Annotated in this window: 388 protein-coding genes, 3 tRNA genes, 1 CRISPR repeat array and 1 riboswitch (1 of these 393 only partly in view); of the genes, 175 read left to right on the forward strand and 216 right to left on the reverse strand. The window is 70.6% G+C overall.

Annotated features, from left to right (window positions below):
• Positions 1-46: 46 nt before the first annotated feature.
• The gene (locus KF837_06340) at positions 47-2,224 is read right to left on the reverse strand and encodes a hypothetical protein (protein MBX3226910.1); all 2,178 of its coding nucleotides are present in this window, start codon (positions 2,222-2,224) and stop codon (positions 47-49) included.
• 215 nt (positions 2,225-2,439) lie between these two features.
• On the opposite strand from KF837_06340, the gene KF837_06345 reads away from it, so the two are divergent.
• Positions 2,440-2,718, forward strand: a complete 279-nt coding sequence (locus KF837_06345) for a helix-turn-helix transcriptional regulator (protein MBX3226911.1) — start codon at positions 2,440-2,442, stop codon at positions 2,716-2,718.
• Positions 2,719-3,012: 294 nt separating this feature from the next.
• Here the strand turns inward: KF837_06345 and KF837_06350 are convergent, their stop codons facing one another.
• Both KF837_06350 and KF837_06355 read right to left on the reverse strand, forming a co-directional pair.
• Positions 3,013-3,354: a hypothetical protein gene (locus KF837_06350; GenBank protein MBX3226912.1), complete on the reverse strand. Its 342-nt coding sequence runs from the start codon at positions 3,352-3,354 to the stop codon at positions 3,013-3,015.
• A gap of 10 nt (positions 3,355-3,364) precedes the next feature.
• Complete coding sequence (locus tag KF837_06355; GenBank protein MBX3226913.1) at positions 3,365-3,577, reverse strand: biotin/lipoyl-binding carrier protein; 213 nt, start codon at positions 3,575-3,577, stop codon at positions 3,365-3,367.
• Between the two features lie 174 nt (positions 3,578-3,751).
• Between KF837_06355 and KF837_06360 the strand changes: the two genes are divergently transcribed.
• From KF837_06360 to KF837_06390, 7 genes are all read left to right on the forward strand, one after another.
• Positions 3,752-4,483, forward strand: a complete 732-nt coding sequence (locus tag KF837_06360; GenBank protein MBX3226914.1) for a hypothetical protein — start codon at positions 3,752-3,754, stop codon at positions 4,481-4,483.
• Between the two features lie 59 nt (positions 4,484-4,542).
• Complete coding sequence (gene pyrF / locus KF837_06365) at positions 4,543-5,319, forward strand: orotidine-5'-phosphate decarboxylase (GenBank protein ID MBX3226915.1); 777 nt, start codon at positions 4,543-4,545, stop codon at positions 5,317-5,319.
• 111 nt (positions 5,320-5,430) lie between these two features.
• Entirely contained in the window at positions 5,431-6,159 is a 729-nt protein-coding gene (rlmB, locus tag KF837_06370; protein ID MBX3226916.1) for a 23S rRNA (guanosine(2251)-2'-O)-methyltransferase RlmB, read from the forward strand.
• Between the two features lie 36 nt (positions 6,160-6,195).
• Positions 6,196-6,819: a hypothetical protein gene (locus KF837_06375; protein ID MBX3226917.1), complete on the forward strand. Its 624-nt coding sequence runs from the start codon at positions 6,196-6,198 to the stop codon at positions 6,817-6,819.
• Positions 6,816-7,598 (forward strand): crotonase/enoyl-CoA hydratase family protein, encoded by a 783-nt coding sequence (locus KF837_06380; protein ID MBX3226918.1) that lies wholly within the window; start codon positions 6,816-6,818, stop codon positions 7,596-7,598. Before KF837_06375 ends, KF837_06380 begins: the two co-directional genes overlap by 4 nt.
• Positions 7,599-7,870: 272 nt before the next feature.
• Positions 7,871-8,998: a serine protease gene (locus KF837_06385; protein MBX3226919.1), complete on the forward strand. Its 1,128-nt coding sequence runs from the start codon at positions 7,871-7,873 to the stop codon at positions 8,996-8,998.
• 89 nt (positions 8,999-9,087) lie between these two features.
• Complete coding sequence (locus KF837_06390) at positions 9,088-9,699, forward strand: hypothetical protein (GenBank protein MBX3226920.1); 612 nt, start codon at positions 9,088-9,090, stop codon at positions 9,697-9,699.
• A 45-nt stretch (positions 9,700-9,744) separates the two neighbouring features.
• Here KF837_06390 and KF837_06395 read toward each other — a convergent pair whose 3' ends face one another.
• The 5 genes from KF837_06395 to dnaE all read right to left on the reverse strand — a co-directional run bounded on the left by KF837_06395 (position 9,745) and on the right by dnaE (position 18,485).
• A complete protein-coding gene (locus KF837_06395; GenBank protein ID MBX3226921.1) occupies positions 9,745-11,010 on the reverse strand; it encodes a DUF4388 domain-containing protein in 1,266 nt (421 codons plus the stop codon).
• Positions 11,011-11,200: 190 nt separating this feature from the next.
• On the reverse strand, positions 11,201-11,647 hold the full coding sequence (locus KF837_06400) for a polymer-forming cytoskeletal protein (GenBank protein MBX3226922.1): 447 nt from the start codon (positions 11,645-11,647) through the stop codon (positions 11,201-11,203).
• A 9-nt stretch (positions 11,648-11,656) separates the two neighbouring features.
• Positions 11,657-12,988, reverse strand: a complete 1,332-nt coding sequence (locus KF837_06405) for a pentapeptide repeat-containing protein (GenBank protein MBX3226923.1) — start codon at positions 12,986-12,988, stop codon at positions 11,657-11,659.
• A gap of 75 nt (positions 12,989-13,063) precedes the next feature.
• On the reverse strand, positions 13,064-14,734 hold the full coding sequence (locus KF837_06410; GenBank protein MBX3226924.1) for a hypothetical protein: 1,671 nt from the start codon (positions 14,732-14,734) through the stop codon (positions 13,064-13,066).
• Positions 14,735-14,870: 136 nt separating this feature from the next.
• The gene (gene dnaE, locus KF837_06415) at positions 14,871-18,485 is read right to left on the reverse strand and encodes a DNA polymerase III subunit alpha (protein MBX3226925.1); all 3,615 of its coding nucleotides are present in this window, start codon (positions 18,483-18,485) and stop codon (positions 14,871-14,873) included.
• A gap of 70 nt (positions 18,486-18,555) precedes the next feature.
• On the opposite strand from dnaE, the gene KF837_06420 reads away from it, so the two are divergent.
• Positions 18,556-19,623: a hypothetical protein gene (locus KF837_06420; protein MBX3226926.1), complete on the forward strand. Its 1,068-nt coding sequence runs from the start codon at positions 18,556-18,558 to the stop codon at positions 19,621-19,623.
• Here the strand turns inward: KF837_06420 and KF837_06425 are convergent, their stop codons facing one another.
• On the reverse strand, positions 19,624-21,258 hold the full coding sequence (locus tag KF837_06425) for a hypothetical protein (GenBank protein MBX3226927.1): 1,635 nt from the start codon (positions 21,256-21,258) through the stop codon (positions 19,624-19,626).
• 130 nt (positions 21,259-21,388) lie between these two features.
• Here KF837_06425 and coaE point away from each other — a divergent pair, with 130 nt between their 5' ends.
• Both coaE and KF837_06435 read left to right on the forward strand, forming a co-directional pair.
• Complete coding sequence (coaE, locus tag KF837_06430) at positions 21,389-22,012, forward strand: dephospho-CoA kinase (GenBank protein MBX3226928.1); 624 nt, start codon at positions 21,389-21,391, stop codon at positions 22,010-22,012.
• 15 nt (positions 22,013-22,027) lie between these two features.
• Positions 22,028-23,521 (forward strand): sigma 54-interacting transcriptional regulator, encoded by a 1,494-nt coding sequence (locus tag KF837_06435; protein MBX3226929.1) that lies wholly within the window; start codon positions 22,028-22,030, stop codon positions 23,519-23,521.
• On the opposite strand, the gene KF837_06440 is transcribed toward KF837_06435, so the two are convergent.
• Entirely contained in the window at positions 23,512-24,921 is a 1,410-nt protein-coding gene (locus KF837_06440; protein ID MBX3226930.1) for a PLP-dependent aminotransferase family protein, read from the reverse strand. The genes KF837_06435 and KF837_06440 overlap by 10 nt on opposite strands.
• A gap of 143 nt (positions 24,922-25,064) precedes the next feature.
• Here KF837_06440 and KF837_06445 point away from each other — a divergent pair, with 143 nt between their 5' ends.
• Together KF837_06445 and KF837_06450 are read left to right on the forward strand one after the other, a co-directional pair.
• Positions 25,065-25,964, forward strand: coding sequence for an EamA family transporter (locus tag KF837_06445; GenBank protein MBX3226931.1), 900 nt, complete (start codon positions 25,065-25,067; stop codon positions 25,962-25,964).
• Between the two features lie 31 nt (positions 25,965-25,995).
• On the forward strand, positions 25,996-26,466 hold the full coding sequence (locus KF837_06450) for a hypothetical protein (GenBank protein MBX3226932.1): 471 nt from the start codon (positions 25,996-25,998) through the stop codon (positions 26,464-26,466).
• Positions 26,467-26,470: 4 nt separating this feature from the next.
• On the opposite strand, the gene KF837_06455 is transcribed toward KF837_06450, so the two are convergent.
• The 4 genes from KF837_06455 to KF837_06470 form a co-directional block, all read right to left on the reverse strand.
• Positions 26,471-27,004 (reverse strand): hypothetical protein, encoded by a 534-nt coding sequence (locus tag KF837_06455; protein MBX3226933.1) that lies wholly within the window; start codon positions 27,002-27,004, stop codon positions 26,471-26,473.
• Positions 27,005-27,071: 67 nt separating this feature from the next.
• On the reverse strand, positions 27,072-27,929 hold the full coding sequence (locus KF837_06460; protein MBX3226934.1) for a class II glutamine amidotransferase: 858 nt from the start codon (positions 27,927-27,929) through the stop codon (positions 27,072-27,074).
• Positions 27,930-28,273: 344 nt separating this feature from the next.
• Positions 28,274-29,089 carry an SPOR domain-containing protein gene (locus KF837_06465; GenBank protein MBX3226935.1) on the reverse strand — a complete coding sequence of 272 codons (816 nt, stop codon included), beginning with the start codon at positions 29,087-29,089 and terminating at the stop codon, positions 28,274-28,276.
• 101 nt (positions 29,090-29,190) lie between these two features.
• On the reverse strand, positions 29,191-31,092 hold the full coding sequence (locus KF837_06470; protein MBX3226936.1) for an arginine--tRNA ligase: 1,902 nt from the start codon (positions 31,090-31,092) through the stop codon (positions 29,191-29,193).
• A gap of 76 nt (positions 31,093-31,168) precedes the next feature.
• On the opposite strand from KF837_06470, the gene KF837_06475 reads away from it, so the two are divergent.
• Together KF837_06475 and KF837_06480 are read left to right on the forward strand one after the other, a co-directional pair.
• On the forward strand, positions 31,169-32,449 hold the full coding sequence (locus KF837_06475; GenBank protein MBX3226937.1) for a hypothetical protein: 1,281 nt from the start codon (positions 31,169-31,171) through the stop codon (positions 32,447-32,449).
• Between the two features lie 40 nt (positions 32,450-32,489).
• The gene (locus KF837_06480) at positions 32,490-33,326 is read left to right on the forward strand and encodes an NTP transferase domain-containing protein (GenBank protein MBX3226938.1); all 837 of its coding nucleotides are present in this window, start codon (positions 32,490-32,492) and stop codon (positions 33,324-33,326) included.
• Here KF837_06480 and KF837_06485 read toward each other — a convergent pair.
• Positions 33,295-34,713 carry a TIGR02996 domain-containing protein gene (locus tag KF837_06485; GenBank protein ID MBX3226939.1) on the reverse strand — a complete coding sequence of 473 codons (1,419 nt, stop codon included), beginning with the start codon at positions 34,711-34,713 and terminating at the stop codon, positions 33,295-33,297. The genes KF837_06480 and KF837_06485 overlap by 32 nt on opposite strands.
• 78 nt (positions 34,714-34,791) lie before the next feature.
• Positions 34,792-37,176, reverse strand: coding sequence for a VWA domain-containing protein (locus KF837_06490; protein ID MBX3226940.1), 2,385 nt, complete (start codon positions 37,174-37,176; stop codon positions 34,792-34,794).
• A gap of 100 nt (positions 37,177-37,276) precedes the next feature.
• On the opposite strand from KF837_06490, the gene KF837_06495 reads away from it, so the two are divergent.
• The gene (locus KF837_06495) at positions 37,277-37,726 is read left to right on the forward strand and encodes a hypothetical protein (protein MBX3226941.1); all 450 of its coding nucleotides are present in this window, start codon (positions 37,277-37,279) and stop codon (positions 37,724-37,726) included.
• 18 nt (positions 37,727-37,744) lie between these two features.
• On the opposite strand, the gene KF837_06500 is transcribed toward KF837_06495, so the two are convergent.
• From KF837_06500 to KF837_06510, 3 genes are all read right to left on the reverse strand, one after another.
• Positions 37,745-38,998: a metallophosphoesterase gene (locus KF837_06500; protein ID MBX3226942.1), complete on the reverse strand. Its 1,254-nt coding sequence runs from the start codon at positions 38,996-38,998 to the stop codon at positions 37,745-37,747.
• 9 nt (positions 38,999-39,007) lie between these two features.
• Positions 39,008-39,481 carry a hypothetical protein gene (locus KF837_06505; GenBank protein ID MBX3226943.1) on the reverse strand — a complete coding sequence of 158 codons (474 nt, stop codon included), beginning with the start codon at positions 39,479-39,481 and terminating at the stop codon, positions 39,008-39,010.
• 132 nt (positions 39,482-39,613) lie between these two features.
• Complete coding sequence (locus KF837_06510) at positions 39,614-40,006, reverse strand: universal stress protein (GenBank protein ID MBX3226944.1); 393 nt, start codon at positions 40,004-40,006, stop codon at positions 39,614-39,616.
• Between the two features lie 93 nt (positions 40,007-40,099).
• Between KF837_06510 and KF837_06515 the strand changes: the two genes are divergently transcribed.
• Positions 40,100-41,461, forward strand: coding sequence for a BamA/TamA family outer membrane protein (locus tag KF837_06515; protein ID MBX3226945.1), 1,362 nt, complete (start codon positions 40,100-40,102; stop codon positions 41,459-41,461).
• Here KF837_06515 and KF837_06520 read toward each other — a convergent pair.
• Both KF837_06520 and KF837_06525 read right to left on the reverse strand, forming a co-directional pair.
• Positions 41,445-42,722: a HAMP domain-containing histidine kinase gene (locus KF837_06520; GenBank protein ID MBX3226946.1), complete on the reverse strand. Its 1,278-nt coding sequence runs from the start codon at positions 42,720-42,722 to the stop codon at positions 41,445-41,447. The two genes, KF837_06515 and KF837_06520, sit on opposite strands and share 17 nt — an antisense overlap.
• A gap of 2 nt (positions 42,723-42,724) precedes the next feature.
• Positions 42,725-43,402, reverse strand: a complete 678-nt coding sequence (locus KF837_06525) for a response regulator transcription factor (GenBank protein MBX3226947.1) — start codon at positions 43,400-43,402, stop codon at positions 42,725-42,727.
• A gap of 119 nt (positions 43,403-43,521) precedes the next feature.
• Between KF837_06525 and KF837_06530 the strand changes: the two genes are divergently transcribed.
• From KF837_06530 to KF837_06540, 3 genes are all read left to right on the forward strand, one after another.
• Positions 43,522-44,553, forward strand: coding sequence for a deoxyhypusine synthase family protein (locus tag KF837_06530; GenBank protein ID MBX3226948.1), 1,032 nt, complete (start codon positions 43,522-43,524; stop codon positions 44,551-44,553).
• 227 nt (positions 44,554-44,780) lie between these two features.
• On the forward strand, positions 44,781-45,161 hold the full coding sequence (locus KF837_06535; protein ID MBX3226949.1) for a transcriptional repressor: 381 nt from the start codon (positions 44,781-44,783) through the stop codon (positions 45,159-45,161).
• Positions 45,162-45,453: 292 nt separating this feature from the next.
• Entirely contained in the window at positions 45,454-46,065 is a 612-nt protein-coding gene (locus KF837_06540; GenBank protein MBX3226950.1) for a VWA domain-containing protein, read from the forward strand.
• Positions 46,066-46,242: 177 nt separating this feature from the next.
• Here KF837_06540 and KF837_06545 read toward each other — a convergent pair whose 3' ends face one another.
• Positions 46,243-46,560 (reverse strand): hypothetical protein, encoded by a 318-nt coding sequence (locus KF837_06545; protein MBX3226951.1) that lies wholly within the window; start codon positions 46,558-46,560, stop codon positions 46,243-46,245.
• Between KF837_06545 and KF837_06550 the strand changes: the two genes are divergently transcribed.
• Complete coding sequence (locus KF837_06550) at positions 46,550-47,548, forward strand: hypothetical protein (GenBank protein MBX3226952.1); 999 nt, start codon at positions 46,550-46,552, stop codon at positions 47,546-47,548. The genes KF837_06545 and KF837_06550 overlap by 11 nt on opposite strands.
• 37 nt (positions 47,549-47,585) lie before the next feature.
• Here KF837_06550 and KF837_06555 read toward each other — a convergent pair whose 3' ends face one another.
• Complete coding sequence (locus tag KF837_06555; GenBank protein MBX3226953.1) at positions 47,586-48,785, reverse strand: hypothetical protein; 1,200 nt, start codon at positions 48,783-48,785, stop codon at positions 47,586-47,588.
• Between the two features lie 64 nt (positions 48,786-48,849).
• Between KF837_06555 and KF837_06560 the strand changes: the two genes are divergently transcribed.
• From KF837_06560 to KF837_06590, 7 genes are all read left to right on the forward strand, one after another.
• Positions 48,850-50,997, forward strand: a complete 2,148-nt coding sequence (locus KF837_06560) for a TonB-dependent receptor (GenBank protein ID MBX3226954.1) — start codon at positions 48,850-48,852, stop codon at positions 50,995-50,997.
• Positions 50,994-51,746, forward strand: coding sequence for a hypothetical protein (locus KF837_06565; protein MBX3226955.1), 753 nt, complete (start codon positions 50,994-50,996; stop codon positions 51,744-51,746). The genes KF837_06560 and KF837_06565 overlap by 4 nt, the downstream gene beginning before the upstream one ends.
• 47 nt (positions 51,747-51,793) lie before the next feature.
• The gene (locus tag KF837_06570) at positions 51,794-52,684 is read left to right on the forward strand and encodes a hypothetical protein (protein ID MBX3226956.1); all 891 of its coding nucleotides are present in this window, start codon (positions 51,794-51,796) and stop codon (positions 52,682-52,684) included.
• A 27-nt stretch (positions 52,685-52,711) separates the two neighbouring features.
• Positions 52,712-53,239 (forward strand): hypothetical protein, encoded by a 528-nt coding sequence (locus KF837_06575; protein MBX3226957.1) that lies wholly within the window; start codon positions 52,712-52,714, stop codon positions 53,237-53,239.
• 630 nt (positions 53,240-53,869) lie between these two features.
• The gene (locus KF837_06580; protein ID MBX3226958.1) at positions 53,870-54,505 is read left to right on the forward strand and encodes a class I SAM-dependent methyltransferase; all 636 of its coding nucleotides are present in this window, start codon (positions 53,870-53,872) and stop codon (positions 54,503-54,505) included.
• Between the two features lie 17 nt (positions 54,506-54,522).
• Entirely contained in the window at positions 54,523-55,122 is a 600-nt protein-coding gene (locus KF837_06585) for a metallophosphoesterase family protein (GenBank protein MBX3226959.1), read from the forward strand.
• Between the two features lie 453 nt (positions 55,123-55,575).
• On the forward strand, positions 55,576-56,565 hold the full coding sequence (locus KF837_06590; protein MBX3226960.1) for a hypothetical protein: 990 nt from the start codon (positions 55,576-55,578) through the stop codon (positions 56,563-56,565).
• 114 nt (positions 56,566-56,679) lie between these two features.
• Here KF837_06590 and KF837_06595 read toward each other — a convergent pair whose 3' ends face one another.
• A complete protein-coding gene (locus KF837_06595; protein MBX3226961.1) occupies positions 56,680-58,065 on the reverse strand; it encodes a hypothetical protein in 1,386 nt (461 codons plus the stop codon).
• A 621-nt stretch (positions 58,066-58,686) separates the two neighbouring features.
• On the opposite strand from KF837_06595, the gene KF837_06600 reads away from it, so the two are divergent.
• Positions 58,687-59,097 (forward strand): TraR/DksA C4-type zinc finger protein, encoded by a 411-nt coding sequence (locus KF837_06600; protein ID MBX3226962.1) that lies wholly within the window; start codon positions 58,687-58,689, stop codon positions 59,095-59,097.
• 79 nt (positions 59,098-59,176) lie between these two features.
• On the opposite strand, the gene zigA (KF837_06605) is transcribed toward KF837_06600, so the two are convergent.
• Complete coding sequence (gene zigA / locus KF837_06605) at positions 59,177-60,427, reverse strand: zinc metallochaperone GTPase ZigA (protein ID MBX3226963.1); 1,251 nt, start codon at positions 60,425-60,427, stop codon at positions 59,177-59,179.
• A gap of 297 nt (positions 60,428-60,724) precedes the next feature.
• On the opposite strand from zigA (KF837_06605), the gene KF837_06610 reads away from it, so the two are divergent.
• From KF837_06610 to KF837_06620, 3 genes are all read left to right on the forward strand, one after another.
• Entirely contained in the window at positions 60,725-61,270 is a 546-nt protein-coding gene (locus KF837_06610) for a hypothetical protein (protein MBX3226964.1), read from the forward strand.
• Positions 61,254-62,207 (forward strand): hypothetical protein, encoded by a 954-nt coding sequence (locus KF837_06615; GenBank protein MBX3226965.1) that lies wholly within the window; start codon positions 61,254-61,256, stop codon positions 62,205-62,207. The genes KF837_06610 and KF837_06615 overlap by 17 nt, the downstream gene beginning before the upstream one ends.
• A 731-nt stretch (positions 62,208-62,938) precedes the next feature.
• A complete protein-coding gene (locus KF837_06620; GenBank protein MBX3226966.1) occupies positions 62,939-63,976 on the forward strand; it encodes a hypothetical protein in 1,038 nt (345 codons plus the stop codon).
• A gap of 41 nt (positions 63,977-64,017) precedes the next feature.
• Here the strand turns inward: KF837_06620 and KF837_06625 are convergent, their stop codons facing one another.
• Genes KF837_06625 through KF837_06635 form a run of 3 tightly spaced genes read right to left on the reverse strand, consistent with a single transcriptional unit; the run spans position 64,018 to position 66,271 of the window.
• Complete coding sequence (locus tag KF837_06625) at positions 64,018-64,866, reverse strand: MBL fold metallo-hydrolase (protein MBX3226967.1); 849 nt, start codon at positions 64,864-64,866, stop codon at positions 64,018-64,020.
• Positions 64,863-65,879, reverse strand: coding sequence for a GTP-binding protein (locus KF837_06630; protein MBX3226968.1), 1,017 nt, complete (start codon positions 65,877-65,879; stop codon positions 64,863-64,865). The genes KF837_06625 and KF837_06630 overlap by 4 nt, the downstream gene beginning before the upstream one ends.
• The gene (locus KF837_06635) at positions 65,876-66,271 is read right to left on the reverse strand and encodes a hypothetical protein (GenBank protein ID MBX3226969.1); all 396 of its coding nucleotides are present in this window, start codon (positions 66,269-66,271) and stop codon (positions 65,876-65,878) included. Before KF837_06635 ends, KF837_06630 begins: the two co-directional genes overlap by 4 nt.
• Positions 66,272-66,478: 207 nt before the next feature.
• On the opposite strand from KF837_06635, the gene KF837_06640 reads away from it, so the two are divergent.
• The 8 genes from KF837_06640 (at position 66,479) to KF837_06675 (ending at position 75,361) form a co-directional block, all read left to right on the forward strand.
• Positions 66,479-66,946, forward strand: coding sequence for a transcriptional repressor (locus tag KF837_06640; protein ID MBX3226970.1), 468 nt, complete (start codon positions 66,479-66,481; stop codon positions 66,944-66,946).
• Positions 66,947-67,206: 260 nt separating this feature from the next.
• On the forward strand, positions 67,207-68,928 hold the full coding sequence (locus tag KF837_06645) for an ABC transporter ATP-binding protein (GenBank protein MBX3226971.1): 1,722 nt from the start codon (positions 67,207-67,209) through the stop codon (positions 68,926-68,928).
• Positions 68,925-70,733, forward strand: coding sequence for an ABC transporter ATP-binding protein (locus KF837_06650; protein MBX3226972.1), 1,809 nt, complete (start codon positions 68,925-68,927; stop codon positions 70,731-70,733). Before KF837_06645 ends, KF837_06650 begins: the two co-directional genes overlap by 4 nt.
• Positions 70,730-71,548 carry a class I SAM-dependent methyltransferase gene (locus tag KF837_06655; protein ID MBX3226973.1) on the forward strand — a complete coding sequence of 273 codons (819 nt, stop codon included), beginning with the start codon at positions 70,730-70,732 and terminating at the stop codon, positions 71,546-71,548. Before KF837_06650 ends, KF837_06655 begins: the two co-directional genes overlap by 4 nt.
• Positions 71,549-71,585: 37 nt before the next feature.
• The gene (locus KF837_06660) at positions 71,586-72,293 is read left to right on the forward strand and encodes an ABC transporter ATP-binding protein (GenBank protein ID MBX3226974.1); all 708 of its coding nucleotides are present in this window, start codon (positions 71,586-71,588) and stop codon (positions 72,291-72,293) included.
• A 10-nt stretch (positions 72,294-72,303) separates the two neighbouring features.
• Positions 72,304-73,701 carry a DUF3526 domain-containing protein gene (locus tag KF837_06665; protein MBX3226975.1) on the forward strand — a complete coding sequence of 466 codons (1,398 nt, stop codon included), beginning with the start codon at positions 72,304-72,306 and terminating at the stop codon, positions 73,699-73,701.
• On the forward strand, positions 73,698-75,101 hold the full coding sequence (locus KF837_06670) for an ABC transporter permease subunit (GenBank protein ID MBX3226976.1): 1,404 nt from the start codon (positions 73,698-73,700) through the stop codon (positions 75,099-75,101). The genes KF837_06665 and KF837_06670 overlap by 4 nt, the downstream gene beginning before the upstream one ends.
• Entirely contained in the window at positions 75,095-75,361 is a 267-nt protein-coding gene (locus KF837_06675) for a hypothetical protein (protein MBX3226977.1), read from the forward strand. Before KF837_06670 ends, KF837_06675 begins: the two co-directional genes overlap by 7 nt.
• A gap of 28 nt (positions 75,362-75,389) precedes the next feature.
• On the opposite strand, the gene KF837_06680 is transcribed toward KF837_06675, so the two are convergent.
• Positions 75,390-76,496, reverse strand: a complete 1,107-nt coding sequence (locus KF837_06680) for a hypothetical protein (protein MBX3226978.1) — start codon at positions 76,494-76,496, stop codon at positions 75,390-75,392.
• Positions 76,497-76,827: 331 nt separating this feature from the next.
• Here KF837_06680 and KF837_06685 point away from each other — a divergent pair, with 331 nt between their 5' ends.
• The 7 genes from KF837_06685 to KF837_06715 all read left to right on the forward strand — a co-directional run bounded on the left by KF837_06685 (position 76,828) and on the right by KF837_06715 (position 84,828).
• The gene (locus KF837_06685; protein ID MBX3226979.1) at positions 76,828-79,326 is read left to right on the forward strand and encodes a TonB family protein; all 2,499 of its coding nucleotides are present in this window, start codon (positions 76,828-76,830) and stop codon (positions 79,324-79,326) included.
• Positions 79,323-80,201, forward strand: a complete 879-nt coding sequence (locus tag KF837_06690; GenBank protein ID MBX3226980.1) for a hypothetical protein — start codon at positions 79,323-79,325, stop codon at positions 80,199-80,201. Before KF837_06685 ends, KF837_06690 begins: the two co-directional genes overlap by 4 nt.
• A gap of 8 nt (positions 80,202-80,209) precedes the next feature.
• The gene (locus tag KF837_06695; protein ID MBX3226981.1) at positions 80,210-81,388 is read left to right on the forward strand and encodes a hypothetical protein; all 1,179 of its coding nucleotides are present in this window, start codon (positions 80,210-80,212) and stop codon (positions 81,386-81,388) included.
• 136 nt (positions 81,389-81,524) lie between these two features.
• On the forward strand, positions 81,525-81,755 hold the full coding sequence (locus tag KF837_06700) for a hypothetical protein (GenBank protein ID MBX3226982.1): 231 nt from the start codon (positions 81,525-81,527) through the stop codon (positions 81,753-81,755).
• Positions 81,752-82,381: a high-affinity nickel-transport family protein gene (locus KF837_06705; protein ID MBX3226983.1), complete on the forward strand. Its 630-nt coding sequence runs from the start codon at positions 81,752-81,754 to the stop codon at positions 82,379-82,381. Before KF837_06700 ends, KF837_06705 begins: the two co-directional genes overlap by 4 nt.
• Positions 82,382-82,462: 81 nt before the next feature.
• Positions 82,463-83,809, forward strand: a complete 1,347-nt coding sequence (locus KF837_06710) for a GTP-binding protein (protein MBX3226984.1) — start codon at positions 82,463-82,465, stop codon at positions 83,807-83,809.
• Positions 83,797-84,828: a PQQ-binding-like beta-propeller repeat protein gene (locus KF837_06715; GenBank protein ID MBX3226985.1), complete on the forward strand. Its 1,032-nt coding sequence runs from the start codon at positions 83,797-83,799 to the stop codon at positions 84,826-84,828. The genes KF837_06710 and KF837_06715 overlap by 13 nt, the downstream gene beginning before the upstream one ends.
• 9 nt (positions 84,829-84,837) lie before the next feature.
• Here the strand turns inward: KF837_06715 and zigA (KF837_06720) are convergent, their stop codons facing one another.
• On the reverse strand, positions 84,838-86,046 hold the full coding sequence (gene zigA / locus KF837_06720; GenBank protein MBX3226986.1) for a zinc metallochaperone GTPase ZigA: 1,209 nt from the start codon (positions 86,044-86,046) through the stop codon (positions 84,838-84,840).
• Positions 86,047-86,151: 105 nt separating this feature from the next.
• Between zigA (KF837_06720) and KF837_06725 the strand changes: the two genes are divergently transcribed.
• Complete coding sequence (locus KF837_06725) at positions 86,152-86,667, forward strand: zf-TFIIB domain-containing protein (GenBank protein MBX3226987.1); 516 nt, start codon at positions 86,152-86,154, stop codon at positions 86,665-86,667.
• Here the strand turns inward: KF837_06725 and KF837_06730 are convergent.
• Positions 86,577-87,812 (reverse strand): hypothetical protein, encoded by a 1,236-nt coding sequence (locus tag KF837_06730; protein ID MBX3226988.1) that lies wholly within the window; start codon positions 87,810-87,812, stop codon positions 86,577-86,579. The genes KF837_06725 and KF837_06730 overlap by 91 nt on opposite strands.
• Positions 87,813-87,938: 126 nt before the next feature.
• Positions 87,939-88,162: riboswitch (cobalamin riboswitch) on the reverse strand.
• Between the two features lie 64 nt (positions 88,163-88,226).
• Here KF837_06730 and KF837_06735 point away from each other — a divergent pair.
• A complete protein-coding gene (locus KF837_06735) occupies positions 88,227-88,484 on the forward strand; it encodes a NifU family protein (GenBank protein MBX3226989.1) in 258 nt (85 codons plus the stop codon).
• A gap of 7 nt (positions 88,485-88,491) precedes the next feature.
• Here KF837_06735 and KF837_06740 read toward each other — a convergent pair whose 3' ends face one another.
• Genes KF837_06740 through KF837_06780 form a run of 9 tightly spaced genes read right to left on the reverse strand, consistent with a single transcriptional unit; the run spans position 88,492 to position 98,530 of the window.
• Positions 88,492-88,788 carry a copper-binding protein gene (locus tag KF837_06740; protein MBX3226990.1) on the reverse strand — a complete coding sequence of 99 codons (297 nt, stop codon included), beginning with the start codon at positions 88,786-88,788 and terminating at the stop codon, positions 88,492-88,494.
• Positions 88,789-88,808: 20 nt separating this feature from the next.
• Positions 88,809-90,011: a hybrid sensor histidine kinase/response regulator gene (locus tag KF837_06745; GenBank protein ID MBX3226991.1), complete on the reverse strand. Its 1,203-nt coding sequence runs from the start codon at positions 90,009-90,011 to the stop codon at positions 88,809-88,811.
• A gap of 12 nt (positions 90,012-90,023) precedes the next feature.
• Complete coding sequence (locus tag KF837_06750; GenBank protein ID MBX3226992.1) at positions 90,024-91,037, reverse strand: chemotaxis protein CheB; 1,014 nt, start codon at positions 91,035-91,037, stop codon at positions 90,024-90,026.
• Between the two features lie 9 nt (positions 91,038-91,046).
• Entirely contained in the window at positions 91,047-93,113 is a 2,067-nt protein-coding gene (locus tag KF837_06755; protein MBX3226993.1) for a response regulator, read from the reverse strand.
• Positions 93,114-93,119: 6 nt separating this feature from the next.
• Positions 93,120-94,937: a methyl-accepting chemotaxis protein gene (locus KF837_06760; GenBank protein ID MBX3226994.1), complete on the reverse strand. Its 1,818-nt coding sequence runs from the start codon at positions 94,935-94,937 to the stop codon at positions 93,120-93,122.
• Entirely contained in the window at positions 94,934-95,467 is a 534-nt protein-coding gene (locus KF837_06765) for a chemotaxis protein CheW (protein ID MBX3226995.1), read from the reverse strand. Before KF837_06765 ends, KF837_06760 begins: the two co-directional genes overlap by 4 nt.
• Complete coding sequence (locus KF837_06770) at positions 95,464-96,687, reverse strand: protein-glutamate O-methyltransferase CheR (GenBank protein ID MBX3226996.1); 1,224 nt, start codon at positions 96,685-96,687, stop codon at positions 95,464-95,466. Before KF837_06770 ends, KF837_06765 begins: the two co-directional genes overlap by 4 nt.
• Positions 96,688-96,691: 4 nt before the next feature.
• The gene (locus KF837_06775) at positions 96,692-97,126 is read right to left on the reverse strand and encodes a chemotaxis protein CheW (protein MBX3226997.1); all 435 of its coding nucleotides are present in this window, start codon (positions 97,124-97,126) and stop codon (positions 96,692-96,694) included.
• Between the two features lie 48 nt (positions 97,127-97,174).
• Complete coding sequence (locus KF837_06780; protein ID MBX3226998.1) at positions 97,175-98,530, reverse strand: hypothetical protein; 1,356 nt, start codon at positions 98,528-98,530, stop codon at positions 97,175-97,177.
• 89 nt (positions 98,531-98,619) lie between these two features.
• Here KF837_06780 and KF837_06785 point away from each other — a divergent pair, with 89 nt between their 5' ends.
• Positions 98,620-99,135: a cupin domain-containing protein gene (locus tag KF837_06785; GenBank protein ID MBX3226999.1), complete on the forward strand. Its 516-nt coding sequence runs from the start codon at positions 98,620-98,622 to the stop codon at positions 99,133-99,135.
• 64 nt (positions 99,136-99,199) lie between these two features.
• Here KF837_06785 and KF837_06790 read toward each other — a convergent pair whose 3' ends face one another.
• From KF837_06790 to KF837_06835, 10 genes are all read right to left on the reverse strand, one after another.
• Positions 99,200-99,448 carry a hypothetical protein gene (locus KF837_06790; protein MBX3227000.1) on the reverse strand — a complete coding sequence of 83 codons (249 nt, stop codon included), beginning with the start codon at positions 99,446-99,448 and terminating at the stop codon, positions 99,200-99,202.
• Between the two features lie 10 nt (positions 99,449-99,458).
• On the reverse strand, positions 99,459-100,226 hold the full coding sequence (locus KF837_06795) for a putative DNA-binding domain-containing protein (GenBank protein MBX3227001.1): 768 nt from the start codon (positions 100,224-100,226) through the stop codon (positions 99,459-99,461).
• The gene (locus tag KF837_06800; GenBank protein MBX3227002.1) at positions 100,223-101,206 is read right to left on the reverse strand and encodes a DUF692 domain-containing protein; all 984 of its coding nucleotides are present in this window, start codon (positions 101,204-101,206) and stop codon (positions 100,223-100,225) included. Before KF837_06800 ends, KF837_06795 begins: the two co-directional genes overlap by 4 nt.
• A 95-nt stretch (positions 101,207-101,301) precedes the next feature.
• Positions 101,302-101,775, reverse strand: a complete 474-nt coding sequence (locus tag KF837_06805) for a hypothetical protein (GenBank protein ID MBX3227003.1) — start codon at positions 101,773-101,775, stop codon at positions 101,302-101,304.
• Positions 101,776-101,820: 45 nt separating this feature from the next.
• Positions 101,821-102,612, reverse strand: coding sequence for a hypothetical protein (locus tag KF837_06810; protein MBX3227004.1), 792 nt, complete (start codon positions 102,610-102,612; stop codon positions 101,821-101,823).
• 64 nt (positions 102,613-102,676) lie between these two features.
• Positions 102,677-103,675, reverse strand: coding sequence for a hypothetical protein (locus KF837_06815; protein ID MBX3227005.1), 999 nt, complete (start codon positions 103,673-103,675; stop codon positions 102,677-102,679).
• 81 nt (positions 103,676-103,756) lie between these two features.
• Positions 103,757-105,337, reverse strand: a complete 1,581-nt coding sequence (locus KF837_06820) for a serine/threonine protein kinase (protein ID MBX3227006.1) — start codon at positions 105,335-105,337, stop codon at positions 103,757-103,759.
• 67 nt (positions 105,338-105,404) lie between these two features.
• Positions 105,405-106,190: a hypothetical protein gene (locus tag KF837_06825; GenBank protein MBX3227007.1), complete on the reverse strand. Its 786-nt coding sequence runs from the start codon at positions 106,188-106,190 to the stop codon at positions 105,405-105,407.
• A 141-nt stretch (positions 106,191-106,331) separates the two neighbouring features.
• Positions 106,332-106,403, reverse strand: a tRNA-Thr gene (locus KF837_06830).
• Between the two features lie 52 nt (positions 106,404-106,455).
• On the reverse strand, positions 106,456-107,325 hold the full coding sequence (locus tag KF837_06835) for a FadR family transcriptional regulator (GenBank protein ID MBX3227008.1): 870 nt from the start codon (positions 107,323-107,325) through the stop codon (positions 106,456-106,458).
• Positions 107,326-107,407: 82 nt separating this feature from the next.
• On the opposite strand from KF837_06835, the gene KF837_06840 reads away from it, so the two are divergent.
• A complete protein-coding gene (locus tag KF837_06840) occupies positions 107,408-108,409 on the forward strand; it encodes an aminotransferase class I/II-fold pyridoxal phosphate-dependent enzyme (GenBank protein ID MBX3227009.1) in 1,002 nt (333 codons plus the stop codon).
• Positions 108,406-109,506 carry a tetratricopeptide repeat protein gene (locus KF837_06845; GenBank protein MBX3227010.1) on the forward strand — a complete coding sequence of 367 codons (1,101 nt, stop codon included), beginning with the start codon at positions 108,406-108,408 and terminating at the stop codon, positions 109,504-109,506. The genes KF837_06840 and KF837_06845 overlap by 4 nt, the downstream gene beginning before the upstream one ends.
• Positions 109,507-109,674: 168 nt before the next feature.
• Here KF837_06845 and KF837_06850 read toward each other — a convergent pair whose 3' ends face one another.
• Entirely contained in the window at positions 109,675-110,076 is a 402-nt protein-coding gene (locus KF837_06850) for a hypothetical protein (GenBank protein MBX3227011.1), read from the reverse strand.
• Positions 110,077-110,163: 87 nt separating this feature from the next.
• Here KF837_06850 and KF837_06855 point away from each other — a divergent pair, with 87 nt between their 5' ends.
• The 3 genes from KF837_06855 (at position 110,164) to KF837_06865 (ending at position 113,784) form a co-directional block, all read left to right on the forward strand.
• On the forward strand, positions 110,164-110,910 hold the full coding sequence (locus tag KF837_06855; protein MBX3227012.1) for a hypothetical protein: 747 nt from the start codon (positions 110,164-110,166) through the stop codon (positions 110,908-110,910).
• 82 nt (positions 110,911-110,992) lie between these two features.
• Positions 110,993-112,567: an FHA domain-containing protein gene (locus KF837_06860; GenBank protein MBX3227013.1), complete on the forward strand. Its 1,575-nt coding sequence runs from the start codon at positions 110,993-110,995 to the stop codon at positions 112,565-112,567.
• Positions 112,564-113,784 carry a Stp1/IreP family PP2C-type Ser/Thr phosphatase gene (locus KF837_06865; GenBank protein MBX3227014.1) on the forward strand — a complete coding sequence of 407 codons (1,221 nt, stop codon included), beginning with the start codon at positions 112,564-112,566 and terminating at the stop codon, positions 113,782-113,784. The genes KF837_06860 and KF837_06865 overlap by 4 nt, the downstream gene beginning before the upstream one ends.
• Here the strand turns inward: KF837_06865 and KF837_06870 are convergent.
• Complete coding sequence (locus KF837_06870; protein MBX3227015.1) at positions 113,770-114,594, reverse strand: tetratricopeptide repeat protein; 825 nt, start codon at positions 114,592-114,594, stop codon at positions 113,770-113,772. The two genes, KF837_06865 and KF837_06870, sit on opposite strands and share 15 nt — an antisense overlap.
• 86 nt (positions 114,595-114,680) lie before the next feature.
• Here KF837_06870 and KF837_06875 point away from each other — a divergent pair, with 86 nt between their 5' ends.
• Both KF837_06875 and KF837_06880 read left to right on the forward strand, forming a co-directional pair.
• A complete protein-coding gene (locus KF837_06875) occupies positions 114,681-114,935 on the forward strand; it encodes a hypothetical protein (GenBank protein MBX3227016.1) in 255 nt (84 codons plus the stop codon).
• A gap of 189 nt (positions 114,936-115,124) precedes the next feature.
• Entirely contained in the window at positions 115,125-116,024 is a 900-nt protein-coding gene (locus tag KF837_06880) for a hypothetical protein (protein MBX3227017.1), read from the forward strand.
• Between the two features lie 205 nt (positions 116,025-116,229).
• On the opposite strand, the gene KF837_06885 is transcribed toward KF837_06880, so the two are convergent.
• Positions 116,230-117,030 (reverse strand): hypothetical protein, encoded by an 801-nt coding sequence (locus KF837_06885; protein ID MBX3227018.1) that lies wholly within the window; start codon positions 117,028-117,030, stop codon positions 116,230-116,232.
• Positions 117,012-118,313, reverse strand: a complete 1,302-nt coding sequence (locus KF837_06890) for a protein kinase (GenBank protein ID MBX3227019.1) — start codon at positions 118,311-118,313, stop codon at positions 117,012-117,014. Before KF837_06890 ends, KF837_06885 begins: the two co-directional genes overlap by 19 nt.
• Before the next feature lie 111 nt (positions 118,314-118,424).
• Between KF837_06890 and KF837_06895 the strand changes: the two genes are divergently transcribed.
• The 3 genes from KF837_06895 to KF837_06905 are packed head-to-tail and all read left to right on the forward strand — an operon-like array spanning position 118,425 to position 121,926.
• On the forward strand, positions 118,425-118,874 hold the full coding sequence (locus KF837_06895; GenBank protein MBX3227020.1) for an ATP-dependent Clp protease adaptor ClpS: 450 nt from the start codon (positions 118,425-118,427) through the stop codon (positions 118,872-118,874).
• The gene (clpA, locus tag KF837_06900; protein ID MBX3227021.1) at positions 118,874-121,318 is read left to right on the forward strand and encodes an ATP-dependent Clp protease ATP-binding subunit ClpA; all 2,445 of its coding nucleotides are present in this window, start codon (positions 118,874-118,876) and stop codon (positions 121,316-121,318) included. Before KF837_06895 ends, clpA begins: the two co-directional genes overlap by 1 nt.
• On the forward strand, positions 121,315-121,926 hold the full coding sequence (locus tag KF837_06905) for a hypothetical protein (protein ID MBX3227022.1): 612 nt from the start codon (positions 121,315-121,317) through the stop codon (positions 121,924-121,926). The genes clpA and KF837_06905 overlap by 4 nt, the downstream gene beginning before the upstream one ends.
• A 1-nt stretch (position 121,927) precedes the next feature.
• Here KF837_06905 and KF837_06910 read toward each other — a convergent pair whose 3' ends face one another.
• Positions 121,928-123,055 (reverse strand): PA0069 family radical SAM protein, encoded by a 1,128-nt coding sequence (locus KF837_06910; protein ID MBX3227023.1) that lies wholly within the window; start codon positions 123,053-123,055, stop codon positions 121,928-121,930.
• A gap of 178 nt (positions 123,056-123,233) precedes the next feature.
• Between KF837_06910 and KF837_06915 the strand changes: the two genes are divergently transcribed.
• The 3 genes from KF837_06915 (at position 123,234) to KF837_06925 (ending at position 126,240) form a co-directional block, all read left to right on the forward strand.
• Entirely contained in the window at positions 123,234-123,815 is a 582-nt protein-coding gene (locus KF837_06915) for a hypothetical protein (protein MBX3227024.1), read from the forward strand.
• A gap of 28 nt (positions 123,816-123,843) precedes the next feature.
• Positions 123,844-124,650: a hypothetical protein gene (locus KF837_06920; GenBank protein MBX3227025.1), complete on the forward strand. Its 807-nt coding sequence runs from the start codon at positions 123,844-123,846 to the stop codon at positions 124,648-124,650.
• Positions 124,651-124,806: 156 nt separating this feature from the next.
• Positions 124,807-126,240, forward strand: a complete 1,434-nt coding sequence (locus tag KF837_06925; GenBank protein ID MBX3227026.1) for a glycosyl hydrolase — start codon at positions 124,807-124,809, stop codon at positions 126,238-126,240.
• On the opposite strand, the gene KF837_06930 is transcribed toward KF837_06925, so the two are convergent.
• Positions 126,224-127,948, reverse strand: coding sequence for an alkaline phosphatase family protein (locus KF837_06930; GenBank protein ID MBX3227027.1), 1,725 nt, complete (start codon positions 127,946-127,948; stop codon positions 126,224-126,226). The genes KF837_06925 and KF837_06930 overlap by 17 nt on opposite strands.
• A 39-nt stretch (positions 127,949-127,987) precedes the next feature.
• On the opposite strand from KF837_06930, the gene KF837_06935 reads away from it, so the two are divergent.
• Entirely contained in the window at positions 127,988-128,680 is a 693-nt protein-coding gene (locus KF837_06935; GenBank protein ID MBX3227028.1) for a hypothetical protein, read from the forward strand.
• A gap of 6 nt (positions 128,681-128,686) precedes the next feature.
• On the opposite strand, the gene KF837_06940 is transcribed toward KF837_06935, so the two are convergent.
• On the reverse strand, positions 128,687-131,203 hold the full coding sequence (locus KF837_06940) for a hypothetical protein (protein MBX3227029.1): 2,517 nt from the start codon (positions 131,201-131,203) through the stop codon (positions 128,687-128,689).
• 158 nt (positions 131,204-131,361) lie between these two features.
• Here KF837_06940 and KF837_06945 point away from each other — a divergent pair, with 158 nt between their 5' ends.
• Genes KF837_06945 through KF837_06955 form a run of 3 tightly spaced genes read left to right on the forward strand, consistent with a single transcriptional unit; the run spans position 131,362 to position 135,851 of the window.
• Positions 131,362-132,927 (forward strand): glycoside hydrolase family 1 protein, encoded by a 1,566-nt coding sequence (locus tag KF837_06945; GenBank protein MBX3227030.1) that lies wholly within the window; start codon positions 131,362-131,364, stop codon positions 132,925-132,927.
• Positions 132,928-132,948: 21 nt separating this feature from the next.
• Positions 132,949-134,928: a M1 family metallopeptidase gene (locus KF837_06950; protein MBX3227031.1), complete on the forward strand. Its 1,980-nt coding sequence runs from the start codon at positions 132,949-132,951 to the stop codon at positions 134,926-134,928.
• Positions 134,925-135,851, forward strand: a complete 927-nt coding sequence (locus KF837_06955; GenBank protein MBX3227032.1) for a hypothetical protein — start codon at positions 134,925-134,927, stop codon at positions 135,849-135,851. The genes KF837_06950 and KF837_06955 overlap by 4 nt, the downstream gene beginning before the upstream one ends.
• A 127-nt stretch (positions 135,852-135,978) precedes the next feature.
• On the opposite strand, the gene KF837_06960 is transcribed toward KF837_06955, so the two are convergent.
• Together KF837_06960 and glgA are read right to left on the reverse strand one after the other, a co-directional pair.
• Positions 135,979-137,019: a hypothetical protein gene (locus KF837_06960; GenBank protein MBX3227033.1), complete on the reverse strand. Its 1,041-nt coding sequence runs from the start codon at positions 137,017-137,019 to the stop codon at positions 135,979-135,981.
• A 522-nt stretch (positions 137,020-137,541) separates the two neighbouring features.
• Positions 137,542-138,981, reverse strand: coding sequence for a glycogen synthase GlgA (gene glgA / locus KF837_06965; GenBank protein ID MBX3227034.1), 1,440 nt, complete (start codon positions 138,979-138,981; stop codon positions 137,542-137,544).
• A 45-nt stretch (positions 138,982-139,026) separates the two neighbouring features.
• Between glgA and KF837_06970 the strand changes: the two genes are divergently transcribed.
• Both KF837_06970 and KF837_06975 read left to right on the forward strand, forming a co-directional pair.
• Entirely contained in the window at positions 139,027-140,097 is a 1,071-nt protein-coding gene (locus KF837_06970) for an RluA family pseudouridine synthase (protein MBX3227035.1), read from the forward strand.
• 52 nt (positions 140,098-140,149) lie between these two features.
• The gene (locus KF837_06975) at positions 140,150-140,998 is read left to right on the forward strand and encodes a protocatechuate 3,4-dioxygenase (protein MBX3227036.1); all 849 of its coding nucleotides are present in this window, start codon (positions 140,150-140,152) and stop codon (positions 140,996-140,998) included.
• On the opposite strand, the gene KF837_06980 is transcribed toward KF837_06975, so the two are convergent.
• Genes KF837_06980 through KF837_06990 form a run of 3 tightly spaced genes read right to left on the reverse strand, consistent with a single transcriptional unit; the run spans position 140,968 to position 142,944 of the window.
• A complete protein-coding gene (locus tag KF837_06980) occupies positions 140,968-141,720 on the reverse strand; it encodes a lamin tail domain-containing protein (protein MBX3227037.1) in 753 nt (250 codons plus the stop codon). The genes KF837_06975 and KF837_06980 overlap by 31 nt on opposite strands.
• A gap of 54 nt (positions 141,721-141,774) precedes the next feature.
• Positions 141,775-142,083, reverse strand: a complete 309-nt coding sequence (locus KF837_06985; protein ID MBX3227038.1) for a hypothetical protein — start codon at positions 142,081-142,083, stop codon at positions 141,775-141,777.
• Between the two features lie 42 nt (positions 142,084-142,125).
• Complete coding sequence (locus tag KF837_06990) at positions 142,126-142,944, reverse strand: ParA family protein (GenBank protein ID MBX3227039.1); 819 nt, start codon at positions 142,942-142,944, stop codon at positions 142,126-142,128.
• Positions 142,945-143,602: 658 nt separating this feature from the next.
• On the opposite strand from KF837_06990, the gene KF837_06995 reads away from it, so the two are divergent.
• Positions 143,603-144,319 (forward strand): hypothetical protein, encoded by a 717-nt coding sequence (locus KF837_06995; GenBank protein ID MBX3227040.1) that lies wholly within the window; start codon positions 143,603-143,605, stop codon positions 144,317-144,319.
• Between the two features lie 107 nt (positions 144,320-144,426).
• Here the strand turns inward: KF837_06995 and KF837_07000 are convergent, their stop codons facing one another.
• The 4 genes from KF837_07000 to KF837_07015 all read right to left on the reverse strand — a co-directional run bounded on the left by KF837_07000 (position 144,427) and on the right by KF837_07015 (position 148,902).
• Positions 144,427-144,834 (reverse strand): VOC family protein, encoded by a 408-nt coding sequence (locus tag KF837_07000; protein ID MBX3227041.1) that lies wholly within the window; start codon positions 144,832-144,834, stop codon positions 144,427-144,429.
• A gap of 435 nt (positions 144,835-145,269) precedes the next feature.
• Complete coding sequence (gene purH / locus KF837_07005) at positions 145,270-146,835, reverse strand: bifunctional phosphoribosylaminoimidazolecarboxamide formyltransferase/IMP cyclohydrolase (GenBank protein MBX3227042.1); 1,566 nt, start codon at positions 146,833-146,835, stop codon at positions 145,270-145,272.
• A 45-nt stretch (positions 146,836-146,880) separates the two neighbouring features.
• Positions 146,881-148,044, reverse strand: coding sequence for a diguanylate cyclase (locus KF837_07010; GenBank protein ID MBX3227043.1), 1,164 nt, complete (start codon positions 148,042-148,044; stop codon positions 146,881-146,883).
• Positions 148,045-148,173: 129 nt separating this feature from the next.
• Positions 148,174-148,902 carry a hypothetical protein gene (locus tag KF837_07015; GenBank protein ID MBX3227044.1) on the reverse strand — a complete coding sequence of 243 codons (729 nt, stop codon included), beginning with the start codon at positions 148,900-148,902 and terminating at the stop codon, positions 148,174-148,176.
• A gap of 479 nt (positions 148,903-149,381) precedes the next feature.
• On the opposite strand from KF837_07015, the gene KF837_07020 reads away from it, so the two are divergent.
• Genes KF837_07020 through KF837_07040 form a run of 5 tightly spaced genes read left to right on the forward strand, consistent with a single transcriptional unit; the run spans position 149,382 to position 154,265 of the window.
• The gene (locus KF837_07020) at positions 149,382-150,287 is read left to right on the forward strand and encodes an alpha/beta hydrolase (protein MBX3227045.1); all 906 of its coding nucleotides are present in this window, start codon (positions 149,382-149,384) and stop codon (positions 150,285-150,287) included.
• Between the two features lie 3 nt (positions 150,288-150,290).
• On the forward strand, positions 150,291-151,130 hold the full coding sequence (locus KF837_07025; protein ID MBX3227046.1) for an ABC transporter permease: 840 nt from the start codon (positions 150,291-150,293) through the stop codon (positions 151,128-151,130).
• Positions 151,105-152,793: an ABC transporter substrate-binding protein gene (locus KF837_07030; protein MBX3227047.1), complete on the forward strand. Its 1,689-nt coding sequence runs from the start codon at positions 151,105-151,107 to the stop codon at positions 152,791-152,793. Before KF837_07025 ends, KF837_07030 begins: the two co-directional genes overlap by 26 nt.
• Positions 152,790-153,791, forward strand: a complete 1,002-nt coding sequence (locus KF837_07035) for an ABC transporter permease (GenBank protein ID MBX3227048.1) — start codon at positions 152,790-152,792, stop codon at positions 153,789-153,791. Before KF837_07030 ends, KF837_07035 begins: the two co-directional genes overlap by 4 nt.
• A gap of 51 nt (positions 153,792-153,842) precedes the next feature.
• Entirely contained in the window at positions 153,843-154,265 is a 423-nt protein-coding gene (locus tag KF837_07040) for a hypothetical protein (protein ID MBX3227049.1), read from the forward strand.
• Positions 154,266-154,268: 3 nt separating this feature from the next.
• On the opposite strand, the gene KF837_07045 is transcribed toward KF837_07040, so the two are convergent.
• Both KF837_07045 and KF837_07050 read right to left on the reverse strand, forming a co-directional pair.
• Complete coding sequence (locus KF837_07045) at positions 154,269-156,428, reverse strand: hypothetical protein (protein MBX3227050.1); 2,160 nt, start codon at positions 156,426-156,428, stop codon at positions 154,269-154,271.
• A 145-nt stretch (positions 156,429-156,573) separates the two neighbouring features.
• Entirely contained in the window at positions 156,574-156,882 is a 309-nt protein-coding gene (locus KF837_07050) for a hypothetical protein (protein ID MBX3227051.1), read from the reverse strand.
• On the opposite strand from KF837_07050, the gene KF837_07055 reads away from it, so the two are divergent.
• Positions 156,871-157,122, forward strand: coding sequence for a hypothetical protein (locus tag KF837_07055; GenBank protein MBX3227052.1), 252 nt, complete (start codon positions 156,871-156,873; stop codon positions 157,120-157,122). The genes KF837_07050 and KF837_07055 overlap by 12 nt on opposite strands.
• 6 nt (positions 157,123-157,128) lie before the next feature.
• On the opposite strand, the gene KF837_07060 is transcribed toward KF837_07055, so the two are convergent.
• On the reverse strand, positions 157,129-157,671 hold the full coding sequence (locus KF837_07060; GenBank protein MBX3227053.1) for a hypothetical protein: 543 nt from the start codon (positions 157,669-157,671) through the stop codon (positions 157,129-157,131).
• 440 nt (positions 157,672-158,111) lie between these two features.
• Here KF837_07060 and KF837_07065 point away from each other — a divergent pair, with 440 nt between their 5' ends.
• From KF837_07065 to KF837_07080, 4 genes are read left to right on the forward strand one after another with little or no spacing between them, the layout of a single operon-like run.
• Positions 158,112-158,480, forward strand: coding sequence for a pentapeptide repeat-containing protein (locus KF837_07065; GenBank protein MBX3227054.1), 369 nt, complete (start codon positions 158,112-158,114; stop codon positions 158,478-158,480).
• Positions 158,481-158,486: 6 nt separating this feature from the next.
• Positions 158,487-158,723, forward strand: coding sequence for a hypothetical protein (locus tag KF837_07070; protein ID MBX3227055.1), 237 nt, complete (start codon positions 158,487-158,489; stop codon positions 158,721-158,723).
• A gap of 51 nt (positions 158,724-158,774) precedes the next feature.
• A complete protein-coding gene (locus tag KF837_07075) occupies positions 158,775-160,274 on the forward strand; it encodes a serine/threonine protein kinase (GenBank protein ID MBX3227056.1) in 1,500 nt (499 codons plus the stop codon).
• Complete coding sequence (locus tag KF837_07080) at positions 160,262-161,116, forward strand: PEGA domain-containing protein (GenBank protein MBX3227057.1); 855 nt, start codon at positions 160,262-160,264, stop codon at positions 161,114-161,116. Before KF837_07075 ends, KF837_07080 begins: the two co-directional genes overlap by 13 nt.
• Before the next feature lie 6 nt (positions 161,117-161,122).
• Here KF837_07080 and KF837_07085 read toward each other — a convergent pair whose 3' ends face one another.
• Together KF837_07085 and KF837_07090 are read right to left on the reverse strand one after the other, a co-directional pair.
• The gene (locus KF837_07085) at positions 161,123-161,488 is read right to left on the reverse strand and encodes a hypothetical protein (protein MBX3227058.1); all 366 of its coding nucleotides are present in this window, start codon (positions 161,486-161,488) and stop codon (positions 161,123-161,125) included.
• Positions 161,489-161,597: 109 nt separating this feature from the next.
• On the reverse strand, positions 161,598-162,458 hold the full coding sequence (locus KF837_07090) for a hypothetical protein (GenBank protein ID MBX3227059.1): 861 nt from the start codon (positions 162,456-162,458) through the stop codon (positions 161,598-161,600).
• A 274-nt stretch (positions 162,459-162,732) separates the two neighbouring features.
• On the opposite strand from KF837_07090, the gene KF837_07095 reads away from it, so the two are divergent.
• Both KF837_07095 and KF837_07100 read left to right on the forward strand, forming a co-directional pair.
• Positions 162,733-164,985: a hypothetical protein gene (locus tag KF837_07095; GenBank protein MBX3227060.1), complete on the forward strand. Its 2,253-nt coding sequence runs from the start codon at positions 162,733-162,735 to the stop codon at positions 164,983-164,985.
• 168 nt (positions 164,986-165,153) lie between these two features.
• Complete coding sequence (locus KF837_07100) at positions 165,154-166,401, forward strand: hypothetical protein (protein ID MBX3227061.1); 1,248 nt, start codon at positions 165,154-165,156, stop codon at positions 166,399-166,401.
• 117 nt (positions 166,402-166,518) lie between these two features.
• Here KF837_07100 and KF837_07105 read toward each other — a convergent pair whose 3' ends face one another.
• From KF837_07105 to KF837_07115, 3 genes are read right to left on the reverse strand one after another with little or no spacing between them, the layout of a single operon-like run.
• On the reverse strand, positions 166,519-169,536 hold the full coding sequence (locus tag KF837_07105) for a DUF4388 domain-containing protein (protein ID MBX3227062.1): 3,018 nt from the start codon (positions 169,534-169,536) through the stop codon (positions 166,519-166,521).
• A gap of 30 nt (positions 169,537-169,566) precedes the next feature.
• Entirely contained in the window at positions 169,567-169,785 is a 219-nt protein-coding gene (locus KF837_07110; GenBank protein MBX3227063.1) for a hypothetical protein, read from the reverse strand.
• 14 nt (positions 169,786-169,799) lie between these two features.
• Positions 169,800-171,026 (reverse strand): SPFH domain-containing protein, encoded by a 1,227-nt coding sequence (locus KF837_07115; GenBank protein ID MBX3227064.1) that lies wholly within the window; start codon positions 171,024-171,026, stop codon positions 169,800-169,802.
• Positions 171,027-171,096: 70 nt separating this feature from the next.
• Between KF837_07115 and KF837_07120 the strand changes: the two genes are divergently transcribed.
• Positions 171,097-172,275 (forward strand): hypothetical protein, encoded by a 1,179-nt coding sequence (locus tag KF837_07120; GenBank protein ID MBX3227065.1) that lies wholly within the window; start codon positions 171,097-171,099, stop codon positions 172,273-172,275.
• Here KF837_07120 and KF837_07125 read toward each other — a convergent pair.
• Positions 172,272-173,009 (reverse strand): SDR family oxidoreductase, encoded by a 738-nt coding sequence (locus tag KF837_07125; GenBank protein MBX3227066.1) that lies wholly within the window; start codon positions 173,007-173,009, stop codon positions 172,272-172,274. The two genes, KF837_07120 and KF837_07125, sit on opposite strands and share 4 nt — an antisense overlap.
• 58 nt (positions 173,010-173,067) lie before the next feature.
• Here KF837_07125 and KF837_07130 point away from each other — a divergent pair, with 58 nt between their 5' ends.
• From KF837_07130 to KF837_07155, 6 genes are all read left to right on the forward strand, one after another.
• Positions 173,068-173,337 carry a hypothetical protein gene (locus KF837_07130; GenBank protein ID MBX3227067.1) on the forward strand — a complete coding sequence of 90 codons (270 nt, stop codon included), beginning with the start codon at positions 173,068-173,070 and terminating at the stop codon, positions 173,335-173,337.
• Positions 173,338-173,554: 217 nt separating this feature from the next.
• Complete coding sequence (locus KF837_07135; protein ID MBX3227068.1) at positions 173,555-175,387, forward strand: hypothetical protein; 1,833 nt, start codon at positions 173,555-173,557, stop codon at positions 175,385-175,387.
• A gap of 14 nt (positions 175,388-175,401) precedes the next feature.
• Entirely contained in the window at positions 175,402-176,370 is a 969-nt protein-coding gene (locus KF837_07140; GenBank protein ID MBX3227069.1) for a nicotinamidase, read from the forward strand.
• 57 nt (positions 176,371-176,427) lie between these two features.
• Positions 176,428-177,231: a VWA domain-containing protein gene (locus KF837_07145; protein ID MBX3227070.1), complete on the forward strand. Its 804-nt coding sequence runs from the start codon at positions 176,428-176,430 to the stop codon at positions 177,229-177,231.
• Between the two features lie 142 nt (positions 177,232-177,373).
• Positions 177,374-178,102, forward strand: a complete 729-nt coding sequence (locus tag KF837_07150) for an NUDIX hydrolase (protein ID MBX3227071.1) — start codon at positions 177,374-177,376, stop codon at positions 178,100-178,102.
• A 431-nt stretch (positions 178,103-178,533) separates the two neighbouring features.
• The gene (locus KF837_07155; GenBank protein ID MBX3227072.1) at positions 178,534-179,886 is read left to right on the forward strand and encodes an MATE family efflux transporter; all 1,353 of its coding nucleotides are present in this window, start codon (positions 178,534-178,536) and stop codon (positions 179,884-179,886) included.
• 269 nt (positions 179,887-180,155) lie between these two features.
• Here the strand turns inward: KF837_07155 and KF837_07160 are convergent, their stop codons facing one another.
• Together KF837_07160 and KF837_07165 are read right to left on the reverse strand one after the other, a co-directional pair.
• Positions 180,156-181,598, reverse strand: a complete 1,443-nt coding sequence (locus KF837_07160) for a choice-of-anchor D domain-containing protein (protein MBX3227073.1) — start codon at positions 181,596-181,598, stop codon at positions 180,156-180,158.
• Positions 181,599-182,073: 475 nt separating this feature from the next.
• Entirely contained in the window at positions 182,074-184,221 is a 2,148-nt protein-coding gene (locus KF837_07165; protein ID MBX3227074.1) for an SUMF1/EgtB/PvdO family nonheme iron enzyme, read from the reverse strand.
• 186 nt (positions 184,222-184,407) lie between these two features.
• Between KF837_07165 and KF837_07170 the strand changes: the two genes are divergently transcribed.
• Positions 184,408-184,611, forward strand: coding sequence for a hypothetical protein (locus tag KF837_07170; GenBank protein MBX3227075.1), 204 nt, complete (start codon positions 184,408-184,410; stop codon positions 184,609-184,611).
• A gap of 55 nt (positions 184,612-184,666) precedes the next feature.
• On the opposite strand, the gene KF837_07175 is transcribed toward KF837_07170, so the two are convergent.
• Positions 184,667-184,739 (reverse strand) — tRNA-Phe (locus KF837_07175).
• Entirely contained in the window at positions 184,705-185,226 is a 522-nt protein-coding gene (locus tag KF837_07180) for an endonuclease VII domain-containing protein (GenBank protein ID MBX3227076.1), read from the reverse strand. The genes KF837_07175 and KF837_07180 overlap by 35 nt, the downstream gene beginning before the upstream one ends.
• A 64-nt stretch (positions 185,227-185,290) precedes the next feature.
• Here KF837_07180 and KF837_07185 point away from each other — a divergent pair, with 64 nt between their 5' ends.
• On the forward strand, positions 185,291-185,806 hold the full coding sequence (locus KF837_07185) for a GNAT family N-acetyltransferase (protein ID MBX3227077.1): 516 nt from the start codon (positions 185,291-185,293) through the stop codon (positions 185,804-185,806).
• Between the two features lie 26 nt (positions 185,807-185,832).
• Here the strand turns inward: KF837_07185 and KF837_07190 are convergent, their stop codons facing one another.
• The 4 genes from KF837_07190 to KF837_07205 all read right to left on the reverse strand — a co-directional run bounded on the left by KF837_07190 (position 185,833) and on the right by KF837_07205 (position 190,885).
• Positions 185,833-186,513, reverse strand: a complete 681-nt coding sequence (locus KF837_07190) for a TrkA family potassium uptake protein (GenBank protein MBX3227078.1) — start codon at positions 186,511-186,513, stop codon at positions 185,833-185,835.
• On the reverse strand, positions 186,510-188,054 hold the full coding sequence (locus KF837_07195) for a sodium:proton antiporter (protein ID MBX3227079.1): 1,545 nt from the start codon (positions 188,052-188,054) through the stop codon (positions 186,510-186,512). The genes KF837_07190 and KF837_07195 overlap by 4 nt, the downstream gene beginning before the upstream one ends.
• Before the next feature lie 68 nt (positions 188,055-188,122).
• On the reverse strand, positions 188,123-189,547 hold the full coding sequence (locus KF837_07200) for a cyclic nucleotide-binding domain-containing protein (protein MBX3227080.1): 1,425 nt from the start codon (positions 189,545-189,547) through the stop codon (positions 188,123-188,125).
• Positions 189,548-189,580: 33 nt separating this feature from the next.
• On the reverse strand, positions 189,581-190,885 hold the full coding sequence (locus KF837_07205; protein MBX3227081.1) for a hypothetical protein: 1,305 nt from the start codon (positions 190,883-190,885) through the stop codon (positions 189,581-189,583).
• A 342-nt stretch (positions 190,886-191,227) separates the two neighbouring features.
• On the opposite strand from KF837_07205, the gene KF837_07210 reads away from it, so the two are divergent.
• On the forward strand, positions 191,228-191,671 hold the full coding sequence (locus tag KF837_07210) for a hypothetical protein (protein MBX3227082.1): 444 nt from the start codon (positions 191,228-191,230) through the stop codon (positions 191,669-191,671).
• 346 nt (positions 191,672-192,017) lie between these two features.
• Here KF837_07210 and KF837_07215 read toward each other — a convergent pair whose 3' ends face one another.
• The 3 genes from KF837_07215 to KF837_07225 are packed head-to-tail and all read right to left on the reverse strand — an operon-like array spanning position 192,018 to position 195,522.
• Positions 192,018-193,019, reverse strand: a complete 1,002-nt coding sequence (locus KF837_07215; protein MBX3227083.1) for a hypothetical protein — start codon at positions 193,017-193,019, stop codon at positions 192,018-192,020.
• Positions 193,020-193,063: 44 nt separating this feature from the next.
• Positions 193,064-193,954 (reverse strand): hypothetical protein, encoded by an 891-nt coding sequence (locus KF837_07220; GenBank protein MBX3227084.1) that lies wholly within the window; start codon positions 193,952-193,954, stop codon positions 193,064-193,066.
• On the reverse strand, positions 193,951-195,522 hold the full coding sequence (locus tag KF837_07225; GenBank protein ID MBX3227085.1) for a serine/threonine protein kinase: 1,572 nt from the start codon (positions 195,520-195,522) through the stop codon (positions 193,951-193,953). The genes KF837_07220 and KF837_07225 overlap by 4 nt, the downstream gene beginning before the upstream one ends.
• A gap of 98 nt (positions 195,523-195,620) precedes the next feature.
• On the opposite strand from KF837_07225, the gene KF837_07230 reads away from it, so the two are divergent.
• A complete protein-coding gene (locus KF837_07230) occupies positions 195,621-195,911 on the forward strand; it encodes a helix-turn-helix transcriptional regulator (protein ID MBX3227086.1) in 291 nt (96 codons plus the stop codon).
• On the opposite strand, the gene KF837_07235 is transcribed toward KF837_07230, so the two are convergent.
• Together KF837_07235 and KF837_07240 are read right to left on the reverse strand one after the other, a co-directional pair.
• Positions 195,814-196,164: a hypothetical protein gene (locus KF837_07235; protein ID MBX3227087.1), complete on the reverse strand. Its 351-nt coding sequence runs from the start codon at positions 196,162-196,164 to the stop codon at positions 195,814-195,816. The two genes, KF837_07230 and KF837_07235, sit on opposite strands and share 98 nt — an antisense overlap.
• Complete coding sequence (locus KF837_07240) at positions 196,103-196,495, reverse strand: HDIG domain-containing protein (GenBank protein ID MBX3227088.1); 393 nt, start codon at positions 196,493-196,495, stop codon at positions 196,103-196,105. Before KF837_07240 ends, KF837_07235 begins: the two co-directional genes overlap by 62 nt.
• A 671-nt stretch (positions 196,496-197,166) precedes the next feature.
• Here KF837_07240 and KF837_07245 point away from each other — a divergent pair.
• On the forward strand, positions 197,167-197,883 hold the full coding sequence (locus tag KF837_07245) for an ATP-binding protein (GenBank protein MBX3227089.1): 717 nt from the start codon (positions 197,167-197,169) through the stop codon (positions 197,881-197,883).
• Between the two features lie 90 nt (positions 197,884-197,973).
• On the opposite strand, the gene KF837_07250 is transcribed toward KF837_07245, so the two are convergent.
• The 3 genes from KF837_07250 to KF837_07260 form a co-directional block, all read right to left on the reverse strand.
• Entirely contained in the window at positions 197,974-199,158 is a 1,185-nt protein-coding gene (locus tag KF837_07250) for a DUF2806 domain-containing protein (GenBank protein MBX3227090.1), read from the reverse strand.
• Between the two features lie 39 nt (positions 199,159-199,197).
• Positions 199,198-200,076, reverse strand: a complete 879-nt coding sequence (locus KF837_07255) for a hypothetical protein (GenBank protein MBX3227091.1) — start codon at positions 200,074-200,076, stop codon at positions 199,198-199,200.
• Between the two features lie 119 nt (positions 200,077-200,195).
• Positions 200,196-200,978, reverse strand: a complete 783-nt coding sequence (locus tag KF837_07260; GenBank protein MBX3227092.1) for a hypothetical protein — start codon at positions 200,976-200,978, stop codon at positions 200,196-200,198.
• Between the two features lie 833 nt (positions 200,979-201,811).
• On the opposite strand from KF837_07260, the gene KF837_07265 reads away from it, so the two are divergent.
• Both KF837_07265 and KF837_07270 read left to right on the forward strand, forming a co-directional pair.
• Positions 201,812-202,012: a helix-turn-helix domain-containing protein gene (locus tag KF837_07265; GenBank protein MBX3227093.1), complete on the forward strand. Its 201-nt coding sequence runs from the start codon at positions 201,812-201,814 to the stop codon at positions 202,010-202,012.
• 661 nt (positions 202,013-202,673) lie between these two features.
• Positions 202,674-203,003, forward strand: coding sequence for a hypothetical protein (locus KF837_07270; GenBank protein ID MBX3227094.1), 330 nt, complete (start codon positions 202,674-202,676; stop codon positions 203,001-203,003).
• A gap of 461 nt (positions 203,004-203,464) precedes the next feature.
• On the opposite strand, the gene KF837_07275 is transcribed toward KF837_07270, so the two are convergent.
• From KF837_07275 to KF837_07310, 8 genes are all read right to left on the reverse strand, one after another.
• Complete coding sequence (locus tag KF837_07275; GenBank protein MBX3227095.1) at positions 203,465-203,602, reverse strand: hypothetical protein; 138 nt, start codon at positions 203,600-203,602, stop codon at positions 203,465-203,467.
• A gap of 2 nt (positions 203,603-203,604) precedes the next feature.
• Entirely contained in the window at positions 203,605-203,973 is a 369-nt protein-coding gene (locus tag KF837_07280; GenBank protein MBX3227096.1) for a hypothetical protein, read from the reverse strand.
• A gap of 209 nt (positions 203,974-204,182) precedes the next feature.
• The gene (locus KF837_07285) at positions 204,183-204,863 is read right to left on the reverse strand and encodes a hypothetical protein (GenBank protein MBX3227097.1); all 681 of its coding nucleotides are present in this window, start codon (positions 204,861-204,863) and stop codon (positions 204,183-204,185) included.
• Between the two features lie 114 nt (positions 204,864-204,977).
• Entirely contained in the window at positions 204,978-207,254 is a 2,277-nt protein-coding gene (locus KF837_07290; GenBank protein ID MBX3227098.1) for a S9 family peptidase, read from the reverse strand.
• A 27-nt stretch (positions 207,255-207,281) separates the two neighbouring features.
• On the reverse strand, positions 207,282-207,758 hold the full coding sequence (locus KF837_07295; protein ID MBX3227099.1) for a hypothetical protein: 477 nt from the start codon (positions 207,756-207,758) through the stop codon (positions 207,282-207,284).
• Positions 207,733-209,004 (reverse strand): hypothetical protein, encoded by a 1,272-nt coding sequence (locus tag KF837_07300; GenBank protein ID MBX3227100.1) that lies wholly within the window; start codon positions 209,002-209,004, stop codon positions 207,733-207,735. Before KF837_07300 ends, KF837_07295 begins: the two co-directional genes overlap by 26 nt.
• 207 nt (positions 209,005-209,211) lie before the next feature.
• Entirely contained in the window at positions 209,212-209,817 is a 606-nt protein-coding gene (locus tag KF837_07305) for an Hsp70 family protein (protein ID MBX3227101.1), read from the reverse strand.
• Positions 209,818-209,915: 98 nt separating this feature from the next.
• Complete coding sequence (locus KF837_07310) at positions 209,916-211,928, reverse strand: SDR family NAD(P)-dependent oxidoreductase (protein MBX3227102.1); 2,013 nt, start codon at positions 211,926-211,928, stop codon at positions 209,916-209,918.
• Between the two features lie 291 nt (positions 211,929-212,219).
• On the opposite strand from KF837_07310, the gene KF837_07315 reads away from it, so the two are divergent.
• Positions 212,220-212,630, forward strand: coding sequence for a hypothetical protein (locus KF837_07315; GenBank protein MBX3227103.1), 411 nt, complete (start codon positions 212,220-212,222; stop codon positions 212,628-212,630).
• Positions 212,631-212,771: 141 nt separating this feature from the next.
• Positions 212,772-213,722 (forward strand): fatty acid desaturase, encoded by a 951-nt coding sequence (locus tag KF837_07320; protein ID MBX3227104.1) that lies wholly within the window; start codon positions 212,772-212,774, stop codon positions 213,720-213,722.
• A 53-nt stretch (positions 213,723-213,775) separates the two neighbouring features.
• Here the strand turns inward: KF837_07320 and KF837_07325 are convergent, their stop codons facing one another.
• The 5 genes from KF837_07325 to KF837_07345 all read right to left on the reverse strand — a co-directional run bounded on the left by KF837_07325 (position 213,776) and on the right by KF837_07345 (position 223,401).
• On the reverse strand, positions 213,776-216,004 hold the full coding sequence (locus KF837_07325; protein ID MBX3227105.1) for a PQQ-binding-like beta-propeller repeat protein: 2,229 nt from the start codon (positions 216,002-216,004) through the stop codon (positions 213,776-213,778).
• Complete coding sequence (locus KF837_07330) at positions 216,001-218,265, reverse strand: hypothetical protein (protein MBX3227106.1); 2,265 nt, start codon at positions 218,263-218,265, stop codon at positions 216,001-216,003. Before KF837_07330 ends, KF837_07325 begins: the two co-directional genes overlap by 4 nt.
• A gap of 12 nt (positions 218,266-218,277) precedes the next feature.
• Complete coding sequence (locus KF837_07335; GenBank protein MBX3227107.1) at positions 218,278-221,508, reverse strand: SNF2 helicase associated domain-containing protein; 3,231 nt, start codon at positions 221,506-221,508, stop codon at positions 218,278-218,280.
• A 64-nt stretch (positions 221,509-221,572) separates the two neighbouring features.
• Positions 221,573-222,928: a sulfatase gene (locus tag KF837_07340; GenBank protein MBX3227108.1), complete on the reverse strand. Its 1,356-nt coding sequence runs from the start codon at positions 222,926-222,928 to the stop codon at positions 221,573-221,575.
• The gene (locus KF837_07345; protein ID MBX3227109.1) at positions 222,892-223,401 is read right to left on the reverse strand and encodes a hypothetical protein; all 510 of its coding nucleotides are present in this window, start codon (positions 223,399-223,401) and stop codon (positions 222,892-222,894) included. The genes KF837_07340 and KF837_07345 overlap by 37 nt, the downstream gene beginning before the upstream one ends.
• 74 nt (positions 223,402-223,475) lie before the next feature.
• On the opposite strand from KF837_07345, the gene KF837_07350 reads away from it, so the two are divergent.
• A complete protein-coding gene (locus KF837_07350; protein MBX3227110.1) occupies positions 223,476-224,039 on the forward strand; it encodes a hypothetical protein in 564 nt (187 codons plus the stop codon).
• Here KF837_07350 and KF837_07355 read toward each other — a convergent pair.
• Entirely contained in the window at positions 224,023-226,284 is a 2,262-nt protein-coding gene (locus tag KF837_07355) for a hypothetical protein (GenBank protein ID MBX3227111.1), read from the reverse strand. The two genes, KF837_07350 and KF837_07355, sit on opposite strands and share 17 nt — an antisense overlap.
• Before the next feature lie 36 nt (positions 226,285-226,320).
• On the opposite strand from KF837_07355, the gene KF837_07360 reads away from it, so the two are divergent.
• Entirely contained in the window at positions 226,321-226,638 is a 318-nt protein-coding gene (locus KF837_07360) for a hypothetical protein (GenBank protein ID MBX3227112.1), read from the forward strand.
• A 17-nt stretch (positions 226,639-226,655) separates the two neighbouring features.
• Here the strand turns inward: KF837_07360 and lon are convergent, their stop codons facing one another.
• Positions 226,656-229,028, reverse strand: a complete 2,373-nt coding sequence (lon, locus tag KF837_07365; GenBank protein ID MBX3227113.1) for an endopeptidase La — start codon at positions 229,026-229,028, stop codon at positions 226,656-226,658.
• A gap of 49 nt (positions 229,029-229,077) precedes the next feature.
• On the opposite strand from lon, the gene KF837_07370 reads away from it, so the two are divergent.
• The 3 genes from KF837_07370 to KF837_07380 all read left to right on the forward strand — a co-directional run bounded on the left by KF837_07370 (position 229,078) and on the right by KF837_07380 (position 231,620).
• Entirely contained in the window at positions 229,078-230,100 is a 1,023-nt protein-coding gene (locus KF837_07370) for an esterase-like activity of phytase family protein (GenBank protein MBX3227114.1), read from the forward strand.
• 20 nt (positions 230,101-230,120) lie between these two features.
• Positions 230,121-230,783 carry a hypothetical protein gene (locus KF837_07375; protein ID MBX3227115.1) on the forward strand — a complete coding sequence of 221 codons (663 nt, stop codon included), beginning with the start codon at positions 230,121-230,123 and terminating at the stop codon, positions 230,781-230,783.
• Positions 230,784-230,849: 66 nt separating this feature from the next.
• Positions 230,850-231,620: a hypothetical protein gene (locus KF837_07380; protein MBX3227116.1), complete on the forward strand. Its 771-nt coding sequence runs from the start codon at positions 230,850-230,852 to the stop codon at positions 231,618-231,620.
• A 96-nt stretch (positions 231,621-231,716) separates the two neighbouring features.
• On the opposite strand, the gene KF837_07385 is transcribed toward KF837_07380, so the two are convergent.
• The 6 genes from KF837_07385 to KF837_07410 all read right to left on the reverse strand — a co-directional run bounded on the left by KF837_07385 (position 231,717) and on the right by KF837_07410 (position 237,968).
• Entirely contained in the window at positions 231,717-232,403 is a 687-nt protein-coding gene (locus KF837_07385) for a hypothetical protein (protein ID MBX3227117.1), read from the reverse strand.
• Between the two features lie 97 nt (positions 232,404-232,500).
• Complete coding sequence (locus tag KF837_07390) at positions 232,501-233,250, reverse strand: nucleotidyltransferase domain-containing protein (protein MBX3227118.1); 750 nt, start codon at positions 233,248-233,250, stop codon at positions 232,501-232,503.
• Positions 233,247-233,879, reverse strand: a complete 633-nt coding sequence (gene tsaB, locus KF837_07395) for a tRNA (adenosine(37)-N6)-threonylcarbamoyltransferase complex dimerization subunit type 1 TsaB (protein ID MBX3227119.1) — start codon at positions 233,877-233,879, stop codon at positions 233,247-233,249. The genes KF837_07390 and tsaB overlap by 4 nt, the downstream gene beginning before the upstream one ends.
• Complete coding sequence (locus tag KF837_07400) at positions 233,876-235,054, reverse strand: AAA family ATPase (GenBank protein ID MBX3227120.1); 1,179 nt, start codon at positions 235,052-235,054, stop codon at positions 233,876-233,878. The genes tsaB and KF837_07400 overlap by 4 nt, the downstream gene beginning before the upstream one ends.
• A 17-nt stretch (positions 235,055-235,071) precedes the next feature.
• A complete protein-coding gene (locus tag KF837_07405) occupies positions 235,072-236,424 on the reverse strand; it encodes a cation:proton antiporter (protein ID MBX3227121.1) in 1,353 nt (450 codons plus the stop codon).
• Entirely contained in the window at positions 236,421-237,968 is a 1,548-nt protein-coding gene (locus KF837_07410) for a mechanosensitive ion channel (GenBank protein MBX3227122.1), read from the reverse strand. The genes KF837_07405 and KF837_07410 overlap by 4 nt, the downstream gene beginning before the upstream one ends.
• Between KF837_07410 and KF837_07415 the strand changes: the two genes are divergently transcribed.
• A complete protein-coding gene (locus tag KF837_07415; GenBank protein MBX3227123.1) occupies positions 237,967-239,490 on the forward strand; it encodes an alkaline phosphatase D family protein in 1,524 nt (507 codons plus the stop codon). The two genes, KF837_07410 and KF837_07415, sit on opposite strands and share 2 nt — an antisense overlap.
• Positions 239,487-240,932 carry an alkaline phosphatase D family protein gene (locus KF837_07420; GenBank protein ID MBX3227124.1) on the forward strand — a complete coding sequence of 482 codons (1,446 nt, stop codon included), beginning with the start codon at positions 239,487-239,489 and terminating at the stop codon, positions 240,930-240,932. The genes KF837_07415 and KF837_07420 overlap by 4 nt, the downstream gene beginning before the upstream one ends.
• 173 nt (positions 240,933-241,105) lie before the next feature.
• Here the strand turns inward: KF837_07420 and KF837_07425 are convergent, their stop codons facing one another.
• Positions 241,106-242,053 (reverse strand): M23 family metallopeptidase, encoded by a 948-nt coding sequence (locus KF837_07425; GenBank protein ID MBX3227125.1) that lies wholly within the window; start codon positions 242,051-242,053, stop codon positions 241,106-241,108.
• 185 nt (positions 242,054-242,238) lie between these two features.
• Here KF837_07425 and KF837_07430 point away from each other — a divergent pair, with 185 nt between their 5' ends.
• The 3 genes from KF837_07430 (at position 242,239) to KF837_07440 (ending at position 249,851) form a co-directional block, all read left to right on the forward strand.
• A complete protein-coding gene (locus KF837_07430) occupies positions 242,239-243,582 on the forward strand; it encodes a sigma 54-dependent Fis family transcriptional regulator (GenBank protein ID MBX3227126.1) in 1,344 nt (447 codons plus the stop codon).
• Positions 243,583-246,042: 2,460 nt separating this feature from the next.
• On the forward strand, positions 246,043-247,026 hold the full coding sequence (locus tag KF837_07435; protein ID MBX3227127.1) for a hypothetical protein: 984 nt from the start codon (positions 246,043-246,045) through the stop codon (positions 247,024-247,026).
• A 104-nt stretch (positions 247,027-247,130) separates the two neighbouring features.
• Positions 247,131-249,851 (forward strand): M1 family metallopeptidase, encoded by a 2,721-nt coding sequence (locus KF837_07440; protein MBX3227128.1) that lies wholly within the window; start codon positions 247,131-247,133, stop codon positions 249,849-249,851.
• Position 249,852: 1 nt separating this feature from the next.
• On the opposite strand, the gene KF837_07445 is transcribed toward KF837_07440, so the two are convergent.
• Genes KF837_07445 through KF837_07470 form a run of 6 tightly spaced genes read right to left on the reverse strand, consistent with a single transcriptional unit; the run spans position 249,853 to position 255,905 of the window.
• Entirely contained in the window at positions 249,853-250,857 is a 1,005-nt protein-coding gene (locus KF837_07445) for an FHA domain-containing protein (GenBank protein ID MBX3227129.1), read from the reverse strand.
• 20 nt (positions 250,858-250,877) lie between these two features.
• Positions 250,878-252,164, reverse strand: coding sequence for an ABC transporter permease (locus KF837_07450; GenBank protein ID MBX3227130.1), 1,287 nt, complete (start codon positions 252,162-252,164; stop codon positions 250,878-250,880).
• A complete protein-coding gene (locus KF837_07455; GenBank protein MBX3227131.1) occupies positions 252,107-253,339 on the reverse strand; it encodes an ABC transporter permease in 1,233 nt (410 codons plus the stop codon). Before KF837_07455 ends, KF837_07450 begins: the two co-directional genes overlap by 58 nt.
• A gap of 11 nt (positions 253,340-253,350) precedes the next feature.
• The gene (locus KF837_07460; protein MBX3227132.1) at positions 253,351-254,544 is read right to left on the reverse strand and encodes an efflux RND transporter periplasmic adaptor subunit; all 1,194 of its coding nucleotides are present in this window, start codon (positions 254,542-254,544) and stop codon (positions 253,351-253,353) included.
• Positions 254,541-255,227 (reverse strand): ABC transporter ATP-binding protein, encoded by a 687-nt coding sequence (locus KF837_07465; protein MBX3227133.1) that lies wholly within the window; start codon positions 255,225-255,227, stop codon positions 254,541-254,543. Before KF837_07465 ends, KF837_07460 begins: the two co-directional genes overlap by 4 nt.
• Before the next feature lie 60 nt (positions 255,228-255,287).
• Positions 255,288-255,905, reverse strand: coding sequence for a hypothetical protein (locus KF837_07470; protein ID MBX3227134.1), 618 nt, complete (start codon positions 255,903-255,905; stop codon positions 255,288-255,290).
• Between the two features lie 86 nt (positions 255,906-255,991).
• On the opposite strand from KF837_07470, the gene KF837_07475 reads away from it, so the two are divergent.
• A complete protein-coding gene (locus KF837_07475) occupies positions 255,992-257,905 on the forward strand; it encodes a tetratricopeptide repeat protein (protein ID MBX3227135.1) in 1,914 nt (637 codons plus the stop codon).
• A gap of 33 nt (positions 257,906-257,938) precedes the next feature.
• Here the strand turns inward: KF837_07475 and KF837_07480 are convergent, their stop codons facing one another.
• Both KF837_07480 and hutH read right to left on the reverse strand, forming a co-directional pair.
• The gene (locus KF837_07480; protein ID MBX3227136.1) at positions 257,939-258,868 is read right to left on the reverse strand and encodes a hypothetical protein; all 930 of its coding nucleotides are present in this window, start codon (positions 258,866-258,868) and stop codon (positions 257,939-257,941) included.
• Entirely contained in the window at positions 258,861-260,420 is a 1,560-nt protein-coding gene (gene hutH / locus KF837_07485; GenBank protein MBX3227137.1) for a histidine ammonia-lyase, read from the reverse strand. The genes KF837_07480 and hutH overlap by 8 nt, the downstream gene beginning before the upstream one ends.
• Before the next feature lie 658 nt (positions 260,421-261,078).
• On the opposite strand from hutH, the gene KF837_07490 reads away from it, so the two are divergent.
• From KF837_07490 to genX, 12 genes are all read left to right on the forward strand, one after another.
• Positions 261,079-262,749 (forward strand): hypothetical protein, encoded by a 1,671-nt coding sequence (locus tag KF837_07490; protein MBX3227138.1) that lies wholly within the window; start codon positions 261,079-261,081, stop codon positions 262,747-262,749.
• Positions 262,750-262,880: 131 nt separating this feature from the next.
• The gene (locus KF837_07495) at positions 262,881-265,835 is read left to right on the forward strand and encodes a hypothetical protein (protein ID MBX3227139.1); all 2,955 of its coding nucleotides are present in this window, start codon (positions 262,881-262,883) and stop codon (positions 265,833-265,835) included.
• Positions 265,832-266,191: a hypothetical protein gene (locus KF837_07500; protein ID MBX3227140.1), complete on the forward strand. Its 360-nt coding sequence runs from the start codon at positions 265,832-265,834 to the stop codon at positions 266,189-266,191. The genes KF837_07495 and KF837_07500 overlap by 4 nt, the downstream gene beginning before the upstream one ends.
• A gap of 9 nt (positions 266,192-266,200) precedes the next feature.
• Positions 266,201-266,710: a biotin/lipoyl-binding protein gene (locus KF837_07505; protein ID MBX3227141.1), complete on the forward strand. Its 510-nt coding sequence runs from the start codon at positions 266,201-266,203 to the stop codon at positions 266,708-266,710.
• Positions 266,711-266,719: 9 nt separating this feature from the next.
• Positions 266,720-267,718 carry a pyridoxal-phosphate dependent enzyme gene (locus KF837_07510; GenBank protein ID MBX3227142.1) on the forward strand — a complete coding sequence of 333 codons (999 nt, stop codon included), beginning with the start codon at positions 266,720-266,722 and terminating at the stop codon, positions 267,716-267,718.
• Positions 267,715-268,533, forward strand: a complete 819-nt coding sequence (locus KF837_07515) for a CPBP family intramembrane metalloprotease (protein ID MBX3227143.1) — start codon at positions 267,715-267,717, stop codon at positions 268,531-268,533. Before KF837_07510 ends, KF837_07515 begins: the two co-directional genes overlap by 4 nt.
• A 13-nt stretch (positions 268,534-268,546) precedes the next feature.
• The gene (locus KF837_07520) at positions 268,547-270,604 is read left to right on the forward strand and encodes a tetratricopeptide repeat protein (GenBank protein MBX3227144.1); all 2,058 of its coding nucleotides are present in this window, start codon (positions 268,547-268,549) and stop codon (positions 270,602-270,604) included.
• Positions 270,604-271,269 (forward strand): CDP-diacylglycerol--glycerol-3-phosphate 3-phosphatidyltransferase, encoded by a 666-nt coding sequence (gene pgsA / locus KF837_07525; GenBank protein MBX3227145.1) that lies wholly within the window; start codon positions 270,604-270,606, stop codon positions 271,267-271,269. The genes KF837_07520 and pgsA overlap by 1 nt, the downstream gene beginning before the upstream one ends.
• 29 nt (positions 271,270-271,298) lie before the next feature.
• Positions 271,299-271,622, forward strand: coding sequence for a hypothetical protein (locus tag KF837_07530; GenBank protein MBX3227146.1), 324 nt, complete (start codon positions 271,299-271,301; stop codon positions 271,620-271,622).
• On the forward strand, positions 271,619-271,879 hold the full coding sequence (locus KF837_07535) for a flagellar biosynthetic protein FliQ (GenBank protein MBX3227147.1): 261 nt from the start codon (positions 271,619-271,621) through the stop codon (positions 271,877-271,879). The genes KF837_07530 and KF837_07535 overlap by 4 nt, the downstream gene beginning before the upstream one ends.
• 47 nt (positions 271,880-271,926) lie before the next feature.
• Positions 271,927-272,592, forward strand: coding sequence for a TetR/AcrR family transcriptional regulator (locus KF837_07540; protein MBX3227148.1), 666 nt, complete (start codon positions 271,927-271,929; stop codon positions 272,590-272,592).
• The gene (genX, locus tag KF837_07545) at positions 272,505-273,626 is read left to right on the forward strand and encodes an EF-P lysine aminoacylase GenX (protein MBX3227149.1); all 1,122 of its coding nucleotides are present in this window, start codon (positions 272,505-272,507) and stop codon (positions 273,624-273,626) included. The genes KF837_07540 and genX overlap by 88 nt, the downstream gene beginning before the upstream one ends.
• Here genX and KF837_07550 read toward each other — a convergent pair.
• Entirely contained in the window at positions 273,600-273,878 is a 279-nt protein-coding gene (locus KF837_07550) for a hypothetical protein (protein ID MBX3227150.1), read from the reverse strand. The two genes, genX and KF837_07550, sit on opposite strands and share 27 nt — an antisense overlap.
• Positions 273,879-273,964: 86 nt before the next feature.
• Positions 273,965-280,632: direct repeats of the CRISPR family, unit length 36 nt; unit sequence GCTTCAACGGAGCCGCGCCGGCGCGGAGATGGAGAG.
• A gap of 268 nt (positions 280,633-280,900) precedes the next feature.
• On the opposite strand from KF837_07550, the gene KF837_07555 reads away from it, so the two are divergent.
• Positions 280,901-282,127, forward strand: coding sequence for a molybdopterin molybdotransferase MoeA (locus KF837_07555; GenBank protein ID MBX3227151.1), 1,227 nt, complete (start codon positions 280,901-280,903; stop codon positions 282,125-282,127).
• 35 nt (positions 282,128-282,162) lie between these two features.
• Here KF837_07555 and KF837_07560 read toward each other — a convergent pair whose 3' ends face one another.
• The 3 genes from KF837_07560 to KF837_07570 are packed head-to-tail and all read right to left on the reverse strand — an operon-like array spanning position 282,163 to position 285,146.
• The gene (locus KF837_07560; protein MBX3227152.1) at positions 282,163-282,840 is read right to left on the reverse strand and encodes a response regulator transcription factor; all 678 of its coding nucleotides are present in this window, start codon (positions 282,838-282,840) and stop codon (positions 282,163-282,165) included.
• Between the two features lie 32 nt (positions 282,841-282,872).
• Positions 282,873-284,444: a HAMP domain-containing histidine kinase gene (locus tag KF837_07565; GenBank protein ID MBX3227153.1), complete on the reverse strand. Its 1,572-nt coding sequence runs from the start codon at positions 284,442-284,444 to the stop codon at positions 282,873-282,875.
• A 39-nt stretch (positions 284,445-284,483) separates the two neighbouring features.
• Positions 284,484-285,146, reverse strand: coding sequence for an FABP family protein (locus KF837_07570; GenBank protein ID MBX3227154.1), 663 nt, complete (start codon positions 285,144-285,146; stop codon positions 284,484-284,486).
• 216 nt (positions 285,147-285,362) lie between these two features.
• On the opposite strand from KF837_07570, the gene KF837_07575 reads away from it, so the two are divergent.
• Positions 285,363-285,842 (forward strand): acyl-CoA thioesterase, encoded by a 480-nt coding sequence (locus tag KF837_07575; GenBank protein MBX3227155.1) that lies wholly within the window; start codon positions 285,363-285,365, stop codon positions 285,840-285,842.
• Here KF837_07575 and KF837_07580 read toward each other — a convergent pair.
• On the reverse strand, positions 285,839-286,597 hold the full coding sequence (locus tag KF837_07580; GenBank protein MBX3227156.1) for an MBL fold metallo-hydrolase: 759 nt from the start codon (positions 286,595-286,597) through the stop codon (positions 285,839-285,841). The two genes, KF837_07575 and KF837_07580, sit on opposite strands and share 4 nt — an antisense overlap.
• A 70-nt stretch (positions 286,598-286,667) precedes the next feature.
• Here KF837_07580 and KF837_07585 point away from each other — a divergent pair, with 70 nt between their 5' ends.
• Genes KF837_07585 through KF837_07595 form a run of 3 tightly spaced genes read left to right on the forward strand, consistent with a single transcriptional unit; the run spans position 286,668 to position 288,566 of the window.
• Complete coding sequence (locus tag KF837_07585) at positions 286,668-287,537, forward strand: LysR family transcriptional regulator (GenBank protein ID MBX3227157.1); 870 nt, start codon at positions 286,668-286,670, stop codon at positions 287,535-287,537.
• A gap of 46 nt (positions 287,538-287,583) precedes the next feature.
• A complete protein-coding gene (moaC, locus tag KF837_07590) occupies positions 287,584-288,108 on the forward strand; it encodes a cyclic pyranopterin monophosphate synthase MoaC (GenBank protein MBX3227158.1) in 525 nt (174 codons plus the stop codon).
• Complete coding sequence (locus KF837_07595) at positions 288,105-288,566, forward strand: molybdenum cofactor biosynthesis protein MoaE (GenBank protein ID MBX3227159.1); 462 nt, start codon at positions 288,105-288,107, stop codon at positions 288,564-288,566. Before moaC ends, KF837_07595 begins: the two co-directional genes overlap by 4 nt.
• 58 nt (positions 288,567-288,624) lie before the next feature.
• Here the strand turns inward: KF837_07595 and KF837_07600 are convergent, their stop codons facing one another.
• The 3 genes from KF837_07600 to KF837_07610 form a co-directional block, all read right to left on the reverse strand.
• Positions 288,625-290,586 (reverse strand): hypothetical protein, encoded by a 1,962-nt coding sequence (locus KF837_07600; GenBank protein ID MBX3227160.1) that lies wholly within the window; start codon positions 290,584-290,586, stop codon positions 288,625-288,627.
• A gap of 288 nt (positions 290,587-290,874) precedes the next feature.
• Positions 290,875-291,273: a hypothetical protein gene (locus KF837_07605; GenBank protein ID MBX3227161.1), complete on the reverse strand. Its 399-nt coding sequence runs from the start codon at positions 291,271-291,273 to the stop codon at positions 290,875-290,877.
• Positions 291,274-291,343: 70 nt separating this feature from the next.
• Positions 291,344-293,488, reverse strand: coding sequence for a hypothetical protein (locus KF837_07610; GenBank protein MBX3227162.1), 2,145 nt, complete (start codon positions 293,486-293,488; stop codon positions 291,344-291,346).
• 73 nt (positions 293,489-293,561) lie between these two features.
• Here KF837_07610 and KF837_07615 point away from each other — a divergent pair, with 73 nt between their 5' ends.
• Positions 293,562-294,164 (forward strand): Uma2 family endonuclease, encoded by a 603-nt coding sequence (locus KF837_07615; GenBank protein ID MBX3227163.1) that lies wholly within the window; start codon positions 293,562-293,564, stop codon positions 294,162-294,164.
• A gap of 31 nt (positions 294,165-294,195) precedes the next feature.
• Here the strand turns inward: KF837_07615 and cas5u6u are convergent, their stop codons facing one another.
• The 6 genes from cas5u6u to KF837_07645 form a co-directional block, all read right to left on the reverse strand.
• Positions 294,196-295,791 (reverse strand): type I-U CRISPR-associated protein Cas5/Cas6, encoded by a 1,596-nt coding sequence (gene cas5u6u, locus KF837_07620; protein MBX3227164.1) that lies wholly within the window; start codon positions 295,789-295,791, stop codon positions 294,196-294,198.
• Positions 295,792-295,794: 3 nt separating this feature from the next.
• Positions 295,795-296,826 (reverse strand): type I-U CRISPR-associated protein Cas7, encoded by a 1,032-nt coding sequence (cas7u, locus tag KF837_07625; protein MBX3227165.1) that lies wholly within the window; start codon positions 296,824-296,826, stop codon positions 295,795-295,797.
• Positions 296,827-296,836: 10 nt separating this feature from the next.
• On the reverse strand, positions 296,837-299,086 hold the full coding sequence (csx17, locus tag KF837_07630) for a type I-U CRISPR-associated protein Csx17 (protein MBX3227166.1): 2,250 nt from the start codon (positions 299,084-299,086) through the stop codon (positions 296,837-296,839).
• Positions 299,083-301,788 (reverse strand): CRISPR-associated helicase Cas3', encoded by a 2,706-nt coding sequence (cas3, locus tag KF837_07635; protein MBX3227167.1) that lies wholly within the window; start codon positions 301,786-301,788, stop codon positions 299,083-299,085. The genes csx17 and cas3 overlap by 4 nt, the downstream gene beginning before the upstream one ends.
• A 158-nt stretch (positions 301,789-301,946) precedes the next feature.
• A complete protein-coding gene (locus KF837_07640; GenBank protein MBX3227168.1) occupies positions 301,947-302,183 on the reverse strand; it encodes a MoaD/ThiS family protein in 237 nt (78 codons plus the stop codon).
• Positions 302,180-302,656: a molybdenum cofactor biosynthesis protein MoaB gene (locus KF837_07645; GenBank protein ID MBX3227169.1), complete on the reverse strand. Its 477-nt coding sequence runs from the start codon at positions 302,654-302,656 to the stop codon at positions 302,180-302,182. The genes KF837_07640 and KF837_07645 overlap by 4 nt, the downstream gene beginning before the upstream one ends.
• Positions 302,657-302,801: 145 nt before the next feature.
• Here KF837_07645 and KF837_07650 point away from each other — a divergent pair, with 145 nt between their 5' ends.
• Entirely contained in the window at positions 302,802-303,746 is a 945-nt protein-coding gene (locus tag KF837_07650; protein ID MBX3227170.1) for a radical SAM protein, read from the forward strand.
• Between the two features lie 14 nt (positions 303,747-303,760).
• Here the strand turns inward: KF837_07650 and KF837_07655 are convergent, their stop codons facing one another.
• The 4 genes from KF837_07655 to KF837_07670 all read right to left on the reverse strand — a co-directional run bounded on the left by KF837_07655 (position 303,761) and on the right by KF837_07670 (position 309,243).
• A complete protein-coding gene (locus KF837_07655; GenBank protein MBX3227171.1) occupies positions 303,761-305,638 on the reverse strand; it encodes a DNA mismatch repair protein MutS in 1,878 nt (625 codons plus the stop codon).
• Between the two features lie 115 nt (positions 305,639-305,753).
• Entirely contained in the window at positions 305,754-306,125 is a 372-nt protein-coding gene (locus KF837_07660) for a hypothetical protein (protein MBX3227172.1), read from the reverse strand.
• Between the two features lie 78 nt (positions 306,126-306,203).
• A complete protein-coding gene (locus KF837_07665; protein MBX3227173.1) occupies positions 306,204-306,980 on the reverse strand; it encodes a hypothetical protein in 777 nt (258 codons plus the stop codon).
• Between the two features lie 76 nt (positions 306,981-307,056).
• Complete coding sequence (locus tag KF837_07670) at positions 307,057-309,243, reverse strand: S9 family peptidase (protein ID MBX3227174.1); 2,187 nt, start codon at positions 309,241-309,243, stop codon at positions 307,057-307,059.
• Positions 309,244-309,286: 43 nt separating this feature from the next.
• Here KF837_07670 and surE point away from each other — a divergent pair, with 43 nt between their 5' ends.
• Together surE and KF837_07680 are read left to right on the forward strand one after the other, a co-directional pair.
• Positions 309,287-310,105 carry a 5'/3'-nucleotidase SurE gene (gene surE / locus KF837_07675; protein MBX3227175.1) on the forward strand — a complete coding sequence of 273 codons (819 nt, stop codon included), beginning with the start codon at positions 309,287-309,289 and terminating at the stop codon, positions 310,103-310,105.
• A 56-nt stretch (positions 310,106-310,161) separates the two neighbouring features.
• Positions 310,162-310,695: an adenine phosphoribosyltransferase gene (locus KF837_07680; GenBank protein MBX3227176.1), complete on the forward strand. Its 534-nt coding sequence runs from the start codon at positions 310,162-310,164 to the stop codon at positions 310,693-310,695.
• Positions 310,696-310,698: 3 nt separating this feature from the next.
• Here the strand turns inward: KF837_07680 and KF837_07685 are convergent, their stop codons facing one another.
• Genes KF837_07685 through KF837_07695 form a run of 3 tightly spaced genes read right to left on the reverse strand, consistent with a single transcriptional unit; the run spans position 310,699 to position 316,584 of the window.
• Positions 310,699-312,690 carry a protein kinase gene (locus KF837_07685; GenBank protein MBX3227177.1) on the reverse strand — a complete coding sequence of 664 codons (1,992 nt, stop codon included), beginning with the start codon at positions 312,688-312,690 and terminating at the stop codon, positions 310,699-310,701.
• The gene (locus KF837_07690; protein MBX3227178.1) at positions 312,683-313,762 is read right to left on the reverse strand and encodes a type IV pilus twitching motility protein PilT; all 1,080 of its coding nucleotides are present in this window, start codon (positions 313,760-313,762) and stop codon (positions 312,683-312,685) included. Before KF837_07690 ends, KF837_07685 begins: the two co-directional genes overlap by 8 nt.
• Positions 313,763-313,764: 2 nt before the next feature.
• Positions 313,765-316,584: a PilT/PilU family type 4a pilus ATPase gene (locus tag KF837_07695; protein MBX3227179.1), complete on the reverse strand. Its 2,820-nt coding sequence runs from the start codon at positions 316,582-316,584 to the stop codon at positions 313,765-313,767.
• A gap of 34 nt (positions 316,585-316,618) precedes the next feature.
• On the opposite strand from KF837_07695, the gene KF837_07700 reads away from it, so the two are divergent.
• Positions 316,619-319,126, forward strand: a complete 2,508-nt coding sequence (locus KF837_07700; protein ID MBX3227180.1) for an Hsp70 family protein — start codon at positions 316,619-316,621, stop codon at positions 319,124-319,126.
• A gap of 339 nt (positions 319,127-319,465) precedes the next feature.
• Here the strand turns inward: KF837_07700 and KF837_07705 are convergent, their stop codons facing one another.
• From KF837_07705 to KF837_07735, 7 genes are all read right to left on the reverse strand, one after another.
• Positions 319,466-319,615: a hypothetical protein gene (locus tag KF837_07705; GenBank protein MBX3227181.1), complete on the reverse strand. Its 150-nt coding sequence runs from the start codon at positions 319,613-319,615 to the stop codon at positions 319,466-319,468.
• Between the two features lie 267 nt (positions 319,616-319,882).
• Positions 319,883-320,542, reverse strand: coding sequence for a TetR/AcrR family transcriptional regulator (locus KF837_07710; GenBank protein MBX3227182.1), 660 nt, complete (start codon positions 320,540-320,542; stop codon positions 319,883-319,885).
• Positions 320,520-322,088, reverse strand: coding sequence for an aldehyde dehydrogenase family protein (locus tag KF837_07715; protein ID MBX3227183.1), 1,569 nt, complete (start codon positions 322,086-322,088; stop codon positions 320,520-320,522). Before KF837_07715 ends, KF837_07710 begins: the two co-directional genes overlap by 23 nt.
• 157 nt (positions 322,089-322,245) lie before the next feature.
• The gene (locus KF837_07720) at positions 322,246-324,267 is read right to left on the reverse strand and encodes a 3-oxoacyl-ACP synthase (GenBank protein ID MBX3227184.1); all 2,022 of its coding nucleotides are present in this window, start codon (positions 324,265-324,267) and stop codon (positions 322,246-322,248) included.
• A complete protein-coding gene (locus tag KF837_07725; GenBank protein ID MBX3227185.1) occupies positions 324,264-325,046 on the reverse strand; it encodes a hypothetical protein in 783 nt (260 codons plus the stop codon). Before KF837_07725 ends, KF837_07720 begins: the two co-directional genes overlap by 4 nt.
• 78 nt (positions 325,047-325,124) lie before the next feature.
• Positions 325,125-327,371, reverse strand: coding sequence for a beta-ketoacyl-[acyl-carrier-protein] synthase family protein (locus KF837_07730; protein ID MBX3227186.1), 2,247 nt, complete (start codon positions 327,369-327,371; stop codon positions 325,125-325,127).
• Positions 327,368-327,634, reverse strand: a complete 267-nt coding sequence (locus KF837_07735) for a hypothetical protein (protein MBX3227187.1) — start codon at positions 327,632-327,634, stop codon at positions 327,368-327,370. Before KF837_07735 ends, KF837_07730 begins: the two co-directional genes overlap by 4 nt.
• Positions 327,635-327,699: 65 nt before the next feature.
• Between KF837_07735 and KF837_07740 the strand changes: the two genes are divergently transcribed.
• Positions 327,700-328,494, forward strand: a complete 795-nt coding sequence (locus tag KF837_07740; protein MBX3227188.1) for an enoyl-CoA hydratase/isomerase family protein — start codon at positions 327,700-327,702, stop codon at positions 328,492-328,494.
• Positions 328,495-328,500: 6 nt separating this feature from the next.
• On the opposite strand, the gene KF837_07745 is transcribed toward KF837_07740, so the two are convergent.
• Positions 328,501-329,802 carry a hypothetical protein gene (locus tag KF837_07745; GenBank protein ID MBX3227189.1) on the reverse strand — a complete coding sequence of 434 codons (1,302 nt, stop codon included), beginning with the start codon at positions 329,800-329,802 and terminating at the stop codon, positions 328,501-328,503.
• Between the two features lie 16 nt (positions 329,803-329,818).
• Positions 329,819-331,288: a flavohemoglobin expression-modulating QEGLA motif protein gene (locus tag KF837_07750; GenBank protein MBX3227190.1), complete on the reverse strand. Its 1,470-nt coding sequence runs from the start codon at positions 331,286-331,288 to the stop codon at positions 329,819-329,821.
• A gap of 57 nt (positions 331,289-331,345) precedes the next feature.
• Between KF837_07750 and KF837_07755 the strand changes: the two genes are divergently transcribed.
• Positions 331,346-332,155, forward strand: coding sequence for an MOSC domain-containing protein (locus tag KF837_07755; protein ID MBX3227191.1), 810 nt, complete (start codon positions 331,346-331,348; stop codon positions 332,153-332,155).
• Here the strand turns inward: KF837_07755 and KF837_07760 are convergent.
• Positions 332,152-333,051: an AAA family ATPase gene (locus tag KF837_07760; protein ID MBX3227192.1), complete on the reverse strand. Its 900-nt coding sequence runs from the start codon at positions 333,049-333,051 to the stop codon at positions 332,152-332,154. The genes KF837_07755 and KF837_07760 overlap by 4 nt on opposite strands.
• Before the next feature lie 197 nt (positions 333,052-333,248).
• Here KF837_07760 and KF837_07765 point away from each other — a divergent pair, with 197 nt between their 5' ends.
• From KF837_07765 to KF837_07775, 3 genes are all read left to right on the forward strand, one after another.
• On the forward strand, positions 333,249-333,518 hold the full coding sequence (locus KF837_07765) for a hypothetical protein (protein ID MBX3227193.1): 270 nt from the start codon (positions 333,249-333,251) through the stop codon (positions 333,516-333,518).
• Positions 333,519-333,522: 4 nt separating this feature from the next.
• Positions 333,523-334,548, forward strand: coding sequence for a flippase-like domain-containing protein (locus KF837_07770; GenBank protein ID MBX3227194.1), 1,026 nt, complete (start codon positions 333,523-333,525; stop codon positions 334,546-334,548).
• Between the two features lie 109 nt (positions 334,549-334,657).
• Positions 334,658-335,581, forward strand: coding sequence for an SH3 domain-containing protein (locus KF837_07775; protein MBX3227195.1), 924 nt, complete (start codon positions 334,658-334,660; stop codon positions 335,579-335,581).
• A gap of 18 nt (positions 335,582-335,599) precedes the next feature.
• Here KF837_07775 and KF837_07780 read toward each other — a convergent pair whose 3' ends face one another.
• Positions 335,600-335,914, reverse strand: coding sequence for a hypothetical protein (locus KF837_07780; GenBank protein ID MBX3227196.1), 315 nt, complete (start codon positions 335,912-335,914; stop codon positions 335,600-335,602).
• Between the two features lie 1,771 nt (positions 335,915-337,685).
• Here KF837_07780 and KF837_07785 point away from each other — a divergent pair.
• Entirely contained in the window at positions 337,686-338,000 is a 315-nt protein-coding gene (locus tag KF837_07785; GenBank protein ID MBX3227197.1) for a hypothetical protein, read from the forward strand.
• A complete protein-coding gene (locus tag KF837_07790; protein ID MBX3227198.1) occupies positions 337,997-338,794 on the forward strand; it encodes a TatD family hydrolase in 798 nt (265 codons plus the stop codon). The genes KF837_07785 and KF837_07790 overlap by 4 nt, the downstream gene beginning before the upstream one ends.
• Positions 338,795-338,833: 39 nt before the next feature.
• Here KF837_07790 and KF837_07795 read toward each other — a convergent pair whose 3' ends face one another.
• Positions 338,834-339,904: an RluA family pseudouridine synthase gene (locus KF837_07795; GenBank protein MBX3227199.1), complete on the reverse strand. Its 1,071-nt coding sequence runs from the start codon at positions 339,902-339,904 to the stop codon at positions 338,834-338,836.
• A 1-nt stretch (position 339,905) separates the two neighbouring features.
• Positions 339,906-340,169, reverse strand: coding sequence for a hypothetical protein (locus KF837_07800; GenBank protein MBX3227200.1), 264 nt, complete (start codon positions 340,167-340,169; stop codon positions 339,906-339,908).
• Positions 340,170-340,235: 66 nt separating this feature from the next.
• On the opposite strand from KF837_07800, the gene KF837_07805 reads away from it, so the two are divergent.
• Positions 340,236-342,092, forward strand: a complete 1,857-nt coding sequence (locus tag KF837_07805; protein MBX3227201.1) for a fatty acyl-AMP ligase — start codon at positions 340,236-340,238, stop codon at positions 342,090-342,092.
• Here the strand turns inward: KF837_07805 and KF837_07810 are convergent, their stop codons facing one another.
• On the reverse strand, positions 342,093-342,773 hold the full coding sequence (locus KF837_07810) for a hypothetical protein (protein ID MBX3227202.1): 681 nt from the start codon (positions 342,771-342,773) through the stop codon (positions 342,093-342,095).
• Positions 342,774-342,871: 98 nt separating this feature from the next.
• On the opposite strand from KF837_07810, the gene KF837_07815 reads away from it, so the two are divergent.
• The 6 genes from KF837_07815 to KF837_07840 all read left to right on the forward strand — a co-directional run bounded on the left by KF837_07815 (position 342,872) and on the right by KF837_07840 (position 348,686).
• Positions 342,872-343,252, forward strand: a complete 381-nt coding sequence (locus KF837_07815) for a transcriptional repressor (GenBank protein ID MBX3227203.1) — start codon at positions 342,872-342,874, stop codon at positions 343,250-343,252.
• Between the two features lie 24 nt (positions 343,253-343,276).
• Complete coding sequence (locus KF837_07820; protein ID MBX3227204.1) at positions 343,277-343,696, forward strand: rubrerythrin family protein; 420 nt, start codon at positions 343,277-343,279, stop codon at positions 343,694-343,696.
• A 127-nt stretch (positions 343,697-343,823) separates the two neighbouring features.
• Positions 343,824-345,173, forward strand: a complete 1,350-nt coding sequence (locus KF837_07825) for a 4Fe-4S dicluster domain-containing protein (protein ID MBX3227205.1) — start codon at positions 343,824-343,826, stop codon at positions 345,171-345,173.
• Positions 345,170-345,772 (forward strand): DUF3501 family protein, encoded by a 603-nt coding sequence (locus tag KF837_07830; GenBank protein MBX3227206.1) that lies wholly within the window; start codon positions 345,170-345,172, stop codon positions 345,770-345,772. The genes KF837_07825 and KF837_07830 overlap by 4 nt, the downstream gene beginning before the upstream one ends.
• Before the next feature lie 5 nt (positions 345,773-345,777).
• Positions 345,778-346,191, forward strand: a complete 414-nt coding sequence (locus tag KF837_07835) for an acyl-CoA thioesterase (GenBank protein ID MBX3227207.1) — start codon at positions 345,778-345,780, stop codon at positions 346,189-346,191.
• Entirely contained in the window at positions 346,188-348,686 is a 2,499-nt protein-coding gene (locus tag KF837_07840; GenBank protein ID MBX3227208.1) for a protein kinase, read from the forward strand. Before KF837_07835 ends, KF837_07840 begins: the two co-directional genes overlap by 4 nt.
• An 11-nt stretch (positions 348,687-348,697) precedes the next feature.
• On the opposite strand, the gene KF837_07845 is transcribed toward KF837_07840, so the two are convergent.
• The 7 genes from KF837_07845 to mazG are packed head-to-tail and all read right to left on the reverse strand — an operon-like array spanning position 348,698 to position 355,728.
• Complete coding sequence (locus KF837_07845) at positions 348,698-350,698, reverse strand: response regulator (GenBank protein MBX3227209.1); 2,001 nt, start codon at positions 350,696-350,698, stop codon at positions 348,698-348,700.
• 54 nt (positions 350,699-350,752) lie between these two features.
• Positions 350,753-351,709: a prolipoprotein diacylglyceryl transferase gene (locus KF837_07850; GenBank protein MBX3227210.1), complete on the reverse strand. Its 957-nt coding sequence runs from the start codon at positions 351,707-351,709 to the stop codon at positions 350,753-350,755.
• Positions 351,706-352,689, reverse strand: coding sequence for a hypothetical protein (locus KF837_07855; protein ID MBX3227211.1), 984 nt, complete (start codon positions 352,687-352,689; stop codon positions 351,706-351,708). The genes KF837_07850 and KF837_07855 overlap by 4 nt, the downstream gene beginning before the upstream one ends.
• Positions 352,686-353,096, reverse strand: a complete 411-nt coding sequence (locus KF837_07860) for a hypothetical protein (protein ID MBX3227212.1) — start codon at positions 353,094-353,096, stop codon at positions 352,686-352,688. The genes KF837_07855 and KF837_07860 overlap by 4 nt, the downstream gene beginning before the upstream one ends.
• The gene (locus KF837_07865) at positions 353,093-353,701 is read right to left on the reverse strand and encodes a hypothetical protein (GenBank protein MBX3227213.1); all 609 of its coding nucleotides are present in this window, start codon (positions 353,699-353,701) and stop codon (positions 353,093-353,095) included. Before KF837_07865 ends, KF837_07860 begins: the two co-directional genes overlap by 4 nt.
• Entirely contained in the window at positions 353,701-354,864 is a 1,164-nt protein-coding gene (gene rlmN / locus KF837_07870; protein MBX3227214.1) for a 23S rRNA (adenine(2503)-C(2))-methyltransferase RlmN, read from the reverse strand. The genes KF837_07865 and rlmN overlap by 1 nt, the downstream gene beginning before the upstream one ends.
• 15 nt (positions 354,865-354,879) lie before the next feature.
• Positions 354,880-355,728: a nucleoside triphosphate pyrophosphohydrolase gene (gene mazG / locus KF837_07875; GenBank protein ID MBX3227215.1), complete on the reverse strand. Its 849-nt coding sequence runs from the start codon at positions 355,726-355,728 to the stop codon at positions 354,880-354,882.
• Between the two features lie 86 nt (positions 355,729-355,814).
• On the opposite strand from mazG, the gene KF837_07880 reads away from it, so the two are divergent.
• Positions 355,815-357,005, forward strand: a complete 1,191-nt coding sequence (locus KF837_07880) for an AI-2E family transporter (protein ID MBX3227216.1) — start codon at positions 355,815-355,817, stop codon at positions 357,003-357,005.
• A gap of 26 nt (positions 357,006-357,031) precedes the next feature.
• Here KF837_07880 and KF837_07885 read toward each other — a convergent pair whose 3' ends face one another.
• The 11 genes from KF837_07885 to KF837_07935 all read right to left on the reverse strand — a co-directional run bounded on the left by KF837_07885 (position 357,032) and on the right by KF837_07935 (position 372,517).
• On the reverse strand, positions 357,032-358,012 hold the full coding sequence (locus KF837_07885) for an asparaginase (GenBank protein MBX3227217.1): 981 nt from the start codon (positions 358,010-358,012) through the stop codon (positions 357,032-357,034).
• A 2-nt stretch (positions 358,013-358,014) separates the two neighbouring features.
• Positions 358,015-358,626 carry a polysaccharide export protein gene (locus KF837_07890; protein MBX3227218.1) on the reverse strand — a complete coding sequence of 204 codons (612 nt, stop codon included), beginning with the start codon at positions 358,624-358,626 and terminating at the stop codon, positions 358,015-358,017.
• Positions 358,627-358,676: 50 nt separating this feature from the next.
• Positions 358,677-360,128, reverse strand: a complete 1,452-nt coding sequence (locus tag KF837_07895; GenBank protein ID MBX3227219.1) for a hypothetical protein — start codon at positions 360,126-360,128, stop codon at positions 358,677-358,679.
• Between the two features lie 131 nt (positions 360,129-360,259).
• Complete coding sequence (locus tag KF837_07900) at positions 360,260-360,691, reverse strand: hypothetical protein (GenBank protein ID MBX3227220.1); 432 nt, start codon at positions 360,689-360,691, stop codon at positions 360,260-360,262.
• Positions 360,692-361,036: 345 nt separating this feature from the next.
• On the reverse strand, positions 361,037-362,473 hold the full coding sequence (locus KF837_07905; protein ID MBX3227221.1) for an AgmX/PglI C-terminal domain-containing protein: 1,437 nt from the start codon (positions 362,471-362,473) through the stop codon (positions 361,037-361,039).
• Between the two features lie 147 nt (positions 362,474-362,620).
• Positions 362,621-363,205 carry a hypothetical protein gene (locus KF837_07910; protein ID MBX3227222.1) on the reverse strand — a complete coding sequence of 195 codons (585 nt, stop codon included), beginning with the start codon at positions 363,203-363,205 and terminating at the stop codon, positions 362,621-362,623.
• A 261-nt stretch (positions 363,206-363,466) separates the two neighbouring features.
• A complete protein-coding gene (locus KF837_07915; GenBank protein MBX3227223.1) occupies positions 363,467-363,700 on the reverse strand; it encodes a hypothetical protein in 234 nt (77 codons plus the stop codon).
• A gap of 19 nt (positions 363,701-363,719) precedes the next feature.
• Positions 363,720-365,030 carry a tetratricopeptide repeat protein gene (locus KF837_07920; protein ID MBX3227224.1) on the reverse strand — a complete coding sequence of 437 codons (1,311 nt, stop codon included), beginning with the start codon at positions 365,028-365,030 and terminating at the stop codon, positions 363,720-363,722.
• 12 nt (positions 365,031-365,042) lie between these two features.
• Entirely contained in the window at positions 365,043-369,338 is a 4,296-nt protein-coding gene (locus tag KF837_07925; GenBank protein MBX3227225.1) for a tetratricopeptide repeat protein, read from the reverse strand.
• 2 nt (positions 369,339-369,340) lie between these two features.
• Positions 369,341-371,728, reverse strand: a complete 2,388-nt coding sequence (locus tag KF837_07930; GenBank protein ID MBX3227226.1) for a tetratricopeptide repeat protein — start codon at positions 371,726-371,728, stop codon at positions 369,341-369,343.
• Entirely contained in the window at positions 371,729-372,517 is a 789-nt protein-coding gene (locus KF837_07935; GenBank protein ID MBX3227227.1) for a hypothetical protein, read from the reverse strand.
• Positions 372,518-373,016: 499 nt separating this feature from the next.
• Here KF837_07935 and KF837_07940 point away from each other — a divergent pair, with 499 nt between their 5' ends.
• Genes KF837_07940 through KF837_07950 form a run of 3 tightly spaced genes read left to right on the forward strand, consistent with a single transcriptional unit; the run spans position 373,017 to position 375,518 of the window.
• Positions 373,017-373,637, forward strand: a complete 621-nt coding sequence (locus KF837_07940; protein MBX3227228.1) for an RNA polymerase sigma factor — start codon at positions 373,017-373,019, stop codon at positions 373,635-373,637.
• Between the two features lie 27 nt (positions 373,638-373,664).
• A complete protein-coding gene (locus KF837_07945) occupies positions 373,665-374,921 on the forward strand; it encodes a hypothetical protein (protein ID MBX3227229.1) in 1,257 nt (418 codons plus the stop codon).
• A 3-nt stretch (positions 374,922-374,924) separates the two neighbouring features.
• The gene (locus KF837_07950) at positions 374,925-375,518 is read left to right on the forward strand and encodes a hypothetical protein (protein ID MBX3227230.1); all 594 of its coding nucleotides are present in this window, start codon (positions 374,925-374,927) and stop codon (positions 375,516-375,518) included.
• An 85-nt stretch (positions 375,519-375,603) separates the two neighbouring features.
• On the opposite strand, the gene KF837_07955 is transcribed toward KF837_07950, so the two are convergent.
• The 4 genes from KF837_07955 to KF837_07970 all read right to left on the reverse strand — a co-directional run bounded on the left by KF837_07955 (position 375,604) and on the right by KF837_07970 (position 387,282).
• A complete protein-coding gene (locus KF837_07955) occupies positions 375,604-377,118 on the reverse strand; it encodes a hypothetical protein (GenBank protein MBX3227231.1) in 1,515 nt (504 codons plus the stop codon).
• 242 nt (positions 377,119-377,360) lie between these two features.
• Complete coding sequence (locus tag KF837_07960; GenBank protein MBX3227232.1) at positions 377,361-380,528, reverse strand: beta-propeller domain-containing protein; 3,168 nt, start codon at positions 380,526-380,528, stop codon at positions 377,361-377,363.
• A 449-nt stretch (positions 380,529-380,977) separates the two neighbouring features.
• Positions 380,978-384,154 (reverse strand): beta-propeller domain-containing protein, encoded by a 3,177-nt coding sequence (locus tag KF837_07965; protein ID MBX3227233.1) that lies wholly within the window; start codon positions 384,152-384,154, stop codon positions 380,978-380,980.
• 104 nt (positions 384,155-384,258) lie between these two features.
• On the reverse strand, positions 384,259-387,282 hold the full coding sequence (locus KF837_07970) for a glycosyltransferase family 39 protein (protein ID MBX3227234.1): 3,024 nt from the start codon (positions 387,280-387,282) through the stop codon (positions 384,259-384,261).
• A gap of 68 nt (positions 387,283-387,350) precedes the next feature.
• On the opposite strand from KF837_07970, the gene era reads away from it, so the two are divergent.
• Together era and der are read left to right on the forward strand one after the other, a co-directional pair.
• Positions 387,351-388,310: a GTPase Era gene (gene era / locus KF837_07975; GenBank protein MBX3227235.1), complete on the forward strand. Its 960-nt coding sequence runs from the start codon at positions 387,351-387,353 to the stop codon at positions 388,308-388,310.
• On the forward strand, positions 388,307-389,716 hold the full coding sequence (gene der / locus KF837_07980) for a ribosome biogenesis GTPase Der (protein MBX3227236.1): 1,410 nt from the start codon (positions 388,307-388,309) through the stop codon (positions 389,714-389,716). The genes era and der overlap by 4 nt, the downstream gene beginning before the upstream one ends.
• A 1-nt stretch (position 389,717) precedes the next feature.
• Here der and KF837_07985 read toward each other — a convergent pair whose 3' ends face one another.
• From KF837_07985 to dnaB, 4 genes are read right to left on the reverse strand one after another with little or no spacing between them, the layout of a single operon-like run.
• Positions 389,718-391,049, reverse strand: a complete 1,332-nt coding sequence (locus KF837_07985) for an AarF/ABC1/UbiB kinase family protein (protein ID MBX3227237.1) — start codon at positions 391,047-391,049, stop codon at positions 389,718-389,720.
• Positions 391,050-391,082: 33 nt separating this feature from the next.
• Positions 391,083-394,142 (reverse strand): hypothetical protein, encoded by a 3,060-nt coding sequence (locus KF837_07990; GenBank protein MBX3227238.1) that lies wholly within the window; start codon positions 394,140-394,142, stop codon positions 391,083-391,085.
• Complete coding sequence (locus KF837_07995) at positions 394,139-395,314, reverse strand: ArsA family ATPase (GenBank protein ID MBX3227239.1); 1,176 nt, start codon at positions 395,312-395,314, stop codon at positions 394,139-394,141. The genes KF837_07990 and KF837_07995 overlap by 4 nt, the downstream gene beginning before the upstream one ends.
• 22 nt (positions 395,315-395,336) lie before the next feature.
• Positions 395,337-396,701 (reverse strand): replicative DNA helicase, encoded by a 1,365-nt coding sequence (gene dnaB, locus KF837_08000; protein MBX3227240.1) that lies wholly within the window; start codon positions 396,699-396,701, stop codon positions 395,337-395,339.
• Positions 396,702-397,299: 598 nt separating this feature from the next.
• On the opposite strand from dnaB, the gene KF837_08005 reads away from it, so the two are divergent.
• Positions 397,300-398,379 (forward strand): hypothetical protein, encoded by a 1,080-nt coding sequence (locus KF837_08005; protein ID MBX3227241.1) that lies wholly within the window; start codon positions 397,300-397,302, stop codon positions 398,377-398,379.
• 79 nt (positions 398,380-398,458) lie between these two features.
• On the opposite strand, the gene rplI is transcribed toward KF837_08005, so the two are convergent.
• The 8 genes from rplI to KF837_08045 all read right to left on the reverse strand — a co-directional run bounded on the left by rplI (position 398,459) and on the right by KF837_08045 (position 406,572).
• The gene (gene rplI / locus KF837_08010) at positions 398,459-398,914 is read right to left on the reverse strand and encodes a 50S ribosomal protein L9 (GenBank protein MBX3227242.1); all 456 of its coding nucleotides are present in this window, start codon (positions 398,912-398,914) and stop codon (positions 398,459-398,461) included.
• Positions 398,915-398,916: 2 nt separating this feature from the next.
• Positions 398,917-399,207, reverse strand: a complete 291-nt coding sequence (gene rpsR, locus KF837_08015; GenBank protein MBX3227243.1) for a 30S ribosomal protein S18 — start codon at positions 399,205-399,207, stop codon at positions 398,917-398,919.
• Between the two features lie 48 nt (positions 399,208-399,255).
• A complete protein-coding gene (gene rpsF / locus KF837_08020; protein MBX3227244.1) occupies positions 399,256-399,819 on the reverse strand; it encodes a 30S ribosomal protein S6 in 564 nt (187 codons plus the stop codon).
• Between the two features lie 155 nt (positions 399,820-399,974).
• A complete protein-coding gene (locus KF837_08025) occupies positions 399,975-402,083 on the reverse strand; it encodes a hypothetical protein (GenBank protein ID MBX3227245.1) in 2,109 nt (702 codons plus the stop codon).
• Positions 402,084-402,450: 367 nt separating this feature from the next.
• On the reverse strand, positions 402,451-403,035 hold the full coding sequence (gene pth, locus KF837_08030) for an aminoacyl-tRNA hydrolase (GenBank protein MBX3227246.1): 585 nt from the start codon (positions 403,033-403,035) through the stop codon (positions 402,451-402,453).
• A gap of 12 nt (positions 403,036-403,047) precedes the next feature.
• Positions 403,048-403,725 carry a 50S ribosomal protein L25 gene (locus KF837_08035; GenBank protein MBX3227247.1) on the reverse strand — a complete coding sequence of 226 codons (678 nt, stop codon included), beginning with the start codon at positions 403,723-403,725 and terminating at the stop codon, positions 403,048-403,050.
• 141 nt (positions 403,726-403,866) lie between these two features.
• Positions 403,867-404,811 carry a ribose-phosphate pyrophosphokinase gene (locus KF837_08040; protein ID MBX3227248.1) on the reverse strand — a complete coding sequence of 315 codons (945 nt, stop codon included), beginning with the start codon at positions 404,809-404,811 and terminating at the stop codon, positions 403,867-403,869.
• 51 nt (positions 404,812-404,862) lie between these two features.
• The gene (locus KF837_08045; GenBank protein ID MBX3227249.1) at positions 404,863-406,572 is read right to left on the reverse strand and encodes a hypothetical protein; all 1,710 of its coding nucleotides are present in this window, start codon (positions 406,570-406,572) and stop codon (positions 404,863-404,865) included.
• Between the two features lie 536 nt (positions 406,573-407,108).
• Here KF837_08045 and KF837_08050 point away from each other — a divergent pair.
• Together KF837_08050 and KF837_08055 are read left to right on the forward strand one after the other, a co-directional pair.
• A complete protein-coding gene (locus KF837_08050; protein MBX3227250.1) occupies positions 407,109-408,338 on the forward strand; it encodes a class I SAM-dependent rRNA methyltransferase in 1,230 nt (409 codons plus the stop codon).
• A 41-nt stretch (positions 408,339-408,379) separates the two neighbouring features.
• A complete protein-coding gene (locus tag KF837_08055; protein MBX3227251.1) occupies positions 408,380-409,342 on the forward strand; it encodes an alpha/beta fold hydrolase in 963 nt (320 codons plus the stop codon).
• Here the strand turns inward: KF837_08055 and KF837_08060 are convergent.
• The 4 genes from KF837_08060 to KF837_08075 are packed head-to-tail and all read right to left on the reverse strand — an operon-like array spanning position 409,331 to position 413,228.
• The gene (locus KF837_08060) at positions 409,331-409,915 is read right to left on the reverse strand and encodes a class I SAM-dependent methyltransferase (GenBank protein MBX3227252.1); all 585 of its coding nucleotides are present in this window, start codon (positions 409,913-409,915) and stop codon (positions 409,331-409,333) included. The genes KF837_08055 and KF837_08060 overlap by 12 nt on opposite strands.
• A gap of 4 nt (positions 409,916-409,919) precedes the next feature.
• Complete coding sequence (locus tag KF837_08065) at positions 409,920-411,149, reverse strand: ABC transporter permease (GenBank protein ID MBX3227253.1); 1,230 nt, start codon at positions 411,147-411,149, stop codon at positions 409,920-409,922.
• Between the two features lies 1 nt (position 411,150).
• Complete coding sequence (locus tag KF837_08070) at positions 411,151-411,909, reverse strand: ABC transporter ATP-binding protein (protein MBX3227254.1); 759 nt, start codon at positions 411,907-411,909, stop codon at positions 411,151-411,153.
• Positions 411,909-413,228: an efflux RND transporter periplasmic adaptor subunit gene (locus KF837_08075; protein MBX3227255.1), complete on the reverse strand. Its 1,320-nt coding sequence runs from the start codon at positions 413,226-413,228 to the stop codon at positions 411,909-411,911. The genes KF837_08070 and KF837_08075 overlap by 1 nt, the downstream gene beginning before the upstream one ends.
• Positions 413,229-413,581: 353 nt before the next feature.
• On the opposite strand from KF837_08075, the gene KF837_08080 reads away from it, so the two are divergent.
• From KF837_08080 to KF837_08105, 6 genes are all read left to right on the forward strand, one after another.
• The gene (locus KF837_08080) at positions 413,582-414,829 is read left to right on the forward strand and encodes a VWA domain-containing protein (GenBank protein ID MBX3227256.1); all 1,248 of its coding nucleotides are present in this window, start codon (positions 413,582-413,584) and stop codon (positions 414,827-414,829) included.
• A gap of 147 nt (positions 414,830-414,976) precedes the next feature.
• Complete coding sequence (locus KF837_08085) at positions 414,977-415,444, forward strand: hypothetical protein (GenBank protein MBX3227257.1); 468 nt, start codon at positions 414,977-414,979, stop codon at positions 415,442-415,444.
• A 129-nt stretch (positions 415,445-415,573) separates the two neighbouring features.
• Entirely contained in the window at positions 415,574-416,521 is a 948-nt protein-coding gene (locus tag KF837_08090; protein ID MBX3227258.1) for an SdiA-regulated domain-containing protein, read from the forward strand.
• A 112-nt stretch (positions 416,522-416,633) separates the two neighbouring features.
• A complete protein-coding gene (locus KF837_08095; protein ID MBX3227259.1) occupies positions 416,634-418,100 on the forward strand; it encodes a DUF2252 family protein in 1,467 nt (488 codons plus the stop codon).
• The gene (locus KF837_08100; protein MBX3227260.1) at positions 418,097-419,278 is read left to right on the forward strand and encodes a hypothetical protein; all 1,182 of its coding nucleotides are present in this window, start codon (positions 418,097-418,099) and stop codon (positions 419,276-419,278) included. Before KF837_08095 ends, KF837_08100 begins: the two co-directional genes overlap by 4 nt.
• 2 nt (positions 419,279-419,280) lie before the next feature.
• Positions 419,281-419,910: a lamin tail domain-containing protein gene (locus tag KF837_08105; protein MBX3227261.1), complete on the forward strand. Its 630-nt coding sequence runs from the start codon at positions 419,281-419,283 to the stop codon at positions 419,908-419,910.
• A 324-nt stretch (positions 419,911-420,234) separates the two neighbouring features.
• Here KF837_08105 and KF837_08110 read toward each other — a convergent pair whose 3' ends face one another.
• The 3 genes from KF837_08110 to KF837_08120 all read right to left on the reverse strand — a co-directional run bounded on the left by KF837_08110 (position 420,235) and on the right by KF837_08120 (position 424,294).
• On the reverse strand, positions 420,235-420,810 hold the full coding sequence (locus tag KF837_08110) for a hypothetical protein (protein MBX3227262.1): 576 nt from the start codon (positions 420,808-420,810) through the stop codon (positions 420,235-420,237).
• Positions 420,811-421,149: 339 nt separating this feature from the next.
• Entirely contained in the window at positions 421,150-423,816 is a 2,667-nt protein-coding gene (locus KF837_08115) for a glucosidase (protein MBX3227263.1), read from the reverse strand.
• A 202-nt stretch (positions 423,817-424,018) separates the two neighbouring features.
• A complete protein-coding gene (locus tag KF837_08120) occupies positions 424,019-424,294 on the reverse strand; it encodes a hypothetical protein (protein ID MBX3227264.1) in 276 nt (91 codons plus the stop codon).
• A 115-nt stretch (positions 424,295-424,409) separates the two neighbouring features.
• Here KF837_08120 and KF837_08125 point away from each other — a divergent pair, with 115 nt between their 5' ends.
• Entirely contained in the window at positions 424,410-425,261 is an 852-nt protein-coding gene (locus KF837_08125) for a serine/threonine protein kinase (protein MBX3227265.1), read from the forward strand.
• A 60-nt stretch (positions 425,262-425,321) separates the two neighbouring features.
• Positions 425,322-426,797 carry a protein kinase gene (locus tag KF837_08130; GenBank protein MBX3227266.1) on the forward strand — a complete coding sequence of 492 codons (1,476 nt, stop codon included), beginning with the start codon at positions 425,322-425,324 and terminating at the stop codon, positions 426,795-426,797.
• Here KF837_08130 and KF837_08135 read toward each other — a convergent pair.
• From KF837_08135 to KF837_08160, 6 genes are all read right to left on the reverse strand, one after another.
• Positions 426,794-427,582: a response regulator transcription factor gene (locus tag KF837_08135; GenBank protein MBX3227267.1), complete on the reverse strand. Its 789-nt coding sequence runs from the start codon at positions 427,580-427,582 to the stop codon at positions 426,794-426,796. The genes KF837_08130 and KF837_08135 overlap by 4 nt on opposite strands.
• The gene (locus KF837_08140) at positions 427,575-428,627 is read right to left on the reverse strand and encodes a histidine kinase (GenBank protein MBX3227268.1); all 1,053 of its coding nucleotides are present in this window, start codon (positions 428,625-428,627) and stop codon (positions 427,575-427,577) included. Before KF837_08140 ends, KF837_08135 begins: the two co-directional genes overlap by 8 nt.
• Positions 428,624-431,716: an efflux RND transporter permease subunit gene (locus KF837_08145; protein MBX3227269.1), complete on the reverse strand. Its 3,093-nt coding sequence runs from the start codon at positions 431,714-431,716 to the stop codon at positions 428,624-428,626. The genes KF837_08140 and KF837_08145 overlap by 4 nt, the downstream gene beginning before the upstream one ends.
• Positions 431,713-433,047: a TolC family protein gene (locus KF837_08150; GenBank protein ID MBX3227270.1), complete on the reverse strand. Its 1,335-nt coding sequence runs from the start codon at positions 433,045-433,047 to the stop codon at positions 431,713-431,715. Before KF837_08150 ends, KF837_08145 begins: the two co-directional genes overlap by 4 nt.
• Complete coding sequence (locus tag KF837_08155; GenBank protein MBX3227271.1) at positions 433,044-434,195, reverse strand: efflux RND transporter periplasmic adaptor subunit; 1,152 nt, start codon at positions 434,193-434,195, stop codon at positions 433,044-433,046. The genes KF837_08150 and KF837_08155 overlap by 4 nt, the downstream gene beginning before the upstream one ends.
• A gap of 88 nt (positions 434,196-434,283) precedes the next feature.
• Positions 434,284-435,621 carry a sigma 54-dependent Fis family transcriptional regulator gene (locus KF837_08160; protein ID MBX3227272.1) on the reverse strand — a complete coding sequence of 446 codons (1,338 nt, stop codon included), beginning with the start codon at positions 435,619-435,621 and terminating at the stop codon, positions 434,284-434,286.
• Positions 435,622-435,720: 99 nt separating this feature from the next.
• On the opposite strand from KF837_08160, the gene KF837_08165 reads away from it, so the two are divergent.
• The 6 genes from KF837_08165 (at position 435,721) to KF837_08190 (ending at position 442,370) form a co-directional block, all read left to right on the forward strand.
• On the forward strand, positions 435,721-437,811 hold the full coding sequence (locus tag KF837_08165) for a hypothetical protein (GenBank protein MBX3227273.1): 2,091 nt from the start codon (positions 435,721-435,723) through the stop codon (positions 437,809-437,811).
• Complete coding sequence (locus KF837_08170; protein MBX3227274.1) at positions 437,812-438,723, forward strand: SPFH domain-containing protein; 912 nt, start codon at positions 437,812-437,814, stop codon at positions 438,721-438,723.
• Positions 438,720-439,619: an SPFH/Band 7/PHB domain protein gene (locus KF837_08175; protein MBX3227275.1), complete on the forward strand. Its 900-nt coding sequence runs from the start codon at positions 438,720-438,722 to the stop codon at positions 439,617-439,619. Before KF837_08170 ends, KF837_08175 begins: the two co-directional genes overlap by 4 nt.
• Before the next feature lie 246 nt (positions 439,620-439,865).
• Positions 439,866-440,885 (forward strand): zinc-ribbon domain-containing protein, encoded by a 1,020-nt coding sequence (locus tag KF837_08180; GenBank protein MBX3227276.1) that lies wholly within the window; start codon positions 439,866-439,868, stop codon positions 440,883-440,885.
• Complete coding sequence (locus KF837_08185; protein MBX3227277.1) at positions 440,821-441,690, forward strand: SDR family oxidoreductase; 870 nt, start codon at positions 440,821-440,823, stop codon at positions 441,688-441,690. The genes KF837_08180 and KF837_08185 overlap by 65 nt, the downstream gene beginning before the upstream one ends.
• Before the next feature lie 413 nt (positions 441,691-442,103).
• Complete coding sequence (locus KF837_08190; protein MBX3227278.1) at positions 442,104-442,370, forward strand: hypothetical protein; 267 nt, start codon at positions 442,104-442,106, stop codon at positions 442,368-442,370.
• Between the two features lie 372 nt (positions 442,371-442,742).
• Here the strand turns inward: KF837_08190 and KF837_08195 are convergent.
• The 3 genes from KF837_08195 to KF837_08205 all read right to left on the reverse strand — a co-directional run bounded on the left by KF837_08195 (position 442,743) and on the right by KF837_08205 (position 445,151).
• Positions 442,743-442,817, reverse strand: a tRNA-Val gene (locus tag KF837_08195).
• Positions 442,818-442,863: 46 nt separating this feature from the next.
• A complete protein-coding gene (locus tag KF837_08200) occupies positions 442,864-444,216 on the reverse strand; it encodes a fused MFS/spermidine synthase (GenBank protein ID MBX3227279.1) in 1,353 nt (450 codons plus the stop codon).
• A gap of 41 nt (positions 444,217-444,257) precedes the next feature.
• Positions 444,258-445,151: an endonuclease/exonuclease/phosphatase family protein gene (locus tag KF837_08205; GenBank protein ID MBX3227280.1), complete on the reverse strand. Its 894-nt coding sequence runs from the start codon at positions 445,149-445,151 to the stop codon at positions 444,258-444,260.
• A 33-nt stretch (positions 445,152-445,184) separates the two neighbouring features.
• Between KF837_08205 and KF837_08210 the strand changes: the two genes are divergently transcribed.
• Positions 445,185-445,496 carry a hypothetical protein gene (locus tag KF837_08210; protein MBX3227281.1) on the forward strand — a complete coding sequence of 104 codons (312 nt, stop codon included), beginning with the start codon at positions 445,185-445,187 and terminating at the stop codon, positions 445,494-445,496.
• Positions 445,497-445,498: 2 nt separating this feature from the next.
• On the opposite strand, the gene KF837_08215 is transcribed toward KF837_08210, so the two are convergent.
• Complete coding sequence (locus KF837_08215) at positions 445,499-447,130, reverse strand: PrsW family intramembrane metalloprotease (GenBank protein MBX3227282.1); 1,632 nt, start codon at positions 447,128-447,130, stop codon at positions 445,499-445,501.
• Between the two features lie 239 nt (positions 447,131-447,369).
• Between KF837_08215 and KF837_08220 the strand changes: the two genes are divergently transcribed.
• The 3 genes from KF837_08220 (at position 447,370) to KF837_08230 (ending at position 450,148) form a co-directional block, all read left to right on the forward strand.
• A complete protein-coding gene (locus KF837_08220) occupies positions 447,370-448,278 on the forward strand; it encodes a hypothetical protein (protein MBX3227283.1) in 909 nt (302 codons plus the stop codon).
• Positions 448,278-449,072 carry an RNA methyltransferase gene (locus KF837_08225; GenBank protein ID MBX3227284.1) on the forward strand — a complete coding sequence of 265 codons (795 nt, stop codon included), beginning with the start codon at positions 448,278-448,280 and terminating at the stop codon, positions 449,070-449,072. The genes KF837_08220 and KF837_08225 overlap by 1 nt, the downstream gene beginning before the upstream one ends.
• Positions 449,073-449,293: 221 nt before the next feature.
• Positions 449,294-450,148: a serine protease gene (locus tag KF837_08230; GenBank protein MBX3227285.1), complete on the forward strand. Its 855-nt coding sequence runs from the start codon at positions 449,294-449,296 to the stop codon at positions 450,146-450,148.
• A 3-nt stretch (positions 450,149-450,151) separates the two neighbouring features.
• Here KF837_08230 and KF837_08235 read toward each other — a convergent pair whose 3' ends face one another.
• The gene (locus KF837_08235; protein ID MBX3227286.1) at positions 450,152-451,018 is read right to left on the reverse strand and encodes an alpha/beta fold hydrolase; all 867 of its coding nucleotides are present in this window, start codon (positions 451,016-451,018) and stop codon (positions 450,152-450,154) included.
• A 49-nt stretch (positions 451,019-451,067) separates the two neighbouring features.
• Here KF837_08235 and pepQ point away from each other — a divergent pair, with 49 nt between their 5' ends.
• The gene (gene pepQ / locus KF837_08240) at positions 451,068-452,387 is read left to right on the forward strand and encodes a Xaa-Pro dipeptidase (GenBank protein MBX3227287.1); all 1,320 of its coding nucleotides are present in this window, start codon (positions 451,068-451,070) and stop codon (positions 452,385-452,387) included.
• Between the two features lie 32 nt (positions 452,388-452,419).
• Positions 452,420-453,433, forward strand: coding sequence for a rhomboid family intramembrane serine protease (locus tag KF837_08245; GenBank protein MBX3227288.1), 1,014 nt, complete (start codon positions 452,420-452,422; stop codon positions 453,431-453,433).
• Between the two features lie 11 nt (positions 453,434-453,444).
• On the opposite strand, the gene KF837_08250 is transcribed toward KF837_08245, so the two are convergent.
• The 4 genes from KF837_08250 to KF837_08265 are packed head-to-tail and all read right to left on the reverse strand — an operon-like array spanning position 453,445 to position 456,531.
• Positions 453,445-454,752: a hypothetical protein gene (locus KF837_08250; GenBank protein ID MBX3227289.1), complete on the reverse strand. Its 1,308-nt coding sequence runs from the start codon at positions 454,750-454,752 to the stop codon at positions 453,445-453,447.
• Positions 454,749-455,135, reverse strand: coding sequence for a peptide-methionine (R)-S-oxide reductase MsrB (gene msrB / locus KF837_08255; GenBank protein MBX3227290.1), 387 nt, complete (start codon positions 455,133-455,135; stop codon positions 454,749-454,751). Before msrB ends, KF837_08250 begins: the two co-directional genes overlap by 4 nt.
• A 32-nt stretch (positions 455,136-455,167) precedes the next feature.
• Entirely contained in the window at positions 455,168-456,025 is an 858-nt protein-coding gene (locus KF837_08260; protein MBX3227291.1) for a hypothetical protein, read from the reverse strand.
• Positions 456,022-456,531 (reverse strand): sigma-70 family RNA polymerase sigma factor, encoded by a 510-nt coding sequence (locus KF837_08265; protein MBX3227292.1) that lies wholly within the window; start codon positions 456,529-456,531, stop codon positions 456,022-456,024. The genes KF837_08260 and KF837_08265 overlap by 4 nt, the downstream gene beginning before the upstream one ends.
• Before the next feature lie 225 nt (positions 456,532-456,756).
• Between KF837_08265 and KF837_08270 the strand changes: the two genes are divergently transcribed.
• The gene (locus tag KF837_08270; protein ID MBX3227293.1) at positions 456,757-457,596 is read left to right on the forward strand and encodes a serine protease; all 840 of its coding nucleotides are present in this window, start codon (positions 456,757-456,759) and stop codon (positions 457,594-457,596) included.
• A gap of 36 nt (positions 457,597-457,632) precedes the next feature.
• Here the strand turns inward: KF837_08270 and KF837_08275 are convergent, their stop codons facing one another.
• The 4 genes from KF837_08275 to KF837_08290 all read right to left on the reverse strand — a co-directional run.
• On the reverse strand, positions 457,633-458,145 hold the full coding sequence (locus KF837_08275) for a hypothetical protein (protein ID MBX3227294.1): 513 nt from the start codon (positions 458,143-458,145) through the stop codon (positions 457,633-457,635).
• Positions 458,146-458,379: 234 nt separating this feature from the next.
• Positions 458,380-459,426, reverse strand: coding sequence for a hypothetical protein (locus KF837_08280; protein ID MBX3227295.1), 1,047 nt, complete (start codon positions 459,424-459,426; stop codon positions 458,380-458,382).
• Between the two features lie 10 nt (positions 459,427-459,436).
• Positions 459,437-460,666 (reverse strand): glutathionylspermidine synthase family protein, encoded by a 1,230-nt coding sequence (locus tag KF837_08285; protein ID MBX3227296.1) that lies wholly within the window; start codon positions 460,664-460,666, stop codon positions 459,437-459,439.
• A gap of 2 nt (positions 460,667-460,668) precedes the next feature.
• Positions 460,669-461,373: the 3' portion of a hypothetical protein gene (locus KF837_08290; protein ID MBX3227297.1), read on the reverse strand. 372 nt of this gene lie beyond the right edge of the window; 705 of the gene's 1,077 nt are visible here — the last part of the coding sequence; its start codon lies beyond the right edge, outside the window; the stop codon is at positions 460,669-460,671.

Raw genomic sequence — 461,373 nt, forward strand, 5'->3', positions numbered from 1 at the left:
GGGCCGCATGACCGACTCGGGTTTGCCCGATAGGGCGAAACCCGAGTCAGAACGTCTTCGCGAGCCCGAGGTTCAGGCCGACGGTCATGAAGTGATCGCTCCGCGCCGCGAGCCACGCCGGGATCGCGGGCCCCTCGTACGACACGGTCGTCAGCGGCATGCGTGTCGCCCCTTCGAGGCGGAGGCTCCAGTCCGGATGGAGCATCACGTCGAGCCCGACTCGTACCGACGGACCGATCGTCGTCCCCGTGACGTCGAGCGCGCCCTCCGGACGAATGCTCGGAGCGATCTTGAATTGCACGCTGTTGTGCTGAATGAGGAAGCCGGGAGAGAAGACGAGCGTGAGCCGCCGCGCGAGATAGAGCCCCTTCTCGAAGGAAAGCTCGATCGGGATCATCGACGCGATGATGTTCTCCCCGCCGTAGCCGGCCAGGTATGCGCCGCTGACGCGCAGCGCCACCTCCGACCAGCCGAGGAGCGACGACAGGTCGTAGCCGACGGACGCGCCACCGCCGAAGAACGCGGTCGGTGGAAGGAACCGCTGCGACCTCTCCTCCGTGAACGCGACCGACGAGCTGCTCGCGGTGACGGCGCCCGCGCTGACGAAGGGCGTCAGCGAGAGGCCGATCTGAGGATATTCGCTCAGCCGCGCGCCGTCGGTGATCTCACCGGCGCGAACGTCGAGGTACGACGGCTTCTCGTCGGCCGCGTCGCCGCCAGGCCCGAGGTCGATGACCTTGAGGTATCCGATACGATCGCCGCCGGCGTCGCGGATCTCGAAGCCGTAGCCGACGCGGACGCCTTCCGCTTCGCCGAGGTTCACCGCGAGCCCCTCCTTGCGGAACGAGAGGACACCGAAGAGCTTCCACCCTTCGACGCTGCGCGCCTCCTTCTGCAGGCTCCGCGCGAGCTGAAAGGCACGCACGCGCACCTCGCACGTGGTGACGTCGTCCGGCTCTCCGGTCCGCATCGCCTTCCGGCACGCGGCGCTCATCCGTTCGTCGATCGTCTCGGCCGCGTGCGTCACCGGCCCATCGCCCGCCGCGAAGCATGCCGGGACGCCTCCCCTTCCGGCGGCGATCTTCTCCGCGATGCAGCCTACGTCGGGGACGGCGCTGATCTGCTGCGGGAGCTGAGCCGCGGTGTCGATCGCGGCGACGAGGTCCACGCCACCGACCTGGATGTTGTTCGTGACGTCAGCGGCGGTCGAGGCCGCCGCGTCGCTCGCCCGGTCGGCGATGCCGGGAACACTCGCCGACACGACGGCGACCTTGCGGAACTGCGAGCCGTCGCGCTTGAAGATGGCGAGCGACGCGTTCACCTCGAGGTCGGGCGTCTTGACCGTCCGCTCACCGCCGTCCTTCGACTTGGCGCGATGCTCCGCCCACTTGATCGCGTGGCCGGTGACGACGGGGAACGCCACGTAGTCGGTGCAGCGAATCGAGTACCGCGCGAAGGCGGCCTCGCGCCGCCGGCGGTCGCCGTCGTCGTCGGCGTCGGAGATCGGCGTCGCGAGGAACGCTTCGACGTCGGCGATCGGCAGCGTCTCCGCCGACTCCCACCCGGGCTTCGCCGCGAGGTCGACGAGGACGTTGTCGAAGCGCGGCATGGGGAAGCGCGCGGCGAACACATCGCGCAGCAGGCGCGCGGGGCGTGTCTTGGCGACGCTGGGATCTTCCTCGAGCCGCTCCGCTCCACCAATCGCGAAGAGGACGAGGCGTTGCTTCTCGTATCGCGTCGCGCTCGTTTTCGTCGCACGCGGCGCGCAGAAGTCCAGGACCGCGCCCTTGATTCGAGGAGACGACGGCGACGCGCCGGCCCCGCTCGGCGGTTGTCTCGCGCCGGCCGGCTCGCCCTCCGTCACCGCTCTCTCTCCCGCGCCCTTCTCGCTCACGCCCTTCTCGCCTACGCCCTTCTCACCCGCAGCCTTCTCGCCCGCCACCTTCTCGCCCGCAGCCTTCTCACCACCAGCCTTCTCGACCACGCCCTTCTCGCCCGTCCCCTTCTCGCCCGCAGGTGGAGCTGTCGCCGCGGTGTTGGGTTGCGCGTGTTCCTCCGCGTAGGCGACCTCGGCCTCGGTCCCGACGCCCGCGTAGCGGGAGAGCCACACCTTCCAGCACGCGGTTGCGTCGCCGACCTTCTGCTGCGCCCGACAATCGGCGAATGCGGTCGTCGCTGCAGCGGGCTTCGGCGGAGGGCTCGTCGTCTGAGCGCTCGAGCTCACAGACGAGCTGAGCCCAAGCGCGGCACCGACCACGACGACCCCTCGATGCCGGCGGAGCGTGCACACGGCGATGTCACGGATCCACCCCATCCCACGCTTCTCTCATAAACCATAGTTCATGTCTACAAGACTCATCGTTCATCGTATGGACCGACGCACTACGAAATCCTCTCATCGTGCGTATCGGGACGGAGATCCGACGGCGACGAACATCGATGAGCTGGTCGCTCGAGGAGCTCGCCCATCGATCGGGTCTCTCGGCGCGCTACCTGAGCAGCGTGGAGAACGACAAGTCGGATCCGTCGCTCTCGACGCTGAGCGCGATCGGGCGCGCGCTCGGCGTGGACCCCGGCGAGCTGCTCGGCACGCGCGACCTCTCGCCGGCGGCGATGGAAGCCGGACGTGCGTTCGCCTCCTTGTCGCGCGATGCGCAGCGTACGGTCCTCGACCTGATGCGCCTCCTCAACCGCCGTACCGGCCGACGCGCGACGTAACTCGCAGCTCCCCGTTCACGTCGTGCGGTGCCGCGCTCTTCGTAGCCGTGATTTGGGCCCGCACGAGAAGCCGGCCTTTCGCCACGTCGTCGGTATGGGGCACTGGCAGGATCTGCCGTTCGCAACGCCTCGCGGCACCAACGCGCCAAAGCGACCTCCCACGCGCGCCCACGCCACGCGCACCCCTTGCTCGACGGCGCGGCCGTCGTTCGACCCGCCGCCGAGGTGCGCGAGATCGCATGCCACGCCCCTTGCTCGACGGCGGGGGCTCGACGTCACACGGTGACCGCTCGGTCAGGTGTCGGGCGCGGGCTCCTCGTCGTCGCCAGGGTCCTGACCTCCGCCGCTGCCGTCGCGACGGCGACCTCCCTCGCGGCCGCGGCCGCCCTCGCGGCCGTCGTCGTCGTCGTCGGTGCTCGCCTCCGGGGGGAGGCGGCCCGCCGCGCGGCTCGGATCGTCGGTGCAGCGGCGGGTCTTGTCCTGCTGCTCGATGCAGACGAGGCCCTCGCGGCAGTCGGTCGCCACGAAGCACTCGGCTCCGGCTCCCGCGAGCTTCGACGAGCCGCACGCCGCGAGCAGCCCCGTCGGCAGGAGCGCCCCGACGAGCACGAGCGTCGCGCGGCCTCGGCTCCTCATCCGACGATCATCACACGATCGTGAGGAGAAGATCGCCCTCGTTGACCGCCTGGCCCTCGGAACATGCGATCTTTTCGACCTTGCCCGCCTGCGGCGCCTCGACCGGCATCTCCATCTTCATCGACTCGAGGATGACGCAGGTCTGGCCCTCGGTCACGGTGTCCCCCTCCTTCACCTCGATCTTCCAGACCGTCCCCGTGATGTGTGCGTTCACGTTCGCCATGGTGGGCATCCTCTCCCGGGGCGCTCGTGAGGCGCAAGCAAAGGATCGGCGAACCTCGCGTGTTCGCGACATAACGTTTGCGAAGCCGCTCGGCCGCGGGTAACTTTTTTCTCCAAGGACCACGACATGGCGGAACAGAAAGAGTCCTCGGTTCTCTTCTCTCTCAAGGAGCTCATGAACCTTGAGGAGGACCGCATCAAGCAGGAGGACGCGGAGAAGAAGCGCAAGGCCGACGCCGAGGTGCAAGCGCGCCTCGACGCCGAGCGGAGCGCGCGCGAAGCCGAAGAGGCTCGCCTCAACGCCGAGCAGGAGCGCCGGCGCCAGGAAGACCAGCGGCAGCGCGAGGAGACCGCGCGCCTCGAGGCCATCCGGCAAGGCGAGGTCGAGCGTGCCCGCGTCGACGCCGAGAACCAGGCCCGGCACCGCGCGATGCAGCAGCAGCAGGACCACGAGCGTCAGCTCGCGGCCCTCTCGCAAGACAAGAAGAAGAAGCAGCTCACGTACGTCATCGTCGGCGTCGTCGCCGTCCTCATCTTCGGCGGCGCGGGCGGCGGCTACGCGTTCTGGTCGTCGCAGCAGGAGGCCGCGCGCATCCAGGCCCTCAAGGACGAGGAGATCGCCGCGAAGAACCAGCAGCTCGAGAAGCTGATGGCCGATCTCAAGACGCAGCAGGAGCAGATGACCGCCGCGCAGAGCGAGCTCGCGAACGCGAAGAGCGACGCCGACGTCGCGATCGCCAAGGCCAAGCTCGCCGAGGCGCAGAAGCAGCAGCAGCAGACGCAGGCGAACATCGCCGCCGTCCGCGCGGGCAAGGGCCCGAAGCCGGCCACCAACACGAGCAGCGGCGGCGGCAGCACGAAGTGCAACTGCCAGCCCGGCGACCCGCTCTGCGGCTGCGTGCAGTAAACGCGCTCGCCTCAACGCAGTCGAGCGCGTTGCTGGAAAGCTGATAGAAGCGATCGGTGATGTCCTCACCGGTCGCTTTTGCTTTGGACCTCCCTAGCCTCGCGGAGGCGCGCGACGCTGCGCGGGAGGTCGCGCCCGCGGTCGGGATGGTGAAGGTCGGCCTCGAGCTGTTCGTGCAGGCCGGCCCCGAGGCGGTGAAGATCGGGCGCGAGGTCGAGCGGCCCGTCTTCCTCGATCTCAAGCTCCACGACATCCCCGAGACGGTGGAGCGCGCGGTGGCGCAGGCCTCGAACCTCGGCGCGCGGCTCGTCACCGTGCACGCGAGCGGCGGGCGCGCGATGTTGCGGCGCGCGGTGAAGCGCGCGGAGACCGAGGGCGGGACGCTCGCGATCTGCGCGGTGACGATCCTCACGTCGCTCGACGACGGCGACCTCGACGACGTCGGCATCAACGTCACGCGCCGCGTCGCGCCGTTCAACCCCGCCGCGATCCGCGAGGCCGCCCCCGCGCCCGCGAAGGAGCCGTCGCGCGCGAGCCTCGCCGCGCTCGGCCTCGCCGAGCTCGCGTACGAAGAGGGCGTCCGCTGGTTCGTGTGCAGCGCGGCCGAGGTCGCGTCGCTCCGCGCGAAGCTCGGGCCCGGCGCGACGATCGTGACGCCCGGCATTCGTCCCGCCGACGCGAGCGCGGGCGATCAGAAGCGCGTCGCGACGCCCGAGCAGGCGATGAAGGACGGCGCCGACTGGCTCGTCGTCGGCCGCCCCATTCGCGACGCGGCGAACCGCCTGGAGGCCGCGCGCGCGATCGCCGAAGCCGCCGCCGCCGCACGCGCATCATGAGCCGCCTCGCCATGAGCCGCCTCGTCGCCGACCGCCGCGAAACGCGGGGGCGCGAGTGAGCCGCCTCGCCATGAGCCTCGTCGCCGACCGCCGCGAAACGCGGGGGCGCGGGTGAGCCGCCTCGTCACCGGCCTTCAGCCGGTCCGGGAGGCGATCCGCGTCCATGGCGAGCGCCTCGAGCGCGTGCTGGTGGAGGAGCGCGGCGGCCCCCAGATCGAAGCGGTCGCGCGCTTCGCGACGGATCGCGGCGCGACGGTGGTGCGCGTCCCGCGCGGCGAGCTCGACTCGCGGTCGAAGGGCGCGCGCCATCAAGGCGCGATCGCGTACGCGCCCGATCTCGCGCTCGTGGAGCTCGAGGACCTCATCGCCGACCTCGCGCGCCTCCGCGTCATCGTCGCGCTCGACGAGATCGAGGACCCGCAGAACTTCGGCGCGGTGATCCGCTCCTCCGTCGCCCTCGGCGCGGGCGCGATCGTCTGGCCCGAGCACCACTCGGCGCCGCTCTCTCCCGCGACGTTCCGCGCGTCGGCCGGCGCGGTCGAACACGCGAAGCTTTGCCGCGTGAGCTCCCTCGGCTCGGCGCTGGAGCGGCTCCATGCGGCAGGAGTGCGGTCGATCGGCCTCGACGCGAACGCCGACAAGGTCATCGCCGACGTCCCGGTCGACGGGCCCCTCCTCCTCGTCGTCGGCGCGGAGGGAAAAGGCCTGCGAAAACCGATCAAACGCGCCTGTTCCGAGCTCGCGCGCCTGCCCATGAGCGGCGCGATCGACTCCCTGAACGCCTCGGTCGCGGCCGGAATCGCCCTCTACGACCTGATCCGGCGCCAAGATCCAGCTTGAACGGCGCGGCGGAGATCAACTACCTTGCCGCGCAACATGAGCTTCGTAGCCAAGGGTCTCGGCCTCAGCCTCCTCGTCCTCGCCACCTCGCTCTACGCGTGCGGCGACAACAAGCCCCCGCCCGCCGCCCCGGAGACGCCCCCGGCGTCCGAGGGAGACGGAGGCGCTGACATGCCGGGCACGGCCGACGGCGCAGACGGTGGCACGGCCGCCGCCGAGCCCGCCCCGCCCCCCGCGCCGAAGCTCGATCTTCCGGCCGAGTCGGCGAAGCTCAAGGTGAAGCTGAAGGGCAAGGCGACGGAGATCGAGATCAAGTCCGACGGCACGGTCAACACCGCCGGCAAGCCGACCCACAAGGTCACGGGCATGGAGCTCCAGGACAAGGACGGCAAGGGGCTCCTCAAGGCCGACGTCGACGGCAACATCACGAACGGCGAAGGCGCGGCGTACGCGAAGTTCGATGGCGACGACCTCGCTGGCCTCGACGGCTCGAAGTTCACCGTCGCGGACGAGGGCGTGTCCCAGATCGACGCGAAGGGCAAGAAGACGGCGCTCGGCACGGCCGAGGGCATCGGCTCCGCGAAGAAGGCGTCGGCGCTTGTCGTCGCGTACAGCGTGTGGGGCGCCAAGCCGCCCGCGGCTCCCAAGCCGAAGAAGTGAGCGCGGACTCCGTCCGGACCGAAAAAAACGGGACGGTCACGACGATCGTCCTCGCGCGGCCGGCGGTGAAGAACGCCGTCGACCGCGCCGCCGCGGAGGCCCTTTCGCAGGCTTTTCGCGAATTCGACGCTGATCCCGCTTCGCACGTCGCCGTCCTCTACGGGGAGGGCGGCGTGTTCTGCGCGGGGGCCGATCTGAGCGGCGTCGCGAAGGGGCTCTCGCACGCGAACCGAGTCTCGCCGGAAGGCGACGGACCGCTCGGGCCGACGCGGATGTTCCTCTCGAAGCCGGTGATCGCGGCGGTGGAGGGCCACGCCGTTGCGGGCGGGCTCGAGCTGTCGCTGCTCTGCGACCTGCGCGTCGCGGACGAGACCGCCGTATTCGGTGTATTCTGCAGGCGTTTCGGCGTCCCCCTCATCGACGGCGGGACGGTGCGCCTCCCGCGCCTCATCGGCCTCTCGCGCGCGCTCGACCTGATCCTCACCGGCCGCGCGGTGGACGCCGAGGAGGCCCTCGCGATCGGGCTCGCGAACCGCGTCGTCCCGAAGGGCACCGCGCGCGCGGCGGCGGAGGAGCTCGCGGCGCAGATCGCGGCGTTCCCGCAGCGTACGATGCGCGGCGATCGCCGGAGCGCGTACGAGTCCCTCGCCCTCCCGCTCGATCGCGCCATCGCGAACGAGTTCGCGATCGGCCTCGAGTCACTCGCGAGCGGCGAAGCGGTCGCCGGCGCGACCTCGTTCAAGAGCGGCAAGGGCCGGCACGGCACCTTCGGCGACTGATTCTTCAACGCTGCCCGCCTGGCATTTGCAACATTCTGCCGCAATTCGTTGGGGACGACGTCACTGAAAATTTCCTGAACCGCACGCCAAGTGTGCGTCGTTGTTCGAGAATTCGTGACCTTCATGCACCCACATGAGCGCTGGAAATCGCGTTCGGAAGCGTCGATCCAGGCACCCATGATCAAACCGTGCACGTGCGGGATTCGCGCGTGAATCGCGATCGGCCCGCAACTTGAAGTAGCTCGTCTCCGATGCGCCTCGCACTTGCTCTCGTGGTTGCCACTGTCGCCGTCGGTTGCTCGAGCGCCGTCACCGAGCCGGACGAGAAGGGCGACACCGCTTCGCTCATCGTCGGCGGCACCGCGGCGAGCATCGAGGCGTGGCCGGGCATGGCGCAGCTCGAGACGGCGCAGGGTCCGCAGTGCGGCGCGACCCTCATCGCGCCGGAGTGGGTCGTCTCCGCTGCGCACTGCTTCAACGTCGGGCAGCGGAACGGCGGTTGGACGCGCGTCGCGTTCGGTCGCCAGAACAGCAACGCCGGCGGCGGCGAGGTCGTCACCGTCGCGCAGGCGTTCCAGCACCAGCAGTACAGCGACGCGACGATGAACAACGACATCGCGCTCATCAAGCTCTCGCGCCCGGTGACGCGTCAGCCGGCGAAGGTCATGACCGCGTCCGACTGGGCGACGCTCGGCAAGGCCGGCACGCAGCTCACCGTCGTCGGCTGGGGCGCGACGCGCGAAGGCGGCAACATGGTGGCGGACCTCCGCCAGGTCACCGTCCCGCTCATCGGCAACGCGGAGTGCGCGAGCATGAACATCGCGGGCGCGACGCTCGGTGAGAAGATGCTCTGCGCGGGCTTCCCGAACGGCGGCCGCGACGCGTGCCAGGGCGACAGCGGCGGCCCGCTCTTCATGCCGGTCGGCGGCACGCCGGTGCAGGTCGGCATCGTCAGCTTCGGCGAAGGCTGCGCGCGCGCGAACGCGCCGGGCATCTACACGCAGATCGCGGGCTACTACGATTGGATCAACCAGAACACGAACAACGCGCTCGGTCCGGCGACGCCCCCGCCGACGCAGCCGACGACGCCCGACAGCACGACGTCGAACGACACGGAGGAGTCTCCGGTCGAGACGCAGCCGACCAACACGGGCGACGTCGACACGACCACGGGCGACGTCGACGAGCCGACCGGCAGCAGCGACGACGACGAGGACGACGAGGACGAGCCCACCCCGAAGCCGAAGAAAAAGAAGAAGAAGTCAGCGCGCTCCGCGGCCTACCAGACGCAGGGCTGCGCGATGACGACGGGCCTCCCGACCACCGGCAGCGCCGGCTCCGCAGCGGGCCTCCTCCTCCTCGGCGTCGCGCTCGTCCACCGCCGCCGCCGCGCGAGCTGAGCTCACGGCTCGTCGACCTCGAAGCAGTAGACGCGCCCGTCGCGATCGTGCGTGGTACGGTCAGGGGTTCGTCATCGCTGGAGGCTCGAATGACTCGCGTTTTTCTGACCTTGCTTGGTGCTGGGCTGCTGGGGCTCGCTTGCAGCTCGTCTGACGACGGCGGCTCGCCCTCCTCGTCTTCAACGTCGTCGTCCTCGTCCTCGTCGTCGTCGTCCTCCTCCTCGTCGACGTCCGCTTCGTCGTCGGCGTCCTCTTCGGGGACGAACCCCGCGAGCGCGGTCGGGACGATCGAGGTCACGCTCGATGGTGCGCCGATCGAGCTGAAGGGCGCGACCGGCGCGATGTTGAGCAACAACTCGTCGCTCCTGAGGTTCTTCCGCAACAGCTTCGAAGGCGACCGGGACCCGGAGTCGACCGATCCGTTCAGCACGATCGAGATCCTCTTCGAAGAGACGAAAGGGCTGAAGCCCTTCGTCCTGCCCGACACGAACAACGGTCAGAAACGGCGCGCGGTGCTGAGCCACGGCCTCGAATACCGGTCGTCGATCGCGAACGCCAAGACGAAGAGCGACACGTTCAAGTACGAGGACGGACGGATCAAAGGCGCGTGGACGTTCGACGCTCCCGCCGGTGGACCGACCCAGCCGCTCCACGAAATCGTCGTCACCGTCGACGTCGCGGTGCCGGAGGAGATCCGCTAGCCGCGAAGGGCGTAGCGCGAAGCGCGAGGCACGGAACGCCCGGCGCTACGCCGCGCCGCGGGAGAAGGGCGCGGGCTCGAGCAGCGGGCGGAGGGGCTTCAAGAGCTCCATCACCTGCTGCGTGAGCGCGGCCTGGGCGTCGCGCGGGAGGAGCGACTCGGCCTGGAAGAGCGCGAAGCCGACGTAGTCGTTCATGAGGCCGACGAGCCAGGCGTCGGGATCGTCGCCCGCGAGCATCGCGATGTTGCTCGCGATGCGGGTCGGCTTCAGGGTGCCGTCGACCGAGGCCGGGCCCGCGCCCATGAAGAGCGGATCGTAGACGCCGCCGCCGGTCGCGAAGCGCGCGAGGCCCTCGCGGAGCTCGGGCCCCTTCCCCGCCTCGTCGCACTTCTCGTGGATCGCCGCGAGCGCCGGGTTGAACGCCTCGACGATCGCCTCCGGTCCGCGCGGGCGCGGGGCGATGACGTACGCGCAGCCGCCGGCGACGAGCTGGAACGACGCGCGCGTGATCTCGAACTCGAGCTGCCCGATCGCGCGGCCGATGTCGGCGATGCTCTTCACGCCGTCCATCTTGCCGAAGACCTCGGCGAGCTCGTCGGGCGGCTTGCGCCCCGGCACCGGCACCGGGATGAAGCTGTCGTTCGGGATCTTCTCGCGGAAGAACCGCATCTCATCCATGCGCCGCGCCGCCTCCATCAGGAGGCCGCCCGCGTTGAGGTTGTGACGGCGGATGATGTTCTTCTCTTCGTAGCGATCGAAGAAGTAGAACGCGCCTTCGCTGACCTGGACCGCGGAGTAGAAGATCTCCTCCACCTGCCGCGCCATCATCGCGTAGAGCGTGTCGGCGGGGACCATCCCGAGGTCGATCGCGGTCTCGCCGAGGCGCTTGTTCGTCTCGGCGCTCGTCATGACGACCTTCTCGAGCTGCTCGCGCGTGAGGACGCCGAAGCGATAGAGCGTCTCGCCGATGCGCTCCTCCGCCACCGTCGTCGACGCGTGGATGACGGAGCCGTGATCGAAGTAGAACGAGCGCGTGCCCGCCTCCGCGAGGACGATGAGCTCGCCGATCCATTGCGACTGCGCCGCGAGCGCGACGATGTCCGAGAGCGCGCCCGGCGTGCGGATCTCGCCCGCGAGCTTGAGCACCGCGTCGCCGCTGCTCATGCTCCGCGCGATGATGAGATCGCGCGGCGACGCGATGAGGCGCCACTCCCCCGCCCGCGGACGCAGCTGCTGGCTCGCGACGCGCCCGAGCGGATGAACCGTCCCGGTCCCGTCGATGCGCAACAGGTCGTCGCGATCCGAGGCCATGCCTCCCTAACCTATCAGGTCGCAGCGCGATTGGGTGACGCTTGGACGCGAGCGGAAAGGCATGCGCGAGTCGAAGCTCGAACGCTACGGTTCTCCCTCTCGGGGGTCCGGGGCGGCGCAGCGCGCTTCGCGCGGAGAGGCCCCGGCGGGGTGAGCTCGAGAGGGGCTGGCCCCTCTCGAACAAGAAAACTCAGCTCTCGGCAGGCGGCGGGACGCTCTTGCCGTTGTCGCTCTTGTCGCCTTCCTTCGCGTCCTTCGCAGCCGCTTTTTCTCGGGTCGGCTGCTCCCCAACCTCTAATTCGGTCTCGCCGAAGACGACCTGCATCTTGCCGGCGGTGGAGGACAGCTTCACCTCGAGCGACTTCGCGCGGATGATCGTGTTGTCCTTCACCGAGCCCGACAGCTGGATCTTCTCCACGTCGAACTCGCCCGCGAGCGAGCCCTCGCTCTTCAGCTCACCCGCCTTCACCTTGCCCGAGACGGTGCCGCTCCCGGCGACCGTCAGCGACGGTGCCTGCACGTCTCCTTCGATCCCGCCCTTCACGAGGACGGGGCAGGTCGAGGACATGGAACCTTTGAACGTGGTCCCCTCTTCGACCAGCGTACGTTTTTCGGTCGCCGAACTCAGGTTGCTCATGTCGCTCTCCTACCTTTTGCCCTTACCGCCGCCGGAACCATTGCCGCCACCGCTCTCGGCCGGCGTATTCGACTTCGTGATCTTCATGCGGAGCTGACAGCCGGGCTCGAACGCGAACCGCGTGTTCTCGGCCGGCTGCTGCACCGCTCCAACCATGGCGCCCGTCGACGAGATGACGAGCGAGTGCGCGCCGACGATCGCCGGCCCGCTCTGCTTCTTGCCCGCCGGCTTGCCGTCGAGCGTGTCGAAGAACTTCCCCTTGATCGTGATGTTGCCCGCGCCGGTGATCTGGCACCCGGCCAGCATGCCCTCCGCGCCGATGAGGAGCTCGGTGCCGCGACCGAGCGCGATCGTGCACGACTCGAAGAGGCTCTCGATCTCGACCGTCGCGCCCTCGTCGAACTGGAGCGACGCGTTGCGGAGCACGTCGCCGCGGCCGAAGAAGCGGTGGTTCGCGGCGCGCGCCTCGTGCACCGCCGCCGCCGGCGTGCGCGGCAGCTCGCCGGAGAGCACGCCCTGCACCTGGCCCGCCGCGACGCGGACGGAGCCGTCGGCGTTCGGGCTGTTGTCGAGCCAGTCCGCCTTGATGCCGGAGAGCTGCGCGCCCTTCGCGGTGAGGCCGTGGACCTTCGCGCCGGTGAGGTTCGCGCCTTCGAGCTTCGCGTCGGTGAGCGTCGCGTTGCGGAGGTCCGCGTTGGTGAGGTCGGCGTTGGCGAGGTTCGCCTTGCCGAGGTCGACCTTCGAGAGCACCGCGCCGACGAGCTTCACGCCGCGCGCCTTGATCCCGCGCATCTGCGCGTCGGCGAGCGTCGCGCCGGTGAAGTCGCCGTCCTCGAGGTTCGAGTCGTTGAGGTTGGCGTTCGTCAGCTCCGCCTTCATCATCTTGACGGCGCCGAGGTAGCACTCGCCGAGATCTGCGTGCGTGAGGACGGCGCCGGCGACGTCGGCGCCGCCGAGGTTCGCGAGATCGAGCTGGGCGTGGGTGAGGCGCGCGCCGGAGAGGTTCGCTCCCTGGAGGTTCGCGCCTTCGAGGTTGGCGCGCGACAGGTTCGCGCCCGCGAGCTGCGCGCGCTGGAGGTTCGCGCCTTCGAGGTCCGCGTTGTCCAGGTTCGCGTCGCGCAGGTCCGCGCCGGAGAGGAACGCCTCGCAGAGGTTCGCGCTCTTCAGGTTCGCGTTGCGGAGCTTCGCGCCTTCGAGGTTGGCGCCGACCATGTCGCAACGACGGAAGCTCGCGCCTTCGAGGATGGCGTTCGCGAGGTTGATGCCGGAGAGATCCGCGCGATCGATCTTCTCGCCGCGTTTGACTTTGCTGACGACGGCATCCGCGGTGAGCTCGGCCATGACGTTTTCTTTCTCGACGATGAGGAGAACGAAGTTATCTGCTTCGCGTTAGGAGTTTCAACACCGAAGTCGCAGTCAGCCTTCGGGCGAGCGGTACTTGTCGGCAGCTTCTTCCAGGTAGTCGGAGAGCTGGGTGATGCGTTGGGCGAAGGGGACCTTTTCGATCCCCTGGAGGCGGTCGACCTCGCCGAAGCGGGCGAGGAGGACGCTGATCTCGAGCCAGGCTTCTTCGCGGCCCTTGAAGTGCTCGCGCTTCTTCGCCTTCGCGTCGGAGCCCCAGCCGTTGGCCGCGTCTTCGTAGCCGTCGTGATGGGTCTTGAGCTCCTTCGCGAGCGCGGCGAGGCGTTCGCGCTCGGCCGCGCGCGCGTCGGTGGGCGACGAGGCCTTGAGCTCGTTGCGGTAGGCGTCGACGCGCTCGACGATGCGCGTCGCGACCTCGAGCGGGATGCCCGCGACATGGGAGATGTCGTTCGCGTTCGCCTCGAACAGCACGGTGAGGCTCGTGAGGCCGGCGGCGTGGAGCTTGTCGATCGTGACCTTGCGCACGTCCGGGATCTGGAGGAGCAGCGCCTGCACGATGACGGCCTCGCGCTGCGTCTTGTCGCGATCGAGCGCGAAGGCCTGCGGGAGGATGTCGACGAGCGCGTTGTACGTCTCGAGGAGGCGCTGCTTCTCGACGCTGTCGAGCATCTGTCCGCCGGCCTCGTTCGATCGATCGAGCTCGATCGCGAGCTTGCCGAGGGCGACCTCGAGCTCGGCGAGCTCGAGCCGCTCCGCCGCGCGCCGCAGCGTGCGCACGGGCGGCAGACAGATGTGGATCCAGTCGCGCGTGACCTCGCCCCACTTCACGTCGATCATGAAGTCGCGCACGTGGCGCATGTGGTTCGCGGCGAGCTCGGAGAAGAGCTCGCGCACGGGCTGGAGATCGAGGACGAGGCGGCCGGGCTGCGACTGCACGTCCTCCGAGACGAGCGCGTCGAAGGCGGAGGCGATCGAGCCGTCGTCGAAGTCGTCGAGGACGCCCTGCGCCTGCGCCGGCGGCGGGCGCGGCGACGGCGGCGCGGTCGAGATGTGCTCGCCGAGCGCGATCGCGGCGAGCTGCTGCGAGGCGCGCGACGGCCTCGGCAGCCCCGCGCGCGCCGAGGCGGGCGCCGGCTCGTCGAACTTGGGGACGATCGAGTCGGGGATGCGGTCGACCGTGTCCACCGGCGCGGCGCCGGAGGCTTGCGGCGCCGGCATCGCGCGCTGGGTCGGGAAGCGGGGCGCGGGGCGCGCGGGGAACGCGGCGGCGGGGGTGCCCGGGCGCGGGAGGTTCGGGCGCGGAGGGACGTGCGCGCCGAGGTTCGGGCCGGTGACGGCGGACGCGCCGAGCGGGCGACCGAAGGTGCCGCCGGTCGGCGAGGTCAGCGTCGCGCGCGGCGGATCGGGCTTCGTCGCGACGGCGGGCGCGGTGCCCGGCTTCGGCGAAGGCTGCGGCGTCGGCGGACCGACCTGCGCGGCGAGCCCGGTGCGCGAGCTGCGGGGGCTGCTGCTCGGAGGCTCGGGCTTCACCGCGGGCATGCGCATCGTCGAGTCGATCCGTGTCTGCGCGGTGTCCTCGTCGCTGTCGGAGAGCGAGTAGCGACCGGGCGACGGGCGACCTGCCTTCTTCTCTCCCGACGTCGAGGGCTCGACCGCCGCGCGGCTACCCGACTCTTCGACGGGCGGCGGCGCATTGTCGTCGGGCGACCGCGAAGTCGAGCTCATGTCGCCGTCCTCGCGAGATCGTGCCGCACTCTTCGAGCATAACAGCGTCTTTCCCGTTCCTCGTCTCACGAAATCGCATCGTCGTCGCGAATCGTCGCGCGGAGTCGGGCACGGAACGTGCTCGCCGTAGCTTTTGCTAACGAAGCTCGGCGACCTGCTCGCCGAAGATCTTCTCGAGGCCGGAGAGGACTTCGTCGCTGACTTCGACCCGGAAATCCCGGCCGAGCGAGAGCAGCGCCTCGGCGCCGTCTTTCATCGCGAGGACCAGCGACACGGGACAATTCCCCTCCGACTTGCCGAGGACGGCCGCCATGCGGTCGAGGTGGGCCGGCGTCGTCTTCTCGGCGAGCAGCCGAATGGCGACCGCCTTCGTATCTCGCTTGACGGACTCGGAGAGGAGCGTCGCCTCGTTGATGAAGAGCGTCGGCTCGCGCGGACCTTCCTCCGCGCCGTCGTCCTCGCCGTCGTCGCGCCGCGGGAAGCTGACCTTGGCGGTGAGGAGCACCGGCTCGCCGCTCGTGAGCGTCGGCGCGAGCTGATCGATCTGGTTGCCGCGCACCTTGCACGTGACGCGGCCGGTGAGGTCCTCGAGCTCGAGGAACGCGACCTTGCCTCCGCCGTCCTTGAAGATGCGCTCGCGGTAGCCCTCCACCGTGCCGACGACCTTCACGAGCGCCCAGTCTTTCATCGTCGAGAGCGAGTTGATCGGCACCGCGTCGAGCTTCGCGAGCCCGCCCGTCCCGCGCACGTACCGCTCGAGCGGGTGCCCGGAGACGAAGAAGCCGAGGGCCTTCTGCTCGCGCACGAGCATCTCGCGCCGGTCCCACGGCTCGGCGCGTTTGTAGCCGCCGGCCGCGGGGGCGCCCCCGTTCGCGGTCTTCGGCGGCGCGGCGTCGAAGAGCCCGAAGAGGTTGGTCTGCCCGCGCTCGCGGTCGCGGCTCGCCGCGCGCGACCGCTCGAGCGCGATGTCGATCGACTCGAACGCGTCCGCGCGCGTGATGCCGCGCGACGCGAGGGTGGAGTCGAACGCCCCGCACTGCACGAGCGCCTCGAACACGCCTTTGTTCACGCGCTTCGCGTCGACGCGCGACGCGAAGTCGAAGAGGTCGACGAACGGCCCGCCTTCCTTCCGCGCCTCGAGCAGCGCCTCGAGCGCGGCGCCGCCGAGCCCGCGCACCGCCCCGAGCCCGAACCGGATCTGCGGCCCGCACCGATCGCGCGCGACGCTGCTCTTCGCGTTGCGAGGGATCTTCTTGTCCCCGTTCGGATGCGTGTAGACGACCTTGAAATCGATGTCGCTCTCGTTCACGTCGGGCGGGAGCACGGTGACGCCCATCGCGCGCGCGTCGGCGATCGTGCGGACGACCTTGTCGATCTTCTCCTTGTCCGACGTCATGATCCCGCAGAGCAGCTCCGCGGGGTAATGCGCCTTCAGGAACGCGGTCTGGTACGTGATCAGCGCGTACGCGGCGCTGTGACTCTTATTAAACCCGTAACCCGCGAAATACTCGAGTAGCCCGAAAATCCTGTCTGCGTCCTCCTCCGTGACGCCGTTGTTCAGGGAGCCCTCGACGAAGATGCCCTTTTGTTTGGCCATCTCCTCGGGCTTCTTCTTGCCCATCGCGCGGCGGAGGAGGTCGGCGCCGCCGAGGGAGTAGCCCGCGAGCGCCTGCGCGATCTGCATGACCTGCTCCTGGTAGACGATGACGCCGTAGGTCGGGACCAGGATGTGGTCGACCTTGTCGTGCATCTGCGCGATGGGCTTCCGGCCGTGCTTGCAGTCGACGAAGTCCTTCACCATGCCGGTGCCGAGCGGGCCCGGGCGGTAGAGCGCCACCGCCGCGACGATGTCCTCGAACGCGTCCGGCTGCAGGTCCTTGAAGAGCTGCTGCATGCCGCTCGACTCGAGCTGGAACACGCCCTTCGTCTCGCCCGACGCCATCAGCTGGTAGCTCGCGCGGTCGTCGAGGCCGATCGTGTTGATGTCGAACTTGTCCTTGCCCTCTTTTCCTTGCTGGTCGGGGCGCGCGTGGATGCGCGCCTGCGCGATGTCGATGACGGTGAGCGTCTTCAGGCCGAGGAAGTCGAACTTGACGAGGCCCGCCTGCTCGACGTCGTCCTTGTAGTACTGCGTGATGAAGCCTTCGCTCTTGCCGTCCTTGAAGACCGGGACGTGGTCCCAGAGCGGGCCCTCGCTGATGACGATGCCGGCCGCGTGCTTGCCGGCATGGCGCGTGAGGCCCTCGAGCTTGATCGCCTCGTCGAGGAGCTGCTTGATCTTCGGCTCGGTCTCGTAGCGCGCCTTCAGCTTCGGCTCGATGCCGAGGCTCTCCGTGATCGTGTACGTCTCCGCCGGCGTCTTGTTCGGGATCAGCGAGGCGACCTGCTGCGCCTCGAACGGCGGGATCGCGAGCGCGCGCGCGACGTCCTTGATGACGCTCTTCGCCTTCAGCTCGGCGAAGGTCGCGATCTGGCCGACGCTCGTCTCGCCGTATTTCTTCTGCACGTACTGGATGACGCGCTCGCGCTTGTCCATGCAGAAGTCGACGTCGAAGTCGGGCATCGAGACGCGCTCGGGGTTGAGGAAGCGCTCGAAGAGGAGGTTGAACGGGATCGGATCGAGGTCCGTGATCCGCATCGCGTACGCGACGATGGAGCCGGCGCCGGAGCCGCGGCCGGGGCCGACCGGGACCCCGTTCTCTTTCCCGAACCGGATGAAGTCCCAGACGATGAGGAAGTAGCCCGGGAACTTCATCTGGCAGATGACGTCCGCCTCCCAGGCGAGGCGCTTCCGGTACGCGTCCTTGTCGACGGTCTTGCCGACCGCCTCGAACTCGGCGAAGCGCGCCTCGAGCCCGTCGGCCGCGACCTTGCGGAAGTAGGTCGGCTCGTCCATCCCCTCCGGGACGCCGAAGGAGGGGAGCATCGGGTTGCCGAGCTTCAGCTTCAGCTGGCACTTCTCGGCGATCTCGAGCGTCGCCTTGATCGCCTCCGGCTCGTCGGGGAACGCCGCGCTCATCTCCGCCGGCGTCTTGAGGAACATCTCGTGCGAGCCGTGGTGCCGCTCCTTCGCCTCCTCGAACGAGCGCCCGGTCTTGATGCACGTCAAGAAGAGGTTCGCGTCCGCGTCGTCCTTCGTGCCGTAGTGGACGTCGTTCGTCGCGACGAGCGGGAGGTCCCAGCGCTTCGCGAGGTCCTTGAGGATGCCCTTCAGGATCGGCTGCTCGGGGAGACCGTGGTCCTGCAGCTCGACGTAGAGCGAGCCCGGCTCGAACATCTCCTTGAGCTGCCCGAGCATCTTCGCGCCCGCCTCCGGGCCTTGCTCGAGGATGCTCTGCGCGACGAGCCCGCCCATGCAGCCGGTGAGGCCGATGAGGCCCTTCGTCTTGCCGTCGAGCGCGGACAGCGGCACGCACGGGACGCCGGGAGGGCCGCCCGGATCGGGCTCGACGTAGCCGCGCGACACGAGCGCGACGAGGTTCTTGTAGCCCTCCTCCGTCGCCGCGAGCAGCGGCAGGTGGTGGCCGTGGCCGTTCACGACCACCTCGAGCTCGGCGCCGAGGATCGACTTGATGCCCGCGTCCTTCGCCGTCTTGTAGAAGGAGATCGCGCCGAACATGTTGCCGTGATCGGTCAGCGCGACCGCGTTCATCCCCTGCTTCTGGACGAGCTTGCAGAGGTTCTTCACCTTCAGCGCGCCGTCCAGCATCGAGTACTGCGAATGGACGTGCAGGTGAACGAACTCGCTCATCGCGGGCGATAGGAGCTACCAAGCTTTGTGCGCGCTGGAAAGCCACGGCGCCTCGCAGTACAAACCGAGCATGAGGCTCACGAGAGCGTTCGCGCTCGTCTCCGTCGCGCTCTCCGCCGTCGCGTTCGCTTGTGGAGGCTCGGAGAAGAACGCCGCGCCCGCGCCCGCGCCGAGCACGTCGGGGCGCGCGGGCGAGCCGCCCGGCCCCGAGGGCGCGCCCACGACCTCGACCGAGCTCCGGACCTACGCGCTCACGTCCTTCACGCTCGGCGATCTCGATCGCACCGGCAACGTCGAGCCGGAGGCGTGGCGCAAGCTCGGCTACGACGTCGACGGTCTCGTCACGAACGCGGAGACCGACCTCGCACGGACCTGCCAGGGCGCGCAGACCGGACGCGAGAAGCTCCTCGACGGCGACGACGGCATCGACAACTCGTTCGGCCGCAACATCGTCCCGCTCCTCTCGCTCGCCGGCGGCAGCCCGTCGAAGGCGCTCACCGCCGCGGCGGTGGACGGCCGCTTCACGCTCCTCGTGCAGGTGACCGGCTTCGTCGACGATCCCGCGCAGACGAACACCGGCCTCAGCGGCGGCGTGCTCTTCACCACGCCGTTCGGCGGCGTCGACTCCGGCATCCGCCCGAGCTTCACCACCGGCGACGACTTCCCCTACCTCGCGGAGCCGCAGCCGAAGTTCGAGAACGCGTACGTCGTCCGCGGCGAGCTCGTGAACGGCAAGGGCACCGGCGAGTTCCCTCTCCTCCTCTCGCTCGCGGGCTCCACCGTCCGCATCACGGTCCATCACGCGACGATCTCGTTCAAGCACGACCCCGCGAGCCAAGCGATCACCACCGGCACGATCTCGGGCGTGGTCGAGACGAAGGCGCTCGTCGACAGCATGGACGCCCTCGCCTCGCGCTTCCCCACCCCGATCTGCCCCGGCGAGCTCCTCGACAACATCAAGACCGCGATCGCGAACGCGAGCGACATCCTGCGCGACGGCGCGCAAGATCCGGCGCGCCCGTGCGACGGCATCTCGATCGGCCTCGGCTTCGAGGCCAAGCGCGTCGGCAACCCGACCACCGCCGGCCCGCCCTCGCCCGACAGCCAGACGAACCCGTGCGCCGACGCGGGGCCCTGATCAGAGCTGCGGATACGTTGCGGCGCCCGCCACGCCCGGCGTGCAGCCCGGCTTGTTCGCGCGCGCGGTCACGTTCGGGTAGCTCGAGCGCTCTGCGATCCCCGTCCAGCCGGCGTGCGTCTCGAGCGGGGCTTGCCACGAGTCGGCGGCGAGCTCCCTCTGCTGGAAGCTCGTGAACGAGTTCCAGTTCGTGCACCACACGCCGTCGGCCTCGTCGAGCGAACGCGTGAAGCTGCTCTTCGGGTTCGAGAGATCGTAGAGCGAGGACCACTCGCCCTCGTTCATCCCGAGGTGCGCCGCGATCTTCGTCGCGAAGCCCGACTCGTCGCCTTCGCGCGTGACGTACACGACGCGGTCGCAGCCCATGCGCTTGAGCACGAGGACCGGCGCGAGATCGCTCCAGCCGCCCGCGGAGTAACGGCCGTCCGGGAGCTTCACGAAGCGCGAGAGGCCGGGCTCCGCAGGCGACGCGGTGAGGATCTCCTTCCACGTCTTGTCGCCGAGCGACGTGATCTTCGTCGTCTTCAGGTCGTCGGCGTACGCGCTCGCCTTCGACACCGCGGCGTAGTCGGCGGCGGAGCCCCAGTAGCCGAACTTGACGTCGGCGAAGCTCGGCTCGAACGGGATGCTGCCGGTCGCGACCGTGCCCGCGCGATAGACCTTGTCCGCGTCCTCGTACGCCTCGACCGCGGCGCCTTCGAGCACGCTCGTCGCGACGAGCTTGTGCAGGCGCGGCGTCGCGCCGATCGTCTGCGCGAGGCGCACCGACGGCTTGTTCGCGGCCCGGACCTGGGCGCGGTACGTCGCGACGATCGTGCGGAAGTCCTCGCCGCACGACGTGGCGGAGATGTCCTCCCACGACCTGCCCGCCGTCGTCGTCGCGCACGCGTCGAGCCACCTCGACTGCGCGGCGGTGTCGGCGCCGTTCACGCCGGCGTAGAAGTCGCCCACGCGACCGAAGAGATCGGAGAGGCCGTCCCACGAGAGCACGCCGGGACGGAAGAAGAGGCGGTTGTCGTCGACCGAGAACGCGCCGAGCGTCGCGATCGAGGTGTAGATCTCCGTCACCGTGTAGCGGAGGTTCGTGACGTCGGAGAGGCGATTGAACGCGTCCGGGTTCACGAGCGTCCTCACCTCCGGGATCGAGAGGACCGCCTTCAGCTCCGACGCCGCCCGCGCCGTGTCGGTGGAGATCAGCGCGCGGATCCCGCGCTTGTCGAGCTCCGCCTTCAAGCGCCCGACCGTGCCGGCGAGCTGCCCGATCTCGGTCGCCTCCTCCGACGACGCGAGCGCCTCGCCGTAGCCCTGGAGGCTCTTCAGCGCGAGCGCGACGCGCGCGGGATCGCCGCCGATCGCGTCGTTGGCGCGGATGCTGTCGTAGACGAACGTCGAGAGCGATCCCGACGAGCCGCCCGCGATCCCGTCGATGACGCCGTAGTGCTCGACGATGCGCGCGAGCGACGCGAAGTGCGTGACGACGTACTCGCCGTTGCCGCGCACCGCGGCGCAGAGCTTCGGCGCTTCGCTACCGGTCGCGTGCTGCTCGGCACCGTCGGCGTCGTCCTCCGAGCCAGGCGCGCACGCGGCGAGGACGGCGACGACGGCAAGGCTCCCGAGGCGCAACGCGAGGGTCATAGGCCCCCTTGAAGCAGCGGCCGTGCCACACCCACCTACATCGCAAGTGCGCGGAATTTCGATGCCACATGGATCGCGGAGGCACCGAAGCGACACCCGTCTGGAACGCCGGCGCAGGTAGGATGGCGCGGTGCATCTCTTCGGGCTGACGGGCGGGATCGCCTCGGGCAAGAGCGCCGTCGCGGCGCGGCTACGGGAGCGCGGCGTGCCCGTCATCGACGCGGACAAGCTGGCGCGCGACGCGGTCGCGCCCGGCACGGACGGGCTCGCGGCGATCGTGAAGCGCTTCGGCGCCGAGGTCCTCCTCCCCGACGGATCGCTCGATCGCAAGAAGCTCGGTGCGATCGTGTTCGGCGACGAAGAGAAGCGGAAGGCGCTCAACGCGATCGTGCATCCGCAGGTGACGCTCCTCACGTTCGCCGCGTCGAAGGCGTACCGCGACGAAGGGGAGGCGCTCGTCGCGTACGAGGCCGCGCTCATCGTCGAGAACGGCGTCGCGGACGCGTTCCGTCCGCTCGTCGTCGTCGCGGCCCCCGAGGCGGTGCAGCTCGCACGCATCGTGCAACGCGACGGCCTCACGGAAGAAGAGGCGCGCGCCCGCATCGCCGCGCAGATGCCGCTCGCAGAGAAGATCGCGACGGCGGATTACGTAATAGAGAACACGGGCTCCCTCGCCGACCTCGAGCGCCGCACCGACGAGGTGCTCGCGTCTCTCTGCGAGCGCCTCGACGTCGATGCCGACCGGTACGAGTGATAGCCTGAGCGCCGGATGAACAGCAGGTTCCATACCGGCGTATCGTCCAGCTACGGCGACGACGCGAAGGACCAGCACCCCGAGCCGAAGGAGCGCTCCGGCCTCGTCCTCCTCTACGCGCCGAACTTCGAGCAGCTCTCCCCCGCCTACGTCTTCTCGTCGCCCGAGCTCACGATCGGGCGCGACGCCGCGAACCTGATCTGCGTCCCCGAGCAGGCGGTGAGCCGCCAGCACGCGCGCATCTTCTCGCGCCCGGACCGCGCCGGCATCCGCGAGCGCTGGTTCCTCCAGGACCTCCAGAGCCGCAACGGCACGATGGCGGACGGCCAGTACATCACCGAGGTCGAGCTCGAGCCGAACCACGAGATCCGCACCGGCGACGCGATCTTCAAGTTCGTCGAGATGGGCGCGGAGCGCTTCGTCCCTTACCGCATCGACGGCCGCGTCGCCGGCATGCGCCGCGCGCAGCTCTTCACCGAGCTCGTCGGCGGCGCGCGGATGGACGCGATCGCGGCCGACATCGAGAAGATCGCGCCGAAGGAGCTCTCCGCCGTCATCCTCGGCGAGACCGGCACCGGCAAGGAGGTCATCGCGCGCGGCATCCATCGCCTGTCGGGCCGCCGCGGCTCGTTCCAGGCGATCAACTGCGCCGCGATCCCGCACACGTTGCTCGAGAGCGAGCTCTTCGGCTACCGCCGCGGCGCGTTCTCCGGCGCGGACCGCGACAAGCCGGGCCTCATCAAGCTCGCCGATCAAGGCACGCTCTTCCTCGACGAGATCGGCGACATGCCGCTCGAGGCGCAGGCGAAGCTCCTCCGCGTGCTGCAGCTCCGCGAGGTCTTCCCGCTCGGCGCGACGACGCCGGAGCGCGTCGACATCCGCGTGGTGTGCGCGACGCACCGCGACCTCTACGAGTACGCGCGCGAGGGGAAGTTCCGCGGCGACCTGCTCGCGCGCCTCAACGAGCACGTCGTGCGCGTGCCGCCGCTCCGCGAGCGGAAGGAGGACATCTACCTCCTCTCGCGGAGCTTCGCCGCGAAGTACGGCCGCCCGCAGCTCGGCTTCACGTTCTCGTTCATCGTCGCGCTCCTGCACTACGACTGGCCGTTCAACGTCCGCGAGCTCGAGAGCTGCATCAAGCGCGGCGTCGCCCTCACCGACGCGCAGGTCCTCGACACGGTCCACCTCCCCGACGCGATCACCGAGCACATGAAGGGCTACGGCGAGCGCCAGCAAGGCACCACCCACCCGACGATTCACCCGTCGAACCTGCCGCCGCCGATGATGGTGCATCCCACGGGGCCGCCCCCGCCGATGGGGGTCTCGATCCCGCCGCCGCCGTTCGTGCCCGGCGCGCGGCGCGGATCGCCGTCGGAGCAGGAGCTCCGCGAGCTCTTGCATCGTCATCGCGGCAACGTCGCCGCGGTCGGGCGCGAGCTCGGCAAGGAGCGGATGCAGATCCACCGCTGGCTGAAGAAGTACAACATCGACCTCGGCGCCTACCGCTGAACGAGCTCGCCGAGCGTCGCGATCGCGCGCTCGATCCGCGGCGACCACGGGTGGCCGGTGCTGATGCGGAGGCAGTGACCGAAGCGGCGGCGCGCGGAGAAGATGGAGCCCGGCGCGACCGCGATCCCGCGCTGGAGCGCGCGCTCGAACAGCGCGTTCGCGTCGAAGCCGGTCGCGAGCTCGACCCACAGCACGAAGCCGCCTTGCGGTCGCGACACGCGCGTGCCGGCGGGGAACGCCTCCGCGATCGCGGCGCGGTAGCGCTCCGACTGCGCCGCGACGACGCGACGGAGCCGGCGGAGATGGCGCTCGTAACCGCCTTCGCCGAGGTACTCGGCGATCGCCATCTGCGTCGGCGACGGCGACGCGACGACGTGGGCGAACTTCCGCCGCTCGATCGCCTCCTGGAAGCGCCCCGGCGCGATCCATCCGACGCGGTAGCCGGGCGCGAGCGTCTTCGAGAAGGAGCCGCACAAGAGCACGTTGCCGCGATTGTCGAAGGCCTTCGCCGGGCGCGGGCGCGATCCGTCGAAGGCGAGATCGCCGTAGACGTCGTCCTCGACGAGGGGGACGTCGCGGCGCGCGAGCATCTTCACGAGGCGCTCCTTGCTCTCCGCCGGCATCCGCGAGCCGAGCGGGTTCTGGAAGCTCGGCGTCGCCAGCACCGCGCGGACGGGGCCGGCGCGGATCGCGTCCTCGAGCGCGTCGAGGTCGAGCCCGGTCTCGGGATCGGTCGGGATCTCGATCGCGCGGAGCCCGTGGTACTCGGCGAGGCGCAGCAGGCCGAAGTACGCCGGCGACTCGACCGCGATCACGTCGCCGGGCTTCGTGACCGCGCCGAGCGCGAGCGAGAGCGCCTCCGTCGCGCCGAGCGTCGTCACGAAGTCGTCCTCGCCGAGCTGACCGCCCCAGCTCACCGCGCGCCGCGCGAGCTGGCGGCGGAGCTGCTTCTGACCGCGCACGTCCTCGTAGGCGCCGCCGGGTCCGCCGCCCTCGCGCGCGACCGCGGCGAGCAGCGCGTTGAGCCTCTTCAGCGGGAGCAGCTCCGGCGCGACGAACGCGGTCCCGAGCGGGACGAGCCCGCGATCGCGGCTCATCGCGCGGATGAGGTCGTCGGCGTCGGGCGGCGTCGACACCTTCGCCGGCGACGGCGCGCGCCGCGGGGGCGCCGGCACGGGGCAGTCGGGCACGTTGCGCGCCCGCACGAAGTGCCCCGACTTCGGCCGCGACTCGGTGATGCCTTGCCCCTCGAGCATCGAGTACGCCGACAGCACCGTCGCGATCGAGATCCCGCGCTCCTCGCTGAGGCGCCGCACGCTCGGCAGGCGGTCGCCGGGGCGGAGCACGCCGCGCGCGACCTGGCTCATGAGCTCGTCGGCGATGCGCTCGTAGAGGAGCATGGCTCGAAGTGTACTGGTCGCTGTTGGCAACGACCAGCACAGATGCGACCGCGCGCGAGGAGGACAGATCCTATCTGTACCCGTCATGCAACGCGCTCGGTACATCTGTGCTGGTCGGCCGGCGCGCGTCACGCTGGTGGCCCATGAACGCCGCGGTCTCCCTCCCGACCCTTCGACCGCGGCTCGATCCGCGCCTCCTCGCGGCGCTCGCCGTCGTCTACGCGATCTGGGGCTCGACCTACCTCGTGATGCGCGTCGCGGTCGCGTCGCTCCCGCCGTGGGGGATGGCGGGGACGCGCTTCGTCTCCGCCGGGCTCCTCGCGCTCGGCGTCGCGCGGCTCCGCGGCGAGGTGCTCCCGTCGCGCCGCGACTGGCTCCTCGCCCTCCCGACGGGAGCGCTCCTCTTCGTCGTCGGCAACGGGCTCGTCGCGGTCGCGGAGCAGTCGATCGCCTCGAGCGTCGCGGCGGTCGTCGCGGCGACGACGCCGCTCTTCGCCTCCGCGTTCCGCGCCGCGCGCGGCGAGCGCCCTTCCCGCGCGGAGATCGCCGGCATGGCGCTCGGGCTCGCCGGCGTCGTCGTCCTCGCCGGCGGCTCGACGCTCTGGTCGGCGGGTCCGCGCGGGCTCGTGCTCCTCTTCGCGCCGGTCGGCTTCGCGCTCGGCTCGCTCCTCGTCCGCGCGCGCGGCCCGCAGGCCGGCGGCCTCGCCGTCGCCGCTCCGCAGATGATCTGCGGCGGCGCGATCATGCTCGCGATCAGCGCCGCGAGCGGGGAGCACATGCCGCCGACGCTCGACGCCTCCGCCGCGCTCGCGTGGCTCTACCTCGTCGTCCTCGGCTCGCTCGTCGGGTTCACCGCGTACGCGTGGCTCCTCCGCAACGCGCCGCCCGCGCTCTCGATGAGCCACGCGTACGTGAACCCGCTCGTCGCGGTGCTCCTCGGCTCCGCGCTCGGCGGAGAGCAGCTCGGCGCCTCCGCCCTCGGCGCGGCCGGCCTCATCGCCGCCGGCGTCATGATCGCGGTCGCGGCGCGCGCGAAGAGGTGACGCCGCGCGCGGTCGCCGCTAGCGTGGCCGCGTGCTCGCTCGCTTCGTCTGCACCTCCAGCGCGGTGCTCCTCGTCGTGGCCTGCTCGATCGGGCCCACGATCGAGCCGCATCCGGACGACGTCGAGCAGACCACCGGCGCGTGCGAAGAGGCGACGACGTTCTCGCTCGCGGACCTGAAGGACGACATGCCGAGCCCGCCGGCGCGCGTCGCGATCGAGGGCACGCCGCGCGCGATGCTCGCGTGCAACCAGCTCGCGTGCAGCTTCGAGTGCTGCGAAAACCGGTGCTTCGGGCACTACGAGCTCCGGAACGAGAGCGGCGACGAGGTCGTTCGCTTGAGCGGCGACGGCATCGAGTGCGGCGGCGACGACTGCAGCCCCTACTGCCGCCCGTTCAGCCGGCGGCCGGTCGGCCGCTATCGCGTCGTCGGCCGCCTCGCGCGCACCTCCGCGACGACGGGCTGGACCCTCACCGTCACGAGCTGGTGCCGGATCGGCTGAGGGATCAGCTCCCGTTCTCGTCCGTCTGCCCCGCGATCTTGAGGCGGCCGTCTTCGCGGCGGAGCAAGAGGACGAGGAAGTCGCCGAAGAGCTGCTCGGAGCCGAGCCGCGGCGTCGCGATCGGTACGCGGATGTAGAGGTCGCCGGCGCGCATCTCGTTCGGTCGCGTGATCGCGCCGCCGCCGAGCGTCTCGTACGTGTGCCGCTCGATCTCGGAGAGGCGCGCCACCTCCGTCCCCGCGAGCCGCTGGTACTCGTAGCTCTTCATCCGCGTGCGCCACATCTCGACGAGCTGCTGCTTCGTCGCGCCGGGGCGGCCGAGCGGGACCGCGTCCGCGGTGAGGAGCTGCACGAGCGACTGCTCGTCCTCGCGCTCGAAGGCGCGGATGTACGCGCGGACGACGTCCTCGACGTCCTTGTCCGCGAGCGGCTCGCGCAGCGCGACGACGCCCTTCGCGGGCGCGTGGTCCGCCGCGCTCGGCAGCGCGGGCGGCGGCTCGACCGCGACGCCGTCGGGACGGCGCGGAGCTTTCGGCATCTCCGTCGCCGTGTCCCACGAGCTGCCCCCGCACCCCGCGACGAACGCGAGGACGGCGACGGCGACGCTAGAGGTTCTCGACGTGCGGGTCCTGACCACGTTCGACGGTCACGATCGCACGTTCGCCGACGCTCTTCCACCGAGACTGTGCGGTGGGGCTCGAGGCGGCGATCGAGAACTCGTCGTCGAAGTCCGCCGCGAGGAGCGTGAAGTGCATCTGCGCGAGCTCGGGGGTCTTGCGGCGCAGCCCGAGGTCGTCGCCGATGAGCGCCTCCGCCTCCGCCTTCCCCGCGAAGACGCGGTACGCCATCTCGGCGCCGCGATGGAGCGCGAAGAGCGACTCGCCGTCGGAGCAGAGGAGGTTCACCTGCCCGGGCTCACCGCCGACCTCGGCCGCGAGCCCGTCCACCACCGCGACGCACGAACGCAGCGCGTCACGCACGTGCGCGGCGGGCGTCACCGCGTCGGTGAGGCGGCCCGCGTCGTGCAGGAAGGAGAGGAACACGTAGAAGAGGATCTCCGCGTCGGTCTCGCCGCGGATGGAAGAGCGGAGGAACTGCGGGACGCTCGCGGAGAGGCGCTCACGGATGGCCTCGAACGACGGGAGCGTCCCCGTCTGCGCGAAGAGCCACTGCCGGTACCGGAACGGATGCGTGTTCTCGGTGCGGAGCGAGCCGATGGTCGCGTTCCGCGCGTGGGCGACGAGGAGGTCGGCGCGCACGTCCCCCGCCGCCTTCGCCATGTCGATGCGGGCGCGGTCGTCGATCGGGCGGCGGCGCATGAGCACCTCGCCGCCCTGGTAGAAGCCGACGCCCCAGCCGATCTGCTCCCCGCGGGACTCCACGGCGAGCGCGTCCGACTCGCTCGCGAGCACACGCCCGGCGAGGTCAGCGCGATTACCGATCAACCCGAACAGACGTGCCATGCGTTCTCCCTAATCACTCCGACGAGCATTGTCGTGTCTCGATGCACCTTCGACAATGCGTCGACTCTTCGCACGCGCGCTCTTCTCGAACGTCGTCGCAAGAGCACGCGCCGCGAACGGCGCCACCGCCGCCATCCCCAACGCGTAAGCCCAGAGCGGCATCTTCACCCACTAGCCTGCCACATCGAACGCGTATGCGCATCTTCAACGCAGGGGGCTTCGCCCCCTGCACCCCGCTCGCACGATGCAGAAAACGCGAAGACGCGTTTTCTGCCGCGTGCTCGCTTTGGTTGGGGGCTCGTGGGCTCTTGTGGCTCTCGCGCTTTCGTGAGGGCTGAGCTGGATCAGTGGTCGGTTGCGGTTTTGCCGGTGGGGTGGACGATGAAGGGGACGACGTGCTCGCGGCCTTCGAAGCCGACGCGGTAGCTCGCGGCGGCGTGTTGGCTCGGGAAGGGGCCGATGCGCACGCGGTACCACGTTCCACGGTTGGGCACGTGGGCCTCGAGGACGTACGCCTTGTGGCCGCGCGCGCGAAGCTGAGCCGCAAACGAGTCCGCCTCGCTCTGCGTGCGGAACGAGCTCACCTGGAGCTGGTATCCGCCCTCCTTGCCCGGCGGCGCGGACGGCTGAGCCGCCGACGCGATCTGCGCCGCGTCGTTCGCGGCCTTCGTCATCGAGTCGCGCGGACGCGTCACGACCGGCGACGCCTCGAGCACGTTCTGCGCCGGAAGCGGCACCACGGAGAGGCGATCGGTCGGCGGCGGCGGCGCTGCCTCCACCCCCGGCTCCGGGATCGGCGGCGATACGGCGGAGGCCGCTCCCCTCGACCCACCCTTCACCGCCGCGAGCGCCGTCGTCGGTGAGCTCTCGTCGCTGAGGATGCCGGGGAACGTCACGTCGTGCGACGAGAGATCGGTCGCCTTCGCCGACGTGGTCGTCGTGGTGCCGACCTTCTGCTGCTGCGTGACGAGGTCGCCGAGCGGATCCACCTTCTGCGCCGACGAACCGCCGCGCTTGCCGCCCAGCGCGAGCGCCGCGAAGACGATGCAGCCGGCGCCGAGCGCGACGAGCAAGATCGTGACCCCACGCGGGGTGGAGGGAGCGCCGTCGCTCTCCTGGATCTGCTCGAGGTTCCTCACGGTGCCCTGCTGCTCCTTCATTCTTGGCTCCTTGGGGCTCTGCCCCAAACCCCGCCCCAACCCATCGACCGGCGCCGCGGGCGCCGCTCTTCGGGCATTGGGGCCCCGGGGTTTACTGCAACCTATGCGGTCGCCTCATCGTCTTGGTTCGTGGTGGTGGGGAGGTCCATGCGGTCGGGGGCGGAGACGCCGATCGCGCCGAGGGCGTTGGCGTAGACGGCGCGGATGGCGCGGATCCAGCCGAGGCGGGCGTTCGTCTTCTCCATGTCCCAGGTCTTCTGCCAGTCGGGCTCCGCGCGCGTGGAGTCCTTCGGGAGCACCGGGTCGGTCTTCATGCGCGTGAAGTAGCTCTGGAAGTCGCGCGCGAGCTCCTGCACGTAGAACACCACGCGGTGCGGCTCGCGCAGCGCGGCGGCCTCGGCGAGGACCTCGGGCCAGCGCGCGAGGTGCATCGCGATCGCGAGCTCGTCGGGGTGATCGAGCTTCGCCCACGCGGCCACGTCCGAGGGCGCGCCGGTGAAGCCGCCGATCGCCTCGGCCTTCTTGAGGATCGAGGAGAGCCGCGCGTGGCCGTACTGGACGTAGAAGACCGGGTTGTCGAGCGACTTGCTCTTCGCGATCTCGAGGTCGAAGTCGACGGTGGTGTTCGCGCTGCGCGAGAGGAAGAAGAAGCGGAGCGCGTCGCGGCCCGCGCCCTCGCGCGCCGCCGCCTCGTCGATCTCGTCCATCACCTCGTCTGCGGTAATGACGTTACCAGCGCGTTTGCTCGATTTAACCGTTTCGCCGTTACGGAGGATGTTGACGAGCTGGTAGATGAGGATCTCGAACTTCGACTGCGGGAGCCCGAGCGCGTCGAGCACGTTCCGCATCCGCGGGATGTACCCGTGATGGTCGGCGCCGAGCACGTCGATCACGCGGTCGTACCCGCGCGAGAGCTTGTCCGAGTGGTAGGCGATGTCGCTCGCGAAGTAGGTCCAGTTCCCGTCGCTCTTCTTGACGACGCGATCTTTGTCTCTTTTTTGGTCAGGGGCTTCGCCCCCGACACCCCCGCCCGCGGACACGGCCCCCGAAGACGGGGGTTGCTTCGCAACCGCTGTGGCGGCCGCGTTCGCGGGCTCTCTCGCGGCTTCGGTCTGAGCTTCCTTCGTCACGAAGAAGGTCGCGCCGTCCTTTTCGACGAGGTAGCCGTCCTTGCGCAGGCGCTCGATCGCGACGTCGACGGCGCCCCAGCGGTGGAGCGACTCCTCGCTGAACCAGACGTCGAAGTCGATCCCGAGATCGTGGAGCGTGCGCCGGATCCCGGGCAGCATCTTCGAGCCGGGGATGCCGTGGATCATCGTCGTGATGCACGTGCGCGCGAGCTCGACGTCGTCGGCCGCGAACGGATCGACGGCGCGCGTCTCGAGGTAGCGCGCGATCTCGTCGATGTACGCGCCCTGGTAGTGGCCCTCGCCGCGCTCCTTCTTCTCGTGCGCGAGGCGGACGCTCTCGGCGAACGCCTTGATCTGGTTACCGAAGTCGTTCAGGTAGTACTCGCGCGTGACCGCGTTGCCGGTGAGCTCGAGGAGCTCCGCCACCGCGTCGCCGTAGATGCCGTTGCGCGCGGCCGCGACCGTGATCGGGCCGGTCGGGTTCGCGCTCACGAACTCGACGTCGATGCGCTCCTTGCTCTTCGCGGGGGCGCGCCCGTAGGCGGAGCCCTGCGCGAGGATGGTCGCGAGCTCCTCGTGCACGGCGTGCGGGTGCACGCGCAGGTTCACGAAGCCGGGGCCCGCGATCTCGACGCTCTTCACGACGGGGTCGACCGCGAGCGCCTTCGCGAGCCCCTCCGCGATCGCGCGCGGCGGCATGCCGACCTTCTTCGTCAGCACCATCGCCACGTTGGTGGCGTAGTCACCGTGCTCGGCGCGCTTCGGACGCTCGACCGTCCACGAGCCGCCCGCCGCTGCGGCGAGCTGCTCGCTCGAGAGGAAGCGCCCGAGGGCGCTCTCGATCGAAGTCCTGACGCGGTCCACGAGGCTCATACGCTCTATCTCCCGGCTATCTCGCACGTGCGAAGGCGGCCAACTTTACCGCGACTTACGGTAAGTAGTGCTCGGCATGCGCGGAACCCCACGGCTCGGCTTTCTCGTCGTCGCGCTCGCGTTCGGCGCGTGCGGCGAGGACGACGGCACCGTCTCGATCGTCACCGGCGAAGAGACCGACGTCTTCACGCGCGACCCCGCGCCGGTGACGCTCCTCACCGAGACCGTCGCGATCGACGGCTCGAAGAAGGAGCACTCGCGCACGCCCCTCCCGACCGCGACCGTCGACCTCGGCGACCTGAAGCGATCCGACATCGGCGGGATCGCGATCACGGGCCTCGGCGCCGACGGCAAGGCGCTCGTGAAGGGCGAGTCGCTCCTCGTCCAGTGGGGCGCGCTCGAGGCGCAGTCGCTCCAGGTCTTCGCGCAGCGCACCGGCGAGCTCGCGCGCGTCCCGAACGGCCCGCCCGCGGCCGCGGTCGCGATGCCGGTCATGGTCGAGGGTCGCTTCATCCTCGCGACGAACGGGACGAGCACCTTCCTCTACGATCTGCTCCAGCTCCGCACGCTGAGCGGGAGGCCCACGCTCCCGCGCCCCGCGAAGTCGCTCGCGTCGTTCGCGTCGAGCGCGCTCCTCATCGACGAAGAAGGCGCGTCGAGCTTCGACCTCACGAGCGGCTACACGCAGGCGATCCCGGCCCCCGCGAACGGGAGCTTCGCCGAGGTCGCCGGCGGCGCGCGGGTCGGCGTGCCGGGCGGCGCGCAGATCGTCGTCGGCGCGACGCGCATCGGCGACGGCGGCCCCTCCGCGCGCGTGCTCCTCGTCGACGCCGCCGGCGTGCTCACCTTCGCGAGCCTCGTCGCGCCGCGCGAGGGCGCGTGCGCCGTGTACGTCGAGGGCCGCGGCCTCGTCGTGTACGGCGGCGATGCGGCCGCGAGCGGCGCCGAGGTCCTCGCCCCCGGCGCCACGCTCGCGACGCCGCTCCCCTTCCCGCCCGATCCGATCGAGCGCTGCGCCGCGACCGCGCTCGACGGGACGCACGTCCTCGTCGCCGGCGGCGACGGCGGCCCCGCGCGCGTGCTCGATCTCACGTGCACGACCGCGTGCGCGCCGGTGGCGTGGTCCGGCGCGATCCCGCTCGTCCGCGCCGACGCGGCGGACCTCGCCCCCGACGCCGCGCTCGTCGTCGGCGACGACGCCGCGGGCGCGACGCACGTGTACCGCGCGTCCCCCGGCGAGCTCCGCGAGGTCCCGCTCAAGAACCCGCGCCGCGGCGCGCGCCTCGTCCGCGCCCCCGCGAACGGCCTCGCGATCGTCGGCGGCGACGCCCCCGGCATCGAGATGTACCGCGAATGACGCGCGCCTCCCTCGCCGTCCCGGAGGGCGCGTGCGCGCGATGATCCTCTGCGCGGGGCTCGGCACGCGGCTTCGTCCGCTGACCGAGTGGCTCGCGAAGCCGATGGTGCCGATCGGGGATCGACCCGCGGTCGCGCACGTCACGGCGCGCATCCGCGCCGCCGGGGTCGCGCGCGTCGTCGTGAACGTCCACCATCGCCCCGAAGACCTCCGCGCCTGGGCCGCGCGCGAAGACGTCGCGGTGTCGGAAGAGCCGGAGCTCCTCGGCACCGCCGGCGGCATCGCGCAGGCGCGCGACCTCCTCGGCGACGGCGACGTCCTCGTGTGGAACGGCGACATCCTCGCGACGCCGGACCTCGCCGCGCTCTTCGCCGCGCACCGCCACGCCGCGACCCTCGCGGTCGTGCCGCGCCCCGCGCGCGAAGGCAACGTCGGCCTCGACGACGAAGGCCGCGTCGTCCGCCTCCGCGGCGAGTCGTTCGGCGCGGAGAGCTCCGGCGCCGACTTCACCGGTATCCACGTCGTCAGCGGATCCCTGCGCGCGCTCCTCCCGCCGCGCGGCTGCGTCGTCGGCGACGTGTACCTCCCTGCCCTTCGCCGCGGCGAGCGCCTCGACGCGTTCACCACCCACGGCCCCTTCACCGACGTCGGCTCGCTCGCCGCGTACGCCGCCGCGAACCGCGCGTGGCTCGGCGCGCGCCGCTCGTGGGCCGCGCCCGACGCCGAGATCGCGGCCGCGATCGACGGCTCGATCGTCGGCGCCGGCGCGGTCGTGCGCGCCGACGCGATCGACGCGATCGTCTGGCCCGGCGCCGTCGTCGCGGCGCCCGTGAGCCGCGCGATCGTCACCCCTCGGGGGACGGTGCCGCTTCCATGATCTCGTAGCGGCCGCCCTTCGCGCGGAGCTCGATCGACGGCGGCTTCGGCATGCGCGACCAGACCGGCACGAGGGCGACCTCCGGCGCCGTCGCGCTCAGCTTCGCCGCCGCGCGCACGAGCTCGTCGATCGACGCGGCTGGCTCGTATGGCTGACTCGGATGCAAAAACCAGCGATCGAACACGACGCGACGTACGCGCGCGCCGGCGAGGACGCGCGCGACCAGCTCGACGCTCGGGCCTCGCGGCGACATCACGACGAGCGTCTCGAGCGCGGGGAACACCTGCGCGACGTCGGACCACGACTCGACCGCGGTGTCGACCTCGAGCCGCCGGACCCTCGCGAAGACACGACCGCGCTCGGCGAGGCGCTTCACGCCGCGCGCAGGGAGCTCCACCTCGCGGAGCGCGTTCAGCGGCGCGTGCAAGAGGAGCGTCGGCACGCCGTCGAGCACGTCCTCGCGCCACGATCCGAGGAGGCGCTCGACCACGCCCCACGAGGGCTCCTCGAGGACGAGCGCGAGCTTCTTCCCCACCGAGAGGATGATGTCCGCGTCGGCGAGGAAACCTCGCTCGAAGGTGCTCTGCGCGTAGCCCTTCCCCCACGAGACGACGGGCGCGAGCGGACCGAGCCACTCCTTCCCGTGCTTCTTCAGGAGCTCCTTCTCGCGGAGTGCCCCCTCCGGCCCGAGCGTCCCGTCGCGCCGCGCGAACTGGAGCATGATGAGCTCGCCGCGCGGATCGCCCCGCTCCAGCAGCGCGTCGGCGAGGACGAGCCGCGGCGCGTCCTCCGCCGGGTTCGCGTAGACGTCGGCGTAGAGGTCCGCGAGCGCGCGCGCCTCCTTCGCGGCGCCGCCGAGGCCCTTCGCGATCGCGGCCTCGATCCGAGCCTCCTCCTCCGTCGCCGCGCGCGGCGGCTCCGCCGCGATCGCCTGCGCGACCTCGCGGAGCCGCTTCGTGAGCGCGACGCGCGCCGGCTTCGGCGTCACGCGCAGCTCCCACACCCGCGCGATCGCGTCGGCGCGATCGACGAGGCGCGGATCGCGCAGCCGCGACGCGGCCTCGACGAGCGCCTCGAGGAGCGGACGCGACGACGGGCCCGTGAACGGCGGCGACTCGAGCGCGCGAAGGATCCAGCTCGCGAGGAGCGGCTCGTCCGCGTCCGCCAGCGCCGCGAAGCGCTCGAGCGTCACCGCGACGCGCGGCGCGGCGAGCGCGTCGAGGCGCGCACGGAACGGCGCCGGCGAGCGCGCGTGCGCGAGCTCGGCGAGGCGCGCGAGGACCGGCGCACGCCGCTCCCGCCACGCGGCGGCGAGCGCGGCGTGCAGGTCGTCGTCGCGGCCCTCCTCGAGCGCGCGCCTCGCTCGCTCCATCGCGTCGGACGTCACGCCGCGAGCGTACTACGCGGCGGCGACGTCGAGCGCCTGCGCGCGCACCACGGGATCGCTGCCCACGCCGCGCGCGTACTACGCGGCGGCGAGGCGTTCGACGTGCGCCCGCACCGCGGGCTCGCTGCCGAAGGTGACCTCCAGCGCCGAGCCCTTCGCCGCGAGCTCGATCTCGCTCCGCGTCCGCTTCCCCGTCGCGAGGAGCCACGCGACTCCGAGCGCGAGCTCGCGCAGCTTCACGTCGGTCGCGCGGTTCGCGGTGATGCGCGCGAGGAGCGCGTCGATCGCCTTCTTGATCTGGGCGCCGTGGATCATGTGGCGGCTCGAGAGCCCGAGCCGCACGAGCTGGAGCATCGCCTCGACGGTGACGTCGACCGGATCGCGCCCCGGCGACTCCCAGAGCCCCGACGCGGCCTGCCGCGAGAGGATCCCGAGCACCGGATCGCTCGACGACGGCGGAGCGGCGGCGACCTCGTCGGCCTCGTACGTCGGCGCCGGGCACGGCGGCGGGTACGCCGGCGCCGAGCGCGCCGGCATGATCATGCTCCGCGACGCGGCCGGAGGCGCGCTCATCGCGAACGATCGCGGCGGCGGAGGCGCGGCCCGCCGCGCGCGGGCGCTCATCGGGCTCGGCATCCCCGCGGCCGGGCGCGGCGACATCAACGTCCCGCGCGTGACGCCGCCGGTGTGCCTGCTCCGCGACGTCGCCCAGCCCGCCGGCGGCGCGACGGGGACGACGCGCGTCTCCGGCTGCGCGTTCATGCGGCGGTCGCCGGTCCGCTTCTCCACGACGACGAACGACGTGTACTTCGACGAGACGCCGTACGTCTGCGCGAGCGTCACGATGCGCTCCTTCATCGTCTCGGCGCGACGGCCGCCGACGTTCGCGCGCTCGAGATCGCGGATCCGCGCCTGCGCCCAGAGCTTCTCGATCGCGGGCCGCTCCGTCTCGTGCTCGAGATCGACGAGGACCTCGACGTAGAACGGCTCGCCGTCACGCAGCCCTCGGATCTCGATCGCGCCGCGTCCCGATTGCTCGTAGCGCGCGAAGAAGGCGCACGGCTCGCCGTCGACGAGGACACGTCCCTCCGCCGGCGCGATCTCGCCGAGCTCGATCCCGCGCGCCTTGATCCGGAGATCGGTGACGCGCGCCGCCGTCGCGCGCGCGAACTGCGCGACGACCTTCTCGTCGATGCGCTCCCCCGGATGGATGTGCTCCACCGCGCCGGCGGTGCGGTCGGCGAGATCGGTGAGGAGCGCGTCGGAGACGTTGCTCCCGATCCCGAACGAGTACACGCGAGCGCTGCCGCGCGCCGCCATGAACGCGTCGGAGATCTCCGCCTCGTTCGCGACCTCTCCGTCGGTGAGGAGCACGATGACCCCGTCGGGCGCGAGCCGCGCCGCCTCGAGCATCGGCGCGAGCAGCTCCGTCCCTCCGCGCGCGTCGATCCCTCCGATCCACGCGTCGACCTTCGCGAGCGTCGCCGGACCGTACGGCACGAGCTCGTTCGCGAACGGCTCGATCGCGGTGTCGAACGCGAGCACGTTGAAGCGATCGCCCTCCCGCAGCTGGCGGAGGCAGAGCCTGAGCGCCGTGCGCGCCTCCGCCATCGCGGCGCCGCCCATCGAGCCGGAGCGATCGATCACGAACACGAGCTGACGCGCCCGCGGCGCCTCCTTCGAGGCCCCGAGATCGGGCACGAGCATCACCGCGAGCGTCCCCGTCTCGCCGCGCTCGCGGTGGCAGACCGAGCTCGCGATCGGCGCCGCCGCGTCCGCGCTCTTCTTCGCCGACGCGTAGATCACGACGTCGCGATCGAGCGCGACGTCGGCCTGGCGGAGCCGCGCGCGCGTCTTGCCGCCGTCGTTCACCGTCTCGATCGCGTGCGACGGGCTCTCGACGTCGACCTCGGCGCCGAGGTCGAACGTGACCTCGAGGTCGAGCCCGTACGTCGCGGCGCCGATCGGCGGAGAGACGCGCTCCGCGTCGACGACGCTCGCCGCGACGTAGCGCGGCGCGACGAGGGTCGGGATCGACCACCTCACCGCGCCCTCGTCGGCGAGGAGCGGCTCGACGTACTGCACCTCGATCGTGGTCTCCTCGCCGGGGAGCAGGTTCCCGATCGCCGCGCTCCACACGTTCGGCCGCGCCTGCTCAAGGAGCGCGCCGCCGTGCCCCGCCGCGACCGCCTCGTCGTACCGGCGGAACGCGTCTCCCTTCTCTTGAACCATGCCCTCGAGACGGCGCCCCGCGCACGTCATCGCGAAGCCGGTGACGACGCTCTTGCTCGGCAGCGGGAACGTGTACGTCGCCTCGATCGCGTGCGCCTCGCCGTTCTTGTACCGCTGGCGCACCGTCGCGCACGCGTAGCCGGCGACGACCTCGGCGCGCACCTCCACGCCGACGAGGGGCACCTTCGTTCCGTCCGCTGCCTCGAGCACCGCGTGTGTCTCCGTCCTCATCGGGTCTCCTCCGGTCGCAAGCTCCGCCCAACTGACGAGCCGCGTCCGCGCGTCTGACGGTTTTTTGACCAGGGCGCGGCCGACCTAGTACATGCGGGGGATGCTCTCTCTCCGCCGGACCGCCCTCGTCGCGCTCGCCGCGGCGGCGTTCGGCGTCGCGCTCGCCTTCACCCCGGCGTGCGGCACCGATCCGGTCGGCGTCGAGTCCTGCCAGAAGATCGAGAAGGTCCGCTGCGAGAGCGCGCCCGCGTGCAACATCCCGCTCCGCCGTCCGGTCCACAACGGCGACTCGGCGGAGGCCGACGTCGCGGCGTGCATTCGCTACTACGACGATCAGTGCCTCCACGGCCTCGCGCTCGCGCGCGATCCGGGCCCCCAGATCGTCGACGCGTGCGTGAACGCGATCATCAACGGCGACTGCGGCATCGTCGCGGAGCCGCAGCGGTACCCCGAGTGCGCCTTCCTCGCGCCGAGCGACGCCGACGCGGCGGCGGACGCCGAGCCCGACACGCTCCCGACCTTCGGCGATCCCGACGCGACCCCGCAGTAGCGTCGCTCCCCGTCACGCTCACTCGTCGTCGTCTTCTTCGTCGTCCTCGACGTCGATCGTGATCTCCCGCGTGATCTCGAGCGCGCCTTCCATCAGCGCGCCGAGCTCGGTCGGGTCTTCGTCCTGGTCCATCGCCTCGACCGGGACGCGGACGCGCTCGGCGTGCATTCGGCCGTCGAGCTCGACGCGCCAGAACGAAGGCTCGTCGCCGCTCCGGCACCCGAGCGTGAGCGAAGGCGACGCGAGGATCTTGAAGTTGCTGCCCGCGGGCTGCCGCTGCTCGCTCACGTGGCGGTGACCGTGCATCACCGCGGTGATGCCGACCTCGTCGAAGACCTCGGCCGCGGATCGCGCGTCGTCGAGGCGCATGCCGATCTCGCTCGGCGCGCGCCGCCCGACGCCGTGCGGGAGCGGCACGACGTGATGGTGGAGCAGCGCGATGCGGTGGCGCGCGCCCTTCCACTCCGGCGAGCGACCGAGCTCGCGGAGGTACTCGAGCTGCGCCTGTCCGAGCCCGCCGTTGTGGCGATAGAAGCGCCGCTGCGGCCGCGCGCACGAGTCGAGGCCGACGAGGACGGTGTTCGCCTGGGGGAGGTGCCGGACCCACGCGCCTGTCGCGTGCAGCTCGAGGCCGAGGCGCGCGGCGAACGCGTTCCACGCCGCGCGCTTCGTGGCGTGGGTGGGCTTGGGCCGCCCGCTGCCGCGCATCGGAAACAGATAAAGGTCGTGGTTGCCGGGAATGGCGAAGAGCATCCCCTTGTCCTTCCACCGCGCGAACGCCGCTTCGATCAGCTCGTACCCCACGCCGTCGTCGGTGAGGTCGCCGGTGATGCACACCGCGTCGGCGCCCGCCTCCTCGATCGCCGCCGCCGCGCGCAAGAGCCGCAGGTTCGAGTTGCGCGGCGTCCCCTCGAAGAGGACGCGGAGCGCGCCGGGGCTCGGGAGGTGCTCCGCGAGCACCGCCGCCTTCCGCGCTTCGAGGCGACAGGCCTTCGCCGCCGCGCGCTCGATCGGATCGAGGAGCCCTTTCCCTTCTTTCACGGAAGGGATCGGGTGGGCGTAGCTCTCGGGATCGACGAGCGCGATCTTGGCGCGGCGTTTCCCGCGCTCGTGGACGACGCGCCAGCCCGCCTCTTCCCACACGGTCTCGTAGCGCTTGGGATCGACGGCGACGACGTTCGCGCTCCGCTTCACGATGCGGAGCCGGTCGTGGAACGTATCGCCGAACTCGGAGACGTGGAGGTCCGAGACGTGGGCGAGGACGAAGCTCACATTCCCGGCTCACATTCCCGCGAGGATCTTGTAGCTCTCCCCTTCAGGAATGAGCTCGAGCCGATTGTCCGCGACGGTGTGCTTCCACTCCTCGCCCTTGAGGCCGGGGATGCGGTAGCTCGCGGAGTACGTGTACTCGACGAAGACGCGCTTGTTCTCGCTCACGGTGACCTTGCGATACCGGATCTCGTACCGGATCGTCTGCGTCTTCACGAACGTCGAGGTGAGGTAGTCCTTGAGGCCGTCGTAGTCGATGTCGTCCTCGGGGTTCGTGTTGCCGCCGTCTTCGTAGTAGCGGGGGCTCGCCATCACGAGGAGGCGTCCGACGTCCTTGTCCTCGACCGCGTGCCGGTACTCCTCGCAGTACGCCACGACCTTCCGATTGGCGCTCGTATCCTCGACGTCGGTGTTCGGAATGTACGTCTTCGAGCACGCAGGCAGAGCCGCCACCGCGAGCGCGGCACAAGCGAGGACCTTCTTCATCTCGGCCCCAGGATAACAGACCCGAGCCCCAGGCATTCCGAGAACCTGCACACACGGCGCAAGACGACGTCCGCGGCGACGAGCGCAGCCTACCTTCTGTCGTGACCTCCCATCGCCAGCACCGGTGCGGTCTCACACCGCCGCTGCAGATCTTCCGTCTCGGCTTGGGCGCGCGCCGGTCGAGACGACGAGGAGGTCCGCGTCCCAGCTCGTCGCGACGCGGACGATCTCCGGCGCGACGGCGCCGACGGAGACGAACACCTCGAACGGGCGGCGATGACCGTGGCTCGGCCCGATCGCCCGCAGCCGAGCCTCCGCCTCCGCGCGGAGCACCTTCACCGCCTCGAGGTCTCCGCTCAGCGCGGCCCGCGTCACGCGTGAGAGGTCGAGGACGTGAACGAACGCCAGGCTCGCGTGGGTGCAGCGCGCGAGCTCGAGCGCGGCGCGGATCGCCCCCGTCTCGGGCCCCATCCCAACCGCGACCAGGATCCGGCGCGCCGTCGGCGGTAAAGCTCCGTCGCTCATCGCTATGTCGTCCATAGCGACAACACCCTAACCGCTCCCAAACACGCGATTTCATGGCGTTGCATCCTGCCGGTTCGTAGCGAGGATGCAGCGATGCGCTCCTCCTTCGTGCTCGCCTCGCTCGTCGCCCTCGTCGCGCCGGACCTGGCGCGCGCCGACGAGCTTCGATCGCGGCCCGAGTCGTTACCCCACTACGTCTCGGAGCAAAAGCGAATGAGCGTGACCGACGCGGCGAAGAAGCGCGAGGGGTTCTTCGTCACCGGCCTCCCCTTCTTCAGCTCCGATCCGCTCAACGGCGTCGGCGGCGGCGCGACCGGATATATCCACTACAACGGGACGCGGAGCGATCCGTTCTTCGAATATACGTCGTACCGCGCGCGGCTCGGGCTGAAGGGCGAATACACCACCGGCAACGCGGCCGGGGTCTCGCTGAAGCTCGACGCGCCGTTCATCGCCAATACCGCGTGGCGCCTGAAGATCGACGGCAAGTTCGAGAGCACGCCGAACAACCTGTATTTCGGATTGACGGAGCGGACGCTCGAGCCATTTCCGGAGCACAAATACAGCACGTACGCCGCCTCCCTCGCCCGGTCGCGCCCCGGCGGCCCCGGCGAGGCGCCGGTCGTGACCGACAGCCTCCGGCACCTCTTCCTCGAGCGGGAGTGGATGCTGAACCTGAAGGGCGAGCGCGTGGTCCTCGACGGCAACTGGCGCGTCCTCGCCGGCTACGAGATCCAGCACCTCACCTACGAGACCTACGAGAACGTCCGCACGAACGGCGTCCCGAACGGCCGCTCGCTCCTCCGCGCCGACGCCGAGGCGGGCCGCGCGATCGGCCTCGCCGGCGGCCGCGTCTCGCTCGTCCAGCTCTCGCTCATGTACGATACGCGCGACTTCGACCCCGATCCGTACCGCGGATTCTTCTTCGAGTGGGGAAACGAGCACTCCGCCCGCTACACCGGCTCGGAATACACATTTCACAAGATGCTATTTCAGGCCCGGCACTATTTGCCAATCGCGCCGCGCGCGCTGAAGCGCACCCTCCTCGCGACGCGCGTCGGATATGGCACGATCATCAGCGGCGACGCGCCCTTCTTCGAATACCAGGATCAGTGGAGCGCCGAGGGCAGCATCCGCGCGCTCGGCGGTGCCCAGACGCTGCGCGGCTTCAAGGCCAATCGTTTCCTCGGGCGCACGGTGGGCTTCGTCAACATCGAATTTCGGACGCGTTTTGCCGATTTCGACTGGCTCGGACAGAACATCACCCTCACCGCCGCTCCGTTCCTCGATCTCGGCAGCATCGGGGACGAGGTGCTCCTCGTGAAGCCCACGATCCGCGCCGCCGCCGGCGCCGGCCTCCGCGTCGGCTGGAACCGCTCCACCGTCATCGTCGCCGACGCGGCCTTCTCGCGCGAGGACGCTCAGCTCTTCATCAACTTCAACCAGAGCTACTGACCGGGAAGCGGACCTCGAGCCGCGCGCCCTGCGGGTGACGCCGGCTCGCGAGAAGGCGCGCCTCGCCCGCGTGCCACCGCGCGACGTGGGCCACGAGCGCGAGGCCGAGCCCGTGGCCCGGCGCGCGGTTGCCCGGGATCCTCGCGAAGGGCTCGAACATGCGGGCGCGGTGCTCCTCGCTCACGCCGGGGCCGTCGTCGTCGATCGCGAGGACGGCGGTGTCTCCGTCGCGCGAGAGCTCGACGTCGACGCGCGAGGCGAGCTTCAGCGCGTTGGAGAGCCCGTTCGTCACGACGGAGCGCAGCGCGGCCGCGTCGCCGCGGACGAAGGCGTCCTCGTCGCCGTTCGCCTCCACCCGGGCGCGGTCGGCCTCGGGCAGGTCGGCGAGCACGTCGTCGACGACGTCGCGGAGCGACACGAGCTCGAACGACTCCGTGTTCTCCTCCGGCGTCGCGAGGACGAGGAGCCGCTCGGTGAGGGTCTGGAGCTGGTTCACCTTGCGGAGCGCGGTCGTGATCGCGGCGTCCGCGCCGGCGTCGGGCTTCTCGGCGAGGAGCTCGAGCTCGGCGCGGAGCGTGGTCAGCGGCGTGCGGAGCTCGTGCGCGGCGTTCGCGGCGAAGCGGGAGGAGCGCTCCACCGAGTCCTGCATCCGCGCGAGCGCGAGCCGGATCGTCGCGCGGAGCTCGTCGACCTCGAGGACGCCGTCGTCGGCGCCGAGATCGACCGCGGGGACGAGCGGCAGGCCCGCGATGCGCTCGCGGAGGCGAAGGAGCGGCGCGACCGCGCGACGGCTCAGCACCCGCGCGAGGAGCCACGCCACCGCGCCCGCGAACGTCGCGGCGGCGGCGGCGGCGAGCACGAGGAGCGCGACCGGCGTCGCGTGCGGCAACGACGCGACCGCGGTACCGCGGCGGCCGGCGACGGAGCAGACGCGATGTCCTGCCATGCTGGTGCAGGCCGTCACCGCGGGCACGTTGCGATCGCCCGTGACGACGCCGTCCGAGCCGTAGAGCGCGAGGCGCACCCCCGAGACGTTCGCCTCTTCTTGCTCCTCCGCGACCAGCGCCGCGAGCGACTCCGGCGGCGCGGCGTCGACCTCGTGAACGAGCTCGCCCGCGGCCGCTTCGAGGCGGCGATCGGTCGCGCGGAGGACGAGCGCGTCGGCGAAGACGCTGGAGGCCGCGGCCGCCGTCGCCGCGGCGAGGCCGGCGGAGGCGAACGCGGCCCACGACGCGCGCGTGGCGAGGCTCGTCGCGCGCACGCTCAGGTCTCCGCCCCGAAGGCGTAGCCCTCGCCGCGGATCGTGCGAACGACGCCGGCGCCGAGGCGCTTCCGCAGGCGCGCGACGAGGACCTCGAGGCTCTTGCCCGCCGCCTCCGTCGCCTCGCCCCACGCGTGCTCGAGCAGCATCGAGCGCGGGACGACGTCGCCGCGATGCGACGCGAGGATCTCGAGGATGACCCACTCGCGCGGCGTGACCGGGACCGCGACGTCGCTCCGCGTCGCCTGCCGCGCGCCGAAGTCGAGCACGAGGTCGCCGCGCAGCACCCTCGCCGCGCGCGTCGTCCCGACGAGCCCCGCCGTCGCGCGTCGCCCCAAGGCGCGGACGCGCGCGCGCAGCTCGGCGACCGCGAACGGCTTCGCGAGGTAGTCGTCCGCGCCGCCGTCGAGGCCGTGGACGCGCGCCGCGACGTCGGAGCGCGCGGTGAGGATCAGGATCGGAAACGCATACCCGTCCGCGCGGATCTGCCGGCACAGCTCGAGCCCCCCGCCGTCCGGCAGCGCGAGGTCGAGCACGAGCAGATGAGGCTCCTGCGTCGCGAGGAGCGCGCGCGTCGCAGCGACGGAGTCGGCCGGCACGACGACGTGCCCGTCGGCCGCGAGCGCGCGCCCGACGACGGAGAGCACGTCGGCGTCGTCGTCCACGACCATCACGCGCACCGCCGTAAGATACCGCGCGGACCGCGGCCCCATCGAAATCGCGCGGCTCGTCGTTTGGCCGCCGTTCAGCTTCGCCCCAGTAACACGTTTCTTCACGCGCGTGCTACGACGCCACCCCGATGGCATCCGCTCTCCCCACGCTCGAGCTCGTCCTTCGCAACTTCAAGAACTTCAACGCGCGTGCGACGCGTGACGCGCTCCTCGCGTACATCCGGCACGTCGACGCGGGTGGGAAGATGTTCTGGACGCTCGCGGGCGCGATGTCGTCGGCGCAGCTCGGAATCACGCTCGCGCCGGCGATCCGGGCGGGGCTCGTCCACGGGCTCTCCGTCACCGGCGCGAACCTCGAGGAGTCGCTGTTCCGCCTCGTCGCGCACCACGGCTACAAGGACTTCCCCGAGTACCGCTACCTCACGAAGCAGGACGACACGCGGATCTTGGACGAGCGGATGCGGCGCGTGACGGACACGAGCATCCCGGAGGACGAGGCGTTCCGCGCGGTCGAGAGGTTCATCGTGCCGATGTGGAAGGACGCGTCGGCCAAGGGTGAGCGCCGCTTCTGGCACGAGTACTTCTACGACCTCGTCCGGACGCTGCCGAAGGACCTCCACGAGGGCAGCGCCGACGAGTGCTGGCTCCTCGCCGCCGCGAACGCGAAGCTCCCGATCGTCGTCCCCGGCTACGAGGACTCGACCTTCGGCAACATCTTCGCTTCGCACGTGAAGCTCGGTGAGCACAGCGCGAGCATCTCGAAGTCGGGCATCGAGTACATGGCGGCGTTCTACGACCAGTACCGCGAGCTCTCGACCGGCCCGGGCCTCGGGTTCTTCCAGATCGGCGGCGGCATCGCGGGCGACTTCCCGATCTGCGTCGTCCCCTCGCTGAAGCACGACCTCGAGACGCCGGTGAAGCCGTGGGCGTACTTCTGCCAGATCTCCGACTCGACCACGTCGTACGGCTCGTACTCCGGCGCGACGCCGAACGAGAAGATCACGTGGGACAAGCTCACCGCCGAGACGCCGATGTTCGTGATCGAGTCCGACGCCACGATCGTCGCCCCGCTCATGCTCTCCGCCCTCCTCGAGTACGCCCAGCACCCCACCGACGCGAAGGCGCTCATCGACCGCCACCGGCCACGCGCAAGGGGGTAGCCCAGGGTCGTCACCGACCTTGCCCGGGTCGCGTCACGATCGACGGCTGCAACTTGGATGCAGAAGCGGTACAGTTCACGGGACATGCAATTGAGGAAGCGATACCGCGTGCTCAGGAGCGTCCGTCCGTGAAAGCAAAGACCAAGGCAGGATCCGCGCCGAGCAAGCGCGGGGCGACGAGCATCCCGAGCGTGAAGGAGCTGCAAGCTCTCATCCGTGGTGCCGGGATGCGCAGCACGGCGTCGCGCATCGCGGTGCTCGAGCATTTCTACGAGCATGGCGGGCGCAAGAGCCACGCCGACATGTTCCAGGCGCTCGAGGGCCGTGGCTTCGACCGGGCCACGATCTACCGAATCCTCATGGACCTCGCCGACGCGAAGATCCTCTCGCGCACGGATCTCGGCGACCACGTCTGGCGCTTCGAGCTCCTGCGAGAGGGAGCCGGCGACCACGGCGAGGAGCATCCCCATTTCGTGTGCGTCGACTGCGGACAGCTCTCGTGTCTGCCCGACCTCACCGTCGAGCTGTCCGGCCGACGACCACCAAAGGCCATCGCCGCGAAGAAGGTCGCGATCCAGCTCAAGGGCGTCTGCGACGCCTGCAGCTGATCGCTACGAGCGCCGGGACGGCCGAACGCACCTCGTACGACCGCCGGGGACGCGATCCGAATTGGCCGGGCGTCGCGTGAGCCAAGGCGGATGGCGGCAGCGGGTCAGTCTCTTCATGTTGCTTCGTGGCTCGAGCGTCTGTGGTGTGGTGCTCGCAGTGGCTTGCGGCGCGCCGGAGCGAGGTGTGTCGAGCACGCCGCCGGCGCCATCATCGAAGGCGCCAGCAGCGACCGCGATGCCGTCGACGACAGCGCCTTCGACGACAGCGCCTTCGACGATGGCGCCTTCGACGATGGCCGTGGAGGGGGTCGATGCGGGGGTGTCGGCGGAGGTCGCAGGGTCGGCGGAGCCGCCGGTGGTAGTGGGGACGTGCACCGGGACGGGGCTCGTGCTCCTGATCGATCGGTCCGGATCGATGAGCGGTCTTCCGATGGAGATGGCGAAGAGCTCCGCCGTCGCTGCGGTGAAGGTGCTCGGTCCGGCCGACTGCTTCGAGCTCGTCGCGTTCGACAGCGCGCCGGAGCGCGTCGTGCCGCTCACGGCGGTGGCCAATCGAGCGGCGCTCGAGGCCTCCATCGCGAAGGTGACCGCGGGTGGAGGGACCGAGCTCGCGACGACGCTCGCGTGGGCGCGACGCGACATCGGCGGCGCGCCGCGTGCGAAGCGGCGGCTCGTGATCCTGCTGACCGACGGCCAGGCCTCGAGCAACGGCACGCGCGAGCTCGCCGAAGCGATCGCCCGCGACGGTGTCACCGTGACCACGATCGGCCTCGGCGGCGGCGTGGACGAATCGCTCCTCCGCGCGATCGCAGAGGCCGGCCACGGCCGCTTCCACAAGATCACCGATCCGACACGCCTCCCCTCCACCGTCCGCAACGAGCTCACGTATGGCGCTTCCCCGTAGCGACCGCAACCAGCTCGCGCGTGGCCTCCCCGTCCGAGCGGCATCGAGTTCGAGCGCACGCCGTTCGTGGCGGCGGATTGCGGAGCGCTGGCACCGGGACGGCGGCGGTAGCGACCGATCCAAATCGACGGAACAGCCCACGCATATTTACATATGAATATCTATTTCAATTCATTGCTACTTATAGCCGCGTCGCGCCCGCCCGAGCGCGACGGCGAACGCTGTGGCGAGAAGGAGGCCGAGAGAGCCCGGGGGCGCGTGGCCTTGCGCCGCGCAGCCGGCGTCGGCGGTGTCGCTCGTGCCCGCGTCGGCGGACGGCCCGGGCGGAGTCGGCTCGAGGGCGATCTCGAGGGTGACGGTCGCGAGCGCGCTGAGGCTCGGCACGGCGCGGTTTCCCGGCTCGAAGTAGAGGGCTTGGACGGCGGCGGCCGACACGCCTGCGTCGTCGCAGAGCCCGAGGGAGCGCACCGGCACGTCGACCCCGGTGCTCGACACGAGCGGCAGCACCTCGAGTCGCGTGCACGTCGCGGTCGATCCGGATCGCGACGTCGGCGGCGCGCAGTCGAACCCGGACGGCGCGGTCCAGAGCTCCAGCGACGCGTTCGCGGCGAAGTCGGACATCGCCACGTCGAAGCGGACCGTGCCGTCCTCGCTCTCGCTCACGCGCCTCGGCGAGAGAGACTACGAGCTGTGGATCGACGCGATCGGGCCCCGAGACGGAGCCGCCGCGATCACGCTCCGTCTCTCGTCGCACGCGCCGTGGGCTCCGACCGCGATCGTCCCCGGCGTGAACGAGGTGACGATCGCGGACGCAGCCGGGCGCTCGCACGTCCTCTCCGTGCGCGACGCACTCGAAGAACGCGAGGCGCTCGGCTGGCGGGAGGGACCGCTCCTCGAGATCGTCGAGAAGCGCGCGGCGATGGCGTGCCTCGGGACGCGGCTCGTTCCGGTGCGACCCGATCGGCGCTCCGACAACGGCTCCGTCCTCCACGGCGCGATCCGGCCCGCGATCGTCGCCGCGCGCGCGGGCGAGCTCTCGATCTTCGACGGATCGTCCACGCGCACGATCGCGATCCCGCTCGGCCTCGGCGACTTCGTCGCGATCGAGTCGCCGTTCGGCTCCGATCGCGCTCCCCTCCTCCTCGAGATGACCGTCGGCGACCTGCGACCGATGGTCTGGTGGTGCGCCCGCGAGACCGCGTGGCTCGGGTTTCGACTGCGCGACGAGCTCGTGCCGCAGGTGGCGATCACGGTGCCCGGTCGCGGCGTCCTCCTCGCCGGCGCCGTGGCGGCGACGAAGCTCGCCGTCCACAAGCTCGTCGTCCGGCGAGGTCGCCTCGCGCGCGATCGTCTCGTCGAGCTCCCCGACGGCGTCGCGTTCCTCCGCGACCGCAGCCATCGCCGCGTCTGGACGTTGTGCCTATCCCCCGGCGCGACGGAGCCAACCATCCAGCCGCTCGCGCTCCGAGGCACGGACGGCTGACGCGCCCCTCCCACGTCGAGGTGGTCCATGCGCGAGGTCACTCCGAGAGATCGTCGTTCGCGGTGCCGAGGTCGGCGTTTCGAGCGTCGAGGCCGAGGACGGCGACCGCGCGCGGCGCGCCGCCGAGCGCGATCCGGCGCGCCTCGCGGCCCGCGATCGTGTCGACCTCGACGAGCTCGCCCGTCGCCGGCGAGCTCACCCACGCGCGCCCCGGCGTCGCCGCGAGCGACGGACGAACAGGAGCGTCGCAGTCGAACGGCGCCGTCACCGGCGTGGACGTGAGGCGGCGGCGCGCCGCGACGTCGTAGCGGACGACGGCGCCGCTCGCGGTCAAGACGGTCGCGTACGGACCCGATCCGATCTCGAGCGTCGCGTCGCAGAGGTCCGGCTCGGCGTCGATCGCGAACGCCGCGCGCGCGTCGGTGTCGACGATCGTGAGCTTGGCCGGCGCGCCGAGCGCCAGCATCAACGCCTGGCGGTGGAGGCCGGCGAGCCCCTTCCGCGCCGGCGCGTCGGGGAACGGGATGACGGCGCCCGCGACGCGATCGGCGCCGACGACCACGAAGCCGTCGCGGCACGTGAACGTCGCGGCGCTCCCGTTGCTCGCCGCGAGCTCGACCTCCGGACACGACGACAGCGACGACGGGCTCGCGTCCGGGGCGACGAGATCGACGCCGCTCGCGCCGCCCGCGAGGATCGCGCCCGCGTGCGCGACGGCGACGCTCCGGGCCGCGCCGCTCGCCGCGCGCGCGACGTCGGTCTTCGCCTGGAGCCACGGATCCTCCGCGAACGTCGCGACCGCGCCGGTCGGGCCGCGGTAGACGATGGACCACTTCGCGTCGCCGAAGAGCGGGGCCGCGCCCGTCGCCTCGGCCTCCGGCGGAGGCGCCAGCGGCGGACCGAGGAGCTGCGCGGCGGACTTGAAGATGTGGATGTGGTCCTTGTGCGGGATCACGCTCACGCCGCCGGAGAGGACGCGCGCGACCGCCTCCGGCTGCACCACGATCGCGGTCTCGCCGGTGTACGACGCGACGAGGCTCGCGGCGGGCCGCTCGAGCGCGACGCGGCCGACGACCTCCCGATCCGCGACGTCGTAGACCACGACCTCGGGCGCGTTCGCGTCCGCGACGGCGACCCGGACGCGGAGGCGCGACGGATGTTCGCTCGCCGGAGGGGCGTCTCCCCCGTCGTCGCCGCAGGCGGCGAGCGCGAGACCAAGCGCGAGGAGGTATCGCATCGCGTTGCAACTATAACATCTTGGTCGCAAAAACAATCCACAACGACTAGCGTCCACGTTGAAAATGATCCGGTGCGCGGTCAGCCTCGGGCTCTGCCTCGCCGTCCTCGCGCGCGCAGGCCTCGCCCGCGCGGACGTCACCGTCAACGGCGTGCGACGGGCGGAGCCGAGCGCGGCGAGCCACATGGACATCGAGGTCGGCGCGCTCGCGGACGTGCCGCGGCGCAACGCGGAGCAGCTCCTCACCCTCGCGCCCGGCGTCTTCCTGTCGAACCCGTCCGGCGAGGGGCACGCCTCGACCATCTTCTTGCGCGGGTTCGACGCCGGCGAGGCGCAGGACATCGAGCTCAAGCTCGAAGGGATCCCGATCAACGAGCCCTCGAACGCGCACGCGCACGGCTACGGCGACACGCACTTCATCATCCCGGAGCTGGTCGAGCGGCTGCAGGTGATCGAGGGCCCGTTCGATCCACGGCAGGGCGACTTCGCCGTCGCGGGCAGCATGGACTACCGCCTCGGCCTCGCCTCGCGCGGCGTGAGGGCGAAGGCCGGCTACGGATCGTTCCACACGCGGCGGCTCCTCGCGCTGTGGGGGCCCGCGGGGACGTCGCGCGGCACCTTCGCCGGCGTCGACTTCGTCGAAGGAGACGGCTTCGGCCCCAACCGCGCGCACTCCGCGACGCGCTTCATGGGCCGCTACGAGCTCGCGCTCGGGCACGGCTACGAAGCGGCGCTCCTCGCGACGAGCTACGTCGCGCGCTTCGACGCGGCCGGCGTCATCCGCCAGGACGACTACGAGGCGCGGAGGCTCTCCGCCTGCGCGCCGGCGGAGGAGGCGCAGTTCTTCTGTCTCCACGATCGCAACCAGGGCGGCGGCGTCGGCCGGCACGGCGCGGTGCTGCACGTCGCGAAGAGGAGCGCCGAGAGCTCCTTCGAGCAGAGCCTCCACGTCTCGCTGCGCGATCTCCGCATCCGCCAGAACTTCACCGGCTTCACCGTCGACGTGACGCCGGCGAACGATCCGCAGCGCGGCGACGGCCTCGAGCAGAGCTACCACGCGACGACGATCGGGGCGCGCGGCTCCTACCGCCGTCGCCACGCGGCGCTCGGCCGGCAGCACGAGGTCGAGCTCGGGTACTTCGCGCGGCACGACGTCGCCGACTCCGAGGCGCGCCGCCTCCGCTTCGCCGACGGCGTGCCGTATCGCGTCGACTCGGACAACGCGCTCCGGATCACGAACCTCGGCGCCTACGCCGCCGGCCGCTTCACCCCGCTCGAGCGCCTCGTGCTCCGCGGCGGCGTCCGCCTCGAGACGTTCGCGTTCGGCGTGACGGACGAGAACCGCCCCGCGACGGATCGCTCCGGCGCGCGCCTCACCTCCGAGAACGTCGAGGCGTTCGGGCTCGCGGTGCAGCCGAAGCTCTCCGCCGACCTCGCGCTCACGCGTCACGTCCGCCTCGTGACGAGCTTCGGGATCGGCACCCGCTCGAGCGACGCGCAGGCGCTGTCGCAGGGCGAGTTCGCGCCCTTCGCGCGGGTCCGGGCGCTCGAGTCGGGCGTCGTCGCGAAGGCCTACGAGCACGGCGGCTTCAGCCTCGACGCGCGCGCGATCGCGTACCACACGCGCGTCGAGCGGGACCTCCTCTTCGACGAGGTGGCGGGGCGCAACACGTCGATCGGCGCCTCGAACCGCTTCGGCGCGCTCGGCGCAGCGCGGCTGCGATCGCCGCTCGGCCTCGACCTCCAGTCGAGCCTCACCTACGCCGAGGCGTACCTGCCGCCCGCGGGCGCCTCGACGTTCGACCTCACCGCGGGCGTGCGGCTCCCGTACATCCCGCGCTGGGTCGGGCGCGTCGACGCCTCGCTCCACCGCTCGTTCGTCATCGCCGGGCGTCGCTTCCACGGCGGCGTCGCCGCCGGCCTCTCCTACGTCGGGCCGCGTCCGCTGCCGTTCGGACAGCTCGGTCCGGCCTACGGCACCGTCGACGCGGGGCTCAAGCTCCGGCACGGCATGTTCGAGGCGGGACTCGACGTGACGAACCTCCTCGATCGCCGGAACAAGATCGCGATCTACAACTACGCCTCGAGCTTTCGGGGGCCCGACGCCTTTCCGTCGCGGGTGACGCAGCAACACTTCGCCGCCGGCCCGCCGCGCGTCGCGATGGCGACGCTCACGGTCTGGTTCGACGCGGAGAAAGGACAGGAGCCATGAACGTTCGCGCGCCCATCCTCCTCGCCGGCCTCTGCCTCGCGCTCTCGTGCGACGCCGCGACGGGCGGACGCGAGGTCCGCTACGACCTCGCGGCGACGTCCGCGGCGGTGAGCACGTTCCACACCGCGGCCGGTTGGGACGTGACGCTGAGCGAGGCGTGCGTCTCGCTCGGCCCGATCTACGTGTTCTCCGGCGAGCCGACCGCGCGCTCCACGCTCTACGACTGGCTCGTCCCCTCGGCGCACGCGCACCCCGGCGTGGACCATTTCGCGGGCGGAGAGGCGCGCGGGGAGTGGCTCGCGACCGTCGCCGTCGACGCGCTCGCGAGCGCGCCCGTGCACGTCGGGCGCTTGAGCGGCCCCGCCGGCCCGGCGCGCACGCTCTCGCTCTACCTCTCGCCGCCGCGGCCGGAGACGGCGGGCCCGGCGGGGTGCCTTCGCGGTCACCAGGCCTACGTCGTCGGGATCGCGCAGCGCGACGGCGTCACCGTCGCGTTCGAGGGCGGCCTCGACATCGAGGAGGCCGGCAACCGGCGGCGGATCCAGGTGCCGGTCTCGTTCGAGGTCGACGACGGGGCCACGCTCGCCGTCCTCGTCGATCCGCGGCCATGGCTCGACGAGGTGCGCTTCGACGACCTCACCGTGACGGAGCCGGGGGGGCGCGCGACGATCGCGGCCGAGTCGCAGGCGCGCGTGGCCTGGTTCCTCGGGGTGCAGCGGGCGAGCGCGTTCTCGGCCCGGATTCACTAACAAACGAATTGCAAAAATATCTCCGTTGACTATGAAGCGAGGCACGCATGGGTCGTCGCGCGCTCCTCCTCGTCGTCGCGTTCCTCGTCGCCGCGTGCTCGGGCGAGAGCGGAGGCTCCGGCTCGGTGTCGGTCCGCGTGAGCGGCGAGGGCGCGGCGAAGGGCGGGTACCCGTACGTCAAGGACGGCGTCGAAATCCGCTTCGTCGACGGCTGGTCGGTGCGGTTCTCGAAGTACCTCGTGAGCGTCGGCCAGCTGCGCCTCGCCGGCGCGGACGACGCGGTCGCGTTCGACTCGAACGACGTGTTCGTCGTCGATCTGCACCAGGGCGATCCGGTCATCTTCACCGCCTCGGGCCTCGACGCGCGGAGGTGGGAGCGGCTCTCGTTCCGCGTGATCGCGCCGCCGGCGGAGGCGAAGCCGATCGGCGCCGTCGCGGCGGACGACCTCGCGCGGATGCAGCGAGAGGGCCTCAACTACTGGCTCGAAGGCGTCGCCGAGAAGGAGGGCCGCGCGGTGGCGTTCGCGTGGGGCCTCGCGAACCCCACCCGCGCGACGAACTGCTCGAACGGCGTCGACGGGACGGAGGGCATCGTCGTCCGCAACAACGCGACGGCGGAGGCGGAGATCACGTTCCACCTGGACCACCTCTTCTGGGACACGCTCGGGACCGAGATCGCGAAGCTGCGGTTCGACGCGATCGCCGCCGCGGCGGGGGAGGACGGCGTGGTTCGCTTCGACGATCTCACGAAGCAGGCGCTCTCCGACCTCCGCGACGGCGCCGGCGAGCCGCTCCGCGACGGCGCGGGCGCGCGCCTCGTCTACAACCCCGGGAGCGTCCCCCTCGCCGACCAGACGCTCCGCGCCTTCATGCTCGCCGCGTCCGCGGGGCAGGCGCACCTGAACGGCCTCGGGCTCTGCACCATCACTCGTCTCTGATTTTTGCGACGGCGAAGGAGAAGCACCATGCGATGGACACCCGTGTTCGCCACGTTCGCGCTCGCGGTCGCGTGCGGAAGCAGCGACGATGAGGCGCCGCCCCCGGTCGTCCGCGGACCGATCGCGCTCGGCGCCCCCGCCGCGGCGTGCGCCGTCGGCGACGACACGGTCGACCTCGAGAAGCACGCCTGCCTGCACGCGCGGAGCGGCCCCTTCGCCTCCGCGACCGCGGGCGCGGAGGACGACGCGCCGTCCGTGTCGAAGACGCACACCGCGTACGACGTGACGATGGGCGCCTCGCCCTCCTGGGTCGCGTACCGACCGAAGGGCGCGAAGACGTATGCGTTCTACACGAAGCCGCAGGTCCGCATCGCGGTGCGCGGAGGCAGCGGGAGCCAGCTCGCGACGTCGTGCGAGGGCCCCACCACCGGCGCGTGCGACCTCCTCCCCTACGCCACGCAGGTCCGCCTTGCCGCGAACGAGGACGTGCACGTCGCGCTGTACCCCGCGGAGGGGATCACGTCGGCGATGCTGGTGATCGAGGACGTGGATTAGGCGACGCCGGCCTCTCAGCGGCAGACGAAGTTCGCGCGATCGCCGTTGTCGTCGACGCAGTCGACCTCGAATGCGCGGCAGTCTCTCTGGAACGGCGGCATGTAGAGCTCTCGACCCACGCCGCCGCATTGGCAGACGCAGTGATCCTCGCGCGCGTGAGGAACGTTGACCCGTGCTTGGACCGTCGAGCGCGAGTCGCTCCACTGACTAGCGCACGATGTGCGCGCTCGGGTCGCCGTTCGGCGCGTGATTCAAGGTGGCCGCCGATGAGCTCGGCGAGCGCGCGCGGGACGACATGCGACGTGACGATTCCCACGATCGTCACGACCACGAGCCGTCGAGGACCTCGAGGCGAGCTCGTCGAAACACCATCGTGCATGCGATTCATTTGCAACATGATTGCTAAATGTTAAGCCGTGCTCATGGCACCGCAACGCCTTCCCGTCCCCGGATCCCTTCCCCACGTGGATGGAGGTGCAGCGTGAGCGGCGGCGACCTGTCCAAGGCCTGGGATCGCCACGCCCGGACCTACGCTCGTCTCGGCGCGCCGTTCACCGGGTACATCGCGCAGTCGTTGTTTCACACGGTGGCGGGGCGCCTGCCGAACGCCGCTCGCGTTCTCGAGATCGCGTGTGGGTCGTCGCGACGGACTTCTCCTCCGAGATGGTGGAGCTCGCGAGGAGGAACCTCAGCGTCCTCGGCGCCGGCGACATCGTTCGATGCGAGGTTCGGGACGGACAGGCGCTCGGCCTCGCGACGGCGAGCTTCGACGCCGTCTTCTCGGCGTTCGGCATCTTCCTCTTTCCCGATCGACATGCCGGATGGCGTGAGGCTGCGCGCGTGCTTCGTCCCGGCGGGCTCCTCGCGGCCGCGGTGTGGCGCGGACCGGACGACAACGCCCTCTTGCGCCTTCAGATGGATCCCGTGATGGCGTCGCTGCCGGAGCGCGTGCGAGCGTCGCTCCCCCGTCCGAGCTGGCTCGACATTGCCTCGCAGGAGGGGCTGGTCGAAGAGGTCTCCGCGGCCGGGTTCGTCGATCCCGAGGTGAACGTCTTCGACGCGGTCCTGACAGCGCCGACCCCGCGCGCGATGTGGAGCATGATGCGCGAGAACCCGCTCTCCGGCCCGCTCTTCGCGGCTTGCTCGGAAGCGGAGCTCGCTGCGGTCGAGGAGGCGGTGCTCTCGCGCTTCGAGGCGCTCTCCGGCGGCGCCGACAGACCGGTCCGCTTCGACGCTTCGTGCCACTTCCTCGTCGCGCGCCGCTGAGGACGTCGAGCGTGAGTATGACGACGTCGAGCACGGCGCACGCGTTCGCGACGCCGCCCGCGCAGGCGCGGCGGCTCGGCATCATCTCGTGCATCCACGGCAACCTCGAGGCGCTCGAGAGCGTCCTGGCCGACCTCCGCGCACGCGACGTCGACAGCCTCCTTTGCCTGGGCGATCTCGTCGGCTACGGACCGTTTCCCGACGAGAGCACATCGAGGATCCGCGAGCTCGGCGTCCCTACGGTGCTCGGCTGCTGGGACGAAGGGATCGCGGAGGAGAACGAGAACTGCGGCTGCACCTTCGTCACGCAAGAAGAAGGACAGCTCGGCGCGATGGCGTTCCTGTGGACGACGCTTCATGTCTCGGAAGAGACCAAGAGCTACCTCGGGACGCTGCCGATGAGCCTGGCTTTCGACCTCCCTTGTGGTCGCCTCGTCGCCGTTCACGGTAGCCCTGCGAGCACGTCCGAGTACCTGATGGAGTCGACGCACGAGCTCGTGCTCTTCGAGCGGGCGGCGAGCGCGGGCGGCGACCTCCTGGTGTGCGGACACACGCACGTGCCGTACGTGAAGCACCTCGCCGGAGCTCTCGCCGAAGACCGTCATCAACGCCGGTAGCGTCGGTGAACCTCGCCACGGCGGCCTCGCCGCGACCTACGCCATCGTCGACACGCAGTCGGGCGACGTCGAGCTGTGCGAGGTGCCCTACGACGTCGAAAAGACGGTGCACGCCATGAGGGCTCGCGAGGTGCCGGAGACGTTCGCCGAGCGCCTCCTTCGCGGTCAGGAGCTGACCGGCAAGCAGAAGGAAGTCTTCTGTGCGTGCTGACGCGCCTACGAGCGTCGTGCTCGTAGGGCTCGAGTCGGTAGGCAAATCGGCGCTCTTCCGCGGCCTCACGGGGAGCCGGGCGGGCGATGAAGCGAACTTTCGGGGCTCGACCGTGACGTGCCGTCGCTGTCACTTGAGCGAGTGCAACTCGCGAGCTCGTCGACACGCCGGGGATCCGCGTCGAGGGCGACAGCGCCTCGACGGCGCTCGCGCTCGCCACGCTCCGCGAGGCGGACACGGTGATGCTCGTCCTACGAGCGCCGTACCTGACGAGCGAGGCTCGGACGTTGCTCAGGTCGCTCCGCTTCGAGGTGCGACGGCTCGCGATCATCGTCACGTTCGCGGACAAGGTCTCGTCGGATCTCGGGCGAGCCACGCATGCGCTCGAGACCCGCCTCGGCGTCCCCGTCGTCACGATCGACGCGCGGGAGCTGACCGCCGCACACCGCTCCGCGATCCTCGACGCGATCCGGACGGCACGACCGCTCGCGTCGAGAGACCTCGATGCGTCGCCTCTCGTCCAGCTCCGCGCTCGTCCGCCAGCTCGAACACTCTTCGAGCACCCAACGCTGGGTCCGCTGGTCGCCGTCGTCGCCATGACCGCGCTCCTGGCGGTTCCCGTTGCGTGCGCGTTCCATCTTTCATCCTGGCTCCAGCCATACGCCGACGCCGCCGTCATCGGACCCATCACGCAAGCGCTCGAGGGCCTATGGCCGCCGCTCGCCGCTATCTTGATAGGTCCGTACGGGCTCTTGACGCTCGGCTCCTACTCCTTCCTCTGGGCGTTCCCGGTCGTTTTGCTGCTCGGGATTGCGAGCAGCCTCGCGGAGGAGACCGGGCTGCACGATCGGATCACGGCCGCGCTCGATCCCTGGCTTCGTCACGTCGGCCTCTCCGGTCGCGCCGGCGCGATGGCGCCGCTCTCCCGGATACTCGGCGCGGTCTTCGGCTTCTTTCATCTCCCCGAGGAGACGTCGCTCGCGGTGGTCTTCAGCGTCCTTCGGAAGGACGGGATGCTGCTCCTGAACACCTCGAACGGCTCGCTCTTGCGTTCGCTCTCCGGTGGACAGGTCTTCGGCGCCGTCTACCTCGCGAGCACCTTGACGCCCTGCCTGGTCACGCTCGCCGCCGTGCGTCGAGAGCTCGGCTGGGCTGCGGCGGGAAACGTCGCGGGACGGCAAGCGCTCACGAGCGTCATCAGCACGTGGATCCTCAGCCAGCTCGCGTGGTGACGCCCCCGACCACGATCGAAAGCCTCGCCGATAGGATCGAAAGTCACGCTCTCCCGGACGATGTCATGGCGATGGGCCAGCTCCGGAGCCGCTCAGGGCATCGTAGGCCAGCGGTCACGGCTGATCTGTCCAGTGCATCGTCAGCTGGCACATCTCGTCGCGTGAGGTCGGGCCGGAACGGACGTCCTGCGGCGGATGATTGAACTGCCGCGGGTTCCCATCGGTGTTGTCGTACTCGCAGAGCCACTTGATCGAAGAGCCCGCGGGCAGATCGATCGGTTGGTTCAAAAAGTAGGCATTCTGATGCTCGAAATCCCACTGCAGATCGGCGAGGCACGCGTTCTTCGGCTGGCCCGGGCGCTCAATCTCGAGGTGAAAGAAGGTCCCGAGCTGATGCATGTGCGGGGTGATGCCGTGCAGGGTGACCGGACGATCGAACGTGTGCTTCCACTCGGCCTGCGAGCTCGAGACGTTCGCGGGGACGTCGAAGCGCTCATTTCGCGTTACGAGTGACGTGAAGGGCTTCACCTCGTGGTCGCTGAAGTGGATTCCCCAGCGGCTTCGATCGTTGATCGCGAATTCGTTCACGCGGTCGCCTGCGTAGTGAATTTCGAAGACGATCGTCGCGCCCTTCGGCAACCGGTAGCCGTAGCCCTTCGGGATGGCCGGCGGGTCGGCACCCGGGACCCACATACCGATGAGAAGCGGCGTCTCGGGGAAGTCCCATTCCCCTTCGAACCCCGGACCGGCGATGTTCGGCGCCGCGGCCTGGTAGCGCTGCTCTTGCTCGAGGCTCTTCCCGGTCGGATCGATCCAGATCTCCATGTGGTGGACAATCGGGAACGACCCCGCTTTCCCGGCCCAGCTCCCATTGTCCGGAATCGCCTCGACGGCGGTAATGAACCGGTCCGTCTCGTAATTCGTTTTGTAGGGGAAACGGCGGAAGATATCGCGCGGCACCCGGGGCGGGATGACGAAACCGTCCGGAGTATTCTGGAGATCCCAATCAGGAGTGCCCGTGATCCATTCGCCCGGCTGCGGATCGCGCCAATCGATCGGAGGCGGAAGGTCGGCCGGGTCGCCCTCGGGCGCCCCGCTATCGGCCCAGCTTACGAAGACTCCGATCTCCTCCGCGGTGAGACGCCGCGCGCCCGAGAACGTGTCGGCGTTCGAACAACCTGTGTCGAGGCGAATCGACCGAGCCTCCGGCATGCGACCGGAGACGACGGCTGATTTGACGATGTTGCGAAACGCCTTGACCGTCGCGTAGTCGTCGAGGGCAAACGAGGCGAACCCGCCCTCGTGGTGACAAGCCTGGCAATGCTGCTGGAGGAGCGGCATCACGTGCTTGTTGAACGTGACGATTTGTCCCGCCGCGTTCGTCGCACCGTTCGCCTGCGCGGCCGCTCCGTTCGAATCGTCCGGCGCCGCCGAGCACGCCGCGACCACCGCTGCGGCGACCGTCGAGAACGCGAGCGCAAAGAAGGATCGAAACATCATGTCGAATCTCCAGTCGCGCCTGCCGACGCGGACAGCCGGGACGCTTTGGCAAGCGAGATGCCATGGCGACGGCGCGAAGGTACGAAGGCACGAAGGCACGAAGGCGAAGTGGGGGCCGTCGTCGTCGACGCGGTGACGCTGCGGAAGGGCCCGGCGGAGCTGTGGAGACACGCGTGCTCGACCGCGTGCCCGCCGAGCTCGTTGCACGAGCCGAGGACAAGGGCGGAAGAGGCGAAGCGAGTCATCGGCGAGTCTCTTGGGACGGGACGACGTCGCACGGTGTAGCACCGGCAGAACGCTCGGCAACATTATATGCATTACAGTTGCAATTAACACCGCCTCGAGAACAGCGACGTTTCGGCGATGAGCAGGATGGCGCACGAAGCATACAGTTTCTAATACATCACACTTGCATTAATGATGCGTGCACACTACCGTCGAGTGCAGTCTGAACGCGTCCGCCGAAGCGCTGGGCGGCATCTCGACTCTCAGGGTTCGAAGATGATCGGCTCTCGCTTCGCGTTGTAGATGTCGGCGTTGTTCTCGTCGCTGCTGTCGCCGTTGGTGGCGAAGTACAGAATGCACTGATCGGCCGTCAGGAGCGACCACGAAGGAGACCCGATGATGGCACGTGCTCGCAGCGCGAAGGAGAACGAGAAACGCGACCTCTCGGCGCATGACAAGAAGCACCTCAAGCAGAGGCTCGAGGAGGAGCGCCGCAGCGTCGTTGGCCGTCTCCGCGCCCATCTCGGTGAGGCCACCGAGGACACCCATCCTCTCGCCGACGAGATGGACTTGGCGACTCGCCATCAAGATCAAGCGTACTTGCTCCGCCTCGCGGAGAAGGAGCGCAAGCTGCTCATCGAGATCAACCACGCCCTCGCGAAGTTCGATGGTGACTCGTACGGCGCCTGCGAAGGCACCGGCGAGCCCATCGGGCTCAGGCGGCTCGAGGCCCGACCGTGGACTCGCTTCAGCATCGCGTACAAGGAACAGCTCGAGCGAGAGCGTGCTGCCAAGCGTGAACGGTGACGAACGAACCTCGCGCCGACGTGCCTCCCCCGTCACCACGTGGAGCTCGAGCCTCGGGCGATGCCTTCGATGTCGGCGGTCACGCGACCATCGACGGCTCGCCCACGCTCGGGCCCCACGAGGCGAAGGGATCGGGGAGAGCGCGCCACTGCGAAGGCCCGAGCTTCATCTCGGCGTCGGTGAGCAGGCATCGCTCGAGACCGGCTCGAAGGGACGCCTCGTCCATCCGGATCCCGATGAGCACGAGCTCCTGCCGTCGGTCCCCGAAGGGCTCCTGCCAGATGCTCTGGATCTCGCGCCGGCGCTCCTCCTCCGTCGGCCAATGCGCTCGAGGAACGCCCGCCCACCAGAAGCCGGCGCGTGACGTGCGGCACACCGGCCCCGCCTGCGACCACACACCGACGTCGTTCATGCGCGTGGCGAGCCAGAAGAACCCCTTCGAGCGGAGGACCCCCGGCCACTCGCTCGCAAAGAACGCCGACAGGCGCGCGGGATGGAAGGGCCTCCGCGCGCGGTAAACGAAGCTCGCGATCCCGTACTCCTCCGTCTCGGGCGTATGAACACCGGCGAGCTCCTTCGCCCACCCGGCGTAGGTCGAGGCCTTCGCGTCGTCGAACAGGCCCGTGCCGAGGACGTGCTTCAGCGCGAGCCGGCCGAAGGGCGCGCGGACGATCCGGGCGTCCGGGTTGAGGTGGTGCACGATCCCTTCGAGGCGCTCCACGTCCTCGTCGGTCACGAGGTCCACCTTCGTCAGCACGATCACGTTCGCGAACTCGACCTGCTCGACCAGCAGATCGGCGATCGTCCGCTCGTCGGCGGGGCCGAGCGCGATGCCGCGGGCGCGCAGGTCCTCCGTCGAGCTGTACTCGCGCAGGAAGCCTTGAACGTCGACCACGGTCACCATCGTGTCGAGGCGCGCCACGTCGGAGAGGCTGAAGCCTTTCTCGTCCCGGAACGAGAACGTCGCCGCGACGGGCATCGGCTCGGAGATCCCCGTCGACTCGACGAGGAGAGCGTCGAACCGTCCCTCCTTCGCCAGGCGCGTGACCTCGTCGAGGAGATCCTCGCGGAGCGTGCAGCAGATGCAGCCGTTCGACATCTCGACGAGCTTCTCTTCCATCCGGTCGAGGGACGCTCCGCCGGTCTTCACGAGCTGGGCGTCGATGTTGACCTCGCTCATGTCGTTCACGATGACCGCGACGCGACGCCCCTCGCGGTTGGCGAGGACATGATTCAGCAACGTCGTCTTGCCCGCGCCGAGGAAGCCGGAGAGGACCGTCACCGGGAGCTTCGTGGGGGCCACCGCATCGCCCTCGCGTTCGTCGTTCATTTCGAGACCTCCAGATCGCACCGAGCCCTCATAATCGCAATCATGTTGCAATACAATATCAAGTACACATACGTGCGAAGGGAAGCACCTGGGGGCACGTGCAGGCCTTCGTCCGAGAGCGAATCCATTTATTTGCAACTTGTATGCATTTAATCTTGCGGCCGCCCCGGCGCCTGCTACAGCGTGGGCAGACATCCCACCCGGAGAACTTGCCAGATGATTCGCTTCGCCACGTCCGCCGCTGCGCTCGCCTGCTTCGCCTTCCTCGCTGCCTGCTCGGCGGCTCCCTCCGAACCGGTGGAGACGACGTCTGCGCAGATCGGCTCGTGCAAGGAGATCGACGAGCACCAGGTCGAGCACGCGTGCCTCCACAGCTTCGCCGGCCCGTTCCGGAACGTGACCGCGTCGACGGCGTCGCCGCCGGACGTCTCGCACGAGCACACGGCGTACCGCGTGACGCTCCCGGCGGTTTCGAGCCCCGATACCGATGCCGATGCCGATGCCGCCGCGCCGTCCGCTCCGACGTACGCTGGATCGGTCAGCTTCGTGCCGGAGGAGGACGGTGAGTACGCGATCTACACGTCCTCGCCGGCCGCCGAGCTCTCGGCGTCGGACGAGCACGGAAAGAGCGTCTCGTTCGAGTGCACGACGGAGGTGCCGGAGGATCTCTGCAGCGGCCTCCGTCTGCTTCGCGTCGCCGACTTCGAGCACGAGAGCCCGGTCACCCTCACGTTCGAGTCGTCCGAGCCCGGTGTGTTGCTCTTGATCGAGCACCTCGGCCGCGGCCACGGACACGGTCACGACGGCGACGACAACAACGACAATCATGAGCGCGCGCACTGAGCGCGCGTGCGTGGCGCTGCTCCTGGCGCTGACCGCGTGCCAGACGAAGCGGATCGTCCAGGTCATCCCCGACGAGCAGCCGCCTCCGGCCGCCGCCGAGGATGACGACGACGATGACGCGAGCGGCGGGACGACACGCCTCCCCGACGACGCGCCGCCGCCGCTCGATCCGAGCGTCCCGCAAGCGCGCATCGTGGACTCGTCGCCGAAGGTCGGCGCGAAGGACTTCTACCCCGTCGAGGTGTACGACCGCGGCGGTGACGAAGGTGTCGGCGAGCGTAGAGTGCTGCGCTTCACCTTCGATCGCGCGATGGAGACGTCGCGCAAGAAGGTGGGGCTCCGGCCCGGAGATCGCGCGCTCGACGGCGCGTGGTCTCCCGACGCGAAGAGCTTCGAGCTCACGCTCCTCGGCACCGACGACGCGTCTCCGCTCGAGGCCGAGACCGAATACGAGCTCGATCTCGCGGAGCTCCGCAGCGACGCCGACGAGCCGGTCGGGACGCCGCGCGTTCGCTTCACCACCTCGAAGCGAGACAGCCTCATCGAGCACGCGTGCATCCACACGCTCTTCGGTCCGTTCGAGTCGGTCACCGCGGCCGCGCCCCAGAGCACGCTCACGTCCGCCCCGCTCGCGAGCGCGACGCACAAACAATATTCGATCGCGCTCCCCGGAGCAGGCACGGCCTACGCCGGTGACCTGCGGCTCGCCTTCAGCGGAACGGGGACGAAGCGGTACCTGCTCCTCGCGAACGGCGAGCTCGACGTCGCGGTCTCCGACGCCGATGGCGCGACCGTCGCGGTCACGCCCTCCCCCACCGTCGACGCGTGCCCCGGCATCCAGCACGGTTTCGGCGTCGAGCTCACCCGCGGCAAGACGTACCGACTCGCTCTATCGAGCAAGCGCGCCGACGTGAAAGCGATGTGGGAAGCTCCTTGACGCCGTCCGCTCCGCGGCGCTCGTAAGGCTCCGCCATCGAGACGACGCTCCGTCGTTCCGTGATGCGTGCCAGAACGTTCGCACATCGGGAATCGAGACGACGAGCCGAAATCGCCCAAACGCTCCGCGGATACGGTTGCTCTCGCGATCACGCAAGCGGGCGCGCGACGGAGGCTCGTAGCACTGCCGCGCGAAGCTGAGAGCTCGCCAACGATCCGGCGTCGCGTCGACGACGTCGCGCGCGACGGGAGATCGTGCATCGAAGCGCCGGCCAGCAGACGAAGGCGCGTGACGTCCAAGTCGACGACCTCCACCCGTCGTCGCGCCCGCGGGCAGATACCTCGTCGACGCCGTTCCGCGCCCTTGCGACGCCGCGTGCACGTACCGACGTTCGTTCCGCGCTGCGCACGACCGTGTAGCCGCGATCGACGTGCGGAGCGGCCGCGTCGGTGATGAAGAACGTTCCCTCGAACGACACCTCGATCTTCGCGCCCCTGACAGCTCGCCGTTCGCCGCAACGCCCTCGTCACGCACGATCGCAGAAGGGCCCGTCGATCGCGGCGGAGCAACCTTGTCGCCCTCGCAAGGAAAGCGCGCCCACACCCGCCGCCCCATCTATACATGCAACCTGATTGCTAATTAGTGCATCTGCCCGCTCGCAAACCGACGCACACACTTAAAAGCAACTCAATTGCATTGCCGACGCGTCAGAATGTGGTAGCGCGTCCGACATGAAAGCTCTTGCTGCTGGTCTCCTGACGCTCGGATGTGGTGTTGCGGTCGTGGCGTGCGCCGCGCCGGAGGAGGCGTCGACCTCCCTCACCGCCATGGACTCCACTCGCGCGCCCGTCCCCGAAGGCGAGCTCGTCGCCGAAGACGACACCGTCGCGTGCGACGCCTGTTTCCCGATCGAGTCGCTGCCGGAGGCGACCCGGCGGACGGCGGACGCCCTCCTCCTCCGCGCCCTCGACACGGAGGCGCTCTACACGCTCCTCTCCGACATCAAGCCGATGAGCAGCGGCTTCGCCGGGCTGCGGTTCCCGGCGGCCGAGACGACGGTCCCGGCGCTCGAGACGCTCCGGGCGATCACGCAGACCTTCCAGTGCACGCCGCGGCTCAGCGGCGCCACTCAGGTGTTCGCGGCGACCTTCGACGGAATGAAGAGCGCCGAGGCGCTCTTGTTCCACGGTCCGAGGTTCGCGGCCACGGTCACCGAGCACACGAGCCCGTTCGAGGCGCTCGGCATCGGGGCCTCGATGCAGCCCATCGACGCGGTCGACATCGTCGATCGCGATCCGACGACGAAGCGCTTCCAGGCGTACGGGCACCTCTTCGGCTACCCGCAGCACGCGGTGGACTTCTTCGTCGCAGCGGCGGAGGGCGAAGACGCGACGGGGCAGTTCGTGGAGCGCGACTTCGTGCACGTCCCCACGTTCGCGAAGCCGACGGGGGCGTTCACGTACGCGGTCCCCAAGGGGCACCAGCCGATCGCGGCCGACCTCGCGCTGCGCGAGAAGGCGGCGCCCGTCCTCAACGCCTACAAGCACGCGCGCGCGGAGCACGTCCAGGGCAGCAGCGGCGCCGCGCGCTTGCTCCGCGCGCTCTTCGACGACGGCACCGGACGCTGCAAGCCGGAGAACGCCGCCCGCTTCGTGCAGGACCACGGCACCGCGCCGCCGCCCGCGCCCGTATGCGCCGGGCCGGGCGGACACTGCAGCGCCGACGCGGACTGCTGCTCCGGCGACTGCCACGGCGACCACTGCCACTGACCGCCACGCGCTCGGACCGCCGCGCGCTCGGGCCGCCGTGCTCAGCGTTTCGCGCCGCGAGGGCGTCCTGGGGAGAGCGCGATCGTCATCCCCTCTCGCGCGACGAACGCTCCCGACCATCGCCGCTTCGCTTCGCGGGCGACGCGATCCATGAAGGCGTCGTCGTGGTCGGGATCGTGGTGGAAGATGGCGAGCCGCTTGGCGCCCGCCGCGACGCAGAGGCGGACGCCTTCTTCCCACGTCGAGTGTCCCCATCCGCGATGGGACGCGAGCTCCTCGTCGGTGTACGTGCAGTCGTAGATCACGAGGTCGGCTCCCTCGATCAACGTGAGCACCGACGGGTCCAGACGGCCCGGCTCGTGCTCCGTGTCGGTCACGTAGGCGACCGACGCTCCCGCGTGCTCGACGCGGAACCCCGTCGCGCCGTCGGGGTGGACGAGCCGCGCGGTGCGGACGCGGCCCCCGCCCTCGAGCTCGAAGGACGCGCCGGCGGGGACGTCACGAAAGGAGAGCCGCGCGGGCATCTGCGCGAGGGACACCGGGAAGCTCGGCGGCGCGATCTGCGAGGCCAGGATCCCACAGACGCCGCCCGCGCGCTCCGACGCGTGGCCGGCGACGATCGTGATCTCGCTCGACGGATCGTACGCCGGCCCGAAGAACGGGAGCCCGCACGTGTGGTCCCAGTGCGTGTGGGAGAGGAGCAGGTGGATCCGCGCGACGCCGCGCCGAGCGAGCGACGCGCCGAGCGCGCGGAGGCCCGTCCCGGCGTCGAGGACGACGCTCGAAGATCCGATCTCGAGCTCGACGCAGCTCGTGTTGCCGCCGTAGCGCGCGTGCGTGCGCCCGGGACACGGAATGCTCCCGCGCACGCCCCAGAAGGTGACCCTCACCCGAGACCCGTGAGACCCGTGAGCGGACTCGCGCGCTTCACGAGGCGGCGGAGGCTCTCGCGGATCGCGTCGACCATCGCGCGCTCGAGCCCGCGCGTGATGCCGACGATCTTCGAGGCGCGCGGCTCGAACGGCCACCTCGGCAGCGACGTCACCGGGTAGACGACGTGCTGGACGGACTGGACGACGACCGGAAGTGGATCGTCGTCGACGTGGAGGATCCCTTTGACGCGGAGGAGGTGCTCGCCGTGCACCTGCGTCATCATCGACAGCCAGAGGGCGAGCGCGCGGTAGTCGAGCGGCCCTTCGACGAGCTCGGAGAAGGAGAAGACGTCCCTGCCGTGAGGCTCATGCTCGTGCGCGGCGGGATCTCCATCGACGACGATCGGATGCGCCGGCGCCTCGGCGAGGAGCGCCTCCGCGTGAACGACGCCGCGCCGCGCCCGGAACCTCGGCGCCAGCGGGTTGACGGCCGCGAGGCGCTGCTCGAGCCGGCTCGACACCTCCGCGCCGGCGAGATCGGTCTTCGTGACGAGGATGCGATCGGCCATCGCCACCTGCTTCACCGCCTCGGGCTGCGCCGACAGCGTTCGATCGCCCAGCGTCGCGTCGACGGTCGTCACGACGGCCGCGAGGTGGAAGCAGGAACGAAGGAGGCCGTTCCTCGCGATCGTGCCGACGATGGGCGTCGGATCGGCGAGGCCGGTCGTCTCGACGACGACGCGCGCGAAGCGGGGGATCTCGCCGCGCTCGGCCTTGACGTGAAGCTCGCAGAGGGCGCGCATGAGGTCGTTGCGGACGGAGCAACAGACACATCCGGAGGCGAGGACGACGAGGTCTTCGCGAACGCTCTTCACGAGCTCGTGATCGAGCGCGATCTCGCCGAGCTCGTTGATCAGGACCGCGGTGTCGCGCGCGGCGGGATCCGCGAGCAGGTGCTTCAACAGCGTCGTCTTCCCGCTCCCGAGGAACCCCGTGAGGATCGTCACCGGAACGGTCGGTGGCGCCGTCATGGTCCGACAGGATCGGCGCGCATCGGGCTGGATCGCGCGGGCAGCGAGCGCGCGCGATCGCGGCGGTGCCCGAGCCGGACGCGATGACCCCAGACCGCGCCGGCGACGAGGAGCGCGACGCCGAGCCACGACAGACCGGCGAGCCCGACGTCTTCGCCGAACGCGTGCACGACCAGGAAGACGGCGCAACCGCTCGTGGTGAGGAGCAGCGGCCCGTAGCGGCGCGTCACGCGGAGCTCACGGACGCCGAAGCCGAGCGAGAACGCGATGCAGCCGAGGAGCAGCCAGAGGTGCTGCGTCTCCGAGAGAGCGACGCCGATCCCGAGCGCCGAGAGGACCTTGGCGTAGGTCGCGATGCACCCCGGACACAAGGCACAGGCGAGGATCGGCACGAGCGTCGCCCACCAACCGCTCCGCGCGGACGGCGCCGGCCGATGGTGAGGGCACGAGCACGAGCTTCCGTGATGATGGCTGCCCATGGCGAACGACTAGAGCAGAGCCGCAACGCATTCGCAATCATATTGCATTTGACTGGCCGCTGCGCCGCCACACAGATCGTCTACTATTGCAACGTTGATGCTTTAGTGTAGGCTTGCCTCATGCGTCGTACGAGCCACGATTCGCGCAAGGCGGCGACTCCGAGTGTGAAGGAGCTCCAGGAGCTCCTTCGTGGCGTGGGGCTTCGGAGCACGACGCCGCGCATCGCGGTCCTCGAGTACTTCCACGCGCACGGCGGTCAGAACAGCCACGCCGAGATCTTCGAGGCGCTCGACGATCGCGGCTTCGATCGGGCGACCATCTACCGGGTGCTGATGGACCTCGCCGAGGCGAAGTTCCTCTCGCGCACCGACCTCGGCGATCACGTGTGGCGCTTCGAGCTGAGGAACGGCGTCGGCGGCGTGAAGCACACCGAGGAGCATCCGCACTTCGTCTGCGTCGACTGCGGGGAGGTGTCGTGTTTGCCGGGGATGTCCATTCGGCTCGAGGGAGCGACGAAGGCGCCGAAGTCGGTCACCACGAAGAAGGTGGAAGTCCAGCTCAAGGGCCGCTGCGACAACTGTACGTAGGCCGTCGGGCTCAGCTCTTGTCGAAGGTCAGGCCGATCCGGCGCTCGCCGGTGTGCTCGCCTGCGTTGCCGGCGAAGAGCTCCCAGGCGGCTCCGCTCGACCGCACCCGACCAGGTCATTGCTTTTGTAATTGAAAATCGTTTTCAATTTGCCAGAGTAGAACCGTGCGCAGCGCCGGCATCGACCTGGACGAAGGAGAGACGGCGGGATCGTCGTCGCTCCACGCCAAGCCGGCGAAGCTCCCGGGGGCGTGGGCGATCATGCGTCCGGTCCAGGGCCAGATCCGCTTCGCGATGGGCCTGTCGATCCTCAGCTCGCTCGCGACGCTCGGGGCGCTCGGCTTTCTGGTGAGGTCGGTGGAGGCGCTCGGTCCCGGCGCACGCTGGCCCGTCGGCCCCATGGCGGGGGCGTTCCTCTGCACCGCCCTCGCGTACGTCCTGCGGATCACGTCGTTCGATCAGTCCCACTACGCCGCCTTCGAGCTCGAGACGATCCTGCGGACGCGGATCAGCCAGCACCTCGGAAGGGTGTCGCTCGGCGAGGTGCAGCGCATCGGCGCGAGCGCGCTCGCCAAGGTCATGCACGACGACGTCAAGGCGCTGCACGTCTTCGTCGCCGACAGCACGCCGCTCTACGCGCGTGCCTTCGCGATGCCGCTCGCCACGTTCGGCGTGCTCCTCTGGCTCGACTGGCGCATGGCGCTCACCGCGACGTTCGTCCTCGTCCTCGGCTTCGGCGTCGCCGGCTCGATGATGCGCGACGCGAAGGAGATGGGGCGGCTCTACAACGAAGCGCGCGAGCGCGTCAGCGCGGCGGTGGTGGAGTTCGTCCAAGCGATGCCCGTCGTGCGCACGTTCGACACCGGGGCTGTCACGTACGGGCGCTACCAGCGCGCGCTCGAGAGCTACCGCGACGTCGTCGTTCGCTGGTACCGGAGCTCCAGCTTCTCGGGGCGCTTCTCCATGTCGGTGTTGAGCCCGCTGCCGACGCTGGTCGTGCTGCTCTGGCTCGGGGCCGTCTTGCTATGGCGCGAGTCGCTGAGCTTCTCGACGTGGTTCGGGATCCTGCTCGTCGGCACCGGGATGGCCGAGGCCATGCTGCCGATGATGACGCTCAACCACCTGGTCGAGACGACCAAGTTGAGCGTGGCGCGCATCCATCAGATCCTCGATCTGCCCGCGCTCTCGTCGACGCCCGCCGCTCGAAGGCCGGTGGACGCGAGCGTCCGCTTCGAGGGCGTCACCTTCCGCTACGACGAAGGAGCGACGGAGGCGCTCACGGGGATCAGCTTCAACGCGGCGCCCGGTACGGTGACCGCCCTCGTCGGCCCTTCGGGGGCCGGCAAGAGCACGGTGGCGAGGCTCATCCCCCGCTTCTGGGACGTCTCCGCCGGACGCGTGCTCGTCGGCGGCGCCGACGTGCGCGAGCTGACGGCCGACGCGCTCATGCAGCAGGTGGCGTTCGTCTTTCAAGACACCTTCCTCTTCTCGGGGACGCTCGCCGACAACGTTCGACTCGGCACCCCCGACGCCTCGATGGAGGCCGTCATCGCCGCCGCGAAGGCCGCGCAAGCGCACGACTTCATCGTCGCGCTCCCGAAGGGCTACGACACGCAGGCCGGAGAGCGCGGCGTGTTCCTCTCGGGCGGTCAGCGCCAGCGCATCACCATCGCGCGCGCCATCCTGCAAGAGCGGCCGATCCTCGTGCTCGACGAGGCGACCGCGTTCGCCGATCCCGAGAACGAGGCCGCCCTCGTCGAGGCGCTCTCCGCGCTCATGCGCGGCAAGACCGTCATCATGATCGCGCATCGCCTGTCGACGATCCGAGACGCCGATCAGATCCTCGTGTTCGACCGGGGCCGCCTCGTCGAGACGGGGCGGCACGACGCGCTCGCCGCGGCGGACGGCGTCTACGGTCGTCTGTGGTCGAGCTACCTCGAGGCGCAGCGCTGGGCGCTCGGCGGCGCCCGGGAGGCGCGATGAGCGCCCCGGCGACGGACACGAGCGCGATCACGCCGTGGCGGATCACGTACCGTCGCCTGCTCCGGAGCGTCGGGGCGAGCGCGCCGGCGTTGCGAGCGAGCCTCCTCGGTCTCCTCGTCGCGGCCACGCTCCGGGGTCTCGCGCTCGCGTGTGTGCTCCCGTTCTTCTCCGCGGTCTCGACGGCGCGCGACCGCGACAGGGCGGTGCTCTGGCTCGCCGTGATGAGCGCGCTCACGCTGGCGGCGATGTTCTTTCGCTGGCGCGCGGAGGGGTTCGACTACGACGGCGAGGGTGTCCTCGCGACGCACCACCTGCGGACGCGGCTCGGCGAACAGCTCCGGCGCATGCCGCTCGAGAAGCTCCAAGACAAGCGCTCCGGCGAGCTCAACGCGGCGCTGCTCGGCAACGTCGACGAGCAGATCCTCTACGTCCTGATCATCGCGGGGATGATCCTCGACGCGCTCTGCGTGCCGCTCTGCGCGGGGCTCGCGACCCTCGCCTTCGACGTACGGCTCGGTCTGCTCCTCCTCGTGTCGTTCCCTGCCATCCTGCCGCTCTATCAGTGGCGCCGTCCTGCGTTCGACCGCGTCATGCGCGAGGTGGCGAGCGCGCACGAGCGCATCAACGGAGACGTCGTCGAGTACACGCAGGGCCTGCCCGTCCTCCGCGCGGCGAGGTGCGACGGGGAGAGGGCCGCGACGCTGCAGCGAGGCTTCGCGCACCTGCAGCAGATCCAGACGCAGATGCATCGAAGGAGCACGCGACCGTCGGTCGTCGTCTCCAGCGTCGTCGAGCTCGGCCTCCTCGCCGTCGTGGCGGCCGGCGTGACCTGGGTCGCGCGCGGCACGCTGGACGTCGCGGTGCTCGCCGCGGTCATGGTCATCGTGGTCCGCTTCGCGGGGCCGCTCTCCAACTTCGTCAACTACACGGCGATCGTCGCTCTCATCGAGGTCGCGCTCGATCGCGTCGAGGCGCTGCTCGCGATCCCACCGCTGCCGGTGCGCGAGCCGGCGCAGGTGCCCGAGCGCTTCGACGTGCGCTTCGCGGGCGTCACCTTCCAGTACGCGGGCGCGGACCTGCCGGTGCTCCACGCGCTCGACGCCGCGCTGCCGGCGCGGAGCGTGACGGCGCTGGTCGGACCGTCGGGCGCGGGGAAGAGCACGCTCACGCGCCTGCTCCTGCGTCACGCCGACCCGCAGCGCGGAGCGGTCACGATCGGCGGCGTCGACGTTCGCGCGATCCCGACCGAGAAGCTCGACGTGCTGATCTCGGTGGTGTTCCAGGACGTCTACCTCTTCGACGACACGGTGCGCGCCAACATCCGCATGGCGCGACCCGACGCGAGCGACGCCGACGTCGAAGCCGCCGCGCGCGCGGCGCAGTGTCTCGAGGTGATCGAGCGGCTCCCCGAGGGCTGGGACACGCGCCTCGGCGACGTCGGCGGTCGGCTCTCGGGCGGAGAGCGACAGCGCATCTCGGTCGCGCGCACCCTCCTGAAGAACGCGCCGATCGTGATCCTCGACGAGCCCACCGCTGCGCTCGACACCGAGGGCGAGCGCTCCGTGCAGCGCGCGATCGACGCGTTGGTGCGCGACAAGACCGTCATCGTCATCGCCCACCGCCTGTCCACGATCGCCGGCGCCGATCGCATCCTCGTGCTGGAGGACGGCCGCGTCGTACAGGAAGGGCGACACGCGGAGCTCCTCCGCGCCGGAGGCCGCTACGGCGCGATGTGGGCGGCGCAGGAGCGAGTCAAGGAATGGCACGTGGGCGCCGGGAGGCTTCCCACAGGAGAAACGTCATGACCACGAAGGAGACCGTCAATCTCACCGGTGTCCCGGAGACCATGCTCTTCACGCTTCACAACCGCGCCTCGGAGGCGCGACGACCGGACGGGTTCTTGCGGGATCCGGACTGCGTGCGCGTCTACGAGTCGATCACGTACGACTTCGAGCGCAACTTCGGGAAGCCCGACGGCTCGCACCCGATGCGCTCGCGGATCTTCGACGACGCGGTGCGCCCGTGGATGGCGGCGCACCCGGGCGGGACCGTCGTCGAGCTCGCCGCCGGCCTCGAGACGCAGTTCCAACGCTGCGACGACGGCCGCGTGCGGTGGCTCTGCGTCGACGTCCCGGAGGCCCTCGCCGTGCGCGAGCGCTTCCTGCCGGCGACGGATCGCTGCCGTCACGTCGCGAAGAGCGCGCTCGACCTCTCGTGGCTCGACGAGGTCGACGGCGCGCGAGGCGTCTTCGTGACCGCGCAAGGGCTCCTCATGTACTTCGAGGAGGCCGAGGTGAAGCGGCTCTTCGTGGCGATCGTCGAGCGATTCCCCGGCGTCACGCTGATGTTCGACACGATCCCGCGGTGGTTCTCGAAGAAATCGCGCAAGGGGTTCGGCAAGACCAAGCACTACAAGGTGCCGCCGATGCCCTGGGGCGTGGGCCGCGGGGAGCTCGACGCCCTCTTGCGCAGCTGGACCGATCGCGTCGCCACGGTGACGACGGAGCCCTACGGCATCGCGCGCGGTCCCGGCCGAGGAGCACTGTGGCTGTGTCGGGTCACGCCGTGGCTCCGAAACATCGCGCCGGCGATCGCGCGCGTCACAACAAATGCAATTTGATTGCATTTACCAGACCACGTGCTAGGGATGCCGGCCCATGCAGGTGATCGTCGCGCGCGGGCTCTCGAAGAGATACGGCGCCGTGCACGCGCTCGAGGACGTCTCGCTCGACGTCGCCGGCGGTCGCATCCTGGCGTTGCTCGGCGCGAACGGGGCCGGGAAGACCACGACGGTCCATCTCCTGCTCGGGCTCCTGACGCCGACCGCCGGCGTGGCCGAGATCGCCGGCCACGACGTCGCCGCCGATCCCGTCCGCGCGCGTCGCGCCTCCGCCTACGTGCCGGACCGCCTCGCGCTCTATCCGCACCTGACCGGCCTCGAGAACCTGACCTACTTCCATCGCGCCGGGACGGAGACGGAGCGCAGCGCCTCCGAGCTCGCCGCTGCGCTCCGTCGCGTGGGGCTCGACGGCGACGCCCAGCAACGCCGCGCCGCGACGTACTCGAAGGGCATGTGCCAGAAGGTCGGCCTCGCGATCGCGCTCGCCAAGGGCGCGCGGGCGCTCCTGCTCGACGAGCCGCTCTCGGGGCTCGATCCGAAGGCGGCGAACGAGTTCTGCGCGCTCCTCCGCGAGCTCGCCGACGGCGGCGCCGCGATCCTGATGGCCACGCACGACCTGTTCCGCGCGCACGAGCTCGCGGACGAGATCGGGATCATGAAGGACGGGCGGCTCATCGAGCGCCTCCCGAGCCGGGACGTCGGCGCGGGCGAGCTCGAGAAGCTCTACCTGGAGCGGATGCGATGAGGCCGGCGCGATGAGCCCCTCTACGGTCGCGCGTCACGAGTGGCGGAGCGTCGTCCGCGATCGGACGTTCATGGCGACGGTCGGGTGCTTGCTCGTCCTCCTCGCCGCCGCGTTCGTGTCGGGGCGGACGATGCAGCGCGAGCACGAGCGGACGCGCAGCGCGGCGCAAGAGGAGTCGCAGCGGCAATGGCTGACGCAGGGCGCGAAGAACCCCCACTCCGCGGCGCACTTCGGGGTCTACGCCTTCCGGCCGCTCTCGAGCCTCGCGCTGTTCGAGCCGGGGATGCACCCGTTCGAAGGGACGTCGGTCTACCTCGAGGCGCACAAGGCCAACGACCTGCGGGACGCGCCGAGCGAAGACGCGTCGAGCCTGTCGCGGCTCGGCAGGCCGTCGGCGGCGTCGCTCCTGCGGACGCTCCTCCCGCTCGTCGTCTTCCTCCTCACCGCCTCCGCGTTCGCGGGCGAGCGGGAGCGCGGGACGCTGAAGCTCCTCGTCGCGCAGGGCGCGTCGCTCCGCACGCTCTTCGCCGGCAAGGCGCTCGCGCTCGGTGTCGTCGTCGTCGCGTTCCTGCTCCTCGTCGCCGCCGTGACGGCGCTCGAGGGAGGCGGCGCGCCCCTCGGCGCGCGCGCGGCGTGGCTGTTCGTCGGATACGCGCTTTACGGCTTCATCGCGCTTTTCATCGGGCTCTCCGTATCGCTCGCGGCGCGCACCGCGCGCGGCGCGTTCGTCGCGCTCTTCCTCGTGTGGGCGATCGAGGTCCTCCTCGCTCCTCGTCTCGCCACGTCGGTCGCCGTCGCGGCGGCGCCGATGCCTCCGGCGGCCGCCGTGCGCGCCGAGCTCTCGCGAGAGCTCGATCGGGAGGGCGACGCGCGGCGGCTCGACGAGCTGCGCGCGCGGACGCTCGCGAAGTACGGCGTGACGAGCGAGCGCGAGCTCCCGGTCGACTTCGCCGGCTTGGCGCTCCAGGCGGGCGAGGAGCACGCCTATCCGATCTTCGATCGTCATCGAGACCGGCTCCGCGCGCGGGCGGCGGCGGAGGACGCGTGGCTCGACGGCCTGAGCGCGATCGCGCCGGCGCTCGCGCTCGAGCGGTGGTCGACGGCCCTCGCTGGGACCGACCGCGCGCACGTGGAGCACTTCGCGGACGCGGCGGAGGGGCATCGACGCGAGCTCGTCGAGCGAATGAACCTCTACGTCGCCGAGCACGGCGCGGGAGCGGGCTTCGGGCTCGTCGCGAACGAGGAGGTCTGGGCGACGGTCCCGGCGTTCGGCTACACGCCGCCCGACGTCTCGTTCGCGACGAAGAGGAGCTGGTCCGCGCTCGGCGTGCTCGCCGGATGGACGGCGCTCGCGCTCGTCGTCGCCATGTTCGCGCTCTCGAGGAGCCGCGCGGCGGTGACGTCGTGAAGGCGCTCCTCCGCGAGTGGCTCCTCGTCCGGCGCGATCGCGCCGCGATCGCCGCCTACGCCGTCTTCGCCGTCGCCTGCGCGGTCGCCCTCGCGACGAGCGTCGCGAGCCACCGTCGCGACGGGGAGCTCCAGGCCGACCTCGCGCGCGAGGAGGCCGCGCGCATCGCGTCGTTGCGAGCCGAGATGACGTCGAGGACGGGAGGAGCCGGCGAGGCGTGGGCCGATCCGGCGAGCCCGGGCGCCGTCGGTCGGGGGCGGGCCGGGACCTACGCGATGTTGCCCGAGCGGCCGCTCGGTGTCCTTCGCGGCGTCGACGTGGCCCCGCGCGCGGTCCTCGTCACGACGCGCGCCGGCGCGCTCGACGCGGGGGAGCGCGACGTCGTGAACGCGCGGATCGAGAGCGTCGGTCGCTTCGATCTCGCGCTCCTCTTCGTCGTGCTCTTCCCGCTGACGATCGTGCTCCTCTGCTTCGACGTCGTCGCGCGCGAGCGCGAGACGGGCACGCTCCGCCTCCTGCTCGTCGAGGGCGGGCGCGTGGGACGCCTCTTCGTGCTCCGCTGCGTGTGCCGCGCGGGGCCGGTCGTCCTCCTCGCGCTCGTGACGCTGGCGGCCTCCGTCGCGATCACGAGCGGCGTGGACGCGCGAGCGCTCGCGGTCGCCGCGACCGCGCTCGTCCTCTACGCGGTGTTCTGGATCGCCGTGACGCTCGCGCTGTCGTCCTGGTTCGCGACGTCGACGGCGAACGGCCTCGCGACGATCGGGACGTGGATCGCGTTCGTCGTCTTCGCGCCGACGGCGCTCGCGGCGACGGTGGATCGGTACGCCCCGACGCCGTCGCGCATCGAGCGCACGTCCGCGGTGCGCGAGGCGACGCGGCTCGCGTCCCAGCAAGGGAGCTCGCTCCTCGCGCGCTACTACGAGGACCACCCCGAGCTCGCGCCGGACGGCGGCCCGCGGAAGGACGACTTCTTCGCGCGTCAGGTCGCGGTCGCGAAGCAGGTGGCGGCGGCGCGCGCCCCCGTCGAGGCGCGCTACTTCCAGGCGCTCTCCCGCCAGCGCGCCCTCGTCCGGACGTTCTCGCTCGCGTCGCCGGTGGTGCTCGCCGACCGCGTGCTCGCCGACCTCTCCGGCGCGAGTCGCGAGCGAACGGACAGCTTCCGCGAGCAAGTCGACGCGTTCCAGGCGGAGCTCGCGGGCTTCTTCGACGACAAGACGCTTCGCGGCCAGCGCCTGAGCCTCACCTCTCTCGACGAGCGACCGCGCTTTCACTTCCGTGAGCCGAAGGACGACGCGACGACCTCGCTCCTCGCGCTCGCGGCATGGACGGCCGCCGCGATGCTCCTCGCCACCCGTCGCGCGCCGCACGCCTCGAGCCTCGAACGCACGACCACGTGCTAAGCTCCGACGAGGAGGCATGGAGATCGTCGAGGCCCACCGCCACCCTCGAGCACCTCGTGCTCATGTATCTCTACTCGAACCAGCCGCGGCACCTGGGAGACATGGCGCGCATCGTCGTCGAGACGAGCGTCGATCTACCGAGCGTCGAGCGTTACCTCGCCGACGTACACCCCGAGATGCTCGGCGTCCTCAAGGAGCGCGTGGAGAGCGCGCGACATCCTCCGCCGGCGCCGCGACGTCCCCCGCGCCGTGCTCGATGAGCGGTCGATGCGTCTCCTGACGGAGCGCTCAGCGCGCGTCGCAGTGGCCCTTCGAGCCGCACATGGATCGGCTCGAGCTCGCGTACGACGCGCAGCTCTGCGCGCGCCAGAAGCCGCCCTGACAGGTGAGCTCGTCGCCGACCAACGGCTTCGCGCAGCTCACCGCGTCGACGTCCGTCGGGTTCGAGCACGGCGCGTCGAGGGTAGGGAGCGTCGAGCTCGCGTCGCAGAAGCCCTTGCGCGAGCAGAAGGAGCGACTCGAGCTCGAGTGCTGGCTGCACGTCTGCGCCTCCCACCGGCCGGCCCGGCAGATCATGCCCCCGTGATGGCACGCCGTCGCGCCGTCGGGCGCGGCCGCGGCCAGCGCGAGAGCTGCGAGCGCGACGGGCGAGCAATCGTCGCCCTCGCGCATCCCCGCCGGGAGCGGCGCGTAGACCTGCTGCGCAGGCTCGAGCGTGATGATCGCGCAGCCCTCGAAGTCGCGCGGACCATGGACGGCCTCGGAGTGGTACTGCTTCAAGCCGAGCACCGCGTCGCCGCCGTGCTCCTCGAGCGTGACGCACCACTCCGAAGCGGGCGTGTGCGTCGTCTTCGATCCGGAGCGCGGGGTCGTGAGGTACCCGTCCTTCAGCGTCCCGTCGGCGTAGTCCTTCATGAAGGCGAAGATGCTCTTCTTCTCGCGCGTGACGGAGACGCGCGCGTCGTCGCCCGGGAACGCGGAGAGGTGCGCACCGTCGAGGTGGATGAGATCGACGAGCGCGTCGTTGCCCTCTGCGCGCACCGCGCGCCACGCGTCCACGCGCCCGACGCGCCAGCAGCCGTCTCCACCGAGCAGGCACTTCTCGGAGCCGACCTTCGACGCACCGCCGACGGTGCAGCGCGAAGCCTTGAGCTTCCCCGGCGCGCCGTCCGGCCCCACCTCGTGCACGAGACACAGCTTCTCCGACGACGCGTCCTTCTGCACGACGACGCGGACCTCCTCGGGGAGCGCCGCGCGCGCGACCGCTTCGTTCGCCTCTTGCACCGCGACGTCGGACGACGCCCCGTCCTCCTCGTCGATGGGCGCCGAGCAGGCTACGGACGTAGCAGCGGTGAGCGCGACGAGGAACGACGTGACGATGGTGCAAGTGCGCATGAAGCTCTCTCCCGTGAACGTTGTGCCTGGACGTCATGCGAGACGCGCGCCACGCAGCAGACCCGCACAAACGCGTAAATCCCGCTCCTTCCACCGACTCGTGGACGATCCGTGGTGCGCGAGCCGCCTTCGCTCGAGCGCTCCCTCCGCGTAGTCGAACGGCTCGACACGGCGAGAACGAATATTTGCAATCAAATAATTATTGCAATTTTATTGCATCATATGTAGTCCCCTCGTGTCTTGGCTTCCTTGTCGCTCCCCCCATCGCTCGATCGCCGAACAGGCGGAGTCACTCGTGTGCCACGGAGCTCATGAGCGCGCGCGCTCGTCCGTGGTATGCCTCACCGCGACCGTCGCTCTCCTCCTATGGGCGCCGTCGGCGTCGGCAGATCCGCCGGGGGCTCAGGGCGTCGTTCCGCCGCTCGTACAGCGTCGACGAGACGCCATCTACCCGGCGGCGGAGCTGGCAACAGGGAGACACGTCGACGTCATTCTCCTCGTCACCGTCGACGCGGAGGGCCACGTGACCGAGGTCGAGACCGCGGAGCCCGGCGGGAGAGCGTTCGACGATGCCGCGGTCTCGGCGATGCGTCAGTGGACGTTCGACCCCGCGAGACGCGACGGCGAGGCCATCGCCGCGCGCGTCCGCATCCCATTCCACTTTGCCCCGCCCGAGCCTCGCGCTCCGAGCGAGATCCCGACTCCGGAGATCCGAGGCGAGGTCGCCCGAGACCACGCCGAAGAGGTGCGCGTCCTCGGCCGCACGCACATCCCGAGCCGCGGCGCGGGCGACTACGAGGTGCCGGTCGGCAAGCTGGCGCTGGTGCCGAGGTCGGACGCCGCGAGCCTGCTGCGACTCGCCCCCGGGACCTTCCTCACGAACGAGGGGGGCACGGGTCACCCCTATCAGGTGTTCGTTCGTGGATTCGACGCGCGCGAGGGGCAGGACATCGAATTTACGGTCGACGGAGCGCCGCTCAACGAGGTCGGCAACCCGCACGGCAACGGCCTCGCGGACACGCACTTCATCATCCCCGAGGTGGTGCGCTCCCTGCGCGTGATCGAGGGACCGTTCGCGCCCCAGCAGGGGAACTTCGCCGTCGCCGGATCGGCGCTCTACGAGCTCGGGCTCGATCAGCCCGGGCTGACGTTGCGCGCCACGGCGGGCTCGTTCGCGACGAAGCGGCTCCTCGCGATGTGGAGGCCGCGGCGCTCGAGCCCGCACACCTTCGGAGCGGTCGAGGTGTTCGAGTCCGACGGGTACGGAGACAACCGCGCGAGCGAGCGAGCGACGGCCGTCGGAGGGTACGAAGGGGCGCTCGGCGCGAGCGGCCTCTATCGCGTGCTCCTCACCTCGTACTCCACGCACTACGGTAGCGCGGGAGTCCTTCGGGCCGACGACGTCGCCGCGGGTCGCAGGTCCTTCTTCGGCACGTACGACACCACGCAGGGAGGAGACTCGTCACGCCACGCGGCGTCCGCGATCGTCGAGGACAAGCTGGGTGACGTGCGGCTCTCACAGTCGGCGTGGCTCGTCCTCCGCGACTTTCGCCTGCGGCAGAACTTCACGGGTTTCGTCGCCGACCCGCAGCAGACGTGGCAGGCGCCTCACCCCCAGCGCGGCGACCTCATCGATCAGCGCTCGCACGGGCTCGGCCTCGGTGGACGAGGGAGCGCGCGGCTTCGCCGGATGTGGCTCGGCCTCCCGCAAGAGATCGAGGCCGGCTACTTCGCGCGGCACGACGACGTCGCGGCGATCCAGGAGCGAGATCGCACCGGCACCAACGTCCCCTACAAGACGGACCTCGATCTCGACTCGAGCCTGACGAACATCGGCCTCTACGCGGACGCGAGCTTCAAGCCCGGCGTCTCGTGGATCACCCTCCGCGGCGGCGCGCGCGTCGACCACTACGCCTACCGTGTGCAGGACCGATGCGCGCTCCGAACGCGCGAATCGCTCGTCTCCGTGAGCGCCGACACGGACTGCTTCACCGTCGATCGCACCGGACCTCGAAAGACCGACGTCACGTCGTCGACGTCGGCCTCGATCGCGCAGCCCCGCGCGACGGTCCTCCTCGGCCCCTTTCGAGGCTTCACGTTCAGCGCGAGCCACGGCCTCGGGTCGCGGAGCTTCGATCCGCAGTACGTCAACCAGGACCTCGAGACCCCCTTCGCCGAGGTGACCGCCAGCGAGGGAGGCGCCGCGTTCGCGCGAAGCCTGGGCTCCGTCGATCTCCTGGTCAAGTCCGTGTTCTTCCGGACGCACGTCGACAAGGACCTCTTCTTCAACCAGACGGAAGGCAGGAACACGCTCGCCGACGGGACGACGCGCACAGGCTGGGCAGGGAACGCCCGCGCGACGTCGGACCTGTTCGATCTGGCGGCGAGCGCCACGCTCGTCCGGGCCACGTTCGACGACACACATCTCCTGATCCCCTACGCGCCGGCGGTCGTCCTCCGCGGCGACGGGGCGGTCTACGGCGATCTCCCTTTCGCGATCGCCAGGACGAAGCTCTACGGGAGCGCGGGGACCGGCGTCTCGTTCGTCGCGCCCCGTCCGCTCCCACTCGGAGAGCGGTCCGACACGATTTTCACCGTCGACGCCGCCGTCAACGTTCGCTGGAGGAACGTCACCGTCGGCGTCGTCTGCACGAACCTCACCGATCGCCGCTACAGGATCGCCGAGTACAACTACCCGTCCGACTTCCGGAGCCAGCCTTATCCCACGCTCGTCCCGTCGCGCCACTTCGTCGCGGGAGAGCCGCGGGCGATCTACGGAACGCTCACGCTCACCTTCGGCGGCGACGCAACCCGCGCGGGGGGCACATGAACCTCCGCCGGAGAGCGCTCGCGACGGCCATCGGGGCGGCGATCAGCGGCCTCTCGATCGGGGACGTCGGATGCGGTTCGACGGGGAGTAAGCGCTTCGCCTTCGAGGCACGCGCCGGCGGGATCGAGCGCGACAGCGCCGAACCCTACACGTTCACGAACCCGAAGGGCTGGGAGGTCACGCTCACCCGGGCGGACGTGACGATCGGTCCCGTCTACGTGAACGTCCTCGCGCCGCTCCGGCAGGCGGCGATGCTTCTTCGCCTGTTGCCGGAGGCGCGCGCCGACGATCTTCACCTCGGCGAGGGAAGGGTCGTCGGCGAGGTCCTCGGACAAGTGTCGTTCGACGCGCTCTCGCCGGCGCTCGTGCCCTTCGGGGCGACCGGCACCATCACCGAGGAGCAGGTCCGTACGGCCGACATCTGGTTCTGGCCGCCGCCCGGGACCGCCGCCGAGACGACGAACATCGACGCGCCCTCCGTCGATCTCGCAGGGGAAGCCGCGCGTGGCGCGGAGCGTGTCCGGTTCCGCGGGACCCTGATCTTCGACGAGGCGTGGGCGAGCGACGCGCAGCCAGGCGAGCGCAGCGCCCTGCCGATGACGGAGATTCGAAAGGTGCGCGGCGTCCCGGCGTCGTTCTTCCCCACGGAAGGCGGCGCGCTCGAGATCCGCGTCGACGTCCGCGCGCTGTTTCGCGGGGCGGACTTCACGAGCCTAGCCGCGAGCCCGGAGGACGAGGACGGAACGAAGATCCTCGTCCAGAGCAAGCGCGGGAAGCTCACGACCGATCAGGTGATGCGGAACGTGTTTCAGGGATTGCGCTCGTCCAGCGGGACCTACGCCGTGCGTTGGGTTCCGCTTCCGAAGGAAAGGTAGTGGTCATCATGTGGAAGACGAAGCTGTTGGGATCTGCGTTCGTGCTGGCGGCGGCGTCGTGCGCGCTCTGGGCGTGCTCCGACGACGAGCCCCCTCCGGCGGCGCCCGCCGCAGGCGACGGAGGTGACGTCACGCCGGGCACGAAGGGGGGATTTCAGATCACGGTGAGCGGCGAAGACCTCGGCGTGAACGGGTACGACTTCGGGGCCGATCCGCTGGCGGAGGGAGATCCGCCGTCGTTCGTCGACGGCTGGGAGGTCCGCTTCAAGCACATCATCGTGACCGTCGACAAGATCCGCCTCAACGCCGACCCCGACAAGGACGAGGGGGATCCCACCGTCATGGGCGACGTCGTCGCGTCGGTCGACGGACCGTTCGCCGTCGATCTCACCCTGGGCGGTCAGGTCGTCGGCAAGAGCGGTGCGCCCGACGAGAAGACGGTCGCGATCGCGACCATCGACGCGCAGGCGAGCGGCGCGCCCTTCGACCCCGCGCAGCGCTACGCCTTCAGCTACGACCTCGTCGCCGCGACGGCGGCGGCCAAGGCCGTCAACTTCGACGACGAGAGCGCCGCCCTCTACGAAGAGGCGAAGACGAACGGCTGGGCGATGCTCTACCAGGGCATCGCCACCTACAAGGGACCGACCCCGGAGGCCGGCTCCGTCTTCGAGAAGACGCCGAAGGAGGTGCGGTTCAAGCTCGGCTTCAAGAACCCGGCCTCCTTCATCAACTGCTCGAACACCGACCTCAACCAGCTCCCGAGCGGTGAGTACCCGCGCGGCGTCCAGGCCGCCGCCGATAAGGTGACCGTCGCCCAGATCACGTTCCACACCGATCATCTGTTCTGGAGCAAGCTCAACGTCGAGGGGACCGAGCTGCACTTCGACCCGATCGCCGTCCGAGCGTCGACCTACGGCACCCCGGACGCGCCGGCCGGCGACGTCACGATCGAGGATCTCGCCGCCGTCGACGTGACAGGCTTCACGACGAAGAACGGCGAGGTCCTCCCGGCGCGGAGCCTCGTCTCCGACTACACGTCGGCGGCGGGGCAGCTCACCTTCGACCCGAACGGCACGACCTTCTCGACCCCGAACAGCTTCGCGGGGTACCTCGCGTACACGGCGACGTCCGGCGGTCACCTCAACGAGGTCGGTGAGTGCGCGATCAAGAACAACTTCACCCCGTGACGCCGCCGAACAATTAGCAATTAAGTTGCAATTATCAGGCGACCGCGATAGCGATCCGAAGATGTTCGACCGTACTCGTTCGTCACCGGAGAGGGGGGCCCAGATCCGACGCGTCAAGGAGTGGACGACGCAAGCCTTGTCGCTCCCCGAAGAGGCGGTGGTGATGGCGACGGAGCTCCGTTGTACGGAGCCGGGCTGCCCACCGCTCGAGACGGTCATCGCGGTGATGGGCGACGCCGGCGGCCGGCGGCAGTTCAAGATCCACAAGGCGATCGAGGCGGTCACCTACGACGACGTCGAGCGCGGCGCGGCGGGCATGCTCCGCGGAGAGCCGCACCGGCACGACGATCCGCCCACCGCGCGATGAGCCCAGCGTCGACCTTGGTCCTCGGGCTCGTGCTCGGGCTGCGCCACGCGACGGATCCCGATCACGTCGTCGCGATGGGGACCATCGTGACGCGCGATCCTCGTCTCCGACGCGCCATCCTGACCGGCGCGTGGTGGGGCATCGGCCACACCATCACCGTGCTCGTCGTCGGATCGCTCATGTTGATCGGGGGCGTCCACGTCCCCGATCGCACCACGAACGCGATGGATCTGCTCGTGGCGACGATGCTGGTCGTCCTCGGCGTAGTCGCCCTGCGGACGTCACGCCTGGCGTCCGCGCCCGACGCGCCGCGGCTCGGAGAGCGCCTCCTCGTCTCCCCGCTGAGGCCGCTGCTCATCGGCATCGTGCACGGCCTCGCGGGCTCGGCGGCGCTCACGCTCGTCGCGCTCGCGACCATTCAGGACACGCGGGGGGCGATGCTCTACCTCGCGCTCTTCGGTGTCGGCACGATCGTCGGGATGCTCGTGATCACGACGCTCCTCGCCGTCTCCCTGCGCTGGGTGGGCTCACGAAGCGAGGGCTTGCCGGTGTGGATCGCGCGCGTCTCGGGATCGCTCGGCGTGACCGCGGGGCTCGTCGTCGCCGCACGCGTATTAATACAATAAAATTGCTGTTGCAACAACGCTGGTGGCCTGGATATATGGCTCCGTAGTTGCGCGGCGCAGCTCGAAGCGGAGAACCTCGCCATGTCCGAAGGAAAGATCCCCGTCACCGTCCTCACCGGCTTCCTCGGCTCGGGGAAGACCACCCTCCTCAACCGGATCCTCAGCGAGAACCACGGCAAGCGCATCGCGGTCATCGAGAACGAGTTCGGCGAGATCGGGATCGATCAGGCGCTCGTCATCAACGCCGACGAAGAGATCTTCGAGATGAACAACGGGTGCATCTGCTGCACCGTGCGCGGCGACCTGATCCGGATCCTCGGCAACTTGATGAAGCGCCGAGACAAGTTCGATCACATCCTCGTGGAGACGACGGGGATGGCGGACCCGGGGCCGGTGGCGCAGACCTTCTTCGTCGACGACGAGATGCGCGACATGTTCGAGCTCGACGGCATCGTGACGATGGTCGACGCGAAGCACGTCGCGCTCCACATCGAAGACTCGGACGAGTGCAAGGAGCAGATCGCGTTCGGCGACGTCATCGTCTTGAACAAGACGGACCTCGCGACGCCCGCCGAGCTCGACGCCCTGCAGAGCCGCATCCAATCGATGAACGCGCTGGCGAAGGTCCATCGCGCGGTCGACGCCGCGGTGCCGATCGAGACGGTGCTCGACGTCGGCGGCTTCGATCTGGCTCGCGCGCTCGAGAAGAAGCCGTCGTTCCTGGAGCCCGAGTATCCGTTCGAGTGGGCCGGCACCTTCGCCCTCGAAGAAGGCGCCTACGAGATCGCGCTCGCCGACGGCCCCGATCCGAGCATGTCCCTCGTCGTGTCTCCGGTCGCCGCGGAGGCGGCCGCCGAGCTCCCGAAGGCGGTCTTGGACGACGCCGTGCGCGTGTGGTCGGAGCCGGCGACGACGTGCTCACTGAAGGGCGAGCTCGCTCCGGGGGCCACGCGCTGGGAGCTGGACCTCGAGGCCAAGGGGCGGAAGACGTTCGCCCTCCGGGTCCCGAAGGCGGGGACGTACGCGCTCTTCACCGAGCACCTCCCGGAGGAGTTCTCGCTCGTCGTCCGCGGCCCGAAGGGGGAGCTCGCGCCGGTGAGCGCGAAGGACTTCGCGGCCGGCCACACGCACGACGACACCGTCTCGTCCGTCGGTATCCGGCACGAGGGCGCGGTGGACGAGACCAAATTGAATACCTGGCTCAGCGCCCTCCTTCGCGAGCGAGGCACCGACATCTTCCGCATGAAGGGGATCCTGAACGTGAAGGGGCAGGACCATCGCTACGTGTTCCAGGGCGTCCACATGCTCGTCGACGGCCGCGCCGACACGCCGTGGGGGAGCAAGCCCCGCGTCAACGAGCTCGTGTTCATCGGACGCAAGCTCGATCGCGAGCTGCTCGAGCGAGGTTTCCGCGCATGCCTGGCCTGAGTCGAACATCGGCGCCGCGCGAGCTCGAGCTCGGGTACCGCGTCGCGCTCGACGACTACCCGACGGCGGTGGCCTTCTCGCCCACGGGTGATCGGCTGCTCGTGGGGACGGGCGGAGGCGAGCTCGCGCTCTTCGACGCGGCGACGGGCAAGGAGACGTGGCGCCGGAGCGTGCATCCGGGCGGCGTCCTCTCGGTGAGCTTCGGTCCACGCGCGATCGCCTCCTCGGGTCAGGACGGGACGGCGCGCATCGTCTCGCCCACTGGAGACGTCCTCCACGAGCTCCCCGGCGTCGGCTCCGGTTGGGTCGAGCACATCGCGTGGAGCCACGACGGCAAGCTCCTTGCCGCGGCGTCCGGGAAGTTCGTCCGGATCTGGCACGACGACGGCTCGCCCTTGCTCGAGACACAGCCCCACGCCAGCACCGTCACCGCCCTGCAGTGGGGACGGAAGCGCGCCGAGCTCGCGACGAGCTGCTACGGCGGCGCGTACCTGTGGTCGATCCAGAGCGGCGCGAACCCCCGCCATCTCCCCTTCAAGGGCTCGCTCATCTCGCTCGCTTGGAGCCCCGACGAGCGAGTCATCGCCTGCGGGAGCCAGGACTGCTCGGTCCACTTCTGGCGCCTCGACACCGGCCGAGACTCGGAGATGACGGGCTACCCCTTCAAACCGAAGGCGCTCGCGTGGGACGCGAGGGCGTCGATGCTCGCCACCGGCGGCGACGCGACGATCTGCATCTGGGAGTTCTCCGGCAAGGGCCCCGAAGGAACGCGGCCGATCCAGCTCGCCGCGCACGAGGGCCAGGTGAGCGCGCTCACCTTTCATTCGCGCAAGGCCCTGCTCGCGTCCGCGGGACAAGACATGGGGATCATCGTCTGGGAGCCGCGCAGATCGACCGAGCCGATCGCCTTCTCCTTCCTCGACGACACCCCGGCGACGCTCGCGTGGCACCCGGAGCGAGAGGCCGTCGTCACCACCGACGTCTCGGGGAACCTCGCCTCGTGGCGCCTGCCGCGTTGAAGTCGCCGCTCACTCTGCGCCTCGAGCCCACGTCGGGAAGGGATCCGGAAACGTCGCCCACGCCTTCGGTCCTCTCCGCATCTCCTCGTCGGTGAGCAGGCACTGGGAGAGGCCCTCGAGGAGCGTGGCTCGATCCATGTCCGCGCCGATGAAGACGAGCTCCTGGCGCCGGTCGCCCCACGGCTCCTCCCAGGCCGCCTCGATCACGCGCCCGTTCTCGGGATCGTCCGGCCACTCGCTCTTCGGCAGCGCGGCGAACCACATGCCGGCGGGCTCCGCCGAGGCCGAGCCGCCTGCCTGCGACCAGCTCCCCGCGAGGTCCATGCGCGTCGAGAGCCAGAAGAACCCCTTCGAGCGGACGACGCCTTGCCATCCCGAGTGGAGGAAGTCCCAGAAGCGCTGGGGATGGAACGGGCGGCGCGCGCGGTAGACGAAGCTCGAGATCCCGTACTCCTCCGTCTCCGGGACGTGCTCGCCGCGCACCTCCTTCATCCAGCCCGGCGCCTGCGCCGCCTTCTCGAAGTCGAAGAGCCCCGTGTCCAGGATCGCGCGCGGCGAGATCCGTCCGCGCTCCGTCACGACGATGGTCGCTTCGGGGTTCAAGTGGCGGAGCATCGCCTCGAGGCGCGCGACGTCGTCGCTGCTCACGAGGTCGATCTTGTTGATGACGAGGACGTTCGCGAACTCGACCTGCTCGACGAGGAGGTCCGCGACCGATCGCTCGTCGTCGTCGCTCAGCGCCGCCTTCCGCGCGCGGAGATCGTCTTCGCTCTGCCAGTCGTCGAGGAACGACTTCGCGTCGACGACGGTGACCATCGTGTCGAGGCGCGCGACGTCCGAGAGGTTGGCCTTCGACGCCTCGTCCTCGAACGTGAAGGTCTCCGCCACCGGCAGCGGCTCGGAGATGCCGGTCGACTCGATGAGGAGGTAGTCGAAGCGGCCCTCCTTCGCGAGCCTGGCGACCTCGACGAGGAGGTCCTCGCGCAGGGTGCAGCAAATGCATCCATTTTGCATTTCAACGAGCTTCTCCTCGACCCGGCGGAGCGCGCCGCCGCCGCTCTTCAGGAGCTGCGCGTCGATGTTGATCTCGCTCATGTCGTTGACGATGACGGCGACGCGCATCCCCTCCCGATTCCGGAGGACGTGGTTCAGGAGCGTCGTCTTGCCGGCGCCCAGGAATCCGGAGAGCACGGTGACAGGGAGGCGTTGCGATGCCATGGGGCATGGCTTCTACCATTTAGCAATCAAGTTGCAAATGCATTAGCGAACGCTGCGCGCCGCCCGAGGATCCGGCGGCGTGGGGCCGTGTTAGCGTGTGGGATCATGTCGGGGACGAAGGCGCGCTCGGCGCGCAGGCACTCGCTCCGTTGTCCGCGCGACAAGCGGGCGATGGGCGAGACGACGATGGGCGAAGCCGCGATCGACGTGTGCGGCGCGTGCGAGGGGGCGTTCTTCGATTCGGGGAAGCTGTTCGCGGCGGCGGGGATCGCGGCGGATCCGTCGTCGTGGGATCACCCGGAGACGGGCGGCGCGGTGAAGGAGTCGGCGAGCCCGATCCGCTGTCCGCGCTGCGAAGACGTCGTCATGCAGGCGCAGGACGTGGCGTTCGACGGCCACGACGTCGAGATCGATCGCTGCGGCGGGAGCGGCGGGGTGTGGCTCGACAAGGGCGAGCTCGACGCGATCGTCGCGATCGGCCACGCGATGCGGCCGGTGCTCGACGCGGCGCCTCTGAACACGGGCGCCGCTCAGGGCCTCCGTCGCAGCTCGATGAACGTGCCCTCGGTACCCTTCGTGACGGCGAGCCAGAGGTCGCCTTCGTCGTCGGTGAAGACGTAGAGCGAGTCCACGCCGTCGGCGCGCTCGATCGCGTTCGCGAGCGGCGCGGCGGTGCCCTTCGCGAGCGCAGTAGCGCTCTCGACGTAGGGGGACGCGTGGACCGGGGCGTCCGGCGCGTAGCCGAGGCCGACCACGTAGCCGGGCGCGCCGTCCTCGGGCGCGATCGCCGCGAGCGACGCGGTGCCGAGCGTGTCGGCCGCGGCGACGACGACCTTCGCGACCGCGGCGCCGCCGAACGCCTGCGCCGTCGTGAGCGCGTAGACCTCGTCGGACGTGTCGCCGTCGCTCAGCGACGCCGCGACGAAGACGTTGCCGTGCGCGTCGGTCACGACCGGGCCCGAGCTCCCCGCCCAGGCGAACAGCTTGTGCGGCTCCGCGCACGGCGCCGCGCCGGCGAGCGCGCCGTTGCACAGCGGCGCCGCGTAGAGACCGTTGTCGGTGACGACGCTCGCCGCCGTCGAGAGCTCCGAGAGGCCGCTGTAGACGACGAGATCGCCCTTCGCGCCGCGAAGACCGACGCCGGAGTAGAAGCCGTTCGTCTTCGCGCGCGACGTCACGGTGGTGTAGTCGGCGTCGTAGAGCAGCGCCTCGCCGGCGAAGGTCGGCGGCGCCCCCGTGTACGAGAGGAGCCCGCCGAACGGCGTGTCGACCATCCCGTCCGCGCCGTAAAAGAAGGGCGACGGGAGATCCGACGCCTTCACGAACGGGACCTCTGTCTTCTGCGCGTCCGCCGTCGCGCCGCCGCCGACCGTCCAGCGGATCACCTTCGGGCCGTCGCTCGGCGCGCCGTACGCGCCCGTCGTCACCATCGGGCCACCGTGCGAGCCCCAATGACTGCCCACGATGTTCGAGTCCGCGGGGTGCACCTGCGTCACGCCGAACGGGAACGCCGGATCGATCGCGATCAGGTCCTCGTACTCGTCCGCGGCGAGGAACACCGGCGCCTCGCGCGGCTTCTTGCCGGCGTCGGCCCCCGCGTCGCTGTCGTCATCGTCGTCGTCGTCGTCGTCGCCTTTCGTCGGAGCGTCGCTCGTGCCCGCATCGACGCCCGGCGGCGCCGCCGCCCCCGTGTCGTCGTCGTCGCACGCCACCAGCGCCGCGATCGCCGCGGCCACCATCATCGTCGAGGTCATCTTCCAAGCCATCGCCACCACTCCCGCGAGGAGCGAGAGCATCGAGAGGAGAAGGCGCGTCCACGACGAACCCGATAAGCCCGCCGATAGACCCTACCCGCCTCCCTCGAGGCTCCCAGGTCGAACCGGCGCGGCTGTCTCTCCACGGCGGGCGCTGGCAGGTCTTCGGGCTTACGAGCGCTCGGCGCTGACGCCGGTTCCTACTGTCCACCGCTTCCCAGGCCGAGGCCCAGTGCGCTTCGTGGAGGTCGTTCTCGATTACCGCTGCGGGGCAGCCCCGGATGTTCGCCGGGTTCCCTTTTCAGCCCTGGCCGCGCCTCGCGAACGAGACCGGACAGAGCACCAACACGGCGCGACTCATATCGAGACCAACCGTCGAATGCAACCTCCGCGGCGCGCCTCCATTTGAGGTAGCATCGTCCCGGAATGACCAAGACGCTCGAAGGCGTGCTCGTCGACACCGCGCTGCCGCTCATCTCGATCGACCACGCCGACCTCTACGTCGTCGCCGACAGCCCGTCCGAGGTCCACCTCCACCTCGGGGGCGCGTACTCCGGGTGCCCGGGCGTCCACTTCGTCAAGACGCACCTCCTCGCGCCGATCGTCGCCGAGGTCGCGCCGAAGGCCACGCTCACCGTGACCTCGGGCCTCCCGATCCCGAAGGGCGCGAAGAAGCTCGGCTGACCGAGAGCTAGTCCTTCGCGATCGCGTCGATCCAGCGCTTGTCGCCGCTCACCGTGAACGTGACGCGGACCTTGTCGCCCGCCGCCAGCCCGTCGAGCTGCGCCGGCGTGCGTGGGTCGAACGACATCGTCATCGCCATCATGTAGCCGGGGATGTCTTCGTGCGCGATGTTGACGTACCGCCGGTCCTTGCCGAAGGACTGCACGGTGCCGCGCGTCTTGTACGTCTCGTCCTTCGCGTCGACGGGAGACACGGAGACGACGGCGGCGACGGCGAACGCGAGCGCAGCGAGGCGCGACCTCATCCCCGAAGGATGCCACACCTTCAAGGCTGCGCCAGCGGGACCGTGAACGAGAAGGTGCTGCCCTCGCCGACCTCGCTCGCGATCCACACCTTGCCGCCGTGCGCCTCGACGAGGCGCTTCGTCACGTAGAGGCCGAGGCCGATCCCCTTCGCCGCCTTCTCCGAGCCCGGCGCGCGGAAGTAGCGCTCGAACACGCGCGGGATCGCGTCGGCGGGGATGCCGATGCCTCGATCCGTGACCGCGACGACGGCCGCGTCCGCGTCGGTGCGGACGTCGACGACGATGGGGCCGCCGCCCGGCGCGTACTTGATCGCGTTGGTGAGGAGGTTCGCGATGACCTGCTCGATGCGGTCGACGTCGATGCGCACGTGGATCGCCGCCGGGGCCGAGAGCTCGATCGTGTGCTTCTTCACCGAAGGCTTGATGCGCTCGATCGCGTCGCGGACGACGACGACGAGATCGGCGTCGGTCGGCTCCACCCGGAGCTCGCCCGCGTCGATGCGCGAGACGTCGAGGAGGTCGTCCACGATGTTGAGCATGCGATGGGCCTGCCGCACGACGCGCTCGGCGAAGACCTGCTGCTTCGCCGGCGTCGCCCCCGTCTTCGCGTCCGCCGAGAACACGTCCGCCGCCATCACGAGCACGCCGAGCGGGCCGCGGAGCTCGTGCGAGACGACGTGGAGCACGTCGTCGCGCCGCGTCGTCGCGACCGAGAGCTCCGCGCGCGACGCCTCGATCTCTCCCTTCCGCACGTTCATGTCCTCGAGCGCCGACACGAGCACGTCGAGGATCTGCTCGCGGCTCGACGCGATGTCGAAGGACTCGTCCGCGACCGAGACGTGCGAGGTCTTCGCCGCGGTCCCGCGGCCGAGCGTGCGGCGCACGCGGCGGAGGAGCTGCTCCTGCTCGTACGGCTTCGTCACGAAGTTGTCGGCGCCGGCCGCGAGCGCGCGGACGACGTCGAGCGGCTCGCCGAGCGAGCTCACGAGCATGACCGGCACGTCCTTCGTCGCGGGATCGTCCTTCAGCGCGCGGCACAGCGCGTAGCCGTCGCGCTTCGGCATCACGATGTCGCTGATGACGAAGTCGGGGCGCCGCTCCCGCGCGCGCGCGAGCGCCTCGTCGCCGTCGCTCGCGACGACGACCTCGAAGCCGTTCGCTTCGAGGAACGCCTTCAGCTGGTACGCCTGGGTGCGGCTGTCTTCGGCGACGAGCGCGAGCATGTCCCCCTCCTTCTACCGGATGTGAGCGGCGATCGCGCTCGGCACGAGGCTCAAATCGACCGCGCCACGCTGCCGTGCGGCGTTGGTCATCCCCGCCACCGCGCACGAGGCCTCGTCCTGCGCGATGATGAAACCCTCCGTCTTCCGCATCTCCACCGCACCCTCCGCACCGTCGCGCCCCATCCCCGTCAGGATGACGCCGAGCGCGCGGCGCCCGTACGCCGTCGCGAGGGTAGAGAGGAGGTGCGTCCCGGAGGGGCGGAACCCGCCGATCGGCGGCTGGGTCGAGAGCGCGAGCCGTCCGTCGCGCGCGACGCCGATGTGATGCTCCGAAGGCGCGACGTACACCGTGCCGCGCTCGGGATCGGCGCCGTGCTCCGCGAGCACCACCCTCGTCTTCACCGCGCCGCGGAGCCACACGACGAAGCCGTCGACGAACGACGGCTCGATGTGCTGCACGAGCAAGACCGGCGGGTGATCGGGCACGAGCGCGTCGAGGATCTCCGCGACGACGGGCGGGCCCCCGAGCGAGGCGACCATCCCCGCGATCGCGAAGGCCCGCTGTGGAGGCGCCGCCACGAACGCCGGCGACTCGAAGGCGCGCGTCCGTCCCAGCTTCGTGCGCGGGAGCGCGGCCGCGCTGCGGATCGTGTGGATGACCGCGCGCCGCTTCACGTCGTACGCCGGATCGCCCGGCGACGGCGGCGCCTCGAGCACCGCGATCGCGCCCGCGCGGAGGGCCTCGATCGCGACCGCGACGTCCTTCGGCGAGACGCTCGCGGAGATGAGGAGGACCGGGACCCGGCGCGTGCGCAGGATCTGGCGCGTGACCTCGTAGCCGTCGGCGTTCGGCATCACGATGTCCATCAGCACGACGTCCGGCTCGATCCGCAGCGCGGTCTCGACCGCGTTCTCGCCCGACGGCAGCTCGGCGACGATCTCGATGTCCTGCTCGTCCTCGAGCGCGACCCGCAGCGCCGCGCGCGCGGTGGAGGAGTCGTTCACGACGAGGACGCGGATCGTCATCCCTTGCCTTCAGAGAAGATGCGCGATCACGTCGAGGAGCTGCTCCTCGTCGAACGCGCTCTTCACGATATACGCCGACGCGCCCATGTCGAGGGCGCGCTGTTTGTCGGCCGGGTCCTCGAGCGCGGTGACGAGCACGACCGGGAGGCGCGCGAGCCGCGGCGTGGAGCGAATGCGGCCGAGGAGCGCGAAGCCGTCGAGGCGCGGCATCTCGACGTCGGAGAGGACCACGTCGAACGAGGCCGCGCTCGCGGTGAGGGCGAGCCACGCCTGCTCGCCGTCGGCGGCGACCTCGACGTCGAAGCCGTTCGCGCGGAGCAGCGCGCGCTCGAGCTCGCGCGTCGTCGCGGAGTCGTCGACGACGAGGACCCGCTTCGCCGGCGCGCGCTCGGCCTCCTCGGACGGCGCCGCGCCGCGCGCCACCGCCGCGAGCGCCCGCACGTCGAGCATCCAGCCGAGCGTGCCGTCGGCGAGCACCGTCGAGCCGCTCACGAACGCGACGCGACGGAAGCGCCCCGCGAGCGGACGCACCGCGACCTCACGCTCGTCCGCGATCTCGTCGACGATGAGCGCGACGCGCCGCTCGCCCGCGCGGGTGAGCACGGCGATGAGGTGATCGCGATCGGGGAGCGCGCTCGCCGCCCCTCCGAGCTCGGTCGCGACGCTCGCGAGCGGGAGGAGCGCGCCGCCGTGGAGGACGTGCGCGCGCCCGCCGGCGACGTCGATCTCGCTCCGCGCGACGCGGAGGATCCGCTCCACCGACGAGAGCCGCACCGCGACCATGAACGGACCCGCGCGCGCGACGAGGGCGCGCGTGAGGCTCATGTCCGGCGCGACCACGACGAGGAAGGTGGTCCCCTTCCCGCGCTCCGACTCCACCGCGACGCGGCCGTGGAGATCGCTCACGCGCTGCCGCACGACGTCGAGGCCGACCCCGCGCCCCGCGAGCTCGTCGGTCTCCGCGCGGGTGGAGAGCCCCGCCGCGAAGAGCAGCTCGGTGGGATCGCCCTCGATCCCGAGCGCCCTCGCCTTCGCCGCCACCGCGTCGAAGTCGATCCCGCGGCCGTCGTCGCGCACGATGACGCGGAGCTCGCCCTCCCCTTCCTCCGCGCGGACGGAGAGGAGCCCCTGCTCGCGTTTGCCCGCCGCGCGCCGCTCGCGCGGAGGCTCGATGCCGTGCGCGACCGCGTTGCGGACGAGGTGGAGGAGCACCTCGCGGAGCGGCTCGCGGAGGCGGCGGTCGAAGCGCACGTCGTCGCCCTCGCGCACGATCTCGAGCTTCACGCCCGTGCTCGCGGCCGCGGACTCGGCCGCCTGCGTCGCCGACACCGCGAGAGACTCGAAGCGCTCTTGCCGGAGCGATCGCGCCGCGGCCGCGACGAGCTTCGCGCGATCGGAGGACGTCTTCCACGCGACGCGCTCGCTCGCCCCGCGCGTCTCCGCCGCCGCCGCCATCGTGCGCGCGGAGCCGAGCGCGCGGTCGAGCCGCCGCCGGATCTCGCCCGCCGCCTGCGACGACGTGCGCGCCTCGAGCGCCGACGCGAGCCCGCGCACGAAATCGAGCTCGCGGAGGAGCTCCGCCGTCGCGCTCTCCGTCACCGCCTGCGACGTCCGCGCGAGCCCGCGCGACATGTCGAGGACGAGCTCCTCCGACGCGTCGAGGATCCGCGCGAGCGCGGCCGCGTCGACGCGCACGGTGTCGACCGCGGGCGCGGGCTCCGCCGGCGCGGTCGCGATCGAGACGGGCCCGCTCGGCATCGCGCTGCCGGCCTGCACGATCGGCACGAAGCGCGTGAGCGCCGCGATCGCGCCCTTCGCCGCGGCCGCGATCTCCTCCGCGTCCGCGCCGCGCAGCTTCTCCGCGCGCGACTCGAGCGCGTGGCACTCCGCCTCGAGCTCGGGGTACCCCGCCGCGCGCGCGGCGCCCTTCAAGGTGTGGAGCGCGCGACGCACCTCGTCCGCGGCGCCGCGCGGATCGGCGGACGCGCGATCGACCTGCTGCGCGAGGAGCTGCAGCATGTCGTCGAGCTCCTCGCGGAAGATCGCGCGGAGCGTCTCGAGCGACGCCTTCGGCACCGGGCCTCAGGTCCGGTACTGCGCGACCACGTCGCGGAGCGTGGAGCTCAGGGAGTTGAGGTCGCGCGCGGCGCTCTCGGTCTGGCGCGTCCCCTCCGACGCCTGGAGCGCGGCCTGCTCGATCGATCGCATCGCCTGCGTGATCTGCGACATGCCCGTGATGACGGGCTGGGTCGCGGAGAGCGTGTGCTTCACGATGTCGGCCGTGCTCGCGATCGTCGTCGCGAGCTCCTCGATCCGCTCGCCCGATCGCTTCGCCGCGCTCCCCGCCGTCTGCACCGCGCGGCTCCCCTCTTCGACCGCGAGCACCGCCGCCTGCGCCGACTTCTGGATGTCGCCGAGCATGCCGCGGATCTGCCCCGCCGCGCGCTTCGACTGCTCCGCGAGGCCGCGGACCTCCTGCGCGACGACGGCGAAGCCGCGGCCGTGCTCGCCCGCGCGCGCCGCCTCGATCGACGCGTTGAGGGCGAGGAGGTTCGACTGCTCCGCGAGCTCCGCGACCGAGCCGGTGATGCCGCCCGCGGCCTGCGCCTGCTCCGAGAGCGCGAGCATCCGCTCTCCGATCGCTGCCATCTGATCGCGCACGCGGTCCATCGTCGAGAGCGCCTCTTCGACCGCGCTGCGCCCTTGGTCCGTCACCGTGATGCTGCGCTCCGAGGCCTCGACCGCGGTCTTCGCGCGCTCGGTCGACTGCTCCGCCGTGCGCGCGACCTCCTCGACGGTGGCGACCGTCTCCGTCACCGCCGCCGCCGTCTCCGTCGCGCTCGAGCTCTGCTCCGCCGCCGTCGTCATGATCTGCGCCGCCGCCGAGCCGAGGAGCGCGACCGCCTCTTGCACGCGGAGCGCCATCGAGCGGAGGCCGCCGCTCATGCGGCCGAGGTTCTCGCCGAGGCCGGCGATCTCCTCGGAGCCGGCCTTGCCGACGCTCGTCGTGAGATCGCCGCCCGCGATCTTCTCGACCGCGGCGCCGTACACCGCGACCGCCTTCGCGAGGTCTTCGCGGCTCTCCTTCTGCTCCTCCGCGAGGCGCTCCGTCTCGCGCACCCTCCGCGCGAGCTCGTCGAGCATCGCGTCGAAGGACGTCGCGAGGACGCCGAGCTCGTCGCTGCCGCCCGTCTTCGCGCGCTGCTTCGTGTCGCCCGCCCTCACCGCCGCCGCGACCGCGGCGAGGTGGGTGAGGCGCGCGACGATGTTCCTCGTCACGAAGAGCGCGAAGAACGCCGCCGCGACGACGCCGAGGATGCTGATCGCGAGCGACGTCTTGCGTCCGTCCTCGATCGAGGTGCGCATCGAGGCGTTCGCGTGGTCGACCGCGCGATCGGTCGCGAGCTTGAGCTTCTCCGACTCGTTCGTGAGCTGGACGTACCGCTGCGAGAGCAGCAACGTCACGACGTTGACCGAGGTCTCCACGTCGCCACGCCGGCTCACGGGGTAGAACTCGCCCTCGCGGACGTCGTGGTAGGCCTGCAGTCCGCTGCGGAGCGAGGCGACGACCTGGCGCCGCTCGTCGTCGTCGAACGTCGACTCCGCCGCCTTGAGCTCCGTCTCGATGTCGGCCTCGAGCTTCGCGATCTCCGCCTCGATCAACGCCATCTCGGCCGGCGTCTTCGACGCGGCGTGGAAGAAGTGGCGCTGGCGGATCCGCTCGATGTAGACGCGCACGACGCCGAGCGAGCGCGTCGCGACGAGCGTCTTGTTCGCGGTCGCGGTGAGGCTCCGCTCGAGCTCGGCCTCGCGCGTGTACGTGAGCGCGCTGAGGAGGGCGATGACGCCGATGACGAAGCCGAAGGCGATGACGAGGCGGGCGCGAATGGATAGGCTCATCGTGGTTCCGTTCTGATCTGTCCGGCGTCGACCCAGAGCGCTGGGCCGGCGCGAAGCGCGTCGAGGTCGACGAAGCTCTCGCCCGCGGGCGTCGCGGCGACGACCCACGCGGAGCGGATCTCGTCCGGCGGCGCCACGAGCGCGGCGCGATCGATCGCGCCGAAGCCGTCGATCGCGTCCACCGCGAGCGCGACCTCGTCGTGCTGCTCGCCGAGGACGAGGCCGTGCGCGGTCTCCGGCAAGCGCCCGAGCCGCTCCGACACGAGCGCGGCGAGGTGGAAGACCGGGATCGCCGCGCCGCCGCGCACGATCGCGCCCGCGAGCGCGCGGGGCGCGTGCGGCACCGGCACCATCGCCTCGAGCCGGACCGCGGCGCGCACCGAGCGCGCGAGCGCGCAGCACCGGCGGCGTCCGACGCGGAAGAAGATGGCGGGCTCCCCCTCGGCTTCCGCGACCGCGACCGGCGAGCGCGCGAGCGCCGCGGTGCGTTCGAGCAGGATCGCTTGCTCCTCGGTCGTGAGGTCGCTCATCGCGCCGCGCCTCCGAGGGCGCGCTCGATCCGCGCGCAATAAGAGGCGAGCTCGGCCGCGGTCGCGCCGCCGCCGCCGCGGACGAGCTCGGCGGGCGGGGCGGCGGCGAGGTAGCGGCGCGCGTGACGGAGCGAGCGGCGCGCGGCGCCGAGGTCGCGCTGCGCGAGGGCGGCGCTCGCGGCGAGGACGTGCGCGGCCGCGGCGGCGCGATCGAGGAGGATCGCGCGCCGCGCGTCTTCGCCCGCGGCGCCTGGATCGATCGCGAGCGCCTTCCATCCGCGATCGAGGAGATCGATCACGTCGTCGGGGGCGCGCGGCGGCGGCTTGCGGTCCGACGCCGGCTTCGAGCGAGGCCGCGGCGCCGGACGGCGCGGAGGCGGCGGCGGCGACGGCGCGGTGACGACGGGAGCCTTCGGGCGCTCCCCGCGGACGTGCACCCAGGTCTCGCCGATCGCGTGTGTGCCGAGGTCCGCGATCGCGAAGAACGCCGCCTCCGCCGCGCCGACGATCAGCGTGCCGCCGGGACGGAGCGCGCGCGCGAGCTGCGAGAGCGTCGTCTTCACCGCCTCGTCGTCGAAGTAGATGAGCACGTTGCGGCAGAGCACGACGTCGGCGCTGGCGGGCGCGAGCGCGTCCTTCGGATCGATCATGTTCCGCTCGTCGAAGCGCACGAGCGATCGGACCTCCGCCTTCACGCTCGCGCCGTCCTCCACCTCGTCGAACCAGCGCGCGCGCACGTCGGGGCTCATGCCGCGGAGCGACCAGGGGCGGTAGATCCCGCGCCGCGCGGTCGCGACCGCGGCCGGGTTGAGGTCGAAGCCGAGGACCTCGACCTTCGTCGCCGCGTCGGGCCCGAGCTTGTCGCGCGCGAGCATCGCGAGCGTGTACGCCTCTTCGCCGGAGGAGCACGCGGCGGAGACGACGACGACGGGAGAGCTCCCGCGCGCGACCGCGGCCGGGAGCAGCACGTCGCGAAAGTGCTCGAGGTGGCTCGGCTCGCGGAAGAAATACGTCTCGCCGATCGTGAGCGAGCGCGCGAGGGCCGCGCGCGCCTCGTGGTCGCCGCGATCGACGCGGGCGAGGAGCGCGCCTTCGTCGGCGAGGCCGAGCTCCTTCATCGCCGCGCGGACGCCGTCCTGCAGGCGCGCGGGATGATCGAGCATCGAGAGCCCGAAGATGGATCGGAGGCGCGCGTCCCAGACCTCGGCGGTGCGGATCATCGGCTCATCCGGAGAGGCTCGCGTCGAGGGAGGCTTCCTCGCGATCGGTGAGCAGCGCGTCGACGTCGTGGATGAGGAGGACGCCGCTCGGGAGCGCGACCAACCCTTCGATGACGGGGGTCTCCGCCGCCGGCGCCTCGACGCGCGCGTCCTCGACGTGCTCGTCGCCGCTCACGCGATCGACGACGAGGCCGAGGACGCGGCGGCGGCCGTTCACGACGACGATGTGCTCGTCGAGCGCGGGGCGGCGTGCGGCGTGGCCGAGCCGGCGCCGGAGCGAGATCGCCACGCAGACGGCGCGGCGGAAGGAGAACACGCCCTCGACGAACGGCGGCGTGTCCGGCAGCGGCGTGATCGCCACACGTGGCGCGATCTCGACGACGCGCTCGATACGGACGGCGTAGGCCGCGTCCGCGACCGAGAAACGGAGAACATGCACGTAGGCGACCCCGCAAGGTACGTGCACATTCCACGCCCGTCGATGCGATCAGCGACCGCCGCAGCCGGCGTCCGGGTGCGCGTCGAGGCGCGCCTTCACGTCGTCGAACAGCGCGGCGAGGAGGCGCTGTCCCATGACGACGTTGCCTTCGCGCGAGAGGTGCACGCGATCGGAGGCGGCGAGGCCCCGCTTCATGAACTCGAGGAACGCCCCGTCGCCGCCCATCGCGGCGCGGAAGTCCCAGAACGCGGCGTCGTTCTCGGCCGCGACCTCGCGGAGCTGCTTCACGAGGGCCATGATGCGCGGATCGGTCTTCTGCGAGCCGTGCTTCTCGGAGTCGGGCGGCGAGACGAGGACGACGGGGACGCCGGGGAGCGCGTCGCGGATCTGCTTGATCGTGTCCGTCGCCCACCCGCGGTTCGGCTCGAGCCACATCGAGTTCATGCCGAGCCACACGAAGACGACGTCGTACGCGCGCCGCTCGAGCTGCGCCTTGCGGATGACGGGCTCGGTCAGCATCCAGCGCTGGAAGTTCAGCGCGCCCGCGCCGAGCGAGTCGACGACGACGCCGCCGTTCGGATCGTCGCGCTCGAGCGTGGTGCCGTAGAGGCGCACCGCCTGATCGCCTTTGACGACGCACTTGATCTCGTGCGGCCCGTCCGGCGCCTCGACCGTCTCGAACCCCGCCTCGTAGTCGGCGGCGGCGGTGCGCACCGTCTTCTGCAACTTTCCGTCGAGGAGGAGATCGAACGAGCCGCCGCGCGGCCGCTTCAGGAAGTACACATCGAAGCGGCTCACGCTCCGCCCCACCTTCGCGTCGGCGCCGGCGGTGCCGGCCCACGCCGCGGCGCCGGGCTTGCTGCTCTCGGCCGCCATGTTCGCGAAGCCGTAGCGGTGGCCGACGACGGGATCGGTCGTGCAGTCGAACTGCTTCCAGAGCGGCCACGTGCCGTGATGATGCACGTCCTCGTGCGAGTACCAGGCCCACGGCCGCGCGAGGCCGACGAAGCCGTGACCGGCGTCGCCGAAGCGTCCTTGCAGCGAGCGGCGGAGGTGGCCGGTGAGGAAATCGGAGGTGAGGTTCGAGTCGCCGTAGAAGCCGATCCGGACCGGCTTCTTCGAGGTGCCGCGCGCGAGGGCGAGCAGCTTGTCCTCGAAGGACGCGAGGGAGCCGCTCGGGTCCTCGAGCTTCGGGACGTCGGCGGTGATGACCTTCTTGTCGACCTCGAACGGCGCGATCTTCGCGGCGTCGGGCGCGGGGCACGCGGGCGCGGGCGGCGGCGCGGCCTTCTCGGCCGCCGACGCGGTCGCGGTCGCGGTCGCGGCTTCCGCGGCGGGCACGACGCGGTCGACCTTGCTCTTGCAGGCGGCGAGGAGCGCAGCAAAAACCACGAGGCGACGCACGGGCCAACGAGCCTAGCAAGGGGAGCGGGAGCGCAAAAAATTGTGTAGCCTCGTGAGGCAAGGAGCCACGGAGTCACCTTGAGGTCACCTTGAGCGAACCGCCCCTCGCCGCGCTTCGTGCGCTCGTCTCTGCGGCGGCCTCCGAGCCCGCGGAGGCGACGGTGTCGCTGCGCGATCGCCTGCTCGCTTCGCGCACGCGGAAGGGACGCTACGGCCTCTTCGTCGATCGCGTCGCGCGGCTCTTCGATCTCCCTGTCCCCGAGACCGAGGCGCTGCTCGCGCGCATCGAGTCCGACGAGGCGTGGGGTCCCTTCCTCGTGCCGGGGACCGCCATCATCCCGGTCGTGGCGGGTCCCAGGCGCGCGGGCGCGATCGCGACGATGGTGCGCGTCGCGCCGGGGGTCACCTTCCCCGAGCACACACATCGCGGGGTCGAGACGATGGTCGTCGTCGACGGCGGGTTCGTCGAGGCGGGCTCGCCGGTCGAGACCTGGCGCGGCGAGGAGATCACGCGCGACGACGGCACCTCGCACGCGCTCGTGGGCCTGCCCGGCGTGCCGTGCGTCGCGGCGGTGCTCATCACCGGCCACGCCGACTTCGCGTGACGCGCGGCCGGGACCGCACGCTCCCACGCCCTACGCTCTCCCACGCCCCTACCACGCTCCACGCTCACCAGGCGTAGATCGCGACCTCGACCGTCGACGGCGCCGTGACGACGGCGGCGCGGCGGTGACCGCGCGCGTGGCGCTCGCACGCGTACTCCTCGTGCATCTTCTCGTCCTCGCCCGCGACGAAGATGATGAACGGCGCGGGGCTCCCGCAGTCGAAGCAGAGGCCGTCGGTGGTACGGTCTTCGTCGTCGGGGGTCGTGGCGGCGCTCGCGGCGGTCGTGGCGGTCGTGGCGGTCGTGGCGGTCATGCCCGATCGTTCATGCATCGCGCGCGCCGAGGAGGACGCCGCGCTCACCGAGGTCGGCGAGGAGCCGCGCCGCGCCGGCGAGCACATCCGCGTCGAGGGCAGAGCCCGCCGCCGCCGCGACGGCGGGCCCGAGCGGCTCGCCCGCGACGAGGCGCTCGAGGATCGCGGCCGCGAGCGGGGTGAGCTCGAGGAAGCGCGCGACGTGCACGGCGTCGCGGTACACGAGGATGTGGACGGGGCGCTCTTCGGGCTCCGCCGCGGCGTCGTTGGCGAGGGCGTTCACGGCCCAGGCGAGCCGCGTGAGCGCGAGCGGCTCGGCGAAGACGAGCGGGCGATCCGCGGTGACGTCGAGGAGCCCCTCCGGCGCCTTCGCCCGCGGCGCGACGCCGATCGTGAAGTCGAGGAGCTCGAGCTCGGCGTGGTCGGCGAGCCAGCGCGGCAGCCGCGTATCGGCGCGCCAGCGCGGCGCGGCGAACGCGAGGAACTCGCTGGGGACGTCGCGGAGGTGCGGCGTGCGCGGCCCGACCTCGTCGAGGAACGCGTCGACGCTGCGGCCGAGCTCGCCGGGCGCGTGGACCTCGAGTCGCGCCTTGGTCCTGGCGAGCATCGCCCCGATGACGGAGGTCACGTTGTGGCGAACGAGCCGCCGGTAGAGTCGCAGCCGGCTCGGCGTGAGCGCGGCCGCGTCTTCGCGCGCGATCCCCTCGAACGACAGCTCGGCCCCTTCGCGCCCCAAGCACGCCCGCGCGATGAGCCGCTGGATCTTCTCCGTGCTCACCGCGCCGCCGCCTTCTTCGTCGCGCGCTCGTAGATCGCCTCGAGCGTCCGCACCTCTTCGAGCAGCGTCGCGAGCGGCGGGATCGCCTGATCGCGCTCGAGCAGCACCGGCACGGGCCCGGTCCTCTCGAGCGTGCGCTCGAGCAGCGCGAGGACGGCGTCGTCGACGTCGGCGCCGTGCGTGTCGATGATGATGCGCCCGTCTTCTTCGTCGAACCACTCGTGCCCGGCGACGTGGATCTGCACGACGCGGTCGAGCGGCACGGTCCGCATCCACGCGTCGACGTCGAACCCGAAGTTCGTCGCGTTCACGTAGGCGTTGTTCACGTCGAGCATGAGCCCGCAACCGGCGCGCTCGCAGACGCGCGCGATGAACTCGGCTTCATCCATGTCCCGCGTCCCGGGATGCAGGTACGAGCTCACGTTCTCGATCGCGAACGGCACCCCGATCGCGTCCTGCGCCTGCTTGATCCGGTCCGCGATCCGCTCGACCTCGCCCGCCTTGAACGCGAGCGGGAGGAGGTCATGGAGGATGACACCCTCGGCGCTGCTGAAGCAGAGGTGGTCCGAGTGCCAAGGGCTCCCCACCCGCGCGATGAACGCCCGCAGCCCCGCGAGGTAGTCGCCGCGGAGCGGATCGGTCCCGCCGACGCTCATCGTCAGCCCATGCGTGACGATCGGCCAAACCTCCTTCACCCGCTCGAGCGCCTCGTCGTAGTACCCCCCCCGCCCCATGTAATTCTCGGGCGAGACCTCGACGAAAGACACCGCCGGCGGCACCTCCAGCATCTCGTCGAGCAGCTCCCACCGCAGCCCCACCCCAACCCCGGCGATCCGCCCCCCGCCCCTCACGCTCCGTCCCCGCCCGTCACGCGCCCCTCCACCCGTCGCGCGCCGGCCCCGCCCGTCACGCGCCCCTCCACCGCCGCACGCCAGCCCCGCCCGTGTCCTCCCGCCGGGTGCCGCCGTTGCACGCGCCATCATGATGCACAACCACGGTTGCGCATTTGCACAACCACGGTTGGGTATTTTCACAACCTCGGTTGTGCATCGCGTCGGCCGCGCGCCGTGGCGGGTTACTTCTTCGCGGCGCAGGTGCCCGCGCCGCAGCTGGCGGCGCCGGTGGCCTTCTTGGTCGGGGTCGGGGCCGCCGGCTTCTTCGCGTCGGTCGCCTTCTTGTCGTCCTTCTTCGCCGCGTCCTTCGCCGGCTCCGCCGCGGCCGGCTTCGCCTCCGGCGCCGGATCGGGCGCCGCGACGTTGGGCGTGGGGGGGGCCGCCGCGGCGCCGGCGCCGGCGGCAGCGGCCGTGTCCGGCTTCGCGCCGCAGCCCGCCGCGCCCTGGCCTGCGCCGCAGCCCGCCGCGCCCTTGCCCGCGCCGCACTGGTGCTCGCCCTTCGGCGCCTCGCCGGAGGGACCGCTCGGGGCGCTCGTCTCCGTCGCGTTCACGGGCGACGCCGCCGGCTTCTCCTCGCCGCCGCAGGCAGCGAGCGCCACGCTCGTTCCGAGAACGGCGAGCGCTCCCGCGATCTTCTCAACGGACAGATTCGGCATGGTCGTCTCCCTCTCTTCTGACCTTCGACGTCGAAACGGTAACACTCAGGGCGCCGCCTTGGCGCGCAAATCCAGGGTGATGTCCGCGTTGTCTGCGACCTTGGTGCCGAGCAGATGGAAGGACTGCTTCGCGATCTTTCCGAGGCCGTCGCGCGGCTTCACCTCGTGATCGGCGAGCACGACACGGAAGGGCTTCCGCGACTTGATCGCGATCCACGACGGCTTCGTCGCGTCGCCGCCGGAGGGATAGTGGAGCTTCAGCTCGACCTCGGCCTCCCGCTCCACCTTGTGGCCGTGGACGAGGAGATCGCCCCGCGTCACGAGCGTGACGACGCGCACGTCGTCGGAGCCGTCCTTCTCCGCGGGCAGCTTCGTCACGTCGTTCGCGCTCACCTTGTCGATCGCGCGGATGGCGTAGACCGCGTAGCGGTTCGCCTCCTTGACCTTGTCGTCGACCTTGCCTTCCTCGCCGTCGGCGACCTCGAGCCACGTCCGCGCGTGCGTCGTCTGCGACTTGTTCTTCGCTTCCTCGGGGAAGGTGCTCGTCGTCAGCGTCGTGAGGTCCATCTTCACCTCGCCGCGCGATGCGGTGAGGTTCGTGAGATCGACGTCGAGCGTGCCGGCGCCGCCTGTCGCCGTCGCCTTGATCTTCTCCTTCGGAGCCTCCATCTCGATCGACGTCTTGCTCTCGGGATCGATCGTGAACTTCGTGCTCGTCCCTCCGGGCGGCGGGAGCGACGGGGCGAGCGAGCTCACCGCCGGCGCCGGCGACGTCTTCTTTTCGTCGCACCCCGACGCGAGAAGGAGCAGGCCAAGCCAAGGAGCGAAACGCGTCATGCCGCTACTCTACGCGGCGAGGAGCGGTCCGGTTTCGGGAATTTTTCGCGCGCGTGCGCTGCGATCAGAACGCTCCGCCGAGCCCGAGCCCCGCGAACGTGGGCGTGATCACCGGCAGCGGAACGAGCCGCGCAGTCTTCGCCTTCGGCGCCGTGAAATAGAGGACCGCGCCGAGACCGACCATCGCGCCCGCGCCCGCGCCGAGGATGATCGCGATGAGCTGGTCGTTCTTCGCGGCGGAGTTCTTGTCGTTGATCGCCGTGACGTAGGCTTGCCGATCGAAGTCCGCCCCGCCCGCCGCCTTCTTCTGATCGAGGCCTTCGAGATCGGTGATCAGCTTGTCGCGCTCGCTCGCTTGATTGAGCCCGAGGATCAGGACGCCGACGGACGCGATGCCGGTGAGGATGCCGGCGCCGCCGACGATGAGCCCGATCGTCCGCTGTCCGCTCCCGTCGCTCGACGGTGCGCCGCCCGTCGCGGCGCCGCCCGCGCCCGGCGTCACGACCGGAGTCCCCGGCTCCGCCGGCGCGTCCTCGAGCGGTCCGAGCTCGACGCGCTCCGTCACCGGCGTGTCGGCGACGACGATCGTCCGCTGCTGCGCCTTCTTGCCCGGCGCGCTCGCCTCGATCGAGTGCTCGCCCGGATCGATCGGGAGCGGCACCTCCTTGCCGGCGAGGGTGACCGTGACCTCGGCGCCGTCGCGCTTGACCACGAGATCGCTCGGCGCGTCCTTCACCGAGATGATCACGTAGTGGAGCTGCGGCTTCAGGCGGTTCGCGGCCTCCTCCGCGCTCTTCTCACGGTCCGGCTGGTGCCGCTGCTGCGCGAGCCCCTGCGCCGAGCGGTACCACGTCCACGCGCTCGCCCACTTCTTCTGCTTCTCGAAGCAGATGGCGAGGTTGATCTGCGTCCCCGGCGACGGGTCGGCCTTGTTGCTCTTGGCGAACGCCTCGCACGCGACGACGAGGTCGTTGCGCTTCATCGCCGCGAGGCCCTCCTCGAAGAGGGTCTCCGCCGCGCTCTCGTCGGCGTATGCCATCGGCGCCGACAGCACGAGCCCCATGAAAACGGCCGCAGCGGAAGCGCTCCGCAGTACGTTCATCGCGCCGTTATACACGAACCGCACGTCACGAACGCGCGTGAATCAGCGCCTGGTCTCGGGAGTCGGCGTCGACGGTGCGCGCGGCGGTGCGGGGGCTGGTGCAGGTGACGGCGGCGGCGCCGGTGGCTTCACATTCGGCGACGGCGACGGCGGCGGAGGGGGCTTCGGAGCGACCGCGATCGTCGGCGGCGCGCTCGGAGGCGGCGGCGCCGACGCCGACACGATCGCGCTCGGAGGCGGAGGTGGCGGCTCGGGCTCGGGCTTGGGCTCGGGCGGAGGCGCCGTCGGCTCCATGCTCGGGTGAGGCGGCGGCTCGGTCGCGACGGTGACGGACGACGCGATCGGCGGCACGTCGGCCTTCGCGTGATCGTCGCGCGTCTTCATGTAGACGAGCGCACCGATGACACCGACCGCGGCGAGGCCCGCGAAGACGGCGCCGAGGATGAGCGGGAGCTTCGACTTCGGGACCCCTTGCGGCGTCCCTCCCGCCGTCTGCCAACCGCTGCCGGTCGTCTGGTTGAAGCCCGCGGGGAGCGCGACGCCCGCCGGTGTGTTCGGCGTGAGGGCGCCGAACGGGAGCTGCGGGAGCTGCGGTCCCGTCATCGGTCCCGCGCTAGAGATCCCTTGCGCGCCGGGCGAGCTCTGCGCCGCGCCGCTCGGGATCGTCTGCGGGCTCGCGCCGATGCCGCCGGGCAGGAACGCCGTGCCGCCGCCCCGGTTCGTGCTCGGCATCGGCATCGGCGGCATCGCATGCTCGAACGGAGCGAGCGCGGCCGCGAGCTCGGCGACCGACTGGTAGCGCTGCTCGGGCTTGCGCTGGAGGCAGCGGAGCACGACGTCGTCGAGCCCCATCGGGATGCCGGAGACGCGCGTGCTGAGCGGCTGCGGATCGCTCTCGAGGATCGCCGCGAAGAGCTCGCCGAGGTTCTCGCCCATGAACGGCAGGTGCCCGGTGATGAGCTCGTAGAGGATGACGCCCATCGCCCAGATGTCGGCGCGGTGGTCGACGCTCTTCGCGTTGCGGAGCTGCTCGGGCGACATGTAGAGCGGCGACCCGAGCATCGCCTTCGTCGACGTGAGCGCGCTCGGGCTCGCCGCGAGGGCGGACGATCCCTGCGCCTTCGAGATGCCGAAGTCGAGCACCTTCACGACCTGGGTGCCGTCCTTGCGCTGCGCGAGGAAGAGGTTCGACGGCTTGAGGTCGCGATGGACGATGCCGATCGCGTGCGCCTGCATGACGCCCTTGCAGCCCTGGAGCACGTACCCGGCCGCGACGTGCGGAGGCAGCCGCTTCACCGGATCCTTCTCGAGGAGCTGCGCGAGGTCCTGCCCCTCGAGCAGCTCGAGGACCATGTACGCGTAGCCCATCTCGTCGCCGACGTCGTCGACGCGGACCACGTGCTCGCTCTGGATGTTCGCCGCCGCGCGCGCCTCGTTCTTGAACCGCTGCGACGCCTCCGCGTTGCTCGCGTCGGCGAGCATGAACTTGATCGCGACGGCCTTCGAGAGCTCGAGGTGCCGCGCCGCGAAGACGGCGCCCATCCCGCCTTGACCGAGCAACCGATCGAGGACGTACTTGCCCGCGATCATGTCCCCCGGACGGGGAAGCTGGGCGCCGCTCATGCGACGTTCAGGATAGGGACTCGCCCGTCAATTTCAACGTCGGCGCGCACGTAGGCGCCTGTGCCGATCAATGCGACGCGAGCTTCGGCGCCGCCGCGTACCCCTCCCAGCCGCTGAGGCCGTCGACGAGCCACGGCAGCGAGCGGTTCAGCGACGCGCGCACCTCCGGCACCATCGAGTGCCCGAACGCCCCCGGCGACTCCACCCTCACCTCCGCGCCCGCCTGCACGAGCGCCGCCTTCGACCCGGCGAACGATCCGGTGCACCCGCCCTGCGAGCACGTGTAGAGCACACGTTTTCCGCCGGCCTTCACGAAGGCGCGCGCGAGCCCGCCGTCCTCGAACGCGCGATACCCGCCCTCCGTCAGCGCCGCCCGCGCGAAGCGTCCTTTGTTCGCCGCCCCGAGGACCGGCGCCGCCATGTTGGCGCCCTGAGAGAACGCGGCGTACACCGCCGGCCCCGCCTTCACGCGCGCCCCGTACTTCGCGCGCACCGCCGCGAGCGCCGCGTCGGTCGCCTTGTCGATCGCGTCGCTCGACGGCCAGACGTACGTGTCCTTCCCGCCCTTCGATCCCGCCGGACACACGACGAACGCATACGTGTCGACGATCACGCGCCACGCCGAGCACATGAGGCCCGGATGATCGAACGCCCCGTGCACCGCGACGACGACGGGCCGCGGCTCCGTCGATCCGAGCGGCGGCGCCACGTACGCGACGCCGCCCCCGTCGAGGTCGAGCTTCTCCATCCAGCTCCCACCGAGCGGCGCGCCCGCATCCGTCCCCGACTCCGCCGCCGCGGTAGAGCACGCCACGAGCACCACGAGCACGAGCACCGCCCAGCGAAGTCCCATGCCACCAAGTCGTGCGAGCTGCGTGCCGCGCGTCTCGGCGGCGGCGGCCTCCTCGAAGAAACGGGCGCAGCGAGGCGGAGCCGAGCGAAGTCTTTTTCGAAAGGGGGTCTTAGGGGGCGAAGAGCCCCTAAAACCTGAGAGAGCCGCGAGTCGGGCTTGAACCGACGACCTGCGCTTTACGAAAGCGCTGCTCTACCGCTGAGCTATCGCGGCGGTACGAAGAGACGCAGCGAAATAGGATGCTCTCCCGCGTCCGTCAAGGGATTCAGCGCTTCTTCTCCTTCTTCGCGCTCGCGAGCGAGGGCGCGCTCTTCGCTGGAGCCTTCGCGCGCTTCGCGTCGGGCTTGCCGGTGTAGCCGTGGCGGTTCAGCCACTCCTCATCCATCGCGTTGAACGCCGTGCGGAGCGCCTGCCGCGCGTGCTCGCCGTTTCCGGCGCGGACGAGCTCGACGAGGATCTCGTTGAACGGGAGCGCGTCTTCGCGACGGTCGTAGAGTTGCGCGAGGAGCTCCGGCTGCTCCTCCGGGAAGCGCGCGAACGTGTTGAGGAGGAGCTCGAAGCCGACGTTCCGCGCCGCGCGGCAGATGACGCGCTGGATCGCGAGGTCGCCGCGCGCATACGCGAGCGGATCGTGGAGGTTCTCCGGCTGCCGCGCGATGACCTCGCGCAGCGCGACGAGGTCCTCCTCCGTGTGCCGCTCCGCCGCGAGCGCGACCGCCTCCGAGACGAGGACGCGACGGATCTCGAGCAGCGACTGCAGCAGCTCGTTCCACGCCGGCTCCTCGCGCTCGAGCGAGTTCATGACCATCATCAGCGCGTCGAGCCCCGCGCGCTCGCGCCACGGAACGACCTCGGTGCCGGAGCCGTGGCGGGTGCTGACGAGCCCCATCGCCTCGAGCCGCGCCAGCGCGGCGCGCAGAGTGAGGCGGTTCACGCCGAGGGCGAGGGAGAGCTCGCGCTCCGACGGCAGCTTCGATCCCGGCGCGATGCGGCCGGCGAGGATCTCGTTGCGGAGCCGATCCGCGACCGCGTCGACGACGCTCGAACGCGCGACGGGCGCGATCGCGGCGAGGGTATCGGCCGGATCGGACGTCAGAGGTCCGAGGGCCTCGCGGGAACGGGGAGGCTTCTTCATCGCTCGGCGCGAGGATACTCGGTAAAGTCCACGCGTGCCGATCGACTTGAGGAGTGACACGGTCACGCGCCCGACCACGGCGATGCGAGACGCCATTTCGCGCGCCGAGGTGGGAGACGACGTCTTCGGCGAGGACCCCACCGTCCTCGCGCTTCAAGAGGAAGCGGCCAAGGTCACGGGCAAGGAGGCCGCGCTCTTCGTCACCTCCGGCACGATGGGCAACCAGCTCGCGATCGCGGTCCACACGCGCCCCGGCGACGAGGTCATCGTCGGCGAGGGCGCGCACGTCGTCTTCTACGAAGGCGGCGCCGGCCCCGCCCTCTCGGGCGTCCAGTTCGCGATCGCGGGCACGGGCGGCCTCTTCGACGCCGCGCAGATGGAAGAGCGCGTCCAGCCGAAGGCCTACTGGGCGCCGCGCACGAGCCTCGTATGCGTGGAAAATACACATAACCGCGCCGGCGGCCGCGTGTTCCCGCAGGCCGACGCGGTCGCGATCGCGCACCGCGCGCAGGAGCTCGGCCTCGCCGTCCACCTCGACGGCGCGCGCATCTGGAACGCGAGCGTCGCGACGGCCCTCCCCGTCTCCGAGCTCTCTGCCCCCTTCGACACGGTGAGCATCTGCTTCTCGAAGGGCCTCGGCGCGCCGGTCGGCAGCGCGCTCTGCGGGACGCGCGAGCACATCGAGCGCGCGCGTGTCCTCCGCAAGCGCTGGGGCGGCGGGATGCGCCAGGCCGGCGTCCTCGCGGCGGCGGCGCTCTTCGCGCTCGAGCATCACCGCGAGCGCCTGCGCGAGGACCACTACAAGGCGAAGCGCTTCGCCGAAAAGGTCGCCGCCGCGCCCGGCGCGAGCGTCGACGTCGCGCGCGTCGAGACGAACATCGTGAACGTCGACCTCGACGCGCCCCTCACCGGCGACGCGGTCGCGAAGGCCGCGGCGGACCTGGGCCTCGCGATCAACGCGTCGGGCCCGCGTCGCCTCCGCGCGGTGATGCACCTCGACGTGACGCCGGAGGACGCAGAGCGCGCCGCCGATCTGCTCGCCGAGGCGATCGCGAAGGCACAGCAGGGCTCGGCTCGCGGATGAAGCGCGCGCTCGCGACCCTCCTCCTCTTCGGCGCCGCCACCTCCGCGGCGTGCGCGCCGAACCGCGGCGCCGCGTACGAGAAGGCCGTCGGTGAGGCGCGCACCGCGTACGGCCGCGGCCGCTACGACGTCGCAGCGGAGCGCTGGGACGAAGCGGCGCGCACGGCGAAGGTCCCGCGCGACGGCGTCTACGCGCGCTACGAGGCCGCCCTCGCCCGCGCGCGAGCCGGCGACGTGGCGCGCGCGAGCGCCGAGCTGAAGAAGCTCGCCGACGAGAACAACGCGTACTCGGCGCCGGCCGCGTACAAGGCCGCCGACCTCACCGCGCGGAAGGATCCGGAGGCGGGCCGTCGCGAGCTCGAGGCGGTCGCGCTGCGCTACCCCGACCACGCGATGGCGAAGGTCGCCTTCGCCCGCGTGCTTCGCCACACCGACGAGGCCGGCCCGACCGCCGCCCTCGCCTACCTCGACACGATCGGCCCGAAGGTAGCGGGCAAGGCGCTCGAGGAGGACGTGCTCTACCAGCGCGCGCGCCGCCTCGCCGAGGCAGGCCAGACCATCCCGGCGCGCGACGCCTTCCTCGCGATCGCCGACCGCTGGCCCTACCCCCACGGCGCCTACTTCGACGACTCCCTCTTCCGCGCGAGCGAGCTCGAAGAAAAGCTCGCCCGCCCCCGCGAGGCGATCGCGCATCTCGAGCGCCTCCTATCGTTCCGCGAGATGTCGGTCACGATCGGCAGCTACGAGCGCCCCCGCTACATCCCGGCGATCCTCCGCGTCGCCAAGCTCCACGAGGAGACGCTGAACGACCGCGCCGCCGCCCGCGCCGCGTACCACCGCCTCTACCGCGAGTTCAAGACCTCCACGCTCCGCGACGACGCCCTCTGGCACGAAGCGGAGCTCTGGCAAAAAGACGGCGACCAGAGCACCGCCTGCGACCGCCTCTCGACCCTCACGAGCGACTTCCCCGACTCCCGCTACGTCCCCTGCGCCGTCGCCAAGTGCCCATCGATCAAGCGCCCTCCCTCGAGCAAGTCCCCAACGACCTGCCGTCCCTACCTGACCCGCGAGCCCACCCCCGACGGGCCAACCCGCTGACGTGCAAGAGCGTTGAGGAGCGCGAGTGCCGAGGTCGCGCACGCCGCTCCAACGATGGTGAGGCAGTTGGGGGCGCTGGCTACTCGAAGCGCCCCTGACCGAGGCGCTGCGGGAGCTGGGAGGCGGTGCGAGGCCCTGAAGAAAGAAGAAGGATGGGAGGGACGCCGGTCAGTCGTCGTCGTCCTCTTCCTCTTCTTCCTCGTCGTCGTCCTCGTCTTCGTCGTCGAGGTCTTCGTCGTCCTCGTCGAACTCCTCTGCGCTCTCCTCTTCCTCTTCTTCCTCGGCGGCGGGCTTCTTCTCGAACTTCACGTCGACGCCGATGTCGCCGAGCTGCGCGTCGAGGAGCTCGAAGAGCTCGTCCACGTCGTCGCCCGACCACTCGTCGAGCATCTCCGTCAGGAACTCGTAGAAGTCGCCGCTGTCGAGGCGTCGCTCGATCTCCTCGACCTGCTCCTCGGTGAACGCCTCGAGGATGTCCTCGCGCAGCGTCTCGGTGTCTCCCTCCTCGATCGCGTCCTGCGCCGAGAGCCGAATCTGCCGTACCGCGCGTTTGTCGAGAACGATCTCCATCTCTCTCTCCGAGGCTTTCTCGGCCCACGAATACGCAAAGCCATCCTTGGATGTCAACGAACGAGACGATGCCTTATGCTGAATGCCGTGCGAGGCGCCGCGGGACACCTCTTCGCGTTCGCGTTCGCGACCGCTTGGACGACCGGCGCCGCGGCGCAGTCGGCCCCGGCGGGATCGGCGACCCCGCCGCCGGCCCCGCCCGAGGAGACCGGGCCGGTCGCGCCCCTCGCGCCGAACGAAGAGGCGGCGCGGATCGCGAAGGAGATCGAGCGCGCGCCGCCGCCACCGTCCCACGTCGTGTACTTCCAGTACGGGGTCGCGTTTACCACCGAGCAGGTCGTGTCGCCCGGGCCGATTTGCGACGACCCCACGCAGCCGTGCGTCCTCGGCGCCGGCGGCGGGCTCGTCATCCGCGGCGGATGGCGGAGCGCCGGATCGCTCTATCTCGGCGGTGCCTACGAGCTCACGAAGCAGGATCCGAGCAAGCTGTATCGCATCGCGCTCCTGCAGCAGGCGCGCGCCGAGGCCCGCTACTACATCCAGACGTACCGCGTCGCCGAGCCCTACGTGACCGCGAGCCTCGGCGCCGTGGGCTACGGCAACGAGTGGAAGGTCGACACCTACGGGCCCGCGGGATCGCTCGGGGTCGGCATCGAGTACCAGGTGACGCAGCGCACCGTCGTCGGTCTCGCCGCGTCGTATCGCCTCGCGTACTTCAGCCGGTTCGTCGACACGACCAAGTTCGAGCGCGAGGGCGGCGTCGCGCAGCTGTTCGGGATCGACCTGGTGCTCGAACAACGCGACGCCTTCCTCACCGCCGACCGCACGCGCTGAGGAAGGACCGTGCTTGACGTAGTGCCTTGGGCTGTTGTCCCATCCGGGGTCACGTGATGCTGGCCGCGGGAAAGAGCGCGTCATGACCTGCACGACATGCGGGCGCGATAATCCAGCGCACCTCACGTTCTGCCAGGAATGCGGACAGCGCCTCGGGCCACGCATCGCGCCGCCCACCCCGCCGATCGGCCTCGGCGCGCAGGATCCCTATCAGTCCGGCGGCCAGCCGCCCGCGCGCGTCGGCACCGCGCTCGGCATGACCGCGCAGGCGACCGACGTGAAGGCCGCCGCTCCGGCCGCGCCTGCAGGTGCGGAGCGGCGCTGCAAGATCTGCGACACCGTCAACGGGCCGAACCTCCGGTACTGCACGTCGTGCGGGAGCACGCTCGAGCCCGCCGCCGCGGCCCCCGCGCCGGTCGCTCCCGCGCCGGTCGCCCCCGCGCCCTCGCCCGCGCCGAGCCCCGTCGCGCCCGCCGGTGAGATCGCGCCGATGCGCGTCGTGCCCGTGAGCGAGGCGCCGAAGACCGTCGCCGAGCAGAGGACCTGCTCGCGATGCCGCGGCCTCGTCGATCCCGGGGCGCAGTTCTGTAAGTTCTGCGGTAACCCCCTCGCGAGCTCCCTCGCGAACGAGACGCCCGCCGCCTCGCTCCTCCCGCACGAACGCCTCGATCTGCCGCGGCCGAACGGCTCGGTCGTGCCGCAGCCGAAGCCGGCCGCCGCCATGCCGGTGCCCTCACCGTCCCCGATCGCGCCGACGCCGATCGCGCCGTCGGCGATGCCGAACCCGCCGAAATACGGGCCGCCGCCGCAGGTGAGCGGGGCCGCCGCGCTCGCGGCCGCCGCCGCCGCGCCGATCGCGCCAGCGCCAGCGCCGATCGGCGCCCCCTCCCCGGCGGCCGCCCCCGCGCCCGCGGCCGCGAAGCCGACCACGCCGTCGCGCGGGCGCCTCGTCGTGATCGCGAAGAGCGGCGCGGACGGGCCGAGCTATCCGTTCGGCGACTCGTTCGACGTCGGGCGGACCGAGGGCAACGTCGTCGTCCCGGAGGATCCGTACCTGTCGCCGCGTCACGTGCGCATCGTGTTCCAGGGCGGGAAGCTCACGCTCCGCGACCTCGGGAGCACCAACGGCGTGTACCTTCGGCTCGCTGCGTCACGCGACACCTCACCGCGGCGCGGCGAAGGCGCGGAGATCGCGGTGCCGCTCACCGATCAGGACATGATCCTCGTCGGGCAGCAGGTCCTCCGCTTCGACGTGCTCCGCGAGGGCGAAGGCGGCCTCGGCCCTGCCTCGGAGCATGGGACGCTCTTGTTTGGCTCTCCCGCCGCTCCAAGGTACGCTCGCCTATGTCAGCGTACCGTCGAAGGCATCGCGCGCGACGTCTACTACCTTCGGAAAACGGAGACCGTGCTCGGACGTGAGTCGGGAGATGTGGTGTTCACGGAGGACCCGTTCCTCTCGCGCCGTCATGCTGCGGTCCGTGTCCTCTCGCGCGACGGCGCCGTCCAAGGCGGCGGCGCTCGCTTCGCGCTCGTCGACCTCGGCTCCTCGAACGGCACCTTCCTCAAGCTCCGCGGCGACGTGGAGCTCGCGCCGGGAGATCACTTCCGCGTCGGCCAACAGCTCTTCCGCGTCGACTTCGATGGGGTCCAGAATTGACGTCCGTCGCTGATCCGCCGCCGGCCACCCCGAACGAAGACGCAGCGAAGGCGGCGCAGGTCGAGAGCGAGTCCTCCATGCCCGTCGCGCAGGCCGCGAGCGCGGACGGCGTGCGCATCCAGCTGTTCGCCCGCACGGACGTGGGGCAGGTGCGCGAGCACAACGAGGACAACTTCCTCGTCGCCGACCTCACGAAGCGATCGCGCGGACTCCTCGAGGCGAACCGCGCCACCGCGATCGGGCAGCAAGGGGCCATCTTCGCCGTGTGCGACGGCATGGGCGGCGCGGCGGCGGGCGAGATCGCGAGCCAGCTCGCGGTCGACATCATCTACGAGCGCCTCGTCGACGGGCTCGGCGATCGGCCGGTGAAGCGCGACGAGCTCGCGCGCCGCCTCGTCCGCGCGATCGAGTCGGCGGGCCTCCGCATCTTCCAGGAGGCGAAGGCGGACCGCTCGCGCCGCGGCATGGGCACGACCGTCACCGCGGCCGCGCTCGTCGACGAGATCCTCTTCTTCGCGCAGGTCGGCGACTCGCGCGGCTACATCCTCCGCGGCGACACGCTCGTGCAGCTCACGCGCGATCAGTCGCTCGTGAACCAGCTCATCGAGGCCGGTCAGCTCACGGAGGAAGAGGCCGAGACCTTCGAGCACAACAACATCATCCTCCAGGCGCTCGGCACCTCGGACACGGTGCAGGTGGACCTCACGTTCGCCGAGATCCGCAAGGGCGACATCCTGCTCCTCTGCTCGGACGGGCTCTCGGGCATGGTCCGCTTCGAGGACATCCGCGAGTCGCTCCGTTCGGGGATGGAGCCGCTCGACATCTGCAAGCAGCTCACCGAGCGCGCGAACGCGGCCGGCGGTCACGACAACATCACCGTCATCATCGTCAACTTCGACGGCCCGAACCTCAAGGAGCGCGACGCCGAGGGCGAGCCGCTCAAGTACCGCAAGTACGTCCTCCCCGACGAGTCGATGGAGGAGCGCGCGACCGCCCCCGCGGGCAGCGCCGGCGCGCCCGGTGGAGCGTCGAGCGAGGGCGCGCAGCGCGCGGCGTCGAACCCGCCCGCGACGTGGCAGGAGAAGGGCGCGCACGCCGACCACGACTACGATCGCGTCGACATCCCAGGGACCCACGTCCCGATCTGGATGGTCGTCAGCATCATCGCCGGCGTCGTCGTGCTCCTCGCCGGGACCGCCTTCCTACTGCTCCGCTGACGTCGCGACGGCGTTGGCCGGATCGAGCGCGAGGCTCTCCTTCGCGGCGGCGCGGGCGCCTCGCGCGTCGCCGCGGGCCTTGCGCGCGACGGCGATCCACGCCCACGCGGTCGCGGCGCGGGTGCGGTCGGCGTCGTTCGTGAGGGGCGCGAGCGTCTCCTCCGCCTGCGCGAACGCGTCGCCGCGGAGCTCGAGGCGCGCGACGAGGAGGAGGACCTCGGGGACGTCGCCGAAGCGGCCGCGCGCGCGGGCGATCACGTCCGCCGCCTCGGCCTCGCGATCGAGGCGGAAGAGGCACTCCGCGAGGCCGACGTAACCCTCTCGCGCCTCCGGCGCGACCTGGGTGAGGCGGAGGTACTGGCCGCGCGCGTCCTCGAAGGCGCCGCGCTCGAAGTAGCGGCGCGCGAGGTTCTCGCGGGACGGCACGAAGCCGGGGTCGACCTTGAGCGCCTGCTTGTAGTGACCCTCGGCTTCCTTGCCGATGCCGCGCCGATCGGCGAGGAGCCCGAGCGCGTGGTGCGGCGCGGGGAGATCGGGGTTCAGCTCGCGCGCTTTGACGAAGTGCTTCCGCGCGCCCGCGAGGTCGCCGCGCCGGAGCTCGACGTAGCCGAGGTTGACCCAGGCCTCCGTGAAGCGCGGGCTGAACTCGAGCGCGAGGGAGAAGCGCGCCTCCGCCGTCTCGAGGTCGCCGGCGGCGAGGGCGGCGGCGCCGTTCTGGTTCAGCTCGATCGCCTTTGGCGGCAGCGGTGGGATACTGGCGCATCCGGCGGTGATGCAAAGGACGGCGAGGAGGGCAAGGGCGGCGCGCATGGTCCGGGTGGTCGACCTTTCGTGCCCGAGGTTGCGCGAAATCTCGCCATGGTCGGCGTCGTGTTTTGCTATGAACAACGGAAGCCATGAGCGCACCTCACTGCGTCAGCGCCAGTCACGCCGTCTTGTTCGAGACCGCGAAAGACCGTTGCAGCGTCTGCTCCGAGGACCTGCCGACGGACGAAGACGACGACAGTCCGTCTCTTCGCGGCCGCGGCCTCCTCGTCTGGGCCCGCGGCGAAGAGCGCCGCTACGAAGAGCCGGAGCTCTGCCCGCGCTGCGCATCCGCCATCGGCGTCACCGCGCTGCACCGCTGGGAAATCGAAGAAGACGAAGGCTGAGCGCGGCGACTCGCGCTCGGCGGGCGCGCGGAGCGGGAGGGGCGCGCGGAGCGCGGAGGCGGGGGGCGCGTGCCTCGCGGATCGCGCGCGAGTCGGCGCGAATCTGAAATGTGACGCGCCTTTAGGTGTAAGCATGTAGGGGCATGGCGGTTGCTGAAGTCCTTCCCAGGTTCCACGGGAGGATTTTCGATGCGTTCTTCGCTCTTTACGTTCGTCGCTGCGGTTTGCCTCGCTTCGTCCAGCCTTGTCGGGTGTGCCGCGACGGAGGGCGACGCGACGGCGACCGAGACCAGCAACGTCGAGGAGAGCGCGCTGCCGGAGGCGATCGTCATCCAGCAGGCGGAGCGCGTCGTCTCGGTGAAGGTCGGCCGCGATGGCGACGTGCTCGGCGGCGTCGTGAAGCACGCGTTCCTCGCGGCGGGCCGCGAGCTCCACGCGGCGTGGGAGCGCGCGGAGGGCGAGGCGTCGTGCAAGACGCCGTGGATGGAGACGAACGGCGAGTGGTCGACGCTGGGTCTCTCGCTCGTCGGCACCGACGGCGCCGAGGTCTTCGCGCTCACGGCGGCGAAGCCAGCGCCGGGTGAGGACGAGGTGATGAGCCTCACGCACGCGACGGAGATCACCGGGAACGTCGGCCCCTACCTCTTCCTCGCGGAGACGAGCGGCGGGATGGCGTGCGGCGCGGCGCACGGCTCGTTCTCACGCACGGCGTCGATCAAGGACCTTCGTACCGGCGACGACGTGATTTTCGTGGTTACCGAAGAGGCGGCCGCGAAGGCGCGCGCCGAGCTCGAGGGCAAGGGCTTCCCCGGCGAGGACGTGACGCTCGCAGAGATCGTCCCGCAGCTCGACGAAGACGCGCACCTCACGCTCGCCTACCGCTTCGAGAAGGCCGCCCCGTACGTCGAGTCCGACGGCCGCGGCAACGCCTACTCGGTGTCCGCCGTAATCGACTCGTCCTCCCTCGACGCCCCCCTCCCCGCCCCGCTCGAACCCCTCCGCACTCCCCCACCCGCCGTGAAGGCCTACCTCGCCACGCACCCCAACCTCTCCACCACAAACCCGATCAAGGGCTGGTCAACAAAGTAAGCCCCGCAACCGAAGGGCCCCAGAAGCGGCCGCGAATACGCAGCTCCCATGCGCCGCCCGCCGCGAGCACCGCGCTCGCTCGCAAAGGGGCCCCAGAAGCGGCCGCGAAAGCGGGCGCGAAGCGCCCCGAGCGCAAGCGCGAGGGCCGTGTCTGGGGTGGGGGTGTCGGGGGCGAAGCCCCTGACGTTGAGCAAGTCCCCCGACGTTACTGCAGCGTGCCGTCGTCCTCGAACGGCGTCGGCGGCCGACGCTCTAGGTGCTCGAGACACAGCGCACGAAGCGCAGGAGCGACCGTGGTCGAGGTCGCGACGAGGCGGAGCTCTTGCCGCACGAGGAGCCCCACCAGCGGGGCGGCGACGTCGAGCGGGGTGTCGGGGTTCAGCACCAGCGCGATGCGGATGCGCGGGCGATGCGACCAGCGCGGCGAGCGCGCGATCTGCATCAGGACGTCGGGGCGGCACGGACGGCGGGCGGCGAGCGAGAGGACGTCGTCCTCGGTGACCTTCGGGTTCACGAGGAGCATCCGGATGACGTCGGGGTGCGGATCGCGCAAGAGGCGCTCCGTCATCTCGCGGTCGGGCTTGCGCGCGAGCGACTTGCGCTCGCCGAGCGTGAGCGGGCGGCCGCGACCGTAGTCGGGGAGACGGTCCTCCTCCGGCGCGGGCACGCCGCGGATCGGCGACGTCGCGAGCGGGTGGCGCACGAGCCGCTCGAGCGCGAGGTGCGGCGCGCCCACCGCCTCTTCGCGGAGGCGCTGCACGACACCGGCGAGCTCGGGGTCCTGCAGCGCGTCGACGATCGCGACGAGCGCCTCCCGCGCGGCGGGCTCGGCCTGCTCGGCGCGGCCGCACACGACGTCGAGCCACGGCGCGACCTCCGGCGCGTCGCCCGCGCGCAAGATCGACTTCATGTAAGATACACGCAGCTCGGCCTCCGGGATCGAGCGCGTCGCGCGGACGACGGCGTCGGCGCGTTGGCTCGCGGCGCTCAGAAACCCGGATCCCACTTCTTCGCCGACGCCGACGGCTGCGGCTTCACGGGCGCGGGCGCAGGCGCCTGGACCGTGGGCGGCGGCGCGGACTTCGCGACGACCGACGCCGAGGCCGGCGGCTCCGGCGGGTCCGGATCGGCTCCCATGCCGGTCGGCGGCGGCGCGGGGATGTTCTCGTCGTTCGGCGGCGGCGGGGACGGAGGCGGATCGGGCTCGCTGCTCGCGACGCCCGCGCTCGCGGACGGGACCGCGGGCGCGCTGCCGAAGGACACGCGCTTCACCGCGATGCCGGCGCCGGCGAGGCCGACGAGGAGGAGCACGCCGAGCACGGCGAAGAGCGCGACCGGCGCGCCCTTCTTCGGGACCGCGGCGGGCGGCTCGACGCCGGCGAACGTGGCGGGCGTCCCGTAGCTCGGCGCGGGCCGCGCGGCCGGGTACTGGCCGCTCCCCGGAATGACCGCGGTGTTGATGAGCGGATCGGAGCCCCGATCGGGGCTCTGCGAGAGGCCGAGCGCGAGCTCGAGCTGCTGCGCGAGCTCCTTCGCGGTCTGGAAGCGGTTGTCGGGGTTGCGATCGGCCGCCTTCGCGAACCAGCGATCGAAGCCGGGCGGGACGTACGCGACCTGCGACGGCACCGGGATCGGCTGCACGATGATCTTCACGAGGAGATCGCCGAGCGCCTCGCTCTCGAACGGGAGGCGACCGGTGAGGCACTGGTACGCGATGACGGCGACGGACCAGAGATCGCTCCGCGCGTCGACGGAGCGGATCCCCTGCGCCTGCTCCGGGCTCATGTAATAGGGCGTCCCGAGCATCGCGCCCGTCTTCGTGTTGCTGTTCTCGATCGCGGCCGCGTTCTGCTTCGCGACGCCGAAGTCGAGGATCTTCACGAGCTGGCGGTCGTCGTCGTTGACGAGGAAGATGTTGTCCGGCTTGAGGTCGCGATGGACGATGCCGGCCGCGTGCGCCTTCGTGAGCGCGCGGCACAGCTGCTGAACGACCATGTTGACCGCCGCGGGCGGGAGGCGGCCGCCCGCGAGCGCGAGCTTCCTGCCGAGGTCGTCGCCCTCGAGGAGCTCCATCGCGATGTAAGGACGCCCCTGCCAGACGCCGTGATCGATGATCTGCACCACGTGCGGAGAGCGGAGCTGGGCCGAGACCTTGGCCTCGCGCTCGAAGCGCGTGTGCGCCTCGGCGACGTTGATGAGCTCGCCTTCGATGAACTTCAGGGCGCACGGCGTGTCGAGGCCGATGTGCACCGCCTGCCAAACGGAGCCCATGCCGCCGCGCCCGATCATCCGGACCAGGCGGAACCGATCGGCGACGACCGTATTCTCCTGAAGCTGAATCAAGCCCGAAGAAGGCTATCACGCCACCTTGCGCGACCGCCAAACCGGCCGCAGCATCCGATGTATGCACCCGTCGTTCCTGCCGCTGTGCATGCGCTTGCAGGAGGCGTGACAGAACGCGAGACTAGAGGGACTCCATTGCCCACCGAACGAGAGCAGCTCTTCCGTGCAGCAACAGGCGGTTCGGATCCTCCTGGCCCAGCAGGAACCCCGGGGGAAAACGAAGACGTCGACCTCGAGGACGCGCCGGTCAGCGCGGTCCCACGCCGCTTCAAGGTCGTGTTCCACAACGACGACTACACCACCCAGGAGTTCGTCATCCACGTGCTCATGCGCTTCTTCCACAAGAACGAGACCGAGGCGCGACACATCATGCTCACGGTCCATCACAAGGGAGCCGCGGTCGCGGGCGTCTACACGAAGGACGTCGCCGAGACCAAAGCAGAGCAGGTGATGGACGCCGCCCGCGAGAACGGAATGCCGCTGCTTTTGACGACGGAGCCCGAGTAATGCGTATCAGTCCCGAAGTCGAAATCGCGCTCACCCTCGCGCAGAACGAAGCCGCGCGGCGGCGGCACGAGTACTTCACGCTCGAGCACCTGCTCTACGCGCTCCTCTTCGACGAGCCGACGTCGCAGATCATCCGCCACGCCGGCGGCGACCCGGCCACGATCAAGAAGGAGCTCGAGCAGTTCCTCTCCGATCAGCTCGAGAGCGTGCCGGAGGAGAGCTTCGACGTCCCCGCCGCCTCGCTCGCGGTCCAGCGCGCGATCCGCCGCGCCGCCGCGCACGTGCAGTCGAGCGGCAAGGAGCAGATCACCGGCGCCAACGTGCTCGTCGCGATCTTCGCCGAGCGCGACTCCCCCGCGGTGAGCATCCTCGAGAAGGCCTCCGTCACGCGCCTCGACGTCGTCGCGTACATCTCGCACGGCGTCTCGAAGGCGGACGAGCCGGACGACGCGCGCGAGAAGGAGTCCGCGTCGATCGGCGACGAGGAGGGCCCGCGCTCGCGGAAGGACCCGCTCAAGGCGTACTGCATCAACCTCAACGACGAGGCGAAGGAGAAGCGGATCGATCCGCTCGTGGGGCGATCGAACGAGATCTCCCGCATGATCCAGATCCTCGCGCGGCGGAAGAAGAACAACCCGCTCCTCGTCGGCGACTCCGGCGTCGGCAAGACCGCGATCGTCGAGGGCCTCGCGCTCAAGATCGTGCAGGGCTCGGTGCCGGACGCGCTGAAGAAGGCGACCGTGTACTCGCTCGACATGGGCGCCCTCATCGCCGGCACGCGCTACCGCGGCGAGTTCGAGGAGCGGCTCAAGGGGGTGGTGAAGGCGCTCCAGAAGATCGACAACGCCGTCCTCTTCATCGACGAGATCCACACCATCGTCGGCGCCGGCGCGACGAGCGGCGGCTCGATGGACGCGTCGAACCTCCTCAAGCCCGCCCTCGCCTCCGGCCGCATGCGCTGCATCGGCTCCACCACGTTCGAGGAGTTCCGCCAGCACTTCGAGAAGGACCGCGCGCTCTCGCGTCGCTTCCAGCGCGTCGAGGTGCTCGAACCCTCGATCGAGGACACGAAGAAGATCCTCGAGGGCCTCCGCTCGAAGTACGAGGACTTCCACGGCGTCCGCTACACCGACGACGCGCTCGACGCGGCCGCGACGCTCTCCGCGCGCTACCTCCACGACCGCAAGCTGCCGGACAAGGCGATCGACCTGCTCGACGAGGCGGGCGCGGCGGCGAAGCTGAAGCTCTACTCGGACGACAAGCCCGTCGCGCCGATCTTCCAGCTCGGGCCGCCGTCGTCGCCGAAGCTCGACGCCTCGGCCGACGACGCATCGCCGCCGAAGCCGGTCGAGTCCCCGCCCGCGGAGGCGCACAAGCACAAGATCGTCGTCGGCGTCGCCGAGGTCGAGTCGGTGCTCGCGCGCATGGCGCAGATCCCGCCGCGCGAGGTCAGCTCGAACGATCGCGAGAAGCTGAAGAGCCTCGAGACCGATCTCCGCACGGTGGTGTTCGGGCAGGACCGCGCGATCCAGCAGCTCGCGGCCGCGATCAAGCTCGCGCGCGCCGGCCTCCGCGCGCCCGAGAAGCCGATCGGCAACTTCCTCCTCACCGGCCCGACCGGAGTCGGCAAGACGGAGGTGGCGAAGCAGCTCGCGAAGATCATGGGCATCAGCTTCGTGCGCTTCGACATGAGCGAGTACATGGAGCGCCACACGGTCTCGCGCCTCATCGGCGCGCCGCCCGGCTACGTCGGCTTCGACCAGGGCGGCCTCCTCACCGACGCGATCGCGAAGACGCCGCACGCGGTGCTCCTCCTCGACGAGATCGAGAAGGCGCACCCCGACGTGTTCAACGTGCTGCTCCAGATCATGGACCACGGCAAGCTGACCGACAACAACGGCAAGTCGACCGACTTCCGTCACGTCATCGTGCTCATGACGTCCAACGTCGGCGCGCGCGACCTCGGCCGCCGCGCGGTGGGCTTCGGCGATCGCCGCGCGACCGGCGACGCGGAGCGCGAGTACAAGCTGCTCTTCTCGCCCGAGTTCCGGAACCGCCTCGACGCGCGCATCGCGTTCGATCCGCTCTCGAAGGAGACGATGGGCAGCATCGTCGACAAGTTCATGAAGGAGCTCGCGGGCCAGCTCGCGGAGAAGAAGGTCACCCTCGACCTCACCGAGGCCGCGCGCGCGCACCTCTCCGAGAAGGGCTACGACCCCGACTTCGGCGCCCGCCCGCTCGCGCGCGTCATCCAGGAGGACGTGAAGCAGCCGCTCGGCGAGGAGCTCCTCTTCGGCAAGCTCGAAAAGGGCGGCGCGGTCACGATCGACGCGGAGGACGCGGAGATCACGGACGAGGACACGGGCGAAAAGAAGCCCGGAAAGAAGCTCGTGTTCAAATTCACGAGCGCTCCGGCCGGGACTACCGATACAAAAGCGGCATGACTCGGCTCGCGGGCGTGCTCCTCATCGCGGGGTTCGCGTTCGCGTGCGTCCCGAAGAAGCCGGTGAAGAGGTCGAACGAAGAGGACACCTCGAAGGCGTTCGCGGAGCTCGACAAGAACGACAAGGACACCGGCTTCGGCGAAGGCGGAGGGGCGAGCTCCGAGCCGGAGGCGCCGAAGGGTCCGGTCTATCCGGCGCCGTTCACGGCGGAGCAGATCCGCGGCGCGACGAAGAACGGCCGCACGTACCGCTACAAGGTCGAGATGCCGAGCAAGCCGACCAAGGAGTACGCGATCACGTTCCGCAACGTCGACGACGGCGGCGCGGAGGTCCACTCCGGCGGCGATCAGTCGAAGCGCATGTCGTGGAACGCGCTCCAGAAGCAGTCGGAGTTCCCGAAGGACAAGACGCAGACGCGCGACGAGAAGCTGAAGACTCCGGCCGGCAAGTTCGAGTGCATCGTCTACGAGGTGACGATGGAGGAGGGCGAGGTCTGGACCTTCTACTTCGCGAAGAAGCTCCCCGGCGCCCCCGTCTTCTTCTACTCGGAGCGCTACGGCAAGCGCCTCCGCACGACGACGCTGGTGGAGCACATCCCCGGCAAGTGATTCAAAAACCGAACGACGTCTGTCCCGTCTTCGTGGTCCTCGGAGCGGGGCGCCGAAACGTCGCGCGCCCCTCGGTCGCCGTCGCTTCATACTGATCCATCTCCACGCTATGGAGACCGCAGCGCTTGGCGGTGCGCTCGAAGAGAACGCGGAACGCGTCGGTGTACACGCTGCTGCCGCGGCCGCGCTGCCCGAACGACGAGTCATAGACCTTGCCGCCATGCGCCTCGCGAAGGCGGCGCAGCACCTTCTCGGCGCGGAGCGGCAGGTGCTCGTGGAGGGACTTCTCGAAGACGTCCTTCACCGCGCCGGGGAGACGCAGGAGCACGTAGAACGCGTGGCGCGCGCCGGCGTCCCGCGCGCGCTCGAGCACGTCGCCGAGGTGCTCGTCGTTGAGGCCCGGCACGATCGGCGACACGCTCACGCCGACAGGGATGCCCGCCTTCGCGAGCGTCTCCACGATCTTCATGCGTCGCTCCGGCGTGGTGACGGTGGGCTCGAGCGCCTTCGCGACGCCCGCGTCCCAGAAGGGAACGCTCACGCTCACGCGCACGCGAGCGGTGCGCGCGAGCTCCTGCAGCACGTCGACGTCGCGCTCGATGACCGGCGACTTGGTGATGATGCCGACGGGATTCCGGTACTCCGCGCAGACGTCGAGACACGCGCGTGTGATGCGGAGCTTCGACTCGAGCGGCTGGTAGCAATCCGTGATGCCGCTGAACACGATGAGCTCGCCCTTCCACGAGCGCTTGTCGAAGGCTTCGCGCAGCAACTCCGCCGCGCGCTTCTTCACCACGATCTTCCGCGAGAAGTCCGTCCCGGCGCCCAACGAGAGGTACTCGTGCGAGGGCCGCGCGTAGCAATAGCTGCACGCGTGTTGGCAGCCACGGTACGGATTCACACTCCAGCGGAAGCCGACATCGGGCGAGTCGTTCGTCGCGAGGATGCTCTTCGACTGGTCTTCGTAGACCTCGAGCTCGGCGTCGGGCGCCTCGCCCTCGTCATATTCGAGCTGGATGCTCTCGAAGCGGTTCTGTGGGTTCGAGACGGGGAGGTGCCGCGCCACGCCCACGACGATAACTGATCTAACGTTCAGTGTCCAGCAAGACCGCTGAAGCAGACGCCACATGCGTTTTGATGCAAGCTCGATCGTGGTGTCACCCGGCGGGTACACATTCGAGCGCGACGATCCAGGTGGACCCCATGCGCGCGAGGAAATGCCGCGGCTTGGCCATCCGGCGGCCGCGTCGGCGCGCGGCACGGCGCTCGCAGTAGGTCCCGACAGCTCCTCGCCCGGTGCAAAACCGTTGACCCCCCTCCCTCTCTCCGGGCGGGGAGCTGGAATCTTTCTCGCGCTCGCCCTGCTCGCGGCGTGCAAGCTCGCGAAGCGCGACGCCGCCGGCGATGCGAACGGCGATGCCTCGCCGTTTTCGGCGTTCTCGCCGCTGCCGTCCGCGTCCGTCGCCGCCGTCGTCGACGCGGGGCCGAGCCCGGCGCAGGTGGCGCACGAGGCGGCGTTGAAGCGCGCGAGCCTCCAGCTCACGGCGCTCAATCACCTCGTCAAGATCAAGAAGTCGAACTCGAAGGAGACCGCGGGCGAAGGTGACGCGGAGTCGATCTGCGACGCGGTGAAGGAGGCGCGCGCGAAGACGTCGGACGCGGAGGTCGCGGCGAAGCTCGACGAGTCGGCGGAGCTCTGCGCGTTCGACATCCCGCTCCTCTACGCGAACGAGGCGCTCGACCACCTCGTCACCGCGACCTCGCAGGCCTCCGTCCGCCTGATGTGCGAACGATCGGCGGACGAGATCGCGCGCGCGAGGGCGGCGAAGCCAGGCGATCCGAAGGTGCGCGCCGCGGAGTATCGGCGCGCGAACAGCCGCTGCAAGTGACGCGACGGGCTGATAGGATCCGCTCCGCATGTTCGCCAAGCGGCTCCTCCTCGTCGCAGGACTGACGCTCCTCGGGTGCGTCGGAGACGACCTCGTGGTGAGCCCGGTGGACGCGGGTGCTGCGACGCCGGATGGACGGGACGCGTCGGACCCCGCGCAGCCGACCGACGACGGCGGCGGCCCGAAGGCCGGCGAGCCGTTGGATCTCGACATCCACGTGCTCCGCAACCCGACCGCGGCCGGGCACCCGGCGTACGGTGCGAAGGTGAGGGTCAAGGGCTTGGTGGTGTCGGGCGTCAAGGTGGCCGGCCCGACCCACGGGTTCTTCGCTCAGCACGAAGAGAACGTCGCGTGGGGAGGCGTCTACGTCTACCTCGGCGCCGCCGCCGTGTCCGTCGTACGGGGCGACATCGTCACCGTCACGGGCGAGTACGCGACGTACCGGTCGCAAGACCAGATCCACGCGACGCCCGAGGGTGTCCAGCGGACGGCGTCCACGCCCAACGTGAAGAGCTTCAACGTGACGCTCGCGGACATCGCCGACAGCGGAAGCCGCGCGCTGGAGCTTCAGTCGGTCTTGCTCTCGGTCAAGGACGTCGAGGTCGTCAGGGCGACGCAGGGGGTCGACTTCCGCGTACGCCCGATCGGCGGCGCGAGCACGGAGCTCGCCGTCACGAGCTTCGTCGCGAACGACGTCGGCCCGTCCCCCTTCCAACCGAACGTGGGCGATCAGTACGGCTCGATCCAAGGCGTCGGCTACCGCAGCGGCGTGACCGAAGTGACGGCCACGAACAAGCTGGCGCCGTTCGGTCCCGGGGACTTGAGCCCGAAGTAGAGACGCTCGCGCAGCGGCTTGCGCGATGCGCGAGCGCGGGCGGAACAGGGGCGATCCACCCGGCGTCTCTCGCTCGGGGACAGGTTGCGCACGGCGCTGCGTGCGATTTCAACGGGTTGCGCGCGGCATTGGGGGTGCATGTGGGTGGATATCCGCATGTCACGCTCCTTCCTTCTTCTTGGTGCCTGCCTCCTCCTCGTCGTCGGGTGTGCCGACGACGCGGAGGGCGTGCTTGCTTCGGCGGACGAGCTCAGCGCCGAGGGCGACGGCGCGGATCCCGCGGGCGCGAGCGGCGGCGGACGCGTCGCGGCGTCGTCGTCGGTCTGGGGGCGGCGCGTGGCGCTCCATCTCAGCGACGCCGACGGCGCCGGGTGGGCCAGCATCGAGGACGGCGAGCCCGGCGACGAAGCGTGGCTCGATCGATCGTTCGACGGCGGCAAGTCGTGGTCCGGCGGCTCGAAGCTCGGCAAGACCAAGGTCCCGAACGGGCAGCGCGCGTGGCGCACGCTCATGTACGAGATCGACGTGCCGTCGAAGCGCCTCGTCGGCGCGCTGCGCGCGTGCGGCAAGGCCGGGAACCGGCGCGAGATCACGTGCACGCCGTGGCTCCGCGCGCGCACGAACACGAAGACGCCGGTCGACGCCGCCGCGACCGCGCTCATGGCGCAGTACGACGCGGGCTCCGGGAAGTGGCCGTCGACGGGGTGGTGGAACTCCGCCAACGCGCTCACCGCGATCGTCGACTACCGCGCGGCGACGGGGAACACGACCTGGGACTACGCGATCGGCGTCACGTTCGATCGGAACAAGAGCAAGAGCTTCACGAACGACTACATGGACGACACCGCGTGGTGGGGCCTCGCCTGGGTCCGCGCCTACGACGTCACGCGCGACGCGCGCTACCTCGACATGGCGAAGAAGGACGCCGACTACCTCTGGCGCTTCAAGGACGACAAGTGCGGGGGCGGCGTGTGGTGGTCCGACGCGAAGAGCTACAAGAACGCGATCACCAACGAGCTGTTCATCAAGCTCGCCGCCGCGATCCACAACCGGACGCCGGGGGACACGAGGTACCTCGCGCAAGCCGACGAGGTGTGGCGCTGGTTCCAGGCGAGCGGGATGATCAACGGACAGAAGCTGATCAACGACGGCCTCGACGGGCAGTGCCGCAACAACGACGGCGTCGCGTGGAGCTACAACCAGGGCGTCATCCTCGGCGCCCTCGTCGAGCTCGCGAAGGCGCACGACGACGACGGCTACCTCGCGAAGGCGCGTGAGCTCGCGGACGCGTCGACGAACGATCGTGGGCTCCACCCGAACGGCGTCCTCCGCGAGCCGTGCGAAGGCTCCGCCGATCGCTGCGGCCGCGACGGCCCCTCCTTCAAGGGCATTTACGCGCGCAACCTCGGCGAGCTCGATCGCGCCCTCCCCGGCCGCCCCTACCGCGCGTACCTCCAGCGCCAGGCCGCGTCGCTCGCGAGCGCCCACGACTCGCTCGATCAGTACGGCCTCAGCTGGACCGGCCCCGTCGATCAGGTCGACGCCGCGCGCCAGCACAGCGCCCTCGAGGCCCTCATCGCCGCGCAGTGAGCTCGCTCAGGATCGCGGACGGCGCGCGCGCGTCGATGCCGAGGAGCGACGCCTCGAGCGCCGCGTACGCGGTGAAGTCGACCGGATCGGTGATGACGGCCCCGGCCTGCACGCCGGGGCCGCGCACGAAGAGCGGCACCGTGCGGTCATAGAGGTACGGCGTGCCGTGGCTCGTCCCCTTCCCCGGGACGATCTCGCCGTCCCAGAACGAGCCGTGCGACGGGAGCACGTAGTAGTCGCCCGCGCCTGCGTTCGGCGCCCACGAGCGACACACGAGGACGAGCACGTCCTCGCCCGGCTTCGCGCGCTCGGGGACGCCGCGGCCCGCGGCGAGCGCGGCGGGGCACCTCGCGGTGAAGTCGCGCACGTCGTAGACCTCCGCCACGTCGGCCTTGTGCCTCTCGAGCAGCACGCGCCGCACGGCCGCGTCGGCGAGCGTGCGCTGCGCGACGTCGAGGCCGCGGCCCGCCGCGGTGAGGAACACATAGCCGTCCGAGACGCCGGCGACGACGTCGCTCCGTCCCGTCGCGGCCGCCACCTCCGCGATCAGCTCGAGGCGGAGGCCGTCCGGCGAGAGGCGACCGCCGCCGCCGCACGGCCGCTCGTACGGATCGCCCTCGTCGCGCTCGACGCAGCCCGGGCGCGCCTCCGGCATCACGACGCTCCCGTGATCGGCCGAGACGAGCACGCTCGCGGGACCCGTCATCGCCTCGAGCGCGTCGAGGAAACGCGCGAGCGCGACGTCGAGGCGGCGCAGGTGATCCCACGCCTCCCACGACGACGGACCGAACGTGTGACCCACGACGTCCGACGTCGAGAGGCTCACGAGGAGGAGGAGCGGCTCCTTCGGATCGCGCTCCGCCTTCACGCCCGCGAGCGCGAGATCGAGCACCATGCGATCCGCCATCGGCGTCGCCCGGAACGCCCACGCGTTCGACGCGCGATGCGGGAACGTGGTCCCGAGCCCCTGGAGGTCGCCTTCTCCCGGCGCCGCGTCCTTCGTCGCGCCGACGTTCTCTGCGACGAAGCTCGCGTCGAAGAGCGTCCACGTCTCCGCCCTCGCGCGCTCGATCGCTCGTTTGTCCGCGATCGGCGCGGCCCACGCCGGGAACGCCGGCGCGATCGCGGTCGACGTCGCGAACGTGTCCTTCGACGGCTCGTACCAGAGCGCGTGCGTCGGCCGCTTCCCGGCCGGCAAGAGCGCCGCGCGATCCTTGAGCGAGAAGCTCAGGACCTTCGCGCCCGGCCGCTCCGCGCGCAGCCGATCCGCGACCGTCTCCACCGCGAGCACCTTCGCCGACGAGCCGTGGGCGTCGAGCACGCCGCCCGGAGTCACGAGCTTCGTCGCCGCGTCGCGAAAGAACGACGTGCGCGCGCCCGTCTTGTCGTCGGGGATCGAGTTCACGAGGATGTGCGACTCGGACGGCACCTTGCCGGTGTGGAGCGAGGCGTGCCCGGGCGCGGTGTCGGTGAGCGCGTAGGGGTAGCGCATCGTCTTCGCCCACGTCCCCTCGCGCCGCATGCGCGCGAAGAACCCATCTTTGGGCAGCTTCCCGACGCGCTCCTCCGCGATCCACGCGGGGAACTGATCGATCACCAGCGCGACGACGACCGGCGACGACGACGGCGTGGACGGCGGCGCCTTCGGGCCCTCGCCTCCACCGCAGCCGGAGACGAGCGCGAAGACGAGCGGGAACACGCGACGCATGGGCCGCGCATCGTACGCGATCCGGAGTAGTCTCGCGGGATGGGACGCGGCGTGACGTGCCGGCAGTGCGGGGCGAGCACGCCGCTGCCGGACGATCTCCGCGTGCCGTCGTTCGCTTGCCAGTACTGCCGCGCCCAGCTCGTGACCGCGGCGTACGCAGGAGCCGCCGCCGTCTCCGCCGACGCGCTCCTCGGTCACGTCGGCGCCGCGATGCGCGGCGAACGCACGGACGCGGCGCCGCGCTTCGAAGGCAGCCGCAGCGCCGCGACGCGCGCGGCCGAGTGCCGGCACTGTCGCGCGCCGGTCGCGGTGCCGCTCGACGTCACGGTCCACACCTTTCGCTGCGCGCCGTGCGGACGTGAGCAGCGCGTGAACGAATACGTCTCGGACGGCGAGCGGCTCGCGATCGACCTGGGGCGTCAGGTCGCGGGCAACGATGCGTTGGCGCGCCTTCGCGCGGAGGGGGTCGAGTGCTCGCGCTGCGGAGGGAAGAACGCGGTGCCGGACGACGGCTCGGTGCAGATCGTCTGCCAGTTCTGCAAGGCGGCTGTCCTCCTCTCCGACCACGTCGACGCGAGCGCCGTCGCGCGCGCGCGGCTCAAACACGGCATCCACGCGGCGCGCGGCGAGATCGTCCACAAGCGAACGGCGCGCGACAAGCTCATCATCATCGGCGCCGTCATCGCCGCCGCCGTCATCGGCGTGCTCGCGTTCGTGATGCAGACCCGCTGAGCGATCTCAGGGCCGCGGCCGCGAGCGGAGGTTGTCCTGCGGGAAGGTCGGCTCGGTCGCGGGCTCGGCGAGGCACGGGGTGATGCCGCCCAGGATGTCGTTCGCTTCGAACACCTTGCGCACGACGCGGAGCGCGTCGACGACGCCGCCTTCGCCGAGCGCGACGTCGGCCGGGTTCACGATGTTCAGGTAGCAGGGCGTCGCCGGCGCATCGACCGCCTTGCCCTCGTCGCGCCACCAGTAGAGGAGCGAGTGCACCGTCCAGAGGTAGCCGTACTCGTACGCGGTCGGGTTGTTGCCCCAGCTCGCGATGCGCGCGGCCGGCACGCGGTAACGCGCCTCGCGCCGCGTGACGATCGGCTGCGCCTCGTCGAGCGCGAGCCGCGCCTGCTTGAGGCGCTCCTTGCGCCACGCGCCCGCGCTCGAGAACGGCACCATCATGTCCCAGTACTTGTCGACGTAGTCGTAGAGGCCGTGCACCTGCTTCGCGCGGAGCGCGGTGATGCGCGCGGCGTCGATCATCTCGTCGGCGAGGTCCTTCACCACCGGCGTCGCGGGCGCGAGCGCGGCGGCGAGCTCGTTCGCGCGCTGGGCGAAGACGCGCTCCATCGCGGCGAGGAGCGGCTCGATCTCGCGCGAGTAGCCGGGGCCGCCGTGGCCGGGGATGCGCATCTCGACGAGGCCGAGGTGATCCGGCTGCGTCTTCGGCGCCTTCACGCCCGGGATCTTCCCCGCCAGGATCGAGACGTCGTCCCAGACCTCCCAGCCCTGCATGTACGCCTGGCCGTTCCGGAGCTCGACCTTCGACGGCGCGTGACTCCCGTCGCGGCCGTATATAAGGAGCTCGCGCTCGTCGTGCATCCAGTCGAGGAGCGCGTCGACGACCTGCTTCTTCGCCGCGCCGAACGCGTTGAAGGCGTCGTCGAGGATCGCGCGCGTCGCCTCGAGATCGGTCGCCGCCTCCTCGTGCGGGTTCCACACCGCGCGCGCGGCGACGACGTCGTTCAGCCAGTACGACCACTCCCAGCCGCTCGAGAAGATCATCTGGCCGTCCATGTCCTTGCCCGCGTGCTCGCCGCGGCCCATCCGGCCCGCCTTCGCGTCGCCGGCGAGGAGGCGCAGGTCGTGCACGCGCCGCTCGGCGTAGATCGGGAGGAAGAGCGGGACGTCGACGTCGAAGCTGACCCAGTACGCGGTCTCGGGGTGCCACACGACCTCGCGCCGGCCGACCTCCTCCTGGAGGAACTTCCGCATGTACTCGAAGTTCTGGTTGCCGTACGTCGGCGCCGCGTCGTCGATGCCGTAGTGCTGCACCGAGTGCGGGAGCACGCCCATCTTCGCGTCGGCGTAGTGCGGGAGGAAGTTCACGTTGAGCGGTCCGCCGGTGGTGGGGTCGGTGAAGCCGTCCGCGTTCTGCCCGGTGGAGCAGTGGACCTTGATGTTCGCGTGCCGGCCGTCGTGCTCGTCGTGCATGTACCTGACGATCTCGTTCATCCAGGCGAGCATCCGCGCCGGGTCCGCGTGCGTGAACTCGGTCGTGCCGTTCTCGGTCGCGAGGAAGTCGTAGCCCGCCTTCATCAGCCAATCGACGCGCTTGTGGATGCTCGCGAGCTCGGTCGCGAGCTCACCTTGCTCCTCGACGAGCTTGAACGAGTGCTGCTGCTGGAGCGCCATCGGCGTGTCGGCGCCGGCGTCGATGCCCCACTCGTGCGCGCGGGTGACGATCGCGGTGAGGCGCGCGAGCCGCTCGTCGCTGAGCGCGAAGGACTGCCACGACTTCGCCTCGAGCAGCACCCACTCGACCTGGTTCTGGCGGTTCGCGATCATCCACTCGAGGAAGCGGTCCCACTCCGGGAGCTGCGCCTCCCAGCCCGCGCGGTCCTCCGGCGTCGTGCCCCAGCCGTTGAGGAAGTTCGTGAGCTCGAGCGGGTGCATCGTGTGGAGGTGGATCCCGCGCACGTGCCAGCGCGGGCTCTCCGTCTTCGTGATGGAGCGCGCGGGGACCTCGAAGCGCGCCGGCTTCGTCGGCGCGAGCGGATGGAGGAAGCCGAAGCCGATCGCCTCGAGCGCGGCGTACGCGCCGTAGAGCGTGCCGCGGTTCGGACGCGCGTAGTGGCTCTTCTCGGCGGCGTCCTTGCCGCGCGCGGCGAGGATGCGCGCGCCGCTCGCCGTCGTCGTCGAGCGAACGACGAAGCCCTCCGGCGAGAGCGCCGCCGCCTCGCCGTCCTCGATGACGAGCCGCGCCGCCGCGACGTCGCCGATCGCGAGGACGTGGTCGCCCGCCGCGAACCGATCGAGCTCCGGCGTCACGCGCAGCACGCGCGCGCCGTCGGCGGTCTCGCGCACGAGCGCCTCGATCCGATCGCCCACGCTCCGCGGGAGCGCCGGATCGATCTGGACGACGATGAGCGACGGCGCTTCCCCGAGCTCCGACTCGGAGGTCCCGCTCGCCTCGTCGCCGGCCCCGCAGGCCGCGATGCACGCGAGGACGATCAAGAGGAGGGCGTATGCAGATGTACGCATAGTGCGCACATCGAGCAAGGAGCCTGCCGATTTCAGATTGACGTAATTTCAACTATTTACATCGAAGAAGATGGTTCAAGAACACAGGTAGACTGGAAAAGAATACCTCCAGTCGCGATATCACCCGACATGTATGCAAACGTATGCTATCCCCTTGTATGACTTTCCTTCGCTCCGCTGCGCTCTGTCTCGGGATCGGTGCCCTCGCTGCCTGCAGCGGCGCGGGCGAAGACGTCGCCTCCGACGAGTCGATGGCGACGGCGAGCGCGTTCCCGAAGGACTTCAAGTTCGGCGCCGCGATCGCGGGCTTCCAGGTCGACATGGGCTGCCCCAACGTCCCAGCCGCGGAGTGCGAGGACCGCAGCAGCGACTGGTACCAGTGGATCACGACGCCGCGCATCGTCCACAACCCCATCCTCTTCATGTCGAAGGATCCGCCGTCGTCGGGTCCGGGCTTCTTCGAGACCTACGAAGAGGACCTCGATCGCGCGGCGAACGAGCTCGGCTCGAACAGCGTGCGCCTCTCGATCGAGTGGAGCCGCATCTTCCCGCAGGCGACGTGGGGCATCACCGATCACGCCGAGCTCCGCGCGATCGCGAGCCCGGCCGGCCTCGCGTTCTACCACTCGCTCTTCCGCGCGATGAAGGCGCGCGGCCTCGAGCCGTTCGTCACCGTGAACCACTACTCGCTCCCGCTGTGGGTCCACGACGGGAACATGTGCAACCAGTCGCTCGACGACTGCATCCGCGCGAAGAAGGCGGGCTGGGCCGATCCCGATCGCTCCCGCATCACGAACGAGATCGCGAAGTACGCCGGCTTCGTCGCGCACGAGTTCGGGAGCGAGGTCGATCGCTGGGCGACGCTGAACGAGCCGTTCTCCGCCGTCGTCCTCCCCGGCTACCTCATCGCGACGCCGATGCGCTCGAACCCGCCGGGGCTCTCCGCCTTCTGGGCCCGCCTCGACGGCGCGAAGACCGCGGCCGCGGCGATGATCGAAGCGCACGCGAAGATGTACGACGCGATCAAGGCGAACGATCCGGGCTCCGAGGTCGGCATCGTCTACGCGTTCTCGGACATCGTCCCGAACACGGCGTCGGCGGAGGACAAGCGCGCGGCCGAGCACGCGCAGTACGTGTTCCACGACATGTTCATGGACGGCGTCGTGAACGGCCGCCTCGACGAGGAGTGGAACGCGGGCCCGGGCAAGGCGCCGGTCCGCGCCGACATCGCCGGCCGCGTCGACTTCATCGGCGTGAACTACTACTTCCGCTTCCGCGCGAAGCCGGGTTGGTTCGGCTGGCTCACCGGCGGCATCTCGCCGTACATGGACTTCGATCCGCTCGCCGGCTTCGACGGCGATCCGAAGGGCCTCGAGGCCACCCTCCGCCGCGTGTACGAGCGCTACAAGCTCCCGCTCTACGTGAGCGAGACCGGCGCCGACATGGCGAACCCGCAGGCCGGCGCGGCGTGGATGGTGCAGACGATGGGTCAGGTGAAGAGCGCGATCGCGTCCGGCATCGACGTGCGCGGCTTCTACGCCTGGACGCTGATGGACAACTACGAGTGGAACCACGGCATGCAGATGCGGATGGGCCTCTACGCGGTGGACCCGCGGACGAAGGCGCGCACGCAGCGCCCCGCCGCCGCCGCGCTCGGCGAGATGAGCCGCGCGCGCGACGTGCCGGCCGCGCTCGAGCAGAAGTACGCGTCGTTCTTCCCGTGATCGACTAACGTTCGCGGCCGCATGCGAGCCGCGCGCGCCGGGATCCTGCTCAGCCTCGTCGTGCTCGCGACCGGGGCGACCGGCACGACGGAGGCGAAGGACGGCGAGCCCGCGCGGAGCGAGAGCGCGACGACGCCGATGCTCGAGCACGCGGATCCGATCGCGAGCTACACGCTCCACGCGAAGCTCGATCCCTCCGCGCACACGCTCCATGGCAGCGGCACGATCGCGTGGAAGAACGCGAGCAAGCAGCCGGTGAAGGAGCTGTGGCTCCACCTCTACTTGAACGCGTTCAAGAACCAGTCGTCGGTCTTCATGCGCGCGCCGATCGGCGGCTTCCGCGGGAGCACGGTCCCGTCCGACTGGGGCGCGATCGACGTGAAGAAGCTCACGCTCGTGGACGGCGCGGCGCGCGCCGATCTCCTCGGCCAGCTCGAGACGAAGCGAGGCGGCGACGACGACGAGACCGACGCGCGTCTCCCCCTCCCCGACGCGGTGGAGCCGGGCGCGTCGATCACGCTCGAGATCGAGTGGGACGACAAGCTGCCCACGATCGTCGAGCGCACGGGCTACTTCGGCTCGTTCCACATGCTCGGGCAGTGGTTCCCGAAGATCGCGAAGCTCGAGGCGGACGGGACGTTCGCGCATTTTCCGTTCCACCACCTCGGCGAGTTCTACGCCGACTTCGGGACCTACGACGTCACGCTCGACGTGCCGGCCGGCTTCGTCATCGGCGCGACCGGCCCCGCGATCGAGGAGAAGGACGAGGGCGGCCGCCACGTCGAGCGCCACGTGCAGGGCGACGTCCACGACTTCGCGTGGACGGCGTGGGACGAGTGGCAAGTACGGAAGGAGCGGATCGCGGACGTCGACGTGACGGTCCTCACGCCGCCGCACTACGACGACCACGCCGCGCGCGAGCTCGAGACGGTCCGCTTCGCGCTCCCGCACTACGGCGCGCGCTACGGGAAGTACCCGTACCCCGTCCTCACGGTGGTGCATCCGCCGGCGGGCGCGCCCGAAGCGGGCGGGATGGAGTACCCGACGCTCATCACGACGGGGTGGCCGTCGTGGTTGCCGCGCGGCATCCATCAGGTCGAGGCGGTCACGATCCACGAGCTCGGGCACCAGTGGTTCTACGGCCTCGTCGCGACGAACGAGGACGCGTGGCCGTTCCTCGACGAGGGCGTCAACTCGTACGCCGAGAACGACGGCATGCGCGCGTTCAAGGGCGCGGGCTCCGGCATCGATTTCCTCGGTATCCAGGCGGGTGACGTCGAGGCGCAGTCGGAGCGCGCGCGCCACTTCGGCCACGACGAGCGCGTCGCGCAAGGCGCCGGCGCGTTCATGACCGGCGCGTCGTACGGGGCGCTGATCTACAGCCGCACCGCCGCGATCCTCGAGACGATCGCGCGCGCGTACGGGCGGGAGAAGATGGAGGCGGCGCTCGGGACCTACGCGCGCGCCCACCGCTTCCGCCACCCCACGCCCGACGATCTCCTCCGCGCGATCGGCGAGCACGTCTCGCCGCGAGCGGAGGAGAACCTCCGCGTCGCGCTCTTCGAGAAGGGCTGGGTCGACTACGCGATCACGCAGATCAGCTCGCACCCGTCGCGCAGCGCGGCCGGCATGTTCGATCGCGACGGCAAGCGCGAGACGCTCACGCTCGAGAAGGCGAAGCGCAAGAACCTCTACGACGGTTGGGTCCTCGTCGTCCGCCGCGGCACGCTGAAGTTTCCGGTCGACGTCACGCTCATCGCGGACGACGGCACGACCACGGTGGTCCCGTGGGACGGCCAGTCGGAGGCGATCCGCGTCCCCTACTCCGGCGCGCGCCCCCTCCGCGCGGCCGTCGTCGATCGCTGGGAGAACATCCTCCTCGACGGAAACCGCGAGAACGACTTCGCGACCGCGCCAAGCCAGCCCCGCGCCGGCGCCCCGAAGACGCTGGCGCGCGCGACGTGGTGGGCCGCCACCTTGCTCGGAGGCCTCGGCCCATGAGCAAGAGCACGCCACCGGACGATGGGGCGGCAGCATCGCGCGATGGCGGGGCGGCGGCGGCCGTGCGTGGTGTGGGGGTGCGGGCGCGGCGGCGGCCGGGCACGATCGTGGGGGTGTGGCTCTTCGAGCTCGGGTGCGCGTACGTGCTCGCGACGCCTGTGTATGCGTGGGCGCGCGCGGTGTGGGGGGGGCATCCGGACGGCGATGCGGTGCTCTTTCGGCCGGGCGCGCTCGCGCTCATGGAGTGGCTGAACGCGGATGGGCCGACGCTCGCGATCGTGCTGAGGACCACGCTCGTGCTGTTCGTCGTGTTCGGGCTCGCGTCGCAGGTGGTGTTCGGCGCTGTCGTCGCGTCGCTCGTCTCCGCGAAGCCGAGGCCGGGGGCCGCGCTCCGGGTCGGGCTCTCGGCGTTCTTCCCGCTCCTCGCCGTCGCGCTCCTCGCCGCGTTGCTCGAGGGCTTCTTCCTCGGCGTCGGCTACTACCTCTCGTCGTCGCTCGACCACGCGATGCAGCGCACCTACGGCGATCAACGCGCGTTCGTCGCGCGGCTCGTCGTGTTCGGCTCCTTCTTCGTGCTCGTGCTCGCCGCCGGCGTCCTCGGCGATCTCGCGAAGGTCGCCCTCGCGCGCGACGTCGCGCTCGGCGAGACGAAGCGACCGATCACGAACGCGATCCTCTCCGCGCTGCGCGTCGCGCGCACGCGCCCCGCCGCCGCCGGCCTCGGCTGGGCCTGGCGCGCCGGCGTCGCGCTCTGGCTCGTCGGCACCGGCGCGACGCTCAACGACTGGGAGGCATCACGCAGCGGCAACGTGATCTGGCTCCTCTTCGCCGCGCACCAAACGCTGCTCCTCGGCCGCGCGGCGCTCCGCACGTCATGGCTCGCCCACGCGACGCGCCTGACCGCCGACGCACCTCGGAGCTGAAGATCGGACGCCGCGGTAGCCCTCTCGGGGGTCCGGGGCGGCGGAACGCGCCCCGCGCGCGGAGAGACCCCGGCGGGGAGAGCTCGAGAGGGGCAGACCCTGCCGGCCCCGCTCGAACAAGAAAGCCTCAGGGCTGGAGCGCGCGTTCGGCCCAGAGGTCGCCGCGTTCGGCGAGGGCGCCCTCGACCGTGAAGCGGAAGGTGTTCGCGCCGGGGAGGAGCTCGTTCGCGAGCGCGGGCGTCTCCTCGTTCATGCCGTACGAGCCGTCGCCGTTCCTGACGAACAGCGCCTCGACGCCGACGGTGGAGTTGGTCGCGCGGAGGACCGTGCCCGCGAGGTCGAGGTACGACGCCCACGCGGCGTTGACCTTGCCCTGCAGCTCGGCGCGGCCCGCGCTCGCGCCGTAGACGTTCGCGAAGGGACGGATCTCCCGATCGACGAGCTCCGCGAAGGCGGTCATCTTCGACGCGACCTCGGGGCCGACCTTGGTGAGGTTGTCGCGGTAGCGATCGCCGCTCTTGATCGCGTTCGCGGTGGCGAGGAACTGATCGAGCGCGCGGAGGTCGTTGCCGGCCTGGAACAACTTGGCCTTCGTCGCCTCGAAGGTCGGCGCGCCCGCGCCGGTCTCGAGCGTGATCGGGATCTGCCCGCCGCCGCACGCCGCCGTCGCGTTGACGCGCGCGCTCCGGAGGAACGACCGGCGGTAGGCCGCGTTCATCACCGGCGAGGCGCCGTCGGTCGGGTCGACGAGATCGGCCACGACGTTCTCGCCTTCGGCGCTGAAGCGCGTCGACGCCGGCCGCATCGTCGTGTCGACCGCGCCGGTCGAGGTGTTGATCGTGATCGGCGCCGCCGGGAACTGCTCGCCGAGCATGTTCCCGATCTTCATCAGCGACTCCTCCGTCACACGCGGAGCGAGGACGTACTCGACGTGCGAGTCCCAGAACCGCGTCCCCTCGAGCGCGCTCGCCGTCCGCTGCGACGGCGTCATCCGCACGTCGACGACGTGAAGGCGCTTCGAGGCGATGAGCCGCTCGCCCTCGGGCGTGCGAAACAGCACCATGTCCTCGTCCTCGAACATCACGCGGCACGCGCCGGTCGCCGCCTGATCCGCGCTCCCCACCGACTCCGAGCCGCCCGCGCAGCCCGCAGCCAAGACACACGTCAAGACACCAGCGACGAAGCGCATACCGCCATGGACGCACACTGTGTGCCCTCCACCCCCTGGTAAAAACCCCAGTGATTTGAGGCCCACCAGCCGCGGATCCTGGATCCCTGGTGAACGAAAGATCCACCAGCAGCGACCTCGGACCGAAGCTCCGGGGGCCCCAGACGCGGCCGCCACAGCGGGCGCGTAGCGCCCCGAGCGCGAAGCGCGAGGGCCGTGTCGGCGTGTCGGGGGTGGGGGTGTCGGGGGCGAAGCCCCCGACGTTGGGTGATGGACTCGGGGCCCCAGACGCGGCCGCCACAGCGGGCGCGTAGCGCCCCGAGCGCGCAGCGCGAGGGCCGTGTCTGGGGTGGGGGTGTCGGGGGCGAAGCCCCCGACGTTGGGTGATGGACTCGGGGATGGAGGGCCGGCTCGAGTGTGGGCGTGATGGGGAGCGGAAAGGCTGATCCTCGCGACGCCGCATACCGAAGGCGTAGCGGTGGACTGGAGAGTCGTGCGCGCCTAAGTGAAGAGACTCGGAGCTCAGGAGAGCGGCTTTAGGCTCTTGTACGTCTGCTCGTACTGGCGGGCGGCGCGTTCCCAGCCGCGGTCGAGGCGCATCACGCGGCGGCGGAGGGCGGACCAGCGCGGGGACGTGTACGCGGCGAGCGCGCGCTGCACCGCGCCGTAGAGCGCGTCGGCGGTGTCGGCCTCGTAGAGGAAGCCGGTGCCCGTCTCGAGCTTCGCGTCGCAGTCGATGACGGTGTCGACGAGCCCGCCCGTCGCGCGCGCGACCGGGAGCGCGCCGTAGCGCTGCGCGTAGAGCTGCACGAGCCCGCAGGGCTCGAAGCGCGATGGCACGAGCACGACGTCGGCGCCGGCGAAGATGCGATGCACCTGCGCCTCGGGCACCTCACGGAGGTACACCGCGTTGCCGTGCGACCTCTGCGCGGCGGCGTCGAGCTTCGCCATCAGGCCCTCGTCGCCCGCGCCGGCGATGACGACCTTGCAGTCGCTCCCGCGGAGGACGCGCGGCACGACCTCGGCGAGGAGATCGCTCCCCTTCTGGTGCACGACGCGGCCGACCGACGCGACGATCGGGACGTCCGGCTCCTGCGCGAAGCCGAGCTCCTTCTTCAGCGCGCCCTTGCAGCGCGCCTTGTTCGAGGCGTCCTCCGCGTCGAAGCGCGCGGCGATGTTCGAGTCGGTCGCGGGGTTCCAGACGCCGTAGTCGACGCCGTTGACGATGCCGACGATCCGGCCCTTCGCGCGCAGCACGCCGTCGAGGCGATGCCCCAGCTCCGCGGTCTGGATCTCGCGCGCGTACGTCGTCGACACGGTGGTGACGACGTCGGCGGAGAGGATCCCCTGCTTGAGCAGGTTGATGCCGCCGTAGAACTCGATGCCGCCGACGGTGAAGTCGCTCGCGCCGAGGCCGACCTGCGCGAGCGCCTCCTTCGGGAAGACGCCCTGGTGCGCGACGTTGTGGATCGTGAGGACCACCGGCGTCGGGACGTCGAGGTCTTTCATGTACTTTGCAACGAGCGCGGTGGCCCAGTCGTTCGCGTGGACGGCGTCGAACGGGGCGCCGTCGGCCGCGCGCTGCTTCGCGAGCTCCGCGGCGGCGCGGGAGAGGACCGCGAAGCGCGCGGCGTTGTCGGGGTAGTCCTCGCCGCGCTCGCCGTAGACGCCGGCGCGATCGAAGAGGCCGGGGACCTCGAGGAGCGTGAGCTCGACCTGCGACGAGAGACGCGTGTCGTAGACGGTGACGGGGTACGTCTTGTCGCCGAGCGTGAGCGACAGCGGGGTGAGGCGGCGCGCGAGGAGGAGCCCCGCGTCCTCGAAGGCGGCGTAGCGCGGCATGACCACCGTGACGCGATGGCCGAGCGCCTTCAGCGTCTTCGGAAGCGCCGAGCTCACGTCGGCGAGGCCGCCGACCTTCACGTAGGGAGCCAGCTCGGTCGTAACGAAGAGGATTTCCATGCGATTCGGTCGGCACGCTACCACGGATCACGCTAAGAAAAAGCCGTGACGAGGCTGCGGATCAGCGACACGGACATCGACCGCCTCGCGCGCCCCGAGGGCGTCGCGGAGGGCGCCGTCGTCAGCGTGTTTCGCGTGCCCCCGGAGCAGGCCGGGCAGCGGCTCGACGTGTTCCTCCAGGGCGAGCTGAAACGCACGAGCCGCACCCGCACCCAGTTCATCGTCCGGAACAGCGCCTTCGATCCGAAGGGCAAGCGGCTCCGCCCGAACCACCGCGTCCAGGCCGACGAGCACTTCCTCTTGTGGCGCCCGCCGTGGGACGAAGATCCGGTCCCGACCGACGTGCCGATCGTCTTCGAGGACGAGCACCTCTTCGCGGTGAACAAGCCGGCCCTTTTGCCCGTGCATCCGACCGCGCGGTACCACAAGAACACGCTCATCAAGATCCTGAAGGACGCGCGGCCGGGGCAGTTCGTGTCGCTCGGGCATCGCCTCGATCGCGAGACGAGCGGCGTGCTCGTATGCGGCAAGAGCGCGGCGGCGGACCGCGCGTTGAAGATGAAGATCGAGGCGCGCGCCGGCGTGCAGAAGTCGTATCGCGCGATCACGTGGGGCGTTCCGGAGCCCGAGCGCGCGGCGGAGCTCGGCGCCAACGTGACGCCCGCGGACGACGCGCCGGGGGCCTTCCGCTTCGAGCGCTCGCTCGAGCTCGACACCGCCGGCCGCTACCGCGTGAAGATGCGCCTCGGCGTCACGAGCGACGCGCTCCACGCGGCGACGCGCTTCCACGTCGAGGCGACGAAGACGGCGAAGAACGGCCGCGCGTACGCGCTCGTCCGCTGCGAGCTCGAGACGGGGCGGCAGCACCAGATCCGCGTCCACCTCGCGAGCCTCGGCGCGCCGATCGTGGGCGACAAGCTCTACGGCCCGGACGAGGACTGCTTCGCGCGCGGCGCCGACGGCGAGCTGACGGAGGAGGACCTCGTCATGCTCGAGCTCCCGCGCCACGCGCTCCACGCCGCGCGGATGGCGATGGAGCACCCCGTCCTCGGCGGGCCGCTCGTGATGGAAGCGCCGCTCCCGCCCGACCTCTCGGCTTTTTGGGAGGGCTTGTGATCGCTTTCGCGGGCGGGCGACACCAGAGCGGGCGATGCGCAAATCTCAGCCAATGATCAGCCGCCGCCAGGCCGCCGAGGGCGTTCTCGCCTCGCTCGGCGGGTTCCTCCTCTTTCGCTCCGTGAGCGCGTGCTCCGGCGGCGGAGGTGTCATCGACGACGAGGGCACGTCATCATCGTCGTCATCGTCCTCGACCTCGAGCAGCAGCTCGACCTCGAGCGGGTCGACGACCGGCTCCGACACCGAGTGGGCGACGGGCGGCACGAAGAACATGACCGCGAAGGCGTCCTACCCGGATCCGTTCTCGGTCCCCGCGCTCACGTGCGTGCTCCTGACGCGGGTGACGGAGGGCCCCTGCACCGAGGCGGCGGATCAAGTGCGCGAGGACATCAGCGAGGGCTACACCGGCCTCCCGATGCGGCTCGCCTTCCGCGTCGTCGACACCGCGTGCAACCCGATCGCGAACGCGAAGGTGAAGGTGTGGCACACGCAGATCAACGGCAGCTACTCGGGCGACACGCCGAACAACGGCATGTGCTTGAAGGACCAAGCCGACAGCGCGAAGCACTACTTCCGCGGCGTGCAGACGACGGACGACGACGGCGTCGTGTCCTTCGACTCGTGTTTCCCCGGCTGGTACCGAGGGCGCACCCCGCACATCCACTACTCGGTCACGGTGAACGGGCAGACCTTCACCTCGCAGGTCGTCTTCGAGCAGACGCTCGTGCAGGAGATCTTCGAATCTCATGCAGAATACAAGCAATACGGTCAACCCGACACGCAGAACGCGAGCGACAACGTCGTCGGCAACGCCGCGCTCTCGACCTTCATCCTCACGACCGAGCGCATGAGCGACGGCGCGATGCTCGCTTACAAGCAGCTCGTCGTGTTCGCGGCGTAGCCCGGCGTCGGGTCCGCGCTGCACCACGTGCCGGCGTCGTCGCCCGTGGCTTGCGCCGATCGGCCGCTCGCGGCGGCGAACCCGAGCGCGCCGTACTCGACGCGCGCGATCTCGGTCGCGCCGTCCGCGATCGCGATCGCGCCGGTCGCGCCGTTCGCGAGGAGGATGCCCTGACCGTCCTTCGCCTCCGCGCCGTACACGTAGACGATCGCGTCCGCCGGCACGCCGTCCGCGATCGCGGCGTCGCGATCGCGCGCGAGGACCGCGTACGCGCCCGGCGCCACGACGGGCTCGCCCGCGATCGTGTGGGTGCGGTCCGCGCCGTCGTGGAGCGTGAGGCCGGCGAGGGAGCGCGGCGTGTCGGCGGCGTTGTAGACCTCGAACCACTCGCTCGCGGGCTCGGGGCCGAGCGGGTCGTACATCACCTCGGTGAGGAACAGCTCACCGGCCGCGGCGCGCAGCGGCGGCGCGGAGGCGGGGGCGGCGTCGGGCTCGTCGCGCTCATCGCGCTCGTCGTGCGGCTCTTCGCGCGGAGGCGGCGACGGCGGGGCGGCGGCGTCGACGGGGGACGGCGCCGCGGGCGACGGCGACCACGAGGCGTCGATGGTGGGGATCGACGGATCGATCGCGGCGACCACCTCGGGCGGCGGCTCGGTCGCGCAGCTCCACACGAGCACGATGCTCGGCGCGAAGGCGGCGGCCGCGAATCCCCGGAGGCGCATGGCACGCCTCTCATGCCAAACGTCCGCGCCGCGCGCAAGCGGCGCGGGTGGGGATCAGAGGCCGCGCGGGACCTTGTCGAGATCGAGCTGCTCGAGCGCCACGCGGATGAGCGCGCTGCGGTTCGCCTTCGTGATGCCGCGGATCTTGAGCTGCTCCACGATCTGGTCGAGGCGCTCGAGGTCCTTCGTGTACATCGAGATGCAGATCACCTTGTAGTGCGTCGGCTTCTCGGCCTTGAGCTGCCGCTCCGACGCCGGCGCGGCGGGGGCCGGGTTGTAGAACGCGCCCGAGAGCACCCCCTCCACCTCGTCGCCGTCGAGCACTCGTGCCGTTCCAAGCCCTGCTTCGTCTCGCGCTGCCATCGTCGTTTCCTTTCGGTGAAATCCCTGGTGCCGCCGCCGGGCTCAGCCCGTCATCGCCTCGTCGACCTCGAGGTCGGCGTCGCCCCCCGCTTCGGCGGCGTGGCCCGTGATGAGCCGCTCGACGACGCGCTGATAGTCCGTGGCCGCGTCCGATTTGGGCGCGTGCTCGAAGATGGTCTTGCCCTGCGCCGGCGCTTCCTTGATGCGCGTCGTGGAGCGGATCGGCTGGAAGCACCGCTCGCCGAAGTGCTCCTTCATCGTCCCCCACGCGTCGCGGCAGATGCGCGCGCGCCCGTCGTAGAAGGTCGGGAGCACGCCGTGGATCTGGACCGGGTGGTGGAGGAGCGAGTTGACGTTCTTCACCGTCTTGATGACCTGCCGCACGCCGACGAGCGAGAGGAAGTCGCACGCGACGGGGACGATGATGCCCTCCGCGAACACGAGCGCGTTCTGGTTGAGGAGCGAGAGCGACGGCGAGCAGTCGAGGATGATGACGTCGTACGCCTGGCTCGCGGCGGCGAGGCGGTCCTTGAGGATGCGGTCGCGGTTCTGGCGGCCGGCGAGGTAGAGCTCCGCGGCGGCGAGGGTCTCGTTCGAGGGGAGGACGTCGAAGTTCTCGCGGACCTTCACCGCGACGTCCTGCACGCGGAGGCCCATCACGAGCGAGTGGTAGAGCGTCTTGTCGGACTTCACGCCGAGCGAGACGCCGACGTTGCCCTGCGAGTCGGTGTCGACGAGCAGCACCTTGTAGCCGCGGAGCGCGAGGCCCGCCGCGATGCTCACGCTCGTCGTCGTCTTCCCGGTGCCGCCCTTGTGGTTGAAGATCGCCATCTTCCGCGGGCCGGCCATCGTCGGCCGCATCGCCGTCACGCGCGCGGTCGACTCGGGCGGCGCGGCGGCGGCCGCCGCGACGTTCGTGACCGAGGGGGGATCGCAGCCGAGCATGACGCTGGAGTCGGGCGCGGCCGCGATCGCGACGGGGGTGGACGGTACGGTGGGCGGAGGCGCGGAGAGCGGCTGCATCACCGCGGGCTGCGGCGTCGGCTTCGCGAGCGGCATCGTGGCGCCGAGGCGCACGCCGCCGGCCTCGGCGAGGAGCTGCGAGCGGCAGCCTTCGGAGCACGCGTAGCGCGCCTCGCCCTTGATGCGGACGACCTGCGAGACGAGGTCGACCACGAAGCGTTTGTTGCAGCAGTCGCAGACGACGCCGCTCGTCGTCTCGCCGCGCAGGCTCTTGCCGTGGCACGCCTGCGAGCAGAAGAAGGAGAACGCGTTGTCGCGCTCCTCCATCTGGTAGCGAAACTGAACCTCGAACCCCCGCCCGCACACCGTGCAGGTCTCGTTCATCCCGGCCATGGTTCACCGGTCGCACGGCCGGGAGCGATGGGCCAAAAAAGAGGCGGCGTGCCTTCGATCCACTGAGGCTCGCAGGCCGACGATCGAGGCCTCTTGCCCGCAGCGCTCTCGCCGAAAAGCTCAATGAATCCGGATTGGCCCGATTTTGGCTCCAATGTAGGACATGAAGCTTTCCTCCACCCTTGGCCTTTCCGTTTTCACCCTCTTCGTCGGTTCGCTCGCCGCGTGCGCGTCCCCCACGGACGACACGACCGCGCAGGAGAGCGACCTCACCGCGCCGCGCGCCTGCGGCGGGTTCCTGGGCCTGCAATGCGGCGGCGACGAGTTCTGCGATTACGACGTCCGGCACATGTGCGGCGCGGCCGATCACCTCGGCTCGTGCAAGAAGCGCCCGGAGATCTGCGCGGAGATCTACGCGCCGGTCTGCGGCTGCGACGGCGAGACGTACGAGAACCGTTGCGCGGCGGAGCGCGCAGGCGCCGGCGTCTTCGCCGAGGCGCCGTGCGCGTTGCCCGAGCCGATCATCTGCACGGCGGAGTGGGATCCCGTCTGCGCCGCCGGCAAGACGTACTCGAACGCGTGCGGCGCGCGCGCGGCGGGTCATACGCAGTTCACGCCGGGCGAGTGCGCACCGCCGCCGCCGGCCGAGCGCGCGTGCGGCGGTCGCCTCGGCGACACGTGCGGCGAGCGCGAGTACTGCGCGTACGAGCCCGGCGCGTACTGCGGGATGGCCGACGCGGTCGCCGTCTGCCGCCTCCGCCCCGAGGTCTGCACGGCGGAGTACGATCCGGTCTGCGCTTGCGACGGCAAGACCTACTCGAACGCGTGCGGCGCCGCCGCCGCGGGCGCCGGCGTCTTCCGCAAGGGCACCTGCAACTGACGCGCTGACGCGCTGACCTGGGGCACGGCTGCGACGGCGACCGCGACGGCGGCGAATCGTCGGCGTGTCGTGTCCCCGCGCGGTCGGCGGGCGTCAGTCGGCGGGCGTCACTCCGGCTTGTGCGTCACGGCCTCGATGTTGTGGCCGTCGAGGTCGAGGACGAACGCGCCGTAGTAGGCCGGGTGGTAGTGCGCGCGGACGCCGGGCGGTCCGTTGTCCTTGCCGCCCGCGTCCAGCGCGGCCTTGTAGAATGCATCCACTTCCGCACGGCTCGCCGCGACGAACGCGAAATGACACGCGTTCCCGGCCGGCTTCTTCCCGCCGCCGGCCCCGATCCAGAAGTCGGGTTTTCCCTTCTCGTTGCCGAACCCGGCCCCTTCGTACTGCCCGCCGGTCAGCTCCTTCCCGATCTTCATCACGACCTTGATCCCGAGCGGCGCCAGCGCCTTCTCGTAGAACGCGAGCCCCTTCTCGAAATCCGTAACAGTCACGCCAAAATGGTCAACGATGCTCATCCAACTTCTCCTAGTTGAAAGGGTATCAGCAGTAGCCTTAAGCCGGGCCTGACCATGAAAGCTAGCGACAGTAGCCTTAAGCCGGGCCTGACCGTGAAAGCTAACGACCGTAGCCTTAAGCCGTCAGGTGGAAGGGCCCGCGAACGCGACCGCCACAGCGGTTGCGAAGCAACCCGGCGCCTCGCGCCGGGTCGTGTTCGCGGGCGCGGGGGGTGTCGGGGGCGAAGCCCCTGACCGTGAAAGCCAACGACCGTAGCCTTAAGCCGTCAGGTGGAAGGGCCCGCGAACGCGACCGCCACAGCGGTTGCGAAGCAACCCGGCGCCTCGCGCCGGGTCGTGTTCGCGGGCGCGGGGGGGTGTCGGGGGCGAAGCCCCTGACCGTGAAAGCGTTCGCGGGCGCGGGGGTGTCGGGAGCGAAGCCCCTGACCGTGAAATCTAGTGCCGGAAGTGGCGGAAGCCTGTCGTCACCATCGCGAGGCCGAGGCGGTCGGCGGTGGCGATGACGTCGGGGTCCTTTACGCTGCCGCCCGGCTGCGCGACGGCGGTGATGCCGTGCTTCGCGGCGGCCTCGATGCCGTCGGGGAACGGGAAGAACGCGTCGGACGCGAGGACGGAGCCCTTCGCCTCGTCCCCTGCTTTTTCACATGCGATCTGCACCGAAATCACGCGCGACATCTGGCCTGCGCCGACGCCGACGGTGCGCTGTCCCTTCGCGAGGACGATCGCGTTCGACTTCACGTGCTTGCACACGCGCCACGCGAACTCGAGGGCGGTGAGCTCCTCCGCGGTGGGGGCCCGCTTCGTGACGACCTTGCCGCCGGAGGCCTCGAGCGCCGCGGTCGCGTCCGCGCTCTGCACCACGAGGCCGCCCGAGACGCGCTTGTACTGGAGCGCGGCGTGGTTCGGATCGGGGCTCCCCGTCGCGATGAGGCGGAGGTTCTTCTTCGCGCGCAGCGCCTCGAGCGCGGCGGCCGCGAACGACGGCGCGACGACGCACTCGAGGAACGTCTCCGCGAGGAGCGCCGCCGTCGCCGCGTCGACCTCGCGGTTCAGCGCGACGATGCCGCCGAAGGCCGAGAGCGCGTCGGCGTCGCGCGCGGTTCGATAAGCGTCCGCGAGCGTCTTCGCGGTCGCGACGCCGCACGGGTTCGTGTGCTTCACCACCACCGCCGTCGGCTCGGTGTGCTCGCGCACCGCCTCGAGCGCGGCGTCGACGTCGACGAGGTTGTTGAAGGAGAGCTCCTTGCCGCCGGCGCCGAGGCTCTCCGCGCGCGCGAGGCTCCCCGCCGGCGCGTTGCGCTCGACGTAGAACGCGCCCGTCTGGTGCGGGTTCTCTCCATATCGAAGCGCATACGCACGCTCGAACGGCAGCGTGAGGTAGCGCGGGTACGTCGTCTTGTCGGCGCTCTCGTCGGCCGCGGCGCGCGAGCCCGAGAGGACGCCGCTGATCGCCGCGTCGTACGCCGCGGTGTGGGCGTAGGCCTTCGCCGCGAGCTCGCGCCGCGTCGCGGCCGACACCTCGCCGCCCTTCTCGACCTCGGCGAGGACGCGATCGTAGTCGGCCGGGTCGCAGACGATCGCGACGCGCGCGTGGTTCTTCGCCGCGGAGCGCACCATCGACGGCCCGCCGATGTCGATGTTCTCGATGATCTCCTCGAGCGTCGAGGCGGGGTTCGCCGCGACCTTCTCGAACGGATAGAGGTTCACGACGACGAGGTCGATCGGCTTCGCGCCGAGGCGGCCGAGGTCGGCGTCGTCGGTCCCCTCCCGCGCGAGGATGCCGCCGTGGACGCGCGGGTGCAGCGTCTTCACGCGCCCCCCCATCACCTCGGGCGAGCCGGTGTAGTCCTCGACCGTCTGCACCGCGATCCCCTCCGCCGCGAGCGCCTTCGCGGTCCCGCCCGACGAGAGGAGCGTCACCCCGCGGTTCGCGAGCGCACGCGCGAACGCGATGAGACCAGTCTTGTCGGAGACGGAGAGGAGCGCGGTCCGGATGGGCATGCGCGCGAGATAGCGACCGCGACCGGCGCGGTCAATGCACGGAGCTCAGGCCACCGCGCTCACGCCCGGAGCGTCCGAGCCCGAAGCACCCGCAGCGCCCGAGACGTCCGGCGCGATCGCGGGCGCGACGCACCAGCGGTTGCGGCCCGCGCGCTTCGACGCGTAGAGCGCGCGATCGGCGCGGACCACGAGCTCGCTCGCGGTCTCGTTCGGGAGCGCGATCGCGGCGCCGGCGGAGACGGTGACGGCGAGCGTGCGCTCGGACGGGAGCCTCACGCGGAGCGCGCGGATCGCGTGGAGGAGGCGATCGGCGAGGACGGTGACCTCGGCGTCGCCCGAGTCGGGGAGGACGATCGCGAACTCCTCGCCGCCGTAGCGCGCGACGAGGTCGGAGCGGCGCGGGAAGGAGCGCGCGAGCGTGTCGGCGATCGCCTTGAGGACGGCGTCGCCGCCGGGGTGCCCGTGCTGATCGTTGATCGACTTGAAGCGATCGACGTCGACCATGATGAGGGTGACGGGGCGCTTCACGACGCTCGCGATCGTCAGCGCGCGCTCGAGCGCGAGGTCGAAGGCCCTGCGGTTCGCGACGCGCGTGAGGCCGTCGGTGTCACCCTCGCGCCGCGTCTGCTCGAGCTGCTCGCCGAGGCTCTCGAGCCGCGCCTTGAGATCGGCGTTCTGCTGCTCCGCCGTCCTCCGCGCCTCCTCGATCGCCTTGTTGACCGCGTCCGCGACGAGCGCCGCCTCGCGCTTCAGGAGCTCGACCGAGCCCGACTCGACCGCGGCGCCGAGGGCGCTCACGCGGCGCCGCAGCAACGCGTCGTTCTTGCCCTGCGTCCCCGACGTCTTCGAGATCGAGTCGACGAGCGCGAAGATCGCGTTCCGCATGTCGCGCATCGAGTTGCTGACGTACTCGTTCTCGCGGCGCGCGCGCTTGGCGACGAAGTCGACGAGCCCGCGCCAGTCGCGATGCTCCACGATCGCCTCGCCCGCGGGCGAGGTCGGCGCCGCGGAGCGGACGAGGATGTGCTTGGCCCACTGCTCGTAGACCTCGACCTCGGGCGCGCTCTCGCCGTCGAGCGGAAACGCGTGCCGCGCCCGCGCGCGCAGGATCTCGCCCACCGCGTCCAGCGCGGCGTTCAGCTCGACGTCATCGTCCAGGGACGCCCGAGCCGGGATCCCGGTCGAGCTCTCCTTGCGGCGCCAGAACATCACTCCTGGGAACGACGGCCCGCGGCGGACGTTAAGTGCCGGAGCTGCAAAAAGCGACGGCCCGGAGGGCTGGTCTCCGGGCCGTCTTGCAGGGGGGACGAAGAAGCTACGGAAGAATCGGACAGCTCGTCACTCGCCGAGGGCGTCGCTCGCGAACTCCTCGACGTCGAAGTCGGCGTCGCCGTTGTCGGTGCCGTCGGCCTTGGTGTCGTTGTCGTTGTCGGCGTCCTCCGACTCCGACTCGTCCTCGTCCTCGTCCTCATCCTCGTTCTTGGTGAGGATCGGGAGGCGGCGCTTGCCGATCGGGCCCTCGTCGACGTAGTCGCGGAGGGCGTTCATGTCCTTGAGCGCCTGGAGCTTGGCGAGGCCCTTCACCTCGACCTGGCGGATGCGCTCGCGGGTCAGGTTCATGATCGCGCCGACCTCTTCGAGGGTCGTGCCGCCGCGGTCGGCGACGTCGAGCGCGCACGTCTCGTTCATCTCCCAGACCTCGAGGTCGGGGAAGTTCAACTTGATCGCGCCGGTGCGGGCGGACACGTCGAGGTAGAGGTGGTGCTTGCAGGAGACGAACGGGCACGGGCGCTCCGCGTCCTGGCACTCCGAGCGCGTCTTCGGGCGGACGATGTCGTCGACCTCCGGGTAGAGGAGGCGGCCCATCTCGAGCTCGCGCTTCGTCATGCGCTTCACGCTGATCGTGCGCGCGCGGATGTCCCGCTTGCGGCGCGAGCGGCGCTGCTCCCGCGTGACCTTCTCTTCCTCGGTCGGCTGGGGAGCGAGGGCGAGCGCACCGTCGGTCGCGAGGGCCGGACCCTCGTCGCCGGTGATCGTCTCCGTCGTACCGCTGTCGATCGAGTCCATCGATTCGACGACCGAGACCACTTCCCCAGCTTCGAGATGATTCGACTCCATTTGCTTCCTCCGTTGCTGCCGGCGCAACGCACCAGCCCTTGAGACGCACGTCCCCCGGAGCGCCGCTCGAGGACCGATGTCCTACAGCGCGGCACCTTTTCTCCATCGAGCCCCCCGACCCGAACCAAGGCGCACGTCACCCCGCGCGAGCTCGCTCGCGATCAGTGAGAGGCTTGGGTACTGCACCTCGGCGATGCTTCCACCGAGGTCGCCTGGCGCGTCTCCATCGACTGGAGGAAGGCCGGCATAGCTCCGACGCGAGCGACAATATTCCGAGCCACAGACGAGGGTCAACGTCGTGATCTGCTTTTTTTTAGACGTTTTCCATAATGGAGCAGCTACGCGCACTTATCCATCACGCTAGGACATAAAATGTCCGATCGCCGCTCATCCATGTCACGCCTCGCGCACGAATTCGGAGTGGGTGTATGTTGCCCACCGTGCTCGTCCCGAAGGACATCGCCGCTCGTGGAGCGCGGATTCGCTTCGTCGAGGCGGGCGAAGGCGCGAGGAAGACGCCGCTCCTGCTCCTCCACGACTTCTGCTCGTCGCGCGACGTGTGGTCCGCGTCGATCGAGAAGCTCGCGGAAAGGTTCCATGTTCTGGCGCCGGACCTCCCCGGCTTCGGGGCGAGCGAGAAGCCCGATCCGCAGCGCTACGCGTACGGCTGGGACGCCTTCGCGAGCTCGCTCTTCGATCTCGTCGCCGCGCTCGGCCTCGGCCGCGTCCACGTCTGCGGCCACGGGATGGGCGGCGGCGTCGCGCTCACGCTGGCGGCGCAGCACCCCGCGAGCGTGAACAAGCTCGTGCTCTCCTCCGCGCTCGTCTACCCGCCGCAGGAGCACGCCCTCGAGCGCGCGGGCCGCCTCCCGCTCGTCGGCGCCCTCGTCTGGCGGCAGGCGATGGGCCGCGCGCTCTTCCGCTCCTACGTGCAGTCCACCGTCTACGCCGGCGCGCCGAAGGTGCCGGCCGGCCGCGCCGACGAGCTCTACGACGTCTTCAACACGCCGGGCGCGCGCCAGGCCGCGCACGCGACGCTGGTCGCGAAGGCGGACACGCGCCCGCTCGTCGCGCACCTCCCGCGCGTGACCGCGGACACGCTCGTGGTGTGGGGCCGCGACGACGCGATCGCGCCGATCGAGCACGGACGCCGCCTCGCGCGCGAGCTCCACGCGCGGTTCGAGGTGCTGGAGTGCGGTCGCTGCCCGCCCGACGAGCAGCCGCAGGCCTTCGCCCTCACGCTCGCGTCGTTCCTCGAGGTGCCGAAGGAGCCCGAGCCGCGCGAGAAGAAGCAGACGAAGAAGAAGGCCGCCGCACGCGCCAGCGATCGCTGACCGATGGGACGCGTGCGGATCCGAGGCAACGTCCGCGTCGGGCTCGTGCTCGTCGGCGTCCTCGTCGCCCTCGCGATCGTCGGTCCATTCCTTGCAAGGCACGACCCGTACACGAGCGACTTCGCGCGCGGCGTCACGCCCGAGCTGCTCCCGGTCGGTCCGAGCGGCGAGTACTGGCTCGGCACCGACCGCCTCTTCCGCGACGTGTTCGCGCGCCTCGCGACCGGCGCGCGCGTCTCGCTCCTCATCGGCGTGTGCGCGACCGCGATCGCGATCGCGATCGGGAGCGTCGTCGGCGTCGTCGCGGGCTGGTACGAGGGCACGCTCCTCGACACGGTCGCGATGCGCGTCGTCGACGTCGGTCTCGCCTTCCCTTTCCTCCTCATCGTCATGGCGCTCGGCGCCGCGCTCGAGCGCACGACCGCGTCGACGATCTTCCTCACGCTCGGGCTCACGGGGTGGCTCGGCATCGCGCGCATCGTGCGATCGAAGACGCTCCAGCTCCGTCACCTCGACTTCGTCGTCGCCGCGCGCGCGCTCGGCCAGTCGACGCCGCGCATCCTCACGCGCCACGTCCTCCCCAACATCGCGGGGCCGCTCGTCGTCCTCGCGACGATCCTCGTCGCGCAGATGATCCTCGCCGAGAGCGTGCTCTCGTACCTCGGCGCCGGCATCGCGCCGCCGACCCCGACCTGGGGCCACATGTTGTTCGAGGGGCAGGACTACCTCTCCGCCGCGCCGTGGATCACGGGCGCGCCCGGCGTCGCGATCCTCACCGCCGTCCTCGGCTTCAACCTCCTCGGAGAAGGCCTGCGCGATGCGCTCGATCCACGCCGCGATTAGCGTCCTCGCGCTGTGCGGCTGCGCGAGCGAGGTCCCGACGCCGCTGCCTTCGGCGGGGAGCAGCGAGCCGAAGCGCGGCGGGACGGTGAACCTCGCGACGTTCGGCGACATCCGCGCGATCGATCCCGCGAACGTCGCCGACGGGCTCGCGCCGCAGATCGTCGAGCAGGTCTTCGCCGGCCTCGTCGACTTCGATCACGACGGCAACATCGTCCCCGATCTCGCGGAGCGGTGGGAGCTCGCCGACGAAGGCAAGACGTACCGCTTCTTCCTCCGCGAAGGCGTGCGCTTCCATGACGGCGAAGAGGTGACCGCCGCCGACGTGAAGCGGAGCGTCGAGCGCTCGCTCCACGGCAGCGCGCCGAACCCGTACGCGTCGTACTTCACGATGCTCGACGGCTTCGACGAGCTGAACGCGAAGAAGGCGGAGACGATGCCCGGCGTCGACGTCGAAGGGAGGTACGTCGTCGCGTTCCACCTGAAGGAGCCCGACGCGACGTTCCTCTCCCTCGCCGCGATGTTGGTCCTGCGACCGGTGTGCAAGAGCGGCGGCGCGCGCTACGTGGACACGTGGCATCCGTGCGGAGCGGGGCCGTTCAAGCTGCCGCCGAACGGCTGGGAGCACGGGCAGTCGCTGACGCTCGTGCGCCACGACGGCTACTTCAAGCCGGGGCTCCCCTACCTCGACTCCGTGCGCTGGACCTTCCATCAGAACCAGTACACGCAGCTCTTCCGCTTCGTGCGCGGCGACCTCGACGTGCTGCGCGACTTCATCCCGCCGGAGCAGCTCCGCTTCCAGGCCGACGCGCGCTGGAAACCGTTCGGCGACTACGACGGCGACAACCAGATCATCGGCGAGGCGATGAACGTCGAGATGAAGCCGTTCGACAACGTCGAGATCCGGCGCGCGGTGTCGGCCGCGATCGATCGCGCCGCGATCCAGCGCGTGCGCGCGACGAACCTGCGCGCGACGAACCAGCTCATCCCCCCCGGCGTCCCCGGCTACGAGCCGGACATCGAGGGCCAGAAGACCGATCTCTCCGCCGCGCTCGAGCACATGCGGAGGGCGGGCTACCCCTACGATCCGGTGACGAAGAAGGGCGGCTACCCCGAGGTCGTCCCGTACCTCGTCTACAAGCAGGGCCTGCAGGAGTACACCGGCCAGCTCCTCATGCAGATGCTCGAGCGGATCGGCATCCGCCTCGAGCTCCGCGTCGTCAACTACCCCACGTTCCTCGCGCTCCGCGGCCGCCGCCACGGCTCCGCGATCGGGCCCGGCTTCTGGATCCAGGACTACCCCGACGCGCTCGCGTTCCTCGAGCCGATGTTCCACACGAAGGCGATCGCGGAGGAGTCCTCCAACAACTGGTCGTTCTACGCGAACCCGCGCTTCGACGACCTCGTCGAGCGCGCGCACCGCGAGCTCGATCCGGCGCGGCGCAAGGTGCTCCTCCACGACGCGCAGGGGATCCTCCTCGACGACGCGCCGTGGGCCTTCACGCAGACGTTCCGCTTCTACACCCAGCGCCAGCCCTACCTCCGCGATCACCGCACGCACCCGGTCTGGGTCCACGACTTCGGCAAGGTCTGGCTCGATCGCGCGGCGGGCTCGGTCGGCGCGCGGATCTTCACGCCGAACGCGCTGGGGGCGCTCGCGCGGTGAAGCGCCTCCTTCGCCGCGCGGCCTGGTCCGTCTTCGTCGTGTGGGCGACGATCACGCTCGCGTTCCTCGTGAACAACGCGCTGCCGAGCGATCCGGCGCGGATGATCGCGGGGCAGCAGGCGCCGCCGGCGGCGGTCGCGCGCATCCGCAAGGACCTCGGGCTCGACCGACCGCTCTACGTGCAATACGGGCTCTTCGTGACGCGGCTCGTCCACTTCGGTCCGAGCGCAGACGAGGACCCCGCGCACGCGACGTGCGGGACGCTCGGGCCGCTCCACCTCGATCTCGGGAAGAGCTACCAGCAGCGGCGCCCCGTCACGACCATCCTCGCCGAGCGCGCGCCGCGCACGCTGCTCCTCGCGTTCGGCGCCGCGATGGTGCAGGCGATCATCGGCGTCAGCGCGGGCGTCGTCGCGGCGGCGAACAAGCGGCGCACCGCGGATCGGATCGCGGTCGGCGCGAGCCTCCTCGGCGTGAGCGCCCCGACCTTCGTGATCGGCCTCCTCTTGCAGTACGTGTTCGCGGTGAAGCTGCGCCTCTTCCCGATCGACGGCTACGGCGAGACGGCGGGCGAGCACCTCGCGAGCGTCGTCCTCCCCGCGATCACGCTCGGCGTGTTCGGCGCGGCGTATTACACGCGCATCGTGCGCGACGAGATGATCGGGGAGCTCGCGCAGGACTACGTCCGCACCGCGCGCGCGAAGGGCCTCTCGCGCCGCGCGGTGCTCGTGCGCCACGCGCTCCGGAACGCGCTCGTCCCGATCGTCACCATCTTCGGCCTCGAGGTCGGCACCCTCGTCGGCGGCGCGATCGTCACCGAGAGCGTCTTCCGCTGGCCCGGCATCGGCTCCCTCTCCGTCAACGCGATGCTCGACCGCGACGGCCCCCTCATCATGGGCTGCGTCATCGTCACGAGCAGCGTCGTCGTCCTCTCCACCCTCTTCGTCGACCTCGCCTACCAGCTGCTCGACCCGCGGATGCGCGTCGCCTCGCGGTAGGCCCACCGAGGGTGGACGGCTCCTCCGCACGGTGCGACGCTCGGCGAGAACATGATGACGCGATGGATGAAGGCATGTTTCGTTCTGACGGCGATCCTGACCGCGTGCTCGAGCGACGACGCCCAGCCACCGAGTCAGGCCGCGGGGCCGGAGTACCTCGTCTCGTGCGATGGGGCGGTCACGAAGGCCTCCGTCCGAATCGACGTCGGCCTCGCTCCCCGTTGCATCGGTGGAGACGGCTCGACGTTCGGGTGCTCCGACGACGGGTGCGCCGCTCCCGAGGCTGCGATCCGCTACGAGCTCCCAGCGCCACGCTGTCCGGCCTCGAACGTGTATGTGTGGGACGGCACCTCGTGCCGGACGCACCCGACCGCGACCGAGCAAGGTTCGATGCGCTGCCGCGGCGCCGGATGCGAGAAGCTGTTCAAGACCGAAGCGGAGTGCACGGCGGCGTACGCGTCGTGCGGTCGCTGAGGCCTATTCGCTCCGAGGGAGATCGACGCCCGCGCCGAAGACGTTGGGCGCCGCCGATTGCGCGGTCCAGTTGCAGCCGGCGCAGGTCTGGCCGGGCGGGGTCGTGGGGCGGGTGTAGCGGTCCGTGCCCTGGCCGTCGACGAAGATGCCGGCGCCGAGCAGCCGGAAGCGTGGATGGCTGGGGCGGTTCCAGTCCGCCGGATCGTCGAACGATCCGAAGCCGCCCTTGCGGCTGCTCGTGTATTCGTCGTCGCCGGATACGTCGAGGAAGATCCCGACGCCGCGCTCGGTCCCGCTGCCGAAGCTGTAGCGGCCGCCCTCGTAGCGATCGTCGCCGCCGAGGTCCTCGAACCACGCGAGGCTCAGGTCGTCGCCGGCGCCGAGCGTCAGGCCCTCCGGGCGCGCGCCGATGTTGTAGCGATCGTCGCCGCCGTCGTCGTGGTAGACGCCGAGGCCGAAGTGCACGCCCGAGGCGGCGGCGAAGACGCGCGCGTACGTCTCGTCGTTGCCCTTGCCGTCGTCCCAGAGGATGCCGGTGCCGAACCAGTAGCCGGTGCCCTGGCAGAACGCGCCGCACGTGTACTTGTCCGCGCCGCCGAGATCGAAGAGCGCGCCGACGCCGCCCGACGCGTGGCCGTCGCCGGCGATCCCGTCGATCGGGTAATCGCCGCGCCGCCCCCACGCCGCGCCCTGCGCGATGCCGTAATCATAAAAGTAGTCGTGGCCCGCGATCCGGTTCTCGTCGGCGATGTACGTGTTGCCCGGGTTTGCCCAGTAGACGTCGTCGCCGCCGTGATCGACGAGCATGCCGACACCTTTCACGTAGGCGCCGCCCTGGACTACCGAATAGGCGTGGTATTCGTCATTGCCTTTTCCGTCGACGAGGAGGCCAATTCCGAAATGGGCCGCCCCTTGCGCGACGCTCTCGGCGGCGTAGCGATCGTTGCCGCCCTCGTCGTAGAGGACACCCACTCCGAGGACGCCGCTGCCCTGCGAGAGGCGGAGGCTCTCGTAGAGATCGTCGTCGTTCCCGAAATCGAACTGCATCCCGATCCCGAGCCGGCCGGAGCCTTGGCGTCCGATCTCGGAGAGGCTGTGACGAGGCACCGCCGGCCGGCGCCCCGCGGCGTCGGGATCGGGCCGCTCGTTCACGCCCTGCACCGTCTTGACGTACGTGTACGTGTCCTTACCGCCGAGGTCGATCGCGACCGAGACCGGGTTCGACGGCGACTGCGTCGCGCCGGTCGGGATCTCGTAACGATCGTCGCCGCCGGCGTCGACGAGGAGGAGGAGCTCGCCCGCGAGGCTGGGATCGTCCGCGAGGTACGTGTCCGCGTCGGTGCCGCGGACCACGATCCGGCCGAACGGCGTCGCGTGGCTGAACGCGTAGCTCCCTGGATACGTCCGCGCTCGGTCGCGGAGCCCCTCGACCGCCTCGCTGACGACGAACGCCGCGCGCGCTAGCAGGTCGTAGCGGACCTGCTCGACGAGGAACGCGCGATCGGCCGGGCGGCGCAGATCGATCTTCTGCGCGGTCGGCACGACCTCCCTCATCTGAACGAACATGCCGAGCGGCGCGCGAAACCAACGCGCGAGGTCCGCGTCCGTCGGGATCGCCTCGTTTCGAAGGTCGATCGCGGCGCGGAGGGCGCGGAGGACCGGCCGCAGATCGTCCTTGAGCGCGGCCGGGATCGCGCTCGTGTCCGGCGCGTCTGCGCCGCCGAACGCAGCGAGCGCTCCTTCGAACGTCGTCGCGGCCGCCGCCGGCGGGACGTCGTCGGCGATCGGCGCGTCCCAGAGCGCGGCGGCTTCGCGCAGCGCGCGCCCCACCGGATGCGGGCCGGCGAGCGAGCCGGCGATCTTCTTTCCCGTCCCCGGGATCGCGAGCGGCTGCTGCGAGAGGCGCTCGTAGATCGAGGCGCGGAAGGGATCGTGCGCGATGGACGCGGGGTAGATCGCGTCGAGGGCGTCGTTCGGGCGGCCGAGATCGCACGGCGTCTTGCCGTCCGGCAGCGCCGCCGCGATCAGCGCGCGCGCCTCGTCCGAAGCGGCGTCGCCGGTGCACGTCGAGGAGAGGTGGCTCTCCGTCGAGGAGTCCGGCGTCGTTCCACCGGCGGTGCACGCCAAGAGGACGGTGGAGAAGAAAGCGATGGTGGAGCGCATGGCGATGCCGCCTCGATGCAACCGGTGCACCCGCTCCTCCCGAGCGTACACCGCAGCGAAGTCCAGCAGTTACGACCACCCGCCCACCGGATCGAGGACGGTCCGCGGCTCGCGCACGAGCCAGTCGGCGCGACCGCACGAGGCGTCAATCGCCGCGCAGGGCGCGATGGAGGTCGACCACGAACGCCGCTTGCGCCTCGGTCTCGGGGCCGCCCGAAACCTCACGCGCCGCCGCGAGCGCGACCTCCGGCGCCTCCTCTTCGAGCAACATCCGGATGCAGGCGAGGGCGAGGCCGGTGCGTCCGCGGCCGCCGTAGCAGCTCACGTGCACGCGGCCGGAGCAGCCGAGGAGGGTGACGACGCGATCGAGCTGCTCGGCGAACGCAGGCACGTCGCTCGGCACGCCGAAGTCCGCGATCCTGCCGTCGAGCACCTCGGCGGCGTGCTCGCGCATCCTCGGCGCAAGATCGCCGAGCTCGATCGCGAGGTTCCACCAGACGTCGAGCTCGTCGAGCCCGCGCTGGCGGACGCGGCGAGGGTCGTGCTCAAAGGGGTCCCGAACGACGACCGCACGTGGCTCAAAGCCCTCAGCGCCGTCGCCCGACGCGTTCCTCATCCAGGCTGCGCCGAGCGCCTCGCCGGCCGCTACGTCCCCGAGCCGGAGGACGACGAGGTGCCGGGCCCCTTTCGGTAGGGCGGATCACTTCGGGACGCCGGTTCCCCACGTCGCTCGTCCGCCGTACGTGCCCTGACCGTCGGTGTACGTGCCCGACTGGCCGTTGCCGAGCACCGTCGAGCGATTGACGTATCCCTGATCGCCCGTCGGCGCCGGAGCCGGCGCCGGCGTTGCGGTCGGCGGCGGCGTCGGCGCCACGACCTCGGCCTGGGTGATCGTCGTGACGCCGACCGGCTCCTCTGCGTCGCGCGCGTCGCGGACGTCCTCGGTGTCGTCGGTGGTCTTCGTCTGCGCCGCGCGCGTCTCGGGTCCCTTGGCCTTCTTGCCCGTCTTGCCCGCCGTCAGCGGCGTCGCGGTCTTGTCGTCCACCGCGCGCTCGATCTCGTCGCTCGCGACGCCGGCGGCACGGCCCACGTCGTCGGCCGCCATCTTCGCGCTACGGTCGATCTGGTCGGCCGTCTTCTCGGGCTCGTCGTACCGCGCTTCGGTGCCGGCAGGCGTCTCGCTCGAGGTCGTGGTCGTGGTGCTGGTCTTGTCTCTCCCGCACGCCGTCGCGCCGACGACCAAGCCCAGGATGATGGGTAGTGCTCCGCTCGTAACTCGCATCTCGAACTCCTCTGTTGCTCCATTTCCACGAGCAAGACGTGCAGGCTCCGTACCGCGGCACACTCGAGCTCCTTCCGCGAGCAGAGCTGGTCGCTCACGCGAGACGTACGAGCACGCGCTCCGACGACGCTGTCGTCTACCGCTACCGCCAGGTTTCCTCACCTCGCCTCGCTCGTGGCGTTCGTGCGACCGATTCACGAGGGACGATGTCGGATCGACGCTTCAGGTGACCGGCGCGCCGACGAACGAGCTCAGACGGCGTCGTGTTGTCGTGTTCGAGCGTCGGGGGCTACGCCAAATTGGCGCGATCGGCTCATCCGCGCGCCCGGCCCGCGCCGGCGTGCCGGACATGCGCGCAAATCTGCTCGGTATCGACCTTGCTGTGGGGGCGATCAGCAACGATGGAAAGTGCGTCCTCGCCCAATGGCACGTTCGAACGCGTCTACAGCCAGGAGGAGAAGGCCGCGCTGCGCGGCGAAGTCTTCACGCATCGAGAGCTCGTCGGCGTCGACTTCGCGGGCGCCGATCTCCGCGGGTCTCGGTTCCAAGGGACGTCGCTCGTGCGATGCAACTTCAAGGACGCGGACCTCCGCGGCGCACGCTTCGTCCTCTGCGACTTCACTGGCGTCGTCCTGACGGACGCGATCTTGGGGGACAACCGGTTCGACGGCAGCACGTTCGCCGACATGATCGGGGTGGAGGCTCCCACCCAGACCCTGATCGAGAAGAACGGCGGGACGTTCCTCCCTCCGCACGCCAGCTCGAGGTGACGTTCGATGCCGAAGGAGAGGCGTTTCCCCGCGATCACGAAGGCCATCCGGACGGCCAGCGAGCAGCTCGCGAAGATGCCACCTTCGACCGAGGTCGAGACCCTGCGGAGCGACGTCCGCTCGATCGAGGCGGAGGTCGACGGTTGGACCGTCACGCCGCCCGAAGCCCCTCAGCGCGAAGGAATGATGCAGCGGATCCTCGCGATCCATCTCACGATCACGAGGCTCGTTCGTAGAACGTGAGCGCATCGCCGAGGCACGTCGCCGCTTCGCGGGTATCATCGGCAGGCACCGATGGCGAGCGAGGAGCTGATCAACACGCCGCCGCCGGGGACGGTCCTCGCGGGCAAGTACCGCGTCGATCGCGTCCTCGGTCATGGCGGGATGGGCTACGTCCTCGCGGCGACGCATCTGCACCTCGACGAGCCGGTCGCGATCAAGTTCCTCCACGCCGCGCACGCGGGCGACTCGGAGCGCATCGCGCGCTTCGTCCGCGAGGCGAAGGCCGTCCGCAAGATCCGGAGCGAGCACGTCGTCCGCGTCCTCGACGTCGGGGTCCTGGACCACGGCGTGCCGTACATCGTGATGGAGTTCCTCGAGGGCTCCGACCTCGACGGGATCCTCCGCCGGTCCGGTCGGCAAGCCATCGCGACCGCGGTCGACTTCATCCTTCAAACGTCGGAGGCGCTCGCGGAGGCGCACTGCCAGGGGATGGTCCATCGCGACCTCAAGCCCGCGAACCTCTTCGTCACGAAGCGCGCCGACGGTCACGACCTCGTGAAGGTCCTCGACTTCGGGATCTCGAAGGTGATCGACGCGGGGGGCGAGAGCGCGCTGACGAAGGCGGGCACGATGCTCGGCTCCCCGCTCTACATGGCGCCGGAGCAGATCCGCTCGTTCAGCGCCGTCGACGGACGCACCGACATCTGGTCGCTCGCGATCGTCCTTCACGAGTGCCTCGTCGGCCGGCCGCCCTTCGACGGCGACTCGCTCCCGGAGCTGTGCGGGCGGATCCTCGACGAGCCCGCGCCGCCCATCCGTGCGAAGCGGCCGGACATCCCCGAGGCGCTCGAGCAGGTCATCCTCCGATGCCTCGCGAAGGACCCCGCCGCCAGGTTCGCCAACGTCGCCGAGCTCGCGAACGCGCTCGCGCCGTTTGCATCGGACTTCGGACGCCAGTCCGTCGCCACGATCGCCGGTGTCTTCGCGACGGCGGGGATCGAGGTCCCGCGCTCCTCGACCGCGCCCGCGCCGATCGCCCCGGTCGCGGCGCCGACACCGACACCGAAGACGAGAGACCGCACGCTCTTCGATCCGACCTTGGCGTCGCAACGGACGCCGCCCTCCGCGACCGGTCCCTTCTCGCCCGTCGGCGCCAGCACGACCGGCAAAGCGTGGGGGCCGCCGCGCGCTTCGAGCCCGCCGCCGATCACGGCCAAGAAGACGGACGACAACACCGCCGCGATCGCGATCGGCGCCGTCGTCGCCGGCCTGGCCGTGCTCGGGCTCGTCGGCGTCCTGGTCGCCCCCGCGATCCGGGCACGACGAGCCGAACCGACGGCGAGCCCGGAGAGCGCGCCTCCGCCCGTGACCGTGACCGTCACCGTGACCGCCAGCGCGCCGCCGCCGCCGCCGGTCGTCGACGCCGCCGTCGCGGACGTCCCGGTCCCGGACGCCGCTCCGCCCGCGATCGCGCCAGCGCCGGCGCCGGCGCCGGTGAAGGTCGACTGCACGGAGCCGTACGTCTTCGATGCGACGGGGAGGAAGCGTTGGAAGCCCGAATGCGTTCACTGAGGCGCGCGCTCGTCGTCCTGGTCACCGCCGTCGCGCTCTTCGCCCTCGCGCGGCCCGCGGTCGCGGCGCCCTCGAAGGAAGGATGCATCTCCGCGAACGAGGACGCGGACGTCCTTCGCCGACGCGGCGCGCTTCGAGCCGCGCGCGTCTCGCTCCTCGCGTGCAGCGCGCCGGAGTGCCCGCAGATCGTCCGCGACGACTGCGTCGCGCACCTGGAGGAGGTCGACGCCGCGATGCCGACGGTGCTCTTCACCGCGCTCGAGAACGGCGTCGCCGTCACCGACGTGGAGATCGGCGTCGATCACAAACCGTTCGCCGGCCACCTCTACGCGGAGCCGCTCCCGATCGATCCCGGCGAGCACACGCTCACCTTCGAGAAGAAGGGCTACCCGATCCAGACGCGGCGGATCGCGATCAAGGAAGGAGAGAAGGGGCGCCGCGAGACGATCGTCTTCGGGAGCGCGACGGTCTCCGCACCGGAGGGGCGTCTCGTCGTGACGGCCGAAGCGGGGGCGCGGATCACGATCGACGATCTCTCGCCGGTGAGCGATCGCTTCGACGGGACGGTCGCGACGGGCAAGCACGAGGTGCGCGTCAGGAAGACGGGGAAGCGGCCGTACTCGAAGAGCGTCGACGTGAAGGCCGCGGAGACGCAAACGCTCCACGTGGTGCTCGAAGACGAGGCGCGCTCGCTCACGCCGTGGCTCATCGGCGGCGCGATCGTCGTCGCGGTGGCGGCGATCGTCGTGGGCGGGGTCCTGATCGCCGGCTCCTCCTCCGGCAACGACGCGACGGCGAGGCCGGGCAGCACGTCGACCGGCTTGTCGCTCGCCAGCTTCTGACGGCTCTCAGCGCGCGCGGACGGCGCGGACGACGGTCGTGTCGAGCGTGCTCCGGACGCTGCGCCGCGGGAGCCGGCTGAGGCCGTACGCGAGAGCGAGGACGGGGAGCGCGTAGGCGACGTTGCCGAAGGCCTGCGCGAGCATGTGCGGCACGACCACGCCGGCGAGGCCGAGGAAGAAGAGCATGCCCTCGCCGAGCCGGGGTCCGCGGCCGGTGAGGACGGTCGTCGCCGATCGGGCGGCTCGCTCGAGGTGCTCGATCGGGACGACGTGACCGGCGCAGTGGCGGCACTGCACGGCGGTCGCGAGGTACGGAGCGGGCGTGCCGTACTGGAGGCGGTGCGGGCAGTGCGCGTTCGGGCAAGCCTTCATGCGACGAGCATGAAGCAGCGAGCGTTCCATGGTCACACCCCGCGAAAACACGAGGTTTTCACGACGCCCCTGGGGCCGCGATCCCACCGGATGTAACGACGCGCTTACGTCAGCCTCGGGGCACGAGCCGCGCGACGAGCTTGCCGCCGCGGACCGCGAGCCTCTTCTCGACACGCCCACGTGACGTCAGCGCGCACGCGTACAGCTCCGCGCTCGCCGCGTCGGGCGCGCACGACTCGTCCGTCCACGTGTCCGTCACGACGAGCTCGTCGCCGCTCACGACGTACGTCGACGCGATCGTTCGCACCGCGCCGTCCCGCGGAAGCCCTTCCTGCCCCGAGCCCTCGAACGAGCCGGCGCCGACGAGGCCGTCGGCGGTCGGCGTCAGGACATGGAAGAGCTGGCGACCGCCGTGCTCGCTGCCGGATCCGTCCTCGACGAGGAGGAGCTCGGTGGAGCCGAGCTCGATGAGCTCGAAGCGCTTGGGGACCTCCACGCACGACAGCCGAAGCGGCGTCGTCCGCGCGGCGATCGCGTTCGACCGCCGCGTCAGGAGCGCCACGAATCCGAGCTTGGGAGCACAGAAGCCGCCGTCTTGACCGGTGACGATCCACACCGCGAGGCGGTCCTTGCTCAGGACCGTCCGCGTCGAGACGGCGACGGGCGTGCGCGACGACGGAGCTTCGTCCACGGGTCGGACGGCGGGATGGACGCGCCCCGCGCAGTCCCGAACGCCGGGGGCGGAGGAGAGCCCTTGGCGGATCTCACCGCCGTCCTCGACGCTCCATGGCGTCACCGGCGCCGTGTGCGTCGTCGAATCGTATCCGGGCAAGAGGACGGCCAGGACCTCCGCGTCGCTCACGGCGTCCCACGACCGCCCGCCCTCGAGACGGCGCGCGCCCGACGACGCCGCGGCGTGACAACCGAGCGCGGAGGCGACGACGGCGACGACGGCGACACGAAGAAGCATGCGCACCAAACGCGACGCGACCACCACGCATTCCACCGCGCCGTGGATGTGAGCCACGCGCTCGACCCATGACGCCGGCGCCATAGGCTGACACAGCGGATCGCGAACGGACCTCGCCCGATCGAGCGGCGCATCGCGCACGTCGGGCAGGGCGGCGCGCGAGATCGGATCGCCCGCGAGCCGTCTTGGTGAGCGCGCGTGCCGGCGCGCGATCTGCTTCGTGGCGAGCATGTCCTTCCCTTCCTTGCGCGCCGCCGCCGTCACGATCGCTTCGATGGCTCTCCTCGCTTGCTCCGGCGACGGACACGACGCGCGCGAGGAGCGCGGCGAGAGATCGACCGCGCTCGGCGCCCCGGCCGCCGCGACGTTCGCGAAGCACGAGCTCGCGATCATGCGCGCCATCGCGCCGAGCTACGTCGATCGCAGCGCGTCGTACACCGCGCCGCTGTCGACCGGGCTCTCCGCGCGCGTGTGGCGGAGCCGGATGAACACGTACTACCGCGCGCTGTGCTCGCAGGCGCTCTTCAGCGCCGTCGAGCGCCGCGAGCGCAATGAGACGATCGCGCGCGGCGACCTCGAGGTCGCGTGGGTCACCGCCGCCGCCTCCGACTTCGACGTCGCGACCGACACGAACCCGGACACGAACGACGCGTGGTGGCTCGCGCCGGCGCCCGGCCTCGACTGCCTCCTCGCCGCGAGCGCGATCGCCGGCGCGCTCGACGAGGGCACGAAGACCTCGCTCCGCGCGGCGGCCGAGTCGCTCGCGAACCGCGTCCACGACGGGGAGCGCTTCACGCTCTCCGGGTACCGCGAGCGCCAGCGCGATCCCGGCAACAGCCAGGCGGAGGAGATCGGCCTCACCGCGAGCTACCTCGTCGCGGCGCATCACCTCCTGCCGAACGCCGCGCGGCGCGGCGAGTGGCTCGCGCGCGCGGAGGAGCTCCTCGACTACTCGCACCAGAACGGCGGCGCGGAGGGCGAGCCGCGGCCGTTCGCCGACGGCGCGGACCTCGTCGCGAACCACGGGATCACGCCGCACCCCGTCTACACGCAGTCGCTCCTCACCTCTTACGCCGAGATCTGGGCGGTGGAGAAGCAGCTCGGGCGGGAGGCGCGGGAGGCGCGGGAGGCGCCGGCGCAGCTCCCTCCGGCGGAGCGGACGTCGCGCATCGGAGAGGCGATCGCGCGCTACACGGACGCGTCGTTCGGGCTGACGGGAGACTTCGCGCGCGTCGGCGCGGACGGCAGCTTGCCGGCGAGCGGCCGCTTCCAGGACCAGACGTACACGCTCGTGCACCAGCCCGCGGGGATGCAGCTCCTCATGCCGACGACCGACGTCGGGACGATGTCGATCTACTACGAGGCCGCGAGCGGCCTGGTCCACGCCTATCAGCTCCGCGACGGGGACATCTGGAAGTACACCTGCGATCGAGGCACCGCGGTCCACGACTGCCGCGCCACCTTCGTACAGCCGCTCGCGAAGCAGTTCGAGGCGCTGAACGAAGCGCCCGTGCTCGCGGCGCATCCGCTCCCCGCGCGCGACGTCGACGCGCTCTCGCAGTTCGACATGAACGGCGTCATCAAGTCGTACGTCTTCAAGGGCGATCGCCTCTGGCACTACACCTGTCAGTCCGGCTCCTGCACCGCGCGGTACACGAAGACCCTCGAGGACCTCGCGCGCGAGGTGAAGGGCCGCGAGGTGTGGACCGAGCCGCTGCCGAAGCGCGACCTCGACGCCGTGAGCATCATCTATGACCCGATCGCCGACATGACGCGCGCGTACTTCGTGCAGGGCGAGCGCATCTGGCACTACCGCTGCAAACCGGAGTGCACCGCGACGTACGACATGACGCTGTCCGCGCTCTTCGGCTCGGTCGTCGACGACGAGAGGAGCGGGCGCCGTCCGTTCGCGGGCGCGCCGCTCCCGCCGTCGGGTCTCCGCGCGCTCACGCAGTTCTTCAACGCCGACCGAGCGCTCGAGACGTACGTGTGGACCTCCGACTACGTGTGGCTCTACGTCTGCAAGGACGGGACGTGCCGCTCCGAGCGCGTCGCGACGATCGCCGACCACACGCGGCGCATCCGTCATCAGCACGCGTGGGGCGAGCGCTTCGAGCCGCGGGCGCCGGCGAGCGACTGGACGTGGGGGCGGCGCGTCTCCGAGTGGGGCTTCGACGCCACGATCCAGGACAGCGCGTACGCGTACCTCGCGCTACGATCTCCGGCCGACTTCCGCGACCGCTACGCGGCGCTCCAGGCCGCGCAGGTGAAACGCCACCTGACGATCGTGGACGGCGAAGGCGGACCCTACTTCCCGCCGCGCAACGTCGACGGCAGGTGGAGCTGGGGCACGTTCGTCGAGAACAAACCCGCCGCCGCGTCGTCCGCGTACGTCGCCGACTTCGTCGACACGCCGACGCTCGACGAGCGCGTCAACACGCACTGGTTCCTCAACACGCTCGCCGGCTTCAACGCCGCCGTGGCTTACCTGCTGCTGACCGAGCGGAGCTATCTCACGGCGCTCTGACCGTCTCCGTACGGTGACGGTCGTCTCGCGCGCGCGACACCGATTTCGCCGCCGGATCCGTCGCTGCGATCTCCGGGATCAGTCCATGAACGATCCGATCATCGTTCGAATTTCGAGCACTTGCGACCGCACCTACATTGGCACCATGGCTGCTGTTGGGGGCGCTCGATGAAGACCCCTCTCCTCCTCCTCTCTCTCGGCGCGCTGCTCGTCGGCTGCGCCGCCTCTTCCTCCGACGACGACGCGACGACGACGGCCGCGTCCGAGGACGAGCTCACGGAGCTCAACGAAGCACAGCTCGTCGAGCTCGACGCCGACCACGTCATCTACCCTGCGCGCCTCGCGAAGAGCGCGCGCGTGAGCGACCTCGTCGCGCGGACGACGAAGAACGCCGAGCCCGTCTACCTCGTCGGCGATCGGCGCGCGGACGCGGTCGGCGCCGATCGCGTCCTCCGTCACGACGCGACGAACCGGAACGGGTACCTCCGTCGCGTCCTCGGCGTCGAGACCGCGACGAACGGCGACGTCGTCTTCACGACGCGGAAGGCGAGCCTCACCGAGGCCGAGGCCGAGCTCGCGCGGAAGGGTTTCCGCACGCTCGCGGCCGGCGGCTGCTCGCCGAACACGGTGAACCCGTTCGACCTCTACGACGTGGACCTGTCGCGCGTCCTCTACGAGCGCACGATCGGATCGCTCGGCAAGATGTCGATCCGCCTCAAGGACTCACACCTCACGGTCGACGGCAGTCTCGAGACGCAGGTCGACGGCTCGTGCCTCAACCCCGACGCGGCGAAGGGGATCCTCACGCTCGACATGAAGGGTCAGATCGTCCTCGAGGGCGCCTTCGACGGCGCGTTCGGCGCGGCGACGGGAGAGGTCCCGCTCTTCCACGAGCAGATCGCGATCACGAGCGTGCTCGGTTACCCGCTCGCGCTCGACTTCCGCGTGACCGGCGACTGCGAGTTCTCGTCCACCGGCAAGGTACGCGCGGAGGTCGGGGCGGCGGTGAAGGGCTCGGTCAAGACCGGCGCGACGTGGGGCCGTGGCGACGGGTTCGACACGTCGTTCACGCCGTCGTGGAGCGGCGCCACGCCGATCGGCCCGCGCTTCTCGGCGAACGCGAGCGTGACCGCGTCATGCACCGTCCGCGCGAAGGCGCTCGCGCTCGTCTTCGACAGCAACGAGGGACCGTACGCCGAGGTAGCGACGAAGCTCGGCCTCGACGCGACCGGCACCGGCACCGGCACCACGAGCACCGCCGGCGGCTCCGTCCGCGCGAAGGGCACCGTCGGCCTCGACGTGGGCATCGGCGGCTCTCTGAAGCCGTTCCACGTCACGCTGATCGATCGAATCGAGGCCCCCCGCTACCGCAAGGAGTGGACGCTCTTCGACCGCCCCTACGCCGTGCAAAACTGAGCAACGCTCGAGGAGGGGGCGCTCTTCGTGCGTTCGCTACGCGGTGCAAAGCTGGACGGCGCTCGAGGAGGGGGCGCTCTTCGTGCGTTCGTTACGCCGCGCAGGACTGAGCGGCGCTCAGTCGGTGATGCCTGCGCGCTGTTTGCACTCGCCGACGCGCGGGTGGTTTGGGGCGCGGCGGACGCAGGTCACGTAGGCTTGGATCGCCTGTCTCGCGTTGCCGGTCGCGAGATAGGCGGCGCCGAGCGTGAGCCATGCGTCGGCGTTGGTCGGATCCTCCTGCGTCGCGAGGAACGCGAGCTGCACCGCGCGCGTGGCCTGCTTCTCGTCGTCGAGCGCGCGCTGCGCGGACTCCGCGATCGACGACGACGCTGCGTCCGCCTCCGGCTGGACCGGGGGCGTGAACGGCGGCGTCGGGTTCGGATTCAGGATCGGATTCGGATTCGCGTTCGGATCGAGGAGCGTGTTGGGGCGCGGCGGTTCGGGCGGCGTCACGGCGAGGGTCGCCGCGTCGACGTCGGTGACGACGTTCGCGTCCGCGTCGGCGGTCGGCGAGGGAGGCGGCTCCGACGTGGGCGCGGAGTCCGACGGCGGCGGCGGCACGTTCGCCGGCGTCTCACTCGGGGCCGCATCGGGCGGCATCGCGAGCTCGAGGCCCTCCTTCGTGTCGTGCTCGCCGCGATAGAGGTAGCGCGCATAAAGCAGCGCCACGACGCCCGCCGCGATGATGAGCGAGAGCGCCCACGCGACGCTGCGACCGCTCGTCCGCTGCGGCTCGACCTGCGCCCTCGCCGACACGACCGGCCTCGCGTCGTCCTTCCTCGCCTTCGCCCCCTCGGCCTTCGCGCCCCCCGCCTTCGCACCCTCCGCCGACGCCGCATCCCCCTTCGACGCCCCCGCCTTCGCGCCCTCGGACTTCGCGGCCCCCGTCTTCGCGCCCTCCGCCGACGCCACATCGCCCTTCGATGCCCCCACCTTCGCGCCCTCGGACGCCGCCCCCGCCTTCGATGCCCCCGCCTTCGCATCGGCCGCCGCATCCGCCTTCGACGCACCCGACTTCGCGGCCCCCGACGTCGCCGACCTCGCCCCCTCGGTCGACGCCGAATCCGCACCCGCCTTCGCCGCATCGACCGACGCCGCACCCGCCTTCGACGCCCCCGCCTTCGCCGCCTTCGACGCACCCGCCCCCGCCGCACCAGCCGACGTCGCGGCGCCCGCACCCGCCCGCGCCGCATCGGCCGACGCCGCATCCTTCGACGCGCCCGACGCCCCCGCCGCCGGAATCACCTCCGTCTTTCCGCCGGGCTTCCCCGCGGGCGGTGGGACGCTCTTCGCGGCAATCGCCTCCGTCTTTCCGCCGGGTTTCGAGGCGGAGGGCTCGCGGATGGTGGCGGGAGGCGCCTCCTTCGCCGCCTTCGCGGCGGCGTCGGTCGCGGCGGCGGCCTTCGCCACGTCGTCGCGCGCGGCGGCGGCGGCTTCGCGCGCGGCGGCCGCCTCCCGCTGCGAAGCCGGGTCCTTCTTCACCGCAATCGCCGTCTTCGTCGAGCTCGCCGGCTCCGGCGCTTTCGACGGTCCCGACGGATCGGCGGGGGCCCGCGACGCGGCCGGCGGGAGGCGCTGCACCTCGGTCGGCGCCTCCGCCTCCGCCGAGAGCGGGTCGAGCTTCGTGATCTTGGTCGGGATCTCCGTCGGCTCGAACTTCTCGGCCGGCGGGGGCAGCGGCGGCGGCGCGGCCGGCATGACCGCGGTCGTGATGCCCGCGAGCGTGTGCGAGCCGTTGGTCGCCGGCGCGGCCGCCTTCGTCTGGCCGCTCGGAGGACGCGGGGTCGGGAGACCGAGGAAGATCTCGCTCGACTTCACGTCCATCGCCTCGTCGTCGTCGTCGTCGTCCGCCGCCGCCGCCGGCGCGTGCGCCTTGATGACGGGGACCGCCGCGTTCGAGGCGCCCTCGAGCGGCGGGAACGGCCGCGTCGTGCTGAAGTCGTCGCGCGGCGGCACCGCCTCCGCCGGCAGCGCGGCGGGCATGAACGGCACCGTCGCCGGGAGATCGCGCGGCGTGGCCGGCGCGGCCGGCACCACCGCCGGCACGCTCGCCGCCGCGGGCACGAGGAGGCTCTCGAAGTACAGCTTCGAGAGCGTCTGCAACGTCGAGAGATCGTCGAACGGCGAGTCGTCGATGACGTCGGCGAGCGATCGCTTGCCGTCGAGGAGGCGCAGGATGCCGTTCAGCTCGTCGGGGATCTCGCTGAGCCGCTCGAGGAGCGCGCCGTGATCGACCTCGTAGACGTTGTGGAGCGGCGGCAGCTGCTCGACGAGGCGCCCCCACTCGTCCGCGCGACGCATCCCCTCCATCACGAGCACGGAGGTGGAGCCCTCGATCACGTCCTCGCGATCGGGCATCCGGAAGTCGACCTCGAAGTCGGCCTCGTTCCAGACGAGGAGGCGATACACGGCCTCCTCGCCGCGGAGGATCCCCGCGTATTCGCCAGGTCGAGACGAGCTCGAGCCGATCTCGGCGTCGATGACCTTGCCGTCGCGGAACCAGACCCAGCCCGTCGCGTGACCGTGCCGGAACGTGATCGCCCCGCTCTTCCGCGCGACCTCGAAGGTCTGCAGGAGATCGATGACGGTCATGTCCTGGATCGAGCCGGCGAAGCGCGTGCGGTGCTCGAGCGTGCGGTCCTTCGCGATCGACTCCTGCGCCCGGCGCGCGAGGACGAGGTTCACGCGCGCGAGGAGCTCGCGGACGAAGATCGGCTTCGTGAGGTAGTCGTCGACCCCGAGCTCGAGGCCGCGGATCTTGTCCTCCACCGAGCGATGGGTGGCGAGGAAGATGACGGGGATGTTCGCGAGGTCGCGCCGCTCCTTCATCTTCCGCACGAGGCCGTAGCCGTCGAGGCTGAGCGGCGACGCCATCACGAGCGTGGTCGTGAGCGAGTGCTCGCCCGACCCCGCGGGGCGGAGGAGCCGCGTATCGCAGATGACGAGGTCCGGCTGCTGGTGATCGATGACGTCGAGCGCGGCGTGCGCGTCTTCGAAACAGGCGACGTTGTAGCCCGCCTTGCGGAGACTGACCTCGACGACCCGCAGGCTCCGCGGATCCGCATCGACGAGCAGGATCTTCTTCTTCGCCACGCGCCGGCCTCGTCCGGTCAGTCTATCGGCTTAACCGTCGCTTGCGTCGGGGATCGGCGGCGCGGGCGAGCCGGCGTCGATCTCGCGGCAGACCCCCTCCGAACAGACGAGGTCGCCGCCGCAGTCGGAGCTGCGCGTGCACGGCGCGTTCGGTCCGCCGTCGGGATCGTCGACGCCGCCGCACCCACCCGGCGCGCGGGCGAGCCCGAGCATCGTCACGATCGCCGTCGCGAGCCCGCGGTTCAGCACCCTTCGATGCTACATCAAGGCGCGCTCGGCGGCGGAGCGTTCGCGGGGGTCCCGCAGTTGGCGCAGAACTTCTGCGCGGCCATGAGCTCCTGCCCGCAGCCGGTGCAGAACTTCTTCGCCTGCGCGAGGACGCTCCCGCACTCCTGGCAGAACTTCCCGCCCGGCTGGCGCGTGTTGCAGCTCGCGCACGTCACCGTCGCGCCGCCCGGCGAGAACTGCGGCTGCGGCGCGACTTGCGCCTGCGGCTGCATCGCGCCCGCCATCTGGTTCGCCATGTTGACGCCCATCGCCATCTGGATGCCCGCGCCCGCGACGCCGCCCTCGACGCCGTGCGTGGCCATGCCCTGCCCCGCGCCGATCATCGCCTGGCCGGCGGCGTAGTTCTGGTAGTTGCCGGCGAGGTTCTGCACGTAGCGCGCGTCCTGGCTGTACTTCTGATCGAGCTCGAACTGCTTCGCCTTGGCCTGCGCCTCCGCGATCTTGATCCCGCGGTTCGCCTTCGCGACCTCCGCGTTCGCGGCGACGAGGCGCGCGCGGTCCTCCTCCGAGAAGTTCAGGTTGAACTGCCCCATCTGGAGGATGCGCACGCCGATCTCGTTGAGGTCGGGCGCGTTCGAGACGAAGGCCTGCGAGAGCTTGCTCGTGAGCGAGACCGCCTGGAGGACGCTCTTGCCCTCCACCTCGCAGAGCTCGCCGAGGGTCGTCTTCACGCCGTTCATGAAGAGACCCTTGATCCAGTGGAGGATCTGGTCGTTGTCGCCCTGCGCCGCCTGGCCGGTGTAGCCGACGATGAAGCGGACCGGGTCCGTCACCACGAGCGAGAACTCGCCGAAGATGCGCGGGATGACCTGCTCCTGCGTGAGCGGGTCGATCATGTCCCCGATCGGGCCGCCGAACGGGACGCTCCGGACCGGCGCGGTCTTCACGAAGAAGATCTCGCTGATGAACACGTCACCGCCGGTGAACTTGTTCACGATGTTGTTGAGGAACGGGATGTTCTGCGTCGAGAGCGTGTGCCGCCCCGGCGGGAGCACGCCGACGACCTTGCCGTCCTTGAAGAACACCGCGCACTCGTCGCTGTCGACGGTGAGCTGGGACCAGAACGGGAAGTTTTGATCAGGGTGTTTGTAGACGATGAGGTGCTTGAAGTGGTCCGGTCGCGCGATCATCATTTCGCGCACGCCGTTCTTCACGAAGTCCATCACGCCCATCTTCGTTCTCTCCCTGCTGAGTTCGCCCATGGAAACATCAGCGGGACCGAAGGTAAATCCGGATGGGCGCCGCCGCTAGACCCGCTATTCTGAGGACGTCGTGAGCGTCCCCGCCATCGATCCGTCGACCCTCCCGGGTCCTGCGCAGAAGATCCTCGATCCGTCGGGGCCCGCGCCGCTCAAGGCGATGGCCGCGAAGGGCCTGATGCCCGGTCTCGGGCCCGGCGCCATCCTCGCCGTCATCGTCGCGCTGTCGCTGAACAACGACGCGAACGCCGATCAGGCGAAGAAGACGCTCGAGAAGCTCCCGCCGCCGCTCCTCAACGGCGCGCTCGCCCTTCCTGATCTCCACCCCGCCGTCCTCGACGCGCTCGGCCCGCTCTACGCGCGCGACGCCGCGGTCTCGGAGAAGATCCTCTTCCACCCGCAGCTCCTTCCCGACACCGTCATCGGGATGGCGGCGGTGGGCACCGAGGGTGTCTGCGAGCTCATCGCCACGAACGAGGAGCGCCTCCTCGCGCACCCCGCGATCATCGAGAAGCTCTACACGAACAAGAACTGCCGCATGTCGACGGCGGACCGCCTCCTCGAGCTCGCGGTCCGCAACGAGATCGAGCTCAACATCCCGGCGTTCGCGCAGGCGAAGGCGGCGATCCAGGGCGAGCTCATCGCGGAGCCGACCGAGGAGGCGAGCTTCGACGACACGCAGTTCTCGGACGGCATGACCAAGGCCGCCGACCTCCACCTCGGCGACGACGAGGACACGCATCGCATCAACGAGGAGACGGGGCAGGAGGAGGTCGTCGCGAAGGCGCGTCCGCTCCACGCGATCTGGGCGGAGCTACGGCCGCCGGCGAAGATCCGCCTCCTCACGATCGGCACGATGCGCGAATACGACGAGAACGGCCGCGAGATCGGCGAGCAGCGCTTCGACGCGAAGGCGCTCCGCATGCTCGGCGTCCGCGACGCGAACCCGCTCGTCGCGGTCGCGGCGATGAACACGCCGGGCGTGAGCGACGCCGAGGTCGTCCGCATCGCCGGCATGCGCAACGTCGCCGAGGACGTGCTCCGCGACATCGCGTTCAACAAGGATTGGACGCGCCACTACATGGTCAAATACAACCTCGTCGCCAACCCCCGCACCCCGTTCGGGCAGGCCTCGAAGTTCGTGCTCCACCTGCGCGAGAGCGACATCAAGAACCTCGCGAAGAGCAAGGAAGTCAGCGGCGCGATCCAGGCCGCCGCCAAGCAGCAGCTCCAGCGCAAGGGAAAATCCTAGCGGCCGATGCCCCAGATTTCGCCGGTCGCCCACTTGGCGTCGAGCTGCGACAGGACGACGTGGACGACGTCGTCGGGCGTGCCCATGCGTCCGAGCTGGGAGCGGGTCGCGAGCCGGTGGCCGCGGAGCGGGTCCGCGTCGGCCTCCGGATCCGCGACGATTCCGAGCTCGACGATGTTCACGCGGACGTCGGGCGCGAGCTCCACCGCGAGCGCGCGGAGGCCGGTCTTCACCGCCCCCTTCGCCGTGAGGTAGGCGACGTGGTGCTCGTACGGACGTGTGGTGCCGGAGTCGCCGAGCGCGACCACGGCGCCGCGCGCCTTCGCGAGGTCCCCGGCGAGGCCATGGACGAGGAGGAGGGGCGCGAAGCAGTGCACGGTCATCGTGCGCTCGAGGTCCTCGCGGCGGAGCTCGTCGAACGGGGTCCGCGGGAAGGGCCCGCAGGCGAGGACGATGTCGTCGACGCTCCCGCGCGACTCGGTCGGCGGGACCGCCGCGCGGAGGCCCTCGACGATCTGCTGGACCGCGTCACGATGGGTGAGATCGGCGCAGACGAACGCGGCGCGGCCACGGCCGCGGTCGAGCGAGGCCGACATCTGTTCGAGCTTGTTCGGATCGCGGGCGGTGAGGACGACGTCGTCGCCGCGGTCGGCGAGCGCCTCCGCGATCGCGACGCCGAGGCGCCCGGTCGCGCCGACGACGAGAACCCTGCGCGGCTTCCGGCCTTCGCTCATACGCCCGGTATAGCTTAGAAGTGTCGCGCGTTGCGAAAAGCAGGTAGAAAGGTGGGGCATGAGCGAAAAGGGCGGCGGAGGCACGCCGGAGTCACCGCACCTGTCGCACGCGGAGATCACCCAGCTCTGGGCGAAGTTCCGCGCGGGCGAGGTCGTGCCGTGCCCGCGCGACGCCGCCGGCATCGCGCTCGCGGTCGACGGCGCGGCGAAGGCGTACCGCCTCGTATGCACGCAGTGCGGCCTCGCGAGCCCGTGGTTCGGCACGACCCCGAACGGCCTCGTGTTCCGCAGCCCGCCGCCGACCGTCAGCCCGCTCCACGACGAGTAGCGCTGCGCAGGAACGCATCGAGCGCCTCACGCCCGCCGGCGATCTCGCGATGTACGACGCGCTTCGAGGGCCCGCGTCAGCATCTCGCCCAGCCAGGCATAGCGCTCCGCCGGAAGGAGCGCGCGAATCGCTCGATCTGCTCACCGCGACGGCGCGATTCGTCGGGCTCATGCAGGGGGCGTTGACAAAGAGTAATTTGGACTCAATATAGGTCCCGATGACTCTTTCATGCCGTGTCCAGCTCGGTGGACGGCGGGTCCAGCTCGACGCGCGCGACCTGCTCGGGGAGGGCGGAGAGGGTCGCGTCTACCGGCGCGGCGACGTCGCGGTGAAGGTGTTCACGCAGCCGAACGCCGCGCGTGCGGCGAAGCTGCGCGCGTTCCCGCGGACGCTGCCGGCGGAGGTCGTCGCGCCGATCGAGCTGTGCACGGACGACGGCGGCGACGTGGTCGGCTACTCGATGCGTCTCGTCGAAGGCGCGACCGACCTCGCGCGCTTCGCCCAGCGCAAGTGGCGCGCGGGCCGCGCGACGAACAGCGACGTGCTCGCGGTCCTGCGCGCGCTCGCCGACGTGGTCGACCGCCTCCACGCCGCGGGCGTCGTCGTCGGCGACCTGAACGACGGCAACGTCGTCGTCACCACACCCGCGACCGCGCCCCGAGACACCGGCGCCGCCGCCGCGCCCCCCGCCGCCGCCGCGGCCGCGCTCGTTCCTTGGCTCATCGATGCCGACTCGATGCATCTTCCCGCGCATCCTTGCGTGGTCGCGCACGAGCGGTTCCTCGATCCGCGCTTCTACGGCCGTGACCTCGCGCGCGGTGGCGTCTTCGCGCGCGAGACCGATTGGTACGCGCTCGCGGTGATGGCGTTCACCTCGCTCCTCTTCGTGCATCCGTACGGCGGCGCGCATCCGTCGCAGCCGACGCTCCTCCGCCGCGCCGAGGCCCGCCTCTCCGCGCTCCGCCCCGACGTCAAGCTCCCCTCCTCCGCGGCGCGCCCCGACGTGCTCCCCGACGACGCGCTCGGCTGGTTCGAGCGCGTCTTCGAGCGCGACCTGCGCGCGCCGCTCCCGCCGGCGCTCTTCGACGCGCGCTTCACCGCGTGCTCGTGCGGGACCGAGCACGCGCGCACGCGATGCCCGGCGTGCGCGGTGCGCGCGAACGTCGCGCCGGTCGTGCGCACGTGCGGGAAGCTCCGCGTTTCACGTGTATTCTACAAGCTTGGCGCGCGCGTCGTCGCGGCCGCGTTCGACGGCTCGATCCGCTGGGTGAGCGAGGAGGACGGCGTGCTCCGCCGCGAGGACGAGAGCGTCGTCGCCCCCGCGGGCGCGCACGAGCTCGTGCGCATCGCCGCCAACGCGACGTGGCTCGCCGCCGGCGGAGCGATGAAGAAGCTCGTCGCGGGGAAGGTCGTCGCGGAGCATCCGGTCGGCGTCGTGCACGGCGAGGTCGCGGCCGACGCTTCGGCGCTCGGCCTCGTCCACGTGCAGGGCGACGTGCTCGTGCGCGCGGAGGAGGGCACGCGCGTCGGTCAGGTGCTCGAACGCCAGACCCACGTGCGCACGAGCGCGACGCTGGGCTTCGCGTTCTACCGCGCGGGCGGCCTCACCGTCGCGTTCGTGTTCGATCCGCGGCGCGGTCCGCTCCGTCAGATCGAGGGCTTCCCTCCCCTCGCCGGTCGCCTCCGAGGTTGGTCCGCGGTGTTCGGTCCGGAGCACGTGCTCGTCACGTTCGCGACGGAGGTGAGCGGCGACGTCACGCACCACGCCCACCTCGTCGACGCCGCCGCGCGCATCGTCGCGAGCGACGACGGCGCCGTCCTCCCTCCTTCGCTCGCGGGCCGCGCGGTCGGCCCCGGCGGGAGCGTCCTCGTCGCGACGGACGCGGGCCTCCTCCTCACTCGCGCCGACGCCGGCGCGTTCACGTCGGGGCGTCTCTTCCCCGAAGCCAAGGACTTCGCCCGCCCGGACGACGACCTCCTCGTCGGCACGGGCGGCACCCTCTACGCCGTCACCGACGACGAAGTCACGCACCTCTGCTTCACTGGATGAAAGGAAAAGCCGCCATGCTGCCCGCGCCCCTGTTCCACGACGCCGCCAAGGTCCCCACCGTTCACGTCGAGCGCGCGTCGCTCGTCGCCGAGATCGCGGAGGAGTACCGGAAGAAGCACAAGGTCCCGTCCGCCGCGCAGGACAAGGTCCGGATCGCCGCGTTCGGCATCGACGCGCAGATCGGCTTCTGCACGCCGGGCGCGTCGCTCTTCGTGCCGGGCGCGGTCGAGGACACGCAGCGCACGATCGACTGGCTCTACAAGAACCTCGACAAGATCACGCAGCTCGCGTTCTCGCTCGACACGCACCGCGTCTTCCAGATCTTCCACCCGGCCTGGTGGATCGACGACGACGGCAAGCACCCCGGCCCCTTCACGCCCATCGCGACGAAGGACGTGAAGGACGGCCGCTGGAAGCCGGTCATGCACCCCGCGGAGTGCCTCGAGTACGTGAAGAAGCTCGAGGCGAGCGGCAAGTACACGCTCACGATCTGGCCGTACCACACGCTCCTCGGCGGCGTGAGCCACGCGCTCGTGCCGGCGCTGATGGAAGCGGCGATGTTCCACTCGCTCGTCCGCAACTCGCAGACGCACTTCGAGACGAAGGGCACCCACGCGATGACGGAGAACTACTCCGTGATGTCGCCGGAGGTCCGCGAGCTCGGCGGGCAGAGCGTCGGCACCTTCAACGCCGCGTTCTTCAAGCTGCTGATGGACTTCGATCGCGTGTACGTCTTCGGCCAGGCGAAGTCGCACTGCGTGCTCTCCACCCTGCGTGACATGCAGGAGCACATCGCGAAGGTCGATCCGAAGCTGATGAGCAAGATCTGGGTGCTCGAGGACGCGACGAGCCCGGTCCCCGCGCCCGCGCTCGATCCGCTCCCGCCCGCGCTCGACTTCCCGAAGATCGCCGACGCCGCGTTCGCCGAGCTCCGCGCGGCGGGGATGAACCTCGTGAAGACGACCGACCCGATCCAGCTCTGACCGATCGCGCCACCACCAAATTTTCGCGGCCGCGCGCGCGCGGCACAGGAGACCTCCATGTCGAATTCGAAGATCGATCCGAACACCGTCCTCGGCCTCGCCAACCTCTTCGCGAGCGCGAACGCGAGCGGCACGCTCTCGAACCAGAGCCGCCGCATCATCACCGGCAACCTCGGCGCGGTCGTCATCGCCGGCGCGGCGGGCAAGGACAACGAGGACATCCTCACGTCCGACGTCACGCTCGTGACGCTGCTCGTCGACGCCTCGTCGAGCATCCATCAGCGCGGGCTCGAGGACGCGGTGCGAGCGGGCCAGAACCTGCTCGTCGACGCGCTCGCGTGCTCGACCGCGTCCGAGTCGGTGCTGATGGCGCTCTGGACCTTCAACGAGGACGTCCGCGTCGTGCACTCGTACGTCGGGGTCGGCGACGCGACGCGGCTCGACAAGAAGACGTACAACGCGGCGGGCAGCACGCGGCTCTACGACACGTGGTGCGACGCGCTCGCGGCGAACGTCGCGTACGCGCAGCAGCTCCGCGACGGAGGGACGCCGTGCCGGAGCGTCGTCGTCGTCATCACCGACGGCGAGGACTGCGGCTCGAAGCGGCGCGCGAGCGACTGCGCGACGCTGAGCCGCGACCTCCTCGCCTCGGAGCAGTTCATCCTCGCCTTCGTCGGGGTCGGCACCGACGTCGACTTCCGCGCCGTCGCCAAGGCGATGGGCGTCCCCGACGGCTGCGTCACCGTGCAAGCGCAAGCCACGCCGCAAGGCATGCGAAAGGTCTTCGGCCTCGTGAAGCAATCGACCATCCGCGCGAGCCAGGGCGTCATCAAGCCGGGCCCGAACACCGGGTTCTTCTGACTCTCGACGTCGGGCTTCGCCCCCGACACCCCCACCCCAGACACGGCCCTCGCGCGGAGCGCTCGGCTCGCTTCGCGACCGCTGTGGCGGCCGCTTCTGGGGCCCCGACGTAGTATGGTGCTCGGCCGTGAAGAGGCGTGCGATCAGCGATGAGGAGGCGCAGTTCCTCGAGCAGTATCGGCCGGGGGCGTTTCCGCGACCGTCGGTGACGGTGGACCTCGTCGTCTTCACCGTCATCGATCGCCTCCTCCACGTGTTGCTCGTGCGGCGCAACGAGCACCCGTTCAAGGGACGCTGGGCGCTGCCGGGCGGGTTCGTCCGCGTCACCGACGATCGCAAGGACCAGGGCGAGGACCTCGACGCCGCCGCGCATCGCGAGCTCCTCGAGGAGACCGGCCTCTCGCACACCGCGAGCGCGAGCGTCTTCCTCGAGCAGGTGCGCGCGTTCGGCAAGCCGGGGCGCGACCCGCGCATGCGCGTCATCTCGGTCGCGTACTACGCGCTCGTGCGGCCGACGCTCGTGCCGCTGATCCGCGCGGGCGGCGACGTCTCGCACGCGAAATGGATCGAGGTCAGCGAGCTCGCGAAGAGCGACCTCGCGTTCGACCACGACGAGATCGTCGACGCCGCGCTCTCGCGCATGCGCGCCGACCTCGATCGCACGAGCATCGCCTACGAGCTGGTGCCGGAGACCTTCACGATCCAGGAGCTCCGCGCGGTCCACGAGGCGATCGGCGGCGCCGCCCTCGACCCGGGCAACTTCCGCAAGCGCGTCCTCCGCCAGCTCGAGGACGGCGTCATCGAGCACGCCCGCGGCAAGCGCGCGACGGCGTCGAAGCCCGCCAGCGTCTACCGCTTCGTGCGCCGCTGACTGCGCCCCTGCACCCACTCGGCTTTCGACACGGCTGAGATGAATAGGCGCGCACGAATTTCGTCGCCGCCCCTGGCGCGCGGAAAAGCCCATGCGCAGGTTCACCTCCTCCCCGCTTGTCGGGGTGGAGGCCGTCTGTCATGGTGAGAGCGTGATGACGAAGCGAGTCGACATCTGCCCGCAGGGTCGCGATCGCTAGCGCCGTCACCGCCGTGGAACCCACGGAGCCCCGCCCTCGGTGACGGTAAAGTCGACCGAGTGGACGAGGGGCTCCGAGGGAGTGCAGCGTGCTTATTTCGGATGGCGGTGCCCAAACAGGGCAACGAGGCAGTGAACGTCCAAAACGATCGGTCGTCCACGACGCAGACGGGCTCGCGGCCCGCGTCGAGGGACGACCTTCCTCCGGGTTCTACGAGCGCAAGCAGCGCAAGGTGAGAGCCTACCTCCGCTACGTGACGCCGAGCGCGGGCGTGACGCGCGAGCTCTTCCAGCTCGCGTGGCCGATCGCGGCGGCGATGCTCGGCGAGACCGCGCTCTCGCTCATCGACACGAAGCTCGTCGGCGGGCTCGGGTCCGCGGCGCTCGGCGGCGTCGGGGTCGCGACCACGTTCATGTACCTCGCGTACGCGATGACGTACGGCGGGATGCGCGGGGTGAAGGTCCGCGTCGCGCACGCGGTCGGCGAGGGCAAGGCGCAAGACGGCCTCGCCTACGCGCGCGCGGGGATGATCGTCGGCCTCCTCTTCGGGACGCTGGTGCTCGTCGCGTGCCGTGACGTCGGCGGCGTCCTCTCGCGGCTCGGCGCCGATCCCGAGATCGTGCCGTACGCGAAGGACTTCCTCGCCGCCGTCACGCTCGGCGCGCCGGCGACGTGCGCGCTCGCGGCGCTCATCCAGCACCGTCAGGGCATGGGTGACTCGCGGACGCCGATGATCGTCGGCATCGCGGGCAACGCGTTCAACGCGCTCTTCGCGTGGTCGCTCATCTACGGTCACTTCGGGCTCCCCGCCCTCGGCGTCCGTGGCGCGGGCTACTCCACCGCGACGACGGAGGTGCTCGAGCTCGGGATCATGTTCGCGCTCCTCCTCCGCGACGAGCGCCGCGCGACGACGAAGCCGACCATCACCGTTCGTAGAGCGGCGAAGGACATCCTCGATCTCGGTCTCCCGACCGGCATCCAGTTCACGGCGGAGACGCTCGCGTTCACGGTGTTCACCGTCCTCCTCGGCTCGATCAGCAAGGAGGAGATCGCGGCGCACCAGATCGCGCTCAACGTCATCCGCACGTCGTTCCTCCCCGGCGTGGCGATCGCGGAGGCGACGAGCGTGCTCGTCGGCCGCTCGCTCGGCCGCCGCCGTCTCTCCGAGGCGGACGGCGCGGTGAAGAGCGGCCTCGCGCTCGCGGTGGGCTTCATGTTCCTCTGCGGCGTGGCGTTCGCGCTCTTCGGCGGCCCGCTCGGCGCGTTCTTCTCGTCGGACCCCGCCGTCATCGCGAACGCGAAGCGCCTCCTCCTCGTCGCGGCCGTGTTCCAGGTGCTCGACGCGATCAACATCGTGCTCCGCGGCTCCCTCCGCGGCGCGAAGGACGTGCGCGTCGTCGCGGTCCTCGGCGTCCTCATCGTGTGGTCGTTCCTCCCGACCTCGGCGTACGTCCTCGGCAAGCACCTCGGCCTCGGCGCCCTCGGCGGCTGGCTCGGCTTCGTCGGCGAAACGGCGGTAGCCTCCATCCTCTTCTGGCGCCGCTGGAAAAAGGGCCCCTGGCGCCGCGACTACCAACGCCCCTGACCCCTCTCCACCGACGGAACCGACGCGGCGCCCCCCGGGGCCCCGCGACCGCGGCCGCGAAAGCGGTTGCGAAGCAACCCTCGCGCGCCAGCGCGAGGGCCGTGGTCGCGGGGCGGGGGTGTCGGGGGCAGAGCCCCCGACCAAGAAAAAACCCGTTCCGGTTGGGGAGGACCGGAACGGGCTTGAATGCTCGGGCTGCTGCGCGGGAGTGGAGAGAGCGGGAAGGGTTCGGCTCCCGCGCCGCGGTCAGAGCATGTTTGGTCTGCGAATCAGGCGGTGCGACGGCGGCGGACGAGGACCATCGCGCCGAGGCCGATGAGGCCGAGGCCGGCCCAGCCCGGGGTCGTCGAGTGGCCGGCCGCCTTGCAGCCGCAGCCGTCGCTGCCCTCGGCGCCGGCGCTCTTCGTCGAGCCGTCCGACTCCTCGTCGTCCTCGACGTCCGCGCCGTTCGCGCCGATCTTGAAGGTCTGGAGCGGAGAGTCCGCGTCGTTCGAGGCGATCGTGATGTCGGCCGAGGCCGCCGCCGCGCTCTCCGGCTCGAACTTCACCGAGAGCTCGTACTTGCTCTTCGCGGGGACGCTGACCGTGCCGCCCTCGACCTTGAACGCCGGGTTCGAGCTCGAGAAGCTCATCGTCGCGTCCTTCTCGCCCGTGTTCTCGATGATGACCTTCTTCGTCGCCGAGCCGCCGACCTTCACCGCGCCGAGGTCGACGTTCTTCGGAGCGCGGACGTTCGGCATCGGGATGTGGACGAGGACGGTCTGGAAGTTCACCGCCGTCGCCGGCGTGGTGAAGTCCTTCGTGTAGACGTCGTAGCCGACGTTGAGCTTCGCGTTGATGCTGGCGACCTTGTCGATGAAGACGAACGGCTGGACCGAGATGCCGCCGGTGACCTCCATGTTGCCTTCGACCGCGGTCATGACCTCGAGGTAGTCGCCGTCCGCCGCGTCGATGACGAGCTCGCTCGAGCCGTCCGCGATCTGGCCCGCCGCGCCCGAGATCGTCACCTTCGTCGTCTTGTACGTGAACGTCGGCTTCGAGACGGCGCGGACGCCGAACTCGCCGGTCACGTTGTTCGCGACGAAGTCCGGCATCTCGGACATCTGCATCGTGAAGAGCTCCGCCGCGGCGAGGTCCGGCGCGTTGAGCTTCGTCGAGACGGCGGTGAAGCCCCACGGCGCGAACGGCTGCTGCGCCTTCGAGTCGTAGCGGAAGTTCGCGCCCTTCATCTTGTTGAGGAGGTCGGTCGCGTCGTACGAGAACGTCGCGTTGAGGCCGAACGCGCTGAGCTTGAGGTCCATCGACGGCGTCAGCGTGTGACGAACCGAGACGAGGCCGTCGTTCGAGCCGCCGGTCTGCGCCTTCAGGATGATCTTCTTGTCGTCGCCCCAGCTCGCCTCGACGTTCGCGCCCTTCGGCATGTCGACGACGAAGAGCGGGCCGCCGTTGGTGACGGGATCGACCTTGATGCCGACGTTCGCCTGCACGATGCTCGGGCCGACCCAGCCGGTCTGGATCGAGCTCTCGAGACCCTTGCCGTGCTCGTACTTGAGCGACGCGGACCCGATCGACGAGTTCGGCGCCGACGCGCTCGGCCCCTCCGAGTCGACGTCGCCCTGGGCGCGGGCCTCGGACGTCGCGAGCGTGAGGCCGAGAACGGCCGCCGTCATCATCCCGAAACGAACCGCCGCCGAAATCGTGTGAGCGCGCATGATGGGTCTCCCTCTCTCTTGTCCCGTTGTCCCCGACGTGACGACATTCCCTACAGCACCCACCGTGCCGGAGATGTCCGAGATGTAGGATGTGCTCCCCAAGCAACAACGATCTGAAAGATCGCATACTTGGAAAATTGCACCAGTGTCGTTCCAGGTGGGCTGGAATATTCCTGTGGACTACACGATCCAGGCTTGGATCGGGATGGACCCACCTCGCAGATCGCTAAGTCCGCGACCCCACGTGAGCGGGCGGCCTAACTACGCCAGCCGACTCGATCGCCTCAACGCAGGGGCCTGCGGCCCCTGCACCCCGCTCGCAGCCGTAGGACGCGCGCGAAGACGCGCGCATCCTCCGCTGCTCGCCGATGTGCGCCCTTCCGGTCGGCCCATCTTCGAGACGGATCGAGCGCGCGACGGTGCTCGCGAGACGCGCGCGGTCCGGACCGAATTGCGCAGCCGAGCGAGCTGTGGATCAGCCGCCGTCGACGACTTCGAGCGCGCGGGCGCAGCGGATGCCGATGCCGTGGCTGCGGAAGGTCGGGGGCGCGGCGAAGCGGCGGTAGGTCGGGCGCACCCACGCCGGGTCGGCGCCGTTCCACGAGCCGCCGCGGACACCTCTCAGCTCGCCCGTCGCCGGGCCCTTCGGATCGATCTGCGCGTCGGCGGTGTACGGCGCGTTCCAGTCGGCGACCCACTCCCAGACGTTGCCGACGACGTCCTTCAGCCCGAACTGCGACGTGCCCTTCGGGAAGCTCCCCACCGGCGCCGTCGTCTCGAAGCCGTCGTCCGCCTGGTACATCGCCTCGAGCGCGTTGTTCGGGTCGGGGTGCAGCTTCGCCCACGCGACGCACTCGGTCCCGCACGCGTTCAGGAACTGCCCGTTCGACGGCGGGTCGTCGCCCCACGGATACTTGCGGCCGTCGGAGCCGCGCGTCGCGAACTCCCACTCCGCCTCGGTCGGGAGCCGCTTCCCGACCGCCTTGCAGTAAGCGTCGGCGAGCTCCCAGTCGACGCAGTTGATCGGGTGCTTCGCGCGCCCCTCCGGGTCGCGGATGTTGCAGAGCGGGTCGTAGATCTTGTGCGCCGTCGCGTCGATGCCGGGGTAGTCGTTGTCGCGCGGCGCGCGCTTGCACTCGCCGCGGTCGCTGCAAGCCTTGTACGCCTCTACCGTGACTTCCGTCACATCCATGCAATAAGACGAAAGCGTGACTTGGTGCGCGGGCCGCTCCTCCTCGAGGTCGTCCTTGTCGTCCGAGCCCATGAAGAACTTCCCGCCCGGGATCTGCGCCATCCCTTCGGGGCAGGTCGGAGGAGGAGGCGGCGGCGCGGGCACGGCCGACACCGACGCGCTCGCCACCGGCGCCGGCTTCGCCGCGGTGCCGCGGTACACGATGAGCCCGGTGCCGATCGCCCCGAGCACGACGAACGCGCCGAGCGCGCCGAGGACGAGACCGAGGTTCCCGCCCCCGGGAGGCGCGACCGGGCCGCTCGCGCGCATCGTCGCGTTCGGCGCGCGCTGGCTCTCCGGCGCGCGCTGGCTCTCCGGCGCGGCGGTGGTGACGAAGCCGGGCGCGGTGGGGCCGGTGACGCCGGCGCCGGTGGGGACCGACGGCGCGAGGCTTGTCTGCTGCATCGAGGCGTACCCCGCCCCCGTGTTGCGCGACGAGTCGGTCGCGAGGCCGCGCAGCGCTTCCATGCCGAGCGCGCCGCGGACCGCCTCCCAGAACTCACCCATCGACTGGAAGCGCTCTTGGATGTCGACCGCGACCGCGCGGCGAAGGACGGCCTCGAGCGCGTCCGAGAGCTGCGCGCCGTAGGTCCGCGGGGTCGGACGGCGGCGCGGATCCATCGCGCAGAACGCGAGCTGCGTGAGGTCGTCGCCGAAGAGCGCGGGCCGGTTCGTCATGAGCTCGGTGAAGATGAGCCCGAGCGCGAACACGTCGGTCCACGGCCCCGTCGCGCCGTGCTGGCGGCTGAACTGCTCCGGCGCGCCGTACGCGGGGGTGAACGAAGACACCTGCCCCGTCGTCTTCTGGAACGATCCGGCGAGCCGCTGCACGTCCTGCACGACCTTCGCGATCCCGAAGTCGAGGATCTTCACCGAGAGCTCACCGCGCGGATCGCCGAGCACGAAGATGTTCGCGGGCTTCACGTCGCGGTGCGCGATGCCCTTCCGATGCGCGAGCGCGAGCGCCTCCGCCGCGGGCTCGAGGATGCGGACGACCTGCTCCGCCGTGCGCGGCGGCAGCATCGCGGCGCGCTCGGCCTCGACGACCTCCTCGAGCGATTGGCCCTCGAGCCACTCGAGGACCATGTACGGCATCTCGCGACCGTCGGGCGTCTTGAGCTCCCCGACGTCGCGCGCCTGACAGATCGCGGCGGAGCGCTCGGAGAGATCGGCGAGGAGTCGCCCCTCCTGGATGAAGTCCTCGACGAGCCCGGCGCGTTTGTCGGGCGGGAGATCGCCGAGCGCGCGGAAGACCTTGAGCGCGACGGGCCGCTTCCACACGCGATGGTTCGCGCGATACACGAGCGCGAAGCCGCCCTCGCCGACGACGCGCTCGATCTCGTACTTGTCCGAGACCGTAGTACCGACGAGGGAGAGCGGGTCTGCGAGCATCGCGGCGTCCGGAGCGTACCAAGGTCTCTACGCCGTGACCCAATCTCCGGTTTCACGCCACTCACAGCGTCTTGGCGCAGCGAAATCCAACGCCATACGACCGCACCAACGCGGTCTTCGGCGCGGGGTGAGCCACTCGTCGTCGCACTCGCTCCTCGTCCGAGGAGGTCGCCGCATCCCGGCGCGATGATCTTCCCGCCGACGGTGCCGAAGCCGGCCTTCTGTGCATCCTGCACGACCTTCGCGATCCCGAAGTCGAGCAGCTTCACGACCACGCCCTCCGCGCGCACGCGCGGTCCGCCGAGCACGAAGACGTCGCGATGCGCGATCCCGATCTTGTGCGCCCCTTCCTGGATGAAGTCCGCGTCCCGCGCCGCGTGGCAGACATAAAAACGCCGAAGTCTCTTTGCGGGAGCGCTTTGGCGATTTTCGCTGTAATTTCCAGTGCCTGGTCCCGGAATCGAACCAGGGACACGGGGATTTTCAATCCCCTGCTCTACCAACTGAGCTAACCAGGCAGGCCCGTGAGGGACGCGAAACATCATCGGTCTCCGCGCCGATGTCAAGCGCCTTGCCGTGGTGCTCGAGGTAACGAATCGCCGCCCGCAGGAGCCGCGGATCGTCGCGGAACTGACCGAGCCCTGCGTTGCACTTGCGGCACAACATCCCGCGGACGCGCCGCGTGTCGTGGCAGTGATCGACGCAACCAGGATCGGGCGCACGACAGATCGCGCAGCGCCCGTCCTGCGCCGCGAGCATCGCCCGCACGTCTCTCGTCGTGACGCCGTAGCGACGCCTCCGGTCCTGCGCCTGGACCTTGAGCGGGTTCTCGGCGCGCCATGCCTTCGTGCGAAGGCGCGACGACTCTCGCTCGCCGAGCAGGTTCGCCGCCCACCTCTCGCGTGACGCGCGCGCGCGGCACGGCCGGCAGCGATTGCGCGTCCCGAGATCGGTCGACCCGCAGGTCGCGCAGACGCCGCCTTGGTTGATCGGCTTGCGAGGCATGACTCCCCCGTTGCTTTTTTCTTGCCACGTTTCGGAGGCGCGTCCAGCGCTATCCTCCGCGCGCATGGCGGTGCTTCGTGGGGTGCGTGTGGCGTTGCGGGCGGTGGTGGAGGGGGACCTCGCGCGGCTGCGGGAGATCCTCGGCGAGCCTGGCGTGGCGCGGTGGGGGTTCGAGCTCGGGGACGAGGAGCTGCTCGGGATCGAGACGGACGACGACCTCGCGATGAGCGCCTTCGCGATCGAGCTCGCGGGGCGCGTCGTGGGGTGGATCGGAGGCTGGGAGAAGAACCACCCCGAGTACCGGCACGCCGGCATCGACCTGTTCCTCGCCGACGACGCGCAAGGCAAAGGCCTCAGGCCCGAAGCGATCCGGCTCGTCTGTCGCTACCTCTTCGACGAGCGCGGCCATCACCGCATCACGATCGATCCCGCCGCCGCGAACGAGCACGCGATCCGCGCCTACGAGAAGGTCGGCTTCCGCCGCGTCGGCGTCCTGCGGCAGTACGAGCGCGGCCCCGACGGCTCGTACCACGACGGCGTCCTCCTCGACATGCTCCGCGCGGACCTCCGCGACGACTGAAGATCGAAGACCGAAGACCGAGAGCGCTACCGGTCGGCGCGACGGAACAGGTCGATCGCGGCGGCGAGGTCGTCGCGCGCGGAGACGAGCAGGACGTGCATGCCCGCCTCGAACGTCGAGCCGCCGCGCGGCGTCTCGAGCTTGCCGTCGTGGCTCATGCCCGCGACGACGCACGACGCCGGCAGCACGTTCGCCTGCGCGATCTCGCCGAGGGTCTTGCCGACGACCCAGGCCCCCTCCGGGATCGTCATCTCGAACGCGATCGTCTCGCCGGTGCCGGTGCCGAGCACCATCGAGTGCCTCACCGCGTCGAACTCGATCGCGATCCCGAGCGCGCCGACGAGGATCTCCGTCTCGGAGAGGATCTCGTGGATGCCGGCCGCGGTGTACACGCCGCGGTAGCCCGGGTCGCGCATGCGGACGAGGACCCGCTTGGCGCCGAGCGTGCGCGCGAGCAGCGCGCAGCCGAGGTTGTCGGCGTCGCGGTAGAGCATCGCGAGCACGGCGTCCGCGCGATCCGGCTCCGCCTGCTTCAGCACCGTCGCGTCGGTCGCGTCGCCGGCGAGCATGACGATGCCGTGCGCCTCGGAGGCTTGCTTCACGACCTGCGCGTCGCGCTCGAGCACGACCACGCTGTGACCGCGCGTCTGGAGATAGACCGCGAGGTTCAGGCCGCCGCGGCCTGCGCCGGCGATGACGATCTTCACTTGTGCTCTCCTGTCGGCGCCGGAGCGCCGTGAGTGGTCGCGAGGCGGAACCGCTCGCGGTCGATCCGCTCGACCTCCTTCTCCGCCGTCTCGATCGCGACGAGCCCGCGCCGCGCGGCGTCGAGGAGCGCCGCCTTCTGCGCCGCGAGCACGGCGCCGTCGATGATCGCGTCGTCGGCGGCGTCGGCCTCCGGCGTCCGGAGCGAGCCCTCCGCGTCGATGATGATGCGCTGGAACGCCGCGCGCCGCACCGCGTGCTCGGGCCGCGACATGATCCCGGTCGCGAGCATGCCGTCGAGCTCCACCTGCCCGCGCCGCGCCGCGATCAGCCGCGCGCGCGCGACGTCGAACACGTCGTCGGTGGCGGAGCCGATCCGGAGGAACTGGATGAAGCGGCGGAACGGCAGCGCCTGCGTCATGAGCGTGATGAACGTGACGCCGAAGACGATCGTGACGAGGCGCTCGCGGTACGGGAGCCCCTGCGGCAGCGCGAGCACGGCCGCCATCGAGAGCGCGCCCTTCACGTTGCCGAAGACCATGACGTGCTGCCACTTGAGCGGGAGGTCCTCCTTCCTCAGCGCGCGGAGCACGAAGAAGGTGCAGTACACCGCGACCGCGCGGCCGGCGTGGAGCGCGACGACGGCGGCGAGGATCGCGAGCGCCTCGGTGATGAACATCCGCGCGTCGATCTGCATCCCGACGAGCACGAAGAGCAGCACGTTGATGCCGAAGCCGATCGCCTCCCAGAAGCCCTGCAGCGCGAGGACGCGCGAGGGATCGAGCTCGCGCCGGGCCGCGCGCCCGACGACGAGCCCGACGATGACGACCGCGATCACCGGCGACGCGTGGATGTGCTCGGCGAGCAGCGACGTCGCGAAGACGAGGACGCCGGAGGCGAGGATGCCGGTGAGGTGATCGGGCGTCCGCCGCAGCGCGGCCGAGCCGAGCGCGCCGAAGATCGCGCCCATGCCGAGGCCGCCGACGATGGCGAGCAGGAGCGCGCGCGTCGTCGACGCGACCTCGACCGTGCCGGTCTGGAGGATCCCCGCGGTGAGGCTCACGAGGACGAGCGCGGTCCCGTCGTTGAAGAGGCTCTCCCCTTCCATGATCGCGGCGAGGTGGTGGGGGACGCGCGTGCTCCGGAACGCGAGGAGCACGCTCACCGTGTCCGTGATCGAGAGCAGCGCGCCGAGGAGGAGCGCGGCGCTGAACGGCAGCCCGAGCGCGAAGGTCGCCACCGACGCGGTCGCGAAGAGCGAGATCGCGACGCCCGGCACCGCGAGCGCGAGGATCGGCCGCGCCGCGCTCTTCAAGCTGTCGGCGTCGGCGAAGAGCGCGCCCTCGAAGACGAGGACGGGCAGGAACGCGACGAGGACGACCTCCGGCTCCATCGGCGCGTGCGGCAGCACGTTCGCGAAGACGAGCAGGAGGCCGATGACGACGAGCGCCACGTTGTACGGCACGTTCGCGCGCTTGGCGCCGATCGCGACCGTCGCGCCGACGCCGAAGACGAGGACGTAGCTCTCGAGGGCCTCGCGCATGGCGTGACGACCCTAGAGCGCCGGGCGCGCGAGGACAACCCATCACGTTCGCATCGTCACCCCACGCGTCAACGCCTGCTCATCGGGAGCGGTTCGTTCGCCGTCTCCGCGAGGTAAGCGAGGACCGGCGGGTACGTCGCCGCGAGCGACGCGAACTGCCCCGACGGCATCCGGAGGAGGACCGCCTCGGAGGCGGCCCGGATCGTGACGTCCGACTTCCCGCCCATCAGCGACGCGTGCCCGAAGGCGGTGCCGCGCGCGATGCGGATCGGCTCGCCGTCGGTCGGCTCTTGCACGACGTTCCCGGCGAGGATGACGTAGAGGCCGTCGCTCCGGCGATCGCGCTCGGCGAGGAGGGTGCCCGCGTCGGCGCGGCGGACCTCGAAGCGCTGCGAGAGCTCGAGGCGCCCCGCGGGATCGAACGCGGAGAAGAGCGGAGACGTGTGCATCAGGTTCGTGATGAGGCGCCGCGCGAGCAGATCGAAGAGCGCGTCCTCGACCTCGGGGAACTTCGCCATCACGCGCTCGAGCGCGGTCTTGTCGATCTTCAGCGTCATGAGCTGCGACTCGGCCTTCACGTCGGCCTGGCGCTGCCCTTCGTCGAGGAGCGACGACTCGCCGAACACGTCGCCCTCGACGAGCCGGATCTCCGGGCTGCCGGCGACGATCACGCGCGCGGTGCCGGAGACGATCGCGTAGAGCGCGAACGCGAGCTCGTTCTTCACGATCACCATCGCGCTGGGGACGAACTCCACGAGCTCGGCCGCGTCGGTGAGGGCGACGAGCGCGTCGCGCGAGAGCGCGGCGAAGAGGCGGAAGCTCGCCATCTTCTTCAGCGCGTCGAAGTCGCTCACCTCTTCGACGTCCGAGAGCGACACCGGCGTCGGCGCCTCCGAGACCTCCGCGGTCGCCGAGGGCTCGGGCGTGACCTCGATCCGCTCCGAGACGCTGAAGTCCTCGAGGAGGACGGAGATGCTCGCCTCCCCCGCGTCCGAGAAGCGGACCTCGTCCGCGCCGACGTCCGGCGCGGGCGTCAGCTTGACGGGGCGGACCGGGAGCGGCGGCGGCTTCGCGTCGCTCGTCCCCACGCGCGGGGCGAGCGGCAGCGGCGGCGTATTCCCCGCTTTTGGTGCTTGCGGCGCGTTGACGGGGAGCGGGGGCGGCCGCGTGAGGATCGGCCCCGCGTCCTTCGGCAGCGACTTCTCGAGGAGGTCTCCGCGCGCCGAGTCCATCGTGCTGACGAGCTTCGCCATCGCGATCGCGCGCGGGAGGAAGCCCTTCGCGAGGTAGCGCTCGAACGCGCGCACGAACGCCTCGACCGCCTCGTTGCGCTGGCTCGTCCGGCGGTAGGCCTCGCCGAGGCGCTGCGACCACTGCGGCTCGTTCGGCTGCAGCTTCTCGAGCTCGACGAGCGCCCTCAGCGCGTCCTGCGGCTTGTTCTTCTCGGTCGCCTTGTGCCAGGCAACGCGTAGCTCTTCGACTCGGTCCGCCATGAGGCGCCGATTCTCGCAGAGACGGCGCGCTTTTTACAGCGCGTCCCGCGTCCAGGCGATCTGTTCGGGCGAGAGCTTCGGAATGGACGAGGGCTTCTTCACTTCGATGCTCTTCGTCGTCCCGTCCTTCGCCGCCATGACGTCGGTGACCTTGTTCATGCGCTGGTGGATCGCCTTCCACGTGTAGTCCGACACCCAGACCGGGCTGCAGTAGCTCATGAAGTCGGCGTGGTCCTCGCCGCTCTTCAGCTCCTTCGTCAGCGGATCCCACCCCGACGTCCCGACGCGCGCGTCCTCGTACGGGTACTTCTTGTCGATCGCGTTCGGGTTGCCACACGGCGCGTGGAGCCGCCCCATCGCGTGCGCGAGCTCCTGCGCGAGCGTGCCGCCCGACTTCTCGGTCTGGTAGCCGAGCACGAGCGCGGACCGGAGCGACATGTTCGTGTCGAGCTCGGCGTTGTAGCCGCTCGCGGGCGCGATGCCGAGGATGCATCCGCCGCCGCCGCTCATGCAGAACTCGCGCAGCGTAGGGGCCGGGGTGAAGACGCCGATGTAATAGACGTCGTCGTCGACCTCCTCCTCCGCGCGCATGTTCATGACGGTGTTGAGGAGCTCGCTCCATCCGTCGCCGTCGGGCGCGATCGGGATCGGGAACGCGAGCTCGGCGTGCAGCGACACCTCGACCTCGGAGACGGGATAGAGCTTGTAGAGCGCGTCGTGGTAGCGCTTCACGTTCGCGTCGCTGAGGTCGGGCAGGCGCTCCTCGCCCTCGGCGGTGTATTTCACCGGCACGAGCTGCACGCGCAGCGGAGGCGCGTCGACCGCCTCCGCCGCGATCGTCTCGTCGCCCTCCGGGAAGTGGATCGCGTCGTCCTTCGTCGCGCCGATCACGTCGACGGAGAGCTCGAGGTCCTTCGTCACGAGCTCGGCGTCGAGCTCGAAGTTGAACGTGGTGTCGAGGTCGCTGTCGACGTACACGCCGAGCGAGCGCGGGCCGGCGGAGAGGACGGTCTCCTCGCCGCCGCTCTTCACGTGGAGCTTGGCCGACACCTTCGGCGGCCGCGCGCCGGCGAGCCGCTTCGCGTGCACGCGCACGAGCGCGGGGCGCTTCGTGAGGATGGGGGCGTTCCGCTCCTCGGTGAGCGCGCCGTCTTCGACGAGCCGCACCTCGACGCCCTGGTAGATCGAGACCCGATCGATCGAGACGCCGCCCGCGACCGTCTTCGTGGGTTCCGTCGAATTCGTGTCAGGGGTCGGCTGCTCGGTCCTCGTGATCACCTCGGTCCCGCACGCGGCGCTGAGGAGGGTGAGGGCGAACGCAAGTGAGCGGATCTTCATCGAGCGCCGGTGCGGCTTAGCATCGGCCGCCGGGAGGGCCCGTCCGAAAGCGTTTCCTTCGCGTCTCAACGATCTTTGCTACGACGGAAAAGGCGAACGGTGGAGACCATTTATGCAGCCATTCCCGCGGCGATCGCGGGCTCTTTCCTGGCGCTCCGGGCGGGGTGGCGGGCGTGGCAGCCGGCGCGCCTGCTCCTCGCGGGGCGTTATGAGGAGGCGGCCCGGGCCGGGACCGAGCTCGACCGTTCGTGGCTGCGGGTTTTCCCGTCGGTCCGGAGCTCGGCGCGGTATGCGATCGCATGCGCGCGGCACCTCGCGGGGGATCTGGAGGGCTCGCTCGAGGTGACGGCGACGCTGGAGAAGCGGGATCGCTACGACGTCCGCTCGCTCGACGCGGCGAGCCTGGTGCTGCTCGATCGCGACGCGGCGGACGCGGAGCGCGCGCTCGTCCTGCTCGAGCGCCTGCGCGATCGCGCGCCGGAGGATCATTTCCTCGAGTCGCTCGCGCGCCACCGCCTCGGCAAGGAGGCGACGCTCGCGCGCGACGTCACGGGCGCGCCGGCGCCGCCGGGCGATCGCGCGACCATCTTCTACTTCCTGCGCGGCCTCTACTACGCGCGCGTCCGCGGCCTCGACCACCTCGCGCGGGAGGACTTCGAGCGCGCAGCGGAGGGCGCCCACGCCAACGTGTACTCACAGCGGGCGCGAAGCATGCTCGCCGAGCGCGCAGCGGACGAGGGCCCATCGAGCCTCGCCCCACAGGTCGTCGCGAAGCGCGAGGAGTGAGGGCTCGAGCGGACATGCGCGTTCGAGTCATTTTTCTTTAGGCCCGCACGACGTCGTCTCGCGCTTCGACGTCCTCGCGTGGGGCGCTGGTGGGCCTTCTCACCTACGATGTCCTCTTCACGCCGCCGGCACATCGCGAACACCATCGAACACCGCGACGAGCACTCGACCCATCGACGTTTCCAAGCCCGCCCGCACTCGACCTCGAAGCTTCGACTCCGTCGCTCTTTCCCTCTCCCTGAACCCTCTCCCTCTCCCTGAACCTCTCCCTCTCCCTGAACCTCTCCCTCTCCCTGAACCAAAAGCCTCGAGTGTCGCGAAACCACGCGCCCAGTTGCCGAACCTCTTAGAACGCGTCCGCCGTTACCTTGTCGTAAATAACGTTACAATACCCTGGGTTCGCGAACCCGACGTTTCGTGCTCCCACCGAGAATTGCATCTGTAGATCGGCCGTCCCGACTCCCGCGACCTGGCCGAAGGGCCGAGTAACTTGGTGCATCCTCTTGGTCTTCGGGTCGTAGCCGAAAACCGTGATCGAGGCTGTACCGCTGGCGCGAATGACGTCGAACCTTGCGTGCTCCCACTTGTAGTTCGGTTCAGGCTGAAGTGAAAAGTATTGGAACGAGCTGCACTCGCGGGCACCGTAGTTCTTGATGCACCCGCCGTATCCGTGTTCGGTCAAGAATAGTTCGATTCGAAAGGTCTCGGCGACGGGATTGAAGAACGAACCGAACTTCAGGTACGCGAGTTTGATGTACGAGCTGGCGTCCGAGCAGTACGGGTTGAGATCGAATTCGAAGACGACGTGCGGACGGTCGTACGGAAAGTCGTACGTCTTGTGGAGGTACGCTTGCCAGTCGCCGCCGATGCGGATCTGCGCCAGGAACCCCTTCGAATCGGGCGCCCCGATCCATTGCTGAACGTTGGCCGTCGAGGTGTCGCCGGCTGGAACCACAACGAAGCCATCCCAGCAGCCGGGACAGATTCCTTCGAGCGACGGTCCGTCGAAATCCGAGCAGAAGCCGTGAGGATTGTTGGAGCACCACGTCCCCGGGCCGCTGGGGACGGTCGCGCCGGCGTCCTGAAGAGGTACGCTCGCGTCTTCAGGGCCAGACGTCGGCGTGGGTTCTTCGCCAGCGTTGGTCGGCGGCGCGGGGGGTGGGCCCGCATCGGGTGGTGGCACCTTGTCGCGAATCGCTCCGTCGGGCGGTCGACCGGCATCGGCTAGCTGAACTGAACCTCCGGCAGCGTCCTTCGAAGAGGTAGGTGCCGCATCAGGCGCATCGGCACGCTGCGCTACTAGTTCGTATGAGGCACATTGGGTTGTCGCTATGAAGACGAGTACCACGGTTGTCGAAGCGAAGACGCGCAACGATAGGTGTAAGGCATTTTTCATTGAAAGCGGCCTCCCATGCCCAGCCATCCAAGTCCGATCAGAGGTCGGACGTCTGTTCGACTCGTCGTTTTTGTTTGTGTCGGACTCGATGGGCTAGCAACTAGGAAATAGCTGCCGAGACCGAGGCCGATCGCCGCGACACCGAATCCGATCCCCAGGAGGATCCTGTCTCGCGTGAGTGCGTCTACTTCGGCTTCACGCTCACGCGGACAGCGCTCAGTCTGCGCTCCCGTCGGCACGCCGTCAGCGTCGAGCGTGCAGGTCTTCGCGAGCGACGCATTTTGAAGACGCTCGCTCACCAAGAACACGATGCCCGTTGCGAGGCCGGCGGCGCCGATCCCGTAGGACACCCACGTGCCGACGGGCACGCCACTCTTCGTCTCAGGTGTCGGGGGCAACGAGGCCGGCGCTTCCAGGGAGACCATGTCGACCGGCAGCGCGATCTCCAACACGCCATCGGTCTCAGCCAGCCGCACGACGACCGCGCGCGACTCGGTGGTGGTCCCCATGGTGGCTATGACGGTGTGCTCGCCTGGGTCTAACTCGAGCGCCTGTCCGGGCGCTTGTGACATTCCATCGACTTTGATCGCCGCTGCGGCCAACGGGGTTCCGCGGCGATCAACAACGCGCACCGTCAGCTTCGGTATCAGCGGCGCGACGGCCCCCAACCAGCCAGTACACGCCTGCACGATCGACGGTGGGCACAGGGCGCTGGAGCAAGTGCGGAGCGCGGCTCGACGAGCGAGAAGCTTCTCCGGCGTATCGCGGCGGAGCACCTGCGCTTGGACGTGGGCTGTTGTACACGCGGCTTCCTCGGTAGCGTGCGCGGTAGCCTCCGCTGTCGTTGCAGCAACTGTCAAAAAAGCCGTGCGGATCCACATATTCATGGACACCCAGCTTTGTGAACTTGAATGCCGTCAACGATGGTGAAGGGCGGATTGCAGTTGAGTCGTGGCGACGTTGCGGTCGTCGTCGTTCCTACGCGTGGCTTCACTGCGGGAGCTTTGATCCGTAACGTTGCAGAAGCGATCGGCCGCGGCAGACTTGTTGCGGGTGCGGCCGTGGTCGCGGGCGGCGATTCGTTCTCGCGCGCAATTGCCGGCTCAGTCGGTGCTGCGGGGGGCAAAGCGGGCTCGCCGCGGGTTTCACTGGGTGAAACAAGTGAAGCGGACTGAACGGCTTCGTCGCGAGGATTCGCCAACGTGTGCACACCCACGGCGGCGAGCGCGACGACGATCGCAATGGCCCCCACCACGCCCCATCTCGGCGAGAACCGCCGTCGCGTCGGAGCTTCGTCCGAATCGGGTTCTGGCGCATTGCTAGTGCGCGATTGGAACCAGCGACGAAAGGCGTCGCCAACGCGTTTCCACGCCGGCGTTCCCGGCGCTGCGTCGCACTCGGTAATTGGCGCGCTTGAGACTGGCCGCCCCGTGGTGCCGCCAAGAAGGGCTGCCCTATTTCCCGGGGACGCGAGCGTGCCAGAACGCTGATTGATTGGCTTCACGCCAGCAACCGCGAGCATCGTCTCGCTGAGGGTGCCCCGAACGACCGTCGCGTCCTCGGTCGGTTCGAACGCCTTCAAGCGCGTCTGCGCTTCCTCCAACGCGGTGCGCATGTCGTTAGCAGATAGCCATCGGTTTGCCTTCTCGAACGCGAGCGCGCGGTCCACAAGCTCCACAACCTCCGTCGGCGCTTCAGGCAGCACCGCCGCGAGCGAAGGCGCAGGACGAGTGGCCGCGAGAATCGCGATGTGCTGCCCGGATTGTCCTTCGTGAACGGAGCGTCCGCTGAGAAGCGTGTACATGGTTGCGCCCACAGCCCAGATATCCGTCAGGGGCCCCAGTTCGTTTACGAGGCCACCGGCCTGCTCGGGCGCCATGAAGGCCGGCGTGCCGAACACCGACCCCGTCGATGTCGCGCTGGACACCGCCGCGTCGCGAACGCGGGCGATTCCGAAGTCGAGCACCTTCAGCTCGCCTGAGGTCGTCACGAACAGGTTCGCCGGCTTCAAATCGCGGTGAATGACGCCCGCGCCGTGCGCAACGGTGAGCACTGCGCAAAGATCCGACGCGATGGTGAGAACCGTCTTCGCGGGGAGCTTCCGACCGTATGCTTCCCATAGCTCCTCGACGCTCTGTCCTTCGAGTAGCTCCATGACGAGGAAGGCGGCGCCGTCCTCAGCCACGTCGTCATCGACCACTGCGACGACCCCCGAGTGCTTTACCGCATTCGCCGCCTGCGCTTCCCGCAAGAACCTCTTTCGGAGGTCCGTGCGGATCGACAGCTCCGGGTGAAGAAGCTTCAACGCCACGCGTCGACCGTTGCGGTGCATCGCCTCGTAGACCGACGCCATGCCCCCGATGCCGATGACGCGCTCCACGGTGTACTTGCCGCGAAGGACTGTACCGACCCGCGCCTCTGCGCGAGCCCGAAGGTCGTCGTCCACTTCGGTCATGCGCTTACCGCAAGCTGATGCGTGAGATCCCTCCGACGCATATTAGGTCACGTTAGACCCTGTTTTCGGAGACGTCCAGCGTCGACCGTCCGGAGTACGTGGACGACCAGCGACGCAGATGGCGACGTGCCTGCGGCGACGTTGGGCATCGCGTCCGCGAGCTGCGCCAGGCGAAGGGCTGGACGCAGGAGGACCTCGCGGAAAAGCTCGAGATCGAAGGGCGTGAAGTCCGGCGAATCGAGGCGGGCCGCAACCTGACGATCCGCGCTCTCGTGCGTCTCGCGGATGCGCTCAGCACGAACCTCCCGGATCTGTTTCAACCTCCGAAGTCGAGACCAAAGCGGAAGCCCGGCCGTCCGCCGAAGCAGCCCAGCGAAGGATCAACGTGACCGTCCCAGCGCTACGATAAATCCGACGTACCGTTGCCGGCAGGCCAGCAAGATTTTCAATAGCGGCTGCGTTGGAGTCGATCTTCTCCACCGGCCGCAATGCTCTCGAAGGCGTTGTCGAGCGGAAGACATCCCAACGACCCTTGCCCGCAAGCGTGGCGACCGCATCGACTACGCGCTGCTCGAGTTCGTCATCGCGTCGTCCCTTCCAGAGACAGTCGGCCAGTGCGACGAGCAACTCCTCGATCGTCACCTCGGACTCGTCTCGCCACCGCGCATGGGGTCCGGCACATTCGCGCGACGCGTTCGTCGACGCCGTGCCGAAGGAGGAGGGCACCACCATCATCTTCGTGGCGACGTCCGGATTGATCGAGCTCCTGCAGGGCCTTGCCAGCGTCGTGGAGCCGTGCGCCGAGACGAACGAGGCGACCATCGACGGCAACGAGTGTCATCACCGCGGCGAGGACCTCCTCCGCAGCTTCATCGACGAGCTCGCCGTGTCGGATCAGGCGCTCGGGAGCGCCGATCTCGCGCAGAATGGCCTCGGCTTCCTTGTCATGGATCTCCGATGCCGCTTGCCGCACTCTTCGAGAGTACCGTCGAGCCCCAGTTGGTCGAACCGAGAGTCAGATTTCTCGTCAAGCCGAATCGACTTCGAAGCGTCGCTTGATGATGGCCAACTGGAGGGAGCGGGTAGGCCGCATCAAGAGTTCCGTTCGCTTGGCCATCTTCTACTTTGCGTTCTCGATGACCCGCCCCTTGACGAGCTCGGGATAAATATCGTCAATCGCGCATTCGACGACCGGTCGGATGCTCTCTTCGTACGCGGAGTTCGTGCCTACGCGACCGCGGATCTCTGCCAGTTTTTGGTCGTAATCGGTGAGGGCCACCGGACGTACACGAAGGAGGAGCCGAACGCGCTCACGCCGGAGGAGACGGCCGTGTGGCTCGCGAAGCTCCGAGAGCTCTACCCGCGGCTGTCGCGATGATGCTGCTCGGGTTCGTGCTCGCAACCAGCGCCCGAGCACGCTCCGTCCCTTGCGCCGTCGCGGCAAGCACGCGGACCTCGACCTCGCGCGCGGCGTGATCCGATCCGCCGGTCGCACACGCTCGGCGACGAGGTGATGGAGGCGACGAAGACGTTCGCCGACCAGCCGCAAGCGCGTAGGTAAATCGAACGGCCGTTGGCGTGGACTCGGCGCCGCGGTTCTGGGCGGCTCATCGCACGGATCGGGTGGAAGCGGCGGCGTGAGCGGTGGTCCTGCTCTTGCCGATGTCGCGGCTGGGTGGGGCGGACGCACGTAGCCACCGGAGCGGAGATCAGGCCGCGTCGAGGGCCGTCGCCGACGTCCTCGCACGCGGTCTCCATGATCCCGGCGCACTCGCGCTCCGCTGCGAGGAGGCGCGGCGCAACGCCGACCGCCCCATCCCCGTCATCCTCGAGCTTGGCGCGCACGTGCCTGACGGCAACGTCATCCCCCACGACCCGTTGATAGAGCGGTCGGTCAATGGATCGCGGGAAGCCCCAGTCGAAGCGATCGAGCGGCTTCATCGAGCCGAGTGTCGCGCGCTTCTCCCGCGCGATGCCCGCTCCGGCGATCTGCTCTACAGCATCATCAGCCAACGTCACGAGAAGGCCAGCACCATCATCACGACGAACCTCGCCTTCAAGGACTGGGGCACCGTCTTCCCCGGCGCCGCCTGCGCGCCCCCTCGTCGACCGCTTCACCCAGCACTGCCACGTCCTCGACATCGACGGCGACTCGTGGCGACAACGGCACGGCGCGAACGACGACCCCACCGACGCGAAGCCTCGCCCGCGCAGCAGTCGACCGAAGCGCCGTCGCTGACCCCTCGCATCCGGTCGCGGCGTGTGCGCGCAATTCACCCCGTCACGCCGCGATCGGATTCCTCCGGTTCCTCGCGATCGTCAACACTCGGCTACGAGCGGCGCGACGGGCGCCAGAGGTGACGATGCCGTCGTCCTTGCGCTCCTTGCCGTCTCCCTTGCGCTCGCGCGGAGATACCGCGGAGGGGCGGCGCTACGGTCACGTTCTTCTCTCTACTTCGGATGAAACGGGCCTTGCGGATTGGGCCGCTTTAGCTGGTAGACGGACGCGCCAAGATCGTAACGATCCTCGGAGTCGTCACTGTCCGAAGCTGCGGGCCTGACTGGCGTTTTCAGCTCGAACACTTCGACGTCGAAGCCGTAGTTCGAGACGTGCCGCGCCACCGCTTGCAGGAAGTCGATGCTTGGCGTCCCGCGCGGGATCAAGGAGCTCAACTCGCATCCCGCGCGGGTTAGCGCCCAGGCGTCGAGTCGGACGGCGGCGTCTTCCCTTGGCCCTGTTATACGAATAGCCTTGTCGTGGAACGCTAGTACTCGCCGGAACTCGTCGGCGGGGCTCGCGTCGTAGGCGGAAACCCTGAACGAGACAGGCGACGGCGACAGAAGCCCCGCGTCCGCCAGTGCGAGCCCTTGTTCGAAGCTCACGGAGTCGCCTTCATCGCGGATGATGAGGGCCTGCTGGCTCGCCGGCCCGCACGTGTACGAGAGGATCTCGGAGAAGCTCTCGGCCTCGGCCTGGGAGAGCTTCTTCAGAGTCTCGAGCGTCCGTATGTGGAACGATCGCGGCCGTTTCACTTCTCCGGCTAGGACCTTCGCCCAGATCTTTCGCATCTGCCCGTTCGAGACGTCCTGGACGTCGTTGAAGAAGCGCGCTGTCCAGTCGTCGTCCACGCGCTCTTCCGAGATCTCAGCGTCGGGAACGTCCTTCAGCTCCTCGGCGGCCTCGTGGATCACGCTCTCCACATTGTGCTGACGCTTCGCCTCCTGGTACATGAGGCGCGCCTCAGCTCTCGCCGGCAGTGCGGGAAGGTCGTCGAACACGACTTCGACGGCGAGCGCCTCGTCCGCCCTCGGCAGGGCGAGGTCCGGCGCGGCGGGGAGAGTCCTCGGCGGTGGGGCGAGCTCGGGGGCTGGAAGGTTGGGCACGGTGGGAGCCGCGTGAGATGCGCTCGGACGCGGGGGCGGCGCTTCGGCCGCCTCCCGCATTTGGCGGACCTCGATCGCGCCAGCTTCGAGGATCTTGTCGGCCTTTGCCTTCGCCTGGGCGTCCCGGACGGTGAGCCACGGGCGTGCGACCGCTCCGACGCCGCTCTGCGCCACCTCAAGCAGCTTCTTCGCCGCGACACCACCGCCGAGGGCGGTGAGCGCGACGGCACCTAGCGTGATCGGATCCGGCATGGTGTTCCCCTCAGTACCCCTCAGTACGAGTTGAGCGCTTTACTTCAGGGCCTTGTACGACTCGACGAGGAACACGATGTTGCTCGCGGCCAGGTGCATCGCGTACGCGGCGAGGTGATCGGGCACGTCCCGCGGCGTGGCGCCCGCACCGTGCCCGCCGTTCTTGTTCCGGACGGTTGCGACGCCGATGAGGCACTTGTCGAGGCTCTTTAGCTGCTCCTCGCTCCACAGCGGCACGAGCCCGTTCTTCAGGACGGTCGCGATCAGGGCGCTCGCCGTCGCGTTCTTGTCGACGTCCCACTTCTTCTTCGCGCAGATCACCTTCATCGTGCTCTCGAAGGCCTTGCAGGCGTCGGTGATCGCCTCCTCCTGCCGGCCTTCGCGGAAGTGCTTGTGCGCTGACAGGAACTCCTTGTTGGCACTCTCGAAACTGGAGGTTGCCAGCAGGGTCAGCGCGGGGATTACGGCTTCTGCGTGGAGCAGCTGTGAGTCCACCCGCACGATCTGGCCATTCACGTATTCGTATCCAACTCCGTGCATGCGGAAGCGCTGGTTGAGCTCGGCCACCGCATCAACAGCCTTCTGCGGCGTGAACGCTTGCTTCATGACGACTCCGATGACGCGAAAGCACCACTCGATCATGTCGAGAGTTCGAACCGTATCTTGAGTCTGCAGAATATAGTTTAGCCCTGCGTCCTTCGAGTGCTCGTACTCCTCTCCAGGAAGGTGGACTAGCCCATGCTCCTTTGCGATTTGCTTGTTGAGACGGGGCCATCCTGTGCCGTCCGCGAAATGGCGATCGAGCAAGTCGTCAACGAGGTGCATGACTTGCACGCGTAGCGCATGTGGAAGCGCCTCGTATTGGAAGACGTCGGGAAGCGGCTTGTGCCGGTTGGAGAAGAGATTGAGAATTCCCATGGTTGACTGCCTAGATCTCTGGAAGGTGGGCGCGGCCATCGGCGCGCCACACTATTGAGTCGAAATGTGATCAAGCGCACGGACCGTCAGTGGCCGCTCGCGTTCAGGCCTCTATTTGACTATTTGAAGAGGTCCATCTGCGCCTCCGCCTTCATCTTCTTCGGGCGGTACGCGTCCATCAGCCCGAACGTGGTCTGGTGGTTGTGGAAGGTGCCGAGGAAGAGGAAGACGTCGCGCTTGGCGAGGTCGAACTCGGCCTCCATCTGCGCCAGCGCCTTCCCGTCGCGGTCCGGGTCCCCCTTCTCGACCATCTTCCGATAGCCCTCGTGGATCGGCCACGACTTCAGGCTCATCCTGTGCGGCTCCGTGCAGCGGGAGTCGTTGCAGCGGAACCAGACGATGAACTCCGCCTCGGGGAATGCGATGCGCTTCGGCGGACGGACGAACTCGAGCGTCTTCTGGCTGAGGAAGGTGCTCTCCGTCGCAAGCCACTCCTGGCGCTCCTCCTCCGTGCGGCGGCGGACCTTCACGTCGACGATCTCCTTCGGCACGACGATGCCAAGAGACGTCTTGAAGCGGCGGTTGAGATCCTGCAACTCCTCCACCGAGGCCGCCATGCTGGGCGACGTCTCGACGTACGAGCGGCGGCGGGTCTGCTCCTTCGCCGCGATCACGTCGAGCGGCTCGACAGTGCGGAAGTCGACGCGCATGCTCTCGGGCCGCGGGTCGTGCCTGTTGTGCTGCCACCGCACGCGAGCGCGTTGGAAGGTGCGGAAGTCGTTCTCCTCGTCGAGGTAGCGCTTCGGCAGTGGGTGGATGCGGACGAGGCGCTTCGTCTCCTCGTCGATCGCCCCGGTGCACACGAGCTCCGTGTACTTGTTCGAGTACGCCGGGTACGTCATCCCGAGGATCAAGATTTCGGCGATGCGCCAGGTATCGAGGTCCGCGAGAGAGTTAGGAGTGCGTTTGATCAGTCCTGTGGTAGCTTCGCTCAAGGTCTTGTTCTCCTGGCAAGGTGGACGGGCTCATCCGGGCTGGAGGTGGCTGGAATCACCTCTGGCCCTTTTTCTGTTCAGTCCCCCAAGGAAGTGCCTGGGATCGTCGGCCCCGTCAAGGGTGCGGGGCTCGGGCCGGGCGAGAGGAGCCGAACGTCGAGTTAGGGGTACTCCCTCCGGACGCGCTTCGCCAGTCCATCTCGGCGTTTTGTTTCGGGGCGAAACAGCCGGAAATCCGCTGCTTTTAGACAGTGAAAAGGCTGTGGGAAAGTGGTGTGAATTGGTCTGGGGACAACCTGGGGTCGCACCCGAAATTTCGCCGTGTGATCGGGCGCGTCCGGACGGTGCCTGTGGAGAACGTGGAAGTGGTGCGGGGGTTCAGCGTCCCTGACATTTGCTCAGGCTTTCCCACGGGTAACACGCTGTCCCTCGCCCTCTTGTGACGCGTTCGGGACGATGCCCCGCTTCGGAATCCAGGACTGGCGCGCCCCGCAGCTCCCCGGCCTCGACGAGCCCGCCGCCCCCGGCGCGTCGCCCGTCCTGCTCCCGGAGAAGATGCGCGCGGCGTACGTGAAGATCCGCAAGACCTTCGACAACACCCGGACGGTCCGGGAGTTCGCGCCGTACGTCGAGCTGGTCGAGGAGCTGCGCGACGCCGTGCTGATAGAGTTGGCGGAGCAGGGCGTCACCGTCGGCCCGTCCGTCGCGATGGTCGTCGACGCCGCTTTGCGCCAGGACATGTGGAGCCGGTTCGAGCGCGCGTTCAAGCGCCGCAAGAAGAGGATCCGCACGCCGAAGACGTCGCGCGGCGTCCGAACGGTGAAGCGAGCCGCCTGCTCGAGACCACCGAGCTCTCCGTCACCGAAATCGGCTATGCGTGCGGCTTCGCGGACACAGCCCACTTCAGCCGTCGCTTCAAGCGACGGGTGTCGGGCGGCTGAACAATTCCCCGCGTACAGCTCCTGGGAGCACTCTTGAACAAGCGGGCGAGCACGGCGGCTACAGGCTGCGTCAGCCTCGCAGTGGTATCGGCCCAGAGATGACGCTACTCCGACTCGCGAGCGCATCCGAGGGGCGGGAGATCCTCGCTGCCAAGGACGACTTCACTCGCGCGCTGGGCGGCTTCGACCGCTCCTTCAGGATGCGGACGAGCGCACCGGTCGACGACGCGGATCTCCGGCGATTCCTCGGCGAGCAGGCGCTGGACTTCACGAGTGAGGAGGCCGCGACGTGGGAGGAGACACTTGCCGCGGTAGCGCGGGGCGCGCGCGGGCTCGGTGGCGTGCTCCCGCGGGAGGTGCTCGTCGTGAAGACGACCGGCAGAGAAGAGCGCGACCACGCCTACACGCGATCGAACGCGATTGTCCTACCCGCCACGCGCGTGAGAAACCTCCGCGGCGAGCGCGCGCTCCGGCTCCTTGCTCATGAGCTCTTCCACGTCGCGTCTCGTACGTCGCGGGCGCTCCGCGACGCGGCGTACGCGCTCCTCGGCTTCGTGCGCGTCGGGCCGATCCCGTCGCCGCTCGAGCTCGACGACCGGAGATTGACGAACCCCGACGCCCACGAGCTCGGGCACTATTGCGGCTCGGGGAGCGCGCGGTCGTGCCGCTCCTCACCAGCCCGCTGCCGCTCGCGGACGTCATCGAGCGAACGTCGGTGCTCGATGTCGTCCGCGCGACGCTGCTCGAAATCGATCCGAATGAAGCGACGGTGGTCCGCGAGGTAGACGGCGCGCCGGTGCTGATCGAGGCGCGCGCGACGGACTGGGCCCGCCGAATCGGGCGAAACACGGCGTATACGATTCACCCGGAGGAGGTCCTCGCCGACAACCTCGCGCTCCTCGTTCGGCGTCGCCTCGGCGCCTCGGCTACGCCCGCCGATCCCGCCTTCCTCGCTGCGTTCGAGGAGACGCTCGTCGCGCACGCGCGATGACCAAACGCTGCTGCGCTCGATCGAAGCGCGGCGGGCGGCGCGGCTCAAGCGCTCGCGACGTGACCGCCCGACACCGCGGCAGCAGCGTTGTAGAGAGCGCCAAGCTCGTGGCGCCACTGAATCGTCAATCCCGCATCCATCCCCGTTCGGAAGCGACATCGGCCGACGAGTCCGACACGAGGAAATGGGGAGCTCTCGGAATCGAGAATGAACGCGAGAAAATTTTTGGTGAATCTCCGACCGCGGCGCATTGTCGGGGGCAATGATGTCGAGATAGCTGCGAACGCGATTTCCTCTCGGAGCAAGTTGAATGTGGCGGTTCACCAGAACGCCTGGATCGTGGTCGGGCACCGCGTCCGGCGGAACAAGCCAATCACCGCCATCGGGATGTGCGTAGCGAAAGGCGTTGAATCCTTCCTTCCGATCCGCCGGACGAATCACATGCAGTGCGGCGACGTACACTACGCAGCTCGCTGTGCAATCGGCGGAACGCCCATCCCCTGATTCACGTCGACATCCTCGAGCATGAGCGGCTCGGCCCGAACCTCGACGTCATTCATGAACGCCCTTCCGACAAGATCGCGTTCCTCGATCGTCATTCCTACCCAGCACGCTCGAAGCGCTTCGAGCCGACGATCCTCCTCCGCACCGAGCAGCAATAGCTCGACCAGCAATTCGCGGAATCTTCGCTCCGCGCCCGCTTGTGGCGACGAGGCGAGATTCGTAGCGCGGAGGTGCTCGAAGATGCGCCTGAACAGGAGGGCGTCGCGGAGCGCAAACCCAAGCGAAGAGTCTCGGACTCGGGACCAGCGGTAACGAGCGTCGTGGACTGCTCGCCGAGGATCACATGAATCATCGTGTCGCTGTTCTCGTCGGTCGCGCCCTTCTCGATCCAGGACTCGAAATCGGAGCGCGTACGGTACACGAAGAGCTCGATAGGCATCGCGGTGGGGTCGACGAAGAGCTCCACCGCTTCTTCGGCGGAGGCATCTTGTACGACCAGATTGGGCCACCGGCGGCGGAGTCGCTCGACGATGAACGATCCCTCGTCACTCCGCGGAGAGCCACGCAGGATGATGTCGGTACCGCCCGTCGCCCCATGATGCTCTTGCCGCGCTCCAGGCAGCGTACCACGTCAACGCTTGGCGCCGACCTCGTGCAGACCACGATTCTGCGCGCTCAAAGACACGTCGTCGCCGTTTGTTCCGAGAAGCTCGAGGGGGTCACCGTGACGTCGAGCTTCAAGGTGCCGCGGAGGTCGATGCGGCAGGTGCTGCCCGTGGTCGCCTCCGATGTGGCGTCGGTCGCGAGCTCGAGCTCGAGCTCACGAACGAAGTCGGGGGTCACGTGGGCTGGGGGCGGCGCGCTCGTGCCGGCGGCGCGGAGGGGGGTGACGCGGAGGTGCGTTGGGACGGCGCCGTTGCAGCCTACCGGCGTGATCGGGTTGCCCGGGGCGCCTGTCGTCTGGATGTGGACGCTCATCGAGACGTCGCGCTCTTCGGGCTCCGAAGGGAGGTCGCGTGGATCGCGGAGCGGGGCGTCGAACCTGTACGTCCGCACGAGGCTGCTTCCCTCGAGGACGCAGGTGACGTGGATCTGCGACGTGAGGTTGATCGACGCGGCGCTCGCGCGCGGCCTTCGCGTGGACGAGGAGAGAGCCCCGGTGCACTGCCATCGCGGCGCCGAGATCACACCGTCGCTCGACGTGCCGAGGTCGGCCGTGACGACGGCGTCCGCGTGGAGCCGCGCCTCGACCGTGTCGCCCGTCTCCTCGCAGTCGATGTCCTGGCACGCTCCCGCGACCGTCAGGAGTCCGGTCCAGGGCGCGAGGCGACGGGCGAGGCGATCGAAGGGAGACATGCGCCCCTTCCGCAGCAACAGCGATGCCGCGACGCGAACCGCGCGATTCGCGGCGGTTTTTCGGGGAGGTCCGCGCGCGAGCCTGATCGCGCTGTCGTGCGCTCCGGCGGCGGATCAGAGCTTGGCGCCGACCTCGTGGAGCAGGAACGTGAGGAGGTCGGTGACCTCCTCGATCTCTGCGGCGAGCGGGGTGCCCATGCCGTGGCCCGTGTCGGCGCTGGCGCGGAGCAAGACGGGGCGGTCGGAGGACGTCGCGGCTTGGAGGCGCGCGATCATCTTGCGGGAGTGGTAAGGGTCGACGCGGGGATCGTTCGCGCCCGTCATGAAGAGGACGGCCGGATACGCGACGTCGTCCTTCACGTTGTGAAACGGGGAGTAGCGGCGGAGGGCGCGGAGTTGCGCTTCGTCCTTCACGCTGCCGTACTCCGTCACGTTGAACGCGCCGTTCGGGGAGAGCTCGTTCCGCAGCATGTCGTAGATGCCGACCGCCGCCGCCACCGCGCGATAGCGCTCCGGATGCTGCGTGAGCGCCGCGCCCATCAGGAGGCCGCCGTTCGAGCGGCCGCTGATCGCGAGCTTGTCCGGCGTCGTGTAGCCGAGGTCCGCGAGCGTCTTCGCGCACGCCGCGAAGTCGTCGAACACGTTTTGCTTGTTCGTGAGGCTGCCCGCCTTGTGCCACGCCTCGCCGCGCTCCCCGCCGCCGCGCAGGTTCGTCTCCGCCACCACGCCGCCGGCGTCGAGCCACACGCGGTAGGGCGCGCGCATGCGCGGACGGACCGTCACGCCGAAGCCGCCGTAGCCCGTGAGGTAGGCCGGCGCGGGCGCGTTCGGCGCGCCCTTCTTTCGCAGGACGCTCATCGGCACGCGCGTGCCGTCCTTCGAGGTGCAGCTCTCGCGCACGACCTCGACGTCGTTCATGTCGTACGCGGCGCGCTTCGCGAGCGGCGTCGAAGCGAAGCGATGCTCGCTCGCGCGGTAGTGCGCCCAGCGCGGCGGCTCGACGTAGCTCTCGAGCCGCACGAGGAGATCGTCGCCGGTGCGCACGACGCCCGTCACGCTCGAGACCGGCGGCAACGGGAGGACCGCCGCGACGGGGCCGCGCGCGCCAGGCGCGATCGTCTGCGGGATCGGGATCGGCTGGCCCTTCTTCGGGCGCTTCGGCTCGCGCGCGAGCGGCTCCGACTTCGTCGCGAGCGGGAAGCGCCGCATGCGGGAGGGGCCGTCGGCGATCTCGATCGTGTAGATCGCATCTTTCACGACGACCACGCCGTCGACGACCGCGTCGCCCTCGGGGAGCACGTCCGTCGCGGGCTTGTCGAACGGCGGAGAGAACGCGACGACCTTGCCGCGCGGCGCGTCCTTCCGCGATACGAGGTAGACGCGGCCGTCGGGGCCGAACGCGGCGGCGGCCATCTCGTCCTCGAAGCGCGTGAGGCGCGTCCACCGCGGGGACGCGACGGTCGTGTCGAGGACGTGATGCTCGACCTCGCCGCCGTCGCCGTTCGACACGTGCGCGAGGATGCGCTTGCCGTCGTCGCTGCGGAGGAGATCGATCTCCGCGATGCGGGGGAGCTCCTTGCCGATCGCGTACGTGTCGGCGGACTCCGGCGCGCCGAGCTTGTGGAAATAGACCTGCTGGTAAAAATCGAGGTCGGCGTCCGGCCGCTCGCCGCTGCGCGGGTAGCGCGTGTACCAGAAGCCGGTGCCGTCGGCGTTCCACGCGACCGAGCCGCCGGCGGTGCCGCCGTTCACGCGCGCGATCGTCTCGCCGCGGTCCTTGCCCGTCGCGACGTCGAAGAGGTGCACGTCGCCGCTCTCGGTGCCGCCGGTCGAGAGGGAGACCGCGACGGTCTTGCCGTCGGGGGACGGGACGAAGAAGTCGATCGTCGTCTTGCCGGTGGGGTCGAGCGCGTTCGGATCGACGACGACGCGCTCCTGCGTGACGTCGATCGCCTTCCCGGCGCCGAGGTCGACGAGCATCGGCTGCTGCTTCGGCGGCGCGTCCTTCAGCGCGAAGAGGCGGCCGCCTTCGTAGGCGACGGCGCGCCAGTCGGGCGAGGTCTGACCGTAGATCGCGGCGACGCGCTCCCGCACCGTCGCGCGCTCCGGCAGCGCGTCGAGCGTGGCGCGCGCGAGCGACGTCTGCGCGGCGGTGAAGGCCTGCGTCTCCTCCGCGGTCGCGTCCTCGAGCCACTCGTAGTCGTCGGTGACCTGCGTATCGAAGTACGTGCGCGTCACCGGCCGCTTCGCCGCCGCGACGACCGGCGCGCGCTTCGGCGGCGGCGCCGGCTCCGCGCCGAGGGGCAACGGCGGCGCTGGCGGCGGGGGCGTCACCACCGCCGGCGTGCAGGCCGCGAGGCCGAGCGTGACGATCGCGAAGGCGGACCGCATGGCGATCCGCCTTTATCGCAGCGGCGGTCAGACGGGAACCGAGACGGGCGGCGCGCCGGGGACGCGCCAGCGCAGATCGACCGGATCGATGAAGAGCGTGTGCTGGTGATCGCTCACGACCGTCGTCGCGATCGTCACGCGCTGCTTCTGGCGGAGCCGCGCGAAGTGCGCCGCCGTCACGGTGAAGCGATGGAGCCGCCCCTCGTGGCCGTGCCAGAAGTCGTAGACCTTGTCCTCGCCGACGCCCATGTCTGTCGCGCGGACGATCCCGGTCTTCGGGCCCAGCGTGCCGTCGAGGTAGAGCGCCTGCGCGTACGTGTCGTAGAGGACGACGAGCGCGCCGGCGTCACCGGAGCCGGTATCTCCCGCGTCTCCGCGTTCGAGCGCGAGCTCGCTCGTCGCCGCGTCTTCGTCGTCGCTGCAGCCGAGCGCGGTCAGCGCGAGGCCGCCGGCGAGGCCGAGGAGCAGGGTGCGCCGATCAATATTTGAAGTTGCGCCACGCACGGGGGATCTCCGTATAGGTCGCCGCGGGGTGCTTCGCGGGATCGAATTTGGCGACCAGGCCGGCGTTCACGAAGTCGGAGCGGATCGCGCGGTTGTCGTAGTTGAAGTTGCGCACGTCGCCGTTCGCGTCGACGAACTTGGACGCGTCGAACGGGTGCCAGGTGAAGTTCTCGTCCTCTCCCCAGAGCTCGCCGTACGCGAGGACCTCGGGGTACCAGTCCTTGAACGGCCGGCCCGCGTCGCGGTGGCAGCGCTCGCACGACGCCTCGCTCACCTCGAAGAAGCCGGCGCGGTTGTTCCGCGGCACGATCGAGAACGGCTCGCTCGCGGTCGGCGCCCACGCCTTGAGCGCTCCCCTCTCCTTCCACACGGCGCCGCGCGCGGACTTGAACTCCGTCTCGGTGAGCAGCTTGATCGCGAGGGCCTCGCCGAGCGGGGGCAGCACGTCCTTCGCGCCGTTCTCGCGCGGGAACGCGGAGCGGAAGAACGACGCCTCGAGCGTCGCGGCGGTGACGCTGCTCTCGTCCTTGACCTTCGCCGCGAGCGCGGGCGCGACGTCCTCGAGCGCGGCGGCGAGATCGGAGGCCTGCGGGAACGGCCGGAACGCGTCGACGCGCCACTGGTGGAGCTCCCGCGTGCGGGTGCGGATCTCGAAGACGTACGCGGCGCCGTTCGACGCGGTGAGGTAGAGGACCTCGCCGAAGACGGTCCCCTTCGGGAACGACCAGACGTACTTGTGCGTGTACTGGTTGGGGTCGCGGCGCCAGTAGACGACCGGGAGCGGCTTGCCGGCGGAGTCGCGCGGCGGCACCCAGAAGTCGACGACGCTCATGTTCGGCGGATCGGTCGCGGCGCCGCTGATGCCGAACGGGAAGTGGAAGGTGCCCTTCGTCACGAAGAGCTTCTCGTGCCCGCCCGGCACCGCGAGGTTGATCATCCCGGGCTTGATCGTGTTCGGGCGGAAGCCGATCGGCGCGATCACGTTGTCGCCGAACGAGTCCTGATAGCCGGGGACGATCGCGGTCCGGTCGTACCAGATCGTCTCGCGGCTCTCGAGGATCGACGCGAGCCTCTCGTCGGCCACGCGCGGGAGCGACGCGCGGATCGTCGCGAGCCGCGCCGCGGGCAAGAGCGTCAGCTCCCCCGTCGCCGCCGCGCTCTCCTCCGCGACCGGCTCCTCGACTTCGGGCGCGACGCACGCCGTGACCGCCGCCCCCAGGACCAAGCTCCATCCCGCCCAACGCATGTAAACACCTCCGTTTGCATGCGCGACGTAGCAGCTCGCCCGACCGCCGTCGCCGAGATTGCAGCCCTCAGCGGTCGAATTCGTTGCGGCTCGATCGCCTCAACACGTCCCTCGCGGTTGCCCCGAGGGCAACGCTGTCGCGATCGCACGTCCGTCGGGAGACGAGTCGCCCGGTGCGATGGGAGCGACCGCGTCGGCGCCTTTCGTTCAGGAGAACGGCCACCACCCCTTTTTCTTCTTTTCGGGCGCGGGCACCTCTGGGGCGAGGGCGGGTGCGGGCTCTTGGTGCGGATCGCGGGCGGCGAGCTCGACGAGGAGCTTCGCGGTCAGCTTGCGCCGGAAGTGCACGGGTCCGTCCTGGTTCGCCGTCAGGAAGGGGAGATTGAGGTCGTAGTCCTCGCTCGTACGCAGCTCGTCGAGCGCGCGGAGGTACGCCTGGGCGATGCGGGACAACACCGTCGCGTCGCGTACGATCGAGACCCGTGTGTCACGCTCGAAGTCACGCGCGAGCGCGAGCACGATTCGCGCGACCGTGTCCGGGCGCCCCGCGACGCCGAGGTGAGCCGCCGAGGCCGCACGACACGCATCGAGCGGCGACCGACCTTCCTCGAGGGCCGCGACCAGCGCCTTGGTGAACTCGTCGATCGCCTTCTTGCGAACCTCCCACGCGGTCTCGTCGTCCGACGCGCGGGTCGCCTCTCGCGTCGCCGAGTTGACGGTCCCGCAGTACAGACAATCGATGAGCGCCGGCAGCGCCTCGGGGTTCGCGAGCGGGCCGCCGCAGCGGCAGCAGACGAGCGCCTGCACGTTCATCCGCCGAACATACACGCGACGAAGTCCACCGGTCAGGCGCTATGTTTGGCGGCGCGTGAAGGAGAACGCCACCGGCGCGCGGTGGGGCTCCACGCACGTCACCACGGGACGCTGCGGTAGTCCTTCAGGAACTTCCCCCACACGTGCTCGCCGGTGAGGAGGCCGTGGAAGAACGGATCGCAGACGCGGGCGGCGCCGTCGACGATGTCGAGCGGGGGCTGGAAGTCGTGCTCGGCTTGTTTGCGCTGCGAGTGCACGATCGGGTCTTCGTCCGTGACCCAGCCGGTGTCGACCGCGTTCATGAAGATGCCCGACTTCGCGTAGTCGGGGGCGCTCGTGAGCGTCATCATGTTGAGCGCGGCCTTCGCCATGTTCGTGTGCGGGTGCTTGTCCGTCTTCGTGCGGCGGGAGAACTGGCCCTCCATCGCGGAGACGTTGACGACGTGTTTGTCGTTCGTCACGTCGCGCATCATCAAGGGCTTCAGCTTCGACGCGAGGATGAACGGCGCGATCGCGTTCACGAGCTGGACCTCGATGAGCTCCGGGCTCGGGACGTCCGCGAGCGCGAGGCGCCAGCTGTTCATGGTGCGGAGATCGATCTGCTGAAGGTCCGCGTCGCGGCGGCCGAGCGGGAACGCGCGCTTGTCCGCCTCCGAGTCGCCGTAGGCGCACGGGAGCTGCGAGAGGAGCGCGGAGGAACGGATGCCCGCCGCATCGGCGCCGCCGCGCCACTCGAGGAAGCTCGACGGCATCGGCGCTTCGTCGATCGCGGAGGCGGCCTCCTCGTGGCGGCGGAGGACCGACTGGACCGCGGGTGACAGCGAGGCAAACGGCGCGGTCTCGAGCGCGAGGAGATGCGCGTAGAAGCCGGCGGGGCGGCGGACCGTCTGCGCGGCGTTGTTGATGAGGATGTCGAGGCGCGACTCCGTCTGCGTGATGAAGCGCGCGAACGTCTCGACGCTCGGAGAGTGGCGGAGGTCGAGGCCGAACACGGCGAGGCGGTCACGGAACGACGCGAAGTCGGGCTCGCGCGCGAAGCGCTCCGCCGCGTCGCGCGGGAAACGCGTCGTGACGAGGACGCGCGCGCCGGCGCGGAGCATCATCAGCGCCGCCTGGTAGCCGATCTTGATCCGCGCGCCGGTGATGAGCGCGGTGCGCCCCGCGAGCGAGGCGGTCTGGAAGCGCTTCTCGTAGTTCAGCTCCGCGCAGGGAGGACACATCGAGTCGTAGAAGTGATGGAGCCGCGTGTACTCGTCCTTGCACACGTAGCAGTTGCGCGACTTCGAGAGCTCGCGCGGCGCCTCCGCGGCGGGCCCCGGGCCGGCGCTCGAATTCGGACTCGGATGCGGATGCGGCTCCGACGACAGGACGACGCGCGCCGGGGCGACGAAGACCTCGGCGCGTCGGGCGGAGCGGATCTCGGTCTGCGCGATCGCCTCGCGGTCCTCCTCGCGCGCGGTGCGGCGCTCCTTCTTGCGAAGCGCCCGCGCCATCGAGCGCCACTCGTCGCGCCCCGGCCGCGACAGCCGCCCCGCCGCCGTGAGGAGACGAACCCGAAGCTCGGTCGGGATCGCGGCGAGCACCGTGCGGTCGTCCACGCACGCCTCCAGCAACTCGACCACGCGCAGCACCTCGACCTCGTCTACACGCACCTCGGAGCGCTCCGCCGGCCGTTGCACCTCGGCATCGCCCACGCGCGCTTCGGCCGGGCCCGCCGGGCGCTGCACCTCGCCATCGTCCACGCGCGCTTCGACCCGGCCCACCGGACGCTGCACCTCGGCATCGTCCACGCGCGCTTCGACCCGGCCCGCCGGACGCTGCACCTCGGCATCGTCCACGCGTGCTTCGACCGGGTACCTCCGCGCCTCGAGCGGCCCGGCGGTGGCGGCGCGCGTCCCGACCTCGGGCGCGCTCGCGGGAGCATCGTCGTTCGCGCGCGTCACGGCGATGTCGGCGTGCGATTCGAGGCGCTCGGTGGGAGGCGTTGCGGACGCGTCGGGGTGCGGCTCGAGGTGCTCGGTGGGAGGCGTTGTGGCGTCGGTGCGTGGGGTCGTGGGGCCGCTTGGGGGGGTGCGGTCCTCGCTGACGTCGTGGTTCGCTTCGGACCTCATCGTGGTGCTCGATTGGCGACGCGGATATAGCGGATGTTGGTACGCTGGATCGACATGTCTCGCGTGCCGGCGTGGACAGATGCCGAAGCGTTCGAGGCACCGGACCCCGCACCGTCCCCGGCACCGCCGCGCCGCGGCCCGGTCGGCCGCGCGGCTCGTGTCCTCGCGCTTGCGCTCCTCTCGCTGACGGTCGCGCCTGCGCGGGCGCCGCGGCCGTTCGACGAGCCGCTTCCGCGCCTCGACCTCAAGCGTCCGCCGAGCCCGCCCGACGCGCCGTGGGTGAAGCAGCGCGTGCGGCTCACCGCGGAGCGCGTTCGGCTGAACGGGCTCGGCGCGCGCACGCACGCGAACTGGGTGCTGTGGCGCCTGCCCTTCGACGTCACCGACCAGGAGCACGTCCGGCGCGTCGACTTCTCCATCTCTTCGACGGCGCGTACGGACGTCGCCGCCTTGATGCTTGGCAGTATCTGTGCCGACTTCGCGACGCGGGGCGGGATCGAGCAGTGGGCGTCGTACACGACGACCGGTATCGCCTGGACCCAGCGCTTCGCCTGGCACGGCGCGCCGCCGACGGATGATCCAACGATCCTCGGCCTCAACGTGCCAACACGCGTCGCGAACTACGTCGCGTGCGGTTGGGACGAGGGCGCGCTGAAAGACCCGAACGCGTGGCTCCTCGACCTGACCTGGGAGGAACGCTGATTTTGCACCTCGGTGCGTATGCTGCTGCGCAGCAAGAAAGCACCGAAACAACCTTGCCCCGAGCCGCCTAGGAGGCTACGGAAAAGCTCGATGTTGCCCCGCAATTCCGCCGATTACAGGTCGATTCTGTGGGCCCTCTTGATGCCCGTCGTCGTCGGCGCGCAGTTCGTCAAGCCGGAGCTGGTGCCGTACCTCTCGCCGCTCAGCTTCTACTTCGCGATGGCGGCCGGGACGATGGCGCACAACCACAATCATTGCCCGACGTTCAAATCGAAGGCGATGAACCAGCTCTACGCGAACTGGATCAGCGTCTTCTACGGGTACCCCTCGTTCGCGTGGATCCCGACGCACAACCTCAATCACCACAAACACGTCAACCGCGAGGGCGACGCGACGATCACGTGGCGGCACACGAACCGCAACACCTGGTACGTCGCGGTCACGTACTTCTTCGTCTCGGCGTACTACCAGGCGACGCCGATCAAGGAGTACATCGCGAAGGCGAAGACGGCGAACCCGAAGCTCCATCGTCAGATCGTCACGCAGTACGTGATCTGGCTCACCGTGCTCCTCGGCTCGGCCGCCGCCTGCGCCGTCGTCCACGGCCCGCTCCTCGGGCTCAAGACCTGGGTGTTCGCGTTCGGCCTGCCGTCGCTCTTCGGGTCGTACTCGATGATGTGGTTCAACTACATGCAGCACGTGCATTGCGACCCGTGGTCCAAGTACAACCACTCGCGCAACATCACGGGCTACATCTTCAACTTCATGGTGTTCAACAACGGCTTCCACACCGTCCACCATGCCAACGCCGCCACGCACTGGTCGCTCCTCCGCAAGGAGCACGAGAAGATCGCGCACCACATCGATCCCGTCCTCAACTGGCGGAGCTTCTGGGCCTGGGTCTTCCGCGGCTACATCATCACCGCGTTCCTCCCGCGCCGCTTCGAGACGAAGCAGCTCGGCCGCGCGCCGTTCGACGCTCCGCCCGGCGCCAGCATGGCCTTCAAGGGCGCAGAGAAAGAGAAGACGAACGCGCCGCTCATCGACTCCGTCGACGCGCTCGAGGCCGGCAACAACGCCCAGATGGCGTGACGACAGCGTGAAGTGACCACGAGGTGCGGAGCGAGGTGCGGAGCGAGCGCATGTCAGCGCCGCTGGATCGCGACCCAGAGGTCGCGCGCGTTGCCGGTGAGCGCGCGGATCGGCTCGGCGTAGCCCGTCGTCGACCACGTCGCGCCGTCGAAGCGGCGAAGGCCCGTCGTGCCGCCGGCGTAGACGTCGTTCGCGGAGCGGCCCCACACGACGCTCATCGAGCCGGGCGCCGACCAATCCTCCCAGCTGCGTCCGGCGTCCTTCGAGCGGCCGAGGCTCGTCGGGCGCGCGGCGAAGAGCTCGCCGGTCGGGCTCGACCACACGTCGACGATCGGCGCGTCCAGGCGGACGCTCGTCGCGCGATCCGCGACGACGCGCTGAACGGTGAACGCCTCTCCGCTCCACCGCAAGAGCGCGTCGGCGGCGGTGTCGGTCGCGCCGCGCGCGAAGAGCGCGGGGCCCGAATAAAGGCGCTCCAGCCGCGCCACGTGCAGCGAGCTCCACTTGCCGTCGCGCCGTCGATGGAGCGCGCCGCCGTGGTCGAGCGCGAAGAGCTCGCCGGTCGGACCGCTCGTCGACGCGAGCTGATCGATCACGAGGCCGCTCGGCCCGGCGCTCGCCCTCCACTCGCGGCCGTCGAACGCGTAGAGCCTCGCGTCGAACGACACGTACGCCTCCGCCGCGCTGCGCCCGTGGAGCGAAGCCGCGGCGCAGCGCTCTTCGAACCGCGTCGACCACGCGCCCACGGGCGAACGCTGCCGCAACGTGCACGTGCGGCCGGCGTCGGGCGGCGGCACCGTGAGCGCGAAGAGCGTGCCGCTCGGCGTCGCCCACAGCTCGAGGCGATCCGTCGCGCTCACCGCGAGCCCCGTCGGCTCCGGGCTTCGATCCGGACCGCGCAGCTGGACCACCTCGACCTCCGCCGGTTGGTCCTTGCAGCCGGTCTTCGCGCCCTCGCGCGCGAGCCGCAGCGTAGCGGAGAAGATCTCCGTCGCGCCGCCGTCCGCGTGCGCGCTCGCGTCCTCCGCCTCGTCGAGCGCCCTCGTCACCTCTTCGCAACGCCCGCGTCCGAACGCGGCCTGCGCCTCCTCCGCCGCGCGGCTGCAGCCGAGCGCGGGCTCGTCGCGGCAGGTGGCCTCGAGCACCGACAGCCGCACGCGCGCGCATGCTTCGTCGCAGTGCGGCTCGAGGTGCGGGAACGGCGGAGGCTCGTAGAACGTCGACGCCGGCGACTGCAGCGAGAAGAGGCGGAAGAGCAACACGCCGAAGCCGATCGTGGCGCCGATCGCGAGCCGCGCCTTGTGGTTCGTCACCGACGCCGGCGCGCCCGCGCCCGCGCTCGTCTTGCGCTGCGCCTCCGCCCGCGACGCGCGTTGCGTCTCGTCCTCGACCGTGAGGAGCCAGTCGTGCGGCGCGCGCCCGGGGTGCGCCTCCGTTCGGCGCGAGGTGAACGCGGCGAGGTCGACGAGCGAGGCGTCGCCGCGATCGATGCCGACCGCGAGCAGGTTCTCTTCCCCGAACGCGACGTCGACGAGGTGATGGCCCTTGCCGAGCGTGACGCGCGCGGCCGGCGCGCCCGCGGGCGGCCAGTCGTAGACGACGACGCTCGTGTCGGAGCGATGGACCGCGAGGTAGCGCGACGCGACGTCGAGCGCGGTGCGTTCGACCGGCCCGTCGAGCAGACGCCGCGTCGTGCCGTCGGGCGTGACCGCGCGCAGCCCCTCGTCGCACGCGACGATCCAGCCCTCCGGCGACGCGGTGACGCCGTTCACGTCGACGCAGAGCGCGTGACGCGCCGTCGTCGCGCCAGTCGCCGGGTCCACGAGGACGAGATCGCCCTCGTTCGTCGCGATCGCGAGCGTCCTCCCGTCGCGCGCGACCGCGAGCGCCACCGCGCGGATCGCGATCTCGTGCGTCGCCCCTTCGCTCCACACGATCACCCGTCGATCGAACGCGACCGCGACGACGTCGCCGCTCCCCGCGAGCGCCGACGGCGCGCCGGACGCCTCGCGGCTCCCGACGACGCGACCGGCCGCGGCGTCGACCGCGTGCAGCGTGCCGGACGCGTCGACGACGACCGCCTCCGACGCGCTCGCCGGCGCGCGCCACGGGCTCGTCGCTCCGCGCTCGAGCGCCGCGAACGCGACCCCCGCGAGCCGGCGCTCGAACGAGAGCCGCCACTTCGCCGCGCCGGTCGTCGCGTCGAACGCGAGGAGGTCCTTCCCGTCGATCGTGAGGAGGACGGGCTCGCCCGCGGCGCACGCGATCATCGGGAGGCTCATGGCGGCGCCTTCGTCCCGGCAACCACATAGAGCGCGGCCGTGTTCCCGGCGACGAGCGACACCGGTCGATCGAACGGCGTCGCCTTCCACGCCTTCCCGTCCCAATGCGTGAGCCCGCCGGCGCCGCCGACGAACACGTCGCTGCTCGTGCGCCCCCAGATCGACGTCGCCTCGCGCTCGATCGGCTCGCTCGTCTTCCAGGTCGCGCCGCGATCGCGCGAGACGTCTACGTGTGTCGTCGACGCGGTGAACGACATGCCGTCGGGGCCGCCCCAGATCCTTCCGCTCCGGGCGTAGGGGGACGCGTCGCGCGAGAGCATCGTCCACGCGCGGTCGGTGGTGCGCCGAAAAAGGCGCGCGTTGCCGTCCTCGTCCTCACCCGCGACGTAGAGCACGTCGCCCGCGCTCCACATCGTCTGCAAGGTGCTCCCTTCGACCGGAAGCCGCTCCCTCGACCACGTGTGAGTGACGCTCGCCGCGTGCACGTTGCTCTCCTCGTCGAGGACGAAGAGGTTCGCGTCTCCGTCGCCCGACGGGCGCGCGAGCGCGCGAATGGCCGCGCCGGAATAGCCCGCCGAGGACCACTCCTTTCCGTTCCAGTGATGGAGATCGCTCGCGAGCGCGGCGTACACGTCGGTCTTGCCGCGACCGAACAGCGTGACCTCGTCGCACGAGACGCGATCGAGGCTCGTGCTCCAGGCGCCCGTCTTCGATCGCTCGTGGAGCCGGCAGCGACCAGTCGTCGACGTCGTGCCGAGGAACACCGGGCCGTCGGGCGCGACCCACAGCGCGCGCGGGCTCTCCCCTTCCGCGATCGGGAGCGGCTCCTCCTTCGCGACGTCGAGGCGCGGCCCCTCGAGCCGCACGAGCTCCTGCGGCTCCTCCTGCTCCGGCGGCGCCGCCTTCGGCTCCTCGCGGCACGACGTGCGGAGACCGAGCTCCGCGATCGTACGCGTCGCGGAGACGAGCACCGCTTTGTCTCCGCCGTCCCGCGCGAGCACGCCGGCCTTGATCGTCGCGAGGTCGCGACGCACGTCGTCGCAGCGGTGTTGCCGGAACGCGACGAGCGCGTGCTCGGCGACGTCGAGGCAATCGAGCTCCGGCTGGCGCGCGCACTCGTTGCGGAGATCGGTGAGCCGCCGCTTCCCGCATGACTCGTCGCACGAGCTCGGCGGCATGTGGATCGGACCCTTGATCGTGGGAAGGTCGGGCGACGATGAACGCGACGCGATGAGGACGAGGCGCACGACGAAGAGCGCGATCGCGACGGCGAAGCCGATCCCGAGCGGGCTCTTCCGCGAGCGCGGCGGAGGGTCGGACGGCTCGGAGGGCGGCGGCGGCTCCACGACCTCGACGCGGAGCCCGCCCGCGCGGCGCGTGCGACCGGCGTGGGGCTCCGTCCGCTGCACCGTCGCGAGCGCGAGGCTCACGAGACACGCGTCGCCGCCGTCGAGCGCGACGGCGAGGGTGCCGGCGTCCGCGAACGCGAGGTCCTCGATCGTGCGACGCTCGTCGGTGAAGAGGCGGGTCGGCTCCGCCGGCGGCAGCTCGAACACGGCCGCGGCCGCTTCGTAGCGGAGGACGGCGACGCTCTTGCCGCCGCGATCGATCGCGACGACCTGCGCGGAGACGTCGCCGATGAGGCTCCGCGCCTTGGTCCCGGCCGCGTCGATCGCGACGACGCCGCGCTCGGTGCCGGCGAGCCACTCGCCCGCGGGGCGCGCGGCGAGGTCGAGCACGGGGCCGCGCACGGCGACGACCTTCGGCTGCGCGTCGGCGCCGAGGCCCACGAGGACGACCGCCTTCTTCGTTCCGATCGCGAGCGTCGAGCCGTCGCGCGAGAAACAAAGCGCGGTCGCGCGGTGGCGGAACGAGCGGCGGCGGCCGTCGCGGAAGAGCGCCACCTCGTCGGCGAGGCCGAGCGCGAACGCGTCGCTCGACGCCGCCATCGCCCCGACGGCGCCGCCCGCTTCGTGCGCGCCGATGACCGTCCCCGCGCGCGCGTCGACGAGGTGAACGCCGCCCTTCACGTCGACGACGATCGCGGTGCTGCTCGTCGTCGCGCTCGATCGCCACGGGCTCCCCTCCGGCGCGGCCGGCAGCGCGGCGGCGGACGTGTACGCGACGGCGGACAGCACGTGCTCGAACGTGAGCTGCCACCTCGGCGCGCCGTCGCCTGCGTCGAAGGCGAGCAGCGTCTCGTCGTCGAGCGTGAGGAGCATCGGCTCCCCGATCGCGATCGCGATGCGCCGCAAAGCCATGCCCTCTCGAGCTTAGCTCGTCGCGGCCGGCTCGTCGTCCGCTTCGCCCGACGACGCGCCGAGGAGGACGGTGAGGTCGTCGTCGTCGAGATCGCCGCGCAGGACCGCGGCGGCGAGATCGCGCTTCGCGCGCTTCAACAGCGCGAGCTTGTCCTCGATCGTGCCCTCCGCGACGAGGCGAACGACGGTGACGGGTCGCGTCTGGCCGGGCCGGTGGGCGCGATCGGTCGCCTGCGCCTCCGCCGCTTCGTTCCACCACGGATCGAGGTGGATGACGGTGTCGGCGGCGGTGAGGTTCAGGCCCGCGCCGCCCGCCTTGAGCGAGATGAGGAAGAGCGGCGCGTCGCCTTCCTGGAAGCGAAGGACGGCGGCGTCGCGCTCGCGCGTCGCGCCGTCGAGGTACTCGTAGCGCACGCCGGCGCGATCGAGGTCGTCGCGCCAGAGCGTGAGCAGCTCCGTGAACTGCGAGAACACGAGCGCGCGACGGTCCTCCGAGACGAGCTCGCGCACGAGGTCGAGGAACGCGGCGCGCTTCGCGCTGTCGGCGGCGGACGCGTCCTCGTCGACGAGGCGTGGATCGCACGCCATCTGCCGCAAGCGGAGGATCGCGGTGAGCACCGAGAGCTCGACGCGCGCGCCCGCTCGTTTCTTCTCCTTCTTCGCGACCGCTTGCCGGAGCGCGATCGCGAGCGCGTCGTAGAGGCGCTTCTGCCGCGCGCCGAAGACGCACACGCGCTCGATCTCGGTCTTCGGCGGCAAGTCGGAGAGCACCTCCACCTTCGTGCGGCGGAGGACGAACGGGCGCACGAGCGCGCGGAGCTCCGCCGCGACCGCGCCGTCGGGGCGGAACGTCATCGGCACCTCGTAGCGCTCGGTGAAGTCGGCGAGCGCGCCGAGCATGCCGGGGTTCGCGAAGGTGAGGAGCGACCACAGCTCCGCGAGGCGGTTCTCGACCGGCGTGCCCGTGAGCGCGATACGCATCTCGGCGTCGAGCCGCCGCGCCGCGCGCGACGTCTCCGCGCCCGGGTTCTTCACGTTCTGCGCCTCGTCGAGGACGACCGCGCGGAACCGCGTCTTGACGAGCCGCTCCGCCTCGTTCCGCATGATCCCGTACGACACGAGCACGACGTCGGCGTCGGCGAAGCTCGCTCCGCGGCGGTACCGCGCGACGCGGAGGTCGGGCGTGAAGCGCTCCGCCTCGCGCGCCCACGTCCCGAGCATCGAGGTCGGACAGACGACGAGCGAGGGCTCTCCGCCCGCGTCTTCCTTCCAGCGCGCGAGGAACGCGAGCGTCGTCAGCGTCTTGCCGAGGCCCATGTCGTCGGCGAGGAGGCCGCCGGCGCCGACGCGCTGGAGGTGCTGCAGCCAGGCGAGGCCTTCGAGCTGGTAGGGGCGGAGCGCGGCGGAGAGGGCGCGCGGGAGCGCGGCGAGAGCGGGCCGCGCGCGCGCGGCGGTGCGCGGATCGATCGTGACGCGCACGTTCTCGCCCGCGAGCGCGCGCCAGCGCTCGAGGCGGCCGAGCTGATGCGACGGCAGGCGGAGCGACGCGTCGCGGAGGACGGCGTCGCCGAGGAGCGCCGCGACGTCCTCGGTCACGCGCGCGAGGGTGCCGTCGTCGAGCGCGATCCAGCGGCGGCCGCGCACGATCGCCTCGTGCAGCTCGGCGATCTCGACGACGAGCGCGCCGGCGCGGAACTCGAGCTCGGTGTCGAGCCAACCGACCTCGGAGCCGACGTGCACGTCGACCTCGACGGCAGGGCCCACGCGCGTCTTCGCGATCGACTCGGCGATGTGCACGTCGAAGCCGGCCGCGCGGAGCTCCTCCATCCCGCCCTGCCACAGCCGCACCGCGGACTCCTCGTACGCGACGAGCTCGCCTTCTCCTTCGAAGGAGAGGCCCGCCGCTTCGGCGCGCGCGACCGCTTCGTCTTCCGCCGCGCGATCGCGGGTGTCGTTCGGCTGCCGCCCGATGCGGAAGCGGCCGGCGCGATACACCGCCCACAGCTCGCCGCGCACGTCGAGGGGGGTGCCGCCGAGGCGGAGCTCGAAGGTGGGGCGTTCGAGCGGCGGGAGGCCCAGCGCGTGCGCGGACGGGAGGTCGATCCCGAGGCCGCCGCCGCGCGCGAGGATCGCGCGGCCGACGCGTTCGTCCTCGTCGAGCGGCAGCGACGGGACGCGCTGCATCCCGAGCGCGGCGTCGAGATCGACGTCGGGCGCGACGGGGAAGAAGCCGCGCGCGGGTCCGCTCCAGAGCCACGGGAACGCGCCGGCGAAGAGGACCGCGTCGGAGGCGGCGGCGATCGTGGCGCCGCTCTCGGCGCGCCATCGCACGACGAGCCGCTCCCCTTCCCGCTCGACGCGCGGGCGCACGCGATCGCGCGCGAAGCGGAGGTGTCCCTTGAAGCGCTCGCCGAACGCGCCGATCTCGTCCTTCAGGAGCTCCACCACGAGCGACGCCTGCCCGCGCGACGCGACGAGCGCTTGCTTGTCGGCGTGATGCGGCGCCGTGAGGTCGACGAGCGCGCGGCGCCGCTGCGAGAGCCTGAGCGCGAGCACGTCCTTCGCCGGGATGACGCGCGTGGTGCCGCGGCGGCGATGACGGAGCATGATCGCGGAGCGCCCGTCCGCGAGCGTGGTGATCTCGACCGCGATCTCGAGCTCGGCGTCGTCGAAGTCCCCTCGCGGCAGCCAGGCGGCGATCCGATCGTCGAGCGTCCGCGCCTCGAGCGCCGCGACACGCACGGCGGGGAGCGCGTCGACGAGGTCGAGCACCGACCGCGCCTCGATCGCCGCATCGTCGACCTCGCGCGGCACGGACGCCGGCGGGTGCGTTCGGTAGAGCGCGGCGCGAAGCGCCGGGGCGAAGGCGACGTCGACGAGCAGCCACACCGCGTGCTCGCACAACCGCGGGTGCCTGCACGCGCACGCGACATCGATGACCGCCGCGCTCGGCTCGCTCGCGCGCCCGCCGCCCTCGCGGCTCGCAGGTGACGCGCTCGGGCGCGCCCGTGGCGGCGGCGAAGCGCCGGGGTGTGGGGGCTCCGTGCGGACGCGGAGCGCGACCTTCATCGGGGTCGTGAGGCGACCGCTCTCGGTGTCGACGATGGACGCGGTGAGGCGGCCGGCGTCGTCGAGCGCCGGCAGCTCGGCGTAGATGCGCGATCGCGCGAGCGCTGCATCGACCGTCGCTGCGCCGAAGCGATCGTCCACGAACGACGGGTCGATCGCCGCGAGCCAGCTCACGTCTTCGCGTCCCTGCCGTCGTGGCGCTGCCCAGCCCCGAAGGCATCGATCGCCGTGGGCCGGGTCACCGCTTCTTCGGGTCCTTTTCTGGCTTGCCGGGGATGCCGCCGCGTGGATGCACGTAGACGATCTGCTTCGATACCTCGCGGTAGCGTTCGCGTATCTCCTTCGCGAGGTCGGGGCTCTCGCGCCAGAGGTCCTTCTTTTCGCCGGGGTCGGACTCGAGGTCGAAGAGCGAGAAGCGGTAGTCGTCGCCGAACGCGATGAGCTTGTACTTTCCATGGATCAGCGCGCGGCGGCGCTCGTTGTGATCGTCCTCCGGCAGGTCGACGACGACGTCGCGCTCCTCCGGCGTCGCGCCGTCGATCTCCGGGAGCAGGCTCTTGCCGTGCATCGGCGGCACGTCCTTCATCCCCACCAGCTCCGCGATCGTGGCGGGGATGTCGATCCCGGAGCGCGGTACGTCGATCGTGCGCGGCTCTCGGCCCGGGACCTTCGCGAAGAGCGGGACCCGCACGAGCTCCTCCCAGACCTCGTGCGCGTGGCGCCAGACGTTGTGCTCGCCGAAGCCCTCGCCGTGATCGGCGCTGACGATGATCGCCGTCTTCTTCCCCCACGGCTGGCTCTCCACGAAATCGAGGAGCTTGCCGATCCACATGTCCGTCCAGAAGACCTCCTCGTCGTAGAGGTCGCGGCTCTTCGTCCCGAAGTGCGGGCTCTCCGCGTGCGAGAAGTACTTGTCGTGGACGTCCATGTAGTGGAACCACGCGACGAACGGCTTGTCGTCCTTCGCCGCCTCGGTCATCAGATCGATCGCGATCGGCGTGAGCTTGTCGCTCGTGATGTACGGGTCCGTCGTGTAGTCGAACTGGAGGTTCGGGACGATCTTCCAGGTGCTGAAGCCGTGCTCGAAGCCCGAACCCGGCGGATTGAAATACATGTGCGCGTGCGCGCCCACGCACGAGATCCCCTCCGCCGAGAGGTTCTTGCAGAGAAACTCCTTCGGATCGAGGTAGCGCGTGAAAAACTGCCCCGTCCGCTGCAGCTCCGACGGGTACTTCCCGGTGAGGAAGCCCGGGATGCTCTTCGACGTGAACGACGACGTCGAATACGCGCGCGTCCAGGCGACCGATTGCTTGTAGAGCGCAGACAAACGCGGCGCGATCGGCCGCTCGTAGCCGGCCCACGGCATGTCGGCGCGGAGCGAGTCGACGGTGACGAGGAGGACGTTGAAAGGCCCCTTGTCCAGGGTGGCCGCAGCGGCCGCCTCGAGCGCGGCGTCGACCGCCGCGTCGGGCGGCGGCCCGGCGTCGAGCACCCCCGCCTCCGCCGGAGCCGGCGGCGTGCGCGTGCACCCGAGCGCGAGCGCCGCGACGACGAGGGCTACTTGTCCTTCAGGACGCAGTGTTTGTTCTCGCACGCGACCTTGCGGTCCTTGCACTCGGGCGCCGGCCCGGGCTTCAGCTTCGCGCAGTCGTTGTCGTTGTACTTCTTGCACTGATCGTCCTGCGTCTTCTTGGCGACGGCGTTCCAGTCCTTCTCGAGCGACTTCGGGATCGCGGCGGTGACGCAGGTGAAGCCGCACGCGCGCCCCTTCACGCCCACGCAGTCCGCGTCCTTCTTGCATTCCTTGTCGACCGCGATGCGCTCGGCATCCATCGCCAGCTGCGCGTCGTCCTGGAGCTTGGCGCACTCCGCGACCTTCGGGTCTTCCTTCGGCCCCGCGTCGGCCTCCTCCGGCGCCGCCCCCGCGTCGGGGACGTCGGGCGGCGCGGTGACCGCCGTCGGCGGCGCGGTCACGGGCTCCGGCTTCGGGTCGGAGCCGCACGCGAGGACGAGCGCGGCGGTCGCGGCGAAGGCGAGGAATCGCTGGGTAGGTCCGCTGGTCTTCATCGGGCGGGAATCTCGCACGGAACGAGGCTTTTCAGGGAAGATTTCCGCCGCGACCCGGCGCATGCTGGGCCGTCATGCGCCTCCGCGTCGCCGCCGCCGCGCTCGCCGTCGCCGCGACGTCGATCGCCCCCGAGGCGCGCGCCGCGGAGACGGAGTGGTACGGCTGGCAGACGATCGCCCTCGACGCGAGCGCGTTGGCCCTCGTCGCGATCGGCGCCGGCGCGGACAACGCCGAGCGCGCGTTCCCGTTCGGGGTGGCGGGCTACGGCACCTACCTCCTCGGCGCTCCGATCGTCCACGTCGTCCATGATCACGTCGGGCGCGCGTTCGGCGACTTGGGGATCCGCCTCCTGGCCCCGCCGCTCACCGCGATCGCCGGGCTCGCGATCGCCTCCGCCGCGGCCGGCGGCGACAGCGGTACCGACGAGCGCGTCGACGCGGCCCTCACCGGCACGCTCGTCGGGGCCGTCGTCGGCGTCCTCGGAGCGAGCGCGCTCGACGCCGGCGTCCTCGCCTGGGAGGACGAGCCGGCGGCGAAGGCGGAGAAGAAGACCGCCGCGCGGACGGGCCCCACGATCGCGCCGAGCGTCGCGCCGACGCGGAGCGGCTTCGCGGCGGGGCTCACCGGGACGTTCTGAGGCAGCGCTCGATCATCCGCAGCGTCGCGTCGCGCCGGCCGCCGGCCGCGCCCGCGAACGGATCGCTCGGCGACGCGATCGCCGCCTTCACCCGCTCGAGCGCGGCCGCGTCGGAGAGCGCGCACGCCGCGATCGCGCGCTGGCGCAACGTCTCGCGCGCGATGCGGGCGGTCGGGAGCTCTCCTTCGAGCGCGCGATCGAGGCTCGCGGCGCCGCGCTCGTAGAAGCCGCGCTGGAGCAGGTTGCGACCGGCGAGGTAGCTCGCGAGCGGGGCGTCGCCCCAGCGTCCGAGCGCGATGCCGGCGACGAAGTGATCGGGGCCGTGCGCGGCGTCGCCGAGGAGGAGCGCGAGGACGGCGCCCTCCGCGGCCGGATCCTCCGTCGCGACGCGCTTCACCTCGAGCGTGCGCGCGGCGTCCTCGTCGACGCTCTTCGCCGCGAGCGTCGCGTAGCGTGCGCGCGCGGGCGCGAGGTCCCCGTCGATGAAGTCGGCGTCCGCGAGCGCCTCCTCCGCGCGATCGCGATAGGTCCGCGGCACGTCCTCGCGCTTCGCGAGCGACTCGAGCTCGGCGCGCCCCGCCTCGCGATCGGTGTGCCTCCGCATCGTCACCGCGCGCGACTGCGCCGACGCGTGATCGCGCGCGTCCCGCGCGAGCGCCTTCTCGTAGAGCCGGATCGCTTCGGCGAAGCGCTGCGTGTCGCGGCAGACGTCGGCCTCGTGCCGGATCGCGTCGACGGCGTGCGGGCATCGCCGCCCGAAGAGGCCGGGGCGGTTGAACTTGGCGCGCGCGAAGCTCTCGGCCTCGGGCGGGAGCGGCACCGTCTTCAGGTACGCGCGGAACTCGGCGTCGAGCGTGGGCCACCCCGCGCCGGTCGCCTCCTCCACCGTCGCGCCCGCGTACCACGCGCGCACCTTGTCCATGCCGCGCGTCTTGCCGACGAAGTCGATGAACGCGCCGGCGAGGGTGTAGCTCTTCGACGACGCGTCGCCGAGGAAGCCGAGCGAGAAGACGCGCTGCATCGGCGGGAGGATGTCGATCTCCATCATCGCGCGCGCCCACTGCTCGTCGGTGAGGTCCTCGTCGTCGGGCGACGCGAACACGGCGACGCCTTCGATGAGGCCCGGGTTCGGGACGAGCCCGCCCACGGTGCCGGCGATGCGGAACGGCCCGTGCCCGAAGCTGCCCGCGATCACGTGCGCGAGCTCGTGGCCGAGGACGGGGTGCGGGTAGCCGCCGAGCTGGAGGTACACCTCCTCGCGCCACGGCTTCGCGATGTACGTGTGCGCCGCGCCCATCAGCCGCCGCTTGTCGTTCTCGTCGCGGAAGAAGAACGCGCGGATCCGCGCCGGCCCCTTCGTCCCGAGCCGCTCCTCCACCGCCGCCACCTCCTCGTCGCAGTCCTTCACGAGGAGGTTCGCCTCCTGCTCCCGCGTCGTCGACGGATACACGACGTCGCAGCGCACGCCGCGCTTCTCCGCGCCGAGGTCGGCGACGATCGACTCCGTCGTGCTGAAGTGCCCGAGCTTCCAGCCGGCGATGACGAGCTGGGCGCTCGCGAACATCGCGAGGAACGCGAGGAGCCCGCGCGCGCGCGTCGACAGGGCGGTGAGGTCGAGGACGTGCCCGCGCTCGGTGCGCCGCAGGATCGACGCCGCGAGCGCGAGCGCGACGAGGGTACAAAACGATCCGAGGCGGTAGGTGAGGAGCGCGGCGCCGGGCTCGATGACGGTGTCGTAGAGCGTGCCGCTGAAGAACCCGACGAACGGGTCGTAGGCGAAGATCATCGCCGACGAGTAGAAGCGCCAGAGCGACACGAGCACGCCGCCGACGGGCGCGACGAGGCAGAGGAGCACCGTCAGAGAGCGGCGCTTCGGCCGCGCGAGCTCGCCGACGACCGCCCCCCACGCGCCGCCCATCATCGCCCCGACGCCGGCGGTGAGCGCGAAGTAAAGGAGCGCGCCGCCGACCTCGCAGATGCCGACCCGGAGCACGTGGAGGAACGCGGTGAGCAGCGAGATCCCGGCGTACGCGAGCCCGCCCGCGAGCCCGTGCCCGAGGAGCTCGCTCGGCGTCCTCGACCGCGGCGCGAACCGAGCGGTGGCGATCGCGGCCGCGAGCGGAGCGACGAGCCCGGTGGCGAGCGAGTGCTCGTACCCGGGCCCGCCGAACAGCGGCAAGAACCCGATCGCGGTCATCAGGACGAAGACGACGATCGCGCCAATCGCGAAGGGACCACGGAGCATGGCGCGCACTCGAAGAGGGCGTGTAGCATCGCGCGAATGCAGGTTCTGCGTAAGGCCTCGTTTCTCGTCGCGGCGCTGGTGGTCGGCGCGGCGGCGGCGTGCGGGGCGACGGAGCCGGGGATGCCGAAAGATCCGTTCGGCGGGGCGGTCAACGTGAACGGCACGCCCGATCCGCAGAAGACCGACGTCGCGGGGAAGCCGGACACGACGAAGACGGGGACGGAGGGCAAGCCCGACCCGAGCAAGACGAATATCTCGAGCGGCCCCGCGGGCGGCGCGGTCAACCTCGGCGGCGCGCCCGACCTCTCGAAGACGAACGTCGTCCGTGGTGGAAAGGACGGCGGAAGGAAATGACCCCGCGCCGGTGAGCGCTACGGCGAGGCCGACGACGGCGCGCCGTCGGTGGGGCCCGCCGCCGGCGGCTCGAGGACGAGCGGGAGCACCTCGTCGACGCGCGTGACGAGGTGGACCTTCAGCTCCGAGAGCACGTCCTTCGGCACCTCCTCGAGGTCCTTCGCGTTGCGGCTCGGGACGAGGACCTCCTTGATGCCGGCGCGATGCGCGGCGAGGAGCTTCTCCTTGATCCCGCCGACGGGGAGCACCGCGCCGCGGAGCGAGATCTCCCCCGTCATCGCGACCTCCTTCTTCACCGCGCAGGCCAGGAGGAGCGAGGCGATCGCGGAGAACATCGTCACGCCGGCGGACGGTCCGTCCTTCGGCGTCCCGCCCTTCGGGACGTGGAGGTGGAAATCGATCGTCTCGAGGAACTTCGGATCGAGCCCGAGCTGCGACGCGCGCGAGCGCACGAAGCTCATCGCGGCGTGGGCCGACTCCTGCATCACCGCCTTGAGGTTGCCGGTGACCATGATCTCGCCGCGGCCCGGCATCTTCGACGCCTCGATGAAGAGGATGTCGCCGCCGGAGGGCGTCCACGCGAGGCCGGTCGCGATGCCGGGCGACGACGTGCGCTCCGCGAGATCGGGCGTGTACTTCGGCGGTCCGAGGACGATCTGCGCGAAGTCGGAGTTGCAGTTGAGCCGCACGTCCTCGCCCTCGGCGAGGCGCATCGCGACGTGACGGCACACGCTCCCGATCTCGCGCTCGAGCCCGCGCACGCCGGCCTCGCGCGTGTAGCTCTCGATGATCGTCTGGATGCCGTCCGTCTCGAAGGTGAGCCGCTCGTCGGTGAGCCCGTGCGAGGAGAGCTGCTTCGGGACGAGGAACTCCTTCGCGATGGAGTGCTTCTCCTTCCGCGTGTACCCCGGCACCTCGATGACCTCGAGGCGGTCCCAGAGCGGGCCCGGGATCGTGTCCGGGTTGTTCGCGGTCGCGAGGAAGGTGACCTGCGAGAGGTCGAACGGCGTGTCGATGTAGTGGTCCTGGAACGTGTTGTTCTGCGCCGGATCGAGGACCTCGAGGAGCGCCGCCGCCGGGTCGCCCATCATGTCGACGCCCATCTTGTCGATCTCGTCGAGGACGAAGACCGGGTTCTTCACCGCGACCTTCTTCAGGCCCTGGATGATGCGCCCCGGCAGCGCGCCGACGTAGGTGCGGCGGTGGCCGCGGATCTCGGCCTCGTCGCGCACGCCGCCGAGCGCGATGCGGTGGTAGCGGCGGCCCATCGAGCGCGCGATCGAGCGGCCGAGCGAGGTCTTCCCGACGCCGGGGGGGCCGATGAAGCAGAGGATCGGACCTTTTTTGTCCGCCCGGAGCTTCCGCACCGCGATGTACTCGACGATGCGCTTCTTCACCTTCTCGAGGCCGAAGTGGTCCTCGTCGAGGCAGCGCCGCACGTCGGCGGGATCGAGCTTGTCCTGCGTCGTCTTCTGCCAGGGCAGGTCCGACAGCCACTCGACGTACGTGCGCGTGACGTTGTACTCCGCCGACTGCTGCTGCATCCCGGCGAGGCGGCCGAGCTGCTTCTTCGCGATCTTCATCGCGTCCTCGGGGAGCTGCGCCACGCGCACGCGCTCGCGGAGCTCCTCCACGTCGTCCTCGTCCGTCTCGCCGAGCTCCTCGCGGATGCTCTTCATCTGCTGGCGGAGGATCAGCTCGCGCTGGTTCTTCCCCTCCTCCGTCACCATCGTCGAGACCTCCCGCTTCACGCGGAGCAGCTCGAGCTGCTTTTGCACCATCGAGAGGACGAGCGCGACCCGCTCCTTCGGATCGAAGGTCGAGAGGACGCGCTGCTTGTCCGAGACGGTGACGTTGTCGATCGTGAGGTTCGACGCGATGAGGTCGGCGAGCGCGCCCGACTCGCGCACGTTCTCGAGGATGCCCGCCGTCTCCTTCGGCAGGTTCGGGAGCAGCTCGAGCAGCTCGCGCGTGCCTTCGCGGAGCTGCGCGCCGAGCTTGTCGAGCTCCACGTCGCGCTCGAGGTCCTCCGCGACGCGCCGGACCTTCGCGCGCATGTACGGCTCGAGCCCGACCTTGCCCGCGACCTTGAGGCGCGACAGACCGTGCAAGACGACGGAGTAGTTCGCGACGCTGAGGCGGATGACCTTCACGACGCGGGCGACGGTGCCGACCTCGTAGATGTCCTCGAAGCCGGGCTCGTCGACGTCCGAGTCGCGCTGGCTCACGATGCCGACGACGGCGCGGTCCTGACCGAGGAGGTCCTCCACGAGGCGGACGCTGCGCGCGCGGCCGACGTTGATCGGGACGACGCTCGCGGGGAACACGACGCTGTTCCGGAGCGGGAGGATGGGAAGTGTCTCGAGATCGGAGCGCGATTCCTGGCTCATTCTGGGCTCCTCTCAGGTTACTCGCGCGCGGGGTAAGATCATCTGCCGAATGCGTGGGCTCCCGCTCCAGCGCCGGCATTTCCTGGCTGGGCTCGGTCTCGCCGCCTGCACGCGGCAGAACGGGGCCTCGGCGCCGCGCCGCCCCCGCGCCGCGGTCGAGCTGTACTCGGTCTACGATCTGCCCGCGACCGACGCCCGCAGCCGCGAGCTCTCCGGGATCGCGTGGGACGGGGCGACGCGCTCGCTCTGGGCGGTGCAGGACGAGTCGGCGCTCATCGTCCGCCTCGCGCCGAACGCCGACTTCACGCGCTGGGACTTCGCCGAGATGGTCCACGTCACGTGTGGAGGACCGGTCGATCTCGAAGGTCTCGTCATGACGAAGGACGGCTTCATCGTCGCGAGCGAGGAGGGCCCGCGCGTGATCGAGATCTCGCGCACGGGCCAGTTCGTCCGCGAGATCGTGCTGCCGGAGCGCTTCCGCGACGCGCGGCACAACCAGAGCCTCGAGTCGCTCACGCTCACGCCGAGCGGGCGCTGGCTCTTCACCACGACCGAAGTCGCGCTGCCGCGGGACGGCAGCGTCGCGACGCTCGAGGCCGGCACGCGCGTCCGCATCGTGCGGATCGATCGCGAGACCGGCGAGATCGACGAGTACGCCTACGCGACCGATCCCGCGCCCTACGCCACCGGCGACTGGGGCGTCTCGGACCTCGCCGCGGTCGGCGAGAACGAGCTCCTCGTGCTCGAGCGCGGCTGGACGCGGTACCGCGGCAACACCGCGCGCATCCACCGCGTCACGCTCGACGCGAGCACGAGCTGCGCCGCGATCGACGCGCTCTCCGCCGCGACGCCGGCGCTGACGAAGCGGCTCTTCGTCGACCTCGGCCAGCTCACGTTCCGCGGGCTGCCGGCGCCGAAGCAGCCGCAGTCGAGCCCGCTCATGGACAACTACGAGGGGCTCGCGATCGGACCGCGGCTCGAAGACGGTCGCGGATCGGTCATCGTCGTGAGCGACGACAACGCGCACGACAACCAGGTCGCGCGGATCCTCGTGCTCGCCGTGAGGACGTGACCCGTGATACGAGAGGGGCCGTGAAAAACCTCTCCGTCGCGATCCTCCTCTCGTCCGCTCTGGCGGCGGGCTGTGGCGGCAAAACGGCCGAGGACCCGCACTCGGTGCTGCGCTCCTACTCGCGCGCGCTCGACGAAGGACGCGCGGAGGACGCTTACCGCATGCTGAGCGAGGAGGCGCGGCGTGGCATCTCGCTCGAGGCCTTCCGCCGGATGGTGAAGGACAACCCGGAGGAGGTCCGCGAGATCGCGAAGGCGCTCTCGCGGCCGACCGCGCGCCCCGTCGTCACCGCGACGGTGACGAGCGCGAACGGCCAGGAGCTCCAGCTCGTCCTCGAGAACGGCAAATGGAAGGTCGAGGCGACCGCGATCGATCTCTACGCGCAAGACACGCCGCGCCACGCGATCCAGGGCTTCATCCGCGCGGTGGAGCGGAAGCGCTACGACGTCGTCCTCAAGTACGTACCCGACGGCCATAAGGAAGGCCTCGACGCGGCGAAGCTCAAAGGCGCGTGGGAAGGCCACGACAAAGAGGAGATCGATCAGGTCGTCGCCGGCGTGAAGCAGGCGCTGCCCTCCGCGACGATCGAGGAGACGGGCGACCGTGCGACGATGGCCTACAGCCAGGGCACGATGCAGCTCGTCCGCGAGCGCGGCCTGTGGAAAATCGAGGACTTCGACTGACGATCCGGGCTAATTTGCGCGCGGGTTGAACGTCTCGACCCGATCCTCGTCGAACCTGAGGCTGCCATGCGCAAACCGACTTCCCTCCTCTTTCCGACCTTCTTCCTCGCGACCTCGACCCTCGCCGCATGCAGCTTCCAGATGCGAGCGGGCAACGACCCGAACGCTCCGAACCAACCAAACCAACCGAACCAGCCGAACCAGCCGGCGGCGCAACCGAGCCAGTCGACGCCGGCGCCGCGCGTCGGTGAGCCGCTCCGCAGCACGGGCCGCCGCCGTCCGACGCCCGCGCCGAGCCAGACGGTGCCGCCCGCGCCGAGCACGCCCCCGGCGGGCTCCGGCGTCGTGACCGGCGGCACGATCTTCGGCAGCGGCACGGTCGATCCCAACGGCTACAAGGGCAACCTCTACTTCGTGAACGCGGGCACGACGACGATCCCGGACGTCGCGAGCACGACCCCGAACGGCGTCCTCTTCCTCAGCTCGCTCAACGTCGCGCCGCAGGCGTTCACGACCGGCTTCCCCGGCGTCGACGCGAACCGCAAAGAGAACTTCGTCATCCGCTACGAGGGCCCGCTCGTCGTCGGCACCGAGGCCGACTACGACTTCCGCGTCGTCGCGGAGGACGGCGCGAAGCTCCTCATCGACGGGATGGAGATCGTGAACAACGACGGCGTGAAGACGGCCCCCGCCGACAAGAGCGGCCCGGTCCACCTCGTCGTCGGCAACCACCTCCTGACCGTCGACTACCTGCAGACGACCGGCAACGTCGCGCTCCAGGTCTTCTGCAAGAAGGACGGCGGCGACGAGACGATCTGTCCGACGAAGCTCCCGTAACCCGGAGCCCGGAGGGCTCATCGGCGAGCAGCGGAGGATGCGCGCGTCTTCGCGCGCGTCCTACGGCTGCGAGCGGGGTGTAGGGGGCAGAGCCCCCTACCTTGAAGAGAGGCTCGAGCAGAAGTCCGCGTGGAGGCGGCCCTTCGCCGTGCCGTCGGGGAAGGTCGCCTCGACCTCGAGCTCGACGCTCGTCTCGCTCACCGCGACGACGGTGACCGCGATCGCGCTCGCGCGCACGAACGGCTGGTCCTTCACGAGCTCTCCCGCGAAGTCGAGGTACGTGGCGGAGAGGCCGTCGGCCTCGGTGAGCTTCGCCCCCGCCGCGACGTCGCGCTTCACGCCGGTGAGGAGCAGCGTGCGAGCCGGTGACGGCGTCGACTCGTCGGGGCACTTCGCCTCCCCGCCCTCGTGGATCTCGATATGGAAGGTATCGCCGTCTTCCGCGGTCGTGACGCCGAACTGCGCGCGGCTCAGCCCGCCGGTCGCGTCGCCGAAGGCGAGCTCCATCGTCGTCTCGTTCGCGGGCGCCGGCTCCGCGGGGGTGGGCGCGCCCGGGGTCCCCGGCCCGCCGCACGCCTCGTCGGCGACGAGCTGCGCGAGGGTGACGGTCTCCTTCGTGCCGTTGGTGCACTGGACGTCGAAGTTGCCGTCCGGCCGGCGGAACATGCTGTCGATGTCGCGCGTCGCGAAGTCCTCGCTCGTTCCGGTGTCGTCTCCGGCGGCGGTGCAGCCGCTCGCGACGGCAAGGATGGTGGCAACGGCGAAGAGCTTTAGGGCATTCATCGGAGGACAGGCAGCTACCACCTCACAGCCGATGTGCAGGGACGACCGCCGGTTGAGACGCCATGGATAGGCCTGGGTCACCGGCGACCAGGGTCGCTCAGGGCTCGCGGCGCAGGCTCTCGGGGCCGGTCGAGACGCGGTCGACGTCCTCGATCGCGTGGCCGAGGAGCTTCGTGAGCGCGGCGTGCGCCTCCTCGGGCCTCTCGCGCGGCGCGGCGAGCGAGCTCACGTCGACGCCGTAGTGCGCGCCGGCCGCGGCGACGACGCTCGCGACGTCGGCCTTGTGCTCGACCCCGCGCAGCGCGAGGAGCGCCGCGAGCGGGCGGCGGACCTGGCGGATCTTGCGGAGGACCGAGCCGCCGACGGCCTCGCGCGCGCCGAGCGAGTCGGTGACGGCGCGGCGGAGCCAGAACACGGCCTCGCGCAGCTCCTGCTCGATGCGGAGGCGGCGATGGGTGTCGTGGACGACGACCTTGGCGAGCGCGTCCTCCCCGAAGACGCGGATGTGCCAGCGCTTCACCTCGTCGTAGAGGAGCGGGAACGCGTCGCACGCCCCGGCGAGCTCGGACTCGTGGATGAACGACGGCGAGAGGCGCGCGCCGTACCGCGCCGCCTGCGTCGCGCTCGCGATCGCCTCGAGCCGCTCGAACGAGATCGCGCCGCGCACGATCACGATCGCGTTCACGTCGCTCTCGCCGAACTTGTAGTCCCCGCGCGCGACGCCGCCGGTGAGCAGCACCGCGACGAGGTCCGCGCCGAACGTCGCCTCGAGGCTCTTCTGCCACTCCTCGAGCCGCGCCCGCACGCTGGCGGGGAGCCCCTGGTACATCGGGTGCGTGTTGCTCATCGCGCCACCGTAATCTCCGGAGGGCGGACGTAAATCGGGTCGAGCGCGTCGGGGGCGATCGCGACGCGGGCGCGGGCGGCGAGCGCGACGCCGCGGGCGTGCGGGAGCGCGTGGTCGCCGGCGGTGAGGCGCGTCACGGTGCAGCCCGGCGGGTCCGGGATCTTCGCGCTCGCCTCGCCGACGAAGGTGATCGCGCCGGACAGGTCCGCCCACGCCGCGACCGCGTCGGGGACGAGGCAGGCGGGCTCGCGGTTCGGGAGGCCGACGTAGACCTCGCCGCGGATCGCGTCGATCGCGGCGAGCGTGCGCGCGGGGTCCGGCGTCAGCGCGGCGAGGGCGTCGAGGGAGGAGACGCCGACGCACGACGCGCCGGTGCCGAGGAGGATCCCCTTCACCGTCGCGACGCCGATGCGGACGCCGGTGAAGGAGCCGGGGCCGAGGCCCACGCACCAGCGCTCGACGTCGCGCGGCTTCCAGCCCGCCTCCGCGAAGAGGCGATCGATCATCGGGAGCAGCGACTCGCCGTGCGCGTTCGAGACGCGGCGCGCCTCCTCGAGGACGAGCACGTCGTCGTCGAAGAGCGCGACCGACCCGAGCGCCGTCGACGTGTCGACCGCGCAGATCCTCACAGCTGCGCGAAGCGGCCGCTGCGGAAGGCGGCTTCGAGGAGCTGGTCGACGCGCTGGATGAGCTCCGGCGCGCGCGGGTCCGGGCTCGCGCCGAGCGCGGCCTTGATCTCGTTGAGCGCCTTGAGCTGCGAGAAGAGCTGCACGTCGGAGAGGCCGCCGCCGCCGGTGAGCACCTGACGCACGCGGTCGATCTCGCCCGCGAGCGCCTCGATGCCGATGCCCGCCGCGCCGACGCGGCGCGCGTTCGGGTGATCGCGGTAGTGCGCCTCGAGCACCGGCGTCACGATCGACTCGAGGATCGCGCTCTGGTCCTCGTTGTTCCAGATGTGCTTCAGGACGAAGAAGTCGCTCGCGTCCGGCTGCGCGCGGCCGTCGAGGAACGCGCTCGCGGCGAAGAGCTTCAAGAGCTTCACGACGCGGCGGTCGGAGAGCGAGACGCCCTCGGCGCGGATCTGGAAGACGAGGCCCTTGTACTGCGAGAAGAACTCCTCCGTGAAGCGCATGCGCTGCGCGAACTGACGATGGAGCTCCTGGATCTCGCGCGCCGAGACGATCGGCTGCACCGGCGCGTCGGTGAGCGCCATGATCTCGTGCTGCACGCCCTTCGTGAGGAGATCCTGGAAGTGGTACGCGTCGAGGTTGTCGGACCGGATGCGGAGGAGGAAGCGGTCGAAGATGGCGGTCAGCGTCTCGTCGGTCGGGACCTCGTTCGAGGCGCCGAAGCACGAGAGCAAGGGGCACTTGAGGACGACGCCGCCCGACGTGTAGCGGCGCTCGTTCAAGAGCGTGAGGAGCGCGTTCAGGATCGCCGAGTTCGACTTGAACACCTCGTCGAGGAACACGACCTCCGACGCCGGGAGCATCCCCTCGATGCGGCGCTGGTAGCGGCCCTCGCGGAACGCGGCGATGTCGACGGGACCGAAGATCTCGTTCGGCTCCGTGAAGCGCGTGAGGAGGTACTCGAAGTAGCTCGCCTGGAGGAGCCGCGCGAACATGCGGATGAGCGCGCTCTTCGCGGTGCCGGGCGGACCGATGAGCACCGCGTGCTCGCCCGCCACGACCGCGATGAGGAGGAGGCGGATGACCTCGTCCTTGCCGAGGAAGCGAGACTCGAGCGTGCGCGCGAGCTGCGCGAGACGGACCGGGAGCTGATGAGCAGGAGCGGCCTGCGACATGGGAGCGGCCTACCCTATCAGGGTTCGTCGTTGGGGTCCCCCAGTTCGTCCGCGACCGCGGCGACGGGAAGACGGGTCGAGGACGGAGGCGGAGGCGGCGGGTGCGTCGCGCGCTCCGGCGGGCGCACCGACGGGGGCGGCGGCGGGATCGACGGCGCGGCCGCGACCGACGCCGGCGCGATCTCCCCCGCCTCGACGAGGAGCGCGCGGAGCGAGAGCGTCGACACCAGCTCGCCGAGCGCGGCCGAGGCGACCGCGGCGACGAGGAGCGTGTCGCCGAGCGGGCCCGGGAACCGAAGCGCGAAGGCCAGCCCGCACGCGGTCGACACCGGCCCCGACGAGAGGAGCACGATCCCGAGGAGCGGCCCCGCCGGCTTCGCGACCGCCGTCGACGCGCGGACGAGGAGGCCCGACACGAGCTTGCCCGCGATCCGCGCGCAGAGCACGAGCGCCACGAGCGCCGCGAGCGATCGGTGCTCGACGAGCGGCCGCACGTCGACGCGCGCGCCCGCGAGGAGCAGCATCGGGTAGAGCACCGCGCGCTCGGTAGGGCGCACCAGGTGCCGGAGCGCGGTCCGCGCCGGCGACGCGGCCGCGAGCGCGATCCCCATCACGAATGTCACGAAAATGGTTGATAACCCGAAACGCGCCGCGGCCCCCACGCCGAGCAGGATCGTGCCGATGACGGCGCCCCACACCGCGTCGCCCTCCGCGCCGCGGAGGAGCACCGCCGTGACGATGCCGAGACCCGCGCCAAGGGCGAAGCTCGCGAGGAACCAGCCCGACGCCGGCAGCGTCACCGCGATCCCCGCCGCGGGCGAGAGCGCGAAGATCGCGCCCGCGGCGACGAGCGGCGCGAGGTCGTCCGCCGCGCCGATGTCGACGAGGAGCCGCGAGATCGGGCCCTTCGCGCCCCACCGCGCCTGCACCCACTCCACCGCGTAGCGCGCGGTCTCCGCGCTCACCGCGCCCGCGCCCGCCGCGAGGAGGAGGCGCGACTTCTGGCCCTCGATCCCGGGGAGCGCGAGCCGCGGCGCCGCGTAGTAGACCGCGAACGCGACGACGCCGCCGGTCACGAGCGCGCAGACGATGCCGAGCGCGGTCGACGCCTGCTTCACGCGACGGCCCTCGACGCGACCGAAGTCGAGGCCGACGACGAAGGCGAGCCAGCCGAGCGCGACCTGCACGAGCGGCTCGAACTCGTCGATCACCTTCAGCTCCAGCACGCCGAGCGCGTGCGGACCGACCGCGAAGCCGAGCACGATGAACTCGATCCCGGAGGGCAGCCCCCTCGTCTTCCCGAGGTTGACGAGGAGCGTGCCGAGGTACGAGAGCACGAGCAGGCCCATGAGGAGGGCGATCGCGCTCACGGTCCCGTCTTCCTCCCGAGCCCGATCCCGAGCTTCGCGAGCGCGTCCTGGACCGCCCTCCCGAGCGTGAGGTCGCCGCGATGGGTCGCGCTGTGCACGCGCCAGTGCGCGCCGGCGGAGTCGAGGTACACGAGCTCGACCCGGCCGCGCGAGCTGATGCTGCGCGCGGCGTCGAGGAGCGCCTGCTCGACGTCGGCCTGCGACGCGGCGGGGTCGACGACGACGTCGACCGCGGCGAGCGGCGGATGGCGATGGATGCGCGTCGGGTGGATGAGCGCGAGGACGTGCGGGACGCTGATGTCGGACTGGGCCGCGTCCTCGAGACGAACGTCGAAGAGGCGGACCTCGGCGACGCGGCCGGAGCGGCCGCCGAACTCGACGAGCTCGCCCTTCTTCACGCGGCGCCCGAAGATCACGATCGTCCCCGCCGCCGCGGACGCGAGGAGCGGCGTCGCGGCGAGGGCGATCGCGAGGAGCGCGACCAGACCGACCCGCGCGAGCGATCCGTCGCCGGAGCCGGTGATGAGCGGCGAGGCGAACACGAGCGCGGCGATGACGATGCCGATGCGGAGGAGCGTGCTCGTCGGGCGCGCGAGCTCGCGCGGGAGCCACGCGATCCGCGTGTCGCCGCGGGTGACGCTGTCGAAGAAGAGGCCGACGAAGCGGACGAGGACGCTCACCGCGAGCATCGCGATGCCGGCGAGGATCGCGACCGGCAGCGCGGTGCCGATGCGGGTGGCGAGGGCGTAGACCGGCGAGAGGATCGCGCCGGTGAGGCGCTCGGTGTACCCGCGCGTCGACTCGAAGAGCGAGAGGCCGAAGATGAGCCACGCGTACGCGATCGCGATCTGGATGAGGCGATAGCCGAGCGTAAGCGCGATCGACGAGCCGCCGCGCGTCGCGCCCGCGCTCACGACCTCGATCTTGCCGAGGCGGATCGCGGCGAGCCGCTCCGGGTTGTCGGCCATCCAGGTGCGGAGCCGCTCCGCGAGCTCCGACGCGCGCCCCAAGAGCCAGAACGCGACGAGCGCCGAGAAGACGAGGAGCGAGACGCTGAAGACCGTCGTAGCGATCGCGCTCCGCTGCCGCTCGCTCGACACCGCGTCGGCGACCTTCGCCGTGACGCGGCCGGCGAGGACGTGGAGCGACTCGTCGCTCGCCTGCGCGTCCTCGCGCACGAGCGTCAGCACCGGCGTCGCGCCGACGTAGACGACCGCGGTCCCCTCCTTCGTCTCCTCGAAGCGCGAGTCGCCGAGCTGCTCGGGGTGCGCGAGCAGCGTGTCGAACGCGGCCTGCGCCTCCTTCGCGCGCTGCACCGGCGTGCGCCCGCCGTGCGCCGCCTGGAACGTGAAGACGACCTTGTCGCGCACGCGCACGTCGGTCGACGCCGCGCCGGGCGCGACGGAGGCCGACGGCGCCGCGATCGCACCCGCGTCCGCGACCTCGTCGGCGCTCGCGAGGGCCCACGCCGGGAACGCGAGGAGGGCGACGACGACCGCGATGAGCCGCACGCACGTCTGGACGACATGGTAAGAGCGGCGCATGCGCGGCGGTCGAGGGTACCATATCGGCCGGCGCGACCTCCTCCTCGGTGCGCTCGCGACCGGCTGCGCGCCGCGAAGCCCGCAAATCCCTGCGTCCGACGCGCCGCGCACGCTCTGGGGCGTCCAGGTCGGCGACGTCACCGCGACGAGCGCGGTGGTCTGGTCGCGCGCGGACCGTCCGTCCCGGCTCGTCGTCGAGATCGGCGAGGCCGGGGCCGCGGGCGATCGGTTCACGCCGCTCCATACCGTGCACGGCAGCGAAGCGACGGCGGCGACCGACTTCACCGCGAAGGCGCTCGTGCGCGGCCTGGCGCCGGGCGTGCCGGTTCGTTTTCGCGCGCGCATGGATGGCTCGGAGTGGAGCTACGGGAGCTTCCGCCCCGCGCCGACGACGGCGACCGCGCTCCGCTTCGCGTGGTCGGGCGACACGAACGGCCAGGGTTGGGGGACCGATCCCGCGCGCGGCGGCATGCCGGCGTACGCCGCGCTCCACCGGATGCAGCCCGATCTCTTCATCCACTGCGGCGACACGATCTACGCCGACGACCCGATCCCAAGGTCGATCGCCCTCCCCGACGGGACGAGCTGGAACAACGTCGTCGATCCCGGCAAGACGAAGGTGGCGGAGACGCTCGACGACTACCGCGCCGCGCATCGCTACCCGCGCGGCTGCGCGGAGTTTCGCGCCTGCTCCGCCGACGTGCCGCTCGTCGCGATCTGGGACGACCACGAGGTGCGCGACAACTGGTTCCCGGGCGAGGTGCTCGCCGACGAGCGCTACGGCGAGCGCCGCGTCGACGTGCTCTCCGCGCACGCGCGCCGCGCGATGTTCGAGTACCTCCCGACCGCGCTCCGCCCCGCCGACCCGATGTACCGCGTCCTCCGCTACGGACCGCTCGCGGACGTCTTCCTCCTCGACGGCCGCTCGCACCGCTCGCCGAACGAGCCGCCGCCCGCCGCCGGCGCGCTGCTCGGTCCGGCGCAAGAGGCGTGGCTCGTGGAGTCGCTCGCGACCTCGCGCGCGCGCTGGAAGATCGTCGCGTGCGACATGCCGATCGGACTCCAGATCGGCGACCGCGGCGCGGCGCTGCCGTGGGTCGCCGACGGCTGGGGCAACGACGAAGGTGGGCCGCCGCGCGAGCGCGAGGTCGAGCTCGCGCGCATCCTCTCCGCTTTGAAGGCGCGCGGCGTGAAGAACGTCGTGTGGCTCGCGGCCGACGTCCACTACGCCGCCGCGCACCGCTTCGATCCGGTGCGTGCGATCTACAAGGACTTCGATCCGTTCTGGGAGCTCGTCGCCGGGCCGATGCACGCGACCGCGTTCGGGCGAAAGAACCTCGATCTCACGTTCGGGCCCGAGCTCGCGTGGTGCAGCATGGACTGGGAGGCGCGCGGCTCGCCCGCCGACGGGCGCCAGTTCTTCGGCGTCATCGACGTCGATCCGCGCGACCCCAACCTCCAGGTCCGCTGGTTCGACGCCTTCGGGCGCGAGCTCCACCGGCTCGCGATCCCGGCGGCATGAAGCTCGGCCGCCGCCAGCTCCTCCAGGCCGCCGCCGCGAGCTCGCTCGCGTGCCGCCGCAAGCTCGATCCGCCGCGGTGGGGCGTACAGTCGGGAGACGTGGATCACGCGAGCGCGGTGATCTGGTCGCGCGCCGCCGGCGCCTCGCGGATGAAGGTCGAGTGGTCGCTCGCGCCGAGCTTCGATCGCGTCACGGAGGTGCTCGGCCCGATCGCGCACGGCGGCACCGACTTCACGGCGAAGGTCCGCCTCACGGGCTTGCCGAGCGGGACGCCGATCCACTACCGCGCGTGGTTCGACGACGGCGAGCGCCTCACCGGCCGCTTCGCGACCGCGCCGCTCGACGATCGCAGCGTGCTCCTCGCGTGGTCGGCCGACGTCGCGGGTCAAGGCTGGGGCATCGATCCGTCGCGCGGCGGCATGCCGGCGTTCCGCGCGCTCCGCGAGCGCGAGCCCGACCTCTTCATCCATTGCGGCGACGCGATCTACGCCGACGAGGCGATCCCGCCCGAGCTGGTCCTCCCCGACGGCGGCGTCTGGCGGAACGTCCTCGAAGACGAGCGCCGCGATCGCGCGCGATCGCTCGAGGACTTCCGCGCCGCGTGGCGCTACCCGCGGCGATCGGCGGAGGTCCTCGCGTTCAGCGCGGCGGTGCCGATCGTGTCGATCTGGGACGACCACGAGGTCACGAACGACTGGATCCCGGGGCAGACCGGCGCGCTCGAGGCGCACGGCCGGCGCGCGATGTTCGAGCACACCCCGACTCTGCGCGATCCTTCGCAGCCGATGTACCGCAAGGTCGCGTGGGGGCCGCTCGTCGACGTCTTCCTCCTCGACGGCCGGAGCTATCGCTCGCCGAACGATCCGCCGCCGCCGGAGGGCGAGGCCGGCATGCTCGGCGCGGCGCAGGTCGCGTGGCTCACCGAGGCGCTGCGCTCGTCGCGCGCGGTCTGGAAGTTCGTCGCGAACGGCCAGCCGATCGCGGACGGCTTCCGCGGGCGGGGGCGCACGCGGCCCGTCATCCACGACTCGTGGAGCAACGGAAACGGCCCGCCGGCGGAGCGCGAGCACGAGCTCGCCCGGCTCCTCGGCGCGATCCGCGGGGTGAAGAACGTCGTGTGGCTCGCGGCCGACGTGCACTACTGCGGCGCGCGGCGGTTCTCGCCGGAGCATGCATCTTACAAGGACTTCGATCCCTTCTGGGAGCTCATCGCAGGCCCGCTTCACGCCGCGCACTTCCCCGCCAACCCGCTCGACGACACGTTCGGCCCCGAGGCGGAGTGGACGAGCGCGGGCGAGCACTTCCGCGGCACCCCCGCCGACGGCGAGCAATACTTCGGCCTCCTCGCGATCGACGGAAAGACCCACGCCCTCACCGTCACCTTCGCCGACGCCCGCGGCCACGATACCCACCGCCTCACGCTCCCAGCCGCTCGGGATTGACGGGGCGCACCCCCGTCGCGACAAAATGGTCACGGTGGTGGGGGAAGCTCCGAAACGGCGTTTCGCTCGACGTCGTGATCCCGTCCACTTCCCGTAGAGCAAGCAGCCGTCGGCACATGATGCGGAAATGCGGACAGACTCCGGGGTTGGTGAGTGACGAATACGAGTTTGGCTCAGTGGCACGTCGGCGCGACGATGCCGGTGAAGGTCCAGGTGCCGGCGGATGGATCGCAGCCGTAGAGCCGCTGACCTTCGATATCGAGCGCGCCTCGGTTGAGGGCCGCGCAACGGACGGCGCCCGCGGGATTGACGTTGGCGCGGAGGACGTTGCCCGCGACCGGCGTGAGGAAGCAGCCCGTCGCGCACGAAAGGATCGGGAACACGTCGAGCGGATCGAGGTAGCCCTTCGCGACGAGGTCGGTCCCGACTGGGAAATACCCCGGCGCGATCATCGGTGAAGCGGGGCACGTGTGATCGATGGTCGACTTCCACCGCGCCTCGAGATGGAGGTGCGTATTCGGACCTTGATTGGCGATCCGTCCGATGACGTCGCCCGCGTTGACACGGGTGCCCTCCGGTCGCGCCGAGCCGTACGCGAGATGACGATAGACCGCGTACCACGGGCCCGTCGCGTCGAACCACGTCGACGTGTACTGCCTCGTGCGGTCGGCGATGGCCTGCCTCTGAAAGCGGTTCAGATCGAGCTGGAGCAGGACGACGTCGCTCGAAGCGACGGCCGAGAGCGGTTCGTGCTCGACCTTCACGATCGTTCCGGACGTGGGCGCGTAGACGTCCGCGACCGACTCGAAGAAGATGTCGCGTCCGGTGTGCTTCAGCGTGTTCAGCGGAGCCAACGCGCCGGTGGCGTCGCGAAAGCACGCGGACGAGCCGGGCACGCGTGGATTGACGCGGTCGAACTCCGCCGGGAGCCACGCGCCGCCTTGCGCGCGACCGTCGAACGGCACCACCGGCCACGACAGCGAGGTGTCCGGCGACGGAACGTAGTCGTGGCAATCGCTCGCGAACGCCGATGGCGTCGAGGCTTCGTCGGACGGCTCCGGCGCCTGGGCACAAGCTGCAAACGTGAAGAGAACCAGACTGGCTGCGAGGATCGATTTCATGGGAGTGCGTATCGAGAAAACAAACTTCGTGCCCGCACGCGGAGGTCGGAATCGAGCGGTTCATGGGCGCAAGAGCGCTCGGCGCTGGATCGACTGTGGAGTCGAGACGACACCGTCGACGATCCCCGAGCAGCGCCGCGAGCGCGCCGGAGGCATCTGCCGCCGAGGCGTGCGATGATTCGAGCGTGACGACCGACGATCGAGCCTTCGGCGTGACGACGGAGCAAGCCGAAGCGCCCGTCGCGCTCGTACGGCGCGCGAAGATGAAGCGGCCGCGCCTCACGTGGTCCGACGCGCTCGGGGATCACGACGTGCTCGTCGAAGGGACGTGGGTGCTCGGCTCCGCGCGCGACGCGAACGTCTGCGTGTCGGATCGCGCGGTGTCCCGCCTCCATTGCGAGGTCGACGCCACGAGCGAAGGGCTCTGGGTCCGCGATCTCGGAAGCAAGAACGGCCTCGTCGTCGACGGGCTCCGCGTCAGCGGCGCGCTCGTCCCCGACGGCGGGACGATCAAGGTCGGCACGACCGCGATCGCGGTCCGCTACGGCGACGAGGTCACGGAAGAGCACATCTGGGGTGCCTCGTCGTTCGGCGAGATGGTCGGAAAGAGCGACGCGATGCGGAAGCTCTTCGCGTCGATCGCGCAGCTGTCGAAGACGGACCTCTCCGTGCTCGTCCTCGGCGAGACGGGCACCGGCAAGGAGCTCGTCGCGCGCGCGCTGCACGCTCACTCCGATCGCGCGGGATTTCCGCTCGGCGTCGTCGACTGCGCGTCGATGCCCGAGCACCTCCTCGAGTCGGAGCTCTTCGGGCACCGGCGCGGCGCGTTCACCGGCGCCGACACGACGCACGAGGGCATCGTCGAGCACAGCGACGGCGGAACCATCTTCCTCGACGAGATCGGAGAGCTGCCGCTCGGCATGCAACCGAAGCTGCTGCGATTGCTCGAGACGAAGACGTTTCGGCGCGTGGGCGAGTCCAGGTGGCGGAGCGCGGACGTCCGCTTCGTGGCCGCGACGCACCGCGATCTCCGCCAGCTCGTCAACGCGGGCTCCTTCCGCGAAGACCTGTATTTTCGGCTCGCGGTGTCGATCGTCGCCGTCCCGCCGCTCCGCACTCGCGAGGACGACGTGGAGCTCCTCGTGGAACGCTTCGCGCCCGCTCTGCCGCCGTCGCTCTCGCGCCAGGCGCTCGTCGACTACGCGCGCCAGCGAACGTGGTGGGGCAACGTTCGCGAGCTGAAGAGCTTCGTCCAACGCGCGGTGGCGCTCGAGACGATCGATCCTTCGGAGATGGATCCGGCGGAGGTGCAGCTTCCGCGCGTCCCGGAGGCGGCGCCGGCCGCCGCGCCGGGGCTCGATCTCGATCGCCCCTTCAAAGACGTCCGCGACGCGTGGCTCGAGCACCTCGAGCGCGAATACATCGCCGCGATGATGAAGACGCACGACCGCAACGTGTCCGCGGTGGCCCGCGCCGCTGGGCTCGATCGCACGTACGTGCATCGTTTGATTCGCAAGCACGGAATCTGAGGCTTCGCTCATGGCAACGAGCCGCGTTTGCACATAGAAAGGACCTTGGGGCGATGGTCGAGCCAAAGACGATTCGTGAGGACGAGGCGACCTCGACCAGCGGCCTCACCGTCGTCGATCGCCAGTCGGACCTCGCCGTTCCCCACGCCATCGCCGGACGCTACGAGCTGCGCGGCATGCTCGGCGCGGGCGGGATGGGCACCGTCTTCGCCGCCTTCGATCGCGATCTCGGCGAGACCATCGCGCTCAAGGTCCTGAGCGGCATTCGAGAAGGCAACGCGCCGCTGCTCGAGCTCTTCCGCCAGGAGGTGCGCCTCGCGCGACGCGTCACGCATCCCAACGTCGCGCGCGTGTTCGACATCGGCGTGGCGAACGACTTCGCGTTCCTCACGATGGAGCTCGTCGAAGGCGAGTCCCTCTCGTTCGTCGCGTACTCCCCGCTCGACAGCGCGCGCGTCATCGAGATCGGGCTCGCCCTGTGCGACGCGCTCGCCGCCGCGCACGACGCCGGCGTCCTCCATTGCGATCTGAAACCGGCGAACGTGATCTGCACGCACGACGGGCGCTATGTCGTGACCGACTTCGGCATCGCCCGCGCCATGCGACTCTCGAGCCGCGACGCGGAGACGACCCTGAGGCTCGACGGCCAGATCATCGGCACGCCGCCGTTCATGTCGCCCGAGCAGCTGGCCGGCGAGCCGCTCGACGAGCGCACGGACATCTTCGCGATCGGCGTCACGCTCTTCCGCCTCCTCACCGGCAAGCTGCCCTGGGCCGAGACGGTCGCGCAGGAGCTGCACGCCGCGCGCTTCACCCGGCCCGTCCCGGATCCGCGGACGATCATCGAAGACGTCCCCGCCCCGCTCGCGGATCTCGTGCGCCGCTGCCTCGCGCTCCGTCGCGAGGATCGCGTCGCTTCGGCGCGGCAGCTGGCGGAGGCGCTCCGCGGTGCCGTGAGCGCCGGGAGCCGCCGGCCGATCGCGGCGCCCGGAGAGCGCGTCCCGATCGCGGTGCTTCCGTTCGAGTCCGACGAGAACGCCGCCGATCGCTCGCTCGCGGCGGGCCTCGTCGACGAGATCGGCGAGCACCTCGCCGCCTCGGCGGAGCTCGTCGTCCGGCATCGCGCGGCGGTGGCGCGCACCGCGGAGACGACGAGCAGCGCGCCGGCGCTCGCGCGCGCGCTCCGGGCCGACTACGCCGTGACCGGCGAGCTGTCGCGCGTCGAAGGCCGCCTTCACCTCGAGCTGCGCCTCGTCTCGGTCGCGCGCTGGCGCGCCGTCTTCGCGCTCGATCTCGACTTCGAGCCCGCGGATCTCCTCGCGATCGCGCAGCGTGCGGCGCGCCTCGTGACCATCGCGCTCGAGCGACCGACGAGGGAGAGAGCGCCGGCGAGCGGAGAGGCGGCGGACCTGTTCCTCCGCGGTCGATCGATGTATCGCGCGTTCGAAGACGGGACGCCGCTGCTCGAACGCGCGCACGCGCTCGCTCCAGACGACGCGCGCATCGCGGCCACCTATGCGCTGGCGCTCGCGCGTCGCGAATCCGCCGCGGACTCCCTCGCCCACGCGCGCGCCGTCGCCGAGCGCGCGGTCGAGCTCGATCCCAACCTCTCCGACGCGCGCCTCGCCCTCGCGCTCCTCCACCTCTACGACGGCGAAGCGCGCGCGGCGGCCATCGCGCTCCGTCGCGCCCACGCGCTCGACGCTTCGAACCTCGACGTGCTCACGTGGATCGGCCGCCTCCTCATCGAGGTCGGCGCCTTGCAGGAAGGCGTCGCGAAGCTCGATCGTGCGCTCGCGCTCTCGCCCGACGTCGCGGCGGCGGTGGAAGCGAAGGCGCGCGCGCTCTCGCTCCTCGGTCGTACGTCGGAGGCGGTGGCCGCACTTCATCAGGGACGAGCCGCGCTCGGATCGATCTTCACGTACGCGATGAGTCGCGTCCATCTCTGGCGTCCGACGCCGGAGACCGAGGCCGAAGTGGTCGCCGCGGCGGCCCCGCCATTTCGAGCGGCCGGACGCCCGTTCATCGACTTCACCCTCACGCTCGCGCGCGGTGAGGCGGTCACGGACGAAGACCTCGCGAGCCAGGCCGGTCAGTTCTCGGGCAAGGGCTCGCCGCGACGCGCGGCCTTCGACGTGCAGCGACGGATCGAGCTCCTGGCGGCGGCGCACCGCTTCGACGAGGCCGCGGCCGCGCTCGAGCAGCTCGACGATCAGAGCTTCATCGATCTCTCGTGGATTGACGGTTGTCCGTTGCTCGTCCCGCTCCGTGAGAGCCCGGCGCTCGCGCAGCTCCGCCGCGCCACGGCAGCACGCGCCGCCCGCGTCCGCGACGCGCTCACGAGCTGACCGGCGTCGACGCGAGTCCACACCTGCCCCAGGCGCCGGGGTCGTCCGTTCTGGATTTCGTGCGGTTACGAGCCTGGGCAGGCGGGCACGCGGAGTGCTCTCGCTCGTCATCATGAACTCCGCCATCCGCGCCGCTCTCGTTTGCTTTCCCTTCTCCCTCCTCGCGCTCGCCGGTTGCGCGTCGAACGCCGATGAAGAAGATGCCGGCGCCGCCTCGGCCGCGGGCGTCGACGAATCGAGCCTGCTCTCGTTCCAGCTCGCCGGTACGACGAAGCTCTCGTGCGACGGCGGCGGCCTCTGCAAGCTCACCGGCGGCGTCCACAGCGTCGATGCGGCCGGCAACACGACCCGCGCGTTTGCGGACTACCTCGCAGAGCCCCGGTGCGCGCTCACGTTCGGAGTGAGCGCGTCGCCCATCGGCGGCGGCGATCTCGAATCGCCGATCGGCTGCGAGATCGTCGGCGGCGGGCTCGAGCTCGCCTACGCGCTCTCGCACGACGAGGTCGCGAAGGCGCTCGCGCAGAACGTCACGCTCCGGGTCGCGAGCGCGGGCGGACTCTCGAAGTTCGCGATCAGCTTCGCGATCAAGCCGTCCTTGTCCGTCCGCGACGGCGCGGGGTCCGAGCACGGCTCGCTGCCAGCGGACACGTACACGTACGCGTTCTCGCGCGCGTCGGCGGCCGACCTCGGGCTCCGCGTGCTCCGTACGTCCGACCGCACCGGGCGCTGGATCGCTCGGCTCACGAGCCCGCAAGGGCGCGACTACGAGGCCACGGAGGAAGACGGCCTCGAGCTCTATTACGGCTCCCCGGACGCGACGGGCATCGGCTACGCCGCGCTCCTCTCGCCGCGCACGTTCGTAGAGCGCGCGGCGGCGCGCTCGTATTGGAAGATGCACGTCGAGAAGCCGACGCCCGCCGACTCGGCGACGATGTCGGTCCAGCCTCACGTCGGCGCCGCGCCCTTCGCGCTCGATACGAAGGACGGCCGCGAGGGCTACTCCGACGCGCCGGGCGACGTGACCGGCCTCTCCAACACGCGGCGCGCCGCCGGCGACGACGACGCCTGGAGCACGACGCTCACCGTGAGGCGTTGACGGGACATCCTCGCCCGTGCGGCAGGGGTGCGAGCCGCGCGACGATTCCGGCCGTTCAGGATTGACGCGGCGCACGCTCCCGATCGAGCGTACCGATCCCCCCGATGCGCCTCACCATCGTCGCCGCTGCGCTCTTGGTGGGCCTGGTCGCGTGCCCGGGGGAGCCGCCGCCACCGCCGCCGCTCCCGCCGCCGCCGGCGGTCGAGCCGCCGACCGTGCTGCCGCCGCCGCTCGAGAGCGGCCGCTTGCCGGCGCTCGCGATCCCGCGCGGGTACTCGCTCGATCTCGACGTCGATCCGACGAAGGACCGCTTCTCCGGCGTCGTCCGGATCGAGGCCGAGCTCCCGGAGAAGACCTCGTTCGTCGTGCTGCACGCGCGGGGCTTGCACGTCCGCGCCGCGCGCGCCGTGCGCGGGCGCGAGGCGCCGGTCGTCGCGACGACGTCGCTCAGGACCGCGGCCGGCGCGCGCGTCGCCGACGAGCTCGTCCTCGCCTTCCCGCGCCCGCTCGCGCCGGGCTGGGCGACGCTCGTCCTCGAGTACGACGCTCCGTTCGACGACACGCTCGCCGGCGTCTACCGCGTGAAAGAAGGAGAGCGCTGGTACGCGTTCTCGCAGCTCGAGGCGACCGCCGCGCGCCGCGCCTTCCCCTGCTTCGACGAGCCCTCCTTCAAGGTGCCGTTCGACGTCGCGATCAGGGTCCCCCCCGGGATGACCGCGGTCTCGAACACCGCCGAGACCATGCGCGAGGACGCCGGCGGCGGGAAGACGCGGGTCCGCTTCGCGCGCACGCAGCCGCTGCCGACGTACCTCGTCGCGCTCGCGGTCGGCGATCTCGCGATCGAGGCCGCGGCGCGCGGATCGCGCCCGCCGATCCGGATCGTCACGACGAAGGCGAAGGCGAACGGCCCCGCGAACAAGCCCGCGCTCGACGCCGCCGGCGCGCTCGTCGACGCGCTCGCGAGCTGGTTCGGGATCCCGTACCCGTACGACAAGCTCGATCTCGTCGCCGTGCCCGCCCTCGCCGCCGGCGCGATGGAGAACCCCGGCCTCGTCACGTTCCGCGAGGAGCTCCTCCTCGTCGATCCCGCGCGCGCGTCGACGGAGAGCAAGCGCGATCAGGCCGAGGTCATCGCGCACGAGCTCGCGCACCAGTGGTTCGGCAACCTCGTCACCGCGGCGTGGTGGAACGACCTCTGGCTCAACGAGGGGATGGCGACCTGGATGCAGGCCAAGATCGTCCACGCGCTGCACCCCGAGTGGGGGGTGAACGTCGACGCCGTCGTCGCGATGCACGAGGTGATGGACACGGACGGCCTCGCCGCCGCGCGCCGCGTGCGCCAGCCGGTGCTCTCGAGCGCGGACGTCGAGGACGCCTTCGACGGCATCACGTACCAGAAGGGCGCCGCGGTCCTCTCCACGATCGAGCGCTGGATCGGCGAGGCGGCCTTCCAGAAGGCGATCAAGGAGTACCTCGGAGCGAACGCGCACCAGAGCGTGCCGACGCAGAAGCTCTTCGAGGCGCTCGACCGCGCGTCGGGCAAGGACGTGACCTCCCTCGCCTCGGGCTACCTCGATCAGGCCGGCGTGCCCGAGGTCGTCGCCGGCGTCGTCTGCGAGCAGGGCTCACGCTGGCACGTCGAGCTCGGCGCGCGCTCGTGGCGCCCGCTCGGCGCGACGGGCGCGAACGAAGACGACAACCGCACGTGGAACATCCCGGTCTGCCTCCGCGTCGACGGGGCGAAGAAGGACGAGTGCGTGGACCTCGTCGGCGGCGCGCCTTCGCTCACCGCCGGCCGCGGCGCCTGCCCCGCCTTCGTCCACCCGAACACCGCGCTCTCGTATTACCGCTGGTCGCTCCCGGAGAAGCAGCTCGTCAAGCTCGCCGAGAGCCGCGCGAGCGTCGACGTGCCCGCGCGCGTCTCCGTCCTCTCGAACACGTGGTCGGCCGTTCGCAGCGGCGACGTCGACGCGAAGGCCGTCCTCAAGGTGCTGCCCGCGTTCGACGCCGAGACCGCGCGCCAGCCGGTCACCGAGGTCGTCTCGATCCTCCACCGGATGAGCCGCGCGATGATCGACGAGGAGACGCGGCCCGCGTTCCGCAAGTTCGCGCGCGCGCGCCTCGAGAAGCGGAAGAAGGCGCTCGGGTGGACGCCGGCGGCGAAGAACGCCGGCGACGACGCGCTCCTCCGGCGCACCGTCCTCGTCGCGATGGCGGACGTCGTCGAGGACGAGGCGACGCTCAAGGAGGCGGAGGAGCTCGCGCGGAAGTGGCTCGCCGATCCGTCGAGCGTCGATCCCGACGTCGCGACGTTCGCGGTGAGCCTCGGCACGCGCCGCGCGAAGGACGAGCGGATCGACGCGCTCGTCAAGGCGCTCAAGGAGGCGAAGAACGAGGAGGACCACGGCGTCGCGCTCGCGGCGCTCGGCGCGTTCGACGATCCCGCCGTCCTCGAGCGCGCGCTCGATCGCCTCCTCGGCGACGACGTCGCGACGAACGAGATCGGGACCGTGCTCGCCTCCGCGAGCCACCGCCGCGCCTCGCACGCGACCGCCGACCGCTGGGTGCAGAAGCACTGGGACGAGCTGCGGAAGAAGCTGCCGGGGCACCTCTCGCACGGCCTCCTCCGCGCGCCCGACGGCGGCTGCACCACACGCGAAGCGGACGAGGACGCGGTCTTCTACGGACCGCGCGCCGAGCAGATGGAAGGCGGACGGCGCGCGCTCGAGCAATCGCTCGAGTCCGTCGCCCACTGCGTCGCGCTCCGCCGCAAAGGCGAAGCCACGCTCCACGCCGCCCTCGTCGGTCCCCCGAAGAAGAAGTGACTCAGGCGACGCGGCGCCAGAAGCAGCGCACCGCGGTGTCGCCGCTTCCGAGGAGGAGGACGGCGCCGTGATCGCTCACCTCGAGGTGGCGCACGACCGTGCCCTCGACGCTGATGCCGTGGGTCGAGGCGAGATCGAAGGCGTGCACCTTCTCGCCCTCGCGCAAGAAGAGGACGTGGAGGCGCGACGTGCAGCTGTCGGTGATGCGGCGGAGGTTCTCCGAGATGCACTTCTCCGAGCGGCCGATGACGACGCCGCCGACGAGGTCCTGCGCCGTGACGCTGACCGTCGCGGTGTGGCCCTTCCGCTCGAGGGTGACCGCCCAGCGGGAGCTGCTCGTGAGGTTGCCGAGGTTCGCGGCCGGGACCTGCGAGCCGAGGACGACCGACATCGGCATCAGCGTGATGCGCGACAGGCGGTTCGAGCCCTTCGACCGCGGCGCCGGCTCCCGGTACGGGTTGCCGGCCGGGCGCGGCGGGAGCTCCTCGACGACCGGGGTCGGCAGATCGTTCGGGAGCTCGTCGTCCTCGCTCTCGTTCGGGAGCGCGACGATGGCGTATTCGCCGAGGCCGACCGCGACCGGGCCCTCCGCGAAGACGGAGCTCTGACGCGAGCCGTCGGCGAGCGTGAAGCCCATGTCGGTGTGGAGATCGAGGAGGCGGAGCGCGACCTTGCCGCTGGGCAGGCCGACCGAGCGAACGAGGAGATGACGCAGCGAGACGAAGGGATCGTCGTGAAGGACGAGGCCGCACTGCGAGTGGCGGCCGACGACGACGAAGGCGTCCGGGTGAGCCACGAGCGGGACCCCGCCGAACGCGGCTTTGCGGATGAAGACGATGCGATGGCCGGAGCGTCCGCCGAGCGTGTCGGGGGAGCTCTTGACGACGCCGCGCGCGAAGGCGTACGCGGCTCGGAGGTCGGGGATGAGACGAGGCGCGGGCGCCTCGGGGAAGCACTCGGTCTTGACGTTTCCGCGCGGGTGGGGAGCCCTTACGTGTGAATCCAACCCCACCACGCTAAGCACGCTTATTCCCCGCGCAATGCGTCGATCGGAGAAACCTTCGCCGCCCGCCACGCCGGGGCCAGGCCGAAGACCACGCCGGTCACGACGGCAAGCGCGAGGCCGAGCGCGATCGACCACGCCGGGAGCGTGAATTCCCAGCGCCCGAGCGAGGAGCGGGCCACGACCGCGACGAGCCACGCGACGCCGACCCCTCCCAACACGCCGAGGACGCCGCCGCTCAACGAGAGGGCGGCCGCCTCGAGGAGGAACTGGACCATGATGCTCCCCGGCGTCGCCCCGATCGCGCGGCGGAGGCCGATCTCGCGACGCCGCTCGCTCACGCTCACGAGCATGACGTTCATGATGTTGATGCCCGACGCGAGGAGCGCGAGGACGCCGGTGCCGAGGAGGAGGACCTGGATGACGGTGAGGATCAGCTCCTCGTTGCCGCCGCTCTGGTCCTGGCGGAGCGCGAAGTTCATCACCCCGAAGTGGCGGCGGAGGAGCGTGCTCTGCACGGTGGCGCGGGCGCCGAGGCGCGCCTCGGGCGACGACGGACCGCGCACGTAGACGCGTCCGACCTTGTGCTCCGGCGAGTAGATCGCGTCGAACGTCGTCTCCGGGAGGAGGACCTTGTTGTCCCACGCCCACGTGCCCTCCTTGCTCCCCATCGTCGGCTTGTGCGCGAGCACGCCGACGACGTTGAAGAGCTTGCCGCCCACCGCGAGGCGCAGCGAGTCGTCGAGCGCGTGGCTGCCGAGGAGCTCCTCGTAGACGCGATGCCCCACCACCGCGACGTGGGCGCCGCTCCTCTTGTCCTCGTCGTCGAGCGGACGCCCCTTCTCGATCGTGAGGCGGTAGAGCTCGAGCGTCGCCGCGCTCGCGCTGACGACGGCGACGCGCTTCTCCTTCCCCGCGTAGCGGGCGAGCTCCCACGACGCCGAGAACTCGGAGGCGACGAGCGGTCCGCCGAGCGCCTCCGACTCGGCGAGCACGTCGCCGTCGGAGCGCGTGAGCGGGCGCGTCGTCTTCTCGCGCTGCGCCTGCGGCGCGTCCTTCTGATCGACCGCGATGACGTCGGAGTCGGAGACGCGCTGGTTCTGCTCGATGAGGAGCGTCTTGCCGCCGACGATGAGGCTCGCGAGGAGCACGATCGATCCGGTGCCGATCATGATCCCGAGCAACGTGAGGAACGCGCGGACGCGATGCGCGAACGCGCCGCCGAGCGAGCGGAGGAGATCGAGCGTCCCCATCATCGCCGCATCGCCTCGACCGGATCGAGCCCCGCCGCCTTCTTCGCCGGCAGCCAGCCGAAGCCGACGCCGATCACGAACGTGACGACGAGCGCGGCGAGGACCGCCCACGGCGCGACCGAGTGCTGCCAGGTCGCGAACTTCTTCGCGATGAGGATCGACGCGAGGGTCGCGGTCGCGATCCCGAGCGCGGTGCCGGTCGCGCCGCCGAAGACGGAGAGGAGCGTCGACTCGATGAGGAACTGCGTCCCGATCGTGCGCGGCGACGCGCCGAGCGCCTTCCGGAGCCCGATCTCGGTCACGCGCTCGGAGACCGCGACGAGCATCATGTTCATGACGCCGACGCCGCCGACGAAGAGCGCGATGCCGGCGAGGACCGCGACGATGAGCTCCAGCGTCATGAACATCATGTGGAATTCCTTCATTCCACCGGAAAAGTCGAGAATCTCGAAATCATCGACGCCGGGGTGACGCTGCTCCATCCGCGCGTTGATGAGGCGCTTCACGATGTCGTTCGACGACGCAGCGTCGGTCTTCACGAAGAGGATCGCCTGGTTCTGCGTCTGCGGATTGACGTCCTGCATCGCCTCCGTCGGGACGACGACGAGATCGGTCCAGTCGAACCCGAAGCCGACCCCGAACCGCTCCGTGTTGCCGAGCGCGCCGATGACGCGGCAGCGCAGGGCGCCGATCGTGAGGAGGCTCCCGACCGGCTCCGCCGGCGCGGGGAAGACCTGCTCGGCGAGCTTCTTCCCCACCACGCAGACCGGCGCGTGCTCGCGGTTGTCGGCGTCGTCGAAGAGGCGGCCGTGACCGAGCGGGAGGCTGAACGCCTCGAAGAACGCGGCGTCGCCGGCGATGACGGAGGGGCGCGCCTTGAGCCCGCTCTCCGCCATCGCGTCGAGCTCCCCCATCTGGCTGTAGAGCGAGAGCGCCTCGACGTGGGGAAGGTCCTTCGCGATGCGCTCGCGATCGACGGGACGGATGCCGGTCTCGTACGCGAACTGCTTGTTCTGCCCGCGCACCGGCGACTTCGACCACATGAGCAGGATGCGCGCGCCGCCGAGGTCCTCGATCCCCTTCGCGAGCGTGTTGAGCCCGCTCTCGGCGAGCGACGACATCACGACGATCGCGAAGGCGCCGATCGTGATCGACAGCACGGTGAGGAGGGAGCGCCCGCGGTTGGCCGCGAGCGCAGACGCCGCCATGCGGAGCGTCTCGAGGAGCGACATGACGCGCGCGCTTACATCTTGGCTTCGTTCGCGGAGGACGAGCCGGGCTTGAGCATCACCTTCGCGCCCTCGGCGACGCCGGAGACCTCGACCTCGCGATCGTTGCGGAGGCCGACCGTGACCTCGACCTGGGTCTGCTTCGGCTGGCCCTTCGCGTCGGTCTCGACCGTCGTCACGAAGGACTTGCCTCCCTCTTTCACCACCGCCTCGATCGGGACGACGAGGACGTTCGGCTTCGAGTCGAGGTGGACGCGCACGTCCGCGGTCATGCCCGGCTTCACGAGGCCGTCCGGCTCTTCGAGGAGCGCCTCGACCGGGAAGACCTCGAGCTCCTTGCCGGTGACCTTCACCGACGCGGGCGCGACCTTCGTGATCTTCGCCTCGTAGGACTTGCCCGGCAGCGCGTCGAGGGTGAGCGTCGCGGTGCGGCCGACGGAGACCTTCGCGACGTCGATCTGGTTCAGGTTCACCTTCACGAGGAGGGTGGAGAGATCCGCGATCGTGAGGAGCGGCTTGCCGTCCATCGTCGCCTGCACGCCGGGGACGACCGACTCGCCGGGCTCGATGTTGCGGACGATGACGGTGCCCGACATCGGGGAGACGATCCGCGTGTAGCGGAGGCGGTCCTGGCTCACGTTGCGCGCGACTTCCGCCGACTTGAGCTGGAGCGCCTTCGTGCGCTCGTCCTGCGTCGTCGTGAGGAGCTCCGTCTGCGGGGCGATCCCCTGCGCGACGCCGCGCTCCGCGCGCTCCTTCTGGATGCCCGCGAAGTCGAGCGCGGCGGAGATCGACGCGATCTCCGCCTCGTTCTTCTCGAGGTCGCGCTGGTAGTCGATCGGATCGAGGGCGATGAGGACGTCGCCCTTCTTCACCGTGGCGCCCTCCTCCACGAACACCTGCTGCACCGTGCCGGCGACCTTGGACTTCAGGTCCGCCTTCTCGCGCGGGGCGATCTTGCCGGTCTCGAAGATCTCCACGTCGAGGCTCTTCTTCGTCACGGTGACGAGGAGCGCGGGGTCGACGGGCTTCGCGGTGGCGCGGCTCTTCTGCGCGAAGAACGCGCCCCCGCCGGCGATCGACAAGAGCGCGAGGCCCCACACCCAACGACGACGCTTCGGACGGCGCTTCGGCGCGCTCGCCTTCGGAGGTTCGGTCACGGCCTTACTGACAGGGAACAAGGTCGGGGTCTTGGCTTCGTCGCTCATGCGGCCCTCGAATCGGAGACGATGTTTCCATCGGCAAAGGTCACGACGCGCTGCGCGTACTTGGCGATCGCCGGGTCGTGGGTGACCAGGACGACGGTGATGCCTTGTTCGTGCAGCCCACAAAAGAGCTCCATGACCTGCTTGGTCGTGGTGGAGTCGAGCGCGCCGGTCGGCTCGTCGGCGAGGAGGAGGAGCGGCTCGTTGACGATCGCGCGCGCGATCGCGACGCGCTGCTGCTGCCCGCCCGAGAGCTGGTTCGGGAGGTGGTCCTCGCGCTCGGAGAGACCGACCCGCGCGAGCGCCGCGCGCGCCTTCTCGCGCCGCGACCTCTTCGCCGCGCCGGCGTAGACGAGCGGCAGCTCCACGTTCGCGACCGCGTCGAGCCGCGGCAGGAGGTGGAACGACTGGAAGACGAAGCCGATCTTGCGGTTCCGGAGCTCCGCGAGCGCCTCTTCGTCGAGGTCCTCGACCGCCTCGTCGTCGAGGAAGTAGCGGCCCTTGGTCGGACGATCGAGGGTGCCGATCACGTTGAGCGTGGTCGACTTGCCGGAGCCGCTCGCGCCCATGATCGCGACCATCTCACCGCGCGCGAGATCGACGGAGACCCCACGCAGCGCGCGGACCTCGACCTCCCCCATCTGGTAGGTCTTCTCGACGTCGGTGAGCCGTACGACCGATGACATGACGCGCCAACGCGCCACGGCGTAGCACGCGGCGGAGACGGCGCCAGGGCGCTGGAGGAACTAGAGGAAGAAGGACGCGCCGATCGAGAACGACGGGTAGCCGATGCGCATGGTCAGCGAGACCTTGTCATTGAAATGATACCGGCCGCCGAGCATCAGGATCGGGTTCACGAGGTGCGCGTCGCGGTGCCGGTTGGCGGCGAAGCCGAGGCCGGGCTCGCCGAAGACGGACCAGTGGTTCGTGAGCCAGAAATTCCACTGCATCGCGACGGGCAAGAAGATCGTGTTCCGGGCGAAGAAGAGATCGGCGCCGAACGTGATCCCGACCGAGTTGTTGATCGTCTTCACGAAGCCGTTGTCGACGAGGACGATTGTGCCGCGAAATCCAGCACCTAGCTCGGTTTGACCGCCCCGGAACGGGCCGCCGAAGCCGAGGAGCCCGTGCGGCTCGGCCTCGAAGCGGTAGTCGGGGTGATCGCCCGGGGTCTTGATGATGGACTGGTCGGCTCGGGCCGGGCTGGCGGCGGCCAGGAGGGCGAGCAGGCAGGCGCCGGCCAGAGCGATCCTTCGCATGCGAGCCATCATGCACTCAGCAGAACCCACGGGTAAAGGACGGTCGGGCTGGCCATTGTGCTGACCGCCCACATGACGGCCCGTCAGAAACGAGCGAAGAATCAAGGAATGCTGTAATATTCCGAGCCATGGCAGGGACAGCCCAGGCCGCCGAGCTTATCCACTGCGATCGATGCTCCGGACATTACGTCGTGGACGCATCGGGCGACGGAAAGCCGCGCGTCCGCTGCAACAAGTGCGGGCACCTGCGCGAGACCGCCGCAGGGATGGAGCCGGCGCCCATGTCCGTGCCGGGCAAGTGGACGGTCATCGGACCCGACGGCAAGGCGATGTCGTTCGACACGTGGGAGGAGCTCACGGAGTCGCGACGCCCGAGCGCGATCACGACGACGGCGAAGGCGATCGAGGAGACGAAGGAGATCCCGAAGGACAAGAAGTCCGCGAGCGCGCTCCTCGACATCACGCCCGAGCCCCATAGGGCACCCGAGGCGCACAAAGCGCCCGAGGGGCAGCCGAAGGCGAAGCTCGCGCTCGCCGACATGGACAGCGCGCTCGACATGGGCGAGGTCGGGAACAAGCCGCGGCGCTCGACCCTGACCTCCACGCTGACGTCGACGCTCACGCCCGGCTCCGCGAAGCCGGGCAGCGATCGCCTCGAGCCGCTCCCGATCCGATCCTTCAGCCAGTCGCCGAAGACGCAGAACTCCCCGAAGGTGGAGTGGGCCCCGCGCATGGACAGCAAAGCGCCGACCAAGTCCGACACGGCGCCGCGCAGCGACGTCGACAACACGCTCCGCGTCGAGGTGGCGCCGCCCACCGCGCGCGTGATGGAGGCCGATCGCCCGACCGCGCCGAACGTGACCGCGGCCGACGACAGCATCGACGAGCTCGATCCCGACTCGCTGATCGAGGACGGCGACGACGACGACGAGGCGGCGCCGCTCTCGCTGAGGGACGCGGTGCCCGAGAGCTCGGGCGACGTGCTCGGCGACGAAGACCTCGAAGACGACGAGGAGCCGAACCCGCACGAGGCGCTGTCGATCCGCGATCTCGTCGTCGTGCCCGCCGTCGCGCCGAACGACGCGCGGCCCGCGACCTCGCGGCCCCCCGCGCCGAAGACGGAGCCGCCGAAGTCGCAAGCGCCGCCGCCGCCCGTCACGAAGTCGCAAGCGCCGCCGCCGCCCGCGGCGAAGTCGCAGGCGCCGCCTCCCGCGGCCGCGAAGTCGCAAGCGCCGCCGCGCCCGCAGTCCCTCTCGCGTCCGGACATCCCTCCGCCGCCGCGTCCTCCCGCGACGTCGATCCCGGCGATCTCCGAGAGCGATCCCGAGGACACGCAGCGCCGCCGCCGGCCCACCTCCGATCCCGCGATGACGCGCGGTTGGATCCTCGGCGGCGTCGCGCTGGTCGTTCTCCTCGGCATCGCGTACCGCGTCGCGACGCCCGATCCGCCGCAGCCGAAGCCAGCGCCGACGGTCGCGACGACGGTACCGCCGACGCCGGTCACGACGCCGCCGCCTCCTGCGCCGGCCCCGGCACCCGCCCCGGAGCCGACGTCGTCGGAGGCGATCGCGGTCGACCTCCCGAGCGCGACGCCGCCGGCGCCCACGCCGCCGACGGTCACGAACAACGACCATCCGGTCGTGACGACGCCGCAACCGACGCCCACGCCGGTCGGCGACAAGCCGCCCACGACGCCGGCGCCCGCGCCGGCCCCCGCGCCGAAGCCGACGGTCGCCGCCACCGACTCGCCGGGCTCGATGTCGGACCTCCTCGACAAGGCCGGCGCCGCGCGGCGCAAGGGCGACTACGCGACGGCGCGCGAGCTCTACCAGCGTGTCATCGCGATGAGCCCCGCGAACGTCGAAGCCAACGGCGGCCTCGGCGACGTCGCGCGCGCGCAGGGCGACCTCGCCGCGGCGAAGGCGAGCTACGAGCGCGCCCTCGCCGCGAGCCCGACGTACACGCCGGCCCAGCTCGGCCTCGCCGACGTCGAGTGGGAGCAGGGCAACCGCCCGAGCGCCACGAAGCGCTACGCCCAGGTCGTCGACCGAATGGGCGATCGCGCCCCGCAACGCGCGAAGGACCGCGCCGGCGCGGGCAACTGACCGCCGACGCGCGGCGGTTACTTCGCGCGGCGGTTACTTCGCGTGCTCGGCGGCGTTCATCGCGTCGACGCGCTTGCGCGTCACGGCGAGGGGCGGGACGTTCCACTTCGCGCGCTCTTCGTCGGTCACGCTCGGGTCGACGTCGTAGAGGACCCACGTGTCCGAGCCGTGCGCCTTCCGGAACTGGGTCCCGTAGAGCTGGGGTTTTCCGCTGTTCATCAGCTCGCGATCCTTCGAGGCGGCCGCGAGCCACTTCGCGCGCTTGTGGCGCGGATCGAGCTTCACCGCCTCGAGCGCGAGGCGATGCGAGGTCTGGAAGTCTTCGATCGTGTCGCCGTGCTGGAAGATCATCGCCGCGTGGAAGTAGTCGTCGGCCGCCTTCGCGCCGCCGGCGGCCACGATCTGCGTCGTGCGCTCGCGCCGCGCCGCGTCGCGCGCGGCGATGACCGACCAGTCGATCTTCGAGGGATCGGCGACCGCGCGATCGCGCTGGTCCTCCTGGTACATCGTGAAGAGCTCCTGGTTCAGTGTGCGCACGTAGGCCTCGCGCGCGGCCTTCGCGTTCGCGACGAGCGCGGCCCAACGCGCGTCGGCGCGGAGGCCCGCGAGATCGCCGTCACGCTCGAGATGCTCGACGTCGCGGTACCCGCGCTCGATCGCGCGCGCGAGCAGCTCGAAGGCCGCGTCGACCTTGGCGTCGAGCGCGTGGCAACAGGCGGCGTCGTACGCGTCCCCCTCGCTGCCGGACGCGAGCACCTCGCCGTCGGCGAAGAGGCGGCCACACTCGGCGTAGCTCTTCTTCTGGTAAGCCGCGCGAGCGTCGGCCCGGATCAGCGCGGCCTTCGTCGCGTCCCGCGGAGCGGGCAGCGGCGCCGACGACCTGGCGGGCTGACAGCCGATCGCGAGCACCACGAACACCGTCCTCGCGAGTGAGCTCGATGCGTAGAAGGCGAAGTCAGGCAAGTGGGCCGACGGTCTTCGTGACGGAGGTGATGAGCTCGCCTGTCGCGATGAGTTGGGTGGCGGCTTCGATGTCGCCGTAGAGGGGGCGGTCGCCGGTCATGGGGGCGATCTTCGTGCGGACGGTGGTGAGCGCGGCTTCGACGCCCTTCGCTGGGCGGAGGGGGGCGCGCTGGTCGAGGCCGGCGGCGGCGGTCATGAGCTCGATCGCGAGGCAGGCGCGGACGTTCCTCACCACGTCGCGGAGCTTCTTCGCGCTCACCGAGCCCATCGAGACGTGGTCCTCCTTGCCGGCCGAGGACGGGATCGAGTCGACGCTCGCCGGGTGCGCGAGCACCTTGTTCTCGCTCACGAGGGAGGCGCTCGTCACCTGCGCGATCATGAAGCCGGAGTGGAGACCGCTCTTCGGGCCCGCGGGCGCGAGGAACGCGGTGAGGCCGGTCGACAGCGCCGGGTTCACGAGCTGCTCGACGCGGCGCTCGCTGATGTTCGCGAGCTCCGCCGCCGCCATCGCGGCGAGGTCGAGCGCGAGCGCGAGCGGCTGGCCGTGGAAGTTGCCGCCGCTGATGATCTCCGTCTCGCCGCGATCGACGAAGACGGAGGGGTTGTCGGTGACCGCGTTGACCTCGCGCTCGAGGACGGAGCGGACCCACGCGAGCGCGTCGCGTGTCGCGCCGTGGACCTGGGGCATGCAGCGCAAGGAATATGCATCTTGCACCTTTCCGCAGTCCTTGTGGCTCTCCATGATCTCGCTCTCGGTGAGGAGCGCGCGGAGGTTCGCGGCGACCGCCTTCTGGCCCGGGTGCGGGCGGGCCTCGTGGAGGCGCTCGTCGAAGGGGCGGCTCGTGCCCTTGAGCGCCTCGAGGCTCATCGCGCCCGCGATGTCGGCCGCGGTCGCGAGGCGCTCCGCCTCGAGGAGCGCGAGCGTGCCGAGCGACGCCATGTACTGCGTGCCGTTGATGAGCGCGAGGCCCTCCTTCGCCTCGAGCACCACCGGCGTGACGCCGGCTTCGCGGAGGACCTCGAGGCTGGGACGGAAGGGGCCGTCGCCGCGGCGCGCCTCCCCTTCTCCGATCATCGCGAGCGCGAGGTGCGCGAGCGGCGCGAGATCGCCGGAGGCGCCGACGGAGCCTTGCGACGGGATGCGCGGATGGACCTCCGCGTTCAGCATCGCGACGAGGACGTCGAGGACCTCGGCGCGGACGCCGGAGTGGCCGAGCGCGAGGACCTGCGCGCGGAGGAGCATCATCCCGCGGACCTCGGCGTTGCCGAGCTCGGGGCCGACGCCGGTCGAGTGCGAGCGGACGAGGTTCTGCTGCAGCTCGCGCACGTCCGCCGCGCTGATGCGCGTCTCGGAGAGCGCGCCGAAGCCGGTGTTCACGCCGTAGACGCGCGGCGCGTCGTCGCCTTGCTTCGCGATCGCGTCGATCGCCGCGCGCGATCGCAGGACCTTCGCGCGCGCTTCGTCCGCGCACATGACGGGGCGTCCGCGGACGGCGACGTCTTCGAGGTCGAGGAGGGAGATGGGCCGACCGACGTAGACCGGAGCCGTCATGGGGTTTTCGGCTCAATTAGCACAAAAGGAAACCGGTCGTCCGTCCGTGGAGCGAGGGTTGCTCGCTTGCCTCCGCGGACTTGTCCGCGGCGGCTTCCACGATCGGTACGACCGGCAATTCGCGCTGGGGAGAGCGCGCAGCGTAACGATGGGTTGTCGCTTCGACGGTGCTTCGTGTTCGTGTCTCCTCGTCGGGCTCTCCTCTCCCCGGATTCCCGGCGGAGACGTCATCGCGCGGGATCGTTCACCGGGCGTGCAGTCTCGGGCTAGGAGCGGTTCGATTCGGTCCGACTGGGACACACATGTAGCATCTCTCGATCCACCGACTCACCTGGGATCCACCAGCTGTAACTCATCGAAATGACGTCATCCGTAGGTATGATCATGTGAGGTAGTGGCGATCCATATGGGACGCGAACGATCCATCGGTGGCGATCCAGGCGGGTGCCGGCGAGGACGGTGACGCCGAAGTCGAGTCGACCCAACGGGGCCCCACTCCGAGACGCCGAAGCCGAGACGACGCCGTGCCAGGCCCATAAAAAGAAAGCCTCCTCCTTCGAAGGTGTCGGGGAACGCGCCACGCGAGGGCTCGAAAAAAACGAGCCCGGTCTTCGAACGTGTTGGGCGCGACGCGGGGGCGACTATGCTGCGCGGCCGCATGCGCCGGCTCCTCGCTCTCTTCGCGATCGCCGGCGTGCTCGTCGTGTCGCGCGCGCGGGCAGAAGAGGAGGCGCCGGCCGATCTCGACGCGCTCAAGATCGACATCGGGCGCCGCGCGCCGCCGCCGGCCGAGGCCGACACGTACCGGCTCGTGATCCACGGCGAGCACCAGATCCGGCTCCAGGGGCAGCGGAGCTTCCCGCTCGTCGCGACCGCGAGCGCGCAGGCGGCGCGGCCCGGGCTCGAGGCGCAGTCGCTCGGGCAGAACGGGTTCGTCACCCACTGGCTCCGCGTGACGCCGGTGCTGCAGCTCAAGGAGTCGCTGTCGATCGTCGGGCAGCTCGATCTCACCGGGCTCGTCGTCGGCGACAAGGCGCGCGGCGTGAGCGCCGACGAGACGCCGCGCGACGAGCTGAACGGGTTCGGCAACCTGCAGCCGCGCTGGCTCTATGCAGAATACAAGCTTCCGTTCGGCTACGCGCGCCTCGGACAGCAGCCGAACCACTGGGGGATGGGCGTCGTCTTCAACGACGGCGATCACCCGACCCTCTTCGGCGACTACCGCTACGGCTCGATCAGCGAGCGCCTCCTCCTCGCGACGAAGCCGGGCGGCAAGGACAGCGACTTCAACCTCTCCTTCGCCGCCGACCTCGTCTTCCGCGATCAGCTCGCGCGCCTGACGCGCGGAGAGCAGGCGCTGCAAGGGATCGTCGCGGCGTACTGGGAGCACGGCGCCGATCGGCTCGGCGTGTTCACCACCTTCCGGCACCAGACGAGCGATCGCGCCGCCGCGGCGCCGTTCGCGACGTTCAAAGACGAGCTCGACCAGATCACGATCGACCTCCACGGCCGCGTCACGAAGCAGGTCCCCGGCGATCGGCGCGCGTTCCTCTACGCCGAGGCCGAGGCCGCCTACGTGATCGGGTCGACCGATCTCGCGCGCAGCGCGGCGCAGGCGACGACGCAGATCCGCGCCTACGGCGGGGCGGCGAAGCTCGGCGTCATGCACCTCCACCGCGGCGCGCAGGAGGGCTGGACCCTCCCGCGCGATCCGCGGCGCGCGCCGGACGGCCCCGCCTACGGCGACCTGATCGGCGAGCTCGAGATCGGCTACGCCTCGGGCGACGCCGATCCGTACGACGGCACGCTGAAGCGCTTCACGTTCGATCCGAACCACCGCGTCGGCCTCCTCCTCTTCGACGAGGTCCTCCGCTTCCAGACCGCGCGCTCCGCGACGGCGGCGGCGGACCCGAGCCTCGCGTCGTCCTCGCGCGTCGTGCCGGGCGCGCCCGCCGATCTGCTCCCCTCCAACGGCGGCGTCTTCGGCGCGCAGTACGTGAACCCCACCGTCACGTATCGACCGCGCGGGTGGCTCGACTTCAAAGGCGGCGTCGTCGTCGCGCAGGCGACGAGCGAGATCGTCGACCCGTACCAGGTCGCGACCCGCGGCTCGTACGTGAGCTACCGCGGCGGGAGCCCGAAGCGGCGCGACCTCGGCGTCGAGCTCGACGGCGGCTTCGAGGTGCGCGTGCCGCTCGAGTACGGCATCACGACGCAGGTCGGCGCGCAGGCCGGCGTCCTCTTCCCGGGTGGCGCGCTCGAGGACGCGGCGGGGAACACGATCTCGACGCAATGGATCGCCGTCGGCCGCCTGGGCCTCCAGTTCTAGTCATGCGCTTCTTCTTCTCATCGTCAGGGGCTCCGCCCCCGACACCCCCGCCCCAGACACGGCCCTCGAAGGCTCGGGGCGCTTCGCGCCCGCTTGCGCGGCCGCTTCTGGGGCCCCTCTTGCTCGCTCTCGTGTTGCTCGCTCTCGTGGTCGCGTGCTCGGTGGACGTTGCGCCGATCGGGCTGCGCGCGACGCCGGGGGGGAGTGGGCCGGTCGTGCGGTTCGACGTGCCGCGGGACTTGCCGCTGCCGAACGACGTCGCGACCGTCGCGGATCCGACGAGCCGCACCGGGAAGCGGCCGAGCCCGCCGCTCGACGGCGCGACGGCGATGGAGCGGCGGCTCCGCGCCGATCTCGCGGCGCTCGAGGGGTGGGGGCTCTCCTCTTCCATCAGCGTCGGGTTCGAGCGCAGCCCGACGACGGACGTGCGCGATCCGGCGATCGACGTCGACGCGGTCTTCACGCGGATGGCGACCGACGAGCACGATCCCGCGAACGATCCGATCTACGTCGTGAACCTCTCGACCGGGATCCCCGCGCTGCTCGACGTCGGCGCCGGCTACTCGCCGCTCACGGTCCGCGATCCGTGGCGCTACGGACCCGGCGATCGCAAGGCGAGCGAGTCGAACCTGATCTTCGAGACGGTCGAGGAGGGCGCCGGCCTCCCCTTCTTCGCGTACGAGCCGCGCCTCGATCGCGACTTCGACGGCGTGCTCGATCACCCGAACGTCCACGACTGGTACGAGCGCGAGACCGACACGCTCCTGCTCCGACCGATCGTGCCGCTCGCGGAGATGACGGAGTACGCCGTCGTCCTGACCGATCGGCTGCGCGCGAAGGACGGGCAGCCGGTGCGCTCGCCGTTCGAGGCGATCCATCATCCCACCCAGCGCGCCGGCGTCGCGCGCCTCCTGGACTGGCTCACCGACAACCGCCTCGCGAGCTACTACGGCGACATCGCCGGGACCGGCCTCGAGCACGTCACGTTCGTGTGGACGTTCACGACCCAGCCCGCAGAGGACGACCTCCGTCTCCTCCGCGAAGGCCTCGCCGGAAACGGTCCGCTCGGGAACCTCTCGCGCGTGACCCCCGCCGCGATCGAGGGCACGCGCGACGTCGATCGCACGTGCGCGGGGCCGCTCTTGAAGCAGGCGCTCGGCCTCGACGACGCCAGCGTCGCGGCGGTGAACGCGTCGCTCGAGCACGCCGGACGCATCGTCGCGGGATCGTTCCGCTCGCCCTACCTCCTCGGCGATCCCGCCGCGCCCGATCCCGACGCGCGCTTTCAAATCGACCTGAAGAGCGGCGCCGGCGACGTGCGCTCCGACGACGTGCAGTTCGTGCTCGTCCTTCCGAAGTCGTCCGCGACGCGCGCGGCGCCGTTCCCGGTCGTGGTCTGGGGCCACGACGTCGGGCACCACGCGGAGGACGCGCTCCTCTACGGCGGCGACTACGCGCGTCAGGGCGTCGCGTTCCTCGCGTACAACCTGCCGGGCCGCGGCCTCGTCCTCGACGACGCGGCGAAGGGCGCGCTCGCGGCGAGCTGCACCGACGGGCTCCTCGGCGGCCGCGCGCGCGGCGCCGACCTCGGCGGCTGGTGGACCGGTCACGTCGCGCACGATCGCGACGTGCTCCGCCAGGGCGCGGTCGACGGGCTCAACGTCGTGCGCTTGCTCCGCGCCGGCGCCTTCCCCGACGTCGGCGGCGAGGCCGCGCCGATCTTCGTCGCGGGGATGGGGCTCGGCGCGATCACGAGCACGCTCGTCGGCGCGGCCGATCCGGGCGTGCGCGCGACGGCGTCGATCGCGGGCGGGGGCGGGCTCGTCGCCGACGTCGCGCTCCGCTCCGCCGCGACGTCGAACGCGGAGGTCCTCGGCCCGTGGGTCTTCGCCGTCCCCGCCGGCGAGCGCGCCGACTCGCGCTGCCGCGATCCTCAGCGCACGGTCCGTGTCGCCGCGTCCGGACGCGAGCTCGAGATCGCGTGCCTCGAGCCGGCGGAGCTCGGACCCGATCGCACGATCGTCGTCACGAACGTCACCGCGAGCCAGCTCCGCTGCGCGCGGAGCGATCGCGACGGACGGTTCTCGATCGCGATCCCGACCTCGATCGGCGATCGCCTCGACGTGCAGGTCTACGACGGCCCCGACGCGGTCGGGTCCTACGCGCGCTGCAACCCGAAGGAGGGCGCGCCGATCGGCCGGCGCATCCAGAGCGTCGAGCCCAACACCGAGTCGGCGCTCGTCGCTCCTTCGAACGGGCTCGGCATCCGCCGCCAGTCGCCCGCGCTGCGGCGCTTCCGCGATCTCGCGCAGGCGGTGATCGATCCCGCCGATCCGGCCGTCGTCGCGGCGCGGTTCGGCGCGGAGGGGCGCGCGCTCCTCGTCACCGCGACGATCGGCGACGCGGAGTTCCCGGTGTCGGCGCAGCACGCGCTCGCGCGGGCCGCCGGCGCGCTGCCGTTCATGCCGCCGGCGTCGGTCGAGCGCCTCCCCGCCTACGCGGACCACGCGGCGCCGCGCGATCTCTACGAGCGCCTGGGCCGCCGCGCGCCGATGCGATGGCTCGTCGACACCGGCACGACGGAGGGGATCGCGCGCTTCGGCAAGACGCGCGCGGGCGCGGAGTGCCGCGCGAACTCGACGTGCGCGGGCGCGCCCGCGATCGACCCGTACGCGTGCGCGACCGCGCTCTTCGATCCCGACTGGACGAGCGAGGGCGTGCTCCCGTTCGAGCAGCCGCACCCCGACGTGCCGCTCCGCCTCGCGCGGATCGCGGGCCGGCGCACGACCGACGCGAGCACGCTCGCCGCGACGTGGGAGCCGCGCCTCCGCGGCGTGCCGTTCGCGCCGGACGCGGCGGGGTGGAACGCGTCGCAGCCATTGCTCGCGCTGTTCCACGGGTACACCGCGCCGGAGGGCGCGCACGGCTGGATCGCGGGCGACGCCTGCCGCGCGTGGGACCACACCACCTACCGGAACGCGCTCCTCGCGCGGTTCTTCGCGACGAACGGGATCGATCTCCGGTACCTCAGCCACCCGAACACGCACGGCTGCCTCGCGGTCGGCAGCTGCGACTTCTTCGAGTGATCCGCCTCGCGCTCGAGATCGCGCGCGCCCTCTCCGTCGCTCGCGCGGCGGAGCGGCTTCGCCTTCACGCCGGCCCCGCCGAGGCGGTCGCGACGCAACGGAGGCGCGGCGCGCGACGACGGCGCCGGAGCGCGCGTGGGCGGCGGCGGCTTCGGCGCGCGATCACGATGGTCGACGCGCGCTGGCCCGGCGGCGGCAACTGCTTCCGCCGCGTCCTCATCGAGCTCGCGCTGGACGCGGGGGCGGCGCGCGAGCGGCTCGTGTTCGGGCTCGACGTCGGACGGACGGGGCACGTCGCCTTCGAGGGCACCGAGGACGTGACCTTCGACGTCGCATTCGTCCTCGGCCCCGAGTAGGTTTGGCTCATGCGCTATTACGTGACCCTCGATCCCGCCGCGAAGGAGCCCGTCCTCGTCGACGTGAACGAGCTGCCGACGGGACAGATCGAGGTGCGCCTCGGCGATCGGCCGGTCGCGGTCGACGTCGTCCCGCTCGAGGGCGCGCTCTCGGTCCGCGTCGGCGGCCGCGTCGTGGACCTCACGGTGGAGGGATCGCCGCCGGAGATCGGCGCGGTCGCGAGCGGGCATCGCTCGTACGTGCGGGTCGAGAGCGAGCGGCAGCGCGCGGCAGCGCTCGCGAAGAAGGCGGGCGGCGGCGCGAGCGAGAAGGTCGTGAAGTCGCCGATGCCGGGGCGCGTCGTCCGCATCCTCGTCCAGAGAGACGCCGAGGTCGCGGCCGGGCAGACGCTCTGCGTGATCGAGGCGATGAAGATGGAGAACGAGGTGAAGGCGAAGGCGGCCTGCAAGGTCGTCGACGTGCACGCGACCGAAGGCGCGACGGTGGAGAACGGCGCCAAGCTCTTCACGCTGGGCTGATCGAAGGCCATGCCGCGTCGTCTCTACCTCGCGCACCTGCCGACGCCGATCGAACGACGACCCGCGCTCGACGAGATCGTCGGGGCGAAGGTCTGGGTGAAGCGCGACGACGCGACCGGCGGCGCGGAGGCGGGCAACAAGATCCGGAAGCTCGAGCTCCTCCTCGCCGACGCGCTCGACGAGAAGGCCGAGCTCGTCATCACCTGCGGCGGGCTCCAGTCGAACCACGCGCGCGCGACCGCGCTCTCGTGCGCGCGCCTCGGCCTCCGCTGCGTGCTCTACCTCCGCGTCGCGGACCCCGCCGCCGCGCGCGCGCGCCTCGACGCGACCGGCAACGTGCTGCTCGATCGCCTCGCCGGCGCCGAGCTCGTGTTCATCACGCCGGACGAGTACCGGCAGCGCGACGCGATCATGCACGCCGCACAGCGCGAGCTCGCGTCGGAGCAGGTCGCCGCCTACGTCGTGCCGGAGGGCGGCTCGAACGGGCTCGGCGCGCTCGGCTACGTCGAGGCGATGCGCGAGGTGCGGGCGCAGATCGACCTCGGTCTCGCGCCGCGCTTCGACGCCGTCGCGCACGCGTGCGGATCGGGCGGCACCGCGGCCGGGGTCGCGCTCGGGGCGCGGGCGTTCGACGTCGCGGACCGCGCGTGGGCCTTCGCGGTGTGCGACGACGCGATGTACTTCAAGCGGCGCATCGAGGCGATCATCGGCGAGGCGCGCGGCTGGGACTCGTCGCTCCCGGCGAAGACGGGCCTCGTCGTCGACGACGCGGCGAAGGGCCCCGCCTACGCGGTGATGGACGACGAGCAGAAGCGCTTCCTCACGCTGATCGCGAAGCGCACCGGCTTCGTCTTCGATCCGGTCTACACCGGCAAGGCGATCTGGGGCCTCGCGCGGGCCGTTTCGCGCGGCGACGTCGCCGCCGGCGCGAACGTGCTCTTCCTTCACACCGGCGGTCTGCCCGGGCTCCTCGCGCAGGGCGGCGAGCTCGAGGACGCTCTCGCGTGAGCGACGACGACAAGGACGACGACGCGCCGCGACCGCGTGGCCTGTCCGTGCTCGCGTGGGGGCTCGGGCTCTACGGCGCGTGCCGCGTGCTCCAGATCTTCCTCGAGGCGCAGGCGACGGCGGCGGCGGTCGGGCAAGCCGTGCTCGTCGAGTGGGGCACCTCGCGCCTCGGCGTCGTGTGGACGCCTCACGACCGAAAGGCGAGCTTGCCCGACGGAGTGCGGCGCGGCATGTTCGGCGCGCTCGCCGGCTTCGCGATCGCGGGCGTGCTCCTCGGCGTGCTCGTCGTCTCGGGCGGCGCGAAGCTCGAGGCGGTGTCGAGCGCGTCGGTCTCCGTCCTCGTCATCGGCCTCGTCACGGCGGGGCTCTACGCCTGGCGCGACGAGCTCCTCTTCCACGGCGTGACGCTCCGCGCGCTCGGGATGTTCGAGCCCGGCGATCGCGCGAGCGCGCAGGACCTCTTCCGCGTCGTCGCGTGCGGCGTGACCTCCGCCGGCGCCGCGCTCGGGCGGAGCGACGCGTCGGCGCGGAGCGTCGTCGTCGCGGCGCTCCTCGGCGTCGCGTTCGGCGCGCTGTGGACGCGCGACCGCGGGGCGTGGATGCCGTGGGGCGCGCACATGGCGTTCCGCTTCGCGACCGACACGCTCGTCGCCGGAGGCGTCGTGCAGGTGCGCCTCGCGTCGAGCGCGTGGGCCGGAGGTGACTCCGGGCTTTTCGGGGGAACCGCTGCGGCTGTCGCGCTCGTGCCGGTCGCGACGGTGGCCATCGCCCTGACAATGCGGGGAATCTCGCCCGATCCGGCCCGGGTCGGCTAGCATCGTCCCCGGAATGCGTTCGAGCCAGAGCCCGCCGTTTCCCTACGGCGATTTCGGCGACGATCCGCCGCACGAGTCGCGGCGGCTGACGCCTTCCATCGGGCTCCTCCACGACTCGGACCAGCCGAACGACTCGTCGAACGAGGACTTCCTCTTCCACCTCTATCGCGGGAGCGAGCTCCTCCAGGACAACCGCGTCCACGAGGCGAAGGAGGAGCTCGAGCGCGCGCTCCACCTCCAGCCGCGCGACTCGAAGGGGCAGGACCTCATCGCGGTCGTGTACTTCCGGCTCGGGCTCTATCCGCGCGCGATCCAGATCTACGAGGCGCTCCGCCGCCGGAACGCGAACGACACGTCGCTGCTCCTGAACCTGGCGCTCTGCTACTTGAAGACGGGCCAGCCGCAGCTCGCGCGCCGCGACCTCGAGCAGCTCCTCTCGCTGAACCCCGGTCACTCGCGCGCGTGGGGCTACCTCGGGCTCGCGTGCGAGCGCCTCGGCGATCTCGCGCAGGCCGAGCGCGCGTTCGAGCAGGGCGGCCACGCGCAGATGGCGAAGCGCATGGCGGCGCGACGCGAGGAGGCGATCGGGCACGCGCCGCCCGCGGCGCCGACCGCGACGGGCTCCGCGCCGAGCTCGCCGCGGCAGGAGATCCGCGACGTCGCGGGCGCGGCGTACCAGGAGCTCGACGCGGGGGAGCTCTCGTTCGCGCTCGCGGAGCCGACGAGCGACAAGGACATCGACGATCCCGCGGCCGCGAGCTGGCGCCCGCACGAGCTCGGCACGACGTCCACGATCTCGCAGAAGCCCGAGACGCAGAAGCCGGACACGAAGGACGGACCGCCCGCGCCGGCCGCGCCCGCGGTCCCGCAGCTCGGACGCGGCGCGCAGCAGTTCAACCGCCGGCCCACGCTCATCGCGCCGGTCGGCGCGCCGCCGGCGTACGGCTTCCTCGCGAACGAGCTCGCGTCGCTCGAGCGTATCCCTTCGCAGAAGCCGCCGTCGTTCGGGCTCGACGACGCGGGCTCGCTCCCGCCCGTACCGTCGCTGCGCCGTCCGGTCGTCGCGGTGCCGAGCCCGTTCGGTCCCGCGAAGTCGCACGAGCAGCAGGTCGCCGACGACGCCGCGCGCACGCGCACGCTCGCGCCGCCGCTCGGCCACGGCAGCGCGCCGCCGCAAGGTCCGGGCAGCCGGCCGCCGGAGGAGCCCGCCGCCGACGACTGGGAGCCGCGCCCGCAGGTCACCGCGCCGCCGCCGCAACAACACGAAGAGCCCGCCGTGACGCGCGCGGTGGTCGGGCCCTCCGGGCCGCCGCCGCAGACGCCGCTCGGTATCGGTCCTCCAGCGCCGGAGGAGCCGCCGGCGCCCGTCGAGGCGCCGGCGCCCAAGTCGCTCAGCATGAAGCCGGAGACGACGCGGAGCTCCGGCAGCGTCGCGCCGATGTCGATCGAGCCGCGTCAGGCGCGCACGGTCGTCTTCCCCACCGACGGCGTGGTCCTCCATCCGTCGGGCCTCGCGCTCGCGCGGACGACGCCGGAGGTCGGCTTCGTCGCGCGGCTCGAGGCGTTCCGCGCGCAGCAGACGGGGCTCAAGATGGCGCTGCTCGAGCGGCACGTGAAGGGCAAGCCGAACGGCGAGTCGTTCGGCGGCGTCGCGAGCCCGATGGTGCACGTCACCGGCGAGGGGGAGCTCGTGCTCGGGGCGCGGCCGGGCCGCAAGCTGCACGCGTACCCGATCGACGAGATGTGCTTCGCGCGCGAGGACGTGCTCCTCGGCTTCGGCGGCGGGACCGTCGACGTCGCGTTCGAGAACGGCCGCCTCACCACCGGCGAGGGCGAGCACCTCCCCGTCGTCCAGCTGCGCGGCAACGGCGCGGTCCTCATCGAGGCGATCGGCGACGTCGTCGCGCTCGCGGTCCACAGCGAGCGATCGCTCAGCGTGCGCCGCGAGGCGATCCTCGGTTGGTTCGGGCGCCTCGTCCCGCGCGCGGTCGCGCCGAGCGACGCGCCCTGCGGCCAGCGCGGCCTCGTCAGCTTCGCCGGCGAAGGCCGCGTTCTCCTCGCGGGGGCCTGATGGCAGGGCTCCCTCCCGAGGTGCGAAAGGAGCGACGCAAGTCGCTCCGAGAGGACACCTTCAACCTGCCGAACGCGCTGACGATGCTGCGCGTCGCGGCGATCCCGCTCTGCCTGTGGTTCCTCGATCAAGACACGCCGCGCTCGGGCTTCTGGGCGTCGATGATCTTCACCGCGGCCGGCATCACCGACGTCCTCGACGGCTACCTCGCGCGGAAGCTCAACCTCGTGAGCGTGTTCGGCAAGCTCGTCGATCCGCTCGCCGACAAGCTCATCGTGATGGCGACGCTCGTGTGGATGGTGAAGATGGACCGCATCGCGCCGTGGGCGGTGGTCATCCTCCTCGCGCGCGAGCTCAGCGTGCAGGCGCTCCGCAGCGTCGCCGCGAGCGAGGGCGTCATCATCTCCGCGGGGCAGGAGGGCAAGACGAAGACGGCGCTCCAGGTCGTCGGCATCATCGTGCTCCTCTACGGCAACCCGGCGCACCTCTCGTACCTCGGCATCGATCTCGGCGTCGTCGACCTCGCGCGCGTCGGCCGCGTCCTCATCTATCTCTCGCTCGTGTGGTCGCTCTCGAGCATGGCGCAATACATCGGCCTGTTCTCGGACACGGTCGAGAAGAAGGACGAGAAGCTCCGGTCCGACGAATCGTCGTCCTCGTTGTAATCCGCGTCTCGCCGTGCGATTCAAGGCGCGTGAAACGCTCGCTGGTCTTCCTCGCCGTCGCGATCATCGCCGCCTTCGCCGCGTGCTCGAACCAGGGCGAAGGTGAGGTCTGCAACATCGAGAACGACAACGCCGACTGCAAGACGGACGAGGGCCTCGTCTGCTACCCGTTCAACCAGCTCAACAACGTGAGCTCGGATCGCTGCTGCCCGGCCGACCGCTCGCGCGCGACGCACCCGGCGTGCGTGACGGCGATCGCGGTGGGCGGCATCACGGACGCGCAGGCGCCGGCCGACACGGGGCCTGCTCCTTCGGAGACTCCGGACGGCGGAGCGGAGACGGACGCGCAGTGAACCCGAGCGTGCTCGTCGAGCAGGCGCAGAACGCGCTGGTGCTCTCGGTCGCGGTGGCGCTGCCGATCCTCGGCGTCGCGGCGATCGTCGGCCTGCTCGTCGCGGCGTTCCAGGCGGCGTCGCAGATCCAGGACCCGACGATCGCGCATCTGCCGCGGCTCCTCGCGGTCGTCGCGGCGCTCGTGATCCTCGGGCCGTGGATGGGCAGCCAGATCGGCGCATTCGCCGAGCGCATGCTGCTCATGGCCGCGCGCTGACGCTCCGCGTTGACCCCACCGGCGGCGTTTGATACTCGCAAACGCGAATGAGTGAATCCTCACTCAGTTTGCGACCGAAGCGGAAGACCGGCGCGTCATCGCGCGCATCGCGCGGGAAAAAGGCGGCGCCGCGGCGCTCCGGCGACAAGCGATCGCGCATCCTCGAGGCGGCGATCAAGGTCTTCGCGCGGAACGGCTTCCACGCGACGCGCGTGAGCGAGGTCGCGAAGGCGGCCGGCGTCGCGGACGGCACGATCTATCTGTACTTCGACTCGAAGGAGAGCCTGCTCGTCTCGCTGTTCGAGGACCGCATCGAGAGGCTCCTCACGTTCATGAAGGAGGAGCTGCCGAAGCAGCCCGACGCGCCGGCGCGCCTCCGCGCGGTGATCGACATGCAGCTCGGTCTGCTCGAGGGCGAGCGCGATCTCGCGGAGGTCATCACCGTGATCCTGCGCCAGTCGACGCGCCTGCTGAAGGAGTTCGCGGCGCCGCGCTTCACCGCGTACATCGACGGCATCGCGCGCATCGTGGCGGAGGGCCAGGCGTCGGGCGCGTTCCGGCAGGACGTCTCGCCCCACGTCGCGGCGCGCGCGGTCTTCGGCGCGCTCGACGGCATCACGCTCACGTGGGCGCTCGGCCGCGCGGAGGCCGGCGCGCTCGCGCGAGCGTCGGGCCAGCTCGCCGACATCCTGCTCCGCGGCCTCGCGCCTTGAGTAGCTCGCGGGGCTCGCGGGACTCGACGCCGGAGCGGGGCGAGGCGGGCTCGCGGGGCGAGGCGGGCTCACGGGGCGAGACGGACTCGCGGGGCGAGGCGGGCTCGCGGGGCGAGGCGGGCTCGACGCCGGAGCGGTTGCGTGCGCGGGCGCGCGCGCTCGCGTCGGCGCGCGCGTTCTTCGAGTCGCGCGGCTACGTCGAGGTCGAGACGCCGATCGCGGTCCCGTCCCCCGGCCTCGACCTGCACCTCGACGCGTTCGCGCTCTCGCCCGGCGACCGCTTCCTCTCGACGTCGCCGGAGTACCAGATGAAGCGGCTCCTCGCGGCGGGCGCGGGGCGCATCTTCCAGATCACGCGCGCGTTTCGAGCCGGCGAGCGCGGCGAGCGGCACAACCCGGAGTTCACGATCCTCGAGTTCTACCGCCCGAACGCCGGCATCGACGCGGTGATGCGCGACACGGAGCAGCTCGTCGCGCGCATCACCGGCGGCGCGGTCACGCTCGACGGCCGCACGATCGATCTGCGTCCGCCGTTCCTCCGTCTCCCGCTCGCCGACGCGTTCGAGCGGTACGCCGGCGTGGCGCGCGACGAGATGCTGCGCCTCGCGAGCGAGGACGAGGACACGTTCTTCGAGAAGCTCGCCTTCGAGGTCGAGCCCGGCCTCGCCGCGCTCGATCGCGGCGTCTTCGTCGTCGACTACCCGGCGTCGCAGGCCTCGCTCGCGCGCAAGCGCGGGGAGGACCCACGCTTCGCGGAGCGCTTCGAGCTCTACGTCGCGGGGGTCGAGCTATGCAACGGCTTCGGCGAGCTCGTCGACCCGATCGAGCAGCGCGCGCGCTTCGAGCACGACCAGGCGCTGCGGCGCGCGAGGGGCAAGCCGGTATACCCGATCGACGAGCGCTTCCTCGCCGCCCTCACGGCGGGCATGCCAGACTCCGGCGGCAACGCCCTCGGCCTCGACCGCCTCATCGCCCTGACGTGCGGCACACGCACGATCGCCGAGGTCCTAGCGTTCCCCGACACCGAGCTGTAACGGAGCGCCCGCGACGGTCGCGAGCAACCTGTCCCCCAGCACGCACATCTCCAGCGCGACGAACGCGCGTGGGCGCAGACACCGTGCGAGCTCGCCCGATTCCGCGACCGAGACGATGTCGCCGTGCGCGCCGCGCTCCGCCTGCTCGCGTAGAACCATCATCAGGGCAAGAACGTCGACGCCGCATTGCTCGAGCGCGCATCGCTCCTCGAAAACGCCTCGAGTATCTCCACCACCGGAGCGATCGCGCACACACCGTCCATACGGAGTGGCCGAGCGAACGAAGACTGCAAGGCTGGTCGTGAGAGGTACTTCAAACAGGCCCACCGGCTGCGGTCGCTTCAACGGAGCCGCGCCGGCGCGGAGATGGAGAGCGCCGCGGGCGCGAGCCCCGAGGGCGTCGCGCTCTACGCTTCAACGGAGCCGCGCCGGCGCGGAGATGGAGAGTCCGCTGAACGACGTCCTTGAACGCACCCGCCAGAAGGCTTCAACGGAGCCGCGCCGGCGCGGAGATGGAGAGCGCCGCGCGGTCCTTCGGCGTGCATGACACGAGGAGTGCGCTTCAACGGAGCCGCGCCGGCGCGGAGATGGAGAGATTGTGCAGAGCGCAGAGGTGATAGCTGCGCTCGTGCGGCTTCAACGGAGCCGCGCCGGCGCGGAGATGGAGAGGACGACGAGCATGCCTGCGTAGCTCACGACGTCGCGAGCGCTTCAACGGAGCCGCGCCGGCGCGGAGATGGAGAGACCGCGCTCTTCCAGCCACCGGCTTCGGATCGCGCGTAGCTTCAACGGAGCCGCGCCGGCGCGGAGATGGAGAGTTCGCGCGGCGCCGATCCAATTTCGCGCGCCGCGCGTCGCTTCAACGGAGCCGCGCCGGCGCGGAGATGGAGAGGCGGCGTTGATCTGCGCCTGCCCCGAGATGTCCGCCGCTTCAACGGAGCCGCGCCGGCGCGGAGATGGAGAGTCGGGAGTGAGCGAGCCGACCCCGCATGTCGGTAACGGGCTTCAACGGAGCCGCGCCGGCGCGGAGATGGAGAGCTCTACCCGCACACTGCAACATCTGACCGTCCGTCGCGCTTCAACGGAGCCGCGCCGGCGCGGAGATGGAGAGAGCGCGACAACCGCCTTGGGGCCGCGCCAGGGGCCCAGCTTCAACGGAGCCGCGCCGGCGCGGAGATGGAGAGGTCGACAACAACCTCGCCGATCTCTACGGGCAGCGGCAGCTTCAACGGAGCCGCGCCGGCGCGGAGATGGAGAGTACCGACCTTCGTTCGCGAAGGTCGTGAGCTGTCCGGAGCTTCAACGGAGCCGCGCCGGCGCGGAGATGGAGAGGCCCGGTCGACGGCGCGCGCGTCAGCTTGCCAGCGACGCTTCAACGGAGCCGCGCCGGCGCGGAGATGGAGAGGTGATGCTCGCGTCCACCTCTCCGACCTGCTGCAGCTCGCTTCAACGGAGCCGCGCCGGCGCGGAGATGGAGAGGCTCGAGGACATCGACGGCAACGGCGTCGCGATCGCGGCGCTTCAACGGAGCCGCGCCGGCGCGGAGATGGAGAGCGCGCCGGACATCTGCCAGCGCTTCGGGATCACGTCGGGGCTTCAACGGAGCCGCGCCGGCGCGGAGATGGAGAGTCAAGAGTAGGCTTGCCGAGCACGCGCCGAAGACGGTGCTTCAACGGAGCCGCGCCGGCGCGGAGATGGAGAGCGCCCTGCGACATGACCCTGGGGGACCGCCCCGTGAAGCTTCAACGGAGCCGCGCCGGCGCGGAGATGGAGAGCGCGGGCCTCGACGCGGAGCGTGTCGTTCTCCGCGTCGCTTCAACGGAGCCGCGCCGGCGCGGAGATGGAGAGCGCGATCGGCGCCGCCGTCGACGTGACGGCGGACGTCGCTTCAACGGAGCCGCGCCGGCGCGGAGATGGAGAGTCGTGCACGAGCTCCTCCACCTCCACTTTGCCCCGCTCGCGGAGCTTCAACGGAGCCGCGCCGGCGCGGAGATGGAGAGCCGTCGATCCCGCGCTCCCGAACGCCGAGCCGTTCTCGCTTCAACGGAGCCGCGCCGGCGCGGAGATGGAGAGGCGATGCGCGCCTGCACGCGCCGGAGCTCGAGGTCGCTGCTTCAACGGAGCCGCGCCGGCGCGGAGATGGAGAGATCCGCAAGCGCCTGTCGGCTACCAGCAGATGATGGCCGTGCTTCAACGGAGCCGCGCCGGCGCGGAGATGGAGAGCGCGCAGAGACCTCCGCGCCCGATGGGGCGGCGAAAGGCTTCAACGGAGCCGCGCCGGCGCGGAGATGGAGAGGGCCGAACGCGCGGGGCAGGAGGCGCTCTTCGGATGAAGCTTCAACGGAGCCGCGCCGGCGCGGAGATGGAGAGACGTCGAGGTGCTCCGTCCCGTCGTCCTTGCCGAGGCTTCAACGGAGCCGCGCCGGCGCGGAGATGGAGAGGTGACCACGGCGCTCATCTGCGACAGCGGCGAGTCCTTGCTTCAACGGAGCCGCGCCGGCGCGGAGATGGAGAGCCGACGCGTGCGCGTGCGGCTCGCGGCGCGTGAGGGTCGCTTCAACGGAGCCGCGCCGGCGCGGAGATGGAGAGAAGTCGACTCCCGAAGAGAGTTCCTGCAACGCTTCTTTGCTTCAACGGAGCCGCGCCGGCGCGGAGATGGAGAGCCATCTGCGCGGGTTCCATCGACTACGGCGGATCGGTCGCTTCAACGGAGCCGCGCCGGCGCGGAGATGGAGAGGGCGAGATCAGGCGCGCGTTGTTGACGTACACGCCCTCGCTTCAACGGAGCCGCGCCGGCGCGGAGATGGAGAGCGTTGCGCTTACCCTCAGTCTGAATCATCTGCGTCTCGCTTCAACGGAGCCGCGCCGGCGCGGAGATGGAGAGCGCGAGATGCCTTCACGCTCACGCTTTGGATACGGATCGCTTCAACGGAGCCGCGCCGGCGCGGAGATGGAGAGTGGCGGAAGCGATCATCGACCTCGAGTCGCTGATCCAGCTTCAACGGAGCCGCGCCGGCGCGGAGATGGAGAGGTCTGCGCGCTCCGGAGCGCGCCGTGACCGCGGCGAAGCTTCAACGGAGCCGCGCCGGCGCGGAGATGGAGAGGACGACGCCCGAAACCGCGACGCAGCTCGGGCGCGAGATGCTTCAACGGAGCCGCGCCGGCGCGGAGATGGAGAGGGCCGCAGACGACAGACGGTGCAGCAACGGCTCACGGCTGCTTCAACGGAGCCGCGCCGGCGCGGAGATGGAGAGCGCCAACGCTCCTCGGCCGCGGCGACGTCGTGGATCGAGCTTCAACGGAGCCGCGCCGGCGCGGAGATGGAGAGGCCTCCGCCTCGCGCGCGGTGAAGCCGACGACTTCGCGGCTTCAACGGAGCCGCGCCGGCGCGGAGATGGAGAGAAAAGCCGCCGAGAAGAAGTTCGGCAAGATGAACATGCTTCAACGGAGCCGCGCCGGCGCGGAGATGGAGAGCCGAGGAGCGTTCCGCGTTTCTGGCGTGGGTCGGCGAGCTTCAACGGAGCCGCGCCGGCGCGGAGATGGAGAGAGCGCGCCGAGGATCGTCTTGCTCGTGCGCGTTTCCACGCTTCAACGGAGCCGCGCCGGCGCGGAGATGGAGAGAGCCATTGCATGCTCCCCCTCTCAGCACCCTCAGAACGCTTCAACGGAGCCGCGCCGGCGCGGAGATGGAGAGGCATCGAGCCCCGCGGCGGCCACCGACCGTCGCTCTACGCTTCAACGGAGCCGCGCCGGCGCGGAGATGGAGAGGAGAGCCGCCGGTGAGCGGCAATGCGAGCCACGTCGCGCTTCAACGGAGCCGCGCCGGCGCGGAGATGGAGAGGTCGGAGGCGACGTCACGCGACCGTCGAGCGTGACCTCGCTTCAACGGAGCCGCGCCGGCGCGGAGATGGAGAGACCTGCGCATGGGGCAACGGAATCGAGAAGCGCTCCAACGCTTCAACGGAGCCGCGCCGGCGCGGAGATGGAGAGACGCTCGGCACGCCGTCATGCCCCCTGCGCCCGACGTCGCTTCAACGGAGCCGCGCCGGCGCGGAGATGGAGAGGAAGCTGCGCGCGCAAAGAAGGCGCTCGCAGCCCTCGACGCTTCAACGGAGCCGCGCCGGCGCGGAGATGGAGAGCCACCCGTCTGCGCGACGGTACAGCACGAAGTTCGCTTGCTTCAACGGAGCCGCGCCGGCGCGGAGATGGAGAGTCGCGATGCGTGCGCAGGACTGACCGCGCGAGCACCGCTGCTTCAACGGAGCCGCGCCGGCGCGGAGATGGAGAGGCACCGTGCGCGCGCAGTACGAAGAGGTGCGGGTGTCGCTTCAACGGAGCCGCGCCGGCGCGGAGATGGAGAGTAAGGCACGAGGCGACCGTCATCGCGATAGAGGTGCGGGCTTCAACGGAGCCGCGCCGGCGCGGAGATGGAGAGCAATTTGTCCGAGAACGTCCGGCGATGTCATGGCTACGCTTCAACGGAGCCGCGCCGGCGCGGAGATGGAGAGTCACCGTGTGGCTCGACCTCGAAGGCCTCGACGTGTGGCTTCAACGGAGCCGCGCCGGCGCGGAGATGGAGAGCGACGCGCAGCTCGGCCCGTCCCTCGCGCGGATGTTGCTTCAACGGAGCCGCGCCGGCGCGGAGATGGAGAGCCTTGAAGTAGATCACGGCGCACGCTCTGGCCGCGAAGCTTCAACGGAGCCGCGCCGGCGCGGAGATGGAGAGACCGCGAGACGTCGAAACGTCCGCCAGCTTGGATGAAGCTTCAACGGAGCCGCGCCGGCGCGGAGATGGAGAGTCCGTGTCTTGAACATGGAGTTTGGAAGCGATCTCTACGCTTCAACGGAGCCGCGCCGGCGCGGAGATGGAGAGTTCCTACCAAGTTCTCAGCGTGGTCTCTGCTACCCGCCTGCTTCAACGGAGCCGCGCCGGCGCGGAGATGGAGAGCGGTTACCAGGGCCCCGGCACCTACTCCGTCGCGGTCACGCTTCAACGGAGCCGCGCCGGCGCGGAGATGGAGAGACCTACACGGCCGTGAGCATGATCGCCAGCGCCGTCCAGCTTCAACGGAGCCGCGCCGGCGCGGAGATGGAGAGATCGTCACACGCTGTTTCGGCGAGCGTGCCACCCGCCGCTTCAACGGAGCCGCGCCGGCGCGGAGATGGAGAGGGTCCCCCCGAGCGAGGAGGACCTCGGACCGAGCCTCGCTTCAACGGAGCCGCGCCGGCGCGGAGATGGAGAGGCGGGCGAGGAGTGGGGAGACAAGGTCGGGCGCATCGCGCTTCAACGGAGCCGCGCCGGCGCGGAGATGGAGAGCGGCGAGCTCGCCGTCGTCGACGGCGCAGTCGCCGCGCTTCAACGGAGCCGCGCCGGCGCGGAGATGGAGAGAACGCTACTGGCCTGATTGCTACGCGGAGGCGTGGGAGCTTCAACGGAGCCGCGCCGGCGCGGAGATGGAGAGTCATCTCGTTCGCGCCACGTGCATTGATGATCAAGAGCGCTTCAACGGAGCCGCGCCGGCGCGGAGATGGAGAGAGATCACGAAGCTGCGCATCCGGAACTACCGGGGTGTGGCTTCAACGGAGCCGCGCCGGCGCGGAGATGGAGAGCCCATCTGCCAGCACGTCTGCACCGCGACCGACGCGGGGCTTCAACGGAGCCGCGCCGGCGCGGAGATGGAGAGCGCGCGCGGCGGCGGCGCGCTTCCTCGGGATCTCGGCGCTTCAACGGAGCCGCGCCGGCGCGGAGATGGAGAGTGATCAGATTGGTGCCACCGACCGTGATGCCGAGCGTTGCTTCAACGGAGCCGCGCCGGCGCGGAGATGGAGAGCGGGCAAAGAAGAGACGACCTTCGTCGGCGAGCAAGGCTGCTTCAACGGAGCCGCGCCGGCGCGGAGATGGAGAGCCCTCGGTGATGTCGCTCGTTCCGCCGCCGGTCTTGACGCTTCAACGGAGCCGCGCCGGCGCGGAGATGGAGAGCGGCGCGGCGTCGGTCGGTCGCTCCTCCTCGCCAGCGCTTCAACGGAGCCGCGCCGGCGCGGAGATGGAGAGCGCGCCGCCTCGCGGACGCGCTGAGGGGCGATCTCGAGCTTCAACGGAGCCGCGCCGGCGCGGAGATGGAGAGCCATGCGCCGCGAGGTTGCAGAGTTGCTGGCTCCTCCCGCTTCAACGGAGCCGCGCCGGCGCGGAGATGGAGAGGCTGAGGCACGCCGTAGTCGGCCGCGTCGAGCCGCGCGCTTCAACGGAGCCGCGCCGGCGCGGAGATGGAGAGGAGCCGCCGGTGCTCGACGCGTACGACGAGCCGCGCACGCTTCAACGGAGCCGCGCCGGCGCGGAGATGGAGAGGCACGCGCCCGGGTAGATGCCGCTCGGCGCGCCGGTGCTTCAACGGAGCCGCGCCGGCGCGGAGATGGAGAGTCGTTGCTCCCCTCGTCTCCGTCATTCGTGGTGAGGAAGCTTCAACGGAGCCGCGCCGGCGCGGAGATGGAGAGGGCCCGTGCGTGGGTCGAACGTGCATTCGTAACGCGTTCGCTTCAACGGAGCCGCGCCGGCGCGGAGATGGAGAGGCCGCGCGCGCCGGCGTGGCGCGCACGGGCTAGCTCCGCTTCAACGGAGCCGCGCCGGCGCGGAGATGGAGAGACTCCTCCGTCAAGCCGCCGCGCGCGTGGATCGCGGCGCTTCAACGGAGCCGCGCCGGCGCGGAGATGGAGAGCTCGCGCCGATCATGATCGGCCAAGCGAAACGCTACCGCTTCAACGGAGCCGCGCCGGCGCGGAGATGGAGAGACGTACGTCGACCTTGCCGGGCGACTCGGCAGAGCGCTCGCTTCAACGGAGCCGCGCCGGCGCGGAGATGGAGAGGATCAACTCGGCGCGCGGCGAACTGGTGCACTCGGAGCTTCAACGGAGCCGCGCCGGCGCGGAGATGGAGAGTCGGGATCCCCTGGAGCGCGGCGATCTCGAGAGTCGTGCTTCAACGGAGCCGCGCCGGCGCGGAGATGGAGAGGGGTGTCGCCGGTGTGGCGCGGGATTGGAGGGTTACGATTGGGATTGCGATAGGTGGACAGGGGGTCGCGTGCACGACGCGGCGCACCACCGCTCTTCTTGGTGCAATCCCTTGATTTTCAATGGGCAGGTGGCTTGCGAGTGGTCGCGGCGGTTCGGTCGGCGCTTCGTCGCTCGAATCGTCGCAGGCCTCCTCATCATGAACGCGCGCTCTTGCCTCGTCCAGCCATGCTGCAGCAGGGCGGCTCGCGCTGTGCTACCGCTCGATCGTGCTGTCGTTCGAAGAAGCGCTTGCTCGAATCCTCGCGCTCGGGGCGCCGGTGCTGCCGGCGGAGACGGCGCTCATCGACGACATCGACGGGCGGGTCCTCGGCGAGGACGTCGTCGCAGCGGTCGACCTCCCTCGCTTCGACTACAGCGCGATGGACGGGTACGCCGTGCACTCGAGCGCGTTCGCCGGCGCCCCACCGGTGCGGCTCCCCGTCGTCGGTGAGAGTCGCACCGGCGCGGTGGCCGACGCGCTCGCGCCCGGCTCGGCGATGCGCATCTTCACCGGCGCCGCGCTCCCCGACGGCGCGGACGCGGTCGTGATGCAAGAGAACGTGACGCGCGACGGCGAGCACGCCGTGTTCACGACGAAGCCCCGCACCGGCCAGAACGTGCGCCGGCGCGGCGAAGACCTCCACGCCGGCGCGAGCGCGCTCACCCGCGGCACGCGCCTGCGTCCGCCGCACCTCGCGCTGTTCGCCGCGCTCGATCTCGCCGCCGTCGCCGTCGCGCGACGGCCCGACGTCGCCATCCTCGCGACCGGCGACGAGCTCCGCCGCCCCGGCACCGACGCCGTGCCGGGCTCGATCCCCGAGTCGAACACCGTCGTCCTCCGCGCGATGGCGCGGCGCGCCGGCGCGCGCGCGCGGGCGCTCCCCTTCGTCCGCGACGAGCGCGCCGCGACCGAGCGCGCGTTCGCCGCCGCGCTCGACGAGGCCGACGTCCTCGTCACGATCGGCGGCGTGAGCGTCGGCGATCACGATCTCGTCCGCCCCGCGCTCCAGGCGGTCGGCGTCGAGCTCGATTTCTGGCGCGTCGCGATGAAGCCGGGCAAGCCGCTCGCGGTCGGCCGCCGCGCGCGCGCGGGCCGGCGCGACGCGATCGTCATCGGCCTCCCCGGCAACCCCGCGAGCGCGATGGTCACCTTCGCGCTCTTCGGGTGCCCGCTCCTCCGCGCGATGCAGGGCGAGGCGCACCCCTTCCCCGCCACGCGGCGCGCCCGCCTGACGCGCGCGCACGCGCACGATCCGGGGCGCCTCGAGCTCGCGCGAGCGACCGTCGCCGAAGGCGAGCACGGCCTCGTCGTCACGACGCTCGGCAATCAGGCGAGCGGCGCGGTCACCTCGATGGCGCACTCGGACGCGCTCGTCCTCATCCCCGCCGAGGCGAGCGGCCTCCCCGCCGGCGCCGAGGTCGACGTGCTCTTCATGGCCGATCTCATGGGCTGACACCGGCGCGACGGCGCGAAGCCGAAGCCGAAGCCTCAGCGCCTGAAGCGATACCCGGCGCCGCGCAGCGTGACGAGATGGACCGGCTCCTTCGGATCGGGCTCGATCTTCGCGCGGAGCCGGTTCACGAAGTTGTCGACGGTGCGATCGGTCCCGAAGTAGCCGGCGCCCCAGACCGCCGCGAGGATGCGCTGGCGCGGGAGGATCGCGTCCTCGTTCCGGAGGAAGAACTCGAGGAGCTTCATCTCGTGCGCCGTCATCTCGACCAGCTCGCCGTCCCGCGTCGCGCTGTGCAGCGTGAAGTCGACGAGGAGCGCGCCGACCTTCACCGGCGCCTGCCGCGTCGCGAGCCGCTGGCGCCGGAGCGCCGCGCCGACGCGCGCCTGCAGCTCCGCGAGCCCGACCGGCTTCACGACGTACTCGTCGGCGCCGAGGGTGAGGCCGCGGACGCGATCCGCCTCCTCGCCCTTCGCCGTGATCATGACGATCGGCAGCTCGGGATCTTGCTTCCGCAGCTCCGCGAGCACCTCGTAGCCGTTCATGCCGGGCAGCATCACGTCGAGGAGCACGACGTCGGGAGGATCCGCGAGCGCCGCCTCGAGCCCCTCGTCGCCGGTCTTCGCGGTGGTGACCTCGTACCCCGCCGCGCGGAGCGCCTTCGTCATCGCGAGCCGGAGCGGCGGGTCGTCTTCTACGATCAGGACACGTTCCATCGCTCGTCGTTTCGCCAGGTGGCGGAAGGGGCTCAGCTGCATGGCAAGCGTAGCGTGAAGGTCGCGCCGGAGCCGAGCGCGCTCGCGACGGTGGCGTCTCCGCCGTGCGCGCGCGCGATGCCACGCACGAGCGCGAGCCCGACCCCGCTGCCCTCCGTCGCGCGGGAGAGGCGCTGGTCGGCGCGCTCGAAGGGGAGGAACACCTTCTCGCGCGCCTTCGCCGAGAGCCCCGGGCCGTTGTCGATCACGTCGATCACGACCGCGCTCCCCTCCTTGCGCGCGCGGAGCACGTGCGGCTCGTCGTCGTCCGCCGGCGCGTATTTCTCGGCGTTGGAGAGCAGGTTGTCGATCGCGAGCGCGAGCAGCTCGCCGTCGACGTCGGCCTCGAGCGCGGGGTCGACCTCGATCGTCACCGCGCGCTTCTTCGCCGCCGTCTCGAGGATCGGCGCGACGAGCTGCTTCGACTTCGCGAGCACGAGCTTCCCTCGCGCGAGCGCGCCGAAGCGCAGCATGCGATCGAGCGTGGCGTGGAGCCGCCGCGTCTCGCCGGCGAGCGCCTGCTCCACCTCCGCGCGCTCGTCCTCCGGCACCGCCCCCGTCTCGAGGAGCTCGGCGAACATGCGCACCGACGCGAGCGGAGTGCGGAGCTCGTGCGAGACCGCGGCGACGAAGTCGGTGCGCAGGTCCGCGAGCCGCTGCGCCTTGCGCGCGCGCAAGAAGAGGAAGACCGCGAGCGCGTCGATGAGGAAGAGGCTGCCGGCCACGACGCCGCCGACCTTCACGCGCCGCAGCGTCAGCTCACGATCGAACGACGCGGGATCGCGCATCACGACGTGGAAGACGAGCTCCCCCTTCCCGACGAACACGAGGGTCGCGTCCTCCGGCGTCGCGACGACCGCCGGCTTGGTCGGCATGTTGGAGAACCGAACGACCCGCTTCGCGTCGGAGTCGTTCGCCGGCGGCCAGGGGCGATCCTCGTTGAGGAGCGGGTCCTCGCCGCTCGTCGCCGGCGCGCGCGGCGCCGAGACGAGCGTGAGCTCCGCGGGGATCACGTTCGCGGCGCCCCGCGTCAGCGTGCTCGCGTCGAGGAGCCAGCCGACGCGGAGCCCCTTCCGCAGATCGCGCGTCGTGAGGATGAGCGACTTCGTGTGGATGTAGCGGACCTCCTGTCCGTTGATGGTGAGGAACGGCGCGCGCACCATCGTGAGCACGAGCTGATCGCTCATGAGCTTCGCGAGCGAGCCGTCGCGCGTCGTCGGATCCGCCGCCGGCGAGGTCCCGTCGCTCGGCGTGGGCACGGAGACGACGCCCTCGTGCGCGACGAAGCCGACCGCGAACGGGTTCGACGCGGCCGCGATCGCCGCGAGCACCATCTCCGGAGCGGCGTCCGTCGGGAGCGCGCGCAGCACCTCCGCGCTGCGAAGCATCGCGAGCTCGATGTCCTGCCGGAGCGATCCGGCCGTGTCGACGCGCCGCTGGAAAGCGGCCGACTGCTGCCGGATGACGTCGGCCTTCGACGCGAAGAGGCCGGCGGCCCCGAGGAGCGCGTTCGGGATCGCGAGCGCGAGGACGAAGGTGACCCAAGCGACGAGAGGACGTTTCATCGACGCTCACGATGACAAGCCTTCGTCACCGGAATGTCATCACGACCCCGAAATCGTCTCGCGCTTCTGGGCGGCCATCGCCAACGGGTTGGGCGTCGGCTCGCCGATCTTCGTCAGGGTGTTGTGATCGGTGTGATGGAAAGGCTCTGCGCTGCCGGGGATGAGCAGCTCGGTGTCCTGCTCGTACGACCACGTGCCGTCGGGGTGGATCGTCACCTCGTTGGTCCAGCGCAGGGTCTTGAACGCGTGCTCGAGGAAGGGATTCGAGACGATCCCGTTGGTCTCCGAGCCGCGAACGGCCTCGACGCGGAACTTCTTCGCGTCCGGCGCCGCGCGCCCGACCGCCATCGCGACCTGCGCGCGCGGAATCGCGAGCGTGTGAAAGATGGTCCCCGTGGCCGGCTCCCAGAGCCAATAGCCGACCTGATCGTGAAACGTCTCCACCGAGTCGGGTTTGACGATATGCGTGTGATAGCGAAGTCCGTAAAGGAGCTGCGGGCCGTTCGTCTGCGGATCGATCGGCTGGAGCTCGTACCGCTCGATGAAGCCCTCACGCTCCGTCCCCTCCGCGACCGGGTGCACGTCGACGCCGTTGCCCTGCCAGATTCCGGCCATGCCGCGGAGCGGCCCGAGGTTCTTCAGCGTGTCGACGTCCGCGTCGGGCTCCGTATAGATGTCGGCGGGAAAGTCGGTCGTCTCCATTTCAAGTCGACGCAAGGTACACGATCGATCGGGCCGCGTCCTTGCGCCTAGTCCTGCCGTGACGTAGAGTGAACCTGCTCACGACACGCTCCGTCTACGACGCTCTCTCGAACATCGGGATCGCGCATTCGCGCTGCGAACGCTTGGGCCGATGAAAAAGAGAGAGAAAATGAACAATCGATTCGATGTGGGCACGGGACGCGCGGGCCGCGGCTGTTGAGCACCGTCGCGACGGCGCGCGAGCCTCGTGAGGCTCGGAACACCTTTTCACACGAGCTCGTCGTCGACGACGGTCACATCGACCAGTTCGGCCACGCCAACAACGTCGTCATCCTGGGCTGGATTCAGGATGTCGCCGAGGCTCACTCCGCGTCGGTGGGATTCCCGCTCGCGGCCTACGAGCGACTCGGGGCGGCTTTCGTCGTGCGCCGCCACGAGATTGATTACCTCCGTCCGTCCGTCCGCGGCGATCGGCTTTGGGTGCGTACTTGGGTATCGACCGCGAGGAGCGCCTCGTGCAGCCGCGGCACGGAGATCACCTCCGCCGAAGACGGGCGCGTGATGGTGACGGCCATGACGACCTGGGTGTTCGCCGAGCTCGCCACCTTGCGTCTCGCCCGCATCCCGGACGACGTGCGCCTCGCCTTCGGCTTCGACGCGCGCCGCCGCGGTGACGCCACGGCGTCGAACGACTAGCGAGCCGGCGCCAGCACGAGCTCCTCGCCGTCGCTCGGGACGAGGACGCGCTCCGACAGGCCCTCGCTGCGCATCCGCGCGGTGAGGTCCGCGCGGCGCGTCGGGCAATGGTCGAGCGCCTCGAGGTGGTTCAGGATCAGCGTGCCCGGCGTCGCTCGCGCGAGCGTCACCAGCTCGTCGACGCTGAACAGGATGTCGCCGCCGAGGCCCATGTTCGCCGCGCCCGCCGGGGCGACGACGACGTCCGGTCGCAGGCGCTCGATCGCCTCGAGGACGGCGTCCGTCAGGACCGAGTCGCCGACGAGGTAGAGCGTCGGCTCGCCGGGGTGCGCGAGGAAGAAGCCGTGCACGACGCCCATCGCCCACCCCATGAAGCCGCGTCCGTGGCGGGAGCGGATCGCCTCCACCTGCACGTCCTCGAGCGCGGCGACGTCGTGCGCGTGGACGCCCTTGCGCCGCAGGCTCGGCGCGTCGTGCGCGCTCGTCCACGTCGGGAGCGTGCGCTCGCGCAGCAGCGCGAGGCCGGGGCCGTCGAGATGGTCCGGGTGCGCGTGCGTCACGATCGCCGCCGTCGCCTCGCGAAGGGCGCGCGTCGCGATCGGGGGCAGCGCGACGAGCGGGTTCCGGCGGTATCCCCCGCCGAAGAGCTTGAAGCCCATCATCGCGCCGGCGTCCGAGAGCATCGGATCGACGAGGAAGCGATGGCGGCCGAGCGTGACGAGCGCGGTGGCGTTCCGGAGGTGCAGGTATTTCACGCCCGGTCATTTGGCGCCGAATCGCGCTCCGCGCCATATCCATGGATGGATATATGATATGCTCCATCGGATGGAGGAGTGGGACCTCTACCGGACGTTTCACGCCGTCGCGCAGAGCGGCGGGTTCGCGGCGGCGGCGCGGGCGCTCGGCGTCAGCCAGTCGACCATCAGCCGTCACGTCGCGCGGCTCGAGGGGCGCGCGGGCACGCCGCTGTTCGAGCGCTCCATGCCGGGGAAGACGACCGAGCGCGGCGCGGCGCTCCTCGACGCCGTTCGACCGATGGTCGAGGTGGCGGCGCGCGCGGACGCGGCGCTGGAGACCGCGTCGGCCATCGACGGGGAGGTCACGATCACGACCGTCGGCGAGATCGTCCGCTGGGTGCTCGCGCCCAACCTCGCTCCGCTGTACCGCGCGCATCCGCGCCTGCGCGTCACGCTGCTCGCGAGCAACGAGGTGCACTCGCTCGCGGGAGGCGAGGCCGACGTCGCGCTGCGGATGGCGAGGCCCGCGCGCGGGGAGCTCGTCGCGCGGAGGCTCGCCGTCGCGTCGTTCGCGCTCTTCGCTGCGCGCTCTCTCCGTGTCGACCGTGACACGCCGTGGCTCGGCGTGAGCGGGACCCTCGCGCGCGTGCCGGAGCATCGGCTCGCGGCGCGCGCGCTCGGCGGACGAGCGCCGCGCCTCCTCGTGCCGGACATCGACTCGCTCGCGACGGCGGTCGCGGCCGGGCTCGGCGTGGCGGTGCTGCCGCGGCTCTACGCGGCGCAGAGGGGTGACCTCGTCGAGGTCGATCCACGCGCGCTGGGGGGACGCGAGGTCGGGCCGTTCGCGGCGCGCGCGCTCTGGCTCGTCGTTCATCGATCGAAGCGCGATCTGCCCAAGATCCGCGCCGTCGTCGCCTGGCTCGACGCGCTCTTTCGCGACGATGCGCCGCGCCGATAGCATCAGCTCTTCACGAGCGATCTCATGGGCTAAGATCCTCCGTCCCATGAGCAACGACAAAGGGATCGCCCTGACGCACCTCACGGGCGACGGCCACGCGCACATGGTCGACGTCGGCGAGAAGGAGATCACGGCGCGCCGCGCGATCGCCCGCGCGCGGGTCCGCATGCGCCGCGACACGTTCGTCGCCCTCGCCTCCGGCACGACGCCGAAGGGCGACGTCCTCGCCGCCGCGCGCATCGCCGGCATCCAGGCGGCGAAGATGACCTCGCATCTCATCCCGCTCTGCCACGCGATCGCCCTCACGCGCGTCGAGGTCTCGATCCGCCTCGACGGCGGGATCGCCGTCGTCGACGCGGTGGCGGAGGCGCGCGACCGCACCGGCGTCGAGATGGAGGCGATGGTCGCGGCGAGCACGGCCGCGCTGACGCTCTACGACATGCTGAAGGCGATCGACAGGGGCATCACCTTCGACATCGCGCTGGTCGAAAAGAGCGGCGGCAAGAGCGGCCTCTGGAGCCGCCCCCCGAGCCCGACCGACACCGAGGACGTCGAGACGAGCGCGCCGTGACCGCGCGCGCACGCGCCTCGATCCGCGAGGAGCCGCTCTCGGTCGACGAGGCCCTCTCCCTCGTGCGCCGCCCCGAGGCCGGCGGCGAAGCGGTCTTCGTCGGCGTCGTCCGCAACACGAGCGACGGCCGCGCGGTGACGCGCCTCGAGTACTCGGCCTACGCGTCGATGGCGGTGAAGGAGATGGATCGCATCGCGGCGGAGATCGAGCGCGAGGTCCCGGAGTCGCGCGTCGCGGTGATGCATCGGACCGGCTCGCTCGCCGTCGGCGACGCCGCCGTCGTCTGCGCCGCGAGCGCCCCTCACCGCGGCGAGGCCTTCGAGGCGTGCCGCCTCCTCATCGATCGCATCAAGGAGCGCGTCCCCATCTGGAAACGCGAAATCGGCCCCGACGGCGAAGCGTGGGTAGGCTGGGAAGACGCGCGCTGCGCCCCCGATCACGCGCATCACGATCACTGATCGCATCGCTCCGAGCTACGAGCTCGGAGCTCGGCGTTGGCGCTCCATGCTCGCCGCCTCAGTACGTGTCGACGATCCCGAAGTCGTCCGCGTCGAGCGGCGGCGCGGGAGGCGCGGGCGTCTCGGGGAGGGTGGAGAAGGCAGCGTCGACGGCCGCGCGGATCTCCGACCACGGCGTCTCGAACGTCGGGACCGTACCGACGGTGACGAACCTGTGCGCGTCGCGCTCGCGCGTGAGGTTGTAGATTCGATAGCAGGAGCCGTGGTGCGGCTCGTGGAGGTCGCCGAGCGGGATCGAGACCGGCTGCATGACGCCGTTCGCGTCCGCCTTCATCCAGCCGGCGCGGTAGAGCGCGAGGCACTCCTTCGGATCGATGCCGTCCGACGCATAGCGCCCCGCCTGACTCGGGTCCGCGATGCGGCTCTCCATCCAGCGCGCCCACGCGTCGGAGGTCTCGGTCGCGTCGAGCCCCGTCTTCGTCATGAGCTCCATCGAGAGATCGTCGGCCTCTTGCTCCATCGTGTAGATGCCGAGCTTGCGCGCGACGACCATGGCCTTGAAGGCCATGCTGTCGAAGTCGAGCTCCTTCGCCTTGCCCTGCAGCTCACCGAAGAGGTCCGAGAGCATCTTGGACGGTGGAGTCGCGCCGGGCGCGGCGGTCGGGACGAGAGACGCTCCAGCGCCGAAGTTGCGATAGAGGAGCGACTGCATGTTCGACGTCGGGATCTGGTCATTGGGCCCGACCTTCGTCATCACCGCGCAGTTGATGAATTCTTTTTCGACCTCGAGATACTTGGCAATCGCGGCCGGAGACGGCACGGCCCCGCGATAGCGAAGCTCGTTCACGTACGGCGCGATACCGGTGTAGAGACCCGTGCAAGACGCATCGAACGGCGCGGCCTCGGGGGCGCGCGGCGGGTTGAAGCCGTTCTGCATCGCGGCGACGAGGTCGAGGATCAGAGGCCGAAGTCGCTCGCTCATCAGCGATCCGGTGATCGGAGACGGGAAGTACGGCGAGAGCTGCTGCAAGCGCTGCTGGAGCTCGGCCGAATCGGCGACCGGCTCGGGCTTCCCCGGCACCGGAGGCGTCTTCTGCTCGTAGAAGTAGTTGTACGTGCCGTGGCGCGAGCCGTGCGCCTTGTAGAAGTGGGCGAGCTCGTGCGCCACGACCATCGCGACGGCCTTCTCATCCGGCAACGACTGGAGGATGCGCGTCGTGAAGTAGATGTACTGCGACGAGCGGTACGTCACCGCTTCGAGGTTGCTCAGGTCCGCGGGGCGGCCGTACGTCGAGAGCGTGCATCCGCTGTACGGACCGCCGTCGGGGTTCGCTCCGACCACGGAGAGGCGGTCGCCCGTCCATTCGTAACGACACGGCGTGCCGGTCTGCCCGGCCGGTCCAAAGTCGCTGTGCCGTTCGAGCCAGCGCGTCGCGCCGGACTTGCTCGGCCAGTTCGTGGCCTCCGCGCACGCGCCCTGGCCGAAGGCGACGTTGCTTGCATAGAGCGAGATGTTGGTCACCGGAGCCGCGCCAGCGTCACCATCGACGCCGGGCAGGGGTATGGGCGCGCCGGGGGCCGGGATACCTGAAAGATCCACCGGGCGGCCGAGGCACGTCCTGGCGGTCGAGGCCCAAGCGTTGTTCGTCCTCGAGTTGTAGACGACGATCACGGGGCGGGGCGCCGCGAGCTCCTGGCCGGCGTTCTCCTTCACCATGATCCGAACCGTCGCGTCGAACGCGTCCGCCCACCTCTGGAGACGAACCGTGATCGGGTCGTCCGGCGGGAGCTCTACGCCCGTCCCGATCCGCGCCGAAGCGGCAGAAAAGCTCGCAAAATCGGCCTCCACCCACGAATAGACGGAGTTTTCGTTCGTGGGGTCCCCCTCCGTGTGCTCGCTCTCGTCGGACCCGACGGAGCCCTCCGCGTTCGAAGCGCAGTGCACGAAGGTGGTGAGCGCCGCGAGGCCCAACGTGATGAGCAAGCAGTTGCGCAACGGCCCGCTGTAAGGAAGGTTCATGCCCTACCTTTCAGCAGGTTTCAGGCCACCCGCGATCAGCGAACGACGATCCGGCCGACGCGAGGCTCGGCCGACTTCGAGTGGGTCGTGGAGAACGGCAGAGTACTCGCACGCGCCTGCCTTCTCGAAGCCTTCGGGGGCGTTGAGCTGCCCGTCTCGATGTCGAGGAAGCCGCGCGTGTCGGCGCGGTACTCGAGATAGCGATTGCTCGCCCACGACACGCAGCCGTCATCGCACGCCTTGCGATCGTCGGGGACGCCCGCTCGCGACCGGTCGCGATCTCGCGGATCACGATCTTCCCGTCGCGCGACGCGACCGTGTGCTTGCCTGCAAGAAGAGCTTCGTCGCATACCAGCTTCCGCCGGTGCCGGTGTATCCGCCGGTCCCGGTCGGCCGCATCCCGGCGCCGAGGACCGCGATCGAGAACGTCGTCGGCGCGAGCGGCTTCGTCCCCTGCCCGCGGTCCGGAGCCCAGAGGACGGCGTTCACGAACGCGAGCTTCTCCTGCGGGATCTTCGCGAAGCCGACGCCGAAGCGCACGCCTCCCGAGGCCTCCGCGTCGAAGAACGTCCAATCGCCTCCCGGCGCGTGGAAGGGCGCCGTCGTCGTCGGCTGCTGGCCCTCGTGGACCGCCCACTCGACGCCGGCACGATGCCACGACACCGGCGAGCCACACCCAGAGAACACGACGTCTCAGCATCCGACGCGGCCCGAGCCTAACGCCTCCCCTACCCCAAATGGGGACGCGCTCGGTGGCTCAGAGCAGCGGGAGGACGGCGCGCTCCATCGCTTCAGCGGCTCGCGCGTCGTACGCGAACGCGTCGGGTGCGCTGGACTTCAGGAGGTGACCGTGCGCGAGCGCCTCGCGCTCGATGCCGTCGAGGGCGCCGAGCTTCGTCGCGGCGGCGGCGGGGACGAGGACGCGATGGCCTGGGCTGCGGACGTGGGCGGAGAAGGTCTTCGGCTCGCGTTTGCGGTCGAGCGCGGAGACGAGGCGCTCGTAGGGGAGCTCGAAGCTCGGACCTTGGAGCTGAGCGCCGAAGGCGGAGGCGACGCCGCCGAGGTTCTTCTCGATCGCGCCGGCGCGGCGGAGGACGTCGGTCGCCATCGTGGCGAGGGCGGCTCGCCCTGCGTCGCCGTTCGGCCGCAGGCAGGACCACGCGACTTGCACGCGCACGTATCGGTCCGCGTCTTCGGGGCGCGGGAAGTGGTTGGAGCCTTCAGGTTGATGCGAGACCTCGAGGCGCTTCGCGCGGTTCCACGGACCGAGCTCCAGCGTCACGTCGGCGCCCTGCTCGAGCTCCGCCTCGATCTTCTTCCACGTCGCGTCGCCGACGACGATGGGCGCCGGGAACTCGAGGGACTCGCCGCCCTTCCGCAGCACCCGTGCGCGCAGGCCGTCGTCGGCGCCCGGCGTCTCCTCGTAGTGGTCGAAGCGAAGGTCGCACGTCGGGTCGCGCGTCACGCGCATCGTGAGCTGACCGCGCACGAAGACCTCGGCGCCGCGATCGAGCGCGGCGTAGATTTCATCGTGCGACGCGCCGTCGGCGAGGACGACCTTCTCCGGTCGTGGATCGCTGCGATGGACCTCGAAGAGCGTCTCGCCGATCGTCGCGACGATGCCGACGACCGCGCCCGCGATCTCCGACCATGAGCGATCGAAGCCGAGCCAGCCGCAGGCGAACGTGCGTCCGGCGTAGGCATCGAGGTGGTACTCGCTGTCCGGCGTCGGGACGCCGTCGGGCAAGAGCGGGATCCGCAGCGCGGGCGAGATCCGGATCGTGTTCCTGCTCGTCGCCTCGAGGGTCGCGTCACCGGCCGACATCGTCGCCTCGAGGTGGAGCGGACCTTCACCTTCGCGCGCGAGGAGGCTCTCGACGTACACCACGACCTCGCTCGGCCGCTCGAACGCGCCGCCGCCAAACGCCGGTCGGTCGGGCTCGGCCACGAGCTCGACGGCGGGGCCGCGCGCGACGATCGCGCTCCCCGATCGATCGAGCGCGAGCTCCGAGCGCACGCCTCCCGCCCCCATCACGTAGACCGACGCGACCTCGAGCAACGCGAAGCCGCTCCCCGCGAGGCGAATCGTGAGGTCGCGCGCGCGGTCGCCTTCCTTTCCGCCGGAGAGTTGCAGCGTGGTGTGGAAGCGATGCACGCGCCCGACGAAGCCGGCCTCCTTGCTCGACATGGGCGCCTCGAGCGAGAGCGGCTGCGGACCAGCGGCCGCGCCGAAGCCGGACATCATCTCCGACAGGAACGTGGCGGGATCGACGCCGAGGCCGGCGAGGTCCGGCGCGAACGCAGCCGCGAGCTTCGCGATCTCCGCGCGCACGCGGTCCTCTCGCGGCGGCGCCCGCTCCGCGTCGAACGCGTAGAGGTAGGCCGTTCGGCCGTCGGCCTCCTCGTCGTAGGAGGAGAGGAGCGCGTTGGGCAGACCGAGGACCTCGGCGACGGCGAGGACGTTCGGCTCTCCCCCGAGCTTCTCGACGACGATGCCGGCCTCGAGCTGCTCCCTCGCCTCCGGGAAGTAAGCGGCGAGGAAGAGAGGACGGATGCGATGCCGTCCATCGGCCTCGAGCACCGCATCCTCCGGCACCGTCGACACCCCGACCTTCTCGCCGCCGCGATGCACGGCAACCGACGAGTAAAACGCATGATCGCACTCCCCCTCGAGCGTAAAGACCGGCTCCGCGATCGCGACAGAGAGCGCCCCCGCCCACTCCGTCATCTTCCTCGGATCGTCGGCAAGCATCACCCAACCATCCCGCATCGCAACGACGACCCGACGCATGCCCTCGGGAAGCCCCACGTCCGTCTTGAAGTACCCCTCCTTCGCGAGCACAGCATCCACGACCGCAAGAACCTCGTCGACCGCCGCGCGAACGAACATCGCCTTGATCACGCGCCCATGCTTTCACAGCTACGCCCGCGTCCATCGCTCGATTCAGCTCGGAGGCGAGCTATGCTGGACGAGGATGGTCGCACGCTCGACGTTCGTGCTCCCCCTCGGGGCTTTCTCGGAGGGCCGGCTCCCGGGCCGCTACACGCTCGAGGAGTGGTACGAGCTCAACGCGCGACGCGACGAGAAGTTCGAGTACTTCGACGGGTTCGTCGTGTGCATGAGCGGAGGCTCGAAGGATCATGCCACCATCACGTCGAACATCCATGGCGCGCTGTTCGCGCAGCTCAGCGGCAAACCATGCCGAGCTCGGCCCGAGTCGCAAGCGATCGCCGTGAGCGCGAGGCAGTTCCGATTCGCGGACGTGTCCGTGGCCTGCCCGCCTCAGTTCGTCGACATCCGCGGCTTCGACTGCCTCGCCAATCCTACGGTGATCGTAGAGGTGCTCTCCGCGTCGACACGTGAATTCGACGAAGGCGACAAGCTCGCCGACTGGCTCCGAATCCCAAGCGTGCGGCACGTCCTCCTCATCGAACCCGATCGCCCCCTCGTTCGCCACTTCACGCCCGGCATCGCGGACGCCCGCGCGCACGAGACGCTCTCGATGCACATCGAGCTCCCCGAAGTCGGCGGCACGCTCACCGGCCGCGACATCTACCTCGACGCCTCGTGGCGCTGAGCGGAGGTCACGGCGCAGCACCGACGCCGGCTCAGCTCGGCTCGGCACCGAACACACCGAGACCGAAGTGCGAGGCGTACCCGATCGCAATCGGACCGCGCACCGGCTCATCGAAGACGAGACGAAGCGCGAGGCCGAGATCCTTCGGCGGCGCCGCCGCGGGCGGACGCCGAACTCGGACGAAATGACGGAGGTGGAGCGTCTGCGCATCCCACGGCAGCATCTCGATCTCCGCACGCGGAAAACCGCGGCTCGAGAGTTCTTCCCTCACCTGCTCTAGCCACGAGTTCTTTCCCTTCGACTTCACGAAGCGTGGCAGAACGGTCGGCGTCACACTCGTCCAGCGGCGCGCGCCTTCGCGCGGACCGAGGAGACGTTCGACGCCCCTACCTAGCGGCTCGGGGATCGCGCGGAGATCGTCGAGAGTTCCCTCACCGACCAGCGCGACACGCAGCTCTCCCACGCCTCCCTTCGTCCACGTCCGCTCGAGGCCCTGAATCCCGCGCTGCGCGACAGAGCCGAGGCCCATCCGCGCGAAGATGAGGACGTGATCGAGCCCCCCATCAGCGTCGAGATCGACCGGCAGCACGTGCGCATGCCCGTGACCTCGGAGCGGACGGCGCAACGTGTCCCTGCCCGTCAGCTCCGGAGCTCGACCGTCCACGCGCGAGACGAGCGCACGATGAACGAGCTCCGCCTGCGGGAGTGTGCGCGCGACCGACGGGAGCGCGCCTCGATTACCGCTCGGCGTGGACAGCGCGAGGAGCGCGCTCGTCACCTCTCGCCGCGACGGGCGTGGACGCGTGGGCGACGGCGTGACCGCGAGCGCTTCGCGCTGGCGCCAGTACAGGACGCGTCGCGAGCCGGGCGGCTGACTCCAACCGTGAATCTTCCACCACGACGTATCGCGCTGCAGACAGTCGACGAGATCGATCGGATACGGCGCGACAGCAGCGGCACGTGCCTTCTCGAGCTTCTTGCTCGGCTTCGACTTCGACGGCACGTCCACCGGTATCCCTTGCGACGCGAGCGCGTGCGTGACGCGCTCCTCACGCCATCGCTGGTAATCGACGGCTTCGACGGGCGCGAGGAGCGCGATCTGCTCCCAACCGCGCTCGCCGACCATTCCGTCGACGTGAGGCCGAACGTCGAAACCGTCGGAGATCGCATCGTCGGATACGAGCTCGCCCTCGACCCAGCTCTCGCTCCGGCCCAGGTAGGGCAGATCGCGCGCGATCGCTCCCAGCGTCTCACGCGCACGCTCACCGAGCGCACAGTCCCAGCACACCGCGACGACGCCGTCGCCCACGTCGGCCCAGGCGTCGAACACCAGCGACGTCTTCTCGCGGCCCTTCTCGAGCGTCGCCATCGGCATATAGTGACGACTGTGCGCGATGGACGCGAGCGGGAGGCGATAGCGCGGCAGCGTCGACGCGAGCGCCTCGATCAGCTCCCGGCCCTCCGCCGGCACCTGTGACCACCGCTGCGTCGCGTAGCCTGCCGCGATGATCGCACGCACGAGACGCCACGGGCTCGGTGGCCACTCGACGAGCGCTTCGTTGACGTGGTGCCCGTGCGGCGTCGCGTGATAGCGCCCGCCGGGAAAACGGAGCAGGAGCGTCGGCATCGCTCACTGCTCCGCGCCGTCGCCGTCGTCCTCGCTTGCCTCGACGGCGTCATCGCCCTCGGCGTCCTTGCCCTTCTTGAGCTCCGCCTCGTACGTCACCGTCTTGTGGACCATCTTCTCTCGACACGCGGCGATCGCGCTCGGCAAGCCCCCTTCACCTTCGAGCTCCGCGAGCGACGGAAGCGTGAAGCCCTCTGGCCGGAGCGCGGCGATCGGTGCTCCGCGATCGACGGGCTCGAGATCGCAAGCCGCACGCAGCCGGAGGTCTCCATCGAGGAGCCGCCGGACACGGTGCAGCGCAAGCAGGATGAGCAGGCGCTCGACCTCCGCGCCGAGCGCGTAGCCGCGGATCTGTGCGAGATCGAGGTTCACGTGACAGTCGATCCGCTCGGCGGTGAACTCGTCGCGCGCGAAGGGCACGTTCCCGAAGCCGTCCTTCGTCACGCCTGACGGGTTGACGTGATCGTTCTTCACGCCGCCCGAAGGCGCGACGCGCACGCCGGAGGCCTCGATGAACGCCGAGAGCGCCCGCGCGATGCGGAGGCGGCCGCCCGCGAGCTCCTTCTTTGCGAGGAAGACGCCGTGAACGAGGCTGCCGACATCGTAGCGGAGGAGGACCTCCGCCAGCCTTGCGCGATCGATTGGTCCTTCTTCGAGCCCACCGAGATCCTTCTTGAGCTGGTCGAAGAACGACGGATCGAGCCTATTCTCGAGGAGGTACGGGCTGTTCAGCCGGTGAGCTTCGAGCATCGTGTCCGTGAGAAACTCCTTCTTGCGCGTGACAGTCACGTGCGAGATCCCGTCGAGGATCTTGATCGGACGTTTGCTGGCGACGTCCCAGCACGTCGTCTCGAGTCGGTTCGCCATGCTCTGCGCGCTCTCGACCAGGAGCTTCGCGCCGTCCTTGGTCTGATAGGTCGCTGCTCCGAGGCTCGGGAAGCCGGTGGGCTGGAACCGGTCGCCCTGCAGCGGCTGGAGCGCGACGGTGAACAGCACGCGGGGTGAATTGGCGAGAGAGTTGAGATCGACGCTCATCCGTGTCCTCCTACTTCGTCGAGACCATCGCCGGCTCGAACGATCGAGCGAGCGCGCGAGCCGACATGCGGCCGATCGGGAACGCGAGCGCAGACGCCCACAGCCGGGCGGTCACCGCGTCCGCGTATCCCGTGAGAATGGGCGGAGAAAGACCGGCAGCGCGCAGACGTCGCAGCGCGACCTCGATCGCCGCGGGAACGTCGCCGGCGCGGAGCCGGCGGAGCATCGCCGGATCGGTTGGGATGACTGGACGGTCCGGGAGCGCCCACGGCAAGGATGCGAGGCGGAGCGCGACCCACCCCTCGTCCGGCGCCGGGCCGCGCACGCCGGTGAGATCGATCCGCGAGCGCCAGAGATCCCAGCGCACCGCCATGAACGCGCGAGCGAGCGCCGACACGCGCTCGAGATCGACCGCCCCGCGCAGGACGGCTCCCAGATCGGCGAGATGCGCCGAGCACCCCGGCGCGGCGACGAGCGCGAGGCGGCGCTGACCGCGCTGGGTCCCTTCGAGGAGACGGCGCTCCACGAGCGCCACGAGATCCGAGGCCGCGCTGCGACCGCTCATCACGACGCGTGGATCGCGGGCGAGGCGTCCGTCTTGCTCGGCATAGCGGCGCGCGGCGCGATCGAGCGGGAGCCAGTGATGCCGGATCGGATCGTGTGGACCGCGCGGACCGTGGAAGCTCGCGGCGCTGCCGAGCGCGCACGCGAGCCGCCACTCGGCGGTGCCGTCGTTCGTCGCCTCGATCCACGCCGGCAAGAGCGCCGGGATCGGCCCGAGCTTCGTCGCGCTCCCGAGCTGCTGGACGCTTTCGACATCGACCGCCGCGAGGAGGACCGCTTGCCACCGTCCCGGCGCGGGGTCGTGCGTGAGCGCGGCGTACATCGCGTTCGCCAGCGCTCGCTCGACGCGACCGAGGCGCGCAGGCGCTCCCTTGTCGTTCGCCGCGCGGCGAAGCCGGTCAGTCCACGATGCGAGATCGTCGATGAGACGCCCCTCCGGTCGTGCGACGACATGCACGCGGTCGAGGGGCACGGCAAACTTCTGCTGGCCGTTGCGCTCGAGATAACCGAAGCGCGCGAACGCTCGAATCCCGCGCGCGATCCCGAGGCGCGCGATGGCACGCACGGCGTCCATCGGGTTCGTCGCGACGGCGCGCCCGACCTGCGCTCGTCCCTCGCCGAGCAACGCGCGGACGTCTGCGATCGAAGCGGGTCGAGACCAGAGCGGCATCCACTGCTCGCCGCGCTCGGCCTTCTCGTCGCCGGCGGAGCCGTGACCGATCGGGTGAGGACGGACGGCGAACGGCGCGCTCGGACGTCCGGCTGCGAGCGTGTCGAGCTGCCGCGTCGAACGCGCGCCGAAGAGGACGGCGCCCTCGAGCATCAAGACGAAGTCCCATGGATTGACGAAGGCCCCGCCGCTCGTCCCTGTCGTCGCGTTCGCACCGCCGGCGCTCCCAGGGAGAAACTGCCCGACCGCCGCGCCCGGGAGACCGGCGACCGCTCGCGCCCAGAGCGCGCCTTCCAGCGTGACGCGCGCGAGCGGGGTCGGAGCGCCGGTCGCCATGTCGAAGAGCCTCGCGACGTGCTGCATGGCGTTGTTCGTGAAGTCGATGCGACCATCGTTGCCGCCCGTGCCCAGGAGAGAAGGGAACGACGGCGCGCCGTCCTCGCCGAGGACCACCGCCGCATCCATCCAGTCGCGATGCAGGCCGCGCCACTCGCGTTGACACGGGTTGAAGAGGTCGGCCTTGAGCACGGAGAACCGCTTGTTCGCAGCCGCGAGCTCGGCCTTGAACGCCGGATCGGACTTCAACGCTTGCGCTGCGGCCTTCTCCTTCGCGCTCATTCCTTTGCGCGCCTTCGTGCGCTCCTTGAGCTCGCGCACGGCCGCGTCGGCTGTGGCGAGCTCCTCGAGCGGCGCGCGCGCGGCCTCGATGCCACGACGGAACGCGGCGAAGCGCGGCGCGGTAGACGTCGCGAGGGGCGTCAAGCCCGGATCGTTCGGGAGGTAGAAGCCCGAGCCCTTGTTCCACGGCGAGACGAAGGGCGTTGGGGAGTACTCCTCGAGGAAGAAGCGTTCGAGCTCCCCGCGATCGAGAGCAGTCACAATCGAGAAGTGCTCGTCCTGCCAGGAGCCACGCGCTTCGGGGTCGCGCTGCTCGGCGATCACGCGGAGGACGCCGACTCCTTTGAGGTAGTGCGCGAGGGGGGCCGGCGCGCAGCCGGTCAGTCGATGCACGTGGAGCGCGCTCATCCCGCCTCGACGGCGCTGAGGAGTGGATCGGCGGTGACGAGACGTGAGGCTCGCCGATCAGCGGCGATGAGCAACGCCTCGAGCCACGCGAGCGCGGAAGGACCAAGCCGATCGACGAGCGCCGACGTCCGCTCCCGCCAGCTTCGCCCGGTCGTCGGAGACAACCCGAGCGTCGCCGGCTCGAGCGAGAGCGCGAGCGCCGGCAACGGCGGTTTCGTCGCGTCGAGCAGCACTGGAGCGAGCTCGTCGCCGTCGCGGATGCCACGGATGGGCAGCCCGCGACCATCGCGATCTCGGTACTCCTGATCGCGGGGCGACGCGTGGAAGGCGAGGCGGACCTTCCCGTGGTGCGACGCGACGAGGTACGCGAGCAGATCGAAATCGTCTGCCGAGCACGCGAGGATCTCCTCTTCGCAGGCCGTCGGCGGTGAGACCGGAAGCGCTCCGACGGGCGCGACGCCAAGGCGCTCGAACGTCTCGGACCATGGCCCGAGGAGCGCGGCGTGCCGCGGCGCGTGGCGGCGGACGACCGCGAACAGCGCGAGCGCGCTCGCGAGCTCGTGCCGGAGGCCCGGTCGCACGTCGCGATCGTCGCTCGAACGGTAAGTCTGCGGTGGACGTGGCCACGCCGCCTTCGGCGCCTTCGCGAGGTCTTGCCGGCGTGGACGGTCCGACGCGCGGATCCCGCCCTGAAATGCCGGGTGCGCCTTGCCGACGTCGTGCCAGCGCGCGGCAAGGACGAGGAGCCGCCTCAGCTCGGGGCGCAGCTCGACGTGAGCGGCGATCTCGTCCGCGATCGCGGCGGCCTCTCCTACATGGATGGCGATCGTCTTCCATTCCGCGACGCTGACATCGTCGGCGTCATCGGCGTCGTCCGCTTGGAGCTCCGCTTCGAGGTGTGAGGCGAGGGCAGCCTCCGGGACGACGGGCACAGCGCCGTTCCATGTCGGATCGAACCCGCGCTCGACGCGATAGCCGCCGGCGTCCGCGGCGACGCACACGACGCGGCCGGGCGTCAGGAGGCTCCGCTCCGCGATCATCCACGCCCCGTCGAGCCAGTCCCAGACCCAGGCCCTCACGCCGGAGCGCAGCTTGGGTTTACGCCTCGTCGTCGTCTCCGCGCCGCAGAGCCAGTCACGAGCGCGCAGGAACGGAATGGAGCAAAGCTCCTCGCGCCGGGGCCGACGTCGCGGCGACGGCGCATGGCGCGGTGCTCCTCGTCGATCGCGCGGGATACCGAGCCAGAAGACCTGGAGATCGCGCTCGTCGCCACTACGGATGAAGCGGCTCACGTCGAGGTCGGCTCCCGTGAGATCAGGAGTCGTGTCGAAGAGCTCGTCGCGCTCGCGACGGAGAAAGAGGTGACGCGGCGCGAACGGATAAAGAAGCGCGCGCTCACCGGCGTCGAGCTGTGCCTCGAACGCCTCGAGAGTAGCGATGCCGACGTCGCCGCCCACGCCAACGCGCCCGAGCGAGGACCACGACGCGGCCAGCTCGTCCGCGTCGTACGGAGCTGCGGTCTTCTCGTCGTGCCCGCGATCGACGACGACGACGCGACCTTCCCCGCCATAGCGCGCGCAGCGACCGAAGCGCTGGACGAGGCTCGGCCACGGTGAGAGCTCGGTGACGACGCAGCCCGCCGAAATGTCCACGCCGGCCTCGACGACCTGCGTGGCGACGACGATCCGGTCGGCGCCGTGCGTGCACGCGTCGCGACGAAGGAAGCGCTCGCGCCACGTTGCGCGCTCTGCCGGGCGAAAGCGACTGTGGACGAGCTCCAGCTCCTGCTCGGGCGCGCGCGCGCGGAGCTCGTCGTAGGTACGGCATGCGCGCTCCACGGTGTTGCAGACAACGAGCGTGATGCGCCCGTGATCTCCGTCGCGTATGCCAGCGTGCTCCTTCATGATCCGATCGGCGAACTCCTTCGCGTCCGCGGCCGGCGTCACCTCGAGGTCGAGCGTCTTGCGCACCGCTGCGATCCCCTGCGTGAGCTCGCTCGGCGCGACGACGGCTGGATCTTGGTGCCATTCGGTCTCACAGCGTTCGCGCGTATCGATGGTCTCGAGCCAGCGCGGCTGGAGCGTGGCGCTCATCCACCAGGTATGACGCGGACGAAGGCCCTTCCCTCCATCCTCATCGGCGAACGCCTGGAGTTGGCCGCTCGTCGCGAGGCCGACGTCCATGAGCTGGACCTCGTCCATCACCCACAGCGCGTCATGGTTCAAGAGACCGTACTCGAGCGGCCACCGTGCGCGAGCCGCAGCGTAGCCGCGGTTCAGCGCTCGAGAGAGGAGCATGTCTTGTGTTCCAATGAGGACCGCGTGCTCCTCGGGGAACAGCGCCCATTCCGCGCCGGGGTCGGCGCCGCCCATGAGCACGTGGACCCCGACACGACCGGCATGTTCCCCCGTGTCGTCCCAGAGGATACCGAGTCGCTCGACACCTGCGCGCACGACATCCTCCGTCTGCTCCACGAGCACGCGCATGGGCAGACACCAGACGAGACGGCGCGGCCACGCGTCGTCTCGGCGCTCGACACGATGCCAGAGCCACGCCGCCAGGACGCCAAGCGTCTTGCCCATCCCGGTCGGCACACGGACGAGCCGGCTCCGCGGCCTCGATTCTGCGCCGAGCGACCTTTGCCACTCGCGTGGAGCCGCACCCTCCGCGAGGCGCTTGAAGTAGCGATCGAAGTCGAGCACGGCCCCCCAACGTATGCAGCGCCGCCGTCAACGGGAAGCACGAATTCAATCACCTCCGCGAATCTTCGCGAGCAAGCGACAGCTTCTGTCGCACTCGCGCTTCAATGAAGAAGGACTGTTCGTATCGAGGCTTGAGTACGAGTACCCGACTCTCGCAACTAACCTCCAGCCACCGGAGGAACGAGCGCGATGACGTCGCCGGGACCGATGCGCTCCTCGCTCGCGGCGAATTCCTCGTTCTTCGCGAAGCGCACCGCGCCGAGCCTTCCCCGTAGCCGCTCGTGCCTTCCCTCGAGGAACGTCGCGAGCTCCGTGATCGTGCCCGTGAACTCGACCTTCTCCTCGTCGAGCCCCACCAGCTCGCGGACGGCGGCGAAGTACAGGATGGTGATCATCTGTGCTTCGTGCGGCCGTGGGTGAGGTCGACGGCGTGTGCCAAGATGGGGGCGATGAGCTCCTTTGCGCCGAGGCGCGCCGCCTTCGTGCTGCCGGGGAGACAGAAGACGAGCAGCGTGCCGATCGTGCCTGCCGTTGCGCGTGAGAGGAGGGCGCGGGGGCCGATCTCGTCCCAGGAGAGGCGGCGGAAGGCTTCGCCGAAGCCGTCGAGTGTCTTGTCCAGCTTCGTCGCGATCGCTTCGTAGGTCACGTCGCGGGGGGAGATGCCGGTGCCGCCCGTGAAGACGATCGCGTCGGCGGCCTCGCGTTGCGCGGCGGCGAGGGCTTCGTGGATGCGCGCGACCTCGTCTGGCACGATGGCTCGCTTCATGACCTCGAACTCCGAGAGCGCGAGCGCGAGCGCGTCGCCGGATGTGTCGTCGGCGGGCGTTCGCGTGTCGCTCACCGTGACGAGCATGATCCGCGCGCTCATGAGACAGTCGAGCCTACCGCGAAACCGCCGCGGGGCTGGCGCGTATCCTGTAACATCCGTGGCGCACGGCTGACGCAACGACATGGTCGCTCTTCCTGTCTTTCAGTACGCTCCTCTGCCTGCGACGCCGCCGCGATCGGTGCGGTTGTCGCTGACGGATCGGTGCGATCTCGCGTGCATCTACTGCCGCCCCGACAAGCAGGATGGGTACCTCGAGGACCGGCTCGAGATCGAGGCGTGGAAGACGATGGCGACCGGGCTCGTCCGCGCCGGCGTGCGGCGCGTGCGGCTCACCGGGGGGGAGCCGCTCTTGCATCCTGCCGTCGTCGAGGTGATCGCGTTCCTTCGCACGCTCGGAGTCGAGGACCTCGCGCTCACCACGAACGCGACGCGGCTCGAGCGGTATGCGAAGCCGCTGCGCGAGGCCGGGCTTCAGCGCATCAACGTGTCGCTCGACACGCTCGACGCGGAGCGGTTCGCGCGGCTCACGCGCGGGGGCAAGCTCGCCACCGTGCTCCGCGGGATCGAGGCCGCGCGGGCGGTCGGGTTCGACGAGATCAAGCTGAACGCCGTCGTCGTGAAGGACGAGAACGACGCGGAGCTCGAGGCGATCGTGCGCTGGTGCTGGGAGCGCGGGATCGTCCCCCGCTTCCTCGAGGTCATGCTCATCGCCGAAGGCGCCAAGCTCCGCGACCGCGTCGTCCGCGCGAGCGAGATGCGCGCGCGCCTCGCCCACCTCCTCGAGAGCGGCGACGCGCAGGCCGAGGCGGACCGCGGCCCCGCGAAGTACCTCTTCGCTCGCCACGAGCCCGAGCGTGGGCTGGGGCGGAAGGTCGGGTTCATCACCGGCACGAGCGACACCTACTGCAAGGGCTGCGACCGCCTCCGCGTCGCCGCCGATGGCACGCTCCGCCCCTGCCTCGCGACCAACGACGGGCTCCCCGCCGCGCGCATCGCTCGGCGCGGCGACGTCGACGGGATCGCCGAGGCCGTCGCGGACGCCTGGACGAAGAAGCCCGACGGCGACGCCTGGAAAGGCTGCACCGAGCCCGACGCCGCGCGCGTCTCGATGCGCGGCATCGGCGGCTAGACGCCTAAACGCGGTCAGGCGACGACGTCGAGGCCGACGATCTTCATGAGGCGGAGCGCGTTGCTGCTCTGCACGACGCCCTGACGGAGCTTGTAGTCGAAGCTCATCACCTCGCCCTCGACCTGCTCCTCGAAGTGCACGTTCTTCACGTCGCCCGCGAGCTCGGTCTCGAGATCGCCGAGGCCTAGGTCGTGGGTCGAGACCGCGCCCATCGCCCTCCGCGCGAGGAGCTCCTTCATGATCGCGCGCGCGCCGATGAGGCGCTCGCGCGTGTTCGTGCCGTGGAGGATCTCGTCGAGGAGGAAGAGGAGCGTTCCCGGTCGCTCGCCCTTCGCGATCGCCTTCGAGAGATCGAGGACGAGCTTCAGCTTCTTGAGCTCGGCGTAGAAGCGGCTCGTACCCTCCTCGAGGGAGTCGGAGACGCGCATGCTCGTCGCGACCTCGAGGCGGCCGATCGTGAGCTCTTTCGCGCAGACGGGGGCGCCCGCGTTCGCGAGGACGGCGTTCGTGCCGATCGCGCGGAGGAGCGTGCTCTTGCCGGACATGTTCGAGCCGGTCACGACGAGGGCGTGGCCCGGGCCCGCGAGCGTGACGTCGTTCGAGACGCGCTTGTCGGCGTCGATGAGCGGATGACCGAGCGACGTCGCGACGAAGACGGCCTCGCCCTCGTCTTCGCCCTTCTGGAAAGAAGGGAACGCGTAGTCCGGGTTCTCGAACGCGAAGCCCGCGATCGACGCGAGCGCCTCGAGCTCCGCGAGCGAGCGGAACCAGCTGAACGCCGCCTTGCCCGCGCGGGCACGCCACTTCTCGAGCGCCAGCGCGCACCAGAGATCCCACATCAACGCGGGGCCGATGAAGAAGCGGAAGACCTCGTTGTTGCGCGCGTCGACGAAGCCCACGATGCGGGAGAGCGCGCTCATCTCCTCGGTCGCGCGCGAGCCGCTCTCGGCGAGCCGCTTCTGCAAACCGAGCAGCACGTCGGCCTCGAATTTTTCGTCTTCGAGGAGCTTCAGCATGTCGCCGTAGCGGGAGAGCGCGCTCTCCTTCGAAGAGGCCGCCTCGAGCGCGGGCTGGATGCGGGGGCGGAGCGCGTTGAGGACGGCGACCGACACCACGAAGGGCAACAGGAAGAGCATGCGATGCACGAGGCCCATCCCGCCCGCGACCGCGAGGCCGATCGTCGTGGCGGGCACGAGCGCGGCGACGATCGCGATGCCGCCGGGCAGCTTGGCTTCGCCTGCCTTCGAGCCGGTCTGCCCCGCCCACATCACGAACGGGCGTGGATCGGGCTTCTGATCCTTGTCGTCGAGGAGCGCGCCGACGGCCGCGAGCTGCTCGCGCAGCGTGAGCCGCGGCGCGAGGTCCTTCACCGCGGCTTGCCGCTTCTCGACCGCGAGGGCGAAGTCGGCGTTCGAGCCTTGCGGGCGATCGTCGCCCGAGAGCCAGCGCGCGAGGATCTCCTCGCCGTAACGCGTGGACGTCACGTCGATGCGCTGGAAGAGCGACGCGCGACCGAAGACGTCGAGGTCGCCCGCGTACGGGTGCGTCGGCACGGCCCAGCGCGCGCCCGTCTGCGGGAACGCGCGCCACTTGCCGCTCATGCGATCGAGCGCGCGCTCGTGGAACCGCATCGCGGCCGCGGCGCGGTCCTTCTCGGCGTGGATGCGCGCGTGCACGACGACGAGCGCGCCGAACGCGATCACGCACGCGACGACGCCGAGCCAGGTCTCGCGCGGCACGTTCGCGAAGGCGATCGCGATGACGAGGCCGATCGCGCCGAGGGCCGCGACGAGGCGCGCGTTGCCGATCGCGTTCGCCTTGCCCTCGAGGGTCTCGGCGTTGGCCTTGCGCGCGGCGAGCGCGGCCTCGTGTGTCTCTCGCGGCGACTTCAAGCGCGGCGAGGTCTATCACGCCCGCGATCACGCCGCGCGACGCTCTTGCCAGGCCCCGCCTGCGCCTGCGATCACGCCGCGCGACGCTCCTGCCAGGCCCCGCCTGCGCCCGCGATCACGCCGCGCGACGCTCGGTCTTCGTCTTCGGCGCGCGAGCGAGACGCGGCGCGGGGGAAGGCGCCGCGGCCACACGCGGCGACGCGGAAGAGGCCGCGGACGCGACGCCCGGCGCCGCGGAAGAGGCCGTGGACGCGACGCGCGTGGCGGGGCGCTTCGCGATGGCGACGCCGATGGCGAGGCCGGCCAGCGTGAGGCCGACGCCGTGGGTGTTGCGCTGGAGGAGGCCCTGGCGGAGGAGGAGCTTCACCGCGTCGCGGACGGCGGCTTCGTCCGCGCCGACGCGGACGACGAGCTGTTCGATGGTCGGCTGGGAGCGGCGGCGGGCGAGACGGAGGAAGGCGCGAAGGACGTCGAGCTCGAGGTTCATGTGCAGTACCTTACGTTCAGCACTGAACACTCGTCCACTTCTTGGCTCTGATTTTTTGTTCAGGTGTTTTCCACAGGCCTAAGTGCGCGGAAGGATTGCGTCGAAGAAGCTCCGCTTGCCGATCCGCCGCGAGACGATCGCGTTCTGGAGGCGGAGGTGGCGAGCCTCGTCGGCCGCGTTGCAGGCCCCGGCGCGCGTGCAGTAGTCGGCCTCGCCGAGGAACGGATCGCCGGCGAAGTAGATCTGCGAGGTCAGGAGCGCGTTGCCGGCGGGCGAGCGGAACGTCACGTGGATGTGGGCCGGCCGCGTGCCCGCCGCGTCGCTGTAGCGGCCCGGGAGGATCGACTCGAAGCTGTAGCGACCGAGCTGATCGGTCACGATCTTCCCGCGGAGACGCATGTCTGCGCCGCCGGGCGAGTACTCGCCGGCCGCGTTCGCCTGCCAGAGATCGAGCGTGTAGCCCTTGAGCGGCGTGCGGCAGTCGGGCCCGAGGAGGCGCCCCTCCACGAGCAGCGGAACGCCCTTTTCCTCGGGCTCCGCGATGCTGAGCGTGCGGATCGGGGCGCCCGGCGCGTAGTACGGGCCGAGCGCGTCGCGCGTCGTGACGCGGCAGCCGCCGGCGTCGACGTCCGTGCTGAGCGCGTCGTCGGCGCCGAGGAGCTCGCTCCCCTCCTCTCCTTCTTCCGCCGCGCTCGCCGTGCAGCCCACCGCGCCGACCGCCGCGACCGCCGCGCCGGCCCCGAGCCACGCGAGGAAATCGCGGCGGCTGCGCTCCACCGCGCGGCGCGGCGCGACGTCCGAGATGCGGGGAAGCGAAACGAGACGAGGGCGGTAGACCGGAGTGAGCGAGCGCATGGGGGTCTCTATGACCCCGGAGTGCCGTTCCGTGAATCGATATGATTCGAACGCCGGCGTAAGGCAGCGCTTTACGCTACTGAAGCGCGACGCCGAGCTCGTTGAGGAGGAACGCGTTCTCGTCGGCGAGCTCGTCGGCGAGCTTCGTCACTGGCTTGCCCGCGCCGTGACCCGCCTTCGTCTCGACGCGGAGGAGCACCGGGCGCGCCGCGTCGCCCTGCGCCTCTTGCATGCGCGCCGCCATCTTGCGCGCGTGCATCGGGTCGACGCGCGAGTCGCTCTCCGCGGTGGTGAACAGCATCGACGGGTACTTCTTGCCGTCCTCGACGTGGTGGTACGGCGAGTACGCGTGGAGGAACTTGAAGTGCTCCGCCTTGTCGGGATCGCCGTACTCCGGGATCCAGAGCTTGGCGATGCGGAAGTGGTGGTAGCGGACCATGTCCGTGAGCGGCACGAGCGAGAGGCCGACGCGGAACATCTCCGGACGCTGCGTCACGGCAGCCGCGACGAGGAGGCCGCCGTTCGAGCCGCCGACGACGCCGAGGCTTTCCGGCGCCGCGATCTTCTCCTTGAAGAGGAGCTCCGCGCACGCATAGAGGTCGTCGAAGACGTTCTGCTTCTTCTCCAGCATCCCGCCCTTGTGCCAGTCCTCCCCGAGCTCGCCGCCGCCGCGGAGGATCGCCGTCGCCCAGATCGCGCCGCGCCGCACGACGGCGAGGGCGCGCGAGCTGAACCCCGGCGTCTGGTTCACGTTGAAGCCGCCGTAGCCGTAGAGCACGGTCGGGTTCTTCCCCGTCTTCTTGAACCCCTTCTTCGCGATGACGAACATCGGCACGCGCGTCCCGTCCTTCGAGGTCGCGAAGAGCTGCGTCACCTCGATGTCGGGCTCGTTGAACTGCGCGCCGACGCGGTCCCAGAGCGTGAGGCTCGCGCTTTGATGGAGGTCCGCGCGGTACACCTGGCTCGGCACCACGTACGACGTGAACGTCACGAAGACCTCGTCGCTCGACGGATGCCCCGTCGTCGAGGACGAGCCGATGCCCGGCAGCGCGATCGCGCCCTTGCTCTTGCCGTCGAGCGAGAAGCGCTCCACCCGGGTCGATGCATCATGCAAGTACGTCGTGACGATCTCGTTCTTCAGCACGTCGAACGAGGTCAGGACGTCCTTCCCCTCCGGGATCAGCTCCCTCCACGAGGCGCGATCGAGCTTCGCGTAGTCGACGGCGTAGAGGCGGTAGCGCGGCGCGCCGTCGTTGGTGGAGATGTAGAGCTTGTCGTCGTTCGGATCCGGCTCGAAGAGAGCGGGCACGCCGGTGACGACGGGCGTGAACGTCCCCGCGGTCCCCTTCGTGAGGTCGCGCAGGTAGACCTCGCTCTTGTCCCAGCCCATGTGGACGCGGACGACGAGCCAGCGGCCGTTCGGCGAAATGAGGACCTGCGGGACGTCGGTCTTGTCGCGTCCGTCGCCGAAGACGAGCTTGTCGTTCTTCGGGTCCTGGCCGACGACGTGGAGGAAGATCTTCGCGTAGTACTTCTCGTCGCCGGCCGGCACGGAGCCGGGCTCGGGGTGACGCGAGTAGTAGAAGCTCTTGCCGTCGGGCAGCCACGCGACCGACGCGTGCCGCGTGCGATCGATCCGATCGGGCAGGTCCTTGCCCGTCGCGACGTCGCGGATGTGGAGGACGCTCTCCTCGCTCCCGGACTCGCTGCGCCCCCACGCGACGAAGGCGCCGTCGCGCGACGGGAACCACCAGTCGAGCGCGCTCGTCCCGTCGTCGGAGAGCGCCGCGACGTCGATGAGGACGCGGTCCTTCCCCGCGTGCCCGTCGCGCACGTAGAGGTTCGGCTGGTTCTGCGCGCCCTCCCGCTTCATGTGGAAGTAGCGGATCCCCTTCCCCGTCGGGCGGATCGCGGGCGCGCCGACGCTGCCGATCTGGAGGACGTCGGTGATCTCCTTCTTCAATTTTTCGCGGCCCGGGATCGCGTCGATGACCTCGCGCGTGTGAGCGTTCTGCGCGTCGGTCCAGGTCTTGGTCTCTTGCGACGCGCCGTCCTCGAGCCACCGGTACGGATCGGGCACCTTCACGCCGTGGAGGGTGTCGACGACGTCGGACTTTCGCGTCATGAGCGTTTTCCTCGATCCGGACGTCGTCTCGGTCACGGTGACCGGCGGCGTCGCGGTGGTGACGGGGGGGATCTCGGGCGTCTTCGGCTCGGCGCACGCGAGAGCGCACACGGGCACGAGGAGCAAACAGCGCTTCATGCCGCGAATGCTACTCGAAGCGCGTTGCGCTAGGGTGCGGAGCGTGCCGGAACAAAACACCTCCGCGCCCGCCGCGCGGCCCCTCGTCCTCCTCTCGAACGACGACGGCGTCACGAGCCGCGGCCTCCTCGTGCTGGGCGAAGCGCTCGCGGCGTGGGCCGACGTCGTCATCGTCGCGCCGGAGACGGAGCAGAGCGCCACGTCGCACTCGCTCACGCTGAACCGCCCGCTCCGCGCGCGCCGCGTCGAGGACGGCGTCTTCGCGATCGACGGCTCGCCGGCCGACTGCGTGTACATCGCGCTCCACTCGGAGACGAAGTTCCTCCCGCGCTGGCCCGACCTCGTCGTCTCGGGCATCAACCGCGGCCTGAACCTGGGGCAGGACGCCTTCTACTCCGGCACCGTCGCGGCGGCGCGGGAGGGCGCGCTGCGCGGCATCCCCGCCATCGCCGCGAGCGCGCACTCGAAGGCCGATCAGAAGCGCGTCGCGGGGCTCACCTCCACGCTCGCGCAGCGCCTCTTCCACGAGACGCGCGCGACGCACTCGACGCGCCCGCCGCCGAAGCTCGTCCGCGGCACGCCGCTCCTGAACCTCAACGTCCCGCTCGAGTGGACGGGCGAGGTGCGGCACGTGAAGCTCGGCTCGCGGCTCTACGACGAGACGCTCGACGTCCGCCTCGATCCGCGGGGCCGCGAGTACATCTGGCTCGGGGGTCCGGGGGTGCAGCACGAGTCGGATCCGGGGAGCGACACCGACGCGTACGACGCGGGCGCGGCGTCGGTGACGATGCTGCTCCTCGATCTGACGCGCGCCGACGAGGGCGGCCTCGTCGACCGCCTCATCACGTCGCTCCCAGGGTAGGCCGCGTGATGCGTATCACGCGGCACAGCCTCCCGAAGGTTGGCTAGACTCGCGCCATGCTCTCCGCCGACGCGCTCGCGTACGTGAAATCGAAGATCCGCGACATCCCGGACTTCCCCTCTCCAGGCATCATCTTCAAGGACATCACGCCGCTCCTCGCCGACCCGCGCGCGTTCCACATCGTCCTCGACTCGCTCGCGGAGCGCTTCATCGGCGCGCACGTGGACGCCGTCGTCGGCGTCGAGGCGCGCGGCTTCATCTTCGGCGGCGCGCTCGCGGCGCGCCTCAACGCGAGCTTCGTCCCCGCGCGCAAGCCGGGCAAGCTCCCCGCCGTCGTCGACAAGGTCGCCTACGCGACGGAGTACTCGACCGCCGAGCTCGAGATGCACAAGGACTCGCTGCGACCGGGCACCCGCGCCATCATCGTCGACGACGTGCTCGCTACCGGCGGCACCGCGAAGGCCGCCGCCAGCCTCGTCGTCGGCCAGGGCGGCGAGGTCGTCGCCTACGCCTTCGTCATCGAGCTCGAGTTCCTCAAGGGCCGCACCGTGCTCCAACCGACGCGGATCGAGTCGGTGCTGGGGTACTGACCGTCAGCGCTGCGTGATCGTCCGCGCGCGGGCTGGGCGTGGGCGGATCTCGGCGAGGAGGGAGCCGAGCTCGCGGCAGCTCTGGATGCGCTTCGTCGGGTCCTTCGCGAGGAGGCGGAGGATGATGTCTTCGAGCTCGTCCGGGATCTCCGGGGCCTTATCGCGGGGGGGCGCCGGCTCCTGCTGGTAGTGCATGAAGAAGAGGTTCAGCATGTCCTCGCTCTGGAACGGGACCGCGCCCGTGAAGAGCTCGTAGGCGATGATGCCGAGCGAGTAGAGGTCCGAGAGATGGCTCACGGACCCGAAGTCCTGGATCTGCTCCGGCGACATGTAGAGCGGCGTGCCCATGATCATGCCCGCCTGCGTCACGCTCGAGGCCGTCGTCTGCTTCTTCGCGATGCCGAAGTCCATGACCTTCAGCGTGCCGTCCCTCGTCACGAAGAGGTTCTCCGGCTTCAGGTCGCGATGGATGACCCCGCGCTCGTGCGCCACCGCGAGGCCCGCGCACGCCTGCGAGAGGTACTTCAGCGCGACGGCGATCTCCGGCTTGCCCTCGTCGAGGATCGAGCGGAGGTCCTGGCCGTCGAGGAGCTCCATCGTGAGGAACTTGTATTCGCCGTGCGAGCCGATGTCGTAGAGGCGCACGATGTTCGGATGATTGAGCTGGCGCGAGAGCGTGACCTCCTGCTTGAAGCGATGAAGGAGCGTCGCGTCCGACTGCATGAAGAACATCTTCAGCGCGACCGTCTCGCCGAGCTCCTCGTCCTTCACGCGGTACACCGCCGCCATGCCGCCCTGGCCGATCAGCTTCTCGACCACGTAGCGGCCGTTGCTGACCGTCGAGCCGATCGGGAGGTCCGCGAACGCGGAGTCGGGGGAGCCCGCCGCCGTCGGCGCCACCGCCGCGGGCGCCGGCACCGCGCGCGCCTCCACCTGCATCGTCGCCTCGCCGCCGCCGGCGCGCCGCGTCGCCTGAGCGGGTGCGGGAGCAGGAGCAGCGGCGCCGGGGAGCGGCGGCAGGCCTTCGAGCTCCGGAAGGTCCGGCAGATCCGGCAGCGCGTTCGCCGGCTTCACCTCGCGTGTCAGCGCGCGGCCTTGGAAGCCCGCGTCTTCGCGGACGATCGCCTCGTACGCGCGCGTCGAGCCGCGCAGGTCGGAGCGGAGCGCGGCGAGCTTCTGCTCGACGTCGCGGTAGCCCGGACGGAACGCCGCGAGCTTCTCGTAGACCTCCGCCGCGCTCTCGGCGAAGTCGCGCTGCGCGTAGACCTTGCCCAGCATGTAGAACGACTCGAGCTCGCCGTCGGCCTGTGGGCCGTCCTTCACGAAGCGGGAGAGGAACTGGTCGACGCGGAAGTCGAGCACGTTGAGATCGAGCGCGATGCGGAGCGCCTGCACGCACGCCTTGCGGTAGTCCGCGTGCTCGCGCGGCACGCGGAGGAGCGCGTCGAGCGTGCGCGCCGGATCGCCGAGCGCGAGCCAGCAGCGCGCCGCGTCGAACGGCATCGCCGCCTCCTCGTAGATGCGCCCCGCCTCCTCGACGCGCCCGAGCCCCTCCGCCACGCGCGCCGCGTCCGGCAGCTGCCGCAGCTTCTGGTACGCGACGAGCGCCTCCTCCGCGCGGCCCTCGCGCTCGAGGCGGAACGCGGCCATGCGGCCGGTGTCCTTGATGCCGGCGTCGGCTTGCGCGCGGCCGCGGGGATCGCCGAGCGCGTTGAAGAGCTTCGTGCTCGTGTCGACGTCCTTGCCGAGCGCGAAGAGCTCCGCCGCGAGGCCCGCGAGCGCCTTGCGCTGCGGATCGAGGCCGCCGACGAGGCTCACCCCGACGCCGATCGCGTCCATCAGCATGTTCGCGCCGTCGAGGTAGCGGCCCTTGCTCGCGTACGCCTTCGCCGCCTCGTCGAACGCGCGCTGGCGGAGGAAGCCGCGCACCGCGCCGTCGACGTCGCCGGCGGCGAGGAGGGCGCGTGCGGCGGCGAGGGCGTCGGGCTCAGGCATCTTCCGGGATCGTGGCGAGGAGCGTCTTCAACGTATCAGGGTAACGCGCGTAGCGGAGCGCGTCCTCCGCCGTGATCTCGCCCTCCTTCACGCGCGCGAGGATCGACTGATCGAGGCTCTGCATCCCCGATGCGAGCGCCTCGCCCGAGGCGAGGTAGCCGTCGAGCTGGAACGTCTTGTTCTCGCGGATCATGTTCGCGACGGCGTAGTTGTTGAGGAGGATCTCCGTGAGCGCCGCGCGGCCCTCGCCGTTCGCGCGCTTGCAGAGCGACTGCGCGACGACGCCCTTGAGGAGCGTCGAGACGACGTTGCGCATCTGCTCGTGCAGCTCCTCGGGGCACATGTCGATGATGCGGTCGACCGCCTTCGCGGCGGAGTTCGTGTGGAGGGTGCCGAAGACGAGGACGCCGGTCTCGGCCGCCGACACCGCGAGCGAGACCGTCTCGAAGTCGCGCATTTCGCCGACGACGACGACATCGGGAGATTCGCGGAGGGCCGAGCGGAGCGCGGCGGCGAACGTGTCGACGTGTTTGCCGACCTGGCGCTGCGTCACGATGCTCTCGCGCGGCACGTGCACGAACTCGATCGGGTCCTCGAGCGTGATGATGTGCTTCCGCATCGTGCGGTTCACCTCGTTCACCATCGCCGCGAGCGTGGTCGACTTGCCGGAGCCGGTCGCGCCGGTGACGAGGACGAGGCCGTTCGGGTACTTCGCGAGCCGCCGGATCGCAGGCGGGAGGCGGAGCTGCTCGAGGGTGGGCATCACGTCGGGGACGACGCGGAAGACGGAGCCGATGCCGCGCGACTGCATGAAGATGTTCACGCGGAAGCGCGCGCACCCCTCGACGACGTAGGCGAAGTCGATCTGCTTCTGCTTCTCGAAGACCGCCCGCTGCTCCGGCGTCATGATCTCCATCACGAAGCGCGCGGTCTCCTCCTCCGAGAGGGAGCGGAACGGGAGCGTGACGAGGTCGCCGTCGTGCCGGATGATCGGCACGGTGCCGGAGTGGAAATGGAGGTCGCTCGCCTTCTGATCGACGACCATGCGGAGGAAGGAGTCGAGGCGCGCCACCTTCAGCTCCCTCCGAAGAGCCGCGAGCGGAGCGGCTGCGTCGACGCCGGCGGCTGCGGCGCGGCCGAGGGCTGCGGCTGCGCGGGCGGCGGCGCGAACGCGGTCTCGAAGGCCTTCTTGTCGTTCGCCTTGAGCCAGCCCTCGTCCTTCGTCACGAGGCCCTCGCGGACGAGGCGGATCAGCTCCGCGTCCATCGACTGCATCCCGAGATCGCGTGAGCTCTGCACGATGTTCGGGATCTGGAACGTCTTGCCCTTGCGGAGGAGCGCGGCGACGGCCTCGGTGTTGACCATCACCTCGACCGCGAGCGCGCGGCCCCTGCCGTCGGCGGTGCGGACGAGCTGCTGGCAGAGCACCGCGCGGAGCGTGTCGGCGAGCTGCGATCGCACCTGCGGCTGCTGCCCCGCGGGGAACGCGTTCACGAGGCGGTCGACGGTCGCCTGCGCGGAGAGGGTGTGCACGGTGCCGAACACGAGGTGGCCCGTCTCCGCGGCGGAGACCGCGAACGAGATCGTCGCGAGGTCGCGGAGCTCGCCGACGAGGATGACGTCGGGGTCCTGGCGCAGCGTGGAGCGCATCGCGTGCGCGAGCGATCCGGTGTGGGTGCCGAGCTCGCGCTGGTTGATGAGGGACTTGTGCTGCGCGTGGACGACCTCGATCGGGTCCTCCACCGTGACGATGTGCCGGCCCGAGCTCCGGTTGATGCGGTCGATGACGGCGGCGAGGGTGGTGCTCTTGCCGGAGCCGGTCGGGCCGCCGACGAGGACGAGGCCGTTCTTGAAGTCGCCGAACGTCCGCGCGATCGAGGGCAAGCCGAGCTTGTCCATCGCGGGGATCTCGTTCTTCACGATCCGGAACACCGCGCCGAAGCCGCGGCGCTCGGTGAGGATGTGCGCGCGGAAGCGGAGCTGGTGCGTCTTCACCTCGTGCGAGAAGTCGACGTCGGAGAGCTTCGCGAGGGTCGCGACCTGGAGCGGGGTGAGGTGCGCGAAGAGCATCGCCTTCAGCTGCTCGGCCGAGAGCTCGCCCTCGATCAGCGGCACGACCGCGTTCATGTGCTTCACCGACGGCGCGCGCTCCGGGATCAGGATCAGGTCGTCGGCGCCCATCTTCGCCATCGCGACGAGGAGCTGATCGAGCGCGCTCAGCGCGGACTCCACCTCGAGGGCGGCGCCTTGCACCTGCCAGCGCGCGAGGGCCTCGAGCGCGGCGCGGCGCACGCGCGGATCGTCGTCGGTCGCGAGCGCGCGGACCTGATCGCCCGCCGCGCGCGCGTCGAGCGCCGCGAGGCACCCCACCGCGGCGAGGCGCACGTCGGCGTCCTCGTCGGCGAGGAGGTCGACGACGGCGGGGATCGCCTCCGTCGCGCCGAGCTTCGTCAGCGCATGCAGCACCGGGACGCGCTCGAGCTCGTGGCGCTTCATGACCTCGAGGAGGTAGGGGATCGCCTTCTTGTCTCCGAGGTCGGCGATGGTGGAGATGGCCTGCTCCCGCACCCACCAATCCGGATCGTCGAGCGCGGTGCGGACGAGGACGCCGATCGCCTTCGGGTCGCGGAGCCGCGCGAAGCCGCCGATCGCGAAGCGGCGCACGACGTCGGAGGGGTCTTGCAGGATCGCGGCGAGGTGGCGCGCGAGGGTCGGCCCCGCCATCTCGACGAGGGTGTCCATCACGCGCTCGCGCACCCACCAGTCCTCGTCGCGGAGGAAGCGGAGCAGCTTGGGCGTGAGCTCGCCGTCGCGATCGCCGACGTTCTTCGCGACCTCGATCGCGATGCGGCGCACGTTGACGTCGTGGCTGCGGAGGAGCCAGATGACGACGCGCGCGACGTCGACCGCGCCGCTCGTGCCGAGGCGCGAGAGCACGTCGGCCGCGCGCATGCGGACGTCGAGGCGGCGGTTCGCGAGCGCCTCGAGCATGAGCGGGAGCGATCCCTCGTGCTTGATCGACTCCACCACGTCGAGGATGTGGAGGCGCATCGCCGACGGCCCCTCGCGGAACTTCCGGAGGAGGTACTCGAAGACCCACTCCCCGCTGTAGCGGCGGAGCGCGCCGATGATCGCCTTCACGAGGACGGGGTTCGTCGCGTCGATCCGCGCCTCGAGCGCGGCGAGGAACTCGCCCTCGTCCGAGAGGCCCGCGAGCGCGAGCGCCGCGGCGGCGACGATGCTCGGGTTCGGCCCGTCCATCGTGGCGGCGAGGACCTTGCGCGCGCCGGGCAGGTCCTTCGCCATGATCGTCGCGTCGCCGAGGAGGCCGATCGCGTGCTCGCCCTCGGCGGGGGAGCCGACCTCGATCGCCTTCGTGAGGAGCGGGATCGCGTGGTGCGCGGCCTTGCCGGCGACGACGTCCATCGCCTCGGTGCGTCCGCCGAAGCCGCGATCGGCGACGAGCTGCTGCAGGATCTCGAACGCCGACGGACCGACGACGGGCCGGAGCGCCTCCGTCGCGGCCCTCCGGACCTCGGGCTCCGGCGCGCCGAGGAGCGCGCACAGCTCGCCGTGGCGCTGGATGTTGTTCACGCGCGGCACGAGCGCGACGAGCGCGGCGCGGAGGCGCGAGTCGGCGGGACGGAGCGCGCGCACGAACGGCGAGAAGAGCTCCGGCGTGGCGCTCTGCGTGACGATGGCGGAGAAGGCGACGATGCGCGACTCGTGGCGGCGCATGTCCATCAGCGCGGCGGGGTCGAGCATCGTCGCGAGGAGCTTCTGGATCTCGGCGACCGGCTGCGCGCCGGCCTCCTCGACGAAGGCCGCGCGCTCCGCCTCCGACCCCCACGTCGCGGCGGAGAAACCCGTGTGGAGCTCTTTCGGTTTGAGCATGGGGGCTCGGCGGCGAGAGTATCATCGTCCCCGGATGGCGTCTGAACCGATCCTCGGCATCGATCTCGGCACCTCGAACTCGTGTGTCGCAGTGGCCACTTCGTCGGCGGGCGCCGTCGTGATCCCGAATCGAGGCCACGGCACGACGCCGTCGGTCGTCGCGATCGCGCCGGACGGCTCCATCACGGTGGGGCACGCCGCGAAGCGGCAGGTCGCGACGAACGCGGACAACACGTTCATCGCGCTGAAGCGGCTCATCGGACGGCGGTTCGACGAGCCGGAGATCGCGGCGCGCGCGGCGCAGGGTTTGTTCGAGAGCCCGAACGGGGACATCCGGGTCCGCCACCACGATCGCGTGTACGCGCTCGCCGAGCTGAACGCGCTCATCCTCGCGGAGCTGAAGGCGGCCGCGGAGGCGCACCTCGGGCAAGCGGTGACGAAGGCGGTCATCACCGTGCCGGCGTACTTCAACGACGCGCAGCGCAACTCGACGCGCGACGCGGGGACGATCGCGGGGCTCGAGGTGGTCCGCATGATCAACGAGCCGACCGCGGCCGCGGTCGCGTACGGCTACGGGCGCGGGCTCGACAAGAAGGTCGTCGTCTACGACCTCGGCGGCGGGACGTTCGACATCTCGATCGTGAGCTGCAAGGCGGACGGCTCGTTCGAGGTCCTCGGCACCGGCGGCGACACGCTCCTCGGGGGCGAGGACTTCGATCGCCTCATCGCCGCGTTCTTCGCCGAGCGCTTCAAGCGCGAGCACGGGTTCGATCCGCCGTCCGATCACGCGACCGAGCTCCGGCTCAAGCAAGCGGCGGAGGACGCGAAGACGCAGCTCTCGATGCGCGAGATCGTCGAGGTCGACGTCCCGCACCTCGTCGTGCACCCGGAGCGGGGGCCGCTCCACCTCCGCTGCACGCTCACGCGTCACGTCTTCGATCACAAGACGAAGAAGCTCGTCGCGCGCACGATCGACCTCACGAGGCAGGCGCTCGACGAGGCGAAGACGCCGATCGCGGAGGTCGACGATCTGCTCCTCGTCGGCGGCGCGAGCCGCATCCCCGCGATCCACCACGCGGTGACGGCGCTGCTCGGGAAGAAGCCGTCGCAGCGCGTGCACCCCGACGAGGCGGTCGCGCTCGGCGCCGCGCTCGTCGCGCACGGCCTCGGCGCGGGGGAGCGCTTCGCGGAGGGCGATCCGCCGCCGGTCCGCCTCCGCGACCGCACGCCGTACACGCTCGGCGTGCGCCTCCGCGGCAACCGGCGCGAGGCGCTGGTCCCGAAGAACACGCCGCTCCCCACGCGCGTGCGCCGCAACTTCGCGACGACGCGCGAGGGGCAGACGTTCGTCGACGTCGTCGTCCTGCAGGGGGAGAGCGAGGTCGCCGACGAGTGCACCTTGCTCGCCGACTTCCGCCTCGACGACATCCGTCCCGGGCCGCCGGGCGGCGTCTCGCTCGACCTCACGCTCGCGGTCGACGAGAACGGCGTCGTGTCGGTGACGGCGATGGACGTCGCGACGCAGCACGCGCAGTCGATCCGCATCCTCGCGTCGACGGACCTCTCGCGCGAGGACGTCGCGCGCATGGCGCAGGCCGCGCGGAACCGGCAGCCGGGCGCGCTCGCGGAGCCGGTCGCGCCGGTCTCGGCGCAGGACCTCTTCCCGGCCGACGAGCCGCCGTCGGGCCACATGCCGATCCACCTCGGCGACGCGAAGGGCCCGTCGCAACCGGCAGGCGTCGCGGTCTCGGGGGTCCCGGTCTCGGGGGTCTCGGTCTCGGGGGTCTCGGTCGTTCCGGCGAACGTGACGCAGCCGATCGTGCAGCGGCCGGCGCTCGCGACGAGCGTGACGCAGCCGATGCCGCAACGTCCGGGCACCGCGACGACGCAGCCGATCGTCCGCGAGGCGCGCCCCATGCGCCGCGACCCACGCGCCGAGGAGGAGGAGGACGACGCGCCGCCGCTCTCGGTGCCGCGGATCGACATGTTGTCGTCGCAGCCGAAGATCGACCCACGCATCGAGGTGAAGCCGGAGCCGCCGCGCTCCGGCGTGCCGACGGTGCCGTCGCCGGCGGCGAGCATCGTCGCGACGGAGGTCATGGCCGCGGCGGCGACGACGAGGTCGGCGGTGCCCACGGTGCCGTCGCCGGTCGCGGCCGTGGTGGAGCCGGCGCCGCGCTCGGGCACGCCGACCGTGCCGTCACCGATCGCGACGCTCGGCGGAGACCTGCCGCCGCTCGCGGCGACGCCGCCGCGCGTGTCGACGGCGGCGACGGCGGCGACGGCGGCGAAGCGCTCGTCGGCGAAGCCGGGCGGCTTTCGCGCGCAGCTCAAGCAGCTGATCGCGTCGTGCGAGGCGGCGGCGAGGACGGCGTCGGTCGCGCTCGCGAGCTCGGACTTCGCGACGGCGAAGGTCGAGGAGGGTCAGACCGCGCTGGCGCGTGCGCGCGCCGCCCTCACGAGCGAGGACGAAGCGGCGATGCGCGAGTGCGCCTTCGAGCTCGCGGGCATCGAGCAGACGCTGACGACGCTGCTCGCCTGAGCCCGCCTTCGCGTCGCTTCAGCAGTGGTTCAGCAAGAACCAGCCGACGATGAGGACGGGGGGAACACCCAAGAGCCACGCGAGACCATACTTCATGACGACACTCCTTCGAGGTTGATTGCCACGACCGCACACCGGCGATCGCACCTCGAACGAAGTGCATGACCTACGCCACGAACCCACACGCGAAATCCTAGGCAGTTCCCTGCTCGCGCTCGACGCGAAGATGCCTCACTCCGCGCCCCACGGGCGCTTCCTCGAAGAACGCGACAACCTCTCCCTCGTTCGCCGCGTCGGCCGCGTCGCGGGCGCCCCATCACGAGCGCTTCCTCTCGAACCTTAGCGACCTCGTGGTTGGATGCGGCGGAGGGGGCTCATCGGGCAGGCGACGGCGCCGACGGCGGGTGTGCCGAGGAACGCGAGGATGGCGAAGAGCGCGGCGGCGGTGCCGACGCCGCCGAGGGACGCGAACAGGTTGTCGAGAATCATTGCCTTACCCCTTCATTCCTCGAGAAGCTCGTCCTGGGAGCGCGCGTAGATTTCGGCCAACCGTCCGATTTGTCAACTGCTCGCGCTTCAGTTTTCCTCCGATGCCGGACGACGAGATCCGTTTCGGGGCACACAACATTTTGGAATCCATAGAAATTGTACCGATTGTTCGGATCCAGACGATTTCGCCTGACCGTCGCCGCGATGAGCGATCGCTCACATTTTCGATTTCGGACGATCGGTCGAAAAGAGCGGCGGCAGCGCGCCTCACTCCGTCGTGAACAGTCCCACGATCGCGAGCTCGATCGCGTGGAGGAGCTCCGTTTGCTGCGCCTCACCGAGAGGGTCGACCTCGTGCTGCAGCGCGAGGCCGTCGAGCATGCCGATGATGAGGCGCGGCACGAGCTCCGCGTCCACGCGTGGACGGATGCCGAGCGTGAGGAGGCTCGTGAGGCCGACGTCGATCATCTGGCGACGCGCGCGCGTGAGCGCTTCGCCGAGCGAGCGACGGAGGGCCGGGTCCTGGCGCGCGAACATGTGCAGCTCCGTGAGCGCGCGCATCTCGGCGACGCCCGCGCTGCGATGACGCCACATCTCCGCGAGCGCGCGGCGGACGCGCTCGAGCGGCGCGAGCTCGCCGCCGAGGAAGGCCGCGCGGACCCGCGCCTCCATCACCTCGCAGCAACGCGCGAGCACGCTCGCGAGGAGCTCGTCCTTGCTCTCGAAGTAGTACGCGATGCCGCCCTTGCTCGTGCCCGCCGCCTCCGCGAGCTCGGTGAAGCTCGCGCCGGCGAGGCCGCGGCGCGCGATGAGGTCGACCGCGGTCGCGAGGAGGTGCTCCCGCGTCGCCTCGCTCTTCTTGTACGGGATCCCCGCGCGGCTCGGCCGGCGCGCCCGCTTCTTCTTAATCGCTCGCGGGCTTGCCACTCTTCAGCTCGCCCATGCGCTTCGGCAAGATGCCGAGCAGCGCGAAGAACGCTCCGACGCGCGCGCCGATCGACTTCGCGCCGCCGCGGAGGAGCGCGAACGTGAGCGCGAGGCGCTTCAACGTCGGCGAATACGGGTACCACCACGTCTCGCGCGCGGCGCGGTTGCGATCGATGACGATCGCGCGCGGACGCGTCAGGTGCTCGAGCGCGAGCGGCGAGCCGGTGAACCCCCAGCCGCTCTCCCCCACCCCGCCCCACGGCAACGACGGGATCGCCCCCGTGAACGAGTGGTTGTTGATCGTCACGACCCCCGCCTTGAGGCGATGGGCGAGCTTCTCGGCCGCGCGCACGTCCTCCGTCCAGAGGCTCGCGGTGAGGCCGTAGCGCGAGGCGTTCGCGCGCGTGATCGCCTCCTCCGCGTCCGCGACCGGCGTGATCGGCACGACCGGCCCGAACGTCTCGTCGCTGATCAGCGCCGCTTCGTCGTCGTCGATCTTCACCACCGTCGGCCGCCAGCCCGTCTTCGTATCCTCCGACTCGACCGCCTCGCCGCCGGTGAGGATCTCCGCGCCCGCCGTCTTCGCCGCCTCGAGGTGGCGCTTCACGGTCGCCTGCTGCGCCTCGGTCGTGAGCGGCCCGACGTCCGCGCCGAAGCGGAGCGCCTTCGCCGCCGCGGCGACCTTCTTCGCGAGCTCGTCGGCGATCGATTTCACCGCGTAGACGCGCTCGACCGCGCCGCAGTTCTGGCCCGCGTTCATCATCGCGCCCCAGAGGATCCCGTTCGCGGCGCGATCGAGATCGGCGTCCGCGAGGACGATCGCGGCGTCCTTGCCGCCGAGCTCCACCACGCACGGCAGGAGCCGCTCCGCGCACGCGTGCGCGACCTTCTTCCCCGTCGCGGTGCTGCCGGTGAAGACGACGAAGTCGACGTCCGCGTCGACGAGCGCGCCGCCGACATCGCCGCCGCCCTGCACCACCGTCACGAGATCGTCGGGGACGATCCCCTTGAAGAGGTCGGCGATGAGCGCGCCCGTACGCGGCGTGATCTCGCTCGGCTTCAGCACGCACGCGTTGCCGGCGATGAGCGCGGGAACGATCGTGCGGAGCGGCAGGGCGAACGGGAAGTTCCACGGCATCACGAGGCCGATGACGCCGCGCGCCTCGCGATGGATCCACGCGCGCTTCTTCGGGTACGCGAGCGTGTCGAGCTCGGCCTCGAGCGGCTCGAGCTCCTCCGGCGCGATGTCCGCCCAGTACACCGCGACGTCGGCGCTCGCGAGCACCTCGCCGAGCAGCGCCTCGACCTCGGGCTTCCCTGTCTCGTCATGGATCAGGCGACCGATCTCCTCCGCCCGCTCGAGGATGCGCTTCTTCACCTTCGCGACGTCGCGCGCCCGGCGCTCCGGCGTGATCGCCGCCCACTTCGCCTGCGCGGCGCGAGCGCGCTCGACGGCCTCCGCGACGTCGTCGGCGGGAGTCGCCTCGACAGCGGAGAGCTCCTTGCCCGTGGCGGGGCTCGTCAACGGGAAGACTCCGGCGGTCATGCGGCCGCACTATACATCAATCATCGTCGGGGGCTTTGCCCCCGACACCCCCACCCCAGACACGGCCCTCGCGCGCGCTCGGGGCGCTTCGCGCCCGCATTCGCGGCCGCTTCTGGGGCCCCGGCCGGGAGCTCACATCGGCGGCTCGCTCTCTCGACTACATCCAGCGAAGGGTGATGGTGGCGCGGCCGCCCCACGGCACGGAGGTCGCGAGCTGCGCCGGCGTCGCTCCGACCAGCGGGAGCAGCGCACGGTGCGCGCTCATCGGCGGGAGCGCGGCGGGGAGCGCGGGCGTGGGCGTGGGCGTGGGGCCGTACTCGACGGTCCAGTCCTCGAGCTCCGCGTCCGCCGGGGTGCTTTGCACGAGGAGCGCGACGGCGCCGCTCGCCGTGCCTCGTGCGAGCCGCGCGGACACCTCGCCCGCTTCGTCCGCCGCCACGACGACGATGCGGTCGGCGACGCGCGCGCGCACGAGGTCCGCGGCGACCGCGATCGCCTCGAGGCCGCCGTGTGGGCCGCCGCCGACCGCGAACGCGGGACCGTCGAGCCCGAACGCAACGGCACACTCGCCCGCCGCCGCGTTGGGTGTCGTGTACGGGAAGCGCCGCGGCTCGGGCCGCGAGAGCCGGGCGAGGAAGCGCGCGTTCGTCTCGATCGTGGCCAGACCGAGGCCGACGACGATCCCCGCGCCGCGCAGCGATCCCGTCCGCGCCTGCAACGCCGCGACCACCGCCATCGACCACCGCACGAGCTCGTCCGCGCGCGCGATGCGATCGACCGCATACCCCGTCTTCGCCGCAAGACGCGCCGGCTCGAGCTCGACGACGTCCACCGCGACCGCGCGCGTGGCAAACACACGTCGCCGCCCCCGCGTCATGCGCATCGCGCCCGCCGGTAGAGCGGGCTCGGGAGGTGGCGGCGGGTGTGGTGTGTCGGGTCGAGATGCCGAGACGCCGTCCTCTGCCGGGTCGAGCGTCACGACCAGCGCTGCGTTCGCGCCGCCGAACGCCGACGCGAGCTTGAGCGCGGTCCGCGCCGAGCTCGACGTCGCGACATCGTGGAGGTGCGCTCCAGGCTCGACGTCGCCATCGCCGTGCGTCGCGGGTATGAGACCGCGCTCGAGCGCATCGATCGTCGCGAGCGTCTCGAGAGCCCCCGCGGCCCCGAGCGTATGGCCGATCGTGCCTTTGAACGAGAACGCGGGCACGGTTCGGAGGCTCGCGAGCGTGCTCGCTTCGGCCGCGCTGGCGAGGCTCGCGAGCGCGCGCGCTTCGGCCGCGTCGTTCTGTGACGTGCCGGTGCCATGCGCGCTGACGAGGCCGAAGGAGGGCGCGCCCGCATCCTCGAGCGCACGACGCGCAGCGCGCGCGAGGCCGGCGCCGTTTGGCTCCGGCGCGGTGAGGTGATGCGCGTCGCACGTCGCGCCGAAGCCCGTGATCCACGCGCGCGCGTCCTCGGCGGAGCGGGCGCGCGCCAGCGCGACGACGGCGGCGCCCTCGCCGAGCGCGAGACCGTCGCGATCGCGACGAAAAGGACGCGGTCCGCGCTCGCCGCAGGTCGCGCGCAGACACTCGAAGCCCGTCGCGACGAACACGCTCACGGCGTCGAAGCCCCCCGCGAGGACGAGGTCGCAACGATCATCGTCGAGCCACGCGCGCCCGAGCCCAAGCGCGATCGCGCTCGACGCACACGCCGCAAGGACGATCGACGCCGGCGCAAACACACGCGCAGCGGCGAAGCTCACCGCCGCGACCGGCCCCGCGTAGGTCGCCGCGACGCCCGCCGCACGCGCCTCGAAGACCGGCGTGCCTCCCGACGTAGTGCTCGCGTCGACGGAGCGCACGCCGCCCAATGCTTCCGTGGTGCTCGCCTCGAAGGTGCGCATGCCGCCGCTCGATGTGCCGAGCGCGAGGCCGACGCGCAGCTCGCGCCAACCGGGGCGGACGCGATCGAGCATTTGCATACAATCCGCGAGCGCCGCGTCGAGGAGCAGCGTCGCGCGGTCGGCCGTGCCGGAGATGTCGGCGCGGGCGCAATACGGCCGGCGGAGGCCCGCGGCGGAGAGCTCCTCGTCGCGACGGACGCACGTGCGCTCGCGCTCGGAAGAGACGCGGAACGCCGCGTCGCCGCGGCCCAGCGCGGAGATGGCGCCGTAGGCGACGACACCCGCGGCGCTCAAAGCGGCGTCCCCTTTTCGTCTGGATCGAGGAATGCGGCAGGATCGGGTTCATCGGGTGATACGTCTTCGATGAGGACGTCGACGCGGACCCCGATCGCCGCGTCGATGTAGCGCGCCTGGCGCCGCGGCCGTGGCGCCGGGCTCGGGCTGAGCCACTCCACGCCGTCGACGCGTCCGTCCTCGGCGCGGCGGATCGCGAGGAGCCGCTCCGCGTTCGCGCGCAGCTCGATCACGCCGCCGTCGTTCTTGAACCAGAGCGTGCGCTCGTCGGCGGCGGTGCTCTGCGTGTAGAGGAGCTCACCCGCGATCGGCGCGAGGAACCACCACCGCACGAACCCGACCGGCAGGCCGAGCGCGTCGCCGAGGTCGCGCCCGCCACGCCGCTCGATGTGCGCCGCAGGGATCGAGACACGCCAGCGGTCGGGCGTGATCCAGAGATCGAGCGCGGTCGTGCCGCCGGGGCCGAGGAGCACCATACGCGCCGCCTGCCCGGGATGCACCGCGACCGCACCGCGCGCCTGGACGACCTTGCCGCTGCGTGGGTCGAGGACCGCGACGCGCACGCGCTCGACGTACGGGCGCACGGGGACCTCGCGCTGGAGCGCGACGAAGTGAGCGCGCGCGTCGTTCCACTCGGCCTGCGTCGGCTCCGGCGGGACCTCCTTCACGCGCGGATCGCCGTTGATGACCGTATACGGGCTGTGCCGGAGCGCGGCAGGAAGCGGCCGGCAGCCACCGAGCGCGATCGCGCCGACCACGACGACACCACGCCACCTCACGACGCCACGCCACCTCACGACGCCGCCTCACGCACGCCGCGCAACCTCACGGCGCCGCCTCACGCACGTCGCGCAACCTCACGGCGCCGAGACCGTTCCGGCGTAGGAGCATCCGCGCGCGGTGCCGGTGAAGGCCGCGCGCTGGACGTCGCCGCGCGCGACCATCGCGACCGCGACCGCGACCGCGATCGCGCCCACCGCCTCGTGCGCGCCCGCGCTCGCGCACGACACGCGGCGAACGGAGGACCAGGGCGCGGGGATCGGCGTCACGTCGCTCGCGGACACGACCACGTCGGCCGCCGGCAGCGGCGGCGCGGCGTCGCCATTCCAGGACCACACGCCGTCGAGCCGCGCGAGGACGGGTTCGCTCGTGCCCTCCGCCGCGAGCGCGATCGCGGCGCCGCCTTCGCCGCGCGCCTCTCCGCCAGCGCCACCGAAAATCGCAGAAAGAGCGCCTTCGACGATCGCGCTCCGCTCCTCCACCGCCGCCGCACAAACGCGCGCGACCTCACCGCTCGCGACGAGCTCCCATGCCTGCGCGAGCGCGCACTCCCCCGACGCCGCGAGGTCCGCGACGACGAGCGCGGGCCCGCCGAGCCCGAGGTAGATCGAGCCGTAGCCCGCGGGCGAGCTCGGCACGAGGCTCGGAAAGTCCGCCGGCCGGACGAGCCGCGCGCCCTTGTCGCGCAGCCGCCGCATGAAGTCCGCGGTCCCGTCCACCGCCCCGAACGCGACGCCAAGCACGAGCGCCGCCTCGCGCGCATCCCCCTCGCCGGCGCGCCGTTGCTCGCGCGGCTCCGCCGTCCGCGGTCCGACCGATGCCAGCGCCGCGACCGCGCCTGGCGGCTCCGCCGTCCGCGGCTCGACCGAGGCCGCGACCGCGCGTGGCTCCGTCGGCGGCGACGCCACCCCCGCGCCTGGAGGCGCCAGCGCCGCGTCCGCGAGGACGGCGCCGAGGCGTGAGGTGCGATCGAGTCGGCGGGCGCGCTCGGCGTCGAGCGCGTCCGCGGGGAGCGAGACCGTGCGCTCCTGGGACGTGTGGCTCGGAAGGGTCGCGACGTCGGGGCCACGAAACATCCCTACCGGGGAAATCGCCGCAACCCCCGTCACGACGACGCCGCGCGGAGGCGGCGGCGCGGGCGCGCGGCGAGCCGCGGCGCCGAGCACGAGGGCGGTGTCCATCCCGCCGAAGCCGAACGAGCTCGAGAGCGCGACGCGCACGGACCGCTCCTCCGCCGCGCGGACGTGACGGAGCGCACACGCCGGATCGGGCTCGACGAGTCCGCCGGTCGGAGGCACGACGCCGTCCACGAGCGCCTTCGCGGTGAGCACCGCCTCGATCGCGCCGGCCGCGGCGAGCGTGTGGCCGAGCATCCCCTTCTGGCTCGAGACCGGCACGCGCGCGAGGTCCGCGCCGAAGACCGCCGCGAGCGCGCGCGTCTCCATCGGATCGTTGAGCGGCGTGCCCGTCCCGTGCGCGTTGACGTAGTCGACGTCCGCCGGCGCGACGCCGGCGCGCGCGAGCGCGGCGCGCATCACGGCGGCGGGGACGGCGCCGCTCGCCTCGGGGTTCGTGATGTGGTGCGCCTCCGAGCGCGCGGCCCAGCCGAGCAACGTGCACTTTGCACGTTGTGTCTCCTCGGCGCGCTCGAGGACGACGAAGCCCGCCCCTTCCCCCAACGTGAGGCCGCGTCGCGCCACGTCGAAGGGCCGCGCCCCCGCGGGATCGAGCGCGCCGAGCGCGTTGAAGCCGGCGACGATCACGCGACAGAGCGCGTCCGCCGCGCCGGCGAGCACGGCGTCGACGAGGCCGAGCTCGAGCCACGTCGCGCCGACGAGGATCGCGTTCGCGCCGCTCGAGCACGCGCTCGACAGCGAGCGCGCCCGCGCGAACGGACCGAGCTCCGCGACGAGGCGATCGGTCGGCGCGCTCAGCGGGTGCGTCAACATACGGGCCAGCGCGCCCTCGCGCTCGGCGCTCCCCGCCGGCGCCTCGAGCAGCGTGGCGAGGATCGACTCGGTCTCGAACATCCCCGCCGTCGTGCCGCCGACGACGAGGCCCACCCGCCGCGCGCACACGTCGAGCCCCGCGTCCTCCAGCGCCTCGCGCGCCGCGAGCAACGCGAGCTCGCTCGTCCGCGACTGCCCGGCCGGCGCCACGAGCCCGCTCACCTCGGCGACGAGGCGGCACTTCACGTCGCCGGGATCGAAGAGCGTGAGCTCGCGGAGCGCCCGCTCGCCTGCGCGGACCGCGTCCCACGTCGCCGTCGCGGTCCGCCCCAGCGCGGTGACGGCGCCGAGGCCGGTGACGGCGATCGTGGTCACTGGGCCTTCGAGCGCTCGATGAACTCGGCGAGCGTCGCGACGGAGCGGAAGATGGGCCGGGCCTCGTCGCCTTCGGGCACGCGGACGCCGTAGTGCTCCTCGACGAGCATCGCGATCTGGAGAGCGTCGAGCGAGTCGAGGCCGAGGCCACCTTCGCCGAAGAGGGGCCCATCGTCGGCGATGGTCGCCGGATCCTTCCCTGCGAGGTTCAGCTCGGACACGAGGAGACCCTTGATTTCACGGAGGAGAGCGGGGCTCGGCATCGAAGGAAAGGGGCCCCGCGTACCACGGCCGAACGGCCGGCACAAAGCGATGGTATGACGCGGCCATGGGCACGCTCGTCAACTACATGACGGAGAAGGGTGTGGCGATCCTCACCCTCAACGATCCTCCGGTGAACGCCTACAGCTACGAGATGCTGAAGGAGCTCGACACCTGCATCCTCGAGGCGCGCTTCGACAACGACGTGCACGCGATCGTCCTCACGGGTCACGGCGACAAGTTCTTCAGCGCCGGCGCGAACATCAACATGCTTCGCGAGGCGGACACGACGTTCAAGTACTACTTCTGCCTCCACGCGAACGAGACGATCAGCCGCCTCGAGCAGACACCGAAGCTCTGCATCGCGGCGATCAACGGCCACTGCGTCGGCGGCGGCCTCGAGATCGCGCTCGCGTGCGACCTCCGCATCGCGCGCCGCGGCGAGTACCAGCTCGGCCTCCCCGAGGTCGCGCTCGGCGTGCTCCCGGGGACCGGCGGCACGCAGCGCCTCGCGCGCCTCGTCGGCAAAGCGCGCGCGATCGAGATGATGGTCGAGGGCGCGAAGATGAACGTGCAGAGGGCGTGCGAGCTCGACGTCATCAACAAGGTCTGGCAAGCGGAGTCGACCGACGAGTTCCTCCGTCAGGTAGTCGACTACGCGCGCGGCTTCTGCCCGCCGAGCGGCGCCGCGCTGGCGGTCGGCCGCATCAAGCGCGCGGTCCAGACCGGCATGGAGGTCGGCCTCGAGCAGGGCCTCGCCTTCGAGCGCGAGCTCCAGGCCGAGCTCTTCGCCTCCACCGACGCCAAAGAAGGCCTGAACGCCTACGCCGAGAAGCGAAAGCCCCAGTTCCGCGGGCGCTGAGGGCGCTCAGCCCACCTCGAGGAGCTCCGTGAAGGTCGTCGCGACGGCGGCGCGTTTGATCCAGGTGTCGAGGGTGGCGGTGTCGGCGTCGTCGATGCGGGTGCTGTCGCCTGGGCCGAGGGTGATCGAGCGCGCGTCGAGGATCGCGCGGAGGGCGGCGCGCTTGCCGCGGAGCTCCGCGAGGGCCTCCTTCGGCGGGGCGGTCGCGGACGCGACGACGGCTGGCGTCGGCTCGACGAGGATGCCCGCCGCGAAGAGGTACTCGATGAGCTCCGGCGCGAGCTCGATCCCCTCCTCCTTCGCGAGGCGCTGGAGGTTCTCCGCGAGCGTCTGCTCCGGCTTGAAGAGGCCGACGACCTCGTAGAGCTCCTTGTCGAGCGCGAACGAGTCGAAGCGATGGTACGTCGTGACGACGACCTGCCCGCCGACGTGCTGCTCCTTCATCCGCGCGTTCTTGACCAGGGTCGCCGGCAGCACCTTGTTCTCGAGCTTCGAGTACGCCGACACGACCCCGTCGTAGAGCTTCTTGCCCTCCGCCGAGTCGTCGATGTTCGTCTTGAAGTCGGCACGCGGGACGAACTTCGTCACCCACTCGTACGTCTTCCGGTACCACTCCTCCTCGCGCCCGACCCACTTGCCCCACCACGCCGCGTAGTCCGAGCGCTTCGGCGGCGCGTCGTCCATGTCCTCCGGCGTCATCTGGAGGTTCTTGAACTTCGGCTCCTTCACCTTCGGATCGACCGCCGCCGCGGCCGCGCGCGCGAGCACCCGCTGCACGAAGAAGAGGTAGTCCTTCAGCGCGGTCCAGAAGTCGTAGCCGCGCTGGCCTGCCTCGTACTTGCAGTAGTACGTCATGCAGACCGCCTCGCGATGGCGCCAGATCGTGCACGCGTATTCGGGCGACTCGCTGTTGTAGTACGGGCACAGGAGCGACCTCGCGCGGCCGAACGAGTCGGCGTAGTTCGACATGAGGAAGGTCATCTTCCGCGGCCGCGTGAGCGAGAGCGGGAGGGTGCCCTTCCGGTCGGCGATGACCTCGCGGACGCGCCGCTTGCCCTCCGCCATGTCCGCGCCCTCGTCGGCGAGGATCGCGCCTACAAGGTAATTCGGTAGTTGCGGGAAATACGTGCAACACTTCGTCGCGTCGAGGAAGTAGTCCATCGGCACCGGCGACGCCTGCCCGTGGTTGCACATCGCGCACTCGTGGCACGTCGCGCGCGTCTCCTTCACCTTCGGCTTGTCGAAGAAGTCGGAGACGAGGGGCTGGATGACGGGCGGGAGCACGCCGCGGATCGTGTCGTCGGCCATTCGGCTCCCCTCCTGCTCAGCCCGCGCGGGCGAACAGCTTGGCGTAGTGGTCGCTGATCGCCTGCCCGCCGAGGCGCGCGAAGAAGGTGGAGTACGCCATCCAGATCGCCATCGCGTTGAGGTCGCGGAACATCGGCGGCAGGTAACGCGGCGGCCGCACGACGCCGTCGTTCACGCGCCGGGCGAGGACCGGCACGTCCTCGTGCGCGACCTTGCCGACGAAGAGGTACGGGATGAGGTCGGCGCGGTTGTGCTGGATCGCGCTCTGGATGAACGCGTAGTTGAGGACGATGCCCTTGCAGTAGCAGGCGTCCTTCGTGAACGGAGCGCCGCCCTCCACCACCCCGCCGCGGAAGATGCGGCGCGTGTTGTGGAAGCACTCCTCCTCGTCGTAGCCCTCGGTGCGGAACCACTCGAAGACCTCGAGGAAGCTCGCGCCATCCTCCGTCTTGTCGACCGCGAGCACGCGATCGTTCAGCCGGCGCGCGCGGCGCGGATAGGTGCGGAAGGTGAAGATCTCGCAGAGCGCGGCGAGCCCCTCCTGCACCGTCGTCGTGCGCGGCGGGCCCTTCGAGAGCCAGCGCGCCACGGTCTGGCCCTGGCCGTTCAGCGAGGTCGCGACGTGGACCCAACCCTCGTGCACCTCGAGGATGTCGATGTCGCGCTGCGAGAACATCGCGCCGGAGCGGACCTTCACGTAGTCGCTCCCCGCCGCGGCGTCGCTCAGGATCGTGTCGTCGACCTCGACGCGCACCGCGGCGTCGCCGAAGTACTGCGTGAGCCGCTGGTTCAGCTCCGCCGCGGCGTCGGCAGCGGTGATGTTGCGCTCGTAGCTCGTGCCGAGCGCGGTCTCGTCGATGTTGGTGAGGATCTCGTAGAGGAGGTGCCCGAGGTCGCGCAGCGTCGCGACGCCGTCGGGGAACTTGTCCTTCGGCGAGCCGTAGAGCTTGCGCGAGTACGCGTAGAACACCGGCGTGCCGCGGGCGGCGAGCATGCGCACGACGTCGCGGTACTCGAGCGCGGTCTTGCCGAGGATCGCGCCGATCGCGTCGGACTCGCCGAGGTCGCGGTCCACGTCGCGCGCGATCTCCTCGAACACCGCGACCTTCGCCGCGGCGTCGAAGCCGAGCTCGTTCCGGTCGTAATAGGACGCGTCGACCTTCGGCAGCTCGCGGTAGCGGCTCTTCTTGAACTGCTCCTCGATGTCGTTGCCCCAGCGCACCGCCTGGAGGACGCGGATCTCCTTCTGCGCGTCGACGATGCGCTGCGCGATGCCGGCGACGATCTCCTTGTACGAGCGCCACGGACCCGCGGCCGGGAGCGGGGGGATCGACGGATGCCGCGGCTCTTCCGCCTCGACGGCGGTGGGTCGCGACGGACGCGGCGGCGGGACGCTCCCGCTCTTGGCAGCGGCGCCGTTCTTCCTCGGCTCCTCCGACTCCTTGCCCTTGCGACCGCTCTCACCGGAAGACGCACGGTCGGCCATCACCGCTCATTTTTGCACCTCAGGGCCCTCCTTATCCAGCAAAATGACGCAAATTTCGTGTCCACACCTCGAGTAGCTGCGCTCTACATCTATCCGCTGAAGGGCGCGCGCGCGATCGCGCTCGAGCGATCCGACGTCCTCCGCGGCGGGCTCCGTCACGATCGACGCTTCATGGCGCTCGACGCCGGCGGCAAGTTCGTCACGCAGCGCGAGCATCCGAAGATGGCGCTCGTGACGACCGCTATCGAGGGAGGTGAGCTCGTGCTCTCGCTCCCGTCGGGCACGCGCGCCGCCGTCCCGCTCGACGCCGCGGGGCCGCGCCGCACGGTGAAGGTCTGGGACGACGAGGTCGTCGCCGTCGACGTCGGCGGCGCGGGCGCGGCGCTCCTCTCCGATCACCTCGGGCAGCGCTGCGCGCTCGTGCGGATGCCGCCGGAGACGATCCGACAGGTCGATCGCGACTACGCCCGCGAAGGCGATCGCGTCGGCTTCGCGGACGGCTACCCCGTGCTCGTCGCGTCCCTCGCCTCGCTCGCGGACTTGAACGCGCGGCTCGCGACGCCGGTCGGGATCGATCGCTTCCGCGCGAACGTGATCGTCGACGGCGCGGAGGCGTGGGCGGAAGAAGGCGCCCGCGTGCGCATCGGCGACCTCGCGCTCCGCACGCCGAAGCGCTGCTCCCGCTGCCAGGTCATCACGATCGACCAGACCACCGCGGCGACGAGCAAGGAGCCGCTCCGAACGCTCGCGACGTTCCGGAAGGAGGGCAACAAGGTGAACTTCGCGATGAACGCGATCCCCGACGCGGAGGGATCGATCGCGATCGGCGACCCGGTCGTCTTCGATTCGTTCGACCCGCTTCGTTAGCTGACCGACGCGACGACCTTCTGCAGCACGTCGGTGTCGCGCACGCCCTCGGCCTCGGCGCGGTAGCTCATGACGAGGCGGTGGCGGAGGACGGGGACGACGAGCGCGCGGACGTCCTCGACGTCGGCGGCGGCCTCGCCGCGGAGGGCGGCGCGGGCCTTCGCCGCGAGGACGAGCGCTTGCGAGCCGCGCGGGCCGGCGCCGAAGCGCACGTACTCCGCGACCTCGCGCGGGACGGAGGCGGCGTCGCCGCGATCGCGCGGGCGCGTCGCGCGTCCGAGCGACACCGCGAGCTGCACCGCCGCGTCGGTCACGGGGATGCGCGGCACGAGCGCCTGGAGCGCGCGGACGTCGTCCGCCTCGAGGACGCGCGGCACGGTGCCGATGTCCGAGCTCGTCGTGCGCCGCGCGATCTCGCGCTCTTCGTTCTCGGACGGGTAGTCGACGTGGATCTCGAGGAGGAAGCGATCGAGCTGCGCCTCGGGGAGCGGATACGTGCCTTCCTGCTCGATCGGGTTCCGCGTCGCGAAGACCTGGAACGGATCGGGCAGCGCGTGGGTGCGCGTGCCGACCGTCACGCGCCGCTCCTGCATCGCTTGCAGCAGCGCGGCCTGCGTCTTCGGCGGGGTGCGGTTGATCTCGTCGGCGAGGATCAGGTTGTGGAAGATCGGACCGGCGAGGAAGCGCACGCGGCGGTGCAGCTTGCCCTGATCGTCCTCGTCTTCCTGCAGGACGTCGGTGCCGGTGATGTCGGCGGGGAGGAGGTCGGGCGTGAACTGGACGCGGCCGAACGACAGATCGAGCGCCTCGGCGAGCGACGCGACGAGCAAGGTCTTCGCGAGGCCGGGGACGCCGACGAGCAGCGCGTGGCCGCGCGCGAGGAGCGCGACGAGCATGAGGTCCACGACGTCGACCTGCCCGACGACGCGGTGCCCGATCGCCTCGTGGAGCGACTTCCGTGCTCCCGCCGCGCGGCGCAGGAGCTCGACGTCGCTCGCCGGTCGCGTCTTCTCTTCCTCGCTGTTCACTCGGCTTTCCTCCCACGGGGCGGGCCGACCTGTCAAAGGCAGACGTTGCGACCGCGCGCGGGCGCGTGTACACGCCGGTCTCCGCCATGCAGGTCGCCGCCGCCAGCTCCGCGCCTCCGCCGCCCGCGGCTCCGACGGCGACGGAGCTCGTCACGCGGCCCGAGGCCGGCATCGCGCGCGGGAAATGGGAGGCTCCGGCGTGGGCCTTCTGGGCGATGCTCGGGGTCATCCTCGTCTTCTCCGGCGGGTACGTCCTACGGCGGATGGGCTTCTTCGCGCGGGCGAAGCCGAAGGACTCGAACGTCCCGCCGCCGTCGCGCGGATCGCGCAGGTGACCGCGTGCAGGGGTTCGTAAGGAAGGTCCTCATCGCGATGCTGCTGGGCGTCGCGGTCTACGGCGGGTTCGCGGTGTATCGCGGGCTCGACAAGATGGGCGAGGCGCTGAGCCACTTCGACGCGAGCGCGTTCGTGCTCGCGTGCGGGCTCGCGTTCGCGAACTACGTCATCCGCTACTTCAAGTGGGAGTTCTACCTCGCGCGCCTCGACATCCGCGGAGTGAAGAAGGTGGACAGCTTCTTCACGTTCCTCTCCGGCTTCGTCCTCACGGTGACGCCGGGCAAGGTCGGCGAGGTCTTCAAGTCGCTCATCCTCTTCGAGACGTACGGGGTCGCGATGACGCGGACCGCGCCGATCGTCGTCGCCGAGCGCGCGACCGACGTCGTCGGGATCGTGCTCCTCATCATCTTCGGCGCGACGGTCGGCTTCTCGGGCGGCCTGCTCTGGGCCGGCATCGGCGCGTCGCTCGTGCTCGTGCTGCTGCTCGTGGTCGGCAACCGCCGCCTCTCGCTCGCGATCATCGGCCTGATCGGCAAGCTGCCCGGTCGTTTCGGCAAGATGGCCCCGAAGCTCGAGGCCGCGTACGAGAGCCTCGCGACGATGCTCGCGCCGCGGAACCTCTTCGTCCCTTCCCTCCTCAGCGCGGTGGCGTGGATGATGGAGTGCCTCGCGCTCTGGGTCATCCTGCGCGGCTTCGGCCAGAGCACGAGCGTCGCGCTCTCGACCTTCTTCTACGCGACGAGCACGCTCATCGGCGCGATCGTCCCGGTCCCGGGCGGCCTCGGCGTGACGGAGAGCGCCCTCCTCGGGCAGATGACGGAGCTCGGCCACGTCGAAGCGAACACGGCGACGTCGGCGATGATCCTCGTGCGGTTCGCGACGCTCTGGTTCGCGGTCGTCGTCGGCTTCGTCGCGCTGACGCTGATGAAGCGCCGCTTCCCGAAGCTCCTCGCCGACGACAAGAAGACGGCGATCGAGGCCGGCGTGGCGGAGGCAGCCTCGGCGGCGCCGCTCGACGCCGAGCGCTAGCCTGGCGCGCGGCCGTGGATCCTGAGCAATCCAGGCACGCGGACATAGGCTTCTAAGTAATTGAAATTACGTTCTGTCGGCCTGGCATCCTACCTGCACCTACCTCGGCATGCGGCTGGGTCTCTTCCTCCTCGTTTGCGCGGCGCTCGGCGCGTGTGCGGTCGCGCCTGAGGACGAGGCGGGCGTGAGCGACGCCGCCCTCGGTGCCTGCTCGAAGGCGCAGGCGACGAGCGCCTTGAACCTGCGTGCGACGCCGGGGCCGCTCGGCTCGTTGATCAAGACGATGCCGGCGGGGACGGCGGTCGACGTCCTCGAGATCGTCGAAGCGGGCGAGGCGCAGGGTTGGGCGCGCGTCCGTGCGGGCGCGGACGAGGGCTGGGCGAAGGCGACGTACCTCGAGTGCGCGGAGGAGCGGCCGGTGCTCCACGCCGTGCACGTCGACGCCGACGTCGCGATCGACGGCGCGGTCGAGCCGGCCTGGGGCGCCGCGCCGCCGGCGACCTTCGACACCGACTGGTCGGGCAAGACGACGGCGACGAAGACGACCGTACGCGCGCTCTGGTCGGAGCATGCACTCTACATGCTGTTCGTGCTCGAGGGCGCGGGCTTCCACGTGGACAGGTCGCGCCCGATCTCGGTCGAGCGCGACAAGCTCTACGAGGAGGACTGCGTCGAGGTCTTCCTCGCGCCCGATCCGGCGCAGCGGAAGAAGTACTACGAGATCGAGCTCGGGCCGTACGGGCACTGGTTCGATCTCGCGATCGATCGCGACCGCGGCACGAGCGACGTCCGCTGGTCGAGCGGCGCGCAGATCGCGACCCACCCCGTCCCCGAGGCGAAGGTCGCGATCATCGAGGTCGCGCTCCGCAGCCCCGACGTCGTGCGCGCGCTGAAGCGCGGCGCCTCCCTTCCGATGAACATGTTCCGGATGGAGGGGAAGAGCCCGCGCCAGTACCTCGCCTGGAGCCCGACGAAGACGCCGCGACCGAACTTCCACGTGCCCGAGGCCTTCGGCACGTTGGTCCTCGAGTAGCTCACGGCTACGGCTGCTCTACTGCTGCTCGTCCGTCGGCAGCGCGCACTCGTCGATGCTCGGGGCGGCGCTGCCGGACTCGGCGGGCGCGTTCGAGTCGTTCGGGCCCTCGCTCCTCGGCGTGCCGTCGCCGGGGATGCCGGTCGTCGGCCCGCCGCTCTCACCGCGCGGCGCGTTGGTCGGCTCCGCGGGCACGGTCGTGTTCTGGTCGTGACGCAGGGGGCACGTCGGCGCGGTCGACTGCGACGTGGCGACGTCCGCGTCGTCTCCCACCCCCGCGGCGCATCCCACAATCGCGAGCACGAGGCTCAACCCAAACGCGCGGCTCGACATCGTCTCCTCCGCACCAACACCGTTGCATCCCGCGCGCCACTTTGGCGGCCACGCGCAACCGCCGCGAAACCACGCCTCGACCGCGCCGCGCGACCCCAAAAGCCCAAGCAGCCAAGCGCCCTGAGACGAGCGCATCCGCCACACACGTTGCACGCCTCACGCGTCGACTCGTATCAGCAACTCGACCGAGCCGGTCCATGCACGCCACTGCATGGTGCTGGAGCCACCCCCGCAAGGTCGAGCCATCCGAGCTCGAGCCAACTGCGGTGGTCGCATCGTCGTGTGGTTGCGCTGCACCAACCGCGCTATCGAGCTCGAGCCGGCTCGCCTGGTTGCGCGAACCTGCGCAATCGCACCGGCGGCAAATCCGCGGTCGCGCACGGGGCGCCATCCGCGGGGCGAGCCGCGGGGGCGAGCCGCGGGGGTAATCCGCGGGCAGGGAGCCAATACGCGGAGACAATCGCGGGGCGAGCCAATACGCGAGGGCAAAGCCAATCCGCGTGAGCGAGCCAATACGCATGGGCAAGCCAATCCGCGTGCGCGTGGCGCACCTATCCGCGGGCACACCAATACGCGGCGGCGCACCCAATCCACGGGGGCGCGCCAATCCACGGGGGCGCACCAATCCACGGGGGCGAGCCAATCCACGGGGGCGCACCAATCCACGGGGGCGCGCCAATCCACGGGGGTGCGCCAATACGCGGGGGCGAGCCAACCGCGGGGCGCGCCGATCCGCCAGGCGCGTGTCGTGCTTGCGTGCGGGGCGTAAGTGCGTTGGCTGAGCGTCGTGGTGGTGCTGCTTCGTGCGGCGGTGCGATCGACGTCGGATTCGCGACCCGTTGACAACCTGAGCTGCGTGCCCATGTTGGCGTCCGCATGACGTTCCCCACGCAAGAGAAGGTGCTCGGCTAGAAGGCTCGTTGCCCCTCTTTCCTTCGTCAGCGTGTTGCTGCGCCGGGTGCTCGGCGGCCCCCAGGGCTGCGCCGAGTCCCCCCTCGTCCCGACGCACACGAACCGGAGCCCCGCGCAAACGCGAGCCCCGTGGCTCACGCACGCCACGCGCGCAGTTCGCCTTGCCGCGCTCCTTCACGCCGTGCGGGAGCTTCGCGTCTCCGCGGTCCTTCACGTTGCGTGGTCGCATCTCCTCTCCGCGTGGACGCTTCGCGGCTCCGCGCTCCTTCACGTCGCGCGGGGGCTTCGCGTCGCCGCGCTCCTTCACGTTGCGCGGGGGCTTCGCGGCTCCGCGCTCCTTCACGTCGCGCGGGCACATCGCGGCTCCGCGCTCCTTCACGTTGCGCGGGGGCTTCGCCTCGCCGCGCTCCTTCACGTCGCGCGGGGGCTTTGCGTCGCCGTGCTGGCGTTCTTGCGGGGTAGTAGGAGCGGTTTCCTACGCCGGGATAGCCTCCCGGAGAGGCTCGTTCGACTCGAGCCCCCGCACCCGAGCTCGCGTGTGCGTGCACCGCCGGCGGCGCGCGGCCCGCCGTGCCCGCGCGACGGCGCGCGGGTTCTCCACAAGTTTCCCACCGCAAAGTGGGAAAAACGTCGGACCGTTCGGATCCGAACAATCGGACCCCGTCCGACTGCGCACGGGTTGCCGACGGGCTGTGCACACGGCGCGTGGCCGGCGAGCGCCGCGGGACGCCGCACCTCCCGTGCACGCGCGTCGGCGGCTCGGTGCCCATCCCTATCCCCATCCCTCAGGACTTCACGATTCGTGGCGCCGGTTGGGCGTCGCGACGTCGCGGCCTTCGCGCCGCCATAGGAGACTCTCATGCTCGATCAGACTCGAATTCGTCACGACATTGCTCAATTGAATGCAGACTGCATACATCTCAAGAAGCTGCTGCGCGCCACGTGGACGCGGCCCATGGCCGATGAGCAGCGGCGGCAGGCTCGCGTGCGCCGGAAGCTCACCGAGCTCTTCGTCGTCCTCGCGGCGGCGCGCGGGCGGCTCCATGTCGTGCGCCCGCCTCGCGACGTCGACCCCACGACCTGGGACGCCGCCGCGTATCATCGACGCGTGAGCGAACGCCTCGCCGCCGAATACGCCGCCGCGGTCGCGACGCCCACGGAGGTGCGCACGTGAGCGGGCTCTTCGACATCGCCGGGAACCTCACCAACAAAGCGTTCCGCGAGGACCTTCCCGCCGTCCTCGATCGCGCCGCCGCGGCCGGCGTGCGCGGGATCGTCGTCGCCGGCGTCAGCACGAGCACGTCGCGGCGCGGCTGGCAGATGGCGGCCGACGAGCGACGGCCCGGCCTCACGCTCGTCGCGACCTCCGGCATCCACCCGCATCACGCGTCGGACGCCTCGCGCGAGGCGCTCGCCGAGATCGCCGAGCTCGCGCGCAAGGAACGCGTCGTCGCGGTCGGTGAGTGCGGGCTGGACTACAACCGCAACTTCTCGCCGCCGGAGGCGCAGCGACGCGCGTTCGAGGCGCAGCTCGAGATCGCGGCCGAGCTCGGGAAGCCCGTCTACCTCCACGAGCGCGACGCGCACGAGGACTTCACGCGCATCCTCGAGCGCTGGCGACCGAAGCTCGCCGCCGGCGTCGTGCACTGCTTCACCGGGACGCGCGCGATCCTCGAACGCTACCTCGCGCTCGACCTCCACATCGGCATCACCGGGTGGATCTGCGACGAGCGACGCGGCCGCCACCTCGAAGACCTCGCGAAGCTCGTCCCGCGCGGTCGCCTCATGGTCGAGACCGATTGCCCCTACATCCTGCCGCGCGACATGAAGCCGAAGCCCTCCTCCGGCCGCAACGAGCCCGCCTTCGTCGCCCACGTCGCGCGCGCGGTCGCGCGTCATCGCGGCGAGACCTTCGAGGACCTCGCCGCGCATACGACAGAGACCGCGCGCGCGCTGTTCCGCTGCTGAGCGCGGCGCGCGGGGAGGAACGGCGGCGCGCGGGCGGCGTCAGGGGATCGCGCGCAACATCTCGAGCGCGAGCTGGAAGTCGGCGGGGGGGTCCGACTCGAAGCGCATCGTCTTGCCCGTCATCGGGTGGACGAAGCCGAGCACGCGCGCGTGGAGGGCCGGACGATCGATCGCCGCCGCCGCCGTCTTGAGCGCCTCGCTCTTCGGCGGCTTCCCGTAGAGCGCGTCGCCGAGGATCGGCGTGCCGTGGTCGGCGAGGTGCACCCGGATCTGATGCGTGCGCCCCGTCTCGAGGCGGCAGGACACGTACGTCGCGTGCTTGCCGAAGCGCTCGAGCGGCTTCACGTGCGTCACCGCGCGCTTGCCCGTCTTCACCTTCGAAGAGAAACGCAGCCGGTCCTTCGGATGACGCCCGTGCAGCGTCGAGAACGTCTTCGCCGTGAGCGCCCCCACCACCAGCGCGACGTACTCGCGCTCGATCGAGTGCTCCGCGAACTGCTCCTTCAGGCGCTCGCGCGCGCGCGGGTGGCGCGCCACCACCATCAGGCCGCTCGTCCCCTTGTCGAGGCGATGCACGATGCCGGGGCGGTTCTTGTCGAGGTCCGAGGGCGTCCCGTCGGGGAGGATCACCTCGACCTTCGGCGCGACGGCGGTGACGGCGGTGACCGGGACCGCGCGGAACGAGATGCTCGGGCGGCCGTTGACCTCGTCCTCGTCGTCGGGCTCGTCGAAGAGGCCGCGCGCGAGGAGCCCGTTCACGAGCGTCCCCGTCTCGTGGCCCTTCGCCGGATGCACGACGAGGCCCGCCGGCTTGTCGATGACGATGAGCGCGTCGTCGATGTGGACGACGTCGAACTGCACGCTCGCGTCCGCGAGCGCCTCGCTCTTCGGCGCGGGCTCGGGCTCCACCACGATGCGCGCCCCCTCGCGCAGCTTCTCCGACGCCTTCTTGATCGCGCCGTCGACGCTGACGCTGCCGTTCTCGATCCAGCGCTGGAGCTCCGTCCGCGACGGCCCGTCCTCCATCGCCGACAGCGTCGAGGCGAGGAACCGGTCCAGGCGGCTCCCGTCCGCTTCCCGCGGGACCACCAGGACGATCGGGTCGGTCACGTCACCAGATCTTCGACTTGATGTGGCCCTTGGCCTTGATGAGGATGTCGACGAGCGCGCGGTCGTAATAGTTCTTCGGGTAGAGTTCGGGGGCGACGCGGCGCTTGTAGAGCGCGCGCCCCTCCTCGATCTCCTCCGCGAGCGTCTCGAAGAGGTTGTCGTTCGTGATGCCGTTCACGATCTTCTCCTCGTTGTAGAGGGAGAGATCGCTCGCGATCGCGCGCGCGAGACGGCGGGCAGCTTCTTCGGTCTCGATGAGCGGCATCACGAACAGTATCGCGGCCAGAGACCACCGCTGTCAAAGTCGATATATACAGTCCCGGACCTCTTCATGGCTTCCGACTCCCCCACCCTCGCAGCGGCGATCGAAGACGCGGCCAAGGCCGACCCGACGGTGGGCTTTCGCTTCGTCTCCGACGACGGCGTCCCCGGGTTCGGCGGCAAGGCGACGAGCGAGGCCTCCTTCTCGTACACCGCGCTCGAGCGCGCAAGCGCCCGCTACGGCGGGGCGCTCCAGGCGCTGGGCCTCAAGAAGGGCGACCGCGTCGTCCTCATCTGCCCCGCGAACGAGGACTTCATCCTCTGCTTCTTCGGCGCCGTGCGCGCCGGCATCATCCCGGTCCCGATCTACCCGCCGCTCGGCCTCGGCCAGCTCCAGGGCTACCTCGACAACACGCGCCACATCGTCGCCAAGAGCGGCGCGCGCGCGATCGTCACCACCGCCCAGATCAAGCGCCTCCTCGGCACCGTCCAGGCCGCGTCGCCGTCCCTCGAGCAGGTCGTCGCGGTGGAGGCGATCCGCGAGTCGCTCGAGGTGCTCAAGCCGGTGAAGATCGAGCCGAGCGACGTCGCGTTCCTCCAGTACACGAGCGGCTCCACCTCGCGACCGAAGGGCGTCACCCTCTCGCACGCGAACCTGATGGCGAACGTCCGCTGCATCATGCAAGAAGGCCTGAAGGTGAGGCCGGGCGACGTGGGCGTCTCGTGGCTGCCGCTCTACCACGACATGGGGCTCATCGGCTTCGTGCTCTCCCCCGTCGTGCAGATGGTGCCGGTCGTGTTCCTCCCGCCGCTATTGTTCCTCAAGCGGCCGATCGCGTGGTTCCAGGCGATGACGCGGCACAAGGGCACCATCGCCTACGCCCCGAACTTCGCGTTCGCCCTCTGCGTGAAGCGGATCAAGGACAAGGAGCTCGAAGGGATCGACCTCTCGTCGTGGCGCGTCGCCGGCTGCGGCGCGGAGCCGATCCGCCCCGAGACGCTCGAGGCCTTCGTCGACCGCTTCGCGAAGGTCGGCTTCGACAAGAACGCGCTCCTCCCTTCGTACGGGATGGCGGAGTCGTCGCTCGCGATCTCGTTCACCGAGATGGGCGAGGGCATGAAGACGATCTCCGTCGACGGCGACGTGCTGTGGGCGGAGAACACGATGAAGCTCGTCGCCGAGGACCACGCGCACGCGGTGCGCCTCGTCTCGTGCGGCCCGAAGTTCGAGCACCACGACGTCGCGGCGTTCCCGCCCGACGACGCGACGAGCGAGGCCGCGCTCCCCGAGGGCAAGGTCGGCGAGCTCCGCATCAAAGGCCCCTCCGTCATGAGCGGCTACTGGGAGGACGCGGAGCGCACGAAGGAGGCGTTCGCGGGCGGCTGGCTCCGGACCGGCGATCTCGGCTTCCTCCACGAAGGCCACGTCTTCATCTGCGGGCGCTCGAAGGAGGTCATCATCGTCAACGGGCGCAACTACTACCCGCAGGATCTCGAGTGGGAGGCGAGCCACGCCGAGGGCGTACGCAAGGGCAACGTCGTCGCGTTCGGCGCGCGCGACAACGTCGAGCGCGATCGCGAGCGCGTCGTCGTCGCGTTCGAGTGCCAGGACGTCCCCTCCACCGCCGAGTCGAAGGACCTCGCGCGGGAGAAGGCGCACGTCGTCCAGGCCGTACGCAAGGCGGTGCAGGACGGCCTCGCGCTCACGCTCGACGACGTGGTGCCGCTCGCGCCCGGCGTCCTCCCGAAGACGTCGAGCGGCAAGCTGCAGCGCGCGAAGACGCGCGAGCTCTACGAGAGCGGCGAGCTCACGTCGCGCAAGGCGCCGCGCGCGGCGGACAAGGTGAACGTCATCAAGGAAGCGGCGAAGAGCCAGCTCTCGTACTTCAAGCTCGCCGTCCTCGGCGGGCGCAAGACGAAGGACTGATCACTCGAGCGGCGCGAGGTACATCAGCGCGCTGCACGCGTAGGTGTAGTCCGTCGTCTGGCTCGGGTAGGGATCCGGCGTTCCGCCGCGCGGCGCGTCGGCCGCGCGGAGGTAGAGGTCCCCGCATCCTCCTTCGTGGATGCGGTTCTGGAGCGGCCCGGAGAGCGGCGTCATCCCGAGCCACACGCGCTGCTTCACCACCACGTCGAGCGGGCGATCCAGCCGCGCGCTGTTCCAGCCCTTCACCGGCGCCGCGATCTCCGCGCGCGCGAGGAGCGCCTGCGGCGTCCCGGACGGCCTCGGCGCGTACACGCCGAGCGTGATCGACGACGGTGGGGTCTCGAGGTAGACCCAGATGCACTCCGCGCGCCCCGCCGCGACCGCCTCGTAGCCGAACGTGTCGATGACCGAAGCCGGGATGTCGTCGACGATCGAGCCCGCGAGCACGTCGTGACCGACGAGGAGGCGATCCGAGCAGCGCGTCGCCGCGTCGATCGCCGGCACGTCGACCTCGGCGTCCGCGTCCTCCGGCGCCGAGGCGTCCGCGACGACGTCGGATCCCGCGTCCTCGATCTCCGGCGGCGCCGCGTCCGGCGAGCCCGGCGCGACGAACCCGTCGAGATCCGTCATCAACGAGCACGCCGCGAGCGGCACGACGACGAACGCGACGAGACGGCGCACTCTCCTGAGCTTAACACCCGGGACGGAGGCGGGTTGCAGTTTGGAATCATTCTTACTAAGGTAGGCGTCCAAGTTCGATGATGCGCACGGCCGACTCGATGCTCGACGAGCTGAAGCGCGCGGGGCTCAAGCTCACCCCGCAGCGGATGGCGATCGTCCGCGCGCTCGCGACGGACACGTCGCATCCGACCGCGCAGGAGCTCTACGAGCGGCTCGTCCCGTCCTTCCCGACGATGAGCTTCGCGACCGTCTACAACACGCTCGACGCGCTCGAGAAGCTCGGCCTCGTCGGCATGCTGCGCCTCGGCACCGCGGTGCGGTTCGATCCGAACACGAGCTCGCATCACCACGCGGTCTGCGACGGCTGCGGGAAGGTCGTCGACCTCCCCGCCCCCGCGCCTCCGCCGAAGAGCGTCGCGGGCTTCGCGATCCGCGCCGAAGAACGTACCTACCGCGGCCTGTGCCGCCGTTGCAGTTAGAGACGAGAGAACAGGAGAAGAGCCATGTCGAAGCTCAATGGGACGAAGACGCACCAGAACCTGAAGGATGCCTTCGCGGGCGAGTCGCAGGCGAACCGCCGCTATCTCTACTTCGCACAGGTCGCGGACATCGAGGGCCTCCCCGAGATCGCCGGCAACTTCAAGGAGACCGCGGACGGCGAGACCGGCCACGCGCACGGCCACCTCAAGTACCTCGCGCAGGTCGGCGACCCGGCGACGGGCCTCCCGATCGGCAACACGGAGAAGAACCTCAAGGCCTCGATCGCGGGCGAGACCCACGAGTACGAGACGATGTACCCGGGCATGGCGAAGGCCGCGCGCGAAGAGGGCTTCGACGACATCGCGGAGTGGTTCGAGACGCTCGCGAAGGCCGAGAAGAGCCACGCGGGCCGCTTCCAGAAGATGCTCGACACACTCAAGTAGCTTTTCAACGCAGGGGCTTCGCCCCTGCACCCCGCTCGCGCGATGCAGAAAAACGTAAGAACGTTTTTCTGCCGCGCGCTCGCGTCGACGCGGGGACGTGCCCGCGCATTTGCTCTCAACGCAGCTCATGAAGATCAACCCCAAGCCTGTCGCCCCGCCGGCGTTCGATCCGCGCTCCGAGCGCTACTGGGACGAGCGTGACCTCGAGGGCGAGCTCGGGCGCGTCTTCGAGATCTGTCACTCCTGCCGGATGTGCGTGAATTTCTGCGGGAGCTTCCCGGATCTGTTCGCGCGCGTCGATCGCGACATCGAGACGAAGGGCGCGGACGGCGCCGAGCTCCTCGACGCGACGGACTTCGCGTCCGTGGTCGACCTCTGCTGGCAGTGCAAGATGTGTTACATCGAGTGCCCCTACACGCCGGACCAGGGGCACGAGTGGCTCGTCGACTTCCCTCGCCTCGCGATGCGCGAGAAGGCGCAGCGGGCGAAGCGGAACGGTGTCTCGCTCCAGGACCGCGCTCTCGGCGAGCCGGGCAAGCTCGGCGCGATGATGAGCGGCGCGCTCTCGCCGCTCACGAACCTCGTCAGCGAGCAGCAGCTCCTCCGCAAGGTGCAGGAGAAGGTCCTCGGCATCTCGGCCGAGTTCCCGCTGCCGGAGTTCGCGCCGCAGTCCTTCGAGTCCTGGCTCAAGAAGCACGAGCCGCTGCCGGAGGCGGGCAAGAGCGGGAAGGTCGCGCTCTTCGCGACGTGCACCGGCGACTACAACTACCCGCGCATCGCCGCTGCGAGCGTGCGCATCCTCGAGAAGAACGGCTTCGAGGTCGTCCGTCCCGAGCAGGAGTGCTGCGGGATCCCGAACCTCGACGGCGGCGACATCGAAGGCGCGACCGCGAAGGCGCGCTTCAACGTCGACAAGCTCCTCCCCCTCGTGGAGGACGGGATGCTCGTCGTCGTGCCGGGGCCGACGTGCTCTTACACGATGAAGAAGGAGTGGCCCGAGCTCCTCGGCACGCCGGAGGCGAAGAAGGTCGCCGCCGCGACGGTCGACGTGATGGAGCTGATGGAGCGCCTCCGCCGCGAGAAGACGCTCGTGAAGGAGTTCACGACCTCGCTCGGCAAGGTCGCGTACCACGCCGCGTGCCACCTCCGCGCGCAGAAGATCGGCACGCCCGGCGCGCGCATCCTCGGCCTCGCGCCCGACACCGAGGTCGACGTGGTCGAGAAATGCTCCGCCGTCGACGGGACGTGGGGGATGAAGGCGCAGTACTACGAGCTGGGGAGGAAGTACGCGCAGAAGCTGAAGCGCGGGATCGAGAACGTGGAGCCCGCGCTCGTCGTCACCGATTGCCCGCTCTCCGCGCTCCGCATCCAGAAGGAGAACGATCGCGTCGCGCTCCACCCGGCCGAGGCGCTCGCGCGCGCCTACGGCATCGAACCGGAGGCGAGCCTACAGCGCGTGAAGGGAGCGGAGTCATGAAGCAAGTGGAGCGGGCCGAGGTCATGGGGATGGCGGACTACGAGACGATCCGCGATCGCTTCCGCGCGCGCGTCATCCAGGAGAAGAAGGGCCGCCGCGTCTTCCTCGGCGACCGCGCGTCGTGCGTGTTCGAGAACCACGACACGGTGCTGCTCCAGATCCAGGAGATGCTCCGGACCGAGCGCATCACGCGCGAGGCGTCGATCCAGCACGAGATCGACACCTACAACGAGCTCATCCCGAAGGAGCACGAGCTCTCGGCGACGATCCTGATCGAGATCGAGGACAAGGCGACGCGCGACGCGTTCCTCTCCGCGGCGGTCGGCCTCGAGAAGACGTTCTCGCTCGTCGTCGACGGCCACGCGTGCCCGGGCAAGGTCGATCCTTCGCGCGAGGACGCGACGCGCACGACCGCGGTCCACTACGTCAAGTTCGACCTCGCCGCCGAGGCGGAGCGCCGCCTCCGCGACGTGCTCGCGAAGAAGGTGAGCGCGAGCGACGTCGTCATGGAGCTCGCGTCCTCCCACCCGGAGTACCGCGTCGCGGCGCGCCTTCCTGCCGCGCTCGTCGCGAGCCTCGCCGAAGACCTCGCGCCGTGAGCGTCGTGTACGAGCGCGCGGTCCGCTTCGAGGAGGTCGACGCGGCCGGGATCGCGTTCTTCGCGCGCTTCTTCAACTGGTGCCACGAGGCGATGGAGCGCTTCTTCGACGGGATCCCGAAGGGCTACGTCCACCTGATCCTCGGGCGGCGCATCGGCTTCCCCGCCGTTCACCTCACCGCCGACTGGAAGGCGCCGCTCCGCTACGGCGACGTGGCGCGGATCGAGACCGCGGTCGTGAAGGTCGGCACCACCTCGGCGGTCTTTCGCTACACCCTGACGCGCGTGTCGGACGGCGTCCTCTGCGCCACCATCGAGCACACCACCGTCTCGACCGACCTCGACACGATGACGAAGCGGCCGCTGCCGGACGATTGCCGCGAGCTGCTCGAAGCGCATTTGATACGTTCGGAGGAATGAGCCGCGACGCGACGCGCACGATCGTCGAGGGGGCGCCGGCGCGCTCCTCCGACGAGGACGAGCTCGCGGTCGAGTCCACCCTCGCGGACGCAAGAGCGCCGGCGGTGGATCCCGAGTTCGAGTCGACGCTCTCCGACGCGAAGGCGCCGGCGGTCACCGAGCTCGAGCCCACGATCGAGTCGCTCCCGCGCGAGGTCCGTCCGCCGCCGATGTCGGCCGCGCCCGAGACCGTGATCTTCGGCGGGCGCTACCAGGTGAAGGGCGTCCTCGGCGGCGGGGCGATGGGCACGGTGTACCGCGCGCTCGATCGCGCGCTCGACGAGCCGGTCGCGCTGAAGCTCTTGAAGCGTGAGCTCGCGGTGTCGCCCGAGCTCGTGGAGCGCTTCCGGCGCGAGGTGAAGCTCTCGCGCCGGGTCACCCATCGCAACGTCGCGCGCGTGTTCGACATCGGCGCGCACGGGCAGCAGCCGTTCCTGACGATGGAGCTCGTCGACGGCATCTCGCTCGCGGAGATCCTCGCCCGGCGCGGCGCGCTCCCGCCGCGCGAGGTCCACTCGATCGCGCTCGACCTCTGCGCCGGGCTCGGCGCCGCGCACGACGCCGGCGTCGTGCATCGCGATCTCAAGCCGGAGAACGTGCTCGTCGAGACGGGCGGGCGCGTCGTCGTCACCGACTTCGGCGTCGCGTGCGCGCTGACGGAGCGCGATCTCCCGCACGGCGCGGCGGGCGCGCTCGTCGGCTCGCCCGCGTACATGGCGCCGGAGCAGGTCGAGGGCACCACCGATCCCGACGCGCGCGCCGACATCTACGCGTTCGGCGTCATGCTCTACGAGCTGTGCACCGGGAAGATGCCGTGGGAAGGCGGCAGCATCTTCGCGATCGCCGCCGCGCGCCTCGTGCGTCCCCCGCCCGACCCGCGCGCGCGCGTCCCCGATCTCCCCGCCACCCTCGCCGAGGTCGTCGTCCGCGCGATGGCGCGAAAGCGCGAGGATCGCTTCGCGAGCGTCGAGGAGATCGTGACCGCCCTCGCGCGGAGCTCCGAGCTCCCGGCCACCGTCCTCGCGCCGCCTCCGCCGCCCGACACGGCGCTGCGGCGGCCGGCGAACCGCGCCGTCGCGGTGATGCCGCTCGTGAACGGGCTCGGCGCGGAGGCGGAGTACTTCGCGCGCGGCTACGTCGCCGAGCTGCTCGGTCTCCTCGGCGCGCTGCAGAGCCTCCAGGTGCGGCAGACGCCGGCGACCGCGGGCGACGGACCGCGCGAGGTCGGCCGCTCGCTCGGCGTGCAGACGGTCGTGAGCGGCACGCTCGAGCGAACGCTCGAGGGCGTGCGCCTCACCGTGCGCCTCGTCACGGTGGAGGACGGGCTGAACCTCTGGCTCCGCCGCATCGAGGCGTCGAGCGTGCTCCAGCTCGCGCTCACCGCGCGCGCGCACGCGAACGAGATCGCGCAGATCCTCGACGCCGACGGCGACGCGCCGGCCGCGCGCGAGACGCCGGTCGATCCACGCTCCGCCGACTTCCACATGCAAGGGCGCTTCGCGTACCAGCGCGCGTGGTACGAGGCGAACGAGTCGGCGGTGCAGCTCCTCGAGACGGCGCACATCCTCGCGCCGCGCGAGCCCACGATCGCGGCGACGCTCGCGCTCGCGCTCGCCCGCGAGTACGGCACCGGCGGCGGCGGCGAGCCCGCGGCGAACCGCGCGCGCGAGCTCGCGGAGCAGGCCCTCGCCGCCGCGCCGCAGCTCGCCGACGCGCGCGTCGCGCTCGCGGCGCTCCACGCCTACGACGGCGAAGGTGTCGCCGCGGCCGGCGAGCTGCGGCGCGCGCTCGCGGCGATGCCGGACGAGGTCGAGGCGCTCGACTGGACCGGCCGCCTCCTCGTCGAGGTCGGCGATCCCGAGCGCGGCCTCGCCTACCTCGATCGCGCGTACGCGCTCGAGCCGGCGCTCATCGTCTCGCGGCTGTCGGCCACGCTCGCGCGCGCGCTCGTCGGCGACTGGCAGCGCGTCGACCATGACTTCAGCGTCGTCCCGCCCGATCCCGCCGATCGCGTGATGCACTGGATCTACCGCGCGCGCGTCGGCATCTGGCGCGGCGAGGTCTCGCTCCCGCTCCCGGACCTCAGCACGCTCCCCGGGACCGGAGCGGCGTCGATCATGGCGATGTTCCACATCCTCATGTCGCGCCGGATCGAGCCGCACATCCGCGGCCTCGTCGAGCAGATGCTGCCGACGAGACACTCGAGCACCGTCGCCCCGCGCCGCGCGATCCTCAACGCGCAGCTCCGCGCCGAGCTCCTCGCGTACGCGGGCCTCGTCGACGAGGCCGCCGCCGCGCTCGCGGACGCCGACACGACCGGCATCTTCGACCTCGTGTGGCTCGAGCGCTGCCCCGCGATCGCGCCGCTGCGATCGCTGCCGGACTGGTCCCGCATCCACCGCAGCGTCGCGACCCGCGCCGCGCGCGTCCGCGCCGCGCTCGGCTCGAAGGTCTGAGCGAGGAGAGCCTACTCCCCGGCTAATGTCGCGGGGCCACGGTCCTTGACGCGCTCGCTCACGAGCGAGAGGAGGCTCGCGCGATCGATCGGCTTCTCGAGGGTGGGGTTCGTCACCTTCGCGAGGAACTCGCGCGCGGCCTGCGTGAACGCGCCGCCGGTGAGGAACACGACGCGCGGAGCGTGCTCCGGGAACTCGACGCAGATCCGCTCGTAGAGCTCCATCCCCGTGATCTGCGGCATCATGAGGTCGGAGAAGATGATGTCGAAGGTGCTCCCGGAGCGGAGCTTCTCGAGCGCGTCCTCCGCCCGCGTCGTCGTCACGACGTCGTGCTGGCGCGAGAGCACGCGCCGGATCGCGGCGGCGAGCATCTCTTCGTCGTCGACGACGAGCACGCGCGCGCGCCGCTCGGCCGGCGCCGCGCCCGCGGTCGTCGCCGGCCGCAGCGTGCGCCCGTCCGCCGAGCGCGCCTTCGCGGCGGGGAGCACGACGCGGAAGGTGGAGCCCTTCCCCGGCTCGCTCTCCACCTGGATGTCGCCGCCCATCTGCCCGATGATCCGCTGGCAGATCGGGAGGCCGAGGCCGGTGCCGATCCCGGGCGGCTTCGTCGTGAAGAACGGCGTGAAGAGGTTCGGGACGTCCTCCGGCCGGATGCCGGCGCCGCTGTCGGTGATCTCGACGACGGCGCGGCCCATCGCGTCCACGTCCGTCGAGATGCGGATCGTGTTGCCCTCGAGGTTGCCCTCCGGGATCGCCTGCGCCGCGTTCACGAGCAGGTTGAGGAACACCTGACCGAGGCGGCTCTCGGAGCCGTTCACGACCGGCGTCTTCTCGTACTGCTTCACGACCCGCGCGCGATGGCGGATCTCGTTGAACGCCATGCGGAGGCTCGACTCGAGCGCCTCCTTCACGTCCGCGCGATCCGCCTCGCCGTCCTCGTGTCGCGAGAAGAGCTTGAGGTCACGGACGATCTCGCGGACGCGCGCCACCGCCGCCCGCGCGTCGCGCATCGCGGTGTTGAGCTCCTTCTCGTCGCGGTTCTCCGGCGCGCGCGAGAGCATCTCGTGCGTGCTCTCGAGGTTCAGGAGCGCGGCGCCGAGCGGGTTGTTGATCTCGTGCGCGACGCCGGCGGCGAGCATGCCGACCGACGCCATGCGGTCCGAGATCATGAGCTGCTCCTGCGACGCCTTCTCCTTCGTGATGTCGTGGAAGACGCACAGCGCGCCGGTGATGGTGCCGTCGGCGCTCTTCAGCGGACGCGAGCTCACGCTGAGCCAGGCGCCCTTCGGCGCGCCGGCGTTGCGGAGGAAGACCTCGACGCGGTCGACCGCCGTCCCCGCGAGCGCGCGGCCGATCGCGTGCTCGGCGACGGGCGTGCTCCGATCCGCCTCGTAGAGGCCGTAGTGCTCCGACCACTTCGCGAGCGGCACGTCGCTCCGCGGCATCCGGAGGACGGCGTCGGCGCCCGCGCTCCACTCCTTGATCGCGCCGCTCGCGTCGACGACGACGACGCCGTCGGGCACCGACTGGAGCACGCTGCGGAGGAGACGCTCGGAGCGCTCCGTCTCCTCGCGCTGTCGCTCGAGGTCGCGCTCGGCGAGCCGCTTCTGCCGGCGCACCTCGGCCTCGCGCAGCTCGCGCTCGATCGCGGGGAGGAGCCGCGCGAAGCGGCCCTTCGTGACGAAGTCGTTCACGCCCGCCTTCAGCGCCTCGACCGCGTGCTCCTCCGCGAGCGTCCCCGACACGATGATGAACGGGATGTCGAAGCCGAGCTGGCGCGTCAGGCGGAAGGCGGCGAGGCCGTCGAAGGCCGGGAGCGACCAATCGGAGATGATGAGGTCCCACCGCGCGGTGGTGAGCGCCACCTCGAGCGCGCTCTTGCTCTCGACGTGGGCGTGCGAGCAGGCGTAGCCGCCGCGACGCAGCTCGCGAAGGAGGAGATCGAGATCGTCCGCCTCGTCCTCGATGACGACGACACGGAGTTCTGTTTTCCCGCTTTCGCCGATCTCCACCTCGACGATGATAGAGAACGCCGGCCGAAACAGCGCGGGAAAAGGGATGACGCTTTATGCCGCCTCGACCGGGACGTCGGGTGGAGGCGGCTCAGGCGCTCGGTTGTCGTAGAGGAGCTCCATCGGGTCCTCGCCCGTACGCCGTAGCTGCATGATCTTCCGCACCATCACGAGCCCGAAGAGGAACAGCGCGATGCACGCCCACTGCGCCGGCGTGATGCCGCCGTAGCGCGGGTCCGCGTTTTCCATGTCGCGTACGCGTAGGAAATCCATCGCGAATCGGACAGGGGCGTAGGCGAGGGCGACGGCGGCGATATAGGAGCCGGTGGTCAGCTTCCGGCGCCAGGTGAGCGCCAGCATGGTCGCGAGGACGACCGTGAACATCATCTCGAGGAGGCCGAGGTCGAAATGGGGGGTCGACCCATGGCGGAGCTCGATCGGCCCGAGGTGGATCGTCTTCGTCGGATCGGACGGGCCGAACGCGACCGCGAGGAGCGTGTCCGCCGTCGCCTTCATGCCCTGGTGGTCGTGCACGACCGCGCACCCGCTGCGCCCGAAGATCCACGCGACCGGGAACACGCTGAGGATCAGGTCGCAGAACGGCATGATCGGCATCGGGACGGGCCGCCTCTTGAACGACGAGATCGTGAAGAGCGGCGTGCGGAGGCGGGGCACCGCCTCGAAGTACTTCCAGAGGACGACGCCGATGAGCCCGCCGACGAACCCGCCGAACGAGGAGAGGCCTTCCCAGAGGAGGAAGATCGACCACGGCCGCTTCACGACCTCGGCGGGGTGGTAGAAGATCTGATCGAGCATGTGGCCGCCGAGGAACCCGGCGACGAGCATCCACGTGATGAACGAGTTGAGCTTGTCGAGGTCGAGGCGGCGCTGCCTCGCGCGACGCGTCGCGAGCCAAGTGCCGATGATGACGCCGGTCGCGACGAGGAGCCCGAACGGGTGGAGCGTGAGCGGCCCGATCTTCAGGTCGGGGACGTGGATGTAAGGGATCATCGAGGCTCGGATGGCTTTCTACCATGAGGTGAGCGGATCATGACGGCGTCCTTGTCTCCAGGCTTCGTCCCCGCCGTCACGACGCCCTCCCAGCCGTTGCAGGACCGATGATAGAGCTCGTCGCCACGGCGCAGATCCTCGCACGTGCCGGCGGGGAACCGGCGCTCGAGCGCGCCCTCGAGCCGGCCCAGCGCGAAGATCTGGGCCTCGGTCCGGTCCTCCGGCGCCGACGAGTCGAGCCGGACGATCTGGTCCGCTTCCGCCCAACGCACGATGAGGTCGCTTCCTTCCAGCGACGACGCGACGACGACGCCGTCCTCCTCGACGAGGCGGGTCTCGAGCGTGAGCAGGCGCGACTCACGCTCCGGGCGCGTGGGGAGGAGGAAGAAATGGTCGTCCTCGCGCGCGGCGGGGACGCCGCCCCAGGTGGCGCCGCGCGGCCCCTGCATGAGCGCGCGCAGGCTCGGCGACGCGTCGGCGCGCGGCTTGCCGTACGTGTCTTCGTCGAGGAAGACGCCGAGCGCGCCGAGGATCGCCTCCCCCACCGCGCGCCGCTGGACCGCCGCGCGCTCGAGCCGCGCGTCGTCGTTGCGAACGCGGCGCGCGAGGTCCGCGAGCTCGGCGTCCTCGATGCTCGACTCGAGCGCGATGAGGAGCGCGAGCGCGGCCTCGGCGTGCGGGCCGTCGGGGAGATCGGTGAGGTAGCGGCGCGCCGCCGCGCGCGAGGTCTGCGCCTCCTCGAAGTAGCGCTGCTCCTCCTCGTCGAAGATCGCCTTCACCTCCGCCGCCCACACGCCGTCCGGATGCCGCTCGAGGTACCGCTTCGCCCGCGCGAGCCGGATCCCGTCCGCCGCCGCGACGCGGAACGCGCGATAGTCCTCGAGGTCGTTCGGGGGCGCGGTCACGGCGCGGAGCCCGGCGCAGCCGCTCACGACGAGCACGGAGAGCGCGAGGAGGAGCTTCGCCGAACACGGTGTCATGGCGCTCCGGCGTCGACCGCGAACGGCGGGAGCGGATCGTCGGGGACGTGCTTGCAGAACTCGCACTCGCTCGGCAGCGCGGGCGCCTCGTCGGCGACGTAGGTCGCGAACGTGCCGCACGACGCGGCCTCGAGCGCGCGGAGGCACACCCGCGCGTCGTGGCTCACCGGGCGGCAGGTCTCCGGGATCGTGGTGTCGGGCGCCTTCGCCGGATCGCACGCGCGCGTGCAGCGGCCGCTCGCGATCCCGCACTCGCCGCAGCGGGCGCAGTCGAGGTCCTTGCGATCGAGCACGAACTGCTCCGCGTTCATCTCCGTGATCTCGGCGCCGCAGCCGCCGACGTCGCCCGCGGTGGGCGCCATGCAGAAGAGCGCGAGGACCCCGGCGGCGAAGACGGCGCGCCTCACGGCAGCACCTCGTAGGTGCCGATCAGACCGAGCTGCCCGCTGAGGATCGGGTATGTCGCGGTCGCGACCTCCGCCGTCCCCGTTCCGTAAATGACGTTACCGACGACTTCCGCAACTACGCCGATTCCGCCGAGAAAGAAGAACGCGCCGCCGACCGCGCCTTCGAAGCCCCACGTCACGTCCGGCGACAAGAGGACCGGGATCCCCGCGCGGCCGTACGCGGCGAGCGCGCCCTTGCGCCGCCAGAGCATGTACGAGGGCGTGAAGACGACCTGCCCCACTCCCTCCACGCCGATCGAGGTGCGGAGCGAGGGCCCGTGCTGGAAGCCGAGCGGATCGCCGAAGAGCGTCGCGGCGAGGCCGAGGTCGAGGTACGCGGGCGTCCGCGAGACCGACTCGGCGTCGCTGCCGAGCGGGGTCGAGAGGCGATACGGGTTGTTGAAGCGGAGCCCGGCGCCGCCCATCACGGTGGCGAAGACCTGCGCGTAGCCCTTCTTCGTCTCCCACCACGGCACGCGCCGCGGAGCCTCCTCCGCGCGCGCCGCGCGCTCACCGACCGATCCGAGGAGCGCCAGGACGACGGCGCCGGCGTAGAGAGGCCGCATCAGCCGCGGTCGACCCGGACCTTGGGCTTCGCGCCGAGGAGCGCGAGCTGGCCGCATGCCGCGCTCACGTCGTCGCCGCGCCGTCGCCGGATGAAGCAGGGATACCCCGCGTCGGTCACGATGCGCTGGAACGCGAGGACGCCGTCCATCGCGGTCGGTCCGAGCGTCGACGCCTCGATCGGGTTCATCGGGATCAGGTTGATCTTCACCGGCAGGCCGGCGAGGAGCTTCGTGAGCTTCCGCGCCTCCGCCGGCGCGTCGTTCTTCCCCGCGACGAGGGTGTACTCGATCGTGATGCGGCGTCGCGCCGGGAGCGGATACGCGCGGAGCGCCGCCATGAGCGCGGCGAGCGGGTACTTCTTGTTGATCGGCATGAGCCGCGTCCGCGTCTCGTCGTCGGCGGCGTGGAGCGAGATCGCGAGGCCGATCTGTCCCCCGAAATCCGCGCCGAGCCGCGCGATCTCGGGGACGAGGCCGCTCGTCGACACGGTGACCTTCCGCGGCGACAGGCCGATCCCCTCCTTGTGCGTGAGGAGCCGCAGCGCGCGCGCGGTGGCCTCGTAGTTGTGGAGCGGCTCGCCCATGCCCATGAGCACGACGTTGCGGAGCTGCTCGCGCTCGTCGAGCCGCGCGCGCCCCGCGAGCACCTGCGCGACGATCTCGTCGGCCCGCATGTGGCGCTTGAGCCCGGCGACGCCGCTCGCGCAGAACACGCACCCCATCGCGCAGCCGACCTGGGTCGAGATGCACTGCGTGACGGGGATCGACGCCTTCGGGTCGGCCTCCTCGCCATCGCGCGCGGGCTCGTCCTCGTCCTCGACCGCCGCCGCCGCGTCGGCGTCCTCTTCGCGATCGGCGGTGAGGCGCGGGATGAGCACCGTCTCGACGTTCGCGCCGTCGCCGAGCGCGACGAGGAGCTTCCGCGTGTGGTCCTGCGCGCGCCGCTCCGTCACGACGTCGAGGACGCTCGAGAGGCCCTCGCCGGTGAGCTTGGTCCGGAGCGCGGCCGGCAGATCGGTCATCTGCGCGGCGTCGGTCACGCCGCGCTGGTGGATCCACTTGAAGACCTGCTTGCCGTGGAACGATCGCTCGCCGAGGCGCGCCATCTCCGCCGTCCATTCCTCCGGCGTGCGCGCGAGGGGCGTGAGAGCGACGGCGGCCATGGTGCGGGGTGTAGTCTAGCCCGATTTTCCTTTGGCTTTCGCCTCTTCCCAGTACGCGTCGAGGACCTCGAGCGGGAGGTTCTGCCGGTGGTCGCCCCAACCGCCGTGCTCTTCCTTCACCCGCTCCTCGACGTGGTCGAAGCGCTTCGTGAACTTGTCGATCGTGCGGCGGAGCGAGCCCTCCGCGTCGACCTTCACGTGGCGCGACAGGTTGACGAGGGCGAAGAGGACGTCGCCCATCTCCTCCTCGACCGCGGCCGCGTCGCCGGCCTCGATCGCGCGGTCGAGCTCGCCGAGCTCCTCTTCGACCTTGGCGCGCGAGCCGCGCGCGTCGGGCCAGTCGAAGCCGACGCGCTGGACCTTCTCGCCGATCCGCTGCGCGCGGACGAGGGCGGGCATGCTGCGCGGCACGCCAGCGAGGATGCCGCGGTCCTTCTTCTCCGCCGCCTTCAGCTTCTCCCAGTTCTTCAGGACCTCGTCCGCGGTCTCGACGTCGAGGTCGCCGAAGACGTGCGGGTGGCGCGAGACGAGCTTCTCGACGATGCCGCCGACGACGTCGTCGAGCGCGAACGCGCGCTCGGCGCGCGCGAGCTCGGCGCAGAAGACGACCTGGAGCAAGAGGTCGCCGAGCTCTTCCTTGAGGAGCGACCGGTCCTTCGTGTCGATCGCGTCGATGACCTCGCAGGCCTCCTCGAGGATGTACTTCCGGATCGACTCGAGCGACTGCTCGCGGTCCCAAGGGCAGCCGTCGGGGGCGAGGAGCCGCCGCATCACGCCGACGAGCCGCCGCACCGTCGCCCCGTCCTGCTCGTCCAGCGCGGGCACCGGCCGCGGCTCGTCTTCGTCGAAGGTCGGAATCGCCATCGCCTCCGACCTACCACGCGGGTCTCCGCTCCTGATACGTTTTCAACGGTGAGCACGGCTAGAGCAGCCGCGAAGGAGCCGCGAGGATGAGCACGGCGGCGAAGGAGCCGGGGACGAGCTTCCGCCGGAAGATGTACTTCCTCGCGTTCGTGCTCGTGCTCGGGCTCGCGTACGTGCTGCGCGGGGTCCTGGTCCCGCTCTTCCTCGCCTTCCTCCTCGCCTACGCGCTCGATCCGTTCGTCGATCGGCTCGAGGTGCTCCGCGTCCCGCGCCCGCTCGGCGCGATCCTCGTGATGCTCGGCATCGCCGGGCTCTTCACCGTCGTCCTCATCTACGCGATCCCGCTCTTCGTCGACGAGGTCGCGGACGCGAGCACGACGCTGCCGGAGAAGATCCGGCGCCTGCAGGCGCGCATCGAGCCATGGTTCGCGCAGCAGCTGCACGTGAAGCTGCCTCACTCGGTGAACGACCTCTCGAAGGCGGCGGCGGAGCGCCTGCAAGGCGGCGCGGCGTGGGACACGGGGCGCACCGCGCTCTTCGGCACGCTCGGCTACGTCGGCGTCGCGCTCTCCGCGCTCATCGTGCCGGTGTTCGCGCTCTATCTCCTCATCGACTTCGACCGCATCGTGAACAAGGTCGAGCAGCTCATCCCGCGCCGCTGGTCGCCCGGCATCTCGAGCGTCGCGCGCGACATCCACAAGACGCTCTCCGGCTACGTGCGCGGCCAGCTCACCGCGAACGTGGTCCTCGCCGCGCTGTACGCGACGGGGCTCCGCGTGGTCGACATCCGCCTCGCGGTCCCGATCGGCGTGATGACCGGCATGCTCGCCTTCGTCCCCTACGTCGGGTTCACCGCGGGCCTCCTCTTCGCGCTCGGGATGGCGATCCTCGACTGGCAGAGCGCGGGCACCGTCGTCGGCGTCATCGCGGTCATGGGCGGCGTCCAGATCATCGACGCGATGGTGATCACGCCGCGCATCGTCGGACGCTCGGTCGGCCTCGCGCCGCTCGAGGTGATCCTCACGATGATGGCGGCCGGCTCCCTCTTCGGCTTCCTCGGCGTCCTCCTCGCAGTGCCGCTCGGCGCGGTCGCGAAGATCCTGATCCAGCGCGCGGTGCGGGCCTACCTCGCGTCGTCGTTCTACAACAAGCCGGCGGAGAGCCCGATCGAGACGGTCGGCTCCGTACGCCCGAAGCCGCCGTCGGAGCCGATCGCGGCCGTCATCCTCCCCCCCGCCCCGGCGATCGTCGTCCCGCAGCCTCAGCCGAAGCGGTAGCGGTAGCGCTCTCGCTCACGGCTCGCTCACGCGTCCGCGTCGCGCTCGCCGACGATGCTGGTCGCGAACCAGCGGCGGAGGGCGTCGCCGGTGCCGTGGCGCGCGATGCCGATCATGAGCTTCGCGACCGCGGCCTCGACCGTCATGTCCTTCGCCGAGATCGCGCCCGTCGCCGCCGCCATCGCGCCGCCCTCGTAGCGGCTCAGGTCGACGAAGCCGCGCAGGCACTGCGAGACGACGACGACGGGGACGCCCTTCGCCTGCGCGTCCTCGAGCGCGGGGAGGAGCGCGAGCGGCACGTTGCCGGTGCCGTAGCCCTCGAGGACGAGGCCGCGCACGCCGGAGCGCACCGCCGCGCGCACGAGCGTCGGGTCGAGGCCGGGGAACACGCGCACGGCGAGGACGCGCGGCTCGAGGCGGTCGTCGAACGCCGCGAGCTCTCCCGGCGGAAGCACGTGCGACGCGACCTCGACGTCGAGCCCGAGATCGACGAGCGGCGCGACGTGCGGCGACGCGAACGCATCGAAGCCCCACGCGTCCTTCTTCGTCGCCCGCACGCCGCGGAGCGCCTGGTCGCCGAACACGATCGCGACCTCGGGCACGCGCAGCGTCGCGACGAGGCTCGCGGCGACGAGGTTCTGCCGCGCGTCGGTGCGCGCGTCGACGAGCGGCTTCTGCGATCCGGTCAGCACGACGGGCTTGGGCACCGGCCCGAGCAAGAGCGCGAGCGCGCTCGCGGTGTACGCCATCGTGTCGGTGCCGTGCACGACGACGATCCCGTCGTACCTCGGCAGCGCGCCATGGACCTCACGCGCGAGCGTGATCCAATCGCCGGGCTGCACGTTGGCCGAGTCCATCGAGAAGAGCACCTTCGTCTCGACGTCCGCGACGCGCGGCAAGCTCGGTATCTCACGCACGAGGTCCGCGCCGGAGGGCCCGCCCGCGGTGCGGAGCTCCGCGGTCATCATGAGCGTGCCTCCGGTGAGGAGGACGAGGAGGCGTGGCATTCTCAGAAGAGGCGCTGATCGACCTTGATCGTGTCGCCCTGCTGGAGCTTCACATCCGCCCGCGCATTGTCGGTGATCGCATCGACGCTGACGACCGCGTTGACCGCACCGTTGGGCACCTGCCGAATGACCTGGACGTGGTTGGTATCCGCGAGCGGCGTGAACCACCCCGCCGCCGAGATCGCCTGCACGAGCGTCATCCCGTCCGCGTACGGCTGCGGCCCCTGCTTCGCGACCTGCCCGATGACCTGGATCTTCTTCGAGTTGTAGGCCTTCACCTTGACCTGCACCTGCGGCTCGACGAGGTACTTCGCCTTGATGAGGCCGTCGTGAATCGCGGTGGTGATCTGCCGCGGCTCGAGCCCCGCCGCCTTGATCGGCTCGATGTACGGGAAGAGCAGCGTCCCGTCCGCGCCGATCTCGTAGTCCTTCGGGAGCTTCTCCTCACCGACGACGACCACCTCGAGCAAGTCTCCGGGACCGACCTGTTGATTGACGACGGGCTCCGGCAACTTCGGCGGCGGCGGGTAACTCTTCACGCACGCCGGCACGAGGAGCCCGACCGCCCCAACGAGGAGCAACGTCAGCAGCTGGAGGAGCAGACGCGCGAACACGGTAACCCGGAGCGGAGGGTTAGTCGTCACACCGTGCCCGTCAAGCGCGCTCAGTAGAAATAGCGCACGCCGAGGAACGCCTGGAGCCGCCCGTAGTTCATGTCGAACACGCCCGGGGTCGTCGTACCAGGGAGGGTGCTGGCAGGCAGAAGCGTATCGCTAAACTGACGCGTGTAATCGATGGTCGTGTTCAGGCCGAACGACTGCGTGAAGCGGTACTCCGCGAAGAGCGAGCCGATGAGGCGATAGTTCGTGAATTCCCCGACGGAGGACGCAGGCGAGCCTGGGCCCACCGTCCCTGCGAAGAACACTTCAGGGTAGTTGAGCTGCTCGCCGATGGCGCGAAGCCGCACGACGACCCGACCACCAAACCAATACTCGAGCCCGGTGTAGACGCGATTGCTTCCATAGAAGTTGCCGAGAAGGCTTCGTTGGAAGTCGCGCTGAAAACCAACCTGAATGCTCGAGAGCAGGAGCGTGGCCTCGCCTGGCTGATCGGTCCCGCCCTGACCCTGACCGACGTAGAATGTCCCCTCGACCTGCGCGTTGAAGCTGTCGAACTGACGCGTCGTCACGAGCTGAGGATTCTCGAAGAACGTCGCGCTGTATCCACCCGCGACCGTCGTCCCGAACCAGTTCGTCACGAGCCCGGTGACGCCGAGACGTGAACGAAGCGGCGTCGAATTGTTCAGGAGGAACGCTGCGCGCGGCGCGTCCGGATAGCTCACGAACCCGAGGATGGCCTCGCTGAAGAGCGCCGTGCGTGGACGGAACTTCCAGCGGTCGCGAATGCTGACCTCGTGGGTTATGCTCGAGAACGGCACGCCGTTACTCTCTTCATAAAGCGAGGCTTGGAGGGCATACCCCGCACGGAGATCCAGCGTGCCTCCGCCCGGCAGAAACGTCAGATCGCCGCCGAGGCGAATGTCGTTGCGATTGAAGGCGAGGTTCGGATCAGCGAAGACCTGCGGCTGGATGATGCGCGCATAGCTCCCGAACACGCCAAACGCGACGTGACCGCCTTCGTTCACCCCGAGGCGGGCGTTGGCGTTGAGGCTGACGTTGTGCTGATTGGTATATCCCTTGCCAATGAAGAAGCGGCCAGTGCCCGAGACCCCACCCCGAAAATTGATGAAACGCGGTGTAAGCTGGGGCGGCCCCGCATCCGTCCGACGCTGAATACCGAGCGTCGAGATGTAGAACGACGGCGTGACACGAATGACCGCAGCGTCGGTCGGCGGCAAGCTCGGTGCACCGTTGACGATGTTCGGACCCGAGTTGCTCGAACGAAGGAACCAGTTCGAGTCGTAGCCCCCCTCCGCCCCGATGCCGGGATGAAGCTCCAGATCCCCCGTTCGAATGCCAGGCCCCTCCGCGAAGCGACGATCGGCGAGCCAACCTTGCGCGCTCGCGCTGCCCGACCATCCGAGGACCGTCAACGCAGCCGCGACGGAAGCTCCCCGCCACGCGTACCGCACCGACTTGGCCGAAGGATTCGTCATGTCGAAGGACGGGCCCCTGGCGCCCGTTACGGAAAGAAGAGCTACTCGGAGCTGACGTTCACGGCAACATCGAAACAGATAGTCGATCGACGCGATCCAGCTGCGACATGCAGCGCGAGGCGGCGCGGTCGCTACTGCGTACAGCTAGTGCACTGCGGCGGACCGATGACGACGGTCGGATCGGTGAGCGGTGGCGGATAGGGCGCCTCATCCGGCGGGATCTGTGGATCGATCTGCACCGTCGTCTTGGTGTCTCCGATGAACGCGGCCTCTTCACCAATGCACTGGTTCGCCTCCGCGACGAGCTGCTCGCTCCGCTGGCGAAGGACCGTGATGATCGTGAAGTTGTGATTGGAGAGCTCGACGTCGTTCCGCTTTACGGCGGCCTCGAGCTGCGAGAAGCGCTCCCTACCGGAGCGGACCGCGACGTCGATCTGCGACGTCTTGTCGTTGAGACACAAGGTCTTCACGACGTCTCGCTGCTTGCGGGCTTCGCCGAGCATCTTTCGAACGCCGTTCGCAGCCCCCTCCATGCGCTGCAGGTGCTTGTTGCCTTCCTGCATTTGCTCCGTAGGCGTCAGCGTCGTCTTGCGGGAAAATGGGACATCACCCGCGCGGCCTTGATCGCCACGCGGCGCATCGCCCCCTCCTCCTGGCTGCGCGGCCGCCGGTCCCGTAGCGAGCGCCACGAGAACGGCTGCGAGCGACCACTTGACGACGGAGGAGATGCGCATGAGTTCCGGACGAGACGACTCTAGTTTGTCGCTTTCGGAGTGTCAACGCAAAATCCGGACGGAAAACGGAGCAATTTCGGCAGTTTGCGCCATTTTGACGCACACAAAACCGCGTTGACGTCCCGTTGGATGCGCATCAGCACGATGGCATTCACGACGTGCGTTGGCGCGACGCTACTTCCCCTGCTGAACGAACGTCACTGGGATCTGTAGCGTCGAGCCGCCGCCGCCGGGGGGGTCGAATTGGGCGCGCTTCACGTGGCCGGCGATGCAGTTGGCGACGGAGGGGGAGAGGCCGCTGTTCGAGGCGATGTCGGCGCTCGAGACCTCGCCGTTCGGGCCGACCTTTGCGCTGATGACGACCTTGCCGGACATGTTCGGGTCGCTGTTCAGGCCGACCTGGTAGCACTGCTTGAAACGCGGACGGAGGCCGGCGATGACGCGGTCGGCACCGGAGACCGGGACCGTCGCGCTCGTGCCGCCGAACTGCGGGTCCGCCGCCTTCGGGCCCTCGACCTTGCGCTCGCCGCCGGCCGTGTCGCTGCCCGTGCCCTTCGTGCCGCCGCCGAGGGCGCCGAGGCCGCCGCCCTTGCCGCCTCCCTGGACCGCGCCGCCGCCGCCGCCGACCTTGAGGTCGCCGGTGCCGTGCGCGACGCCCGCGCCCGACGCCGCGGCGCCCGAGAGGTCGACCGGCGGGATGTCGCTTCGGTTGAGGGCACCTTGCACGGAGGAGCCGCCGCCGAGCGCGGCGAGCATCTGCATCTGCATCGCGTCGGCCTGCGCCGCGAGCGCGGCGGCCTGCTTGTCGCCGACGCTGCCCGCGGAGCGGCTCGCGCCGGCGGAGCCCCTCGAGCCGCCTGCGCCGCCGCCGGCGGGCCTCGACGCGGCCTGCGCCGTCGCCGTCGACGTCGCGTTCGTGCTCGGATCCGTCGGCGTCTCCGTCGCCGGGGGCGGCGGGATGTTCTTCATCATGTCGACGAGACCCGCGACGTTGAAGTCGTCGCCGACGACGGGGTCCATCCAGTCCGAGTACATCGCGCCGACGAGGCCGAAGTGGAGGAGGAAGCTGAACGCCGCGATGATCGTGAGCGACCAGTCGATCTGCGCGGCGATGCCGCCCTTCACCGCGAGCGGCAGCTGCGGGCGCGGCTGCACCGGCGGCGGCGCGACGAACTGGAAGAGGAACGTCGTGTCGCCGATGACGACCTTGCCGCGCGCCTCCTCGCTGAGCTTCACCTGGTAGACGTTGTTGACCTTCTTCGCCTGCGCCTTCAGCGCGTTGAGGTCGCTGATGCCCGACGCGAGCGCGACGCGGCCCGTCATGCCGTCGAGGAAGTTCAGGTAGTAGTCCATCCCGATGAGCTCGAAGAGCTTGAACATCGGCGGCACGATCTGAGACTGGATGACGAACGTCGCGCGCTCGTTCGAGCCCACGTTCACCGTCGTGCGCTGCTTGATGATGCGCTCTTCGACGACGCGGCCAGCCTGGACGAGGCCGATGCGCAGGACCTTCGGGCCCGTCTGCACGGACATCGCCCGCATCACGGCGGTCATCTGACCGGGGCGCGCTGCTCCTCCAGGTCCTGCTTGCTGTCCGGGTCCGGGTCCCATCATCGCGAGATACTCCTGGAGCTAAGTGTCCAAGACAGACGAGGCGCAGACGGGAAAGTTCCCACCTGCCGCGATCCTACCGCCAACCCCGCGTACCGGCACCAAAATCGTCCGCGACGCGGGGGCGCGCGGGCGTGTGGGGTGCTGTCAGCTGGAGAGGGCGATGTCGCCGTGCGTGGCGGCCTCGAGCCGCTCGATCATCCGGTCTGCGGCGTCGAGGCGGTCGCGTGACAGGCGGCGCGCGGCCGCGTGGGCCGCGATGCAGAAGGCCGTCGCGACGACGCCGAAGGACGCGACGCTCACGGCGTCGTTGAGCAGCGACCGGACGAAGAGCTCGCCGAGCTCGCCGGTGAGGTCCGGTGCGTCGACGAGGCCGCGTCGCATCACGAGGGTCGCGAGCATGATGCCGGCGCTCGTCGCGATGGATGCGCACACGCGCGGGACACGGTCCCAGCGCTTGATCCGAAGATCGAGCTCCGTGAGCTGCTCGTTCACGAGCGCCGCGCGCGTCTCGGGCTGCGTGACCGCGAGCGCCGCGAAGAGGTCACGCTCCCAGTCCGCCCCCGGATCCCGCTGCGCCGCCGAGCGCAGCGCGGCGACGGGGACCGCGCGATCGAGCGCAGCGACGACATCGTCCGGATGCAGCGCGGTCGGCGCAGCAGCAAAGAAGAGCCGCCGCGCGCTCGCCCCAACACACGCCGCCGCAACGAAGACCGACACCGCAACGATCACGACGCAAACCTACCGCCCACGCACGTCGAAGCGAAGAGCCCGGAAATCCGCGCGCGCGCGAAGACCTACCGTCGAAGGGGCCCCAGAAGCCCTTGGGCCGGGATGGCGGAGCGCCTGGGCGTCGAGCGCAAAGACCTACCGTCGAAAAGGGGCCCCAGAAGCGGCCGCGCAAGCGGGCGCGAAGCGCCCCGAGCGCGCAGCGCGAGGGCCGTGTCTGGGGTGGGGGTGTCGGGGGCGAAGCCCCCGACGTTGGGTAAGCCCTCAGAACGGGTCTTTGCGGGATGCCTCCTCGATGCGATCGAGGAACGGCTGACGGAGCTCTGCGAGGGTCAGCTTCGGCTGGATCTTGCTCACGTCGACCGAGGCGACCGGCTTCTGCACGCGGCCGACGATCGTGACCTCGTTCAGCGTGATCACGCCCTTCTGCTGCGCCGATGCGTCGCCGGCGAAGAGCGCGAGAGCACCGAGGGTGAGAGCGAACAGAGCCTTCTTCATGCGGACCTCTCTCGACAGACTACTTCTTCGCCGGCGGCGCGCCAGGCGCGGGCTTCGCCGGCGCGGCGGCGGGGGCCGGGGTTTGTTTGAGCTCGTTCTGCTTCGCCTGCGCGCGCTGGATCAGGTCGTCGATGTCGTCCTGCACGCCCGGCGGCGGCTTCGGGCCGCGCATCGTGCGGTAGCTCTGGAGCTCCTTCAGCGCGGTCGACACCTGCGTGTCCGCCGTGTAGCCCGGGATCGTCGGCGCGGTGAGGAACATGAGGCCGAGGTCGTAGTGCGCCGCGGCGAGGGAGGAGTCCTTCGCGAGCGCGAGCTCGAACTCCTTCTTCGCGTCGGCGTAGCGGCCGAGGAGGCGGTACGCGTCGCCGAGGTTCAGGTGCGCGAGCGCGTTGTTCGGGGCGAAGCGCGTCGCGCTCTCGAGCACCGGCGCGGCCTCGGCCGCGTTGCCGGCCTCGAGGCGCATCGAGCCGAGGTTCACGAGCGCCTCGACGAGGTCGGGGCGGCGCTTCACCGCCGCCTCGAAGTCCTGGAGCGCGACCGCGCGCGAGCCGCTCTCGCGGAGCATGAGGCCGCGGAGCAGGTGCGCCTCCGCGTTGTCCTTGTCGCGCGGCGGGCTCGCGTCGCCGAAGCCGACCAGCACCGCCTTGAGCGCGTAGTCCGCGAGCGACATGCGGCGCGCGCGGTAGTGATCGCGCGCGATCGTCACCATCGCGTCCTTGAAGTCGGGATCGATGCGGAGCGCGTCCTGCGCGAGCTGCTGCGCGCTCGCGTGATCGCCCTGGATGCTCTTGAGCTCGCCGTGGCACGCCGTGAGGCGCGCCGAGTTCTGGCGCTTGTTGCGCTGGCCCTGCATGAACGTGTCGGCCTCGCCGCGGTGGCCGGTGCCCGCGAGCAAGAGGGCGTACGCGCAGATCGAGAGCTCGTGGTCCGGGTTCGCCGTGTACGCGCTGCGGTACGACTGCTGCGCGCCCGCGACGTCGCCCTGGCGCTCGAGCACGACGCCGAGCGAATACGGCGGCGCCGGCGACTTGCCGTCGAGCGACTGCGCCTCCTGGAACTTCTTCTTCGCCGTCGCCAGATCGCCCTGGAGCCACGCGTTCCAGCCCTCGGTGTAGCGGCTGAGCGCGGCGCCGGTGAGCCCCGACGTCCCCGCCCCTTCGACCGCGCCGAGGTCGGTCGTCGAGCCGGACGAGCCGGAGCTCGACCCCGGCGGGGCCGCCGCGCCGCCGCGGAGCGCCGAGTCGGGGGTCTTGCCCTTCTTCTCGTCGCCGCCGCCGCACGCCGCGACGAACAGCGCCAGGAGCGAGAGGGAGATGAGTGTACTACGCATCAATCTTGCTCCTTACGGCGCGGGCGGCAACGAGGTCTGCGCGCCCTGCGCGGCGGGGAGCGCGGTGAGGCCCGGGCGCGTCTGGACGTACATGTTCGTGGTGTACGTGAGCTTCGAGGCGCCCTTCGTCGTCGGGTCCGGGGTGTTGCCGACGTACTGGGCCATCTTCGCGTCGCCGATGATGTCCGTGTAATACGCGAGGCGGCCGACGGCTTTGGTCACCGCGGCGTTCTTGACGTTGAACCTCCGCGCGTAGGCCACCGCCGTCGCGTAGCGGCGGATCATGATCTCGTCCGCGCCGTCGAGCTCCTGCTGCTTCTTCTGCTTCCAGAAGTCCTTCACCGCGTCCTCGAGCTCGTCCGCCTTCGTCATGAGGTCGTCGCGACCGCTGTTGCGCATCGTGTCGAGCATCTTCTCCTGCTGCAGCGTCATCAGGCGGATCTTCCCGGCCGGGACCGGGTTCGGACCGGTGTACGTGATCGTGTTGTAGAGGCCGCTCCGGAGCGTGTCGAAGATCGCGCCCTGGCGCGCGAACGCGGCCGGGACCCAGTCGAGCGACTCGTACTTGCGGATGATCTCCTGCTCGAGCTTGAGATCGTACTTCTGCGCCTCCTCGGCGTTGATCTGGTACTTGCCCTTCTTCGCCTTGCCGTCGCCGAGGACGTCCGCGACGGCGCCGCCGTAGACGTGCTTGCTCGGCACGTCGAACTTCTGCGTGATCTCGTCGTCGAGGAGCGTGAACGCGGCCTCCGCGGCGTAGTCGACGTAGGGCGGCTTCTGCGCCTCCGCCGCGCCGTTCTTCGCCTTGTAGTTGTCCCAGGCGAGGACGGTCTGCTGGAGCCACGTCTTGAGGTCGGCCTCGTTGCCGACCTTCTTCATCTTCGCGACCTCGTAGGCCGCCTCGACGACGAAGCGCCCCGCGCCCGCGTTGCCGCGGTTCGCCTGGACGTACGCGATGAGCGCCTGCTGGCCCGACTGCCGCGTGCTGCGGTTCGTCCCGGTGTCCGCGCCCTTCGCGTCCCACTGCTTGTAGTCGAACGACGCGACGAGGTAGTCCGCGTTCGCCTTGTCCTCCGCGCTCGGGTGGAGGCGGAGCATCGTCTGGTACTCGTTCTGCATCCGGCCGCGATCGCCGATGTTGGCGTAGAGGATCATCGCGTTCCGCGCGGCCTCGCGGCGCTTCTCCTCGTCGAAGCGATCGGTCGCGGCGACCTTCTCGTAGGTCTCCGCCGCCTTCGGATAGTTGAAGAAGGAGTAGTACGTCGTGCCGAGCGCGTCGTACGCGTCGGCGAGGTACTTCAGCCGCTCGCGGTAGAGGTTCTGATCCGCCTTGATGTCCTTCTTCGGATCGCCTTTCTGGAGCGCGTTGAGCTGGGCGTTCGAGCCGTACTCGCTGATGAACTTGTTGTAGAGCGCGATCGCCTTGTTGTAGTCGCCGATCTGCTTGTAGGCGTACGCCGCGTTCATCGCGCCCTCCGGCGCGTCACGGCGCGTGGGGGCGTCGTTGAGGGCGATCTCGTAGAGCTCGCCGGCCTCCTTCCAGATCGGGCGCTTCGACTTCGCGTCCGGGTTCTTGCACGTCTGGCCGACCTTCGCCTCGCAGGCCTCCTCGAACTTCTTGCGCGCCTTCTGGTAGTTCGCCTCCTGCCCGATCGGGCCGGTCATGTTCGAGGCCTCGGCCTTCTGCTCCTCGTTGACCGCGCAGGTGCGCTGCTTCTCGGCCTCGGAGAGGCGCACCGCCTCGTCGGCGTCGCGCGTGACCGTCGCCATCGTGAGAAGGCGGTTCCAGGCTCGGTAGCCGTATTCGTTCTGCCCGCAGTTGTCCTTCCACATCTTGTCGAAGCGCTGCTTCGCGACGTCGAACTGGCCGTAGAGGAAATACGTCTCCGCGATGAAGTACTCGTACTCGAGGCCGCGCTTCAGCGGGTCGAGGCTCGGCGGCACGGCGTGGATGTACTCGTCGCGCGCGTTGAGGCTCTGCTGCACGACGGGGGGGATCACGTCCTTGACCACGTTGCGCGTCGACGGATCGGGCCCGTCGAACTTCACCTCTTCGCGCCGCTCGATGCCGACCGTGCCGCCGGTCTCCTTGAAGCGCGCGTAGGCGAGGTCGCGATCGATGTCGCTCACGTCGACGACGAAGAGCGCGGCGTTGTCGAGGAACTTGTCGTCCTCGTTCGAGTCGCGGACCTCGATCGCGGCGGCGAGGGCGTCGTCGATGTCCTTCTTGCTCGGCTCGTTGAACGCCCGCGGTGCGTTGTTGTGGAGCGTGACCTGGATGCGGACGTAGTTGCGCCGCGCGTCCGCGTTCCAGTAGCGCGACTCGTAGGCGTCGGGCGCGTTCTCGTCCTGCTTCAGGTACCCCTGCCAGCCGACCGCGGCGAGCTTGTACTCGTTCGCCGCGCGCGAGAGGAGCTCGATCTGCCGGCCCGGATCGTTCGAGGCTGCCTGCGCCTCCGCGACGGCGGCGCGCGCGTTGGTCGTGTGCTGCGCCGCGGCCTGGCGGAGACCGCCGCGGACGAGGCGCTCCGCGTTCTGGATCGCGGCCGGGTTGTCCTTGTTCGCGTCGACCCACGGCGTGTTGCCGATGTAGTTCGCGAGCTTCGTGCGCGCCTCGAGCGCCTTCTGCGCCGTCGCGTCGTGCTCGGGCGTGCCCGGGCGCTTCGTGACGTTCATCTGGTCGTACGTCTCGGCGATCGCGTTCTGCGTCTCCGGCGCGGTGGGGTCCATCGGCCACCGCTGGAGCATCGTGTCGTAGACCTCGATCGCGTTCGAGAACTGGTTGAGGCTCCGGAACTCGTAGGCGAGCGCGCGGTAGATCTCGATCGTCCACGGCTTGTCCTGCGGGATCAGCGTGGGGTCCTTCACCCGATCGATCGCGATGTGGAGCTTCTTCTCCGCCTTCTCCGGCGAGGGCTCGGTGTCGAGGATGTCGGGCCGCATGATGTACGGCTCCCAGTCCTGCGGCCCGGTGAAGTCGATGTTCGTGAGCGAGCCCGCGATGTACGTGTACGCCTCGGTCCGGAAGTCGGCGCCGCGGTCGCCGGTGATCTTCTCCTGCTCGTCGGTGTAGAGGAGGAGGTTCACGAACTCCTTCGTCGCGAGCTCGTAGCGCTGCTGCTTGAACAGCGTCCACGCGTACTTGTAGAGCGCGACGCCGTAGAGCGGCGGCTTCTTGTACTTCATGCCGCGCGCGTACGCGCTCGCGGCGCGGTTGTAGCCCCACACCGCGGCGGGGTCCTCCTTCGTCACGCCGCTCCCGAAGTCGAGCTGATCGAACTCCCAGTTGCCGATCTGCCACCACACCTCGGCGACGTACTTCGGGTCCTCGCCCGGGCGGAGCGAGGTCTGGGGGATGAACTTGCAGTCCTCGGGGTAGACCTCGGTGTAGACCGTCTCCGGGTTCGCCTTCGTCGGCGCCTTCGGGTTGTTGTAGCGGCGCCGCCACGCCGTCCAGTGCGCCTCGTCGCCGTCCTGCGGCAGCGGCTTCACCGTGTCCCGCTCCTTGTCCTTCGGATCGACGGCGACCGGGTACGGGTAGTGGTTGTGGCAAACGAGCGAGCGCCAGACCTGCTGCGACTCGGGCATGCGGCCGGCGTCGTTCAGCGCGTGACCGAGGAAGTAGTAGATTCCGGCGATTTCGCGATATTTGGGATATTCGCGAACAACGCGTTTATAGAGACGGATCGCGTCCTTCAGGCCCTCCTCGAGCGGCGCGACCGCGTCCTCCGAGCGCGAGCGCTCTTCGTAGAGCGCGGCGAGGCGGTACATCGCGTCCGGCGTCGCCTCGGGGTGCGCGCGCGGGCCGTCGTACGTCCGGATGAACTCCTCGAGGCGACGGATCGCGACCTCGCGCGCCTTCTTGAGCTCCGCCTTCTCGATCGCGATCTCCTGGTCGAGCCCGGAGAGGATCTCCTTCTTCTTCGTCTCGTAGTGGAGCTTGATGATGGTCGTGACGGTGTCGCGGTACTCGCGCGCGCCCTTCTCGTACGCGTCGACCTCCTGCCGCATCGCCTCGAGCGCCGCGATCTGCGCCGGCGTCGGCGGAGGAGGCGGCGGGTGGAGCTTCCGCGCCATCGCGGCGGCGGTCATCGCGTTCTGGGCGCTGCTCGGCGCGCCGGCGTCGGAGGAGGCGGCGGCGGTCGGGGTCGCGGCGCCGCCGTCGCCCGCGGTCGGGGCGGCGGAAGCGCCGGCGTCGGTGGTCGCGGCGGTCGCGCCGGCGTCGGCGCTCTGCGCGGAGGCGGTGGGCGCAAAGGCGATCGTGAAGAGCGCGATCAGGAGCGCGCCCAGGTGTCGCTTCGTCGGCATGGCTACTTCGCCGCCTCGGTGTCGCCGGCGTCGTCGAGAACCTCGCGCAGCTCTTCGTCGAGGAGCTGCTCCTCGCGCGCGCGCTCGGTTTGGAGGTTGTGGACGCGATCGAGCTCCTCTTCGCGCACCTCCCACGCCTGCTCGGTGATGCCGACGTCGGCGCGGAGGACGATGCCGCGGATCTTGTCGCGGACGAAGAGGAAGTTCCGCTTCGCGACCTCGCCGACGAGCTCGTGCGCCTCGCGGTCGAGCGCGCCGAGCTGCATGTTGTACCCGTTGATCTTGAGGCGCTCGGTCTCGACCTTGTTCTGCATCTCGGCGAGGCGCGCGCCGACCTGCGCCTCGAGCTCGCCGAACTGTGCGATGAGGCGGTCCTCGACCGCGCGCGACTGCTCGAGCGCGCCCTGCACCTTGCCGGCGTACTTCGCGGCGTCGCCGCCGCCCTGCCCCTGCGCGGCGAGGGCGACCTCGCGCTCGATCGCGTCGCGGAAGGTCACCCGCGCCTGCGCGTCGCTCTGGTAGCGCGCGTCGCCGAGGCCGACCTGCGCGCGGCCGACCTCGATCTGGTGGCGGAGGTCGGCCGCCTCCTGCTGGCGCTGCTTGAGGAGCCGCTCGTTCTCGTCGAGCTCGTCGTTGAAGCGCTTCACCGAGGAGGGATCGCGCGCGAGGCCGCGCTGCGCGTCCTCCTTCAGCATGCGGCGGAGGCCGTTGATCGTGGCGTTGAGGTAGTCGATCTCGACCCCGCGGCGCGTGAGCTCCTGCGAGACGTTGTTCCACTGCCGCATGCCCTGGTAGTCGCGGTCGTTGAAGTCGTTCTGCGCGACCGGGAGCTGCCCCATCTGGGTCATCAGCGCGCGACGCGTCGCGCGGACCTGGCCGATCTCGCCGCCGAGGCTCTCCGGCTCCTCGGAGTCGAGGCCCCGCGCGATCATGAGGCGCATCTTCGAGATGCGGTTCAACAGCGAGAGCGCCTTCTCTTCGCCCGCCTTCAGCTCGGGGAACGCGCGCACGCGGTTCGAGGCGCCGAGGATGATCGAGAGCTTGTCGATGAGCTGGTAGCTCTGGCGAATGAGCTGCTTGCACTGGTTGACGTCGTCGATGACGGCGAACGCCATCGCGCCGTCCTCCGCCTCGCGCGCCCAGCGCACGGCGGTGGGCGGGAGCTGCTCGTTCTGGTCGAGCACGTCGAGCTGCTGCTGCGAGAGCTTCTCGTAGTAGACGGCGGGGTCGGGCGTGTGCGCGATGAAGTCCTCGAGCTTCGCGCGCATCGGCTCGTACTCCTCGCGCACGCCGAGGTAGAGCTGGAGCGCCTTCTCGAACGAGCCCGCGCGGAGGAGGAGGTCGGCGCGGAGGAGCGTCGCGTCGCCGGCCTGCGCCGAGCTCGGGTCCGCGATCGAGAGGACCTCGAGCGCGCGCTCGGCGCGCTGCACGTCGCCGAGGCGGACGTAGACCCACGCGAGCTCGTAGAGCATCGTCCCGAACTCGGGCGAGGAGCGGCCGACCTTGGAGTAGGCCTCCGCCGCCTGGGTGTAGCTCTCCATCTCGTAGAAGAGGCGGCCGATCGCCATCCACGAGAGGTCGATGACGTGACGATGCTCGTCGGTGTCGGGCGCGAGGTCGGTCGCCGCCTTGAAGTACTCGATCGCGGACTTGTAGTTGGTGGGCGCGACGCGCGCGGTGCCCTCCGTCCCCGCGGCGGGCGGCGGCGCGGGAGGGCCGGCTTGCTTGATCGCGACCATGCCGCGGAAGTACCGCGCCTGGTGCGTGTACGGCGTCCCGGCCGGGATCTGGTCGAGCGCGCCCGCGGACTGCGAGTAGTCGCCCTTGAAGTAGTAGGCCTTCCCCTTCGCGTACTGGAGACCGGCGTCGGCCTGCGAGGGCGGCACTTGATTGAGCTTCGAGAAGATCTCGTCGAGGCCCTGGAGGTCGTTGATGCGCAGGCACACGTCGATGAGCCGCGCGAGGGCGCGACCCATGTACGGCTCGAAGCGCGGCTCGGTCGCCTTGTCGACGATCTGCTTGTAGTCGCGACGCGCGGACAGATACTCCTTCTGCGCGTAGAAGGTCTCGCCGCGGAGCCAGAGCGCGTCGACGTACGCGAGCGTGTCGGGGAACTCCTCGAGGATCTCGCTGAACACCACCGTCGCGCGCGGGTAGTCCTTCGAGCGGTAGAGGATCTCGCCGTTCGCGAGCCGCTGCTCCACCGAGTAGCGCTCGGCCCGCGCCTTCTCGATCGCGGCCTGGACCGCGTTCGCCTCGATCGAGACGGTGCTCACTTCCTTCTGCGCGGCGGCGCCGTCGGCGTCCGCGTTGGCGGCGCGCGCGGAGAGAGGAGCGATCGCGAACGCGACGCCGATGAGCGCCGCGAGACCGGTACTGCGGCGGCGCATTTACTTTCCTCCGCCGATTTGGACGCTGCCCGACGCGCCACCGGACGGGCTCGTGACGGTCGCCCCCGCGCCGCCGGGGCCGAGCGAGGCCACGCGCTCCGCCCACTCGATGGTGGGGCGCTGCTCGAGCGGCGTCGTCACGCCGCCCTTCTCGAGCGCGGTCGCGACGAGACCGAGCGTCTTGCCTTCGACCGCGGTGAACGAGTGCGCGCTCTTCACTTCGAACTTGTACCCGCGGAGGTACGTGAAGACGCCGTAGCCGTTGCCCTGGAAGTTCAGGATGACCTGCACGGTGTGGTCGCCCGGCGGCATCGAGCCGTTGAAGATCGGGATCTCCTTCTGGTCCGCGAGCGCGCCCGTGTCGTCCTGGCGGTTGTACTGGACCGCGCCGTCGACGACGAAGAGCGCGCGCGTCAGGCGGAACGCGCTCGACATCTCGTTCTTGAACACGACCTCGGCGCGGGAGCCCGCGGCGCCGCCGGAGATGATCGTGTCGGAGAGGAGGGCGAGCCGCGTGTGGCTGCGCCGGATCTGGTCCTTCAGCTCGTCGACGCGCTGCTCGAGGTCCTTGAGGCGGACGGAGTAGGTCGCGCCGTCCATCGCGGGCTTCTCGGGGATCGGCACCGCCGGCTGCCCCGCCGCGCTCACGCCCGCGTCACCTTTCGCGTCCTTGGCCGACGCCGGCGCGGCGGTCGCCGCGGTGGGGGTCGCCGCGCCCCCGTCCTTCGCTGCATCGGCGGGCTGCGCCCCCGCCGAAGGACCGAGAACACACAGGAAACCGAGGGCCACGGAGAACGAAACCAGAGCCCCGACAGCGCGACGACGCATGACGCGATTCCCTTTCAAGAAGCCGGATGAATGGCCCGAGCCCGTGGACGCCACGAAACCGAACCGTTACCTCGACGAAGCGAGCACGAGTGTAGGCGTCCAGAAGGGTCCATGGCAACGGCCGCCCACCTGACCACTATCTCTTCCGACACAGTTTGGTCGCCCTTCTCACCAGCAATGCGACGCATTGCATCATTTGCCAGCCCGGGGCCCCAGAAGCGGCCGCGCAAGCGGTCGCGAAGCGTCCCGAGCGCGCAGCGCGAGGGCCGTGTCTGGGGTGGGGGTGTCGGGGGCGAAGCCCCCGACGTTGAGAAAGAGAACTTTGTTCGCGAAGGCCCGTCTCTATGGCCCATCGGACCCAAGGAAATGAGAATGCTCGTCACGAAGGGAGTAAAGTGGGCTGCGAGAGGCGCGCCATGGTGCGTGTGCCTCTCATGGCTGTTCCCGGAGCGATGCGAGCATGACCGGCGTACCGAAGCGCTCGCAGGATCCGCCCGACGAAGCGCTGATGCTTCGCTACCAGGCGGGGGACGCTGCGGCGTTCGCCCAGCTCGTCCGGCGGCATCAGGGCGCGCTCTTCAATTTCGCGCTCCGCCAGGTCCGGGTCCCGCAAGTGGCGGAGGACGTGGTGCAGGAGTCGTTCGTCCGGGTCGTCCAGAACGCGGCCGACTTCAAGCACGAGGCGCGCTTCACCACGTGGGTCTACACGATCACGCGCAACCTCTGCATCGACCACCTGCGAAAGCGAGCGCTCCGCAAGCATCCGTCCCTCGACGAGTCGCGCGGAGAGGAGGGCGACGGACCGACCTTGGGTGAGCAAACGGCCGACCCGCGCGCCAGCGTCGAACGCGAGGCGACGGGCACCGAGCTCAAGGAGCGCATCGCGCTCGCGGTCGACAAGCTGCCCGACGAACAGCGCGAGGTCTTCCTCATGCGGGAGATCGCGAACCTGCCGTTCAAGGAGATCGCCGAGATCACCAACGTCCCCGAGAACACGGTCAAGAGCCGCATGCGCTATGCCTTGGAGAGGCTCCAGGAAGCGCTCGCCGAATACGAAGAATATGCCCGCGCCCTGCGCTGAGAGACTTAACTAAAGGAACTGTCGAAGATGGACTGCGAGAAGGCCGAACCCCTGCTGCTCGACGAGCTCTACGAAGAGCTGGACGAGCTCACGAGCGCCGCCGTGAAGCGCCACGTGTCGGGGTGCGCCCGGTGCGCGGGTGTCTTCAACGGCATGCGGTCGGCGCGCAGCGCGGCGGCGCTCCCGATCATGGCGGTGCCGGTCGGGCTCGAGGAGAAGATCCTCGCCGCGGCGAAGGAAGCGGCGAAGCAGCAGAACAACGTCGTGCCGTTCAAGGCCAAGGTCTCGCGCGTCATCTCGATCGCGGGGAGCTGGGCCATGCGCCCGCAGACCGCGATGGCGGCGGTCTTCCTGCTCATGATCGGCACGAGCGCGTTCCTCATCCGCTCGAAGGACTACCGCAGCAACGACTCCGCCGTCTCCGTGACCGTCGCCGGCTCGCCCTCTCCGACCGCGGCCGGCGTCGCGCAGAGCGAGACGATCGACGATCGAGCCGCCGCGTCCGCGCACGGTCCGTCCGCGCCGCCCGTCACGCGCCCGCCGCCGATGCCCACCGTGGCGGCGATGGAAGCGCCCGCGGCCGCCGGTCCGGTCGATCGGATGGCGCGCGGCGATCTCGCGGAGAAGGAGCAGCAGGGGCAGGCGCTCGGCGCGCTCGGCGCCGACAAGGACGAAGGAAGCCACGCCGGCTACGGCGGAGCTCCGCCGCCCGCCGCGAACGCGGGGCCGCCCGCGGGCGCGCCGATGGCCGACGGCATGACCCAGCAGCCGGGCGCGATGGCGCGTCACGCGGGCAAGAACGACGATCCCTACAGCCTCGGCTCCGCCGCGTTCCAGGCTCGCAACTACGCCGAGGCGGCGAAGCAGTTCGACCTCGCCGCGAAGAGCGGCGATCGCAACGCCGAGCTCTGGGCGGCGGAGAGCGTGCGCGAGGGCCAGGGCTGCGCGATGGCGGTCGGCCGCTTCGAGGCGCTCGCGAACAAGGCGCCGGGGCAGTGGGTCGGCAACGAGGCCTCGCTCCGCGCCGCGAAGTGCCAGATCGCGCTCGGCCAGACCGACGCCGCGAAAACGCGCCTCGCCGCGCTCGCGCAGTCGTCCACCCATCAGCAGCAAGCGCAGGCTACGCAAAACGACCTGAACCAGGCCATCGCCGCGAAGAGCGGCAGCGCGACGGTGAAGGGCGCCGCCGCCGCTCCGCGCAAGGCCGCGGCGAAGCCCGCTCCGCTCGCGCCGCGCAGCGAGGCGAGCGAGGCGGAGAAGAAGGCCGTCGACCACGGCTACTGACGAATGCTCGCGGATCCGCTCGCGCTCTGGGCCAAGCTCGACGCGGAGCGCGCGCTCCATCCCGCCGATCGCGCCGTCCTCGACAAGACCGAGCCGGCGCGCTCCCTCGTCGCGGAGCTCCTCCCGAACGGTCACGCGCGCGACCTCTGGAGCGCGTGCGCCCTCCTCGGCCGGATGATGGCGGACGAAGGTGCCTCCCCTTCCCTCGCCGCCGCGACGATCGACAACGCCGCGACCGCGCTCGCGCCCGTCGACGCGGCGCGCGTCGCCGCCGCCCGCGCTTCGCTGCTCGAGGGCTACGTCGCGGCCGCGCGCGAGCACGAGCTCCACGCGAGCCTCGCGGCGTGGGAGTACCCGCGCTGCGTCGTCACGATCGAGGAGGGCGTCGTCGCGGTCGCGTGCGGCCGTTCCGCCGACGACGCCGACGGCCTCGCCGCGTGGGCGGAGCGCGTCGCCCGCGCGCTCACGAAGGCGAAGGTGAAGCGCGCCATCCTCGCCGGCGACGACCGCGCGAAGTCCGAGCTCGCGAGCGCGCTCGAGCTGGTGGGCATCGCGCTCGGCCCCGCCCCGAAGCGCTGGCTCCCCTGGCGCCGCTAAAGTCTTCAACGCAGGGGCTGCGCCCCTGCACCCCGCTCGCACGATGCAGAAAAACGTCGGAACGTTTTTCTGCCGCGTGCTCGCTCTACAGGGGGTGGTGGGTCGTGAGGAGCTTGGCGAGATCGGTGTTTGGGGAGGCTACGCAGATCGTGGTGTCGGGCTCGAGGCGGCCGCAGGTTGCGCCGGCGGCGCGGAAGGGCGCGACGTCCTCGGGGCGGGAGAGGACGTAGATCGTCGCGGCGTCGAGGCGACCGGATTCCACGTCGCGCGTCAGCTCGGCGCACGCGCGCTTCGCCGCGGCGCGGTTGATGCGCGCGAAGTATCCGCTGTTGAAGGTGAGCCCGGAGAGGTACGCGCGGTACGCGTAGCGGATGCTGAGGTCCTCGTCCCACGGCGTGCACGCTCTCCAGATCTCCATCGGATAGAGCGCGAGGTGCCGGTAGTCGCCGCGCGCGCTCTCCCATCCCGCCGCGTAGGGCGCGCCGGACGGCTTGCTCGCGAACTTCGGCCGGACGTGGTCGGGCTGCGCATCGACGATCTGGAGCGCGAGCGCGACGGCCATGATCGCGGCGGCGATCGCGGGGCGGGCGGAGAACGCGCGAACGACGATCGCGATCGCGACGAGGAGGGCGACGTACGAGAACGTCCAGACGAAACGACCGGACGAGCGGAGCGGGCTCAAGATCGACGAGAGCCCCGGCGGGAACCAGGGGATCATCGCGAAGACCGCGAGCCCGAGCGATGCCCAGCGGAGGGGACGCGGGAGGAACGAGAGGTCGAGGCCGCTCCGCCTCTCTCGAACGAAGGCGACGCAAGCCGCGACGACGAGCGCCACGCCGCCGAGGCCGAGATAGGCGAAGCCCTCGTACTGCGATTTGCCGGAGGGCAGCGCCGGCAGCACGCGCGAGTGCCCCATCGAGTCGAAGAGCGTCAGCGGCGACGCCGAGAACTCCCCGATCCCTCCCGCGCCCGGATCGACCCCGCCGCCGAAGTACCCGATGAGGAGGAAGACGACGAGCACGGCGATCGAAGAGCCCGCGCTCCATCCGAGGAGCTCCCGCCGCGAGAGGGCTCCGCGCGCGTGGTGGTGGTAGAAGAGGCCGACGCCGAGCACGAGCGCCATGATCGCGAGGTACGGGTGGATCCCCGCCGCGAGCAGGACGACGCCCACCATCGCGCGCCGCGCGCGGGCGTGCGCGCCCGGCGCGAGGTGGAGCCCGATCGCGGCGAGCAGGAGGAAGTGCGAGCAGAGCGTGTCGTGCGCGAGCCGCTGCAAGAGCGCCGGCGCGGTCGCGAACATCAACCCGCCGAGGAGCGGAACGAGGTGGCCCTTCGCGACCGACGCGACGAGCCGCGCGCCGAAGAACCCTTGGAGCGCGAAGCACAGCCCCAGCCACGGTCCGATGTACTGGACCTCGAGCGGCAGGAGCGACGACAGCGGCTTGAGCGCGATCGCGACGATCGGGTTCGAGTCCGTGTAGCCGACCGACGTGCCGAGCGGATACGCCGCGCCGCGGATCGCGCCGAGCGGAAAGTGCCACCCGTCCTTACGAAAGAAGAGCCACCCGAGAACGTGCTGCGCCCAGTCCGACGAGAGCAACCAGTCGAGCCGCGTCGGCGACAGCGCCCCCGCCCCCCCGTGCCACGCAAACCACCCAAGGCCCCCAACCCCCGCCACGACCGAAACACCGAGCCGACCAGAATCGCGCAGCCCCGACGCATCGCTCATGCACCGAAGAGGCTACGCGAGCCCGTCACAGCGAGCGCGCGGCAGAAAAACGTTCCGACGTTTTTCTGCATCGCGCGAGCGGGGTGCAGGGGCGAAGCCCCTGCGCTGAAAACTCACCAGCGAAGCGTCTGGAGCCCCCACTCGCCGAGCGAGGCGATGCCGCGGTCGGGGCCGAGGAGGACGTGCCAGCTGTAGCCGTAGCCGCGGAGCTCCGAGGACGAGAGGAGCTTCGGCGTCGCGCTCGTCGTGTCGTAGACGCCGATGCCGTTCTCCTGCCACAGCGCCACCTTCGCGCCGCTCGCCGCGAGCGGCCAGCGCGCCTGGCCGACGAGCTCGCTCACGATCCCGAGCTTGCCCGCGCGGAGGCCGCCGATCGCCCAGAGGCCACCCTCCTCCAGGACCGGCGGGTCGTAGTAGCCGCCGGGTCCCGGGTTGTAGTTGCGGTAGTCGTAGATGCGCTCGTGCGTGACGTAGATGCGGTCCTCCGCGAGCTGCACGCCCCAGAAGTGCTGCGACGGCGGCGTGTACGTCTGGCGCAACGTCACCTTCGTGTCGGTGACGTCGGCGAGCTTGAAGTCGCGAGCGACGCGGACGCAGGCGCTGTTCTCCCAGTCGAACCAGCCGCGCGTGTACCAGTCACACTGGCTGTAGTCCGTCGCCGGCGTCCTCGTCACGCGGTAGTCCGTCGTCACGATGCGCGACGACGGCGCGTCGACGTGGAGGAGCGAGCCGGGGACGTTCACCGTCGCGAGCTGCTTCGTCGTCCCGGCGAGGTTCACGCGGTCCATGTAGAAGCGGACCTTCCCCTTCGTCGTCGGCGACGGGACCCAGCGCGACGTGAGGACGGTCGTGCCCATCACGTGGAGCGGCGTCGTGCCGAGGCTCGGCGGGAGCACCACCGGCCGCTCGTGCACGAGCTGCGTCGGATCGGCGAAGTCGATGACGTGGAGCTTCCGGCGATACTCGTAGTGGTACTCCTTCTTCGGGCCGCCGGAGCCGCTGGAGCTGCTGGAGCCGTAGTAGTCCGGCTCGTACGGCCTGCCGTTCTCGTCGACGTACTCCGTCACCACCTCGAGGTACGCGAGCTTCGAGCCGACCTGCACGTACGCGTCGCCGGAGCCGACGAGGCCGCCGTTGTAGTAGCCGCCGTAGAAGCCGTAGCCGTCGAGGCCGACGCCGCAACCGCCGTAGTAGCCGTAACCGCCGTAGACCGGACGCGTGAGCGGGACGGAGGTGCGACCGACGATCTTCGGCGCGGCCGGGTTCGACGTGTCGATCGCGGCGACGATGACGTGCCCCGCGTCCGTCGACTGGTAGTCGTACTTGTAGACCGGCAGCGTCATCCACACCGTGCTGCCGCGCGAGAAGAGGCGCGCGTCGTACCACGCCGTCCACGACGAGTAGCCGTAGGAGCACTGCTGCTGCGGCGCCGCGAGCTCCGCGAGCGACACCTTGCCGACCGCGTTCGCGTCGTCGGCGTTGTCCTTCGGCGTGAGCGCGAGCATCGCCTCGCCCGACCACCAGTCGTTCGTGATCGCGGCGATGTGCGTCGGCGTCTCGACCATGCGGTACGCCGGGTTCGAGAGATCGAGCTCGTCGAGGCGGGCCGGAGCGTCCCGCTTCGCGATGTCGAAGGTCGTCACGTTGCGATCCGACATGCCGAGGAGGCGCCCGCCGGGGAGCACCATCGCGCGCTTCGGCTGGCCGCGGTTCGGCGCGAGGCCGCGGAGCGTGAGGCCCGTCTTCGCGTAGTCGATGATCTGGATGCCGTTCTGCGCCTGCTCGCAGGTCGCGCCGTCCCAGCGCCCGTAGCTCGCGAACGGGACGAGGATCGTCCCCTCCTCGTCGAGGACGCGGATCGCTTTGTGGATGCGATCGGCGTCGGCCGCGATGTGGCCGCCGCTCCCGAAGGCGACGCGCGTGAGCATCGTCGGGTTCTCGAGGTCGCTCACGTCGAAGAGCGACACCGCGAGCTTGCCGCCCCAGTTCATCTGGTCGTAGCCGAAGCCGACGAGGCGATCGCCGCGCGGCTCCATGTGGAAGATCCAGCCCGGCATCTCGAGCGCGGCGGCCTGCTTCGGCTGCGCCGGGTTCGAGAGGTCGATCGTGTAGAGCGGGTCCGTCTGCTGCGCCGTGATCGCGTAGCCGCGAACGCCGTCGAAGCGCACGCTCCGCAGCGACTCGGGCTCCGGCAGAATCAGCTCGGTCTGCCCGAGCGGCGTGATGCTCGCCGCGCTCGTCACCGTGAACGTCTGCACGCGCGGGTTGATCGTGCCGTTGGGGCCCCACCATCCGTTGCCGTACTGGCTCACGACGCGGAGCACGCCCTCGTGCTCGTCCATCTGCCAGCGGCTGTTGATGCTCCCCGCGATCGCGACGTCGGCGCCGCGCTTCAGCTTCCCGGACATGTCCGAGATGTCGACGACCTGGATGACGGAGCCGCGGTTCGCGTCGCCGCCCGACCAGTCCCAGGAGGGACCGCCGATGTACATCCGCTGGTTCGTCGCGCTCACGCTGCGCTGCCACCAGCTGTAGTCCTTGCGCGGCGCGCGGAACGCGATCTGATCGATCTTCGCGACGCTCGTACCGCCCACCGCGAACGAGGTCACCGTCGTCGACGGGAGCTCGTTGCAGTTCCAGCAGTAGCCGTTCTCGAACGTGACGAGGTAGAGCGAGCTCCCGACGAGGCGCGAGTCGGCGATCGAGCCCGGGACGTCGTAGTGACCGACCTCGGTGATCTTCGCGGGGTTCGTGACGTCGAGCTCGAGGAGCTCGCTCGTCTGCACCCACTTGCCGCCCCTGCCGTCCTGGATCCAGCGGCCGAAGTCGTTCAGCATCACGTGCGCGCGCCCGTTCTCGACGTACATCTCGAACGGCACGCCGTCGGTGCGCTTGCGACCGAGCAGGCGAAGGTGCGTCGGATCCGAGACGTCGACGACGGCGAGACCGCCGTACTGCGAGAGCGCGTAGAGACGGTTGCCATCCAGCTTGACGATGTCAGCCTCCTGGATCGCGCGCGACGCGCTCTCGCCCGCAGGAGGGGCCGGACCGCCGGACGACGCGCCACCGCTCGACGACGACGAGCCCGCGCTCCCGTCGTTCGAGTTCGAGCCCGAGCTGCCCGAGCTGCCACTCGACGAGGAGTACTGGCCGTTCGGGCTGTCGGACTCGAAGCCGTTGTCGACGACCTCGACGTTGCTCGTCGGATCGATCGGATGCTTCGTCGTCGGCCCCGGCCCCGGCCCCGGCCCCGGCACGGGCGCCGGCTCGCCGCTCGACACGCCGCCTCCCCCGTCATCACCGCAGCCAACGGCGACCAGCGCCCCCAGGATCAACGAAGCCGGAAACAGCCATTTGCGTTGTGCCATGGACTCTCCTGCCCCCGGCTGAGCACACACTGTGCCGCCCACTAACCACTCGACATCACGTGCCCAAAGCCAGCCCGCGCCCCCATCCGGCACAGATTGGCTCACCGCATCACAGCCTCTCGCGGGGGTGGCGGAGCCTCCTCTCGGGGTCCGAGGAGCGCGCGCCCCAGCCCCGGGAGAGGGCGGACCCGGCGCGCTCAGCGCGCGGAGAGACCCCCGGCGGGAGAGCTCGAGAGGGCAGAGCCGGCGGAGCCCTCTGAACAAGAACCCCCTCTCGCGGGGGTCCGGGGGCGGCGGAGCGCGCGCTCAGCGCGCGCGGAGAGACCCCCGGCGGGGAGAGTGTGAGAGGGGCAGAGCCCCTCTCACCATGAGAAACTCTGGAGGCCCCACTCGCCGAGGGAAGCGATGGCGCGATCCTGCGAGAGGAGCACGTTGGAGCTGTAGCCCCAGCCGCGGAGCTTTGCCTCTGCCATGAGCTGCGGCTGCGCCGAGGCCGTGTCGAAGACCGCCATGCCGCTGTCCTGGAAGATCGCGACCTTCGTCCCACTCGCCGCGAGCGGCCAGCGCGCGTTGCCGCCGCGGATCTCGCTCACGATCGAGAGGCTGCCGCCGCGGAGACCGCCGATCGCCCAGAGACCGCCCTCTTCGATGATGGGCGGGTTCCAGACGTACGAGCCGTACGCGTCGGTCGTCCCCTGGTAGTTCCGGTAGTCGTAGACGCGCTCGTGCGTGACGTAGATGCGATCGTCCGCGAGCTGCACGCCGTTGAAGTGCTGCGACGGCGGAGTGAAGGCCTGGCGGAGCGTCACCTTCGTGCCCGCGACGTCCGCGAGCTTGAAGGAGCGATCGACCTTGATGCAGACGTTCTCGTCGTAGATGAACTGCGAGCGGAGGTCGTGCTTGTAACACTCCTCGTAGCTCTGAACCGCCTTCCGCTCGACCTTGTAGTCGGTCGCGACGATGCGCGAGGAGGCCGCGTCGACGTGCAAGAGCGAGCCGGGGATGTTCACGCTCGCGAGCTGCGTCGTCGCGCCGTTGAGGTCGACGCGGTCCATGTAGAAGCGGACCTTGCCCGGCGCCGAGCCGTACACCCAGCGCGACGTCATCACGACGCCGTTCAAGACGTGGAGCGGCGTCGTGCCGATGCTCGCGGGGAGCGTGACGGGACGCTCGTGGGTGGGGCTCGCCGGGTTCGCGAAGTCCACGACGTGGAGCTTCCGCTTGTAGTCCCAGTGGTAGCCCTTCGTGTCGGGCGGGATCGGGTTCTCGGGCGACCACTCGTAGCTGTACGGCCGGCCCGCGTCGTCGACGAACGTCCGGACGATCTCGAGGTACGCGAGCTTGTTGCCGACCTTGACGTAGTCGTCACCGGAGCCGAGGACGTTCCGGCTGAAGTCGTAGGCGTTGTAGTAGCCCCATCCCGCCGAACCGACGCCGCAATAGAAGTAGCCGCCGTAGTACCCACCGCGGTTGCCGTTGGGGTTCGGCGTGAGCGGGATGTTCGTGCGGCCGACGATCTTGGGCGCGGCCGGGTTCGAGGTGTCGATCGCGGCGACGACGACGTGGCCGGCGCTCCCGTCGTCGCCGCTCACCGGCAGCGTGAGCCACACCGTGGTGCCGTTCGCGAAGAGGCGCGCGTCGTACCACGACGCCCAGCCGTACGGGTTGCAGCGGTTGGCGGCGGGCTCGGCGAGCTCCGCGAGGGAGACCTTGCCGACCGCGTTCGCGTCGTCCGCCTTGTCCTTCGGCGTCAACGCGAGGACCGCCTCGCCCGACCACCATTGGTTCGTGATCGCCGCGATGTGCGTCGGCGTCTCGACCATGTGGTACGCCGGGTTCGAGAGATCGAGCTCGTTCGTCTTCTTCGGCGCGTCGCGGTTCGTGAGGTCGAACGTGCTCACGTTGCGGTCCGACATGCCGAGGAGGCGGTTATTGGGGAGGAGCATCGCGCGGCGCGGCTGGCCGCTGTACGGCGCGACGCCGCGGAGCGTGAGGCCCGTCTTCGCGTAGTCGATGATCTGGATGCCGGTCGCGGGCTGCTCGCAGGACGTGCCGTCCCAGCGCCCGTAGCTCGAGAACGGGACGAGGATCGTGCCCTGCTGATCGAGGACGCGGATCGCCTTGTGGACGCGGTCCTGGTCCTCCGGGAGGTTGCCGCCGCCGGTGCCGAACGCGACGCGCGTGAGCATCGTCGGCTTCGTGAGGTCGCTCACGTCGAAGAGCGACACCGCGAGCTTGCCGTTCCAGGTGGTGTCCTCGTAGCCGAAGCCGACGAGGCGATCGCCGCGCGGCTCCATGTGGAAGATCCAGCCCGGAATCTCGAGCGCGGCGGCCTGCTTCGGCTGCGCCGGGTTCGAGAGGTCGATCGTGTAGAGCGGATCGGTCTGCATCGCCGTGATCGCGTAGCCGCGGACGCCGTCGAAGCGCACGCTCCGCAGCGACTCGGGCTCCGGCAGAATCAGCTCGGTCTGCCCGAGCGGCGTGATGCTCGCCGCGCTCGTCACCGTGAACGTCTGCACGCGCGGGTTGATGCTGCCGTTCGGACCCCACCAGCCGTTGCCGTACTGGCTCACGACGCGGAGCACGCCCTCGTGCTCGTCCATCTGCCAGCGGCTGTTGATGTTGCCCGCGATCGCGACGTCGGCGCCGCGCTTCAACTTGCCCGACATGTCCGAGATGTCGACGACCTGGATGACGGAGCCGCGGTTCTCGTCGCCGCCGCTCCAGCTCCACGAGGGACCGCCGATGTACAGGCGCTGGTTCGTCGCGCTCACGCTGCGCTGCCACCAGCTGTAGTCCTTGCGCGGCGCGCGGAACGCGATCTGATCGATCTTCGCGACCGCCGTCCCGCCCACCGCGAACGACGTCACGACCGTCGACGGGCTCTGGTCGCAGCGCCAGCAGTACCCGTTCTCCATCGTGACGAGGTAGAGCGTGTTGCCGACGAGGCGCGAGTCGCTGATCGAGCCGGGCACGTCGTAGTGGCCGACCTCGGTGATGCTGGCGGGGTTCGTGACGTCGAGCTCGAGGAGCTCGCTCGTCTGCACCCACTTGCCGCCGCCTTCGTCGACCCAGCGGCCGAAGTCGTTCAGCATCACGTGCGCGCGCCCGTTCTCGACGTAGAACTCGAACGGCATGCCCTCGGTGCGCTTGCGACCGAGGAGCTGCATCCGGTTGGGATCGGTCACGTCGACGATCGCGAGGCCGCCGTACTGCGAGAGCGCGTAGAGGCGGTTGCCGTCGAGCTTGACGATGTCGGCCTCCTGGATCGCGCGCGACGCGCTGTCCTCCGAAGCAGGAGGAGCCGCGCCGCCGGACGACGTCGACGATGTCGACGAGCCCGCCGAGAGGCCCCCGTCGGCGCCGCCGCTCGACGAGCCGCTCTTGCCCGACGGATCGTCCGACTCGAAGCCGTTCTCGACGACCTCCACGTTGGCGTCGGGATCGATCGCGTTCTTGCTCGTGTCGTCGCCGCAGCCGACGACCATGCAGCCGCCGGCGATGAGCGAGGCGGCAAGGAACCAAGCGCGTTGAGACATGCGCGGGGCGTGAAGCAGCTCATGTGCCAGGACAGGATTGCTGTCTTTTCAAGCCGTTGGCCTCATCGGCGCGGCACAGGTTGGCTCACATCCCGCCCGCGGGATCACTGCACCCGGAGCGTGCCGCCGTTCACGCGGTTCTCGTTGTCGCCGCCGGTCTTCGTCTTGAGGCGCGTCTCGCCGATGAAGAAGCCGAAGTACACCGTGTAGGGACCGGGGCTGAAGTTCGGCTCGAGGCTGAACTCGTGATCGTCCATGAGGAGATCGTCCTTCAGCCATTGCGTCATCGGGTACTTGCCCTCGCAGACGACGTGGTCGCCGTTGTGGCGGCGATGGAACCCGTCGATGTGGATGAACATCTGCCACTCCTGGCCGATGTTCTGGAGGACCTTGAGGTACGTCCGCATGTGGTACTTCTTGCCCGGCGACACCGACTCGACCATGCGGCCGTTCGCGTCGACGATGTCGTAGCCGAGCACCGCGAGCTTGTCCTCGAGGTTGGCGTCGAGGCGCCGCTGCACCTTCGCCGGCGGCGCGGACAGGATGATGCGGCCGAGCGGGTTCTGGTTCTTCTCTCCCTCCGCGAGCGACGACGCGACGAGGATGATCTGGCTCGACCTCGCGTCGAGCACGGGCAGGTTCTGGCCGGTGCCGGTCCGCTCGCGGTACGTGCGATTGAGCCGCCCGAGCTCGTCCGCGCGCACCGCGGCGAAGCGGCGCGTCCCCGGCTCCGCCGCCGCGAGCCACTCGTACGCGCTCGCGGTGTCCTTCAAGACGATCGGCTGTCCGCCGGCGTAGTACGCCGCCGTGCGCCCGCCGACGCCGAAGAGCGCGAGCGGCTCGTTGGTCTTGTGCACGCGCTGGTAGCTCTCGAAGATCTCCTTCGGCGAGAGCTGGTTCGCGAGCGCGGGGTAGAACGAGACGCAGAGGACCGCGCCCACGGTGACGCCGAACGTGACGAGGAACGCGGCGCGGCTCCCGCGGAAGAGATCGCCGATGAAGCCGAGGATCAAGAAGAGCGCGACGCCGGAGGGGATCGCGAGCGCGACGGCGACGATCGGCTTCAGCTGCAGCTTCCAGTAGAGCGCCGCGAACACGATGCCCGGCACCTGGAGGTACATGAGCGGCACGAGCAACAGCACGCAGACGGGACCGATCCCGGGCTCGAGAGCGTCCATCTTGACCTCGAGGCGCCCGACGAGCAGCTTCCAGATCGAGTCCTTGAGCGGGTGCTCCTTCAGCCGCGCGGCGAGCTCTTCGAACGGCTCGAAGCCGCGCGTCCCGGCCTTGATGATGCGCTCCTTCAGCGTGACGCCCGCGCTCGCGAAGCGCCCCTCCGCCCGATCGAACGCCCAGACCCAGACGTCGCTCCAGAAATAGACCGCGAAGATGACGGCGAGCGGCGCGAAGGCGGTGAGCCACCACGCGTTGAGGACCAGCTCGCGCATCTGCGAGCTGAGCGTCGGCAGCCACTTCGCGTGCTGGCGCGTGCCGAACCAGACCGCGAGGCCGGCGAGCGACGCGCCCGCGACGATCGCGAAGTACGCGAGCGCGAGCATGCCGTCCCACGCGTCGCGGAGCGCGAGGACGACCCTGAGGTAGCCCTTCGGCTCGAACGGCTCCCGCTCGGGATCGCGCTCGACCCAGGTGAGGAACGAGATCCCCGCGAAGCCGACGAGGACGATCGTCCAGAGCTGGAGCGACTTCGCCTTGAAGCTCTCGGGGAACGTCGCGCCCGCCGCGACGGAGAACGCTTGGAACGCCTTCTCGGGGAGGTTGTGGAGCTCGTGGTGCATGCACCCGAGCAGCACCGCGGTGCCGACGCCGACCGCGAGCGACGGATGCGCGCCGCGCTCGTAGTCGCGGAGGGCGATGCCGCAGACCGCGGCGATGACGGCCGGCCCCGAGAAGGTGACGAGATCGACGCGCGCCGCGATCCACGCGTGGGCGACGAGCGCCGCCGCCCCCCCCACGAGGAGGAGGAGCCGCGCCTGGCTCTCGCGCGCGAACGCGGCGCCGGCCTTGTCCGCCAACGGCGGCGCGGCGAAGAGGCGACCGATCGCGAAGGGAGCAAACGCGCTCCACGGCGCGAGCGACGGCGCGACGTGGCCGACGATGAAATCGAAGGTGGGGTAGCGGTTGGGGGCCTTGAGGAGCGCGCCGGCCCAGATCACGGTCTGGTCGTCGGCCTTGTCCGCGCCGAGCGCGCGGAGGCCGAGGTAACAGAACACGAGGCCGATCGCGCCAGCGGTGAGGGCGGCCGCGCGCGCGACGCCGTCGAAGCGCTGTCCGTTCCCCGCCGCGATCGCGTGCGCGACCGCGACCGCGAGGGCGGGCACGCCGACGCCGATGAACGCGCCGCGCGTGAAGAAGCCGGCGGCGCAGCCGACGAGGGCGAGCGCGAGCCAGAGCACGCGCGTCGGCGTGTCGTTCGTGTCGTCCTCGCGCCGGCCGAAGACGGCGACCGCGAAGCCGCCGAAGATCATCGCGAACGACGTCATCATCACGATGTCGCCGAGCATCGTGCGCGCGTGCACGAAGTAGAGCGGCATCGTCGTGAGGGCGACGGCGGAGAAGAGGGCGGCGCGGCGATCGACGAGGCGCGCGACGAAGCCGAACGTGACGAGGACGCCGACGATGCCCCAGATCGCGAGCGGCAGGCGGCCCGACCACTCGTGGAGGCCGAAGAGCTTGAAGCCGAGGGCGATCGAGGTGAACGGGAGCTGGGGGCGCCCGAGGTCGTTGAGGTGCGGGAGCGAGTTGTCGGTCGCCTCGAGCGCGAGCGCCGACGCGCCGTGCAGGTTCAGCGCGATGCGCCGCGACAGGTCCGCGACGTTCAGCTCGTAGGGGTCCCAGAGCCCGCTCTTCGTGAGCGGCGGCAGCACGAGAAAGAACAGCGCCGCCACGGCCGCCGAGAGCGCGAGCGGCAACCACGCCGGCCCGCCGGGCTCCGCGAGCACGCGCTCCGGCTCCGGCGCCGTGGGCTCCTCCTCGGCCGCGGCGGCCGCGGGCTCGCCCTCCTTCTCCTCCTCCTCGGCCGCGGTCTCCTCGGCCGCGGTCGCTTGGGCCGGGGCGGACGGTGCCTTCTCGTCGTCGTCGGGCGCGGGCGGCTTTTCGGAGTCGGACATAGCTAAGCTCTAGCGGCTTCCATACTCCAGTTGGGCCGCGGCCCCAATTGGTCTATGCACGCGCGGTCATGGCCGCGAAGAAGTCGAAGAAGGCGCCGTTCCGTGCGGGGACGATCGCGCTCGTCGGGCGGCCGAACGTCGGCAAGAGCACGCTGTTGAACGCGATCCTGGGCGAGCGCCTCGCGATCGTGAGCCACCACCCGCAGACGACGCGCGATCGCATCGCCGGGATCCTGACGACCGACGACGCGCAGTTCGTCTTCCAGGACACACCCGGGCTCCACGCCGCGAAGAGCCGGCTCGGCAAGCGCATGAACGACGTCGCGACCGGCACCGCGGAGGCCTGCGACGTGATCGTGCTCGTCGTCGACGTCAGCGCCGCCGCGAACGCCGAGGTCCGCCCCGAGGACACGAAGGTCGTCGCGTCGCTGCCGAAGGACCGCCCCGTCGTCCTCGTCGTCAACAAGATCGACCGCGTCGCCGAGAAGGCGAAGCTCATCGAGGTGCTCGCCTCGTTCGGGGCGATGCGCGACTTCGCCGCGGTGGTGCCGATCAGCGCGAAGAAGCGCGACGGCGTCGATCGCCTCCTCAAGGAGATCGCGGCCCAGCTCCCGGAGGGCGCGGCGCTCTACCCGCCCGACGAGCTCTCGGACAAGCCGGTTCGCTTCTTCGTCGCCGAGCTCGTGCGCGAGCAGGTCCTGCTCCGCACGCGCGAAGAGGTCCCGCACGGCGTCGCGGTGACGATCGACGCCTACGAAGAGCCGAGCCCGAAGCGGAAGACGGCGAAGGTCGTGACGAAGATCAAGCTCACCGTCCACGTCGCGAAGGACTCGCACAAAGGGATCATCATCGGTCAAGGCGGGCAGATGCTCGCCGCGATCGGGACCGCCGCGCGCCGGCGCGCCGAGGGGCTCGTCGGCAGTCAGGTCCATCTCGACATCAAGGTGAAGGCGACGCCGGGCTGGTTCGACGACGACGCACGCCTCCTCGACCTCGGCTACGCCGATCCGAAACGAGCCTCCGTATGACGAAGCATCGCCCCGCCCGTATCTCTCGCGTCATGCCCGCCGGCTCGCACGGGCTGCCGCTCGTCGCCGTCGTCGGCCGTCCGAACGTCGGCAAATCGACGCTGTTCAACCGCCTCGCGCGGCGCCGCCTCGCGATCGTGCACGATCAACCCGGCGTCACGCGCGATCGCCACTACGTCGACGCGTCCGCGTTCGGCCGCGACTACACCCTCATCGACACCGGCGGCTACGACCCCGACGACAAGGACCCGATGAAGACCGGCATCGCGCGCCACGTCGAGGCCGCGATCAAGGAGGCCGACGTCATCGTGTTCATCAGCGACGCGACGGTGCCGCTCACGAGCGCGGACCGCGTCGCGGTGAAGCTCCTGCGGAAGTCGAACAAGCCGGTCCTCTACGCCGCGAACAAGGCCGACTCGCCGAAGCTCGACGCCGACGCCTTCGAGATCTACCGCCTCGGGATCGAGAAGGTCTTCCCCGTGAGCGCGCTCCACGGCCGCGGGATCGGCGACCTCGAGGCCGCGATCGTCGACGCGCTGCCGCCGCCGCGAGCGGAGGAGGAAGACCCCGAGCGCCTCCCGCGCATCACGATCGCGGGCAAGCCGAACGCCGGCAAGTCGAGCATGACGAACCGCATCCTCGGCGAGGACCGGATGCTCGTCGACACGCGGCCGGGGACGACGCGCGACGCGATCGACTCGCTCGTCGAGCGCGGCGGCAAGAAGTACATCTTCGTCGACACCGCCGGCGTGCGCCGCAAGGGCAAGGTGACGAAGGCCGCGGACGCGATCGAGGCCGCGAGCGTCACCGCCGCGATCCAGGCGATGGAGCGATCGAGCGTCGTCGTCCTCCTCTGCGACGCGAAGGATGGCGTCGCCGAGCAGGACGCGAAGATCCTCGGCCTCGCGAACGACCGCGCGCGCGGGATGATCATCGCGCTCAACAAGATCGACCTCCTCTCGAAGGCCGAGCTCGCGAAGGCGGAGGAGGACGCGCGCGACAAGATCTCCTTCGCGTCGTTCGTGCCGGTCGTCCTCGTGAGCGCGAAGACGGGCCGCGGCGTCGCCGGGCTCTTCGGCGAGATCGACAAGGTCGCCGCGTCGTTCCACGGCCGCGTGAGCACCGGCGAGCTCAATCGCTTCTTCGAGCAGGTGCTCCAGACCCGGCCGCCGCCCACGAGCGGAGGCCGCGCGCCGCGCCTCTACTACATCACGCAGGCGGAGAGCTCCCCTCCCCTCTTCGTCGTCATCGCCTCGAACCCCGAGGCGGTGCATTTTTCGTATCAGCGCTTCGTCGTGAACCAGCTCCGCAAGCACTTCGGCTTCGAAGGCGTCCCGATCAAGGTCGTCTACAAGGAGAAGCGCCGCGGGCGGAAGGCGGCGGCGGAAGAGCCCGCCGACGAGTAGCTCACCCTTCGAGCCCCTCGAACGGCGCGTGCGCGGCGGCGGAGAAGTGGTCCGGCCACGGCGCGGTGGCGCCGAGCTTCGCGAGGACCGCGTTCATCCCCCACTGCAGGCGGTTCAAGAGCAGCCACTCCGGCGGCATCGCGGAGCGGCGCTGGTTCGGGTTGTCGAAGATGATGACCCCGTAGCTCTTCTTCACGTACTCGTCGCCGTACGTGAAGAACGGGCTCCGCTGGAGGAACGGCTGATAGAGGTACTGCGTGATGTTCCACTGCGCCTCGTAGTCGAAGCTGCGCTCGCGACCGACCATGCCGAGGCGGCGGAACCGCTCGTCGAAGCCGGCGCGATCGCCGGCGAGCGCGCCGCGCGCGAAGTCCTTCCACGTCTCGATGAACGCGCGATCGAAGCGGCGCACGCAGCCGAAGTCGAGGAGCGTCACCGCGCCGTCCGGATCGAACAGGTAGTTGCCGGGGTGTGGATCGCCGTTGAAGACACCGTGGCGGAAGAGACCGTCCCAGGACGTCCGGAAGAGGATCTCACCGGCGCGGTCCTTCGCCGCCTGCGGCGCGGACGCGACGAAGTCCCCGAAGCGCTGCGCGACGACGAGCTCGGTCGTGAGGACGCGGCGCGAGGAGCGCTCGGCGACGACGGCGGGCACGCGCACGTCCGCGTCGCGCGCGAAGAGCGCCGCGAGCGCGCGCTGGTTCTTCGCCTCGAGCGCGTAGTCGCACTCTTCGACGATGCGGGAGCGGAGCTCGTCGGCGAGCGCGCCGCCGTCGAGCGGCAGGCCGAGCGTCGACATGCGCGCGAAGGCGCCGATCGTGGAGAGATCGCTCCGGAGCACGTCCTCGATCCCGGGGTACTGCACCTTCACCGCGACCGCGCGGCCCTGGAAGCGAGCGCGGTGCACCTGCCCGATCGACGCGGCCGCGAACGGCTTCGGATCGAAGTCGTCGAAGAGCGACTCCGGCGCGGCGCCGAGCTCCTCGCGGATCGTCTCGGCGATGCGGTCCCAGCTCATCGCGACGGTGTCGGCCTGCAGCTGCGAGAGGACGCGCTGCGCCTCGTCCGGCAGCGCGCCGGGGAGGTAGCTCGCCATCTGCCCGATCTTCATGACGAGGCCCTTCATCGCGCCGAGCGAGAGCGCGAGCTCCTTCGCCGCCCGGAGCGCGTCGCCGTTCGACGGCGCGTCCTCGGCGGCGCGACCGCGCAGCGTGCGCTTCGCCATCGCGACGCCGACCTTGCCGGCGAGCGACGCGGTGACGAGCGTGCGCTTCCGGAAACCGCTCGCGAGGGCGTCGATCGCGATCGGGCCCCGCTCTCTCGTCGCTGTCATCTCCGGCTCTCTTGGGGTCGGTCGAGGTGAGGGTCAATGTCGGCGCGCGGCGAGGGCGTCCCAGTCGGCGGCGTGCGCGTCGATCGCGGCGCGGAGCTCCGCTTCGCGCGTCGCCGGCGGCGGCTCCGATCGCGCCGCCGGCGCGGCGTCCTTGCGGAAGAAGAGCTGCGCCTCCTCGACCGCGGAGGCGACGAAGTCGACGACCTTGTTGTCACGGAGGAAGCGGCCGAGCGTCTGCCCCAGCTCCGCCTTCACCTCCGGCGCCGCGGTCGTGCCGCCGAGCGCGATCGGGATCACGAGGCGCTCGCCGAGCACGCGCGGCAGCGTGAGCAGCTTGCTCGTGCGGAGGTACTCCTCCTCGAGCGTGATCTCGACGCCGCCGTCGATCGCGCGCGCGGGCGAGACCTTCACGTCCGCGCGCACGCTCGCACCATACAAAGAGACCGCGACCTCGGTGACGCGCACGCCGCGCGCGTCGAGCGCGATCGTCGCGACCGCGGGGCCGGTCGCGTCCTCGTTCGGCGGCCGGAGCCCGTAGCGCGCGAGCGCGGGGCGCGCCCGATCGATGACGGGGAACGCGGCCTCGTCGAGGACGACGTCGCCGCGCGCCTCGAGCGCGCCGTCGGGCTCGCGATGCCCGAGCACGGTGCCGGAGGCGCGGCCGCGCACGTACGCGCCGAACATTCGCCCCTCGATCGGCGGGAGCTCGTGGACCGCGACCGACGCGGCCGCGACGCGCGCGGAGACGGCGCCGCCGCGACGCGCCACCCCGAACGACGAGAGACGGCCGTCCGCGAGGCGCGCGCCGGCGCGGTTCCAGAGCACGTCGCCGCTCGCCGCGACGACGACCGCCGCGCTCACGTCCTCGAGGACGAACGGCGCGTATTCGACCTTCGCCGACGACACCCGCGCGCGGACCGTGCGCGCGGCGCCCTCGACCACCTCGGCGTCGACGTGCACGATCCCGGACAGCGGGGTCGTCCCCGCGCGCGCGACGACGAGCGCGTCCTCGATCGCCACCGCACCGGAGGCGGTCGATCGATCGAGGCTCCCCTTCGCGATCCGCAGCGCGACGGCGAGCTCGGTCCCGTTCGGCGTCGCGAGACCGAGGTCGATCGCGAGCCCGAGATCGGTCGCGAGCGCGAGGGTGCCGCGGGCGCCGAGCAACGGCGGCACGTCGATCGCGGGCGGCGGATGCGCGAGGCGAAGGAGCTGCATCGCGAGCGTGGGTCCGCCGTCCTCGAGCTGAAGGACGAGGTACGGCGGCGCGTCCCGCGCGGGCGCGGAGAACGGGACCGCGCCGTAGCCCGCGAAGCGACCGCCGTGGCCGCTGAAGCGAAGCCCCTCGTAGCGGAGGCCCGCGCGATCGAGCGTGAGGTCGACCTTCGCCCCTTCGAGCTCGTAGGCGAGCGAGCCCTCATGCTGCCGGACCGAGAGGAGGAGCGTGCTCGCGGCGACGAGCGATCCGCGCGCCCGGAGATCGCGCGCGACGTCGAGCGCGACGACGAGATCGCCGCGGCTCGGCCAGACCGCGGCGCGCTCGAACACGCCCGTCGCGGCGACGTCCTCGACCTTCACCCCGCCGGTGACGCGCACGAGGACGTCGGGCACGCCGAGCTCCGCGACGAGCCGCGATCCTCCGACCGCGAGCGTGACGGTGCCGCTGGCCGCGCTCCCGGCCTCCTCTTCCCTTCGACGGGGCGGACCGAACGCGAGCGCGACGGAGGCGGACGCGTCGTCGGCGATCGCGAGCGGCGCGCCGAGCGTGCGCGCGACGTCGCGGAGGAACGGCGCGTCGAGCGCGGCGGCGCGGACGGCGACGCTCCACTCCGCGAAATCGAGCGCGGGAGCTTGGAGCTCCGCGGTCACGATCCGCCCGCGCGCGGCGGCGTCGATGCGCCCGACGACGCGACCACCGCTCACGAAGACCTGACCGGCGACGTCGCGCACGACGACGGCCGGAACGAAGCGCGGGCGGCCGAGGCGGAAGCCGAGCTCGTGCGCGCGCACGTCGATCTGGATCGCGGGGGCGCGCACGTCGCCGGCCGCGGTGACGACGACGTCGACCGTGTCCTCGTCGCGCGGCGTCGCGAGCGCGGGCGCGCCGAAGCGACGGAGCAGCGCGGCGAGCCCGACGCTCGCGTCGACGCGCGCGCCGAGGCCCGCGCCGGTGGGACCGCAGTCGCCGCGGAGCGTGGCACGCGCCCCGAGCGTCGGGGCGTGCAGGCGAAGCTCGGCGCGCGCGCCCTCCGTCGCGGACCACGAGAGCTCGGCGTCGATCCGCGTGTCGCGCGGGAGCGCCGCCGGGATGCGCGCGCGCACGGCGTCTTCGCCCGCGAGCGCGGTGAGCGCCTCGAGGAACGGACCGATGCGCCCGTGCTCGAGCGTGAACGCGAGGGTGGAGAGAGCGCGCGGGACGAGCAGCTCCGCCGCGTTCGCCTCCTCCGTCTCGTCGCGCTCGTCGCGATCGTCGCGCTCGAGCACGCCGGCGGCGGCGAAGCGCGCGACGACGGGGAGCTTGCCGTCGCCGCCGAGGGAGGGCCCGCCGTCGAGGCGGCCGCGCTCGAGCCGCCACGCGCGCGAGGAGACGAAGAGGCGCGCGGCGCCCTCGAGCGGCGCGGCCGGCACGTCGGCGGAGGTCGTCCACGTCGCGCGGAGGATCGCGAGGTCGCCCCAGATCCACGCCGCGGGATCGGGATCGTCCGACGCCGTGAACGCGACGTCGGCGCGGAAGGTCGCGTTCGCGTTCGCGACGTCCTGGACGGCGCCGGCGTCGTCGGCGCGCGCGAAGCGGTCGCGGAGGTCGCCGCGCGTGAAGACGAGGACACCTTCGAAGGAGCGGAGGCGGAGGGCGGGGCCGGCGTCGCCGAGCGACGTGATCGTCGCGGCGGCTTCGTCGAGGACGACGAGGCCGCGCGGCCCGAGCGGGATCCGCACGCCGCGGAGGCGGACGATCGAGCCGTCGGTGCTGACGTCGGCGACGTCGGCGTCGGGGCCGAGGCGATCGCGGAGCCAGCCGCGGATCGTGGGGAGCCCGAGATCGAGGACGACGTTGGCGAGGCTGCCGAAGAGGCGGGCGAGCGGGTTGCTCACACGCCGCCGTCTCGCGCGGGAGCTCCGTCCCCGCCGCTCCCGCCGCCCATGAGCACGTCGGCGAGCTGGCCGAGGAGGACGAGGTCGTGGACGTCGGTCTCGAGCTCGGCGACGCGCACGATCGGCGTCCCTTGCGTCGCGCCTTCGAGGGCGCGGACGTGCGACGCGTCGAGCGCGGCGAGCTTCACCTGATCGCCGTGCGCCTGCACGATGCGCTCCGGCGCGTCCTCGTCGAGCTGGAGGCCGTGCTCCGCGATCGCGCGCGCGGCGTCCTCTCGCGAGAGCGTCGCCGCGCCAGCGGGCGGGAGGTGGAAGCGGTTCACCACCAGCGCACCGCGCGGCATCTCCGCCTCGGCGAGGCGCTCGGCGAAGTAGAGGACCTCCTTGATCGCGGGCGGCGACGGGCTCGTGACGAGGACGAACGCGACGTCGTCTCCGCGCAGCGCCTTCTGCACGCGCAGCGCGCGCTCCTTGAAGCCGCCGAACAGGTCGTTCAGCTCGGCGATGAACTCCGCCATCGCCTCGAGGAACCCGCCGCCGGTGATCTTCGCGATGCCCTTGAGCACCGCCGACGCGCCCTTGGCGAGGATGTTGAGCGAGAGCTTCCCCGTCGATTGGAACGCCTCGATGAACCACTTCATCGTCGCGGAGTCGAGCGCCTCCATGAGCCGCTCCGGCGCGTCGAGGAAGTCGAGCGCGTTCGCGGTCGGCGGCGTGTCGAGGATGACGAGGTCGTAGCGAGGATCGTCCTTCACCGAGACGAGCTTCTCCATCGCCATGTACTCCTGCGTCCCCGCGAGCGAGGTCGAGACGTAGCGATAGAGCTTGTTCCCGAGGAGCTTCTCGGCCTTCTCCGGCGACGACGAGTACTTCGTGACGAGCTCGTCGAAGGTGCGCTTCGTGTCGAGCATCATCGCGGTGAGCGACCCCTTCATCGGGATCCCCGCCCGCTCGAACCGCGCGGGGTCGACCGTCACCGCCTCGCTCGTCATCTCCCCGATCCCGAGGCTCTCCGCGAGCCTCTTGGCGGGATCGATGGTGAGGCAGAGCACGCGCTTGCCGCGCTGCGCCGCCGCGACGCCGAGCGCGGCCGCCGTCGTGGTCTTCCCCACCCCACCGGCGCCGGCCGTGATGATGACGCGGCGTTGGTCGACCAACGTCGAGAGCGACATGGTCCCGTTCTAGCACGACGACCTACTCGTTCGGGCCGTCGTCGTATTCGCCTTCGGCGAGGTTGTCGAAGCGGGTCCATTGCTTGTCGAAGCGGACCTTCACCGTTCCGGTGGGGCCGTTGCGCTGCTTCGCGACGATGATCTCGGCGACGTTCGCCTCGGGAGAGTCGGCGTTGTAGTAGTCGTCGCGGTAGATGAAGACGATGTTGTCGGCGTCCTGCTCGATCGCGCCGGACTCGCGGAGGTCGGAGATCATCGGGCGCTTCGACTTCTCCGAGCGCTGCTCGACCGCGCGGTTGAGCTGAGAGAGGGCGACGACGGGGAGCTCGAGCTCCTTCGCGAGCGCCTTGAGGCCGCGGGAGATCTCGCTGATCTCCTGCTCGCGCGAGGCCACGCCGTCGCGGCCCTTCATCAGCTGGAGGTAGTCGATGATGACGAGGCCGACCTTGCGCACCTTCTTGCCGTTCTCGTCGCGCACGTCGAACTCGGACTGGAGGCGCCGCACCTTCGAGCGCAGGTCGAGGAGGGTGAGGCCCGGCGAGTCGTCGATCCAGATCGGCAGCGAGCCGAGCATGCTCGCCGCCTGGGTGAGCTTGTTCCAGTCCTGCGGCCCGAGGAAGCCCGTGCGCATCTTGCTCACGTCGACGCGCGCCTCGGAGCAGACCATACGATTCGCGAGCTGCTCGCGCGGCATCTCGAGGGAGAACACGGCGACGCCGACGCCCGGCGTGTCCCACTTCTCCTTGTCGTCGCCGGCGAGCTCGTTGTGGCGCGGCTTCGCGGCGTTCGTCGCGATGTTGAGGACGAAGCTCGTCTTGCCCATGCCGGGGCGCGCGGCGAGGATCGTGAGGTCGCCCTCGTGCAGGCCCGAAGTCTGGCGATCGAAGCGCTCGAAGCCGGTCGAGACGCCGGTGATGCGGTCGCCGCGCGCGACGGCTTCGTTGAGCTTCGCGAACGCCTTCTTCATGACGTCGAGCAGCTTCTCGACGCTCTGCTTCGACGACGTGCGCGCGAGGTTGTAGACCGCCTGCTCCGCGCCGTCGATGAACGCCTGCGGATCGCCGTAGTCGCCGTAGCCCTGCGCCGCGACACGCTGGCAGGCGAGGATGAGCTGACGGATGCGGTACTTCTCGTGGATGGTGCGCGCGTACGCGGCGACGTTCGCGACGACGGGCGCGGAGTCGAGGATCTGCCCGAGGTACGGCATGCCGCCGACCTGCGCGAGGCGCTGCCGATCTTTGAGGAAGCTGCTGACCTGCACGACGTCGACGGGCGAGCCGACCTGCTTGAGCTCGAGGCACGCCTCGAAGATGCGCCGGTGCGCCTCCGAGTAGAAGTGCTCCGGCTTCAGCTCGATGACCTTGTCCATCGCGCTCGGGTCGAGCATGACGGCGGAGAGGACGGCGGCCTCGGCGTCGAGATCGTGCGGAGGAACCCGACCTTCGATCGCCGGCGGGTTCTCGACCTCCTTCTTTGCACGGGAAGCCCACGTCTTCTCCACAGTGATTCCTCCGAAATGCAGCGCGCCCCAGCCAAGACGGCCGAGGCGCAGGCTCGCGACGTCCGACGGACGCGCGAGGAGAGAGTGTTGCGCGAGTATCGTTACCCGCCTCGGGCAGGCTTCGTCAATGACTCAACGTCGGGGCTTCGCCCCGACACCCCACCCCAGACACGGCCCTCGCGCTGGCGCGCTCGGGGCGCTTCGCGCCCGCTGGAGCGGCCGCTTCTGGGGCCCGGCGCGCCCCTTCTTCCACGTCTTCACGACGACTCGGGCGAAGGCCTGCGCCCCTTCTTCCGGATCCACACGACGCTCGGGGCGCCCACTTCATCTATGTCCTCACGACGCTCTTCCATGTCCTCACGGCAGCTCGACCATCGAGGCGATGCTTACGCGGCCGCTTCTTGGGGCTATCTCGGCTATAAGCGAGGGCATGCGTCGTAATGCGCGTACCTTCGTGCGGTCTTCCTTCTTTGTCGTCATTGGCGTGAGCGCTGCGTCGTTCCTCATGGGGGCGTGCGGGGACGATGAGCCCGGCGCGGGGCCGGTCGATGTGCCGGATGCGCAGCCCGACAACAGCGTGCGCCTCCCGCCTCCGAGCAACCGCGACTCGGGGATCGCGCCGCCGCCTCCGCCGGACGCGGGGCGCCGGGACGGAGGCGACGCCGGCGACGGCGCGCCGAACGACTCCGGCTCCGACGACTCCGGCGCCGACGACTCCGGATTGCCCGATGACTCCGGATTGCCCGACGACTCCGGCCTGCCCGAAGACTCGGGCTCCGACACCGGCGCGCCGAACGACTCCGGCTCCGACACGGGCTCGCCTGACTCGGGGGGCGGGGGCAACGGACCGCTCGGGAGCGGGCCGCTCTCCATCGTCTACGCCGGCGCGAACGTCGGCGTAGAGGCTCGCCAACTTCACGCGTGGACGTTCGCGGGCAACGAGCTCTCGGCGTGGAGCGCGCTCGCGCCCGCGACCGACTCCTTCAACCGCGGCGCGGCGAGCGTCACGGGCGAGGGCGTCGACAACGGCGTCGTCGCGTGGGGGCGCTGGCACGACGGCGCCGCGACGTACAACGCGCAGAGCTTCACCTGGACGACCCACGGCGGCGCCGCCTACGCGATCGGACAGCGCCCGCAAGCGATCCCGCTCACCGGCAGCTTCACGATGACGACGGCGGGCACGATCGCCGGCTTCGTCGCGGACGGGAGCGGCCCGCCCGGCTCGACGTCGGGCAACGCCACGTTGCTCTTCACCGGCGGCGGCGGCGTGAGGCTCGGCGTGAGCCTCCAGGTGTTCGCCGGCTCGGCGATCTACAACGTGCAGTCGAGCGGCGGCACGGGCAACCCGTCGATCTCCGAGCTCACGATGGACGCGGAGGGCTTCGTCTTCGCCGAGTACACCATCTCGGCGGCGACGTCCTACTGCGCCGGCAGCTGCAGCGTCCGCATCCGCGGCTTCATCGGCGGCGCGGCCTGCAACTACGCCGCCCTCGCCGTGCAGGTCTTCAAGACCGCCGCCGGCGACGACGGCAGCTCGACCGGCGTGATCGTCTTCGAGCGCTGATCGCCGAAAATGCAGCGAGGGCGCCGATCCGGTGATGGATCGAGCGCCCTCGAGGCTGCGAGCTGCGAGCTCTCTCTCCCTACTTCTTGACGACTTCGACCTTGAGGGTCGCGGTCACGTCGGTCATGAGCTTGACCGGGATCTCGTGCGTTCCGATCGTCTTGAGCGGCTCGGCGAGCTGCATCTTCTTGCGATCGAGCTCGAAGCCGGCCTTCTTGACCTCGGTCTCGATCTCCTTCGCCGTGACGGAGCCGAAGAGCTTGTCGTCCTCGCCGACGGGGCGCGCGAGCTTGATGACGAGGCCGTTCAGCTTCGTCGCGAGCTCCTGCATCGCCTTCTTGTTCTTCTCCGCCTTCGCGAGGGCGACCGCCTTCTCGTGGTTGAGGCGGTTCACCTGCGCGGTCGTCGCGGGGACGGCGAGCTTGCGCGGGAGGAGGTAGTTGCGCGCGAAGCCCGGACGGACCTTCACGAGCTCGCCCGACGTACCGAGGTTCGGCACGTCGCTGTTCAGGATCACTTGAAGCGTGGTGGCCATGACTAAGCGCTCGTAACGGTGAAGGGCAGGAGCGCGATGTTGCGCGCGCGCTTGATCGCGAGCGTGACCTTGCGCTGGTGGAGGGCGCAGTTGCCGCTGATGCGACGCGGCGTGACCTTGCCGCGCTCGGAGATGAAGTACTTCATCGCCTGCGGGTCCTTGTAGTCGATCACCGCGGTCTTATCCGCGCAGAACTTGCAAACACGCTTCTTGCCGCCGCGGCGCCGGCCCGGCGCATCGGCGTTGAGGTCCGGCGTCCGGCCGAAGTCCTTGTCGTCATCCATCATTGCCATGATTCGAATCTCCTAGAGCTTTGTGTGTGGGCGGTCGGGGTCGGGCTCTCAGCCCTCCTCTTCGCCGCCCTCCTTCGCGCCGGTCGCCGCCGCCGGCTCTTCGGCGCCAGCCTCTTCGCCGGGGATGTCGTCGCCGTAGTCGTCCTCCGAGCGCTCGCCGCGCATCGAGCGCGGACCGTCGCCGAAGTCGACGAGGCCGAGGGCCTTCTCGCGCGACTCCTTCTCCTCTTCCTCCGCCGGGAGCTCGAGGCGCTGGAACTTCACCTCTTCCGGATCGACCGCGACGCTCGCGACGTCGACGTCCTTGTTCGTGAGGACCGTCTGGAACTTGAGGACGGAGTCCTGGAGCTTGAGGTTGCGCTCGAGCTCCTGCACGAGGCCGCCCTTACCCACGTACTTCACGTAGATGTAGACGCCCTTCTTCTGCTTGCCGACCGGATAGGCCAGCTTCCGGCGACCCCAGGACTCGACCTTGACGAGCTTGCCGTTGTCGCGCGCGACGACCTCGGCCACGCGGCCCTGCACCTTGTCCGCCGTGTCGGCGTCGACGTCGGAGCGGAGGATGTAGATCGTCTCGTATTCTTTGGACTTCAGTGCCTGTGCTTCGGGCATTTCGTGACTCCCTGTGGATCGCTCCGGTGAGGGCCGGAGGAGCCCACCGGCGCACGCCGGCGAGCAAGGATGGTTTTCCGCGGTCAAATGACGGCGGGGCCGCGGGTCATAGCAATGACCGGCGGCCCCGTCTAGTCGTGAATTAGCGAGTCAGATCAGTGGTTCAGGCTCTTGTCGAGCTTGCCGAAGCTCCACTCGTGGGTGACGGCGTCGGTGCCGTACTGGACCTTGAGATCGACGCCGTCCTTCACCGCCGCGAACTGCTCCGCGCTCAGCTTGAAGACGATGCTGTTGGTGCTGCCGTCGGCCTTGTACGAGGCGCCGACGACCTCGTCGCTGCCGAGGAGGAGGCGCGGCAGCTCGTCGTGAACGAGGAACTCGTCCTGGCTCGCGAGCTCGATCTCGACCGCGTCCGATTCGGTGCGGATGTCCGCGACCGCGTTGCCGTCCGTGTGCGTGTTGGTGACGTTGCCGGTGCCCGGATCCGAGACGACGTCGGGCTGGGTGCCGGGGTTCGTGTTCGAGTCGGACGCCGCGAGCGGACGCGAGACGCGGATGCTCGCGAGGTAGACCGAGCTGGACTCGGTCTCGTCGAACGTGAGCTTGATGCCCTTCACGTTCGCGAGCTGCGCGTTGCCGAAGTCGCGGAGCGGGATGCGCGCGGTGTCGAGCAGCACGTGGCCGCCGTGCGCGAGCTCGACGTAGCTCTTGAGGCTGACCGCGTTCGAGGTCGTGCCGTCGCCGTTGACGAGGGCGATCGAGAAGCTCGTCGGCGTCGCGACGGAGGCGGTGACGTTCTTGAGCGAGACGCGGACGTCGAGGGTCGACATCGTGGTCGCGTCGACGCCGCCGACCGGGATCTCGAGCGTGGCGCCGGGCGCCGTCCACGTGACGAGGCCGGCCTTCAGCGCCGCGTCGTGCTCGGGCACGCTGCCGTGGGTCATCGTCGCGCCGCCGCCGAGGACGATCGCTTCGCCGCTGAGGCTCGTGCCGGCCGGCTTCGTGAAGTCCTCGAGGACCTTCGTGTTGTCCGCGCTCGCGGAGTCCGCGTAGGCGCGGCCGATGTGCGTGACCGCCTCGAGCTCCTCGGGGAGGCCGAACTGCGGATCGTAGACCTTGTTGTACGCGGCCATGCGGTCCTGGCCGACGTTCGCGCGGAAGAAGCCCATGAGCGCGTGGAGGCCGGTCGTGCGCTGCTTGGCGGAGCCGTTGATCTCGGCGGCGCTCCAGAGCGGGACGTTGCCGGCGCCGCGGCAGCCCGAGGCGTCGCTCTGCTGCCACTCGGTGTTGAAGAAGTTGTGGTTCGCGCCCCAGACGCCGAACATGCCCTTGGCTGCGGCGCTCGCGCCTTCGCCGTTCTTCGCGAGCATGCGGTCGAAGGGCTTCATGCCCTGGAGGTTCGACACGTCGCCGTCGCACATCGGGAGGATGACGTTCCAGGCGGTGCCGTTCGCGTCGAGGACGCGGCTCGTCTGACCGTCGACCGGGCCGATCTCGAAGATGCCCTTGAAGCCGAGCGGGCTCTGGATCTTCGCCGGCCACGGCGAGCCCGGGTCGTTGTACTGGACGTACGCGGCGCGGACGCCTTCGCCGCCGCGCGAGTGGCCCATCATGCCGATCTCGCTGAAGTCGAGCGTGCCGGCGAGGTCGACGCCGAGCGACGCGGGCGTGGTACCCGCCGTCTTGGCCCACTTGGTGAGGTGCTCGAGGTGCTTGAGCACGAGGCGGCCGCGCGCGAGGTTGAGGCCGCCGTCACCCGCCGCCGGACCGCCGGCGGTGATGCCGCGGTTCGCGTTGATCGAGACGACGAAGTAGCCCCACGACGCGAGGCGCTCCGCGACGTACGCGTAGCCCATGTGGTTCGGGACCACGACGTAGCCCGGCGGGCAGGTGCCCTGCGTGGTGTACTGCGTGTTGTTGTCACGACGCGGGTTCGCGCCGGTGCCGCAGGTGCCGTGGTTGCCGTGGAGGAAGACGATGAGCGGATGCTTCTTGCCGCTCTCGAGGTTCGCCGGGCGCCACATGTGGCCCCAGACCTCGGTGTTGCGGTCGGCGAGGACGTCCGGATCGACCGACGCGGGGAGCTTGTATTCTGCATCCGTGATCGAGAGCGGGCCGCGGCCGGTCGCGTCGGCGGCGCGCTCCGTCGCCTGCGCCTTCGAGGACTCCACCTCTTCGTCGGTCGTCGTGTTCGACGAGCAGCCAATGGCGAAGCAGCCGGCGATGAGCGCGGGGGTCAAAAGGCCGAAGGCGCGAAGCTTCATGCGGGGGATCCTCGGGTGGATGACGTTGTAGGTAGACGTCGCAGGAGAGACCTTGGGGTAGCATTCGCCCACCCCCGCGCAAGGCGGATTCGTACGAAAAAACAGCCCGTTTCGGATCACCAGGATCGCCGGTAGCCCAGATGGGTGGGGAAAAGTCCGCGCAGCCCGGATATTTACTCACTCAGCGTCGGGGGCTCCGCCCCCGACACCCCCGCCCCAGACACCGCCCTCGCGCTGCGCGCTCGGGGCGCTTCGCGCCCGCTTGCGCGGCCGCTTCTGGGGCCCCGCGTTGGCCCGACGCCGTCGGAGTGGGCCCAGTCCCCGTATCGCTTGGTGTTGACGGCGGTAGCGCTTGGTGTTGACGGCGTTAGCGCTTGGTGTTGACGGCGTTCATGGCGGCGACGAGGCCGTCGGCGACGACGCGCTCGACGGCGTTGACGGCGCGGTCGATCACGTCCGGTAGCTCGGCGCTCTCCATCGGGTCGAAGTTCTGGAGCACGTAGTCGGCGACGTCGCCCTTGAAGCCGGGCGGCGGGCGGCCGACGCCGACGCGTACGCGCACGAAGTCGGGCGTGCCCATGCGCGCGATGACGCTGCGGATGCCGTTGTTGCCCGCGTGACCGCCGCCGAGCTTGAGGCGCACGTCCTTCCACGGGATGTCGATCTCGTCGTGCACGACGACGATGCTCGCGGGCTCGATCTTGAGGAACGCGGCCGCGGGCTGAACGCTGTCGCCCGACAGGTTCATGAACGTCTGCGGCTTGAGCACGGCGACGGGGAGGTGCCGGCCACCGACGACGAGATCGCCCTTCGTCCAGAGCGCGCTGAACTTCTCCTTGAAGTCGGCGAGGCCGTGCGAGCGCGCGAGGCGCTCCACGACCATGAACCCGACGTTGTGCCGGTTCTTCTCGTACTTCTTGCCCGGATTGCCGAGCCCGACGACGAGAACCACGCGCGCGCGAGGCTACTTCTTCGCCGGCGCGGCCTTCGCGTCCTTCGCGGGCGCGGCCTTCGCGTCCTTGCCCGCCGCCGGAGCCGCTGCGCCGGCCGCCGGAGCGCCCGGAGCCGCCGCCGCTTCCTCGGTGCGGTCCTTCTCCGGCGCGACGACGGAGATGACGGTCTGCTCGGAGGGGAGCCGGACCTCGACGCCCTCGGGGAGCTTGAGGTCCTTCGCCGCGACCGCGTCGCCGAGCTCGAGCGCGCTGACGTCCGCCTCGATCTTCAGCGGGATGCGGTCGGGGAGGCAGCGCACGGGGACGGTGCGGTAGACCTGGCGGAGGAGGCCGCCCTTCGCGACGCCGGCGGCCTTGCCGATGGCGACGAGCGGGACGTCGACGTCGACCGCGCGGTCCAGCTTCACCTCGACGAAGTCGATGTGCTCGAGCGAGCGCGACACCGGGTGATAGCTGTAGTCCTTGATCATCACGAGCATGTCCTTGCCGCCCTCGACCGTCATCTGAAGGACGGTGTTCTGGCCGCGCTCGCTCTTGAGGATCGTGACGATGTCCTTCGGCGTGACCGCGAGCATCGTCGCCGCGAGGTCCTTGCCGTACGCGACCGCGGGGATCTTGCCGGTGCCGCGGAGGCGGCGAACGGCGCTCTTGCCCTGAGCGGTGCGGGTGTGCGCGGTGACGTTGTGCATGGCGGCGGACATGGCGGACTCCTCGAAATCTTCTCGAATGCCCGGAAATGAGCCTCCGGGGCTTTGGGGGGCCGGATACCTAGCAGAACCCTCGGCGCGCGGGTAGCAGTTCGTGCGGGCTCCGCCGCTCGGGCCAGGTGCTCAGGAGAAGAGGGAGCTGACCGAGTCCGACGAGTGGATGCGCTTGATGGCTTCGCCGAGGAGGCGCGCCATCGAGACCTGCTTGATCTTGCTGCAGCCGCGGGCCGCCTCGGAGAGCGGGATCGTGTCGCTGACGACGACCTCGTCGAGCGGGGAGTCGATGATGCGCTGGATGGCGGGGCCGGAGAGGACGCCGTGGGTCGAGCACGCGACGACGCGCTTCGCGCCGTGGTCCATCAGCGCCTTCGCCGCGCCGGTGAGCGTGCCGGCGGTGTCGATCATGTCGTCGACGATGATGCACTGCTTGCCCTTCACGTCGCCGATGAGGTGCATGACCTCCGAGACGTTCGCGCGCTCGCGACGCTTGTCGATGATCGCGAGGCCGGCGTTGAGGCGCTTCGAGTACGCGCGGGCGCGCTCGACGCCGCCGGCGTCGGGCGAGACGACGACGGACGACGAGTCGAAGTGCTTCTTCAGGTAGTCCTCCATCATCACCGGCAGCGCGTAGAGGTGATCGAAGGGAATGTTGAAGAAGCCCTGGATCTGGCCGGCGTGGAGGTCGATCGAGACGACGCGCGTGACGCCCGCGGCCTGGATGAGATCGGCGACGAGCTTCGACGTGATCGGCGTGCGCGGCGCGACCTTGCGGTCCTGACGGGCGTAGCCGTAGTACGGGATGACGGCGGTGATGGTCGTGGCCGAGGCGCGCCGCAGCGTGTCCGCCATGATGAGGAGCTCCATCACGTGGTCGTTGACGGGGCTCGACGTGGGCTGGATGACGAACGCGTCGACGCCGCGGACGTTCTCGTTGATCTCGCAGAAGGTCTCGCCGTCGGAGAAGCGCTGGACCTTCACCTTGCTCAGCGGTGTCTCGAGATAGGTCGCGATAGCCGCTGCGAGTTGGGGGTTCGCGTTGCCCGAAAAGAGGCAGACCTTCTTGAACACGAGGCGTAGCTAGTCGCCACACCGGGGGGTGTCAACGGACGGAGGGGGACTTTAGCGAAGCATCTTCGCGCACTCGGTGCGCGGTCCCGTCTTGCCCTGCTTCACGCACGCGCTGTAGCAGCGGCGCGCCTCCGCCATCTTGCCCTTCTCCTGGTAGGCGGCGCCGAGGATGAGCCACGCCTCGCCGTCGGTCGGATCGAGCGCGACCGAGCGCTCCCCCGCCTCGATCGCGTCCGCGAGCTTGCGCCGCTCGAGCGCGGTGCGCGCCTTCTTGAGCTCCTCCTTCGCGTCGCCCGCGATCTCCTCGGCCTTCGTCGGCGCCTCCGCCGTCGCTTCGGCTTTCGCTTCGGCGGCGGGCTCGGGCGCGGGGTCGACCTTCGCCGGTTCCGGCGTTTCTGCCGCTTCAACCGCCTTTGCGGTTTCCGCCGCTTTCGCCGCCTCGTCGTCGGTCGGGGTGGGGGCCGCGGCGGGCTCCGCTGCCTTCGGCGTCGCGGGCGCTTCCTCGACTTGCGAGATCGCCGGTGCCGCGGGGGGCTTCGATTTGCCGCGGAACGCGGAGCTGCCGACGGCCGCGAGGCAGACGAACGCCGCGCCGGCGACCGCGATCTTCACGTAGCCGGCGAGCTTCGCGCGGCGCTGCACGACGTGCGGGAGCGACTTTCGGATCGCCTTCTCGGGGACGTAGTGCTCGTCGCCGTCGCCGTCGACGCTCTCGGTGCGCGCGTGGATGGCGAGGTCGCCCTCCGAGAAGAAGCGCTCGTCCTCGACGCCGAGGTCGTTCGCAGGCGGGACGCTGATCTCGTCCGGATCGGACGACGGGGCGACGCGAGCGGCCGCCGCCTGCGCGGCGGCGCGCTTCTCTTTGAGTCGCTCGCGCGCTTCCTTGCGCTCGCGGAGCTCCGCCGCGCGGTCACGCGTCGAGTCCGGCAAGAGCTTCGGCGACCCAAACGTGAGCGTCTTCGCAAGGTCAGCCTTCCCCGCAGCCACGACCTCACCGGGCAACGCGGCGACAGGCGACTCCGCAACCACACGCACCTCGCCGACCAGCGACTCCGCGGCGGCGCGAGACTCGATCGCCGCCACCGGCTCCGCAGCAACGCGTGACCCCGCAGCGCGCGGCTCGAGCTCCGCCGCCGGCTCCGCAACGCGTGCCCCCGCAGCGGCGGGAGACTCCATCGCCACCGCCGGCTCCGCAGAAACGCGCGGCTCCGCAGCTACGCGCGGCTCCGCGGCGGCACGCGGCTCGATCGCGGCCAGCGACTCCGCAGCAGTACGTGACTCCGCAGCTACGCGCGGCTCCGCGGCGGCACGCGGCTCGATCGTGGTCGACGATTCGGCGGTAGGGGCGCGCGACGTAGTCCAAGGAGCCGCGAGCGGCTCGGCGCCTGGCGCCTCGACGGGTGTGGACTCGGCAGCTGCACGCGGCTCGGTGGCAACTGCACGCGGCGCGGGGCTCGAAGGGGTCGCGGTCGAACCGTGGACGACGGTCGACGCGAAGTCCCTTGTCGGCGGTCGATCCTTTGGGTCGTCGACGATCGTGGCGCCGAGGTCGGCCGTGGGCGCCGCGACGGGCGGCAGATGCGAGGGCGTGCGCCAATCCTCGTCGAGGGCCTCGTCTGCCTTCGCGTCGAGGGCGGACAGCGGCTCGACGGCCGGAGGGGGCTCGAGGACCGGGGGCGGCGACGGCAGCGGCGTGAAATCGAAGGCCGGTTTGTCGATCGGCTGGATGCCGCCCACGATCGTCTTCGTGAACGACGGCATGGTCACCGGAGCGACCTTGGAGTCGGCGCCTCGTGTTTCGACCACTACCGGGGGCGGGGTCTCCATCGAGGACGGGGGATCCGAAGGCGGAACACCGACGACGACGCGCGGCGATCCGTGCCCACCGCTCGCGGGGCCGACGTCGCTCCGGAGTGCCTCGCCCTTCAGGCTGACGGCCACCAGCGGACGCGAGATACGGCTGCGACGGCTCGAACGACCTTTTCTCATGTACCTTCTTCCGTTACTCGGAGGGGGAGCGGCGCGAACATGTGCAAACGTCGTGCGCGATTCGAAGCGAGCCGAAGACCCCTGCTATTCCAGCGCGAGGCGCCGGGAGCGTCAATCTCCGCACGCCCTGAGACAGGCATTTTCGGTCCAAGTTGCGCCAACTTGAGCCGCGTACGAGCCCACCTGTGAATACACGTCGACCGGCCAAAGGCATCCGCGGATGGAGTGGTGCGCCACGCAAAACCGGACCACGGGATCATGGGGTCCAGCCGAAGAAAACAGGAAATGGGGGAAGGCCCGAGATCGTGGTGCACGGTGGAGCTGCGGACTCGGTCCGCCGAGGACACCCGTGGATCTACGCGTCCGCGACGGCTCATCTTTCCAACGGTCCGGCCTCGATCGTACGAATCGTCGACGAGGACGGCCATTTTCTCGGCAGCGGCATCTGGGATCCGGGGTCGCCGATCGCGGTCCGCGTATGGACGCGAAATCCAACGGAGGACGTGAACGCGCGGCTGTTCCGCGCCCGGCTCGAGGCCGCCCTCGCTATCCGGACCGAGCTATTCGCCGACGGCGCGACGACGGCCTATCGCCTCCTCAACGGCGAAGGCGACCGCACGCCCGGCTTCGTGATCGATCGCTACGCCGACGTCGCCGTCCTCAAGATCGACGGCGACGCCGCGCGCGCCCTCGCCGACACGCTCCTCGCCGACGTCGAAGCCCCGCTCCGCGCCGCCGGCATCACCACGTTCCTCGATCGCAGGGGGAAAAAAGGGGAGCCCCCTACCCTCCGCGCGCGCTTCGGCGAGCTCCCCCGAACAGGAAAGGTCGAGGTGAAAGAGCACGGCGTGCCCTTCGTCGTCGACCTCGCGAAGGGCCAGAAGACAGGCGCCTTCCTCGATCAACGCGAGAACCGACGCCGCATCGCCGAGCTCGTCACGCGCAAGCAAGCTCCGCGCATCGACGAGCTCGGCGCGCAAACGGGGCGGACCGGGCAGAGCGAGACCGAGCGGACGCTGGGGCCGCGGGTCCTCAACCTCTTTTCGTACACGGGCGGCTTTTCGCTCCGCGCGGCGCTCGCGGGGGGCGTCGTCACGAGCGTCGATGTTGCGATGGGGGCGCATGCGACAGCGCAGGAGAGCTTCCGACTTGCCGGGGTCGATCCGAAGGGGCACGCGTTCGTCACCGCCGACTGCTTCGCGTTCCTCGAGGCGGCGTGGAAGCGCGGCGAGACGTGGGACGTCGTCATCAGCGATCCGCCGAGCTTCGCGCCGAGCGAGAAGGCGAAGCCGAAGGGGCTCGCAGCATATCGATCCTTGCATCATGCATGTGTTCGCGTCCTCGCGCCGGGGGGCACCTTCGTCGCCGCGTCCTGCTCGAGCCACGTCGGGCTCGAAGAGTTCGTCGCGACGCTCGACGACGCCGCGCTCGGACGGAGCGACCTCCGCCTCCTCGAGACGTTCGGCCCGCCGCCCGACCACCCCACCCTCCCGTCCTTCCCCGAAGGCCGCTACCTCAAGCTCGCGATCCTCGCCTGAGAGCCTGAGAGCCCGAGAGCCCGAGAGCCCGAGAAGACCCGATGCGCACCGAGCGATTCCTCGTCGACAACCATCGCGGATGGCGCCTCGGCCTCACGCGCTTCCGCGACGAGACGACCGAGCTCCGCGGCCGCCCCGCGATCGTCGTCCCCGGCTACGGGATGAACTCGTTCATCTTCCGCTTCCATCCGAGCGGCCCCTCCCTCGTCGAGTGCCTCGCCGCGCGCGGGCTCGAGGTGTGGACGGTGGACCTCCGCGGCCAGGGCCGCTCGATCCGCGCCGCCCGCGGCAACAACCGCTACGGCCTCGGCGACCTCGCGGTCGACGACGTCGGCGCCGCGATCGCCCACGTGATGAAGACGACCGCGACGAACGCGGAGACGGTCGACCTCGTCGGCTGCAGCCTCGGCACCGCCCTCGCCTTCGGGCACGTCGCGATCGTCCCCGCCGCGCCCGTCCACGCGATCGTCGCGCTCGCCGGCCTCGTCACGTGGCAGGACGCGCATCCGATCGTGAAGCTCGCGTACGGATCGCCGAAGCTCGCCGGGATCGTGCGCTTCACGAACACGCGACGGCTCGCGCGGTTCGCGCTCCCGCTCGCGACGAAGGTCGCGCCCGGCCTCCTCTCCGTCTACCTCAACGAGCGATCGACCGATCTCTCGCAGGTCGCGAGGCTCGTGCAGACGGTCGAGGACCCCCACCCCCTCATCAACCGCGAGATCGCGGAGTGGATCCGCCGCGGCGACCTCGTCATGCGCGGCGTCAACGTGTCCGCGCGGCTGCCGGAGCTCACGCATCCGTTCCTCTGCGTCGTCGCGAACCAGGACGGCATCGTGCTGCCGGTCACGGCGCGGCACACCTTCGACCGCATCGGATCGAAGCACAAGGAGATCCTCTTCGTCGGCGACGACGAGATGCCCGTCGCGCACGCCGACCTCTTCTTGTTCAAGGGCGCAGAGGAGCGCGTGTTCGCGCCCGTCGCCGACTTCCTCCTATCGGCCTGACGCCTCGAGCTCGTAGAAGAGGACGCCCGACTCCCTCTTCGACCAGAGGCCGCAGCCGACCTCGACGAAGTGCTCGTCGAGCCGCGCGCGGTACCACTTGCCGGTGCGGCCGTGGACCTTCACGTCGGTGCGCTCGCCGTCGCAGACCTCCTTGATGTCGCGCTTCGTGATCGCCTCGAGGTAGAGGAAGCCGCCCGTCATCGCGGCGAGATTCTCGATCGCCTTCGCGCAGCCCGCGTCGTCGAGGTACGGGAGCACGCCCTGGCAGATCACGAGGTCGAACTCCTCCTTCGCGCGCCACTTCGTGATGTCGCGATGCTCGTGCCCGTATTGCTTCGCCGCGTGGGCGCTGTACTCCGTCGACCGGTAGGCCACCCGCGGGCGGTTCCGCTCGAACCAGTCGCGCCACAGCCCGACGCCGGCGCCGACGTCGATCACCGTCTCGAGCGGGTGCTGCCACCAATCGATGAAAGAGACGACGGCGGTGCAGAGCTTCGCGACCTCCTCGCCCGAATGCACGCGCGTCCCCGCGCTCCCGTAGTACCGCTCGTAGTAGCTCGCGTCGAAGGTCACGCGCTCACTCGTATCGCAACGCGTCGATGGGATCGAGCTGCGATGCTTTGCGCGCGGGATAGAGGCCGAACACGATGCCGACGAGGGCGCTGAAGATCACCGACACGGTGATGACGTCGACCTGGATCTGCATCGGCCACCGGAACTTGCCCGCGAGCCACGTCGCGGTCCCGACCCCGAGGGTGACGCCGATCATCCCGCCCGCGAGCGAGAGCACGAGCGCCTCGACGAGGAACTGGAGGAGGATGCTCCGCGGCTTCGCGCCGATCGCCATGCGGAGGCCGATCTCGCGCGTGCGCTCCGTCACGCTCACGAGCATGATGTTCATGATCCCGATCCCGCCGACGAGGAGCGACACCGCCGCGACCGCCGCGAGGAGCGTCGTCATCGTCTCGGTGCCCTGCTGCTGCGCGCTCGCGACCTCGGAGAGGTTGCGGATCGAGAAATCGTCGTCGGCCGACGGCGGGAGGCGATGCCGCTCGCGGAGGAGCGCGGTCACGTCCGCGAGCGCGCGCTGGGTCGTGCTCGAGCCCGTCGCCTGCACGAAGATGCTGCCGGCGAGGTACTTGCCGAGGCCGCCCTGGATGCGCTGCGCGAAGGTCGAGAACGGGATGTAGGCCGAGTCGTCGTAGTCCTGCCCCGACGGCGACTGGCCCTTCGGCGCGAGGACGCCGACGACGACGAACGGCGACTTCGCGATGCGCACCGTCTGCCCGACCGGGTTCGCGCTCCGGCCGAAGAGCTTGTCCACCACCGTCTGCCCGAGGATGACGACCTTCGCGCCCGAGTCGATGTCCTGCTGCGTGAAGGAGACGCCGCTCGCGATCTGCCACGCGCGGATCTCGAAGTACTCCGGCGCCGTGCCGATGACCTGCGTCGACCAGTTCATCTCCTCGCCGATGAGCGACTGGTTCGAGCGGAGCTGCGGCGCCGCCGCCTTCACCGAGGGGAGCTCGGTCTTGATCGCGGTCCAGTCGTCCCACGTCAGCGTGGGCTGGCTGCCGAAGCCGCCGCTCACGCCGCCGGCGTTGGAGGCGCCCGGCATCACGATGAGGAGGTTCGTCCCCATCGCCGCGAACGCCGCCTCGACCTGCGCCTTCGCGCCCGCGCCGATCGCCATCATCGCGATGACCGCGGCGACGCCGATGATGATGCCGAGCGTCGTGAGGAACGACCGCATCTTGTTGCGGAGCACCGCGCGGAACGCGACCAGGATCGTGACGAGCGGGTTCATCTCACGCCGCCCCCTGGCGATAGGGCACCGCGCCCGGGAGCGGCTGCGCGACCTTCGGGGTGTGGCGCGTGTCGGACTGGACGAGGCCGTCCTTCACGACGACGACGCGCGACGCGTACTCGGCGATGTCGGGCTCGTGCGTGACGAGCACGATCGTGATGCCTTGCTGGCCGAGCTCCTGGAAGAGCGCCATCACGTCGATGCTCGTCTGCGAGTCGAGGTTGCCGGTCGGCTCGTCGGCGAGGATGACCTTCGGATCGCCGACGAGCGCGCGCGCGATCGCGACGCGCTGCTGCTGGCCGCCGGAGAGCTGCGCCGGCGTGTGATCGAGGCGCTGGCCGAGGCCGACGCGCTCGAGCGCCCACTTCGCCTTCTCGTGCCGCTTGCGCGCGGAGGCGCCACGATACACGAGCGGGAGCTCGACGTTCTCCATCGCGCTCGTGCGCGCGAGGAGGTTGAAGCTCTGGAACACGAAGCCGAGGACCTCGTTCCGCACCTCGGCGAGCTCGTTCCTGTCCATCCGCGCGACCTCGCGCCCGGCGAGGACGTAGGAGCCCGACGACGGACGGTCGAGGCAGCCGAGGAGGTTCATGAGCGTCGACTTGCCGGAGCCGGACGAGCCCATGATCGCGACGAACTCGCCGGGCATCACGTCGATCGAGACGCCGCGGAGCGCGTGCACCTCGACGTCGCCGCTCTTGTAGACCTTGTGCACGTCCGCGACGCGAATGAGCGGCGGACCGGCCGGCGGCGCGCTCATCAGAACATGCGCCCCATGCGCGGCGGGGCGCCGGTCGAGACGGGCTTGCCGGCGACGATCGCCTCGGTGATGACCTGCTCGCCTTCCTTGAGATCGCCCGAGACGATCTCGGTGATGGTCCCGTCGGAGAGGCCGGTCTTCACGTCGACCGGCTCGGGCTTGCCGCCGCGGAGGACGTAGATCGTGCGCTCGGGGTTCTCCGCCCGATCGGCCATCGAGCGCCTCATGCGCGGCGCGCGACCGGTCGGCGCGGCGGGCATCGCGCTCGGCACCTCGGGTCCCGCCGCGGTGATCGAGAGCGAGGCGGCCGGCGTCGGCGCCGAGGCGGAAGCGATCGCGCTCGTGACCTCGGCCGGGGGCTTGAAGCGGAGCGCGGTGTTGGGGAGCGCGAGGACGTCGTGCTTCTCGGCGTAGACGATCGTCGTCGTCGCGGTCATGCCGGGCCGCAGCTTGAGGTCCGGGTTGTCGACGTCGATGACGGCGTCGTACGTGACGACGTTCTGCAGCGTCGTCGCGGCGTTGCGGATTTGGGAGATCTTGCCCTTGAAGCGCTGGCCCGGGAACGCGTCGACGGTGAACCACGCATCCATCTCCGGCTGGAGGCGGCCGACGTCGCCCTCGGCCACGCTCGTGTGGACCTGCATCTTCTTGAGGTCCTCCGCGATCGTGAAGAGGACGGGCGCCTGCAGCGACGCCGCCACCGTCTGCCCGACGTCGACGTTGCGCGAGATGACGACGCCGTCGATCGGCGACTTGATCGTCGTGAACGAGAGGTTGACCTCGGCCTGGTTGAGGGCCGCCTGCGTCTGCTTGAGCGCGGCCTTCGACACCTCGGTCTGCGCCTGCGCGACGAGCACCGCCGTCTGCGCGGTCTGGAGCTCCGACGCGGCCGCGAGCCCCTGGTCCGACAGGTTCTTCACGCGCTTGAGCGTCGCGTCGGCGTCCTTCTCTTGCGCCTCCGAGCGCACGAGGTTCGCCTTCGCCGAGACGTGGTTCGCTTGCGCCTGCTCGAGCGCGGCGATGAAGAGCTGCGGATCGAGCTTCGCGACGACCTCGCCCTTCTTCACCGTGGAGTTGAAGTCCGCCTTGAGGACGGAGATGCGGCCGCTCACTTGCGCGCCGACCTCCACCGTGACGGTGGCGGAGAGCGTGCCGCTCGCGGTGACCCGCGCCGCGAGGAAGCGGCGCTTCTCCGCGGGGACCGTCTTGTAGGTGATCTCCGGCTCCGCGCGCGAGGCCTGCCATTTCCAGACGCCCACGCCGATGCCTCCGAGGACGAGCACCGGCACGATCCACGAGACCACCTTCTTTATCTGCACGACTCCGCGATCTTAGGCGTCCTGCTGCGGACCGCGAGTCAAAGCCGACGAGCCGTAGATCGTTCCGCTTTTCGCTGCGTAAGAGCAGGGCCCGGCCGCCAAAGGCCGCGCGAAACGACAGGGGTTCTTGCATGCGTCGAGCGTCGGTTTTGGCCACGGGTCTCCTCCTTTCCATCTTTGGCGCCGGCTGCGCGAAGGGGGTGGCCGTGACGCCGACCACCCCGGCGGCGAAGGCCTCGAACCCCATCGCCGCCGATCCCTCGAGCGACATCGCCGCGATTCAGGCGACCGACGGCAAGCCGCGCGTCAACCCGACGAGCACGACGTGGATCGGCGCCTCGGCCGAGGGCGACATGCTCCTCTCCGGCACGCGCGACACGTTCCTCGGCGTCTGGGTCGACGTGCCCGAGACGCGCCCCGAGACGCGTCCGCCGATGGACATCGCGCTCGTGGTCGACACCTCCGGCTCGATGGCGGGCGCGAAGATCGAGAACGCGCGCAACGCGGCCGCGACGCTGGTGAAGAACCTGAAGGACGGCGACATCGTCGCGCTCGACTCGTTCTCCGACACCGCGCGCAAGCTCGTCGCCCCGACCAAGCTCGACGCGTCGTCGCGCGCGACGATCCTGAACGCGATCGCGCAGCTCCGGCCGAGCGGCTCCACGAACATGTTCGACGGCCTCATGATGGGCGAGAGCCAGGTCGCTCGAGCGCCCGCGACGCACAGCGTCCGCCGCGTCGTGATCATCTCGGACGGCATCGCGAACGTCGGACCGTCCACGCCCGAGTCGCTCGGCGCGCTCGCGGAGCAGGGCCTCCGCTTCCACGCGCAGGTCACCGCCATCGGCGTCGGCAACGACTACGACGAGCGCACGCTGAACGCGCTCGCGGTGAAGTCTTCGGGCCGCCTCTATCACCTCACCGAGCCGAAAGAGATGGCGAGCATCCTCAAGGGTGAGCTCGACCTCCTCGACGCGACGCTGGCGAGCGACGCGTTCGTCGAGGTCATGCCCGCGCCGGGCGTGCAGCTCGCGGGCGCGGACGGCATCCGCGCCGACTGGAGCGAGAACGGCTCGCTCCGCATCCCGCTCGGCGCGCTCCACGCGGGGCAGCACCGCGAGGCCCTCGTCCGCGTGCGCCTCGTCGATCCCGCGCAGTTCGAGGGTCACTCGCACCCGCTCGCGAGCGTGCGGCTCCGCTTCCGCGACGCGCAGGACAGCGGTCTCGAGCGCGTGCAGGAGGTGGTCGCGCGGACAGAGCTCACGAGCGACGAGCGCGCCGTCGCGGAGTCGGCGAGCTCGCGCACGAAGGCGATCGTCGCGATCCAGGAGTCGGCGCGCATCCAGATGGCGGCCGCGCAGCGCATCAACGACGGCCGCTTCGACGACGCGGACAAGGATCTCGCCCGCGCGCAAGCGCAGCTCCAGGCGCAAGCCGCGATCGTGAAGGCGCCCGCCGAACGCCGCCGCCTCGAGGAGGCCGAAAAGAAGGTCGCCGCCGCCCGCTCCGCGACGCAAGCAATGCCCTCGAAACCGAAGGCCGTGCAACGCGCCCAAGCCCTCGACATGAACGCCTCCGGCATGAAGGAAATGGGCTTCTGACTCTGACTCCGTTGCCGCCCTCCAGAGGGGCCCCAGAAGCGGCCGCGCAAGCGGTCGCGAAGCGACCCTCGCGCAAAGCGCGAGGGCCGTGTCTGGGGTGGGGTGTCGGGGCGAAGCCCCGACGTTGAGGAATAATGGCGGAGGTTGATGGTTCGCCTGCTCATGGTCACCCGCTTCGTTGTGCCGGCTGCGCTCGTTGGGCTTGGGCTCTTTGCGTGTGCTGAGCCGCCGCGGGCGGCGCGGCCGGAGGCGGCGAAGCCTGCGGTGGTCGCGAAGCACCTGCTCGTGATCGTCACCGAGGACGACGGGTCGGGCGGACCGAGCGCGAAGCGTGACTCGATCGTGCTCGCGGAGCCGCTCGAGCGTGTGCCGGAGAAGGCGAAGGCGTTCGGGATCACGAACGCGAGCTACAAGGTCGGGCTCGGTTGGGACCGCGCGAAGGGCGCGCGGTGCCTCGGCATCACGGTGGAGCGCGACGACTTCCGCGCGAGCGGCTGCGTGTCGCCGGACGAGCCGGTGACGACGGTCGCGACGCTCGATCGCCCGGCCGGTGGCTCGGTCGAGGTGAGCGCGTGGTTCTTCGACGCCGACGCGCCCCTGCCCCGCAGCTTCTGACCGCTTCTGACCGCGTCTGGATCCCCCACGATCCAGTTCGCGGGTGCTGCTTCCGCCCCAAGTCACTGAAATGACACGCGTGGGTTGGTGTAGGCAAATGGGCGCGGGACTTGCGTGAGCTCGTCCGAGATGCTCCGCACCGTCCTGCCCCTCCTCTTCTGTTGTGCGGTCGGCTGCGCAGGCAGCTCCGACGACGCGGCCTACGCGACCGACGAGGGCGCGCTCACCCTCACGAAGATCGCGGTGGAGGACAGCGCGGCGCTGCCGCTCGAGGAGGTCTCCGGCCTCGGCGTCCGCACGATCAACGGCAAGCCGCAGTACCTCGCGGTCAGCGACTCCTCGACCACGCTCGTCACGTTCGCGCTCGGACCGAACGGGCTCCCGAAGGACGTCGCGGAGCACAAACTGAAGCGCATCTTCGGCGGCGGCGAATCGCAGTGGGAGGCGGTCGCGGGCGACGCGTCGGGCCGCGTCTTCATCATGTCGGAGGCGGAGGGGACGATCAGCGTCCTCTCGAAGGGCCTCGAGCTCGATCACGTCATCACGCTCTCGATCCCGGAGGACCACCCGCTCTACGCGGCGTGGGAGCGCGACGAGAACTCGCGCGGCGAAGGGATGCTCCTCCTCGAGAACGGGCACATCCTCGTCGCGAAGGAGAAGGGGCCCGCCGCGCTCGTCGAGTTTGCGCCGAAGGGCGAGGACGCCGCGGGGTACACGCCGGAGCTCGCGCTGAAGAACCGAGCGTTCGAGGTGCCGGCCGGCGAGGAGAGCGTGTTCGAAGCGGTCGCGTTCTGGGAGCTCAAGACGAGCGCGGCGCGGCTCATCGGCGACATCTCCGATCTCGCGGTCGACGCCAACGGCACGATCATCCTCCTCAGCGATCAGTCGCGCGCGATCGCGCGCATCGAGCGCGAGCTCTCCGTCGACGAGCGGAAGATCGATCTGAAGGCGCTCTGGGAGCTCCCGCGCAAGGTCGACAAGCCGGAGGGCCTCGTGATCGTGGGCGGCAAGCCGTTCGTCGCGTCCGACCTCCCGCGCGCCGACGCGCTCTCGTTCTTCGCGCTCTCCGCGCTGTAACGCACTCTCCGCCCCGTACGCATCCTCCGTGCTGTACGCATCCTCCGCGCTGTAACGCATTCGTCACGCGGCGGTCGCCGGCCGTTCGCCGTCGCACGCGACAACGCGACGGGTGCGCCGCACCGTCGCCGTCTCGTTCGTCGCGCTCGCGTGCGCATGCTCGTGCGGCGACGGGAGCATCGACGCGCGCGAGGCGCAGATCGCGGGCGTGATGGCGGCGGCGGACGAGCCGATCATCCGCACGCGCCCGAAGCTCGCGGCCGGCAAGTACGTGAAGATGGCGCGCGCGCCGTACGACTTCTTCCGCGGGACGGTGCCGCTCTATCGCAGCGATCTCCGGACCGGCGCCACGCGCTACGCGGCGTCGCGGTTCGCGCTCGACATGCCGCTCGTGCCGAGCCTCGGCGATCCGCACCCCGAGAACTTCGGCGTCCTCCGCGCGGCCGACGGCACCGCCACGCTCGAGCCGAACGACTTCGACGCCGCCGAGCGCGAGCCCTACCTCTGGGACGTACGCCGCCTCGCGGCGGGGATGGCGCTCGCGACGCTCCTGTCGAACGCGGACGATCCCACCGCGCGCGCGGCGGCGATCGCGGCCGAGGTCGACGTCGTGAGCGCGGCGATCGCGGGGTACCGCGACGGGATCGAGGCGGCCGCGAACGGCGCGCCGCCGGGCCGCGTCGTCGAGGGGATGGGCGGACCTGTCGCGGACGATCTCTTCCGCCGCTCGGAGCGCGATCGCGACGGCCGCGAGCTCGACGAGCTCACCGTCATCGACGCGAGCGGCGCACGGCGGCTCCGGCGCGGCGCGATCGACGACGAGGACCCGCAGAGCGTCCACGCGAGCCTGCCGCCCGCGGCGATCGCGGCGCTGCCCGACGCGATCGAGCGATGGCGTCGTTCTCTCATCGTCCAGCCTCCGAGCGCGGACACGAGCGTGCTCGACGCGGTCCGCGTGTTCGGCGGCGGCGTCGCGAGCTGGCCGCGCGTGCGCGTGCTCGTCCTGCTCCGCGGCCCGACGACGCTCCCCGACGACGACGTCCTCGTCGAGCTCAAGGAGATCGCCGACCCCGCGATCGGCGGGCTCGTACCGCCCGGCCTCTACGCGGACTCGCTCGGCGAACGCGTCGTGAACGCAGCGCGCGCGTCGTGGTCGCGCCTCGACGGCGAGCCGCTCTGGGGCTTTGCGACGTGGCTCGGGCTGCCGTGCCAGATCCGGCGCGAGAGCGAGGGGCAGAAGGGCGTCTCGGTCGATCGCCTCGCTGGCGAGGAAGGCACGCCGGAGGCGCTCGCCATGCTCGGCGCGGTGCTCGGCGGCATCGTCGCGCGCGTGCACGCTCCGGAGGCGACCGCGATCCGCGCCGCGATCGCGAAGGACCGCGACGGCTTCGTCGCCGAGCAGGTGCAGGTCGGCCGCGAGTACGCCGCGCTCGCGCTGGAGGACCACGCCCGTTTCCTCCGCGTCCTCCGCCGCCGCGACGGCCTCCGCCTCGGCATCCCGTTCGATCCCACCGACGCGCCGCCCCCCGACCTCGCCGCCGTCTTCGGCGCCCCACCCGAAGTCCCGGCGCTGCCATGAAGCCGCGTGAGCGCTGCCTCCTCACGTTCGTGAGCGCGGTCCTTCTCTTCACGTCCGGTGCCGCGGCGCAGGAGGGAGCGCCCGCGCGTGACACCGCGGAGGCTCACGCGCCGCCGCCGCACGTCGACGGCGCCGCGCCCGCTGATCCGCCGCGGCTCACGGCCGAGGATCCCGCGCCGCTCGGGAGGGCCGCGCCGCCGACGGAGGCGGGATCGCGCGCCGTCGGGCCGCTCAAGGCGGGGCTCGAGGTGTTTGCGCAATACATGTATCGCAGCGTCGCGGGTGGGTCGTGGTTCCACGTCTTCGACGTGCCGCGTGTGCACGGGGCGGTCGAAGGCGAATACGAGCATGCGCGGGGGCGCGTCGTCGTCGAGGCGGTGCGCTCCGCGGCGGAGGGGGCGCTCGTCGGGGTCGCGGGAGACAGCCTCGTCCTGCGCGTGCGCGAAGCGTGGGCGTCGTATCGGCCGGTCGTTCCGCTCGAGGTCTCCGCCGGCGTGATCCCTACCCTCACCGTGCCGGACCTCGACGGCACGTGGATGATGCGCGTGGTCGCGCCGTCGGGCCTCGAGAGCAGCGCGCTGATGACGCCAGCCGACCTCGGCGCGAAGGCGCGCGTCGAGCTGCCCGCCGGCTACGGCTGGGTCGCGACCGCGTTCACGAACGGCGACGGCTACACCAGCCGCGAGCTCAATCGCGGGAAGACGACCGAGGTCGCGGCGGAGGGGCATCCCCTCGCGAACGTCCGCGCGCTACGGCCGCTCGCCTTCCTCGCGTCGTACGTCGGCGGCTCGACCGGCACCTCGCTCGCGCGCGCGAACCGCGTCACCGGCGGCGCGCTCTGGCAGGGAGAGCGGATCCGCGCCGGCGTCTACGCGACGCACGCGTGGGGCGTCGCGCAGCTCGGGACCCAGCGCGCGATCCTCGCGAGCGCGTTCGTGCGGCTCGAGCCGATCCCGCGCCTCCTTCTCGCCGCGCGCGCCGATCACTGGATCCGGAACACGGGCGCGGAGCAAGCGGACCGCATCACGACGTTGTGGCTCGCGGCCGGTTATCGCGTCGCGCTGCCGATCGAGGTCTTCCTCGCCGCCGATCGCGCGCTCCCCACCGCGCGCGCCGCGAGCGAGGTCCCAGGCTCGGACGCGTGGCAGCTGCGCGTCATCGGAAGGGTGGTGTTCTGATCATGCGTCGCACGTTCCTCGCCTCCGTCCTCCTCGCCGCGATCGCCGGCGTCTACGCGTGCAGCGAGGCGACCGACGGCCTCGTCGGCTACGACGTCGTCATCGTCCCCGCCGAGGCCGGCGCGACCGAGCCCGCCGGCGACGAGCCCGCCGCGCCGGCGAAGACCTTCGACGCGCAGACGGTAACTACCGGCGTCGTCGTGCTCAACGAGCTCTCCGCCGACGACGACTGGATCGAGCTCGTGAACTCGGGCGACGCCGAGGTCGACCTCGACGGCTGGCAGGTCGCCGATCGCGACAAGGACACCGGCGAGCCGAAGCTCTCGGAGGCGGTGACGTTCCCGCCCGGGACGAAGCTCGCGCCCGGCGCCTACGCGCTCGTGAACGCGGGCGACAACCCCGATCCCTGCCCGGGACCGGGCCTCTGCTTCCACGCCAAGTTCGGGATCTCGAACAAGGACGGCGAGACGATCTTCCTCGTTCGAGCCGACGGCGGCGTCGCCGGCGCCCTCGTCTACCCGCCCGACGCCGCGAACGGCGCCGGCCTCACGTGGGGCCGCACCCCGAGCGGCGACCCCGCCGGCACGTTCGCGATCACGCCCGCCACCCCGGGCGCCGCGAACACGCCGTAAAACACCTTGTCTGAACGCCTCACGCGTGGACCGAATTGTGTTCGAAGCTCGGAATGAGCAATTTACACCTATTTGCAATTTTTCACGACTGACGCCAGAATTGAATGTCACGCAATGCCTGTGCGCAGCGCATGCCACTGAGCTTGAGGCGCTGCGCGACGAGTGTCTTGCACGCCGCCTCCACGACGCACTGCCGATCATGAACCCGGCGTACCGCATCCGCTTGCGGAAGTAGCGAAGCTCTTGGGCGACGCGCTGGATTCAGCATGAGCGCGATCGAGGCGGCGTAGATCGCGGTCCGCGAGCGGAGATCGCGCGGGGCGCTCAGCGCAGCCGGGGCGTGCGGTTGACGACCGGCGGTCCCGAGTAGCCGACGCGGCTCTGCGGGCTATCTCCGCACTCCTCGAGCAAGTCGCTGAGCACGACGGGCGCGACCTCTTGCAACGCGAAGGACTCGACGTGCCAGGCGTCGTCGTCGCCGCGAACGAGGTGGAGCTGGGTGAGCCATTCCTCTTCGTCGACTTCGAGACGCGCACGAACGCACGCGCGGTGGGCGGGCGTGCCGCCGACGACACGCATCGAATCGACACGGTGTCTTCGGTTGTGCCGGAGCGCGCGATGCTCGGCGAGGGCTCGGAACTCCACGGTGGACATCGAGGCCCTCCGTCGCGGCGACAGAAGCCGATAGGCCTCGTCGATCTCCCCCCCGCGCACCGCGCTCAGGAACGCGTCCGCGCTCGCCTCGTAGCGCTGCGCCCGTCGAAAGCTCGCGAAGCCCGCCGCGGTGATGCCCCCGAAGAACAGGAGCAAGAAGCCGATCGGCACGAGCATGCCCAGCCCGCGCCGCGTCTTCCTCTTCGGCGCCCCCGCCGCACCGGCGTTCATCTCCGAGCCCGCCATCGGGAAATCATCGAGGACGGCGTCCTGATCGGCATCGCGCCCGCGCGAGCGCGACGACTGGGGGCACCGCTGCTCTTCGTCGGCCAAATCATCGTCAATCCACCCGCGTCCAATCGCAGCCGATCCATCCAGACGACGTCGTCTCCCTTCCCATACTCTTCGCGGTCGCGCCAGGCCCGAGCTTGCGGAATCGACTCTCCTGCTGATCCGCCGAGCTTTCCCGTGCCTCTGTGCGGAGCCGACGGCGATCGCTCCTCCTATCGGGAGCACAGTCCGCGAGTCGTTCGAAAGTCGCTGACGACGAATGTTCGCGCTGCCGCTGGCAAAGCCGGCAGCGCGCTAACGCCACTTCGGGCTTTGCTCGATCAGCTTCGCGACGAGGGCGGTCCAGCCCGTCTGGTGGGTCGCGCCGAGGCCTTCGCCCGTGTCGCCGTTGAAGTATTCGTAGAACGTGATCAGCTCGTTGGGGTGCGTGGCGCCGTCGGCGGGGCGCTTGCCGCCGGCGTCGCGGAGGAACAGCGCGACGAGGCGGCGGGACAGCTCGCTCGCCACCTCCCAGAGGTTCATGTACTTGCCCGAGCCGGTGGGGCACTCGATGCGGAACGTGTCGCCGTAGTAGTGGTGGTACTTCTGCAGCGACTCGATCATCAGGTAGTTCACCGGGAACCAGATCGGGCCGCGCCAGTTCGAGTTGCCGCCGAAGAGGCCGGTCGAGCTCTCGCCCGGCTCGTAGTCGACGCGGTGCTTCACGCCGTCGAGCTCGATCTGGTACGGCCGCGCCTTGTGCACGCGTGAGAGCGCGCGCACGCCGTAGGCACCGAGGAACTCGGTCTCGTCGAGGACACGCGCGAGGACGCGCGCGAGACGATCGCGATCGAGGATCGAGAGGAGGCGCCGCTTCCCCGCTCCGAGCTCCACCGTCGACATCCGGCCCCCGAGCTCGGGGCGGTTCGACATGAACCACTGCGCGCGCTTCACGAAGGCGGGGAAGCGCTCGAGCATGTGCTCCTCGATCGTCTCGACCGCGAAGATCGGGATGAGGCCGACCATCGAGCGCACGCGCATCGGCTGGTTGCCGCGGCCCGGGAGGTGGAGCACGTCGTAGAAGAAGCCGTCCTCCTCGTTCCACATCTGGAAGCCGTCGTCGGTCTCCGACGTCATCGCGTGCGAGATGAGGAGGAAATGCTCGAAGAACTTGTTCGCGACGTCCTGGTAGCTCGGGCTGTACGCCGCGAGCTCGAGCGCGATCGCGAGCAGGTTCAGGCAGTACATCCCCATCCAGCTCGTCGCGTCGGCCTGCTCGAGCTGGCCGCCGCGCGGGAGCGCGTTGGAGCGATCGAAGACGCCGATGTTGTCGAGCCCGAGGAAGCCGCCCTGGAAGACGTTGTTCCCCGCCGCGTCCTTGCGGTTCACCCACCACGTGAAGTTGAGCATCAGCTTGTGGAAGATGCTCTCGAGGAACGCGCGATCGCCCTTGCCCGTCAGGCGCCGCTCGATCTGGTAGACGCGGAGCGCGGCCCACGCGTGGACGGGCGGGTTCACGTCGGAGAACGCCCACTCGTAGGCGGGGAGCTGGCCGTTCGGATGCATGTACCATTCACGCGTCAGGAGCGTGAGCTGCTGCTTCGCGAACTCGGGGTCGACGAGCGCGAGCGGGAGGCAGTGGAACGCGAGGTCCCACGCCGCGTACCAGGGGTACTCCCACTTGTCCGGCATCGAGATCACCTCGCTGTTGAAGAGGTGCCTCCACTCGCGGTTCCGTCCGCGGCGGCGCTCGGGGGGCGGCGGCGGCATCGCGGGATCGCCCGCGAGCCAGCGCTCGAGGTCGAAGCCGTAGTACTGCTTCGACCACAGGAGGCTCGCCATCGCTTGCCGGTGGACGTTCCGCGCCTCGTCCGCGATCTCCGGCGGCGTGATCGCGGCGTAGAACTCGTCGCACTCGCGGCGGCGCGCGGCGAAGACGTCGTCGAAGTCCACGAACGCCGGGGCCGGATGCACGTCCGCCGCCGCCGACGCGAGCTTCATGCGGACACGCACGACGCGCGACTCGCCGGGCGCGAGCTCGAACGTGAAGCGCGCCGCCGCCTTCGTGCCGGCGCGCGCCGGGCTCGTCGCCGCGCGGTTGCCGCCGCACACGTGCGCGTGGAACGCGTCCTTCGGGTACGACGTCTTGTTCGGCGACTTCCAGATCGCCTGCGTGTTCGTCTCGTTGTCGCAGAACAGGAGCTCCGTCGCGCCGTCGACCCAGATCTGCAGCTTCCCGTGGAACGGCTCCGTCCCCTCGATCGGCGGGCCGTGCTCGCCGTTGCCGTAGACCGCGCGGATCTCCGGTTTGTCGACCGGCTTCGCGCCCGGCGGGGTCCCCCAGCTCCACGTGTTGCGGAACCAGAACGACGGGAGCACGTCGATCCGCGCCGCCTCCGGGCCGCGGTTCGTCGCCGTGATGCGGACGAGCACGTCCTCCGGCGACGCCTTCGCGTACTCGACCTCGACGTCGAAGTAGCGCTCGTCCGCGAAGACGCCGGTGTCGGTGATGCGCGGCGAGGGCTCCGCGCGCGTGCGGGAGCGCGCGAGCTTGCGGAACGCGTCGTACGGGAACGCGGCCTGCGGATACTTGTAGAGCGCACGCGAATAGGAGCCGGTCGGCGTCGCGTCGAGGTACCAATAGAGCTCGCCGACGGTCTCGCCGTGGTTGCCCTCCGGTCCGGCGAGGCCGAAGAGGCGCTCCTTCAAGAATGGATCGTTACCGTTCCAGAGCGCGACCGCGAAGTGGAAGAGCCCGCGGTTGTCGCAGAACCCGAGGAGGCCGTCTTCGCCCCAGCGGTACGCGCGCGACCGCGCGTGGTCGTGCGGGAAATAATTCCATGCGTCACCCTTCGAGGAGTAGTCCTCGCGCACGGTCCCCCACTGCCGCTCGCTGAGGTAGGTGCCCCAGCGCTGCCACTTCACCCCGCCCTTCGCTTCTTCCAGACGGCGGTGCTCCGCCGTCCGTTGTTCGATCGACATGGTGCGGCGATGGTACCGAGGGTAGAGTCATCGTCGTGAGCGATTCGCAGCGACCTTCGGCGCCCCCGGCACCGGACCGACCAGCGAAAGCCACGGTCACGCCGCCGCTCGGAAACGTCATCCCGCCGGTGAAAATTCCTACGCCGCCAACCGGCGTAAAAGTCCCGACGCCGCAGAAGGCGTTGAAGATTCCAACACCCTCTCAGCCGATCACGCCGGTGCTCCAGCCGCCGCGGCCTTCGACGCGTCCGCCGCCGCCGGCGCCGGGGAGCGCGCCCGGAACGAAGCCGTTCGCGCCGATCGCGCCGCCGACTCCGCAACCTTCGCCGTCTCCGCCCGCGCCGGCGTACGGGCCCGCGCCGAACCCGTACCAGAGCCAGCCGGTCCCGCCGAACGGGTTCGCGCATCCGCCGATCAACCCGCGCAAGGCCGATCGCGGGACCTTGCCCGCGATCCAGGTCGCGTCGCTCTCGGTCACGCCGCAGATGCCGCAAGCGGCGCCGAAGCCCGGGCAGCCGGGTCGCCCCGGCACGATCCCGGCCCCGCAGAACCAGTTCTCTACCCCGAACCTCCCCGCCCAGCGCTCGCGCATCATGGTGCAGTACCCGCAAGTGGGCTCGAAGCTCGCGGGCGCGCGCGGCACTTACGAGGTGCGGCAGGTCATCGGCTCGGGCGAGTTCGGCGCCGTCTACGAGTGCATCGGCCCGTTCGATCAGATCTACGCCGTGAAGATGGTGCGCCCCGCGAACCGCCCGTACTCGGAGGTCCACGGGGAGTGGGCGCGCGAGGTGCAGCGGCTCTTCTCGCTCCGCCACCCGAACGTCGTCTACATCTACGACTCGTTCACGCAGGACCACCTCTTCTACCTCGCGCTCGAACGCTGCGATCACCCGCTCAAAGTGATGCTCGGCACGCCGATGCAAGAGGGCCTCGTTCTCGAGATCTCGCGCCAGCTCCTCTCCGCGGTGCAGTTCCTCCACGACAACGACGTCGTGCACGACGACCTCCACGCCGGGAACGTCCTCATCACGCACACCGATCGCCCGACGGTGAAGATCAGCGACTTCGGCATCAGCAACGAGCTCCGCGGCATGAACGCGGTGCGGCCGAACGTCGTCCACCACGCGATCATGGCGCCCGAGATCCTCGCCCACGGCTTCACGACGCGGCAGAGCGACCTCTACCAGGTCGGCCTCCTCCTCTACTGGATGGTCACCGGCGAGCCGGCGATGCAAACCGACGTGCCGTACCAGGAGCTGGTGCGGCAGCTCGCCGAGGGTGAGCCGCGGCAACGCGCCGAGCAGCTGGGGACGCCGCTCGGCAACCTCATCGCGAAGATGCTGCGGCGGCGCGAGGCCTTCCGCTACACGAGCGCGCGCGAGGTCTGGGCCGATCTGCGCGAGCTCGACGCCTGGAAGCAGCGCGATCTTTTCCCCGTGAAGTGAGCGCCGAAAGAGCGCGATTCACGGTTCCACGCAGGGCGCGGGGTGAGTAGGGTACCCCGCGTGCTGACGCTGCTCTCCAAACCTCCGTCGAAGCTCGGTCGCTTCGAGGTGGGCGCCAAGATCGGCGGCGGCGGGATGGCGACGGTCTACCTCGGGCGCGACATCCGCGAGGACGGGAGCGAGGAGCTCGTCGCGCTCAAGGTGATGAAGGACGAGCTCGCGCACGACGAGCAGTTCCTCGCGATGTTCGCCGACGAGGCGAAGATCCTCGCGCGCCTCTCGCATCCGAACGTCATCCAGACGCTCGAGTACGGCGTCGACGGCCACAGCTTCATCGCGATGGAGCTCCTCAACGGCCGCACCGTCGCGGACACGTACGACGCGCTCCGCGAGGAAGGCGAGCGCTTCGACCTCGCCGACGCGGCCTGGATCTGCGCGCGCGTGGCGGAGGGGCTCCACTCCGCCCACGAGCTCGTCGACGAAGAGGGCGCCCCGCTCAGCGTCATCCACCGCGACGTCAACCCGACGAACATCTTCCTCACCCACGGCGGCGAGGTGAAGCTCATCGACTTCGGTCTCGCGCGCGCGCGCGTCCGCATGTCGAAGAGCGCGGAGGGGATCGTGAAGGGCAAGATCCCATACCTCGCGCCGGAGCAGGCGCAGGGAAAGACGATCGATCGCCGGATCGACGTCTACGCCCTCGGCACGACGCTCTGGGAGATGTGCGCGATGGAGCGCCTCTTCAAGCGCGACAACGACGTCGACACGCTGCGCGCGATCCGCGAGGCCAAGGTGCCCGACCTCCGCGAGCGCGACCTCCACTTCCCGGAGGCGCTGTGGAAGGTGATCGAGCTGGCGCTGAAGATCGATCGCGACGAGCGCTACGCCACCGCGGAGGAGATGCGGACCGACCTCGACGCGTTCGCGCGCACGACCGGCCCCCACGGCCCGAAGGTCTCGACCCTCCTCGCGCGCCTCTTCCCCGCGAACGAGGCGCGCCAGGCGAAGTGGCTCCGCGACGCCGCCGCGCAGCGGGACGGCACGTTGAACCCGCCCGCGCCGGTGCCGATCGCGTCGTCGAGCATGCTCGAGGTGGAGCGGAAGCACCCGTCGTCGGCGTCGCATCAGCGCGTCGAGGTCGCGCTCCCGCTCCCGCCGCCGTCGGAGCCGGCCCCCGAGACGCCGCCGCCTCCTTCGCCGTCGGAGACCCCGCCGCCGGCCTCGCGCCGATCCTCGGTGCGCCCCCCGTCGCGCCGCTCGATCAAGCCGGCGAAGCCCGCCGGCGAAGAGACGCCGGCGCCGCCGAAGACGGAAGAGCCCAAGACGGAAGAGCCGAAGGCGAAAGAGCCGAAGGCCGAGCCGCCGAAGGCGCCCTCCGACCGGGACGCCGTCACCGAGCGCCGCGCGCGCTTGAAGCGCACCGGCAAGGCCCGCCGCGCGAAGGTCCCGCCGCCGGAGGACAAGAAGCGCCTCTACATGATGGTGGTGATCGCGGTCCTGGTCCTGATCATCATCGCCCTCCTCTCGACGCGTTAACCGCGATCGCCGCGGAGGCCGACCGCGCGCGAGAGCAGCCGCTCGCGCACCGCGCCGGTGCGGTCGCGGGCGACGTTGACGCGGATCGGGGGGTCGGCGTGGCCGACGAGGAGGGTCGCGGCGTCGCCGTCGCGCTCGATCGAGCGGACGTGATCGAGCGAGACGAGCCAGCTGCGGTGGACGCGGAGGTAGCCCGCGCCGAGCACGCTCTCGAGCGACGTCAGGGAGAGGTCCACGTCGAGGCGGCCGCGGCTCGAGTGCACGTAGCAGAGCCGGCCGTCCGCCTCGAACGCGAACGCCTCCTCGCGCCGGAGGAACACGATCGCGCGGCCGTCGCGCGCGGCGATGCGGACGTCCGCGCTCGGCTCCGGCGCGCGCGGCGACGCGGCGAGGCGCTCGAGCGCGCGCTTCACGCGCGCCTCCGTGAACGGCTTCAAGAGGTAGTCCACGACGCCGAGCTCGAACGCCTTCATCGCGTGATCGTCGCGCGCGGTCGAGAGGACGAAACGCGGCGCCCGCTCGCCCCGCGCGCGCACCGTCTCCTCGATCCACGACAGCCCCGCCCTCTCGGGCGAACGCGCGCCCGCGAGGTGCACGTCGACGAACGCGACGTCGATGAGCTGCGGCGAGCTCCCGAGCGCCTCCGTCGCGAGCACCGTCGACGGCACCGCCGCGACGACGTGGCCGAGCCCCGATCGCTCGATGAGCTGCACGAGGTAGTTCCTGGCCGGCCACTCGTCCTCGAGGACGAGCGCGCGGAGCGCTCGGTGCTCCGGCTCAGGCATGATGCGCTCGCACCGGGAGGCACACGCGCGCGATCGTGCGGCCGGCCTCGCGCACCAGCTCGAAGGCGCTCTCCGGCAGCTCCTCGAGCGCGAGGCGCCGCCGCACGATCGAGAGCCCCTGCCCGCCGTCGCGCGGGCCGCCGAGCTCGGGGCCGTCGTCCTCGACCGTGAACGCGAGGACGCCGCCCTTGCACGACGAGCGGACGACGAGGTGACCCCCGCCGCGCAGCGCGCCGTGCTTCACCGCGTTCTCGACGAGCGGCTGGAGGATCAGCGCGGGGCACTCGAGGTCGAGGCAGTCCTCGTCGACCTCCCACGACGCGCGCAGCATGTCGGGGTGCCGGAGCTCGTGGATCATCACGTAGCGCCGGAGCCACTCGATCTCGTCCGCGACGCGGTGGGTCGCGCGGCAGCGCACGGCGTCGCGGAACAGATCGCCGAGCGCGGCGAGGAGCTCGCGCGCCTGCGCCGGCTCCTCCTCGAGCATGCCCGCGACCGCGTTCAGCGAGTTCAAGACGAAGTGCGGCTCGAGGTGGGCGCGGACGCGGAGGAGGTCCGCGTCGCGCTGGACCAGCTCGAGCTCGCGGAGGCGCTCCTGATGCGCGCGCGCGAAGACGGGCAGGAAGACCACCGCCGCGAGGAGGAGACAGATCCCGATCCCGTCCGCGAGCGACGTCGCGAGCGCGGTGCCGAGCGTCGCGGTCTGCTCCAGCATCAAGATGCACGAGAGCGACGGGTCCGCCTTCGTGATGAGCATGTCGACGACGTACGCGAGCGCGACGACGGGGATGGTGGAGAGGACCGAGACCGACGCCGCGAAGACGAAGGAGCACCGGCGCGCGCTGAGGACGCGGTACACGTTCGCGATCGCGGCGAGGGCGAGGACGAACAGGATGAACGACCACGCCGCCCCGTACGCGACGACGCGGGTCGCGACGTTGAACCCGGTGAGCCAGCGCACGAGCCCGGGCAGGAGCCACACGAGGTAGCTGACGACGAACGCCTGCGGGAGGTTCAGGCGCACGCGGGGCGCGGCGAGGCTCATGCCGGCACCGCCGCTCCCGCGCGCAGCGCGCGCCGCCGCGTGCGCCACGTCGCGACGTCGTCGAGCCAGGTGTAGAGGATCGGCGTGACGAGGAGCGTGAGCGCGAGCGAGAGCGTCTGCCCGCCGAGGACGCCGACCGAGATCGCGCGGTTCGTCGCCGCGCCGGGACCGGACGACACGATGAGCGGCAGCATGCCGGCGACGAACGCGAGCGTCGTCATCAGGATCGGACGGAGGCGATCGAGGCACGCGCGGAGGACCGCCTCGCCGCGGGGGATCCCCTCGCCGCGGAGCTGGATGATGCGGTCGACCTGGAGGATCGAGTTCTTCTTCACGACGCCGAAGAGGACGAGGAACCCGAGCGCCGAGAACAGGTTCAGGCTCTGCCCGCCGACGAAGAGCGCGAAGACGCCGAACGGCATCGTGAGCGGGAGCGACGAGAGGATCGTCACCGGGTGGACCCAGCTCTCGAACTGCGCCGCGAGGACGAGGTACATGAACGCGAACGAGAGGACGATCGCGACGAGGAAGGCGTTGAACGCCTTCTCCATCTCCTTCGCGTTGCCGATCACCTCGCCGCGGTAGCGGCCGGTCGGCTCGATCTCCTTCATCTTCTGCTCGAGCGCGGCGATGACGTCGGTGTCGGAGGTGCCGGAGCGCGTGTTCATGAAGAGGGTCACCTGCCGCTGCCGGCCCACGCGACGGATCATCCCGGGGCCCTCGGCGATCGTGGTGGTAGCGATGTCCGAGAGCGGGATCAACGCGCCCGAGCGCCCCCGCACCGTGAGCGCGCGGACGAGCTCGTCGTTCCCCATCGAATCCGACTCCACCCGGAGGCGCAGCTTGAGCGAGACGTCGGCGCGGCTGTTCGTGTCGCGCACGTTGCCGACGTCGACGCCGCGCCGCTCGATGAGCGCGAGCGCCTCGCCGACGTCGGCCTGCGCGACGCCGAGCCGGCTCGCGACCGCGCGGTCGACGCTCACGGTGAGCTCCGGCTTCTTGCCCGAGGTCGTGAGACCGTGGTCGACCGTGCCCGGGATCTTCTTCGCCTCCTCGAGGAGCTTCGCCGTGATGCGACCGAGCTCGTCGAGCTCCGAGCCGCGGACGACGAACTGGATCGAGGCGCCGTCCGGACCGGGGAAGTTCAGGTCGTCGGTGGGGCCGAACATGAGGAGGTAGGGCAGCTTCCCGTCGCCGAGGAGCTCGCTGCGGGCGCGCTGCATCGTCGCCTCCTGCACGCCCAACCGCGCGAGGTGCGAGACGATGGTGGCCTCGCGCGTGCTCAGCGTCGTCATCACCGTGTCCTTCACGTCGGGCAGCGCGCGGAGCTTCGTCGCGAGCTCCTCCGCCACCTGCGCGGTCGCCTCGATCGACGCGTTCTCCGGGAGGCGCACGTAGGTCGTGAAGCGGCCGGAGTCCTCGGTCGGCACGAAGGTCGCGGGGACCATGCCGCCGAGCGGGACGATCGACACGAGCGCGAGGACGATCGCGATCGCGGCGACCCAGCGCCGCCGGAGCAGCCACCCGAGCGCGCCGCCGTAGATCCGATCGAGCAGGCGATCGTGCGCGACGTAGTGCTGCCGCTCGGCGGCGGAGGCGTGCGGCTTCAGCCAGCGGGCAGAGAGCATCGGCGTCAGCGTGAACGCGATCGCCATCGAGAGGAGGATCGACGCCGACATCGTGAGCCCGAACGGCGCGAGGTAGCGGCCGACGATGCCCTCCATCGTCGCGACGGGGAGGAACACCGCGACGAGCGAGAGCGTCGTCGCGAGGACGGCGAGCGCGATCTCGCGCGTCGCGCGGAGCGCGGCCTCGCTCGGCGGCATCCCGGGATTGGCGTCGAGGACGCGGCTCACGTTCTCGACCACGACGATCGCGTCGTCGATGACGATGCCGACCGCGAGCGTGAGCCCGAGGAGCGAGAGCAGGTTCAGCGTGATGCCGAACGCCTGCGCGAGCATGAACGTGCCGACGATCGAGGCCGGGATCGCGAGGCCGGCGATGAGGGTCGCGCGCCAGCTCCGGAGGAAGAGGAGCACGACGACGGCGGCGAGGACGGCGCCGAGGACGAGGTGCTCGGTGACGGCGCGGAGCGACGCGCGCACGTCCTCGCTGTTGTCCTGCACGACGACCGCCTCGACGCCGTCGGGCAAGAAGCCGCTCGCGACGGTGAGCCGGTCCTTCACCTCGTCGACGACGCCGACCGTGTTCGCGCCCGGCTGCTTCGCGACCGCGACGATGACGGTGGGCTTGCCGCCGCGCGTCGCGACCGAGTCGGGCGGGAGGGGTCCGTCCTCGACCCGGCCGACGTCCTCGATCCGCACCGCGAGGTCGCCCCGCCGCGCGACGACGACCTGTCCGAGCTCGGCCGCGGTCCGCGCCTTGCCGGCGAGGCGGACGCCGAGGAGCGAGTCGCCGTCGGCGAGGTTGCCGCCCGGCGCCTCGAGGTTCTCGCGCGCGAGCGCCTGCTGCACCTCCTGCGCGGTGAGATCGGCGGCGCGGAGCTTGAGCGGGTCGAGCACGATCGAGAGCGCGCGTGTGTCGCCGCCGAGGAGCTTCACGTCGCCGACGCCCTTGATGCTCTGGAGCTCGCGCTTGATCGTGGTGTCGGCGAGCTCGGCGAGCTCGATCGGCGTGCGTACGCCCTTCGGGCTCTGCACCGCGATCAGGACGATGGGGGCCGCGTTCGGGTTCCACGTCTCGATGCGGGCGGGGCGCGCCACCGGCGGCAGCTCGTCGGACAGGCGCGCGAGGCGGTCGCGCACGTCGTTCGCGGCCTCGACCTGGCTCTTCGAGAGCTGGAACTGCGCCCAGATCATCACGAGCCCCTCGGACGAGAACGAGTCGAGGCGATCGAGCCCGCCGACGGTGCCGAGCGCGTTCTCGACCCGGGTCGCGATCTCGCTCTCGACCTGCTCCGCGGAGAGCCCCGGCGCCGCGATCGTGACGCTGACGAAGCCGACCTCGATGTTCGGGAAGCGCTCGACCGGCATCTTCCCGAGGCCGTTGAGGCCGAGGACGACGAACGTGAGGACGAGCACCCAGGTGAAGACCGGGCGCCGGATGCAGAGCGCGACGAGGGCGCTCACGGCGCGGCCCGTCCGTCGATGAAGTCGATCTTCGCGAGCGCGAGCGCACGCATGACGAAGGCCTCGACGTACTCGTTCCTGGCGCGCGCGAGATCGGTCTCCGCGAGCACGACGTTGAGCGGGAGCGCGGTGCCGGTCTCGCTCTCGACCCGGCGCGCCTTCGCGAGCGCGACCGCGCGCTCCACGCGGTCGCGCGCTCGCCGCGCGCGCGCGGTCGCGGCGGTGAGGATCCCGACCGCCCCTTGTCGCTCGCCGTCGAGGCGGCGACGCGCGTCGGCGAGGCGCGCCTCGAACGCGGCCTGCTCCTGCCGCGCCTGGCTCGCGCGCGCGCCGCCGGCGGTGGCCTGCGAGAGCGACCACTCGAGCTGCACGCCGACGTCCCACGATGGGACGAAGACGAGCCTCGTCGCGACGAAGACGCGCGGGTTCGGCGCGGCCATGTCGCCGCTCGCGTAGACGGAGAGGCTGGGGAGGCGCTGCCACGCGACCGCGTCCGCGCGCTCGGCCGCCGCGCGCGTCTGCTCGGAGAGGGACGCGAGCCGCGGCGGCACCGCCGGCGCGACCGGCACCCGCGTCGACGCGAGGGCGTCGTCGTCGAAGGAGATGTCCGGCACGACGAGCTGCTTGTCGCGCAGCTCGGGGACGTACGTGCGGAGGGAGGCCTCCGCGCCGGCGAGCTCCCCCTTCGCGAGCTCGAGGCCCATCACCGCCGCGTCGAGCGCGGTCTCGAAGGCGAGCACGTCGTTGTGCGCGACGGTGCCGGCCTTCTCGCGGTTCCGCTGATCGACCGCGTTGTTCTCCGCCGCCTTCACGAGCTCGGTCGCGTTCCGCACCGCGAGCGTGCGGCTCCAGTAGTCGAGGAACGCCGCCCGCGCCTCGTACGCGATCTGCGCGCGCGCGGTCACGACGTCGATCGCGGCCGCCTCGGCGGTGTGCCCCGCCGAACGCGCGGTCGCGGCGAGGGACATGAACGCGTCGGTGAGCGGGACGACCACGCTCGCGCGCCCCGCGACCTGGTTGAGGAGCTGCGGGAACGTGAAGCCGTCGAACGTGCGGTACTGCGCCGGGATGCTGCTGAGCCGCGCGTAGCGCGCGTTGAGGCGGAGCTCGGGGACGCGCGCCCAGTCCGCCGCCGAGGCCGCCGCCTCCGCGGCCTCGCGCGCGGCGACGGCGGCGCCGATCGTCGGATGGGAGCGGAGCGCCATCTCGGTGACCTTGCGCTCGTCGATCGCCTGCGTCGCGATCGGGGGCGCGGCTTCCGGGGCGGCCTCCTCCGCCGCGGCCGAGCCCGAGAGGAGCACGATCGCGAGGGTGAGCGCGCGCGGCTTCACGGCGTCACCTCCTCGCCGAGCTTGAAGTCCGGCTGCGGCGCCTTCACGAGCTTGTCGCCGTTCTTGAGCCCGCGCCGCACGAAGACGCGATCGCCCTCGAAGCGCGCGACGGCGAGGAGCCGCTCGGTGAGCTTGCCGTCCTCGATCACCCACGCGCGGCTGAGGCCGGCGGTGCTGGTCGTCGCCGAGCGAGGGACCTCGACGAGGTCCTCTTCTTCGCCGGTCTCGAGCGCGGCGGGGAGCACCGCGCCGGGGAGCGGCGCGGGATCGGGCACCTCCGAGAGCTTCGCCTCGACGAGGCGCGAGCTGCCCGCGCCGACGAGGCCGGGCGTCGAGCGCACGACCTGGCCGCGGATCGTCTTGCCGCCGAACGCGACGGTGACGTTGCGGCCGAGGGCGACCTTGTCCGCGTCGAACTGCGAGACGTCGAAGCGGATGCGGAGCTCGGAGGGATCGACCACGCGGAGGAGCGGCGCGTTCGGCGCCGCCATCTGGCCGATCTCGACGAACCGCTCGAACACGACGCCGTCGAACGGCGCCCGGATCGCCTTGTCGCCGAGCGCGGCCGACGCCTGCCCCGCCATCGCGTTGAGCTCGTTGACGCGGAGGAGGTCGGCGCGCGCGTCGGCGACCGCGCGGTCGTAGCTCGCCTGCGCGGCGGCGACGTTCGTCTTCGTCCGCGCCATCTCGCGCTCGCTCATCGATCCTTGCGCGAAGAGCTTCTCCGCCCGTTGCGCCGCGTCGTTCGCGCTGTCGAGCTCCGCCTTCGCCGCGACGACCGCCGGCATCGCGCCGGGATCGCGCGCGCCGGCGATGCGCGCGGCGGCCTGGCTCGCGCTCGCGGCCGCGGCCTGCGAGGCGAACGCGAGCTCCGCGGCGCCGAGCTTCACGAGCACGTCGCCGCTCTTCACTTTCTGCCCGACCTCGTACGCGTACGCGTCGACGCGACCGCCGCGCGACGACGACACGGTCGCGTCCCGCGGCGCCACGATCGTCCCCGCGTAGGCGAGCGTCTTCGGGAGCCTCTTCGTGACGACGGGCGTCGTCTCCGGCGCCTTCCGCTTGGGCGGCGGCGCCTCCTTGTCCGGTCCCTTCGCGGCCGAGCACGCGACCAGCGCGACGAGCGCCAGGATCGATCGACGTTGCATGGCGCCGATCTATGCGCCCTCGTGCACGTCTCGCGGACGCCGCCGACCAATCGGGGCGCCCGGCGGGCGAACCGGGCGCCGGCGCGGGTCAGTCCTTGTCTTCGAGCGAGACGCCGTAGAGGCCGCGCTTCTTGAGAAGGTCGCGGAGGTGGTGGCGCGCGATGTCGGCCTGCCGCGACGCGGCGGAGAGGTTGCCGCGGCAGCTCTTCATCAGCAGCGTGAGGTAGGCCTTCTCGAAGCGCTCGATCGCGCGGTCCTTCGCGACGGAGAAGGTCCCCGAGAGATCGAGCGGATCGCGCTCGCTCGCGGTGCCGCGGAAGCCGTTGCCCTCGCCCGCGAAGTCGCCGCGGCGGATGACGCCGCCCTGCGCGATCGCCGCCGCGCGGAGGAGCGCGTTGTTGAGCTCGCGCACGTTCCCCGGCCACGGCAACGACGCGAAGAGCTCGAGCGCGTCGACGTCGATCATCACGTCGGAGCCGGCGCGGGCGAGGAGCTTCGCGCAGATGAGGGGGAAGTCCTCCTTCCGCTGGCGGAGCGGCGGGACCACGACGCGGACCTGCGCGAGGCGGTGGTAGAGGTCCTCGCGGAAGAGCCCGCGCTCGATCGCGTTGCGCACGTCGGTGCGGCTCGCGGAGAGGACGCGCACGTCGATCGGCACCGGCGCGCTGCCGCCGACGCGCAGCACCTCGCGCCGCTCGAGGATGCGGAGGATCTTCGTCTGGAGCGCGCTCGAGAGCTCGGCGATGCCGTCGATGAAGACGCTGCCGCCGTGCGCGCTCTCGAAGAGGCCGACCCGGATCTCGGCGGCCGCCTCGCCGAAGAGCATCGGCTCCGCGAGCTCGTCCGGGATCGCGCTCGTGTCGATGACGACGAAGGGTTTGTTCGCGCGCGGCGAGGCGGCGTGGATCGCGCGCGCGATCTCCTCCTTCCCCGAGCCGGTCTCGCCCTGGAGGAGGATCGCGAGGTCGAGCGGCGCGATGCGATCGAGGGTCGAGAAGAGCTCGCGCATCGGCTTGGAGCGGCCGACGATCTCACCGAACGACTCGCGCTCCCGCTCCGACATCGGCGGGGCGGCGTCCTCGACGTCGACGCGGAGGAGGGTGTCGCCGATCGTGATCTCGCCGCCGATCGCGAGCTCGACGTCGGCGACGCGGTGCGCCCCGAGCCAGGTCCCGTTCGTGCTGCCGACGTCGCGCACGCGGACGCGATCGTCGTTGCGCGTGAGCTCGAGGTGGGCCGCGCTCACGCGCGGATCGTCGACCACGAAGTCGTTCGTCGGGTGGCGCCCCACGGTCGTGCTCGAGCGGACGACGGCGAAGGAAGCGCCCTTGGAGGGACCGGTCACCGCGATCAGCTTCGGGACCGCGGTCGTGCGGGGGACCACGGGCGGGTTCGCGATCGTCGTCCCGCGGAGCCTACTGCTCATTGCATCAACGATATGGTTTCCACCGCACCGGAGGCAACGAGAGACATTTCACGCGTTTTGTCCGACGCGCCGCGGTGTTTGCGAGTAAAAGGTGCACCGATGAGCATACGTGGTCGAGCCCGCCCCGGCGGAGCCCACACCAAGGAGCTCTTGGCGCTCGCGGGGCGGTGGATCGAATCCTGGCGCGTCACGGCGCGGGCGAAGTCGGCGGGGGTCGACTTCATCGCCGGCCTCACCGTCGCCGCGGTAGCCCTCCCGCTCAACATCGGCCTCGCGATCGCGAGCGGCATGCCGCCGAGCTCCGCGCTCTTCGCCGGCGCGCTCGGCGGCTTCCTCGGCGGCGTCCTCGGCTCGTCGCAGCACATGGTCTCCGGCCCCTCCGTGCCGCTGAGCGTGATGTTGCTCGCGCTCGCGCACGACTTCGGCGTCACCGGCGTCGCCGCGGCGGCGGTCCTGATGGGCATCGCGCAGCTCGTCATGGGCTTCACGCGCGCGGGCCGCGTCGCGAAGTACGTGCCGGAGTCGGTCCTCGCCGGCTTCACGACCGGGGTCGGGCTCCGCCTCCTCAGCTCGCAGTTCCCCGAGCTCCTCGGTTTTCCCGAAGTAGTCGATTGGGCGCCCGATCACCACCCCGACACGATCGACATCGTCTCGATGATGCATCGCCCGCGGTGGCTCCACGACGTGTCGTGGAGCGCGGCCATCTGCGGGATCTTCGTCATCTTCGTCGTGACCGCCACCCGCTCGCTGCGCCGCTTCCCCGCCGCGATCGTCAGCATCGCGCTCGTCACGTTCGTGTCGGTCTACCTCCGGTGGGACGTCGAGCGCGTCGGGAGCGTCGGTGAGGTGTCGTCGGTCCTCCCGCAGTTGACGTTCCCGGTCGTGCGCGACGAGGACTGGCTCGACCTCCTCATCCGCGTGATCCCGATCGCGCTCCTCGGCTCGACGGAGACGCTCCTCTCCGCGCGCGCGGCGGACCGGATGGCCGACACGAAGACGCCGCACGATCCGAACGTGGAGCTCGTCGGACACGGCTTCTCCAACATCGCGTGCGGCCTCGTCGCCGGCATGCCGGTGACCGGCGCGGCCGCGCGCTCGGGCGTCAACGTCCAGAGCGGCGCGCGCACGCGGCTCTCCGCGGTCTTCCACGCCCTGATCATGGTCGGGGCGGTCATGTTCCTGAGCCACGCGATCGGCCAGATCCCGCTCGCGGCCCTCGCCGGCCTCCTCTGCATCATCGGCTGGCGCCTCATCGACGTCGGCATGCTCCTCCAGCTGGTGCGGACCGACCGGCTCGCCGCGCTCGCGTTCCTCGTCGCCACCGCCGGCACCGTGACCGGCAACCTCCTCACCGGCCTCGCGCTCGGGCTCGCGCTCCACTTCTTCGATCAGTGGCTCCATCGCCACGAGCGCGCCGCGGTCACCGCGCTCGAGGAGAACAAGCGGAAGGGCATCCGCGCGGTGCTGACGAAGGAGGCCGCGGAGGCGCGCCGGCCCGCCCACTTCGAGCACCTCCCGTCGGAGTACCGCAAGTGGCTCGGCCAGATCCGCGAGGAGCCCCTCGTCGCGCGGAGCGCCTACGTGCACCCCGCCGCGACCGTGATCGGACGTGTCGTCGTCGGCGATCGCGCGCACATCGCCGCGGACACGTCGGTGCGCGCGGACGAGGGCGCGCCGTTCCACATCGGTCCGAACACGAACCTCCAGGACGGCGTCGTCCTCCACGCGTTGAAGGACAAGCGCGTCGTCGTCGCGGGCGAGCCGTGGGCGATCTACGTCGGCAAGAACGTGTCGATCGCGCACGACGCCCTCGTCCACGGCCCTTGTTACATCGGCGACGAGACGTTCGTCGGCTTCAAGGCGGTCGTGCACGACTCGGTCGTCGGCGCGCACTGCTTCATCGGCATCGGCGCGGTCGTCGTCGGGGTCGAGATCCCGAGCCACCGCTTCGTCCCGCACGGCCGCATCGTCGACAGCGCCGACGCGGTCGCGGCACTGCCGCCGGTGAGCGAGGCGCACGCCGAGTTCAACGAGGACGTCGTCGAGGTGAACCGCGGCCTCGCGGTCGCGTACCACGCGCTCGACAGGGAACAGACGCAGCGCGCGCTCGACGACGACGACGACCGCGCACGGTTCGGACCGCTCTGGGACTTCCCGTGGGCGACCGACCTTCCGAAGGAGAGGTTCTGAATGTTGCCGATCGGCATCGTCATTGGGGTGGCCCTCTTCCTCGTCTACGTGCTCGCGAAGTCGAGCTTCCGCGTCGAGGAGGGGCACCTCGCCGTGCTCGTGGAGTTCGGCAAGGCGCATCATCGCGTCGAGGAGAAGACGGGCAAGCGCGTCCTCCGGACGTACAAGCCCGGCCTCCACTGGAAGCGGCCGTGGGAGCGCGTCGTCGACGTCTCGATGAAGGAGCAGACGCTCGACCTCAACAAGGAGAGCGGCGGCGGCACCGCGATGGCGGCGGACGGCACGATCCTCCGCCTCGACTCGTTCGTTCGCTACGTGCCGGTCGAGGGCGACCTCTACGAGCACCTCTTCGGCCTCGAGCGTCCGATCGATCACATCACCGGCCTCTTCACCTGCCTCCTCCGAAACGAAATTGCCAATTTCCACGGCAAAAGCGGACCGGAGCCGAGGGAGGAGGCGCCCCTCTCGACGCGCTTCGACTTCGCCGACCAGGCCGGCTCGTACGCGCTCATCCGCCGCGAGCGCCGGCTCCTCAACGAGCGGATCGAGTCGTTCTGTCGCGAGCGCATCGACAACCAGTACGGCGTCCGCTTCAACGCCGTCGACCTCGCCGACATCCTGCCGCCCGACGAGCTCGCCGACGCGCTCAACGCGGTCATCCAGGCGCACAGCGAGGCGGAGGCGCTCCTCCACCGGACCGAGGCCGAGTGCCAGCAGCGCATCCTCGCCGCGGAGCGCGGGATCGCGATCTACACCGCGCGCTCGAAGGCGATCGAGGTGGAGATCGAGACGCTCGCGAGGTTCCTCGCCGAGCTCGACGAGAGGGGCGTGCTCGACGCCTACGTCGCGCGCCGCCGGGCGGAGGTCACGAGCGAGTCGCGCACGTTGTTCCTGAAGGAGAACGCGGAATGAACCCGGACACCCTTCAGCTCCTCGTCGGCGTCGCGATCGGGATCTCCGTCTTCCCGCTCATCGCCTTGCTCGTCCGCGCGACGACGGTCGCGGTCGAGGACGAGGAGGCGGTCCTCGTCACCGAGTTCGGCAAGCTGGTGGAGACCTACACCGAGCCCGGCCTGCACTTCTTCCCGGCGAAGGTCTTCCCGTGGACGACGCTCACGCACGTCTCGCTCCGGCGCGACTTCCGCCGCTTCGACGCGGTCCACGTCAACGACGCGCGCGGCACGACCGTGGTCGTCGACCTCTGGCTCGAGCTGCGCGTCTCCGACGCCGCGAAGGCGATCTTCTCCGTCACCGACTGGGACCACGCGCTCCAGAACCTCGTCTCGCACGCGACGACGTCGATCCTCGGCGGCCGCGAGTTCCACGAGATCCTCTCCGACCGCACCGAGCTCGGCGAGCTCCTCGCGAAGGACATCGCGGCGGAGACCGACGCGTGGGGCGTCACGATCGAGCGCGTGTTCATCCGCAACGTGAGCCTGCTCCCCGAGGTCTCGCGCCAGATGTTCGAGACGATCAGCGCGCGGCTCGAGCGCGCGAAGGCGGACATCGACGAGAAGGGACGGCTCGACGCGGCGCAGCTCGAGGCGGAGACGCACAAGCGCGTCGCGGCGCTCGTCGCGGAGGCGAAGGGCCAGTACCCGGCCGCGGTGGGTCGCGCGCTCGCGACCCTGCGCCCCGGCTCGAAGCTCTTCGACGCGTACAACGAGCTCTACGAGCTCTCGCTCGTTCGCCCGCATCGCACGATCTCGTTCCGCGGCTTCAAAGAGGAGGTGCGCGCAGTCGACGCCGCGATGCTCCCACTCGAAGGCCAACTCCCCGCCCGCGCCGACACCCTCCTCAAGCGCTGAGCGTCGTGCCGCGCGCCCCCGCGAAAGCGAGCACGCGGCAGAAAAACGTTCCGACGTTTTTCTGCATCGTGCGAGCGGGGTGCAGGGGCGCAGCCCCTGCGTTGAGAAGTGATGGACAAGCGGTTCACCAGGTCGCTGCGAGCCAGTCTCATGCGCAGGTGTGGTTGCTGCCGAAAGGCCGCTGGATCAGCGCTCGTCCAAGGGGTGCATCGCCGGCAGGGTGTTTGCAGGTAAGCGCCCAAGGTCATGGACGTCTCCTGCCCCGCCTGCGCTGCGAAGTACACAGCGGACGAAGAGAAGCTCCGCGGCAAGACCGCGCGGATGCGCTGCAAGGCGTGCAACACGGCGTGGATGGTGAGCGGTCCGGGCGTCTCCGCCGCCCCCGCGGCCCCCTCGTCCGTCGCGCCCGGCGCGGACGCAGAGGCGAAGCGCGCGAAGACCGGCAACGAGCGCGAGCGGCGCGATCTCTTCGCGGCGCGCGGCGCCGACGACATCCACGGCTCGGTCAACGAGGCGCCGAAGGTGAGCTCGCAGGCGAAGGACACGCTGCTCCCGCCGCCGTCGTTCGGCTTCGCGGGCGGCACCGGCAGCCGCAACGAGAACTCGGTCCTCTTCCGCGTCGATCAGCTCGGTGGTCTGGGCGGCGCTCGCATCAAGACGCCGGAGCCGGAGAGCCTCGCCGAGCTCGGTCGCGCGAAGCCGCAGATGGCGATGGCGGCGCCGACGCCGCGCGGGAGCGACGAAGAGGGCGTCATCGATCTCAAGGCGCTCGCGAGCGTGCCGCCGCCGGGCAAGCGCAGCATCATCCCGGTCGCGCCGCTCTTCAGCGAGCCGCCGCCGGCGCTCGCGTTCGACTCGTCGGGCCCTTCCGCGTCGCGTCCCGCGATCGCGAAGCCGATCAGCAAGGGCAAGTTGTTCGGGGCGATCGCCGCCGCCGCGGCGTTCCTCGTCGTCGCGGGCCTCGGTATCTCCGTCGCGTTCAAGGGTGAGGAGCCGGTGAAGCACGCGGCCGCCGCGCCCGCCGCGCCGCCGCCGCCTCCCGCGCCGACGGCGGAGAAGCCGCCGGAGCCGCCGGCGGAGAAGACGGCGTCGAACGACGACGACACCGCGCCGAAGAAGGCGACGAAGAAGGGCAAGCGCAAGGGCGGCAAGGCGGGCGGCTCGTCGACCGCGGCGGCGCCGCAGACGAAGAAGGCGGCCGATCCGTGCGGCTGCAAGGGCGACTTCAACTGCATCCTCGCGTGCACGGCGAAGAACGGCCGCTGAGCTGAGCCGGGTCGCCATCGTCACGGGCGCGTCGAGCGGCATCGGGCTCGCGGTCGCGCAGCAGTGGGTCCGTCGCGGCGGCAAGGTCGCGATGGTCGCGCGCACGCCGTCGTCACTGGAGCGCGCGGCGAAGGACCTCGGCGACGACGCGGCCGCGTTCCCGCTCGACGTCCTCGACACGCCGGCGCTCATCGCGCTCCCGGACGCGGTCGTCGCCCGCTTCGGCCGGCTCGACGTCATCGTGAACAACGCCGGCTTCAACCGCCGCGGCCCGATCGATCGCTTCACGCCGGAGGAGCTCGCGCAGATCGTCACGACGAACCTCGTCGCGCCGATCGTCCTCTCGCGCGCGGCGCTCCCGAAGCTCGAACGCGGCGGCTCCATCGTGCAGATCGCGAGCATCGCGGGCATGGTCCCGGTCCCGCACGAGGCGGCGTACTCCGCCTCGAAGGCGGGCCTCCGCGCCTTCTCGCGCGCGGTCGCCTACGAGCTCGAGGCGCAGGGCATCCACGTCGGCTGCGTCTGCCCCGGCCCGGTCGACACGGGCTTCCTCGGCGACCTCGAGGAGGTCCCCGACATCGTGCTCTCGCAACCGATGGTCACCGCCGACGACGTCGCGGCAGAGGTGATGCGCTGCATCGACGAGCGCGCAGAGGAGATCGCGATCCCGGCAAAGAGCGGACGCCTCGCGACCGCAGGCTACTTGCTCCCCGCCTTCGCGAAGCGCATCCGCCCCGTGCTGGAGAAGCGCGGCGCAAAGAACAAGGCCACGCTGCTGGAGAAGCGCCGCAAGTCGGTGTCGTGAAGCCCGACGCGCGCCAACATAACAAGTCGTAACTTGGCAAGTCACGACTTGGCAAGTGATGACTTGGCAAGTGATGACTTGGCAAGTCTATACTTGGCAAGTGGAGAAGTTCATCGGGCGTGTTCGTGAGCTCGAGGCGCTCGAGGCGCAGTACGGCCGGACGGGCGGTTCCTTCGTTCCGATCTACGGGCGACGGCGGGTTGGGAAGAGTGAGCTCATCCTCCATTTCATTCGCGACAAGCCGGCGATCTACTTCGTCGGCAAGACCGCGCCAGGCCCGATTCAGGTCCGCGAGTTCCTCGCCGAGGCGGCGCGCGTCCTCGGCGAGCCGCTCCTCGCCGAGCTCTGCGCGGTGCGGCGACCAAAGAGCGGGACGCAAGAGCGGATCGTCGAGGACGAAACGCACCTTCGAGGTGGGCGAGTATTGGGACAAACGCGTGCAGATCGACGTCGTCGGCGCGCGGGACGACGGGTGGATCGACGTCGCCGAGTGCAAGTGGGGCGCCGTGCGATCGCCGGCGGCCGTCGTCGCGGAGCTCGAGGCGAAGGTCGCGCTCTTCCCGAACCCACGCGGCCGCACCATCGCGCGGCACGTGTTCGTCCGGGAGCTGCCAGCCGCCCGCGTGCGACGCGACGGCGCGATCCGCTGGCACTCGTTGACGGACCTCGCGCGGGAATGAATCGCTCCGAACGCGCCGGCCGGACTCCCGCTCGCCATCGCATATCGACAAGTTACGACTTGCCAAGTCGAGACTTGGCAAGTCGACGACGCTCCGCGGCGGCGCATCTCCGCGAGCGCCTCGACGCCGGGACACTCTCGGCGTCGCGGCGGCCGAAGAACGCACTACCTGCTGGCTTGTCTCCGGCCCCCGAGAAGAGCGTGCGGCCAGTGCGGTCATCGGGACATGATCGAGCGCCACCGGAACGCCTGGCGACCGTGCGACGAGCGCCGTCTTCCGTGCAGCCTCGCTATCGGACCTGCTCGGGAGCAGCCGGCCGGTGCCCAAGCCCGTGCCCAAAGGGCATCAGAACCTGTCACTTGCCGGCGTTTTTGGTGGGCGCGGAGGGACTTGAACCCCCGACTTCAACCGTGTGAAGGTCGCACTCTACCGCTGAGTTACGCGCCCGGTAGAACGAAGACGTGATAGCGCACGCTCTTCGTGCTTTCAACTCTCATCGGCTGGCGACCAGGACGACGTTTCTCGTCGCTGCGGCGGAGAGCGTGTCGGCCGCGTCGAGGACGGGGACGAGGCGAACATCCGCGAGCTCGGCGCGGAACGTGCGCTCGAGCGCGCGGACCGGGCTCGCGCGGTGGAGGGGACCGATCGCGTTCATCGCGACCGCGCCGCCGGGGCGGAGGACGCGGCCGAGGTCGCGGACGAAGCTCCGTGTCGCGAGCGCGGGCGGGATGTCGAGGTCTTCGGCGAAAACGTCGACGACGATCACGTCCCACGTCCGCGCGGCGGCGCGGGCGACGAAGGCTGCGGCGTCGTCGACGTGGACGCGGACGTTCGGGATGCGACGGAGACCGAACCAGTCCGACGCGAGGGACACGACGCGTGGATCGATCTCCACGACGTCGAGCGCGATGCCGGGGTACCGCTCCGCGAACTGCCGCACCGCCACCGCGCCGCCGCAGCCGAGGAAGAGCGCGCGGCGCCGATGGCGCGCCCGCGCAGCCGCGAGATGAAAGAGGTCGACGTAGAACCATCCCGACCGCGAAGGCTCCACGAGCGACGCGCGCGTCCACACGAAGTCGTCCGCCACCATCTCACGCATCCCGTCACGATCCCGAACGCGCGGCCCGGCGCCGCGGGGAGACGCCGGCGCGCCGCCACGCACCCCGTCGCGGTCGCGAATGCGTGACCCGGCGCCGACCAGCAGCTCAGGCGGACCGGGATGCACGCGTGGCCCGGCGCCGACCAGCAGCTCAGGCGGACCGAGATGCACGCGTGACCCGGCGCCGACCAGCAGCTCAGGCGGGCCAGGATTCACGCGCGGCCCGGGGCCGACGAGCGGCTCCGGGGCGGGGCGCGGGAGCGGGTCCGTCAGGATCGGGGCGTGGTAGGAGGCGCGGCCGAGCGCGATGGACGGGAGCGCCCTCGCGACGAGGTCGACGTCGCGGGTGGCGAACGTGTGGCCGGTGCGGCCGAGCATGACGAGGCCGAGGGGGCGGCCGCGAAGGAGCAGCCACGCGAGGAGCGTGTGGCGGCCGCCGAGCGGGGCCGCGAAGTCGCGGTGGTAGGCGGTCCGGCGAACGTGCTCGAGACCGAAGACCTCCGTGTCGACCACGACGCCGCGGCCCGCGCGCGCGATCTCCTTCAGCGGCGCGAGCTCGTCCGCGTAGCGCTGCGTCGCGATCGCGTCGTCGAGCGCGGCGGCGTCGAGGCCGGACGTCGTCGGCGGGCCGCCCGCGATCGTCGCGAAGAACGCGACGTCGCAGCCCACCGCCGCGTCGAGCGCGGAGAGCACGGCGTGCTCGTAGGAGACGGCGTCCGGACAGGCCTCGGCGAGCGCGCGGAGCATGGGCGCTCCGACACCTCCGCGGCGGCGGAGTTCCGCGACGCTCAGAGATCGATCGTCACCGGGCAGTGGTCCGAGACGTTCGTGAAGTCGGGAGGATCGGTCGCGGTCGCACGGCAGCGGAGGTCGGCGCAGAAGCCGTGGACCTTCACCGAGCCGCGGCGCACGAGGCGCGGCGTCGCGACGACGTGATCGAGGAGGCTCGGCGTGAGCGGCGCCCCGCGCTTCGGGCGCCAATACTCCGTGCACTTTGCATCCGTCGTCAGCACGTCGAGGTCCGCCTTCTTCGCCTCGTCGAGGATGAAGGTGCGCTCGCCCTCGTCGTCGTCGAGGAAGCCGGTGCTGTTCGCGTCGCCGAGGATCGCGACCGGCGACTCCTCGCCGAGCTTCGCCGCGATGACGTGCGCCTTCCGCCACTGCTCGCGGCGCTTCGCGACCTGATCGCCGCCCATCACGAAGTGGACGGTGAGGAGCTGGAACGGCGCGCGCCCGTCGCGCCGTTCCAGCTTCGCCGCGAGGCCGGAGCGCTCCGTTCCGCAGCGCCCTCCCGGCTCCGGCGCGAGCTCGGGGTACTCCGTCGTCGAGATCAACGTGACGCGCGCGGCGTCGTAGAGGTAGCCGACGCGCATCTCGCTGCGTCCGCCGCACTGCGAGACGGCGTGCACGAAGCGCCGCCCCGTCCGCACCTCGAGCCGCTTCGCGAGATCGGCGGCGGCGCCGACCCTCATGACCTCCTGCAGCGCGAGGACGTCGGAGCCGGTCGACGCGACGAGCTCCGCGAGGCGATCCATGTTCGTCGGCGCCTTGCCGAGCTCGCGGACGTTGAAGGTGCCCACCCGGAGCGGGCGCTCGAAGCAGCCGCCGCCGCGGAGGACGAGCGACGAGACGATCCCGAGCGCCACGACGGCGGCGACACGCGGCAAGAGCGGGTTCCTCATGCGCGCCCCGAAGAGTAGCGCTACGAAGGAGAGGTGGCGCGTCCCCCGACGATGAAGGAGCTGAAGGAGCAAGCCGCCGCTCCCCTCCCCTGCCCGCTCTGCGAGCGGCCGAACTACAACCCATCGGACCACCACCTCGTGCCGAAGTCGCGCGGGGGCAAGGTGACCGAGACGATCTGCCGCGACTGCCACTCCGCGATCCACGCCACCTTCACGAACAAGGAGCTCGAGCGCGAGTACGCCACGATCGAGGCGCTCCTCTCCCACCCCGGCCTCGCCACGCAGATCCGCTTCATCGGGAAGCAGGACGGCAAGGTCCGCACCCGCGCGACGAAGAAGCGCTGACCCTAACGCATCTGCCCGAGCGTGCGGACGAACACGTAGACGATGATCGCGACGCCGAGGAGGCCGCCGCCGGTCACGACGAGCGCGCCCTTCGGGCCGACCGCGATCGTGGCGTAAGCGAGGCTCACGCCGGTCACGAGCGCGACCGCGAAGACGAAGGCGTGGAGCGGCGTGATCCCGCGATCGGCGCGGCGGCGCGCGGCGTCGACCGCCTCGAGGAACATGCGCGTGAGGAACACGAACGCCGTCATCGCGAAGTAGCCGCCGCCGTACTCGGGGTGCGAGAGCAAGAAGTCGTAGGCGCCGTGGATGCCGACGATGAAGAGCGACGTCCGCGTGAAGGCGGGCGCGTACTTCTCGCGATCGGACACGAAGTCGTCGAGCGCGGACGCGAGCGTGCCCGTCATCGCCATGTGGAAGAAGTTCGCGGTGAGGAAGCGACCGAGCCCGGTCTGGAGGTCGCCCTGCGCGAGGTAGCCGAGGTTCTCCTCCGCCGCGAAGCCGAGGCCGACCATCGCCCCGCAGACGAGGACGTCGAGCTTGTCCCCCTTCTTCCGCAAGATCGGGAGCAGCGGCAGGAAGAGGAGGAGCTTCGACGCCTCCTCGCGGAGGCCGACCCCGAAGATGAAGAAGAGGAGGTCGCGCGTCGCGTCCCCCGTCTCGACGATGTGGAACTTCGCCTCCTCGACCGCGATCAGGAGCACGGTGGGGACGACGCTCGCGACGCCGAGCACGAACGCGAGGAGGTACATCGGGAGGCGAAACGCGGGGCGCTGCCCGAGCTTGCCGAGGCGCGCGCAGAAGAAGAACCAGCCGAGCGCCGTGACCGCGCTCATCGCGAAGCCGGTCCCGACGAAGCGCGGCGCCCAGAGCGCGGGCAGCCAGCGCATCGCCGCCTTCCAGTCGCGATCGTGGACCGCGAGCCGGTACTTCGGATGCGGCCCCGCCGCCGCCGCGACGCGCGGATCGGTGAGCCGATCGCGCAAGGTCTCCCAGTCCTCCGTCTGGATGCGGATCTCGAGCGCCAGATCGACGTCCTCGCTCCGCTCCGGGAACGCGAGCCCCTCGCGCTCGAGGTGCCGCGCCGCCTCCTCGAGCTTCCCCTGATGACGCAGCTCGCGCGCGAGGAGGCGGTTCGCGTACGGCACCGGCGGCTCGCGCTTCGCGCCTTCTTCGATCTGCGTCGCGAGCTCGGGCGGCACCTGCCCGAGCGGCACCGCGCGCGCGTACTGGCCGATGACGCGCACGTCGGGCGGCAGCTCGTCGATCGCGCGGTCCACCTCCTCCTCGTCGAGCGGCGTCTCCGGGTTCTTGATCCCGCTCCCGACCGGCGAGCTCTCGTCCCTCTTCTCCGCGAGGCGGGCGAAGACCTTCGCGTACTGATGCGCGTCGAGGAACGCGAGCACCAGCTCCGGCGTCGGCCGCTCGCGGAGGAGATCGCGGTAGGCGCGCTCGGCCTGGGCGGGCTTGCCGCTCCGAAGGAGCGCCTCCGCCTTCTGCTCCGCGGTCCGCGGGCGGCTCGTCGCGGTGATGAGCGCGAGCGCGAGGAGGAACGACGCGAGGACCACGAAGAGCCCCGGCACCACGAGCCGCGGCTCGTTGTAGTCCGTGAACAGGTAGCGGCGGAGGCCCAAGGTCCGCCCACATCTTCGCACGAGCCGACGATGACACGTCGGTGAACTCGCGCGCGGCCGGCTGGCTCGAGCGTTGGCACGGACGCAACGTGACCGCGCGAATGAAGTCCCGACTCCACAAGCTATGCGTCCGCTCGACGCTCGCGCTCCGGCAGCGAGCATGAACCCGAGGTGGAGGCACGCCAGCCGCGGAATCTAGCGGTCGCGACGTAGCCGCAGTTCGGCTAGGGTGCCGCCGCATGAAGCTCGGCAGCGCTGCTTTCGCCCTCCTCCTCGGGTTCGGAGTCACCACCGTCGTCGCGTGCAGTGACAGCGAAGAGGAGGCGCGGCAGGCAGCGGCCAAGGCCGAGGCGGACGAGCAAGACGCCTTCCTCGATCGCTACTGCCAGATCATCCTGCCGTGCTGCAACACGATCCTCCTCACCGACAAGAACGACGTCGCCGGGTGCAAGACGCGCCTCCGCGCGCTCGACCCGGTCACGGTCGCGAGCAAGGAAGGGCGCACCGCCTGCATCACCGAGGTGCTGGCCGCGAACCCGTCGCCGAAGTTCTGTCCCGACTTCGCCCACGCGAAGACCCCCGCCTGCCCCGACGCGAGCCGCAAGGAGCTCGTGGGGACGAAGGCGCTCGGCGAGGTCTGCGCGACGAACGCCGAGTGCGCACCCGACTTCAGCGGCATCGTCCGCTGCAACGGCGTCTGCCAGGTCCGCAAGCGCGGCGCCGCGGGCGACGGCCCGTGCGACACCACGATCGACGGCGACGTCACGATCACCTCCGCGAACGAGGCCACCGGGCCCACCGTGTACACGTGTTACCTCGCGGCCGACGGCCTCCAGTGCAACCCCGAGACGAACAGCTGCGAGGAGCCGACCGGGGATCGGAAGGAGTGCAGCCAGAGCGGCGAGTGCCTGAAGACGCACTTCTGCGCGGAGGACGAGAAGCGCTGCTTCACGCGCCTCGGCGTCGATCAGAAGTGCGATATCGACGCGGAGTGCAAGGGCCGCTGCGTCGACGGCTTCTGCACCGACACGGTGCAGGCGAACGAGGAGTGCACCGACACGCGCCAGTGCGCGGACGGCCTCGTCTGCGAGACCGGGATCTGCACCGAGCCCGGCCCCGACGCCCGCCTCGCCGCGTCCTGCCAGTAGTGCCCGCGCGCCGCGTCGCGATCGACGATCCGGCCGCGCCCGCGCTCGAGCCGTACACGAAGGTGCGCGAGCGCGACCTCGTCGGGCGCGAGCGCCTCTTCGTCGCGGAGGGCGAGGTCGTCGTGCGCGTCCTCGCCGAGCGGAGCCGCCTCCGCGTGCGCTCTCTCCTGATCGAAGAGCGGCGCGTGGACGCGATCGCCGACGTGCTCGCGCGCTTGCACGACGACGTCGACGCGTACGTCGTCCCGCAGCGCGTGATGGACGCCGTCGTCGGCTTCTCGATCCATCGCGGCATCCTCGCGCTCGGCGAGCGCGGCGAAGAGCACGATCCGCGCGCGCTCGTCCGCGACGCCGACGTCGCGGTCGGCCTCGTCGGCCTCACGAACCACGACAACGTCGGCGGCATCTTCCGGAGCGCGGCCGCGTTCGCGGCGGGCGCGGTGCTCCTCGACGACGCGACCTGCGATCCGCTCTACCGCAAATCGATCCGCGTCTCCGCCGGCGCCGCGCTCCTGGTCCCGTTCGCGCGCGCGCGGTCGGCGCACGAGCTCGTCGATCTCGTCGCCGACGCCGGCCTCACGCCGATCGCGCTCACGCCGCGCGGCGAAGAGACGATCACGGAGCTGCCGCGCGGACGCTACGCGCTCCTCCTCGGCACCGAGGGACCGGGCCTCCCCGCCGACGTGCTCGCGCGAACGCGCCGCGTCCGCATCGACATGCCGGGCAAGCTCGACTCCCTCAACGTCGCCGTCGCGGGCGCGATCGCGCTCCACGCGGTCACCTCGCGACGCTGAGACGGTGGGGGAAAAACCCCACTCCCATTTGTATGCATTCTACACGATATGCATGAAACCCCGTCAAAACCAGGGTGCGCGCACGTGGCGCGATGTATGGCGGATGTAGGCGCGACGGCGACGAAGGTACGACCAATCGTTCGTGCGTGAGGAAGGAGACGCCATCGCAACACGAAGGAGGTGGGGTGCGCGCTTAGGGTGCGCACCGTCTGGAGGCACTGATGCACGTTCGTTCGATCCTGATCTCGCTCTCGCTCCCGCTCTTCGCTCTCGCGTGCACCGCAGAGACCAACGACGAGGAGGTCGTGAGCACGGCCGATCCGATCATCGGCGGCACGGAGTCGGTCGAAGGCGCCTGGCCCGCGATGGCTGCACTCTACAAGGGTGCGACGGCGGCGCGTCCGTCGTGCGGCGGCTCCCTCGTCGCGCCGCAGTGGGTCATCACCGCCGCGCACTGCGTGAGCAACGTGCAGCCGACCGGCGGCGTGACCAAGGTCGTCATCGGCCGCCACCGCATCTCCTCCTCCACCGGCGAGACGCGCACCGTCGACAAGGTCGTCCGCCACGCGGGGTACGGCAGCAACGACAACGACATCGCGCTGCTGCACCTCTCGCAGGCGTCGACGATCGAGCCGATGAAGATCATCGCGCGCTCCGAGCTCGCCGCGATCACGGCGGGCGCGACGACGACGACGATCGGCTACGGCCGCACCGCGCAGGGCGGCGCGAGCAGCGACGTGCTCCGTCAGGTGGACGTCCCGATCATCGACAACGCCGTGTGCAAGGCCTACTCGGGCTACAGCCGCGTCAGCCCGACCATGATCTGCGCCGGCTTCGCGACGGGCGGCTACGACGCCTGCCAGGGCGACAGCGGCGGCCCGCTCCTGATCTACGTCGACGGCCAGCCGCGCGAGATCGGCCTCGTGAGCTGGGGCATCGGCTGCGCGCGCCCCAACTCCCCCGGCGTCTACACGCGCGTCGGCAGCTACCTGACGTGGATGCACCAGCAGACCCAGGGCGAGCTCGGCGAGCCGGAGCCCGCGACGAACGAGCCGGAGCCCGCCGCCGCGGAGTGAGCGTCACGCGAGCTCCGGCGCTCCTCGGTCGGGGCTCGCGAGGAAGGCGGCGACCTCGTCGGCGACGAGGGGCGAGAAGAGGATCGAGAAGTGCGAGGGGCCGGCGACCTCGAAGTCGACGCCCCCGCGCGAGAGGAGCGACGACGTCTCCTTCGGATGCACGATGTTGTCGTGCGAGGAGAAGACCGAGAGCGTGGGGATCGCGACGGTGTAGCCCGCGTGCGCCTCGAGGAGCTTCGAGCCGCGCCGCAGGTTCGTCGCCCCGAACCCCAACATCGGACCGCGCCACGCCACCCCCGCGTGCGGTGACGCGATCGTCACGCAGCGCCGGACGACGAAGTGATCCTCCTTCGCCGTGCTCCGCATCATCTCCATCGCGACGAGCCCGCCCATCGAGTGGCAGACGAGATCGACCGACGTGCTCTTCGTCTCGCGGCAGACCCGATCGACGTAGCGCGCGAGCCGCTTCGCGTTCGCGGGGATGGTGGACCACCACGGGTAGTTGATCCCGTAGAGCGGCCCGAAGCCCTTCCGCGCGAGCGCGCGCGCGAGGCCGATGAAGCCGACGCGGTTCTGCATGTAGCCGTGCACGAAGACGATCGGCACGCGCGGCGGATCGCCCGGCTTCGGGACCACCTGCCGCTGGAAGAGCGGCTCCATGCGATCGCCGATCAAGTAATAGAGCGGGAGGAAGGGCTGCGTCAGCGCGGTGAGGAACGTCTCGCGGAGGAGCTCACGCAACGTGAGCCCGAGCTCCCGCCGCGCGGTGTGGGCGCGCATCGAGAAGAAGGAGACGAGCGCGTAGCCCCAGATGCCGACGAAGAACGCGCCGATGGAGGCGCCGCCGACGATGAGGGCGAGGCGCAGCACCCCCGCACTATAGATCGCCGCTGCGCGGCGCGGTGCTACGGTAGCAACCGTGGATCTCGCCGCGATCGAAGCCCTCTACCCCGAGCACGTCGCGCACCAGCGGCGGCTCTACGCCGAGGCGATGAAGGAGGTCGGCTGCGACGCCGTCCTCGTTCACTCGGGCACGCCGCTGAAGAAGACGCAGTACGACGACCAGTACTGGCCGGTGCGGCCGACGCCGTTCTTCCACCACTGGGTGCCGCTCTACGAGGCGAGCTGCTTCCTCCTCGTCGATCCGGTCGCGACGCCGCGCCTCTTCCGTCCCGCGGTCCACGACTTCTGGGAGCGCCCGCCCGCGCCGGAGTCGCTCGCGTTCATGGACGTCTTCGACGTCGTGGGGACCGGCGAGCCGGAGCTGCCGCCGGGCAAGGCGGTGCACTTCATCGGCGACGACGTGAGCGTCGCGGACAAGCTCGGCGTCCCGCCCGCGCGGCGGAACGCGAAGGCGCTCCTCGACGCGCTCGATCGCCTCCGCACGACGAAGACGCCCTACGAGATCGCGTGCCTCGCGGAGGCGAACCGCCGCGCGTCGCTCGGGCACGAAGCGGTGCGGCGCGCCTTCGCGGAGGGCGACCACGCCGAGCTCGACCTCCACCTCCTCTACTTGCAGACCACGCGGCAGGACGATCCCGAGACGCCGTACAAGAGCATCGTCGCGCTCGGCCGCAACGCGTCGATCCTCCATCACGTCAGCTACGGGCGCGACAAGACGCGCGCGGAGTCGCTCCTCCTCGACGCGGGCGCGACGTGCCTCGGCTACTGCTCCGACGTCACGCGCACGTGGGTGAAGGCGGGCGGCGCGGGCAGCGTCGCGTTCCGGCAGGTGCTCGCCGGGATGGAGAAGATGCAGCAGGACATCGTCGGCAAGATCCGCGCGGGCGCGCCGTACGAGGAGCTGCACGACGAGTCGCACCGTCAGGTGAGCGCGATCTTGAAGGAGGCCGGCATCGTGAAGGCGTCGGCGGAGGAGATCGACGCGACCGGCATCAGCCGCGTCTTCTACCCGCACGGGCTCGGCCACTCGCTCGGCCTCCAGACCCACGACGTCGGCTGCAAGCCGGTGCTCCCCAAGCCCGAGAACCCGTTCCTCCGCAACACGTCGACGATCGCGGACGGCCAGGTGTTCACGATCGAGCCTGGCCTCTACTTCATCGATACGCTCCTCGCGCCGCTGCGGAACGATCCGCGCGGCAAGCTCGTCGACTGGAACCTCGTCGAGGCGCTCGCGCCGCTCGGCGGGATCCGCATCGAGGACGACGTGCTCGTCACCGGCGCGACGACGCGGAACTTCTCGCGCGAAGTCCTGCCGCAAGGCGGCGGCCTCGTCTGAGCACCAACGACGATCTCCCGAAGCCGACGGTCATGGACCGTCTCCGCGCGTCGCCCGTCACCTTCGTGCTCGCGGCGATCAACGTCGCCTATTTCCTGTGGGTCGAGCGCCACGGCAGCTCGACCGATCTCGCCACCCTCGTCCGCTTCGGCGCCGTCGAGCAGATGCACGTGCGCGCGGGCGACTACTGGCGGCTCGCGAGCTACATGATCCTCCACATCGGCTGGGGTCATCTCCTCCTCAACACGTGGGCGGGCATGAGCTGGTGCGCGGTCGTCGAGCGCGCGATGGGCCCGTGGCGGTTCTTGCTCGTGTACGTCCTCGCCGGCCTCGGCGGCGGCGCCTCGTGCGCGCTCTTCTCGCCCAACGCGGTCACCGCCGGCGCGTCGGGCGCGATGTTCGGCGTCATCGGCTCCCTCCTCGCGATCCGCTACCGGACGCTCGGCAGCTTCGCCGCCTTCGCCGCCGATCGCGGCGTGCGCGCGACGCTGGGCCAGATCGCGATCTGGACCCTGCTCGGCGTCTACGCGATCCGGATGAGCCAGTCGGCGCATTTCGGCGGCTTCTTCACCGGCGCGCTCGTCACGCTCGTGATGATGGTGCGCGCCCGCCGCGCGCTCGCGTGGGCGGCGTTCACGCTCGCGTTCCTCGCCTTCACCGCCGCCGCGACGCGCCCGTGGGAGCTGGGCCGCGCGCGCGGGACGAGCGTGGACTTCGCGCAGGTGAAGATCGACCGCCTCGGCCGCCCGACCGAGAACGCCGCCATCGTGCTCCTCGCCGCGCGCCCGGCGTGCGAGAGCGGCATCGAACGCGCCTGCGTGGTCGACGCGATCGCGCGGCTCGATCCCGACGACCACCCGCTCTGCGTCCGCACCTACGAGGTGTTCGAGCGCGCCTGCACCCGCGGAGACGCCGACGCGTGCGCGGGCCAGGGCATGCAGCTCGGCATGGGCTGCGGCGTGCCGGAGGACCTCGATCGCGGGCGCGCGCTGCTCGAGCGGGCCTGCGAGTCGGGCAGCGCGTACGCGTGCGCGCTGAAGCTGTGACGCGGCGCGCGTCAGCGGCGGAGGACGGGGCGGACGCGGCCGGCTCCGTCGACGGCGATCGCGTACATCTCGACGCCGCGTGAGAAGAAGACGATCGCCTCCTCTCCACGAACGGCCACCGCCTGGACCCTGGGCTTGGCGTCGAGGACGATCGCGTGCCGGCTGTCGAGCACGATCTCGTCGGGCTCGTCGACCCGTGCGCTGAGCTCGTTGCGGTCGCTCCAGAGCGCGAGGATCCGACCGCCCATCGGAGCGAGGTCGACGCCAACACGGGAGATGAGGCGCCTGGGCAGCGGCGTCGACGAGCACGCGGTCGCCGTGCAGCGCACCACGACCGCCGTCTCTCCGCCGACCGAGGTGCTCTCGACGAGCTCGAAGGTGCTCGGCGTGCAACGGACGTTGGTGGCCCTGCCGGCGCCCTCGGCGATCAACATCGGTGAGAGGACGCCGCCATGGACGCGAAAGATCCCGTAGGCGCGCGCGTCGGAGAACGCGGCGTCTTCGCGGGCGGTCGAGACGACGACCCAGCGGACGTCGCCGGCACCACACCCGCGGAGCGCGTCCGCAGGCGTTCCCGGGATCGGGCCGAAGCGCGTCACTTCTCCGAGCGGGGGACCGCTGCGCGCGAGCGACTGCGCGTAGACGATCGTCTGCTCGCCCTCCTTCGCGCGCGTCCACGCGTAGCCGGCGGCCATCTCCGTGCTCGTGTCGCCGTGCGCGACGGTGGCGACGAGCTTCGGCGCGTCGGAGCGGAGGACGGTGAGGCCCCCGTGCTCTTTCTTCGCGTACGAGACGACGCCGTCGCTCCAGGAGTACGCCGCCGTCACCGCGCCGGCGACGAGGTCGCCCGACGCGGTCACGAGGTACTTCGGCGAAGGGTCGACCACGAGCCAGTGCGCGAGCGGCGGGACCTCGCCGTCGAGGAAGGTCACGCGCTCGGGCGTGTCGGTCTCGATTCGATCGTCGCGCAGCGAGAGCTGGGAGAGGCTGGTGCACTCCGCGGCGAGCGGGTTGCCGGGATCGCTCGGACGGATCGTGCACTGGGTTCGCTGGCGCGAGAAGACGGCGTGGACGTCGGGGCTCGAGAATCGCGCGAGCCAGCCGTGGTGAAACGAGCTCGCGAAGTCTCCGTCGTACCGCGCGATCGGCTTCAGGTCGGCGATCGCGATCGGCGGCGGTCGGGGCGGCGGGCCTGCGGTCGACGCGTCGGACGAGGCTCCTCCCTTCGAGGATCGATCCGACTTGCACGCGCTCGAAGCGACGAGCACGAGGGCCAGCGCCAGCGCGCCTCGAAGCACGCGATGTGCCCTCGTGCTCAATCCTTCTTCAGCTCGAGGGAGGCCGAGTTGATGCAGTAGCGCAGGCCGCCGCGGGCGCGGGGGCCGTCGGGGAAGACGTGGCCGAGGTGGGCGCCGCATTCGTGGCACGTGACCTCGGTGCGGGTCATGCCGTGGGACTCGTCGGCGTGCTCGGCGACGGTGCCTTCCTTCATCGGCTGGACGAAGCTCGGCCAGCCGCTGCCGGAGTCGAACTTGTCGTCGGAGCGGAAGAGCTCCGCGCCGCAGCAAACGCAGGCGTACGTGCCGGCGTCGTGGCAGTCCCAGTATTGGCCTGTGAACGCGCGCTCCGTGCCCTTCTCGCGCGTGACGTGGAACTGTTCGGGGGTGAGCTGGGCCTTGTACTCGGCGTCGGTCTTTTTCATGGCGTCTCTCTACGCCGCGAAGATACCTCCGGTTACGGAATCGAGAACGACTTGCCGACACGGACCGGCGGACCGGTGAACGCCGGGACCACGACCGCGCGGAACTTCGCCGCGGCGCACCCCCCTCTCGGCGTCGCGACGAACGGCCCGCCGTCGACGACGGCGCTCGCCGCGGTGCCGTCGCTCACGAACGTCACCGTCACATGACCGGTGCCGTCCGGCCCGTCGAAGCCGCTACACGCGCTGAGGTCCACCGCAGCAAGCGCGGCCGCAGCCGCGCCCCGATCGAACTCGGCCTTCGGCGCCGCCACGGGCGCGGTGGGGGCCGGGACCGAGGGCGAGGGCGCGGGCGCCGCGGTACCGTTGAAGCAGCGTGGCTTGTAGTGCTTCGCGCCCTGGGCGTCGAACCAGAAGGGCGGATCGCAATCGAGCGACGGCGCGGGCGCGGACGCGACTGGTGGGCGCGCGACGACGGGGCTCGCGACGTGGGAGGGCGACGCCGCGGGCACGAGCGTCTCGAGCGCGGGCGGGTCCGGCGGCGTGGGGGCGATCGGAGCGGGGGGAATGGGCGGAATGGGCGAGAGGTCGGCGGTCGGGATCGACGGATCGCGGCGGACCTCTTCCTGCTGCTTCGCCCAGCCGCCGATGACGAACACGAGGCCCGCGGCGAGCGGGAGCAGCAGCGCGACGACGACGACGCGGGCGTATTTGCTTCGTGCGGCGTCGGTCCGGCGCGCCGCGACGGCGGGGACGATCGCGGTCTCCTCTTCGCGGGCGACCGCGGCGCGCGTGCGCTCGAGCGCGTAGGGAGGGGGCTCGTCGAGATCGACGGACGAGAGCAGCGCGTGCTCGAGGGCGGTGCAGTCGGGTTCGAGGAGGAGACGCTTCACTTGATCACCTTCTTGAGCTCCGCGACGCGGGAGCGAAAATCCTCACGCGCACGACGGAGTCGCGACGCCGCGGTGCCCTCCGGGACGTCGAGGAGCTGCGCGATCTCGGGGACCGTGAGCTCGTCGAGCTCGAACAACACGAACGCGGCGCGGAGATCGAAGGGCATCGCGTCGAGGACGTCGTCGAGGAGCTCGCGCGCGCGTTTGCGATCGAGCAGCTCGTCGGGTTGCGGGGGCGCGGCGTCCTCGGGTGGGCGGCGTGCGTCGCGGCGCGCGGCCGAGCGGCGCTGCTCCGAGGCGACGCGCACGGCGACGCCCTGGAGGTAGGGGCGCTCGCGGCCGACCTCGATCTCGACGGCGCGCCGGGCCGCGACGATGAACACCTGCTGCGCCGCGTCGTCGAGCGCCTCCGACGGAACGCCGAGGCGGCGCAGGAGCGACCATATACGCGCGAAATGGTCATCGACCATCGCGCGCACCCGCGAGTCGCCCGCGGCCCCGCTCATGCCCCTCTCATCCCAACGATCGAGCGTAATGTCCACGTTTCATGGGTATTGGCCGGCCGAACGCGAATCGATCACGGTCGCGCGAAGAAAGCTCGGCGTCCGTCGTGGGTGAAAAACCGCCGCCGCCGTGGAACTACCCTGAAATCGGGCGGGCGGACTGGCGCGCGCCGCGACGGCGCGTATGCCCTCGCTCGCTCGCGGAGGGCGGGTCGAAAGGTGTTCTCCATGACCCGCCAGACCATGATCCCCTCATTGGCCGCGATCGCGTCGCTCGCGCTCGCCGGCTGCGCGAGCGCCGACGGCGAAGCGCCGAGCACGAGCGCGCAACCCGTCGTCGGCGGCCTCGAAGCCCCACGCGGCGCCTGGCCCGGCACCGTCGGCCTCTACATCAACGGCCGCCAGAACTGCGGCGGCGCGTTGATCACGAACGAGTGGGTCATCACCGCCGGCCACTGCGTGAACACGTATTACGCGAACGGCGGCGTCGACAGGATCGTGCTCGGCCGCCACGTCGCGTCTTCGACGGAGGGTGAGGAGCGCCTCGTCGACCGCGCGTACCGACACGACTCGTTCAGCTGGATGACGCTCGACGCCGACGTCGGGCTCCTTCACCTCGCCGAGCCGTCGACGATGCCCACCGCGAAGCTCCTCACTCCCGAGCTCGTCGCGCGGGTCGTCGACGGCGCCGCGGTCACCGTCGTCGGCTGGGGATCGACGACCGAGGGCGGCGACCCGAGCGACGTATTGCGCCAGGCGACAATGCCCATTTTGCCAAACGAGCAATGCCGTCAATATCCCCATTACGGGAACATCAACCAAGACCAGATATGCGCCGGCTACGTGACGGGCGGCCACGATGCCTGTCAGGGCGACAGCGGCGGCCCGCTCTTCATGACGATCGACGGCGCGCCGGTGCAGGTCGGCGTCATCAGCTGGGGGATCGGCTGCGCGCGCCCGAACCGCCCCGGCATCTACACCCGCCTCGGCAGCTACCTCGACTGGATCTGGACGACGACCCGCGGCGCCGCGGGCGCCCCCGCGCCGCTCGCGCCGGCGACGAAATAGGCCGAACCCATCGGCTTCAGGCGCGTGGCGACGGTGTTACCGGCAGAGGCCGTCGCTCGCGGGTTTGCGCTCGCAGTCGTCGCCGGGCGGGGAGAGGTTCGCGTTGCACGACGCTCCGTTCGAGCCCTTCGCGTGGCAGACCCAGAGCTGGTTCCCGACGCAGCACGTCGCGTCGCCGCCCCTCCCCCCGCCGTCGCCGTCGCCGCCTCCGCCGTCGTCGATCTCCGCGTCGAGCGCCGCCTTGAACGCCTCGACGCATCGCTCGACGCACGCCCCGTCCGCGCACGTCGCGAGACATTCGTCGAGGGCCTCGCTCGGATCGGCCTTCGGCTTCGTCTCGACGGGCGTCGCCGCGTCGTCGGCAGGGACGTCGGTGGAGGTCGTCTTGGCGGGAGGCGTCGCGGGCGCGTCGGCCGTCTTGGCGGCCGATTCATCGAGGTTCCCCTTGGCCTCCGAAGGCGGCGATTCCGCGGAATCCGTCGACGACGCGCAAGCCATGGACGACGCCGCGAGAAGGAGCACGTACGGGAGAGCACGAAAACAGGTCATGAGCGGACGAACCTCCGCCCCTCCGTTCAGCAGCATGCATGCCATCCCCCCAACCCGCCGGATCCCGAACGCCCCAACGATGAGACGACATCCCGCAGCGAGCACCCCCACTGCACTCGTCCTCCCTCACTGTCCCAAGACCACGCGGCGGTGATACCACACGCCTTCGCCGCCCTCCCTCCACGACCAACGTCGCGGCCACCACCGATCCAGCTCATGGCCCTCGCGACGGCGCTACCCGCCCGAGCCGCTGCTGCCGCGGAACCAGCCCCCGCCGCCGCCGCTGCCCGAGCCGTAGTGCCAGCCCCAGCCGCGGTAGCCGGGGGTGATGAACGGGCGGCCGTACGCGAGGCCGAAGCCGCCGCGCGCGCGGCCGTAGAAGACGGGGTCGTCGACCAGCGTCCAGCGCTCCTTCGGGTAGTAGCTGCGCGGCGAGAAACGGAGCGCCCAGTCGACCGGCTTCGAGAGGTCCGTCTTCGCGAGGAAGTCGAGGTCGACGAAGAAGATCGCGATGCCCGCCTGCGACCACGCGCGGAAGCTCTCGTAGAGATCGTCCTCCTCGACCTCCGCGTCGTCGAGGTCCTCGACGACGTACACCACCTTCGTGATCCCCCTGTCCTTCAGCGTCTGCGCGTCGGGCAGATCGCTCGCCTGCAGCATGTAGCGGTTGTCGTAGACGTCGTCGTCCGGCTCGTCGAAGCGGTACGCGAGGCGCCACGAGTCGAGGAGGAAGACCGGCGTCGCGCGATCGATCGCGGCCGGATCCGACGGCGGCAGCTTCGGCGGGTACAGGACCAGGCCCGCGAGCGTCTCCTCCGCCGGGACGAGGCCGGTGTTCGCCGGCCAGTTGTTGAAGGTGACGACCGGCGCGACCGGATCGGCCGCGTCGCGGCTCAGACGCGAGGCGAACACGCACGACGCGGCCCCGCGGAGATCGAGGAGCCACATCGTGCCCGCCGGGAGCCCCGCCTTCGCGAGGTTCGCCGCGGCGGCGTCGGCCTCGCCGAGGACGTCGAGCGCCTGGATGTCCGGGAGCGAGGCGTGCCCGCCCATCGGATCGACCGACGAGATGAGCGTCGCCTTGTGGTAGCGCGACCACGGGCTCGAGGGCTGGTTCTGCCAGCGCTGCGCGAGCTCGTTCGACGTCGGCAGCGTGTACTCCTTCGCGTCGGGGACGTCCTCCGACCAGAACGCGACGCTGACCGACGGCGTCCACGGCCGGAGCGAGCACCCCGCGCTGACGAGCGCGAAGGGGAACAAGACGCCGAGCCGCGCCCTCATCGATCGGTCCTCATGGCTCCGCCCCGACGAAGACCGGGAGCACGAGCGCCTCGTGCGAGCAATGCGACGTCGCCGAGAAGCGCGCGAAGTAACCCGCGAACGCGCCGTCGAGGAGGTAGACGCCGAGCGTGACGAGGCGATCGCCCCACGGCGTCGCGATCGGGCGCTGGCGCACGAAGCGCTGCGCGATCCACGCCTGATCGCCGTCCTCCTCCACGCTCGCGATCTCGTCCGCGATGAACGTCCACTCCTCGTCGGTGGTGAGCGCGCCGACGTAGACGTGATCGCCGACGCGCGAGAGGTCGCGCTTGAGCACCCAGTCGGGGCGCTCGAGCAAGAGGCGCGGGCGCGAGAGATCGGCGACCTCCCGCGTCTCGGGGAACACCTCCCGCGCCGCCGCCGCGTCGTGCGCGAAGGCGCGCGCCATCGCGAGCTTCGACTGCGCGTGGATCCAGCGGAACGACGACATCGACGCGAGCTTCCCCGCCGCGGTCGCACGGACGATCGCGTCGATGTTCGACTGCCCCGCCATGTACTCGAGCGGATAGAAGCGGTACGCGACCGCGACGGCCTCGCCGCGCACGCCGACGCCGTCGCCGAGCGGCTTGAGCGCGGTCGGCGCGCAGCGAACGACGCGCGCGCCGCGCTCGCGGAGGAGGCGCTCGAGGATCGCGCACACCTGGAGGTCCTCCGCGTAGCCGGTCGCGTAGAGCAGCGCGACGAGGCCGCCGTTCGCGCGGCGGAGGAGCGTATCGGCGAGGGAGCCCGCGACGTGGGTCGGATCGCCGAACGACGCCGGCGCGCCCGCGCTCCGCGCGAGCCTCGGCAGCGCGAGCGTCTCGTTGTAGCCGCCGGGGCAGTCCGCGTTCACCTCGCACGCGATCCAGCGGCCGTCCTCCGCGAGGAGGAGATCGACGCGCGCGATCGCGCCGCGATCGCCGCCCGCGCGCGCGGCGGCGGCGAGGCGATCGACGTCGGGGTGGAAGCGGTAGCGCGCGCCCTCGCTCGGATCGGCGGCGGCGCGATCGGCCGCGTCCGCGACGAGCGTCCACGCGCGCTCCGCCGCGACGATCGCGGCGCGATGCGCGCTCGGCGAGAGGACGAACGGGTGCAGATCGACGCGGCGGCGGCCCATCGTCCACGCGTCCCAGACGAACCAGTGATGTTGGAGCTCGCGCTCGAGCGCCGGCAGCGCGAGGAGCGGATCGGCGACGCGCAGAGGCTCGACCGCGAGCTGCATCGTCAGGGCAGCCTCCGCGCGAGGCTGTCCCAGAGCTTCGGGTCCTCCGCCCCGAGGCTGTAGAAGAGGACGCCGACGTTCTCGCCGAGGACCGGCGGCGCCCACCCGCCGAGCGCGACCGCGGTCGAGTCCGCGTCGTCGAACCAGGTCATGTGCGACTCGCCGCCGAAGCTGGTCCACGACACGTACGCCGCCTGGGTGGGGCCGCGGTAGATCGGCTGACCGCCGATCGCCGCCGCCGCGATCGCCTCGTTGTACGAGACGCCGCGCACGCCGCGGGGCCCGAAGTCGATGCCGTAGAGCGGGAACGAGACGTCGACGTTCGGCGTCGCGGACTGGGCGAGGCGCACCGCGTCCACCGCCCAGCCGGGATCGATCGTCGGACCGGCCTGGCTCTCGGAGTAGTCGAGCGTCATCACGCGCATGCGATCGACGTGCGGCGCGAGCTCGACCCGGTTGAACGCCTCCCCGCCGGGGAGATCGCTCGGCGTCGTGACCGACGGCGGGATGAAGACGCCGAGGCGCTTCTGCGGGCGGATCCGTCCGGCGAGGCCCCGCACGAGGCTCGTCACGTCCGCGCGCGCGTCGTCGGGGAGCTTCTGGAGGTCGATCTCCACGCCGTCGGCCGCCTCGACCGCGGGCACCACCGTCTCGAGGAAGCGCCGCTGCCACGCCGGCTGCGCGAGCCACGCGCGGGTCTGCGCGCC

This window comes from Labilithrix sp. (assembly GCA_019637155.1).
GTDB lineage: Bacteria > Myxococcota_A > Polyangia > Polyangiales > Polyangiaceae > Labilithrix.

Excerpts from the sequence above, each read along its gene's own strand:
- KF837_06345 (MBX3226911.1), top strand. The coding sequence starts at position 2,440 with ATGAGCTGGTCGCTCGAGGAGCTCGCCCATCGATCGGGTCTCTCGGCG.
- KF837_06350 (MBX3226912.1), bottom strand. The coding sequence starts at position 3,354 with ATGAGGAGCCGAGGCCGCGCGACGCTCGTGCTCGTCGGGGCGCTCCTG.
- KF837_06355 (MBX3226913.1), bottom strand. The coding sequence starts at position 3,577 with ATGGCGAACGTGAACGCACACATCACGGGGACGGTCTGGAAGATCGAG.
- KF837_06360 (MBX3226914.1), top strand. The coding sequence starts at position 3,752 with ATGAACCTTGAGGAGGACCGCATCAAGCAGGAGGACGCGGAGAAGAAG.
- pyrF (MBX3226915.1), top strand. The coding sequence starts at position 4,543 with ATGTCCTCACCGGTCGCTTTTGCTTTGGACCTCCCTAGCCTCGCGGAG.
- KF837_06375 (MBX3226917.1), top strand. The coding sequence starts at position 6,196 with ATGAGCTTCGTAGCCAAGGGTCTCGGCCTCAGCCTCCTCGTCCTCGCC.
- KF837_06390 (MBX3226920.1), top strand. The coding sequence starts at position 9,088 with ATGACTCGCGTTTTTCTGACCTTGCTTGGTGCTGGGCTGCTGGGGCTC.
- KF837_06395 (MBX3226921.1), bottom strand. The coding sequence starts at position 11,010 with ATGGCCTCGGATCGCGACGACCTGTTGCGCATCGACGGGACCGGGACG.
- KF837_06400 (MBX3226922.1), bottom strand. The coding sequence starts at position 11,647 with ATGAGCAACCTGAGTTCGGCGACCGAAAAACGTACGCTGGTCGAAGAG.
- KF837_06405 (MBX3226923.1), bottom strand. The coding sequence starts at position 12,988 with ATGGCCGAGCTCACCGCGGATGCCGTCGTCAGCAAAGTCAAACGCGGC.
- KF837_06410 (MBX3226924.1), bottom strand. The coding sequence starts at position 14,734 with ATGAGCTCGACTTCGCGGTCGCCCGACGACAATGCGCCGCCGCCCGTC.
- dnaE (MBX3226925.1), bottom strand. The coding sequence starts at position 18,485 with ATGAGCGAGTTCGTTCACCTGCACGTCCATTCGCAGTACTCGATGCTG.
- KF837_06420 (MBX3226926.1), top strand. The coding sequence starts at position 18,556 with ATGAGGCTCACGAGAGCGTTCGCGCTCGTCTCCGTCGCGCTCTCCGCC.
- KF837_06425 (MBX3226927.1), bottom strand. The coding sequence starts at position 21,258 with ATGACCCTCGCGTTGCGCCTCGGGAGCCTTGCCGTCGTCGCCGTCCTC.
- KF837_06435 (MBX3226929.1), top strand. The coding sequence starts at position 22,028 with ATGAACAGCAGGTTCCATACCGGCGTATCGTCCAGCTACGGCGACGAC.
- KF837_06440 (MBX3226930.1), bottom strand. The coding sequence starts at position 24,921 with ATGCTCCTCTACGAGCGCATCGCCGACGAGCTCATGAGCCAGGTCGCG.
- KF837_06445 (MBX3226931.1), top strand. The coding sequence starts at position 25,065 with ATGAACGCCGCGGTCTCCCTCCCGACCCTTCGACCGCGGCTCGATCCG.
- KF837_06455 (MBX3226933.1), bottom strand. The coding sequence starts at position 27,004 with ATGCCGAAAGCTCCGCGCCGTCCCGACGGCGTCGCGGTCGAGCCGCCG.
- KF837_06460 (MBX3226934.1), bottom strand. The coding sequence starts at position 27,929 with ATGGCACGTCTGTTCGGGTTGATCGGTAATCGCGCTGACCTCGCCGGG.
- KF837_06465 (MBX3226935.1), bottom strand. The coding sequence starts at position 29,089 with ATGAAGGAGCAGCAGGGCACCGTGAGGAACCTCGAGCAGATCCAGGAG.
- KF837_06470 (MBX3226936.1), bottom strand. The coding sequence starts at position 31,092 with ATGAGCCTCGTGGACCGCGTCAGGACTTCGATCGAGAGCGCCCTCGGG.
- KF837_06475 (MBX3226937.1), top strand. The coding sequence starts at position 31,169 with ATGCGCGGAACCCCACGGCTCGGCTTTCTCGTCGTCGCGCTCGCGTTC.
- KF837_06480 (MBX3226938.1), top strand. The coding sequence starts at position 32,490 with ATGATCCTCTGCGCGGGGCTCGGCACGCGGCTTCGTCCGCTGACCGAG.
- KF837_06490 (MBX3226940.1), bottom strand. The coding sequence starts at position 37,176 with ATGAGGACGGAGACACACGCGGTGCTCGAGGCAGCGGACGGAACGAAG.
- KF837_06495 (MBX3226941.1), top strand. The coding sequence starts at position 37,277 with ATGCTCTCTCTCCGCCGGACCGCCCTCGTCGCGCTCGCCGCGGCGGCG.
- KF837_06505 (MBX3226943.1), bottom strand. The coding sequence starts at position 39,481 with ATGAAGAAGGTCCTCGCTTGTGCCGCGCTCGCGGTGGCGGCTCTGCCT.
- KF837_06510 (MBX3226944.1), bottom strand. The coding sequence starts at position 40,006 with ATGAGCGACGGAGCTTTACCGCCGACGGCGCGCCGGATCCTGGTCGCG.
- KF837_06515 (MBX3226945.1), top strand. The coding sequence starts at position 40,100 with ATGCGCTCCTCCTTCGTGCTCGCCTCGCTCGTCGCCCTCGTCGCGCCG.
- KF837_06530 (MBX3226948.1), top strand. The coding sequence starts at position 43,522 with ATGGCATCCGCTCTCCCCACGCTCGAGCTCGTCCTTCGCAACTTCAAG.
- KF837_06535 (MBX3226949.1), top strand. The coding sequence starts at position 44,781 with ATGCGCAGCACGGCGTCGCGCATCGCGGTGCTCGAGCATTTCTACGAG.
- KF837_06540 (MBX3226950.1), top strand. The coding sequence starts at position 45,454 with ATGGCCGTGGAGGGGGTCGATGCGGGGGTGTCGGCGGAGGTCGCAGGG.
- KF837_06555 (MBX3226953.1), bottom strand. The coding sequence starts at position 48,785 with ATGCGATACCTCCTCGCGCTTGGTCTCGCGCTCGCCGCCTGCGGCGAC.
- KF837_06560 (MBX3226954.1), top strand. The coding sequence starts at position 48,850 with ATGATCCGGTGCGCGGTCAGCCTCGGGCTCTGCCTCGCCGTCCTCGCG.
- KF837_06565 (MBX3226955.1), top strand. The coding sequence starts at position 50,994 with ATGAACGTTCGCGCGCCCATCCTCCTCGCCGGCCTCTGCCTCGCGCTC.
- KF837_06570 (MBX3226956.1), top strand. The coding sequence starts at position 51,794 with ATGGGTCGTCGCGCGCTCCTCCTCGTCGTCGCGTTCCTCGTCGCCGCG.
- KF837_06575 (MBX3226957.1), top strand. The coding sequence starts at position 52,712 with ATGCGATGGACACCCGTGTTCGCCACGTTCGCGCTCGCGGTCGCGTGC.
- KF837_06585 (MBX3226959.1), top strand. The coding sequence starts at position 54,523 with ATGACGACGTCGAGCACGGCGCACGCGTTCGCGACGCCGCCCGCGCAG.
- KF837_06590 (MBX3226960.1), top strand. The coding sequence starts at position 55,576 with ATGCTCGTCCTACGAGCGCCGTACCTGACGAGCGAGGCTCGGACGTTG.
- KF837_06595 (MBX3226961.1), bottom strand. The coding sequence starts at position 58,065 with ATGATGTTTCGATCCTTCTTTGCGCTCGCGTTCTCGACGGTCGCCGCA.
- KF837_06600 (MBX3226962.1), top strand. The coding sequence starts at position 58,687 with ATGATGGCACGTGCTCGCAGCGCGAAGGAGAACGAGAAACGCGACCTC.
- zigA (MBX3226963.1), bottom strand. The coding sequence starts at position 60,427 with ATGAACGACGAACGCGAGGGCGATGCGGTGGCCCCCACGAAGCTCCCG.
- KF837_06615 (MBX3226965.1), top strand. The coding sequence starts at position 61,254 with ATGAGCGCGCGCACTGAGCGCGCGTGCGTGGCGCTGCTCCTGGCGCTG.
- KF837_06620 (MBX3226966.1), top strand. The coding sequence starts at position 62,939 with ATGAAAGCTCTTGCTGCTGGTCTCCTGACGCTCGGATGTGGTGTTGCG.
- KF837_06630 (MBX3226968.1), bottom strand. The coding sequence starts at position 65,879 with ATGACGGCGCCACCGACCGTTCCGGTGACGATCCTCACGGGGTTCCTC.
- KF837_06640 (MBX3226970.1), top strand. The coding sequence starts at position 66,479 with ATGCGTCGTACGAGCCACGATTCGCGCAAGGCGGCGACTCCGAGTGTG.
- KF837_06645 (MBX3226971.1), top strand. The coding sequence starts at position 67,207 with ATGCGTCCGGTCCAGGGCCAGATCCGCTTCGCGATGGGCCTGTCGATC.
- KF837_06650 (MBX3226972.1), top strand. The coding sequence starts at position 68,925 with ATGAGCGCCCCGGCGACGGACACGAGCGCGATCACGCCGTGGCGGATC.
- KF837_06655 (MBX3226973.1), top strand. The coding sequence starts at position 70,730 with ATGACCACGAAGGAGACCGTCAATCTCACCGGTGTCCCGGAGACCATG.
- KF837_06660 (MBX3226974.1), top strand. The coding sequence starts at position 71,586 with ATGCAGGTGATCGTCGCGCGCGGGCTCTCGAAGAGATACGGCGCCGTG.
- KF837_06665 (MBX3226975.1), top strand. The coding sequence starts at position 72,304 with ATGAGCCCCTCTACGGTCGCGCGTCACGAGTGGCGGAGCGTCGTCCGC.
- KF837_06680 (MBX3226978.1), bottom strand. The coding sequence starts at position 76,496 with ATGCGCACTTGCACCATCGTCACGTCGTTCCTCGTCGCGCTCACCGCT.
- KF837_06690 (MBX3226980.1), top strand. The coding sequence starts at position 79,323 with ATGAACCTCCGCCGGAGAGCGCTCGCGACGGCCATCGGGGCGGCGATC.
- KF837_06695 (MBX3226981.1), top strand. The coding sequence starts at position 80,210 with ATGTGGAAGACGAAGCTGTTGGGATCTGCGTTCGTGCTGGCGGCGGCG.
- KF837_06705 (MBX3226983.1), top strand. The coding sequence starts at position 81,752 with ATGAGCCCAGCGTCGACCTTGGTCCTCGGGCTCGTGCTCGGGCTGCGC.
- KF837_06710 (MBX3226984.1), top strand. The coding sequence starts at position 82,463 with ATGTCCGAAGGAAAGATCCCCGTCACCGTCCTCACCGGCTTCCTCGGC.
- KF837_06715 (MBX3226985.1), top strand. The coding sequence starts at position 83,797 with ATGCCTGGCCTGAGTCGAACATCGGCGCCGCGCGAGCTCGAGCTCGGG.
- zigA (MBX3226986.1), bottom strand. The coding sequence starts at position 86,046 with ATGGCATCGCAACGCCTCCCTGTCACCGTGCTCTCCGGATTCCTGGGC.
- KF837_06725 (MBX3226987.1), top strand. The coding sequence starts at position 86,152 with ATGTCGGGGACGAAGGCGCGCTCGGCGCGCAGGCACTCGCTCCGTTGT.
- KF837_06730 (MBX3226988.1), bottom strand. The coding sequence starts at position 87,812 with ATGGCTTGGAAGATGACCTCGACGATGATGGTGGCCGCGGCGATCGCG.
- KF837_06735 (MBX3226989.1), top strand. The coding sequence starts at position 88,227 with ATGACCAAGACGCTCGAAGGCGTGCTCGTCGACACCGCGCTGCCGCTC.
- KF837_06740 (MBX3226990.1), bottom strand. The coding sequence starts at position 88,788 with ATGAGGTCGCGCCTCGCTGCGCTCGCGTTCGCCGTCGCCGCCGTCGTC.
- KF837_06745 (MBX3226991.1), bottom strand. The coding sequence starts at position 90,011 with ATGCTCGCGCTCGTCGCCGAAGACAGCCGCACCCAGGCGTACCAGCTG.
- KF837_06750 (MBX3226992.1), bottom strand. The coding sequence starts at position 91,037 with ATGACGATCCGCGTCCTCGTCGTGAACGACTCCTCCACCGCGCGCGCG.
- KF837_06760 (MBX3226994.1), bottom strand. The coding sequence starts at position 94,937 with ATGAGCCTATCCATTCGCGCCCGCCTCGTCATCGCCTTCGGCTTCGTC.
- KF837_06765 (MBX3226995.1), bottom strand. The coding sequence starts at position 95,467 with ATGAGCGACCTCACGACCGAGGAGCAAGCGATCCTGCTCGAACGCACC.
- KF837_06770 (MBX3226996.1), bottom strand. The coding sequence starts at position 96,687 with ATGATCCGCACCGCCGAGGTCTGGGACGCGCGCCTCCGATCCATCTTC.
- KF837_06790 (MBX3227000.1), bottom strand. The coding sequence starts at position 99,448 with ATGACCGCCACGACCGCCACGACCGCCACGACCGCCGCGAGCGCCGCC.
- KF837_06800 (MBX3227002.1), bottom strand. The coding sequence starts at position 101,206 with ATGGCGCGTGCAACGGCGGCACCCGGCGGGAGGACACGGGCGGGGCTG.
- KF837_06805 (MBX3227003.1), bottom strand. The coding sequence starts at position 101,775 with ATGCCGAATCTGTCCGTTGAGAAGATCGCGGGAGCGCTCGCCGTTCTC.
- KF837_06810 (MBX3227004.1), bottom strand. The coding sequence starts at position 102,612 with ATGACGCGTTTCGCTCCTTGGCTTGGCCTGCTCCTTCTCGCGTCGGGG.
- KF837_06815 (MBX3227005.1), bottom strand. The coding sequence starts at position 103,675 with ATGGGGCTCGTGCTGTCGGCGCCGATGGCATACGCCGACGAGAGCGCG.
- KF837_06820 (MBX3227006.1), bottom strand. The coding sequence starts at position 105,337 with ATGAGCGGCGCCCAGCTTCCCCGTCCGGGGGACATGATCGCGGGCAAG.
- KF837_06825 (MBX3227007.1), bottom strand. The coding sequence starts at position 106,190 with ATGGGACTTCGCTGGGCGGTGCTCGTGCTCGTGGTGCTCGTGGCGTGC.
- KF837_06835 (MBX3227008.1), bottom strand. The coding sequence starts at position 107,325 with ATGAAGAAGCCTCCCCGTTCCCGCGAGGCCCTCGGACCTCTGACGTCC.
- KF837_06840 (MBX3227009.1), top strand. The coding sequence starts at position 107,408 with ATGCGAGACGCCATTTCGCGCGCCGAGGTGGGAGACGACGTCTTCGGC.
- KF837_06845 (MBX3227010.1), top strand. The coding sequence starts at position 108,406 with ATGAAGCGCGCGCTCGCGACCCTCCTCCTCTTCGGCGCCGCCACCTCC.
- KF837_06850 (MBX3227011.1), bottom strand. The coding sequence starts at position 110,076 with ATGGAGATCGTTCTCGACAAACGCGCGGTACGGCAGATTCGGCTCTCG.
- KF837_06860 (MBX3227013.1), top strand. The coding sequence starts at position 110,993 with ATGACCTGCACGACATGCGGGCGCGATAATCCAGCGCACCTCACGTTC.
- KF837_06870 (MBX3227015.1), bottom strand. The coding sequence starts at position 114,594 with ATGCGCGCCGCCCTTGCCCTCCTCGCCGTCCTTTGCATCACCGCCGGA.
- KF837_06875 (MBX3227016.1), top strand. The coding sequence starts at position 114,681 with ATGAGCGCACCTCACTGCGTCAGCGCCAGTCACGCCGTCTTGTTCGAG.
- KF837_06880 (MBX3227017.1), top strand. The coding sequence starts at position 115,125 with ATGCGTTCTTCGCTCTTTACGTTCGTCGCTGCGGTTTGCCTCGCTTCG.
- KF837_06890 (MBX3227019.1), bottom strand. The coding sequence starts at position 118,313 with ATGATCGGGCGCGGCGGCATGGGCTCCGTTTGGCAGGCGGTGCACATC.
- KF837_06895 (MBX3227020.1), top strand. The coding sequence starts at position 118,425 with ATGTATGCACCCGTCGTTCCTGCCGCTGTGCATGCGCTTGCAGGAGGC.
- clpA (MBX3227021.1), top strand. The coding sequence starts at position 118,874 with ATGCGTATCAGTCCCGAAGTCGAAATCGCGCTCACCCTCGCGCAGAAC.
- KF837_06905 (MBX3227022.1), top strand. The coding sequence starts at position 121,315 with ATGACTCGGCTCGCGGGCGTGCTCCTCATCGCGGGGTTCGCGTTCGCG.
- KF837_06910 (MBX3227023.1), bottom strand. The coding sequence starts at position 123,055 with ATGTGGCGTCTGCTTCAGCGGTCTTGCTGGACACTGAACGTTAGATCA.
- KF837_06920 (MBX3227025.1), top strand. The coding sequence starts at position 123,844 with ATGTTCGCCAAGCGGCTCCTCCTCGTCGCAGGACTGACGCTCCTCGGG.
- KF837_06925 (MBX3227026.1), top strand. The coding sequence starts at position 124,807 with ATGTCACGCTCCTTCCTTCTTCTTGGTGCCTGCCTCCTCCTCGTCGTC.
- KF837_06930 (MBX3227027.1), bottom strand. The coding sequence starts at position 127,948 with ATGCGTCGCGTGTTCCCGCTCGTCTTCGCGCTCGTCTCCGGCTGCGGT.
- KF837_06935 (MBX3227028.1), top strand. The coding sequence starts at position 127,988 with ATGGGACGCGGCGTGACGTGCCGGCAGTGCGGGGCGAGCACGCCGCTG.
- KF837_06940 (MBX3227029.1), bottom strand. The coding sequence starts at position 131,203 with ATGCGTACATCTGCATACGCCCTCCTCTTGATCGTCCTCGCGTGCATC.
- KF837_06945 (MBX3227030.1), top strand. The coding sequence starts at position 131,362 with ATGACTTTCCTTCGCTCCGCTGCGCTCTGTCTCGGGATCGGTGCCCTC.
- KF837_06950 (MBX3227031.1), top strand. The coding sequence starts at position 132,949 with ATGCGAGCCGCGCGCGCCGGGATCCTGCTCAGCCTCGTCGTGCTCGCG.
- KF837_06955 (MBX3227032.1), top strand. The coding sequence starts at position 134,925 with ATGAGCAAGAGCACGCCACCGGACGATGGGGCGGCAGCATCGCGCGAT.
- glgA (MBX3227034.1), bottom strand. The coding sequence starts at position 138,981 with ATGGAAATCCTCTTCGTTACGACCGAGCTGGCTCCCTACGTGAAGGTC.
- KF837_06975 (MBX3227036.1), top strand. The coding sequence starts at position 140,150 with ATGATCAGCCGCCGCCAGGCCGCCGAGGGCGTTCTCGCCTCGCTCGGC.
- KF837_06980 (MBX3227037.1), bottom strand. The coding sequence starts at position 141,720 with ATGCGCCTCCGGGGATTCGCGGCCGCCGCCTTCGCGCCGAGCATCGTG.
- KF837_06985 (MBX3227038.1), bottom strand. The coding sequence starts at position 142,083 with ATGGCAGCGCGAGACGAAGCAGGGCTTGGAACGGCACGAGTGCTCGAC.
- KF837_06990 (MBX3227039.1), bottom strand. The coding sequence starts at position 142,944 with ATGCGGCCGACGATGGCCGGCCCGCGGAAGATGGCGATCTTCAACCAC.
- KF837_06995 (MBX3227040.1), top strand. The coding sequence starts at position 143,603 with ATGAAGCTTTCCTCCACCCTTGGCCTTTCCGTTTTCACCCTCTTCGTC.
- KF837_07000 (MBX3227041.1), bottom strand. The coding sequence starts at position 144,834 with ATGAGCATCGTTGACCATTTTGGCGTGACTGTTACGGATTTCGAGAAG.
- purH (MBX3227042.1), bottom strand. The coding sequence starts at position 146,835 with ATGCCCATCCGGACCGCGCTCCTCTCCGTCTCCGACAAGACTGGTCTC.
- KF837_07010 (MBX3227043.1), bottom strand. The coding sequence starts at position 148,044 with ATGTTCTGGCGCCGCAAGGAGAGCTCGACCGGGATCCCGGCTCGGGCG.
- KF837_07015 (MBX3227044.1), bottom strand. The coding sequence starts at position 148,902 with ATGGACTCGATCGACAGCGGTACGACGGAGACGATCACCGGCGACGAG.
- KF837_07020 (MBX3227045.1), top strand. The coding sequence starts at position 149,382 with ATGTTGCCCACCGTGCTCGTCCCGAAGGACATCGCCGCTCGTGGAGCG.
- KF837_07025 (MBX3227046.1), top strand. The coding sequence starts at position 150,291 with ATGGGACGCGTGCGGATCCGAGGCAACGTCCGCGTCGGGCTCGTGCTC.
- KF837_07030 (MBX3227047.1), top strand. The coding sequence starts at position 151,105 with ATGCGCTCGATCCACGCCGCGATTAGCGTCCTCGCGCTGTGCGGCTGC.
- KF837_07040 (MBX3227049.1), top strand. The coding sequence starts at position 153,843 with ATGATGACGCGATGGATGAAGGCATGTTTCGTTCTGACGGCGATCCTG.
- KF837_07045 (MBX3227050.1), bottom strand. The coding sequence starts at position 156,428 with ATGCGCTCCACCATCGCTTTCTTCTCCACCGTCCTCTTGGCGTGCACC.
- KF837_07050 (MBX3227051.1), bottom strand. The coding sequence starts at position 156,882 with ATGCGCGAGCACGCCGCCGAGGTGCTCGACGGCAGGATCGCGGACTTC.
- KF837_07065 (MBX3227054.1), top strand. The coding sequence starts at position 158,112 with ATGGAAAGTGCGTCCTCGCCCAATGGCACGTTCGAACGCGTCTACAGC.
- KF837_07070 (MBX3227055.1), top strand. The coding sequence starts at position 158,487 with ATGCCGAAGGAGAGGCGTTTCCCCGCGATCACGAAGGCCATCCGGACG.
- KF837_07075 (MBX3227056.1), top strand. The coding sequence starts at position 158,775 with ATGGCGAGCGAGGAGCTGATCAACACGCCGCCGCCGGGGACGGTCCTC.
- KF837_07080 (MBX3227057.1), top strand. The coding sequence starts at position 160,262 with ATGCGTTCACTGAGGCGCGCGCTCGTCGTCCTGGTCACCGCCGTCGCG.
- KF837_07085 (MBX3227058.1), bottom strand. The coding sequence starts at position 161,488 with ATGAAGGCTTGCCCGAACGCGCACTGCCCGCACCGCCTCCAGTACGGC.
- KF837_07090 (MBX3227059.1), bottom strand. The coding sequence starts at position 162,458 with ATGCTTCTTCGTGTCGCCGTCGTCGCCGTCGTCGCCTCCGCGCTCGGT.
- KF837_07095 (MBX3227060.1), top strand. The coding sequence starts at position 162,733 with ATGGCTCTCCTCGCTTGCTCCGGCGACGGACACGACGCGCGCGAGGAG.
- KF837_07100 (MBX3227061.1), top strand. The coding sequence starts at position 165,154 with ATGAAGACCCCTCTCCTCCTCCTCTCTCTCGGCGCGCTGCTCGTCGGC.
- KF837_07115 (MBX3227064.1), bottom strand. The coding sequence starts at position 171,026 with ATGGGCGAACTCAGCAGGGAGAGAACGAAGATGGGCGTGATGGACTTC.
- KF837_07125 (MBX3227066.1), bottom strand. The coding sequence starts at position 173,009 with ATGAGCGAAGGCCGGAAGCCGCGCAGGGTTCTCGTCGTCGGCGCGACC.
- KF837_07130 (MBX3227067.1), top strand. The coding sequence starts at position 173,068 with ATGAGCGAAAAGGGCGGCGGAGGCACGCCGGAGTCACCGCACCTGTCG.
- KF837_07135 (MBX3227068.1), top strand. The coding sequence starts at position 173,555 with ATGACTCTTTCATGCCGTGTCCAGCTCGGTGGACGGCGGGTCCAGCTC.
- KF837_07140 (MBX3227069.1), top strand. The coding sequence starts at position 175,402 with ATGCTGCCCGCGCCCCTGTTCCACGACGCCGCCAAGGTCCCCACCGTT.
- KF837_07145 (MBX3227070.1), top strand. The coding sequence starts at position 176,428 with ATGTCGAATTCGAAGATCGATCCGAACACCGTCCTCGGCCTCGCCAAC.
- KF837_07160 (MBX3227073.1), bottom strand. The coding sequence starts at position 181,598 with ATGCGCGCTCACACGATTTCGGCGGCGGTTCGTTTCGGGATGATGACG.
- KF837_07165 (MBX3227074.1), bottom strand. The coding sequence starts at position 184,221 with ATGCTCGCAGACCCGCTCTCCCTCGTCGGTACTACGGTCTCGGACAAG.
- KF837_07170 (MBX3227075.1), top strand. The coding sequence starts at position 184,408 with ATGATCTTCCCGCCGACGGTGCCGAAGCCGGCCTTCTGTGCATCCTGC.
- KF837_07180 (MBX3227076.1), bottom strand. The coding sequence starts at position 185,226 with ATGCCTCGCAAGCCGATCAACCAAGGCGGCGTCTGCGCGACCTGCGGG.
- KF837_07185 (MBX3227077.1), top strand. The coding sequence starts at position 185,291 with ATGGCGGTGCTTCGTGGGGTGCGTGTGGCGTTGCGGGCGGTGGTGGAG.
- KF837_07195 (MBX3227079.1), bottom strand. The coding sequence starts at position 188,054 with ATGCGCGAGGCCCTCGAGAGCTACGTCCTCGTCTTCGGCGTCGGCGCG.
- KF837_07200 (MBX3227080.1), bottom strand. The coding sequence starts at position 189,547 with ATGGCGGACCGAGTCGAAGAGCTACGCGTTGCCTGGCACAAGGCGACC.
- KF837_07205 (MBX3227081.1), bottom strand. The coding sequence starts at position 190,885 with ATGAAGATCCGCTCACTTGCGTTCGCCCTCACCCTCCTCAGCGCCGCG.
- KF837_07220 (MBX3227084.1), bottom strand. The coding sequence starts at position 193,954 with ATGAATATGTGGATCCGCACGGCTTTTTTGACAGTTGCTGCAACGACA.
- KF837_07225 (MBX3227085.1), bottom strand. The coding sequence starts at position 195,522 with ATGACCGAAGTGGACGACGACCTTCGGGCTCGCGCAGAGGCGCGGGTC.
- KF837_07250 (MBX3227090.1), bottom strand. The coding sequence starts at position 199,158 with ATGCCGGATCCGATCACGCTAGGTGCCGTCGCGCTCACCGCCCTCGGC.
- KF837_07255 (MBX3227091.1), bottom strand. The coding sequence starts at position 200,076 with ATGGGAATTCTCAATCTCTTCTCCAACCGGCACAAGCCGCTTCCCGAC.
- KF837_07260 (MBX3227092.1), bottom strand. The coding sequence starts at position 200,978 with ATGACGTACCCGGCGTACTCGAACAAGTACACGGAGCTCGTGTGCACC.
- KF837_07275 (MBX3227095.1), bottom strand. The coding sequence starts at position 203,602 with ATGACGATCGAGGAACGCGATCTTGTCGGAAGGGCGTTCATGAATGAC.
- KF837_07285 (MBX3227097.1), bottom strand. The coding sequence starts at position 204,863 with ATGTCTCCCTTCGATCGCCTCGCCCGTCGCCTCGCGCCCTGGACCGGA.
- KF837_07290 (MBX3227098.1), bottom strand. The coding sequence starts at position 207,254 with ATGCGGTCCGCCTTCGCGATCGTCACGCTCGGCCTCGCGGCCTGCACG.
- KF837_07300 (MBX3227100.1), bottom strand. The coding sequence starts at position 209,004 with ATGCGTTGGGCGGGATGGAGCTTGGTCCTGGGGGCGGCGGTCACGGCG.
- KF837_07305 (MBX3227101.1), bottom strand. The coding sequence starts at position 209,817 with ATGAACGTGCAGGCGCTCGTCTGCTGCCGCTGCGGCGGCCCGCTCGCG.
- KF837_07310 (MBX3227102.1), bottom strand. The coding sequence starts at position 211,928 with ATGAGGTCCGAAGCGAACCACGACGTCAGCGAGGACCGCACCCCCCCA.
- KF837_07320 (MBX3227104.1), top strand. The coding sequence starts at position 212,772 with ATGCCCGTCGTCGTCGGCGCGCAGTTCGTCAAGCCGGAGCTGGTGCCG.
- KF837_07325 (MBX3227105.1), bottom strand. The coding sequence starts at position 216,004 with ATGAGCCTCCCGATGATCGCGTGCGCCGCGGGCGAGCCCGTCCTCCTC.
- KF837_07330 (MBX3227106.1), bottom strand. The coding sequence starts at position 218,265 with ATGGCTTTGCGGCGCATCGCGATCGCGATCGGGGAGCCGATGCTCCTC.
- KF837_07345 (MBX3227109.1), bottom strand. The coding sequence starts at position 223,401 with ATGAAGACCAGCGGACCTACCCAGCGATTCCTCGCCTTCGCCGCGACC.
- KF837_07350 (MBX3227110.1), top strand. The coding sequence starts at position 223,476 with ATGCGCCTCCGCGTCGCCGCCGCCGCGCTCGCCGTCGCCGCGACGTCG.
- KF837_07355 (MBX3227111.1), bottom strand. The coding sequence starts at position 226,284 with ATGCTCCGTGGTCCCTTCGCGATTGGCGCGATCGTCGTCTTCGTCCTG.
- KF837_07360 (MBX3227112.1), top strand. The coding sequence starts at position 226,321 with ATGCAGGTTCTGCGTAAGGCCTCGTTTCTCGTCGCGGCGCTGGTGGTC.
- lon (MBX3227113.1), bottom strand. The coding sequence starts at position 229,028 with ATGAGCCAGGAATCGCGCTCCGATCTCGAGACACTTCCCATCCTCCCG.
- KF837_07370 (MBX3227114.1), top strand. The coding sequence starts at position 229,078 with ATGCGTGGGCTCCCGCTCCAGCGCCGGCATTTCCTGGCTGGGCTCGGT.
- KF837_07380 (MBX3227116.1), top strand. The coding sequence starts at position 230,850 with ATGCGCAAACCGACTTCCCTCCTCTTTCCGACCTTCTTCCTCGCGACC.
- KF837_07385 (MBX3227117.1), bottom strand. The coding sequence starts at position 232,403 with ATGAATGCCCTAAAGCTCTTCGCCGTTGCCACCATCCTTGCCGTCGCG.
- KF837_07390 (MBX3227118.1), bottom strand. The coding sequence starts at position 233,250 with ATGAGCAACACGCACCCGATGTACCAGGGGCTCCCCGCCAGCGTGCGG.
- KF837_07400 (MBX3227120.1), bottom strand. The coding sequence starts at position 235,054 with ATGTCGCAGGCCGCTCCTGCTCATCAGCTCCCGGTCCGTCTCGCGCAG.
- KF837_07415 (MBX3227123.1), top strand. The coding sequence starts at position 237,967 with ATGCGCGGCGGTCGAGGGTACCATATCGGCCGGCGCGACCTCCTCCTC.
- KF837_07410 (MBX3227122.1), bottom strand. The coding sequence starts at position 237,968 with ATGCGCCGCTCTTACCATGTCGTCCAGACGTGCGTGCGGCTCATCGCG.
- KF837_07420 (MBX3227124.1), top strand. The coding sequence starts at position 239,487 with ATGAAGCTCGGCCGCCGCCAGCTCCTCCAGGCCGCCGCCGCGAGCTCG.
- KF837_07425 (MBX3227125.1), bottom strand. The coding sequence starts at position 242,053 with ATGAAATCGATCCTCGCAGCCAGTCTGGTTCTCTTCACGTTTGCAGCT.
- KF837_07435 (MBX3227127.1), top strand. The coding sequence starts at position 246,043 with ATGAACTCCGCCATCCGCGCCGCTCTCGTTTGCTTTCCCTTCTCCCTC.
- KF837_07440 (MBX3227128.1), top strand. The coding sequence starts at position 247,131 with ATGCGCCTCACCATCGTCGCCGCTGCGCTCTTGGTGGGCCTGGTCGCG.
- KF837_07455 (MBX3227131.1), bottom strand. The coding sequence starts at position 253,339 with ATGTCGCTCCTCGAGACGCTCCGCATGGCGGCGTCTGCGCTCGCGGCC.
- KF837_07460 (MBX3227132.1), bottom strand. The coding sequence starts at position 254,544 with ATGAGCGACGAAGCCAAGACCCCGACCTTGTTCCCTGTCAGTAAGGCC.
- KF837_07465 (MBX3227133.1), bottom strand. The coding sequence starts at position 255,227 with ATGTCATCGGTCGTACGGCTCACCGACGTCGAGAAGACCTACCAGATG.
- hutH (MBX3227137.1), bottom strand. The coding sequence starts at position 260,420 with ATGACGGCTCCGGTCTACGTCGGTCGGCCCATCTCCCTCCTCGACCTC.
- KF837_07490 (MBX3227138.1), top strand. The coding sequence starts at position 261,079 with ATGCGCCGGCTCCTCGCTCTCTTCGCGATCGCCGGCGTGCTCGTCGTG.
- KF837_07505 (MBX3227141.1), top strand. The coding sequence starts at position 266,201 with ATGCGCTATTACGTGACCCTCGATCCCGCCGCGAAGGAGCCCGTCCTC.
- KF837_07510 (MBX3227142.1), top strand. The coding sequence starts at position 266,720 with ATGCCGCGTCGTCTCTACCTCGCGCACCTGCCGACGCCGATCGAACGA.
- KF837_07520 (MBX3227144.1), top strand. The coding sequence starts at position 268,547 with ATGCGTTCGAGCCAGAGCCCGCCGTTTCCCTACGGCGATTTCGGCGAC.
- pgsA (MBX3227145.1), top strand. The coding sequence starts at position 270,604 with ATGGCAGGGCTCCCTCCCGAGGTGCGAAAGGAGCGACGCAAGTCGCTC.
- KF837_07540 (MBX3227148.1), top strand. The coding sequence starts at position 271,927 with ATGAGTGAATCCTCACTCAGTTTGCGACCGAAGCGGAAGACCGGCGCG.
- KF837_07560 (MBX3227152.1), bottom strand. The coding sequence starts at position 282,840 with ATGGAACGTGTCCTGATCGTAGAAGACGACCCGCCGCTCCGGCTCGCG.
- KF837_07565 (MBX3227153.1), bottom strand. The coding sequence starts at position 284,444 with ATGAAACGTCCTCTCGTCGCTTGGGTCACCTTCGTCCTCGCGCTCGCG.
- KF837_07570 (MBX3227154.1), bottom strand. The coding sequence starts at position 285,146 with ATGGAGACGACCGACTTTCCCGCCGACATCTATACGGAGCCCGACGCG.
- KF837_07585 (MBX3227157.1), top strand. The coding sequence starts at position 286,668 with ATGGAGGAGTGGGACCTCTACCGGACGTTTCACGCCGTCGCGCAGAGC.
- moaC (MBX3227158.1), top strand. The coding sequence starts at position 287,584 with ATGAGCAACGACAAAGGGATCGCCCTGACGCACCTCACGGGCGACGGC.
- KF837_07600 (MBX3227160.1), bottom strand. The coding sequence starts at position 290,586 with ATGAACCTTCCTTACAGCGGGCCGTTGCGCAACTGCTTGCTCATCACG.
- KF837_07615 (MBX3227163.1), top strand. The coding sequence starts at position 293,562 with ATGGTCGCACGCTCGACGTTCGTGCTCCCCCTCGGGGCTTTCTCGGAG.
- cas5u6u (MBX3227164.1), bottom strand. The coding sequence starts at position 295,791 with ATGCCGACGCTCCTGCTCCGTTTTCCCGGCGGGCGCTATCACGCGACG.
- cas7u (MBX3227165.1), bottom strand. The coding sequence starts at position 296,826 with ATGAGCGTCGATCTCAACTCTCTCGCCAATTCACCCCGCGTGCTGTTC.
- csx17 (MBX3227166.1), bottom strand. The coding sequence starts at position 299,086 with ATGAGCGCGCTCCACGTGCATCGACTGACCGGCTGCGCGCCGGCCCCC.
- KF837_07640 (MBX3227168.1), bottom strand. The coding sequence starts at position 302,183 with ATGATCACCATCCTGTACTTCGCCGCCGTCCGCGAGCTGGTGGGGCTC.
- KF837_07645 (MBX3227169.1), bottom strand. The coding sequence starts at position 302,656 with ATGAGCGCGCGGATCATGCTCGTCACGGTGAGCGACACGCGAACGCCC.
- KF837_07660 (MBX3227172.1), bottom strand. The coding sequence starts at position 306,125 with ATGAACCTCGAGCTCGACGTCCTTCGCGCCTTCCTCCGTCTCGCCCGC.
- KF837_07665 (MBX3227173.1), bottom strand. The coding sequence starts at position 306,980 with ATGCGCTCGCTCACTCCGGTCTACCGCCCTCGTCTCGTTTCGCTTCCC.
- KF837_07670 (MBX3227174.1), bottom strand. The coding sequence starts at position 309,243 with ATGAAGCGCTGTTTGCTCCTCGTGCCCGTGTGCGCTCTCGCGTGCGCC.
- KF837_07680 (MBX3227176.1), top strand. The coding sequence starts at position 310,162 with ATGCTCTCCGCCGACGCGCTCGCGTACGTGAAATCGAAGATCCGCGAC.
- KF837_07685 (MBX3227177.1), bottom strand. The coding sequence starts at position 312,690 with ATGCCTGAGCCCGACGCCCTCGCCGCCGCACGCGCCCTCCTCGCCGCC.
- KF837_07695 (MBX3227179.1), bottom strand. The coding sequence starts at position 316,584 with ATGCTCAAACCGAAAGAGCTCCACACGGGTTTCTCCGCCGCGACGTGG.
- KF837_07700 (MBX3227180.1), top strand. The coding sequence starts at position 316,619 with ATGGCGTCTGAACCGATCCTCGGCATCGATCTCGGCACCTCGAACTCG.
- KF837_07705 (MBX3227181.1), bottom strand. The coding sequence starts at position 319,615 with ATGATTCTCGACAACCTGTTCGCGTCCCTCGGCGGCGTCGGCACCGCC.
- KF837_07715 (MBX3227183.1), bottom strand. The coding sequence starts at position 322,088 with ATGACCGCCGGAGTCTTCCCGTTGACGAGCCCCGCCACGGGCAAGGAG.
- KF837_07735 (MBX3227187.1), bottom strand. The coding sequence starts at position 327,634 with ATGCCGAGCCCCGCTCTCCTCCGTGAAATCAAGGGTCTCCTCGTGTCC.
- KF837_07740 (MBX3227188.1), top strand. The coding sequence starts at position 327,700 with ATGGGCACGCTCGTCAACTACATGACGGAGAAGGGTGTGGCGATCCTC.
- KF837_07745 (MBX3227189.1), bottom strand. The coding sequence starts at position 329,802 with ATGGCCGACGACACGATCCGCGGCGTGCTCCCGCCCGTCATCCAGCCC.
- KF837_07750 (MBX3227190.1), bottom strand. The coding sequence starts at position 331,288 with ATGGCCGACCGTGCGTCTTCCGGTGAGAGCGGTCGCAAGGGCAAGGAG.
- KF837_07760 (MBX3227192.1), bottom strand. The coding sequence starts at position 333,051 with ATGCTCGTCGCGCTCCTCGCGCGCGGCCACGCGCTGCTCGTCGGCGTC.
- KF837_07775 (MBX3227195.1), top strand. The coding sequence starts at position 334,658 with ATGCGGCTGGGTCTCTTCCTCCTCGTTTGCGCGGCGCTCGGCGCGTGT.
- KF837_07780 (MBX3227196.1), bottom strand. The coding sequence starts at position 335,914 with ATGTCGAGCCGCGCGTTTGGGTTGAGCCTCGTGCTCGCGATTGTGGGA.
- KF837_07785 (MBX3227197.1), top strand. The coding sequence starts at position 337,686 with ATGCTCGATCAGACTCGAATTCGTCACGACATTGCTCAATTGAATGCA.
- KF837_07800 (MBX3227200.1), bottom strand. The coding sequence starts at position 340,169 with ATGCCGCTCATCGAGACCGAAGAAGCTGCCCGCCGTCTCGCGCGCGCG.
- KF837_07805 (MBX3227201.1), top strand. The coding sequence starts at position 340,236 with ATGGCTTCCGACTCCCCCACCCTCGCAGCGGCGATCGAAGACGCGGCC.
- KF837_07815 (MBX3227203.1), top strand. The coding sequence starts at position 342,872 with ATGCTCGACGAGCTGAAGCGCGCGGGGCTCAAGCTCACCCCGCAGCGG.
- KF837_07820 (MBX3227204.1), top strand. The coding sequence starts at position 343,277 with ATGTCGAAGCTCAATGGGACGAAGACGCACCAGAACCTGAAGGATGCC.
- KF837_07825 (MBX3227205.1), top strand. The coding sequence starts at position 343,824 with ATGAAGATCAACCCCAAGCCTGTCGCCCCGCCGGCGTTCGATCCGCGC.
- KF837_07830 (MBX3227206.1), top strand. The coding sequence starts at position 345,170 with ATGAAGCAAGTGGAGCGGGCCGAGGTCATGGGGATGGCGGACTACGAG.
- KF837_07840 (MBX3227208.1), top strand. The coding sequence starts at position 346,188 with ATGAGCCGCGACGCGACGCGCACGATCGTCGAGGGGGCGCCGGCGCGC.
- KF837_07850 (MBX3227210.1), bottom strand. The coding sequence starts at position 351,709 with ATGATCCCTTACATCCACGTCCCCGACCTGAAGATCGGGCCGCTCACG.
- KF837_07855 (MBX3227211.1), bottom strand. The coding sequence starts at position 352,689 with ATGACACCGTGTTCGGCGAAGCTCCTCCTCGCGCTCTCCGTGCTCGTC.
- KF837_07865 (MBX3227213.1), bottom strand. The coding sequence starts at position 353,701 with ATGCGGCCTCTCTACGCCGGCGCCGTCGTCCTGGCGCTCCTCGGATCG.
- rlmN (MBX3227214.1), bottom strand. The coding sequence starts at position 354,864 with ATGGCCGCCGTCGCTCTCACGCCCCTCGCGCGCACGCCGGAGGAATGG.
- mazG (MBX3227215.1), bottom strand. The coding sequence starts at position 355,728 with ATGGCGATTCCGACCTTCGACGAAGACGAGCCGCGGCCGGTGCCCGCG.
- KF837_07880 (MBX3227216.1), top strand. The coding sequence starts at position 355,815 with ATGAGCACGGCGGCGAAGGAGCCGGGGACGAGCTTCCGCCGGAAGATG.
- KF837_07885 (MBX3227217.1), bottom strand. The coding sequence starts at position 358,012 with ATGCCACGCCTCCTCGTCCTCCTCACCGGAGGCACGCTCATGATGACC.
- KF837_07895 (MBX3227219.1), bottom strand. The coding sequence starts at position 360,128 with ATGACGAATCCTTCGGCCAAGTCGGTGCGGTACGCGTGGCGGGGAGCT.
- KF837_07900 (MBX3227220.1), bottom strand. The coding sequence starts at position 360,691 with ATGCAGGAAGGCAACAAGCACCTGCAGCGCATGGAGGGGGCTGCGAAC.
- KF837_07905 (MBX3227221.1), bottom strand. The coding sequence starts at position 362,473 with ATGGGACCCGGACCCGGACAGCAAGCAGGACCTGGAGGAGCAGCGCGC.
- KF837_07915 (MBX3227223.1), bottom strand. The coding sequence starts at position 363,700 with ATGAAGAAGGCTCTGTTCGCTCTCACCCTCGGTGCTCTCGCGCTCTTC.
- KF837_07920 (MBX3227224.1), bottom strand. The coding sequence starts at position 365,030 with ATGCGTAGTACACTCATCTCCCTCTCGCTCCTGGCGCTGTTCGTCGCG.
- KF837_07925 (MBX3227225.1), bottom strand. The coding sequence starts at position 369,338 with ATGCCGACGAAGCGACACCTGGGCGCGCTCCTGATCGCGCTCTTCACG.
- KF837_07930 (MBX3227226.1), bottom strand. The coding sequence starts at position 371,728 with ATGCGCCGCCGCAGTACCGGTCTCGCGGCGCTCATCGGCGTCGCGTTC.
- KF837_07940 (MBX3227228.1), top strand. The coding sequence starts at position 373,017 with ATGACCGGCGTACCGAAGCGCTCGCAGGATCCGCCCGACGAAGCGCTG.
- KF837_07945 (MBX3227229.1), top strand. The coding sequence starts at position 373,665 with ATGGACTGCGAGAAGGCCGAACCCCTGCTGCTCGACGAGCTCTACGAA.
- KF837_07950 (MBX3227230.1), top strand. The coding sequence starts at position 374,925 with ATGCTCGCGGATCCGCTCGCGCTCTGGGCCAAGCTCGACGCGGAGCGC.
- KF837_07965 (MBX3227233.1), bottom strand. The coding sequence starts at position 384,154 with ATGTCTCAACGCGCTTGGTTCCTTGCCGCCTCGCTCATCGCCGGCGGC.
- KF837_07970 (MBX3227234.1), bottom strand. The coding sequence starts at position 387,282 with ATGTCCGACTCCGAAAAGCCGCCCGCGCCCGACGACGACGAGAAGGCA.
- era (MBX3227235.1), top strand. The coding sequence starts at position 387,351 with ATGGCCGCGAAGAAGTCGAAGAAGGCGCCGTTCCGTGCGGGGACGATC.
- der (MBX3227236.1), top strand. The coding sequence starts at position 388,307 with ATGACGAAGCATCGCCCCGCCCGTATCTCTCGCGTCATGCCCGCCGGC.
- KF837_07985 (MBX3227237.1), bottom strand. The coding sequence starts at position 391,049 with ATGACAGCGACGAGAGAGCGGGGCCCGATCGCGATCGACGCCCTCGCG.
- KF837_07995 (MBX3227239.1), bottom strand. The coding sequence starts at position 395,314 with ATGTCGCTCTCGACGTTGGTCGACCAACGCCGCGTCATCATCACGGCC.
- dnaB (MBX3227240.1), bottom strand. The coding sequence starts at position 396,701 with ATGCTCGACCCGAGCGCGATGGACAAGGTCATCGAGCTGAAGCCGGAG.
- rplI (MBX3227242.1), bottom strand. The coding sequence starts at position 398,914 with ATGGCCACCACGCTTCAAGTGATCCTGAACAGCGACGTGCCGAACCTC.
- rpsR (MBX3227243.1), bottom strand. The coding sequence starts at position 399,207 with ATGGCAATGATGGATGACGACAAGGACTTCGGCCGGACGCCGGACCTC.
- rpsF (MBX3227244.1), bottom strand. The coding sequence starts at position 399,819 with ATGCCCGAAGCACAGGCACTGAAGTCCAAAGAATACGAGACGATCTAC.
- KF837_08025 (MBX3227245.1), bottom strand. The coding sequence starts at position 402,083 with ATGAAGCTTCGCGCCTTCGGCCTTTTGACCCCCGCGCTCATCGCCGGC.
- KF837_08035 (MBX3227247.1), bottom strand. The coding sequence starts at position 403,725 with ATGCACAACGTCACCGCGCACACCCGCACCGCTCAGGGCAAGAGCGCC.
- KF837_08045 (MBX3227249.1), bottom strand. The coding sequence starts at position 406,572 with ATGCCGTCGTTCACGAAGACGATCGTGGGCGGCATCCAGCCGATCGAC.
- KF837_08055 (MBX3227251.1), top strand. The coding sequence starts at position 408,380 with ATGCGCACCGAGCGATTCCTCGTCGACAACCATCGCGGATGGCGCCTC.
- KF837_08065 (MBX3227253.1), bottom strand. The coding sequence starts at position 411,149 with ATGAACCCGCTCGTCACGATCCTGGTCGCGTTCCGCGCGGTGCTCCGC.
- KF837_08070 (MBX3227254.1), bottom strand. The coding sequence starts at position 411,909 with ATGAGCGCGCCGCCGGCCGGTCCGCCGCTCATTCGCGTCGCGGACGTG.
- KF837_08080 (MBX3227256.1), top strand. The coding sequence starts at position 413,582 with ATGCTCCTCTCCGGCACGCGCGACACGTTCCTCGGCGTCTGGGTCGAC.
- KF837_08085 (MBX3227257.1), top strand. The coding sequence starts at position 414,977 with ATGGTTCGCCTGCTCATGGTCACCCGCTTCGTTGTGCCGGCTGCGCTC.
- KF837_08090 (MBX3227258.1), top strand. The coding sequence starts at position 415,574 with ATGCTCCGCACCGTCCTGCCCCTCCTCTTCTGTTGTGCGGTCGGCTGC.
- KF837_08100 (MBX3227260.1), top strand. The coding sequence starts at position 418,097 with ATGAAGCCGCGTGAGCGCTGCCTCCTCACGTTCGTGAGCGCGGTCCTT.
- KF837_08105 (MBX3227261.1), top strand. The coding sequence starts at position 419,281 with ATGCGTCGCACGTTCCTCGCCTCCGTCCTCCTCGCCGCGATCGCCGGC.
- KF837_08110 (MBX3227262.1), bottom strand. The coding sequence starts at position 420,810 with ATGGCGGGCTCGGAGATGAACGCCGGTGCGGCGGGGGCGCCGAAGAGG.
- KF837_08115 (MBX3227263.1), bottom strand. The coding sequence starts at position 423,816 with ATGTCGATCGAACAACGGACGGCGGAGCACCGCCGTCTGGAAGAAGCG.
- KF837_08125 (MBX3227265.1), top strand. The coding sequence starts at position 424,410 with ATGGTGCAGTACCCGCAAGTGGGCTCGAAGCTCGCGGGCGCGCGCGGC.
- KF837_08135 (MBX3227267.1), bottom strand. The coding sequence starts at position 427,582 with ATGCCTGAGCCGGAGCACCGAGCGCTCCGCGCGCTCGTCCTCGAGGAC.
- KF837_08140 (MBX3227268.1), bottom strand. The coding sequence starts at position 428,627 with ATGAGCCTCGCCGCGCCCCGCGTGCGCCTGAACCTCCCGCAGGCGTTC.
- KF837_08155 (MBX3227271.1), bottom strand. The coding sequence starts at position 434,195 with ATGCAACGTCGATCGATCCTGGCGCTCGTCGCGCTGGTCGCGTGCTCG.
- KF837_08160 (MBX3227272.1), bottom strand. The coding sequence starts at position 435,621 with ATGAGCAGTAGGCTCCGCGGGACGACGATCGCGAACCCGCCCGTGGTC.
- KF837_08165 (MBX3227273.1), top strand. The coding sequence starts at position 435,721 with ATGAGCATACGTGGTCGAGCCCGCCCCGGCGGAGCCCACACCAAGGAG.
- KF837_08170 (MBX3227274.1), top strand. The coding sequence starts at position 437,812 with ATGTTGCCGATCGGCATCGTCATTGGGGTGGCCCTCTTCCTCGTCTAC.
- KF837_08175 (MBX3227275.1), top strand. The coding sequence starts at position 438,720 with ATGAACCCGGACACCCTTCAGCTCCTCGTCGGCGTCGCGATCGGGATC.
- KF837_08180 (MBX3227276.1), top strand. The coding sequence starts at position 439,866 with ATGGACGTCTCCTGCCCCGCCTGCGCTGCGAAGTACACAGCGGACGAA.
- KF837_08200 (MBX3227279.1), bottom strand. The coding sequence starts at position 444,216 with ATGCTCCGCGCGCTCGCCGAGGCCTGTCCGGACGCCGTCTCCTACGAG.
- KF837_08205 (MBX3227280.1), bottom strand. The coding sequence starts at position 445,151 with ATGAGGAACCCGCTCTTGCCGCGTGTCGCCGCCGTCGTGGCGCTCGGG.
- KF837_08220 (MBX3227283.1), top strand. The coding sequence starts at position 447,370 with ATGAAGCTCGGCAGCGCTGCTTTCGCCCTCCTCCTCGGGTTCGGAGTC.
- KF837_08230 (MBX3227285.1), top strand. The coding sequence starts at position 449,294 with ATGCACGTTCGTTCGATCCTGATCTCGCTCTCGCTCCCGCTCTTCGCT.
- KF837_08245 (MBX3227288.1), top strand. The coding sequence starts at position 452,420 with ATGGACCGTCTCCGCGCGTCGCCCGTCACCTTCGTGCTCGCGGCGATC.
- msrB (MBX3227290.1), bottom strand. The coding sequence starts at position 455,135 with ATGAAAAAGACCGACGCCGAGTACAAGGCCCAGCTCACCCCCGAACAG.
- KF837_08265 (MBX3227292.1), bottom strand. The coding sequence starts at position 456,531 with ATGAGCGGGGCCGCGGGCGACTCGCGGGTGCGCGCGATGGTCGATGAC.
- KF837_08270 (MBX3227293.1), top strand. The coding sequence starts at position 456,757 with ATGACCCGCCAGACCATGATCCCCTCATTGGCCGCGATCGCGTCGCTC.
- KF837_08275 (MBX3227294.1), bottom strand. The coding sequence starts at position 458,145 with ATGACCTGTTTTCGTGCTCTCCCGTACGTGCTCCTTCTCGCGGCGTCG.
- KF837_08280 (MBX3227295.1), bottom strand. The coding sequence starts at position 459,426 with ATGAGGGCGCGGCTCGGCGTCTTGTTCCCCTTCGCGCTCGTCAGCGCG.
- KF837_08285 (MBX3227296.1), bottom strand. The coding sequence starts at position 460,666 with ATGCAGCTCGCGGTCGAGCCTCTGCGCGTCGCCGATCCGCTCCTCGCG.